This is a genomic window from Salmonella sp. 2018103, from assembly GCF_026247685.1.
GTDB lineage: Bacteria > Pseudomonadota > Gammaproteobacteria > Enterobacterales > Enterobacteriaceae > Salmonella > Salmonella enterica.
Window position 1 is genome coordinate 2,816,073 of record NZ_CP111029.1, and the last position, 461,373, is coordinate 3,277,445.

A 461,373-nucleotide genomic window follows, 5' to 3' on the forward strand; every position below is an offset into this window, starting at 1 on the left:
TTTCCAGAAGCGTGACTTCGCTGGTGACGCCCGCGACATTCATATTCACGAAGGGAAAAAGGTTAGAAAGCAGCAACATAAATAGTGCCGCTAACGCATAGGCGGTAGGACGCTGCCGGGGCGCGTCCCACTCGGTCGTTAACGTTGCGCCGCATCGTGGACATGCTGCTTTTTGCCCATGCGAGAGGCGGGGTAAAGCCACCAGCATGTCGCATTGCGGGCACAATATGTGCTTCGCAGCATGGTGATGTTCACACATAGGCGCTCCTTTCGTTATGCCCCGTTTTTCAGGCCTTCAAGATACTCCCAACGTTCGAAGGCTTGCTCAAGTTCTTGCTCCGCCTGACTTAAATCGGCCAGAACTTTTTGCGTTTGCTCATGGGGTTGGCTAAAAAAGGCCGCATCCGCAACCTGCGCCTGTAGCGCTTCCAGCTTCGCTTCCAGGTCTTCAAGCTGACCGGGTAACAGCTCCAGCTCGCGCTGCAGTTTATAGCTTAGTTTGCTACTGCCACGTTTTACAATTTCTGCTTTAGGGGCAATAACTTCCTCATTTTTTTTCGCTATCGGCTGTTTCGTCGCCAGATGCTGCTCTTGCTGCGCACGCGCATCATGGTAGCCGCCGATATAACGTCCGATTTTGCCGCCGCCCTCGAAAATCCAGCATTCCGTCACGGTATTATCGACAAATTGCCGATCGTGGCTGACCAGTAGTACCGTGCCCTGATAGCCATCAATTAATTCTTCTAATAGTTCCAGCGTTTCGACGTCAAGATCGTTCGTTGGTTCATCGAGAATTAAAAGATTGCTCGGCTTGAGGAACAGTCGCGCCAGCAGCAGACGGTTACGTTCGCCGCCGGAAAGCGCGCGAACGGGCGTCATCGCCCGTTTGGGGTGAAACAGGAAGTCCTGCAAATAGCCCAGTACATGGCGCGGCTTACCGTTTACCATCACCTCTTGCTTGCCTTCCGCAAGGTTATCCATCACGGTTTTTTCCGGATCCAGTTCGGCGCGATGCTGATCGAAGTAGGCGACTTCCAGCTTCGTTCCTACGTGGATGCGCCCGCTGTCAGCCTGAAGCTGTCCCAGCATCAGTTTCAGTAGCGTGGTTTTACCGCAGCCGTTCGGGCCAATTAACGCAATCTTGTCGCCGCGCTGCACCTGAGCGGAGAAATCTTTTACCAGTTGTTTTCCTTCTACCTGGTAATCGACATTCTCCATCTCAAAAACGATTTTACCGGAGCGCGTCGCCTCTTCGACCTGCATCTTCGCCGTGCCCATCACTTCCCGGCGCTCGCTGCGTTCACGACGCATCGCTTTTAACGCCCGCACGCGCCCTTCATTACGGGTGCGGCGCGCCTTGATACCCTGGCGAATCCAGACTTCTTCCTGCGCCAGTTTGCGATCAAATTCCGCGTTTTGTAATTCTTCTACGCGCAGCGCTTCTTCTTTCTCCAGCAGGTATTGATCGTAATTTCCCGGATAGGTGACCAGTTTGCCACGATCGAGATCGACAATGCGGGTTGCCATATTGCGAATAAACGAACGATCGTGTGAGATAAAAATAATCGTTCCGTTAAAGGTTTTCAGAAACCCTTCCAGCCAGTCGATAGTTTCGATATCCAGATGGTTAGTCGGTTCATCCAGTAACAATACGCGCGGATTGCTGACCAGCGCCCGACCCAGCGCGGCTTTACGCAGCCAGCCGCCGGAGAGCGACGACAGCGCGGCGTTAGGATCGAGTCCAAGCTGCGCCAGCACTTCATTAATACGGTTTTCCAGCTGCCACAGATTATGATGATCGAGCTGTTCCTGTACGCGCGCCATTTCATTGAGGTTTTTCTCGCTGGGATCGGTCATCACCAGACGGGAAATCTCATGATAACGCTTGAGGTATTCCGCTTGTTCTTCGATACCTTCGGCGACAAAGTCATAGACGCTGCCCGCAATATTACGGGGCGGGTCCTGTTGCAGACGCGCGACGATCAGATCCTGCTCATAAATAATACGCCCATCGTCCAGACCCTGTTCGCGGTTAAGAATCTTCATCAAGGTGGATTTCCCGGCGCCGTTACGCCCCACCAGACAGACGCGTTCGTTATCTTCGATATGCAACTCTGCGTTATCGAGAAGCGGCGCGTCGCTGAACGACAGCCATGCGCCATGCATACTGATTAATGACATTTACTTTTCCTTTCAGGCGGCGCGGATCAGCCAGCAGTTATGAATCTGACGGTTACGGGCAAAATCCGGGGAAAGCGTTTTTTGCGTAATTTCTTGTGCGGTAAGCCCCAGCTCAGCCAACCCTTCCAGATCCATACGGAATCCGCGCTTATTATTTGAGAACATGATGGTGCCGCCTTTACGCAGCAGGCGTTTTAAATCTTTCATTAACGCGACATGATCGCGCTGAACATCAAACGACTCTTCCATACGTTTTGAGTTAGAGAACGTCGGCGGATCGATAAAGATCAAATCGAACTGTTCATTCGCCTCGCGCAGCCAGCCCAGGCAGTCGGCCTGAATCAGGCGATGCGCGCGGCCGCTCAGTCCGTTCAGACGCAAATTACGTTCGGCCCACTCCAGATAGGTACGGGACATATCCACCGTTGTGGTGCTGCGCGCGCCGCCCAGACCCGCATGTACGCTGGCGCTGCCGGTATAAGAAAAGAGATTCAGGAAATCTTTGCCTTTGCTCATTTCTCCCAGCATTCTGCGGGCAATACGGTGATCGAGGAACAGACCGGTGTCGAGATAATCCGTCAGATTTACCCATAAGCGCGCATTATATTCGCTGACCTCAAGGAACTCGCCCTTCTCGCTCATTTTCTGATACTGGTTTTTTCCTTTTTGCCGTTCACGGGTTTTTAACACCAGTTTATTCGGCGGAATACCGAGCACTGACAAGGTTGCCGCAATAATATCGAACAGACGTTGCCGCGCTTTTTGCGCATCCACCGTTTTCGGCGGCGCATATTCCTGAATCACCGCCCAGTCGCCGTAACGGTCTACCGCCACGTTATATTCCGGCAGGTCGGCATCATACAAGCGATAGCATTCAATCCCTTCCTGGCGCGCCCATTTCTCCAGCTTTTTAAGATTTTTACGCAGGCGATTAGCGTAATCTTCCGCCACCGTCGCCGGTTTACTGTCCGCCGTGGTTTCCGCAATATGATAGTTTTTCTGCACACAGTCCAGCGGGCCATTCTTGGCTTTAAACTGTTTGTCGGCACGCAATTGCAGGCTGCCCAGCAAATCGGGCGAAGCGCTGAACAGCGACAGGTTCCAGCCGCCAAACTGATTTTTCATGGTACGGCCCAGCAGGCTGTGCAACGCAATCAGCGCCGGTTCGCTGTCCAGACGTTCGCCGTAAGGCGGGTTGCTGATCACCGTACCATACGGGCCTTTCGGCAATGGATTACTCAGTTGCGCCACATCTTTCACTTCAAAGGTGATAAGCTCCCCGATACCGGCGCGACGGGCGTTGCTGCGCGCCCGCTCAATGACGCGCGCATCGCTGTCGGAACCGTAGAAATGAGAGGAATACTCCGCCAGCCCCTTACGCGCCCGGGTCTGCGCTTCGGCTTTCACTTCCTGCCAGATAGTCTCGTCATGCTGCGCCCAGCCGCTAAATCCCCAGTGACCACGGTGCAGTCCCGGCGCGCGATCGGTCGCCCACATCGCGGCCTCAATCAACAGTGTCCCCGAACCACACATAGGGTCGAGCAGCGGCGTTCCTGGTTGCCAGCCGGAACGCATAACAATCGCTGCCGCCAGCGTCTCTTTAATTGGCGCCAGCCCGGTGCGATCGCGATAACCGCGCAGGTGCAGGCCATCACCACTGAGATCCAGCGCAATGCTGGCAGTTTCTTTATTCAGCCAGACGTTAATACGGAGGTCCGGTGATTCGCGGTCCACATTTGGACGCGGAAGATTTTTCCGCGTAAATGCATCGACAATCGCGTCTTTAACTTTCATCGCGCCATACTGACTATTACGGATGGTGTCGTTCAGGCCGCTGAAATGCACCGCAAACGTCGCGCCAGGATTAAAAATCTCTGTCCAGTTTATCGCCTGAACGCCGAGGTAAAGATCGAGATCGCTGTAGACCTTGCACTCACCCATCGGCAGGATAATACGCGAGGCCAGGCGGCTCCACATCAGGCTCTGGTAAATAAGCCGCGTGTCGCCCTGAAAATGGACCCCACCCTGAACAACCTGACACCCTACGGCGCCCAGTTTTTCCAGTTCAGTTTTTAACAGCTCTTCCAGCCCGCGGGCCGTACTGGCAAACAGAGAATTCATATTGTCACTTTTACGCTAAGAAAATTGTTGCGCATTATAGCTAATCTCACGCCCATGTCATAAAGTTGAAGGCTTATTTTCATTTGAGGGACTGTACGGTGGCGACGTTATCACGGCTCTTTATTCATCCGGTCAAATCCATGCGCGGCATTGGTCTGACTCATGCGCTGGCAGATATCAGCGGTCTGGCTTTTGATCGCATCTTCATGATAACCGAGCCTGACGGCACATTTATTACCGCCCGCCAGTTTCCACAAATGGTACGTTTTACCCCTTCTCCCTTACACGACGGCCTCCATTTGACCGCGCCAGACGGCAGTAGCGCGCTGGTTCGCTTTACGGATTTCACCCCGCAGGATGCGCCGACCGAAGTCTGGGGAAACCATTTTACCGCTCGCGTCGCCCCGACGGCGATTAATCAATGGTTGAGCGGCTTTTTCTCCCGCGATGTCCAGTTGCGCTGGGTTGGGCCGCAGTTGACGCGCCGGGTCAAACGACATAACGCGGTGCCGCTGGGATTTGCCGATGGCTACCCGTATTTATTGACCAACGAAGCCTCGCTGCGCGATCTGCAACAGCGTTGTCCAGCAGGCGTACAAATGGAACAATTCCGCCCAAACTTAGTGGTTTCCGGCGTAGCGGCCTGGGAGGAAGATAGCTGGAAAGTGCTTCGCATTGGCGATGTGATTTTTGACGTCGTGAAACCCTGTAGCCGCTGTATTTTTACGACCGTCAGCCCTGAAAAGGGGCAAAAACATCCTTCCGGAGAACCGCTGGCGACACTGCAAGCTTTTCGTACCGCCCAGGACAATGGCGATGTGGATTTCGGTCAGAATCTGATTGCCCGCAATAGCGGCGTCATTCGCGTCGGCGATGAAGTGGAGATTCTGGCGACAGCCCCGGCAAAAGCTTATGGCGCCACAACGGTCGACGACAGCGTTACGCCAGATAAACACCCGGACGCGAGTGTAACCATCGACTGGCAGGGGCAAACCTTCTGTGGGAATAATCAACAGGTACTACTGGAACAGTTGGAGAATCAGGGAATTCGTATTCCGTATTCTTGCCGGGCAGGTATCTGTGGTTGCTGCCGGATACGTTTGCTGGAAGGCGAAGTAAGTCCGCTGAAAAAATCGGCTATGGGTGACGATGGTACGATTCTGAGCTGTAGCTGCGTGCCTAAGACCGCGTTACGACTGGAAAATTAAACCGCTTGTTCAAGGCTGAAACTGTGACAGTGAACCTGCGGTTTCAGCCTGTCGTTCATAATTTTAATCGCATCGCCAAGCTGCATGGTTCGGCCTGCTATCACCACGCCCGGCTGGGCCAGCAGACACAACGCGGCATTTTCTCCCGGCTCAACGACCAGCAAATTAACCTGTTCCGCCGTATCGCTTAACCAGACGCTTGCGGCATCGCCCGTTCCCGGGGTCCACATTTCGCCATGCGCCACAAAATGCCAGCTTTTTGGCATCTGCGGTTTGAGATAGCGAATCGCCACCAGCGCATTCAACACCAGCTCCGCGCGTTGCTCTTTAGTTAATTCGAAATCCCGGCATTTTTCTTCAAAGGAAAAATAGAGCGCGGCATCATCCACACAAAAACCGGTCGGGCAAAACGCGTCCGGCGTAAGCATTTTACGAGAGAAGCGCGAGCGAAAAAGCATACCATTGGCGAGATCGAGCATCATACGATCGTGCTCTTCATCATAATACCAGCGCCAGTTATCGTCAGGTTTAATTCGCATTACCTCTCTCCCGCTTTTAAGCAACTCGTAACAGCATTGTCCTTTCGCCGCTTCGTTTATTACCCCAATAATAAAAGCCTAAAATGTCTAAATAAGCAACAGTGGAGAAATATAAAACAACCAGCGCCGGAAATAAAGCCCTGGTTGTCTGATAAAGGGTAAAGTTTAGATGTGCGTTACGATTTCTTTAATCAATGGCGGGCCTTTAAAAATAAAGCCGGAATAAATTTGTACCAGCGTAGCTCCTGCCGCTATCTTCTCGCGCGCGGCGATAACTGAGTCAATGCCGCCGACGCCGATAATAGGCAATTGTCCTTTTAACTCCTGGGATAAACGGCGAATAATTTCTGTGCTTTTTAATTGTAATGGCCGGCCACTTAATCCCCCCGTTTGCTGGCAATTTTTCATTCCTTGTACCAGAGAACGATCGAGGGTGGTATTTGTCGCAATCACCCCATCAATATTATGACGAAGCAGGCTATCGGCAACCTGGATCAATTCTTCTTCACAAAGATCCGGCGCGATCTTTACTGCCACCGGCACATATTTATGGTGGATCGCCTGAAGATCGTTTTGCTTATTTTTAATGGCAGTTAACAGATCGTCCAGCGCATCGCCATACTGGAGCGTACGTAGCCCTGGCGTATTCGGCGAAGAAATATTAATGGCGATATAACCCGCATAAGCATAGACTTTTTCCATACAAATCAGGTAGTCATCTTTGCCATTTTCGACAGGCGTATCTTTATTTTTACCGATGTTAATTCCCAGAATACCATCAAAATGGGCTTTTTTAACATTCTCGACCAGGTTATCGACGCCCAGATTATTAAAGCCCATCCGATTGATCAGACCTTCAGCATCCACCAGACGAAAAAGACGCGGCTTATCGTTACCCGGCTGTGGGCGCGGCGTCACGGTGCCGATTTCCAGGGAGCCAAACCCCATCGCGCCTAACGCGTCGATGCACTCCCCGTCTTTATCCAGACCGGCAGCCAGCCCCAGTGGATTTTTAAAGGTAAGTCCCATGCAGGTAACCGGCTTTGTCGGTACTTTCTGGCGCACCAGCGCTTCCAGCGGCGTACCTGTAATGCGGCGTAATTGTTGAAATGTAAATTCATGAGCGCGCTCTGGATCGAGCTGGAAAAGGGCTTTACGAACGAAGGGATAGTACATGAACTCTCCTGGATTCCCGGTGTGCAAACCGGGGGCGTATTATGGGCGATAACAAAGCAAAAGGGAATTGACCTACGGCAATAAATAGCAATCGTTTTCCTTCATTCTCACTTCACGTTTCGCCAGCGAGCGTCATCGTCCGGCAAAAAAATGCCCGGCAGCGCTAACGCTTACCGGGCATGTCTTACCTCTTTATAGCAGATACTGTCAGGCTAACGCTTTAGTTATCTTCTCGTACAGATCGCCGGAAAGATTCTCCAGTCCTTTTAACTGCTCCAGCGCCGCGCGCATTTTCTCCTGACGCTTATCATCATAACGTTTCAGACGAATCAGCGGTTCAATGAGGCGAGATGCTACCTGCGGGTTACGGCTATTCAGATCGGTCAGCATCTCGACCAGGAACTGGTATCCGCTACCGTCTTGCGCATGGAACGCCGCCGGGTTGCTGCCAGCAAATGCGCCAATTAATGAACGGATGCGGTTCGGGTTGCTCATACTGAAAGAACGGTGTTTGAGCAGGCCGCGTACGGTTTCCAGTACATTTTCCGCCGGGCTTGTGGATTGCAGGATAAACCATTTATCCATCACCAGGCCGTCCTGATGCCACTTATCGTCATACTCCTGCATCAGCATATCGCGGCACGGCAACTGCGCCGCCACCGCAGCAGACAGGGCCGCCAGCGCATCGGTCATATTATTGGCGTCGCGATACTGTTTGCTGACCAGCGTATTAGCCAGCTCCGTCTCACCAAACGCCAGGAAGCGCAGGCAAGCATTGCGCAGCGTGCGCTTACCGATATCGCCGTGATCAACACGATACTCATCCAGATGATTGGCGTTATAGATAGCCAGGAACTCATCCGCCAGTTCTGCCGCCAGCGTACGCGTTAGCGCTTCACGAACTTGCGCAATAGCGATCGGGTCGATGACCTCAAACAGCTCCGCAATTTCATTGGCCGAAGGCAGCGTTAAAATTTCTGCGGCCAACGCCGGATCGATTTTCTCATCCAACAGTACTGCACGGAACGCATCAGCGACATGCACCGGAAGCGATAGCGGTTGCCCCTGCTGATGACGCGCCACATTCAGTTTAATGTATGTGGCCAGCAGGCTTTGCGCCGCATCCCAACGGGAGAAATCATTGCGCGCATGGCGCATCAGGAACGTCAACTGCTGATCGCTCCATTTATATTCCAGTTTCACCGGCGCTGAAAACTCGCACAGCAAGGCCGGAACAGGCTGGAAGTAGACATTATCGAAGGTAAATGTCTGCTCCGCCTGCGTGACGTTCAGCACAGCGTTGACCGGATGACCGCCTTTTTGCAACGGAATGACGTTGCCTTCGTTATCGTACAGTTCGATGGCGAATGGAATATGCAGCGGCTGCTTCTCCGCCTGATCCGCCGTCGCCGGAGTGCGCTGGCTGATGGTCAACGTGTACTGCTCGGTTTCCGGATTATAATCATCTTTTACCGTTACAATCGGCGTGCCGGACTGACTGTACCAGCGGCGGAAATGGGACAAATCGACATTAGAAGCATCTTCCATCGCCTGTACGAAGTCATCACACGTCGCGGCGCTGCCGTCATGGCGCTCAAAATAAAGCTGCATCCCCTTCTGGAAATTTTCCTCACCCAGCAACGTGTGGATCATGCGAATGACTTCCGCACCCTTTTCATAAACGGTGAGGGTGTAGAAGTTATTCATTTCGATTACTTTATCCGGGCGGATAGGATGCGCCATCGGGCTGGCGTCTTCCGCGAATTGTAAACCGCGCATGGTACGCACGTTACTGATGCGGTTCACCGCGCGTGACCCCAAATCAGAGCTAAACTCCTGATCGCGGAACACGGTTAGCCCCTCTTTCAGGCTCAACTGGAACCAGTCGCGGCAGGTGACGCGGTTGCCGGTCCAGTTGTGGAAATACTCATGGCCTATCACGCGCTCAATATCGAGATAATCTTTATCCGTCGCGGTATCGGTTCGCGCCAGCACGTATTTGGAGTTAAAGATATTGAGACCTTTATTCTCCATCGCGCCCATATTAAAGAAATCCACCGCGACAATCATATAGATGTCGAGGTCATATTCGAGCCCAAAACGCGTTTCATCCCATTTCATGGAATTTTTCAGCGAGGTCATTGCCCACGGCGCGCGATCCAGATTGCCACGGTCAACGTACAGTTCTAACGCGACTTCACGCCCGGAGCGGGTGGTAAAGGTATCGCGCAGCACGTCAAAATCACCGGCCACCAGCGCAAACAGATAACACGGTTTCGGGAACGGATCTTGCCACTGAACCCAGTGACGGCCATTCTCCAGTTCGCCCTGCGCAACACGGTTGCCATTGGAGAGCAGGAAGGGATATTTGCTTTTATCGGCAATAATTTTGGTGGTAAATCGCGCCAGTACGTCCGGGCGGTCAAGATACCAGGTAATATGGCGGAAGCCCTCCGCTTCACACTGGGTACAGAGCGCATCGCCGGACTGGTACAATCCTTCCAGCGCCGTATTCGCCGCCGGACTTACCTCGTTGACAATGCGTAACGTAAAACGCTCTGGCAGGTCGCGGATGATAAGCGCGCCCTCTTCTTCCTTATATGCTGTCCACGGCGCATCGTTGACGTGGATAGATACCAGCGTTAAATCTTCCCCATCAAGGCGAAGAGGCGCATCAGGCGCGCCATGACGAACAGCCTGGCTTATTGCGGTGACCACGGTTTTTTCGGCATCGAGGTCAAAGGTCAAGTCAATATCAGTAATCTGGTAATCCGGCGCGCGATAGTCATGGCGGTATTTGGCTTGTGGCTGTTGTGTCATAAAAAACCTTTCGCATCTTTGTGTAGAGTGTCGACTCCAGTCTATTCCTGTTGCGCAAATCGCGCTACGCAGAATGTTCATCTTTTCAGGCACAAACGGCCTCTTTGCTACATTTTTATAACATGGGGCACGAAATGCGCTCGACCCTAAAGACAGCTTATGGTGTGATCGGGGTTCAATAAATCGCTAAACAAGGTATACTCCAGCGGTTTTCTTAGTTGTTTATTGTACTAAACGCTCCCGTGAGAGGACGCTACAGCGCACCTATGACACAATTCGCTTCTCCTGTTCTGCACTCGTTGCTGGATACAGATGCTTATAAGTTGCATATGCAGCAAGCCGTTTTTCACCACTACTATGATGTGCAGGTAGCGGCTGAGTTTCGTTGCCGTGGCGACGACCTGCTGGGTATTTATGCCGATGCTATTCGCGAGCAGGTGGACGCGATGCAGCACCTGCGCCTCCAGGAGGACGAGTTCCAGTGGCTCTCCGGCCTGCCCTTTTTTAAACCGGATTATCTGAACTGGTTACGCGAGTTTCGCTATAACCCAGCTCAAGTCTGTGTCACCAACGATAACGGCAAGCTGAATATTCGCTTAACCGGCCCGTGGCGTGAAGTCATTATGTGGGAAGTGCCGCTGCTGGCTGTGATCAGTGAGCTGGTTCATCACTACCGCTCGCCAAACGCGGGCGTTGATCAGGCGCTCGACGCGCTGGAAAGTAAGCTGGTTGATTTCACTGCGTTAACCGCCAATCTCGATATGTCCCGCTTCCACCTGATGGACTTCGGCACCCGCCGCCGTTTCTCTCGTGAAGTGCAGCAGGCGATAGTTAAACGTCTCCAGCAAGAGTCATGGTTCGTCGGCACCAGCAACTATGATCTCGCGCGTCGCCTGGCGCTGACGCCGATGGGCACTCAGGCGCACGAATGGTTCCAGGCGCATCAACAAATCAGTCCGGACCTGGCGACCAGTCAGCGTGCCGCGTTGGCCGCCTGGCTTAACGAATATCCGGACCAGCTTGGTATCGCATTGACAGATTGCATTACAATGGATGCGTTTTTACGCGATTTCGGCATTGAATTCGCCAGCCGTTATCAGGGGTTACGCCACGACTCAGGAGACCCTGTCGCATGGGGCGAAAAGGCGATTGCCCATTATGAAAAGCTGGGGATTGATCCGCTGACAAAAACGCTGGTCTTTTCAGATAACCTTGATCTGCAAAAGGCGGTCGAGCTCTATCGCCATTTCGCCTCTCGCGTGCAGTTAAGCTTCGGCATCGGTACCCGCCTGACCTGCGATATCCCTCAGGTAAAACCGCTCAATATTGTGATTAAACTCGTGGAATGTAACGGAAAGCCGGTGGCTAAACTTTCCGACAGCCCCGGTAAAACGATCTGTCATGATAAAGCGTTTGTGCGCGCGCTGCGTAAAGCCTTTGATCTCCCGCAGATCCGCAAAGCCAGTTAATTCTTTCCAGGGAGCCTGCCTGGGCTCCTTTTTCAGGTTTATTTCCGAAATCTTTCACTTCAGCTGCGATTTCTACTTGTCTGATTGCAGATGCCAGGTAACATAGGAATACCCCCATTTCGGGTGGACAAGTGTTTATTTTTTCCGACTATTAACAGAGAGAATATTATGAGCGTTGTGCCTGTAGCCGACGTACTCCAGGGCCGTGTAGCCGTTGACCAAGAAGTCACCGTGCGCGGATGGGTGCGTACCCGCCGAGATTCAAAAGCTGGCATCTCCTTCCTCGCCGTTTATGACGGCTCCTGCTTTGATCCTGTACAGGCTGTCATTAATAATTCTCTGCCCAATTATAATGAAGAAGTATTACACCTGACGACAGGCTGCTCCGTGGTAGTAACAGGTAAGGTTGTCGCGTCGCCGGGACAGGGGCAAAGTTTCGAAATCCAGGCCACGAAAGTAGAGGTTGCAGGCTGGGTGGAAGATCCGGATACCTACCCGATGGCGGCAAAACGCCATAGCATTGAGTATCTGCGTGAGGTCGCGCATCTGCGCCCGCGCACCAACCTGATTGGCGCGGTAGCGCGCGTCCGCCATACTCTGGCGCAGGCGCTGCATCGCTTCTTCGATGAGCAGGGTTTCTTTTGGGTCTCTACCCCGCTGATTACCGCTTCCGATACCGAAGGCGCTGGCGAAATGTTCCGCGTTTCAACGCTGGATCTGGAAAACCTGCCGCGTAACGACCAGGGCAGAGTAGATTTTGACAAAGACTTTTTTGGCAAAGAATCATTCCTGACCGTCTCCGGCCAGCTCAACGGTGAAACGTATGCCTGTGCGCTGTCCAAAATCTATACTTTTGGGCCGACCTTCCGCGCGGAAAATTCCAACACCAGCCGCCACCTGGCGGAGTTCTGGATGCTGGAGCCGGAAGTGGCGTTCGCCGATCTGGAAGACAACGCCCGTCTGGCGGAAGCCATGCTGAAATATGTCTTCAACGCGGTTCTGGAAGAGCGTGCGGATGACATGAAGTTCTTTGCCGAACGCGTGGATAAAGACGCTATCGCTCGTCTGGAGCGTTTTGTCTCTACCGACTTCGCTCAGGTGGATTACACCGATGCGGTCGCCATTCTGGAACGCTGTGGTAAGACATTTGAAAACCCGGTGTTCTGGGGCGTCGACCTCTCTTCCGAACACGAACGTTATCTGGCGGAAGAGCATTTCAAAGCGCCGGTAGTGGTGAAAAACTATCCGAAGGAAATTAAAGCGTTTTACATGCGCCTTAACGAAGATGGCAAAACCGTGGCGGCCATGGATGTGCTGGCGCCAGGAATCGGCGAAATCATCGGTGGTTCCCAGCGTGAAGAGCGTCTGGATGTGCTGGATGCCCGTATGGCCGAAATGGGGCTGAATAAAGAGGATTACTGGTGGTATCGCGACTTGCGTCGCTACGGTACTGTACCGCATTCCGGCTTTGGCCTGGGCTTTGAACGCCTTATCGCTTACGTCACGGGCGTGCAAAACGTGCGCGATGTTATTCCGTTCCCACGGACCCCACGCAACGCCAGCTTCTGATTTTTACGTCACACTCAAGGCCAGCTATGCTGGCCTTTTTTTTCGCCTGAATGTCAGTTTTATTATCAATAAGTAAATAAATTTAATTACAACCCTCTGAATTACCACATCTTGTTACTGCATATTTCACAAAAATATTTACACATAAAAATTAATCCGTAATTTTATTGCGGATTAGATTTTTCTGCTCTAATAGCACAATTTTTCACCACAATTTCGGACATCAAGACTTCTAAATGGCTATTTTTATGAACTAGCTCGCCTGCTGCTTTTTCAGGCACAACGGTGTCGCAAACCAATAAATGCAATAAAATCATAGTAATAAAATAAAAATGATCAAATCAAAGCGAGAACTCAGGGGAAGTTTGACGTTGTTCACAAAGTTCCGCGAGAATAACATTTGTTTACATATTTTTTCCTTTTGAAACTAAATCTTTATATTTGTAGCACTTTCACGGTAGCGAAACGTTAGTTTGAATGGAAAGATGCCTGTCAGACACATAAAGACACCAAACTCTCATCAATATTTCTGTAAAGTTTTATTGACGGAATTTATTGACGGCAGTGGCAGGTGTCATATAAAAAAACCAATGAGGGTAATAAATAATGATGAAGCGCAAAATCCTGGCAGCGGTGATCCCTGCCCTGCTGGCTGCTGCAACTGCAAACGCAGCAGAAATTTATAATAAAGATGGTAATAAGCTGGATCTGTACGGTAAAGCCGTGGGTCGTCACGTATGGACAACGACCGGCGATAGCAAAAATGCCGACCAGACTTATGCCCAGATTGGTTTTAAAGGGGAAACGCAGATTAACACCGATCTGACCGGTTTCGGTCAGTGGGAATACCGTACTAAAGCAGACCGCGCTGAAGGCGAACAGCAGAACTCGAATCTGGTCCGTCTGGCTTTCGCGGGTTTGAAATACGCGGAAGTGGGTTCAATCGATTATGGTCGTAACTACGGTATCGTTTACGATGTTGAATCCTATACCGATATGGCCCCCTACTTCTCCGGCGAAACCTGGGGCGGCGCCTATACCGATAACTACATGACCAGCCGTGCTGGCGGTTTGTTGACCTATCGTAACTCTGACTTCTTTGGTCTGGTGGACGGTCTCTCTTTCGGTATCCAGTATCAGGGTAAAAATCAGGACAACCACAGCATTAACTCTCAGAATGGCGATGGCGTAGGTTACACCATGGCATATGAGTTCGACGGCTTTGGCGTCACCGCAGCGTACAGCAACAGCAAGCGTACTAACGATCAGCAGGATCGCGATGGTAATGGCGATCGCGCAGAGTCATGGGCCGTTGGCGCGAAATATGATGCAAACAACGTCTACCTGGCTGCCGTATATGCTGAAACCCGCAATATGAGCATTGTTGAAAATACGGTTACCGATACCGTGGAAATGGCAAACAAAACGCAGAACCTGGAAGTGGTCGCTCAGTACCAGTTTGACTTCGGCCTGCGTCCGGCAATCTCGTATGTGCAGAGTAAAGGTAAGCAGTTGAACGGCGCCGACGGCTCGGCCGATCTGGCGAAATATATTCAGGCGGGCGCGACTTACTACTTCAACAAAAACATGAACGTATGGGTTGACTACCGTTTCAACCTGCTGGACGAAAACGACTATAGCTCCAGCTACGTTGGCACCGACGATCAGGCGGCTGTCGGTATTACTTACCAGTTCTGATCAGCAGACCCCTTTGTTTTATGCCTCAAAAACAGGACTTCGGTCCTGTTTTTTTATCTCTCTTAGAGAAAATGTGCGTCTTTCAAAAACAGGCGGGCTTTTTAGCGCTAACGGTTGGCATTTTGTAAATCTGCCGTTAACCTGATAGCGGATTTCCCTTCTGTAACTATAATGGAACCTCGTCATGTTTGAGAACATAACCGCCGCTCCTGCCGACCCGATTTTGGGCCTGGCCGATCTGTTTCGCGCCGATGACCGTCCAGGGAAAATTAACCTTGGCATTGGCGTATATAAAGATGAAACCGGCAAAACACCGGTGCTCACCAGCGTTAAAAAAGCCGAGCAGTATTTACTGGAAAATGAAACGACGAAAAACTATCTCGGCATTGACGGGATTCCGGAATTTGCTCGCTGCACTCAGGAACTGCTGTTCGGCAAAGGCAGCGCGCTGATTAACGATAAGCGCGCACGCACGGCGCAAACGCCGGGCGGTACCGGCGCGTTACGCATTGCCGCCGACTTTTTGGCAAAAAATACTCCGGTAAAACGGGTGTGGGTGAGCAACCCCAGCTGGCCGAACCACAAAAGCGTGTTTAACGCTGCCGGCCTGGAAGTTCGGGAGTACGCTTACTACGATGCGGAAAATCACACGCTGGATTTTGAAGCGTTACAAGCCAGCCTGAGCGAAGCTCAGGCCGGCGATGTGGTTCTGTTCCACGGTTGCTGTCATAACCCAACCGGCATTGACCCTACTCTGGAACAGTGGCAGGTTCTGGCTGAGCTTTCCGTTGAAAAAGGGTGGCTGCCGCTATTCGATTTCGCTTACCAGGGCTTTGCCCGCGGCCTGGAAGAAGATGCGGAAGGTCTGCGCGCCTTTGCCGCGCTGCATAAAGAGCTCATTGTCGCCAGCTCCTACTCCAAAAACTTCGGCTTATATAATGAACGAGTCGGCGCCTGCACCCTCGTTGCCGCCGATGCGGAAACCGTGGATCGCGCTTTTAGCCAGATGAAATCCGCCATTCGCGCTAACTACTCCAACCCGCCAGCGCACGGCGCGTCCATCGTCGCGACTATCCTGAGTAATGACGCCCTGCGCGCTATCTGGGAACAGGAACTGACGGATATGCGCCAGCGTATTCAGCGTATGCGTCAACTGTTCGTGAATACCTTGCAGGAAAAAGGCGCGAACCGTGACTTCAGCTTTATTATCAAGCAGAACGGGATGTTCTCATTCAGCGGTCTGACCAAAGATCAGGTGCTGCGTCTGCGTGAAGAGTTCGGCGTTTATGCCGTGGCTTCTGGTCGCGTGAACGTGGCGGGCATGACCCCGGATAATATGGCGCCGCTGTGCGAAGCCATTGTCGCGGTACTGTAAAAAGCTGCCGACTGGCGTGACCGATAAAAAAGCCTGCACATTGCAGGCTTTTTCATTCTGCTTACCAGACCGGCATCTCATCTTGCAGGAAGGGATTATGCAGACGCTCGTACCCGAGCGTAGAGAGCGGGCCGTGGCCAGGAATAAAGGTCACATCATCGCCAAGCGGCAATAATTTACGCTTAATAGCGTCAATCAACTGGGTGTGATCGCCGCGAGGAAAATCGCTGCGCCCGACGCCACCTTTGAAAATCACATCGCCGGAGATCAGCAGTTGCGACTGTTCATCAAAGAAAACCACGTGTCCCGGCGTGTGTCCCGGACAATGTAACACCTGTAACGTCACATTCCCCACGCTGACGCGATCGCCGTCGTTCAACCAGCGATCAGGCGTCAGCGGCTGACACTCATCCAGACCAAACATGCGGCTTTGCGCCGGCAGTCCTTGCAGCCAGAACTCATCTTCTTTTTCCGGACCGATAACAGGAACGCCGTAATGCTGCGCCAGTTCACTCGCCGCGCCGACATGATCGAGATGCCCATGCGTGAGTAAAATTTGCATCAACGTCACGCCGCTGGCGTCCACTTCCTGTTTAATTTTTTCCGCGTCGCCGCCCGGATCGACCAGTGCCGCCAGCCGGGTTTGTTCGCACCAGATTAATGAACAGTTCTGGGAGAACGCGGTGACCGGAATAATACGATAGTTCATACTGCTCCTTTGATTAAGCCTCGCTGATTACCAGTGCCGCGCCGGCCCGGTATCAATATGCACAAAGTTACTACGTGGGTAATATCCTACACCACCTGCGCGCATAGATAACGCCGCTTTGCGAATATTGCTCAGCGCCACGCCCTCAATATGAAAATCCATCGCCTGCCCTTTTGTATGGTAGCTTTTTTTCGCTACGCCGCTGCTACGGGCGCGTAATTCATTATTGGTATCAAGAGAACGGTAGCCCGAGATGAGCTGCACAGGTTTACGCGTCCCTAACAGCCCCTGAAGTCGGTAAAGTTGATCAAACAGGCGGGGATCGATTGATCGGACTTTATTCGCGCGATAGTCACGGAAAAAATGGTTTAACTTTGCTAATTCATCCTGAATATAGGCTCTTCCATCGAAAAACTCCGCCTTGATTGACTCTCCGGTATGGAGATTGTTTAACGTCAAAATGCGCGGGCGTGGGGTCGAGAGTGTGGCAAACGCTGGCGCGGGCAGGATGGCGGCGCCGAGAGCGACACCACCAAGCGCCAGCAGCTTGCGGCGATTAGCGTCAAATTTGTCCATGATAATCAGGTCTACAGGTCAATGTTATCGTTAATACACTTCTACCTTTAAGCAGACATGATACCGGCTGGCACAGACTTCTGAACGGCCCGGTCGACTTAAAGGTTGTTGTATATGCACTTCTGGCGCACGAAAGGCACCTTAACTGCCGATAAAGCCCGCGTCAAGATGGCCCTCCCCCAGCCACAACGGGGGTCTACAGCGAAACGCCCCGTTGAAGCCAAACATTAGGACAACATATTTACCAGAACTTCTTCATTTACCTGATTAATTGTTCAACCTTTGGCACAATTTGTGCGCTGGATCGCGCTGTGAGATCGTAATTGTAAATATCTGTACGATATTGCATACGTCCATCTGCGCCGACAAACGCGGTCAGATAGTAAAGATTTACTGGAATGTTCTGCCGGATATTGACATACCGCGTGTCGCCTTGCTTCAGGGCGCCTGAGATCCGCGCATCGTTCCAGCCAGCATCCTGCAAGAGCATATTCGCCAGTTCAGAGGCCTTATTGACCCGCACGCAGCCGGAACTTAACGCCCTGGCGTCACGCTGAAAGAGATTATGGTTGGGCGTATCGTGCAGATAGATAGCATCTGAACTCGGCATATTAAATTTATAACGCCCCAGCGAATTGTGCGCGCCTGGCGCCTGCTGGAAACGGAACGGAAGATTCGATGGCGTAATGGTGGCCCAGTCAACCTGCCACGGATCGATCGCTTCTTTGCTGTTCCAGCCGCGCATCACGGTGTAGCCATGACGCTCCAGATAGCCTGGGTCATTCCACACCTTCGGTAAAATGTCTTTACGCGCAAGCGTGGGCGGAACGTTCCACGGCGGGTTCACCACCACATTATTCAGCGCGCTGCTCATCATCGGCGTTTTACGATCGGGACGCCCGACGATCACCCTCGAAGCCAGCACCTGGTTGCCATTCTGATAGTAGACCAGCGAATAAGCGGGAATGTTTACCATAATACCGGTAGAGAGTTCCGCCGGCAGCAGGCGTAAACGTTGGATATTCAGTGCCAGTACGCCTGCGCGTTGCGCGGGAGTCATATTAAGCCAGTTACGCGTCGCCGGACCAATAACGCCATCCGCCCCCAGCCCTTGCCATGCCTGAAAACGCTTTACCGCCTCGACCAGTTCACGATCGTAGGCGCGTGCCGCCGGAGCCGGCTTACTACGGCGGGCCGTTTGTTCGTCGACCGGCTGCGCCACCGATGTTTCGTCGACCACGGCGGAGGGGCTGACGACGGCGCTATCAGCAGTGTTATCGCCGGGTAAGGCTATCTTTGGACCGCCATCCAGCATCCCCGTACGCTGTAATATTTCGCGCAGCGCAGGCACATCGTTACTCCATTGCCCCGGGCGCAGCGTTGCGGTATTGGCCAACTGCGGCCACGGGCGAGAGTCCGCCACCAGCTTCAGTAGCGCGTCATGCATGGGCGCATACTGTGGATGCTGCGGCGCCAGGCTGGCGACAAACATCGGCAACTGGCCCTCTTCCAGCGCTATTTGCCACTGGTTAATCACCGAGACTGGCGGCGTCGCCAATGCGTAAGGTTTGTTGCTATATAACCAGCGCTGGCCTTTGACGGGGATATTCGCAATGAAATGGAGATAGCCCATCATGGCGTCTGACAACACAACATCGCGCGCCATACCGTTTACGGCGGGATCGGTCAACAATGCCACCCAGGCGGTAAACTGCGGCTGGAATCCGGCAATCGCCACCTCCGCCAACTGTTGCTGGAAGGCTTTCACCGCATCGCGATTATCCCACATGGGCTTCATGTCGCGCGCGGCATACAGCAATGTCAGTTGGCTCATATAGACCGGCGTATAGCCGGAAGGAAGCTGCGACTGTAAATCAGCCCGGACTTTCTCGGCTGAAACGCCCTCCGGCAGCGGCTGAATCCCGGCCATAATCGCCGTCGCGGCGGATTGCTTCTGCGGCCCAGCCTGATCCGTCGCGGCAACGGCGCTATCGCCAGGTATCATTTCAGGCTCATCGGCCTGCGCATTGAACAGTGGAGCGAATGTTACGGCCAGGCATAAACTGATTGCCGACAGACAACGACCACACATCTTATTAAGCAACATCCCTTGCCCCCTGTTTTCGTTATCATACTCCGCATGACTGTGCTGCCCGCAGCGCGGGTCAACCGCAACCAATGCTTTTGTTTAGTATGACGAGTCAGCCTGCTCACTCGTCAGGCTTAACTCCAGTATATAAAGTTCGTTACGTTTTTGCCTAACCTAATGTAAAGAAGTTTAAAGAAAATGCACTACCCGGAGAGATTTTTCAGATAAAGAAAAAGGCGGCTTTCGCCGCCCCAGGCTAATGATAAAGCAGAACTTGTTGCGCCGGATGGCAGCCTAACCGACTTATCCGGCCTTGCCTGATAAGCGAGGCGCCATCGGGCACTTCATTATTTCTGCCGTATTTAACTCGCTTCTGAAGGCGTATCTTCCGTCTGCGTACCGGGAAGCGTTTCCGGAAGCTGCGGCGCAAAGCCACGCAGCCCGACAACATGAACATGCTCAGTATTCTGAAACACTTTACGCACCAGCTTATAGGTCGTGCCCTTCTCCGGACTGATGTTTTCCGGCGCGGCGATGATGAGCTGCATCTGCAAACGTTCGCATAGTTCAAACAGCGTGGCGATAGAGCGCGCATCCAGACGCGCCGCTTCATCGAGGAACAGCAGGCGACATGGCGAAATATCTTTCCCGCGCAGTCTGCGCGCTTCGTCTTCCCAGCTTTGCACCACCATCACCAGAATTGACATCCCGGTCCCGATAGCTTCACCCGTGGATAGCGCGCCGGATTCCGCACGCAGCCAGCCGTCGGACCCACGGTTAACTTCAACTTCCATTTCCAGATAGTTACGGTAGTCCAGCAACTCCTCGCCGATGGTCTGCGGCGTGCGTTGCCCCATATCGATCTGCGGATTCAGGCGCTGGTACAGTTTCGCCAACGCTTCAGAGAAGGTCAGACGATTGCTGTTAAACAGATCCTGGTGCTGCTCCTGCTGTTCTGAAAGCACATCCAGCAAGGTAGCATGCGTTTCACGCACGTTGACGTTTAACCGCACGCTATTCACCTGGCCAAACGAGACGCTTTGCAACCCCTGGTTCAGCATACGGATACGGTTCTGCTCACGCTGGATAGTCTTGCGGATAATGTTTGCCACGCTGCGGGAACTGATCGCCAGCTTTTGCTCACGCGATGTCAGCTCTTCCGTCAGACGGCTCAGCTCAATCTCCATTTGTTCAATGGCTTCAACCGGATCGTCGGTACGAATAATATCCTGACGAATACGTTCGCGCAGATGCTGGTAAACGGCCACAAAGAACTGGATTTTACGTTCCGGGCGTTTCGGATCTTCCGACAGGCGCAATACGTCGCGCAGATGTTCGTTATCCGCGACGGCCAGTCGCAGCGCGCCCAACGCCTTATCCGACATGGAGCGCAGTTCATCCGCCGACAGATAAGCCAGCTCACGACGGTGCAGACGGCGTTCCACGCCATTGTCTTTCACCATCCGCATGACTGCGCACCAGCCGGCTTTCGCGGTCACGACCTGCTCGCGCATTTCATGATAATCACGCTCCAGCTTGCGCAGCTTACGGGTCAGGTTCTCCATCTCCGCTTCGCAGAAGGTGAGCGCTTTCTCAAGCTGATTGCGACGCGAACGGTTATTGCTCAACTGGGCGTGCAGTTCATCGCGACGCTGGCGGGCGCGTTCTTCCGCCCCGCTGTCGGCGCGAACGCCAATATCCTGTAATTCACGCTGCAAATCGTTAAGCAGCTCTTTTTTCGTGTCGTAAGAGCTTTTTAGCGAGGCCAGGACCTGGCTGTACTGACTTAACTGCGCGGCATGGCTGCGCAGCGCTTCGCGGGCGCGGGTACGCTCGGCTTCCGCCTGCTCCAGCCGCTGGCGCAGCTTTTCGTTGAGATCGCTGTTGCCGCTCAACATTTCCGCCGAGTCGGAATAGCTGAAATGCGCCCGACGTTCGACGACTTCAGCCAGCGCAAAAGCCTGCTGGCGCGCGTCGCGCTGCATTTGCTGCGACCATGCATAGTCTTCTTTTAACTGCTCAAACTGTTCCGGATCGCTTTGCAGAACGGAAACCACCGGCTCCAGTTTGGCTAACTGGTTGCCATATTGCTGCACAAATCGCGCCGCTTCCTGCGCCTCATCCAACCGTTCCTGAATTTCATCGACCCGATCGGCCAGCGTTTCATCGGCCAATAAATTCAGCCGCGGCAGCAAACGGTTAAGCGCGGAAACGCCCTCTTTCGCCTGCTCAAACTGAATACGCTGCTGCTGGTTGTCGCTTTCATGCGTCGCCAGCGCGCGCTCCAGCTCGACGCGACGCCCGTTCAGTCGGCGAATTTCCGCTTCCGGATCGTCCTCAAAAGCGACGGAAAGGTGGCTGCCGATAAAACGGCTGAACGCCTGGTGCAAACGCTGGGTTTTCTGCACGTCAAACGAGAGCGTGGCAAAGCGCTCGGAAAGCACTTCCCGTTCCGCATGGAGACTTTCAATACGGTTCTCGCGCGCCGCGCGGCCAAAAATAGGCAGCGACGGGAAACGCGAATAACGCCACTGACGGTCGGCAATTTTCACGACCACCGCCTTTTCCAGCTCGTCAACGCTGAATACGCTGTCATCAAAAGACTGCGGATCGCCTTCGATCAGGTACAGATCTTCCGGGCAGTCGGTCAGACCTTCAAGCTGTTCGGCTATTTGCGATAAATCCGGTACGACGATCGCATGGCGCGACGGGCCATACAGTGCGGAAAAGTACGGCGCATCTTCAAGGCTGACATCATCGTAGATTTCCGACAGCAGTACCCCGCCAAAACGCTCCGCCAGCGCATTCAAACGCTGGTCTTCCGCGCCGCCCGGCTGGCTTAAACGTTCGATCTCTTCATCAACCGCATTTTTACGCGCGCCCACTTCGTCGCGTTCGACAATGGCTTCGCGCTCACGCTCCAGTAGCTGTTGCAGGTATTCGGTCACTTCCTGGCTGGACGTAAACTCCTCACCGCACTGTTCGCTAAGCTGGTTCAGACTGTTTTGCGCCGCCAGCCAGACGGGCGCACGCCGCATCAGATGTTGAATACGCGACTGAAGCTGCTCCTGCTCCTGACGCAAGGCCATGCGCTGTTCGCTGGCTGACGATACGCTATCAGACAAGGACGCGATGCGGGCTTCCAGCTCCTGATGCAGCGCTTCCAGTTCGTCAATATCAAAATTTTTGCCCTGTCGCTTACAGAACTCAGCCAGCAGACGTTCCGCCTCTTGCTGCTCGCGCAGCCGCTGTTCCAGTTCGCTCAGGCGCATCCGCAGCGGCTGTACCTGTTCCGCCAGATGACGCTGGTTCACGCCGTCCCGTAACAGCTCGCGCGCCACGTCCCAGGCTTCGCTACGTGCCAGCGGGCCGTTGATCGCCGCCACCAGCTGATAAGCCTGCTCAAACTGGCTGTGCGCGGTTTGCGCCACGCTCATTTTTTGTTCCAACGACAACAGTTTTTCCGTAGCTTCCTGCTCTTTTGCCTGGAAAGTATCCAGCCATTCGGCGGCGCTTTCCGGCGTTAGATCCGGCAGATGGCAAAGTTCTTTAGCGCGGGCGAGCGCTGATATCGCCTGGTTATACTGAATCGCGCGCGTTTGCTGTACATCCAGCGCCTGCTGGTAATCCGCAAGCTGGCTTTTGAGTTCATCGACTTCCAGCTCGGCGGCTTCGGCACGCGCTTCATTTTCGTCCTGCATTTCGGCGGCTTCCGCCACCACTTCATTTTGCTCTTCGAGTCGAATCTGCAGCTCTTCAAGATCCGCTTCGTAGCGTTCAATTTTTTCCTGCTGGCGCAGCGCGGTTTGCACCAGATTCAGGTGATCGCTCGCCGCCTGATAATCCGCTTCCAGAGAACCTTCGGCGCCGTTATGTTCGCCCAACTCACGGGCCATATCGACGTGCTTGTACTGCTCCGCCGCCAATTGTTTGCGCGATGTGTACAGTTCGCGTCGAAACGCCAACGCCTGATCAAGGTGAACCCGACGCTCATTGGCGTGGCGCATATAATCCGCCGCCACATAATCGGTGGCTTCGCTGATCAAATGCTTAAACAGATCGCGATCGGATTGGGTAACACGAATCGCTTCCAGCGTGAGTCGGTTCTCGCGCAGCGCCGCTTCCATATCCTGGAACGCCTTGCGCACGCCGCTGTTTTCCGGCAATAAATAATCGCGTAGCGATCGGGTAATGGCGCTGGAGATCCCGCCGTACAGCGAGGCCTCTATCAAACGATAGAATTTACTACGATCGGAAGCGGAGCGCAGACGACGGGCGATAATCCCTAAGTCAAACATCAGCGAATGATAATCGGTGATGGAGTTAAACTGCTTAAACTGCACGCCTTCCATCTCGTCAAGCTTGTCTTTCAACTCAGCAAGCGACAGTACGCGCGCCTGACGTTCGTTTAATGTCTCCGTCACCAGTTGTGTCGGCTGTACCGACATCGGCAGCCCCTGGATAGCAAACGGTTTGATGTCCACTTTGCGATCGCGCCCAGCGACCTGCTGCAGACGCACGCCGACCACCACCCGCTGATGGCGGGAATTAATGGTGTCGAGCATGGAGTAACAGACGCCCGCCTTCAGCTTACCGTGCAGACCTTTATCGCGCGAACCGCTGGTGGCGCCGGCTTCCGTGGTGTTACGAAAGTGCAGTAATGTAAGATCCGGGATCAGCGCCGTGACGAACGCCGCCATCGTCGTGGATTTCCCGGCGCCGTTGCCCCCGGATAACGTCGTGACCAGTTCATCCAGGTCAAAAGTACGGGCAAAAAAACCGTTCCAGTTAATCAGCGTTAGCGAGCGAAATTTACCGCGTTCAATCATTATTCTTCCTCTCCACTGTCCGGCTGACTCTCTTCGGTCTCATCATTAAGTTGCAGATGGTTTTCAATGGGCATCGCTTCCCCGTCGCGGATGAGACGACGCTGCGCCTCGCGAGGATCGTCGCCGGTGCGGACATCCGCGCCAAAGCGGAAGACCGATTCGGTAATGCGGAATTTGCTGCTGTCGTGGCCCATAAACCATACCATGCCCAAACGACGCAGGCGGTTTAAAGAAGAACGCACCTTTTCCTGCAGTTTCTGACGATCAACGTCAGATCCCGTCGAGCGGTTATTCACCAGCTTTAGCAGTTTGGCTTCGTCCGCAAGGGTAAGCAGCTCGTCGTACAACTCCTGCTGAGTAAAGATCCCTTCGTTGGCCAGACGCTCCGGGCTAAGATAGAGGTAGCAGAGAATTTTACCGACCATCATATCCAGTTCGGATAACACCGAGCGCGGGATAAGCGTGGTAGAACGCGGACGCAGGTAGAAGAACCCCTCCGGCGCGCGAATCAGTTCCACGTTATAACGCGCGTAAAACTCTTCCAGGTATTCCTGAAAATCCATCAGAAAGGCATGATTATCCAGTTCGTCCAGCCCGATGTGGCGGCCCGAACGTAATGCGCTATCCAGCGCCGGAAATAACGGATTCGCCAGCGCCTGCGCCAGCTTAACCGGCATCACTTGTTCAATATTTGTCAATGACATGCGCCTGTACCTTGGCTCCGTAATCATTAATCGGCTGCCATTTGGCTGGCAGCCCGGTGAAATCTGCTTGCGCTACGCCAAGACGTACCGCTTGATCGATAACAATACGCGCCACGTCGAAATGACGCGCGCGCGGGTATTGCGCCAGATACTCGCGCACCACCAGCCCAAGATCCAGTGGCGTTTGTCTGGTTTTGTAGATAGCCAGCTGTTCTTCAATGATGGCCGCTAACTGCTCGCGGATCTCGTTAAACTCTTCATATTCCAGATCCGGCGGCAACTCCCCGGTGACTTCATCGTCACGCAACGCCATCTCTTCATCGCGCATATCCAGCAGACGATCGGCATTCGCGTAGGTTAGCGCCCACGGATCGTCAAAATAAGTCTGTACGGACTGGCGCAACCGCTGGGCGAAGACACGGTTTTTATCCATATCGATCGCGGTACGGATAAATTTATGCACGTGACGATCGTAGCCGATCCATAAATCAATAGACTGCTGACCCCAACTGATAATGCGGTCGAGTTTACTTTGTAAGTCAAACACCAGCCTGTCGACAAAATGCAGATCGTCGTGCGTCATCGTGGCATCCTGAATGCGCAGCAGGTTAGCCTGCAGCTTATCGCCCGCCGCCTCCAGCGTATCCTGCAACTCGCGCAGCGTACCGGACGTTTCGGAAAGCAGCAGTTCACAGCTGGAAATCGCCGCCCGCCAGTCTTTATTCAGCAGTTGTGCGATATCGTCTTTCACCTGCTGCTGCTGTTCATCCATGATGCGCTGGGTCAGATCGATACTGTCGAAAATCTCCGCCACCGAATATTTCAATGGCGCGTAAACGTTGCGATGCCAGTGGAACTCATCGCCACCCTCCGCTGCCGCATCCGCCGCGCGCTTCAATTCGCCGGCCACAATCGACAACTGCATAGAAAGACGCAGCGTAGAGAATTCGCGTTGACGAATGTAGTAATCGGTGATGCCAATCCCGAGCGGGGTTAATCGGTAAATCGCATTGCCTTCCGCCTGCTCGCTGGTAAAGCGGTTCAGCAGACGTTGACGCACCATATCGTTAATCGCGTTGTTCGCGCGCACGCCGATGGTTTCGCTGGTTTGCTCAAACGCATCACTCACATGGCGGAATGCATCCACCAGCTCGCCTTCACTCATCTCGCCGTCAAGGCGTTCGCCGTTCAACGTGGCGACCGCCAGCAGAAAGGAAAGTCTGTCTACCGGCAGCGAGATGGAAAAGTCGTTTTTTCTGGCCCAGGCAACCAGTTCGGGGACTGTCTGGGAAAATTCACTCATAGGTTATCCTTGCATCTGCGGCTAGCGCCGGGCTTTTAATCGCGGTGACATGAATGTAGCGCCCAAGGCTAATATACGGCTCCTGGCGGCAATAACGCGTTTCCAGTTCGACCAGGGTCTCATAACAGTCACGCTGCTGGTGTTTTTCACGCAGATAATCATGAAACACACGCACGCCGGTTTTACCGGTAATCTGCCAGCCAATCGCCTCCAGCCACTGGTACACCTGCGCGGGGTCGCGCGGGTAGTCAGGCGACAGCGTACGCTTCTTGCGTTTAGGCATCCCCGCCTGCACGTAGTCAAAATTACCCGCCACCATATTGTGCATCAGCAAACCGTTAGCGTTATAGAACATCAACGACAGCGCGCCGCCAGGGCGCAATACTGACCAGAGCGTTTCTAATACGCCGACAGGATCGGCTACCCACTCCAGCACAGCATGAAACAATATCAGATCAACCGGGCTTTCCAAATGCGAAGCGACGTCCTGAGCCGGGCATTGTATAAAATGCATGTCTTTGCTCACACCTTTTGCCTCGGCCGCCTGCCGCGCGCGGGCGATCATTTCGCCAGACAGATCGCATAACGTCACCTGATGGCCGCGTTCCGCCATCTTAATCGCCGTTTGCCCTTCGCCGCCGCCGGCATCCAGTACCCGCAGTTTTCGCCCGCCAATCTCCTCCAGCACGCGATCCAGGTCTTGCCACAGAATGGCTTGCCGTAGTTGTCCTTTGGTCGTGCCGTAAATGTTACGGGAAAACTTTTCAGCAATGTCATCAAAATTGCGATCCTGCATCGGACTCTCCACAGGCTGGCTTAGGCGTTATCTGATAAAACCGCTATTTTGTCACAGCCGCGGCCAGAATGAACCTGTCTGGTGTAATATCACCGTTAATCCTCCGCTATATGGTTAAAAAAGGAACCAAAAAGGATGCTTTTTACGCTAAAGAAAGTGATTGGCGGTATGTTATTGCCGCTTCCGCTGATGTTGCTGATGATTGGCGTCGGCCTGGCGCTGGTCTGGTTTAGCCGCTTTCAGAAGACCGGAAAAGTATTTATCAGCGTAGGTTGGCTGGCGCTATTGCTATTAAGCCTGCAACCCGTCTCTGACCATTTGCTGCGCCCAATAGAAAACCGCTACCCTACCTGGCAGGGTCCGCAAAAGGTGGAATATATTGTGGTTCTCGGCGGCGGCTATACCTGGAACCCGCAGTGGGCGCCGAGCTCCAATTTAATTAACAATAGCTTACCGCGGCTGGCGGAAGGCATTCGGCTGTGGCGTGCGAATCCGGGAGCAAAGCTGATTTTTACCGGCGGCGTAGCAAAAACCAATACGGTAAGCACGGCGGAAGTCGGTGCGCGGGTGGCGCAGTCGCTGGGCGTACCGCGTAACGATATTATTACGCTGGATAAGCCAAAAGATACGGAAGAAGAAGCCGCCGCCGTTAAGCAGGCCATCGGCGACGCCCCTTTCCTGTTGGTAACCTCCGCCTCGCATTTGCCGCGTGCGATGATTTTCTTTCAGCATGCCGGGCTGAATCCGCTTCCCGCACCGGCGAATCAGTTGGCGATCGATTCGCCGCTCAATCCCTGGGAGCGGGCAATTCCGTCCCCGGTCTGGCTGATGCACAGCGATCGCGCTGGGTATGAAACATTAGGGCGACTTTGGCAATGGCTGAAAGGCATATCAGGCAAGCCAGGGGAGTAATGATTTCGCCGCCAGATCAAAATTGGTACGGTTAAAACGTCCGGTATTGACCAATTGCGCAACCTCGTCCCACAGCACATAGAGCCAACGCCGCCAGATGAAGGACTCCGCCACTGGCGCGCGTTGCAGATAATGCCAAAGCAATCCCTCCGCCAATGGATTATCCATCAGGCGAAACAGTTCGAACTCTCTCGGCGCCCACAGCATCAGCCCGGGGCCGACCATCGCCAGAAGCTGATCGCTACGGGCGTCTTTAAGCATACTGCGCAGGCAGAAGTTGCCATGCACCAGTACGCAGTTGTCGTTAAACCCTTCAAATAACGAAGGAAGACATTCTCTGGTACGAAACAGAATGCGTTTGTCCTGCATCGTCAGGCCAGTATTGCTGAACTGATTTAGCGTCGTCCACAGCACCTCCACCCGCTGACGATACCAGGAAGGCCAGATATTCTCCTGAGTATGGTCTACGGCACCCACGCAACCGCGGCTATCCTGCCGATGCCAGGCTAACAGCCCTTCGACAATCTGATCTTTTAGCTGTTCCCAGCGTTCCGGAGTGCGCGCCGGCGCCTCGACCGGCACACCGCGCAGTCGTTCCAGTAGCAGCACATCCGGACCAGGATGCTCTTCATGCGTCAATACGCCATAGATTACCGGCATCCTCACCGTACCGCTACGCGCCAGCATTGAGGTTTTCCATGCCAGTTGCTGCGCAACGCCGGGAGTGGTAAAACTTCGCGCCATCAGCGGCATCGGAATGCCCTGGCTGTCATATAATGACCACAATGCGGAATCCGCTTTCTCATTCACGCACTCTATACGGCTAAGTTTTTCACCCAACAAATGACTGAGTTCGGCCCGCAACTGTTCCATTCCAGATTACCCCCATTAGTGCTACTGCTTTAATAATGAGCGTCGTATGGACAGATGTCACCCGTATCAGATCAAGGGAAGAAAAGAAAAATGAGGAAAATCGTAACGGTACGAGAAAACCGCCACTGATGAGCAAACGTGAGTATTCATCTTTGCGCTATCATACCGCGCTGTTCATGACCGTCTAAGACGATCATGAACAGGATCATGTTAACGCATTTCAGCGCGCACGCGCTCCAGGTCGTCGGCGGTGTCTACGCCCGTGCCGGGCACCGCTTTGGCGACGGCGACATGAATTTTTTCGCCGTACCACAGCACACGGAGTTGCTCCAGCATTTCAATATGTTCCAGCGGGCTGGGTTGCCAGCTCACGTAACGGCGGATAAAACCCGCGCGATAGCCATAAATGCCCAGGTGACGAAGGCAAGTATCCCCTACCGTTTCCAGGCTTTTTGCAAAGCGGTCGCGATCCCAGGGAATCGTCGCCCGAGAAAAGTAAAGCGCATAGCCTTCGGCATCCAGCACAACTTTTACCGCATTCGGGTTAAACGCTTCTTCGGCGCTGTGAATCGGCACCGCCAGCGTCGCCATACCAACCTGGCGCTGCGCCAGATTTTCCGCGACCTGGCGAATAATAACCGCCGGGATCATCGGCTCATCGCCCTGAACGTTCACAATAACGGTATCGTCGCTGAATCCGCACTTCTCTACCACTTCCGCCAACCGTTCGGTGCCGGACTGGTGATCGGCGCGCGTCATGCACACTTCGCCGCCAGCCGCTTCTACCGCACGAGCCACGTCTTCATGATCGGTCGCGACAATAATGCGTTCCGCGCCAGATTCGCGCGCCCGCTCCAGGACATGAACAATCATGGGCTTACCATTAATATCCACTAATGGTTTGCCTGGCAGTCGGGTAGATGAAAAACGGGCCGGAATGATGACGACGAAACTCATGATTTACTCTCATCAGATGTCAGGGAGCGAGCTTCATTTTCCAGCAATACAGGAATGCCGTCGCGTAACGGGAAAGCGAGATTATCCAGTTTGCAAATTAATTCTTGCTTTTCCTGGTTATACCAGAGTTTGCCGTTACATACCGGGCAGGCGATGATTTCAAGCAGACGATGATCCATAGTTCCTCCAGATGGACCGGATTGTGAATCCTTCAATATTAACATAATCGGTTATGATGCAGGGTCTATTTCCCAGCCATGACGCATGGCGCTAAACAGGCCTGGCGGACATTGTCCCAGCGTCACGCGCGATGCCCGTTGCCAGGCAGCAAACGCGCTAATAGCCTGCCAGATTCCTTTTTGCAGACTAACGCCAGGGCGGATATCGTCCTCCAGATACAGCGAGATAACCTCAAGCACCCCCGTTTTACGGTGCATTTTGGCATCCATTCGCCCGACTAAACGGCCCTGGTATAATAGCGGCAGCACAAAATAACCGTACTGGCGCTTCGCCGCAGGCGTATAACATTCCAGCCGATAGTTAAATCCGAAAAGCTGCGCTGCCCGCTTGCGATCCCATACCACAGGATCGAAAGGCGACAGTACTGCGCTATGGGTCGCCTTTAAGGCGTTATTTAGCGCCGGTTCCAGCTGCGAAAGAAGATCGGCATGAAGCCACATCCGCCCCAACGTTTCCACCTCGACCGGAATAATCTGCTGCTGTTCCGCCCGGCTCTCCCGCCATCCCTTCAGGTCAGGACGTTTCAGGCGGTAGTAATCCGCCAGCCACTGTTCACGGAAAATCCCCAGACTGCGCGCGCTATTATCCAGCATCAGACTTTCCGCCTGCGGCTGTGACAGTCCATCGCGTTCATCATCCCAGTGCGGCATCACACGGGGCGTTAAATCATATACACGTTGAAAATTACGCCGCTCAACAACCATGACTTTTCCGGCGGTAAATAAACCCTCAAGGTGGCGTTTATGTGGTTTCCATTCCCACCAGCCGCTGACGCCTTTCCGCGCATGTTCAAAATCGGCAGAACGCACCGGACCGTGCTCCTGAATATGCCGCACTAGCTGTTCTATTTCTTCCGCGTGCTCATGCATCCATGCCGCGCGATATTTCCAGCCCATCTTTTCCGGCGACAGCATACGATGGCGGATAAGTTTAAAGTCGCGGCGTGGTAAGAAACAGGCCTCATGCGCCCAGTATTCCATTAACTCGCCGCGTCGCAGCGCCTCATCCAGCCAGGCCTGCGGGTACGAACCGAGACGGCTAAACAGCACCAGATAGGGGCTACGTGCGACAACATTGATGGTATCAATTTGCAGCAACGCCATGCGTGAGATGGCGGCAAGAACATCGCCAGGCATCGCGTTACGGCGCGGCTTTTTCAATAGCCCCTGCGCAGCAAGGTGAAGACACCGGGCCTGGGAAAGAGAAAGGTACGGCAATGACATTCATGGCTCCATAAATTCATCACTGCCGCTGCATTGGGGTACGCTAGCGAACCAGCGAGGTGATATGTTGAAGCAACTTATCAGGCTGCTCACCGGACAAACGCGCATCAACCGGTAAGAACCACCAGTTATCTTCGGCAAAAGCACGGCATTTCACCGCGTCTTTTTCCGTCATTACCAGGGTCTGCCCTTCACCGACCAACGCCTGAACGTCAGCAGGGGCGAGCGTTTGATGATCGGCCAGCGGGACACACTTTTGCGGATGCGCGCCACAGGCTTCCAGCGTCGCGAAAAATCGCGGCGGATGACCGATGCCCGCCATCGCCACAATATTGCTCAGTTGCGCCACATCGCAACGCGCTCCCGTACGTAAGTTCACCGCCAATCCAGGCGTTAGCTGCATGGGGATTTCGCCCGCCCGGGCGACGCCGCCATTCACGATAGCGGCATCCACGGTTTTCAGGCGACTGGCGCGTTCGCGCATAGGACCGGCAGGAAGCCACCAGCCGTTGCCAAAACGGCGCACGCCGTCAATCACCACAATTTCAATATCTCGCGCTAGTCGGTAATGCTGCAACCCATCGTCGGTGATAATAATCTGCACATTATGCGCCGCCAGAATCGCTTTCACCGCCGCGGCGCGTTCAGGCGCCACCGCGACAGGCGCGCCGGTCCGTTGATAAATCAATACCGGTTCATCTCCCGCTTCTGCGGTTGTCGTCTCCGGCGTCAGGAGCAGCGGATAAGCGGCAGCTTTGCCGCCGTAGCCGCGGGAAACGACCCCCACGCGCACGCCACGCTGTTGCAGCTTTTCCACCAGCCAAATGACTACGGGTGTTTTACCGTTACCGCCAGCCGTAAGATTCCCTACCACAACCACCGGTACCGGCGCTCGCCAGGCGCGTTTAAAACCAAGCTTATAGCTCAGACGAATCGCCCCGCTCACCAGGCCATACAGCCAGGAGAGCGGCAGCAGTAACCGCCATAGCGGGGATTCACCAGACCAGATACGCGCTATCATTGGCCAAATTGCATCTTATGTAGCTGGGCGTAAACGCCGTGTTGTGCCAGCAGCTCGCTATGAGTGCCGCGCTCAACGATAATGCCGTCTTCGACCACAACGATCTCATCCGCCTGTTCGATGGTGGAGAGACGATGCGCAATCACCAGAGAGGTACGGTTTTTCTGCAGCTCATCCAACGCTGCCTGAATCGCACGTTCAGATTCGGTATCCAGCGCGGACGTAGCTTCATCAAGGATCAAAATCGGGCTGTCGCGCAGTAAGGCGCGGGCAATCGCGATACGCTGGCGTTGACCGCCGGAAAGCAGTACGCCGTTTTCGCCGATGATGGTATCCAGGCCATTATCCATCTTGTTGATAAAGTCCATGGCATAGGCCATGCGCGCCGCCTCTTCAATCTGCTCGCGGCTATATTCTTCCGTCCGGGCATAAGCAATGTTATTGGCGACCGTGTCGTTAAACAGATGCACGTTTTGCGAAACCAGCGCCACCTGATTACGTAGAGAGGCCAGAGTGTATTCGCGTAGATCGTGACCATCCATGAGGATGTGTCCTTCATCAATATCGTAGAAACGGGTGATCAGACTGGCGATAGTTGATTTACCCGATCCGGAACGCCCCACCAGCGCCACGGTTTTCCCGGCAGGAATTTTCAAATTGATGTTACGCAATGCCGGCACTTCACGGCCCGGGTAAGTAAACGTCACATTGCGGAATTCGAGATCGCCGGTCGCGCGGTCAATGACACGTTTACCTTCATCTTTCTCCTGTTCGCTGTCCAGAATCGCAAACAACGTCTGACAAGCCGCCATCCCACGCTGGAACTGCGCGTTAACGTTTGTCAGCGATTTTAATGGACGCATCAGCGCGATCATGGAGGAGAACACCACGGTGATGGTCCCAGCCGTCAGGCTATCCATTACACTTGGGAAGCTCGCAGCATAGAGAACAAACGCCAGCGCCAGCGAGGCAATGAGCTGAATGATAGGATCGGAAATTGACGAGGCAGAGACCATTTTCATGCCTTGCAGTCGCATCTTATTGCTGACTTTATCAAAGCGTTTAGTTTCGACTTCCTGACCGCCGAAAATCAGTACCTCTTTGTGTCCTTTCAGCATTTGTTCAGCGCTGGTAGTCACTTGTCCCATCGTGTTCTGCATATTTTTACTGATGCTGCGGAACCGCTTTGAGACAACGCGAATCGCAATCGACACAATCGGCGCTAAAACAACCAGGATGATCGACAGCTGCCAGCTGTAATAGAACATCATGATAAACAATCCGATGATCGATGCCCCTTCACGCACCACGGTAATCAGCGCGCCAGATGAAGAAGAGGCAACCTGTTCTGAATCGTATGTAATACGCGACAGCAGCGTACCGGTAGACTGTTTATCAAAGAAGGCGACGGGCATTCCCATCATATGGCCAAACAGGCGACGGCGCATGGTCATTACCACCTTGCCTGACACCCATGAAATACAGTAGCTGGAGATATAGCTAGTGATGCCTCGTAATATCATCAGCCCAATAACCACCAGCGGCATCCACAGCAACACTGAGCGATCCGTTTTACCGAAACCATCATCCAGTAATGGCTTGAGGAGCGATAGCATGAAGGTATCGCTGGCTGCGTTGAGAATTAACGCTATGCCCGCCACGATCAGACCTGCTTTAAAAGGCGCTATGGTTGGCCACAGTCGGCGGAAGGTCTGCCACGTAGAGAGATCTTTATCGTTATGCATTCAAAAAACCAGCATTTGTTGAAATAGCCGCATATTCTACCCGTTATCCTCGGACACGCCAAACCACTGATGATACCAGCGAGGTAAAATTTGATCCCGCAAGCCTTGTATGCGCCAGCCCTGCGGAGAAAACCGCAGCGAAATTTGCCCCTGGTGGGGTGTATCAAACCACTGATACGCCTGTTGTCGGTAGCGCTGTTTTACCTTGCGGGACGGCAGCCGCCATGCGTTATAGCGCGATGCGGACGCCAGCGCCGCTTCACCATGTACGCGCTGAATAAATGGTAGCGACGACGACGTATTACTACCATGATGTGGCACCTGGATAAACGTCGCCGCAAGATGTCGCCAGTAACGACTTAGCATTTTTTGTTCAGCGCCCGCTTCAATATCGCCCGTGAGCAGGATGCTATGTACACCGTCATCCACTTTGACCACACAGGAGCGGTTATTTCCTCGATCGGCACTTTCGCGTAACGGCCAGTGCGCCTGAAACGTTAGCCCCTGCCATTGCCACTGCTCGCCGCGAAAACAGGGCAAATGTCCCTGCCAGCCTAACGGGCTGCGAATCCACATTGACGGCCAGACCTGCTGTAGCGAACGCAGCCCGCCCCGATGATCCAGATGCTCATGACTCAAAATAACGCCCTCCGGCGTCAGATTATGCCAGCGCAACCAGGGAATAATAACCTGTTGCCCGCTGTCGCCCTCCGGCCATGCCCGACCGGTATCGTAGAGTATTACTTTATCGCCCCTGACGATCGCTATCGCCAGCCCCTGACCGACATCCAGCATATGCACCTGCCATCCGCTGGCGTTTATCGGTCGCCAGAGTGGCCAGCTCATCAACAATAACCCGCATAAACAGACCGCCGGCCAGGTACGCCAGACGTTTAATCGCCACGCGATAAGCATTAGCCAGGGCAAAAACGTCAGCCACTGCCAACGGTTATCAATATTCACCCAGCCCTGCGGTAAAGCATTCAACAGGTAAAATAGCGCGGCTAACGCGCGATCGGTCAGGTACCATACCCACTCTTCAAGAAAAAACGGCCCGGTTAAATGCAGAATCATTCCCGCCAGGATGAGTGGAACCGTCACAAATGTGACCCAGGGTACGGCAAAAAGATTCGCCAGCATTGCGGTAACGCTTATGCCATGAAAAAGCGCCACCTGGAGAGGCAAAAGCAGAAGTGTAATGCCTGCCTGTAGATGAAGCAGGTTAAGCAACCAGCGTAAGCCCCGTGGAAAATTTCCGTTTGGCGCAGGAAACCACTGATACCAGAATAACAGGCCGGCAACCGCAAATGCTGACAGCCAAAGACTTTGTGATATAACCGCCACAGGGTCGGCGAAAATAATCGCGGCCAGACAGCAGCACCAGACTTGCCAGCCGCTCCACTGTCGTCCGCTTAATTTTAATCCTCCCCAGACGCTCAGTGCCGCCACCGTGCGCAGCGCAGGCGGTTGTAAACCGGTAAGCCAGGCATAACATATCGCGCAAAGAATGCCGCCCAGCAATGGCGTCTGCCAACGAATCCATCTGGCCGGCAAAAAGAATTGTCCGCCACGGATTAATCCGGCAGCCAATAACGCGGCAAAAGCGATATGCAGGCCGGAAATCGCCATCAAATGGGCAGTCCCCGTATCGCGCATAACGGCCTTCACCTCCTGCGACACTTCTCCCCGCTCCCCCATTCCCAACGCCAGAATAACCTGTTGCCACGGATAAGGCGCAAGCGTAGCGCGAAGCGAAGCAAGATAGCGCCCACGCAAACTACACTCAGGGTTAATCGCTTTAGCCTGTAGAAAACGCCCGGTCAATGGTTGGTGCTGCGCCAGCGCGTAACGTTGGCTATCAAAACCGCCTTCGTTAAGCTGTCCGTGTACCGCTCTGACCTTCAGCGTCATCGCCCACTGTTGCCCGGCACACACTTCCGTGGGTAAGTACTGGCCATGCAGGACAATCCCTACAGCAGGAAAGAGCGGCTTTCCGCGCAAATGGGTGATTCGCCCATAATGAGTGGTCATATGATCGGTGGCAGTAATGACGACTGTCGCCTCCTGCGTCGCGGCGGGCAGGACGTTTCCCGCCCAGATGGCCTGCCTGGCGGCAAATATCCCCCACATGAAAAAGAGCAAAGTTAATGCCGCGTAGCGCGCATAGTGATGAGGTATGAGGCAAAGCAAACATGCCAGACAAAACAGCACCGCCAGAATCCACGTGTCAGGTAATACTGGCAATATCATGAGCGGAAGTATGCCGCATACTACGCATACGCTGACCGTCGTTATCTTCATAGACACCTCCCTGTGCGGGAAAGTGTGCAGGTTCAGGACGCCATTGTCCGGGGGAGATTTTGTGCTATACGGCGCGGATTCCAGGTTTTTTACCTGATAAATGTAAGACGCAGCAAAAAATGCGAAACGTTTTCCAGTTTTTGGTCGAATAGCGTTTGCGCCTGACGGCGTATTGACTAGTCCTGATATAGGTTGACAGTTTTTTGTCTGTAAAACGCCTGATGAACATCATCGGGCGTTTTGTATTTCAGGTCCAGGTGTGGCCGTTCATGGTTATAAATTGCCACGGACTCTTTTACTATTTCCCGCGCTTGCGCCAGGTCTGCAGGACGCGAGAGTAAAAACTCATTTTTCAGTATCCCGTTTATTCTCTCAGCCAGCGCATTCTGGTAGCAGTCGTAACCATCGGTCATTGAACAGGTTATTCCGTTTCGCTCATGAACTGACTGATAAAGTACCGAACAGTATTGCAGTCCTCTGTCAGAGTGATGTACCAGCGGACCTGTCGTTTTTCTCCGTCTCAGAGCCTGCCTGAATGCCTTTACCACATTTTCTGTCTGCAGGTTTTCCCCGACATGGTAACCCACGATTTTTCTGGAGCAGGCATCGGTGACCAGACTCAGATAGGCCGTGCCGCTGCGTAGTGGAAGGTAAGTAATATCGGCGACCCAGACCTGCTCTGGCTCAAGGGCGGTAACCTGTTCAGGGCCGGGTTTCAGCAGATTAGGATGCCGGTAAAAGCGATGATGGCTGTTGGTGGTTTTGTGATATGCCCGTTTCACGGGTACCAGGAGCCGGTATTCACCCAGCAGATTAAACAGACGGTCCCGTCCGATATTCAGCGTTTTATCGGCCTGCATGTTCAGCATATAGTGCAGTTTACGCGTACCGATTCGCGGCTGACGGCACCGGGTACGGGCAACAAAATCAAGAACCTGAGCATGATGCTCCTGCCGTTTATTACATCTTGTATTGTACTGGTACCACGCCTGTCTGCTGTGCCCCAGGAACTGACATGCACGCGTAACTGTTATTTTGGGGGCCTGACTTTGCGTGAGGACTTGCCGGGCCGCTTTTTTACAACACTTACCCCGTAATCATTTTTCAGGACGTTGATAACGGACTCAAAAAACTCAGCTTTCTGGTTTGCCAGCTCAAGCTGCTCTTCAAGTTCCCTGATTCTTTGCTCGGGTGTCAGCGGGATAGTTGTCTGAGCCACAGGCAGTTTCCTCTTCACCAGGTCAGGAAGTCCGGGTCTCCAGTCAAGCCGGCCATATTTACGCAGCCAGACAAGTACGGTGGAGCGCCCCTGAATGCCATATCGCTGCTGGGCCTGTTTATAGGTCATCTCGCCTTTTTCGACCTGCTCAACGACGGCTATTTTAAAGGATAGAGGATAATCGCGTTGGGTGCGTTTGAACTCAGTCATCATCACGTTCTCCGGATTTAAGTCTGGAACGTGTCAACGCTATTCAGGACGGGTCATATAAATGAAAAAAGCACCCTGAAGGTGCTTTTTTCGGGTTCAAGTTTTGCGTTAAAACTTAACCGTAAATATTGGCGCGATCGCGCAGTTCTTTACCCGGTTTAAAGTGAGGAACGTATTTTCCTTCCAGTTCCACTTTATCGCCGGTCTTGGGGTTACGTCCGGTACGAGGCGCGCGGTAATGCAAAGAAAAACTGCCGAAACCGCGGATTTCAATACGCTCGCCCTGCGCAAGAGTCGAGGCCATATGCTCCAGCATCTCTTTTACCGCGTCTTCAACCGCCTTAGCGGGAATGTGAGATTGCTGGGTTGCAAGTCTTTCAATCAATTCTGACTTGGTCATGATTCCTCCGGTTCCTTAAAGGCAAATTGGCTGCAGCCGTGAGATTGATTAAGGGCGGCCGTAGCCGCCCTTAGTGCTTGATTACAGGCCGAAACCTGCAATCTGTCAAGTAATCTCGTTATACTTCGGACTAAAAGGCCCGAAGTTTCAGAGGATTACTCGCCTTTAGCTGCTTTGAATGCTTCAGCCATTGCGTTGTTAGAGAAGTTTGCATCTTCCTGTTTGTTAACAGTTGCGATGGCATCTTTCTCGTCAGCTTCGTCTTTCGCACGAACAGACAGGCTGATTGCGCGGTTTTTACGATCAACGCCGGTGAATTTAGCTTCAACGTCGTCGCCAACGCTCAGAACCAGAGTCGCATCTTCAACGCGGTCACGGGATGCTTCAGAAGCACGCAGGTAACCTTCAACGCCGTCAGCCAGTTCTACGGTTGCGCCTTTCGCGTCAACTGCAGTGACTTTACCGGTTACGATAGCGCCTTTCTTGTTCAGAGCAACCCAGTTGTTGAACGGATCTTCTGCGAGCTGTTTAACGCCCAGGGAGATACGTTCACGTTCTGCGTCAACCTGCAGAACAACTGCAGCGATTTCGTCGCCTTTTTTGTATTCACGAACTGCTTCTTCGCCTGCAACGTTCCAGGAGATGTCAGACAGGTGAACCAGGCCGTCGATGCCGCCGTCCAGGCCGATGAAGATACCGAAGTCAGTGATAGACTTGATTTTACCTTCAACGCGGTCGCCCTTGTTGTGGGTTTCTGCGAACTGCTGCCACGGGTTAGATTTGCACTGCTTCAGACCCAAGGAGATACGACGACGTTCTTCGTCGATATCCAGAACCATCACTTCCACTACGTCGCCAACGTTAACCACTTTGGACGGGTGGATGTTTTTGTTGGTCCAGTCCATTTCGGAAACGTGAACCAGGCCTTCAACGCCTTCTTCGATTTCAACGAAGCAGCCGTAGTCGGTCAGGTTGGTCACGCGACCGGTCAGTTTGGTACCTTCCGGATAACGTTTAGCGATAGCTACCCACGGATCTTCGCCCAGCTGTTTCAGGCCCAGGGATACACGGGTACGCTCGCGGTCGAATTTCAGCACTTTCACGTTGATTTCGTCGCCAACGTTCACGATTTCGCTCGGATGCTTAACGCGTTTCCAGGCCATATCAGTGATGTGCAGCAGGCCGTCAACGCCGCCCAGATCAACGAATGCACCGTAGTCAGTGAGGTTCTTAACGATACCTTTAACTTCCATGCCTTCCTGCAGGTTTTCCAGCAGCTGATCGCGTTCTGCGCTGTTTTCGGATTCGATAACGGCACGACGAGAAACCACAACGTTGTTACGTTTCTGGTCCAGCTTGATTACTTTGAATTCAAGCTCTTTGCCTTCCAGGTGCAGAGTGTCACGCACCGGACGAACGTCTACCAGAGAACCCGGCAGGAACGCGCGAATACCGTTCAGCTCAACAGTGAAGCCACCCTTAACTTTGCCGTTGATAACACCGGTAACAGTTTCAGCATCTTCGTAAGCTTTTTCCAGCGTGATCCATGCTTCGTGACGTTTAGCTTTCTCACGAGAGAGCAGAGTTTCACCGAAGCCGTCTTCTACTGCATCCAGAGCAACGTCAACTTCGTCACCAACCTGGATTTCCAGTTCGCCCTGGGCGTTTTTGAACTGCTCAGCCGGAATGGCAGACTCAGATTTCAGACCGGCGTCAACCAGTACTACGTCTTTGTCGATAGCAACAACAACACCACGAACGATGGAACCCGGGCGGGTTTCGATTTCTTTTAAGGATTCTTCAAAGAGTTGAGCAAAAGATTCAGTCATGTTTAATCTTCAGGTTTCATATTTAACGTCCACCTGGCTCCGTGCCGGATGGGGTTGTTTAACATACCCGCTGTCAATCCTTTGCAACGGGGGTACTACAAATTCGGTCGCATTTAAGCGAGAGCCAATTTTTGGCGCGCATATTGTAACGCTTTTTCAATCACTTGCTCAATGCTTAATCGGGTAGAATCCAAAACTAATGCATCAGCAGCAGGAACTAACGGCGCTACAGCGCGATTACGATCGCGATCGTCGCGTTCCTTTATCTCGGCCAAAAGGCGTTCAAAGTTAACACTAAAGCCATTCTCCTGCAACTGTAGCATACGTCGATGCGCACGTTCCTCCGAGGAGGCGTCAAGGAAAATTTTTACCGGCGCATCCGGGAAGACCACGGTCCCCATATCGCGTCCATCGGCGATTAAACCAGGCGCTTCGCGGAATGCACGTTGGCGGCGAAGAAGCGCTTCACGCACGCGTGGGAATGCCGCCACCTGGGATGCCGCGTTCGCGACTTCCTGCGTACGAATTTCGCCGCTAACGTCCTCTCCTTCCAGGATAACTTCCAGGTTGCCGTCCGTTGAGACGAAACGCACGTCCAGATGGGACGCCAGCGGCACCAGCGCATCTTCAGAGGCGAGATCGACATGGTGATGCAATGCCGCCAGCGCCAGTACGCGGTATATCGCGCCGGAATCCAGCAGATGCCATTGCAATGCTTCCGCCATTGCTTTGCACAAGGTGCCTTTACCTGCACCGCTTGGGCCATCAATGGTTATTACCGGGGCAATTGCCGTCATCTTTATCTCCTTAAACAGGCGTACCGTTAACGTAAACGCCGCGCATTATACGCGCCAACGCTCGCGACCGTTAACGTTGCGTGCAAAAACCAGTTTTGTCTGTAATCAGATGCGGAATAATTGCGCAATTATAGCGGGCCGGCGAGAAACCAGCCCGAAAGATGACAATGATTTACTTTTTATCTTCGGCAATTCTGTCGCGCATATGCTGCGCGCGATCGGCTGAAGCCGGGTGGGAGTCCATCAATGATTTTGCATGACCTGCGTCCATTGTGGCGAATTTATCGAATGCCGTGACTAAGCCCTGGGTGTTAATCCCACGTTTTTTCAGCAGATCGTAAGAGAAATCATCCGCATCCGACTCCTGACTGCGAGAAAACGCCGAATTAATGACGCCTTCCGCCAGATCGCCCAATTGAGACTGGGAAAGCTGCGCTGCTACACCGCTGGTGGCGGAAATCGCATCGCGAGCCGCCAGCGTGGCATAGGCGGTCTGCATTGCCTTGCGGGAGTGCCCTAAAGAGACATGGCCCAGTTCATGGCCCAGTACGCCTTCAATTTCATTATCGGTCATCAGATCCATCAGGCCGGAGTATACGCGAACGCAACCGTTCGCCATCGCCCATGCGTTGATATCGCTGGTCATATAGACTTTATAGCTAACCGGCGTACCGTCAATGTTGTTACCCAGCGCTTTGGCGATTTTGCTCAGACGTTTGGTGTATTTGCTTTTCGAACCTGCCAGTTGATTCTCGCTGTCCATTTGTTTACAGGCATTATTAGATAATGCCTTAACATCCGCATCGGACAGTGTGGCGGCTTTGTAGGCTGACATGCCGGAACTGGCGATTAAATTGCCATTCACGCCATTTTTACATCCTGCCAGTAGCGTAGCGGAAATCGCCACCGCCAGTAATAATGATTTATTTTTCATACTAATCTTCCGTTGATAACTATTATAAAAAACACATAAATCAATGTGTTAAATCATCAACAAATTAGCATTAGTCATAATTGTAAAAATAGTGCGAATGCGGACCTCGATGCGCCAGCCTGTCGACTGGCGCAACAGAAGGATTAGGCAGGCGTACTCATCCGCGCCAGTTGTTCGAAATAATCAGGGAACGTTTTTGCGGTACATTTAGGGTCCAGGATCGTGACTGGCGTATCGGACAGTGCGACCAGTGAGAAACACATCGCCATACGGTGGTCGTTGTACGTGCCAATATCCGCGTGTTGGAGCTTCGCCGGCGGCGTGATACGAATATAGTCGTGCCCTTCTTCGACTTCAGCGCCCACTTTACGTAGCTCGGTCGCCATCGCGAACAGGCGATCGGTTTCTTTCACTCGCCAGTTATAAATATTGCGCAACGTCGTGGTTCCTTTCGCAAACAGCGCCGTGGTGGCAATCGTCATCGCCGCATCCGGAATATGGTTCATATCCATATCTATGGCGTGCAATTCGCCGCGCGTGCAGGCAATAAAATCATCGCCCCAGGTAATGGTCGCGCCCATTTTCTCCAGCACATCGGCAAAACGAATATCGCCCTGCATACTTTTGCGGCCAATCCCGGTCACTTTTACCGTGCCGCCTTTTATCGCCCCGGCGGCGAGAAAATAGGACGCTGACGAGGCATCGCCCTCGACCAGATAGCGACCCGGAGAGTGATACTGTTGACCGCCCTTCACGACAAATTGTTGGTAGTGATGGTTCGCTATCTCCACGCCAAAGGTTTTCATTAAATTTAGCGTGATATCGATGTAAGGTTTTGATACCAGTTCGCCTTTAACGCGAATAGTTGTGTCTTCAGGCGCCAGCGGCGCCGTCATCAGCAGAGCGGTCAGGAACTGGCTGGAAACGCTACCATCAACCTCAATCTCGCCGCCGGTAAAACCGCCGCGCAGACGCAGGGGCGGATAGTTTTCCTGCTCCAGGTAATCAATATTCGCCCCGCCCTGACGCAGCGAATCAACCAGATGGCCTATCGGACGCTCTTTCATACGCGGTTCGCCGGTTAACACTATCTCATTTTGCCCCAGACATAGCGCTGCCGCTAACGGACGCATAGCGGTTCCGGCATTACCGAGAAACAGTTCCAGAGCGCCTGGCGCACGTAATGCGCCGCCATTACCCGTGATATCACAGCGGGTGCGATCGGCAGAAAGGGTGTAATTGATCCCCAACGCGCTCAGGGCATTGAGCATATGGCGGACGTCATCGCTATCCAGCAGATTCGTCAGAACGGTTTTACCACAAGCTAAAGCCGCCAGGAGCAAAGCACGGTTTGAAACACTTTTGGAGCCAGGTAAATTAATGGCGCCATCGACCCGCGCGATGGGTTGTAACGTCAGGGATTCCATGAAACTCAACTCTCAAAAAACAGAAATAAAAACCCCACAGACTGGCCGTGGGGATGAAAAAAGAAACGTATTAGCCGTGGCGACGCTCAAAATCGATCATGAAATCGGTCAGCGCTTTCACCCCTTCAATCGGCATGGCGTTATAGATAGAGGCGCGCATACCGCCAACAACACGGTGCCCTTTTAAGGCGTGCAGACCGGCGGCGAAAGACTCTTCCAGAAAGACCTTGTCCAGCGCATTGTCCGCTAACTGGAACGGAACGTTCATCCGCGAACGGTTGGCCTGTGCGACATCGTTACGGTAGAAATCGCTGTTATCAATCACACCGTACAGCAACTCCGCTTTTTGCTGATTGATTTTGTGCATCGCCGCCACGCCGCCCTGCGCTTTCAACCATTTGAACACCAGGCCGGAAAGATACCAGGCGAAAGTCGGCGGCGTATTAAACATCGAGTCGTTATCATTCAGGACGGTGTAGTCGAGGATGGACGGGCAACTCTCATGCGCCTTGCCTAACAAATCCTCCCGGACGATAACCAGCGTCAGTCCTGCCGGACCGATATTCTTCTGCGCGCCAGCATAAATTACGCCATAGCGAGAGACGTCCAGCGGCGCAGACAGGATGGTAGAAGAAAAGTCCGCCGTGACGATCACCTCTGGGCCAAAATCAGGCGTTTCATCAATGGCGATGCCGTCAATGGTCTCATTCGGGCAATAGTGTAAATAAGCGGCGTTATCGGAAAGCTGCCACTCGCGCATCGGTTTTACGGCACGTTTGCCGTCCACGGTGATTTTGGCGTCGATAATCTGCGGCGCACAGTATTTTTTGGCTTCTTTGATGGCGCTCGCCGCCCAGTAACCAGCATCGACATAATCCGCCGTGGTTTTATCGCCCAGCAGATTGAGCGGCACGCCAGCAAACTGCCCGCGACCGCCGCCGTGACAAAATAAAACTTTATAGTTGGAGGGGATATTAAGGAGATCGCGAAAATCCTGCTCCGCTTCTTCAGCGACCTGGATAAACTCTTTGCCTCGATGGCTAATTTCCATTACCGACGTACCAAGACCGTGCCAGTCACGCAGTTCCTGTTGCGCCAGTTTAAGTACTTCCGCCGGTAGCATCGCCGGACCTGAACTAAAATTAAAGACCTGAGCCATTTCCCCTCACCACGCTGCATTGTTTCCTGCCTGACAGACATCAGGCAAACGTTATTCATGTGAATATCGGTTTTATCATTCAGTGACACGCGCCGCAATGGGTAAAACAATGCGAGGAGAAAATGCGGCATGCGTCACACAACAGAATCTTCCGGATTAACCGTATAAATCCGATATTTTCGCTGTTAAACAACGCGTTTAGCCCGGCTTGCCTTCGTCCATTCTGGATTTGCGCAGCGCGGACATAATTGCTTTTCCCCGACGTTCATGCGTATCACTTCACTGCAACGTACGCAGGCATAGTCGCCAGCCTCCGGCGCCACGATAAAGCGTGGCGTACAGTGCTCAGGAAGAATGCTTAACCCCGGCTTAACGTCTTTATTTTCAAAGAAATAGACGCTGATTTGTCCGTTTGTCTCCAGGATGGCCAGTCTGACCTGCCCCAGTTGCTCAACGCCATTCAAGCGAAGCTCCATAAAAAACTCAAACTCCGTCATGTTCGAGCGCTGCAGTTTTTCCCACGCCAGTTCGCCGTCTTCAACAATGACTACCGACTTGCCTTCCAGCAGATCTTCCAACTTTTCACTATGCGCCATCAGCCACATGACCAGGCGATAGAGCAGCGCCAGGGTGATGAATACCACCAGAACAGGGAGCATCGGAACGTCATCATAAAACGCGACGTCGCCTGCCGCCGACCCCAATGTCAAAATGATCAGCACTTCAAAAAGCGACATTTGCCGTACGCCGCGTCGTCCTGTCACTTTTAAGAAAAGAAACACCAGAACAAAGGTGTAAAAGCTACGTAGCGCCACTTCCCCCAAAAACGCTACCGGCACGTTATCCAGCGCCATTCGTTGCAAATCAAATGCTTTCATTTTTTATGCTCTTCCTGTGAATTCCAGTGTAAAAGCATAGCCAATACTTTTATTTCCGCCGACGTCCCGGCGAGATAGCGCCCGTCACATAAAACCCGTATCATTGCGCGCTTTCCGTACGACAAAAGTGATTTTCATGACGCAAACATTTATTCCCGGCAAAGACGCCGCGCTGGAAGACTCCATCGCCCGCTTCCAGCAAAAGTTACTCGACCTCGGCTTTCACATCGAAGAGGCCTCCTGGCTGAACCCGGTGCCAAACGTCTGGTCAGTGCATATTCGCGATAAAGAGTGCGCGTTATGCTTTACCAACGGAAAAGGCGCGACCAAAAAAGCGGCGCTGGCCTCGGCGCTGGGCGAATACTTCGAGCGTCTGTCAACCAACTACTTTTTTGCTGATTTCTGGCTTGGCGAAACGGTTGCCAACGGGCCATTCGTGCATTATCCGAATGAAAAGTGGTTCCCGCTGACTGAAAATGACGACGTACCGGAAGGCTTGCTTGATGCCCGTCTGCGCGCGTTTTACGATCCGGAAAATGAACTCACCGGAAGCCAGTTAATTGATCTTCAGTCCGGCAATGAAGAACGCGGCGTCTGCGGCCTGCCATTTACCCGTCAGTCCGATAACCAGACCGTGTATATTCCGATGAATATTATCGGCAACCTGTATGTCTCTAACGGAATGTCCGCCGGCAATACGCGTAATGAAGCCCGCGTTCAGGGACTGTCGGAAGTCTTCGAGCGCTATGTGAAAAATCGCATCATTGCGGAAAGTATCAGTCTGCCGGAGATTCCCGCAGAGGTGATGGCGCGTTATCCGGCGGTAATGGAGTCAATCGCCACGCTGGAAGCCGAGGGTTTCCCGATTTTCGCCTATGACGGCTCGCTGGGCGGTAAGTATCCGGTTATCTGCGTCGTGCTGTTCAACCCGGCTAACGGTACCTGCTTTGCTTCTTTTGGCGCCCATCCTGACTTTGGCGTTGCGTTGGAACGTACAGTGACCGAACTACTCCAGGGACGCGGTCTGAAAGATCTTGATGTCTTCACCCCGCCAACGTTCGATGATGAAGAAGTCGCGGAGCACACTAATCTGGAGACCCACTTCATCGACTCCAGCGGCCTGATTTCCTGGGATCTGTTCAAACAGGACGCCGATTACCCGTTCACGGACTGGAGTTTTTCCGGCACTACCGAAGAAGAATTCGCCACGCTGATGGCCATCTTTGCTGCTGAAGATAAAGAAGTTTACATTGCCGATTACGAGCATCTCGGCGTATACGCCTGTCGTATTATCGTACCGGGAATGTCTGATATTTATCCTGCCGAAGATCTGTGGCTGGCCAACAACAATATGGGTAGCCATCTTCGTGAGACTCTGCTTTCGCTGCCCGGTAGCGCCTGGAATAAAGAAGACTATCTCAATCTGATTGAACAATTGGATGAAGAAGGTTTTGACGATTTCACCCGCGTGCGTGAACTGTTGGGTCTGGCGACCGGAGCGGACAATGGTTGGTATACACTGCGCGTCGGCGAATTAAAAGCAATGCTAGCGTTAGCGGGCGGCGATTTGGAGCAGGCGCTAATCTGGACAGAATGGACGATGGAGTTCAATTCGTCGGTCTTTAGTCCGGCACGCGCAAACTATTACCGTTGCCTGCAAACGCTGCTGCTCCTGTCGCAAGAGGATGCGCGTCAGCCGCTGCAATATCTCAATGCTTTTATAAAAATGTATGGCGCGGAGGCTGTAGAAGCCGCCAGCGCTGCGCTTAGCGGTGAAGCGGCTTTTTACGGGCTACCGGCTGTCGACCACGATCTACAAGCGTTCCCGGCGCATCAGTCCTTGTTAAAAGCGTATGATAAATTACAGCGTGCGAAAGCGGCATACTGGTCAAAATAAGGCCATATGAGTGACTTAGGGTAGGTTTACCCTCTCGGCTGCGTTATATTACGGGGCGCCTTTGCGGCCCCGTTTTATTTATTTTCGCTAAACGGCGAAAAATGTAATAACAAGGTTAAATATTGGTTGTTGATATTAAATTAATTGACATAGTGATGTTACTTTATTTGTTGATTACTCCATATTAATTAACCGTGCAGCAGGAGGAGTCAGGAAAAAATTCAACTCTATTTATAATTTTTAAAATTTATTTTTATTAGGATAATCAAAAAGTTACATCGTAATTGCATAAAAGCCATGCGACTTACGGGCCTATAAGCCAGGCGAGATATGATCTATATCAAATTCTCATCTATAATGCTTTGTTAGTATCTCGTCGCCGACTTAATAAAGAGAGAGTTAGTGTGAAAGCTGACAACCCTTTTGACCTTTTACTCCCTGCAGCAATGGCCAAAGTGGCTGAAGAAGCAGGCGTCTATAAAGCAACGAAACATCCGCTTAAGACTTTCTATCTGGCGATTACCGCCGGCGTATTCATTTCAATTGCCTTTGTTTTTTATATTACTGCGACAACCGGTACTGGCGCGATGCCTTATGGCATGGCGAAACTTATCGGGGGTATCTGTTTCTCTTTGGGACTGATTCTCTGTGTTATTTGCGGCGCTGATCTTTTCACCTCTACTGTTCTGATCGTTGTAGCTAAAGCTAGCGGTCGCATCACCTGGGGGCAACTGGCTAAAAACTGGTTAAACGTCTATTTTGGTAACCTGATTGGCGCTCTGCTTTTCGTGTTACTGATGTGGCTTTCCGGCGAGTATATGACTGCCAACGGTCAATGGGGACTTAACGTCCTGCAAACCGCCGACCACAAAATGCACCACACTTTTATTGAAGCTGTCTGCCTCGGTATTCTGGCGAACCTGATGGTTTGTCTGGCCGTGTGGATGAGCTATTCAGGTCGTAGCCTGATGGATAAAGCGTTCATCATGGTACTGCCCGTCGCCATGTTTGTCGCCAGCGGTTTTGAGCACAGTATCGCAAACATGTTTATGATTCCTATGGGTATTGTAATACGCGATTTCGCTACACCGGAGTTTTGGACCGCAGTCGGTTCGTCTCCGGAAAGTTTTTCTCACCTGACCGTGATGAGCTTCATCACTGATAACCTGATTCCGGTCACGATCGGTAATATTATCGGCGGCGGTTTGTTGGTCGGGTTGACATACTGGGTCATTTACCTGCGTGGTAACGAGCATCATTAATCTGTTGATGCCCATTACACGCAGTAAATAAAAAATCCACTTAAGAAGGTAGGTGTTACATGTCCGAGCTTAATGAAAAGTTAGCCACAGCCTGGGAAGGTTTTACCAAAGGTGACTGGCAGAATGAAGTAAACGTCCGTGACTTCATTCAGAAAAACTACACTCCGTATGAGGGTGACGAGTCCTTCCTGGCTGGCGCTACTGACGCGACCACCAAGCTGTGGGACAGCGTAATGGAAGGCGTTAAACAGGAAAACCGCACTCACGCGCCTGTTGACTTTGACACCTCCGTTGCTTCCACCATCACTTCTCACGACGCTGGCTACATCAACAAAGCGCTTGAGAAAATTGTTGGTCTGCAGACTGAAGCTCCGCTGAAGCGTGCGATTATCCCGTTCGGCGGTATCAAAATGGTTGAAGGTTCCTGCAAAGCGTACAATCGCGAGCTGGACCCAATGCTCAAAAAAATCTTCACCGAATACCGTAAGACCCACAACCAGGGCGTATTCGACGTTTATACTCCGGACATCCTGCGTTGCCGTAAATCTGGCGTTCTGACCGGTCTGCCGGATGCGTATGGCCGTGGCCGTATCATCGGTGACTACCGTCGCGTAGCGCTGTACGGTATCGACTACCTGATGAAAGACAAATTCGCGCAGTTTACGTCTCTGCAATCCGATCTGGAAAACGGCGTAAATCTGGAAGCGACTATCCGTCTGCGTGAAGAAATCGCTGAACAGCACCGCGCTCTGGGTCAGATCAAAGAAATGGCAGCTAAATACGGCTGCGATATCTCTGGCCCGGCGACTAACGCTCAGGAAGCAATCCAGTGGACTTACTTCGGTTACCTGGCTGCGGTTAAATCTCAGAACGGCGCAGCAATGTCCTTCGGTCGTGTATCCACCTTCCTGGATGCGTACATCGAACGTGACCTGAAAGCAGGCAAAATCACCGAGCAAGACGCACAGGAAATGATTGACCACCTGGTCATGAAACTGCGTATGGTTCGCTTCCTGCGTACTCCGGAATATGATGAACTGTTCTCCGGCGACCCGATTTGGGCAACCGAATCTATCGGTGGTATGGGCGTTGACGGCCGTACTCTGGTCACCAAAAACAGCTTCCGCTTCCTGAACACCCTGTACACCATGGGGCCGTCTCCGGAGCCGAACATCACCGTTCTGTGGTCTGAAAAACTGCCGCTGAACTTCAAGAAATTCGCCGCTAAAGTCTCCATCGACACCTCTTCTCTGCAGTACGAGAACGATGACCTGATGCGTCCGGACTTCAACAACGATGACTACGCTATCGCATGCTGCGTAAGCCCGATGATCGTTGGTAAACAAATGCAGTTCTTCGGTGCGCGTGCAAACCTGGCGAAAACCATGCTGTATGCAATCAACGGCGGCGTTGATGAAAAACTGAAAATGCAGGTTGGTCCGAAATCCGAACCGATCAAAGGCGATGTTCTGAACTTCGACGAAGTGATGGATCGCATGGATCACTTCATGGACTGGCTGGCTAAACAGTATGTCACCGCGCTGAACGTTATCCACTACATGCACGACAAGTACAGCTACGAAGCCTCTCTGATGGCGCTGCACGACCGTGACGTTATCCGCACCATGGCGTGTGGTATCGCAGGTCTGTCCGTTGCGGCTGACTCCCTGTCTGCCATCAAATATGCGAAAGTTAAACCGATTCGTGACGAAGATGGTCTGGCTATCGACTTCGAAATCGAAGGCGAATACCCGCAGTTTGGTAACAACGACGCTCGTGTAGATGACATGGCGGTTGACCTGGTAGAACGTTTCATGAAGAAAATTCAGAAACTGACCACCTACCGTGGCGCTATCCCGACGCAGTCTGTTCTGACCATCACTTCTAACGTTGTGTATGGTAAGAAAACTGGTAACACCCCGGATGGTCGTCGTGCTGGCGCGCCGTTCGGACCAGGGGCTAACCCGATGCACGGTCGTGACCAGAAAGGCGCTGTCGCTTCTCTGACCTCCGTTGCTAAACTGCCGTTTGCTTACGCGAAAGATGGTATTTCTTATACCTTCTCTATCGTTCCGAACGCACTGGGTAAAGACGACGAAGTTCGTAAGACTAACCTGGCAGGTCTGATGGATGGTTACTTCCACCACGAAGCGTCCATCGAAGGCGGTCAGCACCTGAACGTCAACGTCATGAACCGTGAAATGCTGCTGGACGCGATGGAACATCCGGAAAAATATCCGCAGCTGACCATCCGTGTATCTGGTTACGCAGTACGTTTTAACTCCCTGACGAAAGAACAGCAGCAGGACGTTATTACTCGTACCTTCACGCAGACCATGTAATGGGTTTGACTGAAATTACGCTATAAAAAGCGTACAAAAAAGGCTCCATGTCAGTGGGGCCTTTTTAATTTTTATAAAAGCATATTTCGACAACCAGAATTTTTACTTATAAATAAAGTGTTATTATGTGATCTATATATTCTTCTCAGAATAGCATCAATTTCTCTTTTATTATTTTGATAATCATCATAATCCTTATTTAATACATCAGAAAACAGCATGGTGTTAGCTTCTGTAAAATCACATGACAATGACGGCATATATCCATGTAGCAGATAGATAAGTGTTGGATGAAACATATCAAACAGGACTTCTCCCTCTAATTCCCAGTAACCTATTTTACAAAATTGGGTAGAAATCTCAAAAGACCCCATTTGAAGACAGCGTAGTTTATCCATCTCATCCTCAGTAAGCGTACCATTCCATTCAACACATGCCATTTTTCGATCTTCTCCAGATCGCATAAGCTTATAAACTTCATCCTTAATTTCATCATCTTCATTAACTTCCTGCCTAAGTTTAAAAGCAAAGTTTTCTAATAATTCTGGATAGCAAGCAATTTTTTCTCCATACTTAATACATACTTTAAAAAACAACTCTTCTTCATCTTCTTCCATCACTTTAAAAATACAGTTTTCTGAAACATTGAGGATACGATGCAAATTACATTTATCAATAACCTTGCCATCAATCTCAAATGAAACTTGTGTCTGACTCATATCAAAACGCATAACAAAGCGGTCTTGTTGAGATGGATTAGCATATTGTTTTAATTGTGCAAAGGCATATATCTTCTCCATGCCGACTGTATCAACATTAAGTTCAGCTTGATTTTCACGTTCACATCCATGGATGAGTGTATATAATACCTCCAGCACCTCTCTTTTTTTGTGTGTTCTGAAGCAGTCCTTAAATCTATCCCATACCCCCATGTATAGCGCTTCTTCTTTGTCAGAACTCATCAAACGGGCTAGCCGTGAATGATTAATTTCATAGTTATGACGATTACCAAAACTTAACGTAACTGGCATAATAACTCCCTTGATTATTTACCGCGAAAGAAAAATCCAATCCGTTGCTCTCATTTTTTTGATTAAAGCCACACTCTATTTAAGAGATTGAATCAGCCTGGGTTTAGAAATGGCATCAGATTTACACCTGATTGCGCGTTGAATGCGACGCCAGGCACTGGACGGGCATAACGTTCTTTGGACACATCTGAATTATGTTGAGAATTATTTTCGTTCTGACCACAACAAAACGGCGCCAACCATTCGAAAAAAGAGGCGGATCATAAACAGCAAAACCAGGGCGCTATGAATGATACACTTACAGTATGTATTGCGGTTGAGGCGTTACGAGCTGATGAATGAGCCAGAATTTCTGGCGGTGCGAGTTATGCAGCATAGATTTGCCGTATATTTTATACTGAATAGAGGTAAAATAGCTCCATTGCAGCACATTCTGGAACAGCCACACATTCTGTAGTCCAAAATTTACGCTCGCAGTACCGCTTTTTTACAGGATGCAACCCCCTTACCAGGGTGCTCAACATGCCCGGAATGTGTCCATAAACCCCATGTTATTTAGAGCTAGCCGAAGCGATATGAGTAACTTAACCGATTGTATTACAAATGAAAGTGTTGCAGTAACTGCTGATAAAAAGCCGGTTATTGGTCGCATTCACTCCTTTGAGTCCTGTGGCACCGTTGATGGCCCAGGCATCCGCTTTATTACCTTTTTCCAGGGCTGCCTGATGCGCTGCCTGTATTGCCATAACCGCGACACATGGGATACGCATGGCGGTAAAGAAATCACCGTTGAAGACTTAATGAAAGAGGTGGTGACCTATCGGCATTTTATGAATGCTTCTGGCGGCGGCGTGACGGCATCCGGCGGCGAGGCCATTTTGCAGGCAGAATTTGTACGCGACTGGTTTCGCGCCTGTAAAAAAGAAGGTATCCACACCTGTCTCGACACCAACGGCTTTGTGCGCCGTTATGACCCAGTGATTGATGAACTGCTGGACGTTACCGATCTGGTGATGCTCGATCTCAAGCAGATGAATGATGAGATCCACCAGAATCTGGTCGGTGTCTCTAATCACCGGACGCTGGAATTCGCTCAGTATTTATCAAAGAAAAATGTGAAGGTCTGGATCCGTTACGTTGTCGTTCCCGGCTGGTCTGACGACGATGATTCCGCGCATCGCCTGGGTGAGTTTACCCGCGATATGGGGAATGTCGAAAAAATCGAACTGCTGCCCTATCATGAGCTGGGCAAACATAAATGGGTGGCAATGGGCGAAGAATATAAACTGGATGGCGTGAAGCCGCCTAAAAAAGAGACCATGGAGCGTGTGAAGGGCATTCTTGAGCAGTATGGTCATAAAGTGATGTATTAATCGCCTGCTATCTTATCCGCTTTTAAACGGCTACCCGTGAGGGTAGCCGTTTTGCTGTCTGGATAACGCTCTTACCGCTAAAATATCCGACTCCACCGTCAGACAGGCCTGGTTAACAATATTGCGCTTACCAGGTATTAAATACAGAGTCGCTTATCTGCTGCTGGGTTGAAGGTCTGACAACTATTGCTGACCCGGTGCCTGTTAATACCATGGTCTCCGCCTGGAACCCAGGCACCTGTGACCTTAAAAGGCGCTCGCCTGACAGGAGCGCCGTGGAAAAGAGCGTCGTTATGTGTTTCTACGCGCCAGCAGTGGGAAAATTAATCCCAACCCGACCAGGACAAAAGGCGTCACGATGTTCAACGTCAGCTGGAATGTCCACTCCGGTGTGAACGCCTCCATTTTGGGGAAAATACCGGTAAGGCAGGCAAACGCGGTGAAGGCAAAACACCATATTCCCACAGTTAACGCCAACGCCCGGTTGCGAATAAACACATATTCGGGTTTGTACTTTTGCGCCAGTCGAATGACAGCAATAAAGGCGACAAATACCCACAGATAGCGCAGCGGCATAACAACTGAGTTGAGATTAAGCAGCCATTTGTACAGGTTGTTCATATCGCCGATGCCAAGCGTTGGCAACATAATCAAGATAGCGACCAACACCAATGTCAGCAAATAACCGTTAACTGGCGTACCTGAAGCGTTAGTACGACATAAGCGCTGCGGGATATATTTACTGTCTGCATCACCCAGCAATACTTTTAGTGGCGCATCAATAGAAAACACCAGCGCGGCGATTTGCCCCAGAGTATTGGCAATGGCATAAATCACCATTAATGAATTACCCATATGGTAATACTCACCCAATTTCTGGAATGCATAATATTGCCCATTGGTCATTAAATCGTCAGGTATATGCCGGGAATCAAACATCATTCCCATCGCCAACGAACCGAGGATAGCGCAGACCGCAACCATGACGGCTAAAAAGAGCATCCCCTTCGGAAATTCTTTTCCTGGATTCCGCGTCTGGTTAACGTAAGGCGAGATCTTCTCTGCCCCACCAACCGCAAAGACCAACATAGAGATGGTGGTGATATAGGTAAAATCGATATGAGGAATAAATGACTGCCAGGTGATGTTAGTGGTCGCAATTTCAACGTTTGTAATTGCTGGCGCGGTCACTGCCATCACAACATATAAAATTGACATGATAAACATGGCAATTCCGGCCACAGATCCAACAACCTTTAGCGATTTCATCCCCCGGGAAGCAACCCACATAAAGAAAACAAACAATGCCAGCGTCAGCCCCTGCAAGGCAACGACGGTATATTCTTTTATCAACGAGCCGTCGCCTTTTAAAGCCCATCCCAATGCAATGAGTATCGCCTGCGGCTTTTGCGCCAGGTAGGGAATATGCACGACCCAATACGTCCATGCCGCAAGGTAAGCCAACCCCGGCCCCATCGTATGCTTAATCCAGGTACTGACGCCCCCTTTTCCCTCTTTGAAGGTTGAGCCCAGTTGCCCCACGATTAAGGCATAAGGAATAAAATAGAGCGCAAAAATAAACACCCAGGAGAAGACAACCACTAACCCCTGGTTAGCATAGTTATTGACAACATTGCCGAATCCCCAAACGGTAATAAACGACATCAGGGCGATGTTGTACCATCGCAACTGTTTTTCCTGCACATTCGGCATAACGTGATCCTTCGTGAACACAATGCTATTACTATAAATGAAGCGGGGAATTATGCGCGGTAAAGACGAAGAGAGAAAATAGAGGAGCGCAAAATTATAACCTTCGGCACATTTTATTTTTCAGTAAAGCAAGAAAATTATGCAGGTCAATTATTTTACGTAAAACATAAACAAAGAGTATGCAAGACTCACGTCCTGCATACGATTCAGAGAACAGTTAGATGTGGGCGACAGGATTAGGCGTCTGGCCGGCGTTACGTAACAGCATCAGCAGATAAATAAACGATACGCTGGCGATCATAATAAACAGCAGATTATCTGAATAATTCTGCATTAACATCGCAGCAAAAGACGGCCCCAACAGGCTCCCTACTGTATAACTTAACAACAGCGCCTGGTTCATTGCCACAAGCTGGTGATGTTCGACTTTTTCACAGGCCCAGGCCATTGCGACGGGATAAAGCGTAAAACCCGCCGCCCCCAGAATAAACAGAGCTGGCGCCATCGCCGCCTGGGTTAACATGGCAATACTACCGAGTATGACAACGAATACCTGTACGCGTAATACCAGCAAGCGACCAAATTTGTCCGCCAGACGTCCCATTGGCCATTGCCCCAAAATACCGGCGCTCACCAGTACCGCCATCCAGAAACCGATGCTGGCGTTAGCCATCCCCTGATGCTTCAGATATAACGGCATCAGACCATATAATGAACCAAGAACAATGCCGGAAATAATACAACCATTCACGCCAAGACGCGCCTGGCGTAGCTTCAGCATGGCGCTAATAGAAGAGGAATGACGTGCCTGTGTTTGCTGATTTACAATCCGGGTAAAGAGTAGCGGCAGAATTCCCGCCAGAATCATTCCGGTCACCCAGGGAAGGACGTGCAGCAATTCACCAGACACTTTACTGACCAATAATTGTCCAAGGAAGGTCCCCATGTAATAGACCATCATATAGGCAGCCAGCAGGCGCCCGCGATTATGCGAGGTTCCGCTGCACATCAACGCGCTTTCGACAACCACCCAAATCATAGCGCAGCCGATACCGGCAATAAAACGCCAGCTCATCCAGCTCCAGAACCCCACCATCACCCCCAACCCGACACAACCCGCGGCGAAGATCAGCGAGGCAAGATAATAGCTACGGTTAAACCCAATGCGTTTAATTAAATACCCGGTAAATAACGTCCCGACCAGATTGCCGGTAAAATAAGACGAGCTGACCATCCCCACCTGCCAGGTAGGAAGGTTTGCCTGAGCAAGCCACAGCGGCACAAGCGTATTCAGTACCGCAATGGCCAGGGTCAACAAAAGTAGCCCGCACAGCAAAAGCATAACGGGACGGGTATAGGTGGACATGAATAAAAACCGTGAGGAAGTTCAAATTTCATGCGCATCATGCCATCGCCAAAAACATTGTCAATCGGCTCCGCATGGGCGATCCGCAAGTTTTGAGACTATCGATTTGATTTACTTATTCTGTACGTGAATATATTGAAAGGCTAAAAATTCATCCCTTTGTTTTTATTGATCTAACCCGCAAAATCGGCGTTTTGTTCAGTCGAAAAATTTCATGGTTCCTTTAGCTTCGTTTTCTTCTCTATGGATTTATATGCGCCTTCTCCACCCCGGTTATATTCCTTAGATTGATGGCGGCTAAAGGCGTATTCGGCCTGCACGTTCTGCAGGCCGAATGCGCGTCAACGCGTTAGCTGGCTACCGCCATGCCCACGGTCATATGCAGCCCATAGAATACGCCGCGGCCAATCAATTCCCCCGCCAGCATCAGAATGAAGGCGACAGAGAGCAACGGTACCGCAGGTTGATACCCTTTTAACTGTGGCACAATCCAGCAGCACAACGCCGCCGCAAGCAGCACCATACGCCAGGCCATCAGCGAACCATAATCCGGTACCAGAGCAGACGCCTGCTGAATGGAACTGTGAATCGTCGCCAGTTCCGCGCCCTGCATGGCCACCATAATGGCAATAACCACCAGCGCCAGCACCGACACCGCAGGCAACAGACGCATCGCCCAACCGTTCACGCCCGCGATGCGCAGCAGCAGATAACCCAGTAGCGGGCCCCCCATAAAGAGCGTCAGGAAGAAGCCCAGCGGCGTCCAGACGCTATACCAGGTCGGTACTGTATCGATGCTGTTATAGACGCGTACCATCATCCAGACGAAGACGACGCCCAGTACCATCGTGATAATCAGCCAGAGTGTGCGCAGTGCCGGCGGCAGCTTTTTCAGTACCGCCAGCAACCAGCCAATCCCGCCGACCGCAAAAAACACCGAGCCGCTGGCAATTTCATTGCTCAGTGCGGAAGCACCTACGCGGTTAAGCGAGTTAAACGCGCGCATCGGCGAGCCCAGATGCAGCATCGAGGCGATAAAGCCAATCCCCATCAGCACCCACAGACCAAACATACAGGCGATCACCCGCTGCTGCGTTTCCGCGCGCAGGTCGCCCTTCATCAGCGCCAGAGCCAGAACAATAAAACCACCGGCCACGCACTGACCAAAGACCGTGAAGATCATCAACGGCCATTCATGCCATCCACTTCCCATCTTATACCTCCTTCGGATTGGCCAGATAACCGGTGGTGTCCCCGGTCGGGCGGCTGTTGGCGTTGGGTTTAATCACAATATTCGGCTTCGTGAAATGCGCGCGCGGCAACGGCGCGACGGCAGCCAGCTCACCGTGTTTTTTACGCAGCTCGTCGATAGGACCAAAGTCCAGCGCCCGCAGCGGACAGGATTCGACGCAGATCGGTTTCTTGCCTTCCGCCACCCGGTCATAACAGCCGTCGCACTTGGTCATATGACCTTTGGCCGCGTTGTATTGCGGCGCGCCGTACGGGCAGGCCATGTGGCAGTAGCGGCAACCGATACAGACCTCTTCGTTCACCACCACAAAACCGTCATCGCGCTTGTGCATCGCGCCGCTCGGGCAGACTTTGGTACAGGCCGGGTCTTCACAGTGGTTGCATGAAATAGAGAGATAATAGGCAAAGACGTTCTGGTGCCAGACGCCGTTATCTTCCTGCCAGTCACCGCCTGCATACTCATAAATGCGGCGGAAGCTGACATCCGGGGTCAAATCTTTGTAGTCCTTGCAGGCCAGTTCGCAGGTTTTGCAACCGGTGCAACGGCTGGAATCAATAAAAAATCCATACTGGGTTGTCATCGGTTACTCCTTACGCCTTTTCAACCTGAACGAGGTTCGTATGTGACGGGTTCCCCTTCGCCAGCGGAGAAGGACGTTGGGTCGTCAGTACGTTAATACATCCGCCCTGATCCACGCGTTTTGCATCCGGGTCATACCATGCGCCTTCTCCCAGGGCGACCACGCCCGGCATCATGCGCGGCGTCACTTTAGCCTCGATATGTACTTCGCCGCGATCGTTGAAGATGCGGACTTTATCGCCATTGTTGATACCGCGTTTCTGCGCATCCATTGGGTTAATCCACATTTCCTGGCGACAGGCGGCTTTCAGTACGTCTACGTTGCCATAAGTGGAATGCACACGCGCTTTATAGTGGAAACCCGTCAATTGCAGCGGGAATTTATCCGTTAGCGGATCGTTATAGTTTTCAAAACCTGGCGTGTAGATCGGTAATGGATCGATCACGTCGCCTTCCGGCAGCTCCCAGGTGGCGGCGATATCCGCCAACGCCTGTGAATAGATTTCAATCTTGCCCGATGGCGTTGTAAGTGGATTCGCTTGCGGATCTTCGCGGAAGTCTTTATAGGCGACATGGTGGCCTTCGGGGTCACGCTGTTTGAAGATGCCTTGCTTACGGAACTCCTCAAAGGTGGGCAGATTCGGAATGGATTTACGCGACTGTTCGTACAGATGACGCATCCACTCTTCTTGCGTCCGTCCTTCGGTAAACTGTTGTTCCACGCCAAGACGTTTCGCCAGTTCGCTGGTCATCTCATAAATCGTCTTACACTCGAAGCGCGGTTTAATCGCCTGGTCAGTGAAGATAACGTAAGACATGTTTCCGCAGGAGGCATCCAGCGCAAAGTCCATCTGCTCAGAAGCAGTGCAATCAGGCAACAGAATATCGGCGTATTTTGCCGACGATGTCATATGACAGTCGATAACGACGATCATTTCGCATTTCTTGTCATCCTGCAGGATTTCGTGGGTGCGGTTAATCTCAGAGTGCTGGTTAATCAAACAGTTGCCAGCATAGTTCCAGATCATTTTGATCGGCACGTCCAGCTTATCTTTCCCCCGCACGCCATCACGCAGCGCCGTCATTTCCGGGCCGCGTTCAATGGCATCGGTCCACATAAACATGGAGATGCTGGTTTCAACCGGGTTTTCTAACGTGGGCATACGTTCAAATGGCAGGGCATAAGACCCTTCGCGCGCGCCGCTGTTACCGCCGTTAATCCCAACATTACCCGTCAGGATCGCCAGCATTGAGATGGCGCGCGTGGCGATTTCTCCATTAGCATGACGTTGTGGTCCCCACCCCTGGCAAATATAGGCGGGTTTAGCGCTGCCGATTTCTCGCGCCAGCTTAATAATGCGATCCGCCGGGATACCGGTAATTTGCGCCGCCCACTCCGGCGTCTTCGCGATACCGTCTTTACCCTGGCCCAGAATATAGGCTTTGTAGTGACCGTTTTTCGGCGCGCTGGCAGGCAAGGTTTTTTCGTCATAACCGACGCAATATTTGTCCAGGAACGGCTGATCGACCATGTTCTCGGTGATTAAGACATATGCCAGACCATTGACCAGCGCCGCATCGGTACCTGGACGAATCGGAATCCACTCATCTTCGCGACCGGCGCCGGTGTCGGTGTAACGAGGATCGATAATGATCATCCGCGCGTTTGATTTCTGCCGCGCCTGTTCAAGATAATACGTTACACCGCCCCCGCTCATGCGGGTTTCGCCAGGGTTATTACCAAACAACACCACCAGCTTACTGTTTTCAATGTCGGATGGACTATTGCCATCCGCCCAGCCGCCATAGGTGTAATTCAGACCCGCTGCGATTTGCGCGGAAGAGTAATCACCGTAGTGATTAAGATAACCGCCGCAGCAGTTCATCAGACGGGCGACCAGCGTTTTTCCTGGCGGCCATGAACGTGTCAAAGTGCCGCCCAGCGTACCCGTGCCATAGTTCAGATAAATGGACTCGTTGCCATACTCTTTGATAAGACGCTGCATATTGGTAGCAATGATATCGTAGGCTTCGTCCCAGCTAATACGCTCAAATTTACCTTCGCCGCGCGCGCCGACGCGCTTCATCGGATACTTGAGCCGATCCGGGTTATAGACGCGACGACGCATAGAACGACCGCGCAGGCAGGCGCGAACCTGGTGCAGGCCATCGTAATCATCGTTTCCGGTATTATCCGTTTCTACATATTTGATTTCGCCATCCACAACATGCATACGTAGCGGACAACGGCTGCCACAGTTTACCGTACAGGCGCTCCAGACGACTTTCTCGCCGGTTTTCGCCGGGCTTATCGCCTCTGCGGCGTTAGCGATGCGGGTAAATGGCAGGGTAAATGCGCTACTGGCCATCGCCAGGCCGCCTATCGCGGTGGTTTTGACTAAACCACGACGGCTCACCTCGGCTGCCAGCACGGCATCAGGGATCTTAGTTTTCATAAGGGCTCACTCTGCTGCTCACAATAAAAAAACAATAAAACGATGTATAGAATTTTATATAGCGATAACGTCGCTATAAAGTCTGATATATATCGAAAAAATAGAAAAATAGCGTTAAAAACTGACCTTCATTCGAAATCAGTATTACCCCTAATAGGGTAGGGATTATTGTCCGGTATCAAACTGGCATAAAAAAAGCGCCCGAAGGCGCTTTTTAGAAGAAGAGAAAGCGAGGATTAGCCGATATATTCCAGTCCGTTCATGTACGGACGTAATACTTCCGGCACTTCAATGCGACCATCAGCCTGCTGATAGTTTTCCATCACGGCCACCAGGGTACGACCTACCGCCAGACCAGAACCATTCAGGGTATGGACCAGACGGGTCTTTTTGTCGGACTTGCTGCGACAGCGTGCCTGCATACGACGCGCCTGGAAGTCCCAGACGTTAGAGCAGGAAGAGATCTCGCGGTAGGTATTCTGCGCCGGAACCCAGACTTCGAGGTCATAGGTTTTGCAGGCGCCGAAGCCCATATCACCAGTGCACAGAATAATTTTACGGTACGGCAGTCCCAGTAGCTGGAGCACTTTTTCCGCGTGACCGGTCATCTCTTCCAACGCAGCCATAGAATCTTCCGGGCGAACGATCTGCACCATTTCCACTTTGTCAAACTGATGCATACGAATCAGGCCACGGGTATCACGACCATAAGAACCTGCTTCAGAACGGAAACAAGGCGTATGCGCCGTCATTTTAATTGGCAGCTGATCTTCGTCGATGATTTCATCGCGTACCAGATTGGTCAGCGGAACCTCCGCCGTCGGGATCAAAGCATAGTTGCTGCTGTCTGCTTCTTCTTCCAGCGGACGGGTATGGAACAAATCGCCTGCGAATTTCGGCAGTTGACCGGTGCCATACAGCGTGTCGTGGTTAACCAGATACGGCACGTAGTTTTCGCTATAGCCGTGCTGTTCCGTATGCAGATCCAACATGAACTGCGACAATGCGCGATGCATACGCGCAATCTGTCCTTTCATCACTACAAAACGGGAGCCGGTCAGCTTAACCGCGGCGGCAAAGTCGAGGCCGGAGTGCATTTCCCCTAAGGTGACGTGATCGCGGATTTCAAAATCAAACTCACGCGGGGTACCCCAGCGGCTGACTTCAACGTTGTCGTTTTCATCTTTACCTACCGGCACTTCATCCGCAGGCAGGTTTGGGATGGTCAGCGCGATATTGCGGATCTCCGCCAGCAAGGTATCCAGCTCGGCTTTCGCCGCATCCAGCTCTTCGCCCAGTTTATTCACTTCCAGGCGTAAAGGCTCGATATCTTCCCCGCGCGCTTTCGCCTGGCCGATGGATTTCGATCGAGAATTACGCTCCGCCTGCAGGTTTTCCGTGTTGACCTGCAAAACTTTACGACGCTCTTCAAGAGCGCGCAGCTTATCTACATCCAGCTTAAAGCCCCGGCGTGCCAGTTTTTCAGCGACTGCGTCTGGCTCATTACGCAGCAGATTGGGATCGAGCATGCTTATCCTGTGCTTATCGAATAATAAAAGGAAACGCGATCAATTGATGATCGCCTCTGATTGTATTGATGAACGTAAACCACGTTTACGTAATAGCGACGTTTTCGCCTTACCTGACCGACGACAGCAACAACGCATCCATTGCGCTATACCTGCGGACCTCATAAGCAACGTGCTATCAGGCATAACGAGATTCATCATCAACGCCATGATACCTGGAGCATCATATTTAGAGATAACCTTACCGCAACGTTTACACTAGCGGTAGCGTTTTGTGGGGCTATTTTGATCCTGTTCAGCCAGCCAGGCGAGCTTTTCGCCAATCTTGCCTTCCAGACCACGATTTGTCGGATGATAATAGCGCGTTTGCGCGATTTCCGGCGGGAAGTACACTTCACCCGCAGCATAGGCATTGGGCTCATCGTGGGCATAGCGGTACTCCTGGCCATAACCCATCTCTTTCATCAGTTTGGTTGGCGCATTACGCAGATGGACAGGAACGTCATAATCAGGACGTTCGCGCGCGTCGGCCAGCGCAGCCTTAAAGGCGGTATAGACGGCGTTGCTCTTCGGCGCGCAGGCGAGATAAACGATAGCCTGCGCGATCGCCCTTTCGCCTTCAGCCGGACCAACGCGGGTGAAACAATCCCACGCGGCAATAGCGACCTGCATCGCGCGCGGATCGGCATTACCCACATCTTCCGAGGCAATCGCCAGGCAGCGACGCGCCACGTACAGCGGATCGCCTCCCGCGGTAATGATACGGGCATACCAATAGAGGGCGGCATCCGGCGCGCTGCCGCGCACTGATTTATGTAAGGCGGAAATAAGATCGTAGAAGCGATCGCCTTTGTTATCAAAACGCGCGCTGCGCTCGCCGGCGATCTCGGTCAACAAGGAGGGCAATAAAACGCGTTTGCCGCTATCATCCGCCTCCGCCATATCGGCCATCATTTCCAGCGTATTTAAGGCGCGCCGCGCGTCGCCATTGACCAGCTCAGCAATCGCTCGCCGTGTCTCATCCGGTAACACGATATCCTGATCGCCGTAACCACGCGTTTTGTCCTGCATCGCCTGGTCCAGTACTTGCTCAATATCGTCAGTGGTCAACGATTTCAGCAAATAGACCCGCGCTCGCGACAAGAGCGCCGAGTTCAGCTCAAAAGAGGGATTTTCCGTGGTCGCGCCGATAAAGGTGATAGTGCCATCTTCGATATGCGGTAAAAAGGCGTCCTGCTGGCTTTTGTTAAAGCGATGCACTTCATCGACAAACAGGATGGTACGGCGACCGGCATTACGATTCTGGCGGGCGCGCTCGATAGCTTCGCGAATCTCTTTTACCCCAGAAGTGACGGCGGAAATACGCTCGACATCGGCGCTGGCGTAGCGGGCGATCACTTCAGCGAGCGTGGTTTTCCCCGTCCCTGGCGGCCCCCATAAAATCATGGAGTGCAGATGCCCGGCCTCAATAGCGCGAGGCAACGGCTTACCTGCGGCCAGCAAATGCTGCTGGCCGATATACTGCGCTAAATTTTCCGGCCGCATTCGCGCGGCCAGCGGTTGAAACGTATTATCAGAAAAATCGAGCGACAGATTGCTCACTCATCGCCTCTACTTACGTTGGTCGTCTATCGTTACCCCTTGCGGCGGAGTAAACGTAAATTTTGACGGATCAATAGCGCCGTTTTGCTGGGATTTTAGCTGATAGGCGCTACGCTGATCGTCTTGTTCTACGGCGCTAAACTGGTGGATAGTCCCGTCGCGTCCCACATTGATGGTGAACTGTTTCAGATTGCCGTTGCTGGCTTTCGGCGTCAGCACAAAATTATCGCCATCCTGCTTAATATTATACTGCTGCCAGTCGCTGGCCTGGTTGCGGGCAATCAGCATAAACGGTGTATTTCCGGTGGCATCTTTCAACCACGTGGCGGTAGCCTGTTCTACAAACGGGTTATAGAACCATAACGTTTTGCCGTCAGAAACCAGAATACTCTCGTCAGGTTGCGTCATATGCCAGTTGAATAGATTTGGCCGCTTAACCCATAAATCACCCTGTCCCTCCTGCACCGCGGCACCGCTGCCATCGGTGACTTTTTGAGTAAAGGTGGCATGAAAGCTGCTCACTTTATCCAGACGGCTTTTCAGAGAGCTGGCGGCGTCAGCCCATACGCTGCTGGCTACAACGCTTGAAAGTAATGCACAGGCGATTGCCATTTTTTTCATCATTATTCCTCAGGTTTCGACACTCCCGACCAGGAGCTCCTTTTGCTTTCTATTCCAGGCCAAAAATCAGCATGAGGAAAGAAGAAAATACTGAATTTTGTTGCCGGATGGCAGCCTGCACAGCGCCATCCGGCTTACAGGTTTACTCAAAAGGCGGCGGAGCCAGCACTTCACGATTACCGTTATGCCCCTGAGCGCTGACAATACCCTGCGCTTCCATCTGTTCGATAATACGCGCCGCACGGTTATAGCCGATGCGGAACTGACGCTGAACGCCGGAAATGGACGCTTTACGCTTCTGGGTGACGAAATTAACGGCCTGATCGAATAGCGCATCTAATTCTTCGCCGCCGTCAAAACCGCCACCGCCACCTTCGCTTTCGCTGTCGGAGGTAATGCCATCCACATATTGCGGACGACCTCGAGCTTTCCAGTCCTGCACCACCGCATGGACTTCCTGGTCACGCACAAACGCCCCATGGACACGTACCGGCATAGTAGAGTTTGGTCCGGAGTAGAGCATGTCCCCCATTCCCAATAACGACTCAGCGCCACCCTGATCAAGAATGGTGCGGGAGTCGATCTTACTGGATACGGTAAAAGCGATACGGGTTGGAATGTTGGCTTTAATTAAACCAGTAATCACATCGACCGACGGACGCTGCGTCGCCAGTACCAGGTGAATCCCCGCGGCGCGCGCTTTCTGCGCCAGACGCGCGATCAGCTCTTCAACTTTTTTACCGACGGTCATCATCAGGTCGGCAAATTCATCAACCAGTACCACGATATACGGCAGTTTTTCCAGAACCGGATGCTGAACATCCATACTGTCACCCGGCTTCCAGTACGGGTCCGGAATCGGACGCCCCATGCGGGCCGCTTCGGCGATTTTCTCGTTATACCCAGCCAGATTACGCACGCCGAGCGCGGACATCAGCTTATAGCGACGCTCCATCTCATTGACGCTCCAGCGTAACGCGTTAGCCGCGTCTTTCATGTCGGTAACAACTTCTGTCAGCAGATGCGGTATACCCTCATAGACCGAGAGTTCTAACATTTTCGGGTCGATCATGATAAAGCGAACGTCTTCCGGCTGCGCTTTATACAGCATACTGAGGATCATGGCGTTAACTCCGACCGACTTACCGGAACCGGTCGTACCGGCCACCAGCAGGTGAGGCATTTTCGCCAGATCCGCCACTACCGGATCGCCCGCGATATCCTTACCTAACACCACGGTAAGCGGCGACGGATTCTCGCGGAATTTGGCGTTATCCAACACTTCGCGCAGATAAACGGTTTGCCGTTTCTTGTTCGGCAATTCCAACCCTACGTAAGGTTTGCCTGGAATGACCTCCACAACGCGTACGGCTACCGTTGACAATGAGCGCGCCAGATCCCGGGAAAGGTTGGAGATACGCGCCGCTTTAACGCCCGGGGCCAGATTCAGTTCAAAGCGAGTAATGACCGGGCCTGGCGAATAGTTCACCACATCAGCTTTAATGCGGAAATCCGCCAGACGCGCTTCAACCAGACGCGCCATTTGCTCCAGCGCAAAGGTATCTACCGGTTCAACTTCGCTCGGCGGCGGCGTCAGAAGATCTAACGAAGGCAGCGGCGTCGTCGGACGCTGTAATGGACGACTGTCGCCGTTACGCATCAACAGCGGGTGAATCAGGCTGTCTTGCGGCGCTGTCGGCTGTTGCGGCTGCTGATACTGCGGCTGCGGCGCTACCGGCTGTTGCGGCTGCTGATACTGCGGCTGCGGCGCTACCGGCTGCTGCGGCTGCTGATACTGTGGCTGCGGCGCTACCGGCTGTTGCGGCTGCTGATACTGTGGCTGCGGCGCTACCGGCTGCTGCGGCTGCTGATACTGTGGCTGCGGCGCTACCGGCTGTTGCGGCTGCTGATACTGCGGCTGCGGCGCTACCGGCTGTTGCGGCTGTTGATACTGCGGCTGCGGTGCTACCGGCTGCTGAACAGGCGTTGATTCGGGCATGACACTCGGCGTGAACAGCGGTTCGTGCGGACCTTCATCAACCAATACTTTCATTGGCGAGAAATCCAGATCGTCCAGTGAGAACGGCTGCGCGCCAGCGGGTTGCTCGCCGGAATATCGCTGCTGTTGCGAAGCGGCAAACTGGCGGGCTAATTCAGCTTCCGCAGCGGTATCGTCATCTTCTGCCTGTTGAGTATCATGCTGATACGTCTCACCATAACGATGCTGCTGCGACTGCGCAAACTGACGGGCTAACTCGTCCTGATGCATTGCATCTATTTCTTCATCGGTTAGCTGCGCGCCCGTCTCGTACTGATTGCGCTCCGCCTCGCGGGCTTTTTCTTCTGCAATCCTCTGTGACGGCAGCTTAATACCGTACGACGCCAGTTCCCGTCGGGTCGGCACGCGAACGCGGTTCGGACGCGGCAGTTGCGGACCAATCCCCTCTTTCACCTGCGGACGCGGCGCGCCGCCGGTAGCCAGACCAAATGCAGGCGCAGCGGCCGCGGCGCCTGCTGCCAGAGCGCCACTCTTAATACCTGCGTCAAGCGACGCGGCGGCGGCTACCGCTTCCACTGGCGGTATGGATGGCGCGACAGATACCGTAGGTTTGACCGGCACGTTCTCTTTTACCGGCTCCGGAATCGGTTGATACCATGCCGCCAGTTGTTCGCGCTCACGGGCGCGTTTCTCTTCCACCTCTTCAAAATAGTAAAGCGGAGGACGGGCGGGTCTGGTCTCTTCTATGACAGGTTCAGGCTCGGTGGCAACCGGCTGTTCGATAACCGGCGGCGGCATGTGGGAAGGTTCAGCCGCTATCGGCTCCGGCTGATAAACCGGCGTCGGCTGATGGGTCGGCTCCGGCTGCCAGTGTTGTTCGGCATCCGGCGCCTGCCATTGCGGCTGTGTTTCCTGCGGCGCAAGAGAGTCATACTCTGCTGCGGTCGCTGGCGTCGCGGCGTATTGCGGCGCGGAAGCGACAGGCACAGGTTGCTGCCACGGCGCACTTTGCGCCTCCTGCGGTTGAGCATATTGCGGATGCGGCTGATACCCCTCCGGCGCAGGCGCGATAACCGGCTCGCCGGTTTGCGGCCCCGGTACGGGCTGCCACTCCACGGTCGGTTGCGCGACAACCGGCTCAGCCCCCGGCATGGGCGGCGTTTGCATTATGGGATCGGCGGACGCTGCCCACGTCTGGGTGACGGCGGTTGCTGCCGCAGCGGCGGCAACCGGTTCGGTGACAGAATGGCCGTTTAACAGCGGATCATATTCATCATATTCCGGCTGCGTCGCACGGTTGCCCGAAAACAGAACGTCGTCGGGATCGGCAGCGACGCCGCGTGCGCTATACTGAATGTCCTCGTCATCATCCATCCGTTTGCCGGAAAAGAGCGCGGCATCGGTCTGACGGCCCCGTGGATTGCTGAATTTTTCAGCCAGTCGCTTACGACGCGCCAACGCGCCGCGCAAAATACGCGCCCGGCGAGATTCACGCTGCACACCGTCGGTTTCTTCATCGTATTCGTCATCATACTCTTCGTCGTCAACCCACGTATCATCACGCCGGGTACGGTTGCTGGCGAAGGTCAGTATATTAAGCAACCAGCCGCCTAATTTTTCGGCGATACTAACCCAGGACCAACCGGTAAAGAGCGTCAGCCCGGCAGCCCAAATACAGAGAAGCATTATCGTTCCGCCGCTACTATGCAACAACGGCTGCAGCGTGGTGCTTAACAGGCTGCCAATTACGCCGCCAGAGGCGAAATACCAGATATCGTCGGCATTAATGGCCGCCAGACCGCAGGAAGTGAGAATCAGCGCCAGCACGCCGATAAGGCGTAGCGACACAGCAAAATAGTCGATGTAATCATCCGTAGACTGATGACGCCACGCAAACCAACACCCGCCGACAATAATGACAGGGATAGTGTAGGCCATTACGCCAAAAATAAAGAACAGTGTATCGGCCAGCCACGCGCCCGGCGCGCCGCCTAAATTATGGATGGGTTCATGCCAGGCGGTTTGCGACCAACTGGGGTCCGAAGGGTTAAAGCTCAACAAGGCCGCCATCAGCCAGACGGCAAAAAGGGCAATAAGTATCAACAACGCTTCCAGAAGTCGGCGCCCGCTGCTTAACTTCGTCAATGTGACGTCTTTGTCTTCAGTATATTCCTGGCTCAAAAAAGGCTCTCCAGGTTCCAGGCTTTTCCCGCCCGATGCTAAAACGGACAACAGCACCGGGTTGCCCCGGCACTGTTGCTGTATGGATTAACAGGAGTGTAATCAAACTACGGCGATTTTGCACCTGTTCCGTGTTAGCGTGTCTTAATAACCAGACGATTACTCTGTTTTACCTCTTCCATCACTACGTAAGTTCGGGTGTCGTTCACACCTGGCAAGCGCAGCAACGTCTCTCCCAATAGTTTTCGATACGCTGACATATCCGGTACACGGGTTTTCAACAGGTAGTCGAAATCGCCGGAAACCAAATGACACTCCTGAATCTCTTCAAGCTTTTGCACGGCGGCATTAAACTGTTCAAACACATCCGGCGCGCCGCGATTTAAGGTAATCTCAACGAATACCAGAAGTGACGCATCCAGATAATGCGGGTTCAACAGCGCCGTATAGCCCTGGATAAACCCCTGTCGCTCCAGCCGACGCACACGCTCAAGGCAAGGTGTCGGCGAAAGCCCTACTCGTTTAGAAAGCTCGACGTTGGAAATACGCCCATCCTTTTGCAGTTCATTAAGAATGTTACGATCGATACGGTCGAGATCTTTGCCAGGGCGCTTCTTGCTATCTACCATTATTATTGTCTCTCTGTATTCCTTCCCTACTCCTGCCTGACTCTACTCACATCACTGTTCAGAGTCGCTGCCCATCACAATAGACCGAAACCCAGAGGGATTAACGGCGCGCAATGCCTGGTCTATGGTGAGAAGACCGTTGCCTCGCGGCAGCTATCGACATCACGAATGGCGTCTGTCCACGCCATGCGTAGATTTCACTAGCCCGGTAAACATGGTATTTACATGCATGATTATGCAGCACATACATAACACAGTTTTTTTCTTCCTCGAATGTTTTCGCAAAACAGCAGGTGATTGTCAAAGCAAAACATCGATTTTTAGTACAACATGCCAGTTATTCATTAGAGAGGGCGGTAAACTGTCATTTCGTCACCTTATAAGTTACCGATTTCAAGTAAAATTTGTGATGATAACGTCGCTGTCCCGGTCGTTCATCGGTTCATGCTATTACACATATTGTTAACAAAATCGTTATGCTCTTTTTTTACGTCTGTAAATTCCCTACAATTCTGCTCATTGTCTGCCAACAACTATGGGGATCTCATGGGCACGACCAAACACAGTAAGCTGCTTATTCTGGGCTCAGGACCGGCGGGATATACCGCGGCGGTGTATGCCGCGCGCGCAAATTTACAGCCAGTACTTATTACCGGTATGGAAAAAGGCGGTCAACTGACTACCACGACGGAAGTGGAAAACTGGCCCGGCGATCCAAACGATTTGACCGGCCCGCTGCTGATGGAACGCATGCATGAACATGCGGCAAAATTTGAAACCGAGATAATTTTTGATCACATCAACAAAGTGGATCTGCAAAATCGTCCGTTCCGTCTGACAGGTGACAGCGCAGAGTACACTTGCGATGCGTTGATCATTGCGACCGGCGCTTCCGCGCGCTATCTGGGGCTGCCATCGGAAGAAGCCTTTAAAGGGCGCGGCGTTTCCGCCTGCGCAACCTGCGACGGTTTCTTCTACCGCAACCAGAAAGTGGCGGTGATCGGCGGCGGTAACACCGCAGTTGAAGAAGCGCTTTATCTGTCCAACATCGCTTCGGAAGTGCACCTTATCCATCGCCGTGACGGTTTCCGCGCTGAAAAAATCCTCATTAAGCGCCTGATGGATAAAGTCGAAAATGGCAATATCATCCTGCACACCAACCGGACGCTGGAAGAAGTGACCGGCGATCAGATGGGCGTCACCGGTCTGCGTCTTCGCGACACGCAGCAGAGCGATAATATCGAGACGCTGGACATCGCCGGACTTTTCGTAGCCATCGGTCATAGCCCAAACACGGCGCTCTTCGAAGGCCAGCTTGAGCTGGAAAATGGTTATATCAAAGTTCAGTCCGGCACCCATGGCAACGCCACACAAACCAGCATCCCTGGCGTATTCGCGGCGGGTGACGTTATGGATCATATTTACCGTCAGGCGATCACCTCTGCAGGTACGGGCTGTATGGCGGCGCTGGATGCTGAACGCTATCTCGATGGTCTGGCCGACGCGAGCAAATAGTTTTTACAAATCAGTAACAAAAGTAAAAAAGGCGACTATAAGTCGCCTTTATTTTTGCGTCGTTGTAACATTGCCCCTGCCTGAAATTCTAATAACTCACCTGCTAAGCGTGCAATGAATAAAACCCGTCAAAAAGAGCTGACCCGCTGGTTAAAACAGCAAAGCGTAATCTCCCAACGGTGGTTGAATATTTCCCGCCTGTTGGGATTCATGAGTGGCGTATTAATTGTCGCTCAGGCCTGGATCATGGCGCGTATCCTGCAACATATGATCATGGAGAACATTCCACGGGAAGCGCTGTTGCTCCCTTTTATCCTGCTGATACTGGTCTTTGTCCTTCGCGCCTGGGTGGTGTGGTTGCGCGAGCGCGTCGGTTTTCATGCCGGACAACATATTCGCTTTGAGATCCGCCGTCAGGTGTTGGATCGTCTGCAGCAAGCCGGCCCTGCCTGGATTCAGGGCAAGCCCGCCGGTAGCTGGGCGACGCTGGTGTTGGAACAGATTGACGATATGCATGACTATTATGCGCGCTATCTGCCGCAAATGGCGCTTGCCGTTTGCGTACCGCTCTTAATCGTGGCGGCGATTTTCCCGTCAAATTGGGCGGCGGCGCTGATTCTGCTGGGCACTGCCCCGCTCATTCCCCTATTTATGGCGATGGTGGGAATGGGCGCGGCTGACGCCAACCGCCGCAATTTCCTGGCGCTTGCCCGGCTAAGCGGCCATTTTCTTGACCGTCTGCGCGGGATGGAAACGCTGCGAATTTTCGGTCGTGGAGAAGCGGAAACCGAGAACATTCGCGCAGCATCGCAGGATTTTCGTCAACGCACGATGGAAGTACTGCGCCTCGCCTTTTTATCTTCCGGCGTGCTGGAGTTTTTCACCTCGCTTTCTATTGCGCTGGTCGCCGTTTATTTTGGCTTCTCTTACCTGGGCGAGCTGAACTTTGGTCATTACGGTACTGGTGTGACGCTCGCCGCCGGGTTCCTCGCTTTGATCCTCGCGCCGGAGTTTTTCCAGCCGTTACGCGACCTCGGCACGTTTTATCATGCTAAGGCGCAGGCGGTTGGCGCGGCGGATAGTCTGAAGACATTTCTGGAAACACCCCTCGCCCACCCGGCGCGCGGCGAAGTTGAGCTGGCGGAAAACGAACCTGTAACCATTGACGCAGTCAATCTTATTATCACCTCGCCAGAAGGCAAAACGCTTGCCGGGCCGCTGAATTTCTCATTAGCGGCAGGAGAACGCGCCGTCCTGGTAGGACGCAGCGGTTCCGGTAAAAGCTCTCTGTTGAATGTATTATCCGGTTTTCTCTCCTATCAGGGATCTTTGCGTATTAACGGTGTCGAGCTTCGCGATCTCTCGCCGGAATCCTGGCGCCAGCATCTCTCCTGGGTCGGACAAAACCCGCAATTACCTGCGGCGACGCTACGCGAAAATGTATTACTGGCGCGCCCGGACGCCAGCGAGCAGGAACTTTATGCCGCGCTTGACGCCGCATGGGTAAGCGAGTTTTTACCGCTGCTGCCGCAGGGAGTAGACACCCCGCTCGGCAATCATGCCAGCAGACTTTCCGTCGGCCAGGCACAGCGTGTAGCGGTCGCCCGTGCGCTACTTAATCCCTGTCAACTGCTACTGCTGGATGAACCGGCGGCAAGCCTGGACGCTCACAGCGAGCAACGCGTCATGCAGGCGTTAAAAGCGGCGTCAAAACGCCAGACCACATTAATGGTGACGCATCAGTTGGAAGATCTCGCCGACTGGGACGCTATCTGGGTTATGCAAGATGGCGCGATTGTCGAACAAGGCAGTTATGCCGAACTCAGCGCCGCCAACGGCGCTTTTGCGACGTTATTGGCTCACCGTCAGGAGGATATTTAAATGCGCGCGCTACTCCCTTATCTGACGCTTTATAAACGCCACAAATGGATGCTAACGCTGGGAATTGCGCTGGCAATCCTGACCCTGCTTGCCAGTATCGGGCTGCTGACGCTTTCCGGCTGGTTCCTGTCCGCGTCCGCTATCGCAGGCTTCGCGGGAATTTACAGTTTTAACTATATGCTCCCGGCAGCCGGCGTGCGCGGCGCGGCCATTACCCGTACCGCCGGTCGTTATTTTGAACGTCTGGTAAGTCATGACGCCACGTTCCGCGTGCTGCAACATCTGCGTATTTACACCTTCAGCAAACTTCTACCGCTCTCCCCCGCGGGTCTGGCACGATATCAGCAAGGTGAACTGCTGAACCGCATCGTTGCCGACGTCGACACGCTGGATCATCTCTATTTGCGCGTCATCTCCCCGCTGGTCGGCGCTTTTGTAGTGATTATGATTGTCACCCTGGGGCTTAGCGTTCTCGACGTGACGCTGGCGATCACGCTGGGCGGCATTATGCTGTTGACGCTGTTTATTATGCCGCCGGTGTTTTATCGCGCCGGCAAAAATACCGGCCAAAATCTGACGCATCTACGAGGTCAGTATCGCCAACAGCTCACGTCATGGTTACAGGGCCAGGCGGAACTCACCATTTTTGGCGCCAGCAAACGCTATCGGGCGCAAATGGAAGCCACCGAATTACAATGGCATGAGGCCCAACGCCGACAGTCTGAACTGACCGCCTTATCGCAGGCGTTAATGCTGCTGATTGGCGCGCTGGCGGTGATGTTAATGTTGTGGATGGCCTCCGGCGGCGTTGGCGGCAATACGCAGCCCGGCGCGCTCATCGCGCTGTTTGTCTTCTGCGCGCTGGCGGCTTTCGAGGCACTTGCGCCCGTTACCGGCGCATTCCAGCATCTGGGGCAGGTTATCGCCTCTGCGCTTCGTATCACTGAATTAACGGAGCAAAAACCGGAGGTGACCTTTCCGCAGGCAGAAACTCCCGCGCCGGAAAAGGTCACACTCACCCTGCGGGACGTTTCGTTTCGTTATCCCGACCAGCCGATTAATGCGCTCAATGCCCTCTCATTACAGGCTAATCCTGGCGAGCATGTCGCTATTCTGGGGCGTACCGGCTGCGGAAAATCAACGCTGTTGCAGCTACTCACCCGCGCCTGGGACCCGCAACAAGGCGAAATTCTGCTCAACGATCTTCCGCTATCCTCGCTGAGCGAATCCGCCTTACGCCGGACTATCAGCGTGGTGCCGCAGCGTGTCCACCTGTTCAGCGCCACGCTGCGTGATAATTTATTACTGGCGGCACCCAATGCCAGCGACGAAGCCCTTTCCGATATGCTGCGTCGCGTCGGCCTCGAAAATCTGCTCGAAGATAGTGGGCTTAATAGCTGGCTCGGCGAAGGCGGTCGCCTGCTATCCGGCGGCGAACTTCGTCGTCTGGCCATCGCCCGCGCGCTGTTGCATGATGCTCCGTTAATGCTGTTGGATGAGCCCACTGAGGGGCTGGATGCGACCACCGAGAGCGAAATGCTGGAATTACTTGCCGATGTGATGCGCGAGAAAACCGTCCTGATGGTGACTCACCGTTTGCGCGGCCTGGCCCGTTTTGATCAAATCATCGTAATGGACGACGGGCGCATCATTGAGCGAGGCACTCATGCAGAATTGTTAGCCGGACAAGGGCGCTATTATCAGTTTAAACAACGTCTGTAAGCTATTATTGAACGATCCGACTTGCGTACTGGAGTTTCGCCGTCATGCGTCTGGTTCAGCTTTCCCGACATTCTATCGCCTTCCCTTCGCCGGAAGGCGCTTTACGCGAGCCTAACGGTTTACTGGCGCTGGGCGGCGATCTCAGCCCTGCCCGGTTGTTAATGGCCTACCAGCACGGGATTTTCCCGTGGTTTTCGCCGGGCGACCCGATTCTGTGGTGGTCGCCCGATCCGCGCGCCGTGCTGTGGCCTGAAAAGTTTCACCTCAGTCGCAGCATGAAGCGCTTTCACAACGCATCCCCTTACCGCGTGACGCTCAATTACGCTTTCGATCGGGTCATTGATGGATGCGCCAATCACCGTGACGAAGGCACCTGGATAACGCGTGGTATTGAGGAAGCCTATCGCCGATTACATGAATTGGGCCACGCGCACTCCATTGAAGTGTGGCGCGATCGGGAACTGGTCGGCGGGATGTATGGCGTCTCGCAGGGGGCGCTGTTTTGCGGCGAATCGATGTTTAGCCGCCAGGAGAATGCTTCCAAAACCGCACTGCTGGTTTTTTGCGCTGAATTTATCCGTCACGGCGGTAAACTTATTGATTGTCAGGTACTTAATAATCATACCGCCTCGCTCGGCGCCATTGAAATTCCACGTCGTGACTACCTCGATCACCTCGCGAGCTTACGTCAACAGCCGCTGGCCTCCCGTTTTTGGGTGCCGCGGACATTATTTTTGCCCCGGAAGTGAATGTTTTCGGCACATTTTTTATTGGGGTGTTATAATTGCTGCCGCAGAATTGGTTTAGCTCATTATCCCGCAGCCCGTTGTCAGGTAACGCCCATCGTTTATTTCACCGTTCCCTTATATGTTGCGCTTATGTCGATACATCAGGCGGTAGTATCAGGGAAAAGGTGTATAACGCGGCGTTGTCGTGTGTCGCGGAATCATGTGCTAAACCTGGTTTGCTGTGTTTTAAACGCACAAATCTTTACTTATCAAAAGAAGTTCGGCATTATCTTGCCGGTTCAAATTATGGTAGTGATACCCCAGAGGATTAGATGGCCAAAGAAGACAATATTGAAATGCAAGGTACCGTTCTCGAAACGTTACCTAATACCATGTTCCGCGTAGAGTTAGAAAACGGTCACGTGGTTACTGCACACATCTCCGGTAAAATGCGTAAGAACTACATCCGCATCCTGACGGGCGACAAAGTGACCGTTGAGCTGACCCCGTACGACCTGAGCAAAGGCCGCATTGTCTTCCGTAGTCGCTAATTGTCTCCTCACGCCCTGAAGGGCGGCTGGATAAAAGGTCGGTTTAACCGGCCTTTTTTGCGTCCATTAAGTCGATGAATGACGAGCAGGTTACTCTTCCACCATCCGCGCATACTCTTCCGTCAAAAAATCGACCAACGCGCGTACGGAAGGTAATAATCCTCGCCGGGATGGGAACACAGCATGAATAACCTCCCGCCGGGGCTCCCACTCTTCCAGCACCGCGACCAGTTCACCGGCGGCCAGTTGTTCTTTCACCATTAAGACAGGTAACTGCACAAGCCCCACGCCCGCCATCGCCGCCTCGCGTAGCGCCAACATGTCTGTAGTAATCATACGCGGGGTAAAATGGACTTCCGCACGTGCGCCCTGCGGGCCGTAAAGTTCCCAGCGGTGGATATGCTTGCCGGATGCAAGACTTAGCCCTGGCCAATGACTCAACTCCGCCGGCGCGGAAGGGATTCCCATCCGTGCGATAAGATCCGGGCTGGCAAACAGGCGATGCCCTCTGTCAGCCAGGACACGCATCACCAGGTCGCTATCTTCAAACGGGCGCGGCCTGACGCGAATCGCCACATCCACCCCCTCCCCTACGACGTCCACCCGACGATTGGTCGCTTCAAGCTGTAGCGAAACATCAGGATAACGCGCCATAAATTTCGCCAGCATTGGGCCGATGTGTACATGCAGCAGCGTCACCGGGCAGGTCAGCTTCACGATACCGCGAGGCTCTACCTGCAATGCGGCAATGGCATCCTGCGCCGCCTGAGCTTCCACCAGCATCGCTTTACAGTGCTCATAGAATGTTTGTCCCACTTCGGTAACGTTAAACTGCCGGGTGGTTCGCTGAATCAATCGCACGCCCAGCCGTTCCTCCAGTTGCGCAATACGCCGGCTCAGTTTTGATTTTGGTTCATCAAGCGCACGCCCCGCCGCGGCAAACCCACCCTCTTCGACCACATGCACAAACCACGCAAAATCATTGAGATCCGTTTTTATCATTACATTGTCCTATTAATGGAACGGTATGAGCCATTTTAGCCACTACCGAACCTTTTGTCATGAATATAAGCTTATTCACATCAAGACAACGCCACTGAGGAGAACACCATGAAACAGATTACAGGCGTCTATACCGCACCTCGCCCGCACTGGGTTGGCGATGGATTTCCGGTTCGTTCACTCTTTTCTTATCAGTCACATGCGCAGCAGTTGAGTCCATTCCTGCTGCTGGATTATGCCGGGCCGCACACATTTACGCCGGGTAATGAAAAACGCGGCGTTGGAGAGCATCCACACCGCGGTTTCGAGACCGTGACGATTGTTTATAGTGGCGAAGTCGAGCACCGGGACTCTACCGGTCGCGGCGGCGTTATCGGCCCGGGCGACGTTCAGTGGATGACCGCAGGCGCAGGCATTTTGCATGAAGAGTTCCACTCCGACGCGTTTACCCGTCGGGGCGGCGAACTGGAAATGGTGCAGTTGTGGGTTAACCTTCCCATGAAGGACAAAATGACCACCCCGGGTTATCAAAGCATTACCCACGATGTTATCCCGACCGTTACGTTGCCGGATGACGCCGGAGTCGTGCGGGTCATCGCAGGGCGTTATGAAGAGACAAAAGGCCCAGCGCACACTTTCTCGCCGCTCAATGTCTGGGATATGCGCCTGCAACGCAATCGCCAGCTTACATTGGCACAGCCGGAAGGATGGAGCACCGCGCTGGTGGTACTGAAAGGCAATATCACGGTGAACGGCACGACGCCGGTCAACGAAGCGCAACTGGTGGTATTGAGCCAGCAAGGGAAAACGCTGCACCTTGAGGCCAGCAGCGACGCCAGCGTATTGCTGTTATCAGGCGAGCCGCTGAATGAACCGATTGTGGGTTACGGCCCATTTGTTATGAACACGAAACAAGAGATCGCAGAAGCAGTCCGCGATTTCAACTCCGGCCGTTTTGGCCAAATCTGAAAACATGAAGGAGAACACGATGTCAAGTCCTGCTAATTTTAATGGTTTGCGCCCGGTAATTGATGTTAACGATTCCGTGATGCTTTTAATCGATCATCAAAGCGGTCTTTTCCAGACCGTAGGCGATATGCCAATGCCGGAATTACGCGCTCGCGCCGCGGCGTTGGCGAAGATGGCGACGTTAGCGAAAATGCCGGTCATTACCACGGCATCCGTACCGCAAGGTCCGAACGGCCCGCTGATCCCGGAGATCCACGCTAATGCGCCACATGCGCAGTATATTGCGCGCAAAGGTGAAATTAACGCCTGGGATAACGAAGATTTCGTTAAGGCGGTAAAAGCGACGGGTCGTAAGACGCTGATCATTGCCGGGACGATTACCAGCGTGTGCATGGCATTCCCGGCCATTAGCGCGGTAGCGGAAGGTTATAAGGTATTTGCCGTGATCGACGCATCCGGCACCTACAGTAAGATGGCGCAGGAGATCACCCTGGCGCGTATCGTACAGGCTGGCGTCGTACCAATGGATACTGCCGCGGTCGCCTCTGAGCTGCAAGGCACCTGGAACCGTGAAGACGCCGCCGCCTGGGCCGACGTTTATACTCAGGTATTCCCGGCCTATCAACTGCTGATCGAAAGCTACAGCAAAGCGCAGGATGTGGTGAAAAACAACGAAATGTTGGATTCACAGCGTTAATTTGCCTCCCCGCGCCAGTTTGGGCGGGGATTATGTCTATTGCATGAGCAAACGACAGTGAATATGTAAATTCTGCTTGACCGTTTTAGCGCAACTCCCTATAGTAGCGCCCCGTTGCCCCCCAAGTGGTCAGGCAGCAATACAATTTGGTGAGGTGTCCGAGTGGCTGAAGGAGCACGCCTGGAAAGTGTGTATACGGCAACGTATCGGGGGTTCGAATCCCCCCCTCACCGCCATATTTAAGAAAGAGTTCGTACGAAAGTACGGGCTTTTTTTTCACATTGACCCGTCCTGAATAGCGTTGACACGTTCCAGACTTAAATCCGGAGAACGTGATGATGACTGAGTTCAAACGCACCCAACGCGATTATCCTCTATCCTTTAAAATAGCCGTCGTTGAGCAGGTCGAAAAAGGCGAGATGACCTATAAACAGGCCCAGCAGCGATATGGCATTCAGGGGCGCTCCACCGTACTTGTCTGGCTGCGTAAATATGGCCGGCTTGACTGGAGACCCGGACTTCCTGACCTGGTGAAGAGGAAACTGCCTGTGGCTCAGACAACTATCCCGCTGACACCCGAGCAAAGAATCAGGGAACTTGAAGAGCAGCTTGAGCTGGCAAACCAGAAAGCTGAGTTTTTTGAGTCCGTTATCAACGTCCTGAAAAATGATTACGGGGTAAGTGTTGTAAAAAAGCGGCCCGGCAAGTCCTCACGCAAAGTCAGGCCCCCAAAATAACAGTTACGCGTGCATGTCAGTTCCTGGGGCACAGCAGACAGGCGTGGTACCAGTACAATACAAGATGTAATAAACGGCAGGAGCATCATGCTCAGGTTCTTGATTTTGTTGCCCGTACCCGGTGCCGTCAGCCGCGAATCGGTACGCGTAAACTGCACTATATGCTGAACATGCAGGCCGATAAAACGCTGAATATCGGACGGGACCGTCTGTTTAATCTGCTGGGTGAATACCGGCTCCTGGTACCCGTGAAACGGGCATATCACAAAACCACCAACAGCCATCATCGCTTTTACCGGCATCCTAATCTGCTGAAACCCGGCCCTGAACAGGTTACCGCCCTTGAGCCAGAGCAGGTCTGGGTCGCCGATATTACTTACCTTCCACTACGCAGCGGCACGGCCTATCTGAGTCTGGTCACCGATGCCTGCTCCAGAAAAATCGTGGGTTACCATGTCGGGGAAAACCTGCAGACAGAAAATGTGGTAAAGGCATTCAGGCAGGCTCTGAGACGGAGAAAAACGACAGGTCCGCTGGTACATCACTCTGACAGAGGACTGCAATACTGTTCGGTACTTTATCAGTCAGTTCATGAGCGAAACGGAATAACCTGTTCAATGACCGATGGTTACGACTGCTACCAGAATGCGCTGGCTGAGAGAATAAACGGGATACTGAAAAATGAGTTTTTACTCTCGCGTCCTGCAGACCTGGCGCAAGCGCGGGAAATAGTAAAAGAGTCCGTGGCAATTTATAACCATGAACGGCCACACCTGGCCCTGAAATACAAAACGCCCGATGATGTTCATCAGGCGTTTTACAGACAAAAAACTGTCAACCTATATCAGGACTAGTCATTAAACCCCCGTCGATTACCGGATGATGACGCAATTTACAAGCGCCTTGTCCGCCTACCGCGAGCACAACACCATCAGGCTAACTATTAGCCGGCATAAAAAAACCGGGCGCTAAGGCCCGGTTTGTACGGCAGTGAAACGAAGATTAATGCGCGGCTTCCGGCTTGTGCTTTTGCGCACTCTGGAAGCCATACGTCAACGCATTTTTCTCTTTATCCAGCGCGACGGTGACCTGTCCGCCGTCAACCAGCGATCCAAACAGCAACTCATTGGCCAGCGGTTTTTTCAGGTTATCCTGAATCACACGCGCCATCGGTCGTGCGCCCATCGCCCGGTCATAGCCCTTTTCCGCCAGCCAGTCGCGCGCTTCCTGACTGACTTCCAGGGAGACGCCTTTCTGATCCAACTGAGCTTGCAACTCGACGATAAACTTATCGACAACCTGATGAATCACCTCGCCAGACAGATGATCGAACCAAATAATGTTGTCGAGACGGTTACGGAACTCCGGCGTAAACACTTTCTTGATCTCGCCCATCGCATCGGTACTGTTGTCCTGATGAATAAGACCAATAGATTTACGTTCGGTTTCTCGCACGCCGGCGTTGGTGGTCATCACCAGCACCACGTTGCGGAAATCCGCCTTACGGCCGTTGTTATCGGTCAGCGTACCGTTATCCATCACCTGCAGCAGCAGGTTAAAGACATCCGGGTGCGCTTTTTCGATCTCATCCAGCAACAGCACCGCATGAGGATGCTTAATCACCGCATCCGTCAGCAGCCCACCCTGGTCGAAACCGACGTATCCCGGAGGCGCGCCGATCAAACGGCTCACCGTATGACGCTCCATATATTCGGACATATCGAAGCGCAACAGCTCAATACCCAACGCTTTTGAAAGCTGTACCGTAACTTCAGTTTTCCCTACGCCAGTTGGCCCGGCGAACAAGAATGAGCCGACAGGTTTATGCTCATGGCCCAGACCCGCACGACTCATCTTAATAGCTTCGGTCAGCGCCTCAATCGCGTTATCCTGGCCGAAGACCAGCATTTTCAGACGATCGCCCAGGTTCTTCAGCGTATCGCGATCGCTCTGCGAGACGCTCTTTTCAGGAATTCGCGCAATTCGCGCCACTACGGACTCAATATCCGCCACGTTGACCGTTTTCTTACGTTTGCTCACTGGCATCAGACGCGCCCGAGCGCCCGCTTCGTCAATCACGTCAATGGCTTTGTCCGGCAGATGGCGGTCATTGATATATTTTACCGCCAGCTCGACCGCCGCACGCACCGCTTTCGCGGTATAACGCACGTCGTGGTGCGCTTCGTACTTAGGTTTCAAGCCGTTGATAATTTGCACCGTCTCTTCTACCGAAGGCTCGGTAATATCAATTTTCTGGAAACGGCGTGCTAATGCGCGGTCTTTCTCAAAAATATTGCTGAATTCCTGATAGGTCGTTGAGCCGATCACTCGGATCTTGCCGCTGGAAAGCAGCGGTTTAATCAGATTTGCCGCATCCACCTGTCCGCCCGACGCCGCGCCAGCGCCGATAATGGTATGGATTTCATCGATAAACAGGATGCTGTTGGTATCCTGCTCAAGCTGTTTCAGCAACGCCTTAAACCGTTTTTCAAAATCGCCGCGGTATTTGGTGCCCGCCAGCAGCGAACCGATATCCAGCGAGTAAATGGTGCAATCGGCCATCACTTCCGGCACATCGCCCTGCACGATACGCCAGGCCAGCCCTTCGGCAATCGCCGTTTTGCCAACGCCGGATTCCCCCACCAGCAGCGGGTTATTTTTACGGCGACGACACAAGACCTGGATCGCGCGTTCCAGTTCTTTTTCACGACCAATCAGCGGATCGATGCCGCCCACACGAGCAAGTTGGTTAAGATTCGTCGTGAAGTTTTCCATACGTTCCTCCCCACCAGCTTGTTCGTCGCCAGTTGGCTGATTGCCGAGATCGGAAGATTGGCTCGGTTCGTCTTTTCGCGTCCCGTGAGAAATAAAGTTCACGATATCCAGACGGCTCACTTCATGCTTACGCAGCAGATAAGCCGCCTGTGATTCCTGTTCGCTAAAGATAGCCACCAGCACATTCGCGCCAGTCACTTCACTACGCCCGGAAGACTGAACGTGGAAGACGGCACGTTGCAGGACACGCTGGAAACTTAACGTCGGCTGCGTATCACGCTCTTCTTCACTGGCAGGCAGTACGGGTGTGGTTTGTTCAATGAAGGCTTCGAGTTCCTGACGGAGCGCCACCAGATCCACGGAGCATGCTTCCAGCGCTTCGCGAGCCGATGGGTTGCTGAGCAGCGCCAGCAACAGATGCTCGACGGTCATAAACTCATGACGGTGCTCGCGCGCTCTGGCGAAAGCCATGTTTAAACTGAGTTCCAGTTCTTGATTGAGCATAGGCACCTCCCCCAATTTTTATACCTGCATTCAGGCTTTTTCCAGCGTACACAGCAACGGATGCTCGTTCTCCCTTGCATACTTGTTCACCATCGCCACTTTGGTTTCCGCCACCTCGGCGGTGAACACGCCGCAGATGGCTTTGCCTTGATAGTGAACCGCAAGCATCAATTGCGTTGCACGTTCTACATCATAAGAAAAGAATTTTTGTAACACGTCAATAACAAACTCCATCGGAGTGTAATCATCATTGACTAATATCACTTTATACATAGATGGCGGTTTTAGCGCGTCGCGCACGCTATCTTCCACCAGCTGGTCAAAATCCAGCCAATCGTTCGTCTTACCCATCGTCAGTCGTCATTATCGGTTACGGTTGTCGGCAGGAAAATCTGCCGCTGACCAGAGTCTATGCACACAATCAATCTACCTCAATTGATAGATAACTAACATCTATCAGTACCATCCGCGACATCTGTCACATTCCCGGCAATAGCGTTAACTGCTTCAAATTTTTGATTCATTTTTACCCGATCCCCCCTGCCTGATGCTTGACGCCTCGCCTGATTTCTCTAAATTGTAATGTCGAGAGTTGGTGAGGTTTTGAACAGCCCCCACTCCGTCACCGGTTCATTCCATCTTACTTATATAAGATTTACGAAGGATGTCGAAGCATGGAAACGGGTACTGTAAAGTGGTTCAATAATGCCAAAGGGTTTGGTTTCATCTGCCCTGAAGGCGGCGGCGAGGATATTTTCGCCCATTATTCCACCATTCAAATGGATGGTTACAGAACGCTTAAAGCCGGACAGTCTGTCCGGTTTGATGTACACCAGGGGCCAAAAGGCAATCACGCCAGCGTCATCGTGCCCATCGAAGCAGAGGCCGTTGCATAGCTCCTCTGTCTCATTGTGTACATCCAGGAGGCAAAATGCCAGCCCGATCGGCTGGCATTTTTATTTAACGCCAGTTCCTGATAGCGACACTGTTACATCTTATCAGGCCGACAAATGACGTCAGCAAGATTACTCCCTTGCCAGCGCATCCACCGGGTCCAGTCGCGCCGCGTTTCTCGCCGGTAGCCAACCAAACAGTATCCCAGTAAACGTCGAACATAAAAACGCGCTCGCCAGCGCAGTCAGTGAAAAACCGATCTCCCAGCCGGGCAGGAAAAGCTGTAGCATAAATGCGATGAACATCGACAAGCTAATCCCCAGCGCTCCCCCAACCAGGCAAACCAGCACCGCTTCAATAAGAAACTGCTGTAGCACATCGCTGGCGCGCGCGCCTACCGCCATACGGATGCCGATTTCACGCGTTCGCTCGGTGACGGAAACCAGCATAATATTCATAACGCCGATGCCGCCGACAACCAGCGAAATGACGGCCACCAGCGTCAGAAATAACTGAAGAGTATAGGTGGTTTTTTCAGCCGTTTTCAGGACGCTGTCCATATTCCAGGTAAAGAAGTCTTTTTTACCGTGGCGTAAGGTGAGCAGGCGGGTAAGCTGCTGTTCAGCCTGATCGCTATCAACGCCATCTTTCACACGAACGGTGATCGAGTTAAGCCATGACTGACCCATTATGCGATCTGACATCGTGCTATAGGGCAACCAAACTTGCAACAGATTGCTATTGCCGTACATGGACGGTTTCTCTTCCGCCACGCCAATAACAATAACCGGCATATTACCCACCAGCACCACTTCCCCTACGACATTCGCTTTATTTGGAAATAGCTGGCGTCGCGTGTTGGCATCCAGCACCACCACCTGCGCGCGATCCTGTTGCTGTACAGCATTGAAGGTGTTCCCCTCCCTAAAAGACATGCCGTAAACGTTAAAATAATCGCCACTGACGCCATTAGCATTTACGGCAATATCAATATTGCCATAGCGAAGACGTAGGCTCTTTGAAACACTGGGCGTCGCAGAGTTAACCCACGGCTGTTTCTGAATAGCCACCAAATCGTCATATTTCAGCGCCTGTCGATACTGCGGGTTGTCGTCGCCAAAATCTTTGCCTGGATGAATATCAATCGTGTTAGTGCCCATAGCGCGGATATCCGCCAGTACCATCTGTTTTGCGGCGTCGCCGACCACCACAATCGACACCACCGACGCAATACCGATAATAATTCCCAGCATGGTCAGTAAAGTACGCATTTTGTTAGCGGCCATCGCTAACCACGCCATCGACAGCGCTTCGCGAAAGCTGCTGGCAAATTGCCGCCAGCCGGGAGCCGTATTAACTACGGCAACGTCAACGCCCTGTTCGCGTTTCTTTTCCTGCGCGGGCGGATTATGGACAATCTTGCCATCGTGAATTTCAATAATCCGCTCCGCCTGGGCGGCAATCAGCGGATCGTGCGTCACAATGATCACCGTATGTCCGCGATCGCGCAGTTGGCGCAAAATCGCCATCACCTCTTCGCCGGAATGGCTATCCAGCGCGCCGGTCGGCTCATCCGCCAGAATCACCTGTCCGCCGTTCATCAGCGCGCGGGCAATGCTGACACGCTGCTGCTGTCCGCCAGAAAGCTGTGAAGGTGGGTAATCGACGCGATCGCTTAATCCCAGCCGCAAAAGCAACTCTCTGGCGCGCGCCTGGCGTTTTTTGCGTTCAATGCCGGCGTAGACGGCGGGGATTTCAACATTTTGCGCTGCCGTTAAATGCGACAACAGATGGTATCGCTGAAAGATAAAGCCAAAATGCTCACGCCGCAGCTGCGCCAGCGCGTCCGGGTCCAGCGTAGAGACGTCCCGCCCCGCCACCCGATAAGTGCCGCTGGTCGGTTTATCCAGGCACCCGAGGATATTCATCAGCGTTGATTTTCCAGAACCGGAAACGCCGACGATCGCCACCATCTCCCCGGCGTGGATTTGCAGGGAGATATCTTTCAACACCGCCACCTGCTCTTCTCCGGAGGGGTAGCTGCGACTCACATTGCGCAGTTCAAGCAATGCCGTCATGGCGTCGCTCCTGGCCTGCTCTCGCCGATGATCACCTCATCGCCCGCTTCCAGACCTTTAACCACTTCCACGTCTGTATCGTTACGCTCGCCAATGACCACTTCGCGCTCACGTTTTTCGCCGTTACGCAACAGCGCCACTTTATAACGATTGCCGCCCACCGGTTCGCCAAGCGCGGCGAGAGGAATAATCAGCACATTTTTGACATCCATGAGTTGAATATAAACCTGTGCGGTCATATCAAGACGCAAGATTCTTTTGGGATTCGGCACTTCAAACCGGGCGTAATAAAAAATAGCGTCGTTGACCTTTTCCGGCGTCGGCAGAATATCTTTTAAAACGCCTTCATAGCGCGTTTGCGGATCGCCTGCAATGGTGAACCATGCTTTCTGCCCCGCCCGAAGATGGATCACGTCCGCTTCCGAGACCTGCGCTTTTACCAGCATGGTGCTCATATCCGCCAGCGTCAGAATATTGGGCGCCTGCTGAGCTGCAATCACCGTTTGTCCTTGCAGGGTAGTGATTTGCGTCACTTCCCCCGCCATGGGGGCAACAATACGGGTATATTCCAGGTTGGTTTTCGCGGTGTCCAACGAGGCCCGATTACGTTTGATCTGGGCATCTATGGTGCCAATACGCGCCTGTTTAACCGCCATCTCCGTCGCCGCGGTATCCAGATCCTGTTGCGATACCGCCTGAGTCTTAGCTAACTGCTGCTGGCGCGCCAGCGTAACCCGCGCCAGCTTTAACTCAGCGGCTGCCTGCTGACGCTCCGCGTTCAGCTCCATCAGGGTGGCCTCGACCTCTTTTATCTGGTTCTCCGCCTGATCTGGGTCAATCACGCCGAGTAGCTGATCTTTTTTAACGTTATCTCCAATGGAGACCAGCAGCGTTTTCAACTGGCCGCTCACCTGCGCGCCGACATCCACTTTACGCAACGCGTCCAGTTTTCCAGTCGCCAGTACACTCTGTTCAAGATCGCCTGGCCGCACGATTAATGTCTGATAAGTTGGCAGCGGCGCATTTATCATTCGCCAGCTAACCATCCCCCCCACTAAAAGAATTAAAATAATGACCAGATAACGCTTTTTAAATTTCTTTCCCTTAGCACGCATAGAAACCCTGACGGCAAAATTTTAACCAGAAAGTAAACCGTATCTAAACAAACCTGACACAATAAAGATAGCGTCGGCTGTATTGACGATTGGTTAATGTTTCCTGTGGTTCAATCTCGACAATCTTATGTCGCGGATTACGATCATGACACAGCTTACAGATAATACCTGGTACACTTCAGATCACATCTCTCCTTTACAATTATTTATTCGTCTGACGCGCGGGCAATTACAGCCAGGAAAATTCTGGCGTAAAGCCAGCTTTCGTCGCAAGTTTTTAATCCGCTCATTAGTCATGCCGCGTGCGACCAGCCAATTACTGACCAATCTCACCCAATGGCCGGAGTTAAATACGTTACTTGCTCGTCAGCCGCGTTTGCCTATTCGGCTACATCGTCCTTATATGGCTGTAAATATTAAACGCGATTTCGCCTTAGATGCGCTGTGTTTTCATTATCAACAGATGCGCCAACTTTTATCGCGGGAACAACAGGTTAGCTATTTAAGTCAGTATGGCCTGAATCTTGCTAAATTTGAAACTAAAACCGGCGAGTTGTTTCAACTTGATTTAGTCAGTCTGGTCTCACTGGATAAAGAAGGTGAAAGCACTATTGTTGTTCGCGACGCACAGTTACGTATTCTGGCAGAGATCACATTTACCCTGTGTCGCTTTAACCAACAACGCACACTATTTATCGGCGGATTACAGGGCGCGGCAAACGACGTTCCTCACGAAATTATCCAGCAGGCGACCAAAGCCTGCCATGGTCTTTTTCCCAAACGCATCGTGATGGAGGCTCTCTGTCAGTTTGCGCAAGTCTTTCAGGCGGAGCAGATTATAGCCGTGAGTAACGATGCGCACGTTTACCGTAGCTGGCGATACATGGATAAAAAGACGCAAATGCATGCCGACTATGACGCGTTTTGGGAATCGTTAGGCGGTGAAAGAATTAAAGGAAATTACTATGCGCTACCGCTGGCGATCGCCCGAAAAAGCGAAGCGGAGATCGCCAGTAAAAAACGGGCCGAGTATCGCCGCCGCTATGCTTTACTCGATAGCGTTGTCGAACAGGTTCCGGCCACATTCAAACGCTAATCCGCCCGGCCCCGCGCCAGCCAAACCACGCGCGAGAACATCTTTCTGAACAGCGGCGGCACGGCGTCAATTCCCCGCCGCCCGGCTTCCATCGCGACTTCAATCGCCAAATCCGGCTTTGACGAGCGGTGGATAGCTTTAGTGATAATTTTCCGGGTATTCATCGGTACATTAGGCGGAAGCTGCGCAACCCGGTGAAAAACATCGGCAAAGCCCTGACGATACATAAAATGTTCCATATCCAGCGCAGGCAGCGCCGTGAGATGTTCGCGTTCTTCTTCCCGATCGTTATTAAGCAGGCTGCGGACCGTCGCGGCATATTTTTTCCCCGCTTCGTCGCCATCCACCAGGACATGCCACTCGATTCCCATACGGCGGGCGAACTTCACCAGCGGTTTCAGACCGGACTGAGCAAACTCAATGACTTTAATGCCCTCCGCATCAAAATGATGTCCACACTGACGCGCCAGCTCATTAATAACCCAGGTTTCCGTCTCGCCTTCCACCAGTAGCCAGCAACGCGCAAACAGCGACGACGCGCGATTAAAGCGGATATGAAAGGCGATGCGCCGTCCATCTTCCGCGCTTAACCCGCCCGGGCCCAAACGCCAGGCGGCGACGCGGGAAGATTCGCGCACCAGCCGTACGACATGCTCCACCGGCGTTAGCGAGAGCAATTCGCCTGAGTTAGTCGTCGCTATCCGCTGTAGCGGTAACAGATTGAGCAATTGCCAGGCGACTGAAAGCATAATGGGATGTAAACGGGTTTCCGGATCTTCCACCAGAAGTAATGGTCGCGCGTCTTTATGTAACCGCAGCGTCCCTTTCGCCTGTAACAGCGTGGAGAAAAGCCCCAGCAGGATCACCCGATGCGACCGGCTGCCCGGTTTGTCGATCATCCGATTAATAATATCCAGATAGCGCCAGCTACGCTGCTCATTTTGCGAACGCCGGCGCATGAGTCGGTGACGCGCCTGTCCTGCGCCCTGCTCTGAGAAATAGTGTTCAAGCAGTTGCACCATCGCGGACAGTCCCTGACGAATCTGCCCGTCGGTTAAATTTTGCGGCCGGGTCGCCAGCTCACGCGCCAGAAAATCCAGCTGTCGGGCCGTGACTTCAACATCCGGCACATTGGGCACCGTACCGTTGCGAATACGTCGCATAAAGCGCGCATCGCGCAAACGTAGCACTGGCATCAGACGAACCAGGTGGCGCACCTGATCGTTAATATTTTCCACCGGCAATGGCTGCCCATCGCTATTAAGAAAACTGCGTAGCGTCATCACGCTGCCATCAGCGCCGCACTCTCCCTCTAGCCGATAAAAAATACGGTGAAAATCATCCTCGCAAGGCGACCAGCATGCTTCCAGCGCTCGATAACGACGTACCCGATGCCGCCCTGGCTGCGTTTCGCGAAAAGTCAGAATAATATGCAGGTGATGCTCGCGTCCTTTTATGTCGCCAGGCGGAAACCAGAAATCCTCACGGACAAAATGGTAGAGATCGAGTTCCGGCGACAATAACAGAGTCAGCGCATCCAGCAGGCTGGATTTGCCCCAGGCGTTTTCCCCAATCAGCACGTTGTTTTGTTCCAGCATCAACGACAGTCGGTTGATACCGCGAAATCCCACTATTTCAACGCGTTCGAGAATCATGCTTCCTCCAGAAAAGCGTCACCACTCCATTAAACTCACCGCAGTATAACGGCAAATGCTTCCGCCTGGCGTGATATTCCCTCCTTTGCCTGAGGCAACTGTATGATAAATGTACGGCTGACGGTGTCGCTTTACTGATAGTCTGGAATTCGGTAGTGTCATGTACGCTATTCAAACAATAAAAAAGGGCCCGGCTGTTCATGTTTTCAGGACTTTTAATCATTCTGGTTCCACTGATTGTGGGCTATCTCATTCCACTGCGACATAAAGCCGCATTACAACTTATTAACCGGCTACTGAGCTGGATCGTGTATCTTATTCTCTTTTTTATGGGAATAAGCCTGGCGTTTTTGGATAACCTCGCCAGTAATCTGGTGGCGATTTTTCATTATTCCGCCGTCAGTATTACGATTATTTTATTGTGTAATATCGCTGCCTTACTGTGGCTGGAACGTATCCTCCCGTGGCGTCACCATCATCAGCAGGAAAAACTGCCTTCGCGTATTGCCATGGCGCTGGAGTCGCTGCAACTGTGCGGCGTAGTGGTATTGGGGTTTGTTATCGGCCTGAGCGGACTCTCTGTTTTACAGCACGCCACCGAAGCCAGTGAATATACGCTGATCTTTTTATTGTTCCTGGTGGGGATTCAGCTACGAAATAGCGGCATGACCTTAAAGCAAATTGTGCTTAACCGCCGGGGAATGATGGTCGCGGTCGTTGTCGTGGCAAGCTCATTACTGGGCGGCGTGATTAATGCGTTTATCCTGGACTTACCGCTAAAAACCGCCCTGGCGATGGCGTCAGGTTTCGGCTGGTACTCTCTTTCCGGTATTTTGCTGACGGAGTCGTTTGGACCGGTTATCGGCAGCGCGGCATTTTTTAACGATCTGGCCCGCGAACTCTTAGCCATTATGCTTATTCCCGGTCTGATTCGCCGCAGCCGTTCAACGGCGTTGGGCCTGTGCGGAGCGACCTCAATGGACTTTACGTTGCCGGTATTACAGCGCTCCGGCGGCGTAGAGATTGTTCCGGCGGCTATCGTACATGGCTTTATCCTCAGCCTGCTGGTCCCCCTCTTAATGGCGTTCTTCTCGGCCTGATACCTCTTTGGCGGTAGGCATCTGCCGCCAAAATTGCGCTAAATCAATCTCCTTGCACATTATGGCAGAAATCCCTTTTATCCCTTTGTTCACAGGCATAACCTTAAACATGTATATTAAATATAACTTTAAAAGGTGTGACCATGTTTTGTGTGCAATGTGAACAAACCATCCGTACACCAGCCGGAAACGGCTGCTCCTACGCGCAGGGAATGTGCGGTAAAACAGCTGAAACGTCCGATCTGCAGGATCTGCTGATTGCGGCTTTGCAAGGTTTGTCTGCCTGGGCGGTGAAGGCCCGTGAATATGGCATCATTAATCACGACGTTGATAACTTTGCGCCGCGCGCGTTTTTCTCCACGCTGACCAATGTTAACTTCGACTCTCCGCGTATCGTCGGCTACGCCCGTGAAGCGATTGCCTTGCGTGAAGCGTTGAAAGCGCAGTGCCTGAGCGTGGATGCCAATGCGCATTGCGACAATCCGATGGCCGATCTGCAACTGGTTAGCGACGATCTGGGCGAACTGCAACGTCAGGCGGCGGAATTTACCCCGAATAAAGACAAAGCCGCCATTGGCGAGAACATCCTCGGCCTGCGTCTGCTGTGCCTGTACGGTCTGAAAGGCGCGGCGGCGTATATGGAGCACGCGCACGTTCTCGGTCAATACGATAACGACATTTACGCCCAGTACCACAAAATCATGGCCTGGCTCGGCACCTGGCCTGCTGATATGAACGCGCTGCTGGAGTGCGCAATGGAAATCGGCCAGATGAACTTTAAAGTGATGAGCATTCTGGATGCCGGTGAAACCACCAAATACGGCCACCCAACGCCGACTCAGGTCAACGTCAAAGCGACTGAAGGCAAGTGCATTCTGATCTCCGGTCACGATCTGAAAGATCTCTACAACCTGCTGGAGCAGACCGAAGGCACCGGTGTTAACGTCTACACTCACGGTGAAATGCTGCCCGCACATGGCTATCCGGAACTGCGTAAATTCAAGCATCTGGTCGGTAATTACGGCAGCGGCTGGCAGAATCAGCAGGTCGAGTTCGCCCGCTTCCCTGGCCCAATCGTGATGACTTCTAACTGCATTATCGACCCGACCGTGGGCAGCTATGACGACCGTATCTGGACCCGTAGCATCGTCGGCTGGCCGGGCGTTAGCCATCTTGAAGGCGATGACTTCGGGCCAGTCATTGCCCAGGCGCAGCAAATGGCGGGCTTCCCGTATAGCGAAATTCCGCATCTCATCACCGTCGGTTTTGGCCGTCAGACCCTGCTCGGCGCTGCCGATACGCTCATCGATCTGGTCAGCCGTGAAAAACTGCGCCACATCTTCCTGGTCGGCGGCTGTGACGGCGCGCGCGGCGAGCGTAACTACTTTACCGATTTCGCCACCAGCGTACCGGATGACTGCCTGATTCTGACTCTGGCGTGCGGTAAATACCGTTTCAACAAACTGGAGTTCGGCGACATCGAAGGGCTGCCGCGTCTGGTCGATGCCGGTCAGTGTAACGATGCTTACTCCGCGATTATCCTGGCGGTGACGCTGGCGGAAAAACTGGGCTGCGGCGTCAACGATCTGCCGCTATCGCTGGTGCTCTCCTGGTTTGAGCAGAAAGCGATCGTGATTCTGCTGACGCTGCTGTCATTAGGCGTAAAAAATATTGTCACCGGGCCGACCGCGCCGGGCTTCTTCACGCCGGATCTGCTGGCTATCCTCAACGAGAAGTTCGGTCTGCGTTCCGTGACCACCGTTGAAGAAGACATGAAGCAATTGCTGAGCGCGTAAGGAGGTCAATGATGACGATGCCAACCTCACAATGTCCCTGGCGAATGCAGGTGCATCACATCCGTCAGGAGACGCCGGATGTATGGACAATTGCGCTATTATGCCATGACTACTACCCTTACCGCGCCGGGCAGTATGCGCTGGTGAGCGTGCGTAATTCAGCGGAAACGCTGCGCGCCTACACCCTTTCGTCTACGCCGGGCGTCAGTGAATATATCACGCTGACCGTTCGTCGGATTGAAGATGGCACGGGTTCACAGTGGTTGACCCATGACATCAAGCGCGGCGATTACATCTGGCTGTCTGATGCAATGGGCGATTTTACCTGTGACGATAAAACAGAAGATAAGTTTCTGCTGCTCGCCGCCGGTTGTGGCGTAACGCCAATCATGTCGATGCGTCGCTGGCTGGCGAAATACCGCCCGCAGGCCGATGTGCAGGTCATCTTTAACGTCCGTTCGCCGGATGATGTGATTTTTGCCGACGAGTGGCAACAGTATCCGGTCACGCTAGTGGCGGAAAATCATGCCACGGAAGGTTTTGTCGCGGGCCGTCTGACCACGGAATTGTTACAGCGCGTACCGGATTTGGCATCGCGCACCATCATGACCTGCGGCCCGGCGCCCTATATGGATTTCGTCGAACAGGGCGTGAAAGCGCTTGGCGTAACGCGCTTCTTTAAAGAGAAGTTCTTCACGCCGGTGGCGGAAACGGCAACCAGCGGCCTGAAATTCACCAAACTACAGCCAGCGCAGGAATTTTATGCCCCGATCGGTACAACGCTGTTGGAGGCGCTGGAGAGTAATAAAGTACCGGTTGCCGCTGCCTGTCGGGCAGGTGTTTGCGGCTGCTGTAAAACCAAAGTCGTTTCCGGCGACTATACGGTGAGCAGCACCATGACGCTGAGCGAGGCGGAGATTGCCAAAGGTTACGTACTGGCCTGCTCCTGCCATCCTCAGGGCGATCTTGTTCTCGCATAATCGGTAAACGTTCCATCGTAGGCCCGGTAAGCGTTAGCGCTACCGGGCGATTTACCACTCGCTTCATCCTTTCGCCCCTCTCTTCGCCAAAGAAAAACGTCATCGTCATCTTCAACTAAACTTGTAACCGTTATCACATTTAAGGAGATGGAGAACCATGAAACAAACCGTTGCTGCTTTCATCGCCAAAACGCTGGAACAGGCTGGCGTAAAACGAATCTGGGGCGTCACTGGCGATTCCCTGAACGGCCTGAGCGATAGTCTTAATCGTATGGGAACCATTGAATGGATGCCAACCCGCCACGAAGAGGTCGCCGCTTTCGCCGCCGGCGCACAAGCGCAGCTTACCGGCGAGCTGGCAGTGTGCGCCGGTTCATGTGGACCGGGCAACCTGCACCTGATCAATGGCCTGTTTGATTGCCACCGTAACCACGTCCCTGTTCTGGCGATCGCCGCCCATATTCCGTCCAGTGAAATCGGTAGCGGTTATTTCCAGGAGACCCACCCGCAGGAGTTGTTCCGTGAATGCAGCCACTATTGCGAGTTGGTTTCCAGCCCGGAGCAGATCCCGCAGGTACTCGCCATCGCCATGCGCAAAGCGGTGCTAAACCGCGGCGTCTCTGTGGTCGTACTTCCGGGTGACGTGGCGCTGAAACCTGCGCCTGAAAACGCCGTCACTCATTGGTACCATGCCCCGCACCCCGTCGTCACGCCGGCGGAGGAAGAGCTAAAAAAACTGGCGCAACTGCTGCGCTACTCCAGCAATATCGCATTGATGTGCGGTAGCGGCTGCGCGGGCGCGCATGAGGAGTTGGTCGCGTTGGCGGCAAAACTAAAAGCGCCAATCGTTCATGCCCTGCGCGGCAAAGAGCACGTTGAGTACGATAACCCTTATGATGTGGGAATGACCGGCCTGATTGGCTTCTCTTCTGGCTTCCACACCATGATGAACGCCGATACGCTGATCCTGCTCGGCACCCAGTTCCCCTACCGCGCCTTTTATCCGAGCGATGCCAAAATCATTCAGATTGACATCAACCCGGGCAGTATTGGCGCGCACAGCAAAGTCGACATGGCGCTGGTGGGCGATATTAAAGCCACGCTTCGCGCCCTGCTGCCGCTGGTGGAAGAAAAAAACAATCGTAAATTCCTCGATAAAGCTCTGGAGCACTATCGGGACGCCCGTAAGGGACTTGATGACTTAGCCAAACTCAGCGACAAAGCCATCCATCCGCAATATCTGGCGCAACAAATTAGCCATTTCGCCGCTGACGACGCTATTTTTACCTGCGATGTCGGCACGCCGACCGTCTGGGCGGCCCGCTATCTAAAAATGAACGGCAAGCGCCGCCTGCTGGGCTCGTTTAACCACGGGTCAATGGCCAACGCCATGCCGCAGGCGCTCGGCGCTCAGGCCACCGCGCCTGATCGTCAGGTTATCGCGATGTGCGGTGATGGCGGCTTCAGTATGCTGATGGGCGATTTTCTCTCGGTGGTACAGATGAAGCTGCCGATAAAAATCGTCGTCTTTAATAACAGCGTGCTGGGCTTTGTGGCGATGGAAATGAAAGCCGGCGGCTACCTTACCGACGGTACCGAACTGCACGACACCAATTTCGCGCGTATCGCCGAAGCCTGCGGCATTACCGGTATTCGTGTGGAAAAAGCCGCAGACGTGGACGGAGCGCTACAGCGCGCGTTTTCCATTGACGGCCCGGTACTGGTTGACGTGGTCGTGGCAAAAGAAGAGCTGGCGATCCCGCCGCAGATCAAACTGGAACAAGCGAAAGGCTTTAGCCTGTACATGCTACGCGCCATTATTAGCGGCCGCGGCGATGAAGTGATCGAACTGGCGAAAACGAACTGGCTAAGGTAAAACAGTGCACATCACCTTTTAAAATCCAGGGATGTGCCATGATTGATTTACGCAGTGATACCGTTACCCGACCGGGCCGCGCCATGCTCGAGGCGATGATGACCGCCCCGGTCGGGGACGACGTATACGGCGATGACCCTACCGTTAACGCCCTTCAGCGCTACGCCGCCGACCTTTCCGGTAAAGAAGCGGCGCTTTTTTTACCCACCGGCACCCAGGCCAATCTGGTCGCGCTGCTTAGCCATTGTGAACGCGGCGAAGAGTATATCGTTGGTCAGGGTGCGCATAATTATCTCTATGAAGCTGGCGGCGCTGCGGTGCTCGGTAGCATTCAGCCGCAGCCTATCGACGCCGCCGCGGACGGTACGCTGCCGCTGGAGAACGTGGCGGCGAAGATTAAAGCGGATGACATCCACTTCGCGCGCACGCGCTTGCTCAGTCTGGAAAATACGCATAACGGGAAAGTGCTGCCGCGCGCGTATCTGAAAGACGCCTGGACATTTACCAGCGAACGTGGACTGGCGCTGCACGTTGACGGCGCCCGAATTTTTAACGCGGTGGTTGCCTACGGCTGTGAGTTAAAAGAGATTACGCAGTATTGCGACTCTTTTACCATCTGCCTGTCAAAAGGTCTCGGAACGCCGGTCGGTTCGCTGCTGGTAGGTAACCGCGACTACATTAAACGCGCGACGCGCTGGCGTAAAATGGTCGGCGGCGGAATGCGTCAGGCCGGGATTCTGGCAGCGGCCGGACTGTATGCGCTGAAGCATAACGTGGCGCGTCTGCAAGAGGACCATGATAACGCCGCCTGGCTGGCGCAGCAGCTTCGGGAAGCGGGCGCGGAGGTCATGCGCCACGAAACGAATATGCTGTTTGTTCGCGTTGGCGAAGCACAGGCCGCCGCGCTTGGCGACTATTTACGGGAACGGAATATCCTGATTAACGCCGCGCCGATTGTGCGTCTGGTGACGCATCTGGATGTCTCTCGCGAACAGCTTGCCGACGTCGTCGCCCACTGGCGCGCCTTTTTAGCCCGCTAAGGAGAGCAACGTGGCGCAACGCATTCTGGTTCTCGGCGCCAGCGGCTATATTGGCCAGCACCTGGTCTTTGCGCTAAGTCAGCAAGGGCATCAGGTGCGGGCGGCGGCGCGGCGCGTCGAACGTCTGGAAAAACAGCGCCTCGCCAACGTCAGTTGTCATAAGGTCGATCTGCACTGGCCGGAAAATTTACCCGCACTGCTTCGCGACATTGATACCGTTTACTATCTGGTACACGGCATGGGCGAAGGCGGCGATTTTATCGCCCATGAGCGTCAGGCGGCGCTCAACGTGCGCGACGCGCTGCGCCAGACGCCGGTTAAGCAACTTATTTTCCTCAGTTCATTGCAGGCGCCGGCGCATGAGCAATCCGATCACCTGCGCGCCCGCCAGCTTACGGCTGACACGCTGCGCGACGCAGGCGTGCCGGTGACGGAATTACGCGCCGGGATCATCGTCGGCGCAGGCTCCGCCGCCTTCGAAGTCATGCGTGACATGGTTTACAACCTGCCAATACTCACGCCGCCGCGCTGGGTGCGTTCGCGCACCACGCCCATCGCTCTGGAAAATTTACTCTACTACCTGGTCGGCTTGCTGGACCACCCTGCGCGCGAGCATCGTATTCTGGAAGCCGCCGGGCCGCAGGTATTAAGCTATCAGCAGCAGTTTGAACGTTTTATGGCCGTCAGCGGTAAACGGCGTCCGCTAATCCCGGTTCCTTTTCCGACCCGCTGGATTTCGGTCTGGTTTTTAAACGTCATTACCTCCGTGCCGCCGACTACCGCAAAAGCCTTAATCCAGGGGTTAAGGCACGATTTGCTGGCCGATGACGCCGCGTTAAAAAAGTTGATCCCCCAAACGCTTATCACCTTTGATGACGCCGTTCGCCGCACGCTGAAAGAAGAAGAAAAACTGGTGAACTCCAGCGACTGGGGCTACGACGCGCTGGCCTTCGCCCGCTGGCGTCCCGAATACGGCTATTTTCCAAAGCAGGCGGGCTTTACCGCGCAGACCCCGGCCAGCCTATCGGCGCTATGGCAGGTCGTAAATCGGCTGGGTGGCAAAGAGGGCTATTTTTTCGGCAATATTTTGTGGCAGACGCGCGCCGCGATGGACCGTCTGGTGGGGCATAAACTGGCGAAAGGCCGCCCGTCGCATACCTTGCTCAAGCCTGGCGATACGGTAGATAGCTGGAAAGTGATCATTGTCGAGCCAGAAAAACAGCTCACGCTCTTGTTTGGTATGAAAGCGCCGGGTCTGGGGCGGCTTAGCTTCACGCTGCACGATAAAGGTCGCTACCGCGAAATTGACGTGCGCGCCTGGTGGCATCCACACGGAATGCCGGGCCTGATTTACTGGCTACTGATGATCCCGGCGCACCTGTTTATTTTCCGGGGAATGGCAAGGCGTATTGCCCGACTTGCAGAACAAATCACAGAAAAATGAGAAAAAGTTGCTGTATTCTTTCGTGTTTCCCATTGCATACCGACGTAATTCACGGAAGAATGCGCACGACGGTTTATTAAACACAGTGGATTGATATGAAGGTACTGGTTACCGGCGCCACCAGCGGCTTAGGTCGAAACGCGGTTGAATTTTTGCGCAATAAAGGCATCAGCGTCAGAGCGACGGGTCGCAATGAAGCGATGGGCAAGCTGCTTGAAAAAATGGGCGCGGAATTCGTCCATGCGGATTTAACCGAACTGGTCTCCTCGCAGGCTAAAGTGATGCTCGCCGGGATCGACACGTTGTGGCACTGCTCCAGCTTTACCTCGCCCTGGGGAACCCAACAAGCTTTCGATCTGGCGAATGTTCGCGCCACCCGCCGTCTGGGAGAATGGGCGGTCGCCTGGGGCGTGCGCAATTTTATTCATATCTCCTCTCCCTCGCTCTATTTTGATTACCACCATCACCGTGATATCAAAGAGGATTTCCGTCCGCATCGGTTTGCCAATGAGTTCGCCCGCAGTAAAGCCGCCGGTGAAGAGGTGATTAATCTGCTGGCGCAGGCTAATCCGCAAACACGTTTTACGGTGTTGCGTCCGCAAAGCCTGTTTGGCCCGCACGATAAAGTATTTATCCCACGTCTGGCGCATATGATGCACCATTACGGTAGCGTCTTATTACCGCACGGGGGCAGCGCGCTGGTCGATATGACCTACTATGAAAATGCGATCCACGCCATGTGGCTGGCCAGCCAGCCGGGCTGCGATCATCTGCCTTCTGGCCGCGCTTATAACATCACTAACGGCGAAAACCGCACCTTACGCAGCATCGTACAAAAGTTAATTGATGAACTGACTATCGACTGCCGCATTCGCTCTGTGCCTTACCCGATGCTGGATATGATCGCCCGCAGTATGGAGCGCTTCGGCAAAAAATCCGCCAAAGAGCCCCCGCTAACGCATTACGGCGTGTCAAAACTGAATTTTGATTTTACGCTCGATACGACTCGCGCGCAGGAAGAGCTGGGCTACCAGCCCATCGTCACGCTGGACGAAGGCATTGAGCGCACCGCCGCCTGGCTGCGCGATCACGGAAATTTACCGCGTTAATCCTGGCCGTACTTCTCCAGTAATGCTTCGGCAATCGCCTGCGTTTCGGCATCTGCGATACCGTTCCATTGCGCCGGACGGAAGTGCATCTGGAACGCCATAATCACCCGCTGCTGCTCGCGCGCCGTCATATCGGCTTTGACTTCATAGCCATAGCGCGAGAGTAACGCAAGCACCGTTGCGGTATCGACTGGCGTATACGGCGCGCGTCCAGCCAGATAAAACGCCACACGCTGGGCGTCAGGCCAGGCGCCAATCCCCTGCGCCGCCAGCTCGCGCCACGGGAAGCGCGGGCCGGGATCGTCTTTACGCTGCGGCGCGATATCCGCATGGGCCACCACATTCTGCGGTTTGATGTTATAGCGCGCGATAATATCCTTCGCTAACGGAATCAATGCCTGAATTTGCGCGGATTCAAACGGCGCGAAAGATTTCACCCCGCCGGACATTCGCCAGCCGCGATTTTCCAGCTCAATGCCAATAGACGTATCATTGAGACGCGTGGCGCCTCGCCAGAAACTGACGCCCGCATGCCAGGCCTGATCCTGTTCCGGCACCAGTTGCCAGATGCGCGGTTTACCGCCATATAATGGCGGGGTTGCGGGAATCAGGTAATGCGAACTGACGTTGCGACCCGTTAACGTCGCCAGCGAAACGTCAAAATTTTCCGCCGTATAGTGAATCACCAGGACTTTAATGCGCGGATAGGCCGCCTGCGCGCGATGTCGGGTATCAAGCTGATATCCCTCTTTATCGATAATTCCTTTTTCGCTCGCGCAGCCTGTTAACAGCAACGCGAGACCCACCAGCCACAGTAGCGCTCTCATCGGCGCGTTTTCACCGCCGTTCCGCTGACGCTGACCATCAGCATACTGCCATCCTTGCCGACAGTTTCGTAATCAATATCGATGCCTACCACCGCATCGGCGCCCAACGCTTTAGCCTGCTCGCCAAGTTCCTGGAAAGCGATTTCACGCGCTTTACGCAGCTCTTTCTCATACGCGCCGGAACGTCCGCCGACGATATCCCGAATGCCGGCGAAAAAATCGCGGAAAATATTGGCGCCTAAAATGGCTTCGCCCGTTACCACACCGCAATACTCCACGATGCTTTGTCCTTCCAGCGTTGGGGTTGTTGAAAACTGCATAGTGAATCTCCCAGGTTAGCTAAGCACACGATCTCAAACGCATTATCAAGCTGATACGCTATCATTGAAAGGATATAATTGATTATCGTAGATCGGTTTTTGCTCGATCGCCTATAAGGAAATCATCATGCGCTATTCTAAACTCTCTTTGCTCATCCCGTGCGCGCTTCTGCTTAGCGCCTGTACGACCGTCACTCCCGCCTACAAAGATAATGGCCCGCGTATCGGCGCGTGTGTGGAAGGCGGCCCGGACAGCGTGGCTCAACAATTTTACGACTACCGTATTCAACACCACAGCAATGATATCGCCGCGCTTCGCCCCTACTTGAGTGATAACCTGGCGAAATTGTTGACCGACGCCAGCCGCGATACGGAGCACCGCCAGTTGATGAGCGGCGATCTGTTCTCCAGCCGCGCTACGCTGCCGGATAGCGCCAACGTCGCCAGCGCATCAACCATTCCGAACCGAGATGCGCGCAACATTCCTCTGCGGGTGGCGTTAAAACAGGGCGATCAAAGCTGGCAGGATGAAGTGCTTATGATTCACGAAGGCTCATGCTGGGTGATTGACGACGTTCGCTATCTGGGCGGAGATGTCCATGCCCCTGCCGGTACGCTGCGCCAGTCGATAGAAAACCGTTAACAGACAGTATTCCCCGCTTTTGCACTCATAACCCCGTAAATTGTCTGGCATTCTGCCCGGGATGCCGACAATTCTTCTTACCTACTATTCCTCCTGCTATTTTGTGCTATGTTTAGGGAAGAATGTGGGATATATTTAACTTTTAACGCATAAATATTGCATAACTATTCTGCGAAAGGTACTATCTGCGGCTTCAATAGCTATCAGACTGCCTGTATACGAGTGTCAATGAGTATTCAATTAAACGGCATTAATTGCTTTTACGGCGCGCATCAGGCGCTGTTCGATATCACGCTGGATTGCCCCGAAGGCGAAACGCTGGTGTTGCTTGGCCCAAGCGGGGCGGGTAAAAGTTCGCTGCTGCGTGTACTCAATCTGCTTGAGATGCCGCGCTCCGGCACTCTGACTATCGCCGGGAACCATTTTGATTTTACGAAAACGCCGTCCGATAAGGCGATTCGTGAGCTACGTCAAAATGTCGGAATGGTCTTTCAGCAATATAATCTTTGGCCGCATCTCACCGTTGTGCAGAATCTGATTGAAGCGCCCTGCCGCGTACTGGGTCTGACAAAAGATCAGGCGCTGGCGCGCGCAGAAAAGCTGCTGGAGCGTTTACGTCTGAAGCCCTATAGCGATCGTTATCCGTTGCACCTTTCCGGCGGTCAGCAGCAGCGCGTCGCGATTGCCCGCGCGCTGATGATGGAGCCGCAGGTGCTGCTGTTTGATGAACCGACCGCCGCGCTGGACCCGGAAATTACCGCTCAAATCGTCAGCATTATTCATGAGCTGGCGGAAACGAACATTACTCAGGTGATCGTTACGCATGAAGTCGAAGTGGCGCGTAAGACCGCCAGTCGTGTGATTTATATGGAAAATGGTCACATCGTCGAGCACGGTGATGCGGGTTGCTTTGCCCACCCTCAGACCGAAGCGTTCAAAAACTATCTCTCTCACTAAGATTCGGGACAATGACAATGAAAAAAGTTCTGATTGCCGCGCTAATTGCAGGCTTTAGCCTTTCCGCTACAGCAGCCCAGACCATTCGTTTTGCGACCGAAGCGTCCTATCCGCCGTTCGAATCGATGGATGCTAATAACAAGATTGTCGGCTTTGACGTCGACCTGGCCAACGCGCTATGTAAAGAGATCGACGCCTCCTGTACCTTTACCAATCAGGCGTTCGACAGCCTGATCCCCAGCCTGAAATTCCGCCGCTTCGACGCTGTAATGGCGGGAATGGATATCACGCCGGAACGTGAAAAGCAGGTGCTGTTTACCACGCCATATTACGACAACTCCGCGCTGTTCGTGGGTCAGCAGGGCAAATACACCAGCGTCGATCAACTGAAAGGCAAGAAAGTCGGCGTACAGAACGGTACGACGCACCAGAAATTCATCATGGATAAGCATCCGGAAATCACCACCGTACCGTATGACAGCTATCAGAACGCGAAGCTGGATCTACAAAATGGCCGTATCGACGCTGTTTTCGGCGACACGGCGGTCGTGACCGAATGGCTGAAAGCCAATCCTAAGCTGGCACCGGTCGGCGATAAAGTCACCGATAAAGATTATTTCGGCACCGGCCTGGGTATCGCGGTACGTCAGGGCAACACCGAGCTGCAGCAGAAATTCAATACTGCGCTGGAAAAAGTGAAGAAAGATGGGACTTACGAGACCATCTATAACAAATGGTTCCAGAAGTAATCTTTGATGAACGAATTTTTTCCTTTAGCAAGCGCCGCCGGGATGACCGTCGGCCTTGCCGTCTGCGCGCTGATCATTGGCCTCGCGTTAGCCATGTTCTTTGCCGTCTGGGAGTCCGTAAAATGGCGCCCGATTGCCTGGATAGGCTCCGCGCTGGTCACTATTTTACGCGGCCTGCCGGAAATTCTGGTGGTGCTGTTTATCTATTTCGGCTCCTCGCAACTCCTGCTTACGCTGTCTGACGGGTTTACCCTCCATCTCGGCTTTACGCAGATCCCGGTGCAAATGGAGATTGAGAACTTTGACGTCAGTCCGTTCCTGTGCGGCGTGATTGCGTTGTCCCTGCTGTATGCGGCCTATGCGTCGCAGACGCTACGCGGCGCGCTGAAAGCCGTTCCGTCTGGTCAGTGGGAGTCGGGTCAGGCACTGGGATTATCAAAGACGGCGATTTTTTTCCGTCTGGTGATGCCGCAGATGTGGCGTCACGCCCTGCCAGGGCTGGGTAATCAGTGGCTGGTGTTGCTAAAAGATACGGCTCTGGTCAGCCTTATCAGCGTTAACGATCTGATGTTACAGACCAAAAGTATTGCCACACGCACCCAGGAACCGTTTAACTGGTACATTATTGCGGCGGCTATTTACCTGGTCATTACGCTGATCAGTCAGTACATTCTCAAACGCATAGACCTGCGCGCGACACGTTTTGAGCGGAGGCCAGACTAATGCTTGAGTACTTACCTGAACTGCTAAAAGGGCTACACACCAGCCTGACGCTGACCGTGGCTTCTATTGCCGTCGCTTTGGTGCTGGCGTTAGTTTTTACCATTATCCTGACGCTAAAAACGCCGTTCGTGGTGTGGCTGGTGCGCGGCTATATCACGTTGTTTACCGGTACGCCGTTGTTGGTGCAAATTTTCCTGATCTACTACGGACCCGGTCAATTCCCGACACTGCAAGAGTATCCGCTACTCTGGCATCTACTGTCTGAACCGTGGCTGTGCGCACTGATCGCGTTGTCGCTAAACAGCGCCGCTTATACCACGCAGCTATTTTATGGCGCGATTCGCGCGATTCCGGAAGGTCAGTGGCAGTCCTGCGGCGCGCTGGGGATGAGTAAGAAAGATACGCTGGCGATTTTGTTGCCCTATGCGTTTAAACGCGCCCTCTCCTCCTATTCTAATGAGGTAGTACTGGTCTTCAAAAGTACCTCTCTGGCCTATACCATCACCTTGATGGAGGTCATGGGGTACAGTCAGTTGCTCTATGGTCGTACCTACGATGTGATGGTATTTGGTGCGGCAGGCGTAATTTATCTGGTCGTCAACGGTCTATTGACGCTGATGATGCGTTTGATTGAGCGTAAAGCCCTGGCGTTTGAGCGGCGCAATTAACCAGGCAGGATAAGGCATTCTCGCCGCCGTTCGACAATGGTCAGATGGCGCTGCGCTTATCAAGCCTACGATGCATAATATTGAATAAACCCGACGGACAAGTGGTTAACTTGTCCGTCTTTTTTTATCCATTTTAAAATATTTAATCATTTTTATTGCATACAAATTCAATTAATGGCATTGTAAATCTATGCCGCAGACACGGCGCATAATCATAAGATTACGGGAGTGACATCATGAAAAAGTTAGTTCTGGCCGCATTACTCGCCTCTTTCGCCACTGGCAGCATCGCCGCTGAAAAAATCAATTTCGGGGTTTCCGCCACCTATCCCCCGTTTGAATCCCTGGATGCGAGTAATAAAATTGTGGGCTTCGATATCGATCTGGCAACCGCATTATGCAAGCAAATGCAGGCAGAATGTACTTTTACCAATCATGCTTTCGATAGTCTTATCCCGGCGCTGAAATTCAGAAAATATGATGCCGTCATTTCCGGAATGGACATTACCCCGGAGCGCAGTAAGCAGGTCGCCTTTAGCAATCCCTATTATGCGAACTCCGCGCTGGTGATTGCCAAAAAAGACACCTATAAAACCTTTACCGATCTAAAAGGTAAGCGTATCGGTATGGAAAATGGCACCACGCATCAAAAATATCTCCAGGATAAACATCCGGAGGTCAAAACCGTGGCCTACGACAGCTACCAGAATGCGATTATCGACCTGAAAAATGGCCGTATTGACGGCGTCTTTGGCGATACCGCAGTGGTCAATGAGTGGCTGAAAACGAATCCGCAACTGGGTCCGGCAACAGAGAAAGTGACCGATCCGCAATACTTCGGTACCGGACTTGGCATCGCGGTGCGCCCGGACAATAAGGCGTTGCTGGAAAAACTGAATGATGCGCTGGCCGCCATTAAAGCGGACGGCACTTATCAGAAAATCAGCGATCAGTGGTTCCCGCAGTAAGACGTATGTGATTAGCCCACCGTGTTGCGAAATGGCAGTATAAATACCTTATTCAGACCACGAAATCATCCTGGCCTGATAAGCGCAACGCCATTGAGCATTCTACAGTTTGTCATCAGTCTCAAACGCCTGCATCAACAGGCGATTCGGACTAATACTTGCCGGGTGACGCTGACGCGTACCCGGCTTATAACATTGTTACGTTTTTAGATAACATCCAGACCCAGACGGCGATACTGCTCCGCCGGAGCATCATTTTCTTTCATCAAACGGATAAGTAAGTTGATCATCCTTGCTTCGATGGCCTCATCATGAATAGAATGTTGCTGTTGCGGATCGTCTCTGAGATCAAACAAGAGATGACCAAAGCTATTCACACCTTTATATTTTTCCCTGGCCGGAATACGTAATACCTGAAGCCCTTTAGTGAATTTAAACGGAGGTGCCAGAGATAATTTTCCCAGTTCATCCACGTCATAACGCGCATTCATCTTGATCGGCATTAACGTGTAGTTCGCAATGTCATGCTCACGCCCCGGCTGCGCGGCCCGCATATAAACATAGCGTCCGTCGGTAACATTAACATGTCCGCTAAACACGCCAAACAGCGCGCCTTCCCTGACGGGTTCATCACTGGCAATGACTTTCGCCAGCGGTTGGCCCTGCATATCTGCGGGAATAGGTTGCTGAAAATAATCCAGTAGCGTTGGCGCCCAGTCAATCATCTGCACCAGCGACTGCCGCCGCGCTCCGCATACCGCGCTGCGCGGGTCCCAGATAAACAGCGGGTTATTAGCCACCTCGTTATAATAGGGCATTTGATTTTTAGCCCACCAACCGTGCTCCCCCAGCAAGAAGCCGTGATCGGTACCGACAATCAGCATCGTATCGCGCCAGAGATCGTGTTCATCCATCAGATCAAGGATACGTCCAAGATTGCGGTCGCACATGGAAACCAGGGCCCGATAACGACAGCGAATATGCGCTATCGCCTCCTCGCTTTCACTGACTTTGCCGCGCGGCCAGTCATAATGCGGGCCTTGCCACTCATCGTCATAGAGCGATAAATATTCCTCGGTGGTATAAAACGGCTCATGCGGATCGAACGTCTCAACCTGCAATAACCAGTTATCTTCGGCATGATTTTTATGGATAAAATCGCACCCGGCGTCAAAAACTTTCGTCTGGGGAAAATCGGCTTCCTGCTGGATGTATTCGCGGTTCGCCCAGTCGTGACGCCATAGCCCGGAAACGCCGCCTCCGGTTTGTTTTTGTGGAACGCGCAATACTTCCGGAATGGGCGGCTCGCCAACGCTCGCCTTCCAGTGATCGCCCTCCTGACCGCGTACTACGTCCCAGGAGCTATAGCGGTTATGGTAGTTACCGCCGCCGTCTTCCCAGTAATGCAAATGATCGCTGATAAGATGGGTGTAGATCCCCGCTTTTTTCAATAATTCCGGCATGGAATCATCAAAGGGTTCCAGCGGCCCCCACTCACGATGCAGGAAATTATAGCGCCCGGTGTGCAGTTCCCGACGGGCTGGCATACAGGGCATACTGCCGACATAACTATTGTCAAAGGTGGCGGCATGTGCCGCCAGGCGTTGAAAGTTAGGCGCTTTCGTTAGCAAATCGCCATAGGGCGGCAAATAGTTTTTATTCAGACTGTCAAACAGCAGAATAATCGCTTTCATGACTCACCCTCATTTGTTGAGCAGGTGCGGAAAATTTTTCTCTACCACATCGTAAATCTGTTTACCTATTGATTCGCCATCCATGATATTTTCAATGGGAATGAGATATTGTCCGTGTTTAGGATCGAGGCTAACAACATCAAGCAATTTTTTCGAAATCGCATAAATATCTGCCCAGTCGGTAAATCCACCGACCTCTCCCGCTGCCGTATGCTCCATATCAAAAGAGAAGTCATATTTTGCTAACGCTTTTTTAACCACAGTCTGTAACATTACGCTACTGCCTACACCATAACCGCATACGAATAAAATATTTACAGAATCTTTCATAATAAAATCCTTTATATAAACCGAATCAATTAAATGGAATAAGGACCAAGATGGAACGTTGAAGCAATAAATTTCAGTAATTCACAAATCGCAGGCCACAGAGTCGCCCAGTCAAATATTCCCGTCCAGCCCACGCCTTCTTTTGCCAGCCCGGTTAAAGGAATGGCCCATACCGTACCGAAAGTCTGAATAATCCCTAACAGGAAAGTACAAATAATAACGGAACGATATCCCCCCATTCGGTTGGCTAATACGCCGATGGGACCGCCGGAAAAGAAGAGCGGAACAAAACCAGGCAATACCATAATAGGGCTATGGATGAGCAGCAGAATGCCCATGGAAAAAATCGTGCCGAAGGTACAAAAGACGAATCCCAGCGTGGCCGCGTTCGGCGAAAAAGGTAATAAAGCAGCAACATCCACAGCCGGTATAGCGTTAGGAATAAAGCGATCCTGCCATCCTTTAAACGAACCGTTAATTTCGCCTACCATCATCCGCACGCCCTGCAGCAAGATGACCATATACATAGAGAATTGCAGGCCCAGATTGATGATATAGATATACCAGGGTTTGCCTTTCGCCATTAACTGTACGTTATCGATTCCTGTCGCCAATAAAAAACCGCCAACGAAGAGCGTCATCACAATGGCGATTGCCGTCACGTTGTGGTTAAAAATGGCTAACCAACCGGGAAGTTTCAGGTTTTCGGCGTCATGCTTTTCCGGATCGCCGAATTTATGCGCGAATTTCGAGAAAAACCACAGTCCCAACATCTGGTTATGCGCGATGGTAAAACCGGCGTTATTGGTCACTTTGGCGATGGGTTTAACAATAAGCGTGGTTGAAAACGCCCAAAAGACCCCGGTCAATACCCCGGCAATCACAATGGATTGTACCCAACCGAACCCCAGCCAGAAGACAATTAACCACAGTACCGCCTGTGAATGTGAGACCCCGGTATTACCAGTAAGAAATATACCTTTTGCGCCAGTATAACGACCAAATAAAACTAATATCAGGTTAGTAAAAAACGCCAGTACAAAAACGTATCCTACATAGCCGAAATTATCGCCCAGCGCTATTTGCGTCGCGGCTTTCATGGCGTATGAATCCATTAAGTATCCATGCACGCCATAAGCCTTGCTGACTGCCTCTGCAACCGGTTTAAAAGTGGCTGAAAATTGAAAGCCGCCAAATAACACCATCATCAAACCGACCATCGCGCTGATCATACCGGTGATAATTTTTATAGGCGTCTTTTTATCCAGCGCATAGCCAACACCGACTAATATCCCAATTAATATTGCCGGTTCAGTTAAAAACGTTTGAATAACATCTATAAATTTGGCAAACATCGTCTGAACGCCCTCCATAAGCGTGCCTATTCGTTGTCATGATTGACCCCTTTACTGACGTTGCGTATTGCTTCGCTGATGCTATTGAAATTTACCCGATAAACCACCTTGTCTAATTTTGCCTTACACGCACTGTAATAATCAAAATTAGTCATTAAAAGATTTAAAGTGATTATTTGTGATTTGATTTGCAAAAATAGGGTAATATATAACCATGATCGATCGGAGTTTTTTATCGATCGATCATGGTTATTATTATTTATGGATAATTAGACAGTTAATATAGATATTTTGTATGTCTGGCTTTTGGCGCTACAGCCTGCAAAGCAATGTTAACACTTCATAATGCGCGGTATGCGGGAACATATCGAAAAGCTGAACACGTTGAATACGGTAGTTCGGCAGATGGCGAATATCCTGCGCCATCGTCTGCGCGTTACAGCTTGAATAAATAATAAAACGCGGCGCCATTTGTGCAAGGTAATCGCACAACGGCTTGCCAATGCCACGGCGGGGAGGATTCACCAACACCAGGTCGGGCGTTTCGCCTTGTGCGGTGGCGAATTGGGTGGAATCCAACGCCTGGAAATGAAGGCGGGTCAATCCCAGCTCGGCAGCGGATTGCTTCGCGCAGGCAATCGCCTCCGGCGCGATCTCAATACCGGTTAATTGCATCTGCGGCGTCGCGCAGTGCAGGCCGAATCCGCCCACTCCGCAAAAAAGATCCCACATATGGCGTACCGGCAGTTGCCCTACCCAATCGCGCGCCGTTGCATATAATCGGCTGGCGACCGTAGGGTTGGTCTGAAAGAAACTTTGCGGACGAATCCACAGCGGCACATCGTTAAAACGTTCCGCCAGCGCCTGCTGATCCGTCAGATAGATTTCCGTCTCCCCTTCCATAATCGCCATATGTACCGGCTGAATATTTGCGGTGATCACCCTGAGCTGCGGCAGTTGCGCACGCAGCCACGGTAACGCTGCGCGAAGTTGCGTAAGTTTGGTTTCTGAACGCAACACGAAGCGTAGCATCATGCCGCCATCGAACTGACTTTCCGTCAGCAACAGGTATTTCAGTTCGCCACGTTTTCGCGCCACGTTATAAGGCGTGAGTCCGGCACGGGCAATAAAAGGTTTTAGCGCGCTGAATACGGGGGCAAAGGAGGCGGGATACAGCGGGCAGCCGCAAAGATCGACTGGCGTACCGTCGCGATGCAGCATCCCGAAGAGCGGTTTTTCTACACTACCGCTCACGACCATTTTCGCTTTGTTGCGGAAATGCTGTTCCGGGCCGCCAATCGACGCGCACCACTGTTCAACAGGCAGCCCGGTCAGCAAACGATGTAAATCGGCTGTTTTTGCGGAAAGTTGTTCATTAACCGACTGCGTAATCCATTGACAGGAACGGCAGCGACCCGCGTCATAGAGTGCGCACTGCATACCAAAAAACCTTCATATTATCCGGGGCGACGATTATACACATTATTGCAGCCGGAAGAACCGACGGCTGGGAGCGGGAATAAACAGCAGAAACAGAATTAAAAGATCGGGGAGTTTTTGCATGACCAGGGAATGCAGGATATCACGCTTCGATTCTCCCGCGATGCTAAACAACTCCGGATACCCGTAGCCTAACGACGCCGCCCACAGATATCCGCTCACAATAATTTGTGTCGCCAGGTACACCCAGCGCGCCCAGCTACGGCCTTTCACCAGCGAAAACGCACAATAAATTTCAACAAAGACCAGCACTAAGCTTGCCAGAAAGACAAGGGTTAAGCTCCACGTCTGTACACTGCGATGAATAAACTCGCCCATCCCGCGTATGCCGAGGGTATTCATAATCATCAGCACATCGAGACCGCGAATCAAAATAATCGCCATAGCCGCAACCTGCACCAGCGTAGGCACATTTAAACGGGCATGTGATGAGGTTGATTGCTTTATAAATCCCAATGAATGTCTTCCCTGAAAATGATGCCGCGACCCGCACGGCAACGCATTGCCATAGTGGAAAATTTTAGTGGCTTCAGCCGCGTCTTGCACGCTGGATATCGCGAATCCGCTGTTTTTCCGCTCGCGCCATCAGGTACCAGGCAATAAATCCGACGATTCCTACCACGCCGAGGATTAACGTCGCCAGCGCGTTGATTTCCGGGTTCACGCCCATGCGCACACTGGAGAAAACCAGCATCGGTAGCGTGGTGGCGCCGGGACCGGAAACGAAGCTGGCAATCACCAGATCGTCAAGGGAGAGCGTAAAGGCCAACAGCCAGCCCGAGATCACCGCTGGCATGATCATCGGTAACGTAATGACAAAAAAGACCTTCAACGGCGCCGCGCCAAGATCCATCGCCGCCTCTTCAATCGAACGATCCAGTTCGCGTAATCGCGAAGCGATCACCACTGCCACATAGGCGGTACAGAAAGTGACGTGCGCCAACCAGATGGTCAGCATTCCGCGATCGGAGGGCCAGCCGATAGCATGACCGAGCGCGACAAACAGTAGCAGCAGCGACAGCCCGGTAATCACATCCGGCATCACCAGCGGCGCGGTGATCATAAACGCAAAGCCGTTTGCGCCGCGAAATCGTCCAAATCGCACCATCACCACCGCAGCGATAGTACCGAGCACCACCGCCATCGTCGCCGCGCAGGCGGCAATTGTCAGGCTTAGTCCCACTGCGCTCATCATGGCGGAATCCCGAAAGAGCTCGCCATACCAGCGCGTCGACCATCCCGCCCACACCGTCACCAGCTTCGAACTGTTAAACGAGTAAATCACCAACATTAACATCGGCGCATAGAGAAAAGTAAACCCCAGCACCAGAATCAGAATGCGCCAGGGCGAGCGAACGACCGGTAAGTTATTCATCCGTGCTCCCCCACACTTTTTTGCTGATGTTTATGGAACCACATGATCGGTACTATCAGCAGCAGCAACATAATAATGGCGACCGCAGAAGCCACCGGCCAGTCGCGGTTATTGAAAAACTCCTGCCACAGGACGCGACCAATCATGATACTGTCCGGCCCGCCAAGCAGTTCCGGGATCACGAATTCGCCCACCGCCGGGATAAAAACCAGCATCGAGCCAGCGATGATTCCGCCTTTGGTGAGCGGGACAATGATGCTAAAAAACGTTTTCAGCGGTCGGGCGCCGAGATCCAACGACGCTTCCACCAGCGAATAATCAATGCGCGTCAACGCGGTATAAATGGGCAGAACCATAAACGGCAGATACGCATAAACAATGCCGATATAGACGGCCAGGTTAGTGTGCAGGATCGTCAGCGGCTGATCGATAACCCCTAGCCACAGCAACACATTGTTCAGCACACCGTTGTTTTTCAAAATGCCCATCCAGGCATAGACGCGTATTAAAAAAGACGTCCACGAGGGCAGAATCACCAACAGCAGCAGGATATTGCGCGTGGAGGGCTTGCTGTGCGCCACCGCCCACGCCAGCGGGTAGCCCAGCAGCAGGCAGCAGATTGTGGAAATACCGGCAATTTGTAACGATTGCAGATAGGCTTCGAAATAAAGCGGATCGTCGGTCAGTTGCAAAAAATTGCCGAGGTTGAGCGTAATCGACAACTGACCGTCAGCCCATTCCAGCAGATCGGTATACGGCGGGATCGCCCTCGCCATTTCCGCCAGGCTTATCTTAAAGACGATAAGAAACGGCAGTAAAAACAGCAGAATGAGCCAGATATAAGGCAAAGCAATAACCAGCTTACGCCCATGTTTCATTTGCATTCGCGCCAACCATAGCGCCGCGCCGCCAGGTTTACTGATGCGTGCCGGAGGTTCAAGTGTGCTCATGTTTCCCCCTTATACCGTCAGGACCACGCAGCTATCCGCTTCCCAGCACAAACGCACTTCATCGCCCCAGGTCGGTAACCCTTTCCGGTAACGGTGCGCATTCTGCAGTTGAGCGCTGATCATCTGCCCGCTTTTTAGCCGCACATGATAAATAGACAGATCGCCGAGATACGCAATATGCGCCACTTCGCCGACGGCGAAATTATAGCCATCGGCAGGCGGCGACTCACACAGCATGATTTTTTCCGGACGTAGCGCCACATATACCGGCACATTATCAACGACAGAGGCATCTGCATCGACTTTTAACGGATGAACCAAACCGGGCGCGTCAATGACCAGACCGTCCTCTTCACGCGCTTTCAGTAAGCCCTCAAAAACATTTACCGATCCGATAAATTCGGCGCTGTAGCGGGTCGTCGGATGCTCGTAAATCTCCTCCGGTTCGCCAATTTGCACAAATTTTCCACGGTTCATGATGGCAATGCGCCCCGCCATCGTCATCGCTTCTTCCTGATCGTGCGTCACCATGACGCAGGTCACGCCGACGCGCTCAAGGATATCCACCACTTCAAGCTGCATCCGGTCGCGTAATTTTTTATCCAGCGCGCCCATCGGTTCATCCAACAAGAGCAGCTTAGGACGTTTCGCCAGACTGCGCGCCAGGGCCACGCGCTGACGCTGACCGCCGGAAAGCTGATGCGGCTTACGTTTCGCAAACTCCTGCATGTGCACCAGACCCAGCATTTCATTGACGCGGCTGGTAATCTCCGCCTTCGGCAGTTTGTCCTGCTTCAGACCAAAAGCGATGTTCTGCTCTACCGTCATATGCGGAAACAACGCATAGGACTGAAACATCATATTAATCGGACGCTGATACGGCGGAACATGCGCCAGATCGACGCCGTCGAGCATAATTTGCCCGCTGCTCGGTGGTTCAAAACCTGCCAGCATCCGTAGCAGAGTCGATTTTCCACAACCTGACGCGCCCAGCAGGGCAAAAATCTCGCCTTTATAGATAGTCAGACTGACATCATCGACAGCATGTTGCCCGTCGAATGACTTCGTCAGGTTGCGAATTTCCAGAAGCGGCGTCAGCGCTTTACGGGTTTTCACCTGCGGGCGGTGGGGGACATCATTCACAAGGCGCTCTCCGGCATAACACAATCAAACGATACAAACGGTGGAATGCCCGATAGCGCACGCTTATCAGGCCATACCGTTAATCAATTACTTACCGCTTTTCACCTTCGTCCATGCGCGGGTGCGGACACGATCAATCTTCGGCTCCTGCACTTTCAGGGTAAACAACTTGGCCCGCACATCCGCCGGCGGATAAATTCCCGGGTTATCGCGCACCTGCTGGCTGACCAGCGCCGTCGCCTCTTTATTCGCATTGGCGTAGAAAACGTGATCGGAAATATGGGCAATCACATCAGGGCGCAACAGATAATTAAGGAACTGGTAGGCCTCGTCTTTATTTTTGGCGTCAGCCGGCATGGCAAACACATCAAAAAATGCCATTGCCCCCTCTTTGGGGATCGAGAAAGAGATATTGACGCCATTTTTCGCCTCTTTCGCCCGGTTAGCGGCCTGCCAGACATCGCCCGCCCAGCCGATGGCCACACAGGTATCGCCATTAGCCAGATCGTTAATGTATTGCGAGGAGTGGAAATAGCGAATGTTTGGCCGTAGCTTCAACAACAGATCGGTTGCCGGGCCGGTGTAGTCATCCGCTTTGCTGCTATTCGGATCTTTACCCAGATAGTTCAGCACGGTGGCAAAAATTTCTTCAGGCGCATCAAGGAAAGAGACGCCGCAGCTTTTTAGCTTCTCCAGATTTTCTGGCTTGAGGACTAAATCCCAGCTATTCACTGGCGCATCATCCCCCAGCACCGCTTTCACTTTATCAACGTTATAGCCAATGCCCGTCGTGGCCCACATGTAGGGCATGGCGTATTTGTTGTCAGGATCGTGCTTCGCTACCAGTTTCAGCAGTTCAGGATCGAGGTTTTTCCAGCCGGGAAGTTTGCTTTTATCCAGCGGCTGAAAAACGCCCGCGGTGAGCTGGCGCTCAAGAAAACTGGCCGATGGCACCACCAGATCGAACCCGGTGCTGCCTGCCATTAACTTGCCTTCCAGCACTTCGTTAGAGTCAAAGACATCATAGATAACGTTAATCCCGGTCTCTTTTTCAAAGTTCGCCACCGTGTCCGGCGCGATATAATCTGACCAGTTATAAATGTGCAGCGTTTTTTGTTCGGCAGCGAGCGTGCCGACAGAGACGACCATCAAAGCACCCGCAACCAGACCCGATAGCCATTTTTTCTTTAAGGCGGTCATCATCGCTTTCCTTCTGAAATCCGTTAACAAATGAACCCATTAGGCGTGGTTTAAAACATGCCTGAAATGTGCATACCTTTTCATTTGATACAAATAAAGAAGAGAGGTCGCCCTCCCTGCCATCAAGCTCGCTATAGAAGCTTCGCAAGAATAACTTTAGCTAAGGTTTGAGGCTATAGCCCAGATTAAAAAACGCCTTTTATCAATTTTTTATGCAGGTTTTGTCTATGTGATAAAGCGAAATGGTCAGAAATGAGGTGAATAATTCTTTAAATAAAGGTTAACTGCAGCATAAAAAAACGTAAACAGCAGCCGCGCTGGCAGCGACTGCCTGATTATCGGGAGGGATCAGTGAAGAAAATGGTCAACCGCGCTGGTTTTTTGCGCGTCTTCTTCCGCGTTAAACAGAAGCTGATGCGCCCCGGCCTCAAGGATCACCATAGAAATCTGCTCTTCACTTTGGCGAACAAACCATTCGAACTGTTCGTAGGTGACGCCTTGCATAACGGATAAAGACTGGCACACAACCAGTTTTGGCAGATTATCATCCTGCATATCGAGAAAGGCTTTTACCGTCAACGAACTGGCGTTGATAGCAGAGAGATCGGCCGCCAGCGGCAGCAACGCGGAAGGCCTGACCTCCGCCATCGCGGAAAAAAGAATGGTGTTGTCCACCAAATCGATTTTAGCATCGTAGACGCCGTCAAAATTCTGCATATGCGGCAAATGCAGCGCCTGGCAGGTATCACATTCGAAGAAATTCATGCCCAGGTCGTCGAGCCATTGACGCAACGTATCCAGAGTGGGAACGACCAGTGATATCATAATAATGTGCTACCTCTTACGATGACGATGAAAAATTACCGGCACAGCTTACGCAAAAAGCGTGCTTCGTACTACGGCGGAATCCACGATTGCGATTAGCCGCCGATTTTAAGGCAAAATTCAGGCGTAGCGTGACGTTCTATCCACTGAATCATTCGCCCCGCGATATCCACGCCCGTAGTCTTTTCGATACCTTCCAGCCCCGGCGAGGCATTCACCTCCATCACCAGCGGCCCGCGCGCGGCGCGTAAAATATCGACACCCGCCACATCCAGCCCCAGCGTCTGTGCGGCTTTGATGGCGATATCCCGTTCACGGGGCGTGATCGTCGCGATGCTGGCCACCCCGCCGCGATGAAGATTGGAGCGAAAATCACCGGCTTTCGCGCACCGCTCAATCGCCGCCACAACCTCATTGCCGACGACCAGACAACGAATATCGCATCCTTTAGCTTCGGCAATGTATTCCTGAACCAAAATATGGGCATTCAGCCCCCGAAACGCATCAATAACGCTTTCAGCAGCCTGACGCGTCTCCGCCAATACCACGCCGATCCCTTGCGTGCCTTCTACCAGCTTCACGACCAGCGGCGCCCCGCCAACCATCTTAATAAGATCGCTGGTGTCATCCGGAGAATGGGCGATCCCGGTAATGGGAAGATCGATCCCCTGGCGCGCCAGAAGTTGTAGCGATCGCAGCTTATCGCGCGCGCGGGTAATGGCGACGGATTCATTCAGCGGATAGCTACCCAGTAGCTCAAACTGACGTAGCGCAGCGGTACCATAAAAGGTAATGGCCGAACCAATACGGGGAATAACGGCGTCATAATGGGGCAGACGACGCCCCTTGTAATGGATCGACGACGCAGCCGGATTAATATTCATATAGCAGGAAAGAGGATCGAGTATCTCGACCAGATGGCCGCGCCGCATCGCCGCTTCGCGCAGACGTTTGCAAGAATAGAGCGTTCCATCCCTGGACAATATGGCAATTTTCACCCTGCACCTCGCTGAAAACCCTGAAAAGCCCGCGTATCATACACTGGCCCGCAGGTTTTAGCGCGTCGCCCAGCCCTGTTTATGCAAATATTCAAGGATAAATGGGCGATTTTCTTTAATCAGGGTGCGACGGATATGATCGCTCCAGGTATCGCGTCGCGTATTACTGCCTCGGGTCAGATAATACTCAGCCAACTGCTCGTCATAGCGCGCCAGCAGCTTTTCATCAAGCGGTTGATACTGGTTCTCATGAACCACAAGCTCTGCAGGCAGGCGCGGTTTCAGATCCGGATTATCCGCAGGCCATCCCAAACACAGGCCAAAGAGCGGCAATACATGCTTCGGCAATTTTAACAGTTCGGTAACAGATTCAATATTGTTACGAATGCCGCCGATATACACGCCGCCTAACCCCAGTGATTCCGCCGCCGTCAGCGCATTTTGCCCCATCATCGCCGTATCGACGACACCGAGCAGCAGTTGTTCGGCAAGCCCCAACTGCGCGTCAGGGCAGATCTGCAAATGACGATTAAAATCGGCGCAAAATACCCAGAACTCAGCGGCCTGCGCCACATGCTTTTGCCCGCCCGTCAGGGGCACTAACGCCTCGCGCAGCGCCCGATCGGTAATACGGATAATAGAGCTGCACTGTAAAAAACTGGAACTGGACGTGCTGCGCGCGGCGGCAATAATGGCCTCTCGCTGCGCGTCAGTCACGGGTTCATCGGTGAAATGGCGAATAGAACGATGGCCACAAAGAAGTTCAATGGTCGGACTCATTATGCTTTTCTCTATCTGAACGGGAAGAAATGTCGGGTGGACGTTTCATCAACTGCGGCGCCAGTAACTGCGCAATACGCCACATCATCGCCACCGCGGCGGGGAGGATCAACACGACGCCCAGGAAAACCATCAATACGCCAGCCAGCGGCGTATTGAACGGCGCGGGCAGCGTAAGGTAATGATTAAGCGATAGCAGAGCAAGCGCCAGCAAAATCATACCGAGGTATTCCAGTATCAGTACGCTTTTGGGTAACACGCCAATCGTGCGCATATCAAGCCTCCCGGTAAACTGACGCACAGTGTAGAACGTTCTGGTCCGGCGTGCTTAACAGATATAGCCCTGGGTTATCAAAGGAACAGGCGTAACCTGCTTTTCATCTGCCGTAAATCGCGGCATGATAACACCTGTTCGCCGTCTGGCTTTATGTTCGAGGAGAGATATGTTTACTGTTATTTTTGGCCGCCCAGGGTGCCCTTATTGCGTGCGTGCAAAAGAGTTGGCGGAAAAACTGAGCAAAGAACGCGACGATTTCAACTACCGCTATATTGATATCCATGCCGAAGGCATTACTAAAGCGGATTTGGAAAAAACCGTAGGTAAACCTGTAGAAACCGTACCGCAGATTTTTGTCGATCAAAAACATATCGGCGGCTGTACAGATTTTGAAGCATGGGCAAAAGAAAATCTGAATCTTTTCGCCTGATTGCTCTGGCAACGCCCTCTACCGGAGGGCGCTACCGGCGTTTTTTTCGCCGGTGGCTAAACAGGCTGCTAATAAACAAATAACAGAGCGCGCCTAACGCACACCAGAATACGGCGCTAAATAACCACGCCAGTTCTTGCCAAAACGATCGGGTAGGCATAAATACCACGCGCATTAACACCAGGCAAAACGGCGCCGCCAGCATCGCCCCGATCAGCGGTCGGATCACCTCGCGTCGGTGAGAACAAAAACTGGCCACCGCACCAGGCAACGTAAAAAATAACAGTCCAATCTCAGGATGCCCTGCCGCGCGAAAAGCGCCTTGTACATGCATAGTTAATGAAAGACACACCACAATAAAGAGTACAAAGCAGCAGACAACGCTTGCCCACCCGTGTTTATGTTTCAATCGTTCCTCCTGACACTCTCTATCGAACACGCTTTCCGCCGTGAGGCATCCAGTCAGATAAAGTCATGTGGCATTCCATGCCAAAAACACACCTGCACGATTCTTATAGCCGTTAGTACGCAATAAGATTAAACTAGCAGGATATATTGTTGTGTTGTTTTTATTTGGATGCTGTATGCAATACGATTGCACCCTTAATTCATGATAAAAACAGTAGCGTAAATTACCATTTCTTTCAACAGCTTACTCGTAAACAAGAAGTTAGTCTCCGTGAATATAAACGTCGCAGATTTGTTAAATGGGAATTACATCCTGTTATTATTTGTGGTCCTGGCTCTTGGCCTGTGTCTTGGCAAGTTACGTCTGGGTTCAGTCCAACTTGGTAATTCCATTGGCGTTTTAGTGGTCTCTCTATTATTAGGGCAGCAACACTTCAGTATTAACACCGACGCGCTAAATCTGGGATTTATGCTGTTTATTTTTTGTGTCGGCGTCGAGGCTGGCCCCAACTTTTTTTCGATTTTTTTTCGCGACGGTAAAAATTATCTGATGCTTGCCCTGGTCATGGTCGGTAGCGCTCTGCTAATCGCCTTAGGCCTTGGTAAGCTATTCGGCTGGGATATCGGCCTGACGGCCGGTATGCTGGCCGGCTCAATGACATCCACGCCCGTGCTGGTTGGCGCAGGCGATACCCTGCGACATTCCGGCATCGCCAGCACCCAACTCTCCTCCGCTCTTGATAATCTGAGCCTGGGCTATGCCCTGACCTATCTGATTGGCTTGGTCAGTCTGATCGTGGGCGCGCGCTACTTGCCTAAACTACAGCATCAGGATTTGCAAACCAGCGCCCAGCAAATTGCTCGCGAGCGCGGTCTGGATACCGATGCTAATCGCAAGGTTTATTTGCCGGTTATCCGCGCCTATCGGGTTGGCCCGGAGCTGGTGGCCTGGACTGACGGCAAAAACCTGCGCGAGCTGGGTATTTACCGTCAGACAGGCTGCTATATCGAACGTATTCGCCGTAACGGTATTCTGGCGAACCCGGATGGCGATGCGGTGCTGCAAATGGGCGATGAGATTGCGCTGGTCGGCTATCCGGACGCGCACGCCAGGCTCGATCCCAGCTTCCGTAATGGTAAGGAAGTGTTTGATCGCGATCTGCTTGATATGCGCATCGTGACGGAAGAAATTGTGGTGAAAAACCACAATGCGGTCGGTCGCCGCCTCGCTCAGCTCAAGCTGACCGATCATGGCTGCTTCCTTAACCGCGTCATCCGCAGCCAGATCGAAATGCCTATCGACGATAACGTCGTGCTGAATAAAGGCGACGTGTTACAGGTGAGCGGCGACGCCAGACGCGTAAAAACCATCGCCGATCGCATTGGTTTTATTTCGATCCATAGCCAGGTGACGGACCTGCTCGCCTTCTGCGCTTTTTTTATCATCGGGTTAATGATCGGGATGATTACCTTCCAGTTCAGCAATTTTAGTTTCGGCATCGGCAACGCGGCCGGATTGCTGTTCGCCGGGATCATGCTCGGTTTCCTGCGCGCTAACCATCCTACCTTTGGTTATATTCCGCAGGGCGCGCTTAACATGGTGAAAGAATTCGGCTTGATGGTATTTATGGCAGGCGTTGGTTTAAGCGCCGGCAGCGGTATCAGCAACGGTCTGGGCGCGGTCGGCGGACAAATGCTGATCGCCGGGCTTGTCGTCAGCCTGGTACCGGTGGTGATCTGCTTCTTGTTTGGCGCTTATGTGCTGCGCATGAACCGGGCGCTGCTGTTTGGCGCCATGATGGGCGCGCGTACCTGCGCCCCGGCGATGGAAATCATTAGCGATACGGCGCGCAGCAATATTCCAGCGCTGGGTTATGCGGGGACTTACGCCATCGCCAACGTTCTGCTAACGCTGGCGGGGACGCTTATTGTCATCATCTGGCCGGGGTTAGGATAAAACTGAAGTTTGCCTTTAAGTGAAAAAATTTTGCCAATAGGTCGAACTTTTCGTTAAAGCATCAGTCATACCTATTGCCACTGCTTTTCTTTGATGTCCCCATTTTGTGGAGCCCATCAACCCCGCCATTTCGGTTCAAGGTTGGTGGGTTTTTTGTTGCCCGACGCAGAGTGACACGACATTGACTCTCCGGCGATTCGCTTTATCATCTGTAAAATCGCTTCACGCGCCAGCGGCGTTCGATCCGTTACAAAATGCAGCGTCATCCCCTCGATAAACGCATCCAGTGCGCGGGCGGTCTGCGCGTCAAACCACTGCGCCAGCGTATTCTGGCTACGCTGCATCCAGTTTTGCATGACTATTTTTAACGCTGGCTTATCGCTGGCATAGGCATATAACTGATACATTAACGCCATATTATCCGGCGTCGTAACCTGCGAGCCGTAAATCATTTCCGTTATCGCCTGGCACGCCCCCTCCGCATCCGTCACCTGCGCAAAAAAGTCCTGGTATTGACGCGACATGTTCTCGGTGAAAAGTGTAAAAGCTTCACTCAATAACGCATCCATACCGGCAAAATAGTAGGTCATCGAGCCAAGCGGCACCTGAGCAATAGCGGCGATTTTCCGGTGCGTCACGGCATGAACGCCATAGGTCTTTACCGCTTCCAGTGTGGCCTGAATTATTTTTTCCCGTCGCTTAGGATCATTGGCGCGTCTTACGGCATTTTCTTTCATGATGAGTTCCACATCTCATTCAGGATGCAGGCTATAGTAACCTGCCGCTTACGCTGAAAAAATAGACAGTAAAAACTGTCTGCACAACGAAGTATGACGACGATATGTACAAATGTACACAAGCTTGCTAATGTTTACCTCTCGCTTCTATTTTCTGGCCTGACGCTATGACCGTCCTCTCCTCACGTAACGCCTTAAAACGCCGTACCTGGGCGCTGTTTATGTTCTTCTTTTTACCCGGACTGCTGATGGCCTCCTGGGCAACCCGAACGCCTGCTATTCGGGATATTCTTTCCGTCTCTACCGCGGAAATGGGGGCGGTCTTATTCGGGCTTTCTATCGGTTCAATGAGCGGTATTCTTTGTTCCGCCTGGCTGGTGAAACGATTTGGCACCCGAAAGGTTATTCGCACAACGATGACCTGCGCAGTAACCGGGATGGTTATTCTTAGCGTCGCGCTGTGGTGCGCCTCGCCGCTGATTTTTGCCCTTGGATTAGCCGTTTTCGGCGCCAGTTTTGGCGCCGCCGAAGTGGCGATTAATGTCGAAGGCGCGGCGGTCGAACGCGAGCTGAATAAAACCGTTCTGCCGATGATGCATGGTTTCTACAGTTTCGGCACGCTGGCGGGCGCTGGTGTCGGCATGGCGTTAACCGCATTAAGCGTCCCGGCTAACATCCATATCATCCTCGCGGCTGCCGTGGCGATCGCGCCCATTTTTATCGCCATTCGGGCGATCCCTGACGGTACGGGTAAAAACGCATCGGAAGATGCTCACCTTCAGGAAAAAGGATTACCTTTTTATCGGGACATCCAGCTTTTGCTTATTGGCGTGGTGGTGCTGGCAATGGCATTCGCCGAAGGCTCTGCGAATGACTGGCTGCCGCTACTGATGGTAGACGGACACGGTTTTAGCCCAACCTCCGGCTCTCTGATCTACGCCGGTTTCACGCTAGGTATGACCGTTGGCCGCTTTACCGGCGGCTGGTTTATTGACCGCTATAGCCGGGTGACGGTTGTTCGCGCCAGCGCGTTGATGGGAGCGCTGGGCATTGGTCTGATTATTTTTGTCGATAGCGACTGGGTTGCCGGCGTCTCGGTCATTCTTTGGGGCTTAGGCGCTTCGCTCGGCTTCCCGCTGACCATTTCCGCCGCCAGCGATACCGGTCCCGACGCGCCGACGCGCGTGAGCGTTGTCGCCACGACCGGCTATCTGGCGTTTTTGGTCGGGCCGCCGCTGTTGGGCTATCTGGGAGAGCACTATGGATTACGCAGCGCCATGATGGTTGTGCTGGCGCTGGTTATTCTGGCGGCGCTGGTGGCGAAGGCCGTCGCCAAACCTGTATCGACTCCGCAACCGGTGATGGAGCATAACGCATGAGTATCAAATTAATCGCCGTCGACATGGACGGCACTTTTCTGAGCGATCAAAAAACCTATAACCGTGACCGGTTTATGGCGCAGTACCAACACATGAAGCGGCAAGGCATTCGCTTTGTCGTGGCCAGCGGCAACCAGTATTACCAGTTAATCTCCTTCTTTCCGGAAATTGCGCACGAAATCGCTTTTGTCGCGGAAAACGGCGGCTGGGTGGTCAGCGAAGGAGAGGATATTTTTAACGGCGAGCTGACAAAAGCCGACTTCCAGACGGTTGTCGAACACCTGCTCACACGCGCCGATGTGGAGATTATCGCCTGTGGAAAAAACAGCGCCTACACGCTGAAACGGTATAACGATGCGTTAAAAGCCGTTGCGGCAATGTATTATCATCGTCTGGAGTTTGTGGATAATTTTAATAATATCAACGATGTCTTTTTCAAATTCGGCCTTAATATTACCGATGAACGGATACCGGAAGTACAGGCGGCGCTGCACGACGCCATTGGCGATATCATGGTCCCTGTTCATACCGGCTATGGCAGTATTGATTTAATAATTCCCGGCGTGCATAAAGCCAACGGCCTGCGTCTGTTACAGCAGCGCTGGGGCATTCATGATAGTGAAGTGGTGGTATTCGGCGACGGCGGCAACGATATTGAGATGCTGCGTCAGGCCGGGTTTAGTTTTGCCATGTCGCACGCCAGCGAAGCGGTCGCGGCGGCGGCGAAATACCGCGCCGGATCGAACAACCAGGAAGGCGTACTGGATATTATCGACAGCGTATTAAACAACGAGCCGCCGTTCAACGTCTAGCGGATGCCTCTCTATGCCTGATAACAGAAAGCTTATCAGGCGTAGCCGCTCTCTCAGACTGTTTGCAAATTCCCCGTCCGCTTATCTTTTAAGAAGACCAGCATCAGCAGTAGCCAAAGAATACCGTTTGCCAGATTAAACAGGCTAAATAGCCCATTGCCGCCGCTTAACCAGGCGTGTTTACTTACTTCAATGCCAACGGTAAAAATCAGCATTTGTAGCATTCCCATCGCCGCCGAGACCGTTCCTTTACTCATATCGCTGGAGAAGAGCGTCAGACGCACCAGTCCAGCATTCGCCAGCCCAATGCCAAAAGCGTATACGCTTAATCCCGCCGTCATCCATAAATAAGCATGGGATGAAACCACCGTCGCCGCCGCGGCGATGATCAGCCCCGCGACGATAGGCCAGCCGCCCATCACGATCAGCGAGCGAACCGTACGTCGGGAGGTTAAACGCGCCAACACCAGATTACCGGCAATGAGCGCGCCAAAAACGGGCACCTGTAGCAGACCATATTCATAGCTGCTGAGCTGTTCGCCGCTAATGATGATAATCGGCGACTGCGCAATCCAGGCCAACAGCGGCAGGCTGACAAATCCCAGCGCTAACGCCCCTGCGACGAACCGCCGGTTTTTTATCACCAGCCGATAATCCCGGCCCAGCGCCTTAAATGACAACGTTTCGCCCCGCCGCGTGGCGGTCTCCGGCATTGCGCGCTGTAGCCCGAAAAAGGCGATAGCGGCCAGTGCGGCAAATAAAATAAACATCCCCTCCCACGGCAGAACATGCACCCATGCCGCCCCAACCAGTGGTCCCAGTAGCGGCGCGATTAACGCCACGTTCGCCATCAGCGCGGTAATTTTTATACACACCGCTTCCTCAAAGGATTCCTGAATCGCGGCATACCCTACAGCGCCGATAAAACACAGGCTAATCCCTTGCAAAAAACGCAGGAATGTAAATTGTTCGATGTTTTTCGCCAGTAACGTCGCCAGGCAGGTGACAATAAACCACACGACGCCCGCCAGCATCACGGGACGACCGCCAATCCGGTCAGACAACGGGCCAAGCAGCCACTGTAAGAACATACCGCCCGCCAGATAAGCGGTCATGGACGTCGGAACCCAGTCCAGGCCCGCCTGATACTGCTCAACCACCGCCAGCATACCCGGCTGGATCATGTCGTTGCCAATATAAGTAGAAAACTCGTACAGCACCAGACAGAGAGGAAAAAGCAGCGCCTGACGTCCCAGCCTGCCGCCTGATTGTAAACGATTCTGCATACCATCTCTTCGCCAATAAAAACCGCGCAGAGTGTAATGAAAGTCGGGGAACTGAGATAGCGAATTATGAGGCTGCAAGGGAAATAGCGCACATTTTTACAGAAAGCCACTTAGCGCTTGCGTACTTTAAGGTTAATTTAAGTTTGCGCCGTTATCATCGACATTATTTTATGCCATTGTCTTAAATCTCTTCATGTTGCCGCCAAATAAGACAATACTGCTTTTCCTCCCTGTTACGCTGCATTTATGCTCAGTTTGCACGGGGATGAGCTGGCTATCCCTTTTGATTTCATTGCTCCGAGCCTGGATGTTATGCTGGAAAACCTTAACAACTCGCTGTTTTATTTTATTAACGCCACGCCTGATTCCGCGCAGTGGACAATTTCGCTCGCTATCTTTATCGCCAAAGATGTCATCAACATCGTCCCGCTCTTAGCCGTTGTACTCTGGCTGTGGGGGCCCCGCGATCGGGTCTGCGCCCAGCGTCAGCTGATCGTTAAAATCGGCATCGCGCTGATTATCAGTCTGGCTGTCTCCTGGACAATGGGACACCTTTTCCCGCACGACCGTCCGTTTGTCGATCATATCGGCTATAACTTCCTGCATCATGCCGCCGATGACTCGTTCCCCAGCGATCACGGTACGGTGATTTTTACCTTTGCGCTGGCGTTTTTGTTCTGGCACCGCCTCTGGTCAGGCATCGTGATGATGGCGATAGCCATTACCATCGCCTGGTCGCGCGTCTATCTCGGCGTACACTGGCCGTTAGATATGATTGGCGCGCTGCTGGTAGCGATGCTTGGCTGCCTGAGCGCACAGCTGATCTGGCAATGGTACGGCGCGCCGCTCTACCAGGCGCTGCAACGTTGTTACCGTTTCTGTTTCGCGTTGCCCATTCGAAAAGGCTGGGTACGTGACTAAACAGCGAAAAAAAGAGTAATATTAAGCGCTCTGTATGGTGCGGAGCGCTTATTTAACTCTCCAGGGGAACTATGGAAACGCGACGCGACGAGCGTATTGGTCAATTGCTGCAGGCCTTAAAACGCAGCGATAAACTTCACCTTAAAGAAGCCGCGACCCTGTTGGGCGTCTCTGAAATGACCATTCGTCGCGACCTGAACCATAAAAGCGCGCCTGTCGTGTTGCTGGGCGGCTATATCGTACTGGAGCCCCGCAGCGCCAGTCATTATCTGTTAAGCGATCAAAAATCTCGTCTGGTGGAAGAAAAACGCCGAGCCGCTCAGTTGGCTGCAGGCCTGGTACAAGCGCATCAGACGGTATTTATTGACTGTGGCACCACCACGCCGTGGATCATTGAAGCCATTGATAATGACCTTCCCTTTACGGCGGTGTGCTATTCACTTAATACCTTCCTGGCGCTGCAGGACAAACCCCATTGCCGCGCTATCCTCAGCGGCGGGGAGTTTCACGCCAGCAACGCCATTTTCAAACCGCTTGATTTCCATGAAACGTTAAACAATATTTGTCCGGATATCGCGTTTTATTCCGCCGCCGGCGTTCATACCAGTAAAGGCGCTACCTGCTTTAATCTGGAAGAGCTGCCGGTAAAACATTGGGCCATGACGATGGCACAGTGCCATGTACTGGTGGTGGATCACAGTAAATTCGGCAAGGTACGTCCGGCGCGGATGGGGGAATTATCACGCTTTGATACGATTATCAGCGACCGCCGTCCCGATGAGGCCTTTGTGGCCTACGCTAAAGCGCAACAAATTACTCTGATGTATTAACCGCCCGTTGCCGGATGCGACGCGCACCCGGCAACGGGGTTATTTTACGAGAACCAACTGCCAAACCACTGATGGAGTTTCATCAGCACAAAATCCCACATCCGGCTGAAAAATCCCCCCTCCTCGACGTTTTCCATCACCATTAACGGGCGTTGCTCAATGGATTTTCCGTTAAGCTGGAAATCGATGGTGCCGACAACCTGCCCTTTCTTCAACGGCGCCGTGAGCTGTGGTTCGTTCAACGTAAAGCTGGCCTTCAGGTTTTTAAGCTGCCCACGCGGAATCGTCACAGACCCCGCATCGCCCGCCCCCAAATTGACCTCAGGCTTATCGCCAAACCAGACCCGTTGCGTCACGAATGTCGCGTCAGGTTTAATCGGCGTGACCGTTTCAAAGAAGCGGAAACCCCAGGTCAACAGTTTTTCTGACTCATTAAAACGAATACGGTCCGTTTTCGCCCCCAGCACGACAGAGATCAGACGCATATCGCCCTGAGTGGCGGAGGCGACAAGGTTATACCCAGCGCCAGCCGTTGTCCCCGTTTTCATGCCGTCGACATGCAGATTGGTGCTCCACAACAGGCGGTTGCGGTTCGGTTGACGAATATTATTAAAAGTAAATTCTTTCTCTTTATGAATGGCGTATTCGTCAGGCACATCGTGAATCAAGGCCTTGCCGAGCAGCGCCATATCGCGAGCGGTACTGAACTGCCCTGGCGCATCAAGACCGTGTACCGTCTGGAAGGTTGTATTGGTTAACCCCAGTCGTTTCGCATAGGCGTTCATCAGGCCGATAAAGGACTCCTGGCTTCCGGCGACGTAGTCGGCAAGCGCGATACAGGCATCATTACCTGACTGAATGATGATGCCTTTATTAAGATCCGCAACAGACACCTGATCGCCTGGCTTCAGAAACATCACCGACGACCCACGTAGCGCCGGGTTCCCCGTCGCCCAGGCATCTTTGCCCACCGTCACCATATCGGTCAGCTTGATTTTCCCTGCCTTCAGCGCCTGGCCCACTACGTAGCTGGTCATAATTTTTGTCAAACTGGCAGGGTCAAGTTTCTCATCGGCATTACCTTCCGCCAGTACTTTACCGCTGGCGTAATCCATTAAGATCCAGGCTCGCGCATCAACGCCCGGCGGCGCGATCGTTTGTTCCTCTGCCTTTACAGGCGAAGCGAAAAGGAATAAGAGAACCGAACCTGCCGCGAGGCTACGAAGGGAAGAAGCGTATTGCGTCATAGTACCACCCGAGTATCCATTCCAAAAACACACGTCACACCACCGTGTAATAAGTGCGGTGAGTAATAACGCACTCACGACGTTAAAGAAACCGTAACTTGGTAAAGTTTTTAAAGTTTATGCAATAACATCCCGTTACGCTTCCTTCATAACGATTTTTTTACAGACCATTGTGTAAATGTTAGGTTTATCTCACGGTAGGCCGATTACTGTCATCATCCTGATAAAACAGAAGGGGTTAATATGATTACGCTGTGGGGCCGGAACAACTCGACTAATGTTAAAAAAGTGTTGTGGACGCTTGAAGAGCTGGAACTGCCATACGATCAAATTCTGGCAGGCGGAAAATTCGGCGTTAACCAGGATGCCGACTATCTGGCGATGAATCCCAATGGGCTGGTGCCGCTGCTTAAAGATGATGAAACCGACCTGTTATTGTGGGAATCCAATGCCATTGTCCGCTATCTGGCGGCGCAATACGGCCAGAACCGGCTATGGGTTGATAATCCGGCGCGGCGTGCGGAGGGCGAAAAATGGATGGACTGGGCGAATCAAACGTTAAGCCCGGCGCACCGTGTGATCCTGATGGGACTGGTCAGAACCCCGCCGGAAAAACGCGACCAGGCGGCAATTGAAGCTGGTATCGAAAAGTGTGATGGCCTGTTTGCGCTTCTTGATGATGCTCTGGCCCACCAGCCGTGGTTTTCCGGGGATAACTTTGGCACCGGCGATATCGCTATTGCGCCTTTCGTCTATAACCTGCTGAACGTGGGTCTGAAATGGACGCCGCGCCCGAATCTGGAACGCTGGTATCAACAGCTTACCGAGCGCCCTGCTTTTCGCAAAGTGGTGATGATCCCAGTCACCTAACGCGTAGCCGCGGCCTCAAGTGAAGGACTTACCTTGAGTAACTGCCCGTCGGACTCATCGGTTAACACATATAAGTAGCCGTCAGGTCCGACACGCACATCGTAGATACGTTGCTTTCTGTCACACAAAATACAGTCTTCTTCCGTCACCGTATTGCCATTAACGCGCATCACAATAACCTCTTTATCTTTTAGCGCGCCGATAAACAGTTTATGCCGTCACGGCACAAAAACGTCGCTGGCATAAAAAGCCATCCCGCTGATCGCCGGAGAATCCTTCCAGTAGTAAACCGGTTGCTCCGTTCCCTCGACAATTTCACCTTTGGCTTCCGGCACTTTCAGACCACTATAGTTGACGCCCCATGTGGCCAGCGGCCAGCCATAATTTTTGCCTTTTTCCGGAATGTTAATTTCATCGCCGCCGCGCGGACCGTGTTCATGCAGCCATAGCGCGCCGCTCCAGGGATTGATGGCCAGCCCCTGCGGATTACGAATACCGGCATTGTACATGGCAAGATCAACAACCTGCCCTTTCATGCCGGGCTGACAGGCGCGGTATTCATAGTCGACCTGAAAGCTGCGGCAACATGCCTGACAGCGGTAATGCTGGTACCCTGCACTCCCCGGACCATACTTTTTAACGGATGCCGTTTGCGCGCAAAACGGGCATTTCACATCGACTTTAACCATCATAAATCCTGCGATAAAAGTCGGTATTCGAAACGATAATCACCGATTGAATACATGATCGTTTTCTGGGGATTTCACTGCATGTCATGATGGTTTACTCCTGCGATGAATAAGAGAACGGCGTTTAACCGTAAAATCAACATGCAGCGGGTCGAGAATAAAGATTATTAACGGAGTGATACCGACTTGAATCCGCCGAGTACTTTTTAGAGTATGTTCCATTCTTCGCGCCGGAATCCCTGAGTAATAGCCTGTCTGATCTAAAATGGAGATCAGAAAAATATGACACAAGCTGTTGCATAACATGGATAAAATGGGTAGTCATGCAAGCGAGATAAGACAATGAATGTATTCATTACTGATGCTGGTCGCTTATCGTGGTTACAGTGTGATCCTTTTTGCTCCGCTGGTAGCACTTGGCGCAGTTCTGTTCACCCGTCCAGTGACGGTCGCCCCGGTTTTCAGTGATATATTTATGGATAAGTTGATCGGTTTTGTAAAACTTTATTTTCCTGTCTTTCTGCTGGGTGCAGTATTTGGCAAGCTGATTGAATTTGCTGGTTTTTACTACTCAATTGTCAGTGCTGTGACCTGTATGGTGGGCCAGAACAAAGCCATGCCGATGATTATTCTTGTATGCGCTTTATTGACCTATGGAGGCGTATCATTGTTTGTGGTGGCGTTTGCCAATCTGTTCTTTACTTGGCTGATTCCACATATTTACGGTGATCAGTTTATGATAAATCTGCCGGGGCTGAAAAAACCGCTGTAAACGGGTTAACCTGATGACCACGGGGAGCAGGTATTAGCATCTACGTTACAACGGTTCCGACAATATGTCTGACCTGACCCCCTGTCAGCGGTCACCAGCGTCCTACCAGATCCGCCCCGGATCATGGTAGGGCGGTGACACCGTCAGCCTACATTTTGTAGTTATCTCGACGTGACAGGAATTCGGATAGGCCGAAATACTCAGTCTGACTGAGTCTATAAAAAAGCAGCACACTGTATTATACGTTAATTATGAGCCACAACGATGCACTTTGATATAAAAGATTTAAAATTATTCCTTGCTATCAGTGAAGAAGGGAGCTTAACACGTGGAGCGGAAAAAACTTACATGTCTGCCGCATCTGGTAGCGTGCGTATACGTAATCTTGAACAGAGTATCAATCTGAGATTGCTGTATCGTAGTAGCAAGGGGATAACGTTATCCTCTGCTGGTGAAACATTTAAACACCACGCCAGCCTTATTGTGAATCAGATGGAAATGTTACGTAGCGATATGCAGGAGCATGTTAAAGGCATCAAAGGACATGTCAGAATATTTTCCAGTATAACTGCTATTGCAGAGTATCTCCCCCCATTGTTGAGCCATTTCCTTACACTATATAACGATGTGAATATTGATCTCAGGGAGTATCCAAGTCCGGAAATTGTACGTTCTGTTATTGAGGGGAAAACTGATCTCGGAATTGTTGCTGGTAATATTACAACAGATAATCTTGAAATACTGCCGTTCCGTACTGATAGGCTAGTGCTTATCACCGCGACAGACCATCCCTTTGCTGACAGAAAAAGCGTGACCTTTCATGAATTAATTCAATATGAACAAATCAGCCTGCCTGAAGGGACAGGAATGTTTGAATTTATCCGAAAAAAGGCAGAACTAGTACCATCTAAACTGAAAATTAGAATACAGGTCGGCAACTTTGAAACATTTTGCCGTATGGTTGAAGCAAAAGTGGGCATTGGTATAATGCCTCACTCTGCTGCATCCCGTTTGCGTCAGTTGCATGAATTTTCGATTATTGATCTTGATGAATTTTGGTCATTAAGAAAATTACAAATCTGCGCCAGAAGCTTTGACAAATTACCCGGCTTCACACAAAAACTGGTTACTATGCTCACAGCTCAGACTGAGTGATAGCGTTACATCCCTGTATAATTTGGTCCGTTGCCACCTTCAGGCGTAGTCCAGGTTATATTTTGTTTAGGATCTTTAATGTCACAAACTTTACAGTGAATACAGTTCTGTGAATTTATTTGCAGACGCATATTTTGTGTTTCACTATCCTGTAAAAATTCATATACTCCGGCAGGGCAATATCGTTCTTCGGGGCCACCATAAATATCCAGATTAATTGATATAGGGATATTCTGATCACTGATTTTCAAATGTACTGGCTGGTCGTCATCATGCCAGGTGTTACTGAGATAGACGGATGACAAAATATCAAACGTCAGTTTACCGTCAGGTTTGTCGTACAGTTTTTTCTGGCTTTTGTTGGCCGGTTGCAGAGTGATATTGTCCGGTCGGTTATTTTTTACACGCCAGGGGATTTTTTTTATACCCATTCGGGGAAGCAGCCAATGCTCAATGCCAGTCATGATAAAACCTATCACACGCCCTTTTTTAAACCAGGGTTTGAAATTACTACCATTTTCCAGTTCCTGCCAAAGCCAGCTCTGTCGCAGTAATGTTTGATATTCTGTCAGTATGTCGTTTTTCCTGTTGTCCAGCAAAGCATTAAATATAGCGTCAGCCGCTATCATGCCACTTTTGATAGCTGTATGGATGCCCTTGATTCTACTTGCATTGAGCGTACCGGCATTACAACCAATCAGCAGACCACCAGGTAAACAGGGATCAGGCATAGACGCAATCCCGCCGTTATTGATTGCTCTTGCGCCATAACCAATACGCTTACCCCGGTCAATGTATTTGCGTATAGAAGGGTGTGTTTTCAGGCGCTGCATTTCCTGAAAAGGGCTTAACCAGGGATTTGAATAATCAAGTCCCACAACCAAACCTAGTGCAATTTTATTATCATTAAGATGATAGAGAAACCCACCCCCAAACGACTCTTTATCCAGAGGCCAACCTGTGGTGTGAATTACAAGCCCCGGGTGGGACTGGTCTGATGGAACCTCCCACAACTCTTTTATGCCTATGCTAAAACTCTGGGGTGCTTTGCCTGTATCAAGATGAAATTTTTTGATCAGTTCTTTAGCCAGACTACCGCGGGCCCCTTCGGCAAAAATTGTATATTTTGCCAGAATTTCTATTCCACTCTGGAACCCCTCTTTCTTGCTGCCATCCCGATGACGTCCCATATCACCAGTTACTACACCGATAATGTTAGTATCCTGATCATACAGTATCTCAGTTGCCGAAAAGCCTGCATAAATATCCACGCCTGACGTTTCTGCCTGACCGGCGAGCCATTTAATGAGATTACCGAGGCTTACGATAAAGTTTCCATGGTTGCGAAAATTATCAGGAATCAATGCATCCGGCAAATTAATACATTTTTCATTCGTCAGTAACAGTAATTTATCCTGAGTAACAGGCTGTTTAATGGGTGCGCCTCTTTCCTGCCAATCAGGAATTAGTTCATTCAGCGCTCGGGGATCCATGACTGCCCCACTGAGAATATGAGAACCAGGCTCAGCTCCTTTATCAAGGACGATAATGGACAGTTCTTTTCCTGCGTCATTTGCCTGTAATTTAAGTTTAAGAGCTGCAGATAATCCGGCGGGTCCTGCTCCCACAATAAGAACATCACATTCTATTGTCTCACGTGATTGCTGGGTATTAGAAAGTGTATCGTTCATTATTAACTCCTTAATTTTTCAGCACCGTAGGAACAGCTATATTATGTAAATAAAATTGCATTCATATTGTAACCAATGAAATAAATATCATAGTGATAAAACAGATGAAATGGTATAGGAATGTTCAACCTTAGAAAAAGGTGCCTATAAGACTATATAGCCAGTTATCAACTATTAAAAAAATGTCGGTGATGATGAAGCATTCCATAACATTTATATTTAGCTTTCTCCCTCAGATGAAAAATAATATACACAAATCATTTTTAAGCCGTTCATCATAATTGCAGGAAAAGTCCCTATTTTCTTGGCATTCTATTATAGTTACCCGCGAGAAATAATCAGCCAACTGTCGGGTACAGAAGGGAGTGGCAATGACATGTTCAATCGAGACTATAATGACTCCGGACAGAGGTAACTGTTTCATAATATTTTTCCAATTGATTTGACATCAGAATGAACGTGGCATCTCCAGCACATGCTCAGCGATATAGCTCAGGATCAGGTTGGTAGATATGGGAGCAACCTGATATAAACGTGTTTCTCTAAACTTTCGTTCGATATCATACTCACAGGCAAAACCATATCCACCATGAAATTGCAGGCAGGCATTGGCTGCTTCCCAGCTGGCTTTCGCAGCAAGGTATTTCGCCATATTAGCCTGTGCTCCACAATCAAGATGCTGATCAAAAAGCTCGCACGCTTTAAAACGCATCAGATTAGCCGCTTCCACTGCAATAAATGCTTCTGCAATAGGAAACTGCACCCCCTGGTTCTGACCAATGGGACGACCAAAAACCTCACGCTCGCAGGTATAGCGGGTAACACGATCCATAAACCAATATCCATCGCCTATACATTCTGCCGCAATCAAGGTACGCTCTGCATTTAAACCATCAAGTATGTAATGAAAACCCATACCCTCTTCACCAATAAGATTTTCTTCGGGAATTTCCAGGTTGTCAAAAAAGAGCTCGTTGGTTTCATGATTGACCATATTGGGAATAGGTCGTACTGTCATTCCATTTTTCATAGCTTCTTTAATATCAACCATGAAAATAGACATCCCTTCGGATTTACGTTTTACATTTGCAAGCGGAGTAGTTCGAACCAGAAGAATCATCCAGTCTGAATGTTGAACACGTGAAATCCAGACTTTTTGTCCGTTTATCACATACCGGTCTTCTCTTTTTACAGCTGTAGTTTTAATTCTGGTGGTATCTGTACCTGCTGTGGGTTCTGTGACGCCCATCGACTGCAGGCGCCATTCACCAGTAGCTATCCGTGGCAGCCAGAATTCTTTCTGTTTATCGGATCCATGACGTAACAACGTATTCATGTTATACATCTGACCATGGCAGGCTCCAGAGTTTCCACCCGATCTATTGATCTCTTCCATGATAATAGATGCTTCAGTTAAACCAAGCCCTGACCCTCCAAATTCCTCCGGGATGAGCGCAGCCAGCCAACCAGCTTTGGTTAGTTTATTAACAAACTCTTCAGGATAGGCTTTTGCTTCATCTATCTTACGGTGATATTTATCATCAAATTCACTACATAATGAACGAACCGCATCACGAATATCCTGATATTTATCCTTTTCAATACTTTTCATAATTTTTTCCTCAATAAACCAGCGCCAACAGGGGGTAGAAAATGACCTTTTATCGGATGACCATCAGCAGATAGATCTGACTGGCGGTCGACAGGAAGAAAATAGAGCCAGTGCCATAATTCTGGCAGAACGCCCCCCTCTTTAAAGATTTTGATGTCTTTATCCAGAGTGGCGGCCAGCAGCTTAGCGGGACCGGGGTTAAGATAATCGGTGTTGCGCAGAATGCCAGGCTGCCAAATTTGAATATCGGTATATTGCATAAAAGTTACCTTTAAGGAGGAAAAAATATGATTTATAATTTATCGATAAGTTCAGGTACAGCTTTGAAAATATCAGCTACCAAACCATAATCCGCAATAGAAAAGATAGGAGCGTCAGGATCCTTATTAATAGCGACAATGACGCCTGACTCTTTCATCCCGGCAAGATGTTGTATGGCGCCAGAAATTCCCAGAGCAATATAAAGTTGAGGCGCAACGATTTTTCCGGTCTGGCCAATCTGATAATCATTTGGTGCATAACCAGCATCTACAGCAGCCCGGCTTGCCCCCACGGCAGCGCCTAATTTATCTGCCAGGTTATCAACAAGTTCTTTGAATGCCTGTGCACTTCCTACTCCTCGTCCACCTGATACTACAACTCTGGCGGATTGTAAGTCTGGACGGTTACTTTTATTAACATGTTGGCTAATAAATTTTACCTGATCTGAACCAAGAACAACCTCTGTAAATTCAATGGGGGCTTTTCCCTCATCTTCCGCAACCGCAGCCGCAGCCGCAAATGAGGTAGGACGAACAGTTATCACTTTATATTCATCATCACTGTGTACTGTGGCAATAGCGTTACCCGCATAGATTGGACGTTCAAAGGTATGTTGATCAATGACACGCGTAATATCACTAATCTGAGATACATCAAGTTTTGCTGCTAAGCGTGGCGCACAGTTTTTTCCAAAAGAGCTTGCAGGAAAAAGAATGGACTGATAATGATTTTTCCCACTATTCAAAAAATAGCTGATCTGTTTTTCCACATTCTCTGCCAGAAGGTGTTCGAATAGTGGGCTGTCAGCAACAAATACAGTGGATATCCCCTGAATATGACTGGCTTTAACTGCAATACTTTCTATACCATATCCTAACATAAGTATATCTATATCACTATTAATGGCTTTTGCCGCAGTGATAGTACTGAGTGTTGAAGGTAAAAGAGTATTGCCGTTATGTTCAGCAATAACTAAAGAAGCCATATTTTTCTCCTTAAATTACTTTTTCTTCGTTTTTTAATTTATCTAGCAGCGTGTTAATATCTGGAACGATTATGCCTGCTTTCCTTCTTGCTGGCTCATCAACTTTAATAATAGTCAATCTGGATGACGGGTTAATACCAAGTGAATCGAAATCTATCTCCTTAACAGGTTTCTTTTTGGCTTTAATAACATTCGGCAAGCTGATATTCCTCGGTGTATTCAGACGTAGATCTGTAGTGAGTACTGCAGGCAGGGATAAATTTAACGTTTCTAATCCTCCATCAACCTCACGAACAGCAGTTAATGAATTATCAGAAATAGTAATTTCACTAACATTAGTGGCTTGGGGAAGATCGAGTAATGCTGCCAGCATTTGGCCTACCTGATTACAATCATCGTCAATAGCTTGCTTGCCTAATAATATAATATCGGGTTTTTCATTCCGGGTAATAGCGGTGATAGTTTTGGCCACAATTAGTGGTGTAAGAGAGTTTTTTGTTAATATGTGTATTGCCCTGTCTGCCCCTGCTGCCAGTGCTGTACGCAATACATCCCCTACACCTGTGTTTCCTATAGACACTACAACAACCTCACTGATTAATCCCCGTTCTTTTAAACGTACTGCTTCTTCAACTGCAATTTCATCAAATGGATTGATACTGAGTTTTGAATCAGAAATATCAACATCAGAATGATCTTGATTTATTCTAATTCTAACGTTATGATCGACAACTTGTTTTACACAAACTAAAGCTTTCATTGGTGACTCCTTCATATATTTACTAAATGCTATGAGCCAAAATCCTTTTTGCTTTTTCCAGTAACGGTTTATCCACCATTTGCCCTTCATGACTAAACGCTCCATGGGGATATTGAGCCAGTCGTATAATCTGGGGAACCCACTCGATTTCTTGTTTTAAATAGCTGAATGCTCTGTTTACATGTGAAATTTGTGGAGGGTGAATACATACCTTGCCACTGAACCCCATTTTACAGGAGTGAATAGCATTTTGTATTGTCAACTCGTTTTTCATAAATTCAGTTGTGATACCGTCAACAGAAGGATATGATCCAGCCAGGCGTGAAGTTATTACAATTTTTGCACGTACAGCAATCAGTACTTTTTCATCATTACTCATGAAATTCAGAGCATTTTCTCTGGCAATTATTTTTTTCTCAGATGACACCGCATTTTCTAAATCAAGGATTACGCTATCAGCACAACTGCTATTTGCTTTTTCAAATCGTTCAGGTTGGTCCCCCGTAACGAAAAGAAAAAACCGTTCTAACGTTTGCATTCTCGTCTCTCATTTGAATGGAGCATCTGATAATTCAATATATCTTAAAAAAATAATTTTCTGAATTAGCTTTTATCTAACCCCCCATTAAAATTGGTTCAGGTTCGCTGATAACAGAAAGAAACATGTAATTTATTGTTACAATAACAAAGATAAAAATAAAATTTAATTATTTGATATAAATAACGTTTCAGAATAGTAAACGGCCGACATTCCGTACCTGTTTCAGGAGTGAATTCGACTATACCGTTCCCTAAGAACATCAACGATTGTCTGGTGAACCGAATTTAGTCACCTTTGGTGGAGAACAGGCTGGCATATAGGAGAGCATGACAACCCGGGTCATTCCCTCCGTGATTTTTTAGTAACACGCTGAAAAAGTATCTGAAACTTCATTCTGCAAGTGAGACTTTCCCCGAAGTCGATCGATACGTTTTATCTTGTGCCTGACCGATGCTACTCCTGACAAATCACGCCCAATACTGAATAAGTGTAAGAGATGCACCGTTAATCACTACACTGGTAGCCTCAATCAGAGATTGACGGCGGTAAAGGTGCAAAGGCTCCAGTATATTTTTAAAGGATTTTTGGCATAATGAACGAGCAGGCATAGTGATGATTTCCTTGAAAGTGTTAGCGCAATCAATTAGATCACATAACACTATGCCTGTCCTGGTTTGCTGGGGATTCCTCAGGAGTCGCCTCCCCCTTATTCAGACCTGTGTAAGCGGTGAATGTGCTTTCAGACTCTGAATACTCAGCGTCAAAGTTGTCAGACAGTTTTCAAGTTTATCTGCGTTGACGGCAATAAAGGTCGGACAATCATGGTGTCCGCTCATTAAACAAACGGCGGCTGCTGCAAGCGCGCCTTCGGCACGGCGCAGCGCGTTCCACTCTTCCTGATCAAGATGCAGTCCCTGCCGTAAAGCGTGATCGTGGAGCTCGCGATTCAGTTCAAAAAAATTGTCACGCAGAGTGTCACTTTCGCTGACTGACATATACCCCTTCGCTTTTCGCAATTGCAGATAAGCGGCAAGATCGATACGCGCGTTTATCAGCTTGTTGAGAAGATCGGTTCTCAGTCTGTCAACGACCATACCTTTTTTCCTCCTCTTTTCTACCAGGGTTCAACTTAATAGTATGGTCGTTTTTTAGACAAAGGGGTGTCAGAGATCAAGAATTTTCTTAGAATTGCCCTTTTTCACCTTTTGCTGATAACCACAACGGTTGATGCCGCCGCTCCCGATGAGATTGCGATACAATTTTTGTTCGGATATCTGTAGAATCCCTGCCCTGACCATTCCAATAAATGAACACTTTTTAAGCTATGAGTAATGTAACCCACCAGCCAAAGATCGGCTTCGTTTCCCTGGGCTGTCCGAAAAACCTCGTTGATTCGGAACGCATCCTGACTGAGCTGCGTACCGAAGGCTATGACGTTGTGCCACGCTATGACGATGCGGATATGGTTATCGTTAATACCTGTGGCTTTATTGACAGCGCGGTACAAGAGTCGCTGGAAGCCATTGGCGAAGCGCTGAACGAAAACGGTAAGGTAATCGTCACCGGCTGCCTGGGCGCAAAAGAAGATCAGATCCGCGAAGTGCATCCGAAAGTACTGGAAATCACCGGGCCGCATAGCTATGAGCAAGTTCTGCAGCACGTACATCATTACGTACCGAAGCCGAAGCACAATCCATTTTTAAGCCTCGTACCGGAACAGGGTGTAAAACTGACGCCGCGCCATTATGCGTATCTGAAAATTTCTGAAGGCTGTAATCACCGCTGCACGTTCTGCATCATCCCGTCGATGCGCGGGGATCTGGTCAGCCGTCCGATTGGCGACGTATTAAGCGAAGCGAAACGTCTGGTTGATGCCGGGGTCAAAGAGATTCTGGTGATTTCGCAAGATACCTCCGCCTACGGCGTAGATGTGAAGCACCGCACCGGATTCCATAATGGCGAACCGGTGAAAACCAGTATGGTGAGCCTGTGCGAACAGTTATCAAAACTGGGCGTCTGGACACGTCTGCACTACGTCTACCCCTACCCACACGTTGATGATGTGATTCCGCTAATGGCGGAGGGCAAAATCCTGCCCTATCTGGACATTCCGCTGCAACATGCCAGCCCGCGGATTCTTAAACTGATGAAACGTCCTGGTTCCGTTGACCGCCAGCTGGCGCGCATTAAGCAGTGGCGCGAAATCTGCCCGGAACTGACCCTACGCTCCACCTTTATTGTTGGCTTCCCCGGCGAAACGGAAGAAGACTTCCAGATGCTGCTCGACTTCCTGAAAGAGGCGCGCCTCGATCGTGTAGGCTGCTTCAAGTACAGCCCGGTGGAAGGCGCAGGCGCGAATGAGCTGCCGGATCAGGTGCCGGAAGAGGTGAAAGAAGAGCGCTGGAACCGCTTTATGCAACTGCAACAGCAAATCTCCGCTGAGCGCTTGCAGGAAAAAGTGGGCCGCGAAATTCTGGTGATCGTCGATGAGGTTGACGAAGAAGGCGCTATCGGGCGTAGCATGGCGGATGCGCCGGAAATTGACGGCGCGGTCTATTTGAACGGCGAAACCAACGTCAAGCCGGGCGATATCGTGCGCGTGAAAGTGGAAAACGCCGACGAATATGATTTGTGGGGCAGTCGGGTTTAACGCCACCTCCCCCGGCGCGGGTGTCGGATGTGTTACCCCACCTGGCGAGCCCGTTCCAGGCCCGCCAGGCGTCAACGCCACCGGGCTGGCTTACCCCTTAATCTTCGGGTCCAGCGCATCGCGCAACCCGTCGCCTAACAGGTTAAACGCCAGCACAGTCAGGAAAATCGCCACCGCCGGGAAGAGCGCTACGTGCGGCGCGATGACCATATCCGCCCGCGCTTCATTGAGCATCGCTCCCCACTCCGGCGTTGGCGGCTGCGCGCCTAATCCGAGAAATGACAGGCTTGCCGCGGAAACAATTGACGTACCGATACGCATCGTAAAGAAAACCACAATTGACGAGACCGTTCCCGGCAAGATATGGCTAAACAAAATCGTCGTGTCGCTGGCGCCGATACTGCGGGCAGACTCAATAAACGTCTGCTGTTTTAAGACCAGGGTATTTCCGCGCACCAAACGTGCAAACGCCGGAATAGAGAAAATCGCCACCGCAACGATCACATTAGCAATACCGCTGCCTAACACCGCCACAACGGCAATCGCCAGCAAAATGCCGGGGAAGGCGAACAGCACATCGCAAATGCGCATAATGAAACGATCCCACCAGCCTTCATAATATCCCGCCAGCAATCCCAGCACCGTGCCGATTATCGCGCCGATAAATACCGCGAACACGCCCGCCGCCAGTGAGATCTGCGCCCCAACGAGAACCCGGCTAAAGATGTCTCTTCCCAGCGAGTCAACGCCAAACCAGTGCTGCAAAGAGGGGCCATTGTTCAGGCTATCGTAGTCAAAATAGTTTTCCGCATCGTAGGGCGTCAGCCAGCGGGCAAAAATCGCCACCAGAATTAACGCCAGTACGAATCCCCCGGCGACCAACGCGACATGCTGGCGGCGAAAACGACGCCAGAACTCCCGCCATGGCGTGCGTATCTGGTCGGGTTTTACCACCGGCATAGCATGTAAAATCGCCTGACGGCGCCAGTTAAATAATCGCATCCTTACTTATACCTGATAGCCGGATTAATGGCGGCATAGAGGACATCCACCACTAAGTTGATAAGAATAAATTCCAGAGAAAACAGCAGCACTTCCGCCTGAATCACGGGGTAGTCGCGCATGTCGACCGAGTCGACCAGTAATCGCCCAAGCCCCGGCCAGTTAAACACTTTTTCGACGACGATCGATCCGCCAAGCAGAAAGCCAAATTGCAGTCCCATCATGGTGACGACCGGGATCATCGCATTGCGCAGGCCATGTTTTAACACCACCCACGTTTCACTGACGCCTTTCGCCCGCGCGGTCCTCATGTAATCCTCGCTCAGGACATCGACAAACGAGGAGCGCGTAAAACGCGCCATGACTGATGCCACCGCCGCGCCAAGCGTCAGGGAGGGTAAAATATAATGTTGCCAGCTATCCGCCCCCACGGTCGGTAGCCAGCCCAGATCCACGGAAAAAATCTGCATTAACAACATTCCCAGCGCAAAAGCCGGGAAAGAAATGCCGGTCACGGCAAGCGTCATTCCTACCCGGTCAGGCCAGCGATTACGCCACACGGCGGCGGCGATGCCGATCGCCATGCCAAACAGAACCGCCCATATCATACTGGTTATCGTCAGCCACAGCGTCGGCAAAAAGCGGCTGGCGATCTCCTCAGAAACCGGGCGGCGGGAAACCATTGACGTACCGAAATCGCCTTGTAAAACATGGGTGATGTAACGCCAAAACTGGACATGAAGCGGCTGATCAAGCCCCAGCTGCTGACGAACCAGCGCGATCACCTGCGCGTCGGCTTCTGGTCCGGCTATCAGCCGCGCCGGGTCGCCGGGCAACAAATGAACAAATAAAAACACCAACACTGCCACAATCAACAGCGTAGGAATTAATCCCAGCAGGCGCTTGAGAACATAGTTAAGCATCACACGAACCTTTTACCGGATGGCGGACAACGCGCGCGCCATCCAGCCCCATCGCATTACTTACTTCAAATCCGCATCGTCAAAGCTGAAACCGGTATCCGGCATAATCCAGAAACCGGTCAAATTTTTACTGTGCGCAGAAACCAATTTCTCCACCACCAACGGTATCCAGGGCGACTCTTTCCAGATAATATCCTGCGCCTCTTTGTATAATCGTGTTTTCTCCTGCGGATCGTTGGTCTTTAAGGCCGCCGCCAAATCGCTGTCGACCTGCTTGTTGCTGTAAAAAGCGGTATTAAACTGCGTCGGCGGCCAGTTTTGTGATGCGAAGAGCGGCGATAACGCCCAGTCAGCTTCGCCCGTCGACGCCGACCAGCCGGTATAGAACATTCGCACGCCGCTCTCTTTTTGCCCTTTGCCCTCAACTTCCGCGGCGCGCTGGCCAGCGTCCATCGCGGTTATCCGGGCTTTAATGCCAATCTGCGCCAGTTGCTGTTGGGTAAACTGCAACACTTTTTGCGCGGTGCTATGGTTGTGCGATGACCACAGCGTGGTACTGAAACCGTCTGGATACCCCGCCTCTTTCAACAGTTCGCGCGCTTTAGCCGGATCATAGGGCCACGGCTGATAGCTTTGCGCATAGGCTATCGACGGCGGCACCACGCCCGTCGCCGGCGTGGCGTATCCGGCAAACGCCACTTTAACCAGCGCCTGACGATTGATAGCGTAATTCAACGCCTCACGCACCTTAGGATTATCAAACGGCTTCTGCGTCACATTCATACTGATATAACGCTGCATAATGGACGGGCTGGCGACCAGTTCGAGGTTTTTATTTTTCGCCAGTAACGCGGCCTGCTCATAAGGGATAGGAAAAGCAAATTGCGCTTCGCCGGTTTGCAGCATCGCCGCGCGGGTATTGTTGTCAGTAACCGGACGCCAGGTAATAGAATCCAGCTTGGGTAAGCCCTGCTGCCAGTAACCGGCGAACTTTTTCACTTTGACAAAGTCGGTCTGATTCCAGGTTTCAAGCTGGTATGGACCGGTACCGACCGGATGAAAACCAATATCCTTGCCATATTTTTCCAGCGCTTGCGGCGAGATCATCGCCGTCGCCGGGTGCGCCAGAATATTAATGAAAGCGGAGAACGGCTGTTTCAGGGTAATTTTTACCGTTGCCGGGTCGACAACCTCCGTTTTTGCGATATTTTTATACAGGTTATAACGCTTGAGGTGGTTATCCGGATTGCTGGCGCGATCGAGATTCGCTTTCACCGCCGCCGCATCAAAATCCGCGCCGTCCTGAAATTTCACCCCCTGCCGTAGGGTAATGGTGTAGGTCAGACCGTCATCAGAAACGGTATAGCCTTTCGCCAGGACGTTTTTTACCTTCATGTCTTTATCCAGGCCAAACAGCCCCTGATAAAATGACTTCGCCACCGCCTGCGAGAGTGTATCGTTGGCGTCATACGGATCGAGCGTGGTGAAATTAGACCCTACCGCCACCACCACATCTTTGGCCGCCAGGGCCGGAAAAGCCGCAATGGATGAGGCCAGTCCCAGCGCCGCCAGCCATTTATGCGTAATAAATTGCGTCATGTTGTTCTCCTGAAACCCTGCCAGTCTGAATGTTATAAGCGCGAGAGCGCATTATCCTGCAGCGGCCGCGCAACATAATGTCCCGGCCCGACCAACTGTAATGAAACGGCGGGCGTCTCTTCGCCACGTTTATGAATATTGCTGGGTATATCATCTGATAGCAGAACGCGCCGCGGCCGGTGTCTGGAAGGATCGGCAACCGGCACCGCCGCCATCAATTTACGCGTATAAGGATGCTGCGGATTTTCAAAAACGGCGCGCCGCGGCCCCATCTCAACAATTTGACCAAGATACATCACCGCCACGCGATGGCTAATTCGCTCCACGACCGCCATATCATGCGAAATAAACAGGTAGGCGATCCCCATTTCCCGTTGTAAATCGAGCAATAAATTAATGATCTGCCCGCGAACGGAAACATCCAGCGCGGAGACCGCCTCATCGGCAATAATCACTTTAGGATTCAATGCCAGCGCGCGAGCTATGCAGATGCGCTGACGTTGACCGCCGGAAAACTCATGCGGATAACGCCAGGCATGTTCAGGACGTAATCCGACACGCTCAAGCAACCAGGCCACGCGCTTTGCCGCAGCGTCCCCCTGCCCCAGGCCATGAATCCGTAAAGGTTCCATAATGGAATACCCCACGGTCTGGCGCGGGTCGAGCGAGGCGTAAGGGTCCTGGAAAATACACTGAATATCGCGGCGCAACGGCTGGAGTTTGCCCGCAGACAGCGAGTCAATGCGCTGGCCGTTAAAGATAATCTCCCCCTGCCGGGATTCAACCAACCGCAGCAACGCGCGCCCGGTCGTCGATTTTCCGCTACCGGACTCGCCCACCAGCGATAACGTTTCGCCCGGCCAGAGATCGAAACTGATATTCTCAACGGCATGAACTTCACGCGTAACGCGGTTAAAGAGACCGCTACGCAGCGGGAATCGCGTCACCAGCCCCCGAACCTGGAGAATAGGCTCGCCTTCCACCACCGTGTCTTGCTCAATCTGCGATTCATAAAGGGCCGGTTCGTCAGCGGAAATCAACGGGAAACGGCGTGGCAGCGAGTGGCCGCGCATCGCGCCAAGCTGAGGGACGGCGGCCAGCAACGTTTGGGTATAAGGATGCGTCGGCGCATGGAAAATCTGCTCTACGCTGCCGGTTTCCACGGCCTCGCCTTGATACATCACCAGCACGCGATCGGCAATATCCGCCACGACGCCCATGTCGTGGGTGATAAAAATCACGCCCATCGACATCTCTTGCTGCAACACTTTGATAAGTTGCAGAATTTGCGCCTGGATAGTGACATCCAGCGCCGTGGTGGGTTCATCGGCAATCAATACCGCCGGACGGCAGGATAGCGCCATCGCGATCATGACTCGCTGGCGCATCCCGCCGGAAAGCTGATGCGGATAACGCAATAAAATCGCCTGCGACTCCGGGATCCGTACCTGATCGAGCATACGTTTCGCTTCCGCCAGCGCCTCTTCGTGGCTGGCGCCCTGATGCAAACGAATAGATTCGGCAATTTGCTCGCCAACGGTAAACACCGGGTTGAGCGAGGTCATTGGCTCCTGGAAAATCATGGCGATATCCGCGCCGCGCACACGCCGCATCTGCGCGTCACTCTGCTCAGACAACTCAATCACCTGGCGATTACGCCGACGCAACAGCATTTCGCCGCAGCGCACGTTCGCGCCCGACTGCTCAATCAGCCGCATTAACGCCAGCGCCGTCACCGATTTTCCCGATCCCGACTCGCCGACAATCGCCAGAGTCTCTCCACGCTTCAGGCGTAATGACACATTACGCACGGCGTCTATCTGTTGCCCTTCGTGGTGAAACGCGATATTCAGGCCACTGACGGACAGAACATCGCAGCTATCCAGTTCATCGCTGTGCGGCACCTGCGGCTCCTTATTCCCGGTAAATTCCTGTGGTAGGGGTATCCCCGGCATATCCCCAGGCGCGATACATCCCTTCGCTGTTAAACGGCAACGCGACATTACCTTCGTGATCAACGGCGATTAATCCACCGCTGCCGCCCAGCGCCGGTAATTTTTCCATCACCACGCGCTCGCAGGCGTCGGCAAGGCTGAGTCCGCCATATTCCATCAATGCGGCGATATCGTAAGCCGCGAGCGTGCGAATAAAGACCTCTCCCGTTCCGGTACAGGAAACGGCGACGCTGGCGTTGTTGGCATAACACCCGGCGCCGACCAGCGGGCTGTCGCCGACGCGCCCGGGCAATTTATTGGTCATCCCGCCGGTAGACGTTGCCGCCGCCAGATTGCCGAATTTATCCCGCGCCACCGCGCCGACTGTACCCATTTTTTTCGTTTCGTCCAGCGGCGCGCCGCTGTGATCGAGCGCCATTTCGCCCGCCGCACGCGCCGCCAGCAATTGCTCGTAACGCGCCGGGGTGGAAAAGATATCCGGCGAAACGCGCGCCATCCCCTGTGAAAAGGCAAAATTTTCCGCCCCTTCCCCCACCATGAGTACATGCGGGCTGCGCTCCATCACCAGCCTGGCGGCGAGCACAGGATGGCGAACATGACTCACGCCCGCGACGGCTCCGGCTTTCAGGGTATTGCCGTCCATCACGCAGGCATCCAGTTCATGAGTCCCGTCTCGGGTATAGACCGCGCCGATACCCGCATTGAAGAGCGGACAGGCTTCCAGCAGGCGCACCGCTTCCGTCACTACATCAAGCGCGCTGTCACCTGCTTCCAGCATCTTTTGCCCGCTTTCGACAATCTCTGACAGCGCCTGGATATAGCGTAGCTCCTGCTCATGGCTCATTTGCGCGCGAGCAATCGCGCCTGCGCCGCCGTGAATCGCAATCACTGCTTTATTCATTTTTAGGGTCCATTAACGGTGGCACACAACTTTTACTATAACTATCAGAATTGTTGTGAGTTATTCATTCGATTTTTGAATATAGAAAGATGCGTAAGGTATGTAAAGGCGCAAGGCCGTCTCTAAGACCGAGGTAGCATACTGCCCGCCACTGTTTTCTGACATAATAGCCGGATTCGATTTTGCCTCGCAGGAGTATGTTCATGGAATTTTCCGCCGGATTGATGCCGCTTGAAACGGCGCTGACCCAGATGCTTTCACGTATTACCCCGCTCACCGCCGTAGAAACGTTGCCGCTGGTGAACTGCTTTGGCCGCATCCTGGCGACCGATATCGTATCTCCCCTTGATGTCCCCGGCTTTGATAATTCAGCTATGGATGGTTATGCGGTACGCGTGGCGGATTTGTCCGCCGATAAGCCGCTGCCCGTCGCCGGCAAAGCATTTGCCGGTCAGCCCTACCAGGGAGAGTGGCCTGCGGGCACCTGCATTCGCATTATGACCGGCGCCCCGGTGCCGACAGGTTGCGAGGCGGTAGTCATGCAAGAGCAGACGGAACAAACCGATGACGGCGTGCATTTTACCGCCGATGTTCGTTGCGGACAAAACATCCGCCGCCGCGGCGAGGATATTCGCCAGGATGCGGTGGTCTTTCCGGCCGGTACGCGCCTGACTACTGCCGAACTGCCGGTGCTGGCGTCGTTGGGAATTGCCGATGCGCAGGTTGTACGTAAAGTGCGCGTAGCGCTGTTCTCGACCGGCGACGAGCTCCAGCTTCCGGGCCAACCGCTGGAGGCGGGACAAATTTATGACACTAACCGTTTAACCATACATTTGATGCTGCAACAGCTTGGCTGCGAAGTGATCAATTTAGGCATTATTCCTGACGATCCTGGTAAGCTCCGCGCCGCGTTTATCGACGCCGACAGCCAGGCCGATGTAGTGATAAGCTCCGGCGGCGTCTCGGTTGGTGAAGCGGACTATACCAAAACCATCCTTGAGGAGTTGGGCGAAATCGCCTTCTGGAAGCTGGCTATCAAGCCAGGCAAACCGTTTGCCTTCGGCAAACTCAGTAATAGCTGGTTCTGTGGCCTGCCGGGGAATCCAGTCTCTGCGGCGCTCACTTTTTATCAACTGGTTCAGCCTTTACTGGCGAAGCTTGGCGGCAACACGGCAAGCGCTGTACCGCCGCGCCAGCGTGTACGCACAACATCTCGCCTGAAGAAAACGCCGGGGCGTCTCGATTTCCAGCGCGGCATCCTGCAACATAGCGCCAACGGCGAACTGGAGGTCACGACCACCGGGCACCAGGGTTCACATATTTTCAGCTCGTTTAGTCTGGGCAACTGCTTTATTGTGCTGGAGCGTGAACGCGGCAATGTTGAGCCGGGAGAATGGGTGGAAGTCGAGCCGTTTAATGCTCTGTTCGGAGGCCTGTAATGGCGGAACTTAGCGACCAGGAGATGCTGCGCTATAACCGACAAATTATTCTGCGCGGCTTCGATTTTGAAGGGCAGGAAGCGTTAAAAGATTCGCGGGTATTAGTGGTCGGGCTGGGCGGACTCGGCTGCGCGGCAACGCAGTATCTGGCCGGCGCTGGCGTCGGGCAACTGACACTACTCGATTTTGATACCGTTTCCGTTTCCAATCTCCAGCGTCAAACCTTGCACAGCGACGCCACGGTCGGGCAGCCAAAGGTAGAGTCCGCCCGCGACGCGCTGGCGCGTATCAACCCGCATATTACCATTACGCCCGTTAACGCGCGGCTGGACGACGACGCCATGACCAGCCTGATTGCCGGGCATTCGCTGGTACTGGACTGTACCGATAACGTTAGCGTACGTAATCAACTTAACGCCGGGTGCTATACCGCGAAAGTGCCGCTAATCTCCGGCGCGGCAATTCGTATGGAAGGACAAGTTACCGTCTTTACGTATCGGGAAAACGAACCCTGTTACCGCTGCCTGAGCCGTCTGTTTGGCGAAAACGCTCTGACCTGCGTAGAGGCAGGGGTGATGGCGCCGCTGATTGGCGTGATCGGTTCGCTACAGGCAATGGAGGCCATTAAGCTGCTGGCGCATTACGGTCAGCCTGCCAGCGGAAAAATCGTCATGTACGATGCGATGACCTGTCAGTTCCGCGAAATGAAGTTGATGCGCAACCCCGGCTGTGAGGTCTGCGGTCAGTAGTCACTTTACGGATAAACATACCGAAGCACGGTTTATGGCCGTGCTGTATCAACAGATAATTACTGTCATCAGACGCAAAGCCAGCTTACCCAAGCTCCGACTGACGATCGGCTCAAGCAGCGCGGCATCATCTTAAACGCCATATCACAGCCTCAAACCGTGATGTTGTACCTCACTTAACGCCTCTTTATCAGAACCTCTCCATTCGTTGACGCACATCAAGATAACTTTCATTCGAAAGTAATTTAATCTTTATATGAAATAAGAGAGGCCGTTTATGATCTTCAATATTCAGCGCTATTCTACCCACGATGGCCCCGGTATCCGTACCGTAGTATTTTTCAAAGGCTGTTCGTTGGGCTGTCGCTGGTGCCAGAACCCGGAAAGCCGCGCCCGCGCTCAGGATCTGTTATACGACGCGCGGCTGTGTCTCGAAGGATGCGACCTGTGCGCGCAAGCCGCGCCGGACGTCATTGAGCGCGCGCTAAACGGCCTGCTCATCCATCGCGAGAAACTGACCGACGCCCATTTTTCCATCCTGGCGCATTGCTGCCCCACACAGGCGTTAACCGTGTGCGGCGAAATAAAAAGCGTGGATGAGATCATGGCGACGGTACTGCGCGATAAACCTTTTTACGATCGCAGCGGCGGCGGTCTTACGCTTTCCGGCGGCGAACCGTTTATGCAGCCGGAGCTGGCGGCAGAGCTGTTTAAAGCCAGCCATGACGCCGGTATTCATACTGCGGTTGAGACCTGTCTGCATGTCCCATGGAAATACATTGCGCCCTCACTGCCTTATATCGATCTGTTTCTGGCTGATTTAAAGCATGTCGCCGACGGGCCGTTTAAGCAGTGGACCGATGGCAGCGCCTCGCGGGTGCTGGAAAATCTCAGGAAACTCGCCGCCGCGGGCAAAAAAATGGTGATTCGCGTCCCGCTGATTCAGGGATTTAATGCCGATGAGGAGGCCATTAAAGCCATTACCGACTTTGCCGCCGACGAACTGCACGTCGGGGAAATTCATTTTCTGCCCTACCACACGCTGGGCATCAATAAATACCACTTACTCAGTCAGCCCTATCATGCCCCGGATAAACCACTGGATGCGCCGGCGTTACTTGATTTTGCCCAGAAGTACGCCTGCCAAAAAGGTTTAACCGCGACCCTACGAGGATAATTATCATGACCCAACTGAAACTGGACACGCTCAGTGACCGCATTAAGGCGCACAAAACCGCGCTGGTACATATCGTGAAACCGCCGGTCTGTACCGAGCGCGCACAGCATTATACCGAAATGTATCAGCAGCATCTGGATAAACCGATTCCGGTACGCCGCGCGCTGGCGCTGGCCCATCACCTGGCGGAACGCACTATCTGGATAAAACACGATGAACTGATCGTCGGCAACCAGGCAAGTGAAGTCCGCGCCGCGCCGATTTTCCCGGAATATACCGTCTCGTGGATTGAAAAAGAGATCGACGACCTGGCAGACCGGCCCGGCGCAGGTTTTTCCGTAAGTGAAGAAAACAAGCGTATTCTGCACGACGTCTGTCCGTGGTGGCGCGGTCAAACCGTCCAGGATCGCTGCTACGGCATGTTTACCGATGAACAAAAAGGGCTTCTGGCGACTGGCATTATCAAAGCCGAAGGCAATATGACCTCCGGTGACGCGCACCTGGCGGTGAACTTCCCGCTACTGCTGGAAAAAGGGCTTGATGGCCTGCGCGATAAAGTCGCCGAGCGCCGCTCACGCATCAACCTGACCGTGCTGGAAGATCTGCATGGCGAGCAGTTCCTGAAGGCGATTGATATTGTGCTGGACGCGGTAAGCCAGCACATCACGCGCTTTGCCGCGCTGGCGCGCCAGATGGCAGGCGAAGAGTCCCGTGAAAGCCGTCGTAAAGAGCTACTTACCATCGCCGAAAACTGCGAGGTGATCGCCCACCAACCGCCGCAGACCTTCTGGCAAGCACTGCAATTGTGCTACTTCATCCAACTGATTCTACAAATTGAGTCTAACGGTCACTCGGTGTCATTTGGTCGTATGGACCAGTATCTTTACCCCTATTATCGTCGCGATGTCGAACTAAACCAGACGCTGGATCGTGAGCACGCCATTGAACTGCTGCACAGCTGCTGGCTGAAACTGCTGGAAGTAAACAAGATCCGCTCCGGTTCGCACTCTAAAGCTTCCGCAGGCAGCCCGCTGTATCAAAACGTCACCATTGGCGGTCAGAATCTCATCAACGGTCAGCCAATGGACGCAGTGAATCCGCTGTCTTACGCCATTCTGGAGTCCTGCGGACGTTTGCGTTCTACCCAGCCCAACCTCAGTGTGCGTTATCACGCCGGAATGAGTAACGATTTCCTTGACGCCTGCGTCCAGGTCATCCGCTGCGGCTTTGGGATGCCGGCGTTTAACAATGATGAAATCGTCATCCCGGAATTTATCAAGTTGGGGATCGAACCGCAGGACGCTTACGATTACGCGGCGATCGGCTGTATCGAAACCGCCGTCGGCGGGAAATGGGGTTATCGCTGCACCGGCATGAGCTTTATTAACTTCGCCCGCGTCATGCTGGCGGCGCTGGAAGGCGGTCGCGACGCCACCAGCGGCAAAGTATTTCTGCCGCAGGAAAAGGCGCTCTCCGCAGGCAACTTTAACAATTTTGACGAAGTGATGGCCGCCTGGGATACCCAAATTCGCTACTACACGCGCAAATCGATCGAAATTGAGTATGTGGTCGACACCATGCTGGAAGAGAACGTCCACGATATTCTCTGCTCAGCGCTGGTAGATGACTGTATTGAACGCGCGAAGAGTATCAAGCAAGGCGGCGCGAAATATGACTGGGTATCCGGTCTGCAGGTCGGTATCGCCAACCTGGGCAACAGCCTCGCCGCCGTGAAAAAACTGGTCTTCGAACAGGGCGTTATCGGTCAACAGCAGCTTGCCGCCGCGCTGGCCGATGACTTCGACGGCCTGACTCACGAGCAGCTGCGCCAGCGTCTGATTAACGGCGCGCCGAAGTACGGTAACGACGATGATACCGTCGATACGCTGCTGGCGCGCGCTTATCAGACCTATATTGATGAGCTGAAGCAGTACCATAACCCGCGCTACGGTCGTGGCCCTGTGGGCGGCAACTATTACGCCGGTACGTCCTCTATCTCAGCAAACGTGCCGTTTGGCGCCGCGACTATGGCTACCCCGGATGGTCGCAAAGCGCATACACCGCTGGCGGAAGGCGCAAGCCCTGCATCAGGTACGGATCATCTCGGCCCGACGGCGGTGATTGGTTCCGTAGGCAAATTACCTACCGGTTCCATTCTCGGCGGCGTGCTGCTCAACCAGAAACTGAACCCAACGACGCTGGAAAACGAATCCGACAAACAGAAACTGATGGTTCTGCTACGGACGTTCTTTGAGGTGCATAAAGGCTGGCATATTCAGTACAACATCGTGTCACGCGAAACGCTGCTGGATGCGAAAAAACATCCGGACCAGTACCGCGATCTGGTCGTGCGTGTGGCAGGCTACTCCGCCTTCTTCACCGCGCTGTCGCCGGATGCGCAGGACGATATCATCGCCCGTACCGAACATATGCTGTAATTTGCCCTGGCGCCATCGGCAATATGTCCGAATTGCCTGATGGCGCTACGCTTAACAGGCCTGCGCAGGCCTGTTAATCAGAAGGGATCGGTGCCGTCAAGCACGGCCTGAATGACGTTGAGCGCGCCTTGATGGTTATTATCATCAGTGTGATAGCGTGAAAGCGCTTTGATATTGTCTGCAGCATTGCCCATGGCAAAAGAGTAATGCGCCATTTTCAACATTTCCGCATCATTACCGCTGTCGCCTATGGCGACGACATTCTGTGGCGACCTGTTCCAGCGCTTTAACAGACGACTGATGCCATTCGCTTTATGCAGTCCCGGGATAATCAGGTCGATAAAACCGAAGCCGCTGGTGACGGGCTTCATGATGCCATCCAGAGATACGTGCAGTTTGTCGATAACCAGCGGAATTTGTTCATCAGGCAAATTCAGGGAGAACTTAAACAGGATATCGTCAATGTCGTGATAATCGTTTACCGGCTGCAGGCGGTGATAATGTTTGGCCATCAGCGCCACGAAAGCCTCGGGAGCGTTTTTGCTGACATAAGCGCTTTTCAGACCACAGGCGACGAAGTTAAGCTGCTTATCCTTCAGCAGTTCGCCAATCACAATACGCGATTCATGCCGGGTTAGCTCCCCGTGAAACAACTGTTTGCCATGTTCATACACCAGCGCGCCATTTTCTGCGACGAAGGAAATTTCGTCTTTCAGCTCGGGGAAGAAGGAGATCAACTGGTAGTACTGATTACCGCTAGCGACCACAAATTCGATATTACGTTTTTTCAGTTCCTGGTATTGCGCCATGAAGCGTACACGATCGTACTGCTTGGCATCGTCGAGAAAAGTGCCGTCCATATCGGTAACGACAACGTTAACGGTCATACTTAAGCTCCTGGCTGTAACTGCGACCAGAAACATTTTAATAACAATGTGAGCAGAACCACAAATTTATTTCGAATGAAAAGTGGCTGAACGAAAGGAATAGCCGCATAAGACATTAAGGCGTCCTGGCCACCTTACGTTTTCCTCTCGCTTCCCTCTTTGTGTTCCCCTGCAATATTTTAAACTTGCATTAACCTTATTTTAACTTAAAGTATCACATGTAACTAATTTTACTTTCGAACGAAAGACGATGAGGTTGATATGACGACTCCTTTTACCCACGAAACGCTGCCCGCCGACCCAAAAGCGGCCATTCGTCAGATGAAGCAGGCGCTACGCGCGCAAATCGGCGACGTACAGGCGGTGTTCGACCGTTTGAGCGCCACCATAGCAGCCCGGGTGGCGGAAATTAACGATCTGAAGGCGCAGGGACAGCCGGTATGGCCAATTATCCCTTTTAGCGAACTGGCGATGGGCAACATTAGCGATGCCACCCGCGCCGAGGTTAAGCGCCGTGGGTGCGCGGTGGTTAAAGGTCATTTTCCACGCGAACAGGCGCTGGCGTGGGACCAGTCGATGCTCGACTATCTGGACAAGAACCATTTTGACGAGGTGTATAAAGGACCGGGGGATAATTTTTTCGGTACGCTGAGCGCCTCCCGGCCTGAAATCTATCCTGTCTACTGGTCGCAGGCGCAAATGCAGGCCCGCCAAAGTGAAGAGATGGCGCTGGCGCAGTCGTTCCTCAACCGTCTGTGGCAGGTAGAGCACGACGGCAAGCGATGGTTTAATCCGGATATCAGCATCATTTATCCGGATCGCATCCGTCGCCGCCCGCCAGGCACCACATCCAAAGGACTGGGAGCGCATACCGACTCCGGCGCGCTGGAACGCTGGCTGCTACCAGCCTATCAGCAGGTATTCGCCAGCGTGTTTAACGGCAACGTCGAGCAGTACGATCCGTGGAATGCGGCGCACCGTACCGACGTTGAAGAGTATACGGTGGATAACACCACCAAATGTTCGGTATTTCGCACCTTCCAGGGCTGGACTGCGCTCTCCGATATGCTGCCCGGTCAGGGGTTGCTTCATGTCGTCCCTATCCCGGAGGCGATGGCGTATATTCTGCTGCGCCCGCTGCTGGATGATGTCCCGGAAGATGAATTATGCGGCGTCGCGCCGGGCCGGGTGCTGCCGATTTCTGAACAGTGGCATCCTTTACTGATGGCGGCGTTAACCAGCATTCCGCCACTGGAAGCCGGGGATTCCGTGTGGTGGCATTGCGATGTCATCCACTCCGTCGCCCCCGTAGAAAATCAGCAGGGCTGGGGCAATGTGATGTACATTCCTGCCGCGCCAATGTGTGAGAAAAATCTGGCCTATGCGCGTAAGGTGAAAGCGGCACTGGAGACAGGCGCATCACCGGGCGATTTCCCGCGCGAGGACTATGAAACCACCTGGGAAGGGCGCTTCACGCTGCGCGATCTGAATATTCACGGTAAACGGGCATTAGGTATGGACGTTTGACGGTCGTACAGCCCTGCCCGCTCAACTGCGGTGTGCCCTTTGCCTGGGCGCACCCGTCTTACCGAACCTACGCGCCAGGATACGTAGGCCCGGTAAGCACCGCGCCACCGGGCGTCAGTGTTTAGCTTTCAATCCCTTTACTACGCAAATAATCGTCGTAGTTGCCGCTGAAGTCCACCACGCGCTCCGGCGTAATTTCAATGACGCGGGTTGCCAGCGAGCTGACGAACTCACGGTCGTGCGAAACAAAGATCAGCGTGCCCTGATACAGCTCCAGCGCCATATTCAGCGATTCGATCGACTCCATATCCAGGTGGTTAGTCGGTTCGTCCATGATCAGGATATTCGGCTTTTGCATCATCAGCTTGCCGAACAGCATACGGCCCTTCTCGCCACCGGAGAGGACTTTCGCGGGCTTTTTGATATCATCCTGGCTAAATAGCAGGCGGCCCAGAATACTGCGCACTGCCTGCTCGTCGTCGCCTTCCTGCTTCCACTGACTCATCCATTCAAACACCGTCAGGTCATTTTCGAATTCATATTCGTGGTCCTGCGCGTAGTAACCAATACGCGCGTTTTCCGACCATTTAACGGTGCCGTGATCGGCGTCCAGATCGCCAACCAGCGTCTTCAGCAGCGTAGATTTACCCACGCCATTGGTGCCGAGTACCACCAGCTTCTCGCCGACTTCGAGCAGCAAATTGACATTTTTAAACAGCGGACCGTTATCAAAACCTTTCGTCAGCGCTTCCACTTCCAGAGCGTTACGGAACAGTTTTTTATCCTGCTCAAAACGGATGAACGGGTTCTGACGGCTGGAGGCTTTCACCTCTTCCAGCTTGATTTTATCAATCTGCCGCGCGCGCGACGTTGCCTGACGTGATTTAGAGGCATTGGCGCTAAAACGGCTAACAAAAGATTGCAGCTCGGCAATTTGCGCTTTTTTCTTCGCATTATCGGCCAACAGACGTTCACGCGCCTGAGTCGCCGCCGTCATATACTCATCATAGTTACCCGGATAGACGCGCAAGTCGCCGTAATCCAGATCCGCCATATGCGTACAAACCATGTTCAGGAAGTGACGGTCGTGCGAAATGATGATCATCGTGCTATCGCGCTCGTTCAGCACCTGCTCCAGCCAACGGATAGTATCAATATCCAGGTTGTTGGTCGGTTCGTCGAGCAACAGGATGTCCGGATTAGAGAATAACGCCTGCGCCAGCAGCACACGCAATTTCCAGCCTGGCGCGACTTCACTCATCAGACCGTAATGCTGCTCCAGCGGGATGCCCACCCCCAACAGCAGTTCGCCCGCGCGCGCCTCAGCGGAATAACCGTCCATCTCGCCGTATTTTACTTCCAGATCGGCGACTTTATAGCCGTCTTCTTCGCTCATTTCCGGCAAAGCGTAGATACGGTCGCGCTCCTGCTTGACTTCCCACAGTTCGCCATGCCCCATAATGACAGTATCAAGTACGGTGAATGCTTCAAAAGCGAACTGGTCCTGACGCAGCTTACCGATGCGCTCATTCGGATCGAGGGAAACATTGCCCAGCGTCGGCTCCAGGTCGCCGCCGAGGATTTTCATAAAAGTGGACTTTCCGCTACCGTTGGCGCCGATCAGGCCGTAACGGTTGCCGCCGCCAAATTTGACGGAAATGTTTTCGAACAGCGGCTTACTGCCGAACTGCATGGTAACGTTGCTGGAAACTAACACAGGCTTATCCTGAAAAAAGATGTGACAAACCGCTTATTATGCCACAAGTCTGAAATAAGATCGCGCCCTGTACAAAGGGCTACACTGAACCGTAAGGGAAAAAAACGTGATTTCGTACACATCTGAATTCCCTGTTTACTGGAATGCACCTATAATGCGCTCCCAACATGACAGAATTCTCAACCTACTAGCCTGCTTGGCACAGAATCTCGCATAACATGAATATGAAATTAACAACGCTTTTCGCGGCGGCTTTCGCTGTAGTTGGTTTTTGTAAAACAGCCTCAGCAGTCACTTACCCGCTGCCTACCGATGGTAGCCGTTTAATTGGGCAAAATCAGGTCATCACCGTTCCGGAGGGCAATACCCAGCCGCTGGAGTATTTTGCCGCGGAGTACCAGATGGGGCTGTCCAACATGCTGGAAGCCAACCCGGGCGTGGATACCTTCCTGCCGAAGGGCGGTACCGTGCTGAATATTCCGCAGCAGCTGATCCTGCCGGATACCGTACACGAAGGCATTATCATTAATAGCGCGGAAATGCGCCTCTATTACTACCCGAAAGGCACAAACACCGTTATCGTCCTGCCGATTGGGATCGGTCAGTTAGGTAAAGACACGCCTATCAACTGGACGACCAAAGTTGAACGTAAAAAAGCCGGTCCGACCTGGACGCCTACGGCAAAAATGCACGCTGAATATCGCGCCGCCGGCGAGCCGCTGCCTGCCGTCGTGCCTGCGGGCCCGGATAACCCGATGGGCCTGTACGCGCTGTACATTGGTCGCCTGTATGCTATTCACGGCACCAACGCCAACTTCGGCATCGGGCTTCGCGTGAGCCACGGCTGCGTGCGTCTGCGCAACGACGATATCAAATTCCTGTTTGAAAATGTGCCGGTCGGCACCCGCGTGCAGTTTATCGATGAACCGGTAAAAGCCACCACCGAGCCGGACGGTAGCCGTTACATTGAGGTGCATAACCCGCTGTCAACGACGGAAGCGCAGTTTGAAGGTAAAGAAGCGGTGCCGATCACGCTTAATAAGAGTATCCTGGCCGTCACCAACGAGCCTGACGTTGATCAGGCCGTCGTACAACAGGCGGTTCAGGATCGTTCCGGGATGCCGGTTCGTCTGAACTGACAGACTCTGCCTGCGAAGCCCGATAGACACTATCGGGCTTCTCTTACGGCATCAGTTGCAATAATCCATATCCCACCAGCGCCGCCCATGCCAGCATCGGCAGTGAATAGAAATGAAATCGCCACCAGATTCGGCGATCGTTCGCCATCCGTAAAGCAATAAGATTTGCCAGCGACCCCGGCAGCAGACCAAACCCGCCGATATTCACCGCCCACGCCAGCAGCGTCGAGGCCGGTACATAGTTCAGCAGGAGAATGGTACTGGGCACATTACTGATAACCTGAGACAAGCCGATAGCGGTTAGCCAAAGTCCCGGGTGAGACAGTGCGCCAACCTGGTTGAAAACGCCCTGCAACGCCGGCAATTGCGTTAGCAGATGGACATCAATAAACATCGCCATAAATACCAGCAGCAGCGTCCAGTCCACGCTGACTATCACCCTGCGCGCCAGCACAATAAACCCAGCCGCCACCAACACCAGTCCCCATAACTCTTGCCTGAGCTCCAGCGCGGTAAGAAAAACGACATATAATGCCAGGCAACTCCACACCAGACGGGGCTGCCACTGCGGCGAACGCGTACCGGTATGATACTGTAACGCCCTACCCGGAAAACAAAACCAGCACAGGAGCAGTAACGTCAGCATCATCATGACGGCAAGCGGCGCCATTTGCCCGCTAAATTCAGCAAAGCTTAAGCCGGAGCGTCCCCACAACAGAATATTTTGCGGATTACCGACAGGCGTCAGCAGCGAACCGGCGTTCACCGCCAACGCCTCAAAAATAATCAATCGGTTGACCGGAATCGCACACAGTTTTTTCAACGTTATCGTCAGCGGCACAACGATAAACAGCGCGACATCGTTTGTCAGAAAGGTCGACAGCACCGCCGCAGCCAGCACCAGGAACATCGCCAGTTGCCGCTCGGTATGAAATCGGCGCGTCATCTTGCGTCCCAGCACATCGAAATAGCCGCTCAGCTCAACGCCTTTAGTGAGCAACATTAACCCACTGAGGGTAATAATGGTGTGCCAGTCAATCGCGCCAGGCCAGGCGCGGGGCGCAAAAGGAACAAACAGGCTTAGCGCCATCCCCACAATGATCAACAACTGAAAAAAACGGTCACGCCGCAGCGCCCGTAAAAAGGCCAGATTCATTCTGCAGATGTTCCATGCTGTTGCGTGAAGGCCAAAAAGGCATCCAATGTCTCCTGGCTGACATGGTGTTCCATCCCTTCCGCATCACGACGCGCGATCTCCGGGCTTACGCCTAATACCAGTAAAAAATTTTCGACAATTTGATGCCGCTCGCGGCTTTCCTGCGCCAGCTTCTCCCCTTCCGGCGTCAGAAAAACGCCGCGCCAGGGGATCATTTGAATAAATCCTAACGATGCCAGGCGCTTAAGCATTTTGGCCACAGTCGGCTGGGAGACGCCGAGCCGCGCCGCCATATCCACCTGACGCGCTTCCCCTACCTCAATAATTAAATCGGAAATCAGCTCAACGTAATCGTCTATCAACTCACGGCGATGCGCCTCTCTGACCTGACGAAATCCTTCAACGTGTTCTTCTACGTTCACCAATTGCGTCACTTTTTTTGTTGTTGGCGTACCTGCGCGACGACCCATTTTGCTTCCTCGTTTCTGTGACGCGTTAACGCGTCAGCTGACAGAGCGCTCATTGTAAACCAGAGTTGTCCGGGCACAAAAAATTAACGTTTTAGCAATAGCTATAAAACATAGCCTGTGCTATATCTGTATGTAATGCAGACATCCCTCACGGATCGATGGGATAGAAACATCAGGAGGTTTATATGAACGAATTTAAGAGGTGTATACGCGTGTTCAGTCACTCTCCCTTTAAAGTCCGGTTAATGCTGCTCTCTATGTTGTGCGATATGATCAACGGCAAACCGGAACAGGATAACCCTTCCACGAAATAACGCGGCGGTGCGGTACGCCGCTTTATTTTGCATCCTCAACGGAAATGGCGCCCATTTCCCCTGTTTTTTTGTGGTTTTGCTATTCTCTTCGCAAAACATTTTCTTTCCGGCGGTTGACCTTCTTACCCGCACGCTCTATCTTCTGGCAGCCCTGAATATTTTGCGACTCGCCGTTGCGAACCCAATACCTTTTTTACGCATAATCAGGCAGGTAATGACCCTTCGCGCCAGGGTTAGCACATGGCGTTTTTGCAATAGTGGCATATGAATTCAACCCTTATCGATTCACTTCTCGCCCGTCGTCGGGCTGTAAGCCCGTGGGCGGGCCTCTACTTTTTACAGTCGCTGCTGATTAACCTCGCGCTCGGCTACCCCTTTAGCCTGCTTTATACCGCGGCGTTTACCTGCCTGTTGCTGCTGCTCTGGCGCTACCTGCCCCGCGGACAAAAAGCGCTGCTCGGCATTTGTTCGCTGGTAGCCGCTTGCTATTTTCCCTTTGGCCAGGCTTACGGCGCCCCGAACTTTAATACGCTGCTGGCGCTGCACTCCACCAATATGGAAGAGTCGAGCGAAATCCTGACCATCTTCCCGTGGTATAGCTACCTGACCGGACTTTTTATTTTTGCGCTGGGTATTATTGCGCTTCGCCGCCGAAAAGAAGAGGTCAGGCCGCGCTGGAATAGCCTCGACAGCCTGTGCCTGCTGATTAGCGTCGCGGCATTTTTCGTCGCGCCGGTACAAAATCTGGCGTGGGGCGGCGTTTTTAAGGTTATTGATACCGGTTATCCGGTTTTTCGCTTCGCCAAAGACGTTATCGTCAATAACAACGAAGTCATTGAAGAGCAGCACCGTATGGCGCAGCTATCCGGCATAAAAGATAGCTGGACGGTTACTGCGGTGAAACCCAGATATCACATCTATGTCGTGGTGATTGGTGAAAGCGCGCGACGGGATGCCATGGGCACTTTCGGCGGCCACTGGGATAATACCCCCTTCGCCAGCCATGTGAATGGCGACTTCTTTATGGATTACATCGCCGCCAGCGGCTCAACGCAAAAATCGCTCGGTTTAACGCTCAATCGCGTGGTGGATAACAAACCGCAGTATCAGGATAACTTCGTCACGCTGGCTAACCGCGCCGGTTTTCAGACATGGTGGTTTTCCAATCAGGGGCAAATCGGTGAATACGACACGGCCATCGCCAGTATCGCCAAACGCGCCGATGAAGCGCATTTCCTGAAAAACGGCGATTTTGAAGCGGATAAAAATACTCGCGACGACGCGCTGTTAAGCATGACGGCGCAGGTATTGGCGACAGAACGCACGCAACCGCAGTTGATTGTGTTGCATTTAATGGGGTCGCATCCCCAGGCCTGCGACCGTACTCAGGGAAAATACGCGACGTTTGTCCAGTCGAAAGAGACGTCTTGTTATTTATACACCATGACGCAAACCGATGATTTACTCCGTCAGCTCTATACTCAGCTTCGTCATAGCGGCGACAGTTTTTCGCTCGTCTATTTCTCCGATCACGGGCTGGCGTTTAAAGAGCGCGGCAAAGCGGTACAGTACCTGGCGCATGACGACAAATTCCAGCAAAACTTCCAGGTGCCGTTTATGGTGCTATCCAGCGACAGTAAAGCGCATCGGATCATTAAAGCTCGCCGTTCTGCGAACGATTTCCTGAGTTTTTTCTCGCAATGGACAGGAATTAGCGCTAAAGAGATCAAAAATCGCTATCGATTTATTTCGGAGCAGAAAGCCGGGCCCGTTTATATCACCAATTTCAAATTACAAAAAGTGGACTATAACCATCTGGGCAGCGATATTTTTTCACTAAAATAATGCACGTTTCAGGCAAAAAAAATCCGCCCCGAAAGGCGGATTTTTCATTTTCACCGACGTGATTAGAAGCGGTAACCCACGCCAGCAATCCAGGTGCCAACGTCAACGCTACGAATACGGCTCTGCTCGTAAGAGAAGTCCAGAGCAACATTTTCCATCGGGTTGAATTGCAGACCAGCGCCATAGGAGAAGCCATAATCGCTGGTGTCATGTTTGTAGGTTGGGTAATCGGTCGTCTGGAATTTACCGTAACCCACACCGACTACACCGTAGATGCTCGCCCAATCGTTCAGACGGTAAGCCGGGCCGGCAGTGATGCCGTAGTACTGACCTTTGTTGTAATCGCCCGCACCGTTAGTACGATCTTTTTCGGTGTAGGTGAAGGAACCGATTACGCCCAGCGGGTTGTCGTCCTGCTCATAACGATACTTCAGGTTAAAACCGCTCATTTTATTCGCTACGCCCTGCGCGTCGCTCTGAGCGTAACCACCGGTAACGGTAGAAGTAGCAGCTACTGCAGTACCTGCGGAAAAAGCCAGAACAGCGGCCAGTGCTGAAAGACATGCAATTTTTTTCATAACCACCTCAAATGTGCTTCAAGTAAGTCCTAAGTTTTAAATATATCAAAAATTAATGGGAAACTCTTTGCGATTCACGGTGTCTAAGGGCGCCTTTCATGTAACAGAACGTTTCCATATCGCGCTATCTTATTCAATTAACATCACTTTTCCGGCTGATTGCACCAATAATGCGCGTGCGGCGCGATACATTCATCCAGATTATTCCTAAACTAACAGTCTATTTATCCATCAATTTAAGTTCATTTTATGGAATCCTGGAAATTTTTTTTCAACGAATCCTCAACCGCCGCGGGGAATTTCCATTACACTGCCACCTTTACTCGTACTGACATTTTTTGACAGGAGAAAGGATGCCGGGGTCAACACGTAAACTACCAGTCTGGTTGCCCATTTTGGTTTTGCTCATTGCCATGTCCTCTATTCAGAGTGGCGCTTCACTGGCGAAATCGTTATTTCCTCTTGTCGGCGCGCCGGGCGTAACGGCGCTTCGTCTGGCGTTGGGAACGCTTATCCTTATCGCCTTTTTCAAACCCTGGCGTTTGCGTTTTGCCAAAGAGCAGCGGCTGCCTTTACTGTTTTATGGTCTGTCGCTGGGCGGGATGAACTATCTATTCTATCTGTCGATTCAGACGGTGCCGTTGGGTATTGCGGTCGCGCTGGAATTTACCGGTCCTCTGGCGGTCGCGCTGTTTTCATCCCGGCGGCCGGTAGATTTTATTTGGGTCGTACTGGCTGTGCTTGGGCTCTGGTTCCTGCTGCCATTAGGGCAAGATATGTCTCACGTCGATCTTACCGGGGCCGCGTTAGCGCTCGGCGCTGGCGCCTGTTGGGCTGTCTATATTCTTACTGGCCAGCGAGCAGGCGCGGAACATGGTCCGGCCACGGTGGCGGTAGGCTCGCTGATTGCCGCCATCATTTTCGTGCCGATTGGCGCAGTTCAGGCTGGCGACGCGCTATGGCACTGGTCGATTCTTCCCTTAGGGTTAGCGGTCGCTGTGCTTTCTACGGCGCTGCCTTATTCACTGGAAATGATTGCGCTGACGCGCCTGCCAACCCGCACCTTCGGTACGCTGATGAGCATGGAACCCGCGCTGGCCGCCGTTTCCGGGATGATTTTTCTGGGCGAAACGCTTACGGGCATACAAATCATGGCCCTGTGCGCCATCATTGCCGCTTCAATGGGATCTACCCTAACGATTCGCCGCGAACCGCAAATTAAACAAGTTGACGTAAAATAGTTTCTTATTCTGCATGATGTGCATAATCATGCAGAATATCACCTCGTTATTCACCTTTTATTATCGCGCTATTACTTCGTCATTTTTTGTCATATTTTTTCTCATTTTTTACATTAAAATGAGAATTATTACCCACCAAACAGCAAACTCGTCTAACTAATTGATTTTTAATCATAATAAATATTAAATCTTGTCTGTACTATTAAAGTGATAGGTAAATTCAAAAAAGCAAAGTTAAAAACCGGTGCTATACTTATTTTCGTTAATTACCTGGGACACAAACATCAAGAGGATATGAGATTATGAGTACCGCTAAACTGGTAAAAACAAAAGCGTCTAATCTGCTTTATACCCGTAACGATGTATCAGAGAGCGATAAAAAAGCGACGGTTGAGTTGCTTAATCGTCAGGTGATCCAGTTCATTGACCTGTCGCTGATCACGAAACAGGCCCACTGGAACATGCGCGGTGCTAACTTTATTGCCGTTCATGAGATGCTGGATGGCTTCCGTACCGCACTGACCGATCATCTGGATACTATGGCCGAGCGCGCCGTACAGCTTGGCGGTGTGGCGTTAGGCACCACGCAAGTTATCAACAGCAAAACTCCACTGAAAAGCTATCCGCTCGATATCCATAACGTGCAGGATCACTTAAAAGAACTGGCCGATCGCTACGCTGTTGTCGCTAATGATGTTCGCAAAGCTATCGGTGAAGCCAAAGATGAAGACACTGCCGATATCTTTACCGCTGCATCACGCGACCTCGATAAATTCCTGTGGTTTATCGAATCCAACATCGAATAAATCTATCTCTACCCTGAATACTTCGAGTTGCAGGAAGGTACAAACGCAGCGAATCCGCAGGAGCCTGACTTCCGTCGGTAACTGAAGCGAACGCACCTGCAACTTGATGTACACAGGTATATAAGTCATCCCTATACCCCTGCCTGTCACAGGGGTTTTGCACTTAAATAGTGCACACGTCTTGTACTCCCCTCCGATAAAAGTGAATTATTTGTAATAATTACATCACACAATCGTTAATTAAAGATTGTTTTAACAACAATTTTTACGCTAAATAGACCCTGTATCTCTACTTTGTTATTCATGCACTAAATCAGTGCCCCGAAACGGTGCGGCATACTGGTTTTGCCCGACTTATTGTGCACAGGAATGATTCATGCTTCTGTTAAAACAATGAGTTACATAATTGGCATGATTTTTTCATTACGCTACATGTTCTCGCAGGGGATCGCCCCGTGGATAGAAAAGGAAATGCTATGAAGTCTCTATTAAAAGTTTCACTGGCTGCACTTACCCTGGCTTTTGCGGTGTCTTCGCACGCTGCGGATAAGAAACTCGTTGTGGCAACCGATACGGCGTTCGTTCCGTTTGAATTTAAACAGGGCGACAAATACGTCGGTTTTGATGTTGATCTGTGGGACGCTATCGCGAAAGAACTGAAGCTGGACTACACCCTGAAACCGATGGATTTCAGCGGCATTATTCCGGCATTACAAACCAAAAATATCGATCTGGCGCTGGCGGGTATTACGATTACGGACGAGCGTAAAAAAGCGATCGACTTTTCCGATGGCTATTACAAAAGCGGTCTGCTCGTGATGGTGAAAGCCAACAATAACGACATTAAAAGCGTTAAAGACCTCGATGGCAAAGTCGTTGCCGTGAAGAGCGGAACCGGGTCGGTGGATTACGCGAAAGCGAATATCAAAACCAAAGATCTGCGTCAGTTCCCGAACATTGATAACGCGTACATGGAATTAGGCACCAACCGCGCAGACGCCGTTCTGCACGATACGCCGAACATCCTGTACTTTATCAAAACCGCAGGCAACGGCCAGTTCAAGGCGGTAGGCGAATCACTGGAAGCACAGCAATACGGAGTTGCCTTCCCGAAAGGCAGCGATGAACTGCGCGAGAAAGTCAACGGCGCGCTGAAAACGCTGCGTGAGAATGGCACCTATAACGAAATCTACAAAAAATGGTTCGGTACAGAACCTAAATAAAACGACCTGATGTTGGCTTGTGGCCCGGTAGTGAGGACGCTCACCGGGCCTACAGCTCTTTTCCGTGACGGATAAGACACTTTCACGCCATTTCCGCGCCGGATAGAGCATTTGACTATTTACACCACGGTAACAGGAACGACATATGCAGTTTGACTGGAGCGCCATCTGGCCCGCCATTCCGCTTTTACTTGAGGGCGCTAAAATGACCCTGTGGATCTCGGTCCTCGGTCTGGCTGGCGGCCTGGTTATTGGACTGGCGGCAGGTTTTGCCCGTACGTTTGGCGGCTGGTTCGCCAACCACATCGCCCTGGTTTTCATTGAAATTATTCGCGGCACGCCCATCGTTGTCCAGGTCATGTTTATCTACTTTGCCCTGCCGATGGCATTTAATGATTTGCGTATTGATCCGTTCAGCGCAGCGGTCGTGACAATTATGATTAACTCCGGCGCTTATATCGCGGAAATTACTCGCGGCGCAGTACTATCCATTCACAAAGGTTTTCGCGAAGCGGGTCTGGCGCTGGGCCTTTCTCGCCGGGAAACCATCCGCCATGTTATTTTACCGCTTGCTCTGCGCCGTATGCTGCCGCCGCTGGGCAACCAGTGGATCATTAGCATCAAAGACACCTCGTTGTTTATTGTTATCGGCGTAGCCGAGCTGACCCGTCAGGGCCAGGAAATTATTGCCGGTAACTTTCGCGCCCTGGAAATCTGGAGCGCCGTGGCCGTCTTCTATTTGATCATTACGCTGGTGCTGAGCTTTATTTTGCGTCGTCTTGAAAGAAGGATGAAAATCCTGTGATTGAATTTAAAAACGTCTCCAAGCACTTTGGCCCCACCCAGGTGCTGCATAACATTGATTTAAACATCCGTCAGGGCGAAGTGGTTGTGATTATCGGCCCTTCCGGTTCGGGTAAATCCACGTTATTACGCTGTATCAATAAACTGGAAGAGATCACCTCCGGCGATCTGATTGTCGATGGTCTGAAAGTCAACGATCCTAAAGTAGACGAACGGCTGATTCGCCAGGAAGCCGGCATGGTGTTTCAACAGTTTTATCTGTTCCCGCATCTGACCGCGCTCGAAAACGTGATGTTCGGCCCTCTGCGCGTGCGCGGCGTAAAGAAAGAAGAAGCGGAAAAACAGGCGAAAGCTCTGTTAGCGAAAGTTGGACTGGCGGAACGGGCGCACCACTACCCCTCCGAGCTTTCCGGCGGTCAACAACAGCGCGTCGCCATTGCCCGAGCGCTGGCCGTGAAGCCGAAAATGATGCTCTTTGACGAGCCAACCTCCGCTCTGGACCCTGAACTGCGCCATGAAGTGCTGAAAGTCATGCAGGATCTGGCGGAAGAAGGCATGACCATGGTCATTGTCACTCACGAAATCGGCTTTGCCGAAAAAGTCGCCTCACGGCTGATTTTCATCGATAAAGGCCGTATTGCCGAAGATGGCAGTCCGCAGGCGTTGATCGAAAACCCGCCAAGCCCACGTTTACAGGAATTTTTACAGCACGTCTCCTGAGATATCGCCCTTCCTGCCCTGCGGCAGGAAGGGCATCATGGAATAGTCCCATTTCATTTTCCCTCCCCTGCGCCATCTATACTTAGTGTTTTGCGTCTCTTTTCTCACTGGAGGAGTCATGCGGTGGACCCTGTTCATCCTTTTTTGTCTACTGGGCGCGCCTGCCCATGCGGTCGCCATACCCGGCGTGACCACGGGGACATCAACCAGCCAGCAAGCAGCGCCAGAGCCCAGTCCTGAACAAAAAAAAGCGGCCTATGCGGCCCTGGCTGACGTACTGGAGAACGAGGCTTCACGTAACGAATTAATAGCGCAACTCCGCGAAGCCTCAACCACGCCGCCGACCGAGCCGGCGCCAGCGCTTGCGCCGCCTGCGGCCAAAGATGAGAAAACGGTACTGGAGAACGTCACCACCGTTACCCGTCAGTACGGCGATGCTTTCGCTACCCGTTTCGCCCAGCTTTATCGCAACATCACCGATGCGCCGCACAAGCCGTTTAACTCGCAAACCTTCACCAACGCGTTAACCCACTTTTTATTTCTGGCCGTCGCGGTATTTGGTTTTTATAGCGTGATACGGCTTTGCGCCCTGCCGTTATATCGAAAAATGGGCCTGTGGGCACGCAAGAAAAACCGTGAACGCAGCAACTGGTTACAGCTCCCGGCGATGATCGTCGGCGCGTTTATTATCGACCTCCTGCTACTGGCGCTCACCTTATTTATCGGTCAGATGCTCAGTGATAATTTCCATGCGGGAAGTCGAACTATCGCTTTTCAGCAAAGCCTGTTCCTGAATGCCTTCGCGCTAATAGAGTTCTTTAAAGCGATTCTGCGGCTTATTTTTTGCCCTAATGTACCGGAATTACGCCCATTCGCGATTCAGGATGCGACAGCGCGTTACTGGAATCGCCGTATGAGTTCGCTTAGCAGTTTGATTGGCTACGGGCTGATTGTTGCCGTTCCGATTATTTCCAATCAGGTGAATGTTCAGGTTGGCGCGATGGCTAATGTGGCGATCATGCTCTGCATCACCATCTGGGCACTGTACCTGATCTTTAAAAACAAAGCGGAGATTACGCAACATTTATTAAGCCTGGCGGAACGATCATTAGCCTTTTTTAGCCTGTTTATCCGCGCCTTTGCGCTGGTGTGGCACTGGCTGGCCAGCGCTTACTTTATCGTGCTGTTTTTCTTCTCGTTATTCGACCCAGGCAATAGCCTGAAGTTTATGATGGGCGCGACCGTGCGCAGTCTGGCGATTATTGGTATCGCCGCGTTTATCTCCGGTATGTTTACCCGCTGGATAGCGAAAACCATCACCCTGTCGCCCCATACGCAGCGCAATTACCCGGAATTACAAAAGCGGCTTAACGGCTGGCTCTCCTCGGCGCTAAAAGTCGCACGCTTTTTGACCGTCTGCGTCGCCGTTATGCTGTTGCTCAACGCCTGGGGGTTATTCGATTTCTGGCACTGGCTACATTATGGCGCGGGGGAAAAGATGGTCGATATCCTCATCCGTATCGCGTTAATCTTATTCTTCTCCGCCGTGGGATGGACGATTCTCGCCAGTCTGATTGAGAATCGCCTGGCCTCCGATATTCATGGTCGCCCGCTACCCAGCGCCCGCACGCGCACGCTGCTGACGCTGTTCCGCAATGCGCTGGCAGTGATTATCAGTACCATAACCATCATGATCGTGTTATCGGAAATCGGCGTCAATATCGCGCCATTGCTGGCTGGCGCGGGGGCGTTAGGTCTGGCTATCTCTTTCGGTTCGCAAACCCTGGTGAAAGATATTATTACCGGCGTCTTTATTCAGTTTGAAAACGGGATGAATACCGGCGACTTAGTCACCATAGGCCCGCTGACGGGGACGGTCGAAAGAATGTCGATTCGTTCCGTCGGCGTGCGGCAGGATACCGGGGCATACCATATTATCCCGTGGTCCTCGATCACCACTTTCGCCAACTTTGTGCGCGGTATCGGCTCTGTTGTCGCCAACTATGACGTGGATCGCCATGAGGATGCGGATAAAGCGAATCAGGCGCTGAAAGACGCGGTAACGGCGCTGATGGAGACGGAGGATATTCGCGGGCTGATTATCGGCGAACCCACGTTCGCCGGTATTGTCGGTTTAACGAACACGGCGTTTACTTTACGCGTGTCATTCACCACGCTACCACTCAAGCAGTGGACGGTGCGTTTTGCCCTTGATAGCCAGGTGAAAAAGCATTTTGATCTGGCCAATGTGCGCGCGCCGGTGCAAACGTATCAGGTTCTGCCCGCCCCCGCCGGCGGCCCGTCGCCTGATTCACTGCCGCCGCGCGAACCGACGATTTAGCGTTTGCGGGTGATAAAACGGCGACGCTGGTCGTCATCCATAAAGGTCCAGGCAATAAAGCGGCTTTGCTTTTGCCCCTGGGCCATCTCTTTTTTCACCACTTTCACCGCGCCAGCCTCCGTCAACGCCCGGTAAAGCGGCGGTAAATTCTCGCCGCGCGACACCAACGTCGTAAACCACAACACCTGACGGCGGAAGGATTGGCTTTCAGCAATCATTTTTTTAATAAAGGCGACTTCGCCGCCTTCGCACCATAGCTCCTGCTGTTGACCGCCAAAGTTCAGCGCATCATCTTTATTCTGCCCCAAATTGCGGCGCTTACGCTCGCTGCCCGCGCGGGCTGCGGCGGCGGAGTCGTGAAAAGGCGGGTTACAAAGCGTTGCGTCATAAAATTCATTTTTATGAATGATACCGGTAAAAATGGCCGCCGGATCTTTTTGCCGACGCAGACGAATGGCGCGGCTTAACCCCGTATTAGCCTGAATGATAGCCTGCGCGCTGGACATCGCTGCGTCGCTGACTTCACTACCGGTAAATCGCCAGCCATATTCATGGACGCCGATAAGCGGATAAATACAATTGGCGCCCACGCCCACGTCCAGAATAGTTGCCTGCGCCGGAATACTCCCTGTCGTTTCGCCAAGCAGATCCGCCAGATGATGGATATAATCCGCACGGCCAGGCACTGGCGGACATAAAAACCCTGGCGGAATGTCCCAGTGTGTGACGGCATAAAAATGCGCCAGCAACGCCTTATTGAGCGCTTTTACCGCTTGCGGATTAGCAAAATCAACGCTCTGTTCACCGGCGGGCGTGCGGATAAGAAAGGACGTCAATTCCGGCGTGGTCTGACACAGTGCGGCGAGATCATAACGGTGTTGATGGCGGTTGCGCGGGTGTAACCCCGATTTCTGGGCGGACATGGCATTCTCCTTTTAGCAGCGGCGTAAGATACCCGTATAACGCCACGGGGTAAATATACCACCGCGAATTCCCTGCCTCGCTCGTTTGATCGGATATCTGAATGACATTGGTTCTGCTCATGGTCTGAAAAGATCGCGCGATGCGATTTTTTCACCTGACGGCGCTACACTTAACCTCAGGTACCCTAAAATCAGGAGAGCGTGATGGCATCCGGCTGGGCAAATGATGACGCAGTGAATGAACAAATCAACAATACCATTGAAGATGCCGTTGCCCGCGCTCGCGGCGAACTTCCCCACGGCGAAAGTCGCGATGAATGCGAATCGTGCGGCGATCCTATCCCTGAAGCGCGGCGTAAAGCCGTACCGGGCGTTCGGTTATGCATATCCTGCCAGCAGGAGAAAGATTTACATAACGCAACATTTTCAGGATATAATCGTAGAGGTTCAAAAGACAGCCAGTTACGCTGACTTTTCTTTACCGAAACCGCCAGTATCATCCATTCCTTTACGCTCATGCTTTTTAGCGTTCTGCGTCGCAGAATGTGCCGTTAACCTCGACTCTGTAAAGCCAGATGACAAGAACGGTAAATTCCACCGTTGAATTAATTAATAATCAATAGGTTATTTGTCATTCAAAAATTTTGAGCAAGGCCGTCAATTCTATTCGATTTTATCTTTCGCAAAAAACCGTGATACTCATCACATCGACGGAACATCGTCCCATAAACAGAATAACCTGCGAGAGATTAATCATGAAAACCATTAAATATGCTGTTGCAGCCATCGCGCTTTCCACCCTTTCTTTTGGCGCTTTTGCCGCAGAACCGGTTAGCGCGTCTCAGACGCAAAACCTGCATAAAATCGGCGTAGTGTCTGCCGACGGCGCCACCACGCTGGATGGCCTGGAAGCTAAACTGGCTGAAAAAGCCGCCGCTGCTGGCGCAAGCGCTTATAACATCACCTCCGCCGTGGGTAATGACAAAATGAGCGGCACTGCGGTGATTTATAAATAATTTACCTGCCCGCCAGATTTCAGGCTGTAACATCGCTGTTGTTTGAATTCTGACGGGTATTACCCTCGTCTGTTTGCCAACAGACCCACTGCTCCAACCCTCATTAACCCTGTTTGTTACCCTTATTTGCCCGTCCGTCACTGGACGGGCTTTTTTTATTCGCTAAAAGCCTGTTCGACGCGCGCAAGCCCGTCTTCTAACGTCGCCGCCTCTCTCGTCGCAACCAGACAACAGGCCATTTGCGTTTTTAATGATTGCGGCACCGGCTCGTGGCCGGCAAGGCAGCGCTCAATCCAGCGCGCGGTGATTTCAGGATCTTTAGTCGCAGGCAGTAAAAGCGGCTCGTCGTGCGTGTCGCTCTGACGCTCATGTAGTACCTGCACGCCACGGCTATCAATCAGGCTGATTTGCGGACAGCGTTGCGGGTTGGCATAGACTTCGCCTTCGGTACCATGCATCAGCAAAGCCCGCCCGCCAATGCGGCTAAAAAAGGTCGCCACACGCGGGACATATTCAGGGTGAGAAACGCTTGATAAACGCAGCGCGGCATCCTCAGCAAATGGCGTCGCCAGCTTGGCCAGTGAATGTGCGCTGTTGCGCACGCCCATCCGCCAGCGCATCGCCAGCTGTTTTTCCAGCGGCGGGCAGAGCGCGCTCACCGGGATAAACACCGGCTGGTGCCCGTCCAGTTTGGCCTGCGCTTGTCCACCGTGTAGAGTGGGGACAATCCCCATCAGCTCAAATATTGTTTCCGTCAGTACACGGGTCGGATCTTCACTGACGCCGTGTACTACGACTGGAAAGCCCAATTTATGCAGCAGGATAGCCAGCAGCGGCGTTAAATTCGCCTGTTTACGCGCGCCGTTATAGCTGGGAATAACGACCGGCAACGGCCTATCTGCGGGCGGTGTCAGTTTGATGGTATGATTCTGCATGGCTTCATAAAAGCCCAGCATTTCGGCTTCGCCTTCGCCTTTAATACGCAGCGCCATCAATATACTGCCCATTTCCAGGTCGGGGATGTCGCCATTCAGCATTCGGGTATACAAACCGCGCGCGGTGTCCAGATCCAGATCGCGGGCGTGATTTTTACCTCGCCCGATCTCTTTGATGATCTTGCGATAATCCATTGAAAGCTCCTTGAAGTGTGCTCACAGCATTAACGCCGTCGGCGGCGTGCAGGTTTTGCTTTTGGTTTTACTATAACGTCTGGCACGGCAGGCTGCTCTATCGGAAAAACAGGTAAGGCATTCAGTAAACGCTGTCCGTAGTTTTTGGTCAACAACCGCTTATCATAAATGACCACTTCTCCCCGACAGGCATGGCTACGGATCAATCGCCCTACCTGCTGAATTAAATTAAAAGACGCGCTTGGTAAGCTTTGTACCTCAAACGGATAACGATTCAGGCTTTTTAGCCATTCGCCTTCGGTGATCACGACCGGGCTGTCGATCGGCGGGAAGGCAATTTTATGGATATGGACCTGCGTCAGCAGCTCGCCTTTAAGATCCAGCCCTTCGGCAAAAGACTGAAGCCCAACCAGCACGCTGCGTTCGCCGCTCTCCACCCGTTTACGGTGCAGCTCCACCAGCCGGTAACGCGGCTGGTCGCCCTGGACCAGGAGGAGTAAGCGCACATCAGCGACATGCTCCAGAAAACGCTGCATCGCCCGCCCGCTGGCGAACAGTACCAGCATACCATGATGTTTTTTGCTCTCCAGTTGCTCACGAAAATAGGCCGCCATTTCGGCAATATGCTGCTCTTCGTTATCAATGGTGGGTTCGTAGCGCATTTGAGGAATCACCAGTTTCCCCTGTTCCACATGATTAAACGGCGAATCCAGCGCCACAAAGCGATCGCCGGCTTTTTCTTTTAAGCCGCTCATTTCCTGCAGGCGCGAAAAGCTATTGAGCGAGCGCAGTGTCGCCGAGGTGACAATAATGTGCGGTACGCTGCGCCATAACAATCTTTCCAGCTGATCGCTGACGCGGATACCGACACAATGGAACCAGACGTGGAGTTGCCCTTCGCGTATTTCACGCGTCGCCCATTTGGACACCGGCGCGCCTGAAGACTGCGCCATCGAAGCCAGTCGCCATAATTTACTTTGCGCCTCGAACATTCCCAGCGCCCGGTTCATCTGTAAAATCACCCGATGCAAACGCACAATATCGTGCGACCCGGTTTTTTCGCTGAGATCGTTGAGAAAGGATTCCGCCAGCCCACGCAGCGTCTCGGTCAGCTTCGCCAGTCGCTGACAGATTTCCATGACCTCATCAGGCAACTCGCCCATTGCAAAACGGTGCTCCGCCTCCTGCGCTGCGGGCATATACAGATTAAGAATGGCATTGAGCGAGGCGATCAGTTCGTATACCTCCTCGCAATGGGCGTTAAGTCGCTCAGGATTCGCTAACGGCGGCGTGGTTTTAGGGCGAAATTGCTCCATGCAGGTCGCCACCAGTTTGCTGAACAGATCCAGTTGCAAGCGATACCAGGAGGCGGTAATTTCCGCGCTCATCTCCAGCGCATCGCGAGCGACATCGGGCAGATGATGACCTTCATCCAGTACCAACAGCAGATGCTTTGGTTCCGGCAGTACGGCTTCACTTTCCATCGCCGCCATTACCAGCGCGTGATTCGCCACCACGACTTCCGCTTCCTGTATTTCACGTCGGGCGACAAAGAATGGACATTCGCGGTAATAGTGACAGTTGCGGTTCAGACAACTGGCTTTATCGGTACTTAATCGCCGCCACAGATCGTCGTCAATAGCAATGTCGGTGTGATCCCGCAGACCATCCCATTTGTAACCGTCAAGATCCCCTTTCAGCCTGGCGCAGCGCTTTTGCTCTTCCTGGTTGTTAGGCGTCAGTTCGTCATCAAGAAAGGCGAGCAGATCCTGCTGCGTAGGCTCGCTACTGGCGAGCGCCGCCAGGTTTCGCGGACACACGTAGCGCCCGCGGCCAAAGGCGGCGGTAAAACGCAGATCGGGGATGATTTTTCGTAGCAGCGGCAAATCTTTGCTAAAGATCTGATCCTGTAACGCCACGTTAGCGGTACTGACCACCAGTGTTTTTTGCTCTTCCCGGGCAATGGCAATACCGGGAATAAGATAGGAGAGGGTTTTCCCGACGCCGGTCGGCGCTTCAATAGCCAGATGTCTCCCTTCTTCCCCGGCCAGCGTTCTGGCGACGTCAGCAATCATCTGCCGCTGCGGCGCACGGGGAATAAAGTCGGGAATCTGGTCCTGAAGCGCCTTATACCAGGCGGCGATTTGCGCTTTCAGCGCAGCGGTCAATGCCATGAGAAAACCTGAAGTACTGTATAAACAGCCACTATTGTGTCACATTTCAGGGGCGGGAAGTACCTTTTTTACCGGTTCTGGAAGGCGGCTCGCAACGCGATGTGTATTTTGCCGGATGGCGGTGCAAGCACCTTATCCGGCCTACGTATTTGCATAGTCCGTAGGCCCGGTAAGCGTCGCGCTACCGGGCATGTTGCCGGATAAAATTTACTGGGCAGGCGTGATTCTGCGCGGGCGACGCGGCGGATGTGCTTTGTCGCCAGCGGGTTTCCCCTCGCCTGTGCGCGGTTTTGGTTTCGCCTTCGCCGCCCCGCTATCCTGACGTCGCGGCTGCTGACTGCGCCCCGCTCCCCCCTGATTTTGTCCGCGACCACGACCGCCGCCGCCGCGCTGCTGACGGCCATTCTGAATCGGCTCCGCTTTAATCGACGGGTCCGGCTCATAGCCCGGCGTCGTAATGCGTGGGATCTCTTTTTTCAGCAATTTTTCGATATCACGCAACAGTTTATGCTCGTCAACACAGACCAGCGACAGCGCCTCGCCAGTTGCCGCCGCGCGACCGGTACGGCCAATACGGTGTACATAATCTTCCGGCACGTTCGGCAGCTCATAGTTGACCACGTGCGGCAGCTCTTCAATATCCAGACCACGCGCCGCAATATCCGTCGCCACCAGCACGCGAATATCGCCGGATTTAAAATCGGCCAGCGCGCGGGTACGTGCGCCCTGCGATTTATTACCGTGGATCGCCGCGCTGCGAATACCGTCTTTGTTAAGCTGTTCCGCCAAATGGTTCGCGCCATGCTTGGTGCGGGTGAAGACCAACACCTGCTGCCAGTTGCCCTGGCCAATCATTTGTGACAGCAGTTCGCGCTTACGTTTTTTATCGACAAAGTGCACGTGCTGCGTTACCTGCTCTGAGGCCGTGTTGCGGCGCGCCACTTCGATTTCCAGCGGGTTGCGCAACAGCTTTTCGGCAAGCGCTTTGATGTCGTCGGAGAACGTGGCGGAGAACAGCAGATTCTGACGCTTCGCCGGCAGTTTCGCCAGCACGCGACGAATGTCGTGAATGAAGCCCATATCCAGCATACGGTCGGCTTCATCCAGTACCAGAATCTCAATCTGATCCAGCTTCACGGCATTTTGATGTTCCAGGTCGAGCAGACGTCCCGGCGTCGCCACCAGCACATCCACGCCGCCGCGCAGTTTCATCATCTGCGGATTGATGCTTACGCCGCCAAATACCACCAGCGAGCGAATGTTGAGATATTTACTGTAATCTCTGACGTTTTCGCCAATTTGCGCCGCCAGCTCGCGGGTTGGCGTGAGGATCAACGCACGCACCGGGCGACGACCTTTAGCATGCGGCTGATGGGTAATCAGATGCTGCAACAATGGCAGGGTAAAACCCGCCGTTTTACCGGTTCCGGTCTGGGCGCTGGCCATCAGATCGCGGCCTTCCAGCACGGCGGGAATCGCCTGTTGCTGAATAGGGGTAGGTTCACGGTAACCCTGCTCGGCAATGGCGCGCAGGATATCAGGGTTTAATCCCAGGGAATCAAAAGACATAACTACTCCGGACCGCCCCGACCGTTGCCGGTGTAGTTTTCAGGGAGATGCTCAAATTTGGAATGACAAAAACCACAATGTCATGAAGGGGCGGAGTGTAGCAGTTTTTGTGATGCGGCGCATAAATTATCCCGGAAGGTGGCAAAGACAAATTAATCGACCACACTGGACAAGTGCCATTATGAGTCATAATCTTAATCAATCGATTGATTAAAAATTAGGGCGTGTGATGAATATTCCCACCACGACCACCAAGGGCGAGCAGGCGAAAAGTCAGCTCATTGCCGCCGCGCTGGCGCAGTTTGGCGAGTATGGCCTCCATGCCACCACGCGCGATATCGCCGCGCTGGCGGGGCAAAATATTGCCGCTATTACTTACTATTTCGGCTCAAAAGAGGATTTATACCTCGCCTGCGCCCAGTGGATTGCCGATTTTCTTGGCGAAAAATTTCGCCCCCATGCTGAAAAAGCGGAACGTCTGTTTAGCCAGCCTGTCCCTGACCGGGACGCCATACGCGAGCTTATTCTGCTCGCCTGCAAGAACATGATTATGCTGCTGACGCAGGAAGACACCGTTAACCTGAGCAAATTCATTTCACGCGAGCAGCTCTCTCCCACGTCGGCCTATCAATTGGTTCATGAACAGGTTATCGATCCGTTGCACACCCATCTGACAAGATTGGTTGCTGCTTATACCGGCTGCGACGCCAATGATACGCGCATGATTTTGCATACCCATGCCTTACTGGGCGAAGTGCTGGCGTTCCGTCTCGGCAAAGAAACTATTCTGTTACGTACCGGCTGGCCGCAGTTTGATGAAGAAAAAGCGGAGCTGATTTACCAGACGGTAACCTGCCACATCGATCTTATTCTGCACGGTTTAACGCAAAGGAGTCTGGACTGATGAAAAAACCTGTCGTTATCGGACTGGCAATCGCAGCGATCGTCGCTGTGATTGCCGGTGGAACCTGGTGGTATCAAAGTCGGCAGGACGATGGGCTGACGCTATACGGTAATGTCGATATCCGTACCGTCAATATCAGCTTTCGCGTCGGCGGCAGGCTGGCGTCGCTGAATGTTGATGAAGGCGATGCCATCAAAGCCGGACAGGTGCTCGGCGAATTGGATCACGCGCCATACGAAAACGCGCTGATGCAGGCGAAAGCTGGCGTGTCGGTCGCGCAGGCGCAATATGATTTGATGCTGGCAGGCTATCGCGATGAAGAGATAGCCCAGGCCGCCGCCGCCGTCAGACAGGCACAAGCCGCTTATGACTACGCGCAAAACTTTTATAACCGTCAGCAAGGATTGTGGAAAAGCCGCACCATTTCCGCTAACGATCTGGAAAACGCCCGCTCATCGCGCGATCAGGCGCAGGCAACGCTGAAGTCCGCGCAGGATAAACTGAGCCAGTACCGTACCGGTAATCGTGAACAGGATATCGCCCAGGCGAAAGCCAGCCTGGAACAGGCAAAGGCCCAACTGGCGCAGGCGCAGCTTGATTTGCAGGACACCACGCTTATCGCGCCTGCCAACGGAACCTTGCTCACCCGCGCGGTCGAGCCTGGCAGTATGCTGAACGCCGGCAGCACGGTATTAACGCTCTCGCTGACCCGCCCCGTCTGGGTGCGCGCCTATGTCGATGAACGCAACCTCAGTCAGACGCAACCGGGGCGCGACATTCTGTTGTATACCGACGGTCGTCCTGACAAACCTTACCACGGCAAGATTGGTTTCGTTTCGCCCACCGCGGAATTTACGCCGAAAACCGTCGAAACGCCGGATCTGCGTACCGATCTTGTCTATCGCCTGCGCATTATCGTCACCGATGCGGACGATGCGTTACGCCAGGGGATGCCAGTCACGGTGAAATTTAATGACGAGGCACGGCATGAGTGAGGCCGTTATTACGCTGCACGGTCTGACGAAGCGCTTTGCGGGAATGGATAAACCCGCCGTCGCGCCGCTCGACTGTACCATTCATTCCGGTTATGTCACCGGGCTGGTAGGGCCGGACGGCGCAGGAAAAACCACGCTGATGCGTATGCTGGCGGGCCTGCTCAAAGCCGATGGCGGCAACGCGTCCGTATTAGGCTTCGACCCGATACAAAACGACAGCGAGCTGCACGCGGTTCTGGGCTATATGCCGCAGAAATTCGGTCTGTATGAAGATCTTACCGTCATGGAGAACCTTAATCTCTATGCCGATTTACGCAGCGTTACCGGCGAGATACGGGAAAAGACTTTTGCCCGTTTGTTGGAGTTTACCGCCCTCGGCCCTTTCACTGGCCGTCTGGCGGGGAAATTGTCCGGCGGGATGAAGCAAAAACTGGGGCTGGCCTGTACGCTGGTCGGCGAACCGAAAGTGCTGCTGTTGGATGAACCGGGCGTTGGCGTTGACCCGATTTCACGGCGCGAGTTGTGGCAAATGGTCCACGAACTGGCGGGCGACGGGATGCTGATTTTATGGAGCACCTCCTATCTGGATGAAGCCGAACAGTGTCGCGATGTACTGCTGATGAATGAAGGCGAGCTGCTCTATCAGGGCGAACCTAAAGCGCTGACGCAAACGATGGCCGGTCGTAGCTTTCTGATAAGCAGTCCACAGGAAAACAACCGTAAGTTACTACAGAGAGCGCTCAGACTGCCGCAGGTGGGCGACGGCATGATTCAGGGGCGTTCGGTACGCCTGATCCTGAAAAAAGAGGCGACCGCAGCAGATATTCGTCAGGCCGAAGGAATGCCGGAAATCACCCTCAATGAGACCGCGCCGCGCTTCGAAGATGCGTTTATCGATCTGCTTGGCGGAGCGGGAACCTCGGAGTCTCCGCTGGGTTCAATCCTGCATACGGTTGAAGGCACTGCCGGCGAAACGGTGATTGAAGCGCAGGAACTGACGAAAAAATTTGGCGATTTCGCGGCCACGGACCATGTTAATTTCGTCGTACAGCGCGGCGAGATTTTTGGCCTGCTCGGCCCGAACGGCGCGGGTAAATCAACCACCTTTAAAATGATGTGCGGCCTGCTGGTGCCGACGTCCGGCAAGGCGCTGGTGCTGGATATGGACCTGAAAGTCAGCTCCGGCAAAGCCCGTCAGCATCTGGGCTATATGGCGCAAAAATTTTCGCTTTACGGCAACCTGACGGTTGAGCAGAACCTGCGTTTTTTCTCCGGCGTCTACGGTTTGCGGGGCCGCGCGCAAAATGAAAAAATTCAGCGCATGAGTGAAGCGTTTGGTCTGAAAAGCATCGCGTCGCATCCCACCGATGCGCTACCGCTGGGCTTTAAACAGCGACTGGCGCTGGCCTGCTCGCTGATGCACGAACCGGATATTTTATTCCTTGATGAACCAACGTCCGGGGTTGATCCCCTCACCCGCCGTGAATTTTGGCTGCATATTAATAGCATGGTGGAAAAAGGGGTCACGGTAATGGTGACGACCCACTTTATGGATGAGGCGGAATATTGCGATCGCATCGGACTGGTTTATCGCGGGAAGCTTATCGCCAGCGGTACGCCGGACGATCTCAAAGCGCAGGCCGCCGATGAGCAACAGGCCGATCCGACGATGGAGCAGGCCTTTATCACTCTCATCAATGACTGGGATAAGGAGCATACGCATGAGTAAGTCTCTCTCCTGGCGCCGCGTGCGTGCGTTGTGCGTCAAAGAGACGCGCCAGATCGTGCGCGATCCCAGTAGCTGGCTGATTGCGGTGGTGATCCCGCTGCTGTTGCTGTTTATTTTTGGTTACGGCATTAACCTTGACTCCAGCAAGCTGCGCGTGGGGATTCTGCTTGAACAGCAAAGCCAGGAGGCGCTGGATTTCACTCATGCGATGACCGGTTCACCCTATATCGACGCGACCATTAGCGATAATCGTCATGAATTAATTGAAAAAATGCAGGCCGGACGCATTCGCGGACTGGTGGTGATTCCGGTGGATTTCGCGCAGCAAATGGCGCGCGACGGTGACAGCGCGCCGATTCAGGTGATTACCGACGGCAGCGAGCCAAACACCGCCAACTTCGTTCAGGGTTATGTTGAAGGCATCTGGCAAATCTGGCAACAGCAGCGGGCGGAAGATCGCGGCGACACCTTTGAACCGCTCATCGACGTCCAGACGCGCTACTGGTTTAACCCGGCGGCGATCAGTCAGCATTTTATTATTCCCGGGGCGGTGACCATTATCATGACGGTAATTGGCGCAATCCTCACCTCGCTGGTCGTTGCCCGCGAATGGGAGCGCGGCACGATGGAGGCGCTGCTCTCAACCGAAGTGACGCGTGTTGAACTGCTGCTGTGTAAGCTTATTCCCTATTATTTTCTCGGTATGCTGGCGATGCTGCTCTGTATGCTGGTATCGGTGTTTATTCTCGGCGTGCCGTATCGCGGTTCGCTGGTGATTCTGTTTATTATCACCAGTCTGTTTTTACTGAGTACGCTGGGGATGGGGCTGTTGATTTCCACCATCACTCGCAACCAGTTTAACGCCGCGCAGGTGGCGCTGAACGCCGCCTTTTTACCCTCGATTATGCTGTCCGGATTTATCTTCCAGATAGACAGTATGCCTGCGGTGATCCGCGCGGTGACCTATATTATTCCGGCGCGCTATTTTGTCAGCACCCTGCAAAGTCTGTTTCTGGCCGGCAATATTCCGGTCGTGTTAGGCGTTAACGTACTGTTTTTAATCGCCTCGGCGGTGATGTTTATTGGCCTGACGTGGCTAAAAACCAAACGACGGCTGGATTAAATATGTGTATGGATAATTGTCGTCGTAGGCCGGATAAGGCGTTCACGCCGCCATCCGGCATTATGCCTGATGCGCTTTGCTTATCAGGCCTACAAACTGGACCGAGAGGACGGACATGTTTCATCGCTTATGGACATTAATTCGCAAAGAACTGCAATCGCTTTTACGCGAACCGCAAACGCGCGCGATCCTGATTCTGCCTGTGCTGATTCAGGTCATCCTGTTTCCGTTCGCCGCGACACTTGAAGTCACTAACGCGACTATCGCCATCTATAACGAAGATAACGGCAAACATTCGGTAGAACTTACCCAGCGCTTTGCCCGCGCGAAAGCGTTTACCCATGTGCTATTGCTGAACAGTCCGCAGGAGATCCAGCCGACTATCGATACGCAAAAAGCGCTGCTGCTGGTACGCTTCCCGGCGGATTTCTCGCGGAATCTGGATACCTTCCAGCCTGCGCCGATGCAACTCATTCTTGATGGACGTAACTCCAACAGCGCGCAAATCGCCGCCAATTATCTGCAACAGATCGTCAAGGAGTATCAGCAGACATTGATGGACGGCAAGCCAAAGCCCAACAATAGCGAACTGGTGGTACGCAACTGGTATAACCCGAATCTGGACTACAAGTGGTTTGTGGTGCCCTCGCTGATCGCCATGATCACCACTATTGGCGTGATGATCGTCACTTCGCTGTCCGTCGCCCGCGAGCGTGAACAAGGCACTCTGGATCAGCTGCTGGTCTCTCCGCTCACCACCTGGCAGATTTTCGTTGGTAAAGCGGTGCCGGCGCTGATTGTCGCGACCTTCCAGGCCACGATCGTGCTGGCTATCGGCATTTGGGCATACCAAATTCCCTTCGCCGGTTCGTTAGCGCTGTTTTATTTCACGATGGTGATTTACGGGCTGTCGCTGGTAGGCTTTGGCTTGCTGATATCATCGCTTTGCGCCACGCAACAGCAGGCGTTTATCGGCGTCTTTGTCTTTATGATGCCAGCGATTTTGCTCTCGGGGTATGTCTCGCCAGTGGAAAATATGCCGGTCTGGCTGCAAAACCTGACGTGGATAAACCCTATCCGCCACTTTACTGATATTACCAAGCAAATTTATCTTAAGGATGCGAGTCTGGGGATTGTCTGGGGAAGTTTGTGGCCGCTACTGGTGATAGCGGCCACCACGGGTTCAGCGGCGTATGCGATGTTTAGACGCAAAGTGATGTAGCTTTTTATCTTTCGCCAGTAGCGAGACTACGGCGGGCCCGGCCAGGATAGCCAGCCCCGCCAGAGCCAGTAAGACATTGTTTTGCAATACGCGGGATAGCAGCCAGAGGACAATCAGCGCGGTGCCGAAGTACCAGGTGGTAGTCAGCTCTTCCAACACATCCGCCACATCGCGCCAGCGTTGCTCATGATGGCGCTGCAACGCCAGCATCAGCAGTACCGTCACGCCATAAAGCACGCATAATCCCAGGCCGACGCGCACTAATGTGCCGCTCATCCAGCCTATTACCAGCATCGCCACTACCAGTAAATGCAACATAATCTGCCAACAACCGAGGCCGGTTGCGACACGAACGCGTTGTTGCCACTTCATGGCTTTTCTCCTGAAGCATTTTTCTCTCATTATTCAGAGTACCGAACTTTACGGAAAATTCCGTAAGACCGCATCTTTTTGTGACGACGACTACACTATTTCAATCAGGATAGTGACGCGGACAGGAAGAAAATGACTCAACACACGCGAAATTTTTCATTCAAAGTGCTCACAATTAATACGCACAAAGGTTTTACCGCCTTTAATAAACGCTTCATCCTGCCGGAGCTGCGCGACGCCGTCAGAACGGTCGGCGCCGATATCGTCTGTCTGCAAGAAGTGATGGGCGCGCATGAAGTACATCCGCTGCATATCGAAAACTGGCCGGACACTACCCACTATGAATTTTTGGCCGACACCATGTGGAGTGATTTCGCCTATGGCCGCAATGCGGTCTATCCGGAAGGCCATCACGGTAACGCGGTTCTTTCTCGCTATCCCATTGAACATTATGAAAATCGCGACGTCTCGGTCGGCGGTAGCGAAAAACGCGGCGTGCTCTATTGCCGCATTACGCCGCCCATGCTCAACCGCCCTATCCACGTCATGTGCGTACATCTCGGCCTGCGGGAGAGTCACCGCCAGGCACAGCTAACCATGCTGGCGGGATGGGTGAATGCCTTGCCGGAATCAGAACCGGTTCTGGTGGCCGGAGACTTTAATGACTGGCGGCAAAAGGCCGGCCCGCCGTTAAACGCGGCCGGGTTGGAGGAGATATTCACCCGTGCCCATGGCCGACCGGCGCGCACATTCCCGGTGAGTATGCCGCTGCTGCGACTCGATCGTATTTACGTCAAGAATGCGAACGCCAGTTCTCCTACGGCGCTACCGCTGCGGAACTGGCGACATTTATCAGACCATGCCCCCCTTAGCGCGGAGATCCATCTATGAAATGCGGCTGGCGTGAAGGTAATCAAATTCAGCTACTGGAAAACGGCGACCAGTTCTATCCTGCCGTGTTTGAGGCTATCGCTCAGGCACAGCAAAAAATCATTCTGGAAACCTTTATCTTGTTTGAAGATGAGGTGGGTAAAAAACTCCATGCCGCTCTGCTAAAAGCCGCACAGCGCGGCGTAAAAGCCGAAGTATTACTCGACGGCTACGGCTCTCCCGATCTCAGCGACGCGTTTGTCGGCGAATTAACCTCGGCGGGCGTGATTTTTCGCTATTACGACCCCCGCCCGCGTCTACTGGGGTTGCGAACCAATATCTTCCGCCGAATGCACCGCAAAATTGTGGTGATTGATGATCGTATTGCTTTTGTCGGCGGCATTAACTACTCCGCCGAACATATGTCGGATTACGGCCCGCAGGCGAAACAAGACTACGCGGTACGGGTCGAAGGGCCTGTTGTGGCCGATATCCTGCAATTCGAAGTCGAGAATCTGCCGGGGCAAAGCCCCGCGCGCCGCTGGTGGAAGCGCCATCACCAGGCTGAAGAAAACCGTCACCCCGGCGAAGCGCAGGCGCTGTTTGTCTGGCGGGATAACGAAGAGCACCGTGACGATATCGAACGTCATTATCTGAAAATGCTGACCCAGGCAAAGCGTGAAGTGATTATCGCTAACGCCTATTTTTTCCCCGGCTATCGCTTGCTCCACGCAATGCGTAAAGCCGCCCGCCGTGGCGTGAGCGTAAAACTGATTGTCCAGGGGGAACCAGACATGCCGATAGTCAAAGTCGGCGCGCGGTTGCTCTATAACTATCTGGTGAAGGGCGGCGTGCAGGTTTATGAATACCGACGCCGTCCGCTGCATGGCAAAGTGGCGCTGATGGACGATCACTGGGCCACGGTAGGGTCGAGTAATCTCGATCCGCTCAGCCTGTCGCTTAACCTTGAAGCTAACCTGATCATTCACGATCGTACCTTTAACCAGACCCTGCGCGATAATTTACAAGGCATCATCGTGAACGATTGTAAGCAGGTCGATGAGTCTATGCTGCCGAAACGCACCTGGTGGAACCTGACCAAAAGCGTGCTGGCGTTCCACTTTTTACGTCATTTCCCGGCGCTGGTCGGCTGGCTACCTGCGCATACCCCGCATCTGGCGCAGGTTCCCCCGCCTGCCCAGCCAGAAATGGAAACCCAGGATCGCGTTGATCCAGAAAATACAGGAGTGAAGCCCTAATGGCTAAATCGCATCCGCGCTGGCGGCTGGCTAAAAAAGTGCTGACCTGGCTGTTTTTTATTGCGGTCGTCGTTCTGCTGGTGGTTTATGCTAAAAAGGTCGACTGGGGTGATGTCTGGACCGTCATCCGCGACTATAACCGCACGGCGCTTTTAAGCGCTGTAGGACTGGTGATCGTTAGCTATCTTCTGTACGGCTGCTACGACCTGCTTGGACGGCTTTATTGCGGCCATAAACTGGCGAAGCGACAGGTGATGTTGGTATCGTTCGTCTGCTATGCCTTTAACCTGACGCTCAGCACCTGGGTCGGCGGGATCGGGATGCGTTACCGACTATACTCTCGCCTCGGGTTGCCCGGCAGTACTATCACGCGCATTTTCTCGCTCAGCATTACCACTAACTGGCTGGGCTATATTCTGCTGGGCGGCATCATTTTTACCTTCGGCGTTGTCCAGCTTCCCGACCACTGGTATATCGATGAAGGCACGCTACGTATTCTCGGTATCGTTTTATTGTTGATTATCGCGGTCTATCTGTGGTTTTGCGCCTTTGCAAAGCGGCGGCATATGACGATTAAAGGGCAGAAACTGGTGCTGCCGTCATGGAAATTCGCGCTGGCGCAGATGGCGATCTCCAGCGCGAACTGGATGGCGATGGGCGCCATCATCTGGCTGCTGATGGGTCAGGATGTGAACTATTTCTTTGTGCTGGGCGTACTGCTGGTGAGCAGTATCGCGGGCGTCATCGTGCATATTCCGGCAGGCATCGGCGTGCTGGAGGCCGTATTCCTCGCGTTGCTGGCGGGCGAACATACGTCGCAAGGCACGATTATCGCCGCCCTGCTCGCGTACCGCGTGCTTTACTATTTTATTCCCCTGTTGCTGGCGCTGGTGTGCTACCTGATCCTGGAAAGCCGGGCGAAGAAGCTGCGGGCGAAAAACGAGCGGGCGATGGCGAAATAAATCTAAGCAGACGCGTTTTCGCTTTCCAGCACAACGCGTTTTATCCGGTAAAAATAAACATATGCTGAGAAAAAAGACGTATTCATCTGTAAGCGGGAAAAAAGCAGCAATGACCAGCTAAACAGCAGCAGGAGCACTTCGTGAAACTCGCCCATGAATACTGATGACAGGGTACAGAACGTTGCCAACGTAACGGAAATAATGGCCAGCAATAGCGCATACCGGTAAATAATGACCCCGTTCATATTCCCATGACAATCCGGTAATGAAATGAGAAATTAGCGCTGGTGGGCATTTCTTATTAAAATCCTCGCCGCCATTTTTAATGGCGCGAGTGACGTCTTTAGCTTCACAAAACGCTAACCAAAATTGTTTGCCACATAATTTACTCATTATACCCATCATCACCAACCTGAATAAAAAACCTGCAACGCCTACGGCCTGAAAGATAATAGTATTTCCAGAATCATCAAAATGATATAACGACACAGCGTAACCACAGCATTAATAATGCCAAGGTAAAGCGTCAGCGCGCCAAATAAAGCGCAACGAGGCAGCGATGAAAACTCGCCGTGGTATAACATGCGGGCATAACCGTGAAGCGTGGATTTTTCTAGCGCTGTAATCAATGTCCACACCAATACCGTCAGCACACTGACTATCCAGACCAGAGTGCTACTGGCCACCAGGCTATTGACAACTATCGCAGCGATGATCCCGCTTACCGCCATAAAAATTAACGGTCTGAATAGACCAGAACTGATATTCAGGTAGAAAATAAATAAGGCATTAAGACTAAACATGATTCCACCAATCACGAAAATGGTCGCGCCACCTGAGAAAAGGTAAGCTAATGACACGCCGGTAAGCGTAATGATGGCAATATATATCAACGTTGCGACAACAGTGCCAAAGCGGGAAAGACAGGTAATGGCCCCATACCCCAGGCCAAGCAAAAGTGCTGATATCCACAAAACAACAACAGGTTGAACGTGAGTTATCAAAAAATGAGTATACAACGTTAACCATATAATGCCGGCGGTACACCATAGTCCCAACGCAGTATACCAATAGGTAAGGGATAACATTGTCGCGGGAATAAATGCTATTTGTCGTATACGTATTGCAGCCAGAGGTCCCACTTGTCATTTATCACTCTTCACATGATCACGGTGATAAGAATGGCAAGCGCAGGAAAACATTTCTAAGATATTTATGCTGTTTCGCCCTAAATATAGTCCTAAAAAAATCCTGGCGCAGGGCCAGGATTTTAAGAGATCGCGATAATTAGCGGCGATTACCAAAAATACGCAGTAACATCAGGAACAGGTTGATAAAGTCCAGGTACAGCGTTAACGCGCCGAGAATCGAATATTTACGCAGATTAGCGCTATCGCGGGTATCTATTTGCTCGCCGATATTTTTCAGTTTCTGCGTGTCATAGGCGGTCAGACCGACAAACACCACCACCCCGATATAGGTTACCGCCCACATCAGCGCTTCACTCTTCAACCAGAAATTGACCAGCGACGCCAGAACGATACCAATAAGCGCCATAAACAGCATATTGCCGAAACCGCTAAGATCGCGCTTAGTGGTGTACCCGTACAGGCTCATGGCGCCAAACATTCCCCCCGTCACCACAAAGGTGCTGGCGATAGAGGAGTAGGTGTAAACGATAAAAATACTGGATAACGTCAATCCGGTTAGCGCCGAATAGAGCATAAACAGCGTGGTCGCCATTCCGGCGCTAAGTTTATGCACCAGTCCCGACAGAACAAACACCAGCGCAAGCTGGGCAATAATTAAGCCAAAGAAGGTGATCTTACTGGAAAAGACAAACATCATGACGGCTGGCGTATTAGCCGCATACCACGCGATAAACGCGGTCAGTAACAGTCCGACCGTCATCCAGCCATACACTTGCGCCATATAGGTCTGCAGGCCGGACCGCGCCTGCACTATTGAATCAGATCGTGGAAATCTGTCCATGATGAACTCCTGTGTGGAAATGATACCCTAAAGCGTATCACATTCTGCTACCAACGTTTCGCCAACTGCTGGTCGCTGTCGCGCGCTTCGACCCAGCGATCGCCTTCCGGCGTGGCTTCACGCTTCCAGAACGGCGCACGGGTTTTCAGATAATCCATAATGAACTGACCGGCATCGAACGCGCTACTGCGGTGCGCGCTGGTGACGCCGACAAACACAATCTCATCGCCCGGCCATAATTCGCCAACGCGATGGATCACCGTGACCCGCCCCAGCGGCCAGCGGGAACGCGCCTTCGCGACGATCTCCGCCAGAGCTTTCTCAGTCATGCCGGGATAATGCTCCAGCGTCAGCGCCTTAACGCTATCGCCCAGGTTATGATTGCGCACTTTTCCGGTAAAGGTGACGACCGCGCCGTCTTCGTCGCGCGCCGCCAGCCAGGAATATTCCTCCCCGACGCTAAACGGCGCAGGGCCGACTACAATTCGCGTTTCGCGCATGTTAGCCCCCCGTGACTGGCGGGAAAAACGCCACTTCATCGCCCGCCGTCAGCGGGTGGTCAAAACTTACCAGCGTCTGGTTGACCGCCGCCAACAGCTTGCCGTCTTCCAGCGCCAGCGCCCAACGATCGCTCTTTGTCGCCAGATGCTGTCGCAACGACTCAACGGTGGAAAAATCTGCTGGAAGATCCAGCGCGTCAGTTCCTGTAAGCTCGCGAACCTGGGCGAAGAAAAGCACCTTAATCATGCGCATCCACCTTAAAATCCCCCGATTTGCCGCCGCTTTTCGCCAGCAGGCGCACCGGACCAATTACCATATCTTTTTGTACCGCTTTACACATGTCGTAGATGGTTAACGCCGCGACGGACGCCGCGGTTAATGCTTCCATTTCGACGCCGGTTTTACCGGTCAGACGGCACAGAGACTCAATACGCACGCGGTTATGCTCCGGCTCGGCCTGAAGCTGAATCTCCACTTTACTTAGCAGTAGCGGGTGGCACAGCGGGATCAGCTCCCAGGTGCGTTTGGCGGCCTGAATACCTGCAATACGGGCGGTCGCGAAAACATCGCCCTTGTGGTGTTTGCCATCAACAATCATCGCCAGCGTTTCACTACGCATGGTAACGAATGCTTCCGCACGCGCTTCACGAACGGTTTCCGCTTTCGCGGAAACGTCCACCATGTGCGCTTCGCCTGCGGCGTTTATATGGGTTAATTGCGACATCGTTATTTCTTTAAATGAGGGTGAAAATTACATGGGCGTGTACGGGCATCCAACTGCGGCGCAATGATATTCTCCCATGCGGTTCTGCACGCTTTTGTGGAGCCCGGCATGGCGAAAATCAAGGTGTTATTCGCCACGCCAGCTACCGCGCGCGACTGCAGAGTTGCGGTGCCGATCTCTTCAAACGAGAGCATGCGAAACACTTCGCCAAATCCTTCCACTTCACGATCGAACAGCGGCAACAGCGCTTCCGGCGCCTGATCGCCTTCGGTCAAACCGGTCCCACCAGTTATCAATACGACCTGCACCTCATCACTGGCGATCCAGGCGGAAACCTGGGCGCGAATCGCGTAACGGTTCTCTTTAACGATGGCTTTCGCCACCACTTCATGCCCGGCCTCCTGCGCCGAATCACGCAGATAATGACCGGAGGTGTCGTCTTCTTCGCCGCGTCGGCTGGAAACAGTAAGAATAGCGATGCGGGTCGGGATAAATTCAGCGCTGACCTGACTCATCTGAAATCTCCTTATTAAGGATTAACCGCCAATGTAAGATAAATTTTGCGTAATACCAGTATTGCTCTGGTGAAGGAAATGGGTCTGCTTTTTCTCCCGCAACGCGTCGGAAATACGTTCCTCAAGCGCGTATTGCTGCGCATCATCCTGTAACAGGTCGCGTAAACTCACGCCGCCGTCGCCAAACAGACATAAATGCAGCTTACCGACGGACGAAACACGCAGGCGGTTACAGGTGGCGCAGAAATCTTTTTCGTACGGCATAATGAGACCGATCTCACCGGCGTAATCGGGATGACAAAAAACCTGCGCCGGGCCATCGCTACGCTGGCGGAGCTGGTGGATCCAGCCGCGCTTAATCAGCTCGTCGCGTAATACCTGACCCGAAATATGATGTTTGCGGAAGAGATCGCTCCCCTCGCCCGTCTCCATAAGTTCAATGAAGCGTAGCTGAATGGGGCGAGGCTGAATCCAGGCAAGGAAGGTATCCAACTGATGGTGATTCACGTCGCGCATCAGCACGGTGTTGACTTTCACCTTTTCGAAACCGGCGTCAAAGGCGGCATCGATGCCCGCCATCACCTGGCGGAATTTGTCCTGACCGGTAATCGCATGGAACTGACGCGCATCCAGACTATCCACGCTAACATTGACGCCCGTCAGCCCCGCTTCGCGCCAGTTCGCGGCATCGCGCGCCAGTCGATAACCGTTAGTGGTCACCGCGATCTGGCGAATAGCATCATTTTCACCTACGGCGGCAATGATGTCGGTAAAATCGCGGCGTAATGAAGGCTCGCCGCCGGTAAGACGCACCTTCTCCGTGCCAAGACTGGCAAAAGCGCGCGTAACGCGACGAATTTCATCGACGGTAAGGAAACCGTTGTTAGTAACGCCGCCAGGTTTGTAGCCATCCGGCAGACAGTAGGTGCAACGAAAGTTGCACACATCGGTAATCGACAAACGCAAGTAGTAAAACTTACGCGCGAAAGCATCGGTAAGTTGTGAAGCCATGTACACCTTTCCAAATACGGGAGGCGGAGTCATTTCTTCCTGCGCCCTGGTGGCAAACGTTAAACGTTGTCACGGCCAAAGCACCATATCAAAAATGACCCAGGTGCAGAGGCTAGAGTGTTTACTGTGGTTACGCCGATACTAGCGTGTAAATGACAATTTCGCCATCACGCTTTCGCTATATAAACATATACATAGCGATATAATCGTGCTATTTAGCGACAGAATACGTGAAAATCACACTTTTACATTGATATATATCATTTAGCCGTGGTAACGCCCTCGCTATAAAGGGGTAGTCGGGAATAATTAATTGTCTTTTAGCCGGTCGGCTAATTGCTGAAAACCCGCGACTTGCGCTACTGTAGCGCTGCTTATTTGACTTCAGGAATTTTTATGCGCAATCGTACGCTGGCTGACCTTGATCGTGTCGTTGCCCTCGGCGGAGGGCATGGATTAGGACGCGTCCTCTCCTCGCTTTCTTCATTAGGTTCGCGCCTGACCGGCATTGTGACTACCACAGATAACGGGGGGTCAACTGGCCGTATTCGCCGCTCGGAAGGCGGAATCGCCTGGGGCGATATGCGCAACTGTCTGAATCAGTTAATAACCGAACCCAGCGTCGCATCCGCTATGTTTGAGTATCGTTTTGGCGGTAATGGCGAACTTTCTGGTCATAACCTCGGAAATTTGATGTTAAAGGCGTTAGATCACCTGAGCGTGCGGCCTCTGGAAGCGATTAATTTAATTCGTAATCTGCTTAAAGTGGACGCGCAGCTGATCCCGATGTCGGAGCTACCGGTAGATCTGATGGCGATTGACGAACAGGGGCATGAGATTTACGGCGAGGTGAATATCGATCAGTTAGCGACGCCGCCGCAGGAGATCATGTTAACGCCGAACGTGCCGGCGACGCGGGAAGCGGTACAGGCCATTAATGACGCGGATCTGATTCTGATTGGCCCTGGCAGTTTTTATACCAGCCTGATGCCTTGCCTGCTGCTTGATGAACTGGCGCAGGCGCTGCGGCGCACCCCGGCGCCAATGGTGTATATCGGCAATCTGGGTCGCGAACTGAGTCTGCCCGCCGCCAGTTTAACGCTGGTCGATAAGCTGGCGATGATGGAGCAATATATTGGCAAAAAAGTCATTGACGCAGTGGTGGTTGGACCGCAAGTTGACGTCAGTGCGGTGAACGATCGGCTGGTGATTCAGGAAGTGCTGGAGGCCAGCGATATCCCCTATCGCCACGATCGTCAGTTACTACACAATGCGCTGGAAAAAGCGCTACAGGCGTTGGGTTAAGCCCGTTTACCGACGACGCTGCGCTTATCAGATGCCTGTTTACACCGAAGGGTAAACAGGCTCTCTCCCCCTTCTGATAAACTGCGTTCAGCTATCGCCAGTAGGCGCTCATGAGCGAGCTCACCTCTTTTTTCAGCAATATATTCTCCATGATCCCAGTAAAGTGGGTCTGATTGATCTCTTCCATTATCCGCATCCCAGCCATGCGCTCTGCGTCAGGATCACCCGCTATTCCTAACGCTTCCAGTTCAGCATTGACCCGGCTCTGATACTCATCCGTTTCAATATACTCAGCCCTTTTAGCCATCATTTCACGCCACTCTTCTGGCGCTATACGCTCCAGCACTTTATGCCACGGCCCCCACAGCGCAAACCATTTGTGAAAATCCCTATTTTCAGCAATTTTTATCCTTAATTCCGCCTCGTCAAGGTCAGACTCAGTGATACCCGAAACGTTATAAAATCGCATATCCTGGGTCATTGTTGTCAGCGACAGCGACTCTCGTAACTGATTCTGAAAACCCAGAAATACTTCGATTTCGTCAATAAAAAACAGCCGTTTTACCTTTTCTCTCGCGAGCGATTCTATTTGCTCCAGCCGAAAGATTTCACGCCCCGCCATAATCAGTTCCGCTAAGTGGCTATCAAAGACGCCTCTTTCAGCATCATGAACCAACGTCGCTTCCTGCATTTGGTGGTATGCCAGTGTGACCCGATCTTCACAGCTTATCGTTGCATCCATCGCTATAATAAATGCGGTTTCTCTTAGTGTGCTATCATCAGCCAGGCGCATTAGCCAGGCGGAGACTTGCTCCTTAAAATCCGAATGTCGGGTGTTCTGCGTATCGCCAAGACGATCCAGAAACATGCTGAAGGCTGCCGCGTTTACTTCCGTCTCAAACGCCCGCCATTGGTTGACGTCTTCCTCCTCGAGATTGGTTAGCCACCCCTGGACAGCTTGATGCAGTGGTCGAGTTACCCGAACAGTTGAAAAGTCGCCCATGGCAAACAATACCCGGGGTCCCTGATAACCCGCAGAGGACATTAGCCGCTGCATATTCTGTATTGTTCGTTCTGAAAAAGGATTACGTTCTACGATTATTCTTGTAGGTTGAGGTCCTTCACCACGAAAATGGGGTAACGACTCCGGGAGACGGACCAGGCGATTGCGAGAGGCCTGCATTATTTGTAATGCCGCCGGGAGGTTTTCCGGTAGATTACTCAATGCGTTACGGGAAACGTCCAGCGTTGTTATCGTGGGAGGTAGTGTTTCAGGCAGAACAGTAATCTGATTTTTACTTACATCCAGGAACTGTAATTCTGGTGGTAACGATGCGGGCAGACTGGTTAAGGCATTTTCGCCGGCCTCCAGATTCTTCAGGCCCGGCGGCAATGTTTCAGGCAGAGCGGTTAACGAATTACTCTGCACATTCAAATGGGTAATCCCTGACGGAAGATGTTCTGGCAGTGTCCTTATGCGGTTATCATAAACGCTCAGGTACCGAAGTTCCTCAGGTAGATTTTCAGGTAAGGAACTAATTTTATTATGGAAAAGATCCAGCGATTGAAGCGCTGAAGGCAAACGTTCCGGTAATTCAGTAATACGGTTAATGCTCAGCTCCATTTTCTGTATGGTATCCGGTAACGTGGCAGGGATACTGGTTAGCCGATTACTGCTGGCATACAGGGTCTTTATATTTCCCTGTAAATTTTCCGGCAAACTTTTCAGTTCATTGTTATCGAGTGTCAGAGTAGTTATCTGCTCAGGAATACAGGCGGGTATAGTGGTAAGCCCTAATATTTTCAGACGGAGTTCCGTCTTATTATTTTTCAGGCAGTCACGCATCCGTTGTACGGCTTCTTCACGATTTGCTGCCTCTTCCGCTGGTGCCTCTTTTACCCACTCAGACCAGATTAACTCATAATTCACAGCAACTTTGGAGCCGGAAGCGCTACTCGCCTGCTCGCTTTCTGTTACACGGGTATAGGTGACTGACTTTCCCCCTCCCTCAACGGTATAGCCCTCTGTATTAAAAATTATAGACAGAATTTCCTGACTATTTTCATTCAAAATACAGTATTGGTCTGTCCCCCCTCTATTACTCTGAATATTATCCACATACGCCGGGAAGGCTAACTCCCTCAAACATTCAAACTTGCTTTTGATCTCTTCTGGCGAGGCGGTTTCAGGTGGATGACAAAGATAAGCGATGCAGCTTTGTGCTTCAACCTGATGTTCTGAAGAGAAAAAGGCACTTATTTTATTCCATATCTCTTCTTTTAAAGGCACCTCTGTTAATGCCTCATTGCTAATACTTTGATGCCTTGCCGTAGATTGTATATTAGTAATATTAAACATATTTTCCCTACCTGATCTGAACGTAACCTAAAGTAACAGATAAGGATATTCTCAACTTTAAACAAGAGGTCATAGTCGTCATTATTTCGGACAAATCATTCAGTATTTGCAGCGCTTGACTTATAAATGCTCGCGCTTCCATCACCTCTTTTTTAAGTAGAATGATGTAATCTGTTGCCATGGCACGCTTTCAACGAACTCACATAAGATTAAAATGACGATCATAAGGATAGCTATACCGATAATACGGGGCGTTTTTTTTCATAGCCGAGGAGAGAGGGAAAATTAGCGTTGGGTTCAGCCTCAACGCTAATTTTCTTCAGTGGTGATTAAACTAGCTACCCCATTGATGTTTTGAGTTTTTCGACAATCTCGTTAGTCAAAGCCTGTCACTGTTTTTCATTCCTGACTGACTTAGCCCTTACTATTGCACTGAAATTCTCAAAAGCGAGCCATGGTAACGATGACTCGCTGGCGATCGACACATTGTCAGGACGCCGCGATAAACAACTCGCGTAACTGATGCAACTGGTCGCGAATTTGCGCGGCTTCTTCAAACTCCAGATTTTGCGCGTGCTGCATCATTTGCCCTTCCAGTTCATGAATTTTCTGCTGCAACGCTTTCGGCGTCATATCCAGTTCGACAATTCCGGCTTTTGCCGTAGAACGGCCCTTGCCTTTCCCCTTCGCTTTGGTTTTCGCAATGTTCTGCCCCAGCGCCAGAATGTCGACCACTTTTTTGTTCAGCCCCTGCGGCGTGATACCGTGCTCTTCGTTGTACTTCTGCTGCTTCTCGCGACGTCGCTCGGTTTCGCCAATCGCCTTCGCCATCGACGGCGTGATTTTATCGCCATACAGAATCGCTTTACCGTTAACGTTACGCGCCGCGCGTCCTATGGTCTGAATCAGGGAGCGCTCGGAGCGCAGGAACCCTTCTTTGTCAGCGTCCAGAATCGCCACCAGCGAGACTTCCGGCATATCCAGCCCTTCGCGCAGCAGGTTAATCCCCACCAGAACGTCAAACTCGCCCAGACGCAAATCGCGGATGATTTCCATGCGCTCCACGGTATCAATATCTGAGTGCAGGTAACGCACGCGCTCGCCGTGCTCTTCCAGATATTCGGTCAAATCTTCCGCCATCCGTTTGGTGAGCGTAGTGACAAGGACACGCTCATTAATAGCCGCACGCTGACGAATTTCGGACAGCAGATCGTCCACCTGGGTCGCCACCGGACGCACTTCAATAATCGGGTCCAGCAGCCCGGTCGGTCGCACGACCTGATCCACCACCTCATCACCAGATTTTTCCAGCTCATAGTTGCCGGGCGTGGCGGAAACATAGATAGTTTGCGGCGCTAAGGCTTCAAACTCCTCAAACTTCAGAGGACGGTTATCCAGCGCCGAAGGCAGACGGAAGCCATACTCGACCAGCGTCTCTTTGCGCGCCCGGTCGCCGCGGTACATGCCGCCTATCTGCGGGATGGTGACATGAGACTCATCCACCACCAGCAGTCCGTCGGCGGGCAGATAATCGAACAAGGTTGGCGGCGGTTCGCCCGGCCCGCGGCCCGACAGAAAGCGGGAATAGTTTTCAATGCCTGAGCAGTAGCCCAGCTCGTTCATCATCTCTAAATCGAACTGCGTGCGCTGGCTTAATCGCTGCTCTTCAAGCAGCTTATTATTCGCCAGCAAGACCTTACGCCTATCCGCCAGCTCATCTTTTATCTCTTCCATCGCCTGCAGAATACGCTCGCGCGGCGTCACGTAGTGCGTTTTGGGATAGATAGTATAACGTGGCACCGTTGACTCTACCTGCCCGGTTAACGGGTCGAACAGCGACAGGCGTTCCACTTCTTCATCAAACAGCTCAACGCGTAGCGCGATATCGTCAGATTCAGCCGGGAAGATGTCGATCACTTCGCCGCGCACGCGAAAGGTACCACGCTGAAAAGCTTGATCGTTACGGGTGTATTGCAATTCCGCCAGCCGACGCAAAATCGCGCGCTGGTCAATCAGCATTCCCACCGTCAGATGCAGCATCATTTTCAGGTAGAGATCCGGATCGCCCAGACCGTAAATCGCGGACACGGAAGCCACCACCACGACATCGCGTCGCTCAAGCAACGCTTTCGTTGCCGACAACCGCATTTGCTCAATATGTTCGTTTACCGAAGCGTCTTTTTCGATAAACGTATCCGAACTTGGCACATACGCTTCCGGCTGATAGTAGTCATAGTAGGAGACGAAATACTCCACCGCGTTTTCCGGGAAAAACTCTTTCATTTCGCCGTAGAGCTGCGCCGCCAGGGTTTTATTGGGCGCAAGCACCATCGTTGGCCGCTGCAAGTCCGCAATGACGTTGGCAATGGTGAATGTCTTCCCGGAACCGGTCACGCCCAATAACGTCTGATGCGCCAGCCCGTCCTCCAGCCCTTCTTCCAGACGACGTATAGCGTCCGGCTGATCGCCAGAAGGTTTAAAAGCGGAATTCAGTTTGAACGGTTTACTCATGAGCGGCTACCTGAAGGAGTGAGCGGGCAGGGGTGTAATTTTACTCTCGACGGTGAATATTGCCAATAAAAAATACTGGATGAAAAAACAGTAACACTCCAGTGTATAATGGCTATCGGCAGATATCCCACGCTATTTAGAGGTAAAACATAGACAGTCGCGGGGTAAAATTCCAGCAGTGTGCTGGTTATCCCCAGACCAGAGTCTTTTTTAACATTTGTCAAGTCGGATGATGAAAGTTTTATGTCAACGTATCCCCCTTCCTTTACAACCATTGATTTTATATAACTTGCTGTCTGAAAAGGGATATTTTCTCAAGCCGTCTTTCGCGCCAATTTAGTCGCAGGCCGCGTCGCCTCTCGCTTACGTTGTGTTTTCTAACTCTAATACACAAGGTTATCCACAGGAATAGTGGATAACTGCTTCCAGCCCGTATCCCCTGCCGCCTGGCAAAATCAGCCCCTGACGTTTTCGCCGGGCGATAAAAAAAAATTATCGCTATTTTTGGCAGATTATTGGCTAACGAGAAGGGAAAAATTGAGGCGTACACGCTCACATTTTGCACATTTTTAGCCTGGCGACGTCAGGAGGGTCTGGCGAAAGAACAGCAGGATCGTCTGATCCTGCAAGAAGGCGGTTTTTAAGCGCGGTCAGGCGCGTTCCAGGGGGCTAAGGTCCAGATACTGTCCTGTCGCCGCCTGCGATGGAGAAACGCCCAGCCACGGGATTTCCCCTAACAGCGGGGCCGGTATGACGCGGCGAAGCGTCGCGAGATATTCACCATGACGCGCGCCCGGCGGCTGTATGTCGTTGGCTATCCATCCGACAAGTGGTAATCCGGCCTGTTCTACCGCCAGCGCCGTCAGCATGGCGTGATTAATACAGCCCAGCTTGACGCCAACAACCAGAATCACCGGCAGCTGCTCCGTCTGTACCCAGTCGGCAAACGTCAGCGTGGCAGAGAGCGGTGTAAACCAGCCGCCCGCCCCTTCTGTCAATACCCAGTCTGCCTGCGCCTCCAGCGTTCGCAATCCGCGTGATAACACCGCCGCGTCTATCGCCCGGCCTTCGTCGGCGCTAACGATGTGGGGAGAGGTAGGCTCGGCAAAAGTATAAGGATTGATAGCGGAATAAGGTTGCGGCAGGCTGCTGTTACGCTGCAAGGCCAGGGCATCGCTATTGCGTAGCCCGTCGGTTGTCATTTCGCTGCCGGAAGCGACGGGCTTATAGCCTACGGTTTGATAACCTAACTGCGTTGCGGCCTGCAATAAGGCGCAACTGGCGACCGTTTTACCGACTTCAGTATCAGTACCGGTGACAAAATAGCGTTTAGTCACGTTCAATCACTCCCATAAAAAGATGGTACGTCAGCGGATATTTCCCCTGCCGCTGCGGCCATGCCAACTGAATCTGTCTAAGCCGGGCGCGGGTTAATACATCCGACTCCCGCCCTTCATGAAGATGGGTGGCGCCAATGCCTTTAAGCGAGCGCATCGCACTCAGGGCATCCTCAAACCACAATGTCATCGCCTGAGTATGACGAGACGCCCGCCAGCCGCGCAGCGCGTGGTCAATTGCCTCTTCCGGCAAAAAGCTATTCGCGTGAGCGCGATTATCGACGGCCTGCCATGCCTGACGCAGCTCCGGCAACGACCCCTGGCACAAGGTGGTAAACGCCACCACGCCGCCGGGCCGTACAACCCGATACAACTCGCTCAACGCATCACGTAAATCGCCGCACCACTGGACCGCCAGGTTGCTCCAGGCCAGGTCAAAAACTTCGGCGTCATGGGGAATCGCTTCGATATCCGCCAGCAAATAGTGATGCGCCGCCTGACGATCGCGCGCCTGTTGCAGCATCGCCAGCGAAAGATCCAGGGCGGTCACTTCGCTCCCCCGCTCTCGCCAGTAACGACTCATACGTCCAGGGCCGCAGCCTGCGTCCAACACACTGGCAAACTGGCGGCCTGCCAACAGCGTCAGCAGCGCATCCGCGCTGTGTTGCTGCAAAGAGGCGTGTTGTTCATATTGCGATGCGGCCCGGCCAAACGCCGCCGCAATAGCCTGCTTATTCACCTGCGCCATGCAGCACCTCCAGCAGACGGTCTATATCGCACGCTTCATGCGCCTGCGTTAACGTTAAGCGCAGGCGCGCCGTACCGACAGGCACCGTCGGCGGACGAATCGCCGTCGCCCAGCATCCTTGTTGACGTAGCGCCTCCGCCAGGCGCAATGCACGGCTGTTATCGCCCACGATTAACGGCTGGATGGCGCTATGGGCATTCAGTAGCGTAAATCGGGACGCGTTAACGCCGGCCCGAAAGCGCTGAACCAGAGCGGCGAGTTTTTCGCGCCGTTCACCACCTTCATCGCTACGGATCACCGCCAGCGAGGCGCTTAACGCCTGCGCCTGGGCGGGCGGCATACTGGTGCTGTAAACCAGATGGCGGGCGAATTGCAGCAGATAATCCGCGACGCTTTCCGAGCAGAGCACCGCTGCGCCGCTGACGCCAAACCCCTTACCGAAAGTCACTACCAGCAACTCAGGCTTCACCCCCCGTTGCCAGCAGGTGCCCCGCCCCTCATCGCCAGTCACGCCGATGCCGTGCGCATCATCAACCAACAGCCAGGCATGATGCCTGCGGGCAATGTGCTGGATTTCCGCCAGCGGCGCGCTGTCGCCGTCCATGCTGTATACACCTTCTGTCACCACCAGTTGCTGGCCCACGCAGGGCGATTGCAGTAAACGCGACAGATGCTGCGTATCGTTATGGATAAAGCGGCGAAGCTGCGCCGGACTCAGATTGGCGGCCTCCAGCAGGGAAGCATGACTCAACCTGTCGGCCACAATCCGGTCATTTTTTTTCATTAAGGCGGTAATGACCGCCTGATTCGCCGCAAAGCCAGAGATAAACAGTAGCGCGCGTGGATATCCTAACCATTGCGCCAGTTCCTCCTCTAACGCCTGGTGCGCCACGGAATAACCGCTGATATGACCCGACCCGCCGCTGCCGACGCCAAAACGCATCGCTGCCTGTTGCCAGGCGCGAATAATCTGCGGGTGTTGACTTAAGCCGAGGTAATCATTGCTGGAGAAGTTAAGATACTGTCGCCCGTTCGCTACCAGCCAGCGTCCGGCACCCTGCGACACCACATAGCGGCGGCGCAACGTATCCGTCGCCCGACGCGCCGTCAGCGCATCGTCGACGCGTTGTTGCCAACTCATAAGGCTGCCGCGTTGTAATAATCATCGGTGTCAGGCGTCATCAGCGTCTGCTCCAGACGTTGCTGCTGCTCGTTATCGCCCGCCAGCACTCTGGTCTGCTGCGGATTCAGCCCCAGCTTACGGAATAACTGCAGATCCTTGTCCTCTGCCGGATTTGGCGTAGTTAACAATTTGCAGCCATAGAAAATCGAGTTCGCCCCGGCCATAAAGCACATCGCCTGGGTCTGTTCGTTCATCTGTTCACGCCCTGCGGAAAGACGCACGTATGAGGTCGGCATCATGATGCGCGCCACGGCGATAGTACGAATAAAATCAAACGCATCCACGTCATCGTTATCCGCAAGCGGTGTGCCTTTCACCTTCACCAGCATGTTGATTGGCACGCTTTCCGGCGGCGTCGGCAGGTTCGCCAACTGCAACAACAGTCCGGCGCGATCGGTAACCGTTTCGCCCAGACCCACAATGCCGCCGGAGCACACTTTAATCCCTGCTTCACGGACTTTTTCCAGCGTGTCGAGGCGCTCCTGATAGGTACGGGTAGTGATGATATTGCCGTAAAACTCCGGCGAGGTATCGAGGTTGTGGTTGTAGTAATCCAGCCCGGCGTTAGCCAGACGCTGCGCCTGGCTCTCGTTCAACATGCCGAGCGTCATACAGGTTTCCAGCCCCATCGCTTTGACGCCCTGTACAATCTGCTCCAGATAAGGCATATCGCGTTCATGCGGATTCTTCCAGGCCGCTCCCATACAGAAGCGGGTCGAACCGGCGTTTTTCGCTTTACGGGCGGAGTCCAGTACCTGCTCTACCTCCATTAAACGCTCGGCTTCCAGCCCGGTTTTATAGCGCGAGCTCTGCGGGCAGTATTTACAATCCTCCGGGCAGGCGCCGGTTTTGATCGACAGCAGCGTACTAACCTGTACCTGCTGCGGATCGAAATGCTGGCGATGAATTTGCTGCGCTTCAAACAGCAATTCCAGCAGTGGTTTTTCAAATAATTCGGTTACTTGCGACAGTGTCCAGCGTGGGTGGCGAGCCATCGGGCTTCTCCAAAATATGTTGTTTGTTTTTGATATGGTGTAGACTCGTAAACCTAAATCTTTTTAATTTGGTTTACAAGTCGATTATGACAACGGACGATCTGGCCTTCGATAAACGCCATATTTGGCATCCTTACACTTCCATGACCTCGCCGCTGCCGGTATATCCCGTTGAGCGGGCCGAAGGCTGCGAGTTGGTTCTCGCCTCGGGCGAACGCCTGATTGAGGGGATGTCCTCCTGGTGGGCGGCCATTCATGGTTATAACCACCCGCAATTGAACGCGGCGATGAAAGCGCAAATTGACGCCATGTCGCATGTCATGTTCGGCGGCATAACCCATCAACCTGCGGTGAATCTGTGCCGTAAGCTGGTCGCGATAACGCCTGAGCCGCTGGAGTGTGTCTTTCTGGCCGACTCTGGTTCGGTGTCGGTAGAAGTGGCCATGAAGATGGCGCTGCAATACTGGCAGGCGCGCGGCGAATCGCGTCAGCGTTTTCTGACGTTTCGCCACGGTTATCATGGCGACACGTTCGGCGCGATGTCGGTGTGCGATCCGGATAACTCCATGCACAGCTTGTGGAAAGGCTATCTGCCGGAGAATCTGTTCGCGCCGGCGCCGCAAAGCCGGATGGATGGCGAATGGGATGAAAGCGACATCGCGCCATTTGCCCGCCTGATGGCCGCGCATCGCCATGAAATAGCCGCCGTGATTCTGGAACCTATCGTTCAGGGCGCGGGCGGGATGCGCATATATCATCCACAATGGCTCAGGCGTATTCGTAACATGTGCGATCGCGAAGGCATTCTGCTGATTGCCGATGAAATAGCCACCGGGTTTGGCCGTACCGGCAAACTGTTCGCCTGCGAGCACGCCGGGATCGCGCCGGATATTCTGTGTCTCGGCAAAGCCTTAACCGGCGGCACCATGACCCTCTCGGCAACGCTCACGACACGCCAGGTTGCAGAGACTATTAGCAACGGCGAGGCGGGGTGTTTTATGCATGGCCCGACGTTTATGGGGAATCCGCTGGCCTGCGCCGTCGCCTGCGCCAGCCTGACGCTGCTGGAAAGCGGCGAATGGCGCCAGCAGGTGGCGTCTATCGAGTCTCAGTTACGCGCTGAGTTAGCCCCCGCGCAAAGTTCGCCCAGGGTGGCGGATGTGCGGGTGTTGGGCGCGATTGGGGTGGTTGAAACCACGCATCCGGTCAATATGGCGGCGCTTCAACGCTTCTTCGTCGGGCAAGGCGTCTGGATCAGGCCGTTCGGCAAGCTAATCTACCTGATGCCGCCCTACATTATTCGACCGGATCAACTGCGCCGTTTGACCCAGGCGGTCAATGACGCGGTACACAATGAAACATTTTTTAGCCATTAATCAGCGGTAAGCGATGCTGCTTCTGGCTACACTTCTGGTGAGTCAAAAGGAGAGCGCATGAAACTTATCAGCAACGATTTGCGCGATGGAGATAAACTTCCTCATCGCCACGTTTTTAACGGTATGGGCTATGATGGCGATAATATTTCGCCGCATCTGGCCTGGGACGACGTGCCGATGGGCACCAAAAGTTTTGTCGTGACCTGTTACGATCCCGACGCGCCGACCGGCTCCGGCTGGTGGCACTGGGTGGTGGTGAACCTCCCGGCGGATACGCGCGTACTGACCCAGGGGTTCGGCTCAGGCCTGGTGGCCGTACCAGACGGCGTCATTCAGACGCGTACCGATTTCGGTAAAGCGGGCTACGGCGGCGCGGCGCCGCCTAAAGGGGAAACGCACCGCTATATCTTTACGGTTCACGCGCTGGACGTCGAGCGTCTTGACGTTGATGAAGACGCCAGCGGCGCGATGGTCGGCTTTAACGTGCATTTCCATTCGCTCGCCAGCGCCTCGATCACGGCGATGTTCAGTTAAACGCTGTGCCGGATGGCGGCGTAAACGTCTTACCCTGCCAACGGGTTGGGTAAGCCGAATAAGCGCCTCGCCATCCGGCAGCATTCACATAAAGTCCGGCACCAGACGCTGTAACGCGCCTTGCGCCATCAGCGCCGTCGCACACTCAATATCGGGTGCGAAAAAACGATCCTGCGTATAGTGCGCCACCCGCTCGCGCAGTGTCTGCCGCGCCTGTTCCAGTAACGGGCTGGAGGTTAACCCTTCCCGTAAATCTATCCCCTGACAGGCAGCCAGCCACTCCACGGCAATGATGCCGCGGGTATTCGCCGCCATTTCCCAGAGTCGCCGTCCTGCCGCCGGGGCCATTGAGACATGATCTTCCTGATTCGCCGAGGTCGGCAGGCTATCCACGCTGTGCGGGTGCGCCAGCGCTTTATTCTCGCTGGCGAGCGCTGCGGCGGTGACCTGGGCAATCATAAAACCGGAATTAACGCCGCCATTTTTCACCAGAAACGGCGGTAACTGCGACATATGTTTATCCATCATCAGCGCGATGCGCCGCTCCGATAGCGCGCCGATTTCCGCTATCGCCAGCGCCAGATTATCCGCCGCCATGGCAACCGGTTCAGCATGGAAGTTACCGCCGGAGATCACCTCCCCCGCATCGGCAAAGACCAGCGGATTATCGGACACCGCGTTGGCCTCAGCCAGCAGTACCTCTTTCGTCTGACGTAACTGGGTCAAACAAGCGCCCATTACCTGTGGCTGGCAGCGAAGGGAATACGGGTCCTGAACTTTATGACAGTGGTGATGTGATTCAGCAATGGCGCTGGTATCGGTCAGCAGATGCCGGAACAACCGCGCGACGTCAATTTGCCCCTTTTGTCCGCGCGCGGCATGAATGCGCGCATCAAAAGGACGGCGCGATCCCAGCACGGCTTCGGTAGTCAGCGCGCCGCAGACAACGGCGGAGGCAAATAACTCCTGTGCCTCAAACAAACCGCGCAGCGCAAAGGCCGTTGACGCCTGGGTGCCGTTAAGCAGCGCCAGCCCCTCTTTGGCCGCCAGCGCGACAGGCTCCAGTCCGGCCTTTTTTAGCGCCGTCTGCGCCGGAAGCCATTCACCCTGCCAGCGCGCTTTTCCTTCGCCAAGCAGCGTCAGCGACAGATGCGCCAGCGGCGCTAAGTCGCCCGACGCGCCAACCGAGCCTTTTGCCGGAATCAGCGGATACACGCCGGCATTAACCAGAGCGATGAGCGCCTCTATCACGCTCAACCGAATCCCGGAAAACCCGCGCGCCAGGCTATTGATTTTCAATACCATGATCAGACGCACCATCGCGTCATCCAGTGGGTCGCCTACGCCCGCGGCGTGAGACAGCACCAACGATCGCTGTAGATTTTGCAAGTCTTCATCAGCGATGCGCGTCTGCGCCAGCAGACCGAAACCGGTGTTGATGCCGTAGGCGGTACGCCCTTCGGCAACGATATCATTGACGCACGCGACGCTGGCGTTAATGCCGCCAATGGCGCTGGCGTCCAGCCGAAGCTGTACCGGATGACGCCAGACATCGTACAGTTGAGAGAGGCTTAACTGCCCCGGAGTGAGTGTTATGGTGTTCATATCAGCCTTTCCCCTGCGTCGCCGCAACCATCGGTAAATTCAGACCTTGCTCAACAGCGCATTCCACCGCGAGATCATATCCGGCATCGGCATGGCGCATGACGCCCGTCGCCGGATCGTTGTGTAACACGCGGCGAATACGCGCGGCGGCCTCGTCAGTGCCATCACAGACAATCACCATACCGGCGTGTTGCGAAAACCCCATCCCCACCCCGCCGCCATGATGGAGCGATACCCATGTCGCCCCGCTGGCGGTATTCAGCAACGCATTTAACAGCGGCCAGTCGGAAACCGCGTCGGAACCGTCGCGCATCGCTTCGGTTTCACGGTTAGGGCTGGCGACAGAACCGGAATCCAGGTGATCGCGGCCAATCACAATAGGCGCGGATACCTCACCACAACGCACCATTTCGTTGAACGCCAGCCCCAGTTTTTGCCGCCACTCCAGACCTACCCAGCAGATACGCGCCGGTAGCCCCTGAAAATGAATGCGCTCGCGCGCCATATCCAGCCAGTGATGCAGATGTTTATCCTCAGCCACTATCTCTTTGACTTTGGCATCGGTTTTATAGATATCCTGCGGATCGCCGGACAGCGCCACCCAGCGAAACGGCCCGATGCCACGACAGAACAGCGGACGAATATAGGCTGGCACAAATCCCGGAAAATCAAAGGCGTTTTCCACCCCCATCTCTTTCGCCATCTGGCGAATATTGTTGCCATAGTCAAAGGTCGGCACGCCCATTTGACTGAACGCCAGCATCGCCCGAACATGCGCCGCCATGGAACGTTTCGCTGCCTGCATCGTCCCGTGGGGATCGGATTGCGCGTTTTTCTGATACTCCTCCCAGCGCCAGCCGGAGGGTAAATAGCCATGTAGCGGATCGTGGGCGCTGGTCTGATCGGTCACCAGGTCCGGGCGCACGCCGCGATTAACCAGTTCCGGCAGGATATCCGCCGCGTTCGCGCACAGGGCGACGGACACGGCTTTCCCCTCGCGGGTGTAGCGCGTAATGCGGGCCAACGCGTCATCCAGCGTGGCGGCCTGCTCATCCACGTAACGAGTACGCAGACGAAAATCGATACGGCTTTGCTGGCATTCAATCGTCAGCGAACACGCTCCGGCCAGCGTCGCGGCTAGCGGTTGCGCGCCGCCCATGCCGCCCAGCCCGGCGGTCAGCACCCAGCGTCCCGCCAGCGTGCCGTTATAGTGCTGACGCCCCGCCTCGACAAAGGTTTCGTATGTTCCCTGCACGATTCCCTGGCTGCCGATATAGATCCAGCTTCCGGCCGTCATCTGACCGTACATCGCCAGCCCTTTCGCATCCAGTTCGTTAAAATGTTCCCATGTCGCCCAGTGGGGAACCAGGTTGGAGTTGGCGATTAATACCCGCGGCGCGTTGTCGTGCGTTTTAAATACGCCGACCGGTTTACCAGACTGAATAAGCAACGTTTCGTCCGCCTCCAGCCGGGTGAGCGCATCAACAATAGCGTCATAGCATTCCCAGTTGCGCGCGGCGCGACCAATCCCGCCGTAGACCACCAGCTCATGCGGATTTTCCGCCACGTCAGGATCGAGATTATTCATTAACATCCGCAGCGGGGCTTCTGTCAGCCAGCTTTTCGCCGTTAATACCGTGCCTCGGGGCGCGCGGATAGTCTGCTGACGATACTTGCTTTCAGGCATAGCAATGACTCCTCATTGTTATCGGTCTGCCATCGCCAAATAACGCTAAAACGCCACTATCAGGCACCGCCGCAGACCCACAGATAAGAATCAGACATATACTTGTCTATACAAGTAAGCACAAGAATAGAATTAACAAAAACGATACAATTTTGTTATATTGTGTCAGCAATCACGTTTTCCGGCAGCAGTCCGCTCAGGAGATAAATCGTCCCTGTAGCCGGTAGCGCGACCCGGGGAAAAGTAAGCGGGCGTGAGAAACAATCCGCGACGCGGACCAGGTTGTACGACGAATGAGCAGACAAGGCTCATGCTCTTTGATAGTTAACCACGCGCACTCTTGCGCCGTGGCGCGCACCGCCTCCACAATATGTTCCCCTTCCGTTAGCGGCGCGATCCGCGACAAATAAGCGTGCGGCGTGGTCTGACGGTAATCTTGCGTCAGGTAATCCACGGCAATATCCGCATTCACGCAGCGATCTTCAATTTGTACCGGCAGATCGTTTTCATAATGCACCATGATGGAATGGAAAATGACATCGCTCTCATTGACGTTGAGAGCGCTGGCCTGGATGGCGTTTGCCCGCACGCGCTCCAGCGTGAGCACCTCACAACGATGCTGATGACGGCGGGCGGCAATCTCCTCGGCGATACTGCGGACTTCAAACAGCGCGGACTGGCCTTTTGGTTCGGCGACAAACGTCCCCACGCCCTGTAAACGCACCAGCCACCCTTCATCCGTCAACTCACGCAGCGCCCGGTTGATGGTCATTCGGCTAAAGCCATACTGGGCGACCAGTTCTGCTTCCGACGGAATGCGATCGTGAGGCTGCCAGACGCCGCCGGCTATTTTTTTACAGATGTCCTGTTTCACCGTTTCGTAAAAAGGCGCAGGTGCAGAACGGGAGCGGGGTGAATACATGCGTGAAGCCTTCCTTATGCGAAGAGTGTTTTCCCGATGACAGATTAACGCCACCAGTGCGCGATTTGCCAGCCAAGCCGCGCCGCCACGCGCGCCGCTGCGCCATCTTCATCAAAGCGTGGATTAAATTCAACCAGATCCGCCGCCTGTAATTTTCCGCTACGGCAAACCGGCTCAATTAAACGCAGAACCTGTATCAGCGGCACGCCCAGCGCTGCGGGAGCGGAGACGGCCGGCATTTCCCAGACAGGCAATACGTCGAGATCGATAGTCAGATAAATTTTATCCACCTTGTCAATAAACTGCGTCATCTGCGCCAGCGCGTCATGGCAGTCCAGATCCTCCACCACGGTAACATTCCGCCACTGCGCTTCCCGCCACAACGCCTGCGTATTCGCCGCACGGCTCACGCCAAAACAGGCATAATGAAACGCGCGGCTCTGCGCGTCGCATAGCTGCGCCAGTTGACGAAACGGCGTCCCGGATGTTGCCCGGTCGGTCTGACGGAGATCCAGATGCGCATCAAGATTAATGATCCCTACGCTTTCCTGCGCAAACGCGTCCAGCACCCCCGCGCCGTGTCCAAACGCGGTTTCATGCCCGCCGCCCAGCACCAGCGTGCGCATCCCGGCCCGCAGACAGCGGCTTACCGCATCGCGCAAGGCCTGCTGCGCGCCTTCCAGATCGGGCGTCGGCGCAACCCAATTGCCTAAATCCACCAGCCGTTCATGTCCCTGGTGGCTGGCCATATTCGCCAGCGCTTTACGCAACGCGTCCGGGGCGCCTGCCGCGCCGGGACGACCTGCATTGCGTTTTACCCCCTCGTCGCAGGCAAATCCCATTAACGCTATCTTTTGCTGCCAGTTTTCGGGGGAAAAGGTCTCGCTGCGCGTGACGGTCTGAAACAGACGCCGCGCATCCGGCGCTTCTATACTGTCATCGCGCCCCTGCCAGAGCGCCGGAGAAGCCGGATACCATTGCGTCATGAGATTTGTCCTCTGTATACCCGCTGATATAAAGGGTTACGCCCCGGCTCATACACAATCTCTACCGGCTGTTCAGCATCCCACACCACAAAATCCGCCCGGTAGCCGGCCCTGAGCTGCCCATGCGTCGCCTGTCTTCCCAGCGCGCGAGCGGCATGGCGCGTAACGCCCGCCCATGCCTCTTCCGGCGTCAGACCAAACTGTACGCAGGCCATATTCATCGCCAGATGCAAACTGCAAAACGGGCTGGTGCCGGGATTGAAATCGCTGGCGACGGCGACAGGCACCTGATAGCGGCGCAGCAGTTCCACCGGCGGGCGCTGCGTCTCGCGCAGAAAATAAAACGCGCCGGGCAACAACACGCCGACAGTACCGCCGTCACGCATCGCCGCGACGCCCGTTTCATCAAGATATTCGATATGATCCGCCGATAAGCCCTGATAACGGCTCACCAACTGCGCGCCGCCCAACAGCGAAAGCTGCTCAACATGGCCTTTAACGGGAATATCTAACGCCTTCGCCGTCTGCAACACGCGCTCACTCTGGGCCACATTAAAGCCGACGCTCTCGCAAAAGAGGTCTACCGCATCAAATAACCCTTTTTGCCAGAGCTGCGGAATCATCGTCTCGCAGACCAGAGTGATGTAGCCGTCCGGGTCGTCACGATACTCCGCTGGCGTAGCATGAGCGGCAAGTAGCGTGGGGCTAATGTCGATAGCGTTTTCGGCGGCAAGTTTTGCAGCGACGCGCAACAGCTTTTCTTCTGTCGCCAGCTCCAGACCATAGCCGGATTTAATCTCCAGCAGCGTAACGCCTTCGCTGGCAAGGCGCATCATGCGTTCGCGCGCCAGCAGGTAGAGCGTCTCCTCCGCACAGGCGCGGGTTGCTGATACCGTCGCGTTAATGCCGCCGCCCTGAGCGCTAATATGCTGGTATGACGCGCCGTTAAGCCGCTGTTCCCACTCTGCGGCGCGGTTACCGGCAAACACCAGATGCGTGTGGCAATCGATAAGTCCCGGGGTTACCAGTCGTCCCTGCATATCATGGATATTGTCCCCACTGACAGGAAGCTGCGTCTCTGGCACGATATCGCAAATATACCCTTCGCGTACAATCAGCGCCTGGTTATCCACCAGCCCATACGGGGCTTGCCGCTGCGGGTCCATTGTCGCCAGCCTGATGTTTCGCCAGACAGTATCGCCCGGTAAAAGTTGCCGCATTCCTGTCGCTCTCTTGCCTGTCATGAGTTGTATAGACATTTATTTTCTTTCTGCTCCGGATTGTCAACTCAAAGCGCGAAAGTTGTTGCTTAATTGTGATAAAACTATCTGATGCTACAGGTGTTTCCAGCCTGAAAAGGAACTTTTTACCTTTTCGCCTTCCCGTTTCGTTCAACTTAGTATAAAAAAGCAGGCTTCAATGGATGTCATTTAACTTTTTCAAGCCCGGAGCAACCTGTGAATACATTATCGGTTTCCCGTCTGGCGCTGGCACTGGCTTTTGGCGTGACGCTGAGCGCCTGTAGCTCTACGCCACCCGATCAGATCCCTTCCGATCAAACCGCGCCTGGCACCGCCTCGCGCCCAATTCTGTCGGCAAATGAAGCGAAAAACTTCGTTGCGGCGCACTATTTTGCCTCCCTGACGCCGAATACCGCCCCGTGGTCGCCGTCGCCGATTACCCTGCCCGCACAGCCTGACTTTGTGGTAGGGCCGGCAGGTACGCCAGGCGTTACGCACACCTCGATTCAGGCCGCGGTCGATGCGGCAATGGTTAAACGCACGAACAAACGCCAGTACATTGCTATTATGCCGGGCGACTATCAGGGGACCGTGTATGTTCCCGCCGCGCCGGGAAGTCTGACCCTGTACGGGACCGGTGAAAAACCGATCGATGTGAAAATAGGGATGGCGATTGATGGTGAAATGAGCGTCGCTGACTGGCGCCGCGCGGTGAATCCCGGCGGGAAATATATGCCTGGTAAACCCGCCTGGTATATGTTCGATAACTGCCAAAGCAAACACGCCGCGACGATCGGTGTGATGTGTTCTGCCGCGTTCTGGTCGCAGAATAACGGTCTGCAGCTACAAAATCTGACCATCGAGAACACGCTGGGCGACAGTGTCGATGCCGGAAACCATCCGGCGGTGGCGTTGCGTACCGATGGCGACAAAGTCCAGATTAACAAGGTCAATATCCTTGGCCGCCAGAACACCTTCTTTGTGACCAACAGCGGCGTGCAGAACCGTCTGCAAACCGATCGCCAGCCGCGTACGCTGGTGACGAACAGCTATATTGAAGGCGATGTGGATATGGTTTCCGGACGCGGCGCCGTGGTGTTCGATAACACCAACTTCCAGGTCGTCAACTCCCGCACACAGCAGGAAGCCTACGTCTTCGCCCCGGCGACGCTGTCCAATATTTACTATGGCTTTTTGGCGATCAACAGCCGCTTTAACGCCTCCGGCGATGGCGTTGCGCAGCTTGGCCGCTCGCTGGATGTCGACGCCAACACCAACGGTCAGGTAGTGATCCGCGACAGCGTGATTAACGAGGGCTTTAACGTTGCCAAACCGTGGGCCGACGCGGTCATCTCGAAACGTCCGTTTGCCGGAAATACGGGAACCGTGGATGACAAAGGCGAGGTGCTGCGTAATCTGAACGACACTAACTACAACCGCATGTGGGAATACAACAACCGCGGTGTAGGCAGTAAAGTGGTGGCAGAACCTAAGCAGTAATCGCCGTTCCGGTTCAGGCTTATAAACGGGCCGCCGCAGCAGATGTGGCGGCCCGTGGTTTTACTGCAAGCGATGTTTATTGAAATTAATCAGGCATCCCGCCGCCCTCCGGCACACAGCGCTTTAGTACGCGTTCACCACAACCCACATTGGCCCCTGGCCGACGGCATAACGACCTTTTTCCGTCAGCAACCCCTGAGTGCCCGTAATTTCATAGACCGCGATATGATGTGATTTTTGACCCGCAGCAATCAGGTATTTTCCGCTATTGTCGATATTAAAGCCGCGCGGTTGGGCTTCCGTCGGCTGGAAGCCTTCAACGCTCAGTACGCTGCCGTCTTCGGAGACACTAAAGACGGTAATCAGACTGGCGGTACGGTCACAGGCATACAAATACCGTCCATCCGGCGTAATATGAATATCCGCCGCCCAGCGGGTATCGGAAAAATCGGCGGGCATCATATCCAGGGTTTGTACGCACTCTATCTCACCATGCGGATTTTTAAGCTGCCAGACATCCACCGAACTGTTCAGTTCATTGACGCAATACGCATATTGTCGATTCGGGTGGAAGACCATATGACGCGGGCCTGCCCCTTCAACTGTATTCACTTCCGCCGGCTCCTGGGCCACCAGATGGCCGTCATCGCTTAGCGTAAACAGACAAATGCGATCCTGTTTTAGCGCAGGCACCCACAAGGTACGGTTATCAGGCGTAATATTTGCCGAGTGGCAGCCATCCAGCCCCTCCACCACATCCACCAGCTCAACCGGCAGGCCATTCTGTAAACGCGTCACGCTGACATTACCGGCGTTATACGATCCGACAAAGACAAAACGACCATGATGATCGGTAGAAATATGGGTCGGGCTACCCGGCAGGGCGGATTCGGCGGCAAACGTCAGCGCGCCATCATCCGGCGCAATACGATACGCCAGGACACGAAACTCCGGGCGCACGCCGACATAGAGGTAGCGTTTATCCGGACTGACCACCATCGGCTGAACCTGACCGGGCACATCCACGACCTGCACCAGCGTCAGCGTCCCTTCGTGGTTCAGGCTCCAGACGTGAATTTGCTGACTCTCAGGGCTGGCGGTATAGACTGTTTGTTTCATGAATACTCCTTTGCATATGGCATGTAGCTGCAATAACAGGACACAGCTTAACGTAGTCGCTTTTGACGGCGAATGCTGAATTCAGACGCAGAATTTTGTCTGCTTACCGTCCCGGTGTACCATGCCGACAGACGGAATTATTACTCTTAATCTGGAAAAAATTATGACTGCACGCGTGATTGCCCTCGATTTAGACGGAACATTATTAACCCCGCATAAAACCTTACTCCCCTCCTCGCTTGACGCGCTATCACGCGCCAAAGAGGCGGGCTTTCAACTTATCATTGTCACTGGTCGCCATCACGTTGCTATTCATCCTTTTTATCAGGCGCTGGCGCTGGAAACACCTGCTATTTGCTGCAACGGCACCTATTTGTATGATTATCAAGCTAAAACTGTCCTGGATGCCGATCCTATGCCCGTGGATAAGGCGTTGCAGTTGATTGATTTACTGGATGAGCATCAGATTCACGGCCTGATGTATGTTGATGACGCTATGCTTTACGAACACCCAACCGGTCACGTCGTGCGTACCTCCCGGTGGGCGCAGACCTTGCCGCCGGAGCAACGTCCGACCTTTACACAGGTCTCTTCGTTGGCGCAGGCGGCGCGCGACGTGAATGCCGTGTGGAAGTTTGCGCTTACCGATGAAGATATTCCCAGGCTACAGCGGTTCGGTCAGCATGTTGAACAGGCGCTTGGCCTGGAGTGCGAATGGTCATGGCACGATCAGGTGGATATCGCGCGCAAAGGCAACAGTAAAGGCAAGCGCCTTACCCAGTGGATAGAAGCGCAGGGAGGGTCAATGAAAAATGTGATCGCTTTCGGCGATAACTACAACGACATCAGTATGCTGGAGGCGGCAGGCACCGGCGTTGCGATGGGCAACGCCGATGAGACGGTGAAAGCGCGCGCTGACGTTGTGATCGGCGATAACACTACCGATAGCATCGCCAAATTTATTTACACCCACCTGCTATAGTCAGGCGGTGATAGAAACGCTTTTCACCTGCGCGTAAAGCCACAGGCCAGGCTTGATATTCAGCTCATCCCTGGCCCACGGGCTTATTCGCGCCCACAGCGTTCTGCCGCCTATCTCAAGCTGGACTTCCACCTGCCCGTTATCGTCATAACAATTCGCCACTTTTGCCCGCAATACGTTGCGGATACTGGTCTGCTGCGGCGGCTGTAGTACCAGCGAGACATCCGACGCCTGTATACGAATACGCAGTGTGGATTGCAGCGGCTGATTGAGTTTATTTACCCACAGGTGCTGGTCGCCAAGCGCCAGAGCGGTCATGGCATAATGCGGGTGATGCTCCAGCACGCTGACTTTCAGAATACTGCTCTGTTGCTCTTTCGGCAGCCACGGGTGCATAACGCTGCTTCCCCAGACTTCTTCCAGCGGGCCAAACGCTTTAACCTGTCCATCCTCCAGCACCATGACTTTATCCGCCAGGTGAAGAATTTCATCGAGAGAATGGCTGACATACAGCATGGGAATATTGATTTCTCGCGCCAGCCGTTGCAGGTACGGCAGTAATTCGCGTTTTCGCGGGATATCCAGCGAGGCCAACGGTTCGTCCAGCAGCAGCAACTCCGGGGCGGTGAGCAATGCCCGGCCTATCGCTACGCGCTGTTTTTCTCCGCCGGACAAGCTCCCCGGCAGGCGATCAAGCAACGCTTCAATTCCCAGCAGCGACACCAGCTTATCAAACTGACCGGTCATGCTTTTCGCCATGCCGTAACGCAAATTGCCGCGTACTTTGTAATGGGGGAACAGGCGCGCATCCTGGAAAACATAACCGATGCGGCGCTTTTCCGGCGTTAAACAGATACCGTTTTCCGCGTCATGCAACACCCGGCCATTCAACGCGATGCGTCCTTTTTGCGGGCGAGTCAAACCGCTGATGGCATTAATCAGCGAGGTTTTTCCCGCGCCGGAGACGCCAAAGATAGCCGTGATCCCACTGGCTGGCAGCGTTTCGTTGAGGGTTAAACAGTGCGTTCCCAGCGTCTGGGAAAAATTAAGCTCCAGCATGGTTAGCGCCCCGTCCGTTCACGGCTAATCCGCGCCAGCCATTCAGAAATCAACAGCGAAATCAGCGCTAATACAATCGAAATCACGCACAGCCTCGCCGCCGCGCTCTCCCCGCCCGGCGTCTGGATCAAGGTATACATGGCGGAAGGTATGGTGCGGGTTTCGCCCGGAATATTGGAAACAAAGGTAATGGTCGCGCCAAATTCGCCAAGCGAACGGGCAAACGCCAGCACCGTACCGACAATAATGCCCGGCAGGGTAAGCGGTAAGGTGATAGTCAGAAAAACGCGCCAGCGCCCGGCGCCCAGCGTTCTGGCGGCCTGTTCAAGCTTGATATCCACCCCCTCCAGCGCCAGCCGAATGGCCCGCACCATCAGCGGGAAGGACATCACCGCCGCCGCCAGCACGGCGCCGCGCCAGCTAAAGGCAAACGTGAGACCGAACCAGTCATACAGCCACTGGCCAATAAACCCGCGTCGCCCCATCGACACCAACAGCAGATAGCCGACCACCACCGGCGGCAGCACCAGCGGCAGATGCAGGACGCTATCAAGTAAGGCTTTGCCCGGAAACCGGCATCGCACCAGTAACCAGGCAAAAAAGATCCCAAACGGCAGGCTAAACAGCACGGCCAGGGAAGACACTTTCAGGCTAAGAAGGACAGCCTGCCATTCTGGATCGGTCAGTATCATTACTTCGTCGTAAATCCATAACGTTTAAAGATTGCCGAGGCCTGCGGTCCTTTCAGGTAATCATAGAACGCGCTGACGGTCGCATTTTTATGCCCCTCCACGATAGCGATGGGGTATTCCACTTTTTTATGTGAATCTTCCGGGAACGTCGCCACCACGTTGACCCCCTTGCTGGCGACCGCATCAGAACCGTATACAATGCCCAAAGGCGCTTCGTTACGTTCGACCAGCGCCAACGCGCCGCGCACATCCTCGCCCGGCGCCAGTTTCGGTTCAAGCGTTTGCCATGCGCCCAACTTTTGCAGCGCTTCTTTGGCATAAATTCCCGCCGGTACGTGTTGCGGATCGCCCACTGCCAGACGTCCGCCGTTCAGCAGACGAATCCAGTCCGTTTTGTTGTCGATGGTAAACGGTTTTTGCTCGCTGGCTTTCGGCGCCACCACCACCAGGCTATTGCCAAGCAATGTTTCGCGCGTCGTGGTATCCACCGCTTTTTTATCGGCTGCGTAATCCATCCATTTCTGGTCAGCAGAGATGAACAGATCCGCCGGCGCGCCCGCTTCTATCTGGCGCGCCAGCGTTGAAGAGGAGGCGAATGAGGAGACCACATCCACATTTTTCTCTTTTTTATATTCTGCCGCAATGTCTTGCATCGCGTTCGTTAGCGACGCGGCGGCGAATACGGTGATCTTGCCTTCATCCGCCAGCGCATGGCCAGCGATGACGAAAGATAATGTCGCCCCTGCGACCAGGCGTAACCAGGAATGCGCCATCTGTAACTCCTTGTGCGTTTCGTTATGTAAACGATAATATAACGATAATCTCAGGGGTTTCCCAGCGGTTATTCATACCCATTAACGATTAAACACAGAAAATATCGGCAGGAAAAGCAGGATCTTGAGTAATAAATATCCTCCGGCATAGCCGGAGGTTTTTCAGATGCGCCTGTAAGGCTCTCTTACCAGCCGCGCCCTAACAGGCGCATACGATCTGACATTTGCATCAAACTTCGTTACTTACGGCCCGTAAACGGGCTGCCCGGATAAGGGATCGATAATTGCTCACCCATTTTATCCTCTTCAAGCTGGTGCTTTATGTAGTCCTGTATCTTCGCCGTGTTCTTACCCACCGTATCGACATAGTACCCTCTGCACCAGAACTCCCTGTTCCTGTATTTGAATTTTAGATCCCCAAACTGCTCGTAAAGCATCAGACTACTTTTACCCTTCAGATATCCCATGAAGCTCGACACACTCATCTTCGGCGGGATCTCCAGAAGCATGTGAATATGATCTGCACAACATTCCGCTTCCAGAATTCGTACGTTTTTCCATTCACACAATTTTCTTAATATGCTGCCTACTGCCCTACGCTTCTCTCCATAGAACGCTTGTCTTCGGTATTTGGGCGCGAAAACTATGTGATATTTACAGTTCCATCGGGTGTGCGCTAAGCTCTTTTCGTCCCCCATTGGGACCCCCTTTTGATTTCTTGTTGAACTTTTGCAGTTGCCAGACCGCAAGATGTTTTAACAAATCAAAAGGGGTTTTAATAACTGGCTTAAAGCTGAAAGCTTTCCGGAACCCCCAGCCTAGCTGGGGGTTTTCCATAGACAACAAAAACGCCCGACTGAGCGGGCGTTTGGGGAAATCAGCGGTTCTGTCTGGACTGGTCTTTCTGACCGATACCGGAAAAAATGTTGAACACCTCACCCAGACCGTAAATCAGACCGAGGATGATGGCCATCACTACCGGTACCATGATGACGGCGAATACCAGACTTTTTAATAACTCTAACATGGGCAACTCCAGATATAGTCCTTTTTGTATTTTAACCGCATCACACAGAAAAGCACTCCCCTTTTGTGCGGTCGGCTTTGCGCTGACGCGCTTTTCAGTCACAATAGTCTTTTTACCAGGAGCTGGTTATGCAGGCCGAAATCCTTCTTACCCTGAAACTTCAGCAAAAGCTTTTTGCCGATCCCCGACGTATCTCTCTGCTGAAACACATTGCGCTTTCCGGCTCGATTAGTCAGGGCGCGAAAGACGCGGGAATCAGCTATAAGAGCGCCTGGGATGCGATAAACGACATGAACCAGCTTAGTGAACATATGCTGGTTGAACGCGCAACGGGCGGCAAAGGCGGCGGCGGCGCGGTATTAACCCGCTATGGTCAGCGTCTGATCCAGCTTTACGATTTGCTGGGCCAAATTCAGCAAAAAGCGTTCGATGTGTTAAGCGACGATGACGCCCTGCCGCTTGACAGTCTGCTGGCCGCTATCTCCCGCTTTTCACTGCAAACCAGCGCCCGAAATCAGTGGTTCGGCACCATTACCGCCCGCGATCGCGATCAGGTGCAACAGCATGTCGACGTGCTGCTGGCCGACGGCAAAACGCGGCTCAAAGTCGCGCTGACGGCGCAAAGCGGCGAGCGTCTCGGCCTGGAGGAAGGTAAAGAAGTGCTGATCCTGCTAAAAGCGCCGTGGGTTGGCATTACCCGGGATGCAGCCGTTGCGCGCGCCGCTGACAATCAGTTGTCGGGAACGATCAGCCATATCGAGCGCGGCGCGGAACAGTGTGAAGTGTTGATGGCGCTGCCGGACGGTCAGACGCTGTGCGCCACGATACCGACTGCGGATGCCGCCACGTTAAAGGAAGGCGATGACGTGATTGCCTGGTTTAATGCGGACAGAGTGATTATTGCAACGTTGTGCTAAGCACATTGACATCCGTTGCCGAAAGACGTATCCCTGTCATTCATCGCTGCAAAAAATGGGATGCAAAATGTCATCGTTGCAAATTTCGCAAGGCACGTTTCGTCTGAGCGATACAAAAACACTTCATCTGGATTCGCTGACGCTCAATGCGGGCGATAGCTGGGCATTCGTTGGGGCTAACGGGAGCGGGAAGTCGGTGCTCGCCCGCGCGCTGGCGGGTGAACTGCCGTTATTAACAGGCGAGCGCCAGTGTCGGTTTACCCGCATTACTCGTCTGTCCTTTGAACAATTGCAAAAGCTGGTCAGCGATGAGTGGCAACGTAATAACACCGATATGCTCAGTCCTGGCGAAGACGATACCGGGCGCACTACCGCGGAAATTATTCAGGATGAAGTTCACCATCCTGCCCGCTGTGCGATGCTGGCGCAGCAGTTCGGCATTTCCGCTTTACTCAACAGGCGTTTTAAATACCTTTCTACCGGCGAGACGCGAAAAGCGCTGCTGTGTCAGGCGCTGATGTCTGAGCCGGAGTTATTGATCCTTGATGAACCGTTCGACGGACTTGACGTGACCGCCCGTCAACAACTGGCGCAACGCCTGACGGCGTTGAACCAGGCGGGTATGACCCTGGCGCTGGTACTCAACCGTTTTGATGAGATCCCGGACTTCGTGCAGTTTGCCGGCGTGCTTGCCGACTGTACGCTGGCGGAGACCGGAACGACGACAGAGTTACTGCAACGGGCGTTGGTCGCTCAACTCGCGCACAGCGAGCGTCTGACCGACGTACAATTACCCGAACCGGACGAACCTTCCGCCCGCCATGCGTTACCTGATGGCGAACCACGGATCGTACTTAACGATGGCGTAGTCTCGTATAACGATCGCCCTATCCTCCACCACCTAAGCTGGCGAGTCAATCCAGGCGAACACTGGCAGATCGTCGGTCCTAACGGAGCGGGTAAGTCTACGTTGCTTAGCCTTATTACTGGCGATCATCCGCAAGGCTACAGCAACGATCTTACGCTGTTCGGGCGGCGGCGAGGAAGCGGCGAAACAATCTGGGATATCAAAAAACATATCGGCTACGTCAGCAGCAGTTTACATCTGGATTACCGCGTAAGTACCACGGTGCGCAATGTCATTCTCTCCGGCTATTTCGATTCTATCGGCATTTACCAAGCCGTTTCAGACAGGCAACGAAAACTGGCGCAACAGTGGCTGGATATTCTGGGAATCGATAAGCGCACGGCGGATGCCCCTTTCCACAGTCTCTCCTGGGGACAGCAGCGGCTGGCGCTGATCGTGCGCGCGCTGGTTAAACATCCGACAGTGTTGATTCTGGATGAACCGCTGCAAGGGTTGGATCCGCTGAACCGCCAACTGGTACGCCGTTTTGTAGATGTATTAATTCGCCAGGGAGAGACCCAACTGCTGTTCGTTTCCCATCATGCAGAGGATGCGCCTGCCTGTATTACCCACCGACTGGAATTTGTACCAGAGGGCGAACGTTATAAGTACGTTTCCGGACGATGCAATAATTAAATGTATTATCAGAATGGCGCCGCGCGCCATTCTGGAACCACTCTCCTTTTATTATGAATAATAATAACGGTCGATAAGCTTACTATCTCTTGAATCACTGACCGCCTCATTGTCATAATAATCCTGAAATTTTCGACAATGATGTCGTATGTGAATATAAGGGATTTATTATGGCTTTTCGTTTTCCACAAATAATACTATTTTTACTGGCAGCCATGTTATTTTGCCCCGGCAGTTATGCTGAGCAAAAGCCGACCGCTGCGCAGGAAGCGCGTAAAACCGCCGTTGAGGTCGCTGTTGAAGGCATGAGTCGCGCCGCCGTTGCGGGTCCGACAAAAATTAGTTTAGGTGATAAAGCCACGCTTAATCTGCCGGAAGGATTTACCTGGATACCCGCAAAAGAAGCGGCGGTATTTATGCGTGAAATTGGTAACTATGTTGACGATGAATATTTTTACGGTCTCGTATTTAAAAAGGAAATGAATGGATTTATTTCTATCGAATATGATGATTCTGGTTATGTAAAAGATGATGATGCAAAAAATTGGGATGCCGATGAATTAATGGATAACCTGCGCAAAGGCACAAAAGAAGCGAATAAAGATCGTATTGCAAAAGGCATTGAGCCGATAGAAATTATTAGCTGGATCGAGAAGCCTACCTACGATGCAACCAATCATCGTCTGATCTGGTCCGCCGCCATCCAGGATATCGGCACCAACGAACCACTGAATGAACAAGGCGTGAACTACAACACCTATCTGCTGGGACGTGAAGGTTATTTTTCTTTAAATCTGGTGACCGTCAGAGGTTCTGTTGACCATGAAATCCCTCTGGCGAAAAGAATTCTCAGTTCCGTCAAGTTCAACCCTGGACAACGCTACGCTGACTTCAACGAATCAACGGACAAAATAGCGGAGTATGGGCTCGCCGCGCTGATTGGCGGTATCGCGGCCAAGAAAGTAGGACTGCTTGCTATGCTCGGTATCGCGTTGCTTAAATTCTGGAAAGTGACCGCCATCGGCGTCGTCGCTGTCGGGGCGCTCGCCAGGAAGCTACTCTCGCGTAAAAAAGACTGACAGCTCCTGCCCCGTCCGTTTCATTCCCAGGCGCGTAACGCGCCTTTTTTTCGGATAAAAAGCAGAAGCATTCTCAAGCCAGATGATTTGTAATCATTTAATTGATATAAATGCGTAAAATCACCAGTGTGTAAACGATTCCACTAATTTATTACATGTCACACTTTTCGCATCTTTGTTATGCTATGGTTATTCCATACCATAGGCTTAACGGAGCGAATTATGAGAGTATTGGTTACAGGTGGTAGCGGTTACATTGGAAGTCATACCTGCGTACAATTGCTGCAAAATGGTCATGACGTCGTCATCCTCGATAACCTCTGCAACAGCAAGCGCAGCGTGCTGCCCGTTATTGAACGTCTGGGCGGTAAGCACCCGACCTTTGTCGAAGGCGATATTCGCAACGAAGCGCTTATAACCGAAATTCTGCACGATCACGCGATTGATACCGTGATTCACTTTGCCGGCCTGAAAGCCGTCGGCGAATCGGTCGCCAGGCCGCTGGAGTACTATGACAACAACGTCAACGGTACGCTGCGGTTGGTCAGCGCCATGCGTGCGGCCAACGTTAAAAACCTTATTTTTAGCTCCTCCGCCACCGTTTATGGCGATCAGCCCAAAATTCCTTACGTCGAAAGTTTTCCTACCGGCACGCCGCAAAGCCCCTACGGCAAAAGTAAATTGATGGTAGAACAGATCCTCACCGATCTGCAAAAAGCCCAGCCGGAGTGGAGTATTGCGCTGCTGCGTTATTTCAATCCGGTCGGCGCGCACCCGTCGGGCGACATGGGAGAAGATCCGCAAGGTATTCCGAATAACCTGATGCCCTATATCGCCCAGGTCGCCGTGGGTCGTCGCGAATCGCTCGCCGTTTTCGGCAACGATTACCCGACCGAGGATGGCACCGGCGTACGCGATTACATTCACGTTATGGACTTAGCCGACGGGCACGTCGTGGCGATGGAAAAACTGGCGGACAAATCCGGCGTACATATTTATAACCTCGGCGCGGGTGTCGGCAGTAGCGTCCTGGATGTGGTCAACGCCTTTAGTAAAGCCTGCGGTAAACCCATTAATTACCACTTCGCGCCGCGTCGCGACGGCGATCTCCCGGCGTATTGGGCGGATGCCAGCAAAGCCGATCGCGAGCTGAACTGGCACGTCACCCGCACGCTTGACGAAATGGCGCAGGACACCTGGCACTGGCAGTCACGCCATCCGCAGGGATACCCAGATTAAGGACGTTGTTATGACCCCATTTAATCCCATCGATCATCCGCATCGCCGTTATAACCCGCTTACCGGCCAGTGGGTTCTGGTTTCGCCGCATCGCGCAAAACGCCCCTGGCAGGGGGCGCAGGAAACGCCGTCTCAGCAAATGCTGCCGGCCCACGATCCGGACTGCTTCCTGTGTGCGGGCAATACGCGTGTCACCGGCGATAAAAATCCCGATTACAAAGGGACTTACGTCTTTACTAACGATTTCGCGGCGCTAATGGCCGACACGCCGGATGCGCCGGACAGCCACGATCCGCTGATGCGCTGTCAGAGCGCGCGCGGCACCAGCCGCGTGATCTGCTTTTCTCCCGATCACAGTAAAACGCTGCCGGAGTTGAGCCTGCCCGCGCTGACGGAAATCGTCAGAACCTGGCAGACGCAGACCGCCGAGTTAGGCAAAACCTATCCGTGGGTGCAGGTCTTTGAAAATAAAGGCGCGGCGATGGGCTGTTCGAACCCGCATCCGCATGGACAGGTCTGGGCCAACAGCTTCCTGCCGAATGAGGCCGAACGCGAAGATCGTTTACAAAAAGCCTACTTCGCCGAGCAGCGCTCGCCAATGCTGGTGGATTATGTCCAGCGGGAACTGGCGGACGGCAGCCGCACCGTGGTCGAAACCGAACACTGGCTGGCGGTGGTGCCTTACTGGGCGGCGTGGCCGTTCGAAACGCTACTGTTACCCAAAACGCATGTCCTGCGCATTACCGATTTAAGCGACGAGCAGCGCGACTCTCTGGCGCTGGCGTTGAAAAAGCTGACCAGTCGTTATGACAACCTGTTCCAGTGTTCCTTCCCCTACTCAATGGGCTGGCACGGCGCGCCGTTTAACGGTGAAGAAAACGCGCACTGGCAGTTGCACGCGCACTTTTATCCGCCGCTGCTGCGCTCTGCGACCGTCCGCAAATTTATGGTCGGCTATGAAATGCTGGCGGAAACCCAGCGTGATTTAACCGCAGAACAAGCGGCTGAACGCCTGCGCGCGGTCAGCGACATCCATTTTCGCGAATCCGGAGTATAAAAATGAATCTGAAAGAGAAAACGCGCGCGCTGTTTGCTGAAATTTTCGGCTACCCTGCCACCCACACGATTCAGGCACCAGGCCGCGTCAATCTGATCGGCGAGCACACTGATTACAATGATGGTTTTGTTCTGCCCTGCGCTATCGATTACCAGACCGTAATTAGCTGTACGCCGCGCGACGATCGTACCATACGGGTGATTGCCGCCGATTACGACAATCAGGTGGACGAATTTTCACTGGATGCGCCGATCGTGACCCACGATAGCCAGCAGTGGTCTAACTATGTGCGCGGCGTAGTGAAACATCTGCAACAGCGTAACAACGCGTTTGGCGGCGTGGATATGGTCATCAGCGGTAATGTGCCGCAGGGCGCCGGGTTAAGCTCCTCCGCTTCGCTGGAAGTGGCGGTGGGCACCGTCTTCCAGCAGCTTTATCACCTGCCGCTGGACGGCGCGCAAATTGCGCTCAACGGACAAGAGGCCGAGAACCAGTTTGTCGGCTGTAACTGCGGCATTATGGATCAGCTCATCTCTGCGCTCGGCAAAAAAGATCATGCGTTGCTGATTGATTGCCGTACGCTCGGCACCAAAGCGGTTTCCATGCCGAAAGGTGTCGCCGTGGTGATCATCAACAGTAACTTTAAGCGCACGCTGGTGGGCAGCGAGTATAATACCCGCCGTGAACAGTGCGAAACCGGCGCCCGTTTCTTCCAGCAGCCGGCCCTGCGCGATGTCAGCCTTGAGGCGTTCAATGCCGTTGCCAGCGAACTGGACCCGGTAGTCGCAAAACGCGTTCGCCATGTATTGAGCGAAAATGCCCGCACCGTTGAAGCGGCAAGCGCGCTAGAGAAAGGTGATTTGCAACGTATGGGCCAACTGATGGCGGAGTCCCATGCCTCAATGCGCGATGATTTCGAAATTACCGTCCCGCAGATAGACACGCTGGTAGACATTGTCAAAGCGACCATCGGCGATCAAGGCGGCGTGCGCATGACCGGCGGCGGCTTTGGCGGGTGTGTTGTCGCGCTGATCCCGGAAGATCTGGTTCCCGCTGTTCAGCAGGCCGTTGCGCAACAGTACGAAGCGAAAACCGGAATCAAAGAAACCTTTTATGTATGCAAACCGTCACAAGGAGCAGGACAGTGCTAAATGAAACGCCCGCACTGGCCCCCGATGGTCAACCGTACCGCCTGCTAACCCTGCGCAACAGCGCAGGGATGGTGGTAACGCTGATGGACTGGGGAGCCACTCTTCTTTCCGCCCGTATACCGCTGTCTGACGGCAGCGTTCGGGAAGCATTACTGGGCTGCGCCAGCCCGGAACACTACCCTGAACAGACGTCGTTCCTCGGCGCCTCTATTGGCCGTTACGCGAACCGTATCGCCAATAGCCGCTATACGTTTGCCGGCGAAACCGTACAGTTAAGCCCAAGCCAGGGCGAGAACCAGCTACACGGCGGACCGGAAGGCTTTGACAAGCGCCGCTGGCAAATTGTGAACCAGAACGATCGCCAGGTATTATTCGCGCTCACCTCTGATGACGGCGACCAGGGCTTTCCTGGCCATCTTTGCGCCACGGCGCAATATCGTTTGACCGATGACAATAGAATCTCCATCACTTACCGGGCAACGGTCGATAAACCCTGTCCGGTGAATTTGACCAATCACGTCTATTTTAATCTGGACGGCGATCGGACTGACGTGCGCCAACATAAGCTGCAAATTCTGGCGGATGAGTATCTGCCGGTAGATGAATCCGGTATTCCACGCCAGGGGCTAAAATCGGTAGCCAATACCTCGTTTGACTTCCGAATGCCAAAAGTCATTGCCAGCGAATTTCTCGCCGATGACGATCAGCGCAAGGTTAAAGGCTACGACCATGCTTTCCTGCTACAGACGCAGGGTGATGGCAAAAAGCCGGCGGCCCGTCTGTGGTCACAGGATGGAAAGCTACAAATGATGGTTTACACCACCGCCCCGGCGCTACAGTTTTATTCCGGCAATTATCTGGCGGGTACACCTTCCCGCGGACCGGAACCTTATGCCGACTGGCAAGGGCTGGCGCTGGAGAGCGAACTGCTGCCGGACAGTCCGAATCATCCTGAATGGCCGCAGCCTGACTGTATCCTTCGCCCTGGCGAGGAGTACGCCAGCCTGACCGAGTATCAGTTTATTCCGTTCTAACGATATGCCGCTACATGCCCGATGACGCAAGCTTATCGGGCCTACGCGCCATTGCCCTGCTCAAACCTCCACCACTTAAAGACAAAATCGCAACTCTGAGTTCACAAGAACCTTACACTGCGCCACTATTTTCGCTATGGTTATGCGTAAGCATTGCCGCCAACACCTCGCGGCAATATAATGAGAATTATTATCATTACATATGATTTATAGGAGTGAGAGTATGGCTGTAACTAAGCTGGTTCTGGTACGTCACGGTGAAAGTCAATGGAACAAAGAGAACCGTTTCACCGGCTGGTATGATGTTGACCTGTCTGAAAAAGGCGTAAGCGAAGCAAAAGCAGCGGGTAAACTGCTAAAAGAAGAAGGTTTCAGCTTTGATTTTGCCTACACTTCCGTACTGAAACGCGCTATCCATACGCTGTGGAACGTACTGGATGAACTGGATCAGGCGTGGCTGCCGGTGGAAAAATCCTGGAAACTCAATGAACGTCACTATGGCGCGTTGCAGGGGCTGAATAAAGCGGAAACGGCAGAAAAATATGGTGACGAGCAGGTTAAACAGTGGCGCCGCGGTTTTGCCGTGACGCCGCCGGAACTGACTAAAGATGATGAGCGTTATCCGGGTCACGATCCACGTTATGCCAAACTGAGCGAGAAAGAGCTGCCGTTGACCGAAAGTCTGGCGCTGACCATCGACCGCGTTATTCCTTACTGGAACGACACCATCCTGCCGCGTATGAAGAGCGGTGAGCGCGTGATCATCGCCGCTCACGGTAACTCATTGCGTGCGCTGGTGAAATACCTGGATAACATGAGTGAAGATGAGATTCTTGAGTTAAACATCCCGACCGGCGTGCCGCTGGTGTATGAGTTCGACGAAAACTTCAAGCCGATCAAACATTACTATCTGGGCAACGCTGACGAGATCGCTGCGAAAGCGGCTGCCGTGGCGAATCAGGGTAAAGCGAAGTAATCACCTTTGCCGGATGGCGGTATAACTGCCTTATCCGGCCTACGAGCAATGGGTAGGCCGGATAAGCGCAGCGCCATCAGGCAATATGTCTTAAACAGCGATCACGCCGTCCAGCACCACCTGCAATTTACCCTGCGAACAGCGCTCCACGCGTCCTCGTACCCGGTACACTTCAGCCAGACGCTCCGCAGTAATCACCGTCTCCGGCGCGCCGCTGGCGACCAGCCTGCCGTCTTTTAGCATCAGTACATGGTCACCATGACGCAGTGCAATATTAATGTCATGCACCACGACTATAGTCACCCTATTTTGCGCCTGGGTATCCCGACGCACGAGCTCCATTACGTGAAACTGATAGTTTAAATCCAGCGCACTGAGCGGCTCATCCAGCAACAGAAGTTCAGGGCGACGAATCAGTGATTGCGCCAGACCCACTAACTGCCGCTGACCGCCGGAAAGCTGGTCGAGATACTGCAACGCCAGATGCGTTATGCCCAATTGCTCAAGGATAGCCAGTATCTGCGATCTGCCCTGCGCATTGTCTCTGCCGCCTGATGCCCGCAGTACCACGATAATCGACTCCAGAACATGCAGATGTACGCCCTGCGGTAATGACTGCGGCAAAAACACAACTTTCTGCGCCCGCTCGGCAAACGATAACGACATGAGATCTTCGCCATCAAGCAGCGCCTCGCCGTCGGCGTTATTCAGCCCGGCCAGCGAACGTAGTAACGTCGATTTACCACAGCCGTTCGGCCCCAGCAAAATGGTAATTTTCCCGCGCGGCAGTAAGGGAACGTTGAGATCTGTAATAACCGGCTGAGTGGAATAGCCGGCGCTAAATGAGCGGAGCATTAACCCGCGCATCAGAGACTCCCCCGATGTCGCAATACAATGCTTAAAAAGAACGGAACCCCGACCAGCGAGGTGACAATCCCCACCGGCACCATGACGCCCGGAACACTATTTTTCGCCGCAATAGAGGCCAGCGATAACACCAGCCCGCCTATCAGCACGCTGCCCGGAAGGTAGAAACGGTGATCTTCCCCCAAAAGTATTCGCGCAATGTGCGGTGCAACGAGACCAATAAAACCAATCGGCCCGACGAAAGCTACCGTCAGCGCTGATAACAAGCTGATACGCAACAATGACAGCAGGCGTAAACGGCGGACATGAATCCCAAAGCTCATCGCCCTCTCTTCGCCCAGACGTAATGCCGTGAGTTGCCAGGCGCTTCGTAACGCGCAAAAAAGCACAGCAATAAACACCACGGCCAGTACGCCCAATTTTTCCCACGACGCACGGACCAGGCTCCCCATCGTCCAGAATACCAGCCCCTGCAGCGTATCTTCATCAGCCACAAACTGCATAATGGCGACCAACGCGTTAAAGGTGAATACCAGCGCAATGCCGAACAACACCACTCCGGATGCGGCGACGCCTGTCCAACGGGTAATACCGTCCAATAGTAACGCGGATAAAAGTGCAAAGATGAACGCATTGGCCGGGATAAACCAGGTGGCTGGAATACCGGGAATACCGATCCCCAACACAATCGCCAGCGCAGCGCCAAAAGCCGCCGCGGACGATACGCCAAGGGTAAACGGCGTCGCCAGCGGATTATTTAAAATGGTTTGCATTTCGGCGCCCGCTAACCCTAACGCCATGCCTACCAGCAGCGCCATCAGGGCATAGGGTAAACGAATATCCCAGACAATAACGTGTATGCCCGCATTCACCTTTTCCGGCTGGAAAAGGGCCTGCCACAGCGCACTGAGCGGTAAACCAGAAGACCCACAGGTTACATCCACCATCAGTGAAGCCATCATCGCCAGCGCAATAGCTAACATGAGCACGGCCCGTTTGCGTATGAGCTGGCGATAGCGCGGAATGACGGGCGTGGAAGCGAGAGCGGGGGCTAAAAGTGATTTGTCCTGACAGGTCATGGTTCGGGCTACGTTATTAATCAGAGGAGAATTATAGCGCCGAATTATTTCGTTATATATTTATTTATATTTCGATTGATGACACGGTGGCCTATCTCACCGGTTTCCAAATAAAAAACCGGCCTTACGGGCCGGTTTAAGACGTAATGAAGATTAACCACGACGGGCTTTTACCGCTGCCGACAACTGACGAAGCAGCGCATCGGTATCTTCCCAGCCAATACAGGCGTCAGTAATGCTTTTACCGTAGGTCAGCGGCTGACCGCTTTCCAGACTCTGGTTGCCTTCTACCAGATGACTCTCGACCATCACGCCAATAATCGCTTTTTCACCGCCCGCTATCTGCTGGCAGACATCGGCGCAAACCTCCATCTGCTTTTGAAATTGCTTACAGGAGTTGGCATGGCTGAAATCGATCATGACCTGCGGCGTCAGTCCCGCTTTGGTGAGGCCTTCTTTCACCTCAGCAACATGTTGCGCACTATAGTTTGGCGCTTTACCGCCGCGCAGAATGATATGGCAGTCGCCGTTGCCGCTGGTATTCACAATCGCCGAATGACCCCATTTAGTGACGGAGAGGAAGCAATGCGGCGCGCCGGCGGCGTTGATGGCGTCAATGGCGACTTTAATCGTGCCATCAGTACCATTTTTAAAACCGACCGGACAAGAGAGGCCAGACGCCAGTTCGCGATGAACCTGGGATTCAGTAGTCCGCGCGCCAATGGCACCCCAGCTCATCAGATCGGCCAGATATTGCGGCGTGATCATATCGAGGAATTCGCCGGCGGCAGGCAGGCCGCTGTCGTTAATATCCAGCAGCAGTTTGCGCGCAATACGCAGACCGTCGTTAATCTGGAAGCTGTTATCCATGTGCGGATCGTTAATCAGCCCTTTCCAGCCGACGGTGGTACGCGGTTTCTCAAAATAGACGCGCATGACAATTTCAAGCTCGCCTTGAAGCTCATCACGTAGCGCCAGCAAACGGGCGGCATACTCTTTCGCCGCTGCCGGATCATGAATTGAACAAGGACCGATCACCACCAGCAGACGATCGTCATTGCCTTTGAGAATTTTATGGATGGCTTTGCGCGCGTGAGCAACGGTATTTGCTGCATTTTCCGTGGCGGGAAACTTTTCCAGCAGCGCGACCGGAGGTAATAACTCGTTGATTTCTTTAATGCGTAAATCGTCGTTCTGATAATTCATGTTTATTCCAGTGTTGCCGTACTTATCCCAATGAATGCAATCCCTCCAATCTATCTCTTCAATTAAATAGTGTAAACGGGCTTTTACACTTTGAACGGAATAATCCTGGAATTCAGGAAAAAAACGCACAAATGTAGCGAAAAATGGGATCTAACCTACACTTTTTAACTGTAACCACTCTGTTTATGAATTATTGCAAGATTCTCTGCTGCGTTAACCCGCGGCGGCGAACGCTTTTTATCCCTTATTTGAGGATTTGACTGACACGTGCACTGTTGGAAGAGGTTATCCGACATATCCACCATAACAGGAGCATCTTATGAAAATGACAAAACTGACTACGCTTTTACTCACCGCTACCCTCGGCCTTGCCAGCGGCGCAGCGTTAGCTGCTGAATCTAACGCGCAATCCAGTAATGGCCAGGCGAACTCGGCGGCAAATGCCGGTCAGGTTGCCCCGGACGCCCGCCAGAATGTAGCGCCGAATGATGTGAATAACAACGACATCAATACCAACGGCAATACTAACAGCACGATGCAGCATCCAGACGGTTCAACCATGAATCATGACGGAATGACCAAGGATGAAGAGCATAAAAATACCATGTGTAAAGACGGTCGCTGCCCGGATATTAATAAAAAAGTGGAAACCGGTAATGGCGTCAATAATGACGTGAATACCAAAACCGACGGTACCACACAGTAATGCAGAAAAAAGTCTGATAACGGGAGAGCTTTCGCTCTCCTTTTTATTTTGTCAGCGAAAAATCAGTATGATGTCTACAGTATTGATGAGAATAACAAAGGAATGACGTTATGGCGCACTCACACTCTCATGCCGATTCACACCTGCCGAAAGATAATAATGCTCGTCGCCTGCTTTTCGCCTTTATCGTCACTGCCGGATTTATGCTCCTTGAGGTGGTGGGCGGGATACTCTCCGGCTCTCTGGCGTTGTTGGCGGATGCGGGACATATGCTCACCGACGCGGCGGCCCTTCTCTTTGCGCTGCTGGCGGTTCAATTTTCCCGTCGCCCCCCGACTGTTCGCCACACTTTTGGCTGGCTAAGACTCACCACACTGGCGGCCTTTGTGAATGCCATTGCGTTGGTGGTCATTACCCTTCTCATTGTCTGGGAAGCGATAGAGCGCTTTTACACGCCACGTCCGGTGGCGGGTAATCTGATGATGGTGATTGCGGTCGCGGGTCTGCTGGCGAACCTGTTTGCGTTCTGGATTCTCCATCGGGGAAGCGATGAAAAAAACCTGAACGTGCGCGCTGCCGCGCTACATGTGATGGGCGATTTGCTGGGTTCCGTCGGCGCAATAGTCGCCGCGCTGATCATTATCTGGACGGGCTGGACGCCAGCGGACCCGATTCTCTCTATTCTGGTTTCGGTACTGGTGTTACGCAGCGCCTGGCGTTTGTTAAAAGATAGCGTCAACGAATTGCTGGAAGGCGCGCCGGTTTCACTGGATATTAATGCCTTACAGCGCCATTTAAGCCGGGAAATCCCCGAAGTCCGCAACGTACACCATGTGCATGTCTGGATGGTCGGCGAAAAACCGGTCATGACATTGCACGCTCAGGTCATTCCGCCACACGACCATGATGCGCTGCTGGAACGTATCCAGGATTTCCTGATGCACGAATACCATATTGCGCACGCTACGATTCAAATGGAGTATCAAGTGTGCCACGGCCCGGACTGTCATCTGAATCAGACGCCATCCGGGCATGTTCATCACCATTAACGGGAAAGAGCGCGCGATCCTCGCTCCCGCGCGCTGTTTATCCACAGGCGGCTACCGTTCACGGCGATAAATGTCAGGATCAGATATTCCAGCGACATCGCATAGACGCCCTGCAAAGCAAAAATCACCACACTGATTACGTTGATTATCACCCACAGGAGCCAGTTTTCGACATATTTGCGTGTCATCAGAATCATCGCCGCGATAGACAGCACCATCATGCAAGAGTCCCAGAACGGGAAAGCGTCCGGTTGCAGTACGGGCATTGTCACCTGTAACCCCAGCATCTGCATAATGGCGACGGCCACGCGCGTCAGGACGGCGAATACGGGATCGATATATCGCGTCATCAAACCGATAGCTATCACACATATCGCCAGCCATGCCATTGCTTTTGGCAACGGCAGCCAGCGGATTTTAAGCTCGGCTTGATTATCCTTTGTTTGCCGCGACCACGCATACCAGCCATAAATATTGGCGGCAAAGAAAAAGAGTTGCAGCAACAGGCTGGCATAAAGCTGGATCTGAAAGAAAATAATCGCAAACAGGGTGACGTTAACCAGTCCAAAAAAGTAGTTGCTGATCTTCTCCAGACTGGCAAGCCAAATACAGAGCAGGCCGGCGATGGTCCCTACCGCTTCGATCCACGAGAGATCGTACCCGCCAGCGCCAATCGGAATATGAATCAGTATGTTGTGCGTACTAAAAAAATCCATTCTCTCCCCCAAAGATTTCCGTCTTTACGCCCGAAGTGTAGTCGCAAAATCCAGCATTCGGTTGAGGGGCAGTAATGCGCCCTCGCGTAGCGCCGCATCAACCTGTATTTCATGCGCCGCGCCTCCCTGCTCCAGCCCTTCAGCAATGGCTTTCAGGCCATTCATCGCCATCCACGGACAGTGCGCGCAGCTACGGCAGGTCGCCCCCTCGCCAGCCGTGGGCGCTTCAAGCAGCTCTTTTTCAGGCACCGCCTGCTGCATTTTGTAGAAGATGCCGCGATCGGTCGCCACGATAAGCTGTCTGTGCGGCAGCGTTTTTGCCGCCTTAATAAGCTGACTGGTGGAGCCCACCGCATCGGCCATCTCGACAATGGACTGCGGCGATTCAGGGTGAACCAGAAGAGCGGCATCGGGATAGATTTTTTTTAAACGGGTCAACGCCTGGGTTTTAAACTCGTCATGCACGATACACGCCCCTTGCCAGCACAGTACATCGGCCCCGGTCTGTTTTTGCACGTAATTCCCCAGGTGTCTGTCCGGCGCCCAGATAATTTTTTCCCCCAAACTATCCAGATGCTCAATCAGTTCTACGGCGATACTGGAGGTCACAACCCAGTCCGCACGCGCTTTAACAGCAGCCGAGGTGTTAGCATAGACCACTACGGTTCTGTCAGGATGCGCATCACAAAAAGCGCTAAATTCGTCTATTGGGCAGCCTAAATCCAGCGAACATTCCGCCGCCAGGGTAGGCATAAGAATGGTTTTTTCCGGGCTGAGGATTTTGGCGGTTTCCCCCATAAACCGTACGCCCGCTACCAGTAACGTGGATGCGGCGTGCTTCGCGCCGAAACGGGCCATTTCCAGCGAGTCGGAAATACAGCCGCCGGTTTCTTCTGCCAACTGTTGAATTTCCGGATCGGTGTAGTAGTGCGCCACCATCACCGCATCCCGTTCGCTGAGGAGTCGTTTGATTTTCTCACGATAAAATTGCTTTTCATCGTCGTTCAATGGCGTTGGTTTCGGCGGGAACGGGTAAATCGTTGCTTGCGGGTCAAACATTACGCTCATCGTGGCTTCTCGTTTTACTGACTTAACGAAATACGCGGTTTAAGGTGTGAATTCACCATCACCACGGAATTATGTTTTATATGCTAAACAAGATAGCCGATTGTGGGAGAAATGTCGTGATGAATTTTGTTCCCTTCTGGAATCGGTGCTTCGCACCGATTCCGCGTGACCCTAATCTATCCATCCGCCAGAATAATGGAGTTGGTAGGCGAGAACTTCGTTCTGCCAGATCTGTTCGTGCCCGCTAAAGAAATCAATATTGCCTGTATAGAGATTGGTATAGTGAAGCCCATTATCTCCGTAAAGAGTCAGCGGCCCTCGGAACGGCGCTTCTAAAGTCGATTTTAATAATGCCTGTCGTAAAAAATCATAGATGATTTCGGGGCTAACTCCTTTGGAACACTTACCGGAATAACTCATCGACCAAACAGAATTCCCCTTTTGGTAAATAACCTCCTGACCAGTGAACTGCAGGGAACCAAAATAGAGATCCCGATAAAACAGCTCACCTTCTTCGTACTCCAGGATTTTTGCTCCGTTAAATGGAGAAACTTTGTTTGTGATGCCACCCGAACTTGCGTAGGTGCATTGTTTCGCCTTCAGAAGAAAACTAAGTAATTGCCGCAAATTTTCTGCCATCAGAATTCCCTCCAACAGTCATGTGTACATGTATATTTGATCAGGTGTTGTGAAATGAACAGAGCCGAAATCGTACCTATTTGGATCCAGGAGAGAGGATGGAATAAAGGAAGAAATGACTGATAGCAAAAAGGCGCCTTTAGGGCGCCTTTTTACACTGGTGGGTCGTGCAGGATGACTCGCTTCGCTCGCCCTTCGGGCCGTCGCCGCAAGCGGCTCCGTTGTCTCACTGCGTGAGACCCAAACCTGCGGCAGGTTCGAATCTTCCATATTGCAGATAGTAAAAAAGCGCCTTTAGGGCGCTTTTTTACATTGGTGGGTCGTGCAGGATTCGAACCTGCGACCAATTGATTAAAAGTCAACTGCTCTACCAACTGAGCTAACGACCCCTTGATAAGGGTTACTGCTTCAATCATTCAGGATGGTGGGTCGTGCAGGATTCGAACCTGCGACCAATTGATTAAAAGTCAACTGCTCTACCAACTGAGCTAACGACCCATACGGGTGCTGCCTGAAAGATTTTACTCAGACCATCTAAAGATGGTGGGTCGTGCAGGATGACTCGGCTTCGCCTCGCCCTACAGGTTGCTGACGCAACGTTATCCTTCACGTTCAACATCTGAGTTTGATGTTAAATTGGTGGGTCGTGCAGGATTCGAACCTGCGACCAATTGATTAAAAGTCAACTGCTCTACCAACTGAGCTAACGACCCGAGTGGTGGGTGATGACGGGATCGAACCGCCGACCCCCTCCTTGTAAGGGAGGTGCTCTCCCAGCTGAGCTAATCACCCGATACTACGCTGGATATTACTGACTAACCGAAGTTAGTGGTGGGTTGTGCAGGATGACTCGGCTTTGCCTCGCCCTACGGCACCGTTGCTGATGCAACGTTATCCTTCACGCTTTATTCTCGTTTCCACCGAACGATTGGTGGGTCGTGCAGGATTCGAACCTGCGACCAATTGATTAAAAGTCAACTGCTCTACCAACTGAGCTAACGACCCACTTTTACGTTGCTTTCGAGTTGTTTAATATCCCGTGGCAACGGCGGCATATATTACTGATTTCAGATTTGAGCGCAACAAAAATTTCGACGCAGGGGGCTCAACTGCTTAGGAATCGCACGACGCGACCAGAAAAAAGGCGTTTTCTGGTCGCATGGTACGCATTACATCGCGTTAAGACGCTTTTGCGCCTGTTTCGCGCCATCAGTGCCAGGATATTTGTTAATCACCTGCTGATAAACCGCTTTCGCTTTTGCCGTATCACCTTTGTCCTGCATGATAACGCCAACTTTGTACATCGCGTCCGCAGCCTTCGGCGACTTAGGATAGTTTTTTACTACCGAGGCGAAATAATAGGCGGCATCATCTTTTTTACCCTTGTTGTAATTCAACTGGCCCAGCCAGTAATTGGCGTTCGGCTGATAAGTAGAATCAGGGTATTTCTTGATGAAGTTCTGAAACGCCACAATCGCATCATCCTGGCGAGACTTATCCTGCACCAGCGCAATTGCCGCATTGTAATCGGTATTCGCATCGCCACTTTGTACCGGCGCCCCTGAGGTTGCCATACCGGCATCCGGAGCGGAGGTCGCAGCGGTTGCCGCCCCACTCTGGTCACCAGCTGCTGGCTGCGCTGCGCCGCCATTATTTAAGCTCCCCAGCTGCAGCATAATTTGCTTCTGGCGTTCCATCACCTGATTAAGTTGATACTGATTTTCCTGGATTTGGCCGCGCAAAGAATCGATATCGGACTGATTATCGGAGAGCTGCTGCTGAAGTTGGGTTAAAAGCTGGCTGTGAGCGTTAGAGATACGCTCAAGTTGAGTGACGCGGTCTTCGACCGAGCCTGAGCCGACACTACTGATTGGCGCCTGAGCAAAAGCGGCCCAGGGGGCCGCTATGCCAACCAGTAACGACAGACTCAACAGGTGATGTCTGAAGTTACTGCTCATGCAATTCTCTTAGTAAACCAGTACAGCGCGACGGTTCTTAGCGTAAGCCGCTTCGTCGTGGCCCAGTACGGCAGGTTTTTCTTTACCGTAAGAAACGATGGAGATCTGGTCAGCGGAAACACCTTTACCCTGCAGGTACATTTTAACGGCGTTAGCACGACGTTCGCCCAGGGAGATGTTGTATTCAGGCGTACCACGTTCGTCCGCGTGACCTTCTACGGTGACTTTGTAAGACGGGTTGCTACGCAGGAAGTTAGCGTGCGCATCCAGCATTGCCGCGAAGTCAGAACGGATATCGTACTTGTCGAGATCGAAGTAAACGATGTTGTTCTGCTGCAGCTGCTGCATCTGCAGACGCGCTTGCTCTTCAGATGACATGTTGCCGTTGCCGTTAGCGTCCATACCAGTGCCGGCGCCGTTCAGCATGCCGCCTTCGCTACCGTCATTGCTGGCGTTCTTGTTGGAAGAACATGCCGCGATTGCCATAACAGGCAGGGCAATCATCAGGCCCTTCAGCACTTTGTTCAGTTGCATTTCTTTAATTCCTTTAGTAATCAATTAATTATTATCACAGATACGGCGACCAGGCAGGCGATTTCACCTGACCATCAGTTGCCGGAAGACGCGCTTTGAAACGCCCATCTGTAGAAACCAAATTCAGCACAGATCCCATCCCCTGAGAAGAGCTGTAGATTACCATCGTGCCGTTAGGTGCCAGACTTGGCGTTTCATCCAGGAACGTTGACGACAGAACCTGTACGCCACCCGTCACCAGATCTTGTTTGGCAATGTGCTGCTGCCCGTTATTTGAGCTTACCATTACCATAAATTTACCGTCGCTGCTGACATCCGCATCCTGGTTTTGCGAACCTTCCCAGGTAATACGCTGCGCCGCACCGCCGTTAATGTTCATTTTATACACTTGCGGACGTCCAGCCTGGTCAGAAGTAAAGGCCAGAGTCTGGCTGTCCGGGAACCAGGTCGGCTCCGTATTGTTGCTACGCCCGTCCGTTATCTGACGAATCTGACCGGAGGCGAGATCCATAACGTACAGGTTCAGACTTCCGGTTTTCGATAACGCGAACGCCAGTTTCGTCCCATCCGGCGAGAAGGCCGGCGCGCCGTTGTGACGCGGGAAGGACGCAACCTGACGCACTGCGCCGTTTGCCAGCGTCTGGATAACCAGCGCGGAGCGACCGCTTTCAAATGTCACGTAAGCCAGTTTTGAGCCGTCCGGAGACCACGCCGGAGACATCAACGGCTGCGGAGAACGGTGCACTACGAACTGATTGTAGCCATCGTAATCCGACACACGCAGTTCATACGGGAACTGACCGCCGTTAGTCTGTACCACATAGGCGATACGAGTACGGAATGCGCCCTTAATGCCCGTCAGTTTTTCAAAGACTTCGTCACTGGCAGTGTGGCCTGCATAACGCAGCCACTGCTTGTTCACTTTATAAGAGTTTTGCGCCAGTACAGTCCCCGGCGCGCCGCCAGTGTCAACCAGCTGATAAGCAACATTGTAGGAACCGTCCGGATTCGGCGTGACCTGTCCAACGACGACGGCATCAATACCCAGCGCAGACCATGCGGTAGGCTGAACTTCCTGAGCGGTGGCTGGCTGCTGCGGCAGTCGGGACCGGTCTAACGGATTAAATTTACCGCTATTGCGTAAATCTGCCGCCACGATGCCGCCGATATCTTCAGGCGCAGCGCCCGGCCCGGCCCATTTAAAAGGCACAACGCCAATCGGTCGCGCCGAGTCCACCCCCTGGGTGATCTCGATACGGACTTCTGCGTGCAGCACCGCCGCCCACAGCATCAGAAAACCAAATGCTACTCGTAATGCCTGCTTCATCATATCTCCCATACCTGGGCCTGCGACCCACGATAATTTAGCAGAATGTTAACAAACTCAAATACACAAAACCACCAGGACCAGTAACAACTCAACTGCTCCAACTTCCATAAAGAAAAGTATCTACAGTTTAAAGTCTAGTTTGGCATCCTTTATTTTCTCATAAACAGCCTGGCTTGGCGGTTTAGGAATTTTCGCGGTTTTTGCCGCCATTAACGCCGCCTGACAAAGCGCCGGATCGCCGCCCTCAGACGTAATGCTTTTTAATGAGCCATCCGGCGCCAGGCTAATATGCAAGACACATTGTTTGCCCTGGTACAGGCTCGCATCATACAGACGGCTCTGAATGGCAACCTGAATCTGTTTCGCGTAGGCGCTGATATCAGCGCCTGTCGCCCCACCGTTAGCGCCCGATGTACCGCTATCTTTCGATGGCTGACCATTCCCTTTCGCGCCGCCGCCGGTTTTCGGCGCATTCTTACCCGAGCTGAGATCGCCAAGCAGATCGTCGACGCCTTCTGCGGCGGCCGCTTTTTCGGCAGCCGCTTTCTTCTTAGCGTCCGCCGCTGCTTTCGCCGCCTCGGCATCCGCTTTCTTCTTCGCCTCCGCTTTCGCCGCCTCGGCCTCTGCTTTCTTCTTCGCATCCGCCGCCGCTTTCGCCGCCTCGGCCTCCGCTTTCTTCTTCGCGTCCGCCGCTGCTTTCGCCGCTTCGGCCTCTGCTTTCTTCTTCGCATCCGCCGCCGCTTTCGCCGCTTCGGCCTCTGCTTTCTTCTTCGCATCCGCCGCCGCTTTCGCCGCTTCGGCCTCTGCTTTCTTCTTCGCGTCCGCCGCCGCTTTCGCCGCTTCGGCCTCTGCTTTTTTCTTCGCGTCCGCCGCCGCTTTCGCCGCTTCTTCGGCCTGTTGCTGCTGCTGTTGCGCCAGTTTTGCCGCTTCTTCAGCCTGCTTTTGCTGCTCCTGAGCCGCTAAACGTTCTTTCTCAAGTTGTTTCAACCGCTCCTGTTCGGCAGCCTGCTTCTGCTGCAGCTCCTCTGCTTGCTGCTGTTGCAGCTTTTTACGCTCTTCTTCCGCGCGTCTGGCGCTGGCCTGTTGATCCTGCTGACGGTTGTACTGCTGCACAACGGCGCCAGGATCGACCATCACCGCGTCGATAGCGGAACCGCCGCCGCCGCCGGCAGAAGCCTCTATATGCTCATCAAACGAACTCCAGATCAGCACTGCAAATAAGATGATATGCAGCACGGCTGAAATAATTATCGCCCGTTTGAGCTTGTCGTTTTGTTCGGTTGCCTTTGACACTCTCGGTTCCCAAAAAACTGTTCGCCTGTTACTCGCCGTCTTTCAAGCCAACGGGACGCAGACTTCAGATTGGCTGCGTCATTAAGCCAACCGATTTTACGCCCGCGCTGTGTAACAAGTTCAGCGCTTTAATTATTTCATCGTACGGCACCTCTTTCGCGCCGCCGATTAAAAAGACTGTTTTCGGATTAGCCTGCAGATGACGCTTTACTTCTGCGATCACCTGTTCAGACGGCAGTTGATCCATTCGATCTTTATCAACCACTACGCTGTATTGCCCTACTCCGGAAACCTCAATAATGACCGGTGGATCGTCGTTACTACTGACCGCTTGCGACTGATTCGCCTCCGGCAAGTCGACCTCCACGCTCTGGGTAATGATCGGCGCGGTTGCCATAAAGATCAGCAGCAGCACCAACAGTACGTCGAGCAGCGGTACAATATTGATTTCGGACTTAAGTTCGCGACGACCTCGTCCACGCGTTCTGGCCATGGCTTACCCCTTGTTGCTTTCGCTTACGGTAAACGCCTGGCGGTGCAGAATCGCGGTGAACTCTTCCATAAAGTTGTCGTAATTCAGTTCCAGCTTGTTCACGCGCTGATTCAGTCGGTTGTAAGCCATAACCGCAGGGATGGCGGCAAACAAACCAATCGCCGTGGCAATCAATGCTTCGGCAATACCCGGCGCAACCATTTGCAGAGTAGCCTGTTTCACCGCGCCCAGGGCGATAAACGCATGCATAATCCCCCATACGGTGCCAAACAGACCGATATAAGGACTGATAGAGCCTACCGTGCCAAGAAACGGGATATGCGTTTCCAGCGTTTCCAGCTCTCGGTTCATGGAGATGCGCATCGCACGCGACGCCCCCTCTACCACGGCCTCCGGTGCATGGCTGTTGGCGCGATGGAGCCGGACAAACTCTTTGAACCCGCTATAAAAGATTTGTTCCGAGCCCGACAGACTATCGCGTCTCCCCTGGCTTTCCTGGTACAGACGCGATAGTTCGATTCCGGACCAGAATTTATCTTCAAACGCTTCCGCCTCACGCGCAGCGGCGTTCAGGATACGCGTTCGCTGGATAATGATGGCCCAGGATGCTATTGAAAAACCAATCAAAATCAACATGATAAGTTTAACCAGAAGGCTTGCCTTCAGGAACAAATCAAGGATATTCATGTCAGTCACTGCTTAAACTCCGCGACAATAGACTTAGGAAGCGCACGAGGCTTCATTTTGAGTGGATCAACGCAAACAATCAGAACCTCTGCTTCATTTAGCAGCGTGTTCTCTGCGTTGACAATGCGTTGCGTGAAAACCAAAGCGGTGCCACGCATTGACGTAATTTCTGTTTGAACTTCAAGCATATCGTCGAGCCGCGCAGGCGCATAGTATTCCAGCGTCATCTTGCGCACCACAAAGGCGACCCGCTCCGCCAGCAGCACCTGTTGGCTGAAGTGATGGTGACGCAGCATCTCCGTGCGCGCTCTTTCATAAAAAGCGACATAGCTGGCGTGATAAACCACACCGCCGGCGTCCGTGTCTTCGTAATAAACTCGAATTGGCCATCGAAACATATACTTATTCATCCCTGCAGCCTCTTTGTTGGCGTCATCCGCTTGCCGCCGTAATGCCTCAAGAATGCCGTTGTATATCGCCTTGTATTCACTTTACATCCCGGTAATGCAACAAAAGTAGAGCTTTTAAACGTTGCTACTATACGCGCGGGAATGAGGCTTGGGAATGGGGGGAAGTTAAGGGAGAGTAAAAATATATGGGCTTATGCAAGCCCCTATATTTTTAAGGAGGTTTCTTATTCACAAGAAGAAGAAAATCAGGCCGACGATAAGGACGATATCCGCAAGGAGCGGACAAAAAATCCCTTGCCAGTGTACGGATTCAGGGCGAAAACCCACGCCGTGGATTATGCCTGCGCAAACCGCCCACATCAGCAATAATCCGTGCCAGATTTCAAGCGTGCTGGTCCTGGCGGCAAACCGTGACGGGTCCCAGAACATACATCCTGCCAGCACTATCGCCATCACGAAGGAAAGCGCCCTTAACGGGCGCTTGTCCATTACCGCATACAGTTTTGCGATAATATGGGTCATTAGCTTTCTTCTTGACCGGTTTTACCCGCTTCAACGTGCTCAAGCGCCAGGGCGGTAATGATCCCGAATGCACAGGCAAGAAGCGTTCCCAGAATCCATGCGAAATACCACATTTTAAGCTCCTTACTTAGTACAGAGAGTGGGTGTTGCTTTCAATATGTTCTTTAGTGATACGACCGAACATTTTCCAGTAACACCAGCTGGTGTAGATCAGAATGATCGGTACGAACACCGCCGCAACCCAGGTCATCAGGTTCAGCGTCATCTGGCTGGATGTCGCATCCCACATGGTCAGGCTGGCATTCATCATCGTGCTGGACGGCATCACAAATGGGAACATAGCGATACCCGCCGTCAGAATAATGCAGGCCAGGGTCAGCGAAGAGAACAGGAATGCCCACGCGCCTTTCTCCATACGGGAAGTCAGGATAGTCAGCAGCGGCAGAACCACGCCCAGAGCCGGAACCAACCACAGGATCGGAGCATTATTAAAGTTCACCAGCCAGGCGCCAGCTTCACGCGCCACTTCTTTAGTCAGCGGGTTAGAGGCGGCATGATGGTCAATCGCGGATGTCACGACATAACCATCAATACCATACATTACCCAAACGCCCGCCAGCGCAAAGCACACTAATGTCACCAGCGCCGCAATCTGCGAGGTGGCGCGCGCGCGCAGGTGCAGTTCGCCAACGGTACGCATTTGCAGGTAAGTCGCCCCCTGCGTGATGATCATCCCTACGCTTACGATGCCCGCCAGCAAACCAAACGGGTTCAGCAACTGGAAGAAGTTACCGGTGTAGTACAGACGCAGATACTCATCCACGTGGAACGGTACGCCCTGCAACAGGTTGCCAAAGGCCACGCCAATCACCAGCGGCGGCACAAAGCTACCGATGAACACGCCCCAGTCCCACATGTTGCGCCAGCGCGGGTCTTCAATCTTAGAACGGTAATCAAAACCGACCGGACGGAAGAACAAAGACGCCAGCACCAGGATCATCGCCACATAGAAACCGGAGAACGCCGCAGCGTAAACCATCGGCCAGGCAGCAAACAACGCGCCGCCCGCGGTGATCAACCACACCTGGTTACCGTCCCAGTGTGGGGCGATAGAGTTAATCATAATTCGACGTTCGGTGTCGTTACGACCGAGGAAACGGGTGAGCATCCCCACCCCCATGTCGAACCCATCGGTGACAGCGAAACCAATTAGCAAAATGCCAACCAGCAGCCACCAGATAAAACGTAGTACTTCATAATCGATCATTTGACGACTCCTGTCTTAGCGTGCCGGCTGAGAAGTCACGGTGGACTGCTCAAAGTGATAGCGACCGGTTTTCAGGCTGCTTGGGCCAAGGCGTGCAAATTTGAACATCAGGAACAATTCTGCCACCAGGAACAGGGTATACAGGCCGCAAATCAGGAACATGGAGAACAGCAGATCGCCCACGGTCAGCGATGAGTTCGCCACGGCTGTCGGCAACACTTCGCCGATCGCCCACGGCTGACGACCATACTCGGCGACGAACCAACCTGCTTCAACCGCAATCCACGGCAGTGGAATACCGTACAGCGCCGCGCGCAACAGCCATTTTTTCTCACCGATGCGGTTACGAATCACGCTCCAGAAGGAAAGTGCGATGATCGCCAGCAGCAGGAAGCCGCACGCCACCATGATACGGAAAGCGAAGTACAGCGGCGCAACGCGAGGAATGGAATCTTTCGTCGCTTGCTGGATCTGCGCTTCGGTCGCGTCAGTCACATTAGGCGTATAGCGTTTCAGCAGCAGGCCGTAACCGAGATCTTTCTTCATGCTGTTGAACTGGTCGCGAACGGCCTGGTCGGTAGAACCGGCGCGCAGCTGCTCCAGCAGTTCATAGGCTTTCATCCCGTTACGGATACGCTCTTCATGCTGAACCATGAGATCTTTCAGGCCAATAACCGGCGTGTCCACGGAACGCGTAGCGATAATACCGAGCGCATAAGGGATCTGAATCGCCAGATGGTTTTCCTGTTTGTCCTGGTCAGGAATACCGAACAAGGTAAAGGAGGCCGGAGCAGGTTGCGTTTCCCATTCAGCTTCAATCGCAGCGAGCTTGGTTTTCTGCACGTCGCCCATTTCGTAACCGGATTCGTCGCCGAGTACGATAACGGACAGTACGGCAGCCATACCGAAGCTGGCGGCAATAGCAAAGGAGCGTTTAGCAAAGGCGAAGTCACGACCTTTCAGCATGTAGTAAGCGCTGATACCGAGGATGAACATCGCGCCGGTGACATAGCCGGACGCCACAGTGTGAACAAATTTCACCTGTGCTACCGGGTTCAGCACCAGTTCAGAGAAGCTCACCATTTCCATACGCATGGTTTCGAAATTGAAATCCGCAGCGATTGGGTTTTGCATCCAGCCGTTCGCTACCAGAATCCACAACGCGGAGAGGTTGGACCCCAGAGCCACCAGCCAGGTGACGCACATATGCTGAACTTTACTCAGACGATCCCAGCCGAAGAAGAACAGACCTACAAAGGTGGATTCGAGGAAGAAGGCCATCAAACCTTCGATGGCCAGCGGCGCACCGAAGATGTCCCCAACATAGTGGGAGTAGTACGACCAGTTTGTCCCGAACTGGAACTCCATGGTCAAACCGGTAGCCACACCCAGAGCAAAGTTGATACCAAACAACTTGCCCCAGAACTTGGTCATATCTTTATAAATCTGTTTGCCGGAAAGGACGTATACCGTTTCCATAATGGCCAGCAGGAACGCCATACCGAGCGTTAGCGGCACAAACAGGAAGTGGTACATCGCGGTCAAGGCAAACTGTAAGCGCGACAGTTCGACTATATCTAACATCATGACTCCTTGCTCATCGCATGAAGACTCCGAGAGTGAACCCCGTTAGAAAGGGTCACACGCATGCCCCAATACAAATTTATTTGCGGCCTTCCATCGTACTATCCCCTCGGGAAGGAAACAGTAATGATGAAAGGTTACAAACATGTTAATAAAAAACCCAAATTGATCCCGCAAATATATTACGCCGTAAAACCCTTACAATAAACAGGTTTTTAGTGGGTCAGATTTGCTTTTTTCGACAGCGATCAATTTATGGCTAATCTATCGCTTTTCAGGGAATTTGATCACGGACAATTTAACCAGTTTTGATGCTCTTTTCCAACATTTAAATATTGATTAAAATCAATTTTTGAAGTTAATGTTAATAATGTTTATTCATTGAATGCATGGTGAATTTTTTGTTAACTTTTTGTTTTTGCAAAGAGTAATTTCAGACCCCCTGTAAAAAGAGGCTTATTCGGTAAGGCTAAACATTTTGTGCGTTTTTTACTGCCCCTCATCCAGTAAAAAACATTCCACATTGATGTTCAATTATTGCTAAATAGCTCACAGATTTTTTCTGTAGGTTATCAACACTTATTATTTTATACATTTAGTCTATTTTTATTTTACTTATAATTAACACCGCAAAGAAACTATCTCATTGCACACGCGCCATCATCCCACCGGGATTACCCTGCCCCAACTTCCCTTTCCCGACGACTAACGGCCAGGATCATCTTGCCAGGTTATCGCCTTAATTATCGCTAATAAGCTTTCCAGATAACCAGAAACAAACATTTTATTCGCTACTTTTTTTTATTTCAATAACACCGTATTTACCTCTCTATAATTATTATAGCGAAGATTCTGTTATCACCTTCACAGATTCACCCTCAATTTCTACGTCACTCATAGTGATAATTCTGTTTATTCGCAGCCATAAATACCCTTTAAACATGATTAATCACGAACGAATAGTGTCAATAAGTTCTTAATAATTTTTAAAGTTAACCTCTTTTAACCAGCAAAAGTTCATATAATTTATTAAACGATATCTTTAATACTTCATGGAAATAATGTCGGTACTCTTATGATTAAAATAGCTGTTTTATTCTGCCATTAAACAAGCAGTCTGTGTAAGCGCGATACATCTGAGGAGACATGTAGTTCGCGCTCAGGCAAACATGCGCGGCCACAGAGTCAAGCGTCAATTTACTATAGAGGTTAGCGTCAACATAGTGTAATGCTGCGATGCGTTTTTTTCATGGCGGAAAGCGCATAATCCGTCTCCAGTGAGGTCGGCAGGTCTTTCACTAAGACAGCATCTGTATTTGCTGAAAAAGAGTTAACCAGCAAACTGAGTAAATTTACTGCCGCTGCCAGACGGTTATTATCAATTATTTTTAGACTCCACCATGTTTTTTTAATGAGGCATCATTTTCCTATAGTTCAATATTTACAAAGCCAATAATTTTATATCCCGGATGCTTCACCCGTACTTTGCCACAAACAATAAAGCCATAAAAAAGGCCACCGTAAAGGTGGCCAACCATGTCGAAAACGGACATTTATCTGTTCCCGCAGGAACAGCGAGTTTTATTTTATAATTGCTTTCAGCGCTTCGCCGATATCGGCCAGGCTGCGAACGGTTTTCACGCCCGCGGCTTCCAGCGCGGCGAATTTTTCATCCGCAGTGCCTTTACCACCGGCAATGATGGCGCCAGCGTGGCCCATACGCTTGCCTTTCGGCGCGGTAACACCCGCGATATAGCCAACAACCGGCTTGGTCACGTGGTCTTTAATATAAGCCGCCGCTTCTTCTTCTGCGCTACCGCCGATCTCGCCGATCATCACGATCGCTTCAGTCTGCGGATCTTCCTGGAACAGCTTCAGGATGTCGATGAAGTTAGAGCCCGGAATCGGGTCGCCGCCGATACCCACGCAGGTGGACTGGCCGAAACCGTAGTCGGTGGTCTGCTTAACCGCTTCATAGGTCAGCGTGCCGGAACGGGAAACGATACCCACTTTACCCGGCTTATGAATGTGACCCGGCATGATGCCGATTTTGCATTCGCCCGGGGTGATCACACCTGGGCAGTTCGGGCCGATCATGCGTACGCCCGCTTCGTCCAGCTTCACTTTCACGGTCAGCATATCCAGCGTCGGAATACCTTCGGTGATGGTGATAATCAGTTTGATGCCTGCGTCGATCGCTTCCAGAATGGAGTCTTTGCAGAACGGCGCCGGCACGTAGATAACGGATGCGGTCGCACCGGTAGCTTCTACCGCTTCGCGCACGGTGTTGAACACCGGCAGACCCAGATGCGTGGTGCCGCCTTTGCCCGGCGTTACGCCGCCGACCATCTGCGTACCGTAAGCAATCGCCTGTTCGGAGTGGAAAGTCCCCTGGCTACCGGTGAAGCCCTGGCAGATAACCTTGGTATCTTTATTAATTAAAACGGACATTATTTCCCCTCCACTGCGGCAACAACCTGCTGAGCTGCATCCGTCAGACTTTTCGCTGCAATAATATTCAGGCCACTGTCAGCCAGTTTCTTCGCGCCGAGTTCAGCGTTGTTGCCTTCCAGACGCACCACCACCGGAACATTCACGCCCACTTCTTCCACCGCGCCGATGATACCGTCGGCAATCAGGTCACAACGGACGATACCGCCGAAGATGTTAACCAGAACCGCTTTCACGTTGTCATCCGAGAGGATGATTTTAAACGCTTCGGTGACGCGCTCTTTGGTTGCGCCGCCGCCCACGTCAAGGAAGTTAGCCGGTTCGCCGCCATGCAGCTTAACGATGTCCATGGTGCCCATCGCCAGGCCCGCGCCGTTCACCATGCAACCGATGTTGCCGTCCAGCGCGACGTAGTTCAGTTCCCACTGCGCCGCCTGCGCTTCACGCGGATCTTCCTGAGACTGGTCACGCATTTCACGCAGATCCGGCTGGCGGAACAGCGCGTTGCCGTCAGCGCCCAGCTTGCCGTCGAGGCAAATCAGATCGCCCTGCTTAGTGATCACCAGCGGATTAATTTCGATTAGCGCCAGGTCGCGCTCAAGGAAAATGGTTGCCAGGCCCATAAAGATTTTGGTGAACTGCTGCACCAGTTTACCTTCCAGACCCAATTTGAACGCCAGTTCCCGTCCCTGATACGGCATCGGGCCGGTCAGCGGATCGAGCGCGACTTTATGGATCAGATGCGGGGTTTCCTCCGCGACTTTTTCGATCTCTACGCCGCCTTCGGTAGACGCCATAAAGACCACGCGACGAGAACTACGGTCAACTACCGCGCCGAGGTACAGTTCTTTGCCGATGTCGGTCGCCGCTTCAACCAGAATCTGGTTTACCGGTTGGCCATTAGCGTCTGTTTGATAGGTCACCAGACGTTTGCCCAGCCAGTTTTCCGCGAAGGCGCGAATCTCTTCTTTGCTTTTTACTACCTTCACACCGCCCGCTTTGCCGCGGCCGCCAGCGTGAACCTGACATTTCACTACCCACGGGCCGGCACCGATTTTAGACGCGGCTTCTTCGGCTTCACGCGGAGTAGTACAGGCATAACCCACCGGCGCCGGTAAGCCATAGCGGGCAAAAAGTTGTTTTGCCTGATATTCATGTAAGTTCATGTGTTCTGTCCATCCTTCAGGTAATCGTTATCTTTAGACCTGTAGGCCTGAAAGCTGCGCGCCATCAGGCATTACACCATCGCCGGATGGCGGCGTGAACGCCTTGTCCGGCCTACAGGTAGCAGGTGATGCTCTTGCTGACTACACGTCCAACAGCAGACGGGTCGGATCTTCCAGCAACTCTTTGATGGTGACCAGGAAGCCCACGGATTCGCGACCATCGATCAGGCGATGATCGTAAGAGAGCGCCAGGTACATCATCGGCAGGATCTCAACCTGACCATTCACTGCCATCGGACGATCTTTGATAGCGTGCATACCCAGAATTGCGCTCTGCGGTGGGTTGATGATAGGCGTAGACATCAGGGAACCGAACACACCACCGTTGGTGATGGTGAAGTTACCACCGGTCAGGTCTTCTACGGTCAGCTTGCCGTCGCGGCCTTTGACAGCCAGTTCTTTAATTTTTTTCTCAATGTCAGCCATGCCCAGCGTATCCACGTCACGCAGGACCGGCGTGACCAGGCCGCGCGGCGTAGACACCGCCATGCTCACATCAAAGTAGTTGTGATACACCACGTCATCGCCGTCGATAGAGGCGTTCACTTCCGGATAACGCTTCAGCGCTTCCACTACCGCTTTCACGTAGAAGGACATAAAGCCCAGGCGGATACCATGACGTTTTTCAAACACTTCGCCATACTGCTTACGCAAATCCATAATCGGCTTCATGTTGACTTCATTGAAGGTCGTCAGCATGGCGGTAGAATTTTTCGCTTCCAGCAGACGCTCGGCCACGCGCTTGCGCAGGCGGGTCATTGGCACGCGTTTTTCGCCGCGCGCGCCCAGAGCGGGTTGTGCTGCAGGTTCAACAACAGGTGCTTTAGACTCGCCTTTCGCCAGATGTTTTTCCACATCTTCACGGGTCAGACGCCCACCCACACCAGTGCCTTTAATGGCGCTGGCTTCCAGATTGTGTTCAGCCAGCAGGCGACGGATCGCCGGGCTGAGCGCATCGTTGTTTTGTTCTTCCAGCGACGCCTGCTGGCGCTGTGCCGGCGTAGACGCTTTCTCTTCAGATTTCGCGCTGGTCTCTTTACCCGCGCTGTTGCCTTCACGCAGGCGACCCAGGATCTGGCGAGAGGTGACAGTCGTCCCCTCCTCTTCCAGAACCGCATCCAGAATGCCGTCCGCTGATGCCGGTACTTCCAGTACCACTTTGTCAGTTTCGATTTCTACCAGCACTTCGTCACGAACAACCGCATCGCCCGGTTTTTTATGCCAGGTGGCGACGGTCGCGTCCGCTACGGACTCAGGCAGGTCGGGAACAAGAATATCTACGCTACTCATTATTTATCCTTTATTTAATCGACGTTCAGCGCGTCATTAACCAGATCTTGTTGCTGTTTCTGGTGAACGGACATATACCCTACCGCCGGAGAGGCGGAGGCCGGGCGACCTGCATAACGCAGAGCGGCCCCAAACGGAATCACTTCACGGAAATGATGCTGACTGCAGTACCATGCGCCCTGGTTGAGCGGCTCTTCCTGGCACCAGACAAAATCATGGACGTGAGCGTATGGTTGCAGCGCTTCCTGCACCGCTTTATGCGGGAACGGATAGAGCTGTTCGATGCGCACGATAGCGACATCTTTCTGGTCGTTTTTGCGCCGTTGTTCCAGCAGGTCGTAATAAACCTTACCAGAACACATTACCACGCGTTTTACGGCTTTAGGGTCCAGCTCGTCAATTTCGCCAATGGCCGGCTGGAAGGAACCGTTCGCCAGTTCATCAAGCGTGGAAACCGCCAGCGGGTGACGCAGCAGCGATTTCGGCGACATCACCACCAGCGGACGACGCATCCCGCGCAGCGCCTGACGGCGCAGCATATGGTAGACCTGCGCCGGGGTGGACGGCACGCAAACCTGCATATTCTGCTCGGCGCAAAGTTGCAGATAACGTTCCAGACGCGCGGAGGAGTGCTCCGGCCCCTGCCCTTCATAGCCATGCGGCAACAGCATCACCAGACCGCACATCCGGCCCCATTTCTGCTCGCCGGAGGAGATGAACTGGTCAATCACTACCTGCGCGCCGTTGGCAAAATCGCCAAACTGCGCTTCCCAGATAGTCAGGGTACGTGGTTCCGCCGTGGCATAACCGTATTCAAAAGCCAGTACCGCTTCTTCAGACAGCACGGAGTCCCAGACTTTAAACTGTCCCTGACCGCTGTGAATATGCTGCAACGGCGTATACGTTGAGCCGTTCGTCTGGTTGTGGATCACCGCATGACGATGGAAGAAGGTGCCGCGACCGGAGTCTTCCCCGGACAGGCGCACCGGAATGCCTTCATCGACCAGCGTGGCGTAAGCCAGATTTTCCGCGCCGCCCCAGTCAAACAATTTCTCGCCTGCCGCCATTGCCTGACGGTCGCCATAAATTTTCGCCACGCGAGACTGCATTTCAATGGCTTCCGGCACGGTGCTGATACGTTTTGCCAGCTCCTGCAGGCGCTTCATTTCTACCTTGTTCGGGTATGCTTCATCCCATTCGTGGTTTAGATACGGCGACCAGGTGAACGAGTGCATATTCATCGGACGCCACTCTTTCACCACGCATTCGCCTGCATCCAGCGCATCGCGATAGAGGTTGACCATTTCGGTGGCATCTTCCAGCGTTGCGACCTTATCAGCTTCCAGTTTGTCGGCGTAGATTTTACGCGGCGTCGGATGCTTTTTGATTTTCTGGTACATCAGCGGCTGGGTTGCGCTTGGCTCGTCGGCTTCGTTGTGGCCGTGACGGCGGTAGCACACCAGATCGATGAACACATCGCGTTTAAAGGTATTACGGAAGTCCAGTGCCAGACGGGTCACAAAAGCGACGGCTTCCGGATCGTCCGCATTGACGTGGAAAATCGGCGCCTGGACCATTTTACCGATATCGGTGCAGTAAGGCGTTGAACGAGCATCCAGTGGGTTAGAGGTGGTGAAACCTACCTGGTTGTTGATAACGATACGTACCGTACCGCCCACTTCGTAACCGCGCGCTTTCGACATGTTCAGGGTTTCCTGAACCACGCCCTGGCCGGTCACCGCGGCGTCGCCGTGAATAGTGATCGGCAACACTTTGTTGCTGCTCGGTTCGTCCAGTCTGTCCAGACGGGCGCGCACGGAGCCCATCACCACCGGGCTCACAATTTCCAGATGCGATGGGTTAAACGCCAGCGCCAGGTGAACCAGACCGCCTTCGGTTTCGATATCTGACGAGAAGCCCATGTGATACTTCACGTCGCCGGTACCCAGATGTTCTTTATGCTTACCGGCAAATTCGTCGAACAGATCCTGCGGTTTTTTACCCAGTACGTTGATCAGCACGTTCAGGCGACCGCGGTGCGCCATCCCCAGCACCACTTCGCGAGTGCCGCTGTTACCCGCATGGCGAACCATCTCTTTCAGCATGGGTATCAGCGCATCTCCCCCCTCGAGCGAGAAACGTTTCGCACCCGGGAATTTGGCACCCAGATAACGTTCCAGCCCTTCAGCGGCGGTCAGCTCGTTCAGGAAGCGTTTTTTCTCGTCAGCGCTAAAGGCCGCGCGACCGGATTCGATGCGCTGTTGGATCCAGCGTTTCTCTTCGGTGCTGGTGATGTGCATATACTCAGCGCCAATCGGGCCGCAGTAGGTCTGTTTGAGCGCGTCGAGCAGCTCGCCCAGCTTCATCGTCTCTTTGCCGCTGGCAAAGGAGCCGACATTGAAGGTTTCCTGGAAATCGGCCTCGGTCAAATCATGGAAAGAAGGATCCAGATCCGCCACGCGTTCTTGTTTCCACAGTCCCAGCGGATCGAGGTTTGCATGCTGATGGCCACGGAAACGATAAGCGTTGATAAGCTGCAGGACTTTAACCTGCTTCACATTGGTGTCAGGGTCGGAAATCGTAGAAGAGTGACGTGAGCCAGCCAACGCCTGCCGCCGGAAATATTCACGTGTTTTTGAATGGAGTTGATCCGGTTTGACTCCGGTACCAGGTAACTGCTGGAACGTCAAACGCCAGTTAGCGTCTACCGAGTCAGGATCGGTTAAGAAGTCTTCATAGAGCTGTTCTATCCAGCTCTGATTCGAACCAGAGAGGTAAGAAGAGTCCAACCAGGCTTTCAAAGCGCTGTTCTGCATCGTGATCCCTTAAGCATCTTTTCTGCTTATTTAATACTCTAAATAGGTCACGTTTCAGGAAGGCGGCAAGCTTGCGAATCCCTGGGAGCTTACATCCAGTAAGTGACCGGGGTGAGCAAGTGCAGCCAACGCACATGCAACGTGATCTATGACGAGTATTTCGCCGTGGATACTAACCACGCATACGCTGTATGCGTGCCGGGGTTCACTTGTTGCGGACTGTCGTGTCATCTGCGTCCGCTAAGGAACCTTTAAAAACTGTCTAATAATCTTCGCTGTTCAGGCTACGACTGCGTTGCGGCCTTCGCTCACTCCGGTCACATAGTTAACTATGCTCCCGAAGATTCGTTCAGACCGCGCCTTGTCTCGCTCTGAACATCTCGATTATTACTAATCATATGGCAGTTTTTAGAGGTTTCCTGCACTTCTATTGCCCGATGGCGCCTGGCTTATCAGGCCTACAGAATACGTAACCCGTAGGCCGGATAAGACGGTACGTCGCCATCCGGCAACTACTACAACTACTTATGCGCTACGCTGCAACAGCATCGACTTAATATGGCCGATAGCGCGCGTCGGGTTCAGTCCCTTAGGACATACACTGACGCAGTTCATAATGCTGTGACAGCGGAATACGCTGAATGCATCGCTCATCCCTTCCAGACGACTGTCGGTCTCGGTATCACGACTATCGATCAGGAATCGATACGCCGCGAGCAGCCCCGCCGGACCGATAAACTTATCCGGGTTCCACCAGAATGACGGGCAGGATGTTGAGCAACAGGCGCAAAGAATACATTCATACAGCCCATCGAGTTTTTCACGCTGCTCCGGCATCTGCAGATGCTCACGAGCCGGTGGATTTTGCCCATTATTCAATAAGTAAGGCTTAATCTTCTCATATTGTGCGTAGAATTGCCCCATGTCTACCACCAAATCGCGGATCACCGGCAAACCGGGTAGCGGGCGAATCACAATCTTCTTACCCGGCTGAGTCAGCGCCGAAATAGGGGTAATACAGGCCAGACCATTCTTACCGTTCATATTCAAACCATCAGAACCACACACGCCTTCGCGGCAGGAACGGCGGAAAGAAAGGCTGGGATCTTTTTCTTTAAGCTGGATTAACGCATCCAGCAGCATCATGTCACGCCCTTCTTCGCCTTCCAGGGTGTAGTCCTGCATACGCGGAGCGTTATCGACATCCGGGTTATAACGATAAATCGAAAATTCGAGTTTCATCATCCTGTCTCCGCAATTAATAAGTACGAATCTTCGGCGGGAACGCCGGACGCAGTTTCGGTTCCATATTGACGCTTCGGCGCGTCATGGATTCCGTTTGCGGTTGATACAGGGTATGACACAACCAGTTGGCATCATCACGCTCCGGGAAATCGAAGCGGCTATGCGCGCCGCGGCTTTCCGTCCGGAAGTTGGCTGATACGGCAGTGGCGTAGGCGGTTTCCATCAGGTTATCCAGCTCCAGACACTCAACACGCTGGGTATTAAACTCGCTGGACGTGTCATCCAGACGGGCGTTTTTCAGACGCTCGCGGATCACTTTCAACTGCTCAAGCCCTTTCGCCATCGCGTCGCCTTCACGGAATACGGAGAAGTTATGCTGCATACACTCCTGCAACGCTTTGCGGATAGCCACCGGATCTTCGCCATTGCGGTTATTGTTCCAGCGATTCAGGCGCTCCAGAGAACCTTCAACGTCAGACTCGCTGGCGTCGCGCAGCACGCCCTGCTCGGCGATGGATTCCTGTAAATGCAGCCCCGCCGCACGGCCAAAGACCACCAGATCCAGCAGTGAGTTACCGCCCAGACGGTTGGCGCCGTGAACCGATACACAGGCGATTTCGCCTACCGCAAACAGCCCCGGAATCACCACATCTTCGCCCTGCTCGTTCACGGTCAGCGCCTGACCGGTCACTTTAGTCGGAATACCGCCCATCATGTAGTGGCAGGTCGGGATAACCGGAATCGGCTCTTTCACCGGGTCAACGTGGGCGAATGTGCGGGACAGCTCCAGGATACCCGGCAGGCGAGATTCCAGCACCTCTTTACCCAGGTGATCCAGTTTCAGTTTAGCGTGCGGCCCCCACGGACCATCACAGCCGCGACCTTCACGGATTTCGATCATGATGGAACGCGCCACCACGTCACGACCCGCCAGGTCTTTGGCGTTCGGCGCATAACGCTCCATAAAGCGCTCGCCGTGTTTGTTCAGCAGGTAACCGCCTTCGCCGCGGCAGCCTTCTGTCACCAGCACGCCCGCCCCGGCGATACCGGTCGGGTGGAACTGCCACATTTCCATGTCCTGCACCGGGACACCGGCACGCAGCGCCATACCGACACCGTCACCGGTATTGATATGAGCGTTGGTGGTGGACTGGTAGATACGGCCTGCGCCGCCGGTCGCCAGCACCGTCGCGCGGGCTTTGAAGTACACCACTTCACCGGTTTCGATGCACAGTGCGGTACACCCCACCACCGCGCCATCCTGGTTTTTCACCAGATCCAGCGCATACCATTCGGAGAAAATCGTGGTGTGGTTTTTCAAATTCTGTTGATACAGCGTATGTAGCAAGGCGTGACCGGTACGGTCAGCCGCTGCCGCGGTACGTGCCGCCTGCTCGCCGCCAAAGTTTTTCGACTGGCCGCCGAACGGGCGCTGATAGATACGTCCATCATCAAGACGGGAGAACGGTAGCCCCATGTGCTCCAGTTCCAGAATCGCTTCCGGTCCGGTCTTACACATATATTCGATGGCATCCTGGTCACCAATGTAGTCCGACCCCTTAACGGTGTCGTACATGTGCCATTCCCAGTTATCTTCATGGGTATTGCCGAGCGCCACGGTGATACCGCCCTGCGCGGAAACGGTATGGGAACGGGTCGGGAAGACTTTCGAGAGCAGCGCACAGGTTTGGCCGCTCTGGGAAATTTGCAGCGCCGCGCGCATACCTGCGCCACCGGCACCAATCACAACAGCATCAAATTCTCTGACTGGCAGTTTCATTACACACCCCACACCACAACAAATCCATAGATGACGTAAACCACCAGCGCAACAACAATAACGAGTTGCAGTATCAGACGCACTGCCAGTGGTTTAACGTAGTCGGTTAACACCTGCCACATGCCGATCCAGGCATGAATCAAGATGGAAAAAAGCGCCAGCAGGGTGAAGACTTTGGTGAAGGCCGATGAGAAGAAACCGGTCCAGGCTTCAAAGGTCAGTTCGCCGCTCGTGGCGAAAAAACCCACCATGTAGATGATGTATAACGTCAGAACGATAGCGGTAGCACGGACCAGGATGAAGTCATGTACGCCATTGCGTCCTAATGCGGAGGCGTTGCTTACCATACGAGGACTCCTGCGAGAAGTGAAAGCACGACAGTGATAACAAAAGAGATTTTGGCAGAGCGTTGACCCGCTTCGAATGTTTCTTCCAGATAGCCAAAATCCATTAACATGTGACGAATTCCCACGATGACGTGATACGCCAGCGCGGTAAGGATGCCCCACATGATAAATTTAACGATGAAGCCGTCCATGATATCGGCGGCCTGCTGGAATCCTTCCGGAGAAGAGAGGCTGGTGCCCAGTAGCCACAGTAGTATGCCGACTGCGATGAAAGTAATCACACCGGATACGCGATGGAGAATGGACGCTATCGCTGTGATGGGGAACCGAATCGTTTGTAGATCCAGATTGACAGGTCTTTGTTTTTTCACATTTCTTATCATGAATAACGCCCACATGCTGTTCTTATTATTCCCTTAAGACTTCGGTTACAGAGGTGAATCTACCTGTAGCCAGAAAGACGACGGGATTTCCTTCCTCCGGTCTGCGTGCGGGTCAGACAGCGTCCTTTCTATAACTGCGCGTCATGTAAAACACTGCTTCCAGTAGCTAAAACGACACGTTACAACGCTGGGTGGCTCGGGATTGCAGGGTATTCCGGAGACCTGGCGGCAGTATAGGACGTTCACAAAATCATTACAATTAACCTACATATAGTTTGTCAGGTTTTATCCTGAACAGTGACACAGGTCACGATAACAACATTTTTTTAATTTTCAATCATCTGATTTGACAAACATTAAACAAAATTGTTACAAACAACACCAGAAAAAGCATATAATGCGTAAAAGTTATGGGGTCACTCTTTCACCTGTTAATAAGTTATGCAACAGTACAATGATATTGACCCATTCTTTCAGGACAGTTATTAGTGATAGACAGGTTACATTACTCGGATTGCTACGCTCCTGATTTGCTGCTAATTCGAAATTAATCAAGCCGTTACCTGCAAGCGCCCATTGCTCTGTACCCAGGTCATCCCCTCTTTCACAGAGCGGCGAGCCAAATAACAAACTGGTAACGGTTGATTGATGCATACACAGAATCTTCCCTGCACTAACGACAAGGAAGATGACGTGGAGAAGGCAAGTCTGAGTTCCGGCAGTCTTAAGCAATAAGGCGCTAAGGAGACCGTAAATGGCTGATACAAAGGCAAAAATCACCCTTACTGGTGACACTGCTATTGAACTGGATGTGCTAAAAGGTACACTCGGTCAAGATGTTATTGATATTCGTAGTCTCGGTTCAAAAGGAGTTTTTACTTTTGACCCTGGTTTCACCTCTACCGCATCCTGCGAATCTAAAATCACCTTCATCGACGGCGACGAAGGCATTTTGTTGCATCGCGGTTTCCCGATTGACCAGCTTGCTACCGATTCCAACTATCTGGAAGTCTGTTACATCCTGCTGTACGGCGAAAAACCGACGCAGGAAGAGTATGACGAGTTCAGAACGACAGTCACCCGCCATACGATGATCCATGAGCAAATCACTCGCCTGTTCCATGCTTTCCGTCGCGACTCACATCCGATGGCGGTAATGTGCGGGATCACTGGCGCGCTGGCGGCGTTCTACCACGACTCGCTGGATGTGAACAATCCGCGCCACCGTGAAATCGCGGCGTTCCGCCTGCTGTCCAAAATGCCGACCATGGCGGCGATGTGTTACAAATATTCCATCGGTCAGCCGTTTGTTTATCCGCGCAACGACCTTTCCTACGCCGGTAACTTCCTGAACATGATGTTCTCCACGCCGTGTGAAACCTATGAAGTGAATCCGGTACTGGAGCGCGCGATGGACCGTATTCTGATCCTGCACGCTGACCATGAGCAGAACGCCTCTACGTCAACGGTACGTACCGCAGGTTCAAGCGGCGCCAACCCGTTCGCCTGCATTGCCGCCGGGATCGCCTCCCTGTGGGGACCCGCGCACGGCGGCGCCAACGAAGCCGCGCTGAAAATGCTGGAAGAAATCAGCTCTGTTAAACACATTCCGGAATTTGTTCGCCGTGCGAAAGACAAGAATGATTCTTTCCGCCTGATGGGCTTCGGTCACCGTGTTTACAAAAACTACGATCCGCGCGCCACCGTGATGCGTGAAACCTGCCATGAAGTGCTGAAAGAGCTGGGCACCAAAGACGATCTGCTGGAAGTGGCGATGGAGCTTGAGCACATTGCGCTCAACGACCCGTACTTCATCGAGAAGAAACTGTACCCGAACGTAGACTTCTACTCCGGCATCATTCTGAAAGCGATGGGCATTCCGTCCTCCATGTTCACCGTGATCTTCGCCATGGCGCGTACCGTTGGCTGGATTGCACACTGGAATGAAATGCACACTGACGGCATGAAAATCGCCCGTCCTCGTCAGCTGTATACCGGCTACGATAAACGCGACTTTAAATCGGCGCTGAAGCGTTAATTGACAACCGGATGGCGACGCAACCCTCGCCATCCGTTACATTTTCCCTTTTTTCTTATCCTCATTATTTTATTCTTACCCCGTTACTCTCTATGATTAATTAAGGTTTCGCTAAATATCATTCAGGGAGCATGGAATGCCGATTCTGCAGTGGTTTTTGTTGTTCCTGTTATCGCTGCTCATTTCCCTTATTTTTCTCTATCTGCACCTTCCGGCGGCGATGCTGCTCGGTCCAATGATTGCGGGTATCGTGTTGAGTTTGCGAGGTAGTACGCTACAACTTCCGCGCGGTATTTTTCTCGCCGCGCAGGCGATTCTCGGCTGTATGATCGCCCAAAATCTAACCGGTTCGATATTGACCACCCTCGCCCTCTACTGGCCGGTCGTGCTTTTAGTGTTGCTGGTGACGCTGCTTTCCAGCGCGATAGTCGGCTGGCTGCTGGTACGCTACAGCTCGCTGCCCGGCAACACCGGCGCATGGGGGTCATCGCCGGGCGGCGCAGCGGCAATGGTAGCGATGGCGCAAGATTACGGGGCGGATATCCGCCTGGTGGCGTTTATGCAGTATCTACGGGTACTGTTTGTGGCTGGCGCGGCGGTGCTGGTGACACGCCTGATACTCGGCGACAGCGCGGCAGCGGTCAGCCAACAGGTGGTCTGGTTTCCGCCGCTTAGCGGTAATGTATTGACGACGCTGCTATTAGCGATCGTGGCGGGCATTGCCGGTCGCCTGATGCGTATCCCTTCCGGCACGATGCTGCTCCCTATGTTGGCAGGCGCGCTTCTCCATTCGCACGGCATCATTGAAATTGAATTACCCGAATGGCTGCTGGCCGTGGCGTATATGGCGATAGGCTGGCGTATTGGGCTGGGCTTTGACAGACAGGTTTTTTTTATGGCGCTGCGGCCATTGCCGCAAATCTTATTGTCAATTTTCGCGCTGATGGCGATTTGCGCCGCGATGGCGTGGGGAATGGCTTACTACATGCAGATTGATTTTATGACGGCTTATCTCGCCACCAGTCCCGGTGGTCTGGATACGGTTGCCGCGATCGCGGCAGGAAGCAGTGCCGATATGGCGCTCATCATGGCAATGCAAACCCTACGGCTGTTCAGCATTCTGTTAACTGGGCCAGCAGTGGCCCGTTTTATATCAACCTATGCGCCCAGACAACCTTTGTAGGACTGATAAGCGTCGCGCCATCAGACAATAGCCGCTCGCCGATGGCGGTTCCGGCTATTTCTGGCAATGCGGGCACCAGTAAAACGGGCGTGAGGAAAGTGTTGTCTTTTCAATAATGCCGCCGCACCGCTCGCACGCTTCGCCGTCACGGTGGAAAACCTTAAAGCGAAACAGTGCGCCATGATGCTTGTTTTCATCCGCCTGACCGCGAGTCGTGTAGGACAGGCGCGGAATATCCAACAGCGCGTGAGAAAGCGCATTCAGTTGCGCCTCGTTGAGATCTTTCGCTTTATGTTGTCCGGTTAACCCTACCTGCCAGAGGATTTCAACGCGCAGATAATTCCCCAATCCCGCCAGAAAGGCCTGATCCAGCAACAGTCCGGAAAATTGTCGGTTGCGAAAACGCGGCGACAGCAATCGAGCTTTAACCTCTTCCGGAGTGAGACGCGCGTCCAGCACATCCGGACCGACTCGCTGTAAAAAGGGGTGCGTCGTGATCTGCTCTGCTGTCAGCATTTCGATATCAGACGCGCTATAAAGCAGAATAGTTTTATCTGCCGTTTGTAGCCTGACGCGCAATATACGCGTGGTCTGCGGTATTTCACCGGTGTCGATCACCCGCCATACGCCATAGAGTTGGTTGTGGCTGTAGAGCGTCAGGCCATTTGAAAAGTGGGTCAATAACGCTTTTCCCCGCGTCTCTATCCGGGTAACAAGTTGACCGGTAAGCTGCGATTCATACGGTTTTAACTGTGCAAAGGCAAACCAGACATCGGTTAAGGGTTTGCCTTTGATTGCCGCCTCCAGATTATCCGCCGCACGACGAATTTCCGGGCCTTCAGGCATGATAATATCCTTTGTTAACAGTTGATTAATGGACTACCCCGCCTCTGACTGTCTGGAATGCACATCGAACGCCATAATGAACATCCACAGCGGATGGACAAACAGGCGGTGGTATCCAGTGATAATAACATTATCGCAGCACGAGACCACTTCCCCGTCAGGGTTAACATGATCGCGCCAGGGCATAATCGACTCAGCCCTTGTCGGGCGAGCGCCCAATAATGATTGTCTGCCTACCGGAATTAAATGACGCTTAGTTATATTTTGCCCAAAATTTTTTTCTGTTGATCCTTTTAAAGCCTTCTTTCCAATAACTGGCATTCAACTCTTTGATATAATTTTCTCCGGGAAAAAGTTTATCCTTTAAAGGCAGTTTCTTGGCTAGCACGATTCTTTCTGCGTTAGATCCCGCGGACTCTGAATGTGTGAGGGAAGATAAGGCGTCCAGTTGAGCGCTTGAGGGTCTGGCTATCAATTCAAAAAAAGGTTCTGACAATACAACACTACTAAGTGCTGCATAATTTCCTTTTTGTATGAGCGGTTTGACGTACTCAAAAAAAGAAATAATCCCTGATTGCAATCTTGCCGCTTTTTTTAAATACTCAATTTCAGAACCACTGCTATCTTCACGTACAGGAATTATTCCATTATCCGTTTTTTTATAGCCAATTGTTGACCCAGTATTATCAGCCATAGCGAACTCCATTATTTCCACCCCTCCTGATAAGAAAAGATCACACTTATCGTGGGGATGGCCATAGTTGGTTAGCCAACCAAACATCTTATTATAAATAGATCGGTTATCATTGGCGCCAACAAAAGTTGCCAAATAAAACCCATGTATTTGTTTTTCTGCCCATTGCGCACCTAAAGAACGAGCAAATACTGATTGAATATTACCCATCCATCCTACATCGATAAGTGCTATATTTTTATAACCTTCACAGGCCGTTTTAAAGTAATCAGCGTAAACTTCCCTGTGCTGAGTATTTTTTAATAAAATATATGGAAATAATTTATTTATAAGCCAGTGAACCTTATGTTCCTCTCCTGAAACAGGAATATATTCCTCGTCAGGAAAACCAACATGATGTATATCTGAAATATGCTCACTCGCATCTAACCCCGCGATAGCAAGTATCTTTTTAATACTTTTCTTATTCTTACCACCAAAAAGATGCCAAATCCTGTGCATCGGCCAATCAGTCATCCCCACCATATAAGCTGATGCGCGGGATATATATAAATATTCACATTTTACATGTTCTTCTGAAAAGTATTCATTATAAATTTTATAGATTAAGTGAGCATCGCGTGCTAAAAAAAGCGCTTTATCAATTTTATGAATCTTTAACTGATTCGCTAACCAGGATACATAACCTAATAATAACGGACCAAATACTTTAAATCCTATCTCATTTAAAGGATCATTTTGATGGAAAGCAGAAACTTGTTTAAGTAATAAAGTCTTACAAATAGATTCACCAATAATATCTTTAGTTTTCCAATGATTAGATACCCCATGATTATACTCTGACCAATCAGCATGGAGAGTATTTATGCCGAGTTTTTTAGCATTCAGAATATCAGCATGAACATTGTCGCCAACATGCATCCATGATGCAATATCTACATTTTCATTTTTCTTGACTATTGAAAATAATTTACCACTATTTTTAGAGTACCGCTCTTCGCCAGATGAATAAACTGGAATGTTACTGATATCATAGCCACATGATGTTAACAACTCCTTTAATATTGCTGATGGAAGGTACATATCACTAATTAAAATGACTTTACAACCATCACTAATAGCCTTTTCAAACAAACAGCTTCCACGCGCATTTTTATATAAAACAATCTTCTCCATTTGTATTTCCAGATCGATTATCTTTTTTACTGTCGCTGGTGAAAGCTGCGGATGCTTTTTTAAAACTTCATCGTATATTTCAGATATAAGTATTTCCGGCTCGCCGCCAAAACGCCTGACCCTATTCTCTCTGGCACTTACTTCCGCCTGAACTCTTATCTCTGGGAAATTATCAATAATACCAATCTCGTACGCTGATATAAAAAATTTCTCAGTTGCTAAAGTTGATTGCATTAATGAAAACAAATCTCTGGGACGGTAAATCCTCCGGCTAACCAATGTATCAAAGATATCAAAGCTTACGGTCTTGTATTTTTTAAAGTTCATATCCATATTTTATTTAATCTTATTTTCAATATAGGAAATTTTATGAAAAAGACTATTGTTAGCAATATTTGAAAGTAACACATTGAGTAATGATGAGTCATCAATACTTCTCATCATTTTATTTTCTGCAATTTTGCATTCTATATCAAATAACTCATTGTTAATTACGGTATAATTGCCAAATTCAAAGTCATCATTTTCTCTGAAATGATAAAATGCCAGTGCTTCAGGTAAGATCCAAACATCATTTTCTGCCAGGTAATGAATAAAAAAAGGCCAGAAAAATGCAGGAGAGGATAATTTATGACTTTCAATCACATCGATAACAGAATTTTTATCGAATAAACACGAGGACAGTGGAATAGAATTCCTGTAATAAATAACATCAAAACTAACAGGGCCAGCATTTAAATAGTGGTTCCATGGTTGCGTTGAATTTATAATTATTCTATTATTTTCCGCAATCTCAGCAACTTTATTTGTATGGCATGCTATTGCATTTACAGATGAATACGTTGACTGTATATTCGCCAAAACACTGAGTAGCCTTGACACATATTCAGGGGCCCAGGAGTCGTCATCATCCATAAAGCATAAATAATTAGATTCAGACATCTTAATAGCATTAAAGATACAGCTTTCGTCGTAGATAACACTATATATATTTGACATTTCTTTCAGATAAAAATCATCCACATTGTGACATTTCAATTCTTCCCCCATGCAGAAAATGATGATATTTATTTTTTTGAACGTCTGGTCATTAATGGATTGCAAGGCCCGCATTAATAGCCGAGTACGCCCAGGTTTATGTCGGACAATAACTAAAAGACTCTTTTCCATATTCTGATTTCGCGTTTTACGGTATATATAAAATTAACACCCTATGAATGAATGCTGACATTGGGTAAGGATTATAATATTTTATTAGACTGACACCAGATAAGGTGTAGCAACAGAACCATACCTAAGATTATCATAGTCATATAATTAAAAAATCGGTATAATTCTCATCAACACCACTTACATCATGTTTAATATTTATCTTCAGATTTTTTATTGAATTTTTTATACCAAAAGAGCTTTGAGGTAAGATAGGGCAAACTATTTTTCATTTCTTTTTTTGCAGATTTAAACCGATAAAAATTTTTGACTGCCGTAAACAAACCATTAATAATAACTTTAAAAAACTCCATTTTTGAGTGGGTAAGTTTTAATAATTTACCATTTTCTATATTTAAATGATAGATAGTAATTCTCCGGAATGAAAACTTAGTAGGGTGATAATGACGATAATCAACCACGATTGGTTTTTTAATTAAAAAGAAAGCTGGAATTAAGTGTCCATTAAGGGTTATGCATCTAAAAAATTTGTAGATGGCTTTTTCTTTACCAGAACATGGGTAATCAACACAACCATTAACAATATCAATACCTTCTACATTGAATTTTTCATTATGAGTTATTGCATTAATTCTTTTTCTTATCTCCAGAAGATCTACATTATCTTCCCAAAACTCCCGCCCAGAAAGACAATCGTTATATGACATAATCATTGCTCTGGCAAGTTCATAGCGGCATGAAAAACTCGCAAGAAAGACTTCCCGCACAAAGAAAACACTTAACAGTAGTGCAGCAAACTTTCTTTTACTAATTAATGCAGGTACAGCAACAGTCCTGAAGTTCAAATAGCTATTTAGAACCGATATTTTTCTTTCAAAATCCATTTGCCACGAAGCCACACCATTAAGTGTGACAATATTATGTTTTTTATGCATATATCCAAATAGCAGGTCATCACCACGAACAAAGAAAGGAAATGAGTAATATTCAATAGCGTTAATATTAAAGGCAAAAAACCACCATCCACCGTAGCCTATTTTTCTTTCATTATCAAAAGTATCTAAAGAATCTATTTCCCGAGCATCCAGATAATGTTTATCCGGGTAATGTAAAAAATCTCTATGCCATATGGCACCAGATTCATGTATGATTGCCGGGTTATCCTCAAAAAGCATACAGCCAGTAACAACTGTATTTTTGTCTTTAGCCATCAGTAAAAAAGCATGAGTTCGACAAATCGATTCAATTTCACATGAGCCGTCGTCATCCATAAATATGACATGTTTGACATCGTTGATTTTCCCTGCCTCTATCAAACCTCTCATAAACCCGCCTGAACCACCGAGGTTTTCATTATTGATAACCATAATGCCGTTTCCTGACGGGTGATTAATCGCCTCGCCATTATTAACGACAATCAATTTAAAACGATCTTTAAATTCGCTCTGGGTTAAGAGTGTTTTATTAATTCTATTGATTGTTTTAGTAACAGCTTCTTTTCTATTATAAGTTGTTATAACTAAAGCCATAGATGATTTACTAACATGATCTTTAGTCAGAAATTCAAATCCATTTAAAACAGAGTCTTCGTCTGATTGCCACTCCACATAGATATATCCGAAATTTATTTTTGATATATCAATCTCAATCTCATCACTAATATTGCATGACGATTTAAAATCAATTTGTTTTAATACTCTAATGACACCATTCTCTTTGTGCCTTACGTTTATAGTTCCGCGACCAATTATATTAACCCGCAAAAAAAGTGATGTTAAGGTTGTATATTTTTTCCATTTCTTAACTGAGAATGCATTAAAAAAAGTATCAAAACATGCAACCTTATGACGCGGAACAAGTAAGTTACGTGAGGTATAGTTATACTTCCCGCCCTGAGTTCTGAAATAAAGCTGCTCTTCCGTGCATAGATCAATGTTTGGTAAAATTACTTTTTGAAGTAAAAAATACATAACGAACCTATAAATTTATATTATCCGGGGTAACGCTATTATAAAATAGTAAATTACTCACCGCGTAGTGATATAAATACTGCAATAAGAATATTAAAATCCGCCTTTGCTAACTATCTCACCGTGCTCAAGCCTGATGAACTTATTACATACAGATTTAGCCAGTTCATCATCGTGAGTGGCCATTACCATAATGCCCGCTTTAGAGATAAAGCTATTTAATCTCATCTCTGCTTTTCTTTTAAAATCACTATCACCCACGCTCATCCATTCATCCATCAGTAAAATTTCAGGATTGATTGCAGTGGAAATAGAAAAACCAAGCCTCAGAACCATACCACTAGAATACGTTCTAACGGGGACTTTAATAAAATCACCTAACTCGCTGAACTCGATGACATCTTCTGTAATATTTTTTATTTCATTTTTTGACAGACCGAGAAATAGTCCTCTCAGTTTTATATTTTCCAGGCCGGTAAGCTCACCATCCATTCCCATCATGGGATCAATGAGGCTGGTGACTCGACCGATACATTCATACTTCCCTGAAGTTGGTTTATAGGCCCCTGCAAGTACTCTCAGAAGAGTTGTTTTGCCCGAACCATTGTGTCCAATAAGCGCAAGACGGTTACCTTCGGTAAGCGTAAAATCAATTTTTTTTAATGCCTCTACTTCAATAATCCCGGTATTCGATGAGCCAATTCGTCCACCTGAAGCAGCCTGTAGAAAAGTTTTTTTAAATGAACGGTGGCTGGAGTTAAATATGGGGAGTATTACGCCAACGTTTTTGCAAGAGATTTTCATTAATTATAACCAGTATACGATTCTTGAGCGATATTTAGTCAACACTAAGGTTGAGACCATCAACATAATAATAGAGGTTATTATTGTGTAAAACCATATAGTTACATCTGGTACAGTTCCCATTAATGGTTTCCTGAGCATCTCCATAAAGTAATAAAAAATATTATAATCAACAAATTCCTTTCTTCCCTTTGGTAATTGTTCCGATGTCCAAATGATGGGGGTTATAAAAAAACACAACGTTACTACACTTTGAACAACCGGTCCCATATCACGATATCTTGTGCAAAAAATGGCGAGAATCATACCTGTAGAAATTAATGAGATGGATGTTATTATAATTGCAGGTATAAAAAGTAGAATATCAAGATTTACCGATGTATTGGTAAAAAAAATCACGAAAGGTATAATGATAAAATTATGCAACATAATCATAAACTGCCGATAGAAAACACGTAATATATATAAATATAGCGGAAGGTCAGATTGTTTAATAATTGATGCGGACTCATTAAATATTCCGCATGACTCATTAATAGTTGCTGATAGAAAGGCCCAAAAGATCATACCTAAAGTAAGATGCATGATAAAATTTTCGGAACCAGAACTGAACAGCGAACCATAAAGAGGTCCCATCGCTGATATGGTGACCCCCATCGAAATCGTTATCCAAAAAGGCCCTAACACCGAACGCCGGTATCGCCCCAGGACATCATTCCAACCTAGCGAAATCCAAAGTTGGTGCCTGGCCAGAGCTTCTTTCAAATCATTCATTGTTTCCGTGTCACCTTTACCTGAAGAACTTATTCTTTAACGATATGAAAATATAACTTATTTATTTTCTATATATTTACATACTATTTATCTAAACACTGACCTACTTCATCAGCACTTTATGGTGTTAGCAACCAATAGTGTCTTTATAAATTTGCAATGTCTTATTAATGACTAATATGCTGGAAAACAATTCCTTTACACGTTTTCTTCCATTCGCCCCCATCTCTAAGCGAATCTGTGGATTTTTTAACAAATACTCTAATTCTACCGCTAACTCCTGAGCTGAATTACTTTTCACGATCAACCCATTATAGTTATGAATAATTAAGCTATCACATCCGCCGGTATCATAAGCAATACATGCGCGTCCTACAGATGATGCCTCTAATAAAAGCCGTGGTACTCCTTCCGGATAAATAGATGGTAATGCAACGATATTCGATTTCTGAATAAGCTCATATACATTCGAAGAGCGTCCCAGCCAGTTAATTAGCCCTTCATGATGCCAGTGATGAATGAGCTCCAAAGGGATAGCATCTTTATCGTCCTCGGCCAATATACCTGCAACATTTAAAACAAAATGGATATTTTTTTGTCTGAGGATCTTTTTTGCTTCAATGAGATCGCCAAGACCTTTACTCCATAACATTCGGCTTGCAAAAAGGACTATCGGTATCTCATGTTTTTTCTCTATAGAGAATTTATAAATATCCGGGTTAATTCCAGCACCTTCGATAACGATAGTTTTATGATAATCAATACCTACTAAACGCGATATTTTTCGTCGATCTTTATCATGTTCAAAAATAAAAACGCTACGCTTATTACCGGCAATGTATTTGTAAACCAAAACGGTTAACGCACGCAATATTCTCATTGGCACGGTATTATATAAAAATATTCGACCAAGTCCGACAAAGCTGATAACAACTGGACTATTACTTCTCCTGGCGTTAACTCCACCAATTAGGCAAGGTTTGAGCGTAATACAATGCAATAAGTCAGGATTAATCTCTTTAATAATTTTCCGAGCGTTAAGGAATGCTCTAAAAAAAACAAAAATATTAAATGACTGAGCAACAAGAGACACATTGTGACAAATAAAACCAAGCGTTTTGAATTTTTTTATAATCTCTTCACCAATAAAATGACTTATGATATGAATTTCATAACCCGCATCCCTTGCCGCTACCGCACGTTCTGTCCAATGTAAATCAAAGTACCAGTCTGAATTTACAAAATAACATAACCTTTTCATCTCTTCGTCCTGCTAATGATATTTCCCACTAATACCTTTAAGTCCATGAAGTATTCCCTGCCAGATAAAATATAGATAACGAAATTTCTTACGCTGCCATGGTAATATGGCGAGATATTTAGAGAGGCGTAATACTATAGAAAGAACACTGAATATCCTGGGAACGGGTAAAAGTTTTCTCAGCAGCAACAAATTTCTACAAAGATAATATACTTTCCATTCGGGGCAGATACACCTTCCATGAATAGAGATATCATGAATAAATTTAATTTCTGGGGAGTAACGAATTTTCTGCCCGGACAATACCAGCTTATAACCAAAGAAAAAATCATCATAATAAAGGAAAAGTTCATCATGGATATCGTTAAGATGGTTATTCAATACCTTTCGATCAATAATCATACCAACGAATGACACAGTTTGAACATCAGTAACCTGAGTTCTTACTGGAGAAAACCTCTCTGGGCGTATCACATAATAAATAGTCTCAAACACCGTAGATGGAACCCTGATGAAAGGCAAATTCATCCGACAAGACCGCCCATAGGTGTCCTGAACTCGCGACGCAAATATACGGTATCTTGAGGTATCTAATAATGAGAAATGCTTTAAAATATTAATTTCCGGGTAAGCATCATCATCATAGAAAAATACCCAATCGGCATTACTATATGAGCATATATATTGACTACCTACTTTAAATCCGCCAGCACCACCAAGATTATCTTTAAGATTAAGTGTCGTGATGCCAGGTTCACTTAATGAAGAAAGCCATTCCCTGGTACCGTCGTTTGAGCCATTATTAACGATAACAATAGAGGAAAAACCCGCCTTAACAGTCTCTCGCACACTTTTTTTTAATTTTTCAAGACGGTTAAAAGTTACGATTAGCGCTGTACACTTCATCAAACGGTAACTGTAAAAGCTGGCATTTCTTTTTGTTCATATAGCGACGTTAAGTATACGTCCGCCGTCTGTAATGCTTCAGCTATCGTGATGTCCATATCGAGATAACGATAAGTGCCAAGACGACCAATGAAAGTAATATTCTTTTCTTTTTTAGCCCGCGACAGATATTTATTCAGTAAATCCATTTTATCTGCCCTGCGAACAGGATAGTAGGGTATATCACCAGCTTCACATTCCCGACTATATTCTTGATAACATATTGAAGCTTCATGTCTCTCCCACGGAGAAAAATATTTGTGTTCAGTAATCCGAGTATAAGGAGTATCTATTGAACAATAATTCATTACTGCGCATCCTTGATAATCACTCTGACAAATTATTTTTTTAAAGTCTAATGTACGATATTCCAGTCGGCCATATTGACAGGAGTAAAAGGCATCCAGCGCGCCACTGAAAAAAACATGATCATAATCTGTCCGCATTTCCTGAGTGAAGGAGCGACATAGTTCAACAGCGATATTTTCGTGTTCGACAATGGACTTGACCATTTGTGTATAACCAAATTTTGGTATTCCCTGAAACTTATGATTGAAATAGTTATCATCATAATTAAAGCGAACAGGGATACGTTTCAATACAGAAGCGGGTAACGCAGAAGGATGAAGCCCCCATTGTTTAATGGTATAACCTTTAAAAAAGGCTTCATATAACTCTTCACCAATGAAACGCAAGGCCTGTTGCTCAAAATTTTGTGGTTCCAGAATGGTGCTATCACATTTTTGAAGCAGTAATTTCCTGGCGTCATCAGGTGAGCAGGCGACACCAAAAAATTGATTGATGGTATGAAGATTGATAGGTAGAGAAAATACCTGACCATTTACTGTGGCCTTAACCTTATTGATATAAGGCATCATCTCAGTGTATTTATTTACATAATTCCATACAGTTTCATTATCAGTATGAAAAATATGAGGACCATAAACGTGCACCATAATACCCGTGTGCTCATCTCGGGCATCATAAGCGTTACCACCGATATGCGAACGTTGATCAATAATATTGACTACATGTCCCTGTTCGGCTAACTGGCGTGCTATTACTGCGCCTGAAAGGCCCGCACCTACAATTAGTATCTTTTTACGTTGCATTATTTTTGTCACTCTGTTCGCAGACACAGATAATATTAGATAGTTTATCCAGAATCATTGTCATTTATATCAGTAGGGTAAAGTGAAATTTACTCAACGCATCCAGATAATTCCACGCTACCGCCACAGCGCGTAAACCCTCGCACTGATTACAGATTCATTAATGTCACACGTTATGCGGTATTTCCGGACAACGATGATTGCCATATTTATTTTGCGAAGATAACTCATTCAGAACGCAACATAACGGGTCTGAATACCGCGCGGCATGATGTAAATATGCTGTCAGCATAAATCCGGTGCGTTACCGGCCCCAGTTTTTACCAACGCACTCTGTTGACTGATGTCCGGGCCGACGTCCGGTATCCTTATTCTTACCGCATCAGATAGCGGTACTCCTGTCGGGATATCCCAGCGTTGTTTCAGCGTCTGCTCCGCGAGCCAGACCTGCCTCACGCCGGTTCCCAGCATACGGGCCGTCATTTCCGGGCTACAGCCTGACAACAGTAATCCCAGCACCCGCCGTCCCTGTTTTGGCAGACGCTCTGACAGTAACCTGACCAGCGTGCGGCTGTTTATCTCCATCACCAGCTCCGGTACGCTCAACGCGTTTTTCATCTCCTCCTCGTAAGGCGATGTCTGTAGTGATGACCATATGGCAAGCTCAGCCATTCTGGCCAGAACCCTTACCGACATAGCGCGTTTAATCAACCTCAGATGGCGGAAATAACCTTCCACGCTGACGTCAACCGGTAAAAACGCGTTACTGCTGCAAAAAACCACTGTCCGCGGATAACGCTGAAAAACCTGTTGCCACAGCAGAAGCTGAGTTGATGGCCGTCCGGCGGATATCACCATCGCGCCGGGCCACCGACGCAACCGATCCAGCAGCCCTTCTGGTGTCCTGAGACGAACGCAGTCCTCCACGCAAAGGCCACCGGTATCCGGAAACTGCGCAGGATTTTCGCCTGACTGACAAAACATAATCAGCCGGAGAGGCGGCAGTACTCTGGTTAACGTCTGCATATCAGTACGTCAGAACCTGGTACAGGCTGAACAACGCTGCGACGGTGGAGACCGACAGCAGGAGCAAAAATATTTTCGCGCCCATACTGTACCGACACTTACTGGTGCCCCCCCTTCCGGTGGACATTTCCGCATATTCTTGCGTCATCAGATTGTTCTCCTCTGGCCATTGCCGACCCGGCACTGCGCCAGCAACGGCAGCTTCGTGTTGTGGAAACAACATGTCCGCACCCTTTCGTGGACCGGGAGCCATTCCATGTCTGTATGAAAAATGACGTCTGGCCCTATCTAAACACAGCACTCTGACACCCTGTCCGGTTCTGCTTTCCGGCTGCACAGGCCGTCAGTCCCCCTGGTAGTAAATGCTCCTGCCGCAGGGTAATTCTGCCCTGTGCGGAGTACAAAATGACAAATAAAAAACACAGTAATCTATTGATTTATATATTTATTATGTAAATCAGCTTTCCCTGAACAGACTTCTCTGTGATTTAACAATATGATTCAAAAAGTTAAATAAAGGATTTAATTCTTTGATATGATGATTAATCAGCATTAAATATTATTTAATACGTTTTTTTAACACTTAAAATTAACATTTTGTGCAGGCAGGACAAAAATGGATACAGCATAGTGCTGGTTGGACCAGGTAAATTTTCCCTTAGTTTTTTTATTGTTATATGGATAACTCCTTAATAAGAAAGAGATTACGATTGCATGACTCTTGTGTGGAAGGGGTAAATCTGAGAGGATGATGAAAGCGCGAAGCGGACTTAACTTTTTGAATCAGAACGTACGGTTATACTCGACGTTTTTTTCGCCATATTCCATGAAAACGCCCGGCGTTACTTGCGGTGTATCTTACGGTGTGCTGGATATTCCTGTGCCCCAGATAGTCCTGTATGAGCCGTGTATCAATCCCTTTATCAGCAAGGGCGTAGCCGCAGGCATGTCGCAGCATATGAGGATGTGGCGCTATCGTTAATTCGGCTAACCGCCCTGCCTCACGAAGTATGTAAAAAAATTGTTGCCTGCTGAGCGGATGCCGTCGCAGCGACAGGAACAGCCAGTCTCCGTCAGCCCCTTTCTCAAGATACTTCCTGGCCCTGAGCCAGCTTTTCAGTACGTTATACTCATCGGGAAGGAGGGGGTGACACGTTGAAAAGCCATTTTTGAGGCGCCGGATATAAAGCTGTCTTCCTGCAAGATCAATATCCGACAAGCGCAGCCCCAGCAGCTCACTGGCCCGGAAGCCGTGAATAAACGCCATCAGGATTAAGCAGCGGTTTCTTTCCGGGAAGGGCATTCTGTCGGTCGCTGACAGCAGTTTTTCAATCTCTTCTTGCGTAAGATATTTTCTTTTCACAAAACAAATCCATCATAACAAAATGAGTAATATACTAAAAAATCACTGATCAGATGAGTTTAATTTTCGCTAAAAAAGTTGCTATGCGTAAACAGCTTAAAATCCATATAGCTGACAATCTGGCACGCTATCCATGACGTGATAGTGAAACAGCGAATCAATCTGGCTTCAGTCTCCTGATAAGTTGTCATGACGAGGAATATAAATGCTAAAAATGAGGCTATCGTGAGGTAAATCAATCAGAAAGGGGTAATAGAGAGTCAGGTAGTTTACCCGCCCCGGAGGTTTGATTAGATGGCGATAGCTAACAATATCATAGTGATTTTCAAAAATTCTGCTGCTAACAGCAATAAGCTCATCATACTGGCTATTACAGCATCACTTGGTTATTTTTAAAATAATATATTATAAAGGGATTTATATAGTATTGAATAAATCCCTCTTCCTGACATTAAGAGGACAGAACACGATAATTTTTAGCAGCCGTAATATAATAGCTTCAATCGTCTGGCTCTCAGGCAATAACGTGTATATTACGCGCATTGAACGCGGCGCGTAGCCTGCGTGCGAATGCAAGCGCATACTCGCCGTCGCCATGAATGCACACCGTTTGCGCCGTGACAGTCGTCCACACACCAGTAACACTTTTCACTCTCCCGGCTTGCACCATATCCAGCGTTTGCGCCAGCGCCTGCTCTTCGTCGTGAATCAGCGCGCCAGGTTGCGTGCGCGGCACCAGGCTACCGTCGGCCTGATAGCCGCGATCGGCAAACACCTCCTGCCGCGTCACCAGGCGATAGCGTTCACCGGCCCGGATCAGCTCACTTCCCGCCAGTCCAACCAGTATCAGTGACGGATCATAGTCGTGTACCGCTTTCGCAATCGCCTGTGCCAGATGGGGATCTTTCGCCGCCTGGTTATAGAGCATACCGTGCGGCTTGACATGGCGCATCACGCCGCCTTGCGCCTGAACAATCGCCCCCAGCGCGCCGATTTGGTACAGCGTCTGGGCGTATACCGTTTCCGGCGGCAAAACCATCGCCGTCCGCCCAAAATTATCCCGATCCGGAAAGCTGGGATGCGCGCCGATCGCCACGCCGTTTTTCAGCGCCTCGCGCACGCAGGTCAGCATGGTTTGCGCATCACCGGCGTGAAAACCACAGGCGATATTGGCGGAGGAGACCAGCGTTAATAATTCGCTGTCGCTGGCGCAACCTTCGCCCAAATCCGCATTTAAATCAATGTTCATGCTGAAGTCGCCAGGTAAGCTGTTCCAGATAGCGCTGACGCTCGCGGCGCGCGTTGAGCGCCTCTTCCAGCGAACATTGCACAAAATGGATCGGTTGCCCTAGCGGGATCTGCGCCAGATGGTACATATCTGCCTCGATGATGCAGGCAATGCGCGGATAGCCGCCAGTTGTCTGGGCATCATTCATTAGCACAATAGGTTGACCGTTGTAAGGCACCTGTACGACACCGGGCAGCAAACCGTGCGACAGCAGTTCGCGATCCGTTGTCCGCGTTAACGATTGTCCCTGCAAACGATAGCCCATGCGATTACTTTGCGGACTGAGTTGCCACGGTGAACGCCAGAACGCTTCTTGCGAGGCGCGATCGAATTCACGGTATTCCGGCCCCGGCAGCGCACGGATGCGATTCCCCCACAGTAACTGCTTCACGCCCTGCGGCCCGCTAAACTGTCGCGATGGTTTACCCGTCGCCAACCGATCGCCATCTTTTAGCAGCCGTCCTTCCAGCCCACCGATACCGGACTTCAGATCGGTACTACACGATCCCATCACCTCCGGCACAGCAATACCGCCCGCCACCGCCAGATAGCTACGCATCCCGTGAAGCGGTCGATGCAGCGTAAGACGTTGACCCGCTTTTACCGGCAATCGCCAGCCTGTCCAGACCGGTTGATCATCCAACTGCGCTTCGCAGCCTGCGCCGGTAAGAGCGAACCAGGTCTCATTTTCAAATTCGACAACCAGTTGACCGAGAGTGATTTCCAGCGCCGGGGCATTCGCATCGTTCCCGACCAGGAGATTAGCGGTCTGAAAGGCGGGTTTATCCAGCGCACCGCAGTGACTCAGCCCCGACTGACGAAAGCCGTGACGCCCGCTATCCTGCACGGAGGTGTAAATCCCCGCGCGAATAATATTCAGCATATTCCCTCCTTTTGCGGCACAAAGCGTACGCTATCGCCAGGGCGTAGCAGAACCGGAGGCTCCCGCATCGGATCGAATAACTTCAACGGCGTGAGGCCGATCAGCTGCCAGCCGCCCGGCGTGGATAATGGATAAATCCCCGTCTGCGCGCCGCCGATGCCGACAGAACCGGCCGGAACCTGCAGGCGCGGCTCCGCGCGTCTGGGCATATGGAGCGGTTCTGGTAAATTCCCAAGATAGGGAAAGCCGGGCTGAAAGCCTAAAAACCAGACGACATACTCAACGGAGGCATGTAGCTCCACGACCTGCTTTTCACTCAAACCGCTGTGCCGTGCCACCGCCGCCAGATCCGGCCCGCCTGCGCCGCCATAGATCACCGGGATCTCAACCGAACGCGAGTCCGGCTCCAGCGCCTCGCTCTCTTCCCACCAGCGCTGCAGACGCTCAATCGCATCCAGCGCCAGGGTTTGCGGTTCCCGCAAGATCACGGTGATATTGTTCATCCCGGGAATGGCTTCCACCACGTTCGGCATATCGACCAGACGCTGCGTCAGACGCCAGATGCGTTTCTGGCTCGCCAGCGTAATCGGCGGTTCAAGTTCCAGGACGACCGCTGTTTCGCCTAACAGATAACAACGCGCTCGCTGCACTTTATTACCTCTCAGTTATGCCGGGTTAGGGATATCAATAAACGTCACATCCAACGCCGTGTTTTCGTTCAACCATTCGCTCAGGGCGCGAATACCGCCGCGTTCAGTGGCATGGTGCCCGGCGGCATAAAAATGCAGCCCCTGTTCGCGCGCGGAATGAATGGTCTGTTCAGACACCTCGCCGGTAATAAAAGCATCCACGCCGAAGCGGGCGGCGCTATCAATAAAACTTTGCCCGCCGCCGGTACACCAGGCGACACGCTGAACATTCTCTGGCCCGGTATCGCCGCACCATAGCGGTTTACGCCCCAGACGCGCTTCAATCCATGAGGCCAGTTCCAGCCCCGGCACCGGCATTGAGAGCTCTCCCCACGGCACCAGCGGCTCAATTTCTCCTTTCACGGTAATGCCCAATAGCGCCGCCAACTGCGCATTGTTGCCCAGCTCAGGATGCGCATCCAGCGGCAGATGCCAACCGTAAAGGTTAATATCATTTGCCAGTAACGTTTTTAAGCGACGGCGTTTCATCCCGCGAATAACCGGAGACTCGCCTTTCCAGAAGTAACCATGATGAACAATGACCGCATCGGCCTGCAAACGCACCGCCTCATCGAGCAGCGCCTGACTTGCGGTCACGCCGGTAACGATTTTCTGTACCGTCTCTTTTCCTTCGACCTGTAAACCATTCGGCGCATAATCGCTTATTGCCGCACTGTTCAGCTTGTCGTTAATCAGTTGTTCCAGCTCGGTGTTTTTCATCATCGCTCCCTTTAACCCACGTTCTACTTTCCCGTTACGGGTTCAGTCTCCGTTAACATAGCCTCCCGTTGGCCGTTCGTCGATAAACATTTGTTTGACACATCAAGAAACAATCACCCCCGGGTTTGGCGCAAATTACTTAGCAAAACACGATCGGTTTCATGTATATTTATGCAATCAGAACGCATATTGCAGAAAAAATCAGTTCTGTATCATGTTGGTAACTTTAAGGAAACACGGCGATACGGCAGGCTTAATAAGCCCACAAAGAAAGGCATTATCTGAGAATGCCGCGTTCTTGCCGCAGCGTCTCTATCCCGGAAATACGATGAATAAACAAGCATCTCAACCCCGCGCTATTTACTACGTTGTCGCCCTGCAAATTTGGGAGTACTTCAGCTTTTATGGTATGCGCGCCCTACTGATTCTTTATCTCACCAATCAGCTAAAATACGACGATAACCACGCCTATGAGTTATTCAGCGCTTATTGTTCGCTGGTCTACGTAACGCCGATTCTTGGCGGCTATCTGGCGGATAAGGTGCTTGGCAACCGAATGGCAGTCATGCTGGGCGCATTTTTAATGGCTATAGGTCATTTAGTGCTGGGCGCCAGTGAGATCGCGCCGACATTCCTTTATCTGTCGCTGGCGATCATTGTCTGCGGCTACGGCCTGTTTAAATCGAATATTAGCTGCCTGCTGGGCGAACTGTACCAGCCGGAAGATCCGCGCCGCGACGGCGGGTTCTCGCTGCTTTACGCAGCGGGCAATATTGGTTCGATCGTGGCGCCTATCGCCTGCGGCTATGTGCAAGAGGAGTACAGTTGGGCGATGGGCTTTGCGCTCGCCGCCATTGGTATGCTGGCGGGGTTAGTGATCTTCCTGTGTGGAAATCGTCATTTCACCCACACCACCGGCGTTAATAAAGCCGTGTTGTGCGCCAGAAACTACCTGCTGCCGAACTGGGGCTGGCTGTTAATTCTGCTGGTAGCGGCGCCGTTGCTGATTACCGTTCTGTTCTGGAAAGAATGGTCTGTCTATGCCTTAATCGTGGCGACCGCGATCGGCCTGGTCGTGCTGGCAAAAATTTATCGCCAGGCGCAAACGGCCAAACAGCGCAAAGAACTGGGGCTGATTGTCACCCTGACCCTGTTCAGTATGCTGTTCTGGGCGTTTGCCCAGCAGGGCGGCAGCTCTATCAGCCTGTATATCGACCGCTTTGTGAACCGCGATATTCTGGGCTATTCCGTTCCTACCGCCATGTTCCAGTCGGTGAACGCCTTTGCCGTGATGCTGTGTGGGGTCGTCCTGGCCTGGCTGGTTAAAGAGAGCGTAAGCGGTAATCGCACCGTGCGTATCTGGGGCAAATTCGCGCTGGGTCTCGGTCTGATGAGCGCCGGATTCTGTATTCTGACCCTGAGCGCACGCTGGTCCGCCGCTTACGGACACTCTTCAATGCCGCTAATGGTGCTGGGACTGGCGGTGATGGGCTTTGCCGAGCTGTTTATCGACCCGGTCGCCATGTCGCAAATTACGCGCATTGACATCCCCGGCGTCACCGGCGTATTAACCGGAATTTATATGCTGCTGTCCGGCGCGATAGCTAACTATCTGGCAGGCGTCATCGCTGACCAGACTTCGCAAAGCGCCTTCGACGCCAGCGGCGCGGTTAATTACGCCATCAACGCCTATGTGGATGTTTTTGAACAGATCACCTGGGGCGCGTTAGCCTGCGTAGGGGTTGTCCTGCTGATTTGGCTGTATCAGTCCTTCAAATTCAAAAGCCGCGCGCTGGCCGTCGAATCCTGATAGCAGAAGGCCCGGTAGTTTGCGCTACCGGGCCTGTATCACGCCCCTTTTCTCGCCGCCTCATAGGCGGAAAGCGTCGCGATTCTCGCCTGTTTGTGCTCCACAATAGGCCGAGGATAATCAAGCACGACTCCCGCTTTTTCCGCCCACCGCCACGGCTCGTGAATCGCTTTTCCAGGGATATCGCGTAATGCCGGTAGCCACTGGCGGATAAATTCGCCGTCGCGATCGAACCTCTCTCCCTGAGTCGTGGGATTAAAAATACGAAAATAAGGCGCGGCATCAGTACCGGTTGAAGCGGCCCACTGCCAGCCGCCATTATTGGCGGCAAGATCGCCGTCAATAAGCTGCGACATGAAATAGCGCTCCCCTAACCGCCAGTCAATTAGCAGATCTTTTACCAGAAAGCTGGCGGTAATCATGCGTAAACGGTTATGCATCCAGCCCGTCGCGTTAAGCTGGCGCATCGCCGCATCGACAATGGGATAACCGGTTTCGCCTTTCTGCCATGCCTGAAAATAGTGCGGGTTCTCCTGCCACGCGACGCGTTTTGTCCAGCGGATAAACGGCTGGTGTTTGCATAAAGCCGGATACCAGGTCATTAAATGACGGTAAAATTCCCGCCAGATGAGTTCATTCAACCAGACGCTTCCCGGTCCGCCGTCCAGAGCCTGCGGCTGCTCCGCCAGTAATCGGTGCAGGCACTGTCGCGGCGACAGTCCTCCCGTCGCCAGGCTGGCGGAAAGCCGACTGGTGCCTTCAACCGCAGGGAAATCGCGCCGTGACGCATACCCGTCTGCGCCCTGCGCGCAAAACTGACGTAGCTGCGCGATAACCGCGTTTTCTTCCACCGGGAAAAGCGCGGCGTCAAACGCCTGTTGCGGGTAGTTAAGCGAGACTGGCGTTAAGGGTGTAGAAAGCGCGCCGCTCACCCGGATCTTCGGGGCCGGAACGCATGGCGGAATATCCTCTTTTAGCCGTTTCAACCAGGCGTTTTTAAACGGCGTAAAAACTTTATACATTTCATGATTGCCGGTCATCACCGCGCCGGGCGCCAGAATCACGCTATCGTCAAAGCCTTCGCAGATGACAGATGGCAGCGTTTTTTCCACCGCCGCATCACGCTGACGCTCGTTAAACTCATACTGATAGTTATAAAACAGATGGCTGACGTCATGCTGTCGGCAAACGTTTTTGACCGTTTCAATACTGGCGTTAAAATCCGCCACTTCATGAAACAGCAGCGGAATCCCTTTCTCTGCAAGGGCCGTCTGTAGCGCGTTGAGCTGCGCGCTGATGAATGCCGCCTGCCGCGGCGCCATATCATGGGCCTGCCACTGCGCGGGGGTGGAAATATAAAGCGCCAGCACCCGCGCGGATGCATCGCGGCAGGCGGCGGCCAGCGCAAGGTTATCCTGTAAACGCAGATCGCGCCTGAACCAGACTAAATGGGTGGGCATACAACTCCTGAAAGATGAAACGTCATGGCGAATAGCGTTAAACAGTGTAGACCCTGGCGCATAAAAAAACCGCCAGCGTGGCGGCTGACGGTTTTTTCAGATGCCCCATTCCCCTTACCAGTTACCGTAAGGGTATTTTTTATCTTTGATAAAATCTTCGGTTTCTTTTATATATTTATATCCACGGCTAAATCTGGTTACCCCCTTGCACATCGCCAGTTTTTCACCGGATACCGTCTCAACCACGATATCTTTGTCCTCCGTTAATCGCGTATTGGGCTTTTTAGTGTTCTCCAGCCAGACTCGCACCCTGCCTTCCGGCGCCAGACCAATCAGCAGATAACGGCGGTACTCCTGTACGCCGGCGTCCCATGGCGACGGGTAAGGGGTCAGCATCATTTCCCAGAGCGGATAACCAAACGTTATCCACGTCTCATACACTTTTTTATCAATTACCGAATCCCAGCAGAAATGCATAGCCTGGGGAGGATTTTTGGCCTTATTGAATGAGGCCATCCCAACGCTAAGATCGTCCTCCCATTCCGCAACCGTCGTTGAGCTGGGTATCGTGCCATCCAGCGCTCTGTACCGATACAGTATTCCATCCGTGTCCAGCAATTCCACATAGGTTACTTTCGCTGGCAACGCATTTGGATAGAAAAAATTGAAATACCACTCATCATAGGGAGCAAGTAGCGAGGTCAGCTTTTTATCCGCCGCATGAACGGGCATTTCTGCGCACAGCAAAAGCGCCAACATCAGTATGGTCGTCACGCCGGATTGTATTTTCATCATCGCTTACCAGTTACCGTAAGGGTATTTTTTATCTTTGATAAAATCTTCGGTTTCTTTTATATATTTATATCCACGGCTAAATCTGGTTACCCCCTTGCACATCGCCAGTTTTTCACCGGATACCGTCTCGACCACGATATCTTTATCCTCCGTTAATCGCGTATTGGGCTTGCCATTATTTACCAGCCAGACTCGCACCCTACCTTCCGGCGCCAGACCGATTACCAGATAACGGTGATACTCCTGTACGCCGGCATCCCATGGCGACGGGTAAGGGGTCAGCATCATTTCCCAGACCGGATAACCAAACGTTATCCACGTCTCATACACTTTTTTATCGATTATCGAATCCCAGCAGAAATGCATAGCCTGGGGAGGATTTTTAGCCTTATTGAAATCTGAATGGATACCCATCACCTCTTCATTCCATTTTCCAACACTGGCTGAACTGGCGTTTGTGCTTCCCAGCATCCTGTACCGATACAGTATTCCATCCGTGTCCAGCAACTCCACATAGGTCACATCTGCTGGTAACGCATTTGGATAAAGGAAATTGAAATACCACTCATCATAGGGAGCAAGTAGCGAAGTTAACTCTTTACTGGTTGCGGTAACCGACAGTCCCAGCAAACCGCCCAGCAGTAACAACCTGAAATTACGCGTCATTTTTGAGAATTCCCTGCCATGTCATAAACGGTCCGGGTCCAGTTTTCATCCGGCCGGTTAACAAAACTAAATGTCTCAGAAGACGAGACCGCAGAGGAAATATTATTTTTCAGATGATAATCAACGGCATTCCAGTTGGCCGAACAGTGAATATACTTGCCGATAGTGTTCAACTCATCTGAAGAAAACTGAAGCGAATTGGCCCCATTAAAGACATTTTTTGCTTGTGATAAGGCTTTCTGGCATATCGCATCCAGTTCCGTCGGCCAGGAATAATCATTATTCTCCTGCATAGCATCAAACACAACGCCAGCCTCTTTGGCGACCTCATACATTACCCGAAGAGCAACTTTAGACCAGTCATTGCTGACAATTCGCTGGAAGGTGACCGCAGCGGCTACGCGCTTTTTCGCATTACCAAGGTGATCCGGCGATACCTTTTCATCCGTATTGGTCTCGACCTTCATAAGGCCTGACGGCAACATGGGCGCCAGCGCAAAGTAATACGGTAAAGTTTCTGCCTGCTGGACCGCCTTCTGGTAGACGCCGGTCGCCTCTGTCGGCACGTCGGCTAATACAGTTTCAACAGCGGGCCGACTCAAAAAAAGATATTCCTCTTCCTGCGGGTTATATCCCCCGCCAATATCGGCATGAGCCCCCGGCAAGCTTAATTCAGGCCATTGCGCTTTGATGCTATTGAGGCAAAAGTTATAACGGCACTCGTGCATCGCCGTCAGGTGAAAAACCTGTTTTGCCACCCCCGGCGGTAAACCTATTTTAACCGCCAGATTATTACCGTCATGGGGGTCAAGACCGTCCAGCATTCCCCCCACGGCTGTGACGGTGTCGAAAAGGCCTAAAAATTGCACCTCACCTGCCGGTTTCCCCTGGTATTCAACGGGCTGAAAAGCGGTCGTGATCGTCCTGACCAACACAGGATCTTGCTCAAAGACGCGGTTGGTAAAGTGGCGAGCGGCTGCGGCGCCGCGGCTGAACCCAAAGACATCAAACTGCAAACTTGCGATCGTAATGTCTTTGCCCCGAAGAGCGCCAACCACTTCCGTCAGTACCCTGCGCAGTTGGATCATCGCGCGATCGGTTTTGGCGATAACCCCGGTATCGTTATTTCCCAGCCCCATCCCCCACAGAGAATCGGCTTTGTTATTCTCGGTGCCAATACCTTCGATATAGATATCGCGTTGAATATTCTTTACCCCATCTTTAAGCTCTGGTTCTTTATGATACAACTTATTCAACCAGTAAATATTCGTATAATAATTCAGATAACTACCTGCTTCCGTTCCGTCAAAGCCCGTTTTCTTTATACAACGCTGGTTAAACTCCGTTAACGTCCGCGCATCAAGGCCATAGTTTTCTGGATTGCATTTCTGCATCCGTAAATTCGTGTTGAGCAGGTTGTTACCCGTACCGTCAAAGAAGACGCCAATGGTTAAGACAATTTCTCGTTTTTTTGCAGGGTTATCAGGTGGTTCAACCACGGGAAGGGTTGCCGGAAAAAGTCGATTGTAGTTTTCTGGCGTTAACAGGACACTGTATTCCGTATTGGCTATCAGATGTTTTGAGCGAATATAATCATAATGTATTGTGATAAGTTCTTCAGGTATCCCCTCTGTTTGGGAATGCATTGAGTATGTTGTAATACCCGCTCCACGAACCTCAATATGATAATACTTCTCCCACCTTCCCCAGCGGTTAATACGATAAAAGCTAAAATCCAGAGAGCAACGCTCATTGTTATTTATTGCCTGGGCAAACAGCGGCGAGCTTTTATCAATCGGCTTACAAAAGCGAATCCCATGATGGTTGACGCCGTCCACAGTACTGCTGACCAGCGCCTGCAGGCTAAAAACAAAAATTTCATTTTCATGTCCGGTCTGGTAACGATTACCGACAGAGGGTTCACTGCCGCAGCCTTCGGATATCATCCCCTGACGTTCGCCGACTATTTTTAAATAAATAATATCGCTCATATATATTTGTCATTTCTATATTTCATGCAGATATTGCAAATAAGAATATAAACAACGCAGATAAATTTTATTTGGCAATAAAAGCGTATTTTTCACCAGAATAGTCGAATTAGTTTCCCGGCATGATAATGCTGGCAACTTTATATGTGCTTTAAATATTTTGAGTTGCAGGATAAAGCGCCAACACCTTTAACAACGCAAAGCATTGGTCCTGAAATTTACACTGTCTTTTCCCACCATATCAAATCTCTGCTGCGGTATTTGAGTCTGAGATCGCCGGATTGCTCATAGACAAAAACCGCCAGCGTGGCGGCTGACGGTTTTTCAGGCTGGTCGCGATTAATAAAAGTCGCAGGTGGCTTTTTCAGCCTGCGCCATCCATACCGGTTTATCACTGGTTTTCGACCAGACACGGTGCAGATAACTATAAAAACGCGCGCGGTCTTTCCAGAAGAGCATCACCGGCAGCGCCAGCACGCCTGCGATCACCGCGAAAGCACGACGGACAAAAATGACATGCGCCGGATAGTCTTTATAGTGTTCCATACGTTTCCCCCCTTTATACCGACGCTACCCGCCCCGGTATAGATTGAATCGGTGAATAGCACCGAAAAATTGAACCTCGTTACCTGATTAAAATAGTACCGCTTTCGGTGTAATTTTACTACTCATCCGACCACTTATTTTCACGCTTTTCCAGCAGATTTACATTCAAAGCGTAAATTAGTTACAAAAAGGTTAAATTAATACTAATCATTAGTTAAATAATGGTCTTTGCCATTTTTATACTTTTTTTACACTCTGCCCGCCAATTTTTGCGAAATCTTTGCAGCCAAAAAATTACCTTTCTCAGGAGTAAAACAATGCCACTGGAGGTGCTCTGTGAGTGCAGGCGTGATAACCGGCATCGTGCTGGTTTTCTTACTTTTAGGTTATCTGGTCTATGCCCTGATTAATGCGGAGGCGTTCTGATGGCCGCGCAAGGATTTTTACTGATCGCCAGTTTTTTACTGATTTTATTGGTACTGGCGAAACCGTTGGGTTCGGGCCTGGCAAGGCTCATCGCCGCCGTTCCGTTGCCGGGCGTGGCTGGCATTGAGCGTATCCTCTGGCGAACTCTTGGCATTACCGACCACGAAATGAACTGGCGTCAGTATTTACTGGCGCTACTGACGCTCAATCTGCTGGGACTGGGCATCCTGTTTTGCCTGCTGTTCTGGCAGGAGTGGCTGCCCTTAAATCCGCAGCGGCTACCGGGGCTGTCCTGGGATCTGGCGCTGAATACCGCCGTCAGCTTTGTCACCAATACCAACTGGCAAGCCTACAGCGGCGAAAGCACGCTGAGCTACTTTAGCCAGATGGCGGGGCTGACGGTGCAAAATTTCCTGTCGGCGGCGACCGGGATTGCGGTGGTTTTTGCACTTATCCGCGCCTTTACGCGCCAGAATGTGCACACGCTGGGTAATGCCTGGCAAGATCTGGTACGCATTACGCTATGGATATTATTTCCTGTCGCGTTAATTATCGCGCTGTTTTTTATCCAACAAGGCGTACCGCAAAACCTGTCGGCTTATCAGCCCATCACCACCCTTGAAGGCGCTAAACAACTTTTGCCGATGGGGCCGGTTGCTTCGCAGGAGGCGATCAAAATGCTTGGCACCAACGGCGGCGGTTTCTTTAACGCCAACTCTTCGCATCCGTTCGAAAACCCCACCGCGCTCACTAATCTGGCGCAGATGCTGGCGATATTTTTGATTCCAGCCGCGCTCTGTTTCGCCTTTGGCGAAGCGGCGGGCGATCGCCGTCAGGGACGCGCGCTACTGTGGGCAATGTCATTCATTTTTGTGGTCTGCGTAGCGGTAGTGATGTGGGCGGAAGTTCAGGGAAATCCACATCTGTTGGCGGCAGGCGCGGACAGTAGCGTCAACATGGAAGGTAAAGAAACACGCTTTGGCGTGCTGGCCAGCAGCCTGTTTGCCGTCGTCACGACCGCGGCGTCCTGCGGGGCGGTAAATGCCATGCACGACTCGTTTACCGCTCTGGGCGGTATGGTGCCGATGTGGCTGATGCAAATTGGCGAAGTGGTCTTTGGCGGCGTCGGTTCAGGCCTGTATGGCATGTTGCTGTTTGTCCTGCTGGCGGTGTTCATCGCGGGGCTGATGATCGGTCGCACGCCGGAATATCTGGGGAAAAAAATCGACGTGCGCGAAATGAAAATGACCGCGCTGGCGATTCTGGTCACGCCGATGCTGGTCTTGTTGGGTTCGGCGCTGGCGATGATGACGGATGCCGGACGCAGCGCAATGCTGAACCCTGGCCCGCACGGTTTTAGCGAAGTGCTATATGCCGTCTCCTCTGCCGCCAACAACAACGGTAGCGCCTTTGCGGGTCTGAGCGCTAACTCGCCTTTCTGGAACTGTTTGCTGGCGTTCTGCATGTTCGTCGGCCGTTTCGGCGTGATTATTCCTGTCATGGCCATCGCCGGATCGCTGGTCAGTAAAAAAGTACAGCCGGCCAGTCAGGGAACGCTGGCGACCCACGGCGCGCTATTTATTGGACTGCTCATCGGCACGGTACTGCTGGTCGGCGCGCTGACGTTTATTCCTGCCCTGGCGCTTGGCCCGGTAGCGGAACATTTCTCTTTACCTTGAGCGATGCGGAGTACATTGATATGAGTCGCAAGCAACTGGCGCTGTTTGAACCTGTTTTACTCGTACAGGCGCTAACGGATGCCGTAAAAAAATTAAGCCCACGCGCCCAGTGGCGTAACCCGGTGATGTTTGTGGTCTGGGCCGGCAGCGTGCTAACCACTCTGTTAACGCTCGCTATGGTAACAGGACAAATAACGGGAAGCGCCTTGTTTACAGGGGTGATCAGCCTGTGGTTATGGTTCACCGTACTGTTCGCCAATTTTGCCGAAGCGCTGGCGGAAGGCCGCAGCAAAGCCCTGGCAAACAGTCTGAAAGGGGTGAAAAAGACCGCGTTCGCTCGCCGTCTGCGCGCCCCGCGCCATGATGCGCAGGCCGATAACGTGCCCGCCGCTGAACTGCGGAAAGGCGACATTGTCCTGGTCAAAGCGGGCGATATTATTCCCTGCGATGGCGAGGTCATCGAAGGCGGCGCCTCGGTGGATGAAAGTGCGATTACCGGCGAATCTGCGCCCGTGATCCGTGAGTCCGGCGGCGATTTCGCTTCTGTCACCGGCGGCACGCGAATTCTTTCCGACTGGCTGGTGATTGCCTGTAGCGTCAATCCTGGCGAAACCTTTCTTGACCGGATGATCGCGATGGTGGAAGGCGCGCAGCGGCGGAAAACGCCTAACGAGATTGCCCTGACGATTTTGCTCATCGCCCTGACCATTGTCTTTTTATTGGCGACCGCCACCCTGTGGCCCTTCTCCGCCTGGGGCGGTAACGCGGTCAGCGTCACCGTGTTGGTGGCGTTGCTGGTGTGCCTGATCCCCACCACCATCGGCGGGCTACTCTCCGCCATTGGCGTAGCCGGAATGAGCCGAATGTTGGGCGCGAACGTCATCGCCACCAGCGGCCGCGCCGTAGAAGCCGCGGGCGATGTCGACGTGTTACTGCTGGATAAAACCGGCACTATCACGCTCGGCAATCGCCAGGCGTCCGATTTTATTCCCGCCCGAGGGGTGGACGAACGCACGCTGGCTGACGCCGCGCAGCTCGCTTCGCTGGCCGACGAAACGCCGGAAGGCCGCAGCATTGTGATCCTCGCCAAACAGCGCTTTAACCTGCGTGAACGCGATGTGCAGTCGCTTCATGCCACCTTTGTTCCGTTTACCGCGCAAAGCCGCATGAGCGGGATTAATATCGATAACCGGATGATCCGTAAAGGCTCGGTGGACGCGATTCGGCGTCATGTCGAGAGCAATGGCGGCCATTTTCCCGCCGATGTCGAGCAAAACGTCGAGAACGTGGCGCGTCTGGGCGCGACGCCGCTGGTGGTCGTGGAAGGCGCGCGCGTACTGGGTGTTATCGCCCTCAAGGATATCGTTAAAGGCGGCATTAAAGAACGTTTCGCCCAGCTACGAAAGATGGGCATTAAAACGGTGATGATCACTGGCGATAACCGCCTGACGGCGGCAGCGATTGCCGCCGAAGCCGGTGTGGACGATTTTCTTGCCGAAGCCACGCCGGAAGCCAAGCTGGCGCTGATCCGTCAATATCAGGCGGAAGGACGGCTGGTCGCCATGACCGGCGACGGCACTAACGATGCCCCGGCGCTGGCGCAGGCTGACGTCGCGGTGGCGATGAACTCCGGCACCCAGGCGGCGAAAGAAGCCGGTAATATGGTGGATCTGGACTCTAACCCGACCAAGTTGATTGAAGTGGTGCATATCGGTAAGCAGATGCTGATGACGCGCGGCTCGCTCACCACCTTCAGTATCGCGAATGATGTAGCGAAATATTTCGCCATTATTCCCGCCGCGTTTGCCGCTACCTATCCGCAGCTAAACGCGCTCAACGTGATGGGGCTGCATTCGCCGAACTCCGCCATTCTGAGCGCGGTGATCTTTAACGCCCTGATTATCATTTTTCTGATCCCGCTGGCATTAAAAGGCGTGAGTTATAAGCCGCTTTCCGCATCGGCCATGCTGCGCCGTAATTTATGGATCTATGGTCTGGGTGGTCTGGTGGTGCCGTTTATTGGCATCAAAGTGATTGATGTGCTACTGACCCTGCTGGGTCTGGCGTGAGGTGTATGATGATCGGTTTACGTCCTGCTTTTTCGACAATGTTATTTCTGCTGTTATTGACCGGCGGCGTGTATCCGCTTCTGACCACGGCGCTGGGGCAGTGGTGGTTTCCCTGGCAGGCTAATGGCTCGCTGATTCATAAAGACAATGTGATACGCGGCTCAGCGCTTATCGGACAATCGTTTACCGCCGCAGGCTATTTTCATGGCCGGCCCTCCGCCACCGCCGATACGCCTTATAATCCACTGGCGTCGGGCGGAAGCAACCTGGCCGCCAGCAATCCCGAACTGGATGCGCAAATTCAGGCCCGCGTCGCCGCGCTACGCGCCGCTAACCCCCAAGCGAGCTCCGCGGTTCCGGTTGAGCTGGCGACAGCATCGGCAAGCGGGCTGGATAATAATCTGACACCCGGCGCCGCGGCATGGCAAATCCCCCGCGTGGCGGCGGCTCGCCAGCTTCCCGTTGAACAGGTCGCGCAACTGGTTGCAGAATATACGCACAGGCCGCTGGCGCGCTTTCTTGGGCAACCGGTGGTGAATATTGTTGAGCTTAATCTGGCGCTGGATGCGCTACAGGGACACAGAGCGAAATGAACGACGAACCCTTGCGTCCTGATCCGGATCGCTTGTTGGAACAAACGCCCCCGCCCCACCGGGGGAAGTTGAAAATTTTCTTCGGCGCCTGCGCAGGCGTCGGAAAAACCTGGGCGATGCTGGCGCAAGCGCAGCGGCTGCGAGCGCAGGGGCTGGATGTGGTGATCGGCGTGGTAGAAACGCATGGCCGTAAAGAGACCGCCGCGCTACTTGACGGGCTGACCATTCTGCCGCCAAAACGTCACTCGCACCGGGGGCGGCAAATCCGCGAATTTGACCTGGATGCCGCCCTCGCCCGGCGTCCGGCGCTGATTTTAATGGATGAGCTGGCGCACAGTAACGCGCCTGGCTCACGCCATCCTAAGCGCTGGCAGGATATTGAAGAGCTGCTGGAAGCGGGAATCGACGTTTTCACCACCGTGAATGTACAACATCTGGAAAGTCTGAACGATGTGGTGAGCGGCGTCACGGGGATTCAGGTGCGCGAAACTGTCCCCGATCCCTTTTTTGATGCCGCCGATGAAGTCGTACTGGTCGATCTGCCGCCCGACGATCTGCGCCAACGGCTCAACGAAGGTAAAGTGTATATCGCCGGTCAGGCGGAACGCGCTATTGAACATTTTTTCCGCAAGGGCAATCTGATCGCCCTCCGCGAGCTGGCGCTACGCCGGACAGCCGATCGCGTGGACGATCAGATGCGCGCCTGGCGCGCGCATCCGGGCGAAGAAAAAGTATGGCATACCCGCGATGCGATTTTACTGTGTATCGGGCATAACACCGGCAGCGAAAAACTGGTGCGTACCGCGGCGCGTCTGGCCTCCCGGCTCGGCAGCGTCTGGCACGCCGTCTATGTCGAAACGCCAACGTTACACCGCTTACCGGAAAAGCAACGACGGGCCATTTTAAGCGCGCTGCGCCTGGCGCAGGAGCTTGGCGCGGAAACCGCCACCCTGTCCGATCCCGCCGAAGAGAAAGCGGTCGTGCGCTATGCCCGCGAGCATAATCTGGGGAAAATCGTCATGGGCCGCCCGGCGTCGCGACGCTGGTGGCGACGTGACGCTTTCGCCGACCGTCTTGCCAGGCGCGCGCCGGATCTCGATCAGGTGATCGTCGCGCTGGAAGAACCGCCTGCCCGCGCGTTGGCGCAAACGCCTGATAACCGACCTTTTAAAGAGAAATGGCGTGGGCAGATTCAGGGCTGTCTGGTCGCCGTGGCGCTTTGCGCCATCACCACGCTTATCGCTATGCAGTGGCTTGTCACCTTCGACGCCGCCAATCTGGTGATGCTCTATTTGCTGGGCGTAGTGGTGATTGCGCTGCTTTACGGACGCTGGCCGTCGGTGGTGGCGACGGTGATTAACGTGGCGAGTTTCGATCTCTTTTTTATCGCGCCACGCGGTACGCTCGCCGTTTCGGACGTGCAGTATTTGCTGACCTTTGCCGTGATGCTGACGGTTGGTCTGGTGATTGGCAATCTTACTGCCGGGGTGCGCTATCAGGCGCGCGTCGCCCGTTATCGGGAACAGCGTACCCGCCATTTATATGAAATGTCTAAAGCGCTGGCCGTCGGGCGTAGCGAACATGATATCGCCGCGACCAGCGAGCGGTTTATCGCCTCGACGTTTCAGGCGCGCAGCCAAATTTTATTACCTGATGCTAACGGTAAGTTGCGGCCTCTCACCCACCAGCAAGGCATGACGCCGTGGGACGACGCAATTGCGCGCTGGAGTTTTGATAAAGGCCAGCCTGCCGGCGCAGGCACCGATACCCTCCCAGGCGTGCCTTATCAAATCCTGCCGCTGAAAAGCGCCGATAAAACATACGGTCTGGCTATCGTCGAACCGGGTAATTTGCGTCAGTTAATGGTGCCGGAGCAGCAACGCCTGCTGGAAACATTTACTCTGCTTGTCGCCAACGCGCTGGAACGACTGACGCTAACCGCCAGCGAAGAACAGGCGCGTCTCGCCAGCGAGCGCGAAAGTATTCGCAACGCTCTGCTGGCGGCGCTGTCGCATGATTTACGCACGCCGCTGACGGTATTGTTCGGCCAGGCGGAAATTTTGACGCTGGATTTAGCCAGCGCAGGATCGCCCCACGCGCGTCAGGCCAGTGAAATCCGCCAGCATATTCTCAACACCACCCGGCTGGTGAATAATTTGCTGGATATGGCGCGTATTCAGTCCGGCGGGTTTAATCTTAAAAAAGAGTGGCTGACGCTGGAAGAGGTCGTCGGGAGCGCGTTACAGATGTTAGAGCCGGGTTTATTGCATCCGATTACATTGTCGCTGCCGCAACAGTTAACGCTTATCCATGTCGATGGCCCCTTATTTGAGCGTGTCCTGATCAACTTGCTGGAAAACGCCGTTAAGTACGCCGGGCCGCAGGCCAGTATCGGCATTGATGCTGCGGTTAAGGACGATCGTTTACAACTGGATGTCTGGGATAACGGGCCGGGTATTCCTGCGGGGCAAGAACAGAAGATTTTCGATAAGTTCGCCCGCGGCAACAAAGAGTCCTCCGTCCCCGGCGTGGGGCTGGGGCTGGCGATTTGCCATGCTATCGTAGAGGTACACGGCGGCACGCTTACCGCCTATAATCGACCGCAGGGCGGCGCCTGTTTCCGTGTGACGCTGCCGCAAGGAAAGCCACCTGAACTTGATGATTTTCATGAGGATATGTGACAAACGTTCTGATTGTTGAAGATGAACAGGCCATCCGCCGCTTTCTGCGCGCCGCGCTGGAAGGCGACGGCCTGCGCGTGTATGAAGCTGAAACATTACAACGTGGTTTACTGGAAGCCGCCACGCGAAAGCCCGATCTGATTATTCTCGATCTCGGCCTGCCGGACGGCGACGGAATCGATTTTATTCGCGACCTGCGTCAGTGGAGCGCAATACCGGTGATTGTCCTTTCCGCCCGCAGCGAAGAAAGCGATAAGATTGCCGCGCTTGACGCCGGAGCTGATGATTACCTGAGCAAGCCATTCGGCATTGGCGAGTTGCAGGCGCGTTTGCGTGTCGCGCTGCGACGGCACGCCGCCAGCCCTTGCGCCGATCCGATCGTCCGCTTTTCCGGCGTGACGGTCGATCTCGCCGCACGGTTGATCCACCGTGGCGACGAAGAAATCCATCTGACGCCGATTGAGTTCCGCCTGCTGGCGGTATTACTCAATAATGCCGGCAAGGTATTAACCCAACGGCAGTTATTAAACCAGGTCTGGGGCCCTAACGCCGTGGAGCATAGCCACTATTTGCGCATCTATATGGGACATTTACGCCAGAAACTGGAACAAGATCCCACCCGCCCACGCCATTTTATTACCGAAACCGGAATTGGCTATCGCTTTATGCCGTGAATAGCCATTCATTATTTTTAAATAACTTCTAATTTTTATGTCATTTATTTTCGGCGTCGCGAATAATTATTTTCGCGGCGATATTATATTTTATGAAGGATATAAAAAACATATAATTAACATTTAAGAAACAATCCGTTATTTCACAGCACGATATGCATAATCGCCGACTAATTATTTTTCAAATGATCGTTTTTTGTTGATCTGGTTCACAGATCGCTGGCGCTCCCTGGATAAAATATCCATGCTTTCAATAAATCAATGAAAGGACCTCAAAATGGAAAATAATAATCGTTTTATGCCCCATATAAGGCGGACAACGCATATTATGATGTTTGCCCACCGTAATAGTTTCGATTTTCATTTCTTTAATGCCCGGTAGTTTTTCTGCTACGGGTACTTCAGCATACAGGTCTTTCCGACCCTTATGTCATTCAGGTCTATTGCCTAAATAACTCGAATTGTTAAAAGCGACAGTACGGTAATTCCTTTACGTCCACCCAGCTAACCATCTGGTTTGATAGAAGAAATTCCGACTCAGCGCAATTTTAGTTATCACGGTTTCTGCCTGTATATCGTAGTACTCAACTCCTTAAATCCTGAATTTCCTGCAACCGGACGGGTTGGGATTTATTACATCTAAAATAAAGCTAATTTACTGATTTTTTTATCAGCGGGATAGCTTTGATTTTTTCCGGAAGAATCAGTTTCTCATGCGAGAAATTGAGGGCCTGCTATTACCTGAAATAAAGAGATGAAAAAATGTCAGAATTAAAAATTGCCGTTAGCCGTCATTGCCCGGATTGTTTTTCTACACACCGTAATATTGTAAATGTTGATGAGAGTCGTTTCATCGACGTGGCTGCCATCGTGTTATCCATCGACGACATTGAACACGGAAAACTCGATGAAATCGACGCAACGGGTTACGGTATTCCCGTGTTTGTCGCGACTCATGACGAAGGGCGCGTACCGCCTGAGTATTTGCCGCGTATCTCTGGTGTATTCGAATATAATGAATCCCGTACTGCCTTCTATGGTCGCCAGTTGGAAACCGCAGCAAGCCACTACGAAACGCAGTTACGTCCGCCGTTTTTCCGCGCGCTGGTGGATTATGTCAACCAGGGCAACAGCGCATTTGACTGCCCGGGGCATCAGGGCGGCGAATTCTTCCGCCGTCATCCTGCCGGTAATCAGTTCGTGGAATACTTTGGCGAAACGCTCTTCCGCTCCGACCTATGCAACGCGGACGTGGCGATGGGCGATCTGCTGATTCACGAAGGCGCGCCTTGCATTGCGCAGCAACATGCGGCGAAAGTCTTTAACGCCGATAAGACCTACTTTGTGCTGAACGGGACCTCCTCCTCTAACAAAGTCGTACTCAACGCGCTGTTAACGCCGGGCGATCTGGTACTGTTTGACCGTAACAACCACAAATCTAACCACCACGGCGCATTATTGCAGGCGGGCGCAACGCCAGTTTATCTGGAAACCGCACGTAACCCGTATGGTTTTATCGGCGGGATCGACGCTCACTGCTTCGAAGAAGATTACCTGCGCGAGCTGATTAGCGAAGTCGCGCCGCAGCGTGCCCGCGAAGCACGTCCATTCCGTCTGGCCGTCATCCAGTTAGGCACCTACGACGGTACCATTTATAACGCCCGTCAGGTCGTCGATAAAATTGGTCATCTGTGCGACTACATCCTGTTTGACTCCGCCTGGGTCGGCTATGAACAATTTATTCCGATGATGGCCGATTGTTCGCCGCTGCTGCTGGAACTGAACGAAAACGATCCGGGTATTCTGGTGACGCAGTCCGTTCACAAACAACAAGCCGGTTTCTCCCAGACCTCGCAGATCCATAAAAAAGATAGCCATATCAAAGGGCAATCGCGCTACGTTCCGCATAAGCGCATGAACAACGCCTTTATGATGCACGCCTCCACCAGCCCGTTCTATCCGCTGTTCGCCGCGCTGGACGTTAACGCCAAAATGCACGAAGGCGTCAGCGGTCGCAATATGTGGATGGATTGCGTGGTTAACGGCATCGATGCCCGTAAATTGATCCTCGAAAACTGTCATCACATCCGTCCGTTCGTACCGGAACTGATTGATGGTAAGCCGTGGCAGTCATACCCGACGTCAGAGATCGCCAGCGATCTGCGCTTCTTCCACTTCGTTCCGGGAGAACACTGGCATGCGTTTGAAGGCTATGCCGAACATCAGTACTTTGTCGACCCTTGCAAACTGCTGCTCACCACACCGGGCATTAATGCAGCGAGCGGCGAATATGAAGACTTTGGCGTTCCTGCCACGATCCTCGCCAACTTCCTGCGCGAGAACGGCGTTGTGCCGGAAAAATGCGACCTCAACTCCATTCTGTTCCTGCTGACGCCGGCAGAAGACATGGCGAAGTTACAACAGCTTGTCGCCCTGCTGGCTCGTTTCGAAAAACTGCTGGAAGCTGATGCGCCGTTAGCGGAAGTATTACCGTCCATCTACAAACAGCATGAAGCGCGTTATGCCGGCTACACCCTGCGTCAGCTTTGCCAGGAGATGCACGATCTCTATGCGCGGCACAACGTGAAACAGCTGCAAAAAGAGATGTTCCGTAAATCGCATTTCCCGAAAGTCAGTATGAATCCGCAAGAGGCCAACTATGCCTATCTGCGCGGCGAGGTCGAACTGGTTCGCCTGCCGGAAGCGGAAGGTCGTATCGCGGCTGAAGGCGCTCTGCCTTACCCGCCGGGAGTGCTGTGTGTAGTTCCGGGTGAAATCTGGGGCGGTTCTGTCCTGCGTTACTTCAGCGCCCTGGAAGAAGGGATCAACCTGCTGCCGGGCTTTGCGCCTGAACTGCAGGGCGTTTATATCGAAGAACACGACGGCCGTAAGCAGGTCTGGTGCTACGTCATTAAACCTCGTGACGCGCAGCGCTCCCTGCTGAAGGAGGAAAAATTATGAGTAAACCTAAATCCAATAAAATGGGTGTCGTGCAGCTCACAATTCTGACTATGGTCAACATGATGGGCTCCGGGATCATCATGCTACCGACCAAACTGTCTGAAGTCGGCACGATATCCATTATCTCCTGGCTGGTCACCGCCGTCGGCTCGATGGCGCTGGCCTGGGCGTTTGCGAAATGCGGTATGTTTAGCCGTAAATCCGGCGGCATGGGCGGTTACGCCGAATATGCCTTCGGTAAATCCGGCAACTTTATGGCGAACTATACCTACGGCGTCTCGCTGCTGATCGCCAACGTGGCTATCGCCATTTCCGCTGTCGGCTATGGCACCGAACTGTTCGGCGCCGCGCTGACGCCGCTCCAGATCGGCCTGGCGACTATCGCCGTATTGTGGGTTTGTACTATCGCAAACTTTGGCGGCGCGCGTATTACCGGACAGATCAGTAGCGTTACCGTTTGGGGCGTCATCATTCCGGTTGTCGGCCTGTGCATCATTGGCTGGTTCTGGTTTAGCCCCAGCATGTACGTAGCGTCATGGAACCCGCACCATGTTCCGTTCTTTAGCGCGGTCGGTTCTTCCATCGCCATGACGTTGTGGGCATTTCTTGGACTGGAATCCGCCTGCGCCAACGCAGACGTGGTCGAGAATCCGGAAAAGAACGTCCCCATTGCGGTACTGGGCGGTACGCTGGGCGCGGCGGTCATCTATATCGTTTCGACTAACGTGATTGCCGGGATTGTGCCGAACATGGATCTGGCGAACTCCACGGCGCCGTTTGGTCTGGCGTTTGCACAGATGTTCACGCCTGCGGTAGGTAAAGTGATCATGGCGCTGATGGTAATGTCCTGCTGCGGCTCGCTGCTGGGCTGGCAGTTCACTATCGCCCAGGTCTTTAAATCCTCCGCTGACGAAGGCTATTTCCCGAAAGTCTTCTCTCGTGTAACGAAAGTCGACGCGCCGGTACAGGGGATGCTGATTATTGTGATTATTCAGACTGGCCTGTCGCTGATGACCATTAGCCCGTCGCTGAATAGTCAGTTTAACGTCCTGGTTAACCTGGCGGTGGTGACGAACATTATTCCGTATATTCTGTCGATGGCCGCGTTGGTTATCATTCAGAAAATGGCGAATGTGCCGTCATCAAAAGCGAAAGTCGCTAACTTCGTGGCCTTCGTTGGTGCCATGTATAGCTTCTACGCGCTCTATTCCTCCGGTGAAGAAGCCATGCTGTACGGCTCAATTGTGACCTTCCTCGGCTGGACGTTATACGGCCTGGTCTCACCGCGTTTTGAATTGAAAAATAAACACGGCTGATGGCGCGCCCGGGCTGCGGTAACGGTAGTCCGGGCATTTTCACACTTTGAATAAGATAATAGAAATGAGTAATCCAGAACGGGAAGTCACTGATATAGCAGAAATACTGGCTATTCTCAGTAAACACGAAGTGTGTCGGATAGGGTTTAACGACAATCTCTGTCCGTATGTTGTCCCCGTAAATTTTGGCTACGAGTATCAGAACGGACGCTGGATATTTTATTTTCACGGCGCACGCACCGGGAAAAAGATGCGTCTGTTACGTAAGAACCCGGCAGTATGCATTGAAATGGACGGCGACCATGCATTACTACGTGCCGATGACCCCTGTGATTATAGCTACGCCTACACCAGCGTTTTCGCCACCGGACTGGCATCGATATTGCAAACACGCGAGGAGATGCGCTACGGCCTGGACGTCATTATGCGTCAGACCGATCCGGGAAAAACCTTCAGTTATCGGGAAGATATGATGAAAGCGGTTTGCGTGGTGCGTATTGAATGCGACGCCCTCACCTGCCGCCGACATCTGGCGACTCAGAGCGAATAAGTCAGATAGCACAAGCGCCTTATCCGGCCTGGAGGCGGTTTACAGGCCTGATAAGCGCAGCGCCGTTAATATAAAAAAGGAGCCTTACGGCTCCTTTTTCTTCCATATCGCCCATCAGGCGTTTTTCAATACTTCGCTAACGATTTCAACGGCTTCTTTCTCAATCTGCTTGCGATGTTCTTCCCCCAGGAAGCTTTCGCAATAGATCTTGTAAGCGTCTTCCGTACCGGATGGACGCGCGGCGAACCAGCCGTTATCGGTCATTACCTTCAGGCCGCCAATCGATGCGCCATTACCCGGCGCTGCGGTAAGACGCGCGGTGATCGGGTCGCCTGCCAGCGTGCTGGCGCTGACCATTTCCGGAGACAGTTTAGACAATGCCGCTTTCTGGGCCGAGGTCGCTGCCGCCTGCAGACGGTTATAGCTCGGCGCGCCAAAACGCGCTGCCAGTTCATTGTAATGCTCTTGCGGGTTTTTCCCGGTAACGGCGGTGATTTCTGCCGCCAGCAGGCACATGATGATACCGTCTTTATCGGTAGACCACGGCGTACCGTCGAAACGCAGGAACGAAGCGCCCGCGCTCTCTTCCCCGCCGAAACCAAAGCTGCCGTCGAACAAACCGTCAACAAACCATTTGAAGCCAACCGGCACTTCTACCAGCTTGCGTCCCAAATCATTCACCACGCGGTCAATCATCGCGGAAGAGACCAGCGTTTTACCGACAGCCACGTCTTTGCCCCACAGCGGACGATGCTGGAACAGATAGTTAATGGCGACCGCCAGATAATGGTTCGGGTTCATCAGCCCTGCAGGCGTCACGATGCCATGACGGTCGTAGTCCGGGTCGTTGGCGAAGGCCAGGTCAAACTTGTCACGCAGCGCCAGCAAACCCGCCATCGCACATTCGGAGGAGCAATCCATACGGATCGCGCCATCTTTATCAAGGTGCATAAAGCGGAAGGTTTGATCAACCTGATCGTTAACTAACGTCAGGTTAAGCTTGTAATGCTCAGCGATACGTTTCCAGTATTCAATACCGGAGCCGCCCAGCGGATCGACACCCAGCGTCAGACCGGCTTTCTGAATCGCCGCCATATCAACGATATCCGCCAGCCCTTCGACAAATGGCTGCACCAGATCTACCGCTTTAACGTGGCCCGAGGCCATTGCCGCATCCAGAGAGATGCGCTTAACGCCTTGCAGGCCATCCGCCAGCAGCGCATTGGCGCGATCTTCTACCACTTTAGTGACGTTGGTGTCCGCCGGGCCGCCATTGGGCGGATTATATTTAATACCGCCATCTTCCGGCGGGTTGTGCGACGGCGTAATGACAATACCATCAGCCAGCGGGCCGCCTTTTTTGTTATGGACCAGGATAGCATTTGACACGGCAGGCGTTGGCGTGAAGCCATTATTTTCCTGCACGATAACGTCTACGCCGTTTGCCGCCAGCACTTCCAGCACGGAAATGAAGGCCGGTTCCGAGAGCGCATGGGTGTCTTTCCCCACATAGCAGGGGCCGGTAATGCCATTCTTCGCCCGCTCTTCAGCAATCGCCTGGGCGATCGCCAGAATATGCGGTTCGTTGAAACTGTGACGACCTGCGCTACCGCGATGGCCGGAAGTGCCAAATTTCACGGCATGTTCTGCATTCCCTGCCTCCGGTTTCAGTACATAATACTGCGCCGTCAGTTGGGCGACGTTAATCAAATCACTCTGTTGCGCGGGTTGTCCTGCGCGGTTGTGGATTGCCATTGCCTGGTCCTTCTAATGCAAGGATTAAATTGTTCCGCAAACCTTTTCAATCAATTCCGCCGGGAATTGCATTGACTGCATGATGTGTTCGATCATGCTGCATTTACGGCCGGTGTTGGTGTTGGTGATCACCCAGTACGGCGTGCCGGGAACGTGCTTAGGTTTAGTTTGATTCCCATTTTTCAGCAGCGTTTGTTCATCCGCCGCAAAATAGACGCGCGTGCGGCCATGCAACGACTCCGTCGCCTCCGCAAACGCGTGGTGATCCAATGAATAGAGTGTAGTCAGAATCAGCATAAAGCGGTTGACCGCTTTTTTCTGCTCGGCATATTCGTCAGACAACAGCAGCTCACGCATCGCGCGAACTTTGTCTTTTACCGGGTTGACCGGTTTCGCTTCGGCAACGGGTTGCGCCGCAGGCGTCCCCTTCACCGCTGAAGTCGTTGGCTGTGTCGTGGCGGAAAACTTCAACATACGCCGTAAAATGTCGGATGCGCTCTCGCCGATATGCTTGGTGTGGCTGGCAATATAGCTATAGAGTTCATCATCAACTTCAATCGTTTTCATCTTAATCCAGTGCGATGTCTTTGCTGAATACAAGTCATTGGGATTATAGGAACAAATCCCAACAGCGGATAGCGTTAAGCCCGGCTGACAAAAAAACTCGGAGTAAACCTTAGAGGTTGCAGCCCAGTGGCAGAATGGTCAACATAATACCCTAACCCGACAGAGCGAAAAAAAGAACTTTGCCATGAAATTAAACATCCGAGCGCAATCTGCACAAAACCTGCACAATAATTCCCCCATCGTTCTCGTTCATGGTCTGTTTGGCAGCCTGGACAACCTCGGCGTACTGGCGCGCGATCTGGTGACCGATCACGACATTATTCAGGTCGATATGCGCAATCATGGTTTATCGCCGCGCGATCCGGTCATGGATTATCCGGCAATGGCCCAGGATCTTCTGGATACGCTTGACGCGCAGCAGATTGAAAAAGCGACGTTTATTGGTCATTCCATGGGCGGAAAAGCGGTAATGGCGCTGACGGCGCTGGCGCCCGATCGCATCGATCGTCTGGTCGCGATTGATATCGCCCCCGTGGATTATCACGTTCGCCGCCACGATCGCATTTTCGCGGCCATTAACGCCGTCAGCGAATCCGACGCGACATCCCGCCAACAGGCGGCAGGGATTATGCGCCAGCACCTCAACGAAGAAGGCGTGATCCAGTTTCTGTTAAAATCCTGGGCTGAAGGCGAATGGCGTTTTAATGTTCCGGTATTATGGGAGCAGTATCCGCATATCGTCGGCTGGGAAACCATTCCGCCCTGGGAATATCCGGCGCTGTTTATTCCAGGCGGTAACTCGCCGTACGTGACCGAAGCGTACCGCGACGCGCTGCTGGCGCAATTCCCTCTGGCGCGCGCGCATGTGATCGCCGGCGCGGGCCACTGGGTACATGCCGAAAAACCAGAGGCGGTTCTGCGCGCCATCCGCCGTTATCTGCACGATAAACGCTAACTGATTAAAAACTCATCGCCTGTGCGCGATTACGCGCGCGGGCGTTGGCGTCGCTTCCTCGCTGATGTATGATGGCGCGCTATCCATCCGGGCATAAGCCTGGCTGATTGTTTCCCCCGAAGTCACCAAAATCATGGCCAAAGAACAAACGGACCGTACGACATTAGATCTGTTCGCGCACGAGCGTCGCCCGGGACGACCTAAAACGAATCCGCTTTCGCGCGATGAACAGTTACGCATCAACAAGCGCAACCAGTTAAAACGCGACAAAGTTCGTGGCCTCAAGCGTGTCGAATTAAAACTCAACGCACAAGCGGTTGACGCGCTGAATGAGCTGGCCGAAGCGCGCAACATTAGCCGCAGCGAGCTCATTGAAGAAATATTAATGAAGCAGCTTATGGCGCTGCGCGGCCAGGGTTTAGTCTGAAAATAAGTTTTGTTTCATATTTCGTGTAGCAGAGCGTGCAGTCCCGCGTGATTGCTGTTTCCGCATATCTGCCTGTTCTGCTATGATTGCCCTTATCCGTGGGCAATTCGCCACCACCATTTCAATAAGTTTCAAGAGGTTATTTTACTCATGGCAATCACTGGCATCTTTTTCGGCAGCGACACCGGTAATACCGAAAATATCGCAAAAATGATTCAAAAACAGCTTGGTAAAGACGTTGCCGATGTGCATGACATTGCAAAAAGCAGTAAAGAAGACCTGGAAGGGTATGACATTCTGCTGCTGGGCATCCCAACCTGGTACTATGGCGAAGCGCAATGTGACTGGGATGACTTCTTCCCGACTCTCGAAGAGATTGACTTTAACGGTAAGCTGGTGGCGCTGTTTGGCTGTGGCGATCAGGAAGACTACGCGGAATACTTCTGTGATGCGCTGGGCACGATTCGCGACATTATTGAGCCGCGCGGCGCCACGATTGTGGGTCACTGGCCAACCGCAGGCTATCATTTTGAAGCCTCTAAAGGTCTGGCTGACGACGATCATTTTGTCGGCCTGGCGATTGACGAAGACCGTCAGCCTGAACTGACCGCCGAGCGTGTTGAAAAATGGGTTAAGCAAGTTTCAGCTGAATTGCACCTCGACGACATCCTCAACGCCTAATCTTATGCGGCGCAGCGTTATATCTGCGCCGCATCAATAGACAAGACCAATCAAAATAATTGCTACAAATTTGTAACTTTCGCACCCATCCCTGTACAATGTCCGGGTGTAATCAGGTGGCGCCAGAATTTGCAGGCAAAACCACAGTTTTATTAACATCTGCGAGAGACTTGCGGTTTTCATTTCGGCATGGCAGTCCTATAATGATACGCATTATCTTGAGTGCAATTTCTGTCACTTCTCTAATGAAGTGAATCGTTTAGCAACAGGACAGATTCCGCATGACTGACAACAATACCGCATTAAAGAAGGCTGGCCTGAAAGTAACGCTTCCTCGTTTAAAAATTCTGGAAGTTCTTCAGGAACCAGATAACCATCACGTCAGTGCGGAAGATTTATACAAACGCCTGATCGACATGGGTGAAGAAATCGGTCTGGCAACCGTATACCGTGTGCTGAACCAGTTTGACGATGCCGGTATCGTGACCCGCCATAATTTTGAAGGCGGTAAATCCGTTTTTGAACTGACGCAACAGCATCATCACGACCATCTTATCTGCCTTGACTGCGGAAAAGTGATTGAATTTAGTGATGACTCTATTGAAGCGCGCCAGCGTGAAATTGCGGCGAAACACGGTATTCGTTTAACTAATCACAGCCTCTATCTTTACGGCCACTGCGCTGAAGGCGACTGCCGCGAAGACGAGCACGCGCACGATGACGCGACTAAATAAGTGTAAATCTTTCGAAGAGCCAACCGCCCGGTTGGCTTTTTTATATCCTCCTCTTTCCTGCCGCTTGATGTTGATTTAATGTAAAAAACGCTATCGCATCTCAGGAGAGCAGGAATGGAGCTTCGCCAGTTACGCTATTTCGTGCGTATTATTGAAACCGGCAGTATGGGTAGCGCCGCACAGGATCTTGATATTGGCGTTTCAGCATTAAGTCAACAGATGTCCCGTCTGGAAAACGAGCTTGCTATCCGTCTGCTGCAGCGCACCTCGCGCGGCGTAACGCCAACCAACGCCGGGCTGGCCTTTTATTCGCAGGCGCAACTTGCCCTGCGTCATGCCGACGATGCGATTCTCGCCGCCAGAGAAGCGCGCCTTTCCGGTCATGTGAGCGTAGGAATGGCCCCCAGTACCGCCTCCATACTGGGTATACCGTTTATCCATGCCATGCAGGAAAACTATGCCGATGTCCGACTGCATGTGGTGGAAAGCTTGTCCGGTAATCTGGAAAGAATGATCAATACCCGCCAGATTGATTTAGCCGTTGTCTTTCAAAAAGATAAAATCCTGCGCTGGAGCGCCAGACCGATCCTTGAAGAACAGCTTTTTCTGATTGGCTCCCATGCCCTGCTGGCGGCGCTTCCTGATAACCCGATCACACCTGAACAACTGGCAGGCATTCCGCTCATTATGCCAAGCCAGGGACACGGGCTGCGCGGCAGGCTGGACGCTGTCTGCCAGGAACATGCGCTTAACGTTGAAATCGTCGCGGAAATTGACGGCCTGGCGTTGTTGATGCGCGCCGTGCGCGACGGTCTTGGCGCCACGTTGCAGCCCGGCGCGGCGATTTCTCATCTGGATAACGACGCGCTACGCGTGATCGGCGTCCATAATCCGGTACTCAGCCGCCCCAATTTTTTAGTCAGCCTGTCGGATGATGAACTGACGCCCGCCGGCCTTGCAGCCAGAGTAGTCCTTACCAAAGTTATGCGTCAGTTAGTCGACGCCGGTGAATGGCCAGGCGCAACCCTTTACGCTTACTAAACCCCTGTTTAGCGCTACCTGATAGCGCGCCGCTTATTTATCCGTATACATTTCAATTACAAATTTAACAAATAGTTAAATGGTACGGGAGTATAAGATGGTTGATGTACTGGTGATAGGCGGAGGCAATGCCGCATTATGCGCCGCCCTGACCGCACGGGAAGCGGGCGCATCGGTTCTGCTGCTGGAGGCTGCCCCGCGGGAATGGCGCGGCGGAAATTCTCAGCACACACGAAACCTGCGCTGTATGCATGATGCGCCGCAGGATGTGCTGGTAGAAAGCTATCCTGAAGAGGAATTCTGGCAGGATCTGTGGCGAGTCACCGACGGCAACACCAACGAGGCGCTGGCGCGGCTGGTCATTCGCACCTCTTCGCAATGCCGCGACTGGATGCGCAAACATGGCGTTAACTTTCAACCGCCGCTATCTGGGGCGCTCCACGTTGCGCGCACCAATGCGTTTTTTATGGGCGGCGGGAAAGCGCTCGTCAATGCCTATTACCGTAGCGCCGAACGGCTGGGCGTACAGATTCGCTATAACACGCCGGTTCACGCGCTTGAACTTCATGACGGCGAATTCGTGGCAGCGCTGGCGGGTAGCGAACGTATTACCGCCAAAGCCTGCGTATTAGCGGCTGGCGGTTTCGAATCAAACCGTGAATGGCTGCGGGAAGCCTGGGGAGAAAACGCCCGCGGCGAATGGCCCGCAGATAATTTCCTGATTCGCGGCACGCGTTTTAACCAGGGCGTATTACTCAAATTTATGATGGATGCCGGCGCGGATATCATTGGCGATCCGTCCCAGTCGCACTGCGTAGCGATTGATGCCAGGGCGCCGCTGTACGACGGCGGTATTTGTACTCGCGTGGATTGCGTATCGCTGGGTATTGTCGTGAATCGCGACGCCGAACGTTTTTATGATGAAGGCGAAGATTTCTGGCCGAAGCGTTACGCCATTTGGGGGCGGCTGGTGGCTCAACAGCCAGGACAAATTGGCTATTCGATTATTGACAGCAAAGCCATCGGCCACTTTATGCCGCCGGTTTTTCCTGGCGCGCAGGCCAATACGCTGGCAGAACTGGCCTGCCAGTTGGGGCTGGACGCGGAAAAATTTACCCATACCGTCACGCAGTATAACCAGGCCTGCCAACCCGGTCATTTTGATCATACCTTGCTTGATGACTGCGCCACCAAAAACCTGACGCCGGCGAAAACCCACTGGGCGCGCCCGCTTGATGCGCCGCCCTACTACGGTTATGCGCTGCGACCCGGCATCACGTTTACCTACCTGGGCCTGAAAGTTAACGAACGTGCCGCGGTGCATTTTGCCGGTCATCCAAGCCGCAACCTGTTTGTTGCCGGCGAGATGATGGCAGGAAATGTTCTGGGCAAGGGGTATACCGCAGGCGTAGGCATGTCTATCGGCACAACCTTTGGCCGCATTGCGGGAATAGAAGCCGCCCGCGCGGCGCACAAGGAGGCGCAGCATGAAACAGCTTGAAAAATTAATCATTGAGGCCACCGTGCTTACCGAACCGGAAGCCGAGGTCGAACGCGTCATGCAAGTGTGTAACGCGTGTCGCTACTGCGAAGGTTTTTGCGCGGTATTTCCGGCGATGACCCAGCGGCTCGAATTCGGTAAAGCCGATATTCATTATCTGGCGAATTTATGTCATAACTGCGGCGCCTGCCTGCACGCGTGCCAGTATGCGCCGCCCCATGAATTTGCCATTAACGTGCCGAAAGCGATGGCGCAAGCCCGCCTGGAGACGTATCAACAGTATGCCCAGCCCGCCGCTTTTGGCGCGTTATACCGCCGGGCGGGGATCACCGTCGCGCTGGCGCTGATAGTCGGTCTGACGCTCTTTTTATTACTGGCGATGGCGCTGAAAGGGTCGCTGATTCATCCACCGCTGGCCGGTGACTTCTATCAAATTTTTCCGCATAGCCTGCTGGCATGGATGTTTGGCTCAGTTTTTGTGCTGGCAATCGGTTTGCTTATGGCGGGCGTAATTCGCTTCTGGCGTGAGATCTCGCCGGGCGTACCGCGTTCGGCGGAGATTGCGGAAGCGTCGCACAATGCGTTAACGCTGAAATATCTCGACGGCGGTCACGGCAAAGGTTGTAACGAAGTGGACGATGCGTTCACGCTGCTGCGCCGTCGCTTTCATCACTTTACCTTCTACGGTTTTATGCTCTGTTTTGCCGCCACGGTCGTGGCGACGGGCTATCACTATGTCGCCGGTTGGGAAGCGCCCTACCCGTTTTTTAGCCTGCCGGTCATGCTCGGCACGCTGGGCGGTATCGGTCTGCTTATCGGCCCGGCCGGGCTACTGTGGCTCAATCTGCGGCGGTCGCCGTTACATGGCGATGCGCGCCAGAAACCCATGGATCGCAGCTTTATTCTGCTGCTGTTCTTAACCAGTCTTACCGGGCTGGCGCTGCTGGCAGGCAGAGACACCAGCGGAATGGGCATACTGCTGGCGCTCCATTTAGGCGTGGTGATGGCGCTCTTTCTCACCCTTCCCTACGGAAAATTCGCCCACGGATTTTTCCGCTGCGCGGCCTTACTCAAATGGGCAATTGAGAAGCGACGCGGAAAACATGCGGGGGATACAGGCAACTGACCCGCAACATCTTACCCATAAAACAATAAAGACAGTGGAGAGCAAACCCTATGGCACAACACACACCTGCAACATCGCGCGCCGGCACGTTCGGCGCAATACTGCGCGTGACAAGCGGCAATTTTCTTGAACAGTTTGATTTTTTCTTGTTCGGATTTTACGCCACCTATATCGCCAGAACGTTTTTTCCGGCGGAAAGCGAATTTGCCTCATTAATGTTGACCTTTGCCGTCTTTGGCTCCGGTTTTTTAATGCGCCCCGTCGGCGCGATTGTGCTTGGCGCCTATATTGACAGAATCGGACGTCGTAAAGGGCTGATGGTGACGCTGGCGATTATGGGCTGCGGTACGTTGCTCATCGCCCTCGTCCCCGGCTACCAGACGATCGGCCTGGCAGCGCCTGCGTTGGTGCTGTTGGGCCGGTTATTACAAGGATTTTCTGCGGGCGTTGAGTTAGGCGGCGTCTCGGTCTATCTGTCCGAAATCGCAACGCCAGGCAATAAAGGGTTTTATACCAGTTGGCAATCCGCCAGTCAGCAGGTTGCGATTGTTGTCGCCGCGTTGATTGGTTATAGCCTGAATATCACGCTGGGACACGACGCGATATCGGAGTGGGGCTGGCGAATTCCGTTCTTTATCGGCTGTATGATCATTCCGCTGATATTTGTTTTACGTCGTTCATTACAAGAAACAGAAGCGTTTTTACAACGCAAGCATCGCCCCGACACCAGGGAAATTTTTGCAACTATCGCCAAAAACTGGCGCATTATTACGGCCGGAACGCTGCTGGTGGCGATGACCACCACAACGTTTTATTTTATCACCGTTTATACGCCGACCTATGGCAGAACCGTGCTTAATCTCAGCGCGCGGGACAGTTTGATCGTCACCATGTTAGTGGGGGTGTCCAATTTTATCTGGTTACCCATTGGCGGCGCGATTTCCGACCGGATTGGCCGTCGCGCCGTGTTAATGGGCATTACGTTGCTGGCGCTGATCACCACCTGGCCCGTCATGCAGTGGCTGACCGCCGCGCCCGACTTTACCCGCATGACGCTGGTACTGCTGTGGTTCTCTTTCTTTTTTGGCATGTATAACGGCGCAATGGTCGCGGCGTTAACCGAAGTGATGCCAGTCTATGTGCGTACCGTTGGTTTCTCGCTGGCCTTTAGCCTGGCGACGGCGATTTTTGGCGGCCTGACGCCGGCCATCTCTACCGCGCTGGTAAAGTTAACCGGCGATAAAAGCTCGCCCGGCTGGTGGCTGATGTGCGCGGCGTTATGTGGACTTGCCGCGACGGCGATGCTGTTTGTACGTCTGAGTCGCGGCTATATCGCGGCAGAAAATAAAGCCTGAATAAATATCCTCCGGCATAGCCGGAGGTTTTTCAGATGCGCCTGTAAGGCTCTCTTACCAGCCGCGCCCTAACAGGCGCATACGATCTGACATTTGCATCAAACTTCGTTACTTACGGCCCGTAAACGGGCTGCCCGGATAAGGGATCGATAATTGCTCACCCATTTTATCCTCTTCAAGCTGGTGCTTTATGTAGTCCTGTATCTTCGCCGTGTTCTTACCCACCGTATCGACATAGTACCCTCTGCACCAGAACTCCCTGTTCCTGTATTTGAATTTTAGATCCCCAAACTGCTCGTAAAGCATCAGACTACTTTTACCCTTCAGATATCCCATGAAGCTCGACACACTCATCTTCGGCGGGATCTCCAGAAGCATGTGAATATGATCTGCACAACATTCCGCTTCCAGAATTCGTACGTTTTTCCATTCACACAATTTTCTTAATATGCTGCCTACTGCCCTACGCTTCTCTCCATAGAACGCTTGTCTTCGGTATTTGGGCGCGAAAACTATGTGATATTTACAGTTCCATCGGGTGTGCGCTAAGCTCTTTTCGTCCCCCATTGGGACCCCCTTTTGATTTCTTGTTGAACTTTTGCAGTTGCCAGACCGCAAGATGTTTTAACAAATCAAAAGGGGTTTTAATAACTGGCTTAAAGCTGAAAGCTTTCCGGAACCCCCAGCCTAGCTGGGGGTTTTCCATAGACAAAAAACCACGGGCGGAAAACATTCGCCCGTGGGTGGCAAGGCAGGGTTTTATTGCACGTTATTATGACTGCGAATTTCCTGCCAGACTTTATCGCAGTCAGCCTTGACCGCCTGATCGTTACCCGTGCGCGTTGCCTGAATGCACTGCTGATAGTCCAGTACCCGCACGCTTTCTTCGTTAGCAAATTGCTGATGTTTGCGCTCTTTTTTAAGGACATTCAGTACGCTTTGGCAGGCCTCTATCTTCTCAGGCGAGCCCTGTGCGGTATTGATACAGGCGCTGTACGCCTCTTTCAGCCGACCATCTTCTTCCGGCGCGGGTGATGACGCACAGGCCGTCAAACCGGCGGTCATGCTGGCGATGAGTAAAATTTTTTTCATAGGTCGTTCCTCAACAGCGCGGCAGACCGGCAGCCTGCCGCATCTGACATCAGAAAATAGTGAATGGCGCAATAACGATAAATTTCACGTCACGTTCATCCTGGAAGATGTTGCCGTAACCACCGCCCCAGCTTGGAATATTGGAGTGGTTGTCATATTCGGTGAAGTGCAGTTTGAACATGGTGCCTTTGGCACGCCCCTCCTGCAGGGTATAGACCGCATCCAGACTATATGAGGACTCTTCGATAGTGCGGTTTTTGTCGTAGTAAGCATCCGGGTTACTTTGCCAGGTTGCCGGTTTAGCATCCCAGGCGTAAACATAAGACGCGCCCACAGCCCAGCCCGGCAGATTCCAGTTTTTCAGGTCATACATCGCGCCGAAGAAAACCGCCTTTTCACCGTTAGCGTTAAAGTCGGAGCGGTTATCCCACCAGATATCCAGACGACCGTTTGAAGAGGCGTAGGTTGGCGTCATACGTTGCAGAAAATAGCCCTGCTGACCGTCCGCTTTCACCCAGGTGCCTTCCAGACGCAGGTCAACCACTTCCGCGACTTTGTAGCCGAAGGTCAACGCCTGCAGCCAGGCCGTACCGTCGTAAATATCATTCACGCTGCGATCGTCTACTTTGTCGCGCGCGCCGTAGAACTGGTAACTGGTGGTGAACGGATTGCCGCCTAAATCAAATTTATAGCTGGCCTTCGCGAAATATTGATCGACATAGCCTTCGGACTGACCAAACGCCGCTTCCAGCACCAGATCATTTTTGAAGTCGTACTTCGCGCCGATGGAGTGGAGATAATCCACATTGGTTTTTTTATCCGCCTGATAAAACTTATCCATTTCGGTATGCCACGGCGCTTTATATTCGTTAGTCCACATGTAGGAAAAACTTAACGCGCCCGCATCGCCATAGTCAAAACTGGCGCCGGCTTCCGCCCCCTGATAAGTACCCGGCATAAAACTCCAGTGCGGCGCTAACAGCGTCTGACCGGTAGGCTGAATATAACCAGCGCGCGCCCAGACCGGGCCATATTTAAATTTCGCGGCGGCTTTATAAAGACTGATACCGCTCTTATCGCCGGAATAGTCTTCGTCGTAGCCTTTATTCTTTTTCGAGAAGGCAATTTCGTTTGGATGACCGCTGTCGCCGTTTTCTGCCATTTCAATCGCGGTAAACGCTGCGATATCCAGACCGAACATATCCGCAGCGTAACCAGACTGAAAATCCAGGTTAGCGTTCCAGGTCGCATGAGAAAGGTTAGTTTTATATTTGTCGCCGTCGGTCACATCTTTGCGATCGCGTTCACGCTGCCAATAATAGATGCCGCCCGTTAACGTGGAGTCGTCGAAAAAGCCGGAGGCTTGCGCCTGCGGAACAACGATCCACCCCGACATTGCTGTGATACCGGCGATAGCCAGAGCCAGCGTACTACGTTTGCCACTAAACGTACGCATAAGTTAATCCTCTTTGACGTATAAATTGCTGCCGACAAAAGCGAACAGCGAAAAAATAAAAATAAAAAGTAGCGCTGAGAAACCTCATTTACTACGTTAAATAGACTATTTTTCGCGATGCGAATTATCAATCTCTTTCTGTAACCAGTATGTAATAATATGAGCAACCGCACATATTTAATTGCTTTCTGTTACATTCAACTGCTGGTGGGGGAAGCAGACCGCCAGAAAGAAAATTGACTTGTTTTCCATAGGCATGAAAATAATTGTCTCCTGTTGACCTGACGCTTATAACATTTAGATTAATAATCATTTATCAGATCAATAATTTTCAGAGAATAATTAATTCGCCTCGCAAAAAAGAGAATCGACTTAGAGCCTATCCCACCAGGCGTTATTGGCGCAGCCAGTTTGGACACGGACAGCGCGCAAAAACCGGAGCGTACACGTAGTACGTGAGGATTTTGAGCACTGCCCAAGTCCAAAATGGCAAGTAAAATAGCCCTAATGGGATAGGCTCTTGGAAATGCAGAGAAAAAACGCCGCAAAACGCGGCGTTGACAAGGTATTTTTACAGCATTCGCCTGTTGGCGCAGTGCTTATTCGCCCGCTTTCGCCCAGGTATCACGCAGGCCCACAGTGCGGTTAAAGACCAGCTTATCGGCCGTTGCATAGCGGCTGTCGAGGCAGAAGTAGCCTTCACGTTCAAACTGGAAAGCTTTCCCTGCTACCGCCGCTTTCAGTGACGGCTCGCCATAACCCTGCTTAATCACTAATGATTCGGGGTTGATAACGGACAGGAAGTCCTCCGCGGCGCCTGGATTCGGCACGCTGAACAGACGGTCGTAGAGACGAATTTCAATCGGCAACGCATGTGCTGCGCTAACCCAGTGGATTACGCCTTTCACTTTACGCCCGTCAGCCGGATCTTTACTCAGCGTATCGGCATCATAGGTACAGAAGATGGTGGTGATATTCCCTTCGGCATCCTTCTCTACGCGCTCCGCTTTAATGACGTAGGCATTACGCAGACGCACTTCTTTGCCCATCACCAGACGCTTGTACTGCTTGTTCGCTTCTTCGCGGAAATCCGCGCGATCGATCCAGATCTCACCGCTAAACGGCACTTCACGGCTGCCCATCTCCGGTTTATTCGGATGGTTAGGCATGGTAACCATTTCGCTCTCACCCTGCGGGTAGTTTTCGATAACCAGTTTTACCGGATCGATTACCGCCATCGCGCGCGGCGCGTTTTCGTTCAGATCTTCGCGAATGCAGGATTCCAGCGACGCCATCTCAATGGTGTTGTCCTGCTTGGTGACGCCGATGCGTTTGCAGAACTCCCGAATAGAAGCCGCGGTATAGCCGCGACGGCGCAGACCGGAAATAGTCGGCATACGCGGATCGTCCCAACCTTCAACGTGTTTGTCGGTCACCAGCAGGTTCAGCTTACGCTTGGACATCACGGTGTATTCCAGATTCAGGCGCGAGAATTCGTACTGGCGCGGGTGAACCGGAATAGTGATGTTGTCCAGTACCCAGTCGTACAGACGACGGTTGTCCTGGAACTCCAGCGTACACAGAGAATGAGTAATACCTTCCAGCGCATCGCTGATGCAGTGAGTAAAGTCGTACATCGGGTAGATGCACCACTTGTTGCCGGTCTGATGATGCTCGGCGAATTTAATGCGATACAGCACCGGATCACGCATCACGATAAACGGCGACGCCATGTCGATTTTAGCGCGCAGACAGGCTTTACCCTCTTCAAAACCGCCGGTACGCATTTTTTCAAATAGCGCGAGGTTCTCTTCGACGCTGCGATCGCGGAACGGGCTGTTTTTACCCGGCGCGGTCAGCGTACCGCGGTATTCGCGGATCTGCTCCGGCGTCAGCTCATCAACGTAGGCCAAGCCTTTATTGATTAGCTCGACCGCATAGGCGTGCAGTTGGTCAAAGTAATCGGAGGAGTAGCGAATATCGCCAGACCAGTGAAAGCCTAACCACTCGACGTCGTTTTTGATCGAATCAACGTACTCGATATCTTCTTTTACCGGGTTGGTGTCATCGAAACGCAGGTTGCACTGGCCCTGATAATCTTGCGCGATGCCAAAGTTCAGGCAGATAGATTTCGCGTGGCCGATGTGCAGATAGCCATTCGGCTCCGGCGGAAAACGGGTATGGACAGTGGTATGTTTACCACTCGCCAGATCTTCATCAATAATCTGACGAATAAAGTTAGTCGGGCGGGCTTCAGCCTCACTCATCGTGGATTCCTCAAAGCGTAAACAACGTATAACGGCATATGATCTTATAAGCCGGACAGACTGACAACCTTTAGTTACTTAAAAAGTGGCTTTGCAGAAAATATTGGGGCTAATTGCGGTAAAAAAAAGCGGCGAAGGTTTCCCTCTGCCGCTTATGTTTTCTGTGATATCGCCGGATGACGTCTTACGCCTTATCCGGCCAGGAAGCGATTATTTGCTCTTGATCTCGTACAGTGGCGTTTGACCCGCTACCACGTGACCATCCGCTTTGATGACCAGAGCGCTGAAGTCATCGCTGTTGCTACAAACAACCGGGCTTATCATGGAACGCGCATTGGCATTCAGGAAGTCCAGATCCAGTTCCAGAACCGGCTGACCCGCCGTGACTTCCGCCCCCTCTTCTACCAGACGCTTGAAGCCCTGACCGTTCAGCGCGACGGTATCGATACCCATATGGACAACGATCTCCGCGCCTTTTTCGGTTTCCAGACAGAACGCGTGGTTAGTGTTGAAGATTTTCACAATAGTACCCGCCGCCGGAGAAACCACGGTTTTATCGGTGGGTTTCACCGCTACGCCGTCGCCGACCGCTTTGCTGGCGAAAGCTTCATCCGGTACCTGATCCAGCGCCACTACCTCACCGGTAATCGGAGAGACCAGTTCAGCGATAGTCACCGCATTCGGCACCGCCTGGGGTTTGGCCGCCGGAGCAGGTGTTGCAACGTGAGCCGCATCAGCAGACGCTGCCGCGACCGGTCCCCGCGCCACCACTTTCTTCATTTCATCGCCAATCGATTCCGCTTTCGCGCCGACAATAACCTGAATGGTCTGTTTGTTCAGTTTCACCACGCCGGAAGCGCCGAGGCGTTTGCAGGCCGCATCGTTGACACGAGCAGAGTCATTCACGGTCAGGCGCAGACGGGTAATACACGCATCGATCGCTTTCAGGTTGTCCGTACCGCCAACCGCAGCAATATAGCTGGTCGCCAGTTGCGTTAACCCTTCTTCGGTGTTGCTGTTGGCTTCTTCCGTTACCATCTCATCAACTTTATCTTCGCGGCCCGGCGTTTTCAGGTTAAACATACGAATAACCACGCTGAACAGCAGGAAGTAGATGATAAAGAATACAACGCCCATCACCAGCAACATCCAGACGTTATTGCTGGCCGCTGGCAGGTTATACATCAGAACATAGTCGATCGCGCCTGCCGAGAAAGAGAAGCCCGCATGGATACCCAGCAACGTCGCGACGAACAGGCTGATACCGGTCAAAATGGCGTGCAGGAGGTACAGCAGCGGCGCCAGGAACATAAACAGGAATTCCAGCGGCTCGGTTACGCCGGTCAGAAACGCGGTGATCGCGACAGACAGCAGCATACCGCCCACCATCGGACGACGTTCTTTCGGCGCGGCGAAATACATCGCCAGAGCGGCGCCCGGCAGACCAAACATCATGATCGGGAAGAAGCCGGACATAAACATCCCCGCCGTGCCGTCGCCAGCATAGAAGCGGTTGATGTCGCCGTGGAATACAGTGCCTGCGGCATTGGTGAATTCGCCAATCTGGAACCAGGCGATGGTGTTCAGTACCTGATGCAGACCGGTTGGGATCAGCAGACGGTTGATGAAGCCAAAGATACCGGAACCCAGCGCGCCTGCGGAAACGATCCATTCACCGCCCGCATGGATGCCATGCTGTACCGGCGGCCAGACGTAACCGAAAATAGCGGCCAGCACCAGACAGAAAAAGCCCGTTGCGATCGGTACAAAACGTTTTCCACCGAAGAAACTGAGAAAATCAGGCAGTTTGATACCAGACCAGCGATTATAAACCGCGCCGCCGACCAGACCGGTAATAATCCCCGCCAGCACGCCCATGTTGATTTCCGGGTTAATCGTCACCATCGCTTTGGTCATGACGAAGTAACCCACGGCTCCCGCCAGCGCTGCCGCGCCTGCGCTATCTTTAGACCAACTGGAGGCCACGCCGATAGCGAAAACCAGCGCCAGGTTATCGAAAATAGACCCGCCCGCTTGCGCGATAAACGGCATATTCAGCAAATCTGGTTGGCCGAATCGCAGCAACAACGCTGCCACCGGCAACACGGCGATAGGGAGCTGCAACGCCCTACCCAGCCGCTGGAAAAAACCTAAAATATTCATCTTATTCCCCCTACGAGACGCCGATATGGCTTCTTTGAAGCCGTTTTTTATTGTGCTGCAAACGTTAAAAACGTGATGTTCTGTAATCGAACGGTGAGATCATCTTCTGCAGAGTGTGTGAAAAATTAATTCGCCTCGCAAATTAAACGGGTGTTTTTTGTGATTATAATCACTAAATATCGTAATTACCCCCACCATCCACTGGCTAACACGGAAAACTTATTTTATGATTCAAAAAATCAGGACGGATTGAACACGAACCCTGGATATCCAGGTTACGCTTAATACGATCCGCCAAATTTTGACATTGATTATTGAGGTGAAGAATGAGACTGATCCCCCTGAGTACCGCAGAACAGGTTGGCAAATGGGCCGCTCGCCATATCGTTAACCGTATTAATGCGTTCAAACCGACCGCCGATCGTCCGTTTGTCCTTGGACTGCCTACCGGCGGCACGCCGCTAACGGCGTACAAAGCGCTGGTTGAGATGCACAAAGCGGGCGAGGTCAGCTTTAAGCATGTGGTCACCTTTAATATGGACGAATATGTTGGCCTGCCGAAAGAGCACCCGGAAAGCTACCACAGCTTTATGCATCGTAACTTTTTCGATCACGTTGATATTCCAGCAGAAAACATCAATCTTCTCAACGGTAACGCACCAGATATCGATGCAGAATGCCGTCAATATGAAGAAAAAATTCGTTCTTACGGTAAAATCCATCTGTTTATGGGCGGCGTCGGCAACGACGGTCACATCGCCTTTAACGAACCGGCGTCTTCCCTGGCTTCCCGTACCCGTATCAAAACGTTAACCCATGATACTCGCGTAGCGAACTCCCGCTTCTTTGACGGCGACGTAAACCAGGTGCCGAAATACGCGCTGACGGTAGGCGTGGGCACGCTGCTGGATGCGGAAGAAGTGATGATTCTGGTGCTGGGCCATCAGAAAGCCCAGGCGCTGCAGGCGGCGGTTGAAGGCAACGTCAACCACATGTGGACTATTAGCTGCCTGCAACTCCATCCGAAAGCGGTTGTGGTATGCGATGAGCCGTCCACAATGGAACTTAAAGTTAAAACATTGAAATATTTCAATGAATTAGAAGCAGAAAATATTAAAGGTCTGTAATGTTGTCTCCGCCCCGCCAGTCAATGCGGGGCGGTAAATTTTTGATATCGGGGGTCGGAATGTATGCTTTAACCCAGGGCCGGATCTTTACCGGTCACGAAATTCTTGATGACCATGCGCTTGTTGTCGCTAATGGCCTGATTGACCGCGTTTGTCCGATGGCCGAACTGCCGCCGGGAATAGAACAACGCTCATTGAATGGGGCCATTCTCTCCCCCGGTTTTATTGATGTGCAGTTAAACGGCTGCGGCGGCGTGCAGTTTAACGATACCGCAGAAGCCGTCAGCGTTGAAACGCTGGAAATTATGCAGAAAGCCAATGAAAAATCGGGCTGTACTAACTTTCTGCCAACGCTTATCACTACCAGCGACGAATTGATGAAACAGGGCATTCGCGTCATGCGCGAATACCTGGAAAAACATCCACACCAGGCGCTGGGTCTCCACCTGGAAGGCCCCTGGCTTAATCTGGTAAAAAAAGGCACCCATAATCCTGATTTCGTGCGTAAACCAGACGCTGCGCTGGTCGATTTCTTGTGCGATAATGCCGACGTCATCACCAAAGTTACACTCGCGCCGGAAATGGTGCCTGCCGACGTAATCGCTAAACTGGCGAATGCGGGCATTGTGGTTTCCGCAGGCCACTCCAACGCGACGTTAAAAGAGGCAAAAGCGGGCTTCCGCGCCGGGATTACCTTTGCGACTCACCTGTTTAATGCGATGCCGTACATTACAGGGCGTGAGCCGGGCCTTGCTGGCGCTGTTCTGGACGAAGCGGATATTTATTGCGGCGCTATCGCCGATGGTCTGCATGTCGACTACGCCAACATTCGCAATGCCAAACGCCTTAAAGGCGACAAACTTTGTCTGGTGACAGACGCCACCGCACCGGCGGGGGCCAATATTGAGCAGTTCATTTTCGCAGGTAAAACAATATACTACCGCAATGGACTGTGTGTGGATGAAAACGGTACGTTGAGCGGTTCGTCCTTAACCATGATTGAAGGCGTACGTAACCTGGTCGCGCATTGCGGCATCGCGCTGGATGAAGTGCTGCGCATGGCAACGCTCTATCCGGCACGCGCTATCGGCGTTGATAAACATCTCGGTAGCATTGCGCCGGGTAAAGTCGCCAACCTGACCGCGTTCACCCACGATTTTAAAATTATCAAGACCATCGTTAATGGTGACGAGGTCGTTGACTTGAGTAAGTGAGAATATGACACCAGGCGGACAAGCTCAGATAGGTAACGTTGATCTCGTAAAACAGCTTAACAGCGCGGCCGTTTACCGCCTGATTGACCAGCATGGTCCTATCTCGCGCATACAAATTGCCGAGCAAAGCCAGCTTGCTCCCGCCAGCGTAACGAAAATTACGCGTCAACTCATTGAACGCGGGCTGATCAAAGAAGTCGATCAGCAGGCCTCTACCGGAGGCCGCCGCGCTATCTCTATCGTCACGGAAACCCGTAACTTCCATGCCATTGGCGTTCGCCTGGGGCGTCATGACACCACTTTAACGCTCTACGATCTGAGCAGTAAAGTGGTCGCTGAGGAGCATTATCCGCTACCGGAGCGCACTCAGGAGACGCTGGAACATGCGCTGCTCAACACCATCGCCGTCTTTATTGATAGCTGTCAGCGTAAAATTCGTGAATTGATCGCTATCTCGGTGATCCTGCCAGGGCTTGTCGATCCGGAAAGCGGCGTGATTCGTTACATGCCGCACATTCAGGTTGAAAACTGGGGACTGGTCGAAGCGCTGGAAAAACGGTTTCACGTTACCTGTTTCGTGGGACACGATATTCGTAGCCTGGCGCTGGCGGAACACTACTTCGGCGCCAGTCAGGATTGCGAGGACTCGATTCTGGTGCGCGTCCATCGTGGTACAGGCGCCGGGATTATCTCCAACGGGCGCATCTTCATTGGCCGTAACGGCAACGTCGGCGAAATTGGGCACATTCAGGTGGAGCCGTTGGGCGAGCGCTGCCACTGCGGTAATTTCGGCTGTCTGGAAACCATTGCCGCCAATGTGGCGATTGAACAACGGGTGCTGAATTTGCTTAAACAAGGGTATCAAAGCCGTGTTCCGCTTGACGACTGCACGATTAAAACCATTTGTAAGGCGGCAAACCGGGGCGACAGTCTGGCCTCGGAAGTCATTGAGCATGTTGGTCGCCATTTGGGCAAAACGATCGCCATTGCTATCAACCTGTTTAATCCGCAAAAAATCGTCATTGCCGGCGAGATCATTGAAGCCGATAAAGTCCTGTTGCCCGCTATCGAAAGCTGTATCAATACGCAGGCGTTAAAGGCATTTCGCAAAAATTTGCCGGTGGTACGCTCCACGCTGGATCACCGTTCTGCTATCGGCGCATTTGCCTTAGTTAAACGCGCCATGCTCAACGGAACATTGCTGCAACGTTTGCTGGAAAGTTGATGCGCTCTTATAGTATCGGATTATTCACAAATTCCCTGGGTAGTTCATGACCATCAAGAATGTAATCTGCGATATCGACGGCGTGCTGATGCACGACAACGTAGCCGTACCCGGTGCGGCGGAATTTCTGACGGGGATTCTGGAAAAAGGTCTGCCGCTGGTGCTGCTGACCAATTACCCGTCGCAAACCGGCCAGGATCTGGCGAACCGTTTTGCTACCGCTGGCGTTAACGTGCCGGACAGCGTGTTTTATACTTCAGCAATGGCGACAGCCGATTTTCTGCGCCGTCAGGAAGGTAAGAAAGCGTATGTCGTGGGCGAAGGCGCGCTTATTCACGAGCTCTATAAAGCGGGTTTTACCATTACCGATGTGAACCCTGATTTTGTCATCGTTGGAGAAACCCGCTCCTACAACTGGGACATGATGCATAAAGCGGCATTTTTCGTCGCCAATGGCGCGCGCTTTATCGCCACCAATCCGGATACCCACGGTCGCGGCTTTTATCCGGCCTGCGGCGCGCTGTGCGCAGGCATTGAAAAAATTTCCGGCCGGAAGCCGTTTTATGTCGGCAAACCCAGCCCGTGGATCATCCGCGCGGCGTTAAACAAAATGCAGGCGCACTCGGAAGAGACCGTTATTGTCGGCGATAACCTGCGCACCGACATTCTGGCGGGGTTCCAGGCCGGTCTGGAGACCATTCTGGTGCTTTCAGGCGTATCAACGATCAATGATATTGACAGTATGCCGTTCCGCCCGAGCTGGATTTACCCTTCCGTCGCCGAGATCGACGTTATCTAAACCTGTCCCCTGCCTGATGACGCATAGCTTTCAGGCCTACGGTTCGAACAACATTGTAGGTCTGATAAGCGAAACGCCATCAGGAAAAACATAATTCAATTAAACCACGATAAAACTGAAGATCCATCAATAAATCCACGCAATACGTAATCATTTTTCACTAATCAACAATGACGATTGCATTTTTCATTTTTCAGACCGTAATCCCCTTGCGCCTTCCACGCCTTTGCGGCATTTTTTAGTCAAGCAAACACAAAAAGTACGACGCAACAGATTAACGGAGAAGGCTATGTGTTCTATTTTCGGCGTATTCGATATCAAAACAGATGCAGCGGAACTGCGTAAAAAAGCCCTTGAACTGTCACGCCTGATGCGCCATCGCGGCCCGGACTGGTCCGGCATCTACGCTTGCGATAACGCGATTCTCGCACATGAACGCTTGTCGATTGTTGATGTTAACGCCGGCGCCCAGCCCCTGTATAACGCCAGAAAAACCCACGTACTGGCGGTGAACGGTGAAATTTATAACCATCAGACGTTACGCGCGGAGTATGGCGATCGTTACGCGTTCCAGACAGGCTCCGACTGCGAAGTTATTCTCGCGCTATATCAGGAAAAAGGGCCGGATTTCCTTGACGATTTACAGGGGATGTTCGCCTTCGCCCTGTATGACAGCGAAAAAGACGCTTATCTGATTGGTCGTGACCATATCGGTATTATTCCGCTCTACATGGGCTATGACGAATTCGGCAACTTCTACGTAGCGTCAGAAATGAAAGCACTGACCCCGGTCTGCCGCACCATTAAAGAGTTCCCGGCGGGCAGCTACCTGTGGAGCAAAGACGGCGAAATTCGTCAGTACTATCAGCGCGACTGGTTCGATTACGATGCGGTAAAAGACAACGTTACCGACAAAAACGCGCTGCGCCAGGCGCTGGAAGAATCCGTGAAAAGCCACCTGATGTCCGACGTCCCTTACGGCGTGCTGCTCTCCGGCGGTCTGGACTCGTCGATTATCTCGGCTATCACCAAAAAATTCGCCGCCCGTCGCGTCGAAGATCAGGAGCGCTCCGAAGCCTGGTGGCCACAGTTGCACTCTTTTGCGGTCGGTCTGGAAGGTTCGCCTGACCTGAAGGCGGCCCAGGAAGTGGCTAACCACCTCGGCACCGTGCATCATGAAATTCACTTCACCGTGCAGGAAGGCCTTGATGCCATTCGTGATGTTATCTACCACATCGAAACCTATGACGTGACCACTATCCGCGCCTCAACGCCGATGTATCTGATGTCGCGTAAGATCAAAGCGATGGGCATCAAAATGGTGCTCTCCGGCGAAGGCTCCGATGAGGTGTTTGGCGGCTACCTGTACTTCCATAAAGCGCCGAACGCCAAAGAGTTACATGAAGAGACGGTCCGTAAGCTACAGGCGCTGCATATGTATGACTGCGCCCGCGCCAACAAAGCGATGTCCGCCTGGGGCGTGGAAGCGCGCGTACCGTTCCTGGATAAAAAATTCCTCGACGTGGCGATGCGTATCAACCCACAGGATAAAATGTGCGGCAACGGCAAGATGGAAAAACACGTGCTGCGCGAGTGCTTCGAGTCTTATCTGCCAGCAAGCGTCGCGTGGCGTCAGAAAGAGCAGTTCTCTGACGGAGTAGGCTACAGCTGGATCGATACGCTAAAAGAGGTGGCGGCGAAACAGATTTCCGATCAACAACTGGAAACCGCCCGCTTCCGCTTTCCATACAACACGCCGTCGTCTAAAGAAGCGTACTTGTACCGGGAAATTTTTGAAGAGCTGTTCCCGGTGCCAAGCGCGGCGGAATGCGTACCCGGCGGCCCGTCCGTCGCCTGTTCTTCCGCCAAAGCCATTGAGTGGGATGAAGCATTCAAAACGATGGATGACCCGTCAGGCCGCGCGGTCGGCGTGCATCAGTCGGCGTACCAGTAAATTAACGATGACGAAAGAGCCCTTAGGGGCTCTTTTTTATAGCAAACCACTTTCGGAAAAACGATTAATAACCAATAATTGCCGAATATTGCGCCACGCTGTTCGCAACCTAACCAAACAGACACTTTCCATCGTTTTTCGATGAAAAAGAGGTTGACGCTTCAAGGCTCAATACGCATAATGCGCCCCGCAACGCCGATAAGGTAACGCGAAAAAAAGATGGCTACGTAGCTCAGTTGGTTAGAGCACATCACTCATAATGATGGGGTCACAGGTTCGAATCCCGTCGTAGCCACCATCTTTTTTGCGGGAGTGGCGAAATTGGTAGACGCACCAGATTTAGGTTCTGGCGCCGCAAGGTGTGCGAGTTCAAGTCTCGCCTCCCGCACCATTCACCGATAAGCGTTGTACGGATGGGGTATCGCCAAGCGGTAAGGCACCGGTTTTTGATACCGGCATTCCCTGGTTCGAATCCAGGTACCCCAGCCATATTTCTTCGAGTTTGCGGTTCACCGCGACGGTATTGGGGTATCGCCAAGCGGTAAGGCACCGGTTTTTGATACCGGCATTCCCTGGTTCGAATCCAGGTACCCCAGCCATCGAAGAAATCATCTGGCTACGTAGCTCAGTTGGTTAGAGCACATCACTCATAATGATGGGGTCACAGGTTCGAATCCCGTCGTAGCCACCATATTCAGAACGCGTCGAGGTATTCGACCGGTTCGAAAATAATTTGTTGGGGTATCGCCAAGCGGTAAGGCACCGGATTCTGATTCCGGCATTCCGAGGTTCGAATCCTCGTACCCCAGCCAGTTTTAAAGACGCTCTGCTAATGAGCGCAAGAAGTACGACAATTGGGGTATCGCCAAGCGGTAAGGCACCGGATTCTGATTCCGGCATTCCGAGGTTCGAATCCTCGTACCCCAGCCACCTTTAAAAAGCTCGCTTCGGCGAGCTTTTTGCTTTTCTGGCAATTCGGACTGCCTGATGGCGCTACGCTTATCAGGCCTACGGGCGAATACAGACCGGGTAAGGTATTACCGCCACCCGGCATAACACAAACTACAACCCCAACGCATACTTCAGCGCCTGACGTTTTAGTACGCCTGCGCGCTGCGCCGCCATCAGCCCCATATTGCGTAAAATACGCAGCGGCGGCAATTCATTGCTGAACCCGGCATAAAACAGATCCATTCCACTTTGCATCATAAAATTATCTGCCATGCGCCGCGTCTGATAGCGTTTCAACACCGAATGGCTGGCCCAGGACTCGCCATAGCTACGGGCACTCGCCAGCACATCAATCAACGCATCAACATCCCGATACCCCAGGTTGACGCCCTGCCCGGCCAGCGGATGAATGGTATGCGCCGCGTCGCCTACCAGGGCCAGCCCCGGTTGTACATACTGCAACGCGTGACGACGGGTTAGCGGAAACGCGCCCGCCGCGACCGGCATCACCGCCCCCAGACGCGCCGGAAAATGCTGGTTAATTTCCACCTGCAATTGCGTCATCGATAAACTCTGTAGCTGGCGAATACGTGCCGGAGCGTCATACCACACCAGCGACGCCCAATCGTCGAACAGCGGCAAAAAGGCGCGCGGCCCCGTCGGCGTAAACTGCTGCCAGGTGCTGTCGCCTGGCGCATTTTCACACTTGACGGTGATAAGCATACACGACTGCGCATATTGCCAGGCATGAATGCCAATTCCCGCCATTTGCCGAACCTGCGAATTCGCGCCGTCGGCGCCAATCACTAACTTCGGCGTTACCCATTCGCCGTCGGCCAGTTCCAGCGCATAACCATCGTGGCGGCGGTGCAATGCCGACAGTGAAGCCGGAACGCGCAGCGTCACGCCGGGGTGCGCTTCCAGCGCCTGCCATAGCGCCTGTTGCAGGACATTGTTCTCCACCATATAGCCTAACAGCGGCAGCTTGAGTTCAGCGGCGTCGAACACCACATGGGCGTTTTCCCACTCCCAGGTCTCCAGTCGCCGATAAGGATGGCTACGCATCCCCTGCACCGCCTCCCAAACGCCCAGTCCCTTAAGCAGCGCCACGGATGCCGCGCTAATGGCCGAAATCCGCACGTCAGGCTGGCTGTCAGCCACAAACGGCGCAGGCGCGGCATGTTCTATTACCATCACCGTAAATCCTTGCTGCGCCAGACCCAGCGCCAGCGCGCCGCCGACCATTCCCCCGCCGACAATGGCAATTTCCGTTGGTTGATTTGTCATGGTCATTCATCCTGTTACGTTTTAGACAAGTTTACAGGATTTTTTACCCATTAGGGCTGACGTCAGTCATACTGGTCACAACCGCGCCAAAGCATTACACTATGCGCCCTGCTTTTCAGCCACTATTTCGCAAGAGCAAGTCGATGACTAAAAAACTCCATATTAAAACCTGGGGCTGTCAGATGAACGAGTACGATTCATCGAAGATGGCCGATCTGCTGGACGCCACCCACGGCTATCAACTGACCGACGTGGCGGAAGAGGCGGATGTGCTGCTGTTGAATACCTGCTCAATCCGCGAGAAGGCTCAGGAAAAAGTCTTCCATCAATTAGGTCGCTGGAGACTGTTAAAAGAGAAAAATCCCGATCTGATTATCGGCGTCGGCGGCTGCGTGGCTTCCCAGGAAGGCGAGCACATTCGTCAACGCGCCCATTACGTCGACATTATTTTTGGCCCGCAAACCTTACACCGCCTGCCGGAGATGATTAACTCCGTGCGTGGCGACCGCAGCCCGGTGGTCGATATCAGCTTCCCGGAAATCGAGAAGTTCGATCGTTTGCCGGAGCCGCGCGCAGAAGGCCCGACCGCTTTCGTTTCTATCATGGAAGGCTGCAATAAATATTGTACTTACTGCGTGGTACCGTATACCCGCGGTGAAGAAGTCAGCCGTCCCTCAGACGATATCCTGTTCGAAATCGCCCAGTTAGCGGCGCAGGGCGTGCGTGAGGTCAACCTGCTGGGCCAGAACGTTAACGCCTGGCGCGGAGAAAACTACGACGGCACTACCGGCACCTTTGCCGATCTGCTGCGTCTGGTCGCCGCCATCGACGGCATTGACCGTATTCGCTTTACCACCAGCCATCCGATTGAGTTCACCGACGATATTATCGAGGTGTACCGCGATACGCCGGAACTGGTCAGTTTCCTGCATCTGCCGGTACAGAGCGGGTCCGATCGCGTGTTGAATCTGATGGGGCGCACCCACACTGCGCTGGAATATAAAGCAATCATCCGTAAACTGCGCGCGGCGCGGCCGGACATTCAGATAAGCTCTGACTTTATCGTCGGTTTCCCTGGCGAAACTACCGATGATTTCGAAAAAACCATGAAGCTTATCGCTGACGTCAACTTTGATATGAGCTATAGCTTTATCTTCTCTGCGCGTCCGGGAACGCCGGCTGCCGATATGGTTGATGACGTACCGGAAGAAGAGAAAAAGCAGCGTCTGTATATTCTGCAAGAGCGTATCAATCAGCAGGCGATGGCATGGAGCCGCCGTATGCTCGGCACGACACAGCGCATTCTGGTGGAAGGCACGTCACGTAAAAACATTATGGAACTGTCTGGCCGTACCGAAAACAATCGGGTGGTGAACTTTGAAGGCACGCCGGAGATGATTGGTAAGTTTGTCGATGTGGAAATTACTGACGTCTATCCGAACTCCCTGCGCGGAAAAGTGGTGCGTACCGAAGATGAAATGGGTCTGCGCGTCGCCGAAACGCCGGAGTCCGTCATTGCCCGTACCCGTAAAGAAAATGAGCTGGGCGTAGGATTCTACCAGCCTTAATCCTGCTGGAAAGGCAATAATGCCCGATGGCGCTACGCCTGTCGGGCTTCCTGGTCATGGCCTGTCGCCCGACGGGCCTTGCAATTTTCTCTCTTCATCCCCATCTTCATTGCAATGCTTGCGCCTTTTCCCTATGGCGTGAATAATTTCCTTAGATGCCGGTAAATGTTCAGCGTCCGGCGATACAGATACAAGAGGAACAGTTTGAATATAGACACTCGCGAAATTACCCTTGAGCCCGCAGACAACGCCCGTCTGTTGAGCCTTTGCGGGCCGTTTGATGACAATATTAAACAGCTCGAACGTCGTCTCGGTATTGAAATCAACCGCCGTGACAATCACTTTAAACTGACCGGTCGTCCGATTTGCGTGACCGCGGCGACAGATATTTTGCGAAGGCTGTATGTCGATACCGCACCGATGCGCGGCCAGACTCAGGATATCGAACCGGAACAAATTCATCTGGCGATCAAAGAAGCGCGGGTGCTGGAACAGAGCGCGGAAAGCGTGCCTGACTATGGCAAAGCGATTAATATCAAAACCAAGCGCGGCGTGATTAAACCGCGTACCCCGAACCAGGCGCAGTACATCGCCAATATTCTCGATCACGATATTACCTTTGGCGTCGGCCCGGCGGGTACCGGTAAAACTTATCTTGCGGTCGCTGCTGCGGTAGACGCCCTTGAGCGCCAGGAGATTCGCCGTATTCTGCTGACCCGTCCGGCGGTGGAAGCGGGCGAAAAACTCGGCTTTCTGCCAGGCGATTTAAGTCAGAAAGTGGACCCGTACCTGCGTCCGCTGTATGACGCGTTGTTCGAAATGCTCGGCTTTGAAAAAGTCGAGAAGCTGATTGAACGCAATGTGATTGAAGTCGCGCCGCTGGCCTATATGCGCGGACGCACATTAAACGACGCCTTTATCATTCTGGATGAAAGCCAGAACACCACTATCGAACAGATGAAGATGTTCCTGACGCGTATCGGCTTTAACTCGAAAGCGGTGATCACCGGCGACGTGACGCAGATTGACCTGCCACGCAACACCAAATCCGGCTTGCGTCATGCCATTGAAGTGCTGGCGGAAGTCGATGAAATCAGCTTTAACTTCTTCCACAGCGAAGACGTGGTGCGCCATCCGGTCGTTGCCCGCATTGTTAACGCCTATGAAGCCTGGGAAGAGGCAGAACAAAAACGCAAAGCGGCGTTGGCGGCAGAGCGTAAGCGTGAAGCCCAGGAGCAGGAACAGAAATGAGCCAGGTGATCCTCGATTTACAGTTGGCCTGTGAAAACCACGCGGGCCTGCCGGATGAAGCTCAGTTTCAACGCTGGCTGGACGGCGTTATTCCGCAGTTTCAGGAAGAGGCGGAAGTCACAATCCGTCTGGTGGATGAGGCCGAAAGCCACGACCTTAATTTGACGTACCGCGGGAAAGATAAACCCACTAATGTTCTCTCCTTCCCGTTTGAAGCGCCCCCCGGCATTGAAATGCCGCTACTGGGCGATCTGATTATTTGCCGTCAGGTCGTGGAGCAGGAAGCGCAAGAACAGAGCAAGCCGCTGGAGGCGCACTGGGCGCACATGGTCGTGCACGGTAGCCTGCATTTGCTGGGTTACGATCATATCGACGATGACGAAGCGGAAGAGATGGAGTCTCTCGAAACGGAGATTATGCTTGCTATGGGCTATGAGGATCCGTACATTGCCGAGAAGATTGCAGAATAGTAGCTTGCCGGATGGCGGCGCTTGCGCCTTATCCGGCCTACATTCATGCCTTTTGTAGCCCTGATAAGCGTAGCGCCATCAGGCAAAACATGCCGTCACAGCTGAGTATACGCATGACGAGCTTTGTATTAACTAACATGAGAACCCATACGACGCCATGAGCGACGACAATTCACACAGTAGTGACACAGTAAACAGTAAAAAGGGATTTTTTTCCCTGCTACTCAGCCAGCTTTTCCACGGGGAACCTAAAAACCGTGATGAGTTGCTGGCGCTGATCCGTGATTCCGGGCAGAACGAGCTTATCGATGAAGATACGCGCGATATGCTCGAAGGCGTAATGGACATCGCCGACCAGCGCGTTCGCGATATTATGATCCCGCGCTCCCAGATGATTACCCTGAAACGCAACCAGACGCTGGACGAATGTCTCGATGTTATCATCGAGTCCGCCCACTCGCGTTTTCCGGTGATCAGCGAAGATAAAGATCACATTGAAGGGATTCTGATGGCCAAAGATTTGCTGCCGTTTATGCGCAGCGATGCCGAAGCCTTCAGCATGGACAAAGTGTTACGCCCCGCGGTTGTCGTACCGGAAAGCAAACGGGTTGACCGTATGCTCAAGGAATTCCGCTCCCAGCGCTACCATATGGCCATCGTTATCGATGAGTTTGGCGGCGTTTCCGGCCTGGTGACTATCGAAGACATCCTCGAACTGATTGTCGGTGAAATTGAAGATGAGTATGACGAAGAAGACGATATCGACTTCCGTCAGCTTAGCCGCCATACCTGGACGATTCGCGCGCTGGCGTCGATTGAAGACTTCAATGACGCTTTCGGCACCCACTTCAGCGATGAAGAGGTCGATACCATCGGCGGGCTGGTGATGCAGGCGTTCGGCCATTTACCGGCCCGCGGCGAAACCATTGACATTGATGGTTACCAGTTCAAAGTGGCGATGGCCGATAGTCGTCGTATTATTCAGGTGCATGTCAGGATCCCGGATGACTCGCCCCAGCCAAAACTGGACGAATAACAGCAATAGTGGACTAAAAATGGCATTTGCCTCGTTAATTGAACGCCAGCGTATTCGCCTGCTGCTGGCGTTATTATTCGGCGCCTGCGGAACACTGGCTTTCTCTCCGTATGACGTCTGGCCCGCAGCGATAGTGTCGCTTATCGGGCTGCAGGCCTTAACGTTTAATCGCCGCCCGCTCCAGTCTGCCGCCATCGGCTATTGCTGGGGACTCGGACTTTTCGGTAGCGGGATTAACTGGGTTTATGTCAGTATCGCGCAGTTTGGCGGCATGCCGGGCCCGGTTAACGTTTTTCTGGTGGTGCTGCTTGCAGCTTATCTCTCGCTGTATACCGGACTGTTTGCCGGGATTTTGTCGCGCCTGTGGCCAAAAACCAACTGGCTGCGCGTCGCTATCGCCGCGCCTGCAATATGGCAAATCACCGAATTTTTACGCGGCTGGGTGCTGACCGGCTTCCCCTGGCTGCAATTTGGCTATAGTCAGGTCGACGGCCCGCTAAAAGGCCTGGCGCCGGTAATGGGCGTCGAAGCGATCAACTTTCTGCTGATGATGATCAGCGGCCTGTTAGCGCTGGCACTGGCGACGCGGAACTGGCGTCCGCTGGCTGTCGCCGTGATTCTGTTTGCTTTGCCCTTTCCGCTACGTTATATCCAGTGGTTTACGCTGGAACCGGCCAAAGCGACCCAGGTATCGCTGGTGCAGGGCGATATCCCGCAGTCGCTGAAGTGGGACGAAAACCAGCTACTGAATACGCTAAAAATTTATCTCAACGAAACTCGCCCAGAGTTAGGCAAATCACAGATTATTATCTGGCCTGAGTCGGCGATTCCGGATCTCGAAATCAATCAGCAGCCTTTCCTTAGTTCGCTGGACGAGATGTTACGCGAAAAAAATAGCACGCTGATCACCGGTATTGTCGATGCGCGTCTCAATAAACAGAATCGATACGACACCTACAATACGATTATTACGTTGGGCAAGGATAATCCATACAGTTATGACTCGCCCAATCGCTACAATAAAAATCACCTTGTACCCTTTGGCGAGTTCGTTCCGCTGGAGTCTATCCTGCGTCCGCTGGCGCCGTTCTTCGATCTGCCCATGTCCTCCTTTAGCCGCGGCCCTTATATCCAGCCGCAGTTACATGCGCACGACTATAAGCTGACGGCGGCAATCTGTTATGAAATTATTCTTGGCGAACAGGTGCGGGATAACTTCCGCCCGGACACCGACTATCTGCTGACGATTTCTAACGACGCCTGGTTTGGTAAGTCCATTGGCCCGTGGCAACATTTCCAGATGGCGCGGATGCGTTCGCTGGAGCTGGCGCGTCCGTTACTGCGCAGTACTAATAACGGTATTACGGCGGTGATTGGCCCGCAGGGCGAAATTCAGGCGATGATCCCGCAGTTCACACGCCAGGTACTGACCACCCACGTCACGCCAACCACGGGGTTAACTCCCTATGCTCGTACCGGCAACTGGCCGCTATGGGTACTGACCGCGCTGTTTGCTTTTGGCGCGGTAGTGATGAGTCTGCGACAACGACGGAAATAATATCTCCCCAGGCCGGATAGCGCTTCATTTATCTGGCCTGAAAATCCTCCTTTTCCCCCCATTCTGGCACGTCTATTGCTTTGTTAAACATGGCAAACCTGTTCTGGCTGCTTGTGCAACCTGGTCGCACCAAAATCGATCATCGGTAGCACCTGAACGGTGCAATGTAGGATTTTTGCCTCTGAACGGTGCGGCGCACTTCGCAAAAATAAACAATATCGCAGCAAAATATTTACAACAAGCCACACTAAATGTTAACAAACACACATAACACTGCACGCGCAAGTTGCAGGCAATAACAACATCACAATAGCTATCAATGCGTCGACGGCGCAGATGATAAAGGAGTTGGATATGCAATTACGTAAGCTAACCACAGCAATGCTGGTCATGGGACTGTCTGCGGGCCTTGCGCACGCAGAAGATGGCGCGCCTGCCGCTGGTAGCACCCTGGACAAGATCGCTAAAAATGGCGTGATCGTCGTCGGGCATCGCGAATCTTCTGTGCCCTTTTCTTATTACGACAACCAGCAGAAAGTGGTCGGCTATTCCCAGGACTACTCCAACGCCATTGTGGAAGCGGTAAAAAAGAAACTTAACAAGCCGGATCTGCAGGTGAAGCTGATTCCGATCACCTCGCAAAACCGTATTCCGCTGTTGCAAAACGGAACCTTCGATTTTGAATGTGGTTCAACGACTAACAACCTTGAGCGCCAGAAACAGGCCGCCTTCTCCGATACGATTTTCGTCGTCGGGACGCGACTGCTGACTAAAAAAGGCGGCGATATTAAAGATTTCCCGGATCTGAAAGGCAAAGCGGTCGTCGTCACCTCCGGGACGACCTCTGAAATTCTGCTGCATAAGCTTAACGAAGAGCAAAAGATGGGGATGCGTATTATTAGCGCGAAAGACCACGGTGACTCGTTCCGCACCCTGGAAAGCGGTCGCGCCGTCGCCTTTATGATGGATGACGCGCTGCTGGCCGGCGAGCGCGCCAAAGCCAAGAAACCGGATAACTGGGAGATTGTCGGTAAACCGCAGTCCCAGGAAGCCTACGGCTGTATGCTGCGTAAAAACGACCCTGAGTTTAAAAAGTTGATGGACGATACCATCGCTCAGGCGCAAACCTCCGGCGAAGCGGAAAAGTGGTTTGATAAGTGGTTTAAAAATCCGATCCCACCGAAAAACCTGAACATGAATTTCGAGTTGTCTGACGAGATGAAAGCCCTGTTCAAAGCACCGAATGATAAAGCGCTTAACTAACTAAAACTAAATGGGACGGGACTCCTGTCCTCTCGATTGTCGCTCAGCACGGACAGACTATAAGCCTGATGGTCGTTCCCCCTCGGGCCTGAAACCGCAAATCGCCGGGCAACAATCTTCGAGGGTAGCACTGCTACCCTTTTTTTTCGGAGTAGATGTATGTCAATAGACTGGAACTGGGGTATTTTTTTACAGGAAGCCCCCTTCGGCAATACCACCTATCTCGGCTGGCTATGGAGTGGTTTTCAGGTCACCGTAGCCCTTTCGATTACCGCCTGGATTATCGCTTTCCTGGTAGGATCTATTTTCGGCATTTTACGTACCGTTCCCAACCGTTTCCTCTCCGGACTGGGCACATTGTACGTAGAACTGTTCCGTAACGTGCCGCTGATCGTGCAATTCTTCACCTGGTACCTGGTGGTGCCTGAACTGTTGCCGGAAGATCTTGGCATGTGGTTTAAGGCGGAACTCGATCCCAATATTCAGTTTTTCCTCTCCTCAATGATCTGTCTGGGACTGTTTACCGCCGCCCGCGTTTGCGAACAGGTGCGCGCCGCGATTCAGTCTCTGCCTCGCGGGCAGAAGAACGCGGCGCTGGCGATGGGGCTAACGCTGCCGCAGGCTTATCGCTATGTCCTGCTACCGAATGCCTATCGCGTTATCGTGCCGCCAATGACGTCAGAGATGATGAACCTGGTGAAAAACTCGGCTATTGCCTCAACCATCGGCCTGGTGGATATGGCGGCGCAGGCAGGCAAACTGTTGGATTACTCGGCGCACGCCTGGGAATCTTTCACCGCCATTACGCTGGCCTATGTGCTGATTAACGCCGTTATCATGCTGGTCATGAGCCTGGTTGAACGCAAAGTCCGCCTGCCGGGCAACGTGGGGAGCAAATAATGTACGAATTTGACTGGAGTTCGATTATCCCCTCACTGCCTTACCTGCTGGCCGGGTTGGTCATCACGCTGAAAATCACCGTCACCGCCGTTGTCGTGGGGATAGTCTGGGGAACCATTCTGGCCGTCATGCGCCTCTCAAGCTTCGCCCCTATCGCCTGGTTTGCTAAAGCGTATGTTAACGTTTTCCGTTCCATCCCGTTGGTCATGGTCTTGCTGTGGTTCTATCTGATTGTCCCCGGCTTTTTGCAAAACGTGCTGGGACTATCGCCGAAAACCGATATCCGCCTGATCTCCGCGATGGTGGCATTCTCCATGTTTGAAGCGGCCTACTATTCCGAGATTATTCGCGCCGGTATTCAAAGTATTTCCCGCGGGCAGTCCAGCGCCGCGCTGGCGCTGGGGATGACCCACTGGCAATCGATGAAGCTCATTATTCTGCCGCAGGCGTTTCGGGCGATGGTGCCGCTGTTGCTTACGCAGGGCATCGTGCTATTTCAGGACACCTCTTTAGTTTATGTACTCAGCCTGGCGGACTTCTTCCGCACCGCGTCGACTATCGGCGAGCGTGACGGTACTCAGGTCGAAATGATTCTGTTCGCCGGCGCCGTTTATTTTGTTATCAGCCTGAGCGCGTCGTTGCTGGTCAGCTATTTGAAGAAAAGGACAGTTTAATGATTACCCTGAAAAATGTTTCAAAATGGTATGGTCACTTTCAGGTGCTGACCGATTGTTCAACAGAAGTGAAAAAAGGTGAGGTGGTGGTAGTCTGCGGGCCATCGGGTTCCGGTAAATCCACGCTAATTAAGACCGTCAACGGTCTGGAACCGGTGCAAAAAGGCGAAATTACCGTTAACGGCATTATTGTGAACGACAAAAAAACCGATCTGGCGAAACTGCGTTCCCGCGTGGGCATGGTATTCCAGCACTTCGAGCTGTTTCCCCATCTGTCGATCATCGAAAACCTGACGCTGGCGCAGGTGAAAGTGCTGAAACGCGATAAAGCCGCCGCCCGCGATAAAGGCCTGAAGCTGCTGGAGCGCGTTGGTCTGTCTGCACATGCCAACAAGTTCCCGGCGCAGCTTTCCGGCGGTCAGCAGCAGCGTGTCGCCATCGCCCGTGCGCTATGTATGGACCCCATTGCCATGTTATTCGATGAACCGACTTCCGCACTCGATCCGGAAATGATCAACGAGGTACTGGACGTGATGGTCGAACTGGCGAACGAAGGGATGACCATGATGGTGGTGACGCACGAAATGGGCTTTGCCCGTAAAGTGGCTAACCGGGTGATCTTTATGGATGAAGGTAAAATCGTCGAAGATTCGCCAAAAGAGGAGTTCTTCGCTAACCCCAGTTCCGATCGCGCAAAAGACTTCCTTGCGAAAATCCTGCACTAATCTTCCCGGCGCGCACGTCAGAGTGCGCGCTATCTCACGCTTTACCGCTTCGCTTCTCGAAACGTATCCAGCCGGGCGTTAACCTTGTCACAAAGTACCGCTTACAAGGAGCCACAATGGCACTGCCCATTATTATTGATTGCGATCCGGGTCATGATGACGCGATCGCCCTCGTTCTCGCCCTCGCCTCCCCTGAACTGGAAGTGAAAGCGATCACTTCTTCCGCCGGCAACCAGACGCCGGAGAAGACCCTGCGCAACGTGCTGCGGATGCTGACACTGCTCAAACGCCCGGATATTCCGGTGGCGGGCGGCGCGGTGAAACCTCTCATGCGCGAACTGATTATCGCCGATAACGTTCACGGCGAAAGCGGTCTTGACGGCCCGGCGCTGCCCGAACCGTCATTCGCCCCGCAAAGCTGCACTGCCGTTGAGCTGATGGCAAAAACACTGCGCGAGAGCTCACAGCCAGTCACCATCGTCTCCACTGGCCCACAGACCAACGTGGCGCTGCTGCTGAATAGCCATCCTGAACTGCATACGAAAATCGCCCGCATTGTGATCATGGGCGGCGCGATGGCGCTGGGTAACTGGACGCCTGCTGCGGAATTTAATATTTACGTCGACCCGGAGGCCGCCGAAATTGTCTTCCAGTCAGGCATTCCGGTGGTGATGACCGGGCTGGACGTCACGCATAAGGCACAGATTCACGCCGCCGATATCGAACGCTTTCGCGCTATTGGCAACCCGATTTCCACCATCGTCGCCGAACTGCTGGACTTCTTTATGGAGTACCACAAAGACGAAAAATGGGGATTTGTCGGCGCGCCGCTGCATGACCCATGCACCATCGCCTGGCTGCTGAAACCGGAGATTTTCACCACCGTTGAGCGTTGGGTTGGCGTGGAAACTCAGGGGAAATACACCCAGGGGATGACGGTGGTGGATTATTATTTCCTGACGGGGAATAAGCCGAATGCAACGGTGATGGTCGATGTAGACCGCCAGGGATTTGTCGATTTGCTGGCGGAACGGCTGAAGTTTTACGCGTAATATTTGCCGGATGGCAGCTTCGCCATATCCGGCCTACGTGAACGATTTTTGGTAGGCCGGATAAGACGCACCGGCGCTCTTCCTCTCACGGCTCAAACGGTCTTCTCTGAAACTGGTCGTGCCCACACTTCGGGCAGCGCGGCAGCACATCCGGCGTATAAACCGCCAGGTGATAATGACACTTCTCGCACACCAGATTCCCCAATCCCACCACTTCGCCACTGTGATACACGCCGTGGTGATTCAAATCCTGAAACACCTCGCGCCATTCCAGCTGGGTTTTGTCGGTAATGTCCGCCAGTTCCTGCCAGAGACTCTCTTTAATCACCCGCAAGAAGACGCTATCTTCCTGGCTCTCTTCGTAGCTCATGGCGAACTCTTCCAGATCGCGTCTGACAGCGCGCGTCAGTTCGTCCACCTCGGTTCGCGTTAACTCCCCTGTTTGCATCACGCGCTGGCGCGCCTGCTCCACCAGCGCATCAATGTCGCGCTCGCCATTGCGTAAACGCTCGCTTAATGAGGCCACCAGTTCACGGTAATATTGAGCAACCTTGTTCATCACTTCACCTCTTGGATCGTTAACTGTCTATAATAATAGACGTTATTTGCGTTACGCTTTGCAAGGCTGCCCACAGAGTCTGTAAATTCTTGTCAGGCCGACTCACGTATCCAGCGCGTCAGCGAGGTACGATCGACATTTAATCGTTTCGCCACTAACGATTTATTATCCCTTTCCGCCTCTAATAATTTTCTCAAAATACGCAGGCGAATCGTTTTATAATCGCCAGCCAGCATCTGGCAGTCGTGGCAGGTACTTGGCTCGCGTCGGCTCCCCTCTTCCAGATCGTCCAGCAAGAGGCGGCCCTCATCCAGCGTTGCCGGGGAGTGATCAATAGAGAGCACCAGCCGTTCGATAATATTGCTTAACTGCCTGACGTTTCCGGGCCAGGCGAAGCGCTGAAGCTCTTGCCACAACGCCGGGGTTAACGTTAGTGCCGGGCGTTTATAATGCTGGCTGAAACTGGTAAGCAGCGACAGGCCGATGGCTTTGATATCCTCCGGACGTTTGCGTAGCGGGATGGTGGTCACTTTTAATACGTTAAGCCGATAGTAAAGATCTTCGCGAAATGTCCCGTCCGCAATGAGCTTCGTTAATGTCTGATTGGTCGCTGCAATCACGCGAATATCAACAGGTATCATCTGGTCTGAGCCCAGCCGCATAATCTGCCGCTCCTGCAATACCCGTAATAAGCGCGTCTGTAGCGGTTTATCCAGTTCGCTAATCTCATCCAAAAAAATGGTACCGTGGTGCGCTAATTCAAACAGGCCTATTTTGCCTTTCGGCGACGCGCCGGTAAATGCGCCGGCGACATAGCCAAAGAGTTCGCTCTCCAGAATCTGAGGGGCCATCGCGCCGCAGTTAATGGCGACAAACGGGCCGTTAACGCGTTGGCTGGCATTATGAATACTTTGCGCCAGCACCTCTTTCCCCGTCCCGCTTTCGCCATTAATTAAGATAGTCGCGTCCGTACCGGCATAATTTTTAATGATCGCCAGACGACGCAGCATTTCCGGGTTTTCGGTAAGCAGATCGTCGAAATGATAGCGGGCGCTCAAGCCGCGGCGAGACAGTTCCTGGCGGCGAACATGATGTTCCGCCCCCTGTAAACTGGAGACGGTTTGCATCGTCAACACTACCCGGCTTAACTGTCTGGCCGCAAATACCGGATACAGATTAACCACCATCGCGCCTTGCGGCGTATCGACGACTTTCGCGCTGACGGTTTTTCCCTCGCGTAATGTATGCCGCTCCTGGTGCAATACCTGTTTCAGGAAAGACGCGTCATAAATTTCACCGGAGGCGTTAACTTTAAAAAGTTGGCTCGCATATTTATTGTAATGCAGTAACGCGCCGGTATCATCAAGCGTGATAACAGCTTTATCAAACTGATCGAGAATCAGCTGCAGATGATGGCGCTCCAGTAATTGGCTGCGAAAAGCCAGATATAATGAGCGGGCTTCTTCCAGAGCTTCGGTTATTGAGGCGGGGCTGGAATCAAGTAAACGGAATTGCGAGCCCAGCGGTGAAAAATAATCCTGACAAACGGTATCGCCAACAATGCAATCTAATGGCGTGGACGCTAATTGCCGCTTCAGGCAAGAAATCGTTTCTTTATCATTTCCCTGTAAGGTAAAAATTTTATAGTTAATATTTAACTGTTCCGCTACGCGCGCGCATCCTTTGATCACACTGGAAAAGCCGACAATACCGACAGTGCCTTTTTGTCCTTTAAAAGGGATAAGCGCATCAAGAATGTCGTAGCCGGACATTTTAATTTCGACTACCGGTAATTTACTGTGCTTTTTTAATATTTCCGCACAGCCGCCACGACTAATCAGTACCTGGTGCCCACGGGACTCTAATAAAGGTAGCTCATCCAGGATACGATTAAGCGTCGTTTGATGAATAGTGACGGCGTAATCCAACTGCGCGACCAGCGCCTCGGCAGCCTTTGCCAGTTGAGGGTAAGGAGAGACAAAACAGAGAGGAGATGCGGCTATATCTTTCGTCTTATTCATCACTCACCATCCTGTTGGTTTATGAACGGGCGAGACCGCCCGTCGTGATTTATTTTCCGCCGAAACGCTAACCGCCTGCGGCGGCTGGGTTCAGTTTACGATCGTAGCGTTTTTTTATCCATACGGTCAGGAAGGGGGCGCACAGAGCGGTAATAATCGTCGAGGCCGCCACCTGCGCCGCCGCCGTCGACGCCAGGTCGGTAAAATGCGGATCGAGCAGCGCGATTGCCGCTGGCGTCGCGACGGCGTTGCCAGAGGTAGTGGATACCGCCGCACCTGCCACGCCGCTGCCTCCCGTCAGACGATCGGCGAAAATATTAAAAAATCCGCCAATCGCCACCGTCATGAGTCCCAGTAAAATGCCTGAAGAACCTGCCGTGATAAGTCTTGCGAAATCAATACCGTATCCTAACCCAAAGGCAAAAAAGGGAATCGTTACCACGCTGCCCTGTTTAAGAAACTTGCGCATGTCCTCATCCAGATTACCCAAAATCATGCCAATGATAATGGGAATAATAACCGCCACCAGATTCATAAAGGGTATCGACACCATGCCTGCCGACCCTAACGCCAGCATGGTGAAAAAGGGACCATCGTTCAACGATATTACCGCAATCGCGCCGCCGTCGGTTTCATCGCCGTACTCCCCCACCAACGCGGCATATAACCCACTGTTCGAGTTGGTCATCGCCGAAATAATCGCTAAAGCCGACAGACCTAATAACCCATCCGGGCCGCAAAATTTTCCGACCAGAATGCCAATAATCACGCCGCTGGCAAATTTCGCAAAGGTGATCGCAGCGCCTTTTTTCAGCGCTTTCGGCGCGGCTTTAAACTGGATATCCGCGCCCATACAGACTAAAAACATGCCTAAAATCGCCATTGCGCCATGCGAAATAGAGGTGACAAAACCGCCTATTTCCAGCGCCTCCGGCGCAAAAGTTTTAAACAATGCGCCGATGATTAGCGGTACAACCATCATACCACCAGGAAAACGTTCCAGTGTTTTTTTAATTTTCATAGCTTATTCCCAGGAGATAACCGGACAGCTGGTGCTGCCCGATTTGGTATCAGAACGTCGGCGCGATCTTATAAATAGAGAATTCGTTATGACCTAAATCTTCTGATTTAGTCGTTTTCCCATTCGCGACGCGTAAAATTTCCTGATAAATTTCCTCGCCCATTTGCGTAATAGAAGCCTCGCCAGACATAATGGCGGACACATCAATATCAATATTGTCCTGCATCATTTCCCACGTTGCTTTATTACCCGTAATTTTTATTACCGGCGCTATTGGGTTACCGGCAGGCGTTCCGCGACCGGTAGTAAAAATAACGATCTGCGCTCCACCCGCCACCATGCCGGAAATAGATTCAATATCCTGCCCCGGGGTATCCATAATCCACAGGCCCGGATGCGTTGGTCTATCGGCATATTCCAGTACGCCCTGTAGCGGCGCATGACCCGCTTTATGCATACAGCCTAACGATTTTTCTTCAATGGTAGTCAACCCGCCTTTAATATTGCCCGGCGTCGGCTGTCCCCCGCGAATATCCTCGCCCAGCGCTTTTGCTCGCACCTCGCAGCCGACCACTAAATCAATGAGCTGTTGACCAACCTCCGGCGTCACCGCACGTTTCGCCATCACATGCTCGGCGCCAATAAATTCCGTCGTTTCAGAAAGAATTGAGCTTCCGCCGCAGCGTATCAGCTTATCCGAGGCAACCCCGCAGGAAGGGTTAGACGCCAGCCCCGATGTCGTATCTGACCCGCCGCACTCCATCGCCAGCAGCAGCTCGCTAACCGGTGCTTGCTGCGGTTTTTGCATGGAGAGTTGTTGCGCATAGTCGCGGGCCAGCGAAATTCCCCTGGCCTGACATTTAAGCGTGCCGCCCTCTTCCTGAATGGTAATGCAGGAGGTCGGTTTGCCAAATGCGGTAATCTCCTCTGCGATGCGTAGCGGCTCCGCGCCTTCACAGCCTAAGCCCACAACCACAATAGCGCCGACGTTGGGATTATTCGCCACATTAATCAATGTTTTTTCCGTCAGACGCGCATCGCCTGCCACCTGGCAGCAGCCAAAATCGTTATTCACCCATGTCGCGCCTTTTACCTGCCGGGCAATATCCTGGGCGACTTTATTCGCACAAACGCTGGTAGGTAAAATCAGTACATAATTACGGATGCCAAAACGGCCGTCAGGGCGGCGGAAACCCAAAAAAGTCTCATTGCTCATAATCATTTTCCCTTGTTTTATATTATTTCCAGTCACCACGTCCGCGTTCGCTTTCCACATTGTGGACGTGCACATAGTCGCCACTTTTTATTTCCTGAGTGGCGCGGCCAATGGATTCGCCATATTTATAGACTTCGCCATGAAAAGGCACATCGCAGATGGCGAATTTGTGGCCAAATGGCACATCCTGATGTAACACAACGCTTATCTCGCGTTCGCCAATGAACATTGTGGCGGTTTCGCCGGCCTTGAGCGCCGTAATAGCCGTCGCGACGCAATCCTGAGGGTGAATCACCACTGCATTTTTTTTCACGATTAACTCCTTTGCTTTAGTCCTGTCTTCCCTAATCAAAAGGCGTGCCATTTTTTAACTGCATGGTTTATATGACTTTATTTTTATGGGCCGATCTGGCGGTGACAGGAACTGCGGTAATTTGCCTCAGTCGTGTCGCATTTTGCGTCACCTCCTCATGAACGCCTGGCGCGACAAATGTTCTACCCCCTGTTTTGACGTGCGTGTTTGGGCTATGCTATGCGGATCTAAACACCACCTCTAAAGCTACATTTGTAGCTGTATCGAAAACAGGACTACTGGCTGCCATGCAAGAGCAATACCGCCCGGAAGAGATAGAATCCAAAGTACAGCTTCACTGGGATGAGAAGCGCACATTTGAAGTGACCGAAGACGAGAGCAAAGAGAAGTATTACTGCCTGTCGATGCTTCCCTATCCTTCTGGCCGACTACACATGGGCCACGTACGTAACTACACCATCGGCGACGTGGTTGCCCGCTACCAGCGTATGCTGGGCAAAAACGTGCTGCAGCCAATCGGCTGGGACGCCTTCGGCCTGCCGGCGGAAGGCGCGGCGGTAAAGAACAACACCGCGCCGGCGCCGTGGACGTACGACAACATCGCGTACATGAAAAACCAGCTCAAAACGCTGGGTTTTGGTTATGACTGGAGCCGTGAAATCGCGACCTGCACCCCGGAATACTACCGTTGGGAACAGAAGTTCTTCACCGAGCTGTATAAAAAAGGCCTGGTGTACAAGAAGACTTCTGCCGTTAACTGGTGCCCGAACGATCAGACCGTTCTCGCCAACGAACAGGTGATCGACGGCTGCTGCTGGCGTTGCGACACCAAAGTTGAGCGTAAAGAGATCCCACAGTGGTTTATCAAAATCACCGCTTACGCAGACGAGCTGTTGCGCGATCTGGATAAGCTGGACCACTGGCCTGATACCGTAAAAACGATGCAGCGCAACTGGATTGGCCGCTCTGAAGGCGTGGAAATCACCTTCGATGTGAAGGGTTACGATAACACCCTGACCGTCTATACCACCCGTCCGGATACCTTTATGGGCGCCACTTACCTGGCGGTGGCCGCCGGTCATCCGCTGGCGCAAAAAGCGGCGGCGAACAACGCCGAGCTGGCGGCGTTCATCGACGAATGCCGTAACACCAAAGTGGCCGAAGCCGAAATGGCGACCATGGAGAAAAAAGGCGTCGACACCGGCTATAAAGCGATTCATCCGTTAACTGGCGAAGAGATCCCGGTCTGGGCGGCAAACTTTGTCCTGATGGAGTACGGCACTGGCGCGGTGATGGCCGTTCCGGGTCACGATCAGCGCGACTACGAATTTGCCTCCAAATACGGTTTGACCATCAAGCCGGTGATTCTGGCCGCCGACGGTTCCGAGCCGGATCTTTCCGAACAGGCGCTGACCGAAAAAGGCGTGCTGTTTAACTCCGGTGAGTTCGACGGTCTGGCCTTTGAAGCGGCGTTTAACGCCATTGCCGATAAACTGGCGGAAAAAGGCGTCGGCGAACGTAAAGTGAACTACCGTCTGCGTGACTGGGGCGTTTCCCGTCAGCGTTACTGGGGCGCGCCGATCCCGATGGTCACCCTGGAAGACGGCACCGTGCTGCCGACGCCGGAAGATCAACTGCCGGTTATTTTGCCGGAAGATGTCGTCATGGACGGCATCACCAGCCCGATCAAGGCCGATCCTGAGTGGGCGAAAACCACCGTTAACGGTATGCCGGCGCTGCGTGAAACCGACACCTTCGACACCTTTATGGAATCGTCATGGTACTACGCGCGTTACACCTGCCCGCAGTATCAGGAAGGAATGCTGGATTCGAAAGCGGCAAACTACTGGCTGCCGGTCGACATCTACATCGGCGGTATTGAACATGCCATCATGCACCTGCTCTACTTCCGCTTCTTCCATAAGCTGATGCGCGATGCCGGCATGGTCACCTCTGACGAGCCGGCTAAACAGTTGCTGTGCCAGGGCATGGTACTGGCGGATGCGTTCTATTATGTCGGCGAGAACGGCGAACGTAACTGGGTTTCGCCAGTTGACGCTATCGTCGAGCGCGATGAAAAAGGCCGCATCGTCAAAGCAAAAGACGCAGCGGGTCATGAGCTGGTCTACACTGGCATGAGTAAAATGTCCAAGTCGAAAAATAACGGTATCGACCCGCAGGTAATGGTTGAACGTTATGGCGCGGACACGGTACGCCTGTTTATGATGTTCGCTTCTCCGGCGGATATGACTCTGGAATGGCAGGAGTCCGGCGTAGAAGGCGCCAACCGCTTTATTAAACGCGTCTGGAAGCTGGTTTACGAACACACCGCTAAAGGTCCTGTCGCGGCGCTGAACGTCGATGCGCTGAGCGAAGATCAAAAAGCGCTGCGTCGCGATGTGCATAAAACCATTGCCAAAGTGACCGATGATATCGGCCGCCGTCAGACGTTCAACACCGCCATTGCGGCGATCATGGAGTTGATGAACAAACTGGCGAAAGCCCCGCAGGAAGGCGAACAAGACCGCGCACTGCTTCAGGAAGCGCTGCAGGCCGTCGTGCGTATGCTTAACCCGTTCACCCCGCACGTCTGCTTTACCTTGTGGCAGGAACTGGGTGGCGAAGGCGATATCGACAACGCGCCGTGGCCGGTTGCCGACGAGCAGGCAATGGTGGAAAACACCACGCTGGTTGTCGTGCAGGTTAACGGTAAAGTTCGCGGTAAGATCACCGTTGCGGTGGATGCCACCGAAGAACAGGTGCGTGAACGTGCAGGCCAGGAACATCTGGTGGCAAAATATCTTGATGGCGTTACCGTGCGTAAAGTGATTTACGTTCCGGGTAAACTCCTCAATCTGGTTGTTGGCTAAGCGCGGGAGGAAGCGTGCGATATCTGGTAACACTGTTGTTATCTCTGGCGGTGCTGGTCACCGCCGGATGCGGCTGGCATCTGCGTAGCACTACGCAGGTTCCGGCTTCAATGAAAACGATGATCCTCGATTCCGGCGATCCGAACGGTCCGCTAAGTCGTGCGGTACGTAATCAGTTACGGCTGAATAACGTAAACCTGCTTGATAAAGACACAACGCGCAAAGACGTTCCGTCTCTGCGGCTTGGAACGGTGACTATTTCGCAGGATACGGCGTCAGTGTTCCAGGACGGCCAGACGGCGGAATATCAGATGGTGATGACCGTCAATGCCTCGGTATTGATTCCGGGCCATGACATCTATCCTATCAGCACGAAAGTGTACCGTTCGTTCTTCGATAACCCGCAGATGGCGTTGGCGAAGGATAACGAGCAGGCCATGATCGTTCAGGAGATGTACGACAAAGCCGCTGAACAGCTGATTCGTAAGCTGACCAGCGTCCGCGCGGCGGATATTCAGGCGACGAAAGAGGAGGCTACCGCCGACAATGAGACGGCGGCGCCCGCCTCTACGCCAGCACGCGTCTCCACTACGCTGAGTAACTAATGATCAGGTTGTATCCTGAACAACTCCGCGCGCAGCTCAACGAAGGGCTGCGTGCGGCATATTTATTATTGGGCAACGATCCGCTGCTGCTGCAGGAAAGTCAGGACGCTATTCGTCTGGCGGCTGCGTCGCAAGGCTTCGAAGAGCACCACGCTTTTACTCTCGATCCCAGTACCGACTGGGGATCGCTTTTCTCACTCTGCCAGGCGATGAGTCTGTTCGCCAGTCGTCAAACGCTGGTGCTGCAACTGCCGGAAAACGGGCCTAACGCGGCAATGAATGAGCAACTCGCCACGCTGAGCGAGCTGCTGCATGACGACCTGTTATTAATAGTACGCGGAAACAAGCTCACCAAAGCGCAGGAAAACGCCGCCTGGTATACCGCGCTGGCAGACCGTAGCGTTCAGGTCAGTTGTCAAACGCCGGAGCAGGCGCAGCTTCCCCGCTGGGTTGCCGCCAGAGCGAAAGCACAGAATTTGCAACTGGATGACGCCGCGAACCAACTGCTGTGCTATTGCTATGAGGGCAATCTGTTGGCGCTGGCGCAGGCGCTGGAACGGCTGTCGCTGCTTTGGCCTGACGGTAAGTTAACGCTTCCTCGCGTGGAGCAGGCCGTCAATGACGCCGCCCACTTTACCCCTTTCCACTGGGTGGATGCGTTACTGATGGGGAAAAGCAAACGCGCGCTGCATATTCTGCAACAGCTACGCCTTGAAGGCAGCGAGCCGGTCATTCTGCTGCGGACCCTCCAGCGAGAGTTGCTGCTACTGGTCAATCTCAAACGTCAGTCCGCGCATACGCCGTTACGCGCGCTGTTTGATAAACACCGGGTCTGGCAAAACCGTCGCCCCATGATCGGCGACGCGTTGCAGCGTCTCCATCCTGCACAGCTTCGCCAGGCCGTGCAGTTACTGACGCGTACAGAAATTACGCTCAAACAGGATTATGGTCAGTCAGTATGGGCAGATCTTGAAGGGCTGTCGCTCCTGCTCTGCCATAAGGCGCTGGCAGACGTATTTATTGATGGGTGATATGAAATCGTTACAGGCTTTATTCGGCGGCACCTTTGATCCGGTGCATTATGGACATCTTAAACCTGTTGAAACGCTGGCGAATCTGATCGGCTTATCGCGGGTGATTATTATGCCTAACAATGTGCCGCCGCATCGCCCCCAGCCGGAAGCTTCCAGCGCGCAGCGTAAATATATGCTGGAGCTGGCTATCGCCGATAAGCCGCTTTTTACGCTGGATGAACGCGAGCTACAGCGAAACGCGCCCTCTTACACTGCGCAAACGTTGAAAGCATGGCGCGAAGAACAGGGTCCCGAAGCGCCGCTGGCGTTTATTATCGGCCAGGACTCTCTGCTTAACTTCCCCACCTGGCATGATTACGACACCATCCTTGATAACACTCACCTGATCGTTTGTCGTCGTCCGGGCTATCCCCTTGAAATGACGCAGGCGCAACACCAGCAGTGGCTGGAACAGCATCTGACCCATACGCCGGACGATCTGCACCAGTTGCCAGCCGGTAAAATTTACCTGGCGGAAACGCCCTGGCTTAATATCTCCGCAACCCTCATCCGCGAACGGCTGGAAAAAGGCGAATCCTGCGACGATCTGTTGCCGGAAAACGTGCTGAACTACATCAATCAGCAGGGGCTATACCGGTAAGCACATTGCGCAGCGCCGACAGCAGACGCTCGTTTTGCGCAGCGCTGCGTATCGCCACACGATAATAGCGGCTGTCCAGCCCCGGGTAGTTAGCGCAGCTACGGATTAAAATCCGCTGCGTCAGCAACCGTCGCTGCAGATCAATATCCTCTCGCTCACAGCGTAGCAACAGATAGTTTGCCCGCCCGGGATAGACCGTCAGCAGGGGGAGCTGACAAAGCGCCTGATAAAACCGGGCGCCCTCCTCCCGTAACCAATGCCAGGTCGCCTGTTGCCAGGCGCTATCCTGTAACGCTACCTCACCGGCAAGCGCCGCCAGCGCGTTAACCGACCACGGCATTTGTTGGCGACGCATCCGCGCCACCGCCGCGTCATCGCTGTTGACGAGATATCCCAACCGCAGGCCGGGAATGGCATAAAATTTGGTCAGCGAACGCAGCACCCAGATATGCGGATTATCTTTAAGAGCAGGAATAAAGCCCGTCTCATGCGGAATAAAATCGATAAACGCTTCATCCAGGATCAGGTTAATGTTCAGCGATTTGCAGCGATCGGCAATGGCCTGTAATAACTGCCGCTCCGGCAGCAGGCCGGTAGGATTATTGGGCGTACACAGAAACAGGCAGTCCAGATCGGGCGTCAACGCCTCAAGAATGGCATCGGTAAGCTGCCAGCCATCCGCTTCGCGTAGAGACCAACGACGAATTTCACAGCCACTTTGCGCCAGCGCCCGGCCATACTCCGCGAAACCTGGCGTGACAATCATTGCACGACGCGGTTTAAGACCGCTCGCCACGGTAAAGATTGACTCCGTCTCGCCATTTCCCGCCAGTATCCACGATGCCGGCACCTGATGATGACGCGCCAGCGCCTGGTGCAAATGAAAATAATCGGCGTCCGGGTAGCGCTCAATGCAGTCCAGATTGTCGATAAGCGCGCGTTTCACGCTGACAGGCATACCCAGCGGATTAATGTTTGCGCTAAAATCCAGTAACTGGTCAGGCGAGATGCCCAACACCGTCGCGGCTTCCCGAATATTACCGCCATGCGCGCTGTTGAATAACGCCATTATGCCTCCGGCCAAAAAATGCTATTTTAGTGAAAAAAACGTTGCGCAATCAGGGGCATTATCATGTTTTGCGCATTTAACCTCATGAGGAATACCATGCGATTGTGGCTGGTGCGTCATGGCGAAACCGAGGCCAATGTCGCCGGGTTGTATAGCGGACATGCTCCCACGCCGTTAACGGAAAAAGGGATTGGCCAGGCGAAAACGCTACATACTTTATTGCGCCACGCGCCATTTGACCGGGTGTTATGCAGCGAGCTGGAGCGCGCGCGCCATACCGCCCGGCTCGTACTGGAGGGCCGGGATACGCCGCAACACATCTTACCTGAGCTTAATGAGATGTACTTCGGCGACTGGGAAATGCGCCATCACCGCGACCTCACCCATGAAGATGCCGAAAGCTATGCCGCCTGGTGTACGGACTGGCAGAATGCGGTTCCGACCAATGGCGAGGGTTTTCAGGCTTTTACCCGGCGCGTAGAGCGCTTTATCTCGCGACTCGACGCGTTCAGCGATTGCCAGAACCTGCTGATCGTCAGCCATCAGGGCGTACTCAGCCTGTTGATTGCCCGTCTGCTCGCGATGCCCGCCGCCTCGCTATGGCATTTCCGGGTAGAACAGGGATGCTGGAGCGCAATCGACATATGCGAAGGGTTCGCCACCCTGAAAGTATTAAATAGTCGTGCCGTCTGGCGGCCTGAGTGATGAATTTTCCGTTTTTTCTCGCCGCAGCGGTTTCGCCCATTGACAGCCCCCGACAGGCTGTTATTCTCCGCAGCCAGGCTTTTTTCACCTTGCAGAGCTTTGCAGAAATTGTTTTACAAAAATGGCGATGCTTTCTGTGACGTGGGATGGGATGATAATCTGGTTTTAAACGCCGATCCGGCGACATAAGTCCCGGTATCGCCGCTGATTCAGGTATACTACACGGCGTCCCGCCGGAAGGTTAGCGTTAACTCGCAACGCCTTACCGGTCCAGCCTGTTGGCCTTTTTTCTATCGTTATAACGCAATTATTCACCCAGGGGGAAAACTTGCAGGGTAAAGCACTCCAGGATTTTGTTATCGACAAAATTGATGACCTGAAAGGTCAGGACATCATCGCCTTAGATGTTCAGGGTAAATCCAGTATCACCGACTGTATGATTATTTGTACCGGCACCTCCAGCCGTCACGTTATGTCTATTGCCGACCACGTGGTGCAGTCGTCGCGCGCGGCCGGTATGTTGCCGTTGGGCGTCGAAGGCGAAAATGCGGCTGACTGGATTGTCGTCGATCTGGGCGATGTGATTGTGCATGTCATGCAGGAAGAAAGTCGCCGCCTGTATGAACTGGAAAAACTCTGGAGTTAATGCGTGAAGCTGCAACTTGTCGCTGTCGGCACGAAGATGCCCGACTGGGTTCAAACGGGATTTACGGAATATCTGCGTCGTTTTCCGAAAGATATGCCCTTTGAGCTGATCGAAATCCCTGCGGGCAAACGCGGCAAGAACGCGGATATCAAACGCATTCTCGACAAAGAGGGCGAGCAGATGCTGGCCGCCGCCGGTAAGAATCGCATTGTTACCCTGGATATTCCAGGCAAGCCGTGGGATACGCCGCAGTTAGCCAATGAGCTGGAGCGCTGGAAACAGGACGGGCGCGACGTCAGTTTGCTGATTGGCGGCCCGGAAGGATTATCTCCCGCCTGCAAAGCGGCAGCGGAACAGAGCTGGTCGCTCTCGGCGTTAACGCTCCCTCACCCACTGGTTCGGGTTCTGGTCGCGGAGAGTTTGTACCGGGCGTGGAGCATCACAACCAACCACCCTTATCACCGTGAGTGATCGTGAAGTCTTGAGAAGATTAAGCAGCGGATGAAACGACAAAATTCTTTTCGTGACTATACGGCTGAGTCCGCACTGTTTGTGCGTCGGGCGCTGGTCGCCTTTTTGGGTATTTTGCTGCTGACCGGCGTACTGATCGCCAATTTGTATAATCTGCAAATCCTTCGTTTTACCGATTACCAGACCCGCTCGAACGAAAACCGTATCAAGCTGGTGCCAATTGCGCCAAGCCGCGGGATAATCTACGACCGTAACGGCATTCCCCTTGCGCTGAACCGCACTATCTATCAGATTGAAATGATGCCGGAAAAGGTGGATAACGTTCAGCAAACGCTGGATGCGCTACGCAGTGTGGTCGATTTAAACGACGACGATATCGCCGCCTTTAAAAAAGAGCGCGCCCGATCCCATCGCTTTACTTCTATTCCGGTGAAAACAAACCTGACGGAAGTTCAGGTCGCGCGCTTTGCCGTCAACCAGTACCGTTTTCCGGGCGTTGAAGTCAAAGGCTATAAACGCCGCTATTATCCATACGGATCGGCGCTGACCCACGTTATCGGCTACGTATCGAAAATCAATGATAAAGACGTCGAGCGTCTCGACAGAGAAAACAAACTGGCAAACTACGCCGCCACCCATGACATCGGCAAGCTGGGCATTGAGCGCTACTATGAAGATATTCTGCATGGGCAAACCGGTTATGAAGAGGTTGAAGTCAACAACCGCGGCCGCGTCATTCGCCAGCTCAAAGAGGTGCCGCCGCAGGCCGGACACGATATCTACTTGACGCTGGATCTCAAGCTCCAGCAGTATATTGAAACGCTGCTGGCAGGCAGTCGCGCGGCGGTGATTGTCACCGATCCGCGTACCGGCGGCGTGCTATCGCTGGTCTCCATGCCAAGTTACGACCCTAACCTTTTCGTGGATGGCATCTCCAGCAAAGATTACTCCGGGCTGCTTAACGACCCGAACACGCCATTAGTGAACCGCGCGACTCAGGGTGTCTACCCACCCGCTTCTACCGTTAAGCCTTACGTCGCCGTATCGGCGTTAAGCGCTGGCGTCATCACCCGTAACACCAGTCTTTTCGACCCTGGCTGGTGGCAGTTGCCGGGGTCTGAGAAACGCTACCGCGACTGGAAAAAATGGGGCCACGGGCATCTGAATATCACCAAATCCCTTGAAGAGTCGGCGGATACCTTCTTCTATCAGGTGGCCTATGACATGGGAATCGACCGCCTGTCAGAATGGATGGGTAAGTTTGGCTATGGGCACTATACCGGAATTGATCTCGCAGAAGAGCGCTCAGGTAATATGCCGACCCGCGAGTGGAAACAGAAACGCTTTAAAAAACCGTGGTATCAGGGCGATACGATTCCGGTGGGCATCGGCCAGGGTTACTGGACGGCAACGCCGATTCAGATGAGTAAGGCGCTGATGATCCTTATTAACGACGGTGTAGTTAAAGTCCCGCACCTGTTAATGAGCACCGCGGAAAACGGTAAACAGGTGCCGTGGGTACAGCCGCATGAGCCGCCGGTGGGCGATATTCACTCCGGCTACTGGGAAATTGCGAAAGATGGCATGTATGGCGTCGCCAACCGCCCTAACGGCACGGCGCATAAATATTTTGCCAGCGCGCCCTATAAAATCGCGGCGAAGTCGGGCACCGCGCAGGTCTTTGGCCTGAAGGCCAACGAAACGTACAATGCGCATAAAATCGCCGAGCGCCTGCGCGACCATAAATTGATGACCGCCTTTGCGCCGTATAACAATCCCCAGGTCGCCGTCGCGATCATCCTTGAAAACGGCGGCGCAGGCCCGGCAGTAGGCACGATCATGCGCCAAATCCTTGATCACATCATGCTGGGCGACAACAACACCCATTTGCCTGCGGAAAACCCGGTGGTTGCAGCGGCGGAGGACCAATAATCATGACGGATAATCCGAACAAAAAAACCTTCTGGGATAAAATTCATATCGATCCCACGATGCTACTCATTCTGCTGGCGTTACTGGTTTATAGCGCGTTGGTCATCTGGAGCGCCAGCGGCCAGGACATCGGCATGATGGAGCGTAAAATCGGTCAGATTGCGATGGGGCTGGTGGTCATGGTGGTGATGGCGCAGATCCCGCCGCGCGTGTATGAAGGCTGGGCGCCCTATCTCTATATCATTTGTATCATTTTGCTGGTCGCCGTTGATGCCTTCGGCGCAATATCCAAAGGCGCGCAGCGCTGGCTCGATCTGGGAATCGTTCGCTTTCAGCCTTCGGAAATAGCCAAAATCGCCGTGCCGCTGATGGTCGCCCGCTTTATTAACCGTGACGTCTGCCCGCCCTCGCTGAAAAATACCGCCATCGCCCTGGTATTAATCTTTATGCCTACCCTGCTGGTCGCCGCCCAGCCGGACCTGGGGACGTCTATTCTGGTCGCCCTTTCCGGTCTCTTTGTCCTATTTTTGTCTGGTCTGAGCTGGCGCTTAATTGGGGTCGCCATTGTATTGATCGCTGCATTTATTCCTATTTTGTGGTTTTTCCTGATGCACGATTACCAACGCCAGCGCGTCATGATGCTCCTTGATCCGGAGACCGATCCGCTGGGCGCGGGCTATCATATTATTCAGTCTAAAATCGCCATTGGCTCAGGCGGCCTGCGCGGTAAAGGCTGGCTCCACGGCACCCAGTCGCAGCTGGAGTTTTTACCCGAACGCCATACCGACTTTATCTTCGCGGTACTGGCGGAAGAGCTCGGTCTGGTGGGCATCCTGATTCTGCTCGCGCTCTATATTTTGCTGATAATGCGCGGTCTGTGGATTGCCGCCAGAGCGCAAACTACATTTGGTCGCGTGATGGCTGGCGGATTAATGTTAATATTATTCGTTTATGTCTTCGTAAATATTGGTATGGTGAGCGGTATTCTGCCTGTGGTTGGAGTACCTTTACCCCTGGTCAGCTACGGGGGCTCCGCACTGATTGTGCTGATGGCCGGGTTCGGGATTGTGATGTCGATCCACACCCACAGAAAAATGTTGTCGAAAAGCGTATAAGGGGTGCGCAATGCGTAAGCAGTTGCCTGTAATCTGCGTCGCGGCAGGGATAGTACTACTCGCGGCATGTACTAATGACGGCGGTCAGCAGCAAACCACCGTCGCGCCGCAACCTGCGGTATGTAATGGTCCGACTGTGGAAATCAGCGGAGCGGAACCGCGTTATGAACCTCTGAATCCGACCGCAAACCAGGATTATCAGCGTGACGGTAAAAGTTATAAAATCGTTCAGGACCCGTCCCGCTTTAGCCAGGCTGGCCTGGCCGCTATTTATGATGCGGAACCCGGCAGTAATTTAACCGCCTCCGGGGAGATGTTCGATCCGATGCAGCTTACCGCCGCCCATCCGACACTGCCTATCCCCAGCTATGCGCGAATCACCAACCTGGCCAACGGTCGCATGATCGTCGTGCGTATTAACGATCGCGGCCCCTATGGCACCGATCGGGTCATCTCCCTGTCCCGCGCAGCGGCGGATCGTCTGAATACCTCGAATAATACTAAAGTACGGATTGACCCCATTATCGTGGCGCCGGATGGTTCGCTCTCCGGCCCGGGGATGGCCTGTACGACGGTGGCGAAACAGACCTACGCTCTGCCCCCGCGCCCTGATTTAAGCGGCGGAATGGGAAGCGCCTCTTCAGCGCCTGCGCAACCGCAAGGCGACGTGCTTCCGGTCAGCAATGCCACGTTGAAAAGTGACGATACCACCGGCGCGCCGGTGAGCAGCAGCGGCTTCCTCGGCGCGCCGACCACGCTGGCGCCTGGCGTGCTGGAGGGTAATGAACCGACGCCGGCGCCACAGCCAGCGCCGGTTTCCGCGCCGGTGACGGCTCCAGCGACTGCGACGCCGGTTAGCGCGCCTGCCGCCACGGCCCCGGTATCTGCCCCGGTGAGCGCGCCTGTCGCCGCGGCGAGCGGCCGTTTCGTCGTCCAGGTCGGCGCCGTCAGCGATCAAACGCGTGCGCAGCAGTACCAACAGCGTTTAAGCCAGCAGTTCAGCGTACCAGGACGCGTAATACAAAACGGCGCGGTCTGGCGTATTCAACTGGGGCCTTTTGCCAGTAAAGCCGAAGCCAGCGCGTTACAGCAACGTTTGCAAACAGAAGCACAATTACAGTCCTTTATCGCCAGCGCGCAGTAACCGATCGCAGGTATCTGTACTGTCAATTTCTGTAAATGACATTAACAAAGTCACGCGGAAAGTCAGATGCCTGCCAGTTATGCTTTTGCTATAGTAGGGCTCTTTTTTTAATTTCATCACGGACGTCGTAGTTCAGACCATGAAGACCACTTTTTCCGCTCGTTTTATGCAGCGCATGGCGCTCACCACGGCGCTTTGTGCCGCGTTTATCTCAACCGCACATGCCGATGACCTGAATATCAAAACTATGATCCCGGGTGTTCCGCAGATCGATGCGGAATCCTACATCCTGATCGACTACAACTCCGGTAAAGTTCTGGCGGAACAAAACGCCGACGAACGTCGCGACCCGGCGAGTCTGACGAAGATGATGACCAGTTACGTCATCGGACAGGCAATGAAAGCGGGTAAATTTAAAGAAACCGACCTGGTTACCGTCGGTAATGACGCCTGGGCCACCGGCAATCCGGTATTTAAAGGCTCCTCGCTGATGTTCCTCAAGCCGGGAATGCAGGTACCGGTCTCTCAGTTGATACGCGGCATCAATCTGCAATCCGGCAATGACGCCTGTGTGGCAATGGCTGATTTCGCCGCCGGTAGCCAGGATGCTTTCGTCGGGCTGATGAATAGCTATGTGAACGCGTTAGGGCTGAAAAATACCCACTTCCAGACCGTACACGGCCTGGACGCCGACGGACAATACAGTTCAGCTCGCGATATGGCGCTGATTGGTCAGGCGTTAATTCGCGATGTGCCTAACGAATATGCCGTTTATAAAGAAAAAGAGTTCACCTTTAACGGCATTCGCCAGTTAAACCGTAACGGTCTGCTGTGGGATAACAGCCTGAATGTGGACGGCATCAAAACCGGCCATACCAGCAAAGCGGGCTATAATCTGGTCGCTTCCGCAACCGAAGGCCAGATGCGATTGATTTCCGCCGTGATGGGCGGACGGACCTATAAAGGCCGTGAAACAGAAAGCAAAAAACTGCTGACGTGGGGCTTCCGTTTCTTTGAAACCGTTAATCCGCTGAAGGCTGGTAAAGAGTTCGCCTCTGAACCCGCCTGGTTTGGTAATACCGATCGCGCCTCGCTGGGCGTCGATAAAGACGTTTACCTGACGATCCCTCGCGGTCGCATGAAAGATTTGAAAGCGAGCTATGTACTGAATACCGCAGAACTGCACGCGCCGCTGCAGAAAAACCAGGTGGTCGGCACCATCAACTTCCAGCTGGACGGTAAAACCATCGAGCAGCGTCCGCTGGTCGTACTGCAAGAGATCCCGGAAGGGAACTTCTTCGGTAAAATCATTGATTACATTAAATTAATGTTCCATCACTGGTTTGGATAAAAATTGAACGCTTGAAAGTGTGATTTTCGTCCCCATATACTATGCATCAGTAAAACTCCCGCCTTGTGGCGGGAGTTGTTATTTTTTTACGTAATGCCGGAGCTGACATGAAAACCAAACTTAACGAACTGCTTGAATTCCCTACGCCATTTACTTACAAAGTAATGGGGCAGGCGTTACCTGAGCTGGTTGATCAGGTGGTTGAAGTGGTACAGCGCCATGCGCCTGGTGATTACTCTCCGACGGTAAAACCGAGCAGCAAAGGCAACTACCACTCGGTCTCTATCACCATTAATGCCACCCATATTGAACAGGTTGAAACGCTGTACGAAGAACTGGGCAATATTGATATCGTGCGAATGGTATTGTAATACATCCAGACGGTTACCCGGTCTTATCCGGGTAACTCCCCGCCTCCCCCGCTGTGATATACTTTCCTCTCTTTTTTCATTCTCTACGGAGATGCCGTTTTGTATCAGGATAAAATCCTTGTCCGCCAGCTCGGCCTTCAGCCCTATGAAGCTATCTCTCAGGCCATGCATAACTTTACCGATATGCGCGATGAAAACAGCCATGATGAAATCTGGTTGGTTGAGCATTACCCGGTGTTTACCCAGGGCCAGGCCGGTAAAGCGGAACATATATTGATGCCTGGCGATATTCCCGTTGTGCAGAGCGATCGTGGAGGACAGGTGACCTATCATGGTCCGGGCCAACAGGTAATGTACGTTTTACTTAACCTGAAACGACGTAAACTGGGCGTGCGTGATTTAGTCACCCTACTTGAACAGACCGTGGTGAATACGCTGGCTGAAATTGGTATTGAGGCGCATCCGCGCGCCGATGCGCCGGGCGTCTATGTGGGTGAAAAGAAAATCTGCTCGCTGGGTTTACGTATCCGTCGCGGCTGCTCATTCCACGGTTTAGCGCTAAACGTTAACATGGATCTTTCTCCTTTCCTACGTATCAACCCGTGTGGTTATGCCGGCATGGAAATGGCTAAAATAACGCAGTGGAAGAAAGACGCTACCACAGATAATATTGCGCCCCGCTTGCTGGCGAATATTTTAGCTCTGCTAAATAATCCACCGTATGAATATATTGCTGCTTAATGCGTAAAATATAATGGCCCAAGAAATTTATGGGTCATTAATCATATATGATTTGAATGCTTTACTTCTCCCCCCGCTTTCTATATTTTCGTTATATCCCTGCTGTAGCCGCCAGGCGGCATGGCCTCTTCAGTCCTCATGATGAGGAATTTTCCGTGAACAAAATCCCGGCCTTGCTGTTACTTATCTTATTGAAATGACTTAAAATACATTCATAAGAGTAATTTTAAAACCAACTCATAAATGCAAAATATACTATTTCATCTATTATTCATAATACGAATGAATTCGGAGCCAGAGCGTGAGTGATAATAATCAGGCAGAAAGACAACCGGCCGATCAACATCTACAAGACAAACCGCAAATTTTCAGAACACTGAGAAATATTGACCTCAATCTGTTGACGATTTTCGAGGCCGTATATGTCCATAAAGGGATCGTCAATGCCGCGAAAATTCTTAACCTGACGCCGTCAGCCATCAGCCAGTCCATTCAAAAATTACGGACTATATTTCCCGATCCGCTGTTTATTCGCAAAGGCCAGGGCGTAACGCCCACGACGTATGCTACGCATCTGCACGAATACATCAGCCAGGGGCTGGAATCTATTCTTGGCGCCCTGGATCTTACGGGCAGCTACGATAAGCAGCGTACCATTACAATTGGCACGACGCCTTCGGTCGGCGCGCTAGTGATGCCGATTATTTACCAGGCCATCAGGCCGCGTTATCCTCAGCTTTTGCTGCGCAACATTCCGGTAGACGATGCCGAAAGCCAGCTTAGTCAGTTTCAGACCGATCTCATTATCAATACCCATAGCTATAACAACCGGAGCATCCAGCATCACGTCCTGTTTAGCGATACGCTTGAGATTGTCTGCCGCCAGCATCACCCATGTCTGGCGAACGCCATTACTGAAGAGAGACTGAACAGCGCGGATCACACCTTTCTGATGCTGGAGGGACAACATCTTTCCCTACTGCGCCAGCGACTGCAGGAGACATTTCCCGATCAGCAAATCAGTTTTAGCAGCTACAATATTTTTACCATTGCCTCGCTGATCGCCAGCAGCGATCTGCTGGGACTGATGCCCACCCGCTTCTACGACTTATTTAGCCGCTGCTGGCCGCTTGAACGCCTTCCCTACGCGCCGGTGAATAGTGAACAGGTCGAGTTCTCGCTGCATTACAATAAACTGAGTCTGCGCGATCCGGTGCTGGAAAACGTCATTGATATCATTCGTGAGGCGTTCTGACAAAAATGTTGCATTCAGGTCACGGAAGATATGGGCAAACAGCACAAAACAACAACTATTTTACATTTTGCCGGGCTGTCAGGCTGCTTTATGGCCCTTATCAATGATATACTGCGTGTCACAAATTCAAAAATAGTTGATAAATACAACTTTCCCTTGAATTGAAACGCTTTCCTTCGTTATTCGCAACTGGAACACGCACGCTATGAGTAAACCCATTGTGATGGAACGCGGTGTAAAATACCGCGATGCCGATAAGATGGCTCTTATCCCGGTTAAAAATGTGGTCACAGAGCGCGACGCTCTACTACGTAAACCGGAATGGATGAAAATAAAACTTCCGGCGGATTCTACCCGTATCCAGGGCATCAAAGCCGCAATGCGCAAAAATGGCCTGCATTCTGTCTGCGAGGAAGCGTCTTGCCCAAACCTGGCTGAATGTTTCAACCACGGCACCGCTACGTTTATGATCCTTGGCGCCATTTGCACTCGCCGCTGTCCGTTCTGTGATGTCGCCCATGGCCGCCCCGTTGCGCCGGATGCGGAAGAGCCGCAGAAACTGGCGCAAACGATCGCCGACATGGCGCTACGCTATGTGGTCATCACCTCTGTCGACCGTGACGATCTGCGTGACGGCGGCGCCCAGCATTTTGCTGACTGCATCACCGCTATCCGTGCCAAAAGCCCGGAGATAAAAATAGAGACCCTGGTGCCAGACTTCCGTGGACGTATGGATCGCGCGCTGGATATTCTTAACGCGACGCCGCCGGATGTGTTTAACCACAACCTGGAAAACGTGCCGCGTATTTACCGCCAGGTTCGTCCGGGCGCCGATTACAACTGGTCGCTGAAATTACTGGAACGCTTCAAAGAAGCGCACCCGGAAATTCCGACAAAATCGGGCCTGATGGTGGGCTTAGGCGAAACCAATGCGGAAATCATTGAGGTTATGCGCGACTTACGCCGTCATGGCGTCACCATGCTGACGCTTGGTCAGTATCTACAGCCAAGCCGCCATCACCTGCCGGTACAGCGTTATGTCAGCCCGGAAGAGTTTGACGAGATGAAAGCGGAAGCCCTGGCGATGGGCTTTACCCATGCCGCCTGTGGCCCCTTTGTACGTTCTTCGTACCATGCTGATCTCCAGGCCAAAGGCATGGAAGTGAAATGATCGTGTAATAGACGCTTACATTTCAGGCAAAAAAAACCGGCAACTTGCCGGTTTTTTTACTCTGCGGAGCAAGCGCATCGCGCTATTACTCTTTGTGCGAGAGTTTTTCAGCCTGAACGCTACCGTCGACGTCTTTCTTAACGCCCGCGTCTTCATCGTTCATTGCTTTCTTGAATCCTTTAATCGCCGTGCCCAGGTCTCCGCCCAGCGTACGTAACTTCTTGGTACCAAACAGCAGAACAACCAGTGCGGCAACCACCAGCAGTTTGGTAATACTAATCTCACCCATAGATACCTTCTTCACTAAAAACAGGCTGCGTAACGCGCCGGATTAACCTGAGAATATTAACGGTCTTTCGACGCGCGCACACAATAGCAATCTGTAACAAGGTGAATCAAGCTTTGCGTAAAAAAACATCATAATAATTGCGGTGGCGCAAATCGTCGTTGCTGCAAAAGAGGAAGTTGCTCCCGCACCTGGTCTATTCGTTCTCTGAATATTTCCGCGACGATCAGCGCCGGACGATCGGCTGCTGCGGCTATCGCTACCCCCAACGGATCGATAATACGACTTTGACCAATATTACGATTACCACACTCCCCGGCCGCAATCATATAGCAGGTGGTATCCAGCGCTCTCGCCGCCAGCAGCGTCGACCACTGCTGCTCTTTCAACGGGCCGCGAACCCAGCCCGTCGGCAGCGCCAATACGTCAGCCCCCTGTAAAGCCAGCGCTAGCGCCATGTCAGGAAAGCGCAGGTCATAACAGGTCATAAGCCCCACCTTAACCCCCTCCACGTCCAGCACAGGCGCGATAGCGGTTCCGGCATCAATACTTTGGGATTCTTGCATCGAAAACGCATCATAGAGATGCAGCTTCGCGTAACGCGCGACAATGTGACCTGCCCGTAGCGCCACCAGCATATTAACCGCCCGTCCAGGCGTTGACGGGACAAGGATAGTGAATATCGTCGTCATATTATTATGAGCGCTTTCTTCCTGAAGCCGCGTCATAAACGCGCCATCCAGCGGCTGCGCGGCGCGAATCGGCAGGTCAAGGTCGATGTCATCTCGCGCTAATATCCCCTCAGGCAGCACCAGAAGCGATACGCCGCGGCCCGCCGCCTGAGCCATTAACGAAACGCAAACTTGCGCATTCTTTTCCCATACAGAACTCACCACAAACTGCCCGGCTGCAACGAACATATCCCCTCCCACACCTCTGTCAGGACTCGCCAATTATGCGTGTTCGGCGTTACACTCCTCCTGTATAGCAATTAAATAAAGGATTCGGCAGTGTTACAGCTTCTTTTAGCAGTTTTTATCGGCGGTGGAACGGGGAGCGTAGCCCGGTGGATGCTAAGTATGCGTTTTAATCCGCTTCATCAGGCGATTCCCATCGGTACGCTAACAGCAAATTTGCTTGGCGCGTTTATTATCGGCATGGGGTTCGCCTGGTTTAACCGCATGACACATATCGATCCGATGTGGAAAGTGCTCATTACGACCGGCTTTTGCGGCGGCCTGACGACCTTTTCTACTTTTTCTGCTGAAGTGGTATTCTTGCTGCAAGAGGGGCGCTTTGGCTGGGCGCTGCTGAATGTGCTGATTAACCTGTTGGGTTCGTTTGCCATGACAGCGCTGGCATTCTGGCTATTTTCCGCCGCAGCGGCGCGTTAAGCGCAAAAAAAAACCCGCCGAAAGGGCGGGTTTTGAAATCTTGCTGTCGGACGTATGCTTACAGAGCAGTTACGTTTGCAGCGGAAGGGCCTTTGGCACCGTTAGTGATTTCGAACTCTACGCGCTGACCTTCAGCCAGAGTTTTAAAACCATTGGTCTGGATTGCAGAGAAGTGTACGAACACGTCTTTGCTGCCATCTTCCGGAGTAATGAAACCGAATCCTTTGGATTCATTAAACCACTTAACGTTACCTTTAATCTTAGACATCAAAATTACCTTTACATGAAAAATAGACACAAATGCTGTGTCGGATACCAGTACAACAATTGTGATGCATTTTGTCCAGTCGAACTTTGCGAAAAAGTGATAAATATCGCGTTAATTTTTAGCTAACCCTGTCTACTTATTGTTTTTTAAGTCTTTTTTATTCACAACTGAAGAATGCCCTTCCCCGTCAAAACTGGAAACGCATCCAGGCGAAATAGACGTTTCCGTTGTTATACGAACCCGGAATGTAGGTCATCTGAAAGGTAGCGGGACCATAGCCTATCGACGCTAAAGGCAACAGTACAGGGATGGGAATATAATTCCAGTTGTCGCGCGCGGTAACGCCTGCGGTAAAGCCCAGTCCCAGACGAAAATTATCGTCTTCCAGCGGTCGCCAGGTTTTTTCCCAGCCATAACCGCCTATGGGTTCCCATTTGTTAAATGAATCTTTAAAGGCCATCATATAGAGGCCATGCCAGTTGCCTTTGTCGTCCCAGCGCGACTGACCAAAACCAACGCCCCACGGCCGCTCGTTATAGCGATCCGTTTTCTCTTTATCGTAGGCAAAGCGCGCATGCCAGGTAATGGCGGGGACATACAAATCATAATGCTCAGGCTGTCGCCACGTTTCTGCGACGTTATCGGTAAACGTGTTAAACCACCCTTTATCCGCCGCAGAGACTGAAGGAATAGCCAGCCATGGCATAACAAGGAGAGCAATAATAAGAAAATACTTTCTGATAATCATCACAACAGCCATACCGTTCAAAAATTCGACCGTGATAATAACAACATTAACCTGAATAAAATCTTAACAGACTATAAACAGAGAATAATCTGAGAAAGTATCGGGTTAACGGCGTTTGATTTAGCACTCAGAACCGTCGCGCTCTCCTTACTAAGTTTTCACAAAAAACACAAAACAAAGCACAACAAACAAAACAATGAAATAACAATAAATTAATACTTATAGCGCTACAGAAAATTCGTATAAGCATATTTCATCTTTAGCGATGACATGAAAAAATAACCGCGCCGTGATTTTAATCAGTAAGGCGCCATCCTTTATTCGGTACATTTTTATACCACTTTTGTGGTTCTTATTTTTACTCTGGGTGTCGATAAGACAGGGGAAACAATGCTAACAGTTATAGAGCTCCTTATCGGAGTCGTCGTTATTGTGGGTGTAGCGCGCTACATCATTAAGGGATATTCCGCCACTGGCGTTTTATTTGTCGGCGGTCTGGTTCTGCTTATTATCAGCGCACTGATGGGGCATAAGGTATTACCTGCCAGCGAAACCAGTACCGGCTATACCGCAACAGATATTGTTGAATACATCAAAATTTTGCTTATGAGTCGCGGCGGCGATCTTGGCATGATGATCATGATGCTGTGCGGCTTTGCCGCTTATATGACGCATATCGGCGCGAATGATATGGTCGTGAAGCTGGCGTCGAAACCTTTACAGTACATAAACTCGCCCTACCTGTTGATGATTGCCGCCTATTTTGTCGCCTGCCTGATGTCGCTGGCCGTCTCTTCCGCGACGGGGCTTGGCGTACTGCTCATGGCTACTCTCTTCCCGGTGATGGTCAACGTCGGCATTAGCCGCGGCGCGGCGGCGGCTATTTGCGCCTCTCCGGCCGCCATCATCCTCTCGCCAACGTCTGGCGATGTGGTTTTAGCCGCAAAAGCGGCGGAGATGCCGTTAATCGATTTCGCGTTCAAAACCACGCTGCCGATTTCCATCGCCGCAATTATCGGTATGGCGATTGCGCACTTTTTCTGGCAACGCTATCTGGATAAAAAAGAGAACATTTCACATGAGATGCTGGACGTTGCGGAGATTACCACCACGGCCCCGGCGTTTTATGCCCTTTTGCCGTTCACGCCCATTATCGGCGTACTGATTTTTGACGGTAAATGGGGGCCGCAGTTGCACATTATTACCATTCTGGTGATCTGTATGCTGCTGGCCGCCGTGCTGGAATTCGTGCGCGGCTTCAACACGCAAAATGTGTTTTCCGGCCTGGAAGTGGCTTATCGCGGCATGGCGGATGCGTTTGCCGGCGTCGTGATGCTGCTGGTCGCGGCGGGCGTTTTCGCCCAGGGGCTGAGCACCATTGGCTTTATCCAAAGTCTGATCTCGATTGCCACTTCTTTTGGCTCCGCCAGCATTATTCTGATGCTGGTATTAGTGATTTTAACCATGCTGGCCGCGATGACCACCGGTTCAGGCAATGCGCCTTTTTACGCCTTTGTTGAGATGATCCCTAAACTGGCGCACTCCTCCGGCATCAACCCAGCCTATTTATCCATCCCAATGCTGCAAGCCTCAAACCTGGGGCGCACGATTTCGCCGGTCTCCGGCGTGGTGGTCGCTGTCGCCGGGATGGCTAAAATATCACCGTTTGAAGTGGTGAAGCGCACGTCCGTTCCGGTCATCGTCGGTCTGTTGATCGTCATTATCGCCACGGAAATTATGGTGCCAGGCGCCTCTTCCGCCGTTACTGGCGGCTGATAGCCGGTAAGCCGGGGCGAGGGAAAACATCGCCCCGGCATCTTAAACCAGGCTTAGCCGCCGTGGTAAATACGCTGCGGCCTGCCCACTTTGCCATGAATAATCTCTGCGACAATCAGGTGCTGACTCGCGCAATATTCCAGGTAACGTCGGGATGTGGTGCGGCTTATCGTTAAGGCCTGCGCAACCGTTTCAGCCGTATGGCGTACGGTTGGATCGGCAAACAGCTTCATCACCGCATTAAGGGTTAAGGCATCAATACCGGTCGGCAAATCCCCTTTCGGTTCGCCGCGCGCATAGGCGTTGAACATTTCATCTATCTGCTTCTGGCTTGCGCTATCCGCGCTCGCCAGCATACGTCTGCGCTGTTGATAGCGGGTCAGCGTCTGTCCCAAACGTTCATAAGCAATAGGTTTGACCAGATAATCAAACGCGCCGCTACGTACCGCTTCCGCTACCGTCTCCATGTCACTGGCGGCGGTCGTAAACACGACGCCGCCGGGATAGCGCGACTGCATTAATTCATGCAGCAGCGTAATCCCCTTCCCATCCGGCAGATAATTATCCAACAGAATTAATCCAGGTTTGAACCGGTCAATCATCATTCTCGCCTGCGCCAGATTGCCCGCCAGCCATATCTGCTTAAAGCCAGGAATATGGCGGATATATTCTGCGTGCATCTCCGCCAGCAGCGTTTCATCCTCAACGATCAATAGGGTTAATGGTTCTGTCATCGTTTTTTTTCACTTTCGGAAGGAATAAAGAAAATAAGGTGCCACAAGGATCATTGTCTTCCAGCGTAATGACCCCGCCACAGCGCCCCACATAACTTGCAATCAGATATAACCCGATACCATGCTCACCGGGTTCGTCGGTTCGGGTACTTACGCCCTGTTCAAAAATTTTTTCCCGCAGCGCTTCAGGAACGCCGCAGCCCTGGTCGGCGACCTCTATCACCACCTCGTCGCCCTCATCGCTCAGGAAAAGTTCGATGGTATTGTCGCCTTCCTGTGTACGTAAACTCGCCTCAAACGCGTTATCCAGCAGATTCCCGACGATGGCGGCGAACTCCGTGCTATCCAGCCCCTCCGGCAGTTGATGTAGCTGGCTGCCGGGAACAATCACCATCTTGAGCCCCAGTTCACGCGCGCGCTGAACTTTGCCAAACAGCAAACCGGCCACCTGACGATCGGCGAAGGCGCCGCGTAAACTATCAATAAGTTGCTGCTGCGCCTGCGACTCACCCTGCACCATCTCTCTGACCCGATCATACTCCTTCATTTGCAGCAGGCCGTTCAGAGTCGACATCCAGTTCAGGTGCTCATGGCGTAGCGTGCGCAGGCTCTCAACATACTGTTTAATCTGGGTTAGCTGCGCGTTCAACGTCGCGATTTCATCTTTGCTGCGAAAACTAATAATAGCGCCCAGCAACTCCTCGCCGGAACGGATAGCTTCACGATTGGCGATGACGCTCAGGCCATTGAAGTTGGCCATCACGTCCTGGCGTCTTTCTGCGATCTGGCAGGTAAAAAAGTCTGCCGGATTGACGACTTCCGCTATCAGCTTGCCCAGCCACTGACGCCCCGGCGACGGCAGCCCCAACATTTTTCTCGCATTGCGGTTAATCGCGGTGATATGTCCCTCCGGATCAACGGCGATCAGCCCTTCATAAACCGAGCTAAACAACGCCTCCTGCTGGCGTACCACGCGCGCAATCTGTTTCGGCTCCATGCCCAGCATTTGTCGGCGGATATGCGCGGCGAAAAACCAGGAAAGCAGCATTAATACCACCAGCAACAGGACAAAAACCCCCGCCATCGGTAATAAGAAGTCCAGCCGCCAGGAGTCGATTTTACTGACCAGATAGCCAATTGAAACAACGCCGATCACGTTGCCTTCGTTGTCAAAGATAGGCGTTTTGGCGCGCATCGCCATCCCTATTGAGCCCTTACCGGTAATGAAATAACTTTCTCCTCTTTCCAGCGCGCCGGGTTTCGTAAACTGCATGGGATAGCCGATTTTTTCCGGATTCGGATGGTAAAGCCGGATCGAGTGGCGATCGCCTATCACCACATAGTCAAAATCCGTCCCGCGCTGCAGTTTATTCGCAATTATCGCCAGGCGTTTATAGTCCCGGTTTTTTACGGCAGCGATAATGCTGTCGTTAGAAGCAATAATTTTTGCCTGATTCATCGCCATATCACGAACATGGGACGCCAGATAATCTTCGAAACTGGCAGACAAATATTGTGCTAACGCTGCCACGATGAAAACAGAAACCACCAGAATGAGCAGAAAAATACGTAACGGAAACGCGAGTTGCCGAAAAAAAGGAAACAGCTTTTTATTTTTCTGATAGGACATTAAGGTTCCTTATGGGTATTTCTCTGCAGATTTATCGCAAATGTAATAAAAATGTTTTGAGCATCTTGAAGCCTATAAAAACCAATCGTTACAGATTCCCCACATTAAATCAATTAAACAACTAAAACCCATCGCCGGAATGGCGATTAAATTAATTAAAAAACTTAAAACCATAAAACACTTAAAAACCATCTAACGCTTTGTGAAATAAATCAAAATTTACCACCAAAATACTCCTTACGATGTATACGTCAGTGAGAAAAAATAAATAACTCGTCATAAAAATAGTCCTACTCTGACTGAAAAGAAAAAGTTATCAAGTTGCAACACAGCGCAACATATACAGAAAAGTGGCAACAAGCATATCACCAGGATATTTCTTACTATGTTTGGCAATAATGTATTCACTCGGGTAAAACGCTCTGAAAATAAAAAAATGGCGGAGATCGCTCACTTTCTCAAAGAGAATGATTTAAGCATCGATACCACTGTAGAGGTGTTTATTACCGTCAGCCGTGATGACCGTCTTATTGCCTGCGGCGGTATTGCCGGAAATATCATTAAATGCGTGGCCATTAGCGAATCAGTACGCGGCGAAGGCTTAGCGTTAACGCTGGCGACGGAATTGATTAATCTCGCCTGGGAGCGGCACTGCACCCATCTTTTTATTTATACCAAAACGGAATACGAAGCGCTGTTTAAACAGTGCAGCTTTTCGACGATAGCCAGCGTCCCCGGCGTGATGGTCTTAATGGAAAATAGCGCGACCCGGTTGAAACGGTATGCGGAATCGCTGGCGACATTACGTCACGAGGGAAAGAAAATTGGCTGTATTGTGATGAACGCCAATCCTTTCACGAACGGCCATCGCTATCTGATCCAACAGGCGGCTGCACAGTGCGACTGGCTGCATCTGTTCCTGGTCAAAGAAGATACGTCACGCTTTCCCTATGAAGACCGACTCGATCTGGTTCTTAAAGGGACCACCGATATCCCGCGCTTAACCGTTCACCGCGGCTCCGAATACATTATCTCTCGGGCAACGTTCCCCTGCTATTTCATTAAAGAGCAGAGCGTTATTAATCACTGTTATACCGAAATCGACCTGAAGATTTTCCGCCAGTATCTGGCGCCCGCGCTTGGCATCACACACCGCTTTGTCGGTACGGAACCATTTTGTACCGTTACCGCCCAGTATAACCTTGATATGCGTTTCTGGCTGGAGACGCCAACGCTTCCCGCCCCACCCATTACGCTGGTGGAAATAGAGCGGCTTTGCTTCCAGGAGACGCCGATATCCGCCTCCTGGGTACGCAAGCTGCTGGTTAAACACGATCTCACGGCTATCGCGCCGCTGGTTCCCGACGCCACCCTGCGCTATTTGCAGGGCATGGTCGAACGCCATCCGGGCAGCGCGGCAGCCCGTCAAAAGTCCCCCGTATTAGCAACAGGTGAAAAATGAAAATAAACCAGCTAGCCGTCGCAGGCACGCTTGAGTCCGGCGATGTGATGATACGCATTGCGCCGCTTGATACGCAGGATATTGACCTGCAAATCAGCAGTAGCGTTGAAAAACAGTTTGGCGAGGCCATTCGCGCCACCATCCTGGAGGTGCTTTCTCGCTACGACGTGCGCGGCGTACAACTGAACGTCGATGATAAAGGCGCTCTGGACTGCATTTTGCGCGCCCGACTGGAAACGCTACTGGCGCGCGCCAGCGGTATTGCCGCTCTGCCCTGGGAGGACCGCCAATGATTTCCGCCTCTCTGCAACAACGTAAAACCCGCACCCGCCGCAGTATGTTATTCGTACCGGGCGCCAACGCGGCGATGGTGAGCAATTCGTTTATCTATCCGGCCGACGCGCTGATGTTCGACCTGGAAGACTCCGTTGCATTACGCGAAAAAGACGCGGCGCGCCGTCTGGTATATCACGCGCTGCAACACCCGCTTTACCGTGACGTCGAAACCATCGTCCGCGTGAATGCGCTGGACTCCGAATGGGGCGTCAACGATCTGGAAGCGGTCGTGCGTGGTGGCGCGGACGTGGTGCGTTTACCGAAAACCGACACCGCACAGGACGTCATTGATATCGAAAACGAAATTCTGCGCATTGAAAACGCCTGCGGTCGCGAACCGGGCAGTACCGGCCTGTTAGCCGCCGTGGAGTCGCCGCTGGGTATTACCCGCGCGGTAGAAATCGCCCACGCCTCTGAACGGTTGATCGGGATTGCGCTGGGCGCGGAAGACTATGTTCGTAACCTGCGCACCGAACGCTCTCCGGAAGGCACCGAACTGCTGTTCGCCCGCTGCGCCATTTTGCAGGCCGCGCGTTCCGCCGGCATTCAGGCCTTCGATACCGTCTATTCCGACGCCAACAACGAAGCCGGTTTCCTGCAAGAAGCCGCCCACATTAAACAGTTGGGCTTTGACGGTAAGTCACTGATCAACCCCCGCCAGATAGAGCTGCTGCACAACCTTTATGCGCCGACGCGTAAAGAGGTCGCCCATGCGCGTCTGGTCGTTGAAGCCGCAGAAGCCGCCGCCCGCGAAGGTCTTGGCGTCGTTTCCCTTAACGGCAAGATGGTCGACAGCCCGGTGATTGAACGCGCCCGTCTGGTGCTCTCCCGTGCAGAACTTTCCGGTATTCGCGAAGAATAAGGCAAAACAATGACGCAGAAAAATGAATCTCAACGCCAGGATCGCGTAGCAGCCTGGAGCCGCCACGCTGAAAGCGAACTGAGCGCTTACCAAAGTGCGGCAAAATTGGATCTACAAGCGCAAAAACCGCGCGACCACAAACTGTGCGCCAGCCTGGAAGAGGCCATCCGCCGTTCCGGTTTACGCGACGGCATGACGCTCTCTTTTCACCACGCGTTTCGCGGCGGCGATCTAACGATTAACCTGGTGATGGAAACCATCGCGAAGATGGGCTTCAAAAACCTGACCCTGGCCTCCAGTTCGCTAAGCGACTGCCATGCGCCGCTGGTTGAACACATTCGTAACGGGGTGGTCAGTCGCATCTATACGTCAGGCTTGCGCGGCCCGCTGGCGGAAGAAATTTCTCGCGGCCTGCTGGCTGAGCCGGTTCAGATTCACTCCCACGGCGGTCGTGTACATCTGGTACAAAGCGGCGAACTCAATATTGATGTTGCGTTTCTTGGCGTGCCCTCCTGCGATGAATTCGGTAATGCTAACGGTTATACCGGCAAGGCCTGCTGCGGTTCACTGGGCTACGCGATGGTGGATGCCGACAGCGCGAAACAGGTCGTAATGCTGACGGAGCAACTGCTGCCGTATCCGCATAACCCGGCAAGCATCGCTCAGGATCAGGTTGATCTGATTGTGCAAATCGAAGAAGTCGGTGATGCAAACAAAATCGGCGCTGGCGCGACCCGCATGACCACTAATCCGCGTGAACTGCTGATCGCCCGCAGCGCGGCGGAAGTCATTGCTCACTCCGGCTACTTCAACGAAGGTTTCTCCCTGCAAACCGGCACTGGCGGCGCGTCGCTGGCGGTCACCCGCTTCCTGGAAGACAAAATGCGTAGCCGCAACATTGTGGCTAATTTCGCGCTGGGCGGTATCACCGCCACCATGGTCGACCTGCATGAAAAGGGCTTAATCCGCAAACTGCTTGACGTTCAGAGCTTCGATCGTAACGCTGCGCAATCTTTGGCCCGCAACCCGAACCATATCGAAATCAGCGCTAACCAGTACGCCAACTGGGGCTCTAAAGGCGCTTCCGTCGACCGTCTGGACGTGGTGGTGCTGAGCGCGCTGGAAGTAGACACCCACTTCAATGTTAACGTGCTGACCGGCTCCGACGGCGTTCTACGCGGCGCGTCCGGCGGTCACTGCGATACCGCCGTCGCGGCGGCGCTGTCCATCATCGTCGCGCCGCTGGTGCGCGGTCGCATCCCAACGCTGGTTGATAACGTCACCACCTGCGTCACACCAGGCTCCAGCGTTGACATTCTGGTCACCGATCACGGTATCGCCGTCAATCCGGCGCGTCCGGAGCTGGCTGAACGCCTGAAAGCCGCGGGAATGAAAGTGGTATCGATTGAGTGGCTGCGCGAACGCGCGCAACTGCTTACCGGTCAGCCCCGCCCTATCGAATTCACCGACCGCGTGATTGCTGTCGTGCGTTATCGCGACGGTTCAGTGATCGATGTGGTGCATCAGGTGAAGGAATAAGCCATGCGCCTGTTTCCTGAACTCGCCACCTGTCACGACGTTTCTATTCCTGAGCTGCTCGCCAGCCGGGATGAGAGACAAGCAAGACAGCGCGCCTGGCTAACGCGCCACGCCACTCCACTGGTCTCCTTTACCGTGGTGGCGCCAGGCCCGATAAAAGACAGCGCGTTAACCCGCCGGATCTTTAATCACGGCGTGACTGCCCTGCACACGCTGGCAGAAGAGTATGGCTGGACCATCCGGGAGCAGGCTGCACTGGCTTCCGCCAGCGGGCCGGAAGGGCTGCTGGCGATTGACGCGCCCGCTCAGGCGCTCAAACAGGCGACCATCACGCTTGAACAGCGTTATCCACTGGGGCGCCTGTGGGATATCGATGTCCTGACGGCGGAAGGCGAAATACTCTCCCGCCGCCATTTCGCGCTTCCCGCTCGCCGCTGTCTGCTGTGCGGGCAAAGCGCGGCTGAATGCGCGCGGGGTAAAACCCACGCGCTGACTGATTTACTGACTCATATGGAGGCGCTGCTGCATGATGCCGATTCCCGCCAACCCGACTAACGCCTCCATTCAGCCTCAGTCGCTGTATGACGCCTGGGCCGATTTGGCCTGGCGCGCTATGCTGACCGAGGTAAATTTATCGCCAAAACCCGGTCTGGTAGACCGACTAAACTGCGGCGCGCACAAAGATATGGCGCTGGCGGATTTTCACCGCAGCGCGGAGGCGATTCGACACTGGCTGCCGCGCTTTATGGAATATGGCGCCAGCTGCACGCGCCTGCCGCCAGAGTCAGTTCTGGCGGGCCTGCGTCCATTGGGGATGGCCTGTGAAGCAGCGATGTTTCGCGCAACGGCGGGCGTCAATACCCATAAAGGCAGCATTTTCTCGCTGGGGTTACTGTGCGCCGCCATTGGCCGCCTGTATCAGCTACGCCAGCCGATCGCCGCAGAAACACTCTGCGCTACCGCCGCCGATTTTTGCCGCGGCCTGACCACGCGCGAACTGCGCCAGAACAACCTACAGCTCACCGCAGGTCAGCGGTTGTATCAGCAACTGGGATTAACCGGCGCGCGCGGCGAAGCGGAAGCAGGCTATCCGCTGGTCATCCGCCACGCGTTGCCGCACTACCGCGCATTGCTGGCGCAGGGGCGCGATCCCGAACTGGCGCTGCTTGATACCTTACTGCTGCTGATGTCGCTTAACGGCGATACCAACGTCGCGTCGCGCGGCGGGGCGGACGGTCTGCGCTGGTTACAGCAGCAGGCGGCTTTCTTATTACATCAGGGCGGCATACGGACGCCTGACGATCTCGTTTATCTCCACCGGTTCGATCAGCAATGCATTGAACGCAATCTCAGCCCAGGCGGTAGCGCCGATCTGCTGATCGTGACCTGGTTTTTAGCGCAAATTTCGCAAGTTAATCATTAACACAATTATAGAAAATATCCTTTCCGGAGAGTCATTTATGTCTTTATCCAAAGATAATATATGGAAGTTGTTGGCCCCATTAGTGGTGATGGGCGTCATGTTGCTAATTCCTGTTCCAGATGGTATGCCGCCGCAGGCCTGGCACTATTTTGCGGTTTTCGTCGCGATGATTGTCGGTATGATCCTGGAGCCGATCCCGGCGACAGCGATCAGTTTTATCGCCGTAACCATTTGCGTTATCGGCAGCAATTACCTGCTATTTGACGCTTCAGAACTGGCCGATCCGGCGTTTAACGCCAGTAAACAGGCGCTGAAATGGGGGCTTGCCGGTTTCTCCAGCACCACGGTCTGGCTGGTTTTCGGCGCGTTTATTTTCGCGCTGGGCTACGAAGTGACCGGGCTGGGGCGCCGCATTGCGCTGTTTTTGGTAAAATTCATGGGTAAACGCACGCTGACGCTCGGCTATGCGATTGTCATTATCGATATTTTGCTGGCGCCATTTACTCCCTCCAATACGGCTCGTACCGGCGGGACTGTCTTCCCGGTCATCAAGAACCTGCCGCCGCTGTTTAAATCGTTTCCAAACGATCCTTCCGCACGCCGCATCGGCGGTTATTTGATGTGGATGATGGTGATCAGTACCAGCCTGAGCTCTTCGATGTTTGTCACTGGCGCGGCGCCAAACGTGTTAGGTCTGGAGTTCGTCAGCAAGATCGCCGGCGTCCAGATTAGCTGGCTGCAGTGGTTTCTCAGCTTTCTGCCGGTAGGGATTATTTTACTGATCGTTGCGCCGTGGCTCTCCTATGTGCTTTATAAACCCGAAGTGACCCACAGTGCGGAAGTCGCAGCCTGGGCTGGCGGCGAGTTAAAAAACATGGGGCGTCTGTCCCGCAAAGAGTGGACGCTGATTGGCCTGGTGCTGCTTAGCTTAGGATTGTGGGTTTTTGGTGGAAAAATCATCAACGCCACTGCCGTGGGTCTGCTGGCCGTCTCGCTGATGCTGGCGTTGCATGTTGTGCCGTGGAAAGACATTACGCGCTACAACAGCGCCTGGAACACCCTGGTGAACCTCGCTACGCTGGTGGTCATGGCCAATGGCTTAACCCGCTCCGGCTTTATTGACTGGTTCGCCAATACCATGAGTACGCATCTGGAAGGTTTCTCGCCGGATGCAACCGTCATTGTACTGGTACTGGTGTTCTATTTCGCGCACTATCTGTTCGCAAGTCTTTCCGCTCACACCGCGACCATGCTGCCGGTTATTCTGGCGGTGGGTAAAGGCATTCCGGGCGTTCCGATGGAACAACTGTGTATTCTGCTGGTGCTGTCTATCGGTATCATGGGCTGTCTGACGCCGTATGCCACCGGCCCTGGTGTGATTATCTACGGCTGCGGTTACGTGAAATCCAAAGACTACTGGCGGCTTGGCGCAATCTTTGGCGTTATCTATATCGCGATGCTGTTGCTGGTGGGCTGGCCGATTCTGGCAATGTGGAATTAAACATTACACCAACGTAGGTTAAAAATGATGCCGTTCAGGTTCACCTGAGCGGCATTTTTTATGATTAAATGGGTAACATTCATAATGTGTATAAATTATCGAATTCATCATGAACACAATATGGCATTACAGTCCGCTGCTGGCTGTCCTCTTAACCCCGATTTTTGCCGCCAACGCCGACGAACTTCAGGCGCAACAGTACGGTGATTTCACTGACTATGTGCTGGCGCTTTCCTGGCAAACCGGTTTTTGTCAAAGCCAGCATGAACGCCGCCATCGGGAACCCGATGAGTGCCGTCTGCAAAAAGAGCCAGCCAACAAAGCAGACTTTCTGACCGTCCACGGCCTGTGGCCAGGATTACCCAAATCTATCGCCGCACGCGGTGTTGACCAGCGACGCTGGCAGCGCTTTGGCTGTGCGACGCGGCCAATCCCGAATCTGCCTGAAGTCAAGGCCAGCCGGAAATGCTCCGCCCCCGCCCCCGGACTTTCGCCTGACATCGCGGTAGCGCTTAAGGAAGTGATGCCCGGCGCGGGGGGGAATTCCTGTCTGGAGCGCTACGAATATGCCAAACATGGCGCCTGTTTCGGGTTTGATCCCAATGCCTATTTCGGCACCATGATACGGCTGGATAAGGCGATAAAAGACAGCGCGCTGGGGCAGTTTCTGGCGGATAATTACGGCAAGACCGTTAGCCGCGCTGAGTTTGATAGCGTCGTCGCACAAATGTGGGGCCAGGATAATGTCAAAGCCGTTAAAGTAAACTGCCATGGCAATCCCGCCTATTTAACAGAGATTCAGTTTTCACTAAAGGCGTCGATGATTAACGCCCCGCTCTCCTCTGCCTCATTTCAGCCGCAGCCGCATCCCGGCAACTGCGGGAAACAGTTTATTATCGATAAAGCCGGTTATTGACGAAGCAGAGGTTTAAAACCGTAGCCACATTTGAGAACACGCCCGAATGTAGACTAAAATTCACTCAAGGCTATGACGTTTGAGGATTTACCCGAATGTGAACTAAATCACTTCAAAGACGGGGGAAGTCTCAGTATCATCATGAGAGTTAAACCCTCGCCGCCAGACGGTGAGGGTTTTCTTTTGGGACCATTTACCTGCACTACTCGCAGTATCGATGACATGGAGTAAGAAATGTCCAGACCCACTATTATCATTAACGACCTTGACGCCGAACGTATTGATCGTCTTCTGGAACAGCCTGCGTATGCGGATCTGCCGATTGCCGACGCGCTCAACGCCGAACTGGATCGCGCGCAAATGTGTTCGCCACAAGAGATGCCGAACGATGTCGTCACCATGAACAGCCGCGTTAAATTCCGCAATTTGAGCGATGGTGAAACACGCGTGCGGACGCTGGTGTACCCCGCCAATATGACGGACAGCAGTACCCAGCTTTCGGTAATGGCGCCCGTCGGCGCGGCGTTGCTGGGACTGCGCGTCGGCGACACTATTCACTGGGAACTGCCGGGCGGCGCCTCCACCCATCTCGAAGTGCTGGAACTCGAATATCAGCCTGAAGCCGCGGGCGACTTCCTGCGTTAAACCCCATCTGCATAAGCGTTAATGCGTTTACACAGAGGATGCCTACGCATCCTCTTTCCGTTAGCCCTTTCATTTCTGCCTGTTTCAGACAACGCCGCCTGGCATCGGGTTGATTACTCCCGTCGCCTGTTTCTGCGCCGCTTGTGCCGACGTCGCTCCTGGCACCAGGATAACCTTCCGGCACTCTTCTTCGCGTTTTTCGAAAATTTCGTAGCCGCGCGCCGCCTCTTCAAACGGCATATAGTGCGTGACAATCTCCTCCGGCTTCAGCAACCCTTTTTCAATAAGCGGTAATAACTCCCCTAGCCACGCGTGAACATGGGTTTGACCCATTTTAAAAGTTAGCCCCTTATCAAAGGCGTCGCCGAATAAAAAGCCGTGAATAAAACCGGCATACACGCCGGGTACGCTGACCACGCCGCCGCGTCTGACCGCCGCGATACATTGTCGCAGCGCTTTGCCGCTACTGCCTTCCAGTTTAAGGTTCGTCAGCACCGTCTCCGTCAAACTGCCTTTCGCTTCAAAGCCTACGGCATCAATTACCGCGTCCACGCCGCGGTGTCCTGCCGTCTGCTCGATGATTTTTTCCGCCGGATCGTTCTCATCATCGAAGTTGATCGGTATCGCGCCATAACGTTCTTCGGCGAAACGCAAGCGCCAGGCGTGGTGATCAACGACGAAGATCTGCTCCGCGCCCAGCAGTCGCGCACAGGCGATAGTCAGTAATCCTACCGGCCCTGCGCCAAAAACCGCCACGCTGGAACCTTGCTGAATCTGGGCATTTTTTGCCGCCTGCCAGGCGGTAGGCAAAATATCAGAAAGAAACAGCGCCTTATCGTCAGATAACAGCGGCGGCACCTTAAATGGACCGACATTACCTTTTGGCACGCGAACATATTCGGCCTGTCCGCCGGGAACGCCGCCATACAGATGGCTATACCCAAACAGCGCCGCCGGTGGCGGGATCTGTTTTTTATTCATCGCCGCGCCGTGTCCGTCGTTAGTGTTTTCACACGCTGAATACTGCTGTAGCCGACAGAAAAAGCAGTCACCACAGGCAATGACAAACGGGATAACGACCCGATCCCCTTTCCGAATATTCTTTACATCATGTCCGGTTTCCACCACCTCGCCCATAAACTCATGGCCGAAAATATCGCCATGTTTTACCTGTGGGATCTTGCCGCGATAGAGATGCAAATCAGATCCGCAAATCGCGGTGGCGGTAACACGCAAAATGATATCGTCAGGCTGCTCAATGCCGGGATCGGGTACGTTTTCAACCTTTACGTGATGTGGACCGTGATACGTCAATGCTTTCATGCAGCCTCCGGGGTAACGGTGAATGTTGCGTTCGACTATAAAAGGGTAGCTATCCCGGAGAGACTGCCGGCAAAACAGGCGGCTTTAGGATTTTTCCTGGAAAATACACGATTTTTTAGCGCCAGGTTGTCGCAATATTTAAAATTGCCAGACAAATAGCAGAAAGAAACATTATTATATGCTTGAATAAATTCAGTATTGATTAACAGGGAGTAACGGGTATGTATAAGACAATCATTATGCCGGTTGATGTTTTTGAAATGGAACTTAGCGATAAAGCCATTCGCCACGCTGAGTTTCTGGCGCAACAGGATGGCGTCATTCATCTGTTGCATGTACTGCCTGGGTCCGCGAGCATGAGTCTGCATCGCTTTGCCGCCGACGTGCGTCGCTTTGAAGAACATTTACAGCATGAGGCGGAAACGCGTCTGCAAACGATGGTGGGACACTTCAGTATCGATCCTTCACGAATTAAAACGCATGTTCGCTTTGGTAGCGTGCGCGATGTCGTCAATGAGATGGGCGAAGAACTGGATGCGGATGTCGTGGTAATCGGTTCGCGTAATCCGTCCATCACGACACACCTGTTGGGGTCTAACGCCTCAAGCGTGGTGCGCCATGCAACGCTGCCGGTATTGGTTGTGCGTTAACTCTGGTGGCTAAAAACTGACACGCCCTGCCAGGTCACGCCTGGCAGGGCTTTTTACTGCATCATCGTTAGTACAAATGCCCGATATTCACAATAGTACTCACCGTGTCGCCAAAAAAGACCAGCCGACTCAGAAATACGCCAACGAATAACAAAACGAACAGGAGTTTCGGGCGCGAATCACCGTGACGGCTGGCGACAAAAGCGAGCGCAAGGCAGACCAGGCTTGCCAGATAAAACGGTGAAGCCAGCCATGAATGCGCCGTCATCTGCATTATCGTTCCCCCGCTTAACCACACCAGCGGCGCCGCGATAAGTACCGCGATACACACCACAATTCCCTGGCGTAACGCAGGAACGGCAGGCCTGAGTTTTAACAGCGGAATCGCCGCGCAACCCATGACCCATACCGTAATAAAAAATAACAGCATAGTAAATCCATTAGCGATAGCCACCATCGCTGGCGCGGCGTAGGTCATCCCCTGCACCGCCACCAGTAACACGCCGAACACGGAGGCGATAAGAGTCATCGCTTTATGTCCCTTTGCCAGGAACGTTACGCCGACCGCTGCGCCAAACAACGTAGCACCAAGGATTTCCCGACTTAACCAGGCATGTCGCAGGTTAATCAGCGCATTATAAGCGCGATCGGGATGCGCCAGATGCAGAATCGCGGCAATAGACGCCAGTGCCAGCACCAGCCCAGTGACCAACCAATAGAAACGCTGGCCTTCCACTTCACCACGCAGCGTACGCCATGTCAGTACCAAAGCCATCCCGACAGACATCTGGCTTAATACCGTAAAAAACACCAGCGGCAGTTCATATTTTTCCATTACTTGTCCTCCGGCTGCTTAGGCTGGCGCGCCAGAATAAAGCGCGTTCCTGGATTGAGCTGTGGCATATGCGGGAACCCTGGCGGATACTGCACCGCATTATCGGGCACAGGATCGGCATCCAAATCGATAATCGACAAGGCGCCCACCGGACAGGCGTTTACGCACGCCGGATTCATACCGATATCAAGACGCTCGTAGCACATACTGCATTTTTCCGCTTTACGCGTCTCTTCATTAAAACGCGGCGCGCCATAAGGACAGTTACGAATACAGTTTTTACAGCCGATGCAGCGCTCAGGGTTATGCACCACCACGCCATCTTCACGTTTGGTATAGGCTTCGACCGGACAGGCGGCGACGCAGGCCGGATGTTCGCAGTGGTTACAGGCCAGCGAGTAAAACGCCCGCTCTTCATGTGGATAGATGTCTTTATCCAACGGATAAACGTAGCGCCAGAAGCGATCCGGCTCCAGTTGGTTAAAGCTTTTACACGCCATAGCACAGCCGCGGCAGCCGATGCACTTATCGCTATTCACTAAAAACGCACGTCTCATGCTACGGACTCCCCTTTACCGATCAATACAACGTCAGCAAACTGACTGTGGATAGCTGCGCCCGGCGCGCCAGTTTTCATCAGCCCCATATCAGCAGGCGTATCAGCCACGACGTTTTGCACGTTGTACTGCCGTTTCGGGAACCAGGCTTCATACATCACCAGAAAATCTTCCGGCACGTTGGTGGTGACTTTTGCCCGCAGCTCAACTTCACCGGTGCCATTGAAAACTTTGACCAGATCGTTCTCGCTGATGCCTTTTTTCTGTGCGGAAGAAGGATGGATATAAACGAACGGTTCCGGGTAGAACACCTGCATCCAGTCCAGGTTGATAAACTGCGAGTGCAGGCCAAACTGCACGTGCGGCGTAAACAGATGGAACGGCAGTTTGCTCTCGGCTTCCGGTTTGTATTCCGGCAGCGCGGTGTGGCCGTTTTTCTCCGCCAGTTCAGATTTAAATTCATACTTGCCTGACGGCGTTTTGAACTTGCGGTCATACCAGGCGGCAGAGCTTGGCAGGATCGCTTTTTTCGGCCCGTCCAGCAGATCGTCCCAGGAAGAGATGCCGAACATTTTCGCCATACCGTCGTTGAACTCCTGATCCAGCCAGCGCTTATGATCGAACTCTTGCGGGAAAGTACAGGAACCCGGCGCCATCTTATTAATGGCGCGCGACAGCATGGTAGCGATTTCAAGGTCGCATTTCGCTTCATACATCGGCTTAATCGCCGGCTGATTAATGGAAAGCCAGTAGTGCCAGTAAGAAGCATCCACGTTCCACTCTTCAAACGCGGTGGTAACGGGCAGCACGATATCAGCGTGTTGCACCGTTTCGTTGAAGAACTGATCGGCGCAGACCACCATTTCCAGTTTTTCAAACGCTTTCTTCATCTTGCTGCGATCGAAATCCTGGGCAAACGGGTTTTTACAGGCGACCCACAGCATACGAACCGGCGGATCGTTGGCCTCCAGAATCCCCTGCGCCGTTTGGTTGATATTCAGAGAGCGATCGGAGTACTGCACGGCGTCGCTGCCAGCGGCAGCCCCGAATTCACTGGTGGTGCCCGCCGCTCCCGGTATGCCAATAGCGCCCTCCGGCGGCTTCTGCAGCATGGCGTTGTAGTTAAAGCCCCAGGTGTGCAGATGACCATAACGCGCGCCGCCGCCTTCGACACCGATGTTGCCGGACATAGCGACAAAGGCATCGATAGCGCGAACGTTGGCGCCGCCGTTGACATGACGCTGCATCCCGTAACCAATCCAGACCGTGGCCGGCTTAACCGCCGTAAACTCTTCTGCCAGCTGGCGAATGACATCCGCAGACAGGCCGCAGATTTCTGATGCCCACTCCACGGTCACATGGTTACGCAGATAGGCTTCAAATTCCGGATAGCCGTGAGCATCGTTGTTGACAAAATCCTGATCCACCAGGCCCTTATCCACCAGGTGGCGCGCCATTCCCAGCGCCAGCGCGCCGTCTGAGCCAGGCCGTACGCGCAGGTAGAGATCGGCTTTGGCGGCAGTCTGCGACAGCAGCGGGTCGATAACCACGACCTTCGCCCCTTTCTCGCGCGCCTGATAGATGTACTTCATGCTGTGCATTGAGCACCAGGCAGGGTTCGCGCCCCAGATAATGATGTATTTCGCTTTCACCATATCTTCCGGGTCGTTACACCACATGTCGCCCATGTCGTAGTTTTGCGCGTCGATACCGGCAGGCCAGCACGGCGTACCGGCGAAACGGGTGGTGTAGCCAAGCGAGGACATCATCCCTTCAACGGCATAGTTCAGCACGCCAAACTTACCGGAATATTTGGTCAGCGCCAGACCGAGCATAGAACCGTCTTTTTTCTTAATCTCCAGCATTTTGGCGGCAATGCGCTGCATCGCCTCTTCCCATGAGATGCGACGCCAGTTGCCGCTACCGCGAACGTCCTGCGCCATGGGATATTTAATACGATCGGGGCTATAAACCCGGCGCGGATAGCTTAACCCTTTGACGCAAGGGGTACCGTGAGTAAATGTTGATTCCGGCGCGCCTTCCACGAAAGTAATGACCCCGTCCTTTACCCATGTCTTGAGGCTACAGGTGTCATAGCAGTTACGCGGACACGCGTTACGATAAATTTTGTACGTTTTAGGGTTAAAGGGAACAGGCGGCTGCGCAAGCGCGCATCGGGAGGTCAGTAATCCTCCGGGTAAAGCCGCAACGGCGCCCAGTGCCACTATCCCCTTTAAAAAAGAACGTCTGTTCAGATGTCCTGTCTCATTACTCATATTGATACTCTCGTTTTAATTCATCAAGCCAATAAAATAAGATGTCCGCCACCGTATATAACGTGGTCGTTTGCGCATGAGTTTTTATTTTTTCGATATATAATGGCACCCACTTTGTTAAATAGTTATTGATATATTGAGTGAGAGTAGTTCGGTATTGTGACGTTTGCCGGATATTAGCCAGTAATAGTGTGGTCAATTCCAGCGCGCAGGAAATATGATCGTCAGGGATATTGCTCTCCTGATTAACCGATAATCCCAACGCTGCCATAAAATCCCGTATCTCCAGCGTCGCCTTTCCCATCACCAGCGCATCGTCCTCCAGATACACTGAAGCGAAAGGCGCAGCCAGCAGCTTGCCAGGACCGACGAATAGCGCATTAAAGTCATACTCCGCCTCCAGCCACGCCCGATCGGTAAGGTTTACCGCAGCAGTGGGATTTAATCTCACGTAGGCAGATTTCAGTGAACGACTATCATGAGAATTAAAAAAATCACGCAATGTAAGCCCTGTTTTTTCTAATTCCGTCAGTGATTCATAGATTGAATCCATGAATAAATAACCTCACATACAAATGCAATATAAATCAAGAAAAAAGAATGGGCATGTTAACGGAAGCGCTTAATCTTTCTTTGATAAAAAAACAGAAAAATTCCCGTTAAATCCGTAGAAGAGGTTTTTATTGTTTCAAAGTTTAAAAACAGAAGACCGTTGAAATAAAAAACCGTCTGTTATTAACAGACGGTTTCAGAGTATTGATAATGAAGAATGTGTTTTAGCTGGCGGCGAGCCCCAGGCATAAACAGCGCAGGCCCGAATAGCTTACACTATCGGGCCATTTACGATGGCCAGTTAACTGACCTTGCAGGTGTGCTTACTTCTTTTTATGAGATTTTGGTGCGAATCAGATAATCAAAGGCGCTCAACGAGGCTTTCGCCCCTTCGCCTGTGGCGATGATAATCTGTTTGTAAGGAACGGTGGTACAATCGCCTGCGGCGAAGACGCCCTTAACGCTGGTTTCACATTTGGCGTCAATAATGATCTCGCCCATGCGGTTACGCTCAAGCGCACCTTCCAGCCAGTGGGTATTCGGCAACAGACCAATCTGCACAAAAATGCCTGCCAACGCGACGCTATGAATATCGCCGCTGACACGGTCACGATACTCCAGCCCCACCACTTTCGAACCGTCGCCCTTCACTTCTGTCGTTTGCGCATTCAAAATGATATCGACATTTTTCAGGCTACGCACTTTGTCCTGTAGCACCTGATCCGCCTTCATCTCCGGCGCAAACTCCAGCAACGTAACGTGTTCTACAATACCTGCCAGATCGATAGCCGCCTCAACGCCGGAGTTGCCGCCGCCGATGACCGCCACACGCTTCCCTTTAAATAACGGACCGTCGCAGTGCGGACAATAGGTGACGCCTTTGGTGCGATACTGATCCTCGCCCGGCACATTCATATTGCGCCATTTCGCGCCGGTGGCGATGATGATACTGCGCGCTTTCAAGACTGCGCCGGACGCCGTTTCAATCTGATGCAGGCCGCCTTCTGTCGCTGCCGGAACCAGTTTACTTGCGCTCTGGCTGTCGATAACGTCAACGTCGTAATCGCTGACATGCGCTTTCAGCGCGCCCGCCAATTTCTGGCCTTCGGTTTTCGGCACCGAGATATAGTTTTCGATATCCACGGTATCCAGCACCTGACCGCCGAAGCGCTCGCCCATCAGACCGGTACGGATACCTTTGCGCGCCGAGTAGACCGCCGCCGCCGCGCCCGCCGGGCCGGAGCCGACAATCAGCACGTCATACGCATCGCGTTTGTTCAGCGCTTCCGCCGCACGTTTTTCTGCGCCAGTATCTACTTTAGCGACAATCTCGGTCAGAGTCATACGTCCCTGGCCGAACTCTTTACCGTTGACAAACACCGCCGGAACGCCCATCACGTTACGTTCGGTAATTTCGTTCTGGAAGGTGCCGCCATCAATTGCCGTATGTTTAATACGCGGGTTCAGCACCGCCATCAGGTTCAGCGCCTGCACTACATCCGGGCAGTTATGGCAGGAGAGTGAATAATAAGTTTCGAATTCAAAATCGCCGTCAATATCGCGAATCTGCTCCAGCAGCGACTGCGCTTCTTTTGACGGATGACCGCCGGTCCACAGCAGCGCCAAAACCAGCGAGGTAAATTCGTGGCCCAGCGGAGAACCGGCAAAGCGCGGCCCCTGCTGAGAACCTGGATTCGTAATCAGGAAAGACGGCTTGCGCACCGGCAGAGTATTGTCTTCTTTAAATGTGACTTTGTCGGACAGCTCGGCGATTTCAGCCAGCAGTTCCTTGATTTCCGCCGATTTAGCGCTGTCATCCAGCGTGGCAATCAGCTCAACAGGTTTGGTCAGTTTCTCAAGGTAAGCCCTGAGCTGGGTTTTCATATTTGTGTCGAGCATTCTTCTTCCCTCTCTGAAAACATCATCATGCAAGCCGACTTCGCGGGACTGCATTAATACAACTTGCGTCATGGTGCTGAAATGAAATGGGCGCGGGTGCGCCCATGACTGAAACAATTTCCAAAGTATTTCACGTCAGAGTAAGGCGGCTAGCCTGAGAATCCCCGGGAGCTTACTGAAGTAAGTGACCGGGGTGAGCAGGCGACGCCAACGCAGCTATGGCGTGAAAGACGACGGAAATTTAAATTTTACCGACCAGGTCTAAAGATGGAGCCAGAGTCGCTTCACCTTCTTTCCATTTCGCCGGGCATACTTCGCCTGGGTGAGCGGCAACATACTGTGCTGCTTTAATTTTACGCAGCAGGTCAGACGCGTCACGGCCGATACCTTCAGCGGTAACTTCGATCGCCTGGATGATACCCTGCGGGTCAACAACAAAGGTCGCACGGTCTGCCAGACCTTCATCTTCACGCATGTTGTCGAAGTTACGGGTCAGGGCGCCAGTCGGGTCGCCGATCATCGCATATTTGATTTTTGCGATAGTTTCAGAGCTGCTGTGCCATGCTTTGTGCGTGAAGTGAGTATCGGTTGAGACGGAATAAACGTCTACGCCCAGCTTCTGCAGTTCTTCGTAATGGTCGGCAACGTCACCCAGTTCAGTCGGGCAAACAAAGGTAAAATCGGCCGGGTAGAAGAAGAAGACGCTCCAGCGGCCTTCGGTATCTTTCTCGGTGACTTCAATGAATTCACCGTTTTTGAACGCCTGGTTTTTGAAAGGTTTGATTTTGGTGTTAATTAAGGACATCTATACTTCCTCCGTGTTTTCGTTGAGGAGTAAGTTAACGAAATTTTGCTGATTCGGCTAATGCGTTTCCATTATCAAATCAATAAGCGTTAACTAACAACCCGATTCGGGCGACATTGTGAACACTGCGCCCTGTCAGCCATCTAAAGTAAAAAGGCCGCCTGACAGGCGGCCCCATTACCTGAACTACCCGTAGGTAACTTCAGAGCCAGTACGACTCGTCTTGCAAATTACAGACGTATTGTCTGCAACTCGAAATCCATAGCGTATATGCTGGCTAAGTGTTGCGCTCTACATTACCTTAACAAAGGCTGTAACAGCGAAAAGGATTACATCACCCCAGCATAGAAAGGGCAATCCCGGCACGCCAGCTCTTACCTATGTCTGTGATAGGCATCATCATTAATACTCTTTTCGCTTTGATCTTAAAAGGAAAAAATATGATTAAACGTACATTGCTGCTTGCTATGCTGCCCATTCTCGCCCACGCGGAAGAACTGCCTGCGCCGGTTAAAGCCATTGAAAAACAGGGCATAACAATCCTGAAATCCTTCGAGGCGCCGGGGGGCATGAAGGGCTATCTCGGAAAGTATCAGGATATGGGCGTCACGATTTACCTGACGCCGGACGGCAAACACGCGATTTCCGGCTATATGTATAATGAAAAAGGTGAAAATCTTAGCAACGCCCTGATAGAAAAAGAGATCTATGCGCCGGCCGGACGAGAAATGTGGCAGAAAATGGAAAAGGCGTCATGGATACTCGACGGTAAAAAAGACGCGCCGGTGGTGCTGTATGTCTTCGCCGACCCTTTCTGCCCCTATTGTAAGCAGTTTTGGCAGCAAGCTCGCCCGTGGGTCGAATCCGGCAAGGTACAATTACGTACGTTACTGGTCGGCGTGATTAAACCGGAAAGCCCGGCCACAGCCGCAGCGATTTTAGGCGCGAAAGACCCGGCGAAAACATGGCATGACTATGAAGCCTCCGCAGGAAAGATGAAGCTGGAGGTTCCGGCGTCCATCCCCCCGGCGCAGATGAAAGTCATTAATCAGAATCAGCAGTTAATGGACGATCTTGGCGCTAACGCGACGCCAGCAATTTATTACATGAATAAAGATAAGACGTTGCAACAGGTTGTGGGTTTACCGGAAAAAGCGCAACTGGACGCCATGATGGGGCAGCCTTAACGCAGAAATTAGCAAGGCAGAAGCTTAACCGTACCACGCCCGATAGCGCTGCGTTTGTCGGGCCAACCTCCTCCAGGCATTAACGCGACGCCAGACCAGCATATCATCCGGCACAGCTTTTTTAGACTAACGGCGTGATTATAAAAGTGTAAGTTATGTTCGTCTTTACTGTGATTATTTACTCGCTAAAATATTCATAACTGTGGTATTTTAGTTTAAATAAACTCTACATTAAGTTTAATAAACATAATTCTGGTAAATTATTGAGATTAAGTCATAATCATGGAAGATACCATGATTATGCCTGGAAGATACTATGGCTAACCTTTACGACCTTAAAAAATTTGATCTTAACTTGTTGGTTATATTTGAATGTATTTATCAACATTTAAGCATTAGCAAAGCGGCAGAAACTCTCTATATTACACCTTCTGCCGTAAGCCAGTCATTGCAACGCCTGCGCACGCAATTCAATGACCCTTTATTTATTCGTTCAGGTAAAGGAATTACGCCTACCGTAACAGGCATTAATTTACATTATCATTTAGAAAATAACCTTAACAGCCTGGAACAAACTATTAATATAATGAATCAGTCCAGTCTGAAGAAAAAGTTTATTATCTATAGCCCACAGCTGTTGATCACCCAATATGTGATGAAATTAGTTGAATATATTCGCAAAGATTCACAGGTTGAAATTGAACATCACGACATTTTGACCACTGACGAACAGCCTGAAGATCTTCTTGCCTACCGCAAAGCAGATATTGTGGTTTCAATGGCCCCACTCAATAATCGTTCTATTGTTTGTACTCACTTTAATAAGGTGGAATGTATCCTGGCTTGCAGTGAAAACCATCCCCGGCTAGGTGAAACCGCAACTATCGACGAAATTCTACAAGAGTCATTTACGCAATTCGTCGCCCGGAAAAACGATATAAAAGATCATCATTCAGTTATCCATGATATGCTGGGGGAAAGAATAATTGGTTTCAGAAGCAAATCGCTGATAACCATCGCCAACGCCATCAGCGCCACGGAGCTTATTGGTTTTTTACCACAATCACTTGTTGACTATTACTCATCCACTATCAAACTTAAAAAAGTCTCCATACCTTTTACCATTGCTCCTGTACAACTCTATCTTATGTATAATAGAGCTTCGATGAATAATAGCGGATTTACTGAGCTCATTGAGTACATTACAAAAAAGCATGAATAAAAAGGTCAGGTAACGGGCATTAACATAAATTCAATCTATATATTTATAGAATGCATTTATTTAGTAAATATAATAAAGCATTGCAAGTTCATCTAATCTGCTTATCCTTTATGTTAATTATTTCGAATATACTGTAGTTAACACATCGGAGACTATCCAGAGATGTCGGTTTATAAAGTTCCGCTTGAGCAAAATGTTCTGGAAGCGGCTCAAGAGCGTATAATGTGGACCCTGGAAACCTTACCCCGGGTCTGCGTCTCATTTTCCGGTGGTAAAGATTCAGGACTTATGCTGCACCTGACGGCAACGTTGGCGCGCAAAATGAATAAAAAGATCCACGTTCTCTTCATTGACTGGGAAGCGCAATTCTCCTGTACCATCGCCTATATTGAATCATTACGTGAATACTACGCGGACGTTATCGAGCGTTTTTATTGGATCGCATTACCCTTAACCACACAAAATTCCCTTTCACAATACCAGCCGGAGTGGCAGTGTTGGCAGCCGGGTGCCGACTGGGTACGACAACCGCCAGAAGATGCGATTACCGATCCGGCCTTTTTTTCCTTTTATCAACACGGCATGACCTTTGAACAGTTCGTTCGCGATTTTGCCGACTGGTTTTCAGAAAAGCGTCCTGCCGCTATGCTGGTCGGTATTCGTTCCGACGAATCCTATAACCGATTTGCCGCTATCGCTAACTCGCATAAGCTGCGCTTTGCCGACGACAAGCCCTGGACCACGTTAGCCCCTAAGGGTCACACCTGGTATATCTACCCCATCTATGACTGGAAAACCGCAGATATCTGGACCTGGTTCGCCAAAACAGGTAAACCATGTAACCCTTTGTATAATTTGATGTATCAGGCTGGCGTACCGCCCCGTTACATGCGTATTTGCGAACCGTTCGGCCCGGAACAACGACAGGGGTTATGGCTGTATCATGTTATCGAACCTGAGCGCTGGGCGGCCATGTGCGCCAGAGTCAGCGGCGTGCTCAGCGGAGGTATTTACGCCGGACAAGACAACCATTTTTATGGCCACCGGAAAATTTTAAAACCCGATCACCTTAACTGGGAAGAGTACGCGCTGCTCCTGCTACACAGTATGCCTGAAGTCACTGCCGAACATTACCGTAATAAAATCGCCGTTTATTTGCAGTGGTATAAGAAAAAAGGCATGAACACCATCCCACAGACGCAGCAGGGCGATATCGGATCACGCGATATTCCGTCGTGGCGACGGATCTGCAAAGTTTTACTGAACAATGATTACTGGTGCCGGGCGCTGTCATTCAGTCCGACAAAACCTAAGAATTACCAGCGTTATAACGAACGTATGAAAGCTAAACGCCAGGAATGGGGGATCTTATGCAACACCGACTCACAACCGAAATAACTCACTTTCTCTCTGAACTGCCTGAAGAAGAGAGAATCGCCGCCATTAATGAATTTAGAATGGCGATACATAACGTTAGTCCTTTTCGCGATGAGCCTGTCGATTGTGTCCTGTGGGTGAAAAACGATCATATTTCGCCTAATGACTACAACCCGAATAACGTTGCGCCGCCGGAGAAAAAACTGCTGCTTAAATCGATTGAACAAGATGGGTTTACTCAGCCGATAGTGGTGGTAAAGGCCGATGCGGAGGAGTACGAGATTGTGGACGGTTTTCACCGTCATGAGCTGGGCAAAGGAAAAACGGTCCTGAAAAGGCGTCTGAAAGGCTACCTGCCGATAACGTGTCTGGACAGAGAACGTCACGAACGCATGGCGGCAACCATTCGGCATAACCGCGCGCGCGGACGCCACCAGATCCACGCCATGTCAGAAATCGTGCGCGAACTTTCTCTGCTAGGCTGGGACGAAAGCAAAATCGGCCAGGAGTTAGGTATGGACGCCGATGAAGTCCTGCGCCTGAAACAGATCAACGGCCTGCAGGAGCTTTTTGCAGACCGTCGATTCTCCAGAGCGTGGACTGTTAAATAACTACAGTTTACACAGGCGCTCTGCGGCGGCCAGCAGCGTTGATTCCTGTTTAGCGAAACATAAACGTATAAGCTGATGCGGGAAAGGGGCGGCGCAAAAGACAGAGAGCGGAATAGCGGCGACGCCGACTTCTTCGGTTAGCCACTGACAAAACTCAACGTCATTTAGCGTCGACACTGCGCTGTAATCGATTAACAGAAAATAGGTACCTTCACAGGGCAGCACTTTTAATCGGCTTTGCGCCAGCGCGTTAACCAGCACATCGCGTTTTTTCCGATAAAAATCGGGTAACGCGCGATAGTGTTCCGGCGCGGCGCGCAGCATATCCGCCAGCGCCAGTTGCGCCGGCGTATTGACGCAAAACGTCAGGTACTGGTGAACTTTGCGTATTTCGGCGCTAATGGCCGCAGGCGCAACGCAGTAACCAATCTTCCATCCTGTCATATGAAAGGTTTTACCAAACGATGAAACGGCAACCGCCCGCTCTCGTAACTGAGGGTGCGCCAATACGCTGGCATGACCTTCGACGGCAAAACAAATATGTTCGTACACTTCATCGCTTAACACATAAATTTCCCGCTCGCCGATAGCCTGCCACAGCGCCTCGATATCCGCCTGACACCAGACGGTAGCGGTGGGATTATGCGGCGTATTGAGGATCACCAGCCGCGTGCGCTCGCTAAGCAACGCCGAAAACGCCTGCCAGTCGACGCGAAAATGCGGCGGCGTGAGCGCTATGCGTTTTAACACGCCGCCGGAAAGCGCCACGGCCGGGGCATAGCTGTCATAACTGGGATCGAAACAGATAACCTCATCCCCTGCCCGCACCAGCGCGGTAATCGCCGCATACAGCGCTTCTGTCGCGCCCGCCGTGACGGTGATATCACTGACGTCATCGGGTCGATAACCATATATTTCCGCCGTTTTATCGGCAATGGCCTCCCGCAGCGCCTGCGCGCCCGTCATCGGCGCATATTGATTCGCGCCCTGCGCGACATGATAAGCCAACCGCTCGTGCAAATAACGAGGACCATCAAAATCAGGGAAGCCTTGCGATAAATTTATTGCCTGATGTTTCTGCGCCAGCGCGCTCATTTGCGTAAAAATCGTGGTGCCAAGATTGGGCAATTTGCTTTTTGGAATCAGTGGGTTATTTCTCATTATCTTCATACCCGCCAGTGATGTGGTTGTTGACACACTATCACAGGGTGTTAGTATTTGGCAATCAAGACGTTTAGATGTCTAAATATAATAACAACGGTGAGAAGACCCTAAGGACAACACAACATGAACCACACTGAAATCCGCGTCGTTACCGGCCCGGCGAATTATTTTTCCCATGCTGGAAGCCTCGGAAGACTGACAGACTTTTTCACGCCGGAACAGCTTTCCCACGCCGTTTGGGTGTTCGGCGAACGCGCGATTGCCGCCGCCCGTCCTTACCTGCCGGAAGCGTTTGAACGTGCTGGCGCAAAACATCTGCCGTTTACCGGCCATTGTAGCGAACGCCATGTTGCCCAACTGGCGCACGCCTGCAACGACGATCGTCAGGTGGTGATAGGCGTCGGCGGCGGCGCGCTGCTCGATACCGCCAAAGCGCTCGCCCGCCGTCTGGCGCTGCCGTTTGTCGCTATCCCGACCATCGCGGCGACCTGCGCCGCCTGGACACCGCTTTCCGTCTGGTATAACGACGCGGGACAGGCGTTACAGTTCGAAATTTTTGATGATGCCAATTTTCTGGTGTTGGTCGAACCGCGCATTATTCTGCAGGCGCCCGATGACTATCTGTTAGCTGGCATTGGCGATACGCTGGCGAAATGGTATGAAGCCGTTGTGCTTGCGCCGCAGCCTGAAACGTTGCCTTTGACCGTAAGACTGGGCATTAACAGCGCGTGCGCTATTCGCGATCTCCTGCTGACCAGCAGCGAACAAGCATTAGCGGATAAACAGCAGCGTCGGCTGACCCAGGCATTTTGCGACGTGGTGGATGCGATTATCGCTGGCGGCGGTATGGTCGGCGGCCTCGGGGAACGCTATACCCGTGTCGCCGCCGCCCATGCTGTACACAACGGTCTGACCGTCCTGCCGCAAACGGAAAAATTCCTGCACGGAACGAAAGTGGCTTATGGCATTCTGGTGCAAAGCGCGCTACTGGGACAAGATGACGTGCTGGCGCAATTGATTGCAGCGTACCGGCGATTTCATCTGCCGGCCCGACTTAGCGAACTGGACGTGGATATTCATAACACCGCCGAGATCGATAGGGTAATCGCACATACCCTGCGCCCGGTCGAATCCATCCACTATTTACCGGTGACGTTAACGCCTGACACCCTGCGTGCGGCGTTTGAAAAAGTTGAATTTTTCAGAATATAGCCTGGTGACGTTGCGCTTATCAGGCCTGGCAACACTCAGCAGCAACGCGCGCCGCCTTTTCCACCATAGCGCGCATCCTGCCGCTCGCGGAAAAATTCTTCATAGGTCATCGGCGTCTGATCCGGATGCGTTATGCGCATATGTTCCACATAGTTGTCGTAGTCTGGCACGCCAATCATCATTTTTGCGGCCTGTCCCAGATATTTTCCGGCTTTCGAAAGCGTATCGAACATCGTTGTCACCTGTCATCCAAATGCCCTCTCCTTATTCTGGAGAGGGCTATTGATGTAAAAAGATTAGTGCGCGCCTTTCGCCTGCGTCACGATCTCATCCACATTTTCCGGCATCGGCTCATACGGCGTTTCATTCGCCGTCGGTTTATCAATCTTCAGAGCGGCCAGCGCCGTCTTAATAGAGAAGACCGCCAGCACCACGACCACCACCATAAAGAAGATGGTTAGCCCGGCATCCAGACGGTTATTGAATACCAACTGCGCAAGCTGCGATTCGGTGTACTGCGGCGGAATATTGCCGCTGTCGATCATCGCCTGGAACTTATTGGCAATGGCCAGGAAGCCGATTTTCGCATCCGGACTAAACGCTTTCTGCCAGCCCGCCGTCAGCGTACAAATCAGCAGCCAGGCCGTTGGCACCAGCGCGACCCACGCATAACGCTGACGCTTCATTTTGAACAGTACCACGGCGCAAAGCATCAGCGCCATCCCCGCAAGCATCTGGTTAGCGATGCCAAACAGCGGCCACAGGGTGTTAATACCGCCTAACGGATCGACCACGCCCTGATGGAGGAAATACCCCCACGCCAGCACGCACAATGCCGTAGCAAGCAGGTTCGCTGGCAGCGAATCGGTACGTTTCAGCCCTGGCGACACTACGCCCAACAAATCCTGCAACATAAAACGCGCCGCACGGGTACCCGCATCCACCGCCGTCAGAATAAACAGCGCTTCAAACAGAATGGCAAAGTGATACCAGAACGCCACATCCATCATGCCGCCCAACGCGCCATGTAAAATGTAGGCCATCCCTACCGCCAGCGTTGGCGCACCGCCTGCGCGGGAGATAATGGATTGTTCGCCGACTTCATTGGCAATCTGGTGTAACGTATCCGGCGTGATAGCGAAACCCCAACTACTGACCACCTGCGCGGCAGAAGCCACGACATCCGCTGTCCCCGCTGGCGCCAGTACCGCCATCGGGCTATTCATCGCAAAGTAAACGCCCGGATCGATAATACAGGCCGAGACCAGCGCCATAATGGCGACGAAAGATTCCATTAACATCCCGCCGTAGCCGATAAAGCAGGCCTGGCCTTCGTTGGCCAACATCTTCGGCGTCGTGCCGGAGGAGATGAGCGCATGGAAACCGGATACCGCGCCGCAGGCGATGGTGATAAACAGGAACGGGAACAGGTCGCCTGTCCAGACCGGCCCTGTACCATCAACAAATTTGGTCAGCGCCGGCATAGTCAGCGTCGGACGCATGATCAGAATCCCGACCGCCAGACCGACAATCGTACCAATTTTCAGGAAGGTAGAGAGGTAATCACGCGGCGCGAGCAGCAGCCAGACCGGCAGTACCGCCGCGACAAAACCATACCCCACCAGCATCCAGGTAAGCTGCACGCCAGTAAAATCAAAGTACGGCGCCCAGGTTGGGCTTGCCGCCACCCATCCGCCGGAAATAATAGCGAAAATAAGGAATACCAGCCCAATGACCGACACCTCGCCGATGCGCCCCGGACGCAGATAACGCAGGTAGATGCCCATAAAAATCGCCAGTGGAATGGTGAACGCAACAGTGTACGTTCCCCACGGGCTATGGGTCAGCGCTTTCACCACGATCATCGCCAGGACGGCCAGAATGATCACCATGATCATAAAGCAGGCCACCAGCGCGATCACCCCGGCCGTCGCGCCCATCTCCTCTTTAACCAGCTCGCCAAGCGAACGCCCATCACGCCGGGTCGAGACGAACAGCACCATAAAGTCCTGCACCGCTCCCGCCAGCACAACGCCCGCCAGCAGCCAGATCATCCCCGGCAGATAGCCCATCTGCGCCGCCAGTACCGGCCCGACCAGCGGACCTGCGCCAGCAATGGCCGCAAAATGGTGACCGAACAGCACTTTTTTATCGGTCGGAACATAATCCAGACCATCATTATGACGTACCGCGGGCGTCATACGCGTTGGGTCAACCGCCAGCACTTTTTTGGCGATATAGAGCCCATAAAAACGATACGCAATAAGATAGACACAGACCGACGCCACCACGATCCATAGCGCGTTGATCTGTTCCCCACGATTTAACGCAATATAGCCCAGGGCAAACGCACCCAATACTGAGAGCGCTGTCCAGACGAGGTATTTCCCTGATTTATTCATAGTTGTTGTCCGTTTGGGTGTTCCAGAGAGATGTTACATTTTGTTTCTATAACACCTTTACCGTAATTAACAACACAACAACATGATAAAACCGGATCGTTACCCATTTTTTACATTACAGTGTTAACCAGATCACTTCCTTTCTTCGTTAACGCTGCAATTGCATTTTACTTTGCCAGAACTATCCCATTACCGCCGTTCCCAGGCGACAGGTGCAGCAGCGCCTCCCCTGCTCGTCAAAGAGCGTAATTTCCCAGCTTTGATTCTGCCGCCCCAGATGCAGCGGCAGGCAAACGCCGCGTACTTTCCCCTGCGAGACGGCGCGGTGGTGGGTGGCGTTTAACTCGGTCCCGACCACGCACTGCCCGTCGCGGGTCATCAGATAACCCGCCATTGATCCTAACGTCTCCGCCAGCGCTGCCGATGCGCCGCCGTGTAGCAGACCAAACGGTTGATGAGTGCGGGCATCGACGGGCATTTCCGCCTCCAGCACGTCATCGCCCAGACGGGTGTAAACAATGCCCAGATGCGCCACCAGCGTGTTCTGACTGGTAGCGTTCAATTCATCCAGCGTTAAATGCCGTTTCCAGATCATCGTCAGGCTCCCAATGTTGAACCACCGTCCACCACGATATCCTGCAAGGTAATGTGGCTGGCCAGATCGGAGGCAAGAAACAAAATGGTATTGGCTATCTCCTGCGGACGGGCGATTTTACCGAGCGGAATACCGAGCTTAAACTGTTCGCCGAAACCGCGGATACGCTGCTGTTCGGCATCTTCACTCACCCATAAAGTGCGCTGCATATCGGTGTCAGTCGAACCGGGCGACACCACATTACAGCGCACCCCGCAGCCCGCCAGCTCCAGCCCTACGGTTAGCGCCAGGCTTTTCAGCGCCGCTTTAGAGGCGCCGTAGGCGCTCATACCGATACGTGGCGTATGCGCCGCATCTGAGGCTACGGTAACAATCGCCCCTCCCTGCTGACGGCGAAACTGCGCCATCGTCTGTGAAAACAGGTTAAATGCCCCGCCCACATTGACCGCAAATGTCTGCTGCCAGTCGTCGACGCTAAGCGCATCGGTCGCTCCCATACGCAAAATACCGGCGGCGTTGACCAGCACATCCAGCCGCGGCGTTTTTTGCAACACACGCTGGCACACCTGCGCAACCTGTGCGGCATCCGCCACATCCATGACTTCGGTAGCAAAGGGATAATTCTCTTGCGTAAATTCACGATCGAAGCCGAACACCCGCGCCCCGGCGTCAACAAACGCCAGCGCCGTCGCGTAACCGATCCCTTTCCCCGCCCCGGTCACCCATACCGTTTTGTCTGAAAAATCAAAGCTGGCCATTACTCTACCCCGCGAGAAAGCAGCGCCCACCAGGCGTCAATGGTCGGATTTTTCGCCAGCATCACGAAGTCGATATCGCCGTGTACTTTACGCCAGCGCGCCGCCAGCCCCATCATGCGTACTGAATCCAGGCCATAATCAATCAGGTTTTCATCATCCAGCGGCTCGTCAGTCTCATCCAGCAACGGCAGAATCAACGCCCGCAGCGCCGCTTTACTGGCAGGAACCGGCGTCGGCAGCAGCGATTCAGTCATGACGACGCGACCGGAACGCCCCGCCACATAGTTCAGCGCCATCAGATGCTCTTCCCGGCTGAAATCCGCCAGCGCATCCGCCACCATAAACGGCTTAATGTCGCGCATAAACGCATCGGTAGCGGTGGTCATACAGCCAATATGCGCATACACACCGGTAATGATGAGCTGATTGCGTCCGGTATCTTTTAACATCTGTTCCAGCGGCGAGCGGTGAAACGCGCTATAACGCCACTTCACCAGCACCGTATCCGCCTCATCCGGCGTTAAGGCTTCTACCACCTTCTGCTGTTCCGGAGAGCGCGTCAGTCCCGGTCCCCACATATCATTGAGTAACGCGCGATCTTCATCGCTTTGCTCTTTCGGCTGAGCGGTGTAATAGACCGGGATATGATGTTCCTTACAGTACTGGCGCAGAGCGGCGATATTGGCAATCACCTGGTCCATCATTGGGCAGTTGCGGCCCCAAAAGCTGACAAAGTAATCCTGCATATCGTGGATGAGCAGCGCCGCGCGCTCCGGCTCAAATGCCCAGTTCACTTTGTTGGTCGGGATATCCAGTGCGGTGGGCAGCGCGTAAGACTGTAGTTTCGGAATGGCCATCTCTCTTTCTCCTTCAGAGCGGTGAACGTGACGCCAACCGCTGGCGTAATTGTTTTTTATCGACTTTACCAACCGGCGTCAGTGGCAGTGACGCAACGCACTCCACGCGATCCGGTAATTTAAATTCCGCCACGCCCTGCTCTCGCAGGAAACGGCGTACCTGTACCGCTCGCAGCGGCTCTTTTACCACCAGATATGCGCAACTTTTTTCCCCCAGCAGTTCATCTTCCATGCTGACCAGCGCCGCATGGATCACCACCGGGTGGCGCAGTAACAGGTTTTCTATCTCTTCGGCGGCTATCTTCTCGCCGCCCCGATTGATCTGATCTTTTTCACGCCCGTGAACGGTGATGTAGCCGTCTTGATCAATGGAGATCAGATCGCCGGAGCAGTAAAAACCGTTGGCGTCAAAGGCGCTGGCATTGTGTTGCGGACTGTTGAAATAGCCGCGAAAAGTATAGGGGCCGCGCGTCATCAGACGACCAATCTCGCCCGGCGGCAGTGGATTCCCGTCGGCATCCGCCACCCACACTTCGTCGTCCGGACACATGGGTCTTCCCTGGGTATTGATAATCCGTTCCGGGCTATCGTCCAGCCGGGTATAGTTCACTAACCCTTCCGCCATACCGAAGACCTGCTGCAACTGACAGCCAATTTCAACCGGAATACGGGCGGCCAGCGTCGCAGAAAGCCGCGCGCCGCCAACCTGCAATAACCTTAATGACGCCAGCGGCGCATTGCCGCCCCACTCCTGGATAGCCTGTAGCCATAGACTGACCGCGGGCGGCACCAGCGCAGTGGCATTAATCTGGTGTTTTTCGATCAGCGGGAAACAGAGCGTGGCGCTGGGATCGGTCGCCAGCACTACCGTTCCTTTGGCGAGAAAAACGCCCAGCGCGCCCGGCGAACTCATGGCGTAGTTATGCGCGGCGGGAATCGCGCACAGAAAACGCGTCTCCTCGTTGAAACCGCAAATCTCATTGCTGCGGCGCACGCTGTAGTAATAGTCGTTATGGGTACGGGGAATAAGCTTTGGCGTGCCGGTAGTACCGCCGGAAAGCTGAAAGTAGGCCACTTCGTCAGCAGGTGATGGCGTGGCGGTGAAATCTTCCGCCGCCTGCCGCATCGCCGCGTCCAGGCTGTGATCGCCGTCGTCGTTGCGCAATAACACCACCCGCACAGAGCGGTGTTCAGCCACAAACGTGTTGAGAAAGTCCTCCCCGGCGAACAGCGTATGTTGGCGATCGGCAATCACCAGCGTCGGCGCGATCTGCATCGCATAGGCGTTAAGTTCGGTACGTTGATGGCTAAACAGCGCCAGAACGGGCGCTACGCCAAGCTTCAACAGGGCGAAAAAGGTGATATACAGTTCCGGTACATTCCCCAGTTGCACCAGAGCGGTTTCGCCAGGTTTGATGCCCTGACGGCGTAAACTGCAGGCCAGATTATCCACGGCCTGGTTGAGCTGGCGATAGCTGAATGCGCGCTCGCCTTCAATGACCGCTGTCTTGTCGCTGTCAGCGTGGCGGGTCAGAATATCGGTCAACGGCACGTCTTGCCAGTAGCCTTTTTCACGATAACGGCGGGCAAATTCATCCGGCCAACGGGTGAAAGGTATACGCATCATCGTTCCTTAATGCAGTCCAAAAACGTTCAACATCGTAGAGAGCTTGACGCCGGTTTCCCGCCACTCGCCGACTGGCGAAGAGGCAGGGACAATCCCGGCGCCGGCGAACAGGCGCACCTGATTACCGTGCAATTTCGCACAACGAATCGTCACTACCCACTCGCCGTTTCCTTCGGCGTCGCACCAGCCGACAATGCCGCCAAACAGTTCACGATCGAACGGTTCCAGTTCAGCAATCAGCTTTTTTGCGACCTGATGGGGGAAACCGCTTAACGCAGGCGTTGGATGCAGTAGACAGGCCAGCGTCAGCGCGTTTTCTCCGGCGTTGGCCTTGCCCTCAAACGGCGTACCGAGATGCCATAGCGTCGGCGTGGTGATCAACTGCGGAGAGGAAGGTAATTGCAGTTCCGTGCTGCGATCGCGCAGGATCTGCTTCATCGCCTGCGTCACCAGCTCATGTTCATGGCGATCTTTTTGTGAAGCCAGCAGTCGGTTTCCCGCCTCGCGATCCAGAACGTCATCCGGCTGTCGGCGTGCCGAGCCTGCTAACGGCAACGAACTAAACCGCTCGCCCTCTTTGCGTAGCAACAATTCGGGGCTGGCGCCCAGCAGAACGCCGCCATCCGCCAGCGGCACATGGAAGTTGTAACTAACTGGATTCTGCGCAACCAGCCGCTCCAGCAATGCTCCGCTATCCACCGCCACATCAGTGGTGATATCTATTAGCCGGGAAAGCACCACTTTATCGACGTCTGGCGTGGCGGTCAGCATAGCCGCGCGTGCGACCATTGCTTCAAAAGCATCCTGCTCCGGAATCGCCTTTCGCGCCGTCACCGTCAGCGATTGATGGTCGGTAAAATAACGCGCCGTGCGCTGCTTTTGCTGGCGGGAAAAGGACTGCCACGCCATCGGGATAAATAGCGACGACGGCTGACGGGTATCAAAGGGGATCGCCCCCACCAGGATAGGGTTGGCGATGCCCTGCGATTTGGCCTCGGCAAACTGCTGGCGCAATTTCTGCTGGAAAGGGCTATCCGGCGAATCTCCGGCAACCGCAGGCTCGGTATAACGGGCGAAGCACCCGGAAGTGGTAAAACTGCGATACGGCGACATGAAGAAAAAGCGATCGGGAGCAAGCGTTGCCATTGTCTCCTGAGCGTCCTCGGCCAGTGACATATCCATATCATCCTCCAATGATAAAGGCTTATATACACTTCATCTTTCAAGCTGCCTCTTTGTTGGCTGCGCTCAGAAACCCCGGTCACACAGTGATCTATGCTCGCGGGGATTTCTTCCCTTGCCGTTGCGATGCTTCTTGAATGATTTTGTGTATAATAATGATTATTATTTCTATTTTTAGTGCGCTAACCTAAGAGTAAAACGTCGCTCTGTCAACTCTGGTCATGAGTTAAATGGCACTAAGGCTTGCATCTCGCTGCCGCTGACATGAAAATGAGAAGCATTAACTTTATTAATAACAGGACGCTATTGTGAGACTCCCCGCCTTTTATCGTTGGCTGCTTTTAGTGGTTGGTTTATCAATTTCAGGAATATCCTTAGCCCAGGACGCCGGTTGGCCCCGGCAAATCCAGGACAGCCGCGGCGTTCATACTCTGGACCACAAACCCGCGCGTATCGTCTCTACCAGCGTGACGTTAACAGGCTCGCTGCTGGCGATTGATGCGCCCGTCGTCGCCAGCGGGGCCACTACGCCGAATAACCGCTTTGCTGACGATCAAGGGTTTATGCGTCAGTGGAGCGACGTAGCAAAGGCTCGCCATGTCGCCCGGCTGTATATCGGCGAACCGAATGCCGAAACGGTCGCCGCGCAAATGCCGGATCTCATTTTGATTAGCGCCACCGGCGGCGACTCCGCGCTGGCGCTTTACGATCAGCTCTCCGCTATCGCGCCGACGCTCGTCATCAATTATGACGATAAAAGCTGGCAGAGTTTGCTCACGCAACTTGGCGAGATCACCGGTCAGGAGAAACAGGCCGCCGCGCGAATAGCGGAATTTGAGGCGCAACTGACGACGGTTAAACAGCGAATCGCCCTGCCGCCGCAGCCGGTTAGCGCGCTGGTGTATACCCCTGCCGCACATAGCGCCAATTTGTGGACGCCAGAATCAGCACAAGGCAAGCTATTGACGCAGTTAGGCTTTACGCTGGCGACATTGCCCCGAGGGCTGCAAACCAGCAAAAGCCAGGGTAAGCGCCACGATATCATTCAGCTTGGCGGTGAAAATCTGGCCGCCGGGTTAAACGGCCAATCTCTTTTCCTGTTTGCCGGCGACAACAAAGATGTCGCGGCCCTTTACGCCAATCCGCTGCTGGCGCACCTGCCAGCGGTGCAAAATAAGCGCGTCTATGCCCTGGGCACGGAGACGTTCCGTCTGGATTATTACAGCGCAACATTGTTGCTTAACCGGCTGGCCGCCCTGTTTTAGCCTTATCGGAGTCTTATCCGACTGACCAGACCGATTTTGTCAGTCGGATAAACGCCTCTTCATCAGCCAGCATCGCTAACCGGCGGCGTCTGGCGAAAACGACGTAGCTCGCCCAGCACTAACAGCAGCAGCAAACCAATAATTACCAGCCCGAATCCACTCACGCTCGCGGACGCGACCGGCGTCATCATTGCGCCAAGACCGCCTAACAGCGCCGCGCCGATAGCGTCTCCCGTGACGTTTTGCGCGGTCCACAGGCCATTCATTCGCCCCAGCATATTTTCCGGCGTCTGGGTTTGCAGCAGGGTATATTGTAATAACGAACTGATGGCGCTAAGCCAGCCAAACAGTGCCAGACAGATAACACCTGCGATCCAGACCGGCATGATGGCGAACAGCCCCACCGCCAGAAAAGAACCCACTGTCGAAACCAGCATAATGAGCCCCGGACGAACGCTATGCGCCAGTTGTCCGCTGGTCAGCGCGCCAATGGCCGCCCCCAGCGGAATTGCCGCATACAGCAAACCGATTTGCGCCGCCGACATCTGCCAGCTCATCGCCAGCGCCGGATAGAGGACGCGTACCGCGCTTGCCATCGTCACCAGGCCGCCAAGCAGCGCAATACCGCCGATAAGCGGACTGGCGAGCAAAAAACGAAATGCCGCCAGTAACGCGATAAATGGATTTTCCCGCGGCTGCGGAGGGACAGGCAGTCGCGGCAGCGTCAGTAACGGCAATAGCGTAATAAACGTCCCGGCGGCCGCCAGCCCATAGTTCCAGGCTACACCGCCGCTGGCAAGCAATATGCCCCCCAACATCGGCGAAATAACCGATCCCAGACGTACCGTCAGCATGGTAATCGCGCCGGCCTGCATCAGATTTTCTCTTCCGACCAGCGCTGGCGTCGCCGCCAGTAACGCGGTCACGCCCAGAGACGCGAAAAAGCCGTCCCACAGGCCAAGGAGATATATCGCCAGCAATGATGGTTCCGGCAGCAGCGCGTTCACGCACAGGCCAATAAAGCCAATACCGCAAGTACCGCGCGCCAGCAGAATCACCTTTTTACGTTCGTAGCGATCGGCCAGTACGCCGCCCACCATTAAGCCAATAAACATGGCGCCGCCGGTTAACGTTACCGACAGCCCTACCTGCCAGGTGGAGTGCGTCATCATTTGGATCTGTACCGGAACCGCTACGCCAAGCAGCCCCAGCGAGACAATAGAGATAAAACGGGCCAGAAATACTGCGCGAAATGCAGGGTGCGTCTTCAACAGGCTGAGATTGAGCAGCCAGGATTGTCGATTCATTACAACGCCTTAATGCGAGTTTTTTAAATATCCATTCAATGGCTGCACATGCTAACATAACCAAATAAGATAGATAACGATAATTACTATCATTATCAAGGAAGTTACTATGTCATGCTCATTTTCCGTGACGCGCGCGTTTGCCGTGCCCGGATTGTTGTTATTACTGAGTCTCGCCGCGGTTTTAAGCCTGGTCATTGGCGCGAAACCGCTGCCCGCCGCCGTCGTGCTGGAGGCGTTCACCGGCGTGTGCCAAAGCGCCGATTGCACCATCGTCCTGGATGCGCGTTTGCCGCGTACGCTGGCCGGATTACTGGCAGGCGGCGCGTTGGGTCTCGCCGGGGCGCTCATGCAAACACTTACTCGCAACCCGCTCGCCGACCCGGGGATTCTGGGCGTTAACAACGGCGCCAGCTTCGCCATTGTACTGGGCGCGGCGCTGTTTGGTTTCTCCACGCCGCTGGAACAGCTTTTCATGGCATTTAGCGGCGCGCTTATCGCATCGCTGATTGTCGCCTTCACCGGTAGTCAGGGCGGCGGCCAGCTAAGCCCGGTCCGCCTGACACTGGCGGGCGTGGCGCTTGGCGCGGTACTGGAAGGGCTGACCAGCGGCATCGCACTGTTAAATCCAGAGGTCTATGACCAGCTTCGCTTCTGGCAGGCGGGATCGCTGGACATTCGCAGCCTGCAAACGTTGAAAGTCGCGCTTGCGCCCGTGGTTATCGCTGGGATCGTGGCGCTATTTCTGAGCCGAGCGCTGAACAGCCTGAGCCTCGGCAGCGATACCGCGACGGCGCTGGGGAGTAAAGTGGCGCGCACCCAACTTATCGGTTTACTGGCGATTACCGTCTTGTGCGGCAGCGCAACGGCGCTGGTTGGCCCTATCGCCTTTATTGGTCTGATGATGCCGCATATGGCGCGTTGGCTGGTGGGCGCAGACCACCGCTGGTCGCTGCCAGTGACGCTACTGGCAACCCCTGCTCTGCTGCTTTTTGCCGATATTATTGGTCGTCTGTTGGTGCCGGGCGAACTCCGCGTATCGGTTGTCAGTGCATTTATCGGCGCGCCGGTACTTATTTTTCTGGTACGCCGTAAATCGAACGGAGGCGGCCTGTGATGTTTCTTTCTCGTCGGCTTATCGTAAGCTGCCTGCTTCTGGCGGCTGGCTGCTTCGCCATTGGTTTATGGAGCCTGCAAAGCGGCGCCGTGCCTCTTGAGACCGGGCAGATTATTGCCGCGCTGTTGGGCGACGCGCCGCGTAACATCACCCTTGTCGTAACCGAATGGCGACTACCGCGCGTATTAATGGCGTTGCTGATTGGCGCTGCGCTTGGCGTCAGTGGCGCGATTTTTCAGTCGCTGATGCGTAACCCGCTAGGCAGCCCTGATGTGATGGGCTTTAATACCGGCGCCTGGAGCGGCGTACTGGTCGCAATGGTCCTGTTTGGCCAGCATCTTACCGCGATCGCGCTGGCGGCAATGGCGGGCGGTATCGTCACGTCATTGCTTGTCTGGCTGCTCGCCTGGCGTAACGGGATTGAAACTTTCCGGCTGATTATCATCGGTATCGGCATCCGCGCGATGTTAGTCGCCTTTAATACCTGGCTTCTGTTGCAGGCGTCGCTGGAAACGGCGCTCACCGCCGGCTTATGGAACGCCGGGTCGCTCAACGGTCTGACATGGGCAAAAACCTGGCCTTCGGCGCCGCTGATTATTGTGATGCTGACAGGCGCCGCGCTACTGGTGCGTCGTATGCGGCTGCTGGAGATGGGCGATGACAGCGCCTGCGCGCTGGGTGTTAGCGTGGAGCGGTCACGCCTGATGCTGATGCTGGTGGCGGTGTCGCTCACCGCTGCGGCAACGGCACTGGCAGGCCCCATCTCGTTTATTGCCCTTGTCGCGCCGCACATCGCCCGCCGTCTTAGCGGCACAGCGCGCTGGGGATTAACCCAGTCGGCGCTGTGCGGCGCGTTGTTACTACTGGCCGCCGATGCATGCGCGCAGCAACTGTTTATGCCTTATCAGCTTCCAGTGGGCGTGGTCACCGTCAGCCTCGGCGGTATTTATCTTATCGTCTTGTTAATTCAGGAGTCCCGCAAAAAATGACCGAATCCGTAGCCCGTTTGCGCGGTGACCAGTTAACGCTGGGTTATGGCAGCTATACCGTCGCAAAAAACCTTAATGTTTCGATTCCGGACGGCCATTTTACCGCCATCATCGGCCCTAACGGCTGCGGCAAGTCAACGTTGCTACGCACGCTAAGCCGTCTGATGACGCCTGTTGATGGCCATGTCTGGCTGGATGGCGAACAAATACAGCGTTACGCCAGTAAAGAGGTGGCGCGGCGCATCGGATTGCTGGCGCAAAACGCCACTACGCCGGGCGATATCACCGTACAAGAACTGGTCGCCAGAGGGCGTTATCCGCATCAGCCGTTATTTACCCGCTGGCGCAAGGAAGATGCCGACGCCGTCGCCAGTGCCATGCGTGCAACAGGTATCACCTCACTGGCGACGCAAAGCGTAGATACTCTGTCCGGCGGCCAACGCCAGCGGGCGTGGATAGCCATGGTGCTGGCGCAGGAAACGTCCATCATGCTGCTGGATGAGCCGACAACGTGGCTGGATATTAGCCATCAAATTGATTTGCTGGAATTGTTAAGCGATCTCAACCGCGAAAAAGGTTATACGCTCGCCGCCGTCCTGCACGACCTGAATCAAGCCTGCCGATACGCCACGCATTTGATTGCATTACGCGAAGGTAGCATTGTCGCACAGGGCGCGCCGAAAGAGATTGTTACCGCTGAGCTTATCGAAAAAATCTATGGGCTGCGCTGTATGATTATCGACGATCCGGTTGCCGGGACGCCGCTGGTGGTACCGCTGGGGCGGCGATAGTCGTTCACACAGATGACAAAGCCGGATAATCGCTATCCGGCTTTTCGTTTAAATCAGACTAACCGTTCATCTATCGCCAGCGCGTTTTCCATTTTACGCGAGACCATCGCGTGACGCAGTAATACGCCGCCGCAGGCCATCATACCGCCAATCAACGCCGCCAGAATAATAATGATCGCTTTACCCGGGCCATCTTTTTTCACTGGCAGAGACGGCGACAGTTGATATTTAAACGGGGTAAACTTCACGTCGCTCACATTCATTGCCGCCAGTTGTTCAACATGGTATTGACGGTTACGCAAATCACCGTCGATCTCGGCCACGTCCGTTACCCCTTTTTCAATTTCCAGTTTGCGGGAAATACCATCCGCGCCGAGAGAAATAGAAAAATCCGGATCATCTTTTACCGCCTGACCATTACTGTAAACCGGTCTCTTAATGCCGGCGGCGTTGGCGATTTCCAGCGAATAATGGAGACGTTGAATATTGGCATCAAGCTGGTTTTTGAGACGCACCCGATCCATCGCCAGCTTTTCCTGCTCATAGCGGGTTTTGATTTCCAGCTGGTTACGAATATTTTCCAGCGTCTCTTTCACGACGATATCAGAGATGTACTGAATATAGCCAGCCAGCACTTTTTGCGCTTCTTCCCGCGTCGGCGCGGTAAAACTCAACGTCCACGACGTGAATAATGATGTTTCATTTTTCTTGCTGGCATTACTGTCCACTGCTTTCATTTTTTCGCTCAGCACGACAATCGCCCGGTGAAGATCCTGCTCGTCTATTTGCGCGCCTTTTAATTGATCCATGACATACGGAGAAGAACGAAGATATTCTTCCAGCAGCGAGGGCGAGCTAAACTTTTTAATAAACAGATTAAAGACGCTGGCCCGATCAACGCTTACCTCCATATCCAACACGCGCAGCGCGGTCAACGTTCTCTCCAGTCCCTGCCACTGTACCGACTCCGCCGGTGTGACAATCGCCTGGCTGGTCCATTTTTGCGGCAGCAAAAAGGACAGAAGTAACCCCACGCACGCAAAGGCGAAAACGGTAGCAAGAATACGACGTTTCGCCTGCCATAACACCTCTATAAGGCTAAACAAATCGATTTCATGACTGTTGGCGGGCGGCAGTGAGTAACCTGCAAGTGACTGATGTTTTTCTTGTTTTACATTAAGAGATGGCATGCCGTATGACCTGAAAACTTTATCCAATGAAAGAACACATTCCTGTCAGAGATTCTAACAGCAAGTCAGAATTATCCGAAACACTCTTTGCGCGCCAGTGCCCGAAAAGCTAAATATTCGGAATTAAACTTGCCTGTAGCATGTATCACTTATGTTAAAAGAATTAATCGTTGCAATAAAAAACCCATAATAATTAGTAATTATTATGGGTTTCAGGATTTAATTTGTTAAAGGCAGAAACAACGCCCGTTATTTATTAATGAGCTCGCTGATGATGGGCCCGATAGTTTCAAAAGCGGAGGGAGAAATAATATCTACATGCGCGCACGGCTGGTGATAAATAGCCAAAGACGCTATCCACGGCGACCAGCTCTGTTCAGGCGATACGCCTTCCGGCACCGTTTTATCCGCCACAAAGAGCGTAGCATGTCCATCAAACGGTACGCTATGCGCCGTCGTCAGCAAACGGACGGCATCCGCATAATTGCCTTCAATGGCGGTAAATAAGGCTTCGGAGGCATTTCCCTGCTGAGCGGCGACAAACGCTGCGCGTTCACGTTCAATTTCCGCCAATACGTCCGGATTGAGGCCATTCGCCTCTTTTTCCCGCCAGTTTTGCGTTTCCGGCGGCCAGGTGTCCAGTAACCCCAAAAACGCTACGGTTTCGCCGCGCGCGCGCAACCGGGCGGCGATCCCTTGCGCCAGCGTCCCGCCCAGCGAATAGCCTAATAAATAATAAGGGCCATGCGGCTGCCGGGCGAGCAAAGTCGCCAGATGATGTTCACATACCTCATCAAGGGTGGTTGCGGTTTGCATAGGGCCAGCGGGGCGCGGCGACTGAATCCCCATAATCGACCACGACGGGCTAAGATAGCGTGATAATACGCTAAATTGCCAGGCGAACCCCGACGCCGGATGGAAACAAAATAACGTTGGACCATCGCTTTCACGCAGCGGCAACAGCGGCCCGAACCCCAGATTGCGCGAGCGTTCGTCATCGTCAGTATCGAGCAGCTTACTCAACTGCGCCACGTCAGACGCCACCATCACCTGACCCGGCGTCACCTGACGGTTAAACGTCTGGCTTAGCTGCGCGGCCAGTTTCATCGCCAGCAGCGAGTGTCCGCCCAGCGCAAAGAAATCACTTTCAACGTCGTTAATCTCACAGCCCAGCAGGCGGGAAAACGCCGCGGCGACAGCAATCTCCGTTGCGGACTGCGGCGCACGCCCTTTCACGCGTGGCGTCAGGTCCGGCAGCGGCAGGGCTTTGCGATCCAGCTTGCCATTAGCGCTAAGCGGCAAGCTGGCCAGTTGCAACAGCACAACTGGCACCATATGCGCGGGAAGTTTTTGGCGTAATTTTTCCTGCAGCGCCGGTAAATCCAGCGGCAAACCGGAGTGCGACACCAGATAGCCGACCAGTTGCCGGGCATCCCCGCCCGTCGCCGCCGCCTGATTAAAGACGCAGGCATGTGCTACCGCCTGTTCAACATCCGGCAGCGTTTGCATGACGCGGTCAATCTCGCCCAGTTCAATACGTTGACCCCGAATTTTGAGCTGATCGTCGCTGCGCCCCAGGTACTCCACCGCGCCGGAATCCAGCCAGCGCGCCACATCTCCGGTACGGTACATCCGTTCGCCTGGCGCAAAAGGATCGGCGATAAAACGGCTGGCGGTAAGATCCGGACGCCCCAGATAGCCCTGCGCCAGTTGGATACCGGTAAGATAGAGATCGCCAGCCACGCCCGGCGGCACCGGCTGCATATGCGCATCGAGAATACGCAAACCGGTATTCCAGACGGGATAACCAATCGGGATACTGTTGCCGTCAACAGCCGCCAGCTCATCGCCACAGGCCGGATACCAGCTCACATCCACCGCGGCCTCCGTTGGCCCGTACAGATTGTGTAGCGGCGCGTTGGTTAACATCTCCCATTCGCGGCACAGCGCCGTCGGCAGGGCCTCGCCGCTACAGAAAACGCGCTTTAAGGAAGCGCAGCTTTTCCCAGCCGACGCTGGCGTGAGCGAGGCAATAAAGGCCGCCAGCATCGACGGCACAAAATGGGTGGTCGTGACGCCGTATTGCGCAAAGAACCGCTGCATCGCGAGCGGGTCGCGGTGCGCTTCCGGTTCAGCCATCACCAGTTTCGCCCCGGCGATAAACGGCCAGAAAAACTCCCATACTGAGACGTCAAAACTGCACGGCGTTTTTTGCGCTACTACATCATCCGCCGTCAACGGATAGTGATCCTGCATCCACAGCAGCCGGTTGACTATCGCCGTTTGTCCCACCATCACCCCTTTCGGCCTGCCCGTCGAGCCAGAGGTGAAAATGATGTAAGCGGTATGATGCGGTAACGACAGCCCCAGCGGAGTGGCGTCACTGACCGGTAGCGGTTGGCTATAACACAAATATTCCATCCCCGGAATATCGTGAAAGCGCGCCAGCTGCGCCTGAGTCGTAATTAAAAGTTTCGGCTGCGCATCTTCCAGCATCATTCGCAGCCGATCGTCAGGATAACCGGTATCCAGCGGCAGCCAGGCGGCGCCCGCCTCGACAATGCCATGCAGCGCTAAGGTCAGGAAAACCGACCGCGGCAACGCCACCGCCACGCTATCGCCAGGCTGAACGCCGCGTTCCCGCAGCGCGTACGCCAGCGCCACAACCTGTTCACGCATTTCACGGTAGGTAAAGCGATAATGCGCATCTGCCAACGCGAAAGCCTCTGGCGTTTTTTGCGCCTGCTGCGCCACCAAATCGCTAAGCGTGGCGGCGGGAATCGTTACCGCCGTATTATTAAGGTGTGCTAATTGCGTTTGTTCTTCCGCCAGCAGCATTTGCGCATCGCCGCAGCGCAGCGCCGGGTTATCCGCAAACTGCGTGATAAGCTCCAGCAACCGTAAGGCATGGCGGGAGAGCGTGGCATCATCGTAACGCTGTGCATTCGCCAGCAATTCAATATCCAGACCGCCGTTTTCATCCGGAAAAAGCGCCAGTTCAAGATCGTTAACCGGCCCCGTCGCCAGGGTATGGGTTTGCGCCTGTATGCCAGGAAGATCCAGATGATAATCAAACACTTTTATATTGAGCACCGGGCCAAATAGCGGCGTCTCCCCTGCGGCTCGCCCGCTATCGCGTACAATCTGTTCGGCGTCGTAACGCTGGTGGCGGCGCATCTTCTTTAACTGCGCCGCAAGACGCTTCGCCAGCGTTGGCAGATCTTCCGTCGCATGAAGGTTCACCGCCAGCGGCAACACGTTAAGGACAGGCCCGGTCGCCGTTAACGCCGCCGAGCCCATCCGCCGCATAAAGATAAATCCGGCGGCATAATCCATTCGCCCGCATAATCGTCCCAGCCACAACGTCACCAGCGCCAGGGCAAGATCCGCTCGCGGTATCTCAGGCATGTGCGCCGCCAGTTGGCGAAACGCCCCCTCCGGCGCGCTCAATTTCATACGCAGAATATCCGCGCTCGCCGACCGCCCCGGCAACGGCGCGGCAGACATTGACGCCGGCGGCGGCAGCTCGCGGCGCTGCTGCGCCCAGAAGGCGCCGTCACGCTGCCAGGCCTCGCTCTGGCGATAGCGCTGATATTCCTCGACCACATCCGCAAAGGGGGTAAAAGGCGACTCCGGCGTAGGGGCCTCGCTCTGCCAGGCGCGATAAATCGCCGCAATCTGGCGGGTTATCGCCGGGAAGCTAAAGCCATCCACCAGCAAATGGTGATAGCGCTGATACCAATACCAGCGGGTATCATCAATGCGGATTAACTGGTGAAAAGCCAGCGGCTTACCGCTATCTGCGCGCAGGTTTTGCCGTAAATCCGCCTGCATTAACGTCAGCGCCGCGTGATGCGGATCGGGCTGGTCGCGTAAATCGGCAATCGGGGGCTCGCCGAAGGTGCGCTCAGGATCTATCCATTGCCAGACCTCGCCGTTCTCTTCGGTAAAACGCATCCGTAGCGTATCCGCCTGTTGCATCCCTACCGCTACCGCTTTTGCCAGCAAGGGGGCATCCAGCTCGCCATTCAGTTCCACGTAGTGCGCCACGCTCCAGGCGGAGGGTAAATCAGAGAGTTTTTCCGCCATCCAGATCCCCGGCTGAGCGGCGACTAATGGTAAACGCTGCGTCATTTCGCCTCCTGCTTATCGGCATAATGCGCCGGATTCAGTGTTGTCCAGCGCGTATTAAGCCACTGCTGGCACGCGTCCTGCGATTGCGGTTCGCATACCACGTCCCATCCTGCGGGAAGCGCGCACGCCGCTGGCCAAAGGCTGAATTGACGCTGCGTATTTTGCAGGATGTAAAACTGTCCCTGCGGATTATCGAAGGGATTACTGAACTCCATACTCAACTCCTGTCATGGACATGTGCCCGGTTAAAGCGTGTCGATAAGCGGCTGCCAAAGCAGCATCAGCCCTTGCGTTAGCCCGCCGCGCCAGCAAAGCGCATCGTGTCCGCCGTCAACCTGACGCCAGAAAATGGACTGCTGCGAAGTATTCAGTTGGGCATAAAGCGCCTGATTCGCCTGAAACACGATCGGCTCACGCACGCCGGCTTCCAGTACGATACGCAGTCCGCGCGCGCATAATGCGCCGGTTTTCAGCCGGGTAATGACTTCCCCCTCCGGCGGGGTGATGCGATGGGGCCACCAGAACGATCCTGACTGGCTTAGTACACAGCCAAAACGCGTCGGCCAGTTCAGGCCGGCATACAGCGCCGACAGGCCGCCAAAACTCTGTCCGGCGACCACCGTTCGCCCGGCATCATCGCTAAAAGGCGTCACGGCTCTGACTTGCGGCAACAGTTCCTGCTGCACCGCCAGCCAGAAGTCGGCATTGCAGGTCAACTCCTGGCTGCGGTGTTGAGTATCAATCGCGTCAATCAGCAGGTAGACGGCACCAGGAAGCAGGCGTTGATGAGTCAGCGAGGCGAGCGCGGGCCAGACGGGCATATTTTCCGCCCAGAATTGACCGTCCAGCAGAATAGCCAACGGTCTTTCCTCCGGCGCCTCGTCTCCGGTCGTCAATATCCATACGCGGCGGGAGTTACCCAGACGTTCGCTATGCCACTGCATCATCAAAGGCGGCGAGTACGGCGTTTCAGGACGATCCCATCCCGGCTGAAGGGGCGCATCCGGCATTTCCAGCGCTGAAACCGCATGACCACGTCCTCCCCGCCAGCTTTGCGAATTAAGCGGGTCGGCAATCGCCTGCGGTAATAGCTGTCGCCAGCCTTCACGCAGTGCGTTCCGATCGGGCGTTTCGCCCGGCGCAAAAGCGGCAAAAACGTCATCGCGTTCGGTAGGAATAAAACAGTAGCTGCCGCGCCAGTTAGCGCTAAGCGCCGTACTCCAGCGCCAGACATCCGTTCCGGCAATACGCGCCATCGTCTGAGGCTGCGCGTTTTGATGATGATCGGTTACGCCAGTGATGTAGACCCAGACACGCCGTATCGGGGAGTGTGTTTCGTTTCCCTGCGGGTCGCGCCACCAAAAAGTGACCCGATAATTTCCGTCTTTTTCCCGTATCCATTCCGGCCCGGTTTTCGTCCTCCACCAGGCCTCACTTCCCGTTGCCAGCGCCTCTTTCATTATAACCCTGTGTTTATTATGAATTTTGTATATAAAAGGTGAAATATATTGATAATATTATTGATAACTATTTGCATTTGCAATAGCGTATTGTCGCGCTATGGGACGCGCGAACACAATTTCACCACCCGGCCAATGCCTTTGACGGGCGCTTTGGCTTATGTGGCTAAAGAAAAGCAGGATATACAATGAACAAGAAGATTCATTCCCTGACCTTACTGGTCAATTTAGGGATTTACGGGGCCGCTCTGCCCGTGATGGCAGAAGAAAAAACCGATAGCGCTGCGCTCACCAATGAAGACACCATCGTGGTGACCGCTGCCCAGCAAAACCTACAGGCGCCAGGCGTATCCACCATCACCGCCGATGAGATCCGCAAAAATCCGCCCGCGCGCGACGTGTCAGAAATCATCCGCACCATGCCGGGCGTGAACCTGACCGGCAACTCCACCAGCGGTCAGCGCGGGAATAACCGCCAAATCGATATTCGCGGCATGGGGCCGGAAAACACCCTCATCCTGATAGACGGTAAACCCGTCACCAGCCGTAACTCGGTGCGCCTGGGCTGGCGCGGCGAACGCGATACCCGCGGCGATACCGCGTGGGTGCCGCCGGAGATGATCGAACGCATTGAAGTGCTGCGTGGCCCTGCCGCCGCACGCTACGGTAACGGCGCGGCGGGTGGCGTGGTCAATATCATTACCCAAAAAGGCGGTAGCGAGTGGCACGGTTCCTGGAATACCTATTTCAACGCGCCGGAACATAAAGACGAAGGCGCGACCAAACGCACTAACTTTAGCCTGAACGGCCCGCTGGGCGGGGATTTCAGCTTCCGTCTGTATGGCAACCTCGACAAAACGCAGGCGGATGCGCGTAATATTAACCAGGGGCATCAGTCTGAACGTACCGGGAGTTACGCCGACACGCTACCGGCAGGACGCGAGGGGGTCATTAACAAAGATATCAACGGCGTGGTTCGTTGGGATTTTGCTCCGCTTCAGTCTCTGGAACTGGAGGCCGGATACAGTCGCCAGGGCAACCTCTATGCCGGCGATACTCAGAACACCAATACGAACCAACTGGTGAAAGATAATTACGGAAAAGAGACGAACCGCCTCTATCGGCAGAACTACTCTCTGACCTGGAACGGCGGCTGGGATAATGGCGTAACCACCAGTAATTGGGTGCAATACGAACATACCCGTAACTCCCGGATGCCGGAAGGCTTGGCAGGCGGCACCGAAGGGATTTTCGATCCCAAAGCATCGCAAAAATATGCCGATGCTGATTTGAATGACGTCACCCTACACAGCGAAGTGAGCCTTCCTTTCGATCTGCTGGTCAATCAAAACCTGACGCTGGGTAGCGAATGGGCCCAACAGCGTATGAAAGACGAGCTCTCCAACTCGCAAACCTTTATGGGGGGAAATATCCCGGGTTACAGCAGTACCAATCGTAGCCCCTATTCAAAAGCGGAAATTTTCTCTCTGTTTGCTGAAAACAACATGGAACTGACCGACAGCACCATGCTGACGCCGGGGCTACGTTTCGATCATCACAGTATTGTGGGGGATAACTGGAGCCCGTCGCTGAACCTGTCGCAAGGTCTGGGGGATGACTTTACCCTGAAAATGGGGATCGCCCGCGCTTATAAAGCCCCGAGTCTGTACCAGACTAACCCAAACTATATTTTGTATAGCAAAGGTCAGGGTTGCTACGCGACTGGCGCGGGTACCGGCATCGGCTGCTATATGATGGGTAACGATGATCTGAAAGCCGAAACCAGCATCAATAAAGAGATCGGTCTGGAATTTAAACGCGATGGCTGGCTGGCCGGCATCACCTGGTTCCGCAATGATTACCGCAATAAGATTGAAGCGGGTACGGTGCCGTTGCAGCGTATCAACAACGGCAAAACGGATGTCTATCAGTGGGAGAACGTGCCGAAAGCGGTCGTTGAAGGTCTGGAAGGCACGTTAAACGTACCGGTTAGCGACACCGTCAACTGGACGAATAACGTTACGTATATGCTGCAGAGTAAAAACAAAGAGACCGGCGAACGCCTGTCGATTATTCCACAGTACACGCTTAACTCAACCCTGAGCTGGCAGGTACGTCAGGACGTTTCTCTGCAATCGACCTTCACCTGGTACGGCAAACAAGAGCCGAAGAAATATGATTATCAGGGCAACCCCGTTACCGGAACAGATAAGCAAGCGGTCAGCCCATACAGTATTGTTGGCCTGAGCGCGACCTGGGACGTGACCAAAAATGTCAGCCTGACCGGTGGCGTGGATAACCTCTTTGACAAACGTCTGTGGCGTGAAGGTAACGCGCAAACCGTCAGGGATACTCAAACTGGCGCTTATATGGCGGGCGCTGGCGCGTACACCTATAACGAACCGGGACGTACGTGGTATATGAGCATTAATACCCATTTCTGATGGCAACCTTCCCTCCCTCATTCGGGGAGGGAATTAGCAAAAAACGATGCGGACATCTCATTTTCCCCTTCCCTTTGCCGGACACAGGCTGCATATCGTCGACTTTGATGCGAGCAGCTTTCACGAGCACGACCTGTTATGGCTGCCTCATCACGATCGGCTACGGTCTGCCGGACGCAAGCGTAAAGCTGAACATCTGGCAGGCCGCATCGCCGCCGTTCATGCGCTACGCGAGGTGGGCGTCAGGACAGTGCCCGGTATTGGCGACAAGCGACAGCCGCTATGGCCGGACGGCCTATTTGGCAGCATCAGCCACTGTACGTCAACGGCGCTGGCCGTCATATCCCGACAGCGTGTCGGCGTTGATATAGAAAAAATCATGAGTCAGCACACGGCGACAGAGCTGGCGCCGTCCATTATCGATAGCGATGAGCGCCAAATTCTCCAGGCGAGCTCGCTCCCTTTTCCACTTGCCCTGACGCTGGCTTTCTCCGCCAAAGAGAGCGTTTATAAAGCCTTTTCAGACCGCGTCACGCTCCCGGGATTCAATAGCGCAAAAGTTACCTCGCTTACCGCCACGCACATCTCGTTAAATCTGCTGCCAGCCTTTGCCGCCACGATGGCTGAACGTACCGTCCGTACAGAATGGTTTCAACGTGGCAATAGCGTTATTACTCTTGTTTCTGCAATAACGCGCTTTCCCCACGACAGGAGCGCTCCCGCTTCTATACTTAGTGCAATACCCCGATAAATGAGATCGCTATGGCGCTGAATGATTTTCACGTTTCTGAACCTTATACGCTTGGTATTGAGCTGGAGATGCAGGTGATCAATCCACCTGGCTACGATTTAAGTCAGGACTCTTCTACGCTGATCGACGCCGTTAAGCCCCAACTTACTGCGGGAGAAATTAAGCACGATATCACCGAAAGTATGCTGGAGATGGCCACGGGCGTCTGCCGCGATATTGACCAGGCGGCGGCCCAACTTTCTGCCATGCAGCACGTTATTTTACAGGCGGCGTCGGAACACCATCTCGGCATTTGCGGCGGCGGTACGCACCCTTTTCAAAAATGGCAGCGTCAGGAGGTCTGTGATAATGAGCGCTATCAACGCACGCTGGAAAATTTCGGCTACTTAATTCAACAGGCGACGGTTTTCGGCCAGCATGTCCACGTCGGCTGCGCGAACGGCGACGATGCGATTTATCTTTTACACGGGCTGTCGCATTTTGTGCCACACTTTATTGCGCTCTCCGCCGCGTCTCCCTATATGCAAGGATCTGACACCCGTTTTGCCTGCGCGCGCCTGAATATTTTTTCCGCTTTTCCCGATAACGGTCCCATGCCGTGGGTCAGTAACTGGCAAGAGTTTGCCGGACTATTTCGTCGTCTGTCTTACACCACGATGATCGACAGCATCAAAGATTTGCACTGGGATATCCGCCCCAGCCCGGCCTTTGGCACGGTAGAAGTTCGGGTGATGGATACGCCGCTCACCCTTGATCATGCCATCAATATGGCAGGGTTGATTCAGACGACCGCGCACTGGCTGCTGACCGAGCGTCCCTTTAAACCGCAGGAACAAGACTATCTGTTATATAAATTCAACCGTTTTCAGGCTTGCCGCTATGGTCTGGAGGGCGTGCTAACCGATGCCTATACCGGCGACCGCCGTCGCCTGGCAGATGATACGCTGCGTCTGCTGGACAACGTTACCCCCTCGGCGCGCAAGCTGGGCGCCGACAGCGCCATTGACGCACTACGTCTGCAGGTGAAAAAAGGCGGTAACGAAGCGCAATATATGCGGGAGTTTATTGCCGACGGCGGATCGCTGATAGGTCTGGTACAAAAACATTGTGAAATCTGGGCGGGACAATAGACAGCATATTTGCCTTACCAGGCGATATCCCGGACAATGGCGTTTTAACTTACGTTTAACAAAGCCATGAAACACCCGCTTGAATCATTGATGACCGCTGCCGGTATTTTGCTGATGGCGTTGCTCTCCAGCCTGCTGCTGCCCGCCCCTTCGCTCGGCCTTGCGCTGGCGCAAAAACTGGTCGGGATCTTTCATCTTATGGATCTCAACCAGCTTTATACTTTGTTGTTTTGTTTATGGTTTCTGTTGCTCGGCGCGCTGGAATATTATGTTATTCGCTTTATCTGGCGGCGCTGGTTTTCGCTGGCCAATTAAACATTTCAATGCGTACGGCCATGATTTTCTTTACGATAAGCGCCTGGCGGCAGGTTGAACGTGCGGGTAAAAATGCGCGTAAAGGTTTGCTGCGAATCAAAACCATACTTTAGACAAATATCATACACCTTCTGGTCGGTGTCGCGCAGGTCGCGCGCCGCCAGTTTTAGCTTCCGTTCACGCACGTAGCGCCCCAGACTCTCCCCTTTGTACTGCATAAAAAGGCGCTGCAGGTGCCACTTGGAATACCCCGCATGACGGGCAATATCATCAATACGTAACGGCTGATTCAAATTATCATCAATCCACTCGACAATCGTGTCGATAACCTGAGCGGAAATGGTCATCGTGCTCTCCCCTCTATCAAACTCGTCAGCGGCTCCCGCACCGCACATTTACGGCAACAGCAATAAGCATAGTAATAACCACACAAATTGTGAGACGGCTTATCGCATGGCCTGCAATATGCTTTTCTACCACTTCATGCGGCAGCCCTTGATTATGAGTGAGTAAGCACTCATTATAGAAAGCAAAGATACGCCGTCAAGGTACTTTTCAAAGGTTGACATTCACCGTTGCGACGCGACAACGGGCATGATTCAATCATGTTTTTCCAGACATAAGGGTAACGTGTAGTGGCTCGTCCGAAGAGTGAAGACAAAAAACAAGCATTACTGGAAGCGGCAACCCAGGCGATAGCGCAATCCGGCATCGCTGCCTCAACGGCGGTGATTGCGCGTAACGCAGGTGTTGCAGAAGGAACATTGTTTCGCTATTTCGCGACCAAAGATGAGCTGATTAACACGTTGTATTTGCATTTAAAGCAGGATCTCTGCCAGTCAATGATAATGGAGCTGGATCGATCCATTACCGATGCCAAAATGATGACTCGTTTTATCTGGAACAGTTACATCAGTTGGGGTCTGAACCATCCCGCGCGCCATCGGGCGATCCGTCAACTGGCCGTCAGCGAAAAGCTCACCAAAGAGACGGAACAACGGGCCGACGATATGTTCCCCGAATTGCGCGATTTATGTCATCGTTCCGTTTTGATGGTGTTTATGTCGGATGAGTACCGCGCCTTCGGCGACGGCCTTTTTCTGGCGCTGGCTGAAACAACAATGGATTTCGCCGCGCGCGATCCCGCTCGCGCTGGCGAATATATTGCGCTGGGATTCGAAGCCATGTGGCGCGCGCTGACTCGCGAGGAGCAATAATGGACGGTCAAACACTGCACGCCTGTGCAAAACGCTTTGCGCTGGAACTGCCTTTTACCGAACACTGCTGGCCTTTCGGCCCACAGTACGATGTGTTTAAAGTCGGCGGCAAAATATTCATGCTTTTCACTGAACATCACTGCCGTCCAGTGGTGAACCTGAAGTCGGATCCCCAAAAATCCCTGGTAAATCAACAAATTTACCCCAGCATTGCGCCTGGCTATCACATGAATAAGAAACACTGGATTTCAGTCTATGCGGGCGAGGATATCACCGTCTCGCTACTCAACGATTTGATAAATGACTCATGGAATCTGGTCGTAGACGGGCTGCCTAAAAGAGAGCAACTGCGCCTGCGACCGCGCTGATGCAATAACCGTTTCCGCATTTTCCTCCCTTATCTTTTTACCGATAACCCGGTACCCTGCTGATGCAAAAGGGTACTAAACCAACCAGGAGCATTTATGGATATCGTTTCTGTCGCCTTAAAGCGCTACTCCACTAAGGCGTTCGATCCCAGCAAAAAACTGACCGCCGAAGAAGCGGATAAAGTAAAAACACTACTACAGTACAGCCCCTCCAGCACCAATTCCCAGCCGTGGCACTTTATTGTCGCCAGTACGGAAGAGGGCAAAGCGCGTGTCGCAAAATCCGCCGCCGCCAATTATGTGTTTAACGAACGTAAAATGTTAGACGCCTCCCATGTGGTGGTCTTCTGCGCAAAAACCGCAATGGATGACGCATGGCTTGAGCGCGTCGTCGATCAGGAAGAAGCCGATGGCCGTTTCGCTACGCCGGAAGATAAAGCGGCAAATGATAAAGGTCGCCGCTTTTTCGCCGATATGCACCGCGTCTCGCTGAAAGATGACCACCAGTGGATGGCGAAACAGGTCTATCTGAACGTCGGCAACTTTCTGCTGGGCGTCGCCGCGATGGGTCTCGACGCCGTCCCCATTGAAGGTTTCGACGCCGAGGTGCTCGACGCTGAATTTGGTCTGAAAGAAAAAGGCTATACCAGTCTGGTCGTGGTGCCGGTCGGCCATCATAGCGTCGAGGATTTCAACGCCGGGCTGCCGAAATCACGTCTGCCGCTTGAAACCACACTGACGGAAGTTTAATCCCCTGCCTAAGCCGGACGCCCGTCCGGCTTTTTTCACCTTTCTGCCAGGTTCCTCAATGATCAATGGCGCGAAGTGCCAGGTTTTACATCGCTAGTGTTAACTTCCTCTTTCAACCTATTGAAAATAAATAATATTTAAAACTGGCACGCCGTTTGCCATATCTGGATACCCCTATCTGGATGAAGGAGAAAACGGCGTGACACCGGTTTGCGCCTACGATGGCGATATTGTCACCACGGGGTTGGTCCTCCCTGGCGTGTCATCAAAATCGGGCGCTAAACCCAACGTTATAACGGGTTTGATTGCCATCGCTTAACCCTGCCGTTTGCGACAGCCCGGCGAAAGCGGACACCGTTGCCGACAGCGGAAAATCTGCGCCAATCGCGATATCAACCCAGTTTTTATCCTGCGCTTTTCCGTCGCGGCTAAACGTCAGCGCGGTCGATTTAAGGCCGCCGTTCGCCACATACGTATCATCGCCAAACTGACGGCGATAATTAATCTGCGCCCAGGAGTGAATGATGCTGTGGCGGAGATCCAGACGCCAACCAGCGCTACCCACCTGCGAATGGGCGTTTTGGTCGCCAAAACGCATTGATGTACTGGTATTGAGCTTCTCGCTATAACCATTAACGTGGCTGTAATCCCATGCATATTGCAGCATCGGTCCGGTCGTTAACCACGGCATCATGACAAAATCATAACCGCTGGTTAACCTCGCGCCCCACAGCCGACCGTTGGTTTCGCCCTCTTCCACCCGTCTTAGCGCACCGAGCGTTATACTGCGCTGGATGTTACTGAATTTAGCGGACAGATAGTGTAAATCGCTATCCAGCCACGCCTGACCGGCGCGTAAATGGCTGAATACGGCGGCCTGAAAACCGCGGGCATCATAACGATAATTATCGTCAGGATGTTGCTTATCCAGAGAACCGGCTATCAGCCCTCCCAGCAGTACCTGCTCGTTAAGCTGATAATCGACGCCAACCGTCAGATTATTATGATTACCGTTCCCGTCGGCCTCATTATTATCATAACGTTGATATCCCCCGCTGTATCCGCCGAACATGCCCAGTGAACCAACAGGATTTTCCCCCTGGCGAAGCTGCTGATAACGGCTGTCAAGCGTGGTACGACTGCCTTGCGCCATCGACTGAACGCTTTGGTTCAGGTATGTCGCCTGTACCGGCGCGGCAATGATCGACTGGATATATTGCGCAATAATGGTATGGACCTGCGGACCGGGATGTAAATGATCGGCAAACAGATAGTCCTGCGACGCATTAAATCCAGGCATCGCCGAGGAGCACGCCGAAGCGGATACGCCTGGCGGGCAGGCCATACCTACGGTATTTGTCAGACCAAACGCCTGCGGGTTGGCAAGAATTTCCTTAAAGAGGCCGTTGATATCGGCACGGGCTATATTGCCGCCGTGTTGCTCCAGCCCCTTCTCTTCCATCTGATTATAATAATCGGTCAGAGCTGACGCCTGCCCTGCCGCCTTTTCATAGCCCGCCAGCAGTTGCTCAACGAGCAGTTGCTGAATAAACGGATTGCTGCTTACCGTTGCAGCCGCCGCCAGCAACGCCTTGCGGATCGCCTGTTGCCGACTGGCGAAATCGGGCGTAGCGCCCTCCGCCAGCGCCTCTAACGCCGCTTTTAGCGCCGGGGGCGCCGCTGCGCCCAGCCCGGCGGTGATTACCGCCTCCAGAAGCATTGGCGTCGCACTAATATCCGGTACGTTTGGCACCACGACCAGCCCGGCGCCGGCATCCAGTAACATCCCTACCTGCGCCGCCGCGCTAGTGGCGCTATTACCGGCTATTTGCTGTGCCATGGCAGGTCGCGCGATGGCCGCCGCCAGATCGTTTCCGCCGACCCAGTGAATATACAAACCGTTGTGGTCGGCTTTTCCCCCTGTTTTGGCAAGCCACTGCCGTACCTGATCCGCGGTATTATCCTGCGGGTTTAATTCCGGGGTCGCCGTCGCGCCGCCGGCGGCATAATTAGAACCGCCATTGTTGGAAGGGCTTAATGCCAGCCCAAATCGTTCGGCCAACTGTTCGTCGTAGAGCTTATTTTGACCACTATCCCAGGTCCAGCGACCGTTATTCCCGGTATCGCTAAGGCTATCGCCAAATACCGTAAGAGAGTCAAACGCACAGGCAGATAATGGCGCGGCCAGCGCCAGCGAGAGTATGCCGTATTTTAGCAGGGTACGCTTTTGGGTCATCCGATGTTCCTTAATGTTATTGTTGAGAGGTACGACGGTGCTAATCATCATCCGACAGAAACATTGCAATCGTTTTAAGCATTCTGGTTAAAATGTTTTCATCCATTGTTGACGAACTGGCGCCTGTTCAAAAAAATGGGGTGGCGTAAAATAACGACGTTTATGGGGCGCTGGATAAAATATAGCGTATGGATAACCCCTGAAGCGCTTTTACCCGTCTGTTGCTGATTATGCCTGAAGCGCGAGCGTCCTGATTTGCATAAATGCCATTCAGCAGTCATCATAGGCTGCTGTTTATAAAGGAGAGATTATGCAGGAATTGATATCCCAGGTAGAAGATTTAGCGGGAATTGAAATGAATCACACCACGTCGCTGGTGGTGATATTTGGTATTATTTTTCTGACAGCAGTTGTCGTGCATATTATTTTGCACTGGATAGTACTGCGCGCTTTCGAAAAACGTGCCAACGCCAGTTCCCGCCTGTGGCTGCAAATTATTACCCAGAATAAATTATTCCATCGTCTGGCTTTTACGCTGCAAGGCATCATTGTCAATATTCAGGCCGCGCTCTGGCTACAAAAAGGCAGTGAGGCTGCGGATATCCTGACGACCTGCGCGCAGTTATGGATTATGACCTACGCCCTGCTGTCGTTATTTTCTCTGCTGGACGTGATTTTCAATCTATCGCAAAAATGGCCCGCCGCCTCTCAGTTGCCGCTAAAAGGAATATTTCAGGGCATTAAGCTCATCGGCGCAATTATCGTCGGCATTCTGATGATCTCACTACTGATTGGCCAGTCACCAGCAATTTTAATCAGCGGGCTGGGCGCGATGGCCGCGGTATTAATGCTGGTCTTTAAAGACCCGATTCTTGGCCTGGTTGCCGGTATACAGCTTTCCGCCAACGATATGCTCAAACTGGGCGACTGGCTGGAAATGCCGAAATATGGCGCAGATGGCGCGGTCATTGATATTGGTTTAACCACGGTAAAAGTACGCAACTGGGATAATACCATCACCACCATTCCCACCTGGTCGCTGGTTTCCGACTCGTTCAAAAACTGGAGCGGCATGTCTGCGTCCGGCGGACGCCGGATTAAACGCAGCATTAATATTGACGCGACCAGTATCCATTTTCTGGATGATGATGAAAAACAGCGGCTGTTAACCGCGCAACTGTTAAAGCCGTACCTTACCAGCCGTCATCAGGAAATCGATGAATGGAATAAACAGCTGGATGCGCCGGAATCAGCCTTAAATCACCGCCGAATGACCAATATCGGGACATTTCGCGCCTATCTGAACGAATATTTACGCCACCATCCGCGCATCCGTAAAGACATGACGCTGATGGTACGCCAACTGGCGCCTGACGATCATGGTTTGCCGATAGAGATCTACGCCTTTACCAATACCGTCGTGTGGCTGGAATATGAGAGCATCCAGGCCGATATTTTCGACCATATTTTTGCCGTGGTGGAAGAGTTCGGCTTGCGTATTCATCAGACGCCGACCGGCAGCGATATTCGCGCGCTGTCAGGGACATTGCGGCATTAATGGATTGCCCGATCGCATGAGCATGGGATCGGGCAAAAAAGTTAATGAGCCTTACGGCGCAAAACTGTAAACGCGATAAACAGGAATACAATCCATACCGGCAGCAAAATCGCCGACAATCGCATATCGTCCATCGTACACATTAACACCAGAATCAGCGCCAGAAACGCAATGCACAAATAGTTTCCGGCGGGATAGAACAGCGCCTTAAATTGCGTCTCGCGCCCTTTACGACGCATCGCCGCGCGAAAACGTAAATGCGCGAGACAGATCATTATCCAGTTTAGCAATAGCGTCGCGACAACCAGTGCCATCAACAGGCTAAACGCTTTTTGCGGCAACAGATAGTTGATCAGCACCACCAGCGAGGTAATCGCTCCGGAAAGTATCAGCGAGTTCACCGGCACGCCGCGATGGCTGACGCGAGTTAAAAATTTCGGCGCATTGCCTTGTACGGACAGGCCGAACAGCATTCGGCTGTTCGAATAAACGCCGCTGTTATACACCGAAAGCGACGCGACCAGAATAACGAAATTCAGCGCCGAAGCCACCACATTACTGTCCAGGTTATGGAAGATCATCACAAAAGGGCTGCTATTGGATTTCACCTCTACCCACGGATAGAGCGCCAGCAACACCACCAGCGAACCGATGTAGAACAGCAAAATACGGTATACCACCTGATTCACCGCTTTCGGAATGCTTTTTTGCGGATCGCGCGCTTCCGCCGCAGTAATGCCGATCAGCTCCAGTCCGCCAAAAGAAAACATAATCACCGCCAGCGACAGAAGCAAACCATGCCAACCGGTAGCGAAGAAACCGTTATAACGCCAGAGGTTATCAATGCTGGCATGTTCGCCGCCGTGGCCGGAGAACAGCAGCCACAGACCAAAACCTATCATGCCGATAATCGCCAGCACTTTAATCAGCGCGAACCAGAATTCCGTTTCGCCATACAGACGAACGTTCACCAGATTCACGGCATTAATGATAATAAAAAACACCGCCGCCCATACCCATGTTGGTACGTCAGGCAGCCAGTACTGCATATAGATGCCCGCCGCGGTCAGCTCCGCCATCCCGACCAGCACAAACATGACCCAATAGTTCCAGCCCGACAAAAAGCCCGCAAACGGCCCCCAATATTTCCAGGCGAAGTGGGCAAACGATCCGGAAACCGGCTCTTCCACGACCATTTCACCCAACTGGCGCATAATGAGAAAAGCGATAATCCCGGCAACGCCATAGCCCAACAAAACAGCCGGCCCCGCCATTTGAATCGCCGGGCCGATGCCCAGAAACAGTCCGGTGCCAATGGCGCCGCCCAGCGCAATTAGCTGAATATGGCGGTTTTGCAACCCCCGTTGAAGCGTCGGTTCATTCTTCGACGCGGCATCCGACACGCTGGCGCCGGATGCAGTTGACGCGTTTTTCACGTCCTACCCCTGTATCGTTTTTATTGAGGGGCACCTTTTAACATTTCGCTCTCGCTGCCGCAAGGCGCAATCGTTTGTCAAGGCTCAACTCCGGACGTTAACGTTATCGTGTAAAAAAAGATGTCGCGGGGAGTAAAAAGAAAAGAGTGCGCGCCGATATAGAACGTTACGGGTGACAGACGCTGGGTATAAAATATGTGAATAACTCTGGACGAAAAGTACGACACCCTACAGAATACATTTAGTATTTTTTCAGTATTTTCAAAAAGGTGAATCAGACCTGGTATCTGTTATCCGTTTTTGAGCCACGCCAGGCATCAACGTCATGAATAAGATCATCAAACGTTTAGAGATCATCAAAAGCGCCATCGAACTTGAGGACGAAGAGATTATCCGTCAGCAGCTCATCTACCTGAAAAATGAGCCGCAGGATGCCGTAATCAGCGCGATTGCCCAGGCGATTGAAGCTCGTCGATTCAGTGACGCCATGCAAGAGATCGCCGCCTGGCTACAGGCTCAACGGGCGCTCTCGACGTGGCAAGATCCCTCTATTGCCGCCAGTAAACTGGAGCTGAAAGCGCTTGAAGCCCAGCTTCGCGATCTGATTGACAAACGAAATGCGCGGGTACAAATCCTCGACGATTTCAACGATCTCTATCATCTGCGTCTCGGGCCGTTGATGAGCCGTATTCTGGAGTTGCGTAAACAGCTCGCGGTGAGTATGCAGCGTAAGCAAGAAGCCGAAATAAAACGCCGGGAAAAGGATTATCAATCCTGCCTGCAATTTATTTCCCAGGCCGTGGATCAACTGGCAACGCTAAAACAGCAGTGGACAGGATTGAATGCCGCCTCGCGCGAAGCGGTGGGCATCCGTCAGCGAATCCAGCAGCAGACGGAATTAATTACCGCGTTGCTGGCGGAAATTCGCGAGCTGGAAGCGGATTTTTCCCATCAGGACGACAGCGCATTCCGCCAGGCGCAGGAAAATGCGGAACAGGACTATCACCAGTACCGGGAGCAGCAGCAGGAAGCGCAATTCCGCTACGCCCGCGATCAACGTTTGTCGGCTGACGAACGCAGTGAATTAAAACGTTTGTGGCGTCAGGCCAGCCGCCTGTGTCACCCGGATGTGGTCGCCGATGAATTGAAAGAAAAAGCGCACCAGATGATGGTACAGCTTAATCAGGCGCGGCAGAATGCCGATCTGGCGGCAATTCGCGCGTTATTGACGCAGCTGCAAAGCGGTCTGGAACCGATGATGGCAAGCGACAGGCTAAATAACCTGGAACATCTGCGCCATAAAATACGCCAGCTCCGCACACAAATCGACGCGCTGTTGAAAGAGATAACGCAACTGGAAACGGAAAACGCCTGGCGGCTCGCCTCTTCCGTTGCGGATAAGGAAGCCTATTTCTCCGAGCAGGAACGGGCGCTAACCGAAATTCGCAATACGCTGGAGGCGCAGGTTCAACAGGTGGAACAGGAACTTCTGTCAGGGTAGTCCATCATTCATCAATAAATTGTCGGATGGCGCAAGCGCCACCCGACGAATCGCGGCATAAAGAGGGTAAGAGGGGCGCTACTGTCGCTGTAAAAGTAACGAACGGGCGGAGTCCGCCATGATCATCACCGCACCTGCCAGCATTAACGTATCTTTTAATACCAGCCGTCCGGCGCCCGATAAATACGGAAAACCATAATGCGCATCGCCCAGCGGCATAACCCAGGCCTCCGGCGTGGTGATTAAAAACGACAGCGTGACAAATGGCGTCAGGAATGCCAGCACGCCGCCTGCCAGCCCTAACCAGCGGCTGACAGGGTTAGCCAGTACCAGCGCCGCGATAATCAATTCCACCACGCCCAGACCATCCGAAAACGCATACGTATTATTGGCCGTTTGCCAGGCGCGTTCCTCCGGTTTTAGTTCGCCCTCATGAGTCAGATGCTGACGATATTCTTCCGGATGTTCATAGAAAAAAGACATAAACGGGCTGTTCGCCACAAACGGGGTAATACTGTCTGCCTCATAGGGCACAAATTTTAGTAGTCCAATCCAGATAAAAACGATGGCGATACTCAGGCGAATTAATGTTAATCCCAGCCGATCCCCCTGACTTAACAGACGAAGATATTTATCCATCTCAGGCTCTCCTTATTTATATAATATCGCAGTGGCGTAACCCGTATTATCAATACGCATTGACGTAATTTTCCATGACGACGCCTGTTTACTTTGCGCCAGTCTGGCAATAGCGTCTTCAAGCATTGACGGCGTTGCTGACACCGCAGAAACGCTGATATATTCAACGTCAGTTAGCGGCTGGGCGGAGACGGAAAACGCCAGCGGCGCAGCCAATAATGAAGCAATAAGTGTGGTAACTTTTAACATCGAGATTTCCAGTCGTGGGTTATTTCAATGGTGTTATAATACGTTACGCCTGACTAAAGCCTTTTCTTTCAGACGCCAGCATATTTGTCCTGGCGTATTTTTATAGCCTGACAGGCAAAAAAAAGCCCTGATTAACAGGGCTACGTTATTTATGTTTTACTTAATGAGAGAGAAGAGATCGTTTAAAGACTCACTCATTGTAGGATGGGTAAATATCTGGTCGCGTAACACCGTATAAGGTAAATCTGCATCCATAACGGTTTTAACGATATTAATCATTTCATGAGAATCAACGCATAACAATGACACCCCTACAATACGCTGCGTATTCACGTCCACTACCGCTTTTAGTACGCCACGAGTATCGTTCATAACACGGGCGCGAGGGATCGCCGCCACCGGTAATGTCACCACCTGCACCGTTGCGCCGCTTGCCCGCGCTTGTTCTTCCGTCAGCCCGACACGAGAGAGCGGCGGCGTCATAAAGACGGAATACGGGACGTTCTGGCGATCGCGGGTACTGCGTTTGCCATCCCCCAATAACCCGTCGCGTACAATACGGAAATCATCCAGTGAAATATAGGTAAACTGCAACCCACCGGTAACATCGCCCATCGCCCAGATATTGTCCGCCGTGGTACGCAGGTAATCATCCACGATGATCCCGCCACGTTCGTTCACCGCCACGCCGGCGTTCTGCAACTGTAAGCCAGCCGTCGCCGGTTTTCGCCCCGACGCCACCAGCAGGGCATCCACAAGATGCGCGCCTTCCGGCGTTTCTACTTGTACCGCGCCCTCCTTTGAGGATACGGCCTGTACGTTGGCGTTTAAAATCAGCTCGACGCCCTTTTCCTGTAAAATGCGGGTAATTGCCTGCGCGATATCCCGATCTTCACGAGGCAGGAATTGCGGCGCTGCTTCAAAGATAGTGACCTTCGTACCGAAGTTGGCGAACATTGAGGCAAATTCAAGGCCAATATAACCGCCGCCTAAAATCCCCAGCCGCGCCGGACGCTGGCTCAGGCTGAGTAGCCCGGTGCTATCGAACACCCCTGCCGTCGTTGTTAAGCCCGTAATAGCCGGGATCACCGACTCTGCGCCAGTATTAATGAAGATCTTTTCTCCCCGTAACACCCGCTCGCCGTCCGCCTGAAATACCCGTAAGGTATGGTTATCAATAAACTCCGCCCTTCCCTCAATCACATCGACATTGTCCAGGTCGGCAAGATTATGAAAATTTTTGTCGCGTAAAAAATTTACGACCGCCGCTTTGCGTTGCATGGCGACAGAAAAATCGCCCTCACGTTCCGCATCATGCACCAGCGTTTTCGTTGGAATACAGCCAATGTTGATGCAGGTTCCGCCGAACATACTGGCGGACTGTTCGATAATCGCCACGCGCCATCCCGTCTTCGCCAGAGTTGCCGCCAACGTTTTTCCTGCCTTGCCAAAACCAATAATGAGCGCCTGATACTGTGTCATCTTCTTTCTCCGCCAAATCACCATCTGTTTGTCAGGACAAGTATAAGTAACGTCAAAAAAGACAGGGTTATCTGCAACGCGTCATTTTTTGTCTTATCGTCTAAATTGGCGGTTAGCAAAAACAAGAGTAGAAATGACATCAAGTCCGAAATATAGTGAAAATAGACAGAAATGGTTATCCCTATTTTTGAAAAAGAATCTGTTCTGGAGTCTATATGTATGCGCTTAGTCGGCTATTGACGCTTAACGCCCCTCAGGGCTCAATCGACAAGAATTGCCCGTTAGGCGGCGACTGGCAGTTGCCGCACGCCGCTGGCGAACTATCGGTGATTCGCTGGCATACCGTTACGCAGGGCGAAGCGCAACTGGAAATGCCTACCGGCGACGCCATGACGCTTACGCCGGGAAAGGTGGTGATTCTGCCGCAAAACTCCGCCCACCGTTTGCGCCAGTCTGGCGAAGCACCGACACATATCGTGTGCGGTAGTCTACGTCTGCACACGACGTCACGTTATTTCCTTACCGCGTTGCCGGAAGTGTTATGTCTTGCCCCGCCGCCGCATAGCCCCGCCAGTATCTGGCTTAACGCCGCCATTTTGCTGTTACAGCAGGAGTCAGAACGCCATTTACCTGGCGCTGAGGTCTTATACAGTCAGCAGTGCGCCACGCTGTTTACCCTCGCCGTTCGCGACTGGCTATCGCAGGCTGGCACAGCGAAAAGCGTGCTCAATTTATTGCTGCATCCCCGGCTGGGCCGCGTGATCCTTCACATGCTGGAAACACCGGCGCATCCCTGGACGGTCGAAACGCTGGCGCAACGGGTACACATGTCGCGGGCGAGCTTCGCCCAGCTATTTCGCGACGTGTCCGCGACGACGCCCTTAGCCGTGTTAACAACGCTGCGCCTGCAAATCGCCGCCCAGACCCTGTCGCGTGAAGCGCTGCCGGTGATGGTGATTGCCGAGTCGGTAGGTTATGCGAGCGAATCTTCTTTTCACAAAGCGTTTGTCCGTGAATTCGGTTGTACACCAGGCGAATACCGCAAACGGGTCAACGCGCTCGGACGATAAACGTAGGCTGAACCCGCCTGCAGTTTGACGCCGCAGGCGGGCGACACACGTTATGCCGCAAGGCGACGATGCCTGCGCAGCCACATCAGCTTGTAGGCTGCCGGAATGATGAACAGCGACAGCAACGGCGCGGTAATACGGCTCATCACCTCAGAACCCGCGCCGGTCCCTCATAAAACAGGTAGCAGACCGGCGATAATCACCGCTACCGTCATGGCTTTTGGCCGCGCCCGGAGCACCGCCCCGTGATAAAGCGCCTCATCGAGCTTTTCTGCCGAAAAGGTGTTGGGAGCTTGCGCTTTGAAGGCCGCGCCTGCTGAATCACCGGCGATCCCATCATGCTGCGCAGAGCGATCAGTAATTTACTCTCTAATACGATGCGCTATACGCCGCCGGGTAAAACCATTACTCTTCGGATAAAAGAAGCGGACGACCAGATACATATTATTGTTGAAAACCCCGGTACGCCAATCGCGCCGGAACATTTGCCGCGCCTTTTCGATTGTTTTTATCGCATTGATCCCTCCCACCAGCGTAAAGGGGAAGGCAGCGGTATAGGCCTGGCAATTGTAAAATCCATCGTCACTGCGCACCGGGGAAAAGTTTCTGTCACCTCCGATACGCGCGCTACTCGTTTTATTTTGACATTACCCAAACACCTCCGTTGAACTGTAGCGATAATGAAAGGCGCTATCACTAGCCAGCAAAATAATCTGACATCATCGTCATTATCCCGTCACACGCCAGACCCAACGACTGTTTTATTATTTCTCTTATTAACCCACACCGGAGAAATAAGATAAATAAGTTTACATCCCTTTTAGCTGTCGTTTTTTTATTTCAGCTGGCGTAAACGCCGCAGAGAAAATGGAATCCCGCCAATTATCCGCCACGGCGCATGAGATGATGAATAACGGTGACGCCTTCGCGCATCAGCAAATGGCTCAGACACAGAAACCCAGCGCCCCGACTACTGTGGAAAATGCGACACCCTTTTCTGAAATGGACGACTATGAAAAAGCAATGGTCATCCATCAATCGATGAATAATGCCCATTCTTTCGCCCACGAGATCCAGGCTGAGGAGCACCATAAACAGATTAAACGCAATTAGTTATTTGCATATTAGCGTCACGTACTGCGGATGGCGCAACGTCGCCGCCGCAGAAGCTTACGGATTAACATAATTTTGAGAGGTTAAATGGCGCGCCCTGCAGGATTCGAACCTGCGCCCCACGGCTTAGATGTTTCTGGAACTACCTGAGCTAACAACAAGTTATCCCATTACTACGGCACTCACACTCGTCCCATCCTCGAAAAACATGCAAAGCCTTGCAAGCCGATGCAAAGCTTTGTGTGTCCCGTTTTTGTCCCAAACCACTTAGCAATCAGTAGCCCCAATTGATCGGTAACAACGATCAATTAATAAGATAACAATAATTTTAAACTATCAAACACCACATTATTGATCGTTTATATCGATCAAAGCAATTTGTAGTGCTACACTTCAGACCTTTCCGAATCCGCTGATTTTCATAATGTTGAAGTTATTCGCTAAGTACACATCGATCGGTGTTCTTAACACGCTTATTCATTGGGGCGTATTTGCTTTTTGTGTGTATGGGATGCATACGCATCAGGCGCTGGCGAACTTTTCCGGTTTTGTTATCGCCGTATCGTTCAGCTTCTATGCCAATGCGCGCTTCACCTTTAACGCCAGCACCACCACGCTTCGCTACATGATGTACGTGGGATTTATGGGAACACTGAGCGCCGTTGTTGGCTGGATGGCTGACAAATGTTCCCTGCCGCCACTCCTTACTCTTGTCACCTTTTCAGCTATCAGCCTGATATGCGGATTCATTTATTCAAAGTTCATTGTCTTTAGGGATGTGAAATGAAAATCTCGTTAGTCGTTCCGGTCTTCAATGAAGAAGCCACGATACCTATTTTCTATAAAACGGTTCGCGAGTTTGAAGAGCTGAAACCGTATGAAGTTGAGATTGTTTTCATCAACGATGGAAGCAAAGATGCGACTGAATCAATAATTAACAAAATAGCTGCATCTGATCCGCTCGTTATTCCGCTTTCGTTTACGCGAAACTTCGGTAAAGAACCTGCTCTTTTCGCTGGTCTCGACCATGCAACCGGGGATGCGGTCATTCCTATTGATGTCGATTTACAGGATCCGATAGAAGTAATCCCCCATCTCATTGAGAAGTGGCAGGCTGGCGCAGATATGGTGCTGGCTAAGCGCTCAGACCGCTCAACTGACGGGCGCATGAAGCGTAAGACAGCTGAATGGTTTTATAAGCTGCATAATAAAATCAGCAATCCGAAAATTGAAGAGAACGTCGGTGATTTCCGGTTAATGAGCCGTGAGGTCGTCGAAAATATTAAACAGATGCCAGAACGTAATCTGTTTATGAAAGGCGTTCTGTCATGGGTGGGCGGCAAGACTGATGTAGTTGAATACGCCCGCGCTGAGCGTATTGCCGGCGATTCAAAATTCAATGGCTGGAAATTATGGAATCTGGCGCTGGAAGGAATAACTTCTTTCTCAACATTTCCGCTCCGTATATGGACTTACATCGGGCTATTTGTTGCAGGAATCGCATTTATTTATGGGGCATGGATGATAATTAATACGATTGTCATTGGAAATCCAGTTAAGGGATATCCCTCACTACTTGTTTCAATTTTATTCTTAGGAGGTATTCAGCTTATTGGTATTGGCGTTCTTGGGGAATATATTGGTAGAATATATATAGAAACAAAAAAACGTCCTAAATATATATTAAAGGGTGCAAAAAAGTGAATTTAAATATTGAAAAATATAAATTAGCAATCTCGCTATTATTTATATATTCCTTAGGTTTTACCATAAATGTTCTGGTTCCGCTAATATCTGATGATTTTAGCTACATGCGCATGGGGCTTGATTTATCAAGTCACTATCAACATTATATGACATGGAGTGGAAGGTTGGAGGCTGATCTGATCAGTTCAACAATACTTCAATTTGACTCAGTTCTAATAAAGTCACTAATAAACACTTTTCCATTGATTGCTCTATGCTATTTTGTATACAAAATAGTTTCATTGTATTCTGAATCGGACCCTCTAATTACACCCCTTATAGCTTTTTCATGTTATTTTTTATTTAACCCTAATCTTGGGCAAACTACTTTTTGGATAGTAGGTTCCGCGAACTATCTTTGGACGACAGCTTTTTGTATTATTTTTACATATTCAATATGCTTATTAACCACATTAGATAAAATTTCCAAAAAAGAAGAAATAATAATATATGCATCTGCAGTTTTAGCTGGTTGCTCTAGTGAGGCAAGCTCGGCTCTAATGGTCTCTGCTTCTGCACTGGCTCTTTTATACAACCACTTCGTAACCAACAAAAATAAACGAATAACAACAATTTCGTTTATGCTTTGTTTAGTTGGATTCCTTGTTTTAGTAGGTGCTCCAGGTAACAAAGTTAGACTTGCTAGCGATGTTTTTAGTGCATGGAGAGACATGGGTTTATTTGAAAAAGTAGAATACCACTTTTCTGAACGCATACCAAGTCTCATGCGTTACCTAAAGTTTGAGTTGGCAATTTCATTGTTCTGTTTTATTTTATTTGTTATTAAAAGCAAGTATAAATTCACGAAATCTACTTTTTATTTATATATAGCCCCGTTTATAGGATTTTCTTTCATAATCCTTATTCTTATATTTTCACCATATACACCAGAGCGTTCTGTTAACATACTTACTGTAATCCTCGCTATTCCTATATGCGCTTCAATAAACAACTTGACAAAATGGATTAAGGTTACAATTACATTTCTAATTGTAATTGTAATGCTTGTAAATTGGTCGCATGTTTATTCCTCATACTCAAGAGTATATATTCAAGATGTCATGAGAAGAGCGTACATTCATGAAATGATCTCGAAAGAAATATATGATATAAAACTTCCACTATATAATTTCTCTAACTTTTTCAAAGAGTTTGATCTCTGGGATTTATTTAGCAATGAATATGAAATTGCAAGATATTTCGGTGCAAAGAAAGTCACTGTCATTCCTGTAAATGTTGATTACTCATATTTATCTACACAGCCAAACTATACTTGCAAGATCGATGAAGGGACTGAAAAAGAAAAGGCATATTCTATTAATTTTTACGTGGATAGCTTTAATGATGTATTACTTATCGGAGAAACGAATAGCAGCAAAGGAACAATCGATGGTTTGACTAAAATTAACACGTCAATTAATACGAATAGTGGAAAGCATCAATATGAACTACCATCAAACAACATTAATATATTTGATCGTAATTTTATCGTAGTAAGAGTGCCATCTGTTGGGATTAATAAATCTAAAGAAATAACTGTTTCCTTAAATGGTTCTGACTGCACAGTAGAAATAAATAGATAGCTAATTAAAGACAGCTCTTAATTTCAGAGCTGTCTTTAGGAACCATTTAACTATGATGTCCATTAACTACAAAAAAAATCGCAAATAGCAGAAGATGTTTATCGTTCATATAAAAACTCGAATCATTTTATTTATCAAGCACTTTGGTTGCTCTCCGCCCTGAAAAAAGTGCCAAGTTAAACTGGAGTATCCGACCTTTATTCCATTTTAGCGGGAGATATCCCCTCCATAAGAAAAGCCCCATTAGACCTAAGAACAGATAGCGTTTGCGCTAAAACAGGTATAAACAGCTCCCCGCATCGGAGAAGCACGCGAGGAAATGTTTTTTTGAGACTACCTTCTATAACTGTAAAAAGATATTTACCGGTCTGGACGTCATGGAACTGCTGATTTGCGGCAGTTAGAGAATGAAAATCAGTGGACGAAAAAGCTGGTCACCGATATGAGTCTGGACAAGGAGATGCCCGGAAGATAACACCGGTCAGAAGCGCTGGGCAATATATTTACTGCGGAAGTCTTATCATATTAGAATACGGATGACCGATGCAGAGAACCGTCTTCCACTGTAAGGCCGACGTGATAACCCGGCAATAACCCTTCGTATAAAGTAGATAGTGGAATCCCGGATACATTACGTTTGCCTACGTATCCATATGCAGTTCCGGCGGGAGGGCTGACTTGTAAACGACAAGAAACCCAATAGATCTATTATTTGGCAAGTCTCAAGCTGCGCAGGAAACACCCGTAGCGGCATTCGCATCGTCAGTAGCATCCACTTCTGCTACGTGTGGATTTCGTATAGGATAGCCTGTTTAGCGGACGGTATTTCAGGGCGCTAACTGGTAGTAAATAATTTTAGTCGGGAATGTCTGATGATCCATGCCGTAAAATCGCTGAAAGGCGGGGATGTGACCAGCTTGATAGAAGCACTGATGGTGTTGGATAAACGTCTGCCGGTACGTATTCAGACGGATAATGGCAGCGTATTTATTTCAAAAAGTCTGGATAAATGGTTATAAACATGATTTGACACTCGACTTCTCTCGCCCCGGAAAACCGACAAATAATCCGTTTATTGAAACAGTAACGGCAGCGTTCAGGATAAATACCTGAACATTCACAGGTTCCTGCCACCAGAAGATGCGTAGGAAAACTCGACAACTGGTGGAAGGAATACAATCATGAGAGGACGCATTCATCATTAAATGACATGACTCTGACAGAATTTATCCAAAATCTCCAGAAAAGCGAAGATCTCTGATTGGGTTCAGATTCATACAAATACATCAGTTTTTGATTTAACTGTTTTAGTTAAAGGAAATTAAACAGCACCCGTAACGACACCTGTTGCGAGATAATGCGCAAATACAGGGATGATTTAAAACTTACCCTGATACTTACACTACAGGAAAATTTTAGATGATAGGTTTTTTGATGTAACTGTTTGATTTATCAATGGCGCGCCCTGCAGGATTCGAACCTGCGACCCACGGCTTAGAAGGCCGTTGCTCTATCCAACTGAGCTAAGGGCGCCTTGTGAAGTGAAGACTTCGTGTAGACGAAACGCGAGAATTATACGGTCAGGCACTCCTGAGTCAATGGCTTTTGTTCTGGTTGCTGACTAAGTGTACGAATATCGTCTTTTCTGGCGCAATGCCAGGTTCCAGGAAATCGCCTGGACACATCTCAGCACGCATAAAGTGGGAATTAAGGCCGCCAGTATTTAGATAATCAATCAGTTTCTTTAATATTTCACCATGATTCACCTGCCGTGTAGGATATTTTTTATGCTGAGTATCGCTATTAAGGAACAAAACAGTCACTTTGAGCATGGTTTGAAAATCATCATGACGCGTCTGGCGAATCAATGGCAGCAGAAAATTGACTTTCTGCCGCCAGAAGAGATAGATAATGCCGATATCGCTTTCCTGGCCCTGGATGATGATTGGTTCAGCGCAGGCTGTTACCAGATACCTATGCATACCCAACATCAGCTACGGGTAATTATTTGTAATAAATGCGATAAAGAAAAGCTCATGTTCAGACCATGTCTGTATATGCTGCCGCATATTTATCGGGAAGATGATGTTGAAGAAATTACCCGGAAAATGATATTGATCTTACATAAGCGAGCGCTTCGACATAGCGTCCCTTCTGGCATTTGCCACTACTGCACGACTCGTCATTTTTCAGTAACAGAACGTCACTTATTAAAACTGATCGCCAGCGGTTATCATTTAAGCGAAACGGCCGCTTTACTTTCGCTTTCTGAAGAGCAGACAAAGTCACTCCGCCGGAGCATTATGCGAAAATTACATGTTAAAACGGAGCAGCAGTTTTTAAAGTATATTAGAGTTAACCTTCATTTCTTACTCAGTAAGTAAACTCACTTAACTTTTTACAAGGCTTACGAAATATCTCACCAATAATTAAGTAACGATACCTACAGGCATTTTTTTAACGCTGCCACAATGATGCCCATAATATCCTGATAGATTCAGGGGTCGAAAATATATGGCTGCATCATAAATGCCTGGAGGAGTGTTTGGTGGCACAGGGTACTTTATTAAAGGAAAGGATAAATCCCCCACACCTGGCATCTTCGCCAACACGCCATTCATATCTCAACAGCGGATTGTTAAAATCTGAGCCAATCGTTCATCTCTCAACTGCGCAATTAATCGGCTATGAGGTCCTGACGCAACTTCCGTCAGAACATGATAGCGAAGTTTTTTTTCAGCAGTTAATGCTGATGGAAAGCATTGAAACATCAGAGCAACGAAGCATTGCTTTTTACGCTGGTGCAACGATGGGACAAGGTTATTTATGGCCAGCCATATTACCAGATATATATTAGAGCAATGGAAAAAGCAGGATGCGCAGCGTACCACGCAGGGAAAGACACCGCCGTTTAAGAAATGCCAAAGACTGCGCCTGCCGTTATCACTCTCCAACGCCGCAGATATTTGATCGCCTTGAGTTACTGGACCAACAGATTAATTATGCCTTGCCGGTTGGTATCATTTCCCAGGCAATAATTACAACTGATAACTACCTCGGCTATTCATTGAGTCACTACTTATTTTCCGGAAAACGTACCGCAGCATTCCGCTCATTAGATGACATTTCTTTGTGGATTGAAAAGGGGTCGCTCAAACAACTGATTGTAGATATGGAGGCGCTACCTGTCTCCTGTATTGAGGCGCTTAACCAGCTACGCGCGCTCAGTTGGCAACAAAGCGATATCCAGATTTACCTGCTGGTATCAGATAAAACCGCCGCTATAACACAGTTTATCCGTATGGCTGGGCGTTTTTTTGTTCTGTCACGACAACAAAATCTGGCCTCAGTACGCGAAGCCTTGTTATCAGCCGACGAACCTCGCTTATCGGAAAGCTTTAGCCGTACTGACTGGTTGATGATTGAAACTTTAGCGCAAGGCGCCTCTTTAAAAGAAATAGCACGTCAGCAAAGCGTACCTTATCATCGTGTAGTTTACCGGCTTAAACAACTTATCACCCTCCTTAACCTTCCCCACAGGCAAAGCTTTCTTCGGCTGATCCAGCAGCTAAACGTTACTTTCCACGACATTTTTTAACGAACTAACGTTTTGGTGAATAAGATTTTTTAAGAAATTACTTATTTTCACTTCCATTAAATGTAAATATTTCACATAAAATTAATATTTACAACTCGTCCTGGTAAGCGATAAAAATTTTTTTCTTACATCGTCCCCTGTCTCTCCTCGTTTTTTGAGGTCTCCAGCGTAAACATCTTTCTGTTATTACATAACAAATACTAAACAATTAGTCTTTCATATTATTTTTATACTTAAAAACAACAGTTTAAACTACTCAATGTCAACTCTAAAGAAAATAGCTCTACCACGAACAAATTTTCTATAACGCCACAGAACATCCTACCCGCTATCCATAATTCGCATTTCGCAAGACTTTTCCGAGAAATCAGACCAGGTATAATCCATATTGTTTTTACTTAATCAGAAATTTCTTTTTTGTTGGTGCGAAATGGATATTCCACATATTTATTACTCTTACGCAAAATAGCCAGTCAACAGGGATGTCTCATTCTTTATTATTGCTCCACTGTGTGGTGTGTAGATCTGGCTATTTCACAATCTTTAAGGTGTCTGACGCTTATTCTAAAACGAAGGACGCATAACAGTCTGAGGCATACAACAATGAAACCTGCATCTGTTATCATTATGGACGAACACCCTATTGTAAGAATGTCGATCGAAGTTTTACTCGGTAAAAATAGCAATATTCAGGTTGTCCTGAAAACGGATGATAGCCGAACAGCGATAGAGTATCTGCGCACTTATCCTGTTGACCTTGTCATTCTGGATATTGAATTACCGGGCACCGACGGCTTTACCTTACTTAAACGAATCAAATCTATCCAGGAACATACCCGGATACTTTTTTTATCGTCAAAATCAGAGGCTTTTTATGCCGGAAGAGCAATAAGAGCGGGCGCAAACGGATTTGTAAGTAAACGCAAAGACCTCAATGATATTTATAATGCGGTAAAAATGATTTTATCCGGCTATTCTTTTTTTCCATCTGAGACGCTTAACTTTATCAGTAATACCCGTCCCCCCAAAGGCGGGCACCATGATATGCCACTTTCTAACCGCGAAGTCACCGTGCTGCGCTATCTGGCTAATGGAATGTCTAACAAAGAAATTGCCGAGCAACTTTTATTGAGTAACAAGACTATCAGCGCGCATAAGGCCAATATATTTTCTAAACTTGGCCTTCACTCTATCGTTGAGCTTATCGATTACGCCAAATCACACGAATTATTGTAAAGGTACTCCCGACGAATTATCGTTCGGGAGCCACAATAACGGACACTAATTGTAATTGATCAGGAAGGTCGCATCCGCGTTAGCAAGTCCGGGCTGCACGCCATCGGCTAAGGCGATATAGTTCGCATAGAATTTCAGGGTAGCATTGCCGTTGTTGTCAATATCAACGGCCTTGCTGGCCTGTTCAAGTGGCAATCGACGTTGATCGCCATCGCGAATTTCAATCGCCAGTTTTTGCGCCATTGCCATATCAGCAAGCGCCAGTAATGCCGTGCCGGGCGCTGGCGTCCCGGAAAACGTTATAGACGCCGACCCCGGCGGGCAACCTTCAAGTTTTAGGCTAAAGGCTACCGGTTGCGTGGCGTCACCGGCGGCGTGAAGCTGTTTTGTCGGCCAGGTGCCGAGGTTAACCGACTTGTTACTGTCGCCCGCCACCACGGCGCAGGTAAAATCCACCACGTTACCGCGCAGTTCAATATTCACTTCGCCCAGAGATGAGGTGGCCTGACTCAGCGGGCTGAACAAAACACAACCGATAGCGATGAAAACGCGCCGAAGGATCATTATGCCTCCTTAATCATAATCGACTCGTAGATAGCCGCGCGCAGTAAACGGCCCTTCCGCCGGTTTATTCCCCGTCACGCTGATCGGCCAGGCGCGAATACCTACGCGAGCGGCGGCGTTATCATCAAGATGAAACGGAATTTTACTCGACAAATTATTGGGTGTGAGCGGCGTACCGTTGCTATTAGCAACCACAAAGCCTAAATCCGGATTATCGGACACCATCGCCTGTCCTGAGGCCTTTTCGGCTTCAAGCCGCATCGATAAATAGGCCTGCGCCGCGACGTTGGTACATTTGATAGCAATGGTTTTCGTTTGCGGCGTGACGCCTTGCGGACGATTACCCGCCCCCGCCTGACTAAATAACGACGCGCCGATATCGCCGAAATCAAACTCCACGACCTGTCCGGCATTCACTTCACAGTTTTGCGGTACTTCCACTTTGCCGCTGTAGCTAATGGTATACACCGGCGTGCTCAACGCGTCGCCGGTAGAGGTCGTCACATAGACGGTAAACATTGTCTGGCGAGGGATCGTCACCATATTAATAAAAGGCCGTATCACTTTTAATTTAAAAACCAGCTTTGAGTCCTGCACGCCAAACGGCATTTGCTGCGACACGTTAGAGTCGACGCCCATGCGAATATAGTTACGGGGCGGATAAAATACGCCAGCGACACTATCGGTGATGCTCATCGCGCCCAGAAGGTAGTCATTCAGTTTGAGGTATTTAAAATTTCCTTCGGTGCTTCGTACCGGTAATTCTGATACATAGCTTCGGTAGGTATAATTTACCATTGTCCCCTCCGGGCACGTCGCGTTTACGCCGACCCAACCTGATTTTTCCGGTAGCGTAACCACCTGTCCCGGCTGATTATTGCCGCTGGTGAAAACATCTGACAGGTCGTAAAAGATATCGGTCGCCGTCCCGTTTGAATTGCGGCAAACCGTCGCCAGCGCGGGATGGGTGAAAAAGAGCGCGGTCCCCGCCAGCAATAGCGCTGAGTATATTTTCATCTCTATTTTTCCTTTTATGACGCCGGACGGATACAGGTCGCGCTGGCTATCGTAATCGCCTGCTTCAGACTATCCTCCGCCAGGGCGTAAGGGGCGATACAACGCGCGTTTTTCCCCTCTCCCCACTGGATGAACAGTTCACCTTTTAGCGGCAAGCCGCTCAGATAAATTTGCCCGTCATCGCCGACCATACTGGTAATGCCGCTGGCGGTTTCTCGTACTATCGCGCCAAACGGTAACGGACGTCCGCCAAGCCTCGCGGTAATGATGGCCCTTACGCCTATCCGCGTATCAAAAGCGGCCCGCACCAGCGCGCCCTCTGTCGGCACCACGCTGCTGACGTTATTCTCGACATCGGTATGGTTGTCCATCGTGTTGGTATCTAATGCGACGCGGTTATAGCGATATACCGTGGCGTAGGGCATTACCGCATAGCCCCGCCAGTCCGTTTTCACGCCGGTCTGGTTTTCGATGCGCACGCCTTTCGCTCCCGGCGCTTTAATCAAGACATTGGTATCGCCCAACGGTTGGCTAAACGTAATACCATCCGCATGACCGACCACGCCGCCGGAAAGTTGCCAGTTATAGTCATGCTGATCGCGATCGTAGTTATATCCCACGCCCAGCGTGCCATACGTCGCCTGCCAGCTAGCGCTGGCGCTGCCGCTATAACCATTGCTACTGCTACGCCCCTGCGTCACGCTGTAGCTCAGATTACGTCCTTCCAGAAGCGTGCCGCCCACGCCGGTCTGCCAGCTATTGTCGCCGTCGCGGTTGCGGTTGGCGTTAAACGTGGCATAAGTACGATCAAGAATAGTGTCGCGCGCATAGCGCCGTCCGGTCAGAATGCTAAACGGAACGGACATATTGAATGCCAGAATGCGGTCGGCGCCTGAGATCCCCACCGACTCGCTCCACGACCATGACAGCGAATAACTTATGCCTTGCCATCCACTGGCGTATCCCAGTTGATACCAGGTATTGGTATCCGCCGTATTCCAGTAATTTTGTTGACTGCCGGAAAGATACAGTGACCCGTAATCCCCCAGGTTTTGCGAAATATTGACCTGAAAGCGGCCTTTTTTGCTGTAACGGAGATTGTGGTAGCTCTGCGCCACCGGCACTTTATGGCGGCGTCCGTCGCTATCGTATTCGTAGTCGTACCCTTCCATACTGCGATATGCCACATCATCCAGGGTGTAAAATCCGCGCGTGGAATAGCGGTAACCCAGCAATTGAAAATTAGTCCCGTAATTATTCAGCGATTTGGCGTACAGAAAACGCAACGATTGCCCCTGATGGGTGCTGTCATCTGCCAGTTGGCTACGCGCATGTGTGACATCGACCGACACGGCTCCCCAGTCGCCCAAATTTCGCCCCGCCCCGACCACCACGGCACGGTAACGATCGGCAAGTTGCGTACCGCCGTAAGCCGTCAGCCCCGCAGGCAGGCCGGCAATCACCGTTCCCTGGAAAAAGAATGGCGAAGACTGCTGACTATTGCCGCTGCGAAAATCCCCGGCCACCAGGTCATACTTCACCCTGCCCTCACGCTGCAATAGCGGAACGGTAGAGTAAGGCACCGTGTAACGTTGTTGGCTACCGTCTTTTTCATCTACCGTCACCTCAAGGTCGCCGCTGGAAGAGGTAGGATTAAGATCGGTAATCGCAAACGCGCCCGGCGACACATAGCTTTGGTAGATAACATACCCGTTCTGTCGTATCGTCAGCTTTGCCGCCGTCCGGGCGATTCCTCTAACCGTGGGGGCGTAGCCCTGCAGGCTATCGGGATACATATTGTCAGAAGAGTACAGCCGCGCTCCGCGAAAGCCGACGCTATCGAAAACATCGTTCCCGGTATTGCTGTCCCCTATGACCAGTTCGCTTTTTAGCGGAATGATGGCGCGCTGTACCCAGGTGCCAATGTTGTTCCAGCGTTGCGAATGATAGCCGTCCCCTTTCGAATAGTTCCAGGCTCCGTTATTACGCAGCCGCCAGGGGCCATAGTTCAAACCACTCAACAGACTCAAAAAATAGCTATCGCTGTCTGTTCCGCGGCTACCGGTAAAACTGTAATTGATGAGTGCGGCGGGTATCCCTTCATCCCACTCTTCCGGCGGGATATAGCCACGCGCGCTGTTGAGCAATGACGCCTGCGGCAAGCTAATATTTAAGCGCATCAACGCGAAATCGAACGCGACCTCCGCGCCCGGGATTTTCTCAGGAAGGTGAATACACGTGGTATCGACGCCTTTATCTGAGACAGGGAACGCCGCGGTATTCACGCCCAGCCGTTTAATCCACTCCGGTGTAAAACAAGGCATCAGGCCGCCGGATTTATCGCCGGCGCCCACGGCGCCCGCCTCAAAACGGATATCCTGCGTCGCTACGAATTCGTCGTTACGCCAGATATCCACCCGGTAAATACCGGGAGGCTGATGATTACCTTTTTCAAAGCGAGATAAATCCGCCACAGACGCGGTATCCGCCGACAAAAACGCAGGGTTGAAATAACTTTCGCCGCGGCTCGTCAGCGGACACAGCGCCGCCAACACCGACAGCACCACGCCGCTTAACGGTGATACATAGCCGGGAAATCGCCCTGCAAACCAGGTTGTCTTCTTCATCGTGTTCTCGTGTGGCTTCACGCGATCTGCTTAACCGAGACTGGCCGTTGTCGCCGACGTCAATGCGCCGTAATCATTGACGGTCTGAAATGTCACGCTGCCCTGCACGCCAGTCGGTAAGGGAATTTGCATGTCGCTTTTTGGCGCGATCATCACGTTATCAATCTTTTTCGCGCCCACGCTGATATTGACCAGAGTGAGGTAATAAGCAGATGGGTTGGTTATCTTGAGATGGTTGCCGATACGGGAAAATTTCAGCAAGGTCGGCGCGTCTTCCGGCGTCTGCGGCAAATTCGCCGGACGCACAAACAGTTTGATGCGCGACAGAATCGCCAGTTGCAGAACGTTTTTTCCCTCAATATGACTTTTATCGACCGACGGGATGGCTTTCACGTTCATCCAGAATAACGACTCCCGATCCCCGGGTAGCGGTTGCCCGGCGTAGATAATACGCAGCGTGTTTTCGCTTTTGGGTTCGCTGACGAATAAAGGCGGCGTAACGATAAACGTTTTTTCTTTCTGCCCGGCGCTATTTTCGATCCATGAATTGACGAGGTAACGTTCTTGAGTATCGCTATTACTGATTGCCAGAGAAGTCTGTTTCGCCGCCGAGGGATAAATAACACGCGTGGCGCCTAATGCAATCCCCCCCGCCGCCTGTACGTTCAGCGAAGTAAATAACGTGAGAAGAACAATAAAGCCTAATTTTATACTATTCAGCATGGTAAAAAATACCTTTTGCATTGAGTCACGTCGGCAAGAAAATTCATGGGTAAACCAGCGTAAACCACACTTCTGAATGAATTCGTCCCGGCGTCATATTTTCTGAAATTGCCCGATAGCGGGCAGTAAAATGCAAAGTCATTTCTGACGTTAAAATGGGCGTGTAATGAAGCGGTAACGTGTTAGGTATGATTTGCCGCTGCTGGTCATCAAATAATGCCAGGCCGATTCCGGCATTACCGATACCCTCGCCGCTGGCCAGAAAAACATGGGGATCTTCCGCAGGCGTAACGCCGGCAAACGCAATGCCGACATGACGCCAGACCTCCGCGCTACAGGAGATTAACCGTAACGAAAATGGAACGCTGACGGGAGCGAAGCTGCCAGGACCGGTAAACGCATTCGTGCGGTACTGTCCCATCAGTACGCGCAAATCCTGGCTTTCTGTGGCGACAGCGCAGCCGCCATTGACCAGTTGTCCGCGCAGGTGAATACGCCCGCTCTCCACCATTACCGGCTGCGCAATAACGGGCGACATCAAAACAAGCCCCACTAGCGCCGCGCCTTTCCTTATCATCTGCTATGTTCTCTTTTATCCCCGATAGCCTCTTCCGTTGAGGCGCCTCCCTTCCCTGGCGTTCCCAGACGGGATTATTCGTATTTCATGATAAAGGTGGCGTCGGCATTAGCCTGGCCTGGCGTCGTGGCGGTGGCGGTTGCCTTATAGCGTGCGGTAAAACGCAGCGTATTGGTGCCTTCAACCAGCGCCTGCTTCGCCGAGAAGGTCGCGCCGTCCGGTTTCAACGGTGAGGAGGTGTTATCAAGAATCTCAATCCCGACGCCGGTTGCGGTAGTGCTATTGTCCGCAGAGGAGACAGCCAGCAAATTAGGGTTGGTGTTATCTGCCTGACCAGAGAAAGCCACGGCAGCGGTAGCCGCCACTTTCGGATCGCAGTCATTCAGGACGATGGAGAAAGGCACCTGCGCGGTCGTATCATCAATCGCCGTAAAGCTGGCGGTACGGTATTGACCCAGCGTCACCGTTTGATCGGCGGATTTAGTGCTAACGGCACAGGCTGCATTAACCAGTTTACCTTCGAAATGAATAGTACCGCCACTCACGCTCACCGGAGTAGGATCAGCCGCAACCGCTGCGCCAGCGACAAACATCAGACTCGCAATAGTAGAGGTCATTAATTTATGTTTCATGGATTTCCCTTGAATTACACACACCCGGTTTCGGCATCCTGTCGGCTCCGTTTGAATTATTATCGACATAGCATGTCAGAAAAGTTATCTCTGCATCCTGTAAAGATAGATATCGCAGATTAATTAGTTTTCTGTTTCTCCCCTGAGTATCAGACGCAGTAATTAATCTTTGCGAATATGACATTTCGTCACGGTAATAAATTAAACATTTCGCTAAATAAAAAATAGCCGCAAACTCTTTTAATGACCTAAGCTAATTCTTATTGGGATATAAGAAGGGTCTAATCTTATTTTGTATAAAATGTCGCATTATGCCGCCCGATGCTATTAACGACGAGGGATTACGGTAACCATAGCCAGGGTGATGAATTGTTTCTTTTTGGTTAATCATGGCGCGCTTACGGGTCACGTCTCAGCATCGGCAACGAACGGGGGAGACGTCGCGTTTGCATCGGAAACACAAACGTTAACTGACAGCGAGGCCCGCTTCTGACAAAATAGCGTCATCCCCTTTGACTTGAAGTAACAGATGGAATCTTCTCTCTGATGGCAGCAAAGATTATTGACGGTAAAACGATTGCGCAGCAGGTGCGATCTGAGGTTGCTCAAAAAGTTCAGGCACGCGTCGCAGCAGGTCTTCGCGCTCCCGGCCTGGCTGTGGTGTTGGTCGGCAGCAATCCGGCCTCACAGATTTATGTCGCAAGCAAACGTAAAGCGTGCGACGAAGTGGGATTCGTCTCCCGCTCCTATGACCTGCCAGAAACCACCAGCGAAGCCGAACTGCTGGCGCTTATCGATACTCTGAATGCAGATAACACGATCGACGGTATTCTGGTGCAGTTGCCTTTACCGGCAGGTATCGACAACGTTAAAGTGCTGGAGCGTATCGCGCCAGATAAAGACGTAGACGGTTTCCATCCTTATAATGTCGGTCGTCTGTGCCAGCGTGCGCCGCGCCTGCGTCCCTGTACGCCCCGCGGTATTGTGACCCTGCTTGAGCGTTACAATATTGATACCTACGGCCTGAATGCGGTGGTCATTGGCGCGTCCAATATCGTTGGACGCCCGATGAGCATGGAGCTGCTGCTGGCTGGCTGTACGACTACCGTTACACACCGCTTTACCAAAGATCTGCGTCACCATGTCGAGCATGCTGATTTGCTCATTGTCGCCGTAGGTAAACCGGGCTTTATTCCCGGCGAATGGATTAAAGAAGGCGCAATTGTGATTGATGTCGGTATTAACCGTCTGGAAAATGGCAAGGTCGTTGGCGACGTCGTGTTTGACGAAGCCGCGACGCGCGCGTCATACATCACGCCAGTACCGGGCGGCGTCGGCCCGATGACGGTCGCTACGCTTATCGAAAACACGCTGCAGGCGTGCATTGAATATCACGATCCACAAGGAAAATAACATGGCGACATTCTCTTTAGGCAAACACCCACACGTCGAGCTGTGCGATCTGCTCAAGCTGGAAGGCTGGAGCGAAAGCGGCGCGCAGGCGAAAATCGCCATTGCCGACGGGTTGGTGAAGGTTGATGGCGCGGTTGAAACGCGTAAACGCTGCAAAATTGTCGCCGGGCAAACCGTTAGCTTCGAAGGCCAAAGTGTGAACGTCGTGGCCTGATACAGAGTGCCGGATAGCGACGCAAAGCGTCTTATCCGGCCTGATTACGCTGTCTTTTCAGATAATCATCCACTTAATCCTCTGCGTTCCAACTGCTAGCATGGCTATTTCCCTGTGAACGATCGCTATGCCTACCGTTATCACCCACGCCGCCGTTCCCCTGTGTCTTGGCGCAGGCTTAGGCCTGAAAGTTATCCCTCCTCGCCTGCTGTTTGCCGGTGTTGTGCTGGCGATGCTCCCCGATGCCGACGTGCTGGCCTTTAAATTTGGCGTCGCCTACGGCAACGTGTTCGGCCATCGCGGATTTACCCACTCTTTACTTTTCGCATTCGTCCTCCCCCTGTTGTGCGTACTCGCGGGACGACGATGGTTTCGAGCTGGGCAGGTGCGCTGCTGGCTGTTTTTAACCGTTTCATTGTTGTCGCACAGCCTGCTGGATTCGATCACCACGGGTGGTAAAGGCGTTGGATGGCTGTGGCCGTGGTCAGATGAACGTTTTTTTGCGCCCTGGCAGGTGATTAAAGTCGCGCCGTTCGCGCTTTCAAGCTACATCACGCCGTATGGACACCAGGTCATTCTCTCAGAATTGCTGTGGGTGTGGTTGCCGGGAAGTATTTTAGTGTTATTTCTAGGGGTACTTAAAACGCATATTAAAAGGAATCAATATGAATAAAATGGCATTCGCCGCCGCGGTCGTCTGTTTCTCATTTTCCCACGCCAGCTATAGCGAAGAAATGTCTGCCACTGGCTGGTATGCGGCATCGTCTGCGGTTGTCAGCGTGGGCAGTTCCGCACTGGTTAGCGGAATTATATTCTCCCCCGTACTGCTGCCGCTCAACCTGAGCATTGGATCTGTTGTCGAAAATAAAAAGCAAAAAACCGCGCTGTTAACCACTAAGTCCCCCGATAACAAAGACATTAAAATGCAAGTTCCGCTACATGTCGTCAAAGAAGGCAACCTCAAAGCAGGTGATAAAGTCACTCTGGAAAAAACGCAGGAAGGCACCGGCGCTTATTTGAAAAAAGAGGGCAAGGTCCTTGCCCATATGGTAAATCAGGACGATGCAGGACTTTCCAGCAACCAGACGGTACCGGCCAAATGAAGCGGTTCGCGTTTGCCCTGTGGCTCAGCGCAATCTCGCTCAACGCTTATGCAGACAGTGCTAACTGTCACCAAAAAGCAAACACGCCGGAGAGCATCGCAGCGACAATGGATCAGGCGTTACAACTCAAACAGCAGCTTAACAGTCAACCCGATCCGGTCGTCATTCTGGTTCGCCAGGGGCAAGATATGTCGAGCCGACATTTAATCTGGTCACATGCTGGCTATGCCATGCGCCAGCCAAACGGAGACTGGCGGGTTTACCATAATCTGAATACTTGCGGAACCGCTGAATCAGCGCTCTATATACAAGGTCTGTATGAGTTTCTGGCTGATGACCTGGTGAATCAGAGCATTGCCGTTTTGCGCCCGCGTTCAGATATCGCGACGGCATTACAAACGCTCTTACATAGCGCTATCAAACTCAATCTCTTCCACAGTCCCCGCTATAACCTGATTGCGTGGCCTTTTTCCGGCCCTTATCAGAATTCGAATGGCTGGCTTCTCGAAGTGTTTGCGCGAGCAAACGATGCGCAGGTTTGGTCACGTAATGATGCCCGCCGCTGGCTGCAGCTTCAGGGTTATCAACCCTCTATCGTTAGTGCTGGCACTTTTGAACGATTAGGCGCAAAACTGTTCACCCCTAACGTTTTCACCGACGATCAGCCAGCAGAATTGCTGCGAAAAGGAGATGTGGGGCTAAACAGCGGCGACAGCGTCATCCGCTTTATTGCCCGTTACAGTCGGGCAATATCCGGATGTGAACATCAGAATCTGGGGGAGTCGGTGTGCGTTTATCTTTCGCCCGGCGCGAAAAAATAAAAAACAGGCCGTTCTATGCCAAATAGAGCGGCCTGTAAAAGCGCTTACTTACGTCGCCAGGTGGTGCCCTGCGGGCCATCTTCCAGAATAATGCCCATTTCAGTGAGACGATCGCGCGCCGCGTCCGCCGCCGCCCAGTCTTTCGCTTTACGGGCATCCAGACGCTGTTGAATCAAGGCTTCAATTTCCGCAACTTCACCGTCATCCGCCTGCGCACCGCTTTGCAGGAAAACATCCGGCTCCTGCTCCAGCAGTCCCAGCACGCCGGAAATCTTCCGCAGATGAGACGCCATCGCATTCGCGGCGGTCATATCTTCGCCCTTCAGACGGTTGACTTCACGCGCCATATCAAACAGGACGGAGTAGGCTTCCGGCGTATTGAAATCGTCATTCATCGCCTCGACGAAACGCGCTTCAAACGCCTCGCCGCCCGCCGGGGCCGCTGATTTATCCGTTCCACGCAATGCAGTGTATAGCCGCTCCAGCGAGGCGCGCGCCTGCTTGAGGTTCTCTTCGCTGTAGTTCAGTTGGCTACGGTAATGCCCGGACATCAGGAAGTAGCGCACGGTTTCCGCATCGTAGTATTTCAGCACGTCGCGCACGGTAAAGAAGTTGCCCAGCGATTTGGACATCTTCTCGCGATCCACCATCACCATACCGGAGTGCATCCAGTAGTTGACGTATTCGCCGTCGTGGGCGCAGGTAGACTGGGCAATCTCGTTTTCATGGTGCGGGAACATCAGATCGGAACCGCCGCCGTGAATATCAAAATGGTTGCCCAACTGCTTACAGTTCATTGCCGAACATTCAATGTGCCAGCCCGGACGCCCTTCGCCCCACGGCGACGGCCAGCTCGGCTCGCCCTCTTTCGACATTTTCCACAGCACGAAGTCCATCGGGTTACGCTTCACGTCAACGACATCCACGCGCGCGCCCGCCTGAAGCTGCTCAAGATCCTGACGGGAAAGCTGCCCATAAGTCGGATCGGTCGGTACATCGAACATCACATCGCCGTTATCCGCCACATAGGCGTGCCCTTTCTCGATTAAGGTGCGGGTGAGCTCGATAATTTCCTGAATATGGTGCGTCGCACGCGGCTCGCTGTCCGGACGCAGAATATTCAGCGCGTCAAAGTCCTGATGCATTTCCGCAATCATTCTGTCGACCAGCGCGACAAAACTTTCGCCGTTTTCATTGGCGCGTTTAATAATTTTATCGTCGATATCGGTAATGTTACGCACATACTTCAGCTTATAACCGAGAAAACGCAAATAGCGCGCGACAACGTCAAAAGCGACAAACGTGCGTCCGTGGCCAATGTGGCAGAGATCGTAAACGGTGATACCACACACGTACATGCCGACTTCCCCGGCATGAATGGGTTTGAATTCCTCTTTTTGGCGCGTCAGTGTATTAAAAATTTTTAACATCGAAGATTCCGTATAGACGTGTGTGGGTAATAATCTCCGTATGATACATATTATTCGTAATCGAAGCAGCACACTTTGCAAGGTGATCGCAGCTTACGGTTATGCTATAACAAGCCCCTATATGTGCCCCATTGCGGGCTAAAGCACCACTCTCTTGGAACAGGATGCAAAAATGGTTACTTTCCACACTAATCACGGCGATATCGTAATCAAGACCTTTGATGATAAAGCGCCTGAAACAGTTAAAAACTTCCTGGACTATTGCCGCGAAGGTTTTTACAACAACACCATTTTCCACCGTGTGATTAACGGTTTTATGATTCAGGGCGGCGGCTTTGAGCCGGGCATGAAACAGAAAGCCACCAAAGAGGCGATCAAAAACGAAGCCAACAATGGTCTGAAAAATACCCGTGGTACGCTGGCAATGGCGCGTACTCAGGCGCCACACTCGGCTACCGCGCAATTCTTCATCAATGTGGCAGACAACGACTTCCTGAACTTCTCCGGCGAAAGTCTGCAAGGCTGGGGCTACTGCGTCTTTGCGGAAGTCGTAGAAGGTATGGACGTGGTAGATAAAATCAAAGGCGTCGCCACTGGCCGTAGCGGTATGCATCAGGACGTACCAAAAGAAGACGTCATCATTGAAAACGTGACCGTCAGCGAGTAATCGTGGCGACACTGTTTATTGCAGACTTGCATCTGCAAACGGAAGAACCGGCGATCGTCGCCGGTTTTCTGCGTTTTTTAGCCGTAGAAGCCCGTCAGGCCGACGCGCTGTATATTCTTGGCGATCTCTTCGAGGCCTGGATTGGCGACGACGACCCCAACCCGCTACATCGTGAAATGGCCGTTGCCATTAAATCGCTGGTTGATTCCGGCGTCCCCTGCTTCTTTATTCACGGTAACCGTGATTTCCTGATTGGCAAGCGATTTGCCCGCGAAAGCGGCATGATTCTACTGCCGCAGGAAAAGGTGCTCGACCTGTATGGCCGCAACGTGTTGATTATGCACGGCGATACGCTTTGTACCGATGATGCCGGTTATCAGGCGTTTCGCGCCAAAGTCCATAATCCGTGGATTCAACGACTGTTCCTTACCCTGCCGCTGTTTATCCGCCGCCGTATCGCCGCCAGAATGCGCGCCGGCAGTAAAGCCGCCAACAGCAGCAAATCGCTGGATATTATGGACGTCAATGCGCAGACCGTCGTCGCCGAAATGGAAAAACACCGCGTACAGTGGCTGGTTCACGGTCACACCCACCGCCCGGCAGTGCATGAACTTTCCGTCAACGACCAGCCCGCATTCCGCGTGGTGTTAGGCGCATGGCATCATGAAGGTTCAATGGTAAAAGTCACGCCGGACAACGTTGAGTTAATCGCCTTCCCCCTGTAAATGTTCGTCGAATCGTCCGTTACGGCGCGCACGCAACCGTTTTCCTTGCCTGATTATCATGCTATTCTCTGACACCTCAAAAGCAGCGTGTCCCGCACCACAGGAGTTTTAAGACGCATGTCTTCCCGCAATAATCCGGCGCGTGTCGCCATCGTGATGGGGTCCAAAAGCGACTGGGCTACCATGCAATTCGCCGCCGAAATTTTTGAAATTCTGGATGTCCCGCACCATGTAGAAGTGGTTTCCGCTCATCGCACCCCCGATAAGCTGTTCAGCTTCGCCGAAACGGCGGAAGAGAACGGATATCAAGTGATTATTGCCGGCGCGGGCGGCGCGGCGCACCTGCCGGGAATGATTGCGGCAAAAACGCTGGTCCCGGTACTCGGCGTGCCGGTACAAAGCGCTGCGCTAAGCGGCGTGGATAGCCTCTACTCCATTGTGCAGATGCCGCGCGGCATTCCGGTGGGTACGCTGGCGATCGGTAAAGCCGGTGCCGCTAACGCCGCCCTGCTCGCCGCGCAGATTCTGGCGCAACACGACGCGGAACTGCATCAGCGCATCGCCGACTGGCGCAAAGCGCAAACCGATGAGGTTCTGGAAAATCCCGATCCGCGGGGGACGCTATGAAGCAAGTTTGCGTTCTCGGCAACGGACAACTGGGCCGAATGCTGCGCCAGGCGGGCGAACCGCTGGGTATCGCCGTCTGGCCGGTTGGCCTGGATGCAGAGCCTACCGCCGTTCCGGTACAGCAGAGCGTCATTACCGCAGAGATTGAGCGCTGGCCGGAAACTGCGCTTACCCGCGAGCTGGCGCGCCACCCGGCCTTCGTCAATCGCGATGTATTTCCGATCATCGCCGACCGTCTGACACAAAAACAACTTTTCGATAAACTGGGACTCGCGACCGCGCCGTGGCAGCTGCTGACCAGCGCCGACGAGTGGTCCGGCATCTTTGACCGTCTGGGCGAACTGGCGATTATTAAGCGTCGCGTTGGCGGCTACGACGGTCGCGGGCAGTGGCGTCTACGCGCGGACGAAACCGGGCAACTGCCGGATGACTGCTATGGCGAATGTATTGTTGAGCGCAGCATCCATTTTTCCGGCGAAGTGTCGTTAGTCGGCGCGCGCGCTCATGACGGCAGTACCGTGTTTTACCCGCTGACGCACAATTTGCATCAGGACGGCATCTTGCGGACCAGCGTCGCGTTCCCACAGGCGAACGCCGAACAGCAGGAGCAGGCGGAATCGATGCTGTCAGCAATTATGCAGGCGCTGAACTACGTCGGCGTAATGGCGATGGAATGTTTTATCACGCCGGAAGGCCTGTTAATCAATGAACTGGCGCCGCGCGTGCATAACAGCGGACACTGGACGCAAAATGGCGCCAGCATCAGTCAGTTTGAATTGCATTTGCGCGCGATTACCGGCCTGCCGTTGCCCGCGCCAGTGATTAACGCCCCGTCGGTGATGATCAACCTGATCGGCAGCGAGCTGAATTACGACTGGCTGAAGCTGCCGCTGGTACATCTGCACTGGTATGATAAAGCGGTACGTCCAGGGCGAAAAGTCGGCCATCTGAATCTGACCGACAGCGATACGTCACGTCTTAGCGCCACCCTGGAAGCGCTCTCTCCGCTCCTGCCGGGCGAATACGCCAGCGGCATTATCTGGGCGCAAAGTAAGCTTAAATAACACATAAAATGCCGGGAGAATGATCTTCCCCTTTCCCGGCTCCTCCCTCAGCGCGTAAAATCTCGCTATTGCTGTTTTGTTTTTCGGGATTACACATGAACGATGGAACGGACTATCGCGCGCTCCTCCTTGCCGATACGCCTTTAATTGATGTACGCGCGCCGATTGAGTTTGAACAGGGCGCCATGCCGGGCGCCATCAACCTGCCATTGATGATGGACGACGAGCGAGCCGCCGTCGGCACCTGCTACAAACGTCAGGGCGCGGATGCGGCGTTAGCGTTGGGGCATCGGCTGGTTTGCGGCGACATTCGCCAGCAGCGGCTTGAGGCCTGGAAAGCCGCGTATCAACGTTTCCCCAATGGGTATCTGTGCTGCGCGCGCGGCGGTCAGCGGTCACATATCGTACAACGTTGGCTGCAAGAAACAGGGATTGACTGCCCGCTTATTGAAGGCGGCTATAAAGCGCTGCGTCAGACAGCAATTCAGGCGACCTGGCAACTGGCGCAAAAACCGATACTTTTAATTGGCGGCTGTACGGGCAGCGGCAAAACGCAACTGGTGCGACAACAGCCCAACGGCGTGGATCTGGAAGGTCTCGCGCGTCATCGCGGCTCCTCTTTTGGCCGCACGCTGAAACCCCAGCTCAGCCAGGCCAGTTTTGAAAACAAACTTGCCGTTGAATTGCTGAAAATTAACGCGCGTCAGACGCTAAAAAGGTGGGTACTGGAAGATGAAGGGCGAACGATCGGCGCCAACCATCTGCCTGAGTGTTTACGCGAAAGAATGGCGCAGGCCCCCATTGCGGTAGTGGAAGATCCGTTTGCGCTTCGTCTGGAACGACTGCGTGAAGAGTATTTCATCCGTATGCATCACGACTTCACCCACGCCTACGGCGATGAAGCCGGTTGGCAGGCGTATAGTGAATATCTTCACCATGGACTGTTCGCTATTCGCCGCCGTCTGGGGTTGCAACGCTTTGCCGAACTGACGGACACGCTGGATAGGGCGCTGGCGGAACAATTATCCAGCGGCAGCACCGACGGCCATATGTCATGGCTGGTTCCGCTACTTAACGAATATTACGACCCAATGTACCGCTATCAACTGGAGAAAAAAGCCGCGAATATCGTTTTTCGCGGCACATGGCAAGACGTTGCCAACTGGCTAAAAGCGCAATAGCTTATTTTTATTGCCGGCTGACGCTACATTGAGCCGGCTTAGTGTCTGTCGCGCTTGTCGGCACGTTTTGCCAGCCAGTCGCCCAGCATCTGAACGACCTGAACCAGCACAATCAGCGCCACTACGGTAACAACCATCACTTCGGTTTCGTAACGGTAGTAGCCATAGCGAATCGCCAGGTCGCCTACCCCGCCGCCGCCGACAATCCCGGCCATCGCCGAGTAGCCGATTAAGCTTACCAAGGTAATCGTCAGGCCGCGCAGCAGCCCTGCGCTGGCTTCCGGCAACAGTACGGTACAGATAATACGCATCGGACTAGCGCCGAATGCCAGCGCCGCCTCAATAATCCCTTTATCGACTTCACGGAGCGCGCTATCCACCAGGCGTGCATAAAACGCGATTGCGGCCACCGACAGCGGGACGGAGGCTGCAATCGGGCCAATCGTATTACCCAGCAAAAGCTGCGTTAGCGGCAGTAACAGCACCAGTAAAATAACAAATGGCACCGAGCGGATAATATTCACCAGAACCGAGGCGACGAGATAAATAAAACGGTTCTGCCAGAACAGATGACGATCGGTGACAAAAATCAGAAAACCGAGCGGTAGACCGCCAAGAATCGCCAGCACCGTTGAAATACTCAACATCTGGAAAGTTTCATTGAACGCCAGCGTTAAATCCGGCAATAAATCATCCACGGATCACCTCCACCTGTGCGGTACGTTGACGGATATGCTCCACGGCGGCGGCCACCGCCGTTGGATTATGCGGCGCGGTTAATTGCACTACCAGAATGCCCAACGCGCGTTCGCCGATATATTCAATCTTGCCATGCAGGATATTGACCGCGACGCCAAACTTGATCGCCACCTCTGACAGTACCGGCTGCTCCGCCGAATCGCCGATAAACAAAATTTTCAGCAACTGCCCGGGCAGGTGTTCCCGTAAACGTTCCGGCAGGGTCAAATTAAGGGTATGAGACACCAGTTGCTGTGTGAAAGCGTGTTGCGGGTGGGCAAACACATCAAACACCTCGCCCGATTCCACAACCTTACCGCCCGACATCACCGCCACGCGATCGCAAATAGATTTGATCACGTTCATTTCATGGGTGATCAGCACAATAGTAATCCCGAGCTGTGCGTTGATCTTTCTGAGCAGGGCCAGAATCGTGGCGGAAGTTTCCAGATCCAGAGCGGAAGTCGGTTCGTCACATAGCAACACATCCGGATGGTTAGCGATGGCGCGGGCTATCCCCACCCGCTGTTTTTGCCCGCCGCTGAGCTGTACCGGAAAACGGTTCGCTTTATCGGCAAGGCCCACCAGCGTTAAAATTTCCGCCACCCGCGGCGCGATTTTGCTGCGTTCCCAGCCAGCCGCTTTCAGGCTAAACGCAACGTTTTGCGCCACTGTCCGGGTATGCATTAAGTTAAAATGCTGGAAAATCATACCAATACGCTGCCGCGCCTGGCGTAACGCTTTTCCGTCCAGCGCCGAGATTTCCACGCCGTTGACGTTGATGCGCCCCTGGCTGGGACGCGTTAAGGCGTTCAGGGTACGCAGCAGAGTGCTTTTTCCTGCGCCGCTGGTACCAACAATGCCAAAAATCTCGCCCGCGGCGATATGCAGGCTCACATCATCCACCGCGCGCGTGGGGGTACCGCGACCGGCGGTAAAATCGACGCAGACTTTTTCTATTTCAATCATATTCACCTCAGAAATTGGGGATGGCTACCGCTGCGATCAGGGTGTCGCGGTCATCCATTCCGGTTTCTGGAAGGCGCTATAAATATTCTTTGGATCGTCGATGACCGCGCGATAAGCCGGCGATTTCACCGCCTCGACAATATCTTTGGCAAACGGCTTATCGGCATCTTCACTGCGTACCGCAATGATATTTTTCAGATTCTCATCCAGGTGTTCCTGCTTAATCGCGCTGGAAAGATCCAGTCCTGCCGCCACCGCAAAGTTTCCGTTAACCAGCGCGCCGGTCACGCCATCCAGCGTGCGCGGTAGCTGTGCGGCTTCCAGCGGTTTGAAAACCAGTCCTTTTGGATTGCTGGCGATATCTCGTTCAGAGGCTTTGGTCGGATCGATATTGTCCTTAATCGTGATCAGCCCCAACGATTGCAGGAAGCGAAGGCCGCGCGCCAGGTTGGTCGGATCGTTGGAGAGGGTAATAATGTCCCCTTTTTTAAGCGCATCCAGACTGTTGATTTTACGTGAATAGAAGCCCATCCCGGCGGTCGGTACCACAATAAGTTTGCTGAGCTTCAACCCTTTGTCAGCGGTGAATTTGTCAAAATAGAGGGTATGTTGAAAGAGGTTGGCGTCAATGCTGCCGTTAGCTAACGCCATATTGGGCTGGACATAGTCGCTAAACTCGCGCACCACGACCTTATACCCTTTTTCTTTTAATGTCGGCGCAATCGCCTGCTTCACCATGTCGCCATACGGCCCTGGCGCGACGCCAAATACGATCGTTTGCGGGGAACTATCGGCATGGGCAAACTGTAATCCGCAGGCCAGTAATAGCGTGCTGGCCGCAATGCGTAAACTCTGACGCAATCCCATAATTTCTCCATTTTAAATAGTGTGATGCTGTGCCGGATGCCGTTCATGCGGCATCGTCTGTTTTGGCCCAAACGAAAGGCTATTTCTTAACATGACACAGATCACAGCCTGCTGTCCTTGAAATTATTTCATGATGTTTCCTGGTGTGTCGTTAAATGTACGAGGCAGGCGCTCAGGCGTGTGTCAGGCGGGAATGGCGTAAAGGGAAATGCCGGATAAGAGGTCTTAACGCCAACATCCGGCAGAGGAAAACGCTTTAGAAATCGTAACGCAGACGCACCAGGTTCATATCGCCCAGATTGTCAGTGCTGGAGGTGAAAACATGTTCATAATCAACGCGGAAACCATAATCCAGTTGGAAGGTGATCCCCACGCCGTTATCGGTGCGCAGATAGTCGCGGCCATTCACATATTCAATGCGGTCGCCCATAAAGTACGGTTGAATAGCTTTCACGGCATACTGACCAATCGGGAAAGCGTAACCGACAAAATATTCCAGACCCCACGCATCGCCGGCAAAGTAATCATTCACAGACACTTTTTTGGTCGTCATAAAGTTCTGATACCAACCGCCGCCTGCGGCAATAGTCCAGTTTTCCGGCGTCCAGCTTAACGCGGTACCGACAATATTTTGATCGTAAGTTTTATTGCCGTTGCCGCGCATCTCCGCACGGGTATAGTTCCATGCCGTCCCCCAGGTCAGATCGTCGGTGAGATGGTAATCCGCGCCTAAAGAACCGCCGCCTTTACGTTTGTAATTCAGGCCGTTATTGGCATTATAATCGTCGCTGAACAGATAAGACGCGTAGAGATCGACATTACCAATGCTTTTCTTATACTTCAATGATTTACGCGTGCGATAAGAACCATCGTAGTCGCCGTTAATCCCGTTGCCCGGCGCCTGACCTATCATGTCGTAATCCCAGATATCGGTTTTTGCGCCCACCACATCGTAATAAATGCTGTTCTGTTGACCGAAGGTCAGCGTTCCCCACGTCGCGCTCTTGAAGCCGGTATACAGCATACGGCGAGTGGTATCAGTCGCGCCCTTCGCATAATGGTTATCCCAGTCAAATACCGCAGGGATATTGACGCCCAGCTCGTAATAGCTAATCCAACTGATATCATCAAACAGATAGTAATCCGCGGCGAAGCGGAAACGCGTCCCGCCATCAAAACCATTACGTTTATAACCGTTCGCGCCGTCATTGCCGGTCATATTCTGGAACTGCGGACGAATACTCCCGCCAACGGTGAAATTGAGTCGGCTGAGTGGATTACCCGCCTGGGGATCTTGTTTTAAAACGGTGATTTCCGCCTGAGTAGCGAAAGGCATGAAAGCCACTGCCGCGCCGATCGATGCCGCCAACGCTGTTATTTTAATTGTCATTATATTTTCCTTGATAGATAGCCAATCCAAATCATTTAGCAGGCAAATAATAACTGTTATAAAACCTTACGTGTTGTGTATTTTTTAATGATTTGTGCTACTAAAAATCAAGGAGTTATCAATTTGTGCGACTAAAAAAGTACGCGCCGTTTTAAAAAACGGCGCGAAATTATTCACATCATGAATCATCCGCTAAACTGGCGGAATAGCGCTTTGCCTTTCAGCAAACGAACGCCAAGCCAGCCGCCGCATACGGAAAGCAGCAGCGCGCCGCAAAACGGCAGTACGCCCCATAAACGCCAGTCCGGCTCCCAGGGGAAATCAAAAACGTTGATTTGTAAGATCGCCAGCGCCGTTTCCGCGCCAATCGCGGCGACCAGCCCGGCAACTAATCCCAGCATGGCGAATTCGCACCAGAGTGTGGTACGCAACAGTTTCTTTCCGGCTCCTAACGTGCGCCACACCACCAGCTCCTGATGACGCTGACGCATCCCGACCTGCACCTGAGCCAGTAATAGCAACATGCCGCAGAGGGTGACTAGCACAACCATCACCTCCAGCGCCCGGCTGACCTGCTCCAGCACCTGTCCCACCTGTTTCAGGATCGCCCCGATATCTAACAGGCTGACGGTAGGAAACTCGCGGTTAAGCTGCGTTAACATGCCGTTGCCATTCTCCCAGCGAAAACTGGTCAACCAGCTTTGTGGTTGCCCGTCCAGCGCCCCGGAAGGAAAAATGAAGAAAAAGTTGGGACGCAGGCTTTCCCAGTCCACTTGACGCAGGCTGGTGACTTTAGCGCTAAATGCCTGGGTATCGCCCATAAAGGTTACGCTATCGCCGAGTTTGACGTTCAACCGCTTCGCCAGCCCCTCTTCCATAGAGACTTCGCCCGGTTTTGGCGGCCAGTGACCGGCGACCAGCGGATTATGCGCCGGGCGCGTATCCTGCCAGGTCAAATTCAGTTCACGGTTGAGCGACTCATCCTGCTGACCTTCCGTCGGATTACCATTTATCCTGGTTAACCGCGCCCGCACAATCGGATAAAACGTCTGCGGAATCACCTGATGTTCCGCCAAAAAGGCTTTCAGCGGCGCGACCTGCTCTGAAGCAATATTGATAAGGAAATAGTTCGGGCTTTCCGGCGGGAGCTGCTGTTGCCAGCGATCAAGGAGGTCGCCGCGCAGCACCAGCAAGAGCGCCAGCAGCATAAACGAAAGCGAAAACGCCGAAAGCTGACTCAACGTTGACCACGGCTGACGCAGAAGTCGGCTGACGGCCAGACGCAGCGGTAGCGACGTCAACGTCATGCCGCGCAGCACGTTAAGCAGCATCCAGCCCACCAGACCGCACAGCAGCGCCAGTATCACTGCACCCGCCAGAACCGCCCACAACAGCATACTTCCGCCCATCAATCCGGCGAGCAGCGCCACCACGACGGCGCAGGCGACAGGCAAATAAATTTTTAACGGCCAGACGCGAGCGACAACATCGCGGCGCAGCACCCGTAGCGGCTGGGTCGCCAGCAACAATCGATAAGGTCGTAAACCGACCAGCAGAGAGATGACCGTCATCGCACCCAGCGCCCACAGCCAGGGCCACAGGCTGGCGGGCGGCAAATCGGCGGGCAATACCGGTTTTAGCAGCACCAGCAATATGTTTTCAAACAGTAACCCAATCGCGCCTCCCGTGACGGCGGAAAGCCCCAGCACCATCAACCACTGTCCGATGATAAGTTTACGCAACTGGGCCCGGCCCGCGCCCAACGTTTTTAAAATCGCCACCAGATCGTAGCGGCTACGGCAGTAATGGCTCATCGCCACCGCGACGGCAGCTACCGCCAGCAGTAGCGTTAATAACGCCGAAAGCAGCAAAAACTGCTGCGAACGTTCGAGCGATTTCCCCAATGCCCCGTCATCCTGCTCCAGTCCGTACCAGCGATGTTCCGGTTTAAGCTGCGGTAACAGCCAGCTTTCATAGCCAGCAAGCTGTTGCGGCGTTCCGCCGAATTTATACCTCCACATCACGCGACTCCCCGGCTGTATCGCACCGGTTTTTGCCACATCGGCCATATTCATCATCAGACGCGGCGCCATCTGAAAAGGGTTAAACCCGGAATCCGGCTCCTGCACCACTTCACCGGCAATACGCAAGGTCACGTCGCCGACATCAATGGTATCGCCCGTTTTCAAATTAAGCAGCGCCATCAGACGCGGCGCCAGCAGTACGCTACCCGGCTGCGGTTTCACTCCGCCTGGACGGGTTTGCAATTCGCCGTACATCGGATAAACGCTATCTACCGCCTTCACGCTGGCCAGTTGCGGCGTATCGCCGGCAAACGTCATGGTCGCAAAGGTTAACTGCTCGCCCACGTTAAGGCCGCGTTTACGCGCCTCTTCAAGCCAGGCTTTCGGTACCTCTCGCGAACTTTGCAGCGTCCGATCGCCTGCCATAAACTCACGGCTTTGCTGACTTAACCCTTTTTCCATCCGGTCGCTGATACTGCCGAGCGCCAGTACGCAGGCCACCGCCAGGCTCAACGCCAGCCAGACAATAATCAGCGACGGCGAGCGCCATTCGCGCCAGAACCAGCGAGCTATCATGCCTCCTCCTGTAACTGACCGTTGACCAACCGCAGCCGCCGGTCGCAGCGCGCCGCCAGCGCCGGGTCGTGCGTCACCAGAATCAGTGTGGTGCCGTGTTCGCGGTTAAGCGAAAATAGCAGGTCGGCGATTTTATCTCCGGTCTGGCGGTCGAGGTTGCCCGTCGGCTCATCGGCAAACAGCACATCAGGACGCCCGTTAAACGCGCGCGCCAGCGCTACGCGCTGCTGTTCGCCGCCGGAAAGCTGTGCCGGAAGGTGGTCAAGCCGTTTTCCCAGTCCCAGTTGTTCGAGCAGCGCTTTCGCCCCCGCCTTACTCTGACCGCTGTTTTCACCGCGTAGCAGGGCCGGTAGCTCAACGTTTTCCAGCGCGTTAAGCGTAGGAATAAGCATGAAGGATTGAAAAACAAAACCGACATGCTGAGCGCGAAGCTGCGCCCGCGCCTCTTCGTCCATCTGGTGAAGCGGTTTCCCCACCAGACTGACCTCTCCGCTACTGCCGTCATCCAGTCCGGCGAGAATCGCCAGCAGCGTAGATTTTCCCGATCCTGATTCGCCAATCAGCGCAATGGTTTCGCCGCGTTTGACAACCAGTTCAACTCCGGTAAGGATGGAAAGCTCATGCTCACCCTGACCGACGGACTTCCTGAGACGATGAACTTCAACACTGTTTTCCGCTGGCATTTGCCCTTCCTGTTTTTGATCCTGTTAACTTTCCGTGCCGCCGCCGCAGACACCTTATTAATTCTGGGCGATAGCCTCAGCGCCGGTTACCGTATGGCCGCCAGCGCGGCATGGCCGTCGCTCCTTAATGATAAATGGCAAAACAAAACGTCGGTCGTTAATGCCAGTATAAGCGGAGATACCTCGCAGCAGGGACTGGCGCGTTTGCCGGCACTGTTGCAACAGCATCACCCGCGCTGGGTAGTGGTGGAGCTTGGCGGCAACGATGGCCTACGCGGTTTTGCGGCTGCGCAAACCGAACAGACGCTACGTAAAATCATTCAGACGGTGAAAGCCGCCGATGCCCAACCGTTACTGATGCAAATTCATCTGCCCGCTAACTACGGTCGCCGTTATAATGAATCCTTTAGCGCCATTTATCCTAAGCTCGCCAAAGAGTTCGATATTCCTCTGTTACCGTTTTTTATGGAAGAGGTATATCTGAAACCGCAGTGGATGCAGGATGACGGCATTCATCCCAACCGCGACGCCCAGCCGTTTATTGCCGACTGGATGGCGAAGCAGTTGACCCCTTTTCTCTCCTGAATAATTCGAGTTGCATGAAGGCGGCACGTAAGAGAATGTCCAGGAGCATAGATACCTATGTGACTGGAGTAAACGAACGCACAGGCAACTTGAAGTATGACGGATATAGTTAACCACGACTCTTAAATCAACGGAGATCCTGACAGGTAAAGTTATGCAAAAATCGGTCTTAATAACAGGATGTTCCAGCGGAATCGGTCTGGATAGCGCGCTTGAACTTAAACGCCAGGGCTTTCAAATCCTGGCGGGCTGCCGCAAACCTGATGATGTCGCCCGGATGAACAGTATGGGATTTACCGGCGTGTTGATCGATCTCGACTCCCCTGAAAGCGTGGATCGTGCCGCCGATGAAGTGATCGCCCTGACCGATAATCGTCTGTATGGGATCTTTAACAATGCCGGCTACGGCGTGTATGGCCCCCTTTCCACCATCAGCCGTGAGCAGATGGAGCAACAGTTTTCCAGTAATTTCTTCGGCGCGCATCAGCTTACTATGCGCTTACTTCCCGCCATGTTGCCGCATGGCGAAGGACGCATTGTGATGACCTCATCGGTGATGGGGCTGATTTCCACCCCAGGGCGCGGCGCTTACGCCGCCAGCAAATATGCGCTCGAAGCCTGGTCTGACGCGCTACGTATGGAGCTACGGCACACAGGCATTAAAGTGAGCCTGATAGAACCGGGGCCGATTCGTACCCGTTTTACGGATAACGTTAACCAGACGCAGCGTGATAAACCGGTAGAAAATCCCGGCATCGCCGCACGTTTCACCCGCGATCCTGACGCGGTAGTAGCGAAAGTACGTCATGCTTTTGCAAGCGATAAACCCAAGCTGCGCTATCCCGTTACGCTGGTCACCTGGGCAGTGATGGCGCTGAAACGCCTATTGCCGGGCCGGATGCTGGATAAAATTTTACAAAGCTGAGTTGAAGCGCGCCCGTCAGCCCCCATGTAAACGTGACACAGACAAAAGAGAGCGACGCCATGTCCGTACAGAACATTGTCAATATTAATGAATCCAACCTGCAGCAGACCTTAGAGCAGTCCATGACCACGCCGGTACTGTTCTATTTCTGGTCTGAACGCAGCCAACACTGTCTGCAATTAACGCCAGTGCTGGAAAGTCTGGCTGCCCAGTACCACGGTCAGTTTATTCTGGCAAAGCTGGACTGCGACGCCGAACAGATGATCGCCGCTCAGTTTGGTCTGCGCGCCATCCCGACAGTCTATCTGTTCCAGAATGGCCAACCGGTCGATGGTTTCCAGGGACCGCAGCCGGAAGAGGCGATCCGCGCTCTGCTGGATAAAGTACTGCCGCGTGAAGAAGAGCTAAAAGCGCAACAAGCGATGCAGTTAATGCAGGAGGGCAACTACATTGACGCGCTGCCGTTGCTCAAAGACGCCTGGCAGCTCTCTTCGCAGAACAGTGAGATTGGCCTGTTACTGGCGGAAGCGCAAATTGCGCTGAACCGCTCTGAAGAGTCCGAAGCGGTATTAAAAACTATCCCGCTACAGGATCAGGATACCCGTTATCAGGGGCTGGTTGCGCAGATCGAACTGCTTAAACAGGCGGCGGATACGCCGGAAATTCAGCAACTTCAGCAGCAAGTCGCGGAGAATCCGCAGGATGCGGCTTTGGCAACGCAACTGGCGTTGCAGTTGCACCAGGTCGGACGTAATGAAGAAGCGCTGGAATTGCTGTTCAGCCATCTGAGAAAAGATCTTGCCGCCGCCGAGGGACAGACGCGCAAAACCTTCCAGGAGATCCTTGCCGCGCTCGGCACCGGCGACGCGCTGGCGTCGAAATACCGCCGCCAGTTGTACGCGTTACTGTATTAATCCTCTCTTGCCTGATGGCGCGCTTATCTGGCCTACCTGTCGTCCTCAGGCCGGATAAGGCGCTTGCGCCATCATCCGGCAACTATCATGATTTCTTGAGCGGCATCACTACCAACTGATGACGCGAATTATAGAACTTCCGGTAGGTTAAATAGCAGGCAATGATGGTAGACAGGCTGGCTGTCGACAACAGCATAAACGTTACCATAATTTGATATTTAATCGCTTTTACCGGATCGATCCCGGCAAAAATCAGCCCGGACATCATCCCCGGCAGGCTCACCAGCCCAACGGTCTTTGCCGAGTCGATCGTCGGGATAAGCGATGCGCGGATGCTATCGCGGATAAGCCCGGCGGAGGCCATTTTCGGCGTTGCGCCCAAACTTAACTTTTCCTGTATTTGCTGCTGCTCGCTATGAAAACGTAGCCCCAGTTGGTTGTAGCACAGCCCTACCGCTACCATCGCATTACCGGCGACCATGCCAGCGATGGGAATCACCTGCATCGGCGCAAATTCAATCGAACCGGTAAGCACCAGTACCGTCAGCGTTAGTCCGGCGCCGACGGTGATGGCGATAAACGAGGAGAGAAATGCCTTATCGATATATTTACTGCGCTTTTGCGCGTTCCAGGCGGCGTTAAAACAGATGAACAGCACCATCAGCAGCGTCAGGGCGGCATGATTAACGCCAAAGATGTATTTCAGTACATAGCCGACAATAATGAGCTGTATCACCGCCCGGCATACGCTCCACAGAATATCTTTTTCCAGCGCCAGCTTTTCCTTGTGACTGATGAGCATCGCGACCACCACCAGCAGCATCGATAACGCCAGCGAGGTATTGGTAATATTATGCTCGTTCATAACGCGCCTCCTGCATCTCTCCGGCAGATGGCGTTAACGTTATCACCTTATCCGCGTGTTGAATTTCATCTTTATCATGCGTTACCCACAAGACAGCGACCTGCTTATCGCGAACATAGCGATGAATAATATCATTCACATTCCGTTTGTTATGTTCATCCAGCGCGCTGGTTATTTCGTCGAGTAACAGTATTTTCGGCAGAAACTGTAGATTACGAATTAGAGCAATACGCTGTTTTTCCCCGCCGGAAAGCGCGGCAATCGGTTTTTGCAGAATCGTCTCCGGCAGTTCAAAACGCGCCAGATCGTCTGCGAAGGCTGTCGGCTGCGGGCGCTGATGGCGAATTTGCCAGGGAAAAATCAGGTTATCGTAAACCGTATCGCCAAATAGCGCTGGCGTCTGAGCGCAATAAGAAACCTGCTGGCGATAGGCTTCCGGACTCAGAGTAGTAATATCCTGCCCCTCAAAAAGAATCATGCCGATATCAGGGCTTATTAACGAGGCCACCATTTTCAACAACGTACTTTTTCCGCAGCCAGAAGGACCGGTAATTAACTTAAATTCGCCGCGTTGCAGCGTAAAACTGATGTTATTCACTATTTTTGTCGTCGCAGTCCGGTAACCGACCTGCTTTAACTCAAGCAACATGCTACGTTCTGTCATTTATTGCGCATCCGTTGTTCATATTTTTATAGCGATAGTGTATCCCTGTAATTAATAAGGGGGGAACATGCTTTACTGAATCAGGTATAATTCGCTTAATTCGTCAGCAAAATCGGTTTATGGACAACGCAACAGGAGGTTTAGCTATGCTCATTCTTATCCCTATTCTCATTTTCGTCGCGCTGGTGATCGTCGGCGCGGGCGTCAAAATCGTTCCGCAGGGATACCAGTGGACGGTGGAGCGCTTTGGACGTTACACCAAAACCCTGCAGCCGGGATTAAGCCTTGTTGTACCATTTATGGACAGAATTGGCCGCAAGATCAATATGATGGAGCAAGTGCTGGATATTCCGTCGCAGGAGGTGATCTCAAAAGATAACGCCAACGTCACTATCGATGCGGTCTGTTTTATTCAGGTTATCGATGCGCCGCGCGCCGCTTATGAAGTCAGTAACCTGGAACTGGCGATCATTAACCTGACCATGACCAATATCCGTACGGTGCTCGGTTCGATGGAGCTGGATGAAATGCTCTCCCAGCGCGACAGCATCAACACGCGGCTGCTGCATATTGTCGATGAAGCCACCAATCCGTGGGGAATTAAAGTTACCCGTATCGAAATTCGCGATGTCCGCCCGCCCGCGGAATTGATCTCCTCGATGAACGCCCAGATGAAAGCGGAACGTACCAAACGCGCCTATATCCTTGAGGCCGAAGGGGTACGTCAGGCGGAAATACTGAAAGCCGAGGGGGAAAAACAGTCGCAGATTCTGAAAGCCGAAGGCGAACGTCAGTCCGCTTTCCTGCAGGCGGAAGCCCGCGAACGTTCCGCCGAAGCGGAAGCCCGCGCTACGCAGATGGTGTCTGAAGCCATCGCCGCCGGGGATATTCAGGCGATAAACTACTTCGTGGCGCAGAAATACACCGAAGCGTTACAGCAAATCGGCTCGGCAAATAACAGCAAAGTGGTCATGATGCCGCTGGATGCCAGCAGTCTGATGGGCGCTATCGCCGGGATCAGCGAGCTGGTTAAGGACAGCGCCAGCGAACGGAAAAAAGCATGATAGCGATGATTCTGGTACATCCGCATATCTTCTGGCTTAGCCTCGGCGGCCTGTTGTTGGCCGCGGAAATGCTCGGCGGTAACGGCTATTTGCTGTGGAGCGGCGTGGCGGCAGTGATTACCGGCTTAACCGTCTGGCTCTTACCGCTCGGCTGGGAATGGCAGGGCGTGCTGTTTGCGGCCTTAACGTTACTGGCGGCCTGGCTTTGGTGGCGCTGGCTGGCGCGTCGCGTGCGGGAACAAAAGCCGACCGACAGCCGCCTTAACCAACGCGGACAACAACTGGTAGGCCGCCGGTTTATGCTTGATGCCGCGTTAGTGAACGGACGGGGTCATATGCGTGTCGGCGACAGCTCGTGGCCGGTATGCGCTGACGAAGACCTGCGCGCAGGTACGCATGTCGAAGTGATCGCCGTGGAAGGCATCACCTTACGCATTCGCGCCGTTTAATCAACGTGGCTTTTGCGCCTTGTGATGACAGCAGCCGGAAAGATTATCAATAATCGGGCAGTCGGCGCTGTCATCGCCGGGACAACTCTCCGCCAGCGCCAGCAGTTGATCGCGCATTGATTGCAGCTCGCTGATATGGCGCTCGATCTCCGCGACCTTTTCCAGCGTCCGCTTTTTCACATCTGCGCTATGGCGTCGCGGATCGTTAAACAGATTGACCAGTTCGCCACACTCTTCCAGATTAAACCCCACCTGCCTCGCCTGTCGCAGCAACGTCAGCTCGTTTAAATGCTTCTGCGTGTAGGTGCGATAACCATTTTCGCTACGTAATGGCGGCGTCACCAGCCCTTTCTCTTCATAAAACCGAATGGCTTTGCTGGTTAAACCGGTTTTTTTCGCCACATCGCTAATATTCATATTTCCCCCTTGACCTTAACCTTGCTGGAAGGTTTAACCTTTATCACAGTGAGTCACTACGATTACTAAGGTCAATGAATTGATGACCAATCATAAAGGAGTTTTTACTATGTCTCAAACTATCGACCTGACCCTGGACGGTTTGTCCTGCGGTCATTGCGTTAAACGCGTGAAAGAAAGTCTTGAACAACGTCCGGATGTTGAGCTGGCGGACGTTACCGTAACCGAAGCGCACGTTACCGGTACCGCCAGTGCGGACGCGTTAATTGAAACCATCAAACAAGCCGGGTATGGCGCGACGTTAAGCCACCCAAAGGCTAAACCGCTGACGGAGTCATCAATCCCGTCGGAAGCACTGGCAGCGGTTCCTCATGAGCTTCCGGTAGCGACGGCCGATGAAGAAAGCCAACAGTTGCTGTTAAGCGGCATGAGCTGCGCCAGTTGTGTCACCCGCGTACAACATGCGCTACAAAGCGTACCGGGCGTCACGCAGGCACGGGTAAACCTGGCGGAACGCACTGCGCTGGTGATGGGCAGCGCGTCCGCCGCTGATTTAGTGCAGGCGGTGGAAAAAGCCGGCTACGGCGCAGAGGCGATTGAAGATGACATCAAACGCCGCGAGCGCCAGCAGGAAACCGCCATCGCCACCATGAAACGTTTTCGCTGGCAGGCCATCGTCGCTCTGGCGGTCGGTATACCGGTCATGGTCTGGGGGATGATCGGCGATAACATGATGGTGACCGGCGACAACCGCAGCCTGTGGCTGGCTATTGGCCTGATCACGCTTGCGGTGATGGTCTTTGCGGGCGGTCATTTTTACCGTAACGCGTGGAAAAGCCTGCTGAACGGCACGGCGACGATGGATACGCTGGTGGCGCTCGGCACCGGGGTCGCCTGGCTCTACTCCATGAGCGTCAACCTGTGGCCGCAGTGGTTCCCGATGGAAGCGCGGCACCTCTATTACGAAGCCAGCGCGATGATTATCGGTCTGATTAATCTCGGACACATGCTGGAAGCGCGCGCCCGTCAGCGTTCCTCAAAAGCGCTGGAAAAATTACTCGATCTCACCCCGCCCACCGCACGCGTCGTGACAGAAGACGGCGAAAAAAGCGTCCCGTTGGCGGACGTTCAGCCAGGGATGCTGTTGCGGCTCACTACCGGCGATCGCGTGCCGGTGGATGGCGAAATTACCCAGGGCGAAGCGTGGCTTGATGAAGCCATGCTGACCGGCGAACCCATTCCGCAGCAAAAAGGCGAAGGCGATAGCGTTCATGCCGGCACCGTCGTCCAGGACGGCAGCGTCCTGTTCCGCGCCAGTGCGGTGGGCAGTCATACCACGCTGTCACGCATTATTCGCATGGTACGCCAGGCGCAAAGCAGTAAACCGGAAATTGGCCAACTGGCCGATAAAATCTCCGCGGTATTCGTTCCCGTCGTCGTGGCCATTGCGCTGTTCAGCGCCGCTATCTGGTATTTCTTCGGACCGGCGCCGCAAATTGTTTATACGCTGGTCATCGCCACCACCGTACTGATTATCGCCTGCCCTTGCGCATTAGGCCTGGCGACGCCAATGTCGATTATTTCCGGCGTAGGCCGCGCTGCCGAATTCGGCGTGCTGGTACGCGACGCCGATGCCCTGCAACGCGCCAGTACGTTGGATACCCTCGTTTTTGATAAAACCGGGACGCTGACGGAAGGCAAGCCGCAAGTGGTGGCGGTAAAAACCTTTAACGGCGTTGAGGAAGCTCAGGCATTACGTCTGGCAGCCGCGCTCGAACAAGGCTCCAGCCACCCGCTGGCCCATGCGATTCTGGAAAAAGCCGGCGACGATAAACTGCCTCAGGTGAACGGTTTCAGAACGCTGCGCGGACTGGGCGTCAGCGGTGAAGCAGAAGGTCATCAACTGCTTCTGGGGAACCAGGCGTTGCTGAACGAACAGCACGTCGCCACGGATGATATGACGGCGGAAATCACCGCGCAGGCCTCGCAAGGCTCTACTCCGGTCCTGCTGGCGATTGACGGTAAAGCGGCGGCGTTACTGGCGGTACGCGATCCATTGCGCAGCGATAGTATTGCCGCGCTTGAACGCCTGCACAACGCCGGATACCGTCTGGTAATGCTCACCGGGGATAACCCAACGACGGCTAACGCGATTGCCAAAGAAGCGGGTATTGATGAAGTGATTGCGGGCGTTCTGCCGGATGGCAAAGCCGATGCGATTAAACGTCTGCAAAGCCAGGGTCGTCAGGTTGCGATGGTCGGCGATGGTATCAACGATGCGCCCGCGCTGGCGCAGGCGGACGTCGGTATCGCGATGGGCGGCGGCAGCGATGTGGCGATTGAAACCGCGGCGATTACGCTGATGCGCCATAGTCTGATGGGCGTGGCGGATGCGCTGGCCATTTCGCGCGCGACGTTGCGCAATATGAAGCAAAACCTGCTTGGCGCATTTATCTACAACAGCATTGGTATCCCGGTGGCCGCCGGTATTCTGTGGCCGTTTACCGGTACCTTGTTAAACCCGGTAGTAGCGGGTGCGGCAATGGCGCTGTCTTCCATTACCGTCGTGAGCAATGCCAACCGGCTATTGCGCTTTAAACCGAAAGCGTAAAAAGTCTATACCCAAAATAATTCGAGTTGCTTAAAGGCGGCAAGGGAGTGAGTCCCCAGGAGCATAGATAACTATGTGACTGGGGTGAGCGAGCGTAGCCAACACATAAGCAACTTGAAGTATGAAGGGTATATATCAGGCAGCATTAGCTGCCTGATATATTATTAAGCCATCAGTAATTTACCGTATCAATATATAAAAATTTAACCGCACATCCTGTAGAAAAATAAAAAACAACATTTTATAATGTTTTTTTTGAATCATAAGGATGTGTTATTTATGTTTAGAAAAGCAGTTACGCTTCTTTTCCTGCTTTCTCCCGCAGTTAGTTATGCAGGGTTATTTGATTCCACTCCAGAGTTAAAATGTGGCAACGATAATGCAGTCACGGCGGCAAAAGAGTGGATCTATAATGAAGCATTAGGTCGTTTACAGCAAAGCTATATTAAAGCGCCCTCCACGCTTTTCTTCGATATCCCCCAGACTCAGTACGAGCAGCAACTCCGGGCTATTCCTGTTCAATTCAGTGATGTAATAACGCAGAACCCTCAACCAGAAAATGCTAACCTACGAACTTGCTCGGCTACCGTCACCATAGATATTCCTCAGCCATTTCTTAAATTAATGAAAGACTTACCAGATACTCTATCCTATATTTCACAAGAAAACAGCCAGGTAATAAATAATACGATGACCTGGAAAGAGGTTAACTACAATATCCAGCTTGCTGACAACAACAAAGATATTGTCGTCACCCCTGTGAAAAAAATTTATAAATTGACGTGGTCTATTTATGTAATGGCAAGAATGACGGTATCTGGTGATAACCTCATAAAGAAAAAAAATAGCTCACTGATTGAAATCGCAGCAAAGAAATTTGAGAGTAGAGATCGCGAGCTTAATCAGGTCTGGAATTCACTACCCGCCTCTGCCCGAACGGCATTAAAACAAGAGCAGCGAGTCTGGGTGACAAAAAAAGAGCAGCAGTGCGGCAAACTTAGCGATGCAAAATCCGAGGCCATACCTGCTGAAAAGCGCATCAGTATTTATACATGCCAGCTTGAAATGACCATCGCCAGAACGGCCTATCTCGACGGCAGCGAATAACCCGACCGATCGTTGACGTCCCGTCAGGGCGCATTGCGCCCTTTTCTCCAACGCGCTAGCATGAGCTTTTTCAAAGGGAGCGCGTATGGAGCTATTAAATCAACTTAAACGTTTATGGCGCGCGCTGCGTGGTACCCCAAATAGTTGGCCTGCTATCGATCTCTCCCTGCCCGGCGGTCGTCATCTGCATCTGGTTGGCAGTATTCATATGGGGACGCGCGATATGGCTCCTCTTCCAGCAAAGCTGGTGAAAAAGCTACGCCAGGCCGATGCGCTGGTCGTTGAAGCGGATATTTCTGGTAACGAAACGCCATTCAGCAATCTCCCCAAATGCCCGCCGTTGGTCGAACGTCTCAGCGCCGGGCAGCTAAGCGCACTGGAAAAACGGGTCAGCGAGTTGGGTATGCCGCTGATCCATTTTGATAATCAACCTTTATGGCAGATAGCTATGGTGCTACAGGCCACGCAGGCGCAACGGCTGGGATTGCGCCCGGACTATGGCATTGATTATCAGCTATTACAGGCTGCCCGCGAAATGTCGCTGCCGGTGCAAGAGCTGGAAGGGGCGAAACACCAGCTCGAACTACTATGCGATCTGCCCGATGGCGGGATGGCGCTGCTCGACGACACGCTGACGCACTGGCACACCAACGCACGGCTTTTGCAGGTGATGATCGGCTGGTGGCTTGAACAGCCGCCGACCAGCGTCGGCGCTTCGCTCCCCAGAACGTTTAGCCAACCGCTGTATGATGTACTGATGGTGAAACGCAATGAAGCCTGGCGCGACG

Annotated in this window: 413 protein-coding genes, 14 tRNA genes, 1 other RNA gene, 10 pseudogenes and 1 riboswitch (2 of these 439 running past the window's edge); of the genes and pseudogenes, 203 read left to right on the forward strand and 235 right to left on the reverse strand. The window is 52.4% G+C overall.

The window, feature by feature from the left end; genetic code table 11:
* The 3 genes in view from pqiA to rlmKL are tightly spaced (at most 14 nt apart) and all read right to left on the reverse strand, a layout consistent with a single transcriptional unit that may run on beyond the window.
* Positions 1-259, reverse strand: partial view of a membrane integrity-associated transporter subunit PqiA gene (pqiA, locus tag OLG56_RS13805; RefSeq protein WP_061377406.1) — the 5' portion only. The gene continues 995 nt to the left of window position 1, outside the view; 259 of the gene's 1,254 nt are visible here — the first part of the coding sequence; the start codon lies at positions 257-259; its stop codon lies beyond the left edge, outside the window.
* A gap of 14 nt (positions 260-273) precedes the next feature.
* Positions 274-2,181, reverse strand: coding sequence for an ABC transporter ATP-binding protein (locus OLG56_RS13810; protein ID WP_061377405.1), 1,908 nt, complete (start codon positions 2,179-2,181; stop codon positions 274-276).
* 12 nt (positions 2,182-2,193) lie between these two features.
* Positions 2,194-4,302: a bifunctional 23S rRNA (guanine(2069)-N(7))-methyltransferase RlmK/23S rRNA (guanine(2445)-N(2))-methyltransferase RlmL gene (gene rlmKL, locus OLG56_RS13815; protein ID WP_001086485.1), complete on the reverse strand. Its 2,109-nt coding sequence runs from the start codon at positions 4,300-4,302 to the stop codon at positions 2,194-2,196.
* Positions 4,303-4,400: 98 nt separating this feature from the next.
* Here rlmKL and OLG56_RS13820 point away from each other — a divergent pair, with 98 nt between their 5' ends.
* A complete protein-coding gene (locus tag OLG56_RS13820; protein WP_000224062.1) occupies positions 4,401-5,510 on the forward strand; it encodes a YcbX family protein in 1,110 nt (369 codons plus the stop codon).
* On the opposite strand, the gene zapC is transcribed toward OLG56_RS13820, so the two are convergent.
* The 3 genes from zapC to pepN form a co-directional block, all read right to left on the reverse strand.
* The gene (zapC, locus tag OLG56_RS13825) at positions 5,507-6,049 is read right to left on the reverse strand and encodes a cell division protein ZapC (RefSeq protein ID WP_001220671.1); all 543 of its coding nucleotides are present in this window, start codon (positions 6,047-6,049) and stop codon (positions 5,507-5,509) included. The genes OLG56_RS13820 and zapC overlap by 4 nt on opposite strands.
* A gap of 165 nt (positions 6,050-6,214) precedes the next feature.
* Positions 6,215-7,225: a quinone-dependent dihydroorotate dehydrogenase gene (pyrD, locus tag OLG56_RS13830; RefSeq protein WP_000291723.1), complete on the reverse strand. Its 1,011-nt coding sequence runs from the start codon at positions 7,223-7,225 to the stop codon at positions 6,215-6,217.
* A 207-nt stretch (positions 7,226-7,432) separates the two neighbouring features.
* A complete protein-coding gene (pepN, locus tag OLG56_RS13835) occupies positions 7,433-10,045 on the reverse strand; it encodes an aminopeptidase N (RefSeq protein ID WP_001643736.1) in 2,613 nt (870 codons plus the stop codon).
* Positions 10,046-10,311: 266 nt separating this feature from the next.
* On the opposite strand from pepN, the gene pncB reads away from it, so the two are divergent.
* The 4 genes from pncB (at position 10,312) to aspC (ending at position 16,156) form a co-directional block, all read left to right on the forward strand.
* Positions 10,312-11,514: a nicotinate phosphoribosyltransferase gene (gene pncB, locus OLG56_RS13840; protein ID WP_000191405.1), complete on the forward strand. Its 1,203-nt coding sequence runs from the start codon at positions 10,312-10,314 to the stop codon at positions 11,512-11,514.
* Between the two features lie 168 nt (positions 11,515-11,682).
* The gene (gene asnS, locus OLG56_RS13845) at positions 11,683-13,083 is read left to right on the forward strand and encodes an asparagine--tRNA ligase (RefSeq protein WP_000117870.1); all 1,401 of its coding nucleotides are present in this window, start codon (positions 11,683-11,685) and stop codon (positions 13,081-13,083) included.
* Between the two features lie 606 nt (positions 13,084-13,689).
* Positions 13,690-14,781 (forward strand): porin OmpF, encoded by a 1,092-nt coding sequence (ompF, locus tag OLG56_RS13850; RefSeq protein ID WP_000977709.1) that lies wholly within the window; start codon positions 13,690-13,692, stop codon positions 14,779-14,781.
* 184 nt (positions 14,782-14,965) lie between these two features.
* The gene (gene aspC / locus OLG56_RS13855) at positions 14,966-16,156 is read left to right on the forward strand and encodes an aspartate transaminase (protein WP_000462653.1); all 1,191 of its coding nucleotides are present in this window, start codon (positions 14,966-14,968) and stop codon (positions 16,154-16,156) included.
* Positions 16,157-16,217: 61 nt separating this feature from the next.
* Here aspC and OLG56_RS13860 read toward each other — a convergent pair whose 3' ends face one another.
* The 7 genes from OLG56_RS13860 to cmoM all read right to left on the reverse strand — a co-directional run bounded on the left by OLG56_RS13860 (position 16,218) and on the right by cmoM (position 27,162).
* Positions 16,218-16,865, reverse strand: coding sequence for an MBL fold metallo-hydrolase (locus OLG56_RS13860; RefSeq protein ID WP_001109471.1), 648 nt, complete (start codon positions 16,863-16,865; stop codon positions 16,218-16,220).
* Between the two features lie 27 nt (positions 16,866-16,892).
* Entirely contained in the window at positions 16,893-17,441 is a 549-nt protein-coding gene (gene mepK / locus OLG56_RS13865) for a peptidoglycan L,D-endopeptidase MepK (protein ID WP_000357052.1), read from the reverse strand.
* Between the two features lie 259 nt (positions 17,442-17,700).
* Complete coding sequence (ldtD, locus tag OLG56_RS13870) at positions 17,701-19,548, reverse strand: L,D-transpeptidase (RefSeq protein ID WP_042949468.1); 1,848 nt, start codon at positions 19,546-19,548, stop codon at positions 17,701-17,703.
* A gap of 344 nt (positions 19,549-19,892) precedes the next feature.
* Positions 19,893-24,359, reverse strand: a complete 4,467-nt coding sequence (gene mukB / locus OLG56_RS13875; RefSeq protein ID WP_061377404.1) for a chromosome partition protein MukB — start codon at positions 24,357-24,359, stop codon at positions 19,893-19,895.
* Entirely contained in the window at positions 24,359-25,063 is a 705-nt protein-coding gene (gene mukE / locus OLG56_RS13880) for a chromosome partition protein MukE (RefSeq protein WP_000060027.1), read from the reverse strand. Before mukE ends, mukB begins: the two co-directional genes overlap by 1 nt.
* A complete protein-coding gene (gene mukF / locus OLG56_RS13885) occupies positions 25,044-26,366 on the reverse strand; it encodes a chromosome partition protein MukF (protein WP_001288828.1) in 1,323 nt (440 codons plus the stop codon). Before mukF ends, mukE begins: the two co-directional genes overlap by 20 nt.
* Positions 26,359-27,162 (reverse strand): tRNA uridine 5-oxyacetic acid(34) methyltransferase CmoM, encoded by an 804-nt coding sequence (cmoM, locus tag OLG56_RS13890; RefSeq protein WP_001154025.1) that lies wholly within the window; start codon positions 27,160-27,162, stop codon positions 26,359-26,361. Before cmoM ends, mukF begins: the two co-directional genes overlap by 8 nt.
* A 135-nt stretch (positions 27,163-27,297) precedes the next feature.
* Between cmoM and elyC the strand changes: the two genes are divergently transcribed.
* Positions 27,298-28,074: an envelope biogenesis factor ElyC gene (gene elyC, locus OLG56_RS13895; protein ID WP_000899567.1), complete on the forward strand. Its 777-nt coding sequence runs from the start codon at positions 27,298-27,300 to the stop codon at positions 28,072-28,074.
* On the opposite strand, the gene OLG56_RS13900 is transcribed toward elyC, so the two are convergent.
* From OLG56_RS13900 to OLG56_RS13970, 15 genes are all read right to left on the reverse strand, one after another.
* On the reverse strand, positions 28,054-28,947 hold the full coding sequence (locus OLG56_RS13900) for a YcbJ family phosphotransferase (protein WP_000436888.1): 894 nt from the start codon (positions 28,945-28,947) through the stop codon (positions 28,054-28,056). The genes elyC and OLG56_RS13900 overlap by 21 nt on opposite strands.
* A gap of 210 nt (positions 28,948-29,157) precedes the next feature.
* Positions 29,158-29,904 (reverse strand): 3-deoxy-manno-octulosonate cytidylyltransferase, encoded by a 747-nt coding sequence (gene kdsB, locus OLG56_RS13905; RefSeq protein ID WP_000011576.1) that lies wholly within the window; start codon positions 29,902-29,904, stop codon positions 29,158-29,160.
* Entirely contained in the window at positions 29,901-30,083 is a 183-nt protein-coding gene (ycaR, locus tag OLG56_RS13910; protein ID WP_000350056.1) for a protein YcaR, read from the reverse strand. The genes kdsB and ycaR overlap by 4 nt, the downstream gene beginning before the upstream one ends.
* Before the next feature lie 51 nt (positions 30,084-30,134).
* Positions 30,135-31,367 carry a winged helix-turn-helix domain-containing protein gene (locus OLG56_RS13915; RefSeq protein WP_023212156.1) on the reverse strand — a complete coding sequence of 411 codons (1,233 nt, stop codon included), beginning with the start codon at positions 31,365-31,367 and terminating at the stop codon, positions 30,135-30,137.
* Positions 31,368-31,410: 43 nt separating this feature from the next.
* On the reverse strand, positions 31,411-32,388 hold the full coding sequence (gene lpxK, locus OLG56_RS13920) for a tetraacyldisaccharide 4'-kinase (RefSeq protein ID WP_001528775.1): 978 nt from the start codon (positions 32,386-32,388) through the stop codon (positions 31,411-31,413).
* Positions 32,385-34,133, reverse strand: a complete 1,749-nt coding sequence (gene msbA / locus OLG56_RS13925; RefSeq protein WP_000551246.1) for a lipid A ABC transporter ATP-binding protein/permease MsbA — start codon at positions 34,131-34,133, stop codon at positions 32,385-32,387. The genes lpxK and msbA overlap by 4 nt, the downstream gene beginning before the upstream one ends.
* A gap of 36 nt (positions 34,134-34,169) precedes the next feature.
* Positions 34,170-36,434 (reverse strand): ComEC family protein, encoded by a 2,265-nt coding sequence (locus OLG56_RS13930; RefSeq protein WP_061377403.1) that lies wholly within the window; start codon positions 36,432-36,434, stop codon positions 34,170-34,172.
* Positions 36,435-36,610: 176 nt separating this feature from the next.
* Positions 36,611-37,866, reverse strand: a protein-coding gene (locus OLG56_RS13935; protein ID WP_094300981.1) for an IS3-like element ISSen1 family transposase whose coding sequence is annotated in 2 segments (ribosomal slippage) — positions 36,611-37,515 and positions 37,515-37,866 — 1,257 coding nt in all. Because the reading frame shifts where the segments join, the coding sequence is not laid out codon by codon here.
* A gap of 112 nt (positions 37,867-37,978) precedes the next feature.
* Positions 37,979-38,263: an integration host factor subunit beta gene (gene ihfB, locus OLG56_RS13940; protein ID WP_000167332.1), complete on the reverse strand. Its 285-nt coding sequence runs from the start codon at positions 38,261-38,263 to the stop codon at positions 37,979-37,981.
* Positions 38,264-38,418: 155 nt separating this feature from the next.
* Entirely contained in the window at positions 38,419-40,092 is a 1,674-nt protein-coding gene (gene rpsA, locus OLG56_RS13945; RefSeq protein WP_000140324.1) for a 30S ribosomal protein S1, read from the reverse strand.
* Positions 40,093-40,205: 113 nt separating this feature from the next.
* The gene (gene cmk / locus OLG56_RS13950) at positions 40,206-40,889 is read right to left on the reverse strand and encodes a (d)CMP kinase (protein ID WP_000125007.1); all 684 of its coding nucleotides are present in this window, start codon (positions 40,887-40,889) and stop codon (positions 40,206-40,208) included.
* 172 nt (positions 40,890-41,061) lie between these two features.
* Complete coding sequence (gene loiP, locus OLG56_RS13955; RefSeq protein ID WP_000792301.1) at positions 41,062-41,823, reverse strand: metalloprotease LoiP; 762 nt, start codon at positions 41,821-41,823, stop codon at positions 41,062-41,064.
* A gap of 143 nt (positions 41,824-41,966) precedes the next feature.
* On the reverse strand, positions 41,967-43,250 hold the full coding sequence (gene aroA / locus OLG56_RS13960) for a 3-phosphoshikimate 1-carboxyvinyltransferase (protein ID WP_023251631.1): 1,284 nt from the start codon (positions 43,248-43,250) through the stop codon (positions 41,967-41,969).
* 70 nt (positions 43,251-43,320) lie between these two features.
* Positions 43,321-44,409, reverse strand: a complete 1,089-nt coding sequence (gene serC / locus OLG56_RS13965) for a 3-phosphoserine/phosphohydroxythreonine transaminase (RefSeq protein ID WP_000079585.1) — start codon at positions 44,407-44,409, stop codon at positions 43,321-43,323.
* A gap of 185 nt (positions 44,410-44,594) precedes the next feature.
* Positions 44,595-45,287, reverse strand: coding sequence for a DUF421 domain-containing protein (locus tag OLG56_RS13970; RefSeq protein ID WP_000642868.1), 693 nt, complete (start codon positions 45,285-45,287; stop codon positions 44,595-44,597).
* A gap of 136 nt (positions 45,288-45,423) precedes the next feature.
* Here OLG56_RS13970 and ycaO point away from each other — a divergent pair, with 136 nt between their 5' ends.
* The 3 genes from ycaO to pflB all read left to right on the forward strand — a co-directional run bounded on the left by ycaO (position 45,424) and on the right by pflB (position 50,788).
* Entirely contained in the window at positions 45,424-47,184 is a 1,761-nt protein-coding gene (gene ycaO / locus OLG56_RS13975) for a 30S ribosomal protein S12 methylthiotransferase accessory factor YcaO (protein WP_001530487.1), read from the forward strand.
* Positions 47,185-47,588: 404 nt separating this feature from the next.
* On the forward strand, positions 47,589-48,446 hold the full coding sequence (gene focA, locus OLG56_RS13980) for a formate transporter FocA (RefSeq protein WP_000642539.1): 858 nt from the start codon (positions 47,589-47,591) through the stop codon (positions 48,444-48,446).
* A 59-nt stretch (positions 48,447-48,505) separates the two neighbouring features.
* Positions 48,506-50,788 (forward strand): formate C-acetyltransferase, encoded by a 2,283-nt coding sequence (pflB, locus tag OLG56_RS13985; RefSeq protein WP_001292803.1) that lies wholly within the window; start codon positions 48,506-48,508, stop codon positions 50,786-50,788.
* Between the two features lie 71 nt (positions 50,789-50,859).
* Here the strand turns inward: pflB and sopD2 are convergent, their stop codons facing one another.
* Positions 50,860-51,819 (reverse strand): type III secretion system effector SopD2, encoded by a 960-nt coding sequence (gene sopD2 / locus OLG56_RS13990; protein WP_001145566.1) that lies wholly within the window; start codon positions 51,817-51,819, stop codon positions 50,860-50,862.
* A 131-nt stretch (positions 51,820-51,950) separates the two neighbouring features.
* Here sopD2 and OLG56_RS13995 point away from each other — a divergent pair.
* A pseudogene (locus OLG56_RS13995) lies at positions 51,951-52,276 on the forward strand (cytoplasmic protein).
* A gap of 118 nt (positions 52,277-52,394) precedes the next feature.
* Positions 52,395-53,192, forward strand: coding sequence for a pyruvate formate lyase 1-activating protein (pflA, locus tag OLG56_RS14000; protein ID WP_000067928.1), 798 nt, complete (start codon positions 52,395-52,397; stop codon positions 53,190-53,192).
* Positions 53,193-53,483: 291 nt separating this feature from the next.
* On the opposite strand, the gene OLG56_RS14005 is transcribed toward pflA, so the two are convergent.
* From OLG56_RS14005 to lrp, 10 genes are all read right to left on the reverse strand, one after another.
* The gene (locus OLG56_RS14005) at positions 53,484-54,905 is read right to left on the reverse strand and encodes an APC family permease (protein ID WP_001134264.1); all 1,422 of its coding nucleotides are present in this window, start codon (positions 54,903-54,905) and stop codon (positions 53,484-53,486) included.
* A 217-nt stretch (positions 54,906-55,122) separates the two neighbouring features.
* Positions 55,123-56,271, reverse strand: a complete 1,149-nt coding sequence (locus OLG56_RS14010) for an MFS transporter (protein WP_000109271.1) — start codon at positions 56,269-56,271, stop codon at positions 55,123-55,125.
* A gap of 349 nt (positions 56,272-56,620) precedes the next feature.
* Positions 56,621-57,484, reverse strand: coding sequence for a dimethyl sulfoxide reductase anchor subunit family protein (locus OLG56_RS14015; protein WP_000534681.1), 864 nt, complete (start codon positions 57,482-57,484; stop codon positions 56,621-56,623).
* A gap of 1 nt (position 57,485) precedes the next feature.
* Positions 57,486-58,103: a dimethylsulfoxide reductase iron-sulfur subunit DmsB gene (dmsB, locus tag OLG56_RS14020; protein WP_000213069.1), complete on the reverse strand. Its 618-nt coding sequence runs from the start codon at positions 58,101-58,103 to the stop codon at positions 57,486-57,488.
* A 10-nt stretch (positions 58,104-58,113) separates the two neighbouring features.
* Positions 58,114-60,558 (reverse strand): dimethylsulfoxide reductase subunit A, encoded by a 2,445-nt coding sequence (gene dmsA / locus OLG56_RS14025; protein ID WP_000850250.1) that lies wholly within the window; start codon positions 60,556-60,558, stop codon positions 58,114-58,116.
* A gap of 236 nt (positions 60,559-60,794) precedes the next feature.
* Positions 60,795-62,087: a serine--tRNA ligase gene (gene serS, locus OLG56_RS14030; protein WP_000886699.1), complete on the reverse strand. Its 1,293-nt coding sequence runs from the start codon at positions 62,085-62,087 to the stop codon at positions 60,795-60,797.
* Positions 62,088-62,345: 258 nt separating this feature from the next.
* On the reverse strand, positions 62,346-63,689 hold the full coding sequence (gene rarA, locus OLG56_RS14035) for a replication-associated recombination protein RarA (RefSeq protein WP_000067786.1): 1,344 nt from the start codon (positions 63,687-63,689) through the stop codon (positions 62,346-62,348).
* A 9-nt stretch (positions 63,690-63,698) separates the two neighbouring features.
* Complete coding sequence (gene lolA / locus OLG56_RS14040; protein WP_001643618.1) at positions 63,699-64,310, reverse strand: outer membrane lipoprotein periplasmic chaperone LolA; 612 nt, start codon at positions 64,308-64,310, stop codon at positions 63,699-63,701.
* 142 nt (positions 64,311-64,452) lie between these two features.
* The gene (gene ftsK, locus OLG56_RS14045) at positions 64,453-68,490 is read right to left on the reverse strand and encodes a DNA translocase FtsK (RefSeq protein ID WP_061377489.1); all 4,038 of its coding nucleotides are present in this window, start codon (positions 68,488-68,490) and stop codon (positions 64,453-64,455) included.
* 134 nt (positions 68,491-68,624) lie between these two features.
* Positions 68,625-69,119, reverse strand: coding sequence for a leucine-responsive transcriptional regulator Lrp (gene lrp, locus OLG56_RS14050; protein WP_000228469.1), 495 nt, complete (start codon positions 69,117-69,119; stop codon positions 68,625-68,627).
* A gap of 546 nt (positions 69,120-69,665) precedes the next feature.
* Between lrp and trxB the strand changes: the two genes are divergently transcribed.
* The 5 genes from trxB (at position 69,666) to infA (ending at position 75,516) form a co-directional block, all read left to right on the forward strand.
* Positions 69,666-70,634, forward strand: coding sequence for a thioredoxin-disulfide reductase (trxB, locus tag OLG56_RS14055; protein WP_000537406.1), 969 nt, complete (start codon positions 69,666-69,668; stop codon positions 70,632-70,634).
* Positions 70,635-70,748: 114 nt separating this feature from the next.
* A complete protein-coding gene (gene cydD, locus OLG56_RS14060) occupies positions 70,749-72,515 on the forward strand; it encodes a heme ABC transporter permease/ATP-binding protein CydD (RefSeq protein ID WP_001044531.1) in 1,767 nt (588 codons plus the stop codon).
* The gene (gene cydC, locus OLG56_RS14065) at positions 72,516-74,237 is read left to right on the forward strand and encodes a heme ABC transporter ATP-binding protein/permease CydC (protein WP_001202257.1); all 1,722 of its coding nucleotides are present in this window, start codon (positions 72,516-72,518) and stop codon (positions 74,235-74,237) included.
* Positions 74,238-74,281: 44 nt separating this feature from the next.
* Positions 74,282-74,986, forward strand: a complete 705-nt coding sequence (gene aat / locus OLG56_RS14070) for a leucyl/phenylalanyl-tRNA--protein transferase (RefSeq protein WP_039590826.1) — start codon at positions 74,282-74,284, stop codon at positions 74,984-74,986.
* A 311-nt stretch (positions 74,987-75,297) separates the two neighbouring features.
* A complete protein-coding gene (infA, locus tag OLG56_RS14080) occupies positions 75,298-75,516 on the forward strand; it encodes a translation initiation factor IF-1 (RefSeq protein ID WP_001040187.1) in 219 nt (72 codons plus the stop codon).
* Between the two features lie 90 nt (positions 75,517-75,606).
* Here infA and OLG56_RS14085 read toward each other — a convergent pair whose 3' ends face one another.
* A complete protein-coding gene (locus OLG56_RS14085) occupies positions 75,607-76,518 on the reverse strand; it encodes a LysR family transcriptional regulator (protein ID WP_000597928.1) in 912 nt (303 codons plus the stop codon).
* A gap of 108 nt (positions 76,519-76,626) precedes the next feature.
* On the opposite strand from OLG56_RS14085, the gene OLG56_RS14090 reads away from it, so the two are divergent.
* The 4 genes from OLG56_RS14090 to OLG56_RS14105 all read left to right on the forward strand — a co-directional run bounded on the left by OLG56_RS14090 (position 76,627) and on the right by OLG56_RS14105 (position 79,775).
* Entirely contained in the window at positions 76,627-77,487 is an 861-nt protein-coding gene (locus OLG56_RS14090; protein WP_000809969.1) for a pirin family protein, read from the forward strand.
* A gap of 19 nt (positions 77,488-77,506) precedes the next feature.
* Positions 77,507-78,184 carry a hydrolase gene (locus OLG56_RS14095; protein WP_000097893.1) on the forward strand — a complete coding sequence of 226 codons (678 nt, stop codon included), beginning with the start codon at positions 77,507-77,509 and terminating at the stop codon, positions 78,182-78,184.
* Between the two features lie 148 nt (positions 78,185-78,332).
* A tRNA-Ser gene (locus OLG56_RS14100) sits at positions 78,333-78,420 on the forward strand.
* A 99-nt stretch (positions 78,421-78,519) separates the two neighbouring features.
* Positions 78,520-79,775 (forward strand): IS3-like element ISSen1 family transposase gene (locus OLG56_RS14105; RefSeq protein WP_094742629.1). Its coding sequence is split into 2 segments (ribosomal slippage): positions 78,520-78,871 and positions 78,871-79,775, totalling 1,257 coding nucleotides; the frame shifts between segments, so codons are not numbered across the junction.
* A 148-nt stretch (positions 79,776-79,923) separates the two neighbouring features.
* Here OLG56_RS14105 and clpA read toward each other — a convergent pair.
* The 3 genes from clpA to OLG56_RS14120 form a co-directional block, all read right to left on the reverse strand.
* Positions 79,924-82,200 (reverse strand): ATP-dependent Clp protease ATP-binding subunit ClpA, encoded by a 2,277-nt coding sequence (clpA, locus tag OLG56_RS14110; protein WP_000934064.1) that lies wholly within the window; start codon positions 82,198-82,200, stop codon positions 79,924-79,926.
* A gap of 30 nt (positions 82,201-82,230) precedes the next feature.
* The gene (clpS, locus tag OLG56_RS14115; RefSeq protein WP_000520789.1) at positions 82,231-82,551 is read right to left on the reverse strand and encodes an ATP-dependent Clp protease adapter ClpS; all 321 of its coding nucleotides are present in this window, start codon (positions 82,549-82,551) and stop codon (positions 82,231-82,233) included.
* 95 nt (positions 82,552-82,646) lie between these two features.
* Complete coding sequence (locus OLG56_RS14120; RefSeq protein ID WP_212742690.1) at positions 82,647-82,724, reverse strand: hypothetical protein; 78 nt, start codon at positions 82,722-82,724, stop codon at positions 82,647-82,649.
* 150 nt (positions 82,725-82,874) lie between these two features.
* Between OLG56_RS14120 and cspD the strand changes: the two genes are divergently transcribed.
* Positions 82,875-83,096 carry a cold shock-like protein CspD gene (cspD, locus tag OLG56_RS14125; protein WP_000447499.1) on the forward strand — a complete coding sequence of 74 codons (222 nt, stop codon included), beginning with the start codon at positions 82,875-82,877 and terminating at the stop codon, positions 83,094-83,096.
* 129 nt (positions 83,097-83,225) lie between these two features.
* Here the strand turns inward: cspD and macB are convergent, their stop codons facing one another.
* Both macB and macA read right to left on the reverse strand, forming a co-directional pair.
* Entirely contained in the window at positions 83,226-85,172 is a 1,947-nt protein-coding gene (gene macB / locus OLG56_RS14130; protein ID WP_023232933.1) for a macrolide ABC transporter ATP-binding protein/permease MacB, read from the reverse strand.
* The gene (gene macA / locus OLG56_RS14135) at positions 85,169-86,287 is read right to left on the reverse strand and encodes a macrolide transporter subunit MacA (protein WP_061377670.1); all 1,119 of its coding nucleotides are present in this window, start codon (positions 86,285-86,287) and stop codon (positions 85,169-85,171) included. The genes macB and macA overlap by 4 nt, the downstream gene beginning before the upstream one ends.
* Positions 86,288-86,432: 145 nt before the next feature.
* Between macA and OLG56_RS14140 the strand changes: the two genes are divergently transcribed.
* Positions 86,433-87,383, forward strand: coding sequence for a VirK/YbjX family protein (locus tag OLG56_RS14140; protein WP_001542594.1), 951 nt, complete (start codon positions 86,433-86,435; stop codon positions 87,381-87,383).
* On the opposite strand, the gene OLG56_RS14145 is transcribed toward OLG56_RS14140, so the two are convergent.
* The gene (locus OLG56_RS14145; RefSeq protein WP_000599770.1) at positions 87,380-89,038 is read right to left on the reverse strand and encodes an ATP-dependent endonuclease; all 1,659 of its coding nucleotides are present in this window, start codon (positions 89,036-89,038) and stop codon (positions 87,380-87,382) included. The two genes, OLG56_RS14140 and OLG56_RS14145, sit on opposite strands and share 4 nt — an antisense overlap.
* A gap of 200 nt (positions 89,039-89,238) precedes the next feature.
* On the opposite strand from OLG56_RS14145, the gene OLG56_RS14150 reads away from it, so the two are divergent.
* The 7 genes from OLG56_RS14150 to OLG56_RS14180 all read left to right on the forward strand — a co-directional run bounded on the left by OLG56_RS14150 (position 89,239) and on the right by OLG56_RS14180 (position 98,383).
* Complete coding sequence (locus tag OLG56_RS14150; RefSeq protein ID WP_001648559.1) at positions 89,239-90,138, forward strand: LysO family transporter; 900 nt, start codon at positions 89,239-89,241, stop codon at positions 90,136-90,138.
* A gap of 143 nt (positions 90,139-90,281) precedes the next feature.
* Entirely contained in the window at positions 90,282-91,934 is a 1,653-nt protein-coding gene (gene hcp / locus OLG56_RS14155) for a hydroxylamine reductase (protein WP_000458785.1), read from the forward strand.
* Positions 91,935-91,945: 11 nt separating this feature from the next.
* Entirely contained in the window at positions 91,946-92,914 is a 969-nt protein-coding gene (gene hcr / locus OLG56_RS14160) for an NADH oxidoreductase (protein ID WP_207011597.1), read from the forward strand.
* Positions 92,915-93,071: 157 nt separating this feature from the next.
* Positions 93,072-94,790, forward strand: a complete 1,719-nt coding sequence (poxB, locus tag OLG56_RS14165; protein ID WP_000815321.1) for a ubiquinone-dependent pyruvate dehydrogenase — start codon at positions 93,072-93,074, stop codon at positions 94,788-94,790.
* Between the two features lie 38 nt (positions 94,791-94,828).
* Complete coding sequence (gene ltaE / locus OLG56_RS14170) at positions 94,829-95,830, forward strand: low-specificity L-threonine aldolase (protein ID WP_061377669.1); 1,002 nt, start codon at positions 94,829-94,831, stop codon at positions 95,828-95,830.
* Between the two features lie 10 nt (positions 95,831-95,840).
* Complete coding sequence (locus OLG56_RS14175; RefSeq protein WP_000079007.1) at positions 95,841-97,274, forward strand: SDR family oxidoreductase; 1,434 nt, start codon at positions 95,841-95,843, stop codon at positions 97,272-97,274.
* Between the two features lie 95 nt (positions 97,275-97,369).
* Complete coding sequence (locus OLG56_RS14180) at positions 97,370-98,383, forward strand: 3-beta-hydroxysteroid dehydrogenase (protein ID WP_000866907.1); 1,014 nt, start codon at positions 97,370-97,372, stop codon at positions 98,381-98,383.
* Here the strand turns inward: OLG56_RS14180 and OLG56_RS14185 are convergent.
* A complete protein-coding gene (locus OLG56_RS14185) occupies positions 98,380-99,210 on the reverse strand; it encodes an N-acetylmuramoyl-L-alanine amidase (protein WP_023203679.1) in 831 nt (276 codons plus the stop codon). The genes OLG56_RS14180 and OLG56_RS14185 overlap by 4 nt on opposite strands.
* Positions 99,207-99,530 (reverse strand): heavy metal-binding domain-containing protein, encoded by a 324-nt coding sequence (locus tag OLG56_RS14190; protein ID WP_001160725.1) that lies wholly within the window; start codon positions 99,528-99,530, stop codon positions 99,207-99,209. The genes OLG56_RS14185 and OLG56_RS14190 overlap by 4 nt, the downstream gene beginning before the upstream one ends.
* A 127-nt stretch (positions 99,531-99,657) precedes the next feature.
* Here OLG56_RS14190 and OLG56_RS14195 point away from each other — a divergent pair, with 127 nt between their 5' ends.
* The 6 genes from OLG56_RS14195 (at position 99,658) to artJ (ending at position 104,238) form a co-directional block, all read left to right on the forward strand.
* Complete coding sequence (locus tag OLG56_RS14195) at positions 99,658-100,173, forward strand: lipoprotein (protein WP_001270724.1); 516 nt, start codon at positions 99,658-99,660, stop codon at positions 100,171-100,173.
* A 228-nt stretch (positions 100,174-100,401) separates the two neighbouring features.
* Positions 100,402-101,130, forward strand: coding sequence for an arginine ABC transporter ATP-binding protein ArtP (gene artP / locus OLG56_RS14200; protein WP_000027186.1), 729 nt, complete (start codon positions 100,402-100,404; stop codon positions 101,128-101,130).
* A gap of 17 nt (positions 101,131-101,147) precedes the next feature.
* Entirely contained in the window at positions 101,148-101,879 is a 732-nt protein-coding gene (gene artI, locus OLG56_RS14205) for an arginine ABC transporter substrate-binding protein ArtI (RefSeq protein ID WP_000756586.1), read from the forward strand.
* A 6-nt stretch (positions 101,880-101,885) separates the two neighbouring features.
* A complete protein-coding gene (gene artQ, locus OLG56_RS14210) occupies positions 101,886-102,602 on the forward strand; it encodes an arginine ABC transporter permease ArtQ (RefSeq protein WP_001001677.1) in 717 nt (238 codons plus the stop codon).
* Entirely contained in the window at positions 102,602-103,270 is a 669-nt protein-coding gene (gene artM / locus OLG56_RS14215) for an arginine ABC transporter permease ArtM (RefSeq protein ID WP_000895393.1), read from the forward strand. The genes artQ and artM overlap by 1 nt, the downstream gene beginning before the upstream one ends.
* Before the next feature lie 236 nt (positions 103,271-103,506).
* The gene (gene artJ / locus OLG56_RS14220) at positions 103,507-104,238 is read left to right on the forward strand and encodes an arginine ABC transporter substrate-binding protein ArtJ (RefSeq protein ID WP_000737537.1); all 732 of its coding nucleotides are present in this window, start codon (positions 103,507-103,509) and stop codon (positions 104,236-104,238) included.
* 206 nt (positions 104,239-104,444) lie between these two features.
* Here the strand turns inward: artJ and OLG56_RS14225 are convergent, their stop codons facing one another.
* From OLG56_RS14225 to OLG56_RS14285, 13 genes are all read right to left on the reverse strand, one after another.
* Positions 104,445-105,932 (reverse strand): sulfatase, encoded by a 1,488-nt coding sequence (locus OLG56_RS14225; RefSeq protein WP_023197601.1) that lies wholly within the window; start codon positions 105,930-105,932, stop codon positions 104,445-104,447.
* A gap of 9 nt (positions 105,933-105,941) precedes the next feature.
* Positions 105,942-106,262 carry a PTS sugar transporter subunit IIB gene (locus OLG56_RS14230; RefSeq protein ID WP_000655399.1) on the reverse strand — a complete coding sequence of 107 codons (321 nt, stop codon included), beginning with the start codon at positions 106,260-106,262 and terminating at the stop codon, positions 105,942-105,944.
* A gap of 29 nt (positions 106,263-106,291) precedes the next feature.
* Positions 106,292-107,635 carry a PTS sugar transporter subunit IIC gene (locus OLG56_RS14235; RefSeq protein WP_000399318.1) on the reverse strand — a complete coding sequence of 448 codons (1,344 nt, stop codon included), beginning with the start codon at positions 107,633-107,635 and terminating at the stop codon, positions 106,292-106,294.
* A 294-nt stretch (positions 107,636-107,929) separates the two neighbouring features.
* The gene (rlmC, locus tag OLG56_RS14240; RefSeq protein ID WP_001633252.1) at positions 107,930-109,057 is read right to left on the reverse strand and encodes a 23S rRNA (uracil(747)-C(5))-methyltransferase RlmC; all 1,128 of its coding nucleotides are present in this window, start codon (positions 109,055-109,057) and stop codon (positions 107,930-107,932) included.
* A 42-nt stretch (positions 109,058-109,099) separates the two neighbouring features.
* Positions 109,100-109,573 carry a YbjO family protein gene (locus tag OLG56_RS14245; RefSeq protein WP_000505788.1) on the reverse strand — a complete coding sequence of 158 codons (474 nt, stop codon included), beginning with the start codon at positions 109,571-109,573 and terminating at the stop codon, positions 109,100-109,102.
* A 73-nt stretch (positions 109,574-109,646) separates the two neighbouring features.
* Positions 109,647-110,492, reverse strand: a complete 846-nt coding sequence (gene potI, locus OLG56_RS14250) for a putrescine ABC transporter permease PotI (protein ID WP_001061621.1) — start codon at positions 110,490-110,492, stop codon at positions 109,647-109,649.
* Positions 110,489-111,442 carry a putrescine ABC transporter permease PotH gene (gene potH, locus OLG56_RS14255; protein WP_000105453.1) on the reverse strand — a complete coding sequence of 318 codons (954 nt, stop codon included), beginning with the start codon at positions 111,440-111,442 and terminating at the stop codon, positions 110,489-110,491. The genes potI and potH overlap by 4 nt, the downstream gene beginning before the upstream one ends.
* A gap of 9 nt (positions 111,443-111,451) precedes the next feature.
* Entirely contained in the window at positions 111,452-112,585 is a 1,134-nt protein-coding gene (gene potG / locus OLG56_RS14260) for a putrescine ABC transporter ATP-binding subunit PotG (protein ID WP_001000698.1), read from the reverse strand.
* Positions 112,586-112,672: 87 nt separating this feature from the next.
* Positions 112,673-113,785 carry a spermidine/putrescine ABC transporter substrate-binding protein PotF gene (gene potF / locus OLG56_RS14265; RefSeq protein ID WP_000125769.1) on the reverse strand — a complete coding sequence of 371 codons (1,113 nt, stop codon included), beginning with the start codon at positions 113,783-113,785 and terminating at the stop codon, positions 112,673-112,675.
* A gap of 348 nt (positions 113,786-114,133) precedes the next feature.
* Positions 114,134-114,610 (reverse strand): type III secretion system chaperone family protein, encoded by a 477-nt coding sequence (locus OLG56_RS14270; protein WP_000624810.1) that lies wholly within the window; start codon positions 114,608-114,610, stop codon positions 114,134-114,136.
* A 95-nt stretch (positions 114,611-114,705) separates the two neighbouring features.
* Positions 114,706-115,608 carry a 30S ribosomal protein S6--L-glutamate ligase gene (gene rimK / locus OLG56_RS14275; protein WP_000684366.1) on the reverse strand — a complete coding sequence of 301 codons (903 nt, stop codon included), beginning with the start codon at positions 115,606-115,608 and terminating at the stop codon, positions 114,706-114,708.
* Positions 115,609-115,665: 57 nt separating this feature from the next.
* The gene (gene nfsA / locus OLG56_RS14280; protein WP_000075300.1) at positions 115,666-116,388 is read right to left on the reverse strand and encodes a nitroreductase NfsA; all 723 of its coding nucleotides are present in this window, start codon (positions 116,386-116,388) and stop codon (positions 115,666-115,668) included.
* A complete protein-coding gene (locus tag OLG56_RS14285; RefSeq protein WP_001259137.1) occupies positions 116,372-116,662 on the reverse strand; it encodes a YbjC family protein in 291 nt (96 codons plus the stop codon). The genes nfsA and OLG56_RS14285 overlap by 17 nt, the downstream gene beginning before the upstream one ends.
* A 169-nt stretch (positions 116,663-116,831) precedes the next feature.
* Here OLG56_RS14285 and OLG56_RS14290 point away from each other — a divergent pair, with 169 nt between their 5' ends.
* Positions 116,832-117,095, forward strand: coding sequence for a GrxA family glutaredoxin (locus OLG56_RS14290; RefSeq protein ID WP_000495513.1), 264 nt, complete (start codon positions 116,832-116,834; stop codon positions 117,093-117,095).
* Between the two features lie 31 nt (positions 117,096-117,126).
* On the opposite strand, the gene OLG56_RS14295 is transcribed toward OLG56_RS14290, so the two are convergent.
* Positions 117,127-117,504, reverse strand: coding sequence for an inner membrane protein YbjM (locus tag OLG56_RS14295; protein WP_000680850.1), 378 nt, complete (start codon positions 117,502-117,504; stop codon positions 117,127-117,129).
* A 270-nt stretch (positions 117,505-117,774) separates the two neighbouring features.
* Between OLG56_RS14295 and OLG56_RS14300 the strand changes: the two genes are divergently transcribed.
* A complete protein-coding gene (locus OLG56_RS14300) occupies positions 117,775-119,460 on the forward strand; it encodes an aspartate:alanine antiporter (RefSeq protein ID WP_001024853.1) in 1,686 nt (561 codons plus the stop codon).
* A 116-nt stretch (positions 119,461-119,576) separates the two neighbouring features.
* Here the strand turns inward: OLG56_RS14300 and OLG56_RS14305 are convergent, their stop codons facing one another.
* Positions 119,577-120,197 (reverse strand): TetR/AcrR family transcriptional regulator, encoded by a 621-nt coding sequence (locus tag OLG56_RS14305; protein WP_023212631.1) that lies wholly within the window; start codon positions 120,195-120,197, stop codon positions 119,577-119,579.
* A 167-nt stretch (positions 120,198-120,364) separates the two neighbouring features.
* Here OLG56_RS14305 and OLG56_RS14310 point away from each other — a divergent pair, with 167 nt between their 5' ends.
* Both OLG56_RS14310 and OLG56_RS14315 read left to right on the forward strand, forming a co-directional pair.
* Positions 120,365-121,576, forward strand: a complete 1,212-nt coding sequence (locus tag OLG56_RS14310; RefSeq protein WP_000217430.1) for an MFS transporter — start codon at positions 120,365-120,367, stop codon at positions 121,574-121,576.
* Positions 121,573-122,388: a Cof-type HAD-IIB family hydrolase gene (locus OLG56_RS14315; protein ID WP_000023542.1), complete on the forward strand. Its 816-nt coding sequence runs from the start codon at positions 121,573-121,575 to the stop codon at positions 122,386-122,388. The genes OLG56_RS14310 and OLG56_RS14315 overlap by 4 nt, the downstream gene beginning before the upstream one ends.
* A 53-nt stretch (positions 122,389-122,441) precedes the next feature.
* Here OLG56_RS14315 and OLG56_RS14320 read toward each other — a convergent pair whose 3' ends face one another.
* Positions 122,442-123,674, reverse strand: a complete 1,233-nt coding sequence (locus OLG56_RS14320) for an MFS transporter (protein ID WP_207011596.1) — start codon at positions 123,672-123,674, stop codon at positions 122,442-122,444.
* A gap of 312 nt (positions 123,675-123,986) precedes the next feature.
* Here OLG56_RS14320 and ybjG point away from each other — a divergent pair, with 312 nt between their 5' ends.
* Positions 123,987-124,595, forward strand: a complete 609-nt coding sequence (gene ybjG, locus OLG56_RS14325) for an undecaprenyl-diphosphate phosphatase (RefSeq protein ID WP_001531378.1) — start codon at positions 123,987-123,989, stop codon at positions 124,593-124,595.
* Positions 124,596-124,666: 71 nt separating this feature from the next.
* Positions 124,667-125,425 carry a DNA-binding transcriptional repressor DeoR gene (gene deoR, locus OLG56_RS14330; protein WP_000450103.1) on the forward strand — a complete coding sequence of 253 codons (759 nt, stop codon included), beginning with the start codon at positions 124,667-124,669 and terminating at the stop codon, positions 125,423-125,425.
* Positions 125,426-125,469: 44 nt separating this feature from the next.
* On the opposite strand, the gene dacC is transcribed toward deoR, so the two are convergent.
* Positions 125,470-126,672 carry a serine-type D-Ala-D-Ala carboxypeptidase gene (dacC, locus tag OLG56_RS14335; protein ID WP_000195710.1) on the reverse strand — a complete coding sequence of 401 codons (1,203 nt, stop codon included), beginning with the start codon at positions 126,670-126,672 and terminating at the stop codon, positions 125,470-125,472.
* Positions 126,673-126,915: 243 nt separating this feature from the next.
* Between dacC and OLG56_RS14340 the strand changes: the two genes are divergently transcribed.
* Positions 126,916-127,542, forward strand: a complete 627-nt coding sequence (locus OLG56_RS14340) for a glutathione S-transferase family protein (RefSeq protein ID WP_000631902.1) — start codon at positions 126,916-126,918, stop codon at positions 127,540-127,542.
* Here OLG56_RS14340 and OLG56_RS14345 read toward each other — a convergent pair.
* Together OLG56_RS14345 and OLG56_RS14350 are read right to left on the reverse strand one after the other, a co-directional pair.
* Positions 127,539-128,042 (reverse strand): annotated as a pseudogene (locus OLG56_RS14345) (PQQ-dependent sugar dehydrogenase); the annotation flags it as partial. The gene OLG56_RS14340 and the pseudogene OLG56_RS14345 sit on opposite strands and share 4 nt — an antisense overlap.
* Positions 128,028-128,231 (reverse strand): annotated as a pseudogene (locus tag OLG56_RS14350) (transposase); the annotation flags it as partial. The pseudogenes OLG56_RS14350 and OLG56_RS14345, both read right to left, overlap by 15 nt.
* Positions 128,232-128,577: 346 nt before the next feature.
* Here OLG56_RS14350 and OLG56_RS14355 point away from each other — a divergent pair.
* Positions 128,578-129,003 carry a GntP family permease gene (locus OLG56_RS14355; protein WP_000287110.1) on the forward strand — a complete coding sequence of 142 codons (426 nt, stop codon included), beginning with the start codon at positions 128,578-128,580 and terminating at the stop codon, positions 129,001-129,003.
* Positions 129,004-129,267: 264 nt separating this feature from the next.
* Positions 129,268-130,158 (forward strand): LysR family transcriptional regulator, encoded by an 891-nt coding sequence (locus OLG56_RS14360; RefSeq protein WP_000545335.1) that lies wholly within the window; start codon positions 129,268-129,270, stop codon positions 130,156-130,158.
* Positions 130,159-130,163: 5 nt separating this feature from the next.
* Here the strand turns inward: OLG56_RS14360 and OLG56_RS14365 are convergent, their stop codons facing one another.
* The 8 genes and pseudogenes from OLG56_RS14365 to bssR form a co-directional block, all read right to left on the reverse strand.
* Positions 130,164-131,849, reverse strand: a complete 1,686-nt coding sequence (locus OLG56_RS14365) for an electron transfer flavoprotein-ubiquinone oxidoreductase (RefSeq protein WP_001000306.1) — start codon at positions 131,847-131,849, stop codon at positions 130,164-130,166.
* A gap of 448 nt (positions 131,850-132,297) precedes the next feature.
* Positions 132,298-133,461, reverse strand: a complete 1,164-nt coding sequence (locus OLG56_RS14370; protein ID WP_000835387.1) for an acyl-CoA dehydrogenase family protein — start codon at positions 133,459-133,461, stop codon at positions 132,298-132,300.
* The gene (locus OLG56_RS14375; protein WP_001528824.1) at positions 133,458-133,721 is read right to left on the reverse strand and encodes an HTD2 family dehydratase; all 264 of its coding nucleotides are present in this window, start codon (positions 133,719-133,721) and stop codon (positions 133,458-133,460) included. The genes OLG56_RS14370 and OLG56_RS14375 overlap by 4 nt, the downstream gene beginning before the upstream one ends.
* A 32-nt stretch (positions 133,722-133,753) precedes the next feature.
* On the reverse strand, positions 133,754-134,707 hold the full coding sequence (locus tag OLG56_RS14380; RefSeq protein WP_000157772.1) for an electron transfer flavoprotein subunit alpha/FixB family protein: 954 nt from the start codon (positions 134,705-134,707) through the stop codon (positions 133,754-133,756).
* A 10-nt stretch (positions 134,708-134,717) separates the two neighbouring features.
* Entirely contained in the window at positions 134,718-135,467 is a 750-nt protein-coding gene (locus OLG56_RS14385) for an electron transfer flavoprotein subunit beta/FixA family protein (RefSeq protein WP_061377667.1), read from the reverse strand.
* Positions 135,468-135,489: 22 nt separating this feature from the next.
* Complete coding sequence (locus OLG56_RS14390; RefSeq protein ID WP_061377666.1) at positions 135,490-136,005, reverse strand: STM0854 family CoA ester lyase; 516 nt, start codon at positions 136,003-136,005, stop codon at positions 135,490-135,492.
* Positions 136,006-136,330: 325 nt separating this feature from the next.
* Positions 136,331-136,616 (reverse strand): annotated as a pseudogene (locus OLG56_RS14395) (IS4-like element ISEc60 family transposase); the annotation flags it as partial.
* 102 nt (positions 136,617-136,718) lie between these two features.
* Positions 136,719-137,102 (reverse strand): biofilm formation regulator BssR, encoded by a 384-nt coding sequence (bssR, locus tag OLG56_RS14400; protein WP_000259651.1) that lies wholly within the window; start codon positions 137,100-137,102, stop codon positions 136,719-136,721.
* 230 nt (positions 137,103-137,332) lie between these two features.
* Between bssR and rimO the strand changes: the two genes are divergently transcribed.
* On the forward strand, positions 137,333-138,658 hold the full coding sequence (rimO, locus tag OLG56_RS14405; RefSeq protein ID WP_000073317.1) for a 30S ribosomal protein S12 methylthiotransferase RimO: 1,326 nt from the start codon (positions 137,333-137,335) through the stop codon (positions 138,656-138,658).
* Between the two features lie 90 nt (positions 138,659-138,748).
* On the opposite strand, the gene gsiD is transcribed toward rimO, so the two are convergent.
* The 5 genes from gsiD to iaaA are packed head-to-tail and all read right to left on the reverse strand — an operon-like array spanning position 138,749 to position 145,038.
* Complete coding sequence (gene gsiD / locus OLG56_RS14410; RefSeq protein WP_061377665.1) at positions 138,749-139,660, reverse strand: glutathione ABC transporter permease GsiD; 912 nt, start codon at positions 139,658-139,660, stop codon at positions 138,749-138,751.
* A gap of 2 nt (positions 139,661-139,662) precedes the next feature.
* Positions 139,663-140,583: a glutathione ABC transporter permease GsiC gene (gene gsiC, locus OLG56_RS14415; protein ID WP_000936069.1), complete on the reverse strand. Its 921-nt coding sequence runs from the start codon at positions 140,581-140,583 to the stop codon at positions 139,663-139,665.
* Positions 140,584-140,643: 60 nt separating this feature from the next.
* Positions 140,644-142,182 (reverse strand): glutathione ABC transporter substrate-binding protein GsiB, encoded by a 1,539-nt coding sequence (gsiB, locus tag OLG56_RS14420; RefSeq protein WP_000191439.1) that lies wholly within the window; start codon positions 142,180-142,182, stop codon positions 140,644-140,646.
* 32 nt (positions 142,183-142,214) lie between these two features.
* Positions 142,215-144,086: a glutathione ABC transporter ATP-binding protein GsiA gene (gene gsiA, locus OLG56_RS14425; protein WP_061377664.1), complete on the reverse strand. Its 1,872-nt coding sequence runs from the start codon at positions 144,084-144,086 to the stop codon at positions 142,215-142,217.
* 10 nt (positions 144,087-144,096) lie between these two features.
* Positions 144,097-145,038: a beta-aspartyl-peptidase gene (gene iaaA, locus OLG56_RS14430; protein ID WP_001030503.1), complete on the reverse strand. Its 942-nt coding sequence runs from the start codon at positions 145,036-145,038 to the stop codon at positions 144,097-144,099.
* A gap of 203 nt (positions 145,039-145,241) precedes the next feature.
* On the opposite strand from iaaA, the gene moeA reads away from it, so the two are divergent.
* From moeA to OLG56_RS14450, 4 genes are all read left to right on the forward strand, one after another.
* Complete coding sequence (gene moeA, locus OLG56_RS14435) at positions 145,242-146,477, forward strand: molybdopterin molybdotransferase MoeA (protein ID WP_061377663.1); 1,236 nt, start codon at positions 145,242-145,244, stop codon at positions 146,475-146,477.
* A complete protein-coding gene (gene moeB, locus OLG56_RS14440; RefSeq protein ID WP_000829284.1) occupies positions 146,477-147,226 on the forward strand; it encodes a molybdopterin-synthase adenylyltransferase MoeB in 750 nt (249 codons plus the stop codon). Before moeA ends, moeB begins: the two co-directional genes overlap by 1 nt.
* A gap of 277 nt (positions 147,227-147,503) precedes the next feature.
* Positions 147,504-148,403, forward strand: coding sequence for a glycyl-radical enzyme activating protein (locus OLG56_RS14445; RefSeq protein ID WP_023212634.1), 900 nt, complete (start codon positions 147,504-147,506; stop codon positions 148,401-148,403).
* Positions 148,404-148,408: 5 nt separating this feature from the next.
* Positions 148,409-150,841, forward strand: a complete 2,433-nt coding sequence (locus OLG56_RS14450) for a glycyl radical protein (protein ID WP_000192662.1) — start codon at positions 148,409-148,411, stop codon at positions 150,839-150,841.
* A gap of 77 nt (positions 150,842-150,918) precedes the next feature.
* On the opposite strand, the gene OLG56_RS14455 is transcribed toward OLG56_RS14450, so the two are convergent.
* Positions 150,919-151,728, reverse strand: a complete 810-nt coding sequence (locus OLG56_RS14455; protein WP_000217907.1) for a Cof-type HAD-IIB family hydrolase — start codon at positions 151,726-151,728, stop codon at positions 150,919-150,921.
* A gap of 261 nt (positions 151,729-151,989) precedes the next feature.
* Between OLG56_RS14455 and OLG56_RS14460 the strand changes: the two genes are divergently transcribed.
* Entirely contained in the window at positions 151,990-153,255 is a 1,266-nt protein-coding gene (locus OLG56_RS14460) for a DUF1479 domain-containing protein (protein ID WP_023257701.1), read from the forward strand.
* 121 nt (positions 153,256-153,376) lie between these two features.
* Here the strand turns inward: OLG56_RS14460 and OLG56_RS14465 are convergent, their stop codons facing one another.
* On the reverse strand, positions 153,377-154,972 hold the full coding sequence (locus OLG56_RS14465; RefSeq protein WP_061377662.1) for an ABC-F family ATPase: 1,596 nt from the start codon (positions 154,970-154,972) through the stop codon (positions 153,377-153,379).
* 218 nt (positions 154,973-155,190) lie between these two features.
* Here OLG56_RS14465 and ldtB point away from each other — a divergent pair, with 218 nt between their 5' ends.
* Positions 155,191-156,111 carry a L,D-transpeptidase gene (gene ldtB, locus OLG56_RS14470; protein WP_001056401.1) on the forward strand — a complete coding sequence of 307 codons (921 nt, stop codon included), beginning with the start codon at positions 155,191-155,193 and terminating at the stop codon, positions 156,109-156,111.
* Positions 156,112-156,154: 43 nt separating this feature from the next.
* Here ldtB and OLG56_RS14475 read toward each other — a convergent pair whose 3' ends face one another.
* Together OLG56_RS14475 and mntR are read right to left on the reverse strand one after the other, a co-directional pair.
* Positions 156,155-157,267 carry an anion transporter gene (locus tag OLG56_RS14475; RefSeq protein WP_061377661.1) on the reverse strand — a complete coding sequence of 371 codons (1,113 nt, stop codon included), beginning with the start codon at positions 157,265-157,267 and terminating at the stop codon, positions 156,155-156,157.
* Positions 157,264-157,737 (reverse strand): manganese-binding transcriptional regulator MntR, encoded by a 474-nt coding sequence (mntR, locus tag OLG56_RS14480; protein ID WP_000533542.1) that lies wholly within the window; start codon positions 157,735-157,737, stop codon positions 157,264-157,266. Before mntR ends, OLG56_RS14475 begins: the two co-directional genes overlap by 4 nt.
* Positions 157,738-157,922: 185 nt before the next feature.
* Between mntR and mntS the strand changes: the two genes are divergently transcribed.
* Both mntS and OLG56_RS14490 read left to right on the forward strand, forming a co-directional pair.
* A complete protein-coding gene (mntS, locus tag OLG56_RS14485) occupies positions 157,923-158,051 on the forward strand; it encodes a manganase accumulation protein MntS (protein ID WP_001001755.1) in 129 nt (42 codons plus the stop codon).
* A 264-nt stretch (positions 158,052-158,315) separates the two neighbouring features.
* A complete protein-coding gene (locus tag OLG56_RS14490; RefSeq protein WP_061377660.1) occupies positions 158,316-159,896 on the forward strand; it encodes a phosphoethanolamine transferase in 1,581 nt (526 codons plus the stop codon).
* Positions 159,897-159,958: 62 nt separating this feature from the next.
* On the opposite strand, the gene ompX is transcribed toward OLG56_RS14490, so the two are convergent.
* Entirely contained in the window at positions 159,959-160,474 is a 516-nt protein-coding gene (ompX, locus tag OLG56_RS14495; protein WP_000716763.1) for an outer membrane protein OmpX, read from the reverse strand.
* Between the two features lie 353 nt (positions 160,475-160,827).
* On the opposite strand from ompX, the gene rhtA reads away from it, so the two are divergent.
* The 6 genes from rhtA (at position 160,828) to ybiO (ending at position 167,609) form a co-directional block, all read left to right on the forward strand.
* On the forward strand, positions 160,828-161,715 hold the full coding sequence (gene rhtA / locus OLG56_RS14500) for a threonine/homoserine exporter RhtA (protein ID WP_001119555.1): 888 nt from the start codon (positions 160,828-160,830) through the stop codon (positions 161,713-161,715).
* 302 nt (positions 161,716-162,017) lie between these two features.
* Entirely contained in the window at positions 162,018-162,521 is a 504-nt protein-coding gene (dps, locus tag OLG56_RS14505) for a DNA starvation/stationary phase protection protein Dps (protein WP_000100805.1), read from the forward strand.
* A gap of 476 nt (positions 162,522-162,997) precedes the next feature.
* Positions 162,998-163,744 carry a glutamine ABC transporter substrate-binding protein GlnH gene (gene glnH, locus OLG56_RS14510; protein ID WP_000838671.1) on the forward strand — a complete coding sequence of 249 codons (747 nt, stop codon included), beginning with the start codon at positions 162,998-163,000 and terminating at the stop codon, positions 163,742-163,744.
* Between the two features lie 145 nt (positions 163,745-163,889).
* Positions 163,890-164,549 carry a glutamine ABC transporter permease GlnP gene (gene glnP / locus OLG56_RS14515; RefSeq protein ID WP_001159076.1) on the forward strand — a complete coding sequence of 220 codons (660 nt, stop codon included), beginning with the start codon at positions 163,890-163,892 and terminating at the stop codon, positions 164,547-164,549.
* The gene (glnQ, locus tag OLG56_RS14520) at positions 164,546-165,268 is read left to right on the forward strand and encodes a glutamine ABC transporter ATP-binding protein GlnQ (RefSeq protein WP_000569093.1); all 723 of its coding nucleotides are present in this window, start codon (positions 164,546-164,548) and stop codon (positions 165,266-165,268) included. Before glnP ends, glnQ begins: the two co-directional genes overlap by 4 nt.
* 118 nt (positions 165,269-165,386) lie before the next feature.
* Complete coding sequence (gene ybiO, locus OLG56_RS14525) at positions 165,387-167,609, forward strand: mechanosensitive channel protein (protein WP_001267702.1); 2,223 nt, start codon at positions 165,387-165,389, stop codon at positions 167,607-167,609.
* Here ybiO and rlmF read toward each other — a convergent pair.
* Positions 167,606-168,532, reverse strand: a complete 927-nt coding sequence (gene rlmF / locus OLG56_RS14530; RefSeq protein ID WP_001275974.1) for a 23S rRNA (adenine(1618)-N(6))-methyltransferase RlmF — start codon at positions 168,530-168,532, stop codon at positions 167,606-167,608. The genes ybiO and rlmF overlap by 4 nt on opposite strands.
* Before the next feature lie 204 nt (positions 168,533-168,736).
* Between rlmF and OLG56_RS14535 the strand changes: the two genes are divergently transcribed.
* Positions 168,737-169,003: a DksA/TraR family C4-type zinc finger protein gene (locus OLG56_RS14535; protein ID WP_000146332.1), complete on the forward strand. Its 267-nt coding sequence runs from the start codon at positions 168,737-168,739 to the stop codon at positions 169,001-169,003.
* A 284-nt stretch (positions 169,004-169,287) separates the two neighbouring features.
* The gene (gene ybiJ / locus OLG56_RS14540; RefSeq protein WP_000849089.1) at positions 169,288-169,548 is read left to right on the forward strand and encodes a DUF1471 family protein YbiJ; all 261 of its coding nucleotides are present in this window, start codon (positions 169,288-169,290) and stop codon (positions 169,546-169,548) included.
* Positions 169,549-169,703: 155 nt separating this feature from the next.
* On the opposite strand, the gene ybiB is transcribed toward ybiJ, so the two are convergent.
* From ybiB to rhlE, 3 genes are all read right to left on the reverse strand, one after another.
* The gene (ybiB, locus tag OLG56_RS14545) at positions 169,704-170,678 is read right to left on the reverse strand and encodes a DNA-binding protein YbiB (RefSeq protein ID WP_000386479.1); all 975 of its coding nucleotides are present in this window, start codon (positions 170,676-170,678) and stop codon (positions 169,704-169,706) included.
* Between the two features lie 29 nt (positions 170,679-170,707).
* Positions 170,708-172,852 carry an ATP-dependent DNA helicase DinG gene (gene dinG, locus OLG56_RS14550; RefSeq protein WP_001218630.1) on the reverse strand — a complete coding sequence of 715 codons (2,145 nt, stop codon included), beginning with the start codon at positions 172,850-172,852 and terminating at the stop codon, positions 170,708-170,710.
* Between the two features lie 207 nt (positions 172,853-173,059).
* Positions 173,060-174,421: an ATP-dependent RNA helicase RhlE gene (rhlE, locus tag OLG56_RS14555; RefSeq protein WP_061377659.1), complete on the reverse strand. Its 1,362-nt coding sequence runs from the start codon at positions 174,419-174,421 to the stop codon at positions 173,060-173,062.
* A gap of 229 nt (positions 174,422-174,650) precedes the next feature.
* On the opposite strand from rhlE, the gene cecR reads away from it, so the two are divergent.
* The 5 genes from cecR (at position 174,651) to OLG56_RS14580 (ending at position 180,394) form a co-directional block, all read left to right on the forward strand.
* Complete coding sequence (gene cecR, locus OLG56_RS14560) at positions 174,651-175,325, forward strand: transcriptional regulator CecR (RefSeq protein WP_001025260.1); 675 nt, start codon at positions 174,651-174,653, stop codon at positions 175,323-175,325.
* Positions 175,325-176,320, forward strand: a complete 996-nt coding sequence (gene hlyD / locus OLG56_RS14565; RefSeq protein WP_000743431.1) for a secretion protein HlyD — start codon at positions 175,325-175,327, stop codon at positions 176,318-176,320. Before cecR ends, hlyD begins: the two co-directional genes overlap by 1 nt.
* Positions 176,313-178,049 (forward strand): ATP-binding cassette domain-containing protein, encoded by a 1,737-nt coding sequence (locus OLG56_RS14570; protein WP_061377658.1) that lies wholly within the window; start codon positions 176,313-176,315, stop codon positions 178,047-178,049. The genes hlyD and OLG56_RS14570 overlap by 8 nt, the downstream gene beginning before the upstream one ends.
* Positions 178,042-179,172 (forward strand): ABC transporter permease, encoded by a 1,131-nt coding sequence (locus tag OLG56_RS14575; RefSeq protein WP_000045765.1) that lies wholly within the window; start codon positions 178,042-178,044, stop codon positions 179,170-179,172. Before OLG56_RS14570 ends, OLG56_RS14575 begins: the two co-directional genes overlap by 8 nt.
* A gap of 115 nt (positions 179,173-179,287) precedes the next feature.
* Positions 179,288-180,394, forward strand: coding sequence for an ABC transporter permease (locus OLG56_RS14580; RefSeq protein WP_000469050.1), 1,107 nt, complete (start codon positions 179,288-179,290; stop codon positions 180,392-180,394).
* On the opposite strand, the gene OLG56_RS14585 is transcribed toward OLG56_RS14580, so the two are convergent.
* Positions 180,356-180,766 (reverse strand): YbhQ family protein, encoded by a 411-nt coding sequence (locus tag OLG56_RS14585; RefSeq protein WP_000871970.1) that lies wholly within the window; start codon positions 180,764-180,766, stop codon positions 180,356-180,358. The two genes, OLG56_RS14580 and OLG56_RS14585, sit on opposite strands and share 39 nt — an antisense overlap.
* 132 nt (positions 180,767-180,898) lie before the next feature.
* Between OLG56_RS14585 and OLG56_RS14590 the strand changes: the two genes are divergently transcribed.
* From OLG56_RS14590 to OLG56_RS14600, 3 genes are read left to right on the forward strand one after another with little or no spacing between them, the layout of a single operon-like run.
* Complete coding sequence (locus OLG56_RS14590; protein WP_000192039.1) at positions 180,899-181,657, forward strand: endonuclease/exonuclease/phosphatase family protein; 759 nt, start codon at positions 180,899-180,901, stop codon at positions 181,655-181,657.
* Positions 181,654-182,895 carry a cardiolipin synthase ClsB gene (clsB, locus tag OLG56_RS14595; protein WP_000649639.1) on the forward strand — a complete coding sequence of 414 codons (1,242 nt, stop codon included), beginning with the start codon at positions 181,654-181,656 and terminating at the stop codon, positions 182,893-182,895. The genes OLG56_RS14590 and clsB overlap by 4 nt, the downstream gene beginning before the upstream one ends.
* Entirely contained in the window at positions 182,895-183,857 is a 963-nt protein-coding gene (locus OLG56_RS14600) for a lysylphosphatidylglycerol synthase transmembrane domain-containing protein (RefSeq protein ID WP_001129824.1), read from the forward strand. Before clsB ends, OLG56_RS14600 begins: the two co-directional genes overlap by 1 nt.
* Before the next feature lie 2 nt (positions 183,858-183,859).
* Here OLG56_RS14600 and OLG56_RS14605 read toward each other — a convergent pair.
* From OLG56_RS14605 to moaA, 9 genes and pseudogenes are all read right to left on the reverse strand, one after another.
* A pseudogene (locus tag OLG56_RS14605) lies at positions 183,860-184,108 on the reverse strand (hypothetical protein); the annotation flags it as partial.
* Positions 184,035-184,268 (reverse strand): annotated as a pseudogene (locus tag OLG56_RS14610) (hypothetical protein); the annotation flags it as partial. The pseudogenes OLG56_RS14605 and OLG56_RS14610, both read right to left, overlap by 74 nt.
* Before the next feature lie 23 nt (positions 184,269-184,291).
* Positions 184,292-184,999: a Bax inhibitor-1 family protein gene (locus OLG56_RS14615; protein WP_000529054.1), complete on the reverse strand. Its 708-nt coding sequence runs from the start codon at positions 184,997-184,999 to the stop codon at positions 184,292-184,294.
* A 145-nt stretch (positions 185,000-185,144) separates the two neighbouring features.
* Entirely contained in the window at positions 185,145-185,849 is a 705-nt protein-coding gene (locus OLG56_RS14620) for a Bax inhibitor-1/YccA family protein (RefSeq protein ID WP_000373611.1), read from the reverse strand.
* A gap of 47 nt (positions 185,850-185,896) precedes the next feature.
* Complete coding sequence (moaE, locus tag OLG56_RS14625) at positions 185,897-186,349, reverse strand: molybdopterin synthase catalytic subunit MoaE (protein WP_001209384.1); 453 nt, start codon at positions 186,347-186,349, stop codon at positions 185,897-185,899.
* Position 186,350: 1 nt separating this feature from the next.
* Entirely contained in the window at positions 186,351-186,596 is a 246-nt protein-coding gene (moaD, locus tag OLG56_RS14630; protein WP_000598596.1) for a molybdopterin synthase sulfur carrier subunit, read from the reverse strand.
* Positions 186,589-187,074: a cyclic pyranopterin monophosphate synthase MoaC gene (gene moaC, locus OLG56_RS14635; protein WP_000080894.1), complete on the reverse strand. Its 486-nt coding sequence runs from the start codon at positions 187,072-187,074 to the stop codon at positions 186,589-186,591. Before moaC ends, moaD begins: the two co-directional genes overlap by 8 nt.
* Positions 187,075-187,076: 2 nt before the next feature.
* Complete coding sequence (gene moaB / locus OLG56_RS14640) at positions 187,077-187,589, reverse strand: molybdenum cofactor biosynthesis protein B (protein WP_000084604.1); 513 nt, start codon at positions 187,587-187,589, stop codon at positions 187,077-187,079.
* A 21-nt stretch (positions 187,590-187,610) separates the two neighbouring features.
* On the reverse strand, positions 187,611-188,600 hold the full coding sequence (moaA, locus tag OLG56_RS14645; RefSeq protein WP_000168180.1) for a GTP 3',8-cyclase MoaA: 990 nt from the start codon (positions 188,598-188,600) through the stop codon (positions 187,611-187,613).
* Positions 188,588-188,732: riboswitch (molybdenum cofactor riboswitch) on the reverse strand. It overlaps the preceding gene by 13 nt.
* A 264-nt stretch (positions 188,733-188,996) precedes the next feature.
* Here moaA and yvcK point away from each other — a divergent pair.
* Positions 188,997-189,905: a uridine diphosphate-N-acetylglucosamine-binding protein YvcK gene (gene yvcK, locus OLG56_RS14650; protein ID WP_001246037.1), complete on the forward strand. Its 909-nt coding sequence runs from the start codon at positions 188,997-188,999 to the stop codon at positions 189,903-189,905.
* A 91-nt stretch (positions 189,906-189,996) separates the two neighbouring features.
* Here yvcK and slrP read toward each other — a convergent pair whose 3' ends face one another.
* From slrP to bioB, 7 genes are all read right to left on the reverse strand, one after another.
* Complete coding sequence (gene slrP, locus OLG56_RS14655; protein ID WP_061377657.1) at positions 189,997-192,264, reverse strand: SPI-1 type III secretion system effector E3 ubiquitin transferase SlrP; 2,268 nt, start codon at positions 192,262-192,264, stop codon at positions 189,997-189,999.
* 7 nt (positions 192,265-192,271) lie between these two features.
* Positions 192,272-192,445, reverse strand: coding sequence for a hypothetical protein (locus OLG56_RS14660; protein ID WP_001603763.1), 174 nt, complete (start codon positions 192,443-192,445; stop codon positions 192,272-192,274).
* Positions 192,446-192,753: 308 nt separating this feature from the next.
* Positions 192,754-194,775, reverse strand: a complete 2,022-nt coding sequence (uvrB, locus tag OLG56_RS14665) for an excinuclease ABC subunit UvrB (protein ID WP_000042502.1) — start codon at positions 194,773-194,775, stop codon at positions 192,754-192,756.
* A gap of 650 nt (positions 194,776-195,425) precedes the next feature.
* Entirely contained in the window at positions 195,426-196,112 is a 687-nt protein-coding gene (gene bioD / locus OLG56_RS14670) for a dethiobiotin synthase (protein WP_000167222.1), read from the reverse strand.
* Positions 196,105-196,860: a malonyl-ACP O-methyltransferase BioC gene (gene bioC, locus OLG56_RS14675; protein ID WP_000079904.1), complete on the reverse strand. Its 756-nt coding sequence runs from the start codon at positions 196,858-196,860 to the stop codon at positions 196,105-196,107. The genes bioD and bioC overlap by 8 nt, the downstream gene beginning before the upstream one ends.
* The gene (gene bioF, locus OLG56_RS14680) at positions 196,844-198,001 is read right to left on the reverse strand and encodes an 8-amino-7-oxononanoate synthase (protein WP_001628673.1); all 1,158 of its coding nucleotides are present in this window, start codon (positions 197,999-198,001) and stop codon (positions 196,844-196,846) included. Before bioF ends, bioC begins: the two co-directional genes overlap by 17 nt.
* Entirely contained in the window at positions 197,998-199,038 is a 1,041-nt protein-coding gene (gene bioB / locus OLG56_RS14685) for a biotin synthase BioB (RefSeq protein ID WP_000090727.1), read from the reverse strand. Before bioB ends, bioF begins: the two co-directional genes overlap by 4 nt.
* A gap of 86 nt (positions 199,039-199,124) precedes the next feature.
* Here bioB and bioA point away from each other — a divergent pair, with 86 nt between their 5' ends.
* Both bioA and OLG56_RS14695 read left to right on the forward strand, forming a co-directional pair.
* Positions 199,125-200,414, forward strand: coding sequence for an adenosylmethionine--8-amino-7-oxononanoate transaminase (bioA, locus tag OLG56_RS14690; RefSeq protein WP_024155089.1), 1,290 nt, complete (start codon positions 199,125-199,127; stop codon positions 200,412-200,414).
* Between the two features lie 57 nt (positions 200,415-200,471).
* Positions 200,472-200,948 carry a kinase inhibitor gene (locus OLG56_RS14695; RefSeq protein WP_000767403.1) on the forward strand — a complete coding sequence of 159 codons (477 nt, stop codon included), beginning with the start codon at positions 200,472-200,474 and terminating at the stop codon, positions 200,946-200,948.
* A gap of 84 nt (positions 200,949-201,032) precedes the next feature.
* Here the strand turns inward: OLG56_RS14695 and hutH are convergent, their stop codons facing one another.
* The 5 genes from hutH to hutI form a co-directional block, all read right to left on the reverse strand.
* Positions 201,033-202,553 carry a histidine ammonia-lyase gene (gene hutH, locus OLG56_RS14700; RefSeq protein WP_061377654.1) on the reverse strand — a complete coding sequence of 507 codons (1,521 nt, stop codon included), beginning with the start codon at positions 202,551-202,553 and terminating at the stop codon, positions 201,033-201,035.
* Position 202,554: 1 nt separating this feature from the next.
* Entirely contained in the window at positions 202,555-204,240 is a 1,686-nt protein-coding gene (gene hutU / locus OLG56_RS14705) for a urocanate hydratase (protein WP_001115217.1), read from the reverse strand.
* A 196-nt stretch (positions 204,241-204,436) separates the two neighbouring features.
* A complete protein-coding gene (locus tag OLG56_RS14710; protein ID WP_001578663.1) occupies positions 204,437-205,162 on the reverse strand; it encodes a histidine utilization repressor in 726 nt (241 codons plus the stop codon).
* 44 nt (positions 205,163-205,206) lie between these two features.
* Positions 205,207-206,148, reverse strand: a complete 942-nt coding sequence (hutG, locus tag OLG56_RS14715) for a formimidoylglutamase (protein ID WP_000195683.1) — start codon at positions 206,146-206,148, stop codon at positions 205,207-205,209.
* The gene (gene hutI / locus OLG56_RS14720; protein WP_061377653.1) at positions 206,145-207,368 is read right to left on the reverse strand and encodes an imidazolonepropionase; all 1,224 of its coding nucleotides are present in this window, start codon (positions 207,366-207,368) and stop codon (positions 206,145-206,147) included. The genes hutG and hutI overlap by 4 nt, the downstream gene beginning before the upstream one ends.
* A gap of 237 nt (positions 207,369-207,605) precedes the next feature.
* Here hutI and OLG56_RS14725 point away from each other — a divergent pair, with 237 nt between their 5' ends.
* Complete coding sequence (locus tag OLG56_RS14725; RefSeq protein ID WP_001094763.1) at positions 207,606-208,889, forward strand: putative acyl-CoA thioester hydrolase; 1,284 nt, start codon at positions 207,606-207,608, stop codon at positions 208,887-208,889.
* A gap of 123 nt (positions 208,890-209,012) precedes the next feature.
* On the opposite strand, the gene pgl is transcribed toward OLG56_RS14725, so the two are convergent.
* Entirely contained in the window at positions 209,013-210,008 is a 996-nt protein-coding gene (gene pgl / locus OLG56_RS14730) for a 6-phosphogluconolactonase (protein WP_061377652.1), read from the reverse strand.
* A 163-nt stretch (positions 210,009-210,171) separates the two neighbouring features.
* Between pgl and OLG56_RS14735 the strand changes: the two genes are divergently transcribed.
* A complete protein-coding gene (locus OLG56_RS14735; RefSeq protein WP_061377671.1) occupies positions 210,172-210,990 on the forward strand; it encodes a pyridoxal phosphatase in 819 nt (272 codons plus the stop codon).
* Here OLG56_RS14735 and modC read toward each other — a convergent pair whose 3' ends face one another.
* From modC to OLG56_RS14760, 5 genes are all read right to left on the reverse strand, one after another.
* Positions 210,991-212,049, reverse strand: a complete 1,059-nt coding sequence (gene modC / locus OLG56_RS14740; RefSeq protein WP_000891710.1) for a molybdenum ABC transporter ATP-binding protein ModC — start codon at positions 212,047-212,049, stop codon at positions 210,991-210,993. It lies immediately after the preceding gene.
* Between the two features lie 2 nt (positions 212,050-212,051).
* Positions 212,052-212,741 carry a molybdate ABC transporter permease subunit gene (gene modB / locus OLG56_RS14745; RefSeq protein ID WP_000604026.1) on the reverse strand — a complete coding sequence of 230 codons (690 nt, stop codon included), beginning with the start codon at positions 212,739-212,741 and terminating at the stop codon, positions 212,052-212,054.
* Positions 212,741-213,514: a molybdate ABC transporter substrate-binding protein gene (modA, locus tag OLG56_RS14750; protein ID WP_000951416.1), complete on the reverse strand. Its 774-nt coding sequence runs from the start codon at positions 213,512-213,514 to the stop codon at positions 212,741-212,743. The genes modB and modA overlap by 1 nt, the downstream gene beginning before the upstream one ends.
* Positions 213,515-213,753: 239 nt before the next feature.
* Positions 213,754-214,212: an IS200/IS605-like element IS200F family transposase gene (gene tnpA / locus OLG56_RS14755; protein ID WP_000502119.1), complete on the reverse strand. Its 459-nt coding sequence runs from the start codon at positions 214,210-214,212 to the stop codon at positions 213,754-213,756.
* 179 nt (positions 214,213-214,391) lie between these two features.
* Entirely contained in the window at positions 214,392-214,541 is a 150-nt protein-coding gene (locus OLG56_RS14760; protein ID WP_000891513.1) for an AcrZ family multidrug efflux pump-associated protein, read from the reverse strand.
* Positions 214,542-214,669: 128 nt separating this feature from the next.
* On the opposite strand from OLG56_RS14760, the gene modE reads away from it, so the two are divergent.
* From modE to gpmA, 8 genes are all read left to right on the forward strand, one after another.
* Entirely contained in the window at positions 214,670-215,458 is a 789-nt protein-coding gene (gene modE, locus OLG56_RS14765) for a molybdenum-dependent transcriptional regulator (RefSeq protein ID WP_001147416.1), read from the forward strand.
* Between the two features lie 67 nt (positions 215,459-215,525).
* Positions 215,526-217,001 (forward strand): molybdate ABC transporter ATP-binding protein ModF, encoded by a 1,476-nt coding sequence (gene modF, locus OLG56_RS14770; protein WP_023213632.1) that lies wholly within the window; start codon positions 215,526-215,528, stop codon positions 216,999-217,001.
* Positions 217,002-217,171: 170 nt separating this feature from the next.
* A complete protein-coding gene (locus OLG56_RS14775) occupies positions 217,172-218,080 on the forward strand; it encodes a DUF2167 domain-containing protein (protein WP_079980949.1) in 909 nt (302 codons plus the stop codon).
* A 222-nt stretch (positions 218,081-218,302) separates the two neighbouring features.
* Positions 218,303-219,319: a UDP-glucose 4-epimerase GalE gene (galE, locus tag OLG56_RS14780; RefSeq protein ID WP_001265463.1), complete on the forward strand. Its 1,017-nt coding sequence runs from the start codon at positions 218,303-218,305 to the stop codon at positions 219,317-219,319.
* A gap of 10 nt (positions 219,320-219,329) precedes the next feature.
* A complete protein-coding gene (galT, locus tag OLG56_RS14785; RefSeq protein WP_000187473.1) occupies positions 219,330-220,376 on the forward strand; it encodes a galactose-1-phosphate uridylyltransferase in 1,047 nt (348 codons plus the stop codon).
* A 2-nt stretch (positions 220,377-220,378) separates the two neighbouring features.
* Positions 220,379-221,527 carry a galactokinase gene (galK, locus tag OLG56_RS14790; RefSeq protein WP_023207343.1) on the forward strand — a complete coding sequence of 383 codons (1,149 nt, stop codon included), beginning with the start codon at positions 220,379-220,381 and terminating at the stop codon, positions 221,525-221,527.
* Positions 221,521-222,561, forward strand: a complete 1,041-nt coding sequence (gene galM / locus OLG56_RS14795) for a galactose-1-epimerase (protein WP_000931428.1) — start codon at positions 221,521-221,523, stop codon at positions 222,559-222,561. Before galK ends, galM begins: the two co-directional genes overlap by 7 nt.
* 223 nt (positions 222,562-222,784) lie before the next feature.
* Positions 222,785-223,537 (forward strand): 2,3-diphosphoglycerate-dependent phosphoglycerate mutase, encoded by a 753-nt coding sequence (gene gpmA / locus OLG56_RS14800; protein WP_000301554.1) that lies wholly within the window; start codon positions 222,785-222,787, stop codon positions 223,535-223,537.
* Between the two features lie 90 nt (positions 223,538-223,627).
* On the opposite strand, the gene OLG56_RS14805 is transcribed toward gpmA, so the two are convergent.
* The 3 genes from OLG56_RS14805 to aroG all read right to left on the reverse strand — a co-directional run bounded on the left by OLG56_RS14805 (position 223,628) and on the right by aroG (position 226,689).
* Entirely contained in the window at positions 223,628-224,404 is a 777-nt protein-coding gene (locus OLG56_RS14805) for an ABC transporter ATP-binding protein (protein ID WP_061377650.1), read from the reverse strand.
* Positions 224,404-225,483 (reverse strand): FecCD family ABC transporter permease, encoded by a 1,080-nt coding sequence (locus OLG56_RS14810; RefSeq protein WP_000128335.1) that lies wholly within the window; start codon positions 225,481-225,483, stop codon positions 224,404-224,406. The genes OLG56_RS14805 and OLG56_RS14810 overlap by 1 nt, the downstream gene beginning before the upstream one ends.
* Before the next feature lie 153 nt (positions 225,484-225,636).
* On the reverse strand, positions 225,637-226,689 hold the full coding sequence (gene aroG, locus OLG56_RS14815) for a 3-deoxy-7-phosphoheptulonate synthase AroG (RefSeq protein WP_001109234.1): 1,053 nt from the start codon (positions 226,687-226,689) through the stop codon (positions 225,637-225,639).
* A gap of 319 nt (positions 226,690-227,008) precedes the next feature.
* Here aroG and OLG56_RS14820 point away from each other — a divergent pair, with 319 nt between their 5' ends.
* Both OLG56_RS14820 and zitB read left to right on the forward strand, forming a co-directional pair.
* Positions 227,009-227,395: a YbgS-like family protein gene (locus OLG56_RS14820; RefSeq protein WP_000784380.1), complete on the forward strand. Its 387-nt coding sequence runs from the start codon at positions 227,009-227,011 to the stop codon at positions 227,393-227,395.
* A gap of 110 nt (positions 227,396-227,505) precedes the next feature.
* On the forward strand, positions 227,506-228,444 hold the full coding sequence (gene zitB, locus OLG56_RS14825; protein WP_000951250.1) for a CDF family zinc transporter ZitB: 939 nt from the start codon (positions 227,506-227,508) through the stop codon (positions 228,442-228,444).
* Here the strand turns inward: zitB and pnuC are convergent.
* The 28 genes from pnuC to sdhC all read right to left on the reverse strand — a co-directional run bounded on the left by pnuC (position 228,441) and on the right by sdhC (position 252,498).
* The gene (gene pnuC, locus OLG56_RS14830) at positions 228,441-229,160 is read right to left on the reverse strand and encodes a nicotinamide riboside transporter PnuC (RefSeq protein WP_000345365.1); all 720 of its coding nucleotides are present in this window, start codon (positions 229,158-229,160) and stop codon (positions 228,441-228,443) included. The two genes, zitB and pnuC, sit on opposite strands and share 4 nt — an antisense overlap.
* Positions 229,161-229,184: 24 nt before the next feature.
* On the reverse strand, positions 229,185-230,228 hold the full coding sequence (gene nadA, locus OLG56_RS14835; protein ID WP_061377649.1) for a quinolinate synthase NadA: 1,044 nt from the start codon (positions 230,226-230,228) through the stop codon (positions 229,185-229,187).
* Between the two features lie 171 nt (positions 230,229-230,399).
* Positions 230,400-230,867: a DUF5680 domain-containing protein gene (locus tag OLG56_RS14840; protein ID WP_000829719.1), complete on the reverse strand. Its 468-nt coding sequence runs from the start codon at positions 230,865-230,867 to the stop codon at positions 230,400-230,402.
* 158 nt (positions 230,868-231,025) lie between these two features.
* A non-coding RNA gene (locus OLG56_RS14845) (RtT sRNA) lies at positions 231,026-231,151 on the reverse strand.
* A 29-nt stretch (positions 231,152-231,180) separates the two neighbouring features.
* A tRNA-Lys gene (locus OLG56_RS14850) sits at positions 231,181-231,256 on the reverse strand.
* A 33-nt stretch (positions 231,257-231,289) separates the two neighbouring features.
* Positions 231,290-231,365, reverse strand: a tRNA-Lys gene (locus OLG56_RS14855).
* A gap of 139 nt (positions 231,366-231,504) precedes the next feature.
* A tRNA-Lys gene (locus OLG56_RS14860) sits at positions 231,505-231,580 on the reverse strand.
* Positions 231,581-231,583: 3 nt separating this feature from the next.
* Positions 231,584-231,659: transfer RNA gene (locus tag OLG56_RS14865), tRNA-Val, on the reverse strand.
* 137 nt (positions 231,660-231,796) lie between these two features.
* Positions 231,797-231,872: transfer RNA gene (locus tag OLG56_RS14870), tRNA-Lys, on the reverse strand.
* 164 nt (positions 231,873-232,036) lie between these two features.
* Complete coding sequence (gene cpoB / locus OLG56_RS14875) at positions 232,037-232,825, reverse strand: cell division protein CpoB (RefSeq protein ID WP_001528827.1); 789 nt, start codon at positions 232,823-232,825, stop codon at positions 232,037-232,039.
* 9 nt (positions 232,826-232,834) lie between these two features.
* On the reverse strand, positions 232,835-233,359 hold the full coding sequence (gene pal / locus OLG56_RS14880; protein ID WP_001176621.1) for a peptidoglycan-associated lipoprotein Pal: 525 nt from the start codon (positions 233,357-233,359) through the stop codon (positions 232,835-232,837).
* A 34-nt stretch (positions 233,360-233,393) separates the two neighbouring features.
* Positions 233,394-234,686 (reverse strand): Tol-Pal system beta propeller repeat protein TolB, encoded by a 1,293-nt coding sequence (gene tolB, locus OLG56_RS14885; RefSeq protein WP_001562341.1) that lies wholly within the window; start codon positions 234,684-234,686, stop codon positions 233,394-233,396.
* Between the two features lie 123 nt (positions 234,687-234,809).
* Complete coding sequence (tolA, locus tag OLG56_RS14890) at positions 234,810-235,982, reverse strand: cell envelope integrity protein TolA (RefSeq protein ID WP_061377648.1); 1,173 nt, start codon at positions 235,980-235,982, stop codon at positions 234,810-234,812.
* A gap of 64 nt (positions 235,983-236,046) precedes the next feature.
* Positions 236,047-236,475 carry a colicin uptake protein TolR gene (gene tolR, locus OLG56_RS14895; protein WP_000124676.1) on the reverse strand — a complete coding sequence of 143 codons (429 nt, stop codon included), beginning with the start codon at positions 236,473-236,475 and terminating at the stop codon, positions 236,047-236,049.
* A gap of 3 nt (positions 236,476-236,478) precedes the next feature.
* The gene (gene tolQ, locus OLG56_RS14900) at positions 236,479-237,171 is read right to left on the reverse strand and encodes a Tol-Pal system protein TolQ (protein WP_000131318.1); all 693 of its coding nucleotides are present in this window, start codon (positions 237,169-237,171) and stop codon (positions 236,479-236,481) included.
* A complete protein-coding gene (ybgC, locus tag OLG56_RS14905; protein WP_001046240.1) occupies positions 237,168-237,572 on the reverse strand; it encodes a tol-pal system-associated acyl-CoA thioesterase in 405 nt (134 codons plus the stop codon). The genes tolQ and ybgC overlap by 4 nt, the downstream gene beginning before the upstream one ends.
* Before the next feature lie 228 nt (positions 237,573-237,800).
* Positions 237,801-238,094, reverse strand: coding sequence for a cyd operon protein YbgE (gene ybgE, locus OLG56_RS14910; protein ID WP_000148790.1), 294 nt, complete (start codon positions 238,092-238,094; stop codon positions 237,801-237,803).
* Complete coding sequence (gene cydX / locus OLG56_RS14915; protein ID WP_000270278.1) at positions 238,094-238,207, reverse strand: cytochrome bd-I oxidase subunit CydX; 114 nt, start codon at positions 238,205-238,207, stop codon at positions 238,094-238,096. The genes ybgE and cydX overlap by 1 nt, the downstream gene beginning before the upstream one ends.
* Before the next feature lie 14 nt (positions 238,208-238,221).
* Positions 238,222-239,361, reverse strand: a complete 1,140-nt coding sequence (cydB, locus tag OLG56_RS14920; RefSeq protein WP_000568258.1) for a cytochrome d ubiquinol oxidase subunit II — start codon at positions 239,359-239,361, stop codon at positions 238,222-238,224.
* A gap of 15 nt (positions 239,362-239,376) precedes the next feature.
* Positions 239,377-240,945: a cytochrome ubiquinol oxidase subunit I gene (cydA, locus tag OLG56_RS14925; RefSeq protein ID WP_000884369.1), complete on the reverse strand. Its 1,569-nt coding sequence runs from the start codon at positions 240,943-240,945 to the stop codon at positions 239,377-239,379.
* 1,581 nt (positions 240,946-242,526) lie between these two features.
* Positions 242,527-243,396 (reverse strand): succinate--CoA ligase subunit alpha, encoded by an 870-nt coding sequence (gene sucD, locus OLG56_RS14930; protein ID WP_000114631.1) that lies wholly within the window; start codon positions 243,394-243,396, stop codon positions 242,527-242,529.
* Positions 243,396-244,562: an ADP-forming succinate--CoA ligase subunit beta gene (gene sucC / locus OLG56_RS14935; protein ID WP_001048590.1), complete on the reverse strand. Its 1,167-nt coding sequence runs from the start codon at positions 244,560-244,562 to the stop codon at positions 243,396-243,398. Before sucC ends, sucD begins: the two co-directional genes overlap by 1 nt.
* A 141-nt stretch (positions 244,563-244,703) precedes the next feature.
* Positions 244,704-245,912 (reverse strand): 2-oxoglutarate dehydrogenase complex dihydrolipoyllysine-residue succinyltransferase, encoded by a 1,209-nt coding sequence (odhB, locus tag OLG56_RS14940; RefSeq protein ID WP_061377647.1) that lies wholly within the window; start codon positions 245,910-245,912, stop codon positions 244,704-244,706.
* Positions 245,913-245,926: 14 nt separating this feature from the next.
* Positions 245,927-248,728 (reverse strand): 2-oxoglutarate dehydrogenase E1 component, encoded by a 2,802-nt coding sequence (sucA, locus tag OLG56_RS14945; protein ID WP_001181500.1) that lies wholly within the window; start codon positions 248,726-248,728, stop codon positions 245,927-245,929.
* A 525-nt stretch (positions 248,729-249,253) separates the two neighbouring features.
* Entirely contained in the window at positions 249,254-249,970 is a 717-nt protein-coding gene (gene sdhB / locus OLG56_RS14950) for a succinate dehydrogenase iron-sulfur subunit SdhB (protein WP_001537859.1), read from the reverse strand.
* 16 nt (positions 249,971-249,986) lie between these two features.
* A complete protein-coding gene (sdhA, locus tag OLG56_RS14955; RefSeq protein WP_000775561.1) occupies positions 249,987-251,753 on the reverse strand; it encodes a succinate dehydrogenase flavoprotein subunit in 1,767 nt (588 codons plus the stop codon).
* A complete protein-coding gene (gene sdhD, locus OLG56_RS14960; RefSeq protein WP_000254356.1) occupies positions 251,753-252,100 on the reverse strand; it encodes a succinate dehydrogenase membrane anchor subunit in 348 nt (115 codons plus the stop codon). The genes sdhA and sdhD overlap by 1 nt, the downstream gene beginning before the upstream one ends.
* Complete coding sequence (sdhC, locus tag OLG56_RS14965; RefSeq protein WP_000263340.1) at positions 252,094-252,498, reverse strand: succinate dehydrogenase cytochrome b556 subunit; 405 nt, start codon at positions 252,496-252,498, stop codon at positions 252,094-252,096. Before sdhC ends, sdhD begins: the two co-directional genes overlap by 7 nt.
* Before the next feature lie 382 nt (positions 252,499-252,880).
* On the opposite strand from sdhC, the gene OLG56_RS22350 reads away from it, so the two are divergent.
* The 3 genes from OLG56_RS22350 (at position 252,881) to OLG56_RS14980 (ending at position 255,704) form a co-directional block, all read left to right on the forward strand.
* Complete coding sequence (locus OLG56_RS22350; RefSeq protein ID WP_418142699.1) at positions 252,881-253,012, forward strand: hypothetical protein; 132 nt, start codon at positions 252,881-252,883, stop codon at positions 253,010-253,012.
* 225 nt (positions 253,013-253,237) lie between these two features.
* A complete protein-coding gene (locus tag OLG56_RS14975) occupies positions 253,238-254,521 on the forward strand; it encodes a citrate synthase (RefSeq protein ID WP_000785811.1) in 1,284 nt (427 codons plus the stop codon).
* Positions 254,522-254,657: 136 nt separating this feature from the next.
* Entirely contained in the window at positions 254,658-255,704 is a 1,047-nt protein-coding gene (locus tag OLG56_RS14980) for an AbrB family transcriptional regulator (RefSeq protein ID WP_061377646.1), read from the forward strand.
* Positions 255,705-255,758: 54 nt separating this feature from the next.
* Here the strand turns inward: OLG56_RS14980 and nei are convergent, their stop codons facing one another.
* The 18 genes from nei to ybgI all read right to left on the reverse strand — a co-directional run bounded on the left by nei (position 255,759) and on the right by ybgI (position 272,425).
* Positions 255,759-256,550 carry an endonuclease VIII gene (gene nei, locus OLG56_RS14985; RefSeq protein WP_001528819.1) on the reverse strand — a complete coding sequence of 264 codons (792 nt, stop codon included), beginning with the start codon at positions 256,548-256,550 and terminating at the stop codon, positions 255,759-255,761.
* 33 nt (positions 256,551-256,583) lie between these two features.
* Positions 256,584-256,736 (reverse strand): hypothetical protein, encoded by a 153-nt coding sequence (locus OLG56_RS14990; protein ID WP_001528779.1) that lies wholly within the window; start codon positions 256,734-256,736, stop codon positions 256,584-256,586.
* 67 nt (positions 256,737-256,803) lie between these two features.
* Positions 256,804-258,699, reverse strand: coding sequence for an HAD family hydrolase (locus OLG56_RS14995; protein ID WP_077948828.1), 1,896 nt, complete (start codon positions 258,697-258,699; stop codon positions 256,804-256,806).
* Positions 258,700-258,756: 57 nt separating this feature from the next.
* Positions 258,757-259,590: a glycosyltransferase family A protein gene (locus OLG56_RS15000; protein ID WP_061377644.1), complete on the reverse strand. Its 834-nt coding sequence runs from the start codon at positions 259,588-259,590 to the stop codon at positions 258,757-258,759.
* 191 nt (positions 259,591-259,781) lie between these two features.
* Positions 259,782-261,560, reverse strand: a complete 1,779-nt coding sequence (locus tag OLG56_RS15005; RefSeq protein WP_001528777.1) for a glycosyltransferase — start codon at positions 261,558-261,560, stop codon at positions 259,782-259,784.
* Between the two features lie 93 nt (positions 261,561-261,653).
* A complete protein-coding gene (locus OLG56_RS15010; RefSeq protein ID WP_001528845.1) occupies positions 261,654-262,364 on the reverse strand; it encodes an ABC transporter ATP-binding protein in 711 nt (236 codons plus the stop codon).
* A gap of 3 nt (positions 262,365-262,367) precedes the next feature.
* A complete protein-coding gene (locus tag OLG56_RS15015; protein ID WP_000998822.1) occupies positions 262,368-263,138 on the reverse strand; it encodes an ABC transporter permease in 771 nt (256 codons plus the stop codon).
* 127 nt (positions 263,139-263,265) lie between these two features.
* Complete coding sequence (locus OLG56_RS15020) at positions 263,266-264,399, reverse strand: glycosyltransferase family 4 protein (RefSeq protein ID WP_001528796.1); 1,134 nt, start codon at positions 264,397-264,399, stop codon at positions 263,266-263,268.
* Between the two features lie 12 nt (positions 264,400-264,411).
* The gene (locus OLG56_RS15025; RefSeq protein WP_000973914.1) at positions 264,412-265,308 is read right to left on the reverse strand and encodes a glycosyltransferase; all 897 of its coding nucleotides are present in this window, start codon (positions 265,306-265,308) and stop codon (positions 264,412-264,414) included.
* A complete protein-coding gene (gene glf / locus OLG56_RS15030) occupies positions 265,305-266,456 on the reverse strand; it encodes a UDP-galactopyranose mutase (RefSeq protein ID WP_001528772.1) in 1,152 nt (383 codons plus the stop codon). Before glf ends, OLG56_RS15025 begins: the two co-directional genes overlap by 4 nt.
* 285 nt (positions 266,457-266,741) lie before the next feature.
* Positions 266,742-267,482: a hypothetical protein gene (locus OLG56_RS15035; protein ID WP_001194235.1), complete on the reverse strand. Its 741-nt coding sequence runs from the start codon at positions 267,480-267,482 to the stop codon at positions 266,742-266,744.
* A 1-nt stretch (position 267,483) separates the two neighbouring features.
* Positions 267,484-267,819, reverse strand: coding sequence for a hypothetical protein (locus OLG56_RS15040; RefSeq protein WP_077908552.1), 336 nt, complete (start codon positions 267,817-267,819; stop codon positions 267,484-267,486).
* Between the two features lie 459 nt (positions 267,820-268,278).
* Positions 268,279-268,845 (reverse strand): tyrosine-type DNA invertase, encoded by a 567-nt coding sequence (locus OLG56_RS15045; protein ID WP_000824704.1) that lies wholly within the window; start codon positions 268,843-268,845, stop codon positions 268,279-268,281.
* 59 nt (positions 268,846-268,904) lie between these two features.
* Positions 268,905-269,036, reverse strand: coding sequence for a hypothetical protein (locus OLG56_RS15050; RefSeq protein WP_001528846.1), 132 nt, complete (start codon positions 269,034-269,036; stop codon positions 268,905-268,907).
* Between the two features lie 323 nt (positions 269,037-269,359).
* Positions 269,360-270,094 carry a 5-oxoprolinase subunit PxpA gene (gene pxpA / locus OLG56_RS15055; RefSeq protein ID WP_001643095.1) on the reverse strand — a complete coding sequence of 245 codons (735 nt, stop codon included), beginning with the start codon at positions 270,092-270,094 and terminating at the stop codon, positions 269,360-269,362.
* The gene (pxpC, locus tag OLG56_RS15060) at positions 270,084-271,016 is read right to left on the reverse strand and encodes a 5-oxoprolinase subunit PxpC (protein ID WP_000932044.1); all 933 of its coding nucleotides are present in this window, start codon (positions 271,014-271,016) and stop codon (positions 270,084-270,086) included. The genes pxpA and pxpC overlap by 11 nt, the downstream gene beginning before the upstream one ends.
* Positions 271,010-271,666, reverse strand: a complete 657-nt coding sequence (gene pxpB / locus OLG56_RS15065; RefSeq protein WP_001188371.1) for a 5-oxoprolinase subunit PxpB — start codon at positions 271,664-271,666, stop codon at positions 271,010-271,012. Before pxpB ends, pxpC begins: the two co-directional genes overlap by 7 nt.
* A gap of 15 nt (positions 271,667-271,681) precedes the next feature.
* The gene (ybgI, locus tag OLG56_RS15070) at positions 271,682-272,425 is read right to left on the reverse strand and encodes a radiation resistance protein YbgI (protein WP_000798844.1); all 744 of its coding nucleotides are present in this window, start codon (positions 272,423-272,425) and stop codon (positions 271,682-271,684) included.
* 328 nt (positions 272,426-272,753) lie between these two features.
* Between ybgI and OLG56_RS15075 the strand changes: the two genes are divergently transcribed.
* Entirely contained in the window at positions 272,754-274,235 is a 1,482-nt protein-coding gene (locus OLG56_RS15075; RefSeq protein ID WP_001041123.1) for an MFS transporter, read from the forward strand.
* Between the two features lie 38 nt (positions 274,236-274,273).
* On the opposite strand, the gene phrB is transcribed toward OLG56_RS15075, so the two are convergent.
* From phrB to OLG56_RS15100, 5 genes are all read right to left on the reverse strand, one after another.
* Positions 274,274-275,695: a deoxyribodipyrimidine photo-lyase gene (gene phrB, locus OLG56_RS15080; protein ID WP_001142021.1), complete on the reverse strand. Its 1,422-nt coding sequence runs from the start codon at positions 275,693-275,695 to the stop codon at positions 274,274-274,276.
* Between the two features lie 114 nt (positions 275,696-275,809).
* Entirely contained in the window at positions 275,810-276,490 is a 681-nt protein-coding gene (locus OLG56_RS15085; RefSeq protein ID WP_061377191.1) for a DUF2931 family protein, read from the reverse strand.
* A 3-nt stretch (positions 276,491-276,493) separates the two neighbouring features.
* Positions 276,494-277,156 (reverse strand): DUF2931 family protein, encoded by a 663-nt coding sequence (locus OLG56_RS15090; protein ID WP_000197722.1) that lies wholly within the window; start codon positions 277,154-277,156, stop codon positions 276,494-276,496.
* On the reverse strand, positions 277,153-279,147 hold the full coding sequence (tssD, locus tag OLG56_RS15095; protein WP_061377192.1) for an Hcp family type VI secretion system effector: 1,995 nt from the start codon (positions 279,145-279,147) through the stop codon (positions 277,153-277,155). The genes OLG56_RS15090 and tssD overlap by 4 nt, the downstream gene beginning before the upstream one ends.
* A gap of 339 nt (positions 279,148-279,486) precedes the next feature.
* Positions 279,487-279,693 carry a YbfA family protein gene (locus tag OLG56_RS15100; protein WP_000401437.1) on the reverse strand — a complete coding sequence of 69 codons (207 nt, stop codon included), beginning with the start codon at positions 279,691-279,693 and terminating at the stop codon, positions 279,487-279,489.
* Between the two features lie 336 nt (positions 279,694-280,029).
* Here OLG56_RS15100 and kdpF point away from each other — a divergent pair, with 336 nt between their 5' ends.
* The 10 genes from kdpF (at position 280,030) to OLG56_RS15150 (ending at position 292,642) form a co-directional block, all read left to right on the forward strand.
* Positions 280,030-280,119 carry a K(+)-transporting ATPase subunit F gene (gene kdpF, locus OLG56_RS15105; protein WP_001670793.1) on the forward strand — a complete coding sequence of 30 codons (90 nt, stop codon included), beginning with the start codon at positions 280,030-280,032 and terminating at the stop codon, positions 280,117-280,119.
* Entirely contained in the window at positions 280,119-281,798 is a 1,680-nt protein-coding gene (kdpA, locus tag OLG56_RS15110) for a potassium-transporting ATPase subunit KdpA (protein ID WP_000730068.1), read from the forward strand. Before kdpF ends, kdpA begins: the two co-directional genes overlap by 1 nt.
* Positions 281,799-281,818: 20 nt before the next feature.
* Positions 281,819-283,867, forward strand: coding sequence for a potassium-transporting ATPase subunit KdpB (gene kdpB, locus OLG56_RS15115; protein ID WP_061377193.1), 2,049 nt, complete (start codon positions 281,819-281,821; stop codon positions 283,865-283,867).
* Positions 283,868-283,875: 8 nt separating this feature from the next.
* Positions 283,876-284,460: a potassium-transporting ATPase subunit KdpC gene (kdpC, locus tag OLG56_RS15120; RefSeq protein ID WP_000579804.1), complete on the forward strand. Its 585-nt coding sequence runs from the start codon at positions 283,876-283,878 to the stop codon at positions 284,458-284,460.
* On the forward strand, positions 284,457-287,141 hold the full coding sequence (gene kdpD, locus OLG56_RS15125; RefSeq protein ID WP_023215223.1) for a two-component system sensor histidine kinase KdpD: 2,685 nt from the start codon (positions 284,457-284,459) through the stop codon (positions 287,139-287,141). The genes kdpC and kdpD overlap by 4 nt, the downstream gene beginning before the upstream one ends.
* Positions 287,138-287,815, forward strand: coding sequence for a two-component system response regulator KdpE (kdpE, locus tag OLG56_RS15130; RefSeq protein ID WP_000186053.1), 678 nt, complete (start codon positions 287,138-287,140; stop codon positions 287,813-287,815). The genes kdpD and kdpE overlap by 4 nt, the downstream gene beginning before the upstream one ends.
* Before the next feature lie 277 nt (positions 287,816-288,092).
* On the forward strand, positions 288,093-288,197 hold the full coding sequence (gene speFL, locus OLG56_RS15135; protein ID WP_015632840.1) for a leader peptide SpeFL: 105 nt from the start codon (positions 288,093-288,095) through the stop codon (positions 288,195-288,197).
* Positions 288,198-288,577: 380 nt separating this feature from the next.
* Entirely contained in the window at positions 288,578-290,776 is a 2,199-nt protein-coding gene (speF, locus tag OLG56_RS15140) for an ornithine decarboxylase SpeF (protein ID WP_001292402.1), read from the forward strand.
* Positions 290,773-292,092: a putrescine-ornithine antiporter gene (gene potE, locus OLG56_RS15145; protein WP_000042658.1), complete on the forward strand. Its 1,320-nt coding sequence runs from the start codon at positions 290,773-290,775 to the stop codon at positions 292,090-292,092. Before speF ends, potE begins: the two co-directional genes overlap by 4 nt.
* Positions 292,093-292,156: 64 nt before the next feature.
* A complete protein-coding gene (locus OLG56_RS15150; protein ID WP_000070056.1) occupies positions 292,157-292,642 on the forward strand; it encodes a pyridoxamine 5'-phosphate oxidase family protein in 486 nt (161 codons plus the stop codon).
* 114 nt (positions 292,643-292,756) lie between these two features.
* Here the strand turns inward: OLG56_RS15150 and pgm are convergent, their stop codons facing one another.
* Together pgm and seqA are read right to left on the reverse strand one after the other, a co-directional pair.
* Positions 292,757-294,397, reverse strand: a complete 1,641-nt coding sequence (gene pgm / locus OLG56_RS15155; protein WP_000974372.1) for a phosphoglucomutase (alpha-D-glucose-1,6-bisphosphate-dependent) — start codon at positions 294,395-294,397, stop codon at positions 292,757-292,759.
* A gap of 24 nt (positions 294,398-294,421) precedes the next feature.
* Positions 294,422-294,964 (reverse strand): replication initiation negative regulator SeqA, encoded by a 543-nt coding sequence (gene seqA, locus OLG56_RS15160; RefSeq protein ID WP_023137387.1) that lies wholly within the window; start codon positions 294,962-294,964, stop codon positions 294,422-294,424.
* A gap of 184 nt (positions 294,965-295,148) precedes the next feature.
* On the opposite strand from seqA, the gene ybfF reads away from it, so the two are divergent.
* The 9 genes and pseudogenes from ybfF (at position 295,149) to tcuC (ending at position 302,784) form a co-directional block, all read left to right on the forward strand.
* A complete protein-coding gene (gene ybfF / locus OLG56_RS15165; protein ID WP_000773249.1) occupies positions 295,149-295,919 on the forward strand; it encodes an esterase in 771 nt (256 codons plus the stop codon).
* A 133-nt stretch (positions 295,920-296,052) separates the two neighbouring features.
* Positions 296,053-296,346, forward strand: coding sequence for a LexA regulated protein (ybfE, locus tag OLG56_RS15170; RefSeq protein ID WP_001040939.1), 294 nt, complete (start codon positions 296,053-296,055; stop codon positions 296,344-296,346).
* 150 nt (positions 296,347-296,496) lie between these two features.
* Positions 296,497-297,027, forward strand: a complete 531-nt coding sequence (fldA, locus tag OLG56_RS15175; protein ID WP_001018621.1) for a flavodoxin FldA — start codon at positions 296,497-296,499, stop codon at positions 297,025-297,027.
* Positions 297,028-297,230: 203 nt separating this feature from the next.
* Positions 297,231-297,316, forward strand: a pseudogene (locus tag OLG56_RS15180) (fur leader peptide).
* A complete protein-coding gene (gene fur, locus OLG56_RS15185; RefSeq protein ID WP_000131699.1) occupies positions 297,309-297,761 on the forward strand; it encodes a ferric iron uptake transcriptional regulator in 453 nt (150 codons plus the stop codon). Before OLG56_RS15180 ends, fur begins: the two are co-directional and overlap by 8 nt.
* A gap of 114 nt (positions 297,762-297,875) precedes the next feature.
* Positions 297,876-298,802: a tricarballylate utilization LysR family transcriptional regulator TcuR gene (tcuR, locus tag OLG56_RS15190; RefSeq protein WP_000423371.1), complete on the forward strand. Its 927-nt coding sequence runs from the start codon at positions 297,876-297,878 to the stop codon at positions 298,800-298,802.
* A gap of 97 nt (positions 298,803-298,899) precedes the next feature.
* Positions 298,900-300,303, forward strand: a complete 1,404-nt coding sequence (gene tcuA / locus OLG56_RS15195; protein ID WP_000228705.1) for an FAD-dependent tricarballylate dehydrogenase TcuA — start codon at positions 298,900-298,902, stop codon at positions 300,301-300,303.
* A complete protein-coding gene (tcuB, locus tag OLG56_RS15200; RefSeq protein ID WP_061377194.1) occupies positions 300,290-301,429 on the forward strand; it encodes a tricarballylate utilization protein TcuB in 1,140 nt (379 codons plus the stop codon). The genes tcuA and tcuB overlap by 14 nt, the downstream gene beginning before the upstream one ends.
* A 50-nt stretch (positions 301,430-301,479) precedes the next feature.
* Positions 301,480-302,784, forward strand: coding sequence for a tricarballylate/proton symporter TcuC (gene tcuC / locus OLG56_RS15205; protein ID WP_000057014.1), 1,305 nt, complete (start codon positions 301,480-301,482; stop codon positions 302,782-302,784).
* Positions 302,785-302,892: 108 nt separating this feature from the next.
* Here the strand turns inward: tcuC and tnpA (OLG56_RS15210) are convergent, their stop codons facing one another.
* The 5 genes from tnpA (OLG56_RS15210) to nagE form a co-directional block, all read right to left on the reverse strand.
* Positions 302,893-303,351: an IS200/IS605-like element IS200F family transposase gene (gene tnpA, locus OLG56_RS15210; protein ID WP_000502119.1), complete on the reverse strand. Its 459-nt coding sequence runs from the start codon at positions 303,349-303,351 to the stop codon at positions 302,893-302,895.
* 192 nt (positions 303,352-303,543) lie between these two features.
* On the reverse strand, positions 303,544-303,876 hold the full coding sequence (locus OLG56_RS15215; protein ID WP_061377195.1) for a ChiQ/YbfN family lipoprotein: 333 nt from the start codon (positions 303,874-303,876) through the stop codon (positions 303,544-303,546).
* A gap of 49 nt (positions 303,877-303,925) precedes the next feature.
* On the reverse strand, positions 303,926-305,332 hold the full coding sequence (chiP, locus tag OLG56_RS15220) for a chitoporin ChiP (protein WP_001258803.1): 1,407 nt from the start codon (positions 305,330-305,332) through the stop codon (positions 303,926-303,928).
* Positions 305,333-305,931: 599 nt separating this feature from the next.
* Complete coding sequence (gene glnS / locus OLG56_RS15225; RefSeq protein WP_001287181.1) at positions 305,932-307,599, reverse strand: glutamine--tRNA ligase; 1,668 nt, start codon at positions 307,597-307,599, stop codon at positions 305,932-305,934.
* A 210-nt stretch (positions 307,600-307,809) separates the two neighbouring features.
* Entirely contained in the window at positions 307,810-309,762 is a 1,953-nt protein-coding gene (gene nagE, locus OLG56_RS15230) for a PTS N-acetyl glucosamine transporter subunit IIABC (protein WP_023229672.1), read from the reverse strand.
* Between the two features lie 326 nt (positions 309,763-310,088).
* On the opposite strand from nagE, the gene nagB reads away from it, so the two are divergent.
* The 12 genes from nagB (at position 310,089) to OLG56_RS15290 (ending at position 317,011) form a co-directional block, all read left to right on the forward strand.
* Positions 310,089-310,889 carry a glucosamine-6-phosphate deaminase gene (nagB, locus tag OLG56_RS15235; RefSeq protein ID WP_001237059.1) on the forward strand — a complete coding sequence of 267 codons (801 nt, stop codon included), beginning with the start codon at positions 310,089-310,091 and terminating at the stop codon, positions 310,887-310,889.
* A gap of 59 nt (positions 310,890-310,948) precedes the next feature.
* The gene (nagA, locus tag OLG56_RS15240; protein WP_061377196.1) at positions 310,949-312,103 is read left to right on the forward strand and encodes an N-acetylglucosamine-6-phosphate deacetylase; all 1,155 of its coding nucleotides are present in this window, start codon (positions 310,949-310,951) and stop codon (positions 312,101-312,103) included.
* Between the two features lie 4 nt (positions 312,104-312,107).
* Entirely contained in the window at positions 312,108-313,328 is a 1,221-nt protein-coding gene (nagC, locus tag OLG56_RS15245) for a DNA-binding transcriptional regulator NagC (protein WP_000187579.1), read from the forward strand.
* 46 nt (positions 313,329-313,374) lie between these two features.
* Positions 313,375-314,127, forward strand: coding sequence for a ribonucleotide monophosphatase NagD (nagD, locus tag OLG56_RS15250; RefSeq protein WP_000153143.1), 753 nt, complete (start codon positions 313,375-313,377; stop codon positions 314,125-314,127).
* Positions 314,128-314,416: 289 nt separating this feature from the next.
* Positions 314,417-316,081 (forward strand): asparagine synthase B, encoded by a 1,665-nt coding sequence (asnB, locus tag OLG56_RS15255; RefSeq protein ID WP_000337032.1) that lies wholly within the window; start codon positions 314,417-314,419, stop codon positions 316,079-316,081.
* Positions 316,082-316,302: 221 nt separating this feature from the next.
* Positions 316,303-316,379 (forward strand) — tRNA-Met (locus OLG56_RS15260).
* An 8-nt stretch (positions 316,380-316,387) separates the two neighbouring features.
* Positions 316,388-316,472: transfer RNA gene (locus OLG56_RS15265), tRNA-Leu, on the forward strand.
* Between the two features lie 23 nt (positions 316,473-316,495).
* Positions 316,496-316,570 (forward strand) — tRNA-Gln (locus OLG56_RS15270).
* A gap of 35 nt (positions 316,571-316,605) precedes the next feature.
* A tRNA-Gln gene (locus OLG56_RS15275) sits at positions 316,606-316,680 on the forward strand.
* Positions 316,681-316,695: 15 nt separating this feature from the next.
* Positions 316,696-316,772, forward strand: a tRNA-Met gene (locus tag OLG56_RS15280).
* A 46-nt stretch (positions 316,773-316,818) separates the two neighbouring features.
* Positions 316,819-316,893 (forward strand) — tRNA-Gln (locus OLG56_RS15285).
* 43 nt (positions 316,894-316,936) lie between these two features.
* Positions 316,937-317,011 (forward strand) — tRNA-Gln (locus tag OLG56_RS15290).
* 132 nt (positions 317,012-317,143) lie between these two features.
* Here the strand turns inward: OLG56_RS15290 and ubiF are convergent.
* On the reverse strand, positions 317,144-318,319 hold the full coding sequence (ubiF, locus tag OLG56_RS15295; RefSeq protein WP_000184636.1) for a 3-demethoxyubiquinol 3-hydroxylase: 1,176 nt from the start codon (positions 318,317-318,319) through the stop codon (positions 317,144-317,146).
* 143 nt (positions 318,320-318,462) lie between these two features.
* Between ubiF and miaB the strand changes: the two genes are divergently transcribed.
* The 10 genes from miaB (at position 318,463) to rihA (ending at position 328,816) form a co-directional block, all read left to right on the forward strand.
* Positions 318,463-319,887, forward strand: coding sequence for a tRNA (N6-isopentenyl adenosine(37)-C2)-methylthiotransferase MiaB (gene miaB, locus OLG56_RS15300; RefSeq protein WP_001519200.1), 1,425 nt, complete (start codon positions 318,463-318,465; stop codon positions 319,885-319,887).
* A gap of 204 nt (positions 319,888-320,091) precedes the next feature.
* Entirely contained in the window at positions 320,092-321,138 is a 1,047-nt protein-coding gene (locus OLG56_RS15305; RefSeq protein WP_207011577.1) for a PhoH family protein, read from the forward strand.
* Complete coding sequence (ybeY, locus tag OLG56_RS15310) at positions 321,135-321,608, forward strand: rRNA maturation RNase YbeY (RefSeq protein WP_000084477.1); 474 nt, start codon at positions 321,135-321,137, stop codon at positions 321,606-321,608. The genes OLG56_RS15305 and ybeY overlap by 4 nt, the downstream gene beginning before the upstream one ends.
* A 157-nt stretch (positions 321,609-321,765) precedes the next feature.
* Positions 321,766-322,644 (forward strand): CNNM family magnesium/cobalt transport protein CorC, encoded by an 879-nt coding sequence (gene corC, locus OLG56_RS15315; RefSeq protein ID WP_001278612.1) that lies wholly within the window; start codon positions 321,766-321,768, stop codon positions 322,642-322,644.
* Positions 322,645-322,663: 19 nt separating this feature from the next.
* Positions 322,664-324,202 carry an apolipoprotein N-acyltransferase gene (lnt, locus tag OLG56_RS15320; protein WP_061377260.1) on the forward strand — a complete coding sequence of 513 codons (1,539 nt, stop codon included), beginning with the start codon at positions 322,664-322,666 and terminating at the stop codon, positions 324,200-324,202.
* A gap of 354 nt (positions 324,203-324,556) precedes the next feature.
* Positions 324,557-325,465, forward strand: a complete 909-nt coding sequence (locus OLG56_RS15325) for an amino acid ABC transporter substrate-binding protein (protein WP_001518176.1) — start codon at positions 324,557-324,559, stop codon at positions 325,463-325,465.
* Between the two features lie 159 nt (positions 325,466-325,624).
* Complete coding sequence (gltJ, locus tag OLG56_RS15330; protein WP_000020930.1) at positions 325,625-326,365, forward strand: glutamate/aspartate ABC transporter permease GltJ; 741 nt, start codon at positions 325,625-325,627, stop codon at positions 326,363-326,365.
* Positions 326,365-327,039, forward strand: coding sequence for a glutamate/aspartate ABC transporter permease GltK (gene gltK, locus OLG56_RS15335; protein WP_000272799.1), 675 nt, complete (start codon positions 326,365-326,367; stop codon positions 327,037-327,039). The genes gltJ and gltK overlap by 1 nt, the downstream gene beginning before the upstream one ends.
* Entirely contained in the window at positions 327,039-327,764 is a 726-nt protein-coding gene (gene gltL / locus OLG56_RS15340) for a glutamate/aspartate ABC transporter ATP-binding protein GltL (protein WP_000631369.1), read from the forward strand. Before gltK ends, gltL begins: the two co-directional genes overlap by 1 nt.
* 116 nt (positions 327,765-327,880) lie before the next feature.
* Positions 327,881-328,816, forward strand: a complete 936-nt coding sequence (gene rihA / locus OLG56_RS15345; RefSeq protein WP_023213791.1) for a pyrimidine-specific ribonucleoside hydrolase RihA — start codon at positions 327,881-327,883, stop codon at positions 328,814-328,816.
* 85 nt (positions 328,817-328,901) lie between these two features.
* Here rihA and OLG56_RS15350 read toward each other — a convergent pair whose 3' ends face one another.
* The 5 genes from OLG56_RS15350 to OLG56_RS15370 form a co-directional block, all read right to left on the reverse strand.
* On the reverse strand, positions 328,902-329,375 hold the full coding sequence (locus OLG56_RS15350; RefSeq protein ID WP_001044886.1) for a zinc ribbon-containing protein: 474 nt from the start codon (positions 329,373-329,375) through the stop codon (positions 328,902-328,904).
* A gap of 92 nt (positions 329,376-329,467) precedes the next feature.
* Positions 329,468-331,396, reverse strand: a complete 1,929-nt coding sequence (locus OLG56_RS15355; protein WP_001044186.1) for a sigma-54 interaction domain-containing protein — start codon at positions 331,394-331,396, stop codon at positions 329,468-329,470.
* Between the two features lie 67 nt (positions 331,397-331,463).
* On the reverse strand, positions 331,464-332,417 hold the full coding sequence (locus OLG56_RS15360) for a 2-keto-3-deoxygluconate permease (RefSeq protein WP_000694477.1): 954 nt from the start codon (positions 332,415-332,417) through the stop codon (positions 331,464-331,466).
* Positions 332,418-332,466: 49 nt separating this feature from the next.
* Complete coding sequence (locus OLG56_RS15365; RefSeq protein WP_001562318.1) at positions 332,467-333,639, reverse strand: UxaA family hydrolase; 1,173 nt, start codon at positions 333,637-333,639, stop codon at positions 332,467-332,469.
* 16 nt (positions 333,640-333,655) lie between these two features.
* Positions 333,656-333,997 carry a UxaA family hydrolase gene (locus tag OLG56_RS15370; protein ID WP_001574029.1) on the reverse strand — a complete coding sequence of 114 codons (342 nt, stop codon included), beginning with the start codon at positions 333,995-333,997 and terminating at the stop codon, positions 333,656-333,658.
* A gap of 236 nt (positions 333,998-334,233) precedes the next feature.
* Here OLG56_RS15370 and leuS point away from each other — a divergent pair, with 236 nt between their 5' ends.
* From leuS to nadD, 4 genes are read left to right on the forward strand one after another with little or no spacing between them, the layout of a single operon-like run.
* Positions 334,234-336,816 carry a leucine--tRNA ligase gene (gene leuS, locus OLG56_RS15375; RefSeq protein ID WP_001157916.1) on the forward strand — a complete coding sequence of 861 codons (2,583 nt, stop codon included), beginning with the start codon at positions 334,234-334,236 and terminating at the stop codon, positions 336,814-336,816.
* Between the two features lie 14 nt (positions 336,817-336,830).
* On the forward strand, positions 336,831-337,421 hold the full coding sequence (gene lptE / locus OLG56_RS15380; protein WP_001269950.1) for an LPS assembly lipoprotein LptE: 591 nt from the start codon (positions 336,831-336,833) through the stop codon (positions 337,419-337,421).
* Complete coding sequence (gene holA, locus OLG56_RS15385; protein WP_000620491.1) at positions 337,421-338,452, forward strand: DNA polymerase III subunit delta; 1,032 nt, start codon at positions 337,421-337,423, stop codon at positions 338,450-338,452. Before lptE ends, holA begins: the two co-directional genes overlap by 1 nt.
* A gap of 1 nt (position 338,453) precedes the next feature.
* Positions 338,454-339,095, forward strand: coding sequence for a nicotinate-nucleotide adenylyltransferase (nadD, locus tag OLG56_RS15390; protein ID WP_001518902.1), 642 nt, complete (start codon positions 338,454-338,456; stop codon positions 339,093-339,095).
* Here nadD and cobD read toward each other — a convergent pair.
* Positions 339,070-340,164 (reverse strand): threonine-phosphate decarboxylase CobD, encoded by a 1,095-nt coding sequence (cobD, locus tag OLG56_RS15395; protein WP_023208128.1) that lies wholly within the window; start codon positions 340,162-340,164, stop codon positions 339,070-339,072. The two genes, nadD and cobD, sit on opposite strands and share 26 nt — an antisense overlap.
* 96 nt (positions 340,165-340,260) lie before the next feature.
* On the opposite strand from cobD, the gene OLG56_RS15400 reads away from it, so the two are divergent.
* From OLG56_RS15400 to lipA, 11 genes are all read left to right on the forward strand, one after another.
* Positions 340,261-340,869, forward strand: a complete 609-nt coding sequence (locus tag OLG56_RS15400; protein WP_001241918.1) for an adenosylcobalamin/alpha-ribazole phosphatase — start codon at positions 340,261-340,263, stop codon at positions 340,867-340,869.
* A 328-nt stretch (positions 340,870-341,197) separates the two neighbouring features.
* Positions 341,198-341,515 carry a ribosome silencing factor gene (gene rsfS / locus OLG56_RS15405; RefSeq protein ID WP_001161670.1) on the forward strand — a complete coding sequence of 106 codons (318 nt, stop codon included), beginning with the start codon at positions 341,198-341,200 and terminating at the stop codon, positions 341,513-341,515.
* 3 nt (positions 341,516-341,518) lie between these two features.
* The gene (gene rlmH / locus OLG56_RS15410; RefSeq protein ID WP_000776107.1) at positions 341,519-341,986 is read left to right on the forward strand and encodes a 23S rRNA (pseudouridine(1915)-N(3))-methyltransferase RlmH; all 468 of its coding nucleotides are present in this window, start codon (positions 341,519-341,521) and stop codon (positions 341,984-341,986) included.
* 30 nt (positions 341,987-342,016) lie between these two features.
* The gene (mrdA, locus tag OLG56_RS15415; protein ID WP_000828700.1) at positions 342,017-343,918 is read left to right on the forward strand and encodes a peptidoglycan DD-transpeptidase MrdA; all 1,902 of its coding nucleotides are present in this window, start codon (positions 342,017-342,019) and stop codon (positions 343,916-343,918) included.
* A gap of 2 nt (positions 343,919-343,920) precedes the next feature.
* Complete coding sequence (gene mrdB / locus OLG56_RS15420) at positions 343,921-345,033, forward strand: peptidoglycan glycosyltransferase MrdB (protein WP_000131713.1); 1,113 nt, start codon at positions 343,921-343,923, stop codon at positions 345,031-345,033.
* Positions 345,034-345,043: 10 nt separating this feature from the next.
* Positions 345,044-346,177, forward strand: a complete 1,134-nt coding sequence (gene rlpA / locus OLG56_RS15425; protein ID WP_001529015.1) for an endolytic peptidoglycan transglycosylase RlpA — start codon at positions 345,044-345,046, stop codon at positions 346,175-346,177.
* A gap of 139 nt (positions 346,178-346,316) precedes the next feature.
* Positions 346,317-347,528, forward strand: coding sequence for a D-alanyl-D-alanine carboxypeptidase DacA (gene dacA, locus OLG56_RS15430; RefSeq protein ID WP_000858711.1), 1,212 nt, complete (start codon positions 346,317-346,319; stop codon positions 347,526-347,528).
* A 107-nt stretch (positions 347,529-347,635) separates the two neighbouring features.
* A complete protein-coding gene (ybeD, locus tag OLG56_RS15435; protein WP_000850547.1) occupies positions 347,636-347,899 on the forward strand; it encodes a DUF493 family protein YbeD in 264 nt (87 codons plus the stop codon).
* 99 nt (positions 347,900-347,998) lie between these two features.
* A complete protein-coding gene (lipB, locus tag OLG56_RS15440) occupies positions 347,999-348,640 on the forward strand; it encodes a lipoyl(octanoyl) transferase LipB (RefSeq protein ID WP_000284012.1) in 642 nt (213 codons plus the stop codon).
* Between the two features lie 301 nt (positions 348,641-348,941).
* The gene (locus tag OLG56_RS15445) at positions 348,942-349,895 is read left to right on the forward strand and encodes a YbeF family transcriptional regulator (protein ID WP_001282817.1); all 954 of its coding nucleotides are present in this window, start codon (positions 348,942-348,944) and stop codon (positions 349,893-349,895) included.
* 205 nt (positions 349,896-350,100) lie between these two features.
* A complete protein-coding gene (lipA, locus tag OLG56_RS15450; protein WP_000042640.1) occupies positions 350,101-351,066 on the forward strand; it encodes a lipoyl synthase in 966 nt (321 codons plus the stop codon).
* An 85-nt stretch (positions 351,067-351,151) separates the two neighbouring features.
* Here lipA and tatE read toward each other — a convergent pair whose 3' ends face one another.
* Positions 351,152-351,355: a twin-arginine translocase subunit TatE gene (gene tatE / locus OLG56_RS15455; protein ID WP_000503938.1), complete on the reverse strand. Its 204-nt coding sequence runs from the start codon at positions 351,353-351,355 to the stop codon at positions 351,152-351,154.
* Between the two features lie 128 nt (positions 351,356-351,483).
* Complete coding sequence (locus tag OLG56_RS15460; RefSeq protein WP_079822221.1) at positions 351,484-352,272, reverse strand: deaminated glutathione amidase; 789 nt, start codon at positions 352,270-352,272, stop codon at positions 351,484-351,486.
* Between the two features lie 90 nt (positions 352,273-352,362).
* Between OLG56_RS15460 and crcB the strand changes: the two genes are divergently transcribed.
* The gene (gene crcB / locus OLG56_RS15465) at positions 352,363-352,746 is read left to right on the forward strand and encodes a fluoride efflux transporter CrcB (protein ID WP_000939753.1); all 384 of its coding nucleotides are present in this window, start codon (positions 352,363-352,365) and stop codon (positions 352,744-352,746) included.
* A 58-nt stretch (positions 352,747-352,804) separates the two neighbouring features.
* Here crcB and cspE read toward each other — a convergent pair whose 3' ends face one another.
* Complete coding sequence (cspE, locus tag OLG56_RS15470; RefSeq protein ID WP_000034826.1) at positions 352,805-353,014, reverse strand: transcription antiterminator/RNA stability regulator CspE; 210 nt, start codon at positions 353,012-353,014, stop codon at positions 352,805-352,807.
* Positions 353,015-353,201: 187 nt separating this feature from the next.
* Positions 353,202-353,774 carry a lipid IV(A) palmitoyltransferase PagP gene (gene pagP, locus OLG56_RS15475; protein ID WP_001623090.1) on the reverse strand — a complete coding sequence of 191 codons (573 nt, stop codon included), beginning with the start codon at positions 353,772-353,774 and terminating at the stop codon, positions 353,202-353,204.
* Between the two features lie 378 nt (positions 353,775-354,152).
* Between pagP and dcuC the strand changes: the two genes are divergently transcribed.
* A complete protein-coding gene (gene dcuC / locus OLG56_RS15480; protein WP_000958619.1) occupies positions 354,153-355,538 on the forward strand; it encodes an anaerobic C4-dicarboxylate transporter DcuC in 1,386 nt (461 codons plus the stop codon).
* Positions 355,539-355,591: 53 nt separating this feature from the next.
* Here dcuC and dpiA read toward each other — a convergent pair whose 3' ends face one another.
* Together dpiA and dpiB are read right to left on the reverse strand one after the other, a co-directional pair.
* Positions 355,592-356,272, reverse strand: a complete 681-nt coding sequence (gene dpiA / locus OLG56_RS15485; protein ID WP_000138778.1) for a two-component response regulator DpiA — start codon at positions 356,270-356,272, stop codon at positions 355,592-355,594.
* Positions 356,241-357,902 (reverse strand): sensor histidine kinase DpiB, encoded by a 1,662-nt coding sequence (dpiB, locus tag OLG56_RS15490; protein WP_023224058.1) that lies wholly within the window; start codon positions 357,900-357,902, stop codon positions 356,241-356,243. Before dpiB ends, dpiA begins: the two co-directional genes overlap by 32 nt.
* A 385-nt stretch (positions 357,903-358,287) precedes the next feature.
* Here dpiB and citC point away from each other — a divergent pair, with 385 nt between their 5' ends.
* The 9 genes from citC (at position 358,288) to rnk (ending at position 366,586) form a co-directional block, all read left to right on the forward strand.
* The gene (gene citC / locus OLG56_RS15495) at positions 358,288-359,364 is read left to right on the forward strand and encodes a [citrate (pro-3S)-lyase] ligase (protein ID WP_061377200.1); all 1,077 of its coding nucleotides are present in this window, start codon (positions 358,288-358,290) and stop codon (positions 359,362-359,364) included.
* The gene (citD, locus tag OLG56_RS15500) at positions 359,361-359,657 is read left to right on the forward strand and encodes a citrate lyase acyl carrier protein (protein WP_000700685.1); all 297 of its coding nucleotides are present in this window, start codon (positions 359,361-359,363) and stop codon (positions 359,655-359,657) included. The genes citC and citD overlap by 4 nt, the downstream gene beginning before the upstream one ends.
* Complete coding sequence (citE, locus tag OLG56_RS15505) at positions 359,654-360,562, forward strand: citrate (pro-3S)-lyase subunit beta (RefSeq protein WP_000622342.1); 909 nt, start codon at positions 359,654-359,656, stop codon at positions 360,560-360,562. Before citD ends, citE begins: the two co-directional genes overlap by 4 nt.
* Positions 360,563-360,571: 9 nt before the next feature.
* Complete coding sequence (gene citF, locus OLG56_RS15510) at positions 360,572-362,101, forward strand: citrate lyase subunit alpha (RefSeq protein ID WP_000192323.1); 1,530 nt, start codon at positions 360,572-360,574, stop codon at positions 362,099-362,101.
* A gap of 3 nt (positions 362,102-362,104) precedes the next feature.
* On the forward strand, positions 362,105-362,656 hold the full coding sequence (gene citX / locus OLG56_RS15515; RefSeq protein ID WP_023215214.1) for a citrate lyase holo-[acyl-carrier protein] synthase: 552 nt from the start codon (positions 362,105-362,107) through the stop codon (positions 362,654-362,656).
* The gene (citG, locus tag OLG56_RS15520) at positions 362,628-363,524 is read left to right on the forward strand and encodes a triphosphoribosyl-dephospho-CoA synthase CitG (RefSeq protein WP_000982652.1); all 897 of its coding nucleotides are present in this window, start codon (positions 362,628-362,630) and stop codon (positions 363,522-363,524) included. The genes citX and citG overlap by 29 nt, the downstream gene beginning before the upstream one ends.
* Positions 363,525-363,561: 37 nt before the next feature.
* A complete protein-coding gene (citT, locus tag OLG56_RS15525) occupies positions 363,562-365,025 on the forward strand; it encodes a citrate/succinate antiporter CitT (protein ID WP_000059039.1) in 1,464 nt (487 codons plus the stop codon).
* A gap of 109 nt (positions 365,026-365,134) precedes the next feature.
* Positions 365,135-365,941 carry a ribonuclease I gene (gene rna / locus OLG56_RS15530; RefSeq protein ID WP_058214687.1) on the forward strand — a complete coding sequence of 269 codons (807 nt, stop codon included), beginning with the start codon at positions 365,135-365,137 and terminating at the stop codon, positions 365,939-365,941.
* A gap of 234 nt (positions 365,942-366,175) precedes the next feature.
* Positions 366,176-366,586, forward strand: coding sequence for a nucleoside diphosphate kinase regulator (gene rnk / locus OLG56_RS15535; protein WP_000089748.1), 411 nt, complete (start codon positions 366,176-366,178; stop codon positions 366,584-366,586).
* An 84-nt stretch (positions 366,587-366,670) separates the two neighbouring features.
* On the opposite strand, the gene OLG56_RS15540 is transcribed toward rnk, so the two are convergent.
* The gene (locus OLG56_RS15540; RefSeq protein WP_000646115.1) at positions 366,671-367,909 is read right to left on the reverse strand and encodes a zinc-dependent alcohol dehydrogenase; all 1,239 of its coding nucleotides are present in this window, start codon (positions 367,907-367,909) and stop codon (positions 366,671-366,673) included.
* Positions 367,910-368,130: 221 nt separating this feature from the next.
* Between OLG56_RS15540 and uspG the strand changes: the two genes are divergently transcribed.
* Positions 368,131-368,559: a universal stress protein UspG gene (gene uspG, locus OLG56_RS15545; protein WP_000278499.1), complete on the forward strand. Its 429-nt coding sequence runs from the start codon at positions 368,131-368,133 to the stop codon at positions 368,557-368,559.
* 67 nt (positions 368,560-368,626) lie between these two features.
* Here the strand turns inward: uspG and OLG56_RS15550 are convergent, their stop codons facing one another.
* From OLG56_RS15550 to ahpC, 6 genes are all read right to left on the reverse strand, one after another.
* Complete coding sequence (locus OLG56_RS15550; RefSeq protein WP_000417106.1) at positions 368,627-369,394, reverse strand: dimethyl sulfoxide reductase anchor subunit family protein; 768 nt, start codon at positions 369,392-369,394, stop codon at positions 368,627-368,629.
* The gene (locus tag OLG56_RS15555; protein ID WP_001250381.1) at positions 369,394-369,951 is read right to left on the reverse strand and encodes a 4Fe-4S dicluster domain-containing protein; all 558 of its coding nucleotides are present in this window, start codon (positions 369,949-369,951) and stop codon (positions 369,394-369,396) included. The genes OLG56_RS15550 and OLG56_RS15555 overlap by 1 nt, the downstream gene beginning before the upstream one ends.
* Entirely contained in the window at positions 369,948-372,227 is a 2,280-nt protein-coding gene (locus OLG56_RS15560) for a molybdopterin-dependent oxidoreductase (RefSeq protein ID WP_000064314.1), read from the reverse strand. Before OLG56_RS15560 ends, OLG56_RS15555 begins: the two co-directional genes overlap by 4 nt.
* Positions 372,220-372,780, reverse strand: coding sequence for a TorD/DmsD family molecular chaperone (locus tag OLG56_RS15565; protein ID WP_061377201.1), 561 nt, complete (start codon positions 372,778-372,780; stop codon positions 372,220-372,222). The genes OLG56_RS15560 and OLG56_RS15565 overlap by 8 nt, the downstream gene beginning before the upstream one ends.
* A gap of 332 nt (positions 372,781-373,112) precedes the next feature.
* Positions 373,113-374,678, reverse strand: a complete 1,566-nt coding sequence (gene ahpF / locus OLG56_RS15570) for an alkyl hydroperoxide reductase subunit F (RefSeq protein ID WP_023220093.1) — start codon at positions 374,676-374,678, stop codon at positions 373,113-373,115.
* A 241-nt stretch (positions 374,679-374,919) separates the two neighbouring features.
* The gene (gene ahpC, locus OLG56_RS15575) at positions 374,920-375,483 is read right to left on the reverse strand and encodes an alkyl hydroperoxide reductase subunit C (RefSeq protein WP_000052802.1); all 564 of its coding nucleotides are present in this window, start codon (positions 375,481-375,483) and stop codon (positions 374,920-374,922) included.
* Positions 375,484-375,923: 440 nt separating this feature from the next.
* On the opposite strand from ahpC, the gene dsbG reads away from it, so the two are divergent.
* From dsbG to OLG56_RS15595, 4 genes are all read left to right on the forward strand, one after another.
* Positions 375,924-376,670 carry a thiol:disulfide interchange protein DsbG gene (gene dsbG / locus OLG56_RS15580; RefSeq protein WP_000597129.1) on the forward strand — a complete coding sequence of 249 codons (747 nt, stop codon included), beginning with the start codon at positions 375,924-375,926 and terminating at the stop codon, positions 376,668-376,670.
* A 316-nt stretch (positions 376,671-376,986) separates the two neighbouring features.
* Positions 376,987-377,892 carry a DNA-binding transcriptional repressor CitR gene (gene citR / locus OLG56_RS15585; protein WP_000002491.1) on the forward strand — a complete coding sequence of 302 codons (906 nt, stop codon included), beginning with the start codon at positions 376,987-376,989 and terminating at the stop codon, positions 377,890-377,892.
* Positions 377,893-378,054: 162 nt separating this feature from the next.
* A complete protein-coding gene (locus OLG56_RS15590) occupies positions 378,055-379,290 on the forward strand; it encodes a phosphoadenosine phosphosulfate reductase (protein ID WP_000118132.1) in 1,236 nt (411 codons plus the stop codon).
* The gene (locus tag OLG56_RS15595) at positions 379,263-379,880 is read left to right on the forward strand and encodes an IbrB-like domain-containing protein (RefSeq protein WP_001164754.1); all 618 of its coding nucleotides are present in this window, start codon (positions 379,263-379,265) and stop codon (positions 379,878-379,880) included. The genes OLG56_RS15590 and OLG56_RS15595 overlap by 28 nt, the downstream gene beginning before the upstream one ends.
* Here the strand turns inward: OLG56_RS15595 and OLG56_RS15600 are convergent, their stop codons facing one another.
* Positions 379,881-381,041 carry a pyridoxal phosphate-dependent aminotransferase gene (locus OLG56_RS15600; protein ID WP_001245591.1) on the reverse strand — a complete coding sequence of 387 codons (1,161 nt, stop codon included), beginning with the start codon at positions 381,039-381,041 and terminating at the stop codon, positions 379,881-379,883.
* 126 nt (positions 381,042-381,167) lie between these two features.
* On the opposite strand from OLG56_RS15600, the gene OLG56_RS15605 reads away from it, so the two are divergent.
* A complete protein-coding gene (locus OLG56_RS15605; RefSeq protein ID WP_061377202.1) occupies positions 381,168-382,256 on the forward strand; it encodes an oxidoreductase in 1,089 nt (362 codons plus the stop codon).
* Positions 382,257-382,291: 35 nt separating this feature from the next.
* Here OLG56_RS15605 and OLG56_RS15610 read toward each other — a convergent pair whose 3' ends face one another.
* The 7 genes from OLG56_RS15610 to entC all read right to left on the reverse strand — a co-directional run bounded on the left by OLG56_RS15610 (position 382,292) and on the right by entC (position 389,677).
* Positions 382,292-382,489, reverse strand: a complete 198-nt coding sequence (locus tag OLG56_RS15610) for a YbdD/YjiX family protein (protein WP_000460619.1) — start codon at positions 382,487-382,489, stop codon at positions 382,292-382,294.
* A gap of 63 nt (positions 382,490-382,552) precedes the next feature.
* Positions 382,553-384,658: a pyruvate/proton symporter CstA gene (gene cstA, locus OLG56_RS15615; protein WP_001043108.1), complete on the reverse strand. Its 2,106-nt coding sequence runs from the start codon at positions 384,656-384,658 to the stop codon at positions 382,553-382,555.
* Between the two features lie 181 nt (positions 384,659-384,839).
* Positions 384,840-385,253: a proofreading thioesterase EntH gene (entH, locus tag OLG56_RS15620; RefSeq protein ID WP_000637966.1), complete on the reverse strand. Its 414-nt coding sequence runs from the start codon at positions 385,251-385,253 to the stop codon at positions 384,840-384,842.
* A gap of 2 nt (positions 385,254-385,255) precedes the next feature.
* Positions 385,256-386,011 carry a 2,3-dihydro-2,3-dihydroxybenzoate dehydrogenase EntA gene (gene entA, locus OLG56_RS15625; protein WP_023137410.1) on the reverse strand — a complete coding sequence of 252 codons (756 nt, stop codon included), beginning with the start codon at positions 386,009-386,011 and terminating at the stop codon, positions 385,256-385,258.
* Entirely contained in the window at positions 386,011-386,868 is an 858-nt protein-coding gene (locus OLG56_RS15630; RefSeq protein ID WP_001007166.1) for an isochorismatase, read from the reverse strand. The genes entA and OLG56_RS15630 overlap by 1 nt, the downstream gene beginning before the upstream one ends.
* Before the next feature lie 13 nt (positions 386,869-386,881).
* A complete protein-coding gene (gene entE / locus OLG56_RS15635; RefSeq protein WP_061377203.1) occupies positions 386,882-388,492 on the reverse strand; it encodes a (2,3-dihydroxybenzoyl)adenylate synthase EntE in 1,611 nt (536 codons plus the stop codon).
* 9 nt (positions 388,493-388,501) lie between these two features.
* Entirely contained in the window at positions 388,502-389,677 is a 1,176-nt protein-coding gene (entC, locus tag OLG56_RS15640; RefSeq protein ID WP_000367601.1) for an isochorismate synthase EntC, read from the reverse strand.
* Between the two features lie 308 nt (positions 389,678-389,985).
* Between entC and fepB the strand changes: the two genes are divergently transcribed.
* Positions 389,986-390,942 carry a Fe2+-enterobactin ABC transporter substrate-binding protein gene (gene fepB / locus OLG56_RS15645; protein ID WP_001238994.1) on the forward strand — a complete coding sequence of 319 codons (957 nt, stop codon included), beginning with the start codon at positions 389,986-389,988 and terminating at the stop codon, positions 390,940-390,942.
* Between the two features lie 62 nt (positions 390,943-391,004).
* Here the strand turns inward: fepB and entS are convergent, their stop codons facing one another.
* Complete coding sequence (gene entS, locus OLG56_RS15650) at positions 391,005-392,249, reverse strand: enterobactin transporter EntS (protein ID WP_001081661.1); 1,245 nt, start codon at positions 392,247-392,249, stop codon at positions 391,005-391,007.
* A 109-nt stretch (positions 392,250-392,358) separates the two neighbouring features.
* Here entS and fepD point away from each other — a divergent pair, with 109 nt between their 5' ends.
* From fepD to fepC, 3 genes are read left to right on the forward strand one after another with little or no spacing between them, the layout of a single operon-like run.
* Positions 392,359-393,366, forward strand: a complete 1,008-nt coding sequence (gene fepD, locus OLG56_RS15655) for a Fe(3+)-siderophore ABC transporter permease (protein WP_001277879.1) — start codon at positions 392,359-392,361, stop codon at positions 393,364-393,366.
* Complete coding sequence (gene fepG / locus OLG56_RS15660; RefSeq protein WP_000480068.1) at positions 393,366-394,355, forward strand: iron-enterobactin ABC transporter permease; 990 nt, start codon at positions 393,366-393,368, stop codon at positions 394,353-394,355. The genes fepD and fepG overlap by 1 nt, the downstream gene beginning before the upstream one ends.
* Positions 394,352-395,146 carry an iron-enterobactin ABC transporter ATP-binding protein gene (gene fepC, locus OLG56_RS15665; RefSeq protein ID WP_000140623.1) on the forward strand — a complete coding sequence of 265 codons (795 nt, stop codon included), beginning with the start codon at positions 394,352-394,354 and terminating at the stop codon, positions 395,144-395,146. The genes fepG and fepC overlap by 4 nt, the downstream gene beginning before the upstream one ends.
* A 53-nt stretch (positions 395,147-395,199) precedes the next feature.
* On the opposite strand, the gene wzz(fepE) is transcribed toward fepC, so the two are convergent.
* The 4 genes from wzz(fepE) to fes all read right to left on the reverse strand — a co-directional run bounded on the left by wzz(fepE) (position 395,200) and on the right by fes (position 401,930).
* Positions 395,200-396,336 carry an LPS O-antigen length regulator Wzz(fepE) gene (gene wzz(fepE), locus OLG56_RS15670; protein WP_001529067.1) on the reverse strand — a complete coding sequence of 379 codons (1,137 nt, stop codon included), beginning with the start codon at positions 396,334-396,336 and terminating at the stop codon, positions 395,200-395,202.
* A 249-nt stretch (positions 396,337-396,585) separates the two neighbouring features.
* On the reverse strand, positions 396,586-400,470 hold the full coding sequence (gene entF / locus OLG56_RS15675) for an enterobactin non-ribosomal peptide synthetase EntF (RefSeq protein ID WP_061377204.1): 3,885 nt from the start codon (positions 400,468-400,470) through the stop codon (positions 396,586-396,588).
* Positions 400,467-400,685, reverse strand: coding sequence for an MbtH family protein (locus OLG56_RS15680; protein ID WP_001529054.1), 219 nt, complete (start codon positions 400,683-400,685; stop codon positions 400,467-400,469). The genes entF and OLG56_RS15680 overlap by 4 nt, the downstream gene beginning before the upstream one ends.
* Before the next feature lie 30 nt (positions 400,686-400,715).
* Positions 400,716-401,930: an enterochelin esterase gene (fes, locus tag OLG56_RS15685; RefSeq protein WP_023137263.1), complete on the reverse strand. Its 1,215-nt coding sequence runs from the start codon at positions 401,928-401,930 to the stop codon at positions 400,716-400,718.
* Positions 401,931-402,118: 188 nt separating this feature from the next.
* Between fes and OLG56_RS15690 the strand changes: the two genes are divergently transcribed.
* The 4 genes from OLG56_RS15690 to OLG56_RS15705 all read left to right on the forward strand — a co-directional run bounded on the left by OLG56_RS15690 (position 402,119) and on the right by OLG56_RS15705 (position 406,570).
* Positions 402,119-404,374, forward strand: a complete 2,256-nt coding sequence (locus OLG56_RS15690) for a TonB-dependent siderophore receptor (protein ID WP_061377205.1) — start codon at positions 402,119-402,121, stop codon at positions 404,372-404,374.
* A 46-nt stretch (positions 404,375-404,420) separates the two neighbouring features.
* Positions 404,421-405,125 (forward strand): enterobactin synthase subunit EntD, encoded by a 705-nt coding sequence (entD, locus tag OLG56_RS15695; protein WP_023225741.1) that lies wholly within the window; start codon positions 404,421-404,423, stop codon positions 405,123-405,125.
* An 11-nt stretch (positions 405,126-405,136) separates the two neighbouring features.
* Positions 405,137-406,255 (forward strand): YbdK family carboxylate-amine ligase, encoded by a 1,119-nt coding sequence (locus OLG56_RS15700; RefSeq protein ID WP_061377206.1) that lies wholly within the window; start codon positions 405,137-405,139, stop codon positions 406,253-406,255.
* A gap of 66 nt (positions 406,256-406,321) precedes the next feature.
* Complete coding sequence (locus tag OLG56_RS15705; RefSeq protein WP_000682498.1) at positions 406,322-406,570, forward strand: DUF1158 family protein; 249 nt, start codon at positions 406,322-406,324, stop codon at positions 406,568-406,570.
* A gap of 5 nt (positions 406,571-406,575) precedes the next feature.
* Here the strand turns inward: OLG56_RS15705 and OLG56_RS15710 are convergent, their stop codons facing one another.
* On the reverse strand, positions 406,576-406,917 hold the full coding sequence (locus tag OLG56_RS15710) for a RamA family antibiotic efflux transcriptional regulator (protein WP_000155635.1): 342 nt from the start codon (positions 406,915-406,917) through the stop codon (positions 406,576-406,578).
* Positions 406,918-407,205: 288 nt separating this feature from the next.
* On the opposite strand from OLG56_RS15710, the gene OLG56_RS15715 reads away from it, so the two are divergent.
* The 3 genes from OLG56_RS15715 (at position 407,206) to nfsB (ending at position 408,905) form a co-directional block, all read left to right on the forward strand.
* Entirely contained in the window at positions 407,206-407,787 is a 582-nt protein-coding gene (locus OLG56_RS15715; RefSeq protein ID WP_000113609.1) for a TetR/AcrR family transcriptional regulator, read from the forward strand.
* On the forward strand, positions 407,787-408,155 hold the full coding sequence (locus OLG56_RS15720; protein ID WP_000348989.1) for an MmcQ/YjbR family DNA-binding protein: 369 nt from the start codon (positions 407,787-407,789) through the stop codon (positions 408,153-408,155). The genes OLG56_RS15715 and OLG56_RS15720 overlap by 1 nt, the downstream gene beginning before the upstream one ends.
* A 96-nt stretch (positions 408,156-408,251) precedes the next feature.
* Positions 408,252-408,905 carry an oxygen-insensitive NAD(P)H nitroreductase gene (nfsB, locus tag OLG56_RS15725; RefSeq protein ID WP_061377207.1) on the forward strand — a complete coding sequence of 218 codons (654 nt, stop codon included), beginning with the start codon at positions 408,252-408,254 and terminating at the stop codon, positions 408,903-408,905.
* Between the two features lie 265 nt (positions 408,906-409,170).
* On the opposite strand, the gene OLG56_RS15730 is transcribed toward nfsB, so the two are convergent.
* Entirely contained in the window at positions 409,171-411,141 is a 1,971-nt protein-coding gene (locus tag OLG56_RS15730; RefSeq protein WP_058111983.1) for an autotransporter domain-containing esterase, read from the reverse strand.
* A gap of 310 nt (positions 411,142-411,451) precedes the next feature.
* Between OLG56_RS15730 and OLG56_RS15735 the strand changes: the two genes are divergently transcribed.
* Positions 411,452-412,699 carry a mechanosensitive ion channel family protein gene (locus tag OLG56_RS15735; RefSeq protein ID WP_001156965.1) on the forward strand — a complete coding sequence of 416 codons (1,248 nt, stop codon included), beginning with the start codon at positions 411,452-411,454 and terminating at the stop codon, positions 412,697-412,699.
* Positions 412,700-412,740: 41 nt separating this feature from the next.
* Here OLG56_RS15735 and pheP read toward each other — a convergent pair whose 3' ends face one another.
* Entirely contained in the window at positions 412,741-414,135 is a 1,395-nt protein-coding gene (gene pheP, locus OLG56_RS15740; protein ID WP_000786291.1) for a phenylalanine transporter, read from the reverse strand.
* Between the two features lie 325 nt (positions 414,136-414,460).
* Between pheP and OLG56_RS15745 the strand changes: the two genes are divergently transcribed.
* Positions 414,461-415,636: a coiled-coil domain-containing protein gene (locus tag OLG56_RS15745; protein ID WP_001033457.1), complete on the forward strand. Its 1,176-nt coding sequence runs from the start codon at positions 414,461-414,463 to the stop codon at positions 415,634-415,636.
* A 78-nt stretch (positions 415,637-415,714) separates the two neighbouring features.
* Here OLG56_RS15745 and rclC read toward each other — a convergent pair whose 3' ends face one another.
* The 3 genes from rclC to rclA form a co-directional block, all read right to left on the reverse strand.
* Complete coding sequence (gene rclC / locus OLG56_RS15750) at positions 415,715-416,275, reverse strand: reactive chlorine resistance membrane protein RclC (RefSeq protein WP_000362177.1); 561 nt, start codon at positions 416,273-416,275, stop codon at positions 415,715-415,717.
* A gap of 12 nt (positions 416,276-416,287) precedes the next feature.
* Positions 416,288-416,524, reverse strand: a complete 237-nt coding sequence (rclB, locus tag OLG56_RS15755) for a reactive chlorine resistance periplasmic protein RclB (RefSeq protein WP_000922173.1) — start codon at positions 416,522-416,524, stop codon at positions 416,288-416,290.
* A gap of 156 nt (positions 416,525-416,680) precedes the next feature.
* Complete coding sequence (gene rclA / locus OLG56_RS15760) at positions 416,681-418,006, reverse strand: reactive chlorine resistance oxidoreductase RclA (protein ID WP_000195929.1); 1,326 nt, start codon at positions 418,004-418,006, stop codon at positions 416,681-416,683.
* Positions 418,007-418,221: 215 nt separating this feature from the next.
* On the opposite strand from rclA, the gene rclR reads away from it, so the two are divergent.
* A complete protein-coding gene (gene rclR / locus OLG56_RS15765) occupies positions 418,222-419,076 on the forward strand; it encodes a reactive chlorine-specific transcriptional regulator RclR (RefSeq protein WP_061377208.1) in 855 nt (284 codons plus the stop codon).
* A gap of 50 nt (positions 419,077-419,126) precedes the next feature.
* On the opposite strand, the pseudogene OLG56_RS15770 reads toward rclR, so the two are convergent.
* Positions 419,127-419,366, reverse strand: a pseudogene (locus tag OLG56_RS15770) (efflux RND transporter permease subunit); the annotation flags it as partial.
* A gap of 3 nt (positions 419,367-419,369) precedes the next feature.
* Here OLG56_RS15770 and OLG56_RS15775 point away from each other — a divergent pair.
* The 6 genes and pseudogenes from OLG56_RS15775 to OLG56_RS15800 all read left to right on the forward strand — a co-directional run.
* A pseudogene (locus OLG56_RS15775) lies at positions 419,370-419,744 on the forward strand (ATP-binding protein); the annotation flags it as partial.
* A gap of 199 nt (positions 419,745-419,943) precedes the next feature.
* The gene (locus tag OLG56_RS15780; RefSeq protein ID WP_000445905.1) at positions 419,944-420,189 is read left to right on the forward strand and encodes a PcoE/SilE family metal-binding protein; all 246 of its coding nucleotides are present in this window, start codon (positions 419,944-419,946) and stop codon (positions 420,187-420,189) included.
* Positions 420,190-420,613: 424 nt separating this feature from the next.
* Positions 420,614-420,976, forward strand: a complete 363-nt coding sequence (locus tag OLG56_RS15785; RefSeq protein WP_061377210.1) for a GtrA family protein — start codon at positions 420,614-420,616, stop codon at positions 420,974-420,976.
* Positions 420,973-421,893, forward strand: a complete 921-nt coding sequence (locus OLG56_RS15790) for a glycosyltransferase family 2 protein (protein ID WP_024155327.1) — start codon at positions 420,973-420,975, stop codon at positions 421,891-421,893. The genes OLG56_RS15785 and OLG56_RS15790 overlap by 4 nt, the downstream gene beginning before the upstream one ends.
* Positions 421,890-423,518: a DUF6056 family protein gene (locus OLG56_RS15795; protein WP_139763565.1), complete on the forward strand. Its 1,629-nt coding sequence runs from the start codon at positions 421,890-421,892 to the stop codon at positions 423,516-423,518. The genes OLG56_RS15790 and OLG56_RS15795 overlap by 4 nt, the downstream gene beginning before the upstream one ends.
* Positions 423,519-423,777: 259 nt before the next feature.
* Positions 423,778-424,779: pseudogene (locus OLG56_RS15800) on the forward strand (integrase core domain-containing protein).
* A gap of 195 nt (positions 424,780-424,974) precedes the next feature.
* On the opposite strand, the gene OLG56_RS15805 reads toward OLG56_RS15800, so the two are convergent.
* Positions 424,975-425,051: transfer RNA gene (locus tag OLG56_RS15805), tRNA-Arg, on the reverse strand.
* Between the two features lie 254 nt (positions 425,052-425,305).
* Between OLG56_RS15805 and fimW the strand changes: the two genes are divergently transcribed.
* From fimW to fimZ, 4 genes are all read left to right on the forward strand, one after another.
* The gene (gene fimW, locus OLG56_RS15810) at positions 425,306-425,902 is read left to right on the forward strand and encodes a fimbria biosynthesis transcriptional regulator FimW (RefSeq protein ID WP_000948629.1); all 597 of its coding nucleotides are present in this window, start codon (positions 425,306-425,308) and stop codon (positions 425,900-425,902) included.
* A gap of 161 nt (positions 425,903-426,063) precedes the next feature.
* Positions 426,064-426,375: a hypothetical protein gene (locus OLG56_RS15815; protein WP_061377212.1), complete on the forward strand. Its 312-nt coding sequence runs from the start codon at positions 426,064-426,066 to the stop codon at positions 426,373-426,375.
* 18 nt (positions 426,376-426,393) lie between these two features.
* Positions 426,394-427,116, forward strand: coding sequence for a fimbria biosynthesis regulator FimY (gene fimY / locus OLG56_RS15820; RefSeq protein WP_061377213.1), 723 nt, complete (start codon positions 426,394-426,396; stop codon positions 427,114-427,116).
* A 603-nt stretch (positions 427,117-427,719) separates the two neighbouring features.
* Complete coding sequence (gene fimZ, locus OLG56_RS15825; RefSeq protein ID WP_000801272.1) at positions 427,720-428,352, forward strand: fimbria biosynthesis transcriptional regulator FimZ; 633 nt, start codon at positions 427,720-427,722, stop codon at positions 428,350-428,352.
* 45 nt (positions 428,353-428,397) lie between these two features.
* Here the strand turns inward: fimZ and sfmF are convergent, their stop codons facing one another.
* The 6 genes from sfmF to fimA all read right to left on the reverse strand — a co-directional run bounded on the left by sfmF (position 428,398) and on the right by fimA (position 434,492).
* Positions 428,398-428,916, reverse strand: a complete 519-nt coding sequence (sfmF, locus tag OLG56_RS15830) for a fimbria assembly protein (RefSeq protein ID WP_001628535.1) — start codon at positions 428,914-428,916, stop codon at positions 428,398-428,400.
* A gap of 9 nt (positions 428,917-428,925) precedes the next feature.
* Complete coding sequence (fimH, locus tag OLG56_RS15835) at positions 428,926-429,933, reverse strand: type 1 fimbria D-mannose specific adhesin FimH (protein ID WP_061377214.1); 1,008 nt, start codon at positions 429,931-429,933, stop codon at positions 428,926-428,928.
* A 14-nt stretch (positions 429,934-429,947) separates the two neighbouring features.
* A complete protein-coding gene (locus OLG56_RS15840) occupies positions 429,948-432,560 on the reverse strand; it encodes a fimbrial biogenesis usher protein (protein ID WP_207011576.1) in 2,613 nt (870 codons plus the stop codon).
* A gap of 30 nt (positions 432,561-432,590) precedes the next feature.
* A complete protein-coding gene (gene fimC, locus OLG56_RS15845) occupies positions 432,591-433,283 on the reverse strand; it encodes a type 1 fimbria chaperone FimC (protein WP_207011575.1) in 693 nt (230 codons plus the stop codon).
* A 43-nt stretch (positions 433,284-433,326) separates the two neighbouring features.
* On the reverse strand, positions 433,327-433,860 hold the full coding sequence (gene fimI, locus OLG56_RS15850) for a type 1 fimbrial protein subunit FimI (RefSeq protein WP_000619614.1): 534 nt from the start codon (positions 433,858-433,860) through the stop codon (positions 433,327-433,329).
* Positions 433,861-433,934: 74 nt separating this feature from the next.
* Positions 433,935-434,492 (reverse strand): type 1 fimbrial protein subunit FimA, encoded by a 558-nt coding sequence (fimA, locus tag OLG56_RS15855; protein WP_000681026.1) that lies wholly within the window; start codon positions 434,490-434,492, stop codon positions 433,935-433,937.
* Positions 434,493-435,038: 546 nt separating this feature from the next.
* Between fimA and folD the strand changes: the two genes are divergently transcribed.
* The 5 genes from folD to OLG56_RS15880 all read left to right on the forward strand — a co-directional run bounded on the left by folD (position 435,039) and on the right by OLG56_RS15880 (position 438,043).
* On the forward strand, positions 435,039-435,905 hold the full coding sequence (gene folD, locus OLG56_RS15860; RefSeq protein ID WP_119002603.1) for a bifunctional methylenetetrahydrofolate dehydrogenase/methenyltetrahydrofolate cyclohydrolase FolD: 867 nt from the start codon (positions 435,039-435,041) through the stop codon (positions 435,903-435,905).
* A 1-nt stretch (position 435,906) separates the two neighbouring features.
* On the forward strand, positions 435,907-436,119 hold the full coding sequence (gene ybcJ, locus OLG56_RS15865) for a ribosome-associated protein YbcJ (RefSeq protein WP_000190278.1): 213 nt from the start codon (positions 435,907-435,909) through the stop codon (positions 436,117-436,119).
* Positions 436,120-436,246: 127 nt separating this feature from the next.
* Positions 436,247-436,792, forward strand: a complete 546-nt coding sequence (locus OLG56_RS15870) for a metal-dependent hydrolase (protein WP_207011574.1) — start codon at positions 436,247-436,249, stop codon at positions 436,790-436,792.
* On the forward strand, positions 436,785-437,222 hold the full coding sequence (locus OLG56_RS15875) for an STM0539 family protein (protein ID WP_001038403.1): 438 nt from the start codon (positions 436,785-436,787) through the stop codon (positions 437,220-437,222). Before OLG56_RS15870 ends, OLG56_RS15875 begins: the two co-directional genes overlap by 8 nt.
* Positions 437,219-438,043 (forward strand): DUF2145 domain-containing protein, encoded by an 825-nt coding sequence (locus OLG56_RS15880; protein ID WP_000818110.1) that lies wholly within the window; start codon positions 437,219-437,221, stop codon positions 438,041-438,043. Before OLG56_RS15875 ends, OLG56_RS15880 begins: the two co-directional genes overlap by 4 nt.
* A 44-nt stretch (positions 438,044-438,087) precedes the next feature.
* Here OLG56_RS15880 and cysS read toward each other — a convergent pair whose 3' ends face one another.
* Positions 438,088-439,473 carry a cysteine--tRNA ligase gene (gene cysS, locus OLG56_RS15885; RefSeq protein ID WP_000912377.1) on the reverse strand — a complete coding sequence of 462 codons (1,386 nt, stop codon included), beginning with the start codon at positions 439,471-439,473 and terminating at the stop codon, positions 438,088-438,090.
* A gap of 172 nt (positions 439,474-439,645) precedes the next feature.
* Here cysS and ppiB point away from each other — a divergent pair, with 172 nt between their 5' ends.
* From ppiB to mnmH, 5 genes are all read left to right on the forward strand, one after another.
* Positions 439,646-440,140, forward strand: coding sequence for a peptidylprolyl isomerase B (gene ppiB / locus OLG56_RS15890; protein ID WP_000255991.1), 495 nt, complete (start codon positions 439,646-439,648; stop codon positions 440,138-440,140).
* Positions 440,141-440,142: 2 nt separating this feature from the next.
* Positions 440,143-440,865 carry a UDP-2,3-diacylglucosamine diphosphatase gene (gene lpxH / locus OLG56_RS15895; RefSeq protein ID WP_094888240.1) on the forward strand — a complete coding sequence of 241 codons (723 nt, stop codon included), beginning with the start codon at positions 440,143-440,145 and terminating at the stop codon, positions 440,863-440,865.
* 117 nt (positions 440,866-440,982) lie between these two features.
* Positions 440,983-441,492 (forward strand): 5-(carboxyamino)imidazole ribonucleotide mutase, encoded by a 510-nt coding sequence (gene purE / locus OLG56_RS15900; RefSeq protein WP_000098736.1) that lies wholly within the window; start codon positions 440,983-440,985, stop codon positions 441,490-441,492.
* On the forward strand, positions 441,489-442,556 hold the full coding sequence (gene purK, locus OLG56_RS15905; RefSeq protein ID WP_207011573.1) for a 5-(carboxyamino)imidazole ribonucleotide synthase: 1,068 nt from the start codon (positions 441,489-441,491) through the stop codon (positions 442,554-442,556). Before purE ends, purK begins: the two co-directional genes overlap by 4 nt.
* Before the next feature lie 95 nt (positions 442,557-442,651).
* On the forward strand, positions 442,652-443,737 hold the full coding sequence (gene mnmH, locus OLG56_RS15910) for a tRNA 2-selenouridine(34) synthase MnmH (RefSeq protein WP_000997740.1): 1,086 nt from the start codon (positions 442,652-442,654) through the stop codon (positions 443,735-443,737).
* Between the two features lie 38 nt (positions 443,738-443,775).
* Here the strand turns inward: mnmH and OLG56_RS15915 are convergent, their stop codons facing one another.
* The 6 genes from OLG56_RS15915 to ybbA form a co-directional block, all read right to left on the reverse strand.
* On the reverse strand, positions 443,776-444,435 hold the full coding sequence (locus OLG56_RS15915) for a methionine ABC transporter permease (protein WP_000342247.1): 660 nt from the start codon (positions 444,433-444,435) through the stop codon (positions 443,776-443,778).
* Positions 444,428-445,444 carry a virulence-associated ABC transporter ATP-binding protein SfbB gene (sfbB, locus tag OLG56_RS15920; protein WP_207011572.1) on the reverse strand — a complete coding sequence of 339 codons (1,017 nt, stop codon included), beginning with the start codon at positions 445,442-445,444 and terminating at the stop codon, positions 444,428-444,430. The genes OLG56_RS15915 and sfbB overlap by 8 nt, the downstream gene beginning before the upstream one ends.
* A 36-nt stretch (positions 445,445-445,480) precedes the next feature.
* The gene (locus OLG56_RS15925) at positions 445,481-446,311 is read right to left on the reverse strand and encodes a MetQ/NlpA family ABC transporter substrate-binding protein (protein WP_000524317.1); all 831 of its coding nucleotides are present in this window, start codon (positions 446,309-446,311) and stop codon (positions 445,481-445,483) included.
* A gap of 256 nt (positions 446,312-446,567) precedes the next feature.
* Positions 446,568-447,701 (reverse strand): porin, encoded by a 1,134-nt coding sequence (locus tag OLG56_RS15930; RefSeq protein WP_000152866.1) that lies wholly within the window; start codon positions 447,699-447,701, stop codon positions 446,568-446,570.
* Between the two features lie 185 nt (positions 447,702-447,886).
* A complete protein-coding gene (ybbP, locus tag OLG56_RS15935) occupies positions 447,887-450,301 on the reverse strand; it encodes a putative ABC transporter permease subunit YbbP (protein WP_000561785.1) in 2,415 nt (804 codons plus the stop codon).
* Complete coding sequence (gene ybbA, locus OLG56_RS15940) at positions 450,298-450,984, reverse strand: putative ABC transporter ATP-binding protein YbbA (RefSeq protein ID WP_001110598.1); 687 nt, start codon at positions 450,982-450,984, stop codon at positions 450,298-450,300. Before ybbA ends, ybbP begins: the two co-directional genes overlap by 4 nt.
* Between ybbA and tesA the strand changes: the two genes are divergently transcribed.
* The 3 genes from tesA to cnoX all read left to right on the forward strand — a co-directional run bounded on the left by tesA (position 450,955) and on the right by cnoX (position 453,408).
* Positions 450,955-451,569: a multifunctional acyl-CoA thioesterase I/protease I/lysophospholipase L1 gene (gene tesA, locus OLG56_RS15945; protein ID WP_001556242.1), complete on the forward strand. Its 615-nt coding sequence runs from the start codon at positions 450,955-450,957 to the stop codon at positions 451,567-451,569. The two genes, ybbA and tesA, sit on opposite strands and share 30 nt — an antisense overlap.
* Positions 451,570-451,723: 154 nt before the next feature.
* On the forward strand, positions 451,724-452,494 hold the full coding sequence (locus OLG56_RS15950; protein ID WP_001172801.1) for an SDR family oxidoreductase: 771 nt from the start codon (positions 451,724-451,726) through the stop codon (positions 452,492-452,494).
* 59 nt (positions 452,495-452,553) lie between these two features.
* A complete protein-coding gene (gene cnoX, locus OLG56_RS15955; RefSeq protein ID WP_000116062.1) occupies positions 452,554-453,408 on the forward strand; it encodes a chaperedoxin in 855 nt (284 codons plus the stop codon).
* Between the two features lie 85 nt (positions 453,409-453,493).
* Here the strand turns inward: cnoX and fetB are convergent, their stop codons facing one another.
* The gene (gene fetB, locus OLG56_RS15960; RefSeq protein WP_001002130.1) at positions 453,494-454,273 is read right to left on the reverse strand and encodes an iron efflux ABC transporter permease subunit FetB; all 780 of its coding nucleotides are present in this window, start codon (positions 454,271-454,273) and stop codon (positions 453,494-453,496) included.
* Positions 454,260-454,937 carry an iron efflux ABC transporter ATP-binding subunit FetA gene (gene fetA / locus OLG56_RS15965; protein WP_000140186.1) on the reverse strand — a complete coding sequence of 226 codons (678 nt, stop codon included), beginning with the start codon at positions 454,935-454,937 and terminating at the stop codon, positions 454,260-454,262. Before fetA ends, fetB begins: the two co-directional genes overlap by 14 nt.
* 146 nt (positions 454,938-455,083) lie before the next feature.
* Here fetA and OLG56_RS15970 point away from each other — a divergent pair, with 146 nt between their 5' ends.
* Together OLG56_RS15970 and OLG56_RS15975 are read left to right on the forward strand one after the other, a co-directional pair.
* Positions 455,084-456,001 (forward strand): SPFH domain-containing protein, encoded by a 918-nt coding sequence (locus tag OLG56_RS15970; protein WP_000906146.1) that lies wholly within the window; start codon positions 455,084-455,086, stop codon positions 455,999-456,001.
* Positions 455,998-456,450: an NfeD family protein gene (locus tag OLG56_RS15975; RefSeq protein ID WP_000561177.1), complete on the forward strand. Its 453-nt coding sequence runs from the start codon at positions 455,998-456,000 to the stop codon at positions 456,448-456,450. The genes OLG56_RS15970 and OLG56_RS15975 overlap by 4 nt, the downstream gene beginning before the upstream one ends.
* Here the strand turns inward: OLG56_RS15975 and cueR are convergent, their stop codons facing one another.
* Positions 456,451-456,867: a Cu(I)-responsive transcriptional regulator gene (gene cueR / locus OLG56_RS15980; protein WP_001026760.1), complete on the reverse strand. Its 417-nt coding sequence runs from the start codon at positions 456,865-456,867 to the stop codon at positions 456,451-456,453.
* Positions 456,868-456,976: 109 nt separating this feature from the next.
* Here cueR and copA point away from each other — a divergent pair, with 109 nt between their 5' ends.
* The 3 genes from copA to OLG56_RS15995 form a co-directional block, all read left to right on the forward strand.
* Positions 456,977-459,478, forward strand: coding sequence for a copper-exporting P-type ATPase CopA (copA, locus tag OLG56_RS15985; protein ID WP_000083913.1), 2,502 nt, complete (start codon positions 456,977-456,979; stop codon positions 459,476-459,478).
* 279 nt (positions 459,479-459,757) lie between these two features.
* Positions 459,758-460,585, forward strand: a complete 828-nt coding sequence (locus tag OLG56_RS15990) for a lysozyme inhibitor LprI family protein (protein ID WP_000488560.1) — start codon at positions 459,758-459,760, stop codon at positions 460,583-460,585.
* Between the two features lie 85 nt (positions 460,586-460,670).
* A protein-coding gene (locus OLG56_RS15995) for a TraB/GumN family protein (protein WP_000421861.1) crosses the window boundary here: on the forward strand, positions 460,671-461,373 show its 5' portion. Its footprint extends 92 nt past the window's final position; 703 of the gene's 795 nt are visible here — the first part of the coding sequence; it begins with the start codon at positions 460,671-460,673; the stop codon falls past the right edge of the window.

Coding starts and splice junctions, on each gene's coding strand:
- nagA (WP_061377196.1), top strand. CDS start 310,949: ATGTATGCTTTAACCCAGGGCCGGATCTTTACCGGTCACGAAATTCTT.
- galK (WP_023207343.1), top strand. CDS start 220,379: ATGAATCTGAAAGAGAAAACGCGCGCGCTGTTTGCTGAAATTTTCGGC.
- elyC (WP_000899567.1), top strand. CDS start 27,298: ATGCTTTTTACGCTAAAGAAAGTGATTGGCGGTATGTTATTGCCGCTT.
- OLG56_RS14015 (WP_000534681.1), bottom strand. CDS start 57,484: ATGGGAAGTGGATGGCATGAATGGCCGTTGATGATCTTCACGGTCTTT.
- ldtD (WP_042949468.1), bottom strand. CDS start 19,548: ATGTTGCTTAATAAGATGTGTGGTCGTTGTCTGTCGGCAATCAGTTTA.
- OLG56_RS14185 (WP_023203679.1), bottom strand. CDS start 99,210: ATGAGAGCGCTACTGTGGCTGGTGGGTCTCGCGTTGCTGTTAACAGGC.
- mrdB (WP_000131713.1), top strand. CDS start 343,921: ATGACGGATAATCCGAACAAAAAAACCTTCTGGGATAAAATTCATATC.
- OLG56_RS15035 (WP_001194235.1), bottom strand. CDS start 267,482: ATGCAGACGTTAACCAGAGTACTGCCGCCTCTCCGGCTGATTATGTTT.
- slrP (WP_061377657.1), bottom strand. CDS start 192,264: ATGTTTAATATTACTAATATACAATCTACGGCAAGGCATCAAAGTATT.
- ybgI (WP_000798844.1), bottom strand. CDS start 272,425: ATGAAAAACACCGAGCTGGAACAACTGATTAACGACAAGCTGAACAGT.
- OLG56_RS14570 (WP_061377658.1), top strand. CDS start 176,313: ATGAGTGAGGCCGTTATTACGCTGCACGGTCTGACGAAGCGCTTTGCG.
- tcuR (WP_000423371.1), top strand. CDS start 297,876: ATGGAGCTTCGCCAGTTACGCTATTTCGTGCGTATTATTGAAACCGGC.
- moaC (WP_000080894.1), bottom strand. CDS start 187,074: ATGTCGCAATTAACCCATATAAACGCCGCAGGCGAAGCGCACATGGTG.
- gsiB (WP_000191439.1), bottom strand. CDS start 142,182: ATGACGCAATTTATTACGCATAAATGGCTGGCGGCGCTGGGACTGGCC.
- nagD (WP_000153143.1), top strand. CDS start 313,375: ATGACCATCAAGAATGTAATCTGCGATATCGACGGCGTGCTGATGCAC.
- speF (WP_001292402.1), top strand. CDS start 288,578: ATGTCAGAATTAAAAATTGCCGTTAGCCGTCATTGCCCGGATTGTTTT.
- fetA (WP_000140186.1), bottom strand. CDS start 454,937: ATGACAGAACGTAGCATGTTGCTTGAGTTAAAGCAGGTCGGTTACCGG.
- OLG56_RS15020 (WP_001528796.1), bottom strand. CDS start 264,399: ATGAAAAGGTTATGTTATTTTGTAAATTCAGACTGGTACTTTGATTTA.
- potF (WP_000125769.1), bottom strand. CDS start 113,785: ATGACCGCCTTAAAGAAAAAATGGCTATCGGGTCTGGTTGCGGGTGCT.
- OLG56_RS15840 (WP_207011576.1), bottom strand. CDS start 432,560: ATGAAGAAGACAACCTGGTTTGCAGGGCGATTTCCCGGCTATGTATCA.
- OLG56_RS15215 (WP_061377195.1), bottom strand. CDS start 303,876: ATGAAAAAAATTTTACTCATCGCCAGCATGACCGCCGGTTTGACGGCC.
- OLG56_RS15720 (WP_000348989.1), top strand. CDS start 407,787: ATGGACGGTCAAACACTGCACGCCTGTGCAAAACGCTTTGCGCTGGAA.
- fepG (WP_000480068.1), top strand. CDS start 393,366: ATGTTTCTTTCTCGTCGGCTTATCGTAAGCTGCCTGCTTCTGGCGGCT.
- OLG56_RS14090 (WP_000809969.1), top strand. CDS start 76,627: ATGAAACAGATTACAGGCGTCTATACCGCACCTCGCCCGCACTGGGTT.
- OLG56_RS13860 (WP_001109471.1), bottom strand. CDS start 16,865: ATGAACTATCGTATTATTCCGGTCACCGCGTTCTCCCAGAACTGTTCA.
- dinG (WP_001218630.1), bottom strand. CDS start 172,852: ATGGCATTGACCGCTGCGCTGAAAGCGCAAATCGCCGCCTGGTATAAG.
- OLG56_RS14455 (WP_000217907.1), bottom strand. CDS start 151,728: ATGACCGTTAACGTTGTCGTTACCGATATGGACGGCACTTTTCTCGAC.
- fimZ (WP_000801272.1), top strand. CDS start 427,720: ATGAAACCTGCATCTGTTATCATTATGGACGAACACCCTATTGTAAGA.
- bioC (WP_000079904.1), bottom strand. CDS start 196,860: ATGGCGCAGGTGAATAAGCAGGCTATTGCGGCGGCGTTTGGCCGGGCC.
- mukB (WP_061377404.1), bottom strand. CDS start 24,359: ATGATTGAACGCGGTAAATTTCGCTCGCTAACGCTGATTAACTGGAAC.
- moaB (WP_000084604.1), bottom strand. CDS start 187,589: ATGAGTCAGGTCAGCGCTGAATTTATCCCGACCCGCATCGCTATTCTT.
- pncB (WP_000191405.1), top strand. CDS start 10,312: ATGACACAATTCGCTTCTCCTGTTCTGCACTCGTTGCTGGATACAGAT.
- sdhD (WP_000254356.1), bottom strand. CDS start 252,100: ATGGTAAGCAACGCCTCCGCATTAGGACGCAATGGCGTACATGACTTC.
- OLG56_RS14660 (WP_001603763.1), bottom strand. CDS start 192,445: ATGGCAACAGATTACATCATTCTACTTAAAAAAGAGGTGATGGAAGCG.
- nagB (WP_001237059.1), top strand. CDS start 310,089: ATGAGACTGATCCCCCTGAGTACCGCAGAACAGGTTGGCAAATGGGCC.
- pal (WP_001176621.1), bottom strand. CDS start 233,359: ATGCAACTGAACAAAGTGCTGAAGGGCCTGATGATTGCCCTGCCTGTT.
- ybeY (WP_000084477.1), top strand. CDS start 321,135: ATGAGCCAGGTGATCCTCGATTTACAGTTGGCCTGTGAAAACCACGCG.
- ihfB (WP_000167332.1), bottom strand. CDS start 38,263: ATGACCAAGTCAGAATTGATTGAAAGACTTGCAACCCAGCAATCTCAC.
- iaaA (WP_001030503.1), bottom strand. CDS start 145,038: ATGAATAAAGCAGTGATTGCGATTCACGGCGGCGCAGGCGCGATTGCT.
- OLG56_RS15950 (WP_001172801.1), top strand. CDS start 451,724: ATGCAAAAATCGGTCTTAATAACAGGATGTTCCAGCGGAATCGGTCTG.
- pxpA (WP_001643095.1), bottom strand. CDS start 270,094: ATGAACATTGATTTAAATGCGGATTTGGGCGAAGGTTGCGCCAGCGAC.
- pepN (WP_001643736.1), bottom strand. CDS start 10,045: ATGACACAACAGCCACAAGCCAAATACCGCCATGACTATCGCGCGCCG.
- nfsB (WP_061377207.1), top strand. CDS start 408,252: ATGGATATCGTTTCTGTCGCCTTAAAGCGCTACTCCACTAAGGCGTTC.
- gsiD (WP_061377665.1), bottom strand. CDS start 139,660: ATGCGATTATTTAACTGGCGCCGTCAGGCGATTTTACATGCTATGCCG.
- entC (WP_000367601.1), bottom strand. CDS start 389,677: ATGGATATGTCACTGGCCGAGGACGCTCAGGAGACAATGGCAACGCTT.
- zitB (WP_000951250.1), top strand. CDS start 227,506: ATGGCGCACTCACACTCTCATGCCGATTCACACCTGCCGAAAGATAAT.
- OLG56_RS15990 (WP_000488560.1), top strand. CDS start 459,758: ATGTTTAGAAAAGCAGTTACGCTTCTTTTCCTGCTTTCTCCCGCAGTT.
- ppiB (WP_000255991.1), top strand. CDS start 439,646: ATGGTTACTTTCCACACTAATCACGGCGATATCGTAATCAAGACCTTT.
- citD (WP_000700685.1), top strand. CDS start 359,361: ATGAAAATAAACCAGCTAGCCGTCGCAGGCACGCTTGAGTCCGGCGAT.
- sdhC (WP_000263340.1), bottom strand. CDS start 252,498: ATGTGGGCGTTATTCATGATAAGAAATGTGAAAAAACAAAGACCTGTC.
- OLG56_RS14320 (WP_207011596.1), bottom strand. CDS start 123,674: ATGCAGAATCGTTTACAATCAGGCGGCAGGCTGGGACGTCAGGCGCTG.
- OLG56_RS15610 (WP_000460619.1), bottom strand. CDS start 382,489: ATGTTCGATACGCTTTCGAAAGCCGGAAAATATCTGGGACAGGCCGCA.
- kdpC (WP_000579804.1), top strand. CDS start 283,876: ATGATCGGTTTACGTCCTGCTTTTTCGACAATGTTATTTCTGCTGTTA.
- OLG56_RS15555 (WP_001250381.1), bottom strand. CDS start 369,951: ATGAGACGTGCGTTTTTAGTGAATAGCGATAAGTGCATCGGCTGCCGC.
- aroG (WP_001109234.1), bottom strand. CDS start 226,689: ATGAATTATCAGAACGACGATTTACGCATTAAAGAAATCAACGAGTTA.
- OLG56_RS15700 (WP_061377206.1), top strand. CDS start 405,137: ATGGCGCTGAATGATTTTCACGTTTCTGAACCTTATACGCTTGGTATT.
- OLG56_RS14600 (WP_001129824.1), top strand. CDS start 182,895: ATGGCTAAATCGCATCCGCGCTGGCGGCTGGCTAAAAAAGTGCTGACC.
- tnpA (WP_000502119.1), bottom strand. CDS start 303,351: ATGGGGGACGAAAAGAGCTTAGCGCACACCCGATGGAACTGTAAATAT.
- OLG56_RS14585 (WP_000871970.1), bottom strand. CDS start 180,766: ATGAAGTGGCAACAACGCGTTCGTGTCGCAACCGGCCTCGGTTGTTGG.
- cmoM (WP_001154025.1), bottom strand. CDS start 27,162: ATGCAGGATCGCAATTTTGATGACATTGCTGAAAAGTTTTCCCGTAAC.
- ybcJ (WP_000190278.1), top strand. CDS start 435,907: ATGGCGACATTCTCTTTAGGCAAACACCCACACGTCGAGCTGTGCGAT.
- fetB (WP_001002130.1), bottom strand. CDS start 454,273: ATGAACGAGCATAATATTACCAATACCTCGCTGGCGTTATCGATGCTG.
- uvrB (WP_000042502.1), bottom strand. CDS start 194,775: ATGAGTAAACCGTTCAAACTGAATTCCGCTTTTAAACCTTCTGGCGAT.
- ybjG (WP_001531378.1), top strand. CDS start 123,987: ATGCTGGAAAACCTTAACAACTCGCTGTTTTATTTTATTAACGCCACG.
- lpxK (WP_001528775.1), bottom strand. CDS start 32,388: ATGATAGCGCGTATCTGGTCTGGTGAATCCCCGCTATGGCGGTTACTG.
- odhB (WP_061377647.1), bottom strand. CDS start 245,912: ATGAGTAGCGTAGATATTCTTGTTCCCGACCTGCCTGAGTCCGTAGCG.
- OLG56_RS14365 (WP_001000306.1), bottom strand. CDS start 131,849: ATGAACGATACACTTTCTAATACCCAGCAATCACGTGAGACAATAGAA.
- citR (WP_000002491.1), top strand. CDS start 376,987: ATGGCTAACCTTTACGACCTTAAAAAATTTGATCTTAACTTGTTGGTT.
- rlmKL (WP_001086485.1), bottom strand. CDS start 4,302: ATGAATTCTCTGTTTGCCAGTACGGCCCGCGGGCTGGAAGAGCTGTTA.
- sucC (WP_001048590.1), bottom strand. CDS start 244,562: ATGAACTTACATGAATATCAGGCAAAACAACTTTTTGCCCGCTATGGC.
- galE (WP_001265463.1), top strand. CDS start 218,303: ATGAGAGTATTGGTTACAGGTGGTAGCGGTTACATTGGAAGTCATACC.
- entD (WP_023225741.1), top strand. CDS start 404,421: ATGCGGACATCTCATTTTCCCCTTCCCTTTGCCGGACACAGGCTGCAT.
- entE (WP_061377203.1), bottom strand. CDS start 388,492: ATGCGTATACCTTTCACCCGTTGGCCGGATGAATTTGCCCGCCGTTAT.
- fimW (WP_000948629.1), top strand. CDS start 425,306: ATGCTGAGTATCGCTATTAAGGAACAAAACAGTCACTTTGAGCATGGT.
- fldA (WP_001018621.1), top strand. CDS start 296,497: ATGGCAATCACTGGCATCTTTTTCGGCAGCGACACCGGTAATACCGAA.
- dsbG (WP_000597129.1), top strand. CDS start 375,924: ATGATTAAACGTACATTGCTGCTTGCTATGCTGCCCATTCTCGCCCAC.
- nei (WP_001528819.1), bottom strand. CDS start 256,550: ATGCCTGAAGGCCCGGAAATTCGTCGTGCGGCGGATAATCTGGAGGCG.
- tesA (WP_001556242.1), top strand. CDS start 450,955: ATGAACTTCAACACTGTTTTCCGCTGGCATTTGCCCTTCCTGTTTTTG.
- mntR (WP_000533542.1), bottom strand. CDS start 157,737: ATGGGTCGTCGCGCAGGTACGCCAACAACAAAAAAAGTGACGCAATTG.
- rclR (WP_061377208.1), top strand. CDS start 418,222: ATGTATGCGCTTAGTCGGCTATTGACGCTTAACGCCCCTCAGGGCTCA.
- ycaR (WP_000350056.1), bottom strand. CDS start 30,083: ATGGATCATCGTCTGCTTGAAATCATCGCCTGCCCGGTATGTAACGGC.
- tcuB (WP_061377194.1), top strand. CDS start 300,290: ATGAAACAGCTTGAAAAATTAATCATTGAGGCCACCGTGCTTACCGAA.
- rimO (WP_000073317.1), top strand. CDS start 137,333: ATGAGTAATGTAACCCACCAGCCAAAGATCGGCTTCGTTTCCCTGGGC.
- lrp (WP_000228469.1), bottom strand. CDS start 69,119: ATGGTAGATAGCAAGAAGCGCCCTGGCAAAGATCTCGACCGTATCGAT.
- serC (WP_000079585.1), bottom strand. CDS start 44,409: ATGGCTCAGGTCTTTAATTTTAGTTCAGGTCCGGCGATGCTACCGGCG.
- ybfF (WP_000773249.1), top strand. CDS start 295,149: ATGAAATTAAACATCCGAGCGCAATCTGCACAAAACCTGCACAATAAT.
- OLG56_RS14180 (WP_000866907.1), top strand. CDS start 97,370: ATGAAGGTACTGGTTACCGGCGCCACCAGCGGCTTAGGTCGAAACGCG.
- hutI (WP_061377653.1), bottom strand. CDS start 207,368: ATGCGGCAACTTTTACCGGGCGATACTGTCTGGCGAAACATCAGGCTG.
- nagE (WP_023229672.1), bottom strand. CDS start 309,762: ATGAATATTTTAGGTTTTTTCCAGCGGCTGGGTAGGGCGTTGCAGCTC.
- asnS (WP_000117870.1), top strand. CDS start 11,683: ATGAGCGTTGTGCCTGTAGCCGACGTACTCCAGGGCCGTGTAGCCGTT.
- moeB (WP_000829284.1), top strand. CDS start 146,477: ATGGCGGAACTTAGCGACCAGGAGATGCTGCGCTATAACCGACAAATT.
- rna (WP_058214687.1), top strand. CDS start 365,135: ATGAACACAATATGGCATTACAGTCCGCTGCTGGCTGTCCTCTTAACC.
- cysS (WP_000912377.1), bottom strand. CDS start 439,473: ATGTTAAAAATTTTTAATACACTGACGCGCCAAAAAGAGGAATTCAAA.
- modB (WP_000604026.1), bottom strand. CDS start 212,741: ATGATACTGACCGATCCAGAATGGCAGGCTGTCCTTCTTAGCCTGAAA.
- lipA (WP_000042640.1), top strand. CDS start 350,101: ATGAGTAAACCCATTGTGATGGAACGCGGTGTAAAATACCGCGATGCC.
- nfsA (WP_000075300.1), bottom strand. CDS start 116,388: ATGAGTCCGACCATTGAACTTCTTTGTGGCCATCGTTCTATTCGCCAT.
- infA (WP_001040187.1), top strand. CDS start 75,298: ATGGCCAAAGAAGACAATATTGAAATGCAAGGTACCGTTCTCGAAACG.
- mukE (WP_000060027.1), bottom strand. CDS start 25,063: ATGTCATTGACAAATATTGAACAAGTGATGCCGGTTAAGCTGGCGCAG.
- OLG56_RS14270 (WP_000624810.1), bottom strand. CDS start 114,610: ATGATATCACTGGTCGTTCCCACTCTGGATACGTTGCGTCAATGGCTC.
- fimA (WP_000681026.1), bottom strand. CDS start 434,492: ATGAAACATAAATTAATGACCTCTACTATTGCGAGTCTGATGTTTGTC.
- artP (WP_000027186.1), top strand. CDS start 100,402: ATGAGTATTCAATTAAACGGCATTAATTGCTTTTACGGCGCGCATCAG.
- OLG56_RS15875 (WP_001038403.1), top strand. CDS start 436,785: ATGAATAAAATGGCATTCGCCGCCGCGGTCGTCTGTTTCTCATTTTCC.
- clpA (WP_000934064.1), bottom strand. CDS start 82,200: ATGCTCAATCAAGAACTGGAACTCAGTTTAAACATGGCTTTCGCCAGA.
- citF (WP_000192323.1), top strand. CDS start 360,572: ATGACGCAGAAAAATGAATCTCAACGCCAGGATCGCGTAGCAGCCTGG.
- OLG56_RS15970 (WP_000906146.1), top strand. CDS start 455,084: ATGCTCATTCTTATCCCTATTCTCATTTTCGTCGCGCTGGTGATCGTC.
- mrdA (WP_000828700.1), top strand. CDS start 342,017: ATGAAACGACAAAATTCTTTTCGTGACTATACGGCTGAGTCCGCACTG.
- lolA (WP_001643618.1), bottom strand. CDS start 64,310: ATGAAAAAAATGGCAATCGCCTGTGCATTACTTTCAAGCGTTGTAGCC.
- modC (WP_000891710.1), bottom strand. CDS start 212,049: ATGCTGGAGCTTAATTTTTCCCAGACGCTGGGAACGCACTGTTTAACC.
- OLG56_RS14460 (WP_023257701.1), top strand. CDS start 151,990: ATGACGACTCCTTTTACCCACGAAACGCTGCCCGCCGACCCAAAAGCG.
- OLG56_RS15365 (WP_001562318.1), bottom strand. CDS start 333,639: ATGATTATGAGCAATGAGACTTTTTTGGGTTTCCGCCGCCCTGACGGC.
- tcuA (WP_000228705.1), top strand. CDS start 298,900: ATGGTTGATGTACTGGTGATAGGCGGAGGCAATGCCGCATTATGCGCC.
- cstA (WP_001043108.1), bottom strand. CDS start 384,658: ATGAATAAATCAGGGAAATACCTCGTCTGGACAGCGCTCTCAGTATTG.
- OLG56_RS15565 (WP_061377201.1), bottom strand. CDS start 372,780: ATGGATTCAATCTATGAATCACTGACGGAATTAGAAAAAACAGGGCTT.
- kdpB (WP_061377193.1), top strand. CDS start 281,819: ATGAGTCGCAAGCAACTGGCGCTGTTTGAACCTGTTTTACTCGTACAG.
- ompF (WP_000977709.1), top strand. CDS start 13,690: ATGATGAAGCGCAAAATCCTGGCAGCGGTGATCCCTGCCCTGCTGGCT.
- mntS (WP_001001755.1), top strand. CDS start 157,923: ATGAACGAATTTAAGAGGTGTATACGCGTGTTCAGTCACTCTCCCTTT.
- hutU (WP_001115217.1), bottom strand. CDS start 204,240: ATGCCTGAAAGCAAGTATCGTCAGCAGACTATCCGCGCGCCCCGAGGC.
- sopD2 (WP_001145566.1), bottom strand. CDS start 51,819: ATGCCAGTTACGTTAAGTTTTGGTAATCGTCATAACTATGAAATTAAT.
- OLG56_RS15540 (WP_000646115.1), bottom strand. CDS start 367,909: ATGAAAGCATTGACGTATCACGGTCCACATCACGTAAAGGTTGAAAAC.
- phrB (WP_001142021.1), bottom strand. CDS start 275,695: ATGCCCACCCATTTAGTCTGGTTCAGGCGCGATCTGCGTTTACAGGAT.
- hutG (WP_000195683.1), bottom strand. CDS start 206,148: ATGACGCAATGGTATCCGGCTTCTCCGGCGCTCTGGCAGGGGCGCGAT.
- pxpC (WP_000932044.1), bottom strand. CDS start 271,016: ATGCTGAATATTATTCGCGCGGGGATTTACACCTCCGTGCAGGATAGC.
- moaA (WP_000168180.1), bottom strand. CDS start 188,600: ATGGCTTCACAACTTACCGATGCTTTCGCGCGTAAGTTTTACTACTTG.
- OLG56_RS15925 (WP_000524317.1), bottom strand. CDS start 446,311: ATGGGATTGCGTCAGAGTTTACGCATTGCGGCCAGCACGCTATTACTG.
- cueR (WP_001026760.1), bottom strand. CDS start 456,867: ATGAATATTAGCGATGTGGCGAAAAAAACCGGTTTAACCAGCAAAGCC.
- OLG56_RS14140 (WP_001542594.1), top strand. CDS start 86,433: ATGACACAGCTTACAGATAATACCTGGTACACTTCAGATCACATCTCT.
- cydB (WP_000568258.1), bottom strand. CDS start 239,361: ATGATCGATTATGAAGTACTACGTTTTATCTGGTGGCTGCTGGTTGGC.
- pflA (WP_000067928.1), top strand. CDS start 52,395: ATGAGTAACTTAACCGATTGTATTACAAATGAAAGTGTTGCAGTAACT.
- citC (WP_061377200.1), top strand. CDS start 358,288: ATGTTTGGCAATAATGTATTCACTCGGGTAAAACGCTCTGAAAATAAA.
- rclA (WP_000195929.1), bottom strand. CDS start 418,006: ATGACACAGTATCAGGCGCTCATTATTGGTTTTGGCAAGGCAGGAAAA.
- tolB (WP_001562341.1), bottom strand. CDS start 234,686: ATGAAGCAGGCATTACGAGTAGCATTTGGTTTTCTGATGCTGTGGGCG.
- sfbB (WP_207011572.1), bottom strand. CDS start 445,444: ATGATTGAAATAGAAAAAGTCTGCGTCGATTTTACCGCCGGTCGCGGT.
- moeA (WP_061377663.1), top strand. CDS start 145,242: ATGGAATTTTCCGCCGGATTGATGCCGCTTGAAACGGCGCTGACCCAG.
- OLG56_RS13930 (WP_061377403.1), bottom strand. CDS start 36,434: ATGAAGATAACGACGGTCAGCGTATGCGTAGTATGCGGCATACTTCCG.
- OLG56_RS15005 (WP_001528777.1), bottom strand. CDS start 261,560: ATGTATTTTTTACTTCAAAAAGTAATTTTACCAAACATTGATCTATGC.
- OLG56_RS14980 (WP_061377646.1), top strand. CDS start 254,658: ATGCCGATTCTGCAGTGGTTTTTGTTGTTCCTGTTATCGCTGCTCATT.
- OLG56_RS15100 (WP_000401437.1), bottom strand. CDS start 279,693: ATGGAACACTATAAAGACTATCCGGCGCATGTCATTTTTGTCCGTCGT.
- rihA (WP_023213791.1), top strand. CDS start 327,881: ATGGCACTGCCCATTATTATTGATTGCGATCCGGGTCATGATGACGCG.
- dpiA (WP_000138778.1), bottom strand. CDS start 356,272: ATGACAGAACCATTAACCCTATTGATCGTTGAGGATGAAACGCTGCTG.
- cydA (WP_000884369.1), bottom strand. CDS start 240,945: ATGTTAGATATAGTCGAACTGTCGCGCTTACAGTTTGCCTTGACCGCG.
- yvcK (WP_001246037.1), top strand. CDS start 188,997: ATGCGCAATCGTACGCTGGCTGACCTTGATCGTGTCGTTGCCCTCGGC.
- OLG56_RS14355 (WP_000287110.1), top strand. CDS start 128,578: ATGTATTCATTACTGATGCTGGTCGCTTATCGTGGTTACAGTGTGATC.
- OLG56_RS14575 (WP_000045765.1), top strand. CDS start 178,042: ATGAGTAAGTCTCTCTCCTGGCGCCGCGTGCGTGCGTTGTGCGTCAAA.
- nadD (WP_001518902.1), top strand. CDS start 338,454: ATGAAATCGTTACAGGCTTTATTCGGCGGCACCTTTGATCCGGTGCAT.
- ybeD (WP_000850547.1), top strand. CDS start 347,636: ATGAAAACCAAACTTAACGAACTGCTTGAATTCCCTACGCCATTTACT.
- nadA (WP_061377649.1), bottom strand. CDS start 230,228: ATGAGCGTAATGTTTGACCCGCAAGCAACGATTTACCCGTTCCCGCCG.
- OLG56_RS14805 (WP_061377650.1), bottom strand. CDS start 224,404: ATGCGCGGGTTAATGCTCCGCTCATTTAGCGCCGGCTATTCCACTCAG.
- OLG56_RS15600 (WP_001245591.1), bottom strand. CDS start 381,041: ATGAGAAATAACCCACTGATTCCAAAAAGCAAATTGCCCAATCTTGGC.
- OLG56_RS14235 (WP_000399318.1), bottom strand. CDS start 107,635: ATGGAGGGCGTTCAGACGATGTTTGCCAAATTTATAGATGTTATTCAA.
- OLG56_RS15050 (WP_001528846.1), bottom strand. CDS start 269,036: ATGACAACTTATCAGGAGACTGAAGCCAGATTGATTCGCTGTTTCACT.
- gpmA (WP_000301554.1), top strand. CDS start 222,785: ATGGCTGTAACTAAGCTGGTTCTGGTACGTCACGGTGAAAGTCAATGG.
- OLG56_RS15370 (WP_001574029.1), bottom strand. CDS start 333,997: ATGGCACGCCTTTTGATTAGGGAAGACAGGACTAAAGCAAAGGAGTTA.
- fimY (WP_061377213.1), top strand. CDS start 426,394: ATGCGCAGCGTACCACGCAGGGAAAGACACCGCCGTTTAAGAAATGCC.
- OLG56_RS15790 (WP_024155327.1), top strand. CDS start 420,973: ATGAAAATCTCGTTAGTCGTTCCGGTCTTCAATGAAGAAGCCACGATA.
- bioA (WP_024155089.1), top strand. CDS start 199,125: ATGACAACGGACGATCTGGCCTTCGATAAACGCCATATTTGGCATCCT.
- bioF (WP_001628673.1), bottom strand. CDS start 198,001: ATGAGTTGGCAACAACGCGTCGACGATGCGCTGACGGCGCGTCGGGCG.
- OLG56_RS14145 (WP_000599770.1), bottom strand. CDS start 89,038: ATGATTCTCGAACGCGTTGAAATAGTGGGATTTCGCGGTATCAACCGA.
- rclB (WP_000922173.1), bottom strand. CDS start 416,524: ATGTTAAAAGTTACCACACTTATTGCTTCATTATTGGCTGCGCCGCTG.
- artI (WP_000756586.1), top strand. CDS start 101,148: ATGAAAAAAGTTCTGATTGCCGCGCTAATTGCAGGCTTTAGCCTTTCC.
- OLG56_RS14315 (WP_000023542.1), top strand. CDS start 121,573: ATGAGTATCAAATTAATCGCCGTCGACATGGACGGCACTTTTCTGAGC.
- deoR (WP_000450103.1), top strand. CDS start 124,667: ATGGAAACGCGACGCGACGAGCGTATTGGTCAATTGCTGCAGGCCTTA.
- sucD (WP_000114631.1), bottom strand. CDS start 243,396: ATGTCCGTTTTAATTAATAAAGATACCAAGGTTATCTGCCAGGGCTTC.
- OLG56_RS14590 (WP_000192039.1), top strand. CDS start 180,899: ATGACTCAACACACGCGAAATTTTTCATTCAAAGTGCTCACAATTAAT.
- OLG56_RS14375 (WP_001528824.1), bottom strand. CDS start 133,721: ATGCAATATACCGATATTCAAATTTGGCAGCCTGGCATTCTGCGCAAC.
- purE (WP_000098736.1), top strand. CDS start 440,983: ATGTCTTCCCGCAATAATCCGGCGCGTGTCGCCATCGTGATGGGGTCC.
- sucA (WP_001181500.1), bottom strand. CDS start 248,728: ATGCAGAACAGCGCTTTGAAAGCCTGGTTGGACTCTTCTTACCTCTCT.
- OLG56_RS15150 (WP_000070056.1), top strand. CDS start 292,157: ATGAGTAATCCAGAACGGGAAGTCACTGATATAGCAGAAATACTGGCT.
- OLG56_RS15015 (WP_000998822.1), bottom strand. CDS start 263,138: ATGAATGATTTGAAAGAAGCTCTGGCCAGGCACCAACTTTGGATTTCG.
- fimH (WP_061377214.1), bottom strand. CDS start 429,933: ATGAAAATATACTCAGCGCTATTGCTGGCGGGGACCGCGCTCTTTTTC.
- OLG56_RS14810 (WP_000128335.1), bottom strand. CDS start 225,483: ATGACCTGTCAGGACAAATCACTTTTAGCCCCCGCTCTCGCTTCCACG.
- kdsB (WP_000011576.1), bottom strand. CDS start 29,904: ATGAGTTTCGTCGTCATCATTCCGGCCCGTTTTTCATCTACCCGACTG.
- OLG56_RS22350 (WP_418142699.1), top strand. CDS start 252,881: ATGCGTAAAAGTTATGGGGTCACTCTTTCACCTGTTAATAAGTTATGC.
- hcr (WP_207011597.1), top strand. CDS start 91,946: ATGACGATGCCAACCTCACAATGTCCCTGGCGAATGCAGGTGCATCAC.
- OLG56_RS14095 (WP_000097893.1), top strand. CDS start 77,507: ATGTCAAGTCCTGCTAATTTTAATGGTTTGCGCCCGGTAATTGATGTT.
- potI (WP_001061621.1), bottom strand. CDS start 110,492: ATGAATAACTTACCGGTCGTTCGCTCGCCCTGGCGCATTCTGATTCTG.
- hutH (WP_061377654.1), bottom strand. CDS start 202,553: ATGAACACCATAACACTCACTCCGGGGCAGTTAAGCCTCTCTCAACTG.
- clsB (WP_000649639.1), top strand. CDS start 181,654: ATGAAATGCGGCTGGCGTGAAGGTAATCAAATTCAGCTACTGGAAAAC.
- zapC (WP_001220671.1), bottom strand. CDS start 6,049: ATGCGAATTAAACCTGACGATAACTGGCGCTGGTATTATGATGAAGAG.
- OLG56_RS15870 (WP_207011574.1), top strand. CDS start 436,247: ATGCCTACCGTTATCACCCACGCCGCCGTTCCCCTGTGTCTTGGCGCA.
- OLG56_RS15355 (WP_001044186.1), bottom strand. CDS start 331,396: ATGAATAAGACGAAAGATATAGCCGCATCTCCTCTCTGTTTTGTCTCT.
- cydC (WP_001202257.1), top strand. CDS start 72,516: ATGCGCGCGCTACTCCCTTATCTGACGCTTTATAAACGCCACAAATGG.
- uspG (WP_000278499.1), top strand. CDS start 368,131: ATGTATAAGACAATCATTATGCCGGTTGATGTTTTTGAAATGGAACTT.
- OLG56_RS14385 (WP_061377667.1), bottom strand. CDS start 135,467: ATGAAAGCTTTAGTTTGTGTAAAACAAGTTGTCGATCATAACGTTAGA.
- glnH (WP_000838671.1), top strand. CDS start 162,998: ATGAAGTCTCTATTAAAAGTTTCACTGGCTGCACTTACCCTGGCTTTT.
- artM (WP_000895393.1), top strand. CDS start 102,602: ATGCTTGAGTACTTACCTGAACTGCTAAAAGGGCTACACACCAGCCTG.
- hcp (WP_000458785.1), top strand. CDS start 90,282: ATGTTTTGTGTGCAATGTGAACAAACCATCCGTACACCAGCCGGAAAC.
- OLG56_RS15680 (WP_001529054.1), bottom strand. CDS start 400,685: ATGGAGTTCAGTAATCCCTTCGATAATCCGCAGGGACAGTTTTACATC.
- gltL (WP_000631369.1), top strand. CDS start 327,039: ATGATTACCCTGAAAAATGTTTCAAAATGGTATGGTCACTTTCAGGTG.
- OLG56_RS14085 (WP_000597928.1), bottom strand. CDS start 76,518: ATGATAAAAACGGATCTCAATGATTTTGCGTGGTTTGTGCATGTGGTC.
- seqA (WP_023137387.1), bottom strand. CDS start 294,964: ATGAAAACGATTGAAGTTGATGATGAACTCTATAGCTATATTGCCAGC.
- cydX (WP_000270278.1), bottom strand. CDS start 238,207: ATGTGGTATTTCGCATGGATTCTGGGAACGCTTCTTGCCTGTGCATTC.
- cpoB (WP_001528827.1), bottom strand. CDS start 232,825: ATGAGCAGTAACTTCAGACATCACCTGTTGAGTCTGTCGTTACTGGTT.
- OLG56_RS15360 (WP_000694477.1), bottom strand. CDS start 332,417: ATGAAAATTAAAAAAACACTGGAACGTTTTCCTGGTGGTATGATGGTT.
- potH (WP_000105453.1), bottom strand. CDS start 111,442: ATGAGCACACTTGAACCTCCGGCACGCATCAGTAAACCTGGCGGCGCG.
- speFL (WP_015632840.1), top strand. CDS start 288,093: ATGGAAAATAATAATCGTTTTATGCCCCATATAAGGCGGACAACGCAT.
- ubiF (WP_000184636.1), bottom strand. CDS start 318,319: ATGACAAATCAACCAACGGAAATTGCCATTGTCGGCGGGGGAATGGTC.
- OLG56_RS14760 (WP_000891513.1), bottom strand. CDS start 214,541: ATGTTAGAGTTATTAAAAAGTCTGGTATTCGCCGTCATCATGGTACCG.
- OLG56_RS14990 (WP_001528779.1), bottom strand. CDS start 256,736: ATGCCCTGGCGCGATCATGTTAACCCTGACGGGGAAGTGGTCTCGTGC.
- ybbP (WP_000561785.1), bottom strand. CDS start 450,301: ATGATAGCTCGCTGGTTCTGGCGCGAATGGCGCTCGCCGTCGCTGATT.
- dmsA (WP_000850250.1), bottom strand. CDS start 60,558: ATGAAAACTAAGATCCCTGATGCCGTGCTGGCAGCCGAGGTGAGCCGT.
- ltaE (WP_061377669.1), top strand. CDS start 94,829: ATGATTGATTTACGCAGTGATACCGTTACCCGACCGGGCCGCGCCATG.
- OLG56_RS15975 (WP_000561177.1), top strand. CDS start 455,998: ATGATAGCGATGATTCTGGTACATCCGCATATCTTCTGGCTTAGCCTC.
- gsiC (WP_000936069.1), bottom strand. CDS start 140,583: ATGCTTAACTATGTTCTCAAGCGCCTGCTGGGATTAATTCCTACGCTG.
- dmsB (WP_000213069.1), bottom strand. CDS start 58,103: ATGACAACCCAGTATGGATTTTTTATTGATTCCAGCCGTTGCACCGGT.
- OLG56_RS15085 (WP_061377191.1), bottom strand. CDS start 276,490: ATGATGAAAATACAATCCGGCGTGACGACCATACTGATGTTGGCGCTT.
- OLG56_RS15880 (WP_000818110.1), top strand. CDS start 437,219: ATGAAGCGGTTCGCGTTTGCCCTGTGGCTCAGCGCAATCTCGCTCAAC.
- modE (WP_001147416.1), top strand. CDS start 214,670: ATGCAGGCCGAAATCCTTCTTACCCTGAAACTTCAGCAAAAGCTTTTT.
- moaE (WP_001209384.1), bottom strand. CDS start 186,349: ATGCGCGAAACGCGAATTGTAGTCGGCCCTGCGCCGTTTAGCGTCGGG.
- aspC (WP_000462653.1), top strand. CDS start 14,966: ATGTTTGAGAACATAACCGCCGCTCCTGCCGACCCGATTTTGGGCCTG.
- ahpF (WP_023220093.1), bottom strand. CDS start 374,678: ATGCTCGACACAAATATGAAAACCCAGCTCAGGGCTTACCTTGAGAAA.
- OLG56_RS14390 (WP_061377666.1), bottom strand. CDS start 136,005: ATGCAAACGTTAGAACGGTTTTTTCTTTTCGTTACGGGGGACCAACCT.
- ybfE (WP_001040939.1), top strand. CDS start 296,053: ATGGCCAAAGAACAAACGGACCGTACGACATTAGATCTGTTCGCGCAC.
- OLG56_RS13970 (WP_000642868.1), bottom strand. CDS start 45,287: ATGAAAGCATTTGATTTGCAACGAATGGCGCTGGATAACGTGCCGGTA.
- OLG56_RS15560 (WP_000064314.1), bottom strand. CDS start 372,227: ATGAGTAATGAGACAGGACATCTGAACAGACGTTCTTTTTTAAAGGGG.
- pgl (WP_061377652.1), bottom strand. CDS start 210,008: ATGAAACAAACAGTCTATACCGCCAGCCCTGAGAGTCAGCAAATTCAC.
- chiP (WP_001258803.1), bottom strand. CDS start 305,332: ATGCGTACGTTTAGTGGCAAACGTAGTACGCTGGCTCTGGCTATCGCC.
- hlyD (WP_000743431.1), top strand. CDS start 175,325: ATGAAAAAACCTGTCGTTATCGGACTGGCAATCGCAGCGATCGTCGCT.
- trxB (WP_000537406.1), top strand. CDS start 69,666: ATGGGCACGACCAAACACAGTAAGCTGCTTATTCTGGGCTCAGGACCG.
- dps (WP_000100805.1), top strand. CDS start 162,018: ATGAGTACCGCTAAACTGGTAAAAACAAAAGCGTCTAATCTGCTTTAT.
- OLG56_RS14490 (WP_061377660.1), top strand. CDS start 158,316: ATGAATTCAACCCTTATCGATTCACTTCTCGCCCGTCGTCGGGCTGTA.
- OLG56_RS14975 (WP_000785811.1), top strand. CDS start 253,238: ATGGCTGATACAAAGGCAAAAATCACCCTTACTGGTGACACTGCTATT.
- fimC (WP_207011575.1), bottom strand. CDS start 433,283: ATGCTGAATAGTATAAAATTAGGCTTTATTGTTCTTCTCACGTTATTT.
- rclC (WP_000362177.1), bottom strand. CDS start 416,275: ATGGATAAATATCTTCGTCTGTTAAGTCAGGGGGATCGGCTGGGATTA.
- OLG56_RS14735 (WP_061377671.1), top strand. CDS start 210,172: ATGACTGCACGCGTGATTGCCCTCGATTTAGACGGAACATTATTAACC.
- OLG56_RS14695 (WP_000767403.1), top strand. CDS start 200,472: ATGAAACTTATCAGCAACGATTTGCGCGATGGAGATAAACTTCCTCAT.
- mnmH (WP_000997740.1), top strand. CDS start 442,652: ATGAACGATGGAACGGACTATCGCGCGCTCCTCCTTGCCGATACGCCT.
- pflB (WP_001292803.1), top strand. CDS start 48,506: ATGTCCGAGCTTAATGAAAAGTTAGCCACAGCCTGGGAAGGTTTTACC.
- cmk (WP_000125007.1), bottom strand. CDS start 40,889: ATGACGGCAATTGCCCCGGTAATAACCATTGATGGCCCAAGCGGTGCA.
- OLG56_RS15930 (WP_000152866.1), bottom strand. CDS start 447,701: ATGACAATTAAAATAACAGCGTTGGCGGCATCGATCGGCGCGGCAGTG.
- rhtA (WP_001119555.1), top strand. CDS start 160,828: ATGCCGGGGTCAACACGTAAACTACCAGTCTGGTTGCCCATTTTGGTT.
- asnB (WP_000337032.1), top strand. CDS start 314,417: ATGTGTTCTATTTTCGGCGTATTCGATATCAAAACAGATGCAGCGGAA.
- clpS (WP_000520789.1), bottom strand. CDS start 82,551: ATGGGTAAGACGAACGATTGGCTGGATTTTGACCAGCTGGTGGAAGAT.
- citX (WP_023215214.1), top strand. CDS start 362,105: ATGCGCCTGTTTCCTGAACTCGCCACCTGTCACGACGTTTCTATTCCT.
- tolR (WP_000124676.1), bottom strand. CDS start 236,475: ATGGCCAGAACGCGTGGACGAGGTCGTCGCGAACTTAAGTCCGAAATC.
- OLG56_RS14225 (WP_023197601.1), bottom strand. CDS start 105,932: ATGAAAGCGATTATTCTGCTGTTTGACAGTCTGAATAAAAACTATTTG.
- rhlE (WP_061377659.1), bottom strand. CDS start 174,421: ATGTCTTTTGATTCCCTGGGATTAAACCCTGATATCCTGCGCGCCATT.
- ybiJ (WP_000849089.1), top strand. CDS start 169,288: ATGAAAACCATTAAATATGCTGTTGCAGCCATCGCGCTTTCCACCCTT.
- OLG56_RS15550 (WP_000417106.1), bottom strand. CDS start 369,394: ATGGAAAAATATGAACTGCCGCTGGTGTTTTTTACGGTATTAAGCCAG.
- OLG56_RS15690 (WP_061377205.1), top strand. CDS start 402,119: ATGAACAAGAAGATTCATTCCCTGACCTTACTGGTCAATTTAGGGATT.
- poxB (WP_000815321.1), top strand. CDS start 93,072: ATGAAACAAACCGTTGCTGCTTTCATCGCCAAAACGCTGGAACAGGCT.
- cspE (WP_000034826.1), bottom strand. CDS start 353,014: ATGTCTAAGATTAAAGGTAACGTTAAGTGGTTTAATGAATCCAAAGGA.
- bioB (WP_000090727.1), bottom strand. CDS start 199,038: ATGGCTCGCCACCCACGCTGGACACTGTCGCAAGTAACCGAATTATTT.
- OLG56_RS13810 (WP_061377405.1), bottom strand. CDS start 2,181: ATGTCATTAATCAGTATGCATGGCGCATGGCTGTCGTTCAGCGACGCG.
- OLG56_RS15010 (WP_001528845.1), bottom strand. CDS start 262,364: ATGAAAATCTCTTGCAAAAACGTTGGCGTAATACTCCCCATATTTAAC.
- OLG56_RS15075 (WP_001041123.1), top strand. CDS start 272,754: ATGAATAAACAAGCATCTCAACCCCGCGCTATTTACTACGTTGTCGCC.
- artQ (WP_001001677.1), top strand. CDS start 101,886: ATGAACGAATTTTTTCCTTTAGCAAGCGCCGCCGGGATGACCGTCGGC.
- OLG56_RS14445 (WP_023212634.1), top strand. CDS start 147,504: ATGATCTTCAATATTCAGCGCTATTCTACCCACGATGGCCCCGGTATC.
- fepD (WP_001277879.1), top strand. CDS start 392,359: ATGTCATGCTCATTTTCCGTGACGCGCGCGTTTGCCGTGCCCGGATTG.
- ybiO (WP_001267702.1), top strand. CDS start 165,387: ATGCGGTGGACCCTGTTCATCCTTTTTTGTCTACTGGGCGCGCCTGCC.
- rlmF (WP_001275974.1), bottom strand. CDS start 168,532: ATGTCCGCCCAGAAATCGGGGTTACACCCGCGCAACCGCCATCAACAC.
- ycaO (WP_001530487.1), top strand. CDS start 45,424: ATGACGCAAACATTTATTCCCGGCAAAGACGCCGCGCTGGAAGACTCC.
- OLG56_RS15710 (WP_000155635.1), bottom strand. CDS start 406,917: ATGACCATTTCCGCTCAGGTTATCGACACGATTGTCGAGTGGATTGAT.
- pagP (WP_001623090.1), bottom strand. CDS start 353,774: ATGGCTGTTGTGATGATTATCAGAAAGTATTTTCTTATTATTGCTCTC.
- loiP (WP_000792301.1), bottom strand. CDS start 41,823: ATGAAAAATAAATCATTATTACTGGCGGTGGCGATTTCCGCTACGCTA.
- OLG56_RS14190 (WP_001160725.1), bottom strand. CDS start 99,530: ATGCAGTTTTCAACAACCCCAACGCTGGAAGGACAAAGCATCGTGGAG.
- corC (WP_001278612.1), top strand. CDS start 321,766: ATGAGCGACGACAATTCACACAGTAGTGACACAGTAAACAGTAAAAAG.
- OLG56_RS15630 (WP_001007166.1), bottom strand. CDS start 386,868: ATGGCCATTCCGAAACTACAGTCTTACGCGCTGCCCACCGCACTGGAT.
- OLG56_RS14305 (WP_023212631.1), bottom strand. CDS start 120,197: ATGAAAGAAAATGCCGTAAGACGCGCCAATGATCCTAAGCGACGGGAA.
- rpsA (WP_000140324.1), bottom strand. CDS start 40,092: ATGACTGAATCTTTTGCTCAACTCTTTGAAGAATCCTTAAAAGAAATC.
- modA (WP_000951416.1), bottom strand. CDS start 213,514: ATGGCGCATTCCTGGTTACGCCTGGTCGCAGGGGCGACATTATCTTTC.
- macA (WP_061377670.1), bottom strand. CDS start 86,287: ATGCGTGCTAAGGGAAAGAAATTTAAAAAGCGTTATCTGGTCATTATT.
- galT (WP_000187473.1), top strand. CDS start 219,330: ATGACCCCATTTAATCCCATCGATCATCCGCATCGCCGTTATAACCCG.
- rnk (WP_000089748.1), top strand. CDS start 366,176: ATGTCCAGACCCACTATTATCATTAACGACCTTGACGCCGAACGTATT.
- purK (WP_207011573.1), top strand. CDS start 441,489: ATGAAGCAAGTTTGCGTTCTCGGCAACGGACAACTGGGCCGAATGCTG.
- aroA (WP_023251631.1), bottom strand. CDS start 43,250: ATGGAATCCCTGACGTTACAACCCATCGCGCGGGTCGATGGCGCCATT.
- artJ (WP_000737537.1), top strand. CDS start 103,507: ATGAAAAAGTTAGTTCTGGCCGCATTACTCGCCTCTTTCGCCACTGGC.
- rlpA (WP_001529015.1), top strand. CDS start 345,044: ATGCGTAAGCAGTTGCCTGTAATCTGCGTCGCGGCAGGGATAGTACTA.
- citT (WP_000059039.1), top strand. CDS start 363,562: ATGTCTTTATCCAAAGATAATATATGGAAGTTGTTGGCCCCATTAGTG.
- entH (WP_000637966.1), bottom strand. CDS start 385,253: ATGATCTGGAAACGGCATTTAACGCTGGATGAATTGAACGCTACCAGT.
- dpiB (WP_023224058.1), bottom strand. CDS start 357,902: ATGTCCTATCAGAAAAATAAAAAGCTGTTTCCTTTTTTTCGGCAACTC.
- ybgC (WP_001046240.1), bottom strand. CDS start 237,572: ATGAATAAGTATATGTTTCGATGGCCAATTCGAGTTTATTACGAAGAC.
- sdhA (WP_000775561.1), bottom strand. CDS start 251,753: ATGAAACTGCCAGTCAGAGAATTTGATGCTGTTGTGATTGGTGCCGGT.
- OLG56_RS14820 (WP_000784380.1), top strand. CDS start 227,009: ATGAAAATGACAAAACTGACTACGCTTTTACTCACCGCTACCCTCGGC.
- OLG56_RS14340 (WP_000631902.1), top strand. CDS start 126,916: ATGATTACGCTGTGGGGCCGGAACAACTCGACTAATGTTAAAAAAGTG.
- OLG56_RS13900 (WP_000436888.1), bottom strand. CDS start 28,947: ATGGAACAGTTGCGGGCCGAACTCAGTCATTTGTTGGGTGAAAAACTT.
- tnpA (WP_000502119.1), bottom strand. CDS start 214,212: ATGGGGGACGAAAAGAGCTTAGCGCACACCCGATGGAACTGTAAATAT.
- OLG56_RS15780 (WP_000445905.1), top strand. CDS start 419,944: ATGGAATCCCGCCAATTATCCGCCACGGCGCATGAGATGATGAATAAC.
- cydD (WP_001044531.1), top strand. CDS start 70,749: ATGAATAAAACCCGTCAAAAAGAGCTGACCCGCTGGTTAAAACAGCAA.
- mukF (WP_001288828.1), bottom strand. CDS start 26,366: ATGAGTGAATTTTCCCAGACAGTCCCCGAACTGGTTGCCTGGGCCAGA.
- ldtB (WP_001056401.1), top strand. CDS start 155,191: ATGAATATGAAATTAACAACGCTTTTCGCGGCGGCTTTCGCTGTAGTT.
- OLG56_RS14120 (WP_212742690.1), bottom strand. CDS start 82,724: ATGAATCAAAAATTTGAAGCAGTTAACGCTATTGCCGGGAATGTGACA.
- entF (WP_061377204.1), bottom strand. CDS start 400,470: ATGACGCAGCGTTTACCATTAGTCGCCGCTCAGCCGGGGATCTGGATG.
- cspD (WP_000447499.1), top strand. CDS start 82,875: ATGGAAACGGGTACTGTAAAGTGGTTCAATAATGCCAAAGGGTTTGGT.
- aat (WP_039590826.1), top strand. CDS start 74,282: ATGCGTCTGGTTCAGCTTTCCCGACATTCTATCGCCTTCCCTTCGCCG.
- tatE (WP_000503938.1), bottom strand. CDS start 351,355: ATGGGTGAGATTAGTATTACCAAACTGCTGGTGGTTGCCGCACTGGTT.
- OLG56_RS14710 (WP_001578663.1), bottom strand. CDS start 205,162: ATGTATTCACCCCGCTCCCGTTCTGCACCTGCGCCTTTTTACGAAACG.
- OLG56_RS15090 (WP_000197722.1), bottom strand. CDS start 277,156: ATGACGCGTAATTTCAGGTTGTTACTGCTGGGCGGTTTGCTGGGACTG.
- OLG56_RS14370 (WP_000835387.1), bottom strand. CDS start 133,461: ATGAAAAGTATTGAAAAGGATAAATATCAGGATATTCGTGATGCGGTT.
- ybbA (WP_001110598.1), bottom strand. CDS start 450,984: ATGCCAGCGGAAAACAGTGTTGAAGTTCATCGTCTCAGGAAGTCCGTC.
- OLG56_RS15590 (WP_000118132.1), top strand. CDS start 378,055: ATGTCGGTTTATAAAGTTCCGCTTGAGCAAAATGTTCTGGAAGCGGCT.
- msbA (WP_000551246.1), bottom strand. CDS start 34,133: ATGCATAACGATAAAGATCTCTCTACGTGGCAGACCTTCCGCCGACTG.
- citE (WP_000622342.1), top strand. CDS start 359,654: ATGATTTCCGCCTCTCTGCAACAACGTAAAACCCGCACCCGCCGCAGT.
- OLG56_RS15460 (WP_079822221.1), bottom strand. CDS start 352,272: ATGTTCGTTGCAGCCGGGCAGTTTGTGGTGAGTTCTGTATGGGAAAAG.
- OLG56_RS14620 (WP_000373611.1), bottom strand. CDS start 185,849: ATGGACAGATTTCCACGATCTGATTCAATAGTGCAGGCGCGGTCCGGC.
- fimI (WP_000619614.1), bottom strand. CDS start 433,860: ATGATAAGGAAAGGCGCGGCGCTAGTGGGGCTTGTTTTGATGTCGCCC.
- OLG56_RS14450 (WP_000192662.1), top strand. CDS start 148,409: ATGACCCAACTGAAACTGGACACGCTCAGTGACCGCATTAAGGCGCAC.
- OLG56_RS14285 (WP_001259137.1), bottom strand. CDS start 116,662: ATGCGCACGATTGGCGTGTTACCCAAAAGCGTACTGATACTGGAATAC.
- citG (WP_000982652.1), top strand. CDS start 362,628: ATGATGCCGATTCCCGCCAACCCGACTAACGCCTCCATTCAGCCTCAG.
- glf (WP_001528772.1), bottom strand. CDS start 266,456: ATGCAACGTAAAAAGATACTAATTGTAGGTGCGGGCCTTTCAGGCGCA.
- moaD (WP_000598596.1), bottom strand. CDS start 186,596: ATGATTAAGGTGCTTTTCTTCGCCCAGGTTCGCGAGCTTACAGGAACT.
- tcuC (WP_000057014.1), top strand. CDS start 301,480: ATGGCACAACACACACCTGCAACATCGCGCGCCGGCACGTTCGGCGCA.
- copA (WP_000083913.1), top strand. CDS start 456,977: ATGTCTCAAACTATCGACCTGACCCTGGACGGTTTGTCCTGCGGTCAT.
- folD (WP_119002603.1), top strand. CDS start 435,039: ATGGCAGCAAAGATTATTGACGGTAAAACGATTGCGCAGCAGGTGCGA.
- OLG56_RS15605 (WP_061377202.1), top strand. CDS start 381,168: ATGAACCACACTGAAATCCGCGTCGTTACCGGCCCGGCGAATTATTTT.
- miaB (WP_001519200.1), top strand. CDS start 318,463: ATGACTAAAAAACTCCATATTAAAACCTGGGGCTGTCAGATGAACGAG.
- bssR (WP_000259651.1), bottom strand. CDS start 137,102: ATGGTCGTTGACAGACTGAGAACCGATCTTCTCAACAAGCTGATAAAC.
- sfmF (WP_001628535.1), bottom strand. CDS start 428,916: ATGATCCTTCGGCGCGTTTTCATCGCTATCGGTTGTGTTTTGTTCAGC.
- nagC (WP_000187579.1), top strand. CDS start 312,108: ATGACACCAGGCGGACAAGCTCAGATAGGTAACGTTGATCTCGTAAAA.
- OLG56_RS14290 (WP_000495513.1), top strand. CDS start 116,832: ATGTTTACTGTTATTTTTGGCCGCCCAGGGTGCCCTTATTGCGTGCGT.
- OLG56_RS15325 (WP_001518176.1), top strand. CDS start 324,557: ATGCAATTACGTAAGCTAACCACAGCAATGCTGGTCATGGGACTGTCT.
- modF (WP_023213632.1), top strand. CDS start 215,526: ATGTCATCGTTGCAAATTTCGCAAGGCACGTTTCGTCTGAGCGATACA.
- OLG56_RS15745 (WP_001033457.1), top strand. CDS start 414,461: ATGAATAAGATCATCAAACGTTTAGAGATCATCAAAAGCGCCATCGAA.
- OLG56_RS14005 (WP_001134264.1), bottom strand. CDS start 54,905: ATGCCGAATGTGCAGGAAAAACAGTTGCGATGGTACAACATCGCCCTG.
- OLG56_RS15400 (WP_001241918.1), top strand. CDS start 340,261: ATGCGATTGTGGCTGGTGCGTCATGGCGAAACCGAGGCCAATGTCGCC.
- macB (WP_023232933.1), bottom strand. CDS start 85,172: ATGACGGCATTGCTTGAACTGCGCAATGTGAGTCGCAGCTACCCCTCC.
- cecR (WP_001025260.1), top strand. CDS start 174,651: ATGAATATTCCCACCACGACCACCAAGGGCGAGCAGGCGAAAAGTCAG.
- mepK (WP_000357052.1), bottom strand. CDS start 17,441: ATGGACAAATTTGACGCTAATCGCCGCAAGCTGCTGGCGCTTGGTGGT.
- OLG56_RS14580 (WP_000469050.1), top strand. CDS start 179,288: ATGTTTCATCGCTTATGGACATTAATTCGCAAAGAACTGCAATCGCTT.
- pgm (WP_000974372.1), bottom strand. CDS start 294,397: ATGGCAATCCACAACCGCGCAGGACAACCCGCGCAACAGAGTGATTTG.
- OLG56_RS15785 (WP_061377210.1), top strand. CDS start 420,614: ATGTTGAAGTTATTCGCTAAGTACACATCGATCGGTGTTCTTAACACG.
- cobD (WP_023208128.1), bottom strand. CDS start 340,164: ATGGCGTTATTCAACAGCGCGCATGGCGGTAATATTCGGGAAGCCGCG.
- holA (WP_000620491.1), top strand. CDS start 337,421: ATGATCAGGTTGTATCCTGAACAACTCCGCGCGCAGCTCAACGAAGGG.
- OLG56_RS14310 (WP_000217430.1), top strand. CDS start 120,365: ATGACCGTCCTCTCCTCACGTAACGCCTTAAAACGCCGTACCTGGGCG.
- ahpC (WP_000052802.1), bottom strand. CDS start 375,483: ATGTCCTTAATTAACACCAAAATCAAACCTTTCAAAAACCAGGCGTTC.
- ybgE (WP_000148790.1), bottom strand. CDS start 238,094: ATGACCCATATTATCGCAAAACTGTATGCGGTAATGGACAAGCGCCCG.
- OLG56_RS15730 (WP_058111983.1), bottom strand. CDS start 411,141: ATGACCCAAAAGCGTACCCTGCTAAAATACGGCATACTCTCGCTGGCG.
- sdhB (WP_001537859.1), bottom strand. CDS start 249,970: ATGAAACTCGAATTTTCGATTTATCGTTATAACCCGGATGTCGATAAC.
- OLG56_RS14150 (WP_001648559.1), top strand. CDS start 89,239: ATGTTTTCAGGACTTTTAATCATTCTGGTTCCACTGATTGTGGGCTAT.
- OLG56_RS14840 (WP_000829719.1), bottom strand. CDS start 230,867: ATGGCAGAAAATTTGCGGCAATTACTTAGTTTTCTTCTGAAGGCGAAA.
- OLG56_RS14010 (WP_000109271.1), bottom strand. CDS start 56,271: ATGTCCACCTATACCCGTCCCGTTATGCTTTTGCTGTGCGGGCTACTT.
- OLG56_RS15595 (WP_001164754.1), top strand. CDS start 379,263: ATGCAACACCGACTCACAACCGAAATAACTCACTTTCTCTCTGAACTG.
- OLG56_RS15350 (WP_001044886.1), bottom strand. CDS start 329,375: ATGAACAAGGTTGCTCAATATTACCGTGAACTGGTGGCCTCATTAAGC.
- kdpD (WP_023215223.1), top strand. CDS start 284,457: ATGAACGACGAACCCTTGCGTCCTGATCCGGATCGCTTGTTGGAACAA.
- OLG56_RS15000 (WP_061377644.1), bottom strand. CDS start 259,590: ATGGAAAAGAGTCTTTTAGTTATTGTCCGACATAAACCTGGGCGTACT.
- fepC (WP_000140623.1), top strand. CDS start 394,352: ATGACCGAATCCGTAGCCCGTTTGCGCGGTGACCAGTTAACGCTGGGT.
- OLG56_RS14475 (WP_061377661.1), bottom strand. CDS start 157,267: ATGAATCTGGCCTTTTTACGGGCGCTGCGGCGTGACCGTTTTTTTCAG.
- dacC (WP_000195710.1), bottom strand. CDS start 126,672: ATGACGCAATACGCTTCTTCCCTTCGTAGCCTCGCGGCAGGTTCGGTT.
- leuS (WP_001157916.1), top strand. CDS start 334,234: ATGCAAGAGCAATACCGCCCGGAAGAGATAGAATCCAAAGTACAGCTT.
- lnt (WP_061377260.1), top strand. CDS start 322,664: ATGGCATTTGCCTCGTTAATTGAACGCCAGCGTATTCGCCTGCTGCTG.
- ompX (WP_000716763.1), bottom strand. CDS start 160,474: ATGAAAAAAATTGCATGTCTTTCAGCACTGGCCGCTGTTCTGGCTTTT.
- rlmC (WP_001633252.1), bottom strand. CDS start 109,057: ATGCAGTGCGCACTCTATGACGCGGGTCGCTGCCGTTCCTGTCAATGG.
- OLG56_RS14230 (WP_000655399.1), bottom strand. CDS start 106,262: ATGAAAGATTCTGTAAATATTTTATTCGTATGCGGTTATGGTGTAGGC.
- OLG56_RS15735 (WP_001156965.1), top strand. CDS start 411,452: ATGCAGGAATTGATATCCCAGGTAGAAGATTTAGCGGGAATTGAAATG.
- OLG56_RS14380 (WP_000157772.1), bottom strand. CDS start 134,707: ATGGCTTCTTTAGTTATTGCTGAACATAACGGCAATACTCTTTTACCT.
- gltJ (WP_000020930.1), top strand. CDS start 325,625: ATGTCAATAGACTGGAACTGGGGTATTTTTTTACAGGAAGCCCCCTTC.
- ybiB (WP_000386479.1), bottom strand. CDS start 170,678: ATGGATTATCGCAAGATCATCAAAGAGATCGGGCGAGGTAAAAATCAC.
- OLG56_RS14535 (WP_000146332.1), top strand. CDS start 168,737: ATGGCATCCGGCTGGGCAAATGATGACGCAGTGAATGAACAAATCAAC.
- OLG56_RS14360 (WP_000545335.1), top strand. CDS start 129,268: ATGCACTTTGATATAAAAGATTTAAAATTATTCCTTGCTATCAGTGAA.
- entA (WP_023137410.1), bottom strand. CDS start 386,011: ATGGCCAGCTTTGATTTTTCAGACAAAACGGTATGGGTGACCGGGGCG.
- potE (WP_000042658.1), top strand. CDS start 290,773: ATGAGTAAACCTAAATCCAATAAAATGGGTGTCGTGCAGCTCACAATT.
- fur (WP_000131699.1), top strand. CDS start 297,309: ATGACTGACAACAATACCGCATTAAAGAAGGCTGGCCTGAAAGTAACG.
- pnuC (WP_000345365.1), bottom strand. CDS start 229,160: ATGGATTTTTTTAGTACGCACAACATACTGATTCATATTCCGATTGGC.
- glnS (WP_001287181.1), bottom strand. CDS start 307,599: ATGAGTGAGGCTGAAGCCCGCCCGACTAACTTTATTCGTCAGATTATT.
- dcuC (WP_000958619.1), top strand. CDS start 354,153: ATGCTAACAGTTATAGAGCTCCTTATCGGAGTCGTCGTTATTGTGGGT.
- gltK (WP_000272799.1), top strand. CDS start 326,365: ATGTACGAATTTGACTGGAGTTCGATTATCCCCTCACTGCCTTACCTG.
- serS (WP_000886699.1), bottom strand. CDS start 62,087: ATGCTCGATCCCAATCTGCTGCGTAATGAGCCAGACGCAGTCGCTGAA.
- entS (WP_001081661.1), bottom strand. CDS start 392,249: ATGAATCGACAATCCTGGCTGCTCAATCTCAGCCTGTTGAAGACGCAC.
- OLG56_RS14195 (WP_001270724.1), top strand. CDS start 99,658: ATGCGCTATTCTAAACTCTCTTTGCTCATCCCGTGCGCGCTTCTGCTT.
- OLG56_RS15705 (WP_000682498.1), top strand. CDS start 406,322: ATGAAACACCCGCTTGAATCATTGATGACCGCTGCCGGTATTTTGCTG.
- dacA (WP_000858711.1), top strand. CDS start 346,317: ATGAAGACCACTTTTTCCGCTCGTTTTATGCAGCGCATGGCGCTCACC.
- cnoX (WP_000116062.1), top strand. CDS start 452,554: ATGTCCGTACAGAACATTGTCAATATTAATGAATCCAACCTGCAGCAG.
- tssD (WP_061377192.1), bottom strand. CDS start 279,147: ATGAGCGATATTATTTATTTAAAAATAGTCGGCGAACGTCAGGGGATG.
- OLG56_RS13915 (WP_023212156.1), bottom strand. CDS start 31,367: ATGTCATTGCCGTACCTTTCTCTTTCCCAGGCCCGGTGTCTTCACCTT.
- glnP (WP_001159076.1), top strand. CDS start 163,890: ATGCAGTTTGACTGGAGCGCCATCTGGCCCGCCATTCCGCTTTTACTT.
- kdpA (WP_000730068.1), top strand. CDS start 280,119: ATGGCCGCGCAAGGATTTTTACTGATCGCCAGTTTTTTACTGATTTTA.
- OLG56_RS14775 (WP_079980949.1), top strand. CDS start 217,172: ATGGCTTTTCGTTTTCCACAAATAATACTATTTTTACTGGCAGCCATG.
- pyrD (WP_000291723.1), bottom strand. CDS start 7,225: ATGTACTATCCCTTCGTTCGTAAAGCCCTTTTCCAGCTCGATCCAGAG.
- fes (WP_023137263.1), bottom strand. CDS start 401,930: ATGAAAGAGGCGCTGGCAACGGGAAGTGAGGCCTGGTGGAGGACGAAA.